The sequence below is a fragment of the Roseomonas sp. F4 genome, from assembly GCF_053891155.1.
Genome location: NZ_JBSSHK010000005.1, coordinates 275,569 through 658,124 on the forward strand (window position 1 = coordinate 275,569; position 382,556 = coordinate 658,124).

General features: G+C 69.0%; 366 protein-coding genes, 2 tRNA genes and 2 pseudogenes (1 of these 370 running past the window's edge). 175 read left to right on the forward strand and 195 right to left on the reverse strand.

Annotated features, from left to right (window positions below; genetic code table 11):
- Window positions 1-754, forward strand: the 3' portion of a protein-coding gene (locus tag ACVFYP_RS21100) for a LysR family transcriptional regulator (protein WP_499202185.1). Its footprint begins 152 nt before the window's first position; 754 of the gene's 906 nt are visible here — the last part of the coding sequence; its start codon lies off the left edge, out of view; its stop codon occupies window positions 752-754.
- Between the two features lies 1 nt (window position 755).
- On the opposite strand, the gene ACVFYP_RS21105 is transcribed toward ACVFYP_RS21100, so the two are convergent.
- The 4 genes from ACVFYP_RS21105 to dapD are packed head-to-tail and all read right to left on the reverse strand — an operon-like array spanning window position 756 to window position 4,397.
- Complete coding sequence (locus ACVFYP_RS21105; RefSeq protein WP_499202186.1) at window positions 756-1,805, reverse strand: Ldh family oxidoreductase; 1,050 nt, start codon at window positions 1,803-1,805, stop codon at window positions 756-758.
- Between the two features lie 24 nt (window positions 1,806-1,829).
- Entirely contained in the window at window positions 1,830-2,393 is a 564-nt protein-coding gene (locus tag ACVFYP_RS21110; RefSeq protein ID WP_499202187.1) for a hypothetical protein, read from the reverse strand.
- Between the two features lie 32 nt (window positions 2,394-2,425).
- Window positions 2,426-3,559: a succinyl-diaminopimelate desuccinylase gene (gene dapE, locus ACVFYP_RS21115; protein WP_499202188.1), complete on the reverse strand. Its 1,134-nt coding sequence runs from the start codon at window positions 3,557-3,559 to the stop codon at window positions 2,426-2,428.
- A gap of 7 nt (window positions 3,560-3,566) precedes the next feature.
- The gene (dapD, locus tag ACVFYP_RS21120) at window positions 3,567-4,397 is read right to left on the reverse strand and encodes a 2,3,4,5-tetrahydropyridine-2,6-dicarboxylate N-succinyltransferase (RefSeq protein WP_499202189.1); all 831 of its coding nucleotides are present in this window, start codon (window positions 4,395-4,397) and stop codon (window positions 3,567-3,569) included.
- A 182-nt stretch (window positions 4,398-4,579) separates the two neighbouring features.
- On the opposite strand from dapD, the gene ACVFYP_RS21125 reads away from it, so the two are divergent.
- Together ACVFYP_RS21125 and ACVFYP_RS21130 are read left to right on the forward strand one after the other, a co-directional pair.
- Window positions 4,580-5,827 (forward strand): GGDEF domain-containing protein, encoded by a 1,248-nt coding sequence (locus ACVFYP_RS21125; protein WP_499202190.1) that lies wholly within the window; start codon window positions 4,580-4,582, stop codon window positions 5,825-5,827.
- Window positions 5,824-6,987 carry a DUF2336 domain-containing protein gene (locus ACVFYP_RS21130; RefSeq protein ID WP_499202191.1) on the forward strand — a complete coding sequence of 388 codons (1,164 nt, stop codon included), beginning with the start codon at window positions 5,824-5,826 and terminating at the stop codon, window positions 6,985-6,987. The genes ACVFYP_RS21125 and ACVFYP_RS21130 overlap by 4 nt, the downstream gene beginning before the upstream one ends.
- Before the next feature lie 16 nt (window positions 6,988-7,003).
- Here the strand turns inward: ACVFYP_RS21130 and argB are convergent, their stop codons facing one another.
- From argB to rpmH, 7 genes are all read right to left on the reverse strand, one after another.
- Window positions 7,004-7,888: an acetylglutamate kinase gene (gene argB, locus ACVFYP_RS21135; RefSeq protein WP_499202192.1), complete on the reverse strand. Its 885-nt coding sequence runs from the start codon at window positions 7,886-7,888 to the stop codon at window positions 7,004-7,006.
- A 117-nt stretch (window positions 7,889-8,005) separates the two neighbouring features.
- Entirely contained in the window at window positions 8,006-8,344 is a 339-nt protein-coding gene (locus ACVFYP_RS21140; RefSeq protein WP_499202193.1) for a hypothetical protein, read from the reverse strand.
- A 109-nt stretch (window positions 8,345-8,453) separates the two neighbouring features.
- The gene (yihA, locus tag ACVFYP_RS21145) at window positions 8,454-9,125 is read right to left on the reverse strand and encodes a ribosome biogenesis GTP-binding protein YihA/YsxC (RefSeq protein ID WP_499202549.1); all 672 of its coding nucleotides are present in this window, start codon (window positions 9,123-9,125) and stop codon (window positions 8,454-8,456) included.
- 32 nt (window positions 9,126-9,157) lie between these two features.
- On the reverse strand, window positions 9,158-11,017 hold the full coding sequence (yidC, locus tag ACVFYP_RS21150; RefSeq protein ID WP_499202194.1) for a membrane protein insertase YidC: 1,860 nt from the start codon (window positions 11,015-11,017) through the stop codon (window positions 9,158-9,160).
- Between the two features lie 11 nt (window positions 11,018-11,028).
- A complete protein-coding gene (yidD, locus tag ACVFYP_RS21155; RefSeq protein WP_499202195.1) occupies window positions 11,029-11,304 on the reverse strand; it encodes a membrane protein insertion efficiency factor YidD in 276 nt (91 codons plus the stop codon).
- Complete coding sequence (gene rnpA, locus ACVFYP_RS21160; RefSeq protein ID WP_499202196.1) at window positions 11,301-11,693, reverse strand: ribonuclease P protein component; 393 nt, start codon at window positions 11,691-11,693, stop codon at window positions 11,301-11,303. Before rnpA ends, yidD begins: the two co-directional genes overlap by 4 nt.
- Before the next feature lie 25 nt (window positions 11,694-11,718).
- Window positions 11,719-11,853 carry a 50S ribosomal protein L34 gene (gene rpmH, locus ACVFYP_RS21165; protein WP_168054392.1) on the reverse strand — a complete coding sequence of 45 codons (135 nt, stop codon included), beginning with the start codon at window positions 11,851-11,853 and terminating at the stop codon, window positions 11,719-11,721.
- Between the two features lie 246 nt (window positions 11,854-12,099).
- Here rpmH and ACVFYP_RS21170 point away from each other — a divergent pair, with 246 nt between their 5' ends.
- The 4 genes from ACVFYP_RS21170 to ACVFYP_RS21185 all read left to right on the forward strand — a co-directional run bounded on the left by ACVFYP_RS21170 (window position 12,100) and on the right by ACVFYP_RS21185 (window position 16,312).
- Window positions 12,100-13,539: a dihydrolipoyl dehydrogenase family protein gene (locus tag ACVFYP_RS21170; protein WP_499202197.1), complete on the forward strand. Its 1,440-nt coding sequence runs from the start codon at window positions 12,100-12,102 to the stop codon at window positions 13,537-13,539.
- Window positions 13,540-13,579: 40 nt separating this feature from the next.
- Window positions 13,580-14,383, forward strand: a complete 804-nt coding sequence (locus ACVFYP_RS21175) for a 3-hydroxybutyrate dehydrogenase (protein WP_499202198.1) — start codon at window positions 13,580-13,582, stop codon at window positions 14,381-14,383.
- A gap of 139 nt (window positions 14,384-14,522) precedes the next feature.
- Complete coding sequence (locus ACVFYP_RS21180; RefSeq protein ID WP_499202199.1) at window positions 14,523-15,635, forward strand: patatin-like phospholipase family protein; 1,113 nt, start codon at window positions 14,523-14,525, stop codon at window positions 15,633-15,635.
- Window positions 15,636-15,916: 281 nt separating this feature from the next.
- Window positions 15,917-16,312, forward strand: coding sequence for a hypothetical protein (locus tag ACVFYP_RS21185; RefSeq protein WP_499202200.1), 396 nt, complete (start codon window positions 15,917-15,919; stop codon window positions 16,310-16,312).
- On the opposite strand, the gene ACVFYP_RS21190 is transcribed toward ACVFYP_RS21185, so the two are convergent.
- From ACVFYP_RS21190 to ACVFYP_RS21205, 4 genes are read right to left on the reverse strand one after another with little or no spacing between them, the layout of a single operon-like run.
- Window positions 16,291-16,680: a DUF3293 domain-containing protein gene (locus tag ACVFYP_RS21190; RefSeq protein ID WP_499202201.1), complete on the reverse strand. Its 390-nt coding sequence runs from the start codon at window positions 16,678-16,680 to the stop codon at window positions 16,291-16,293. The genes ACVFYP_RS21185 and ACVFYP_RS21190 overlap by 22 nt on opposite strands.
- Window positions 16,677-17,858, reverse strand: a complete 1,182-nt coding sequence (locus ACVFYP_RS21195; RefSeq protein ID WP_499202202.1) for a class I SAM-dependent rRNA methyltransferase — start codon at window positions 17,856-17,858, stop codon at window positions 16,677-16,679. The genes ACVFYP_RS21190 and ACVFYP_RS21195 overlap by 4 nt, the downstream gene beginning before the upstream one ends.
- A 19-nt stretch (window positions 17,859-17,877) precedes the next feature.
- A complete protein-coding gene (locus tag ACVFYP_RS21200) occupies window positions 17,878-18,765 on the reverse strand; it encodes a DMT family transporter (RefSeq protein WP_499202203.1) in 888 nt (295 codons plus the stop codon).
- Entirely contained in the window at window positions 18,762-19,544 is a 783-nt protein-coding gene (locus ACVFYP_RS21205) for an aldolase (protein ID WP_499202204.1), read from the reverse strand. The genes ACVFYP_RS21200 and ACVFYP_RS21205 overlap by 4 nt, the downstream gene beginning before the upstream one ends.
- Before the next feature lie 122 nt (window positions 19,545-19,666).
- On the opposite strand from ACVFYP_RS21205, the gene ACVFYP_RS21210 reads away from it, so the two are divergent.
- Complete coding sequence (locus tag ACVFYP_RS21210; protein ID WP_499202205.1) at window positions 19,667-20,914, forward strand: Zn-dependent hydrolase; 1,248 nt, start codon at window positions 19,667-19,669, stop codon at window positions 20,912-20,914.
- 81 nt (window positions 20,915-20,995) lie between these two features.
- Window positions 20,996-22,267: a hypothetical protein gene (locus ACVFYP_RS21215; protein WP_499202206.1), complete on the forward strand. Its 1,272-nt coding sequence runs from the start codon at window positions 20,996-20,998 to the stop codon at window positions 22,265-22,267.
- Here ACVFYP_RS21215 and ACVFYP_RS21220 read toward each other — a convergent pair.
- Entirely contained in the window at window positions 22,264-23,019 is a 756-nt protein-coding gene (locus ACVFYP_RS21220; protein ID WP_499202207.1) for a VIT1/CCC1 transporter family protein, read from the reverse strand. The genes ACVFYP_RS21215 and ACVFYP_RS21220 overlap by 4 nt on opposite strands.
- A 214-nt stretch (window positions 23,020-23,233) precedes the next feature.
- On the opposite strand from ACVFYP_RS21220, the gene tkt reads away from it, so the two are divergent.
- Entirely contained in the window at window positions 23,234-25,282 is a 2,049-nt protein-coding gene (gene tkt / locus ACVFYP_RS21225; protein ID WP_499202208.1) for a transketolase, read from the forward strand.
- A gap of 20 nt (window positions 25,283-25,302) precedes the next feature.
- Entirely contained in the window at window positions 25,303-26,325 is a 1,023-nt protein-coding gene (gene gap, locus ACVFYP_RS21230) for a type I glyceraldehyde-3-phosphate dehydrogenase (protein WP_499202209.1), read from the forward strand.
- A gap of 37 nt (window positions 26,326-26,362) precedes the next feature.
- On the opposite strand, the gene ACVFYP_RS21235 is transcribed toward gap, so the two are convergent.
- Window positions 26,363-26,749: a DUF6636 domain-containing protein gene (locus tag ACVFYP_RS21235; protein ID WP_499202210.1), complete on the reverse strand. Its 387-nt coding sequence runs from the start codon at window positions 26,747-26,749 to the stop codon at window positions 26,363-26,365.
- Between the two features lie 159 nt (window positions 26,750-26,908).
- Between ACVFYP_RS21235 and ACVFYP_RS21240 the strand changes: the two genes are divergently transcribed.
- The 4 genes from ACVFYP_RS21240 (at window position 26,909) to ACVFYP_RS21255 (ending at window position 29,527) form a co-directional block, all read left to right on the forward strand.
- Window positions 26,909-28,102, forward strand: coding sequence for a phosphoglycerate kinase (locus ACVFYP_RS21240; RefSeq protein WP_499202211.1), 1,194 nt, complete (start codon window positions 26,909-26,911; stop codon window positions 28,100-28,102).
- A 173-nt stretch (window positions 28,103-28,275) separates the two neighbouring features.
- Window positions 28,276-28,473 (forward strand): hypothetical protein, encoded by a 198-nt coding sequence (locus ACVFYP_RS21245; protein WP_499202212.1) that lies wholly within the window; start codon window positions 28,276-28,278, stop codon window positions 28,471-28,473.
- Window positions 28,474-28,610: 137 nt separating this feature from the next.
- The gene (locus ACVFYP_RS21250) at window positions 28,611-29,162 is read left to right on the forward strand and encodes an NUDIX hydrolase (RefSeq protein WP_499202213.1); all 552 of its coding nucleotides are present in this window, start codon (window positions 28,611-28,613) and stop codon (window positions 29,160-29,162) included.
- Entirely contained in the window at window positions 29,159-29,527 is a 369-nt protein-coding gene (locus ACVFYP_RS21255) for a hypothetical protein (protein ID WP_499202214.1), read from the forward strand. Before ACVFYP_RS21250 ends, ACVFYP_RS21255 begins: the two co-directional genes overlap by 4 nt.
- Window positions 29,528-29,551: 24 nt before the next feature.
- Here the strand turns inward: ACVFYP_RS21255 and ACVFYP_RS21260 are convergent, their stop codons facing one another.
- The 6 genes from ACVFYP_RS21260 to dapF all read right to left on the reverse strand — a co-directional run bounded on the left by ACVFYP_RS21260 (window position 29,552) and on the right by dapF (window position 35,932).
- Entirely contained in the window at window positions 29,552-30,574 is a 1,023-nt protein-coding gene (locus ACVFYP_RS21260; RefSeq protein ID WP_499202215.1) for a transporter substrate-binding domain-containing protein, read from the reverse strand.
- Window positions 30,575-30,590: 16 nt separating this feature from the next.
- A complete protein-coding gene (locus tag ACVFYP_RS21265; protein WP_499202216.1) occupies window positions 30,591-31,619 on the reverse strand; it encodes a transporter substrate-binding domain-containing protein in 1,029 nt (342 codons plus the stop codon).
- A 10-nt stretch (window positions 31,620-31,629) separates the two neighbouring features.
- A complete protein-coding gene (locus ACVFYP_RS21270) occupies window positions 31,630-32,406 on the reverse strand; it encodes a DUF4189 domain-containing protein (RefSeq protein WP_499202217.1) in 777 nt (258 codons plus the stop codon).
- A 173-nt stretch (window positions 32,407-32,579) separates the two neighbouring features.
- Window positions 32,580-33,539: a signal recognition particle-docking protein FtsY gene (gene ftsY, locus ACVFYP_RS21275; RefSeq protein ID WP_499202550.1), complete on the reverse strand. Its 960-nt coding sequence runs from the start codon at window positions 33,537-33,539 to the stop codon at window positions 32,580-32,582.
- Between the two features lie 279 nt (window positions 33,540-33,818).
- Window positions 33,819-35,063 carry a tRNA (N(6)-L-threonylcarbamoyladenosine(37)-C(2))-methylthiotransferase MtaB gene (gene mtaB / locus ACVFYP_RS21280; protein WP_499202218.1) on the reverse strand — a complete coding sequence of 415 codons (1,245 nt, stop codon included), beginning with the start codon at window positions 35,061-35,063 and terminating at the stop codon, window positions 33,819-33,821.
- Entirely contained in the window at window positions 35,060-35,932 is an 873-nt protein-coding gene (gene dapF / locus ACVFYP_RS21285) for a diaminopimelate epimerase (RefSeq protein ID WP_499202551.1), read from the reverse strand. The genes mtaB and dapF overlap by 4 nt, the downstream gene beginning before the upstream one ends.
- 88 nt (window positions 35,933-36,020) lie before the next feature.
- Here dapF and ACVFYP_RS21290 point away from each other — a divergent pair, with 88 nt between their 5' ends.
- The 3 genes from ACVFYP_RS21290 to ACVFYP_RS21300 all read left to right on the forward strand — a co-directional run bounded on the left by ACVFYP_RS21290 (window position 36,021) and on the right by ACVFYP_RS21300 (window position 39,559).
- The gene (locus tag ACVFYP_RS21290) at window positions 36,021-37,574 is read left to right on the forward strand and encodes an ABC transporter substrate-binding protein (protein WP_499202219.1); all 1,554 of its coding nucleotides are present in this window, start codon (window positions 36,021-36,023) and stop codon (window positions 37,572-37,574) included.
- A gap of 13 nt (window positions 37,575-37,587) precedes the next feature.
- Complete coding sequence (locus tag ACVFYP_RS21295) at window positions 37,588-38,463, forward strand: metallophosphoesterase family protein (protein ID WP_499202220.1); 876 nt, start codon at window positions 37,588-37,590, stop codon at window positions 38,461-38,463.
- 124 nt (window positions 38,464-38,587) lie between these two features.
- Window positions 38,588-39,559 carry an ATP-grasp domain-containing protein gene (locus tag ACVFYP_RS21300; protein WP_499202221.1) on the forward strand — a complete coding sequence of 324 codons (972 nt, stop codon included), beginning with the start codon at window positions 38,588-38,590 and terminating at the stop codon, window positions 39,557-39,559.
- Between the two features lie 51 nt (window positions 39,560-39,610).
- On the opposite strand, the gene ACVFYP_RS21305 is transcribed toward ACVFYP_RS21300, so the two are convergent.
- A complete protein-coding gene (locus ACVFYP_RS21305; RefSeq protein WP_499202552.1) occupies window positions 39,611-40,357 on the reverse strand; it encodes a GntR family transcriptional regulator in 747 nt (248 codons plus the stop codon).
- Between the two features lie 213 nt (window positions 40,358-40,570).
- On the opposite strand from ACVFYP_RS21305, the gene ACVFYP_RS21310 reads away from it, so the two are divergent.
- From ACVFYP_RS21310 to ACVFYP_RS21320, 3 genes are all read left to right on the forward strand, one after another.
- Window positions 40,571-42,748, forward strand: a complete 2,178-nt coding sequence (locus ACVFYP_RS21310) for a malate synthase G (protein ID WP_499202222.1) — start codon at window positions 40,571-40,573, stop codon at window positions 42,746-42,748.
- A 29-nt stretch (window positions 42,749-42,777) separates the two neighbouring features.
- A complete protein-coding gene (locus tag ACVFYP_RS21315) occupies window positions 42,778-43,185 on the forward strand; it encodes a hypothetical protein (protein WP_499202223.1) in 408 nt (135 codons plus the stop codon).
- A 158-nt stretch (window positions 43,186-43,343) separates the two neighbouring features.
- Window positions 43,344-44,366, forward strand: coding sequence for a S1C family serine protease (locus tag ACVFYP_RS21320; RefSeq protein WP_499202224.1), 1,023 nt, complete (start codon window positions 43,344-43,346; stop codon window positions 44,364-44,366).
- Between the two features lie 91 nt (window positions 44,367-44,457).
- Here the strand turns inward: ACVFYP_RS21320 and ACVFYP_RS21325 are convergent, their stop codons facing one another.
- Entirely contained in the window at window positions 44,458-45,702 is a 1,245-nt protein-coding gene (locus ACVFYP_RS21325; protein ID WP_499202225.1) for a cytidine deaminase, read from the reverse strand.
- Between the two features lie 197 nt (window positions 45,703-45,899).
- Window positions 45,900-48,767: an FAD-dependent oxidoreductase gene (locus ACVFYP_RS21330; RefSeq protein ID WP_499202226.1), complete on the reverse strand. Its 2,868-nt coding sequence runs from the start codon at window positions 48,765-48,767 to the stop codon at window positions 45,900-45,902.
- A gap of 68 nt (window positions 48,768-48,835) precedes the next feature.
- On the opposite strand from ACVFYP_RS21330, the gene ACVFYP_RS21335 reads away from it, so the two are divergent.
- From ACVFYP_RS21335 to ACVFYP_RS21350, 4 genes are read left to right on the forward strand one after another with little or no spacing between them, the layout of a single operon-like run.
- Entirely contained in the window at window positions 48,836-49,747 is a 912-nt protein-coding gene (locus ACVFYP_RS21335; protein ID WP_499202227.1) for a dihydrodipicolinate synthase family protein, read from the forward strand.
- A 34-nt stretch (window positions 49,748-49,781) separates the two neighbouring features.
- A complete protein-coding gene (locus ACVFYP_RS21340; RefSeq protein WP_499202228.1) occupies window positions 49,782-50,621 on the forward strand; it encodes an ABC transporter substrate-binding protein in 840 nt (279 codons plus the stop codon).
- Between the two features lie 10 nt (window positions 50,622-50,631).
- Window positions 50,632-51,255 (forward strand): glutathione S-transferase N-terminal domain-containing protein, encoded by a 624-nt coding sequence (locus tag ACVFYP_RS21345; RefSeq protein ID WP_499202229.1) that lies wholly within the window; start codon window positions 50,632-50,634, stop codon window positions 51,253-51,255.
- Window positions 51,256-51,260: 5 nt separating this feature from the next.
- Window positions 51,261-51,950, forward strand: a complete 690-nt coding sequence (locus ACVFYP_RS21350) for an amino acid ABC transporter permease (RefSeq protein WP_499202230.1) — start codon at window positions 51,261-51,263, stop codon at window positions 51,948-51,950.
- 168 nt (window positions 51,951-52,118) lie between these two features.
- Here ACVFYP_RS21350 and ACVFYP_RS21355 read toward each other — a convergent pair whose 3' ends face one another.
- The 5 genes from ACVFYP_RS21355 to ACVFYP_RS21375 form a co-directional block, all read right to left on the reverse strand.
- Complete coding sequence (locus tag ACVFYP_RS21355; RefSeq protein WP_499202231.1) at window positions 52,119-52,538, reverse strand: NUDIX hydrolase; 420 nt, start codon at window positions 52,536-52,538, stop codon at window positions 52,119-52,121.
- 146 nt (window positions 52,539-52,684) lie between these two features.
- Window positions 52,685-54,250 (reverse strand): AMP-binding protein, encoded by a 1,566-nt coding sequence (locus ACVFYP_RS21360; protein WP_499202232.1) that lies wholly within the window; start codon window positions 54,248-54,250, stop codon window positions 52,685-52,687.
- Window positions 54,247-54,996, reverse strand: coding sequence for an enoyl-CoA hydratase/isomerase family protein (locus ACVFYP_RS21365; protein ID WP_499202233.1), 750 nt, complete (start codon window positions 54,994-54,996; stop codon window positions 54,247-54,249). The genes ACVFYP_RS21360 and ACVFYP_RS21365 overlap by 4 nt, the downstream gene beginning before the upstream one ends.
- Window positions 54,993-56,165 carry a CaiB/BaiF CoA transferase family protein gene (locus tag ACVFYP_RS21370; RefSeq protein WP_499202234.1) on the reverse strand — a complete coding sequence of 391 codons (1,173 nt, stop codon included), beginning with the start codon at window positions 56,163-56,165 and terminating at the stop codon, window positions 54,993-54,995. The genes ACVFYP_RS21365 and ACVFYP_RS21370 overlap by 4 nt, the downstream gene beginning before the upstream one ends.
- Complete coding sequence (locus ACVFYP_RS21375) at window positions 56,162-57,127, reverse strand: NAD(P)H-dependent flavin oxidoreductase (protein ID WP_499202235.1); 966 nt, start codon at window positions 57,125-57,127, stop codon at window positions 56,162-56,164. Before ACVFYP_RS21375 ends, ACVFYP_RS21370 begins: the two co-directional genes overlap by 4 nt.
- 78 nt (window positions 57,128-57,205) lie before the next feature.
- Between ACVFYP_RS21375 and ACVFYP_RS21380 the strand changes: the two genes are divergently transcribed.
- From ACVFYP_RS21380 to pcaG, 3 genes are all read left to right on the forward strand, one after another.
- The gene (locus ACVFYP_RS21380) at window positions 57,206-58,174 is read left to right on the forward strand and encodes a Bug family tripartite tricarboxylate transporter substrate binding protein (protein WP_499202236.1); all 969 of its coding nucleotides are present in this window, start codon (window positions 57,206-57,208) and stop codon (window positions 58,172-58,174) included.
- 258 nt (window positions 58,175-58,432) lie between these two features.
- Window positions 58,433-59,140, forward strand: coding sequence for a dioxygenase family protein (locus ACVFYP_RS21385; RefSeq protein ID WP_499202237.1), 708 nt, complete (start codon window positions 58,433-58,435; stop codon window positions 59,138-59,140).
- A complete protein-coding gene (gene pcaG / locus ACVFYP_RS21390; RefSeq protein WP_499202238.1) occupies window positions 59,137-59,757 on the forward strand; it encodes a protocatechuate 3,4-dioxygenase subunit alpha in 621 nt (206 codons plus the stop codon). Before ACVFYP_RS21385 ends, pcaG begins: the two co-directional genes overlap by 4 nt.
- A gap of 7 nt (window positions 59,758-59,764) precedes the next feature.
- Here the strand turns inward: pcaG and ACVFYP_RS21395 are convergent, their stop codons facing one another.
- Entirely contained in the window at window positions 59,765-60,181 is a 417-nt protein-coding gene (locus tag ACVFYP_RS21395) for a rhodanese-like domain-containing protein (RefSeq protein WP_499202239.1), read from the reverse strand.
- Between the two features lie 111 nt (window positions 60,182-60,292).
- Between ACVFYP_RS21395 and ACVFYP_RS21400 the strand changes: the two genes are divergently transcribed.
- A complete protein-coding gene (locus ACVFYP_RS21400) occupies window positions 60,293-60,445 on the forward strand; it encodes a hypothetical protein (RefSeq protein WP_499202240.1) in 153 nt (50 codons plus the stop codon).
- A gap of 41 nt (window positions 60,446-60,486) precedes the next feature.
- Here the strand turns inward: ACVFYP_RS21400 and ACVFYP_RS21405 are convergent, their stop codons facing one another.
- Window positions 60,487-61,698 (reverse strand): hypothetical protein, encoded by a 1,212-nt coding sequence (locus tag ACVFYP_RS21405; protein WP_499202241.1) that lies wholly within the window; start codon window positions 61,696-61,698, stop codon window positions 60,487-60,489.
- 70 nt (window positions 61,699-61,768) lie between these two features.
- Window positions 61,769-62,512: a glycerophosphodiester phosphodiesterase family protein gene (locus tag ACVFYP_RS21410; RefSeq protein WP_499202242.1), complete on the reverse strand. Its 744-nt coding sequence runs from the start codon at window positions 62,510-62,512 to the stop codon at window positions 61,769-61,771.
- Window positions 62,513-62,654: 142 nt separating this feature from the next.
- Between ACVFYP_RS21410 and ACVFYP_RS21415 the strand changes: the two genes are divergently transcribed.
- From ACVFYP_RS21415 to ACVFYP_RS21425, 3 genes are all read left to right on the forward strand, one after another.
- The gene (locus ACVFYP_RS21415; RefSeq protein ID WP_499202243.1) at window positions 62,655-62,969 is read left to right on the forward strand and encodes a hypothetical protein; all 315 of its coding nucleotides are present in this window, start codon (window positions 62,655-62,657) and stop codon (window positions 62,967-62,969) included.
- A 248-nt stretch (window positions 62,970-63,217) separates the two neighbouring features.
- A complete protein-coding gene (locus tag ACVFYP_RS21420) occupies window positions 63,218-64,309 on the forward strand; it encodes a TRAP transporter substrate-binding protein (RefSeq protein WP_499202244.1) in 1,092 nt (363 codons plus the stop codon).
- On the forward strand, window positions 64,309-67,236 hold the full coding sequence (locus ACVFYP_RS21425; RefSeq protein WP_499202245.1) for an ATP-binding protein: 2,928 nt from the start codon (window positions 64,309-64,311) through the stop codon (window positions 67,234-67,236). The genes ACVFYP_RS21420 and ACVFYP_RS21425 overlap by 1 nt, the downstream gene beginning before the upstream one ends.
- Window positions 67,237-67,243: 7 nt before the next feature.
- On the opposite strand, the gene ACVFYP_RS21430 is transcribed toward ACVFYP_RS21425, so the two are convergent.
- The 4 genes from ACVFYP_RS21430 to ACVFYP_RS21445 all read right to left on the reverse strand — a co-directional run bounded on the left by ACVFYP_RS21430 (window position 67,244) and on the right by ACVFYP_RS21445 (window position 71,360).
- Entirely contained in the window at window positions 67,244-68,500 is a 1,257-nt protein-coding gene (locus ACVFYP_RS21430; RefSeq protein WP_499202246.1) for a patatin-like phospholipase family protein, read from the reverse strand.
- A gap of 157 nt (window positions 68,501-68,657) precedes the next feature.
- A complete protein-coding gene (locus tag ACVFYP_RS21435; RefSeq protein WP_499202247.1) occupies window positions 68,658-69,587 on the reverse strand; it encodes a nucleoside hydrolase in 930 nt (309 codons plus the stop codon).
- On the reverse strand, window positions 69,584-70,765 hold the full coding sequence (locus tag ACVFYP_RS21440; protein ID WP_499202248.1) for an amidohydrolase: 1,182 nt from the start codon (window positions 70,763-70,765) through the stop codon (window positions 69,584-69,586). The genes ACVFYP_RS21435 and ACVFYP_RS21440 overlap by 4 nt, the downstream gene beginning before the upstream one ends.
- 10 nt (window positions 70,766-70,775) lie before the next feature.
- Window positions 70,776-71,360, reverse strand: a complete 585-nt coding sequence (locus tag ACVFYP_RS21445; RefSeq protein ID WP_499202249.1) for a DinB family protein — start codon at window positions 71,358-71,360, stop codon at window positions 70,776-70,778.
- Between the two features lie 75 nt (window positions 71,361-71,435).
- On the opposite strand from ACVFYP_RS21445, the gene ACVFYP_RS21450 reads away from it, so the two are divergent.
- From ACVFYP_RS21450 to ACVFYP_RS21460, 3 genes are read left to right on the forward strand one after another with little or no spacing between them, the layout of a single operon-like run.
- Window positions 71,436-72,131, forward strand: a complete 696-nt coding sequence (locus tag ACVFYP_RS21450; protein ID WP_499202250.1) for a phosphoribosyltransferase — start codon at window positions 71,436-71,438, stop codon at window positions 72,129-72,131.
- Window positions 72,128-73,699, forward strand: coding sequence for an ABC transporter substrate-binding protein (locus ACVFYP_RS21455; protein ID WP_499202251.1), 1,572 nt, complete (start codon window positions 72,128-72,130; stop codon window positions 73,697-73,699). The genes ACVFYP_RS21450 and ACVFYP_RS21455 overlap by 4 nt, the downstream gene beginning before the upstream one ends.
- Complete coding sequence (locus ACVFYP_RS21460) at window positions 73,696-75,477, forward strand: adenine deaminase (protein ID WP_499202252.1); 1,782 nt, start codon at window positions 73,696-73,698, stop codon at window positions 75,475-75,477. The genes ACVFYP_RS21455 and ACVFYP_RS21460 overlap by 4 nt, the downstream gene beginning before the upstream one ends.
- Here ACVFYP_RS21460 and ACVFYP_RS21465 read toward each other — a convergent pair.
- From ACVFYP_RS21465 to ACVFYP_RS21485, 5 genes are read right to left on the reverse strand one after another with little or no spacing between them, the layout of a single operon-like run.
- On the reverse strand, window positions 75,474-76,583 hold the full coding sequence (locus tag ACVFYP_RS21465) for an OpgC family protein (RefSeq protein ID WP_499202253.1): 1,110 nt from the start codon (window positions 76,581-76,583) through the stop codon (window positions 75,474-75,476). The genes ACVFYP_RS21460 and ACVFYP_RS21465 overlap by 4 nt on opposite strands.
- A gap of 5 nt (window positions 76,584-76,588) precedes the next feature.
- Entirely contained in the window at window positions 76,589-77,038 is a 450-nt protein-coding gene (locus ACVFYP_RS21470; RefSeq protein WP_499202254.1) for a hypothetical protein, read from the reverse strand.
- Window positions 77,039-77,091: 53 nt separating this feature from the next.
- Window positions 77,092-78,276, reverse strand: a complete 1,185-nt coding sequence (locus ACVFYP_RS21475; protein WP_499202255.1) for a mandelate racemase/muconate lactonizing enzyme family protein — start codon at window positions 78,274-78,276, stop codon at window positions 77,092-77,094.
- Window positions 78,273-79,184: a dihydrodipicolinate synthase family protein gene (locus ACVFYP_RS21480; RefSeq protein ID WP_499202256.1), complete on the reverse strand. Its 912-nt coding sequence runs from the start codon at window positions 79,182-79,184 to the stop codon at window positions 78,273-78,275. The genes ACVFYP_RS21475 and ACVFYP_RS21480 overlap by 4 nt, the downstream gene beginning before the upstream one ends.
- Window positions 79,185-79,200: 16 nt before the next feature.
- Window positions 79,201-80,910 (reverse strand): SMP-30/gluconolactonase/LRE family protein, encoded by a 1,710-nt coding sequence (locus ACVFYP_RS21485; protein WP_499202257.1) that lies wholly within the window; start codon window positions 80,908-80,910, stop codon window positions 79,201-79,203.
- Between the two features lie 92 nt (window positions 80,911-81,002).
- Between ACVFYP_RS21485 and ACVFYP_RS21490 the strand changes: the two genes are divergently transcribed.
- Complete coding sequence (locus ACVFYP_RS21490) at window positions 81,003-81,989, forward strand: Bug family tripartite tricarboxylate transporter substrate binding protein (RefSeq protein WP_499202258.1); 987 nt, start codon at window positions 81,003-81,005, stop codon at window positions 81,987-81,989.
- A 2-nt stretch (window positions 81,990-81,991) separates the two neighbouring features.
- Window positions 81,992-82,951: a Bug family tripartite tricarboxylate transporter substrate binding protein gene (locus tag ACVFYP_RS21495; RefSeq protein WP_499202259.1), complete on the forward strand. Its 960-nt coding sequence runs from the start codon at window positions 81,992-81,994 to the stop codon at window positions 82,949-82,951.
- Between the two features lie 115 nt (window positions 82,952-83,066).
- Here ACVFYP_RS21495 and gatB read toward each other — a convergent pair whose 3' ends face one another.
- From gatB to gatC, 4 genes are all read right to left on the reverse strand, one after another.
- Entirely contained in the window at window positions 83,067-84,518 is a 1,452-nt protein-coding gene (gene gatB / locus ACVFYP_RS21500; protein WP_499202260.1) for an Asp-tRNA(Asn)/Glu-tRNA(Gln) amidotransferase subunit GatB, read from the reverse strand.
- Between the two features lie 99 nt (window positions 84,519-84,617).
- A complete protein-coding gene (locus ACVFYP_RS21505) occupies window positions 84,618-85,556 on the reverse strand; it encodes a hypothetical protein (RefSeq protein WP_499202261.1) in 939 nt (312 codons plus the stop codon).
- 124 nt (window positions 85,557-85,680) lie between these two features.
- Window positions 85,681-87,162 (reverse strand): Asp-tRNA(Asn)/Glu-tRNA(Gln) amidotransferase subunit GatA, encoded by a 1,482-nt coding sequence (gene gatA, locus ACVFYP_RS21510; RefSeq protein ID WP_499202262.1) that lies wholly within the window; start codon window positions 87,160-87,162, stop codon window positions 85,681-85,683.
- Window positions 87,162-87,458 carry an Asp-tRNA(Asn)/Glu-tRNA(Gln) amidotransferase subunit GatC gene (gene gatC / locus ACVFYP_RS21515; protein ID WP_499202263.1) on the reverse strand — a complete coding sequence of 99 codons (297 nt, stop codon included), beginning with the start codon at window positions 87,456-87,458 and terminating at the stop codon, window positions 87,162-87,164. Before gatC ends, gatA begins: the two co-directional genes overlap by 1 nt.
- A 68-nt stretch (window positions 87,459-87,526) precedes the next feature.
- Between gatC and ruvX the strand changes: the two genes are divergently transcribed.
- Window positions 87,527-88,018 carry a Holliday junction resolvase RuvX gene (ruvX, locus tag ACVFYP_RS21520; RefSeq protein ID WP_499202264.1) on the forward strand — a complete coding sequence of 164 codons (492 nt, stop codon included), beginning with the start codon at window positions 87,527-87,529 and terminating at the stop codon, window positions 88,016-88,018.
- Between the two features lie 25 nt (window positions 88,019-88,043).
- On the opposite strand, the gene ACVFYP_RS21525 is transcribed toward ruvX, so the two are convergent.
- Entirely contained in the window at window positions 88,044-89,294 is a 1,251-nt protein-coding gene (locus tag ACVFYP_RS21525) for a hypothetical protein (RefSeq protein WP_499202265.1), read from the reverse strand.
- Window positions 89,295-89,317: 23 nt separating this feature from the next.
- Window positions 89,318-90,097: a hypothetical protein gene (locus ACVFYP_RS21530; RefSeq protein ID WP_499202266.1), complete on the reverse strand. Its 780-nt coding sequence runs from the start codon at window positions 90,095-90,097 to the stop codon at window positions 89,318-89,320.
- A gap of 268 nt (window positions 90,098-90,365) precedes the next feature.
- Between ACVFYP_RS21530 and ACVFYP_RS21535 the strand changes: the two genes are divergently transcribed.
- Window positions 90,366-91,304 carry an aspartate carbamoyltransferase catalytic subunit gene (locus ACVFYP_RS21535; protein ID WP_499202267.1) on the forward strand — a complete coding sequence of 313 codons (939 nt, stop codon included), beginning with the start codon at window positions 90,366-90,368 and terminating at the stop codon, window positions 91,302-91,304.
- Window positions 91,305-91,475: 171 nt separating this feature from the next.
- Here ACVFYP_RS21535 and rpmG read toward each other — a convergent pair whose 3' ends face one another.
- Both rpmG and ACVFYP_RS21545 read right to left on the reverse strand, forming a co-directional pair.
- The gene (gene rpmG, locus ACVFYP_RS21540; protein ID WP_216836822.1) at window positions 91,476-91,649 is read right to left on the reverse strand and encodes a 50S ribosomal protein L33; all 174 of its coding nucleotides are present in this window, start codon (window positions 91,647-91,649) and stop codon (window positions 91,476-91,478) included.
- A gap of 110 nt (window positions 91,650-91,759) precedes the next feature.
- The gene (locus ACVFYP_RS21545) at window positions 91,760-92,734 is read right to left on the reverse strand and encodes a Bug family tripartite tricarboxylate transporter substrate binding protein (RefSeq protein ID WP_499202268.1); all 975 of its coding nucleotides are present in this window, start codon (window positions 92,732-92,734) and stop codon (window positions 91,760-91,762) included.
- A 100-nt stretch (window positions 92,735-92,834) separates the two neighbouring features.
- Between ACVFYP_RS21545 and ACVFYP_RS21550 the strand changes: the two genes are divergently transcribed.
- Genes ACVFYP_RS21550 through ACVFYP_RS21575 form a run of 6 tightly spaced genes read left to right on the forward strand, consistent with a single transcriptional unit; the run spans window position 92,835 to window position 102,378 of the window.
- Window positions 92,835-94,103, forward strand: a complete 1,269-nt coding sequence (locus ACVFYP_RS21550; RefSeq protein WP_499202269.1) for a dihydroorotase — start codon at window positions 92,835-92,837, stop codon at window positions 94,101-94,103.
- Complete coding sequence (plsY, locus tag ACVFYP_RS21555) at window positions 94,100-94,690, forward strand: glycerol-3-phosphate 1-O-acyltransferase PlsY (RefSeq protein ID WP_499202270.1); 591 nt, start codon at window positions 94,100-94,102, stop codon at window positions 94,688-94,690. Before ACVFYP_RS21550 ends, plsY begins: the two co-directional genes overlap by 4 nt.
- Window position 94,691: 1 nt before the next feature.
- The gene (gene dprA / locus ACVFYP_RS21560) at window positions 94,692-95,801 is read left to right on the forward strand and encodes a DNA-processing protein DprA (protein ID WP_499202271.1); all 1,110 of its coding nucleotides are present in this window, start codon (window positions 94,692-94,694) and stop codon (window positions 95,799-95,801) included.
- 49 nt (window positions 95,802-95,850) lie between these two features.
- Window positions 95,851-98,649, forward strand: a complete 2,799-nt coding sequence (topA, locus tag ACVFYP_RS21565; protein WP_499202272.1) for a type I DNA topoisomerase — start codon at window positions 95,851-95,853, stop codon at window positions 98,647-98,649.
- Between the two features lies 1 nt (window position 98,650).
- Complete coding sequence (gene rnr, locus ACVFYP_RS21570) at window positions 98,651-100,873, forward strand: ribonuclease R (RefSeq protein ID WP_499202273.1); 2,223 nt, start codon at window positions 98,651-98,653, stop codon at window positions 100,871-100,873.
- 20 nt (window positions 100,874-100,893) lie between these two features.
- A complete protein-coding gene (locus ACVFYP_RS21575; RefSeq protein ID WP_499202274.1) occupies window positions 100,894-102,378 on the forward strand; it encodes a S41 family peptidase in 1,485 nt (494 codons plus the stop codon).
- Between the two features lie 41 nt (window positions 102,379-102,419).
- Here ACVFYP_RS21575 and ACVFYP_RS21580 read toward each other — a convergent pair whose 3' ends face one another.
- A complete protein-coding gene (locus ACVFYP_RS21580) occupies window positions 102,420-103,823 on the reverse strand; it encodes a PleD family two-component system response regulator (protein WP_499202275.1) in 1,404 nt (467 codons plus the stop codon).
- Window positions 103,824-103,951: 128 nt separating this feature from the next.
- Between ACVFYP_RS21580 and ACVFYP_RS21585 the strand changes: the two genes are divergently transcribed.
- Complete coding sequence (locus ACVFYP_RS21585; RefSeq protein ID WP_499202276.1) at window positions 103,952-104,563, forward strand: class I SAM-dependent methyltransferase; 612 nt, start codon at window positions 103,952-103,954, stop codon at window positions 104,561-104,563.
- 90 nt (window positions 104,564-104,653) lie between these two features.
- Here ACVFYP_RS21585 and ACVFYP_RS21590 read toward each other — a convergent pair whose 3' ends face one another.
- The 4 genes from ACVFYP_RS21590 to ACVFYP_RS21605 all read right to left on the reverse strand — a co-directional run bounded on the left by ACVFYP_RS21590 (window position 104,654) and on the right by ACVFYP_RS21605 (window position 108,534).
- Window positions 104,654-105,298, reverse strand: coding sequence for a VOC family protein (locus tag ACVFYP_RS21590; protein ID WP_499202277.1), 645 nt, complete (start codon window positions 105,296-105,298; stop codon window positions 104,654-104,656).
- A gap of 1 nt (window position 105,299) precedes the next feature.
- Window positions 105,300-105,998 (reverse strand): glutathione binding-like protein, encoded by a 699-nt coding sequence (locus tag ACVFYP_RS21595; RefSeq protein ID WP_499202278.1) that lies wholly within the window; start codon window positions 105,996-105,998, stop codon window positions 105,300-105,302.
- A gap of 152 nt (window positions 105,999-106,150) precedes the next feature.
- Window positions 106,151-107,230, reverse strand: a complete 1,080-nt coding sequence (locus ACVFYP_RS21600) for an SMP-30/gluconolactonase/LRE family protein (RefSeq protein WP_499202279.1) — start codon at window positions 107,228-107,230, stop codon at window positions 106,151-106,153.
- Window positions 107,231-107,349: 119 nt separating this feature from the next.
- Window positions 107,350-108,534, reverse strand: a complete 1,185-nt coding sequence (locus tag ACVFYP_RS21605) for a pyridoxal-phosphate-dependent aminotransferase family protein (protein WP_499202280.1) — start codon at window positions 108,532-108,534, stop codon at window positions 107,350-107,352.
- A 142-nt stretch (window positions 108,535-108,676) separates the two neighbouring features.
- Between ACVFYP_RS21605 and ACVFYP_RS21610 the strand changes: the two genes are divergently transcribed.
- Window positions 108,677-111,592, forward strand: coding sequence for an FAD-binding and (Fe-S)-binding domain-containing protein (locus tag ACVFYP_RS21610; protein ID WP_499202281.1), 2,916 nt, complete (start codon window positions 108,677-108,679; stop codon window positions 111,590-111,592).
- Window positions 111,589-112,161: a DUF924 family protein gene (locus tag ACVFYP_RS21615; protein ID WP_499202282.1), complete on the forward strand. Its 573-nt coding sequence runs from the start codon at window positions 111,589-111,591 to the stop codon at window positions 112,159-112,161. The genes ACVFYP_RS21610 and ACVFYP_RS21615 overlap by 4 nt, the downstream gene beginning before the upstream one ends.
- A gap of 86 nt (window positions 112,162-112,247) precedes the next feature.
- On the opposite strand, the gene ACVFYP_RS21620 is transcribed toward ACVFYP_RS21615, so the two are convergent.
- The gene (locus ACVFYP_RS21620) at window positions 112,248-113,666 is read right to left on the reverse strand and encodes a M20 family metallopeptidase (RefSeq protein ID WP_499202283.1); all 1,419 of its coding nucleotides are present in this window, start codon (window positions 113,664-113,666) and stop codon (window positions 112,248-112,250) included.
- 117 nt (window positions 113,667-113,783) lie between these two features.
- On the opposite strand from ACVFYP_RS21620, the gene ACVFYP_RS21625 reads away from it, so the two are divergent.
- The 8 genes from ACVFYP_RS21625 to ACVFYP_RS21660 all read left to right on the forward strand — a co-directional run bounded on the left by ACVFYP_RS21625 (window position 113,784) and on the right by ACVFYP_RS21660 (window position 120,118).
- Window positions 113,784-114,128 (forward strand): hypothetical protein, encoded by a 345-nt coding sequence (locus ACVFYP_RS21625; protein WP_499202284.1) that lies wholly within the window; start codon window positions 113,784-113,786, stop codon window positions 114,126-114,128.
- Window positions 114,129-114,493: 365 nt separating this feature from the next.
- Window positions 114,494-115,453: an SPFH domain-containing protein gene (locus ACVFYP_RS21630; RefSeq protein ID WP_499202285.1), complete on the forward strand. Its 960-nt coding sequence runs from the start codon at window positions 114,494-114,496 to the stop codon at window positions 115,451-115,453.
- A complete protein-coding gene (locus tag ACVFYP_RS21635; protein ID WP_499202286.1) occupies window positions 115,438-115,875 on the forward strand; it encodes an NfeD family protein in 438 nt (145 codons plus the stop codon). Before ACVFYP_RS21630 ends, ACVFYP_RS21635 begins: the two co-directional genes overlap by 16 nt.
- Window position 115,876: 1 nt before the next feature.
- On the forward strand, window positions 115,877-116,563 hold the full coding sequence (locus ACVFYP_RS21640; RefSeq protein WP_499202287.1) for an MlaA family lipoprotein: 687 nt from the start codon (window positions 115,877-115,879) through the stop codon (window positions 116,561-116,563).
- A 132-nt stretch (window positions 116,564-116,695) separates the two neighbouring features.
- Window positions 116,696-117,685 carry a tripartite tricarboxylate transporter substrate binding protein gene (locus ACVFYP_RS21645; RefSeq protein ID WP_499202288.1) on the forward strand — a complete coding sequence of 330 codons (990 nt, stop codon included), beginning with the start codon at window positions 116,696-116,698 and terminating at the stop codon, window positions 117,683-117,685.
- A gap of 24 nt (window positions 117,686-117,709) precedes the next feature.
- Window positions 117,710-118,174, forward strand: coding sequence for a tripartite tricarboxylate transporter TctB family protein (locus tag ACVFYP_RS21650; RefSeq protein ID WP_499202289.1), 465 nt, complete (start codon window positions 117,710-117,712; stop codon window positions 118,172-118,174).
- Window positions 118,175-118,184: 10 nt separating this feature from the next.
- On the forward strand, window positions 118,185-119,678 hold the full coding sequence (locus tag ACVFYP_RS21655; protein ID WP_499202290.1) for a tripartite tricarboxylate transporter permease: 1,494 nt from the start codon (window positions 118,185-118,187) through the stop codon (window positions 119,676-119,678).
- Complete coding sequence (locus ACVFYP_RS21660) at window positions 119,675-120,118, forward strand: MaoC/PaaZ C-terminal domain-containing protein (RefSeq protein WP_499202291.1); 444 nt, start codon at window positions 119,675-119,677, stop codon at window positions 120,116-120,118. Before ACVFYP_RS21655 ends, ACVFYP_RS21660 begins: the two co-directional genes overlap by 4 nt.
- A 149-nt stretch (window positions 120,119-120,267) precedes the next feature.
- Here the strand turns inward: ACVFYP_RS21660 and fusA are convergent, their stop codons facing one another.
- A complete protein-coding gene (gene fusA / locus ACVFYP_RS21665; protein ID WP_499202292.1) occupies window positions 120,268-122,349 on the reverse strand; it encodes an elongation factor G in 2,082 nt (693 codons plus the stop codon).
- A 238-nt stretch (window positions 122,350-122,587) separates the two neighbouring features.
- On the opposite strand from fusA, the gene ACVFYP_RS21670 reads away from it, so the two are divergent.
- The 5 genes from ACVFYP_RS21670 to tgt all read left to right on the forward strand — a co-directional run bounded on the left by ACVFYP_RS21670 (window position 122,588) and on the right by tgt (window position 127,757).
- Window positions 122,588-123,901 (forward strand): DUF1800 domain-containing protein, encoded by a 1,314-nt coding sequence (locus tag ACVFYP_RS21670; protein WP_499202293.1) that lies wholly within the window; start codon window positions 122,588-122,590, stop codon window positions 123,899-123,901.
- Entirely contained in the window at window positions 123,898-125,109 is a 1,212-nt protein-coding gene (locus ACVFYP_RS21675) for a DUF1501 domain-containing protein (RefSeq protein WP_499202294.1), read from the forward strand. The genes ACVFYP_RS21670 and ACVFYP_RS21675 overlap by 4 nt, the downstream gene beginning before the upstream one ends.
- 93 nt (window positions 125,110-125,202) lie before the next feature.
- A complete protein-coding gene (locus ACVFYP_RS21680) occupies window positions 125,203-125,526 on the forward strand; it encodes a hypothetical protein (RefSeq protein ID WP_499202295.1) in 324 nt (107 codons plus the stop codon).
- A gap of 39 nt (window positions 125,527-125,565) precedes the next feature.
- Window positions 125,566-126,636, forward strand: coding sequence for a tRNA preQ1(34) S-adenosylmethionine ribosyltransferase-isomerase QueA (gene queA / locus ACVFYP_RS21685; RefSeq protein ID WP_499202296.1), 1,071 nt, complete (start codon window positions 125,566-125,568; stop codon window positions 126,634-126,636).
- Entirely contained in the window at window positions 126,633-127,757 is a 1,125-nt protein-coding gene (gene tgt, locus ACVFYP_RS21690) for a tRNA guanosine(34) transglycosylase Tgt (RefSeq protein ID WP_499202297.1), read from the forward strand. The genes queA and tgt overlap by 4 nt, the downstream gene beginning before the upstream one ends.
- A gap of 26 nt (window positions 127,758-127,783) precedes the next feature.
- Here tgt and ACVFYP_RS21695 read toward each other — a convergent pair whose 3' ends face one another.
- Window positions 127,784-128,182, reverse strand: coding sequence for a hypothetical protein (locus tag ACVFYP_RS21695; RefSeq protein ID WP_499202298.1), 399 nt, complete (start codon window positions 128,180-128,182; stop codon window positions 127,784-127,786).
- Window positions 128,183-128,253: 71 nt separating this feature from the next.
- Between ACVFYP_RS21695 and queF the strand changes: the two genes are divergently transcribed.
- The 6 genes from queF to ACVFYP_RS21725 are packed head-to-tail and all read left to right on the forward strand — an operon-like array spanning window position 128,254 to window position 132,162.
- Window positions 128,254-128,760: a preQ(1) synthase gene (gene queF / locus ACVFYP_RS21700; protein ID WP_499202299.1), complete on the forward strand. Its 507-nt coding sequence runs from the start codon at window positions 128,254-128,256 to the stop codon at window positions 128,758-128,760.
- Window positions 128,732-129,778 (forward strand): tRNA epoxyqueuosine(34) reductase QueG, encoded by a 1,047-nt coding sequence (gene queG, locus ACVFYP_RS21705; RefSeq protein WP_499202300.1) that lies wholly within the window; start codon window positions 128,732-128,734, stop codon window positions 129,776-129,778. The genes queF and queG overlap by 29 nt, the downstream gene beginning before the upstream one ends.
- Entirely contained in the window at window positions 129,775-130,467 is a 693-nt protein-coding gene (gene queC, locus ACVFYP_RS21710) for a 7-cyano-7-deazaguanine synthase QueC (RefSeq protein WP_499202301.1), read from the forward strand. Before queG ends, queC begins: the two co-directional genes overlap by 4 nt.
- Complete coding sequence (locus ACVFYP_RS21715) at window positions 130,458-131,012, forward strand: VUT family protein (protein WP_499202302.1); 555 nt, start codon at window positions 130,458-130,460, stop codon at window positions 131,010-131,012. Before queC ends, ACVFYP_RS21715 begins: the two co-directional genes overlap by 10 nt.
- The gene (locus tag ACVFYP_RS21720) at window positions 131,009-131,662 is read left to right on the forward strand and encodes a type 1 glutamine amidotransferase (protein WP_499202303.1); all 654 of its coding nucleotides are present in this window, start codon (window positions 131,009-131,011) and stop codon (window positions 131,660-131,662) included. Before ACVFYP_RS21715 ends, ACVFYP_RS21720 begins: the two co-directional genes overlap by 4 nt.
- The gene (locus ACVFYP_RS21725; RefSeq protein ID WP_499202304.1) at window positions 131,659-132,162 is read left to right on the forward strand and encodes a GNAT family N-acetyltransferase; all 504 of its coding nucleotides are present in this window, start codon (window positions 131,659-131,661) and stop codon (window positions 132,160-132,162) included. The genes ACVFYP_RS21720 and ACVFYP_RS21725 overlap by 4 nt, the downstream gene beginning before the upstream one ends.
- A 96-nt stretch (window positions 132,163-132,258) precedes the next feature.
- Here the strand turns inward: ACVFYP_RS21725 and ACVFYP_RS21730 are convergent, their stop codons facing one another.
- From ACVFYP_RS21730 to ACVFYP_RS21760, 7 genes are all read right to left on the reverse strand, one after another.
- Window positions 132,259-133,227: a Bug family tripartite tricarboxylate transporter substrate binding protein gene (locus ACVFYP_RS21730; protein ID WP_499202305.1), complete on the reverse strand. Its 969-nt coding sequence runs from the start codon at window positions 133,225-133,227 to the stop codon at window positions 132,259-132,261.
- A 65-nt stretch (window positions 133,228-133,292) separates the two neighbouring features.
- Window positions 133,293-134,249, reverse strand: a complete 957-nt coding sequence (locus tag ACVFYP_RS21735) for a substrate-binding domain-containing protein (RefSeq protein WP_499202306.1) — start codon at window positions 134,247-134,249, stop codon at window positions 133,293-133,295.
- Window positions 134,250-134,295: 46 nt separating this feature from the next.
- The gene (locus ACVFYP_RS21740) at window positions 134,296-136,440 is read right to left on the reverse strand and encodes a xanthine dehydrogenase family protein molybdopterin-binding subunit (RefSeq protein ID WP_499202307.1); all 2,145 of its coding nucleotides are present in this window, start codon (window positions 136,438-136,440) and stop codon (window positions 134,296-134,298) included.
- Entirely contained in the window at window positions 136,437-136,937 is a 501-nt protein-coding gene (locus ACVFYP_RS21745; protein WP_499202308.1) for a (2Fe-2S)-binding protein, read from the reverse strand. Before ACVFYP_RS21745 ends, ACVFYP_RS21740 begins: the two co-directional genes overlap by 4 nt.
- Window positions 136,937-137,905 (reverse strand): Bug family tripartite tricarboxylate transporter substrate binding protein, encoded by a 969-nt coding sequence (locus ACVFYP_RS21750; RefSeq protein ID WP_499202309.1) that lies wholly within the window; start codon window positions 137,903-137,905, stop codon window positions 136,937-136,939. The genes ACVFYP_RS21745 and ACVFYP_RS21750 overlap by 1 nt, the downstream gene beginning before the upstream one ends.
- A 69-nt stretch (window positions 137,906-137,974) precedes the next feature.
- Window positions 137,975-138,556 carry an NAD(P)H-dependent oxidoreductase gene (locus tag ACVFYP_RS21755; RefSeq protein ID WP_499202310.1) on the reverse strand — a complete coding sequence of 194 codons (582 nt, stop codon included), beginning with the start codon at window positions 138,554-138,556 and terminating at the stop codon, window positions 137,975-137,977.
- Window positions 138,556-138,993 (reverse strand): cupin domain-containing protein, encoded by a 438-nt coding sequence (locus ACVFYP_RS21760; RefSeq protein ID WP_499202311.1) that lies wholly within the window; start codon window positions 138,991-138,993, stop codon window positions 138,556-138,558. The genes ACVFYP_RS21755 and ACVFYP_RS21760 overlap by 1 nt, the downstream gene beginning before the upstream one ends.
- 74 nt (window positions 138,994-139,067) lie before the next feature.
- Here ACVFYP_RS21760 and ACVFYP_RS21765 point away from each other — a divergent pair, with 74 nt between their 5' ends.
- Window positions 139,068-139,649: an NAD(P)H-dependent oxidoreductase gene (locus ACVFYP_RS21765; RefSeq protein WP_499202312.1), complete on the forward strand. Its 582-nt coding sequence runs from the start codon at window positions 139,068-139,070 to the stop codon at window positions 139,647-139,649.
- Window positions 139,650-139,731: 82 nt separating this feature from the next.
- Window positions 139,732-140,793, forward strand: a complete 1,062-nt coding sequence (locus tag ACVFYP_RS21770; RefSeq protein WP_499202313.1) for an alpha/beta fold hydrolase — start codon at window positions 139,732-139,734, stop codon at window positions 140,791-140,793.
- Window positions 140,794-140,799: 6 nt separating this feature from the next.
- Here the strand turns inward: ACVFYP_RS21770 and ACVFYP_RS21775 are convergent, their stop codons facing one another.
- The 4 genes from ACVFYP_RS21775 to ACVFYP_RS21790 are packed head-to-tail and all read right to left on the reverse strand — an operon-like array spanning window position 140,800 to window position 144,770.
- The gene (locus ACVFYP_RS21775; protein WP_499202314.1) at window positions 140,800-142,131 is read right to left on the reverse strand and encodes a cytosine deaminase; all 1,332 of its coding nucleotides are present in this window, start codon (window positions 142,129-142,131) and stop codon (window positions 140,800-140,802) included.
- Window positions 142,128-142,988, reverse strand: coding sequence for an ABC transporter permease (locus tag ACVFYP_RS21780; RefSeq protein WP_499202315.1), 861 nt, complete (start codon window positions 142,986-142,988; stop codon window positions 142,128-142,130). Before ACVFYP_RS21780 ends, ACVFYP_RS21775 begins: the two co-directional genes overlap by 4 nt.
- Complete coding sequence (locus ACVFYP_RS21785; RefSeq protein ID WP_499202316.1) at window positions 142,985-143,758, reverse strand: ABC transporter ATP-binding protein; 774 nt, start codon at window positions 143,756-143,758, stop codon at window positions 142,985-142,987. The genes ACVFYP_RS21780 and ACVFYP_RS21785 overlap by 4 nt, the downstream gene beginning before the upstream one ends.
- Window positions 143,751-144,770, reverse strand: coding sequence for an ABC transporter substrate-binding protein (locus ACVFYP_RS21790; RefSeq protein ID WP_499202317.1), 1,020 nt, complete (start codon window positions 144,768-144,770; stop codon window positions 143,751-143,753). The genes ACVFYP_RS21785 and ACVFYP_RS21790 overlap by 8 nt, the downstream gene beginning before the upstream one ends.
- Before the next feature lie 261 nt (window positions 144,771-145,031).
- Here ACVFYP_RS21790 and ACVFYP_RS21795 point away from each other — a divergent pair, with 261 nt between their 5' ends.
- From ACVFYP_RS21795 to ACVFYP_RS21820, 6 genes are all read left to right on the forward strand, one after another.
- Window positions 145,032-146,102, forward strand: coding sequence for an ABC transporter ATP-binding protein (locus ACVFYP_RS21795; RefSeq protein WP_499202318.1), 1,071 nt, complete (start codon window positions 145,032-145,034; stop codon window positions 146,100-146,102).
- The gene (locus ACVFYP_RS21800) at window positions 146,099-147,142 is read left to right on the forward strand and encodes an extracellular solute-binding protein (protein WP_499202319.1); all 1,044 of its coding nucleotides are present in this window, start codon (window positions 146,099-146,101) and stop codon (window positions 147,140-147,142) included. Before ACVFYP_RS21795 ends, ACVFYP_RS21800 begins: the two co-directional genes overlap by 4 nt.
- 19 nt (window positions 147,143-147,161) lie before the next feature.
- Window positions 147,162-148,865, forward strand: coding sequence for an ABC transporter permease subunit (locus tag ACVFYP_RS21805; protein ID WP_499202320.1), 1,704 nt, complete (start codon window positions 147,162-147,164; stop codon window positions 148,863-148,865).
- A 17-nt stretch (window positions 148,866-148,882) separates the two neighbouring features.
- Entirely contained in the window at window positions 148,883-149,521 is a 639-nt protein-coding gene (locus ACVFYP_RS21810) for a VOC family protein (RefSeq protein WP_499202321.1), read from the forward strand.
- Window positions 149,522-149,678: 157 nt separating this feature from the next.
- Window positions 149,679-150,047 carry a YciI family protein gene (locus tag ACVFYP_RS21815; protein ID WP_499202322.1) on the forward strand — a complete coding sequence of 123 codons (369 nt, stop codon included), beginning with the start codon at window positions 149,679-149,681 and terminating at the stop codon, window positions 150,045-150,047.
- Window positions 150,044-151,237, forward strand: coding sequence for an RNA polymerase sigma factor (locus ACVFYP_RS21820; protein ID WP_499202323.1), 1,194 nt, complete (start codon window positions 150,044-150,046; stop codon window positions 151,235-151,237). The genes ACVFYP_RS21815 and ACVFYP_RS21820 overlap by 4 nt, the downstream gene beginning before the upstream one ends.
- Window positions 151,238-151,249: 12 nt before the next feature.
- On the opposite strand, the gene ACVFYP_RS21825 is transcribed toward ACVFYP_RS21820, so the two are convergent.
- Window positions 151,250-152,062, reverse strand: a complete 813-nt coding sequence (locus tag ACVFYP_RS21825) for an IclR family transcriptional regulator (RefSeq protein ID WP_499202324.1) — start codon at window positions 152,060-152,062, stop codon at window positions 151,250-151,252.
- A gap of 55 nt (window positions 152,063-152,117) precedes the next feature.
- Between ACVFYP_RS21825 and speB the strand changes: the two genes are divergently transcribed.
- The 5 genes from speB (at window position 152,118) to ACVFYP_RS21850 (ending at window position 158,034) form a co-directional block, all read left to right on the forward strand.
- Window positions 152,118-153,002 carry an agmatinase gene (speB, locus tag ACVFYP_RS21830; RefSeq protein ID WP_499202325.1) on the forward strand — a complete coding sequence of 295 codons (885 nt, stop codon included), beginning with the start codon at window positions 152,118-152,120 and terminating at the stop codon, window positions 153,000-153,002.
- 558 nt (window positions 153,003-153,560) lie between these two features.
- Window positions 153,561-154,781 carry a type III PLP-dependent enzyme gene (locus ACVFYP_RS21835; RefSeq protein WP_499202326.1) on the forward strand — a complete coding sequence of 407 codons (1,221 nt, stop codon included), beginning with the start codon at window positions 153,561-153,563 and terminating at the stop codon, window positions 154,779-154,781.
- Between the two features lie 59 nt (window positions 154,782-154,840).
- Window positions 154,841-156,259 (forward strand): homospermidine synthase, encoded by a 1,419-nt coding sequence (locus ACVFYP_RS21840; RefSeq protein ID WP_499202327.1) that lies wholly within the window; start codon window positions 154,841-154,843, stop codon window positions 156,257-156,259.
- 49 nt (window positions 156,260-156,308) lie between these two features.
- Window positions 156,309-157,196: an alpha/beta hydrolase family protein gene (locus ACVFYP_RS21845; protein ID WP_499202328.1), complete on the forward strand. Its 888-nt coding sequence runs from the start codon at window positions 156,309-156,311 to the stop codon at window positions 157,194-157,196.
- A 97-nt stretch (window positions 157,197-157,293) separates the two neighbouring features.
- The gene (locus ACVFYP_RS21850) at window positions 157,294-158,034 is read left to right on the forward strand and encodes a FadR/GntR family transcriptional regulator (RefSeq protein WP_499202329.1); all 741 of its coding nucleotides are present in this window, start codon (window positions 157,294-157,296) and stop codon (window positions 158,032-158,034) included.
- Between the two features lie 2 nt (window positions 158,035-158,036).
- On the opposite strand, the gene ACVFYP_RS21855 is transcribed toward ACVFYP_RS21850, so the two are convergent.
- The 5 genes from ACVFYP_RS21855 to ACVFYP_RS21875 form a co-directional block, all read right to left on the reverse strand.
- Window positions 158,037-158,852, reverse strand: coding sequence for an aspartate/glutamate racemase family protein (locus tag ACVFYP_RS21855; RefSeq protein WP_499202330.1), 816 nt, complete (start codon window positions 158,850-158,852; stop codon window positions 158,037-158,039).
- Between the two features lie 40 nt (window positions 158,853-158,892).
- Window positions 158,893-159,771, reverse strand: a complete 879-nt coding sequence (locus tag ACVFYP_RS21860) for an endonuclease/exonuclease/phosphatase family protein (protein ID WP_499202331.1) — start codon at window positions 159,769-159,771, stop codon at window positions 158,893-158,895.
- 78 nt (window positions 159,772-159,849) lie between these two features.
- A complete protein-coding gene (locus ACVFYP_RS21865; protein WP_499202332.1) occupies window positions 159,850-160,719 on the reverse strand; it encodes a transglutaminase family protein in 870 nt (289 codons plus the stop codon).
- Window positions 160,720-163,146 carry a circularly permuted type 2 ATP-grasp protein gene (locus ACVFYP_RS21870; protein WP_499202333.1) on the reverse strand — a complete coding sequence of 809 codons (2,427 nt, stop codon included), beginning with the start codon at window positions 163,144-163,146 and terminating at the stop codon, window positions 160,720-160,722. It lies immediately after the preceding gene.
- 47 nt (window positions 163,147-163,193) lie between these two features.
- Window positions 163,194-166,469, reverse strand: a complete 3,276-nt coding sequence (locus ACVFYP_RS21875) for a transglutaminase family protein (RefSeq protein ID WP_499202334.1) — start codon at window positions 166,467-166,469, stop codon at window positions 163,194-163,196.
- A gap of 157 nt (window positions 166,470-166,626) precedes the next feature.
- Here ACVFYP_RS21875 and ACVFYP_RS21880 point away from each other — a divergent pair, with 157 nt between their 5' ends.
- The 8 genes from ACVFYP_RS21880 to glgX all read left to right on the forward strand — a co-directional run bounded on the left by ACVFYP_RS21880 (window position 166,627) and on the right by glgX (window position 180,692).
- Window positions 166,627-167,373: an SDR family oxidoreductase gene (locus ACVFYP_RS21880; RefSeq protein WP_499202335.1), complete on the forward strand. Its 747-nt coding sequence runs from the start codon at window positions 166,627-166,629 to the stop codon at window positions 167,371-167,373.
- Window positions 167,374-167,379: 6 nt separating this feature from the next.
- Window positions 167,380-168,132, forward strand: coding sequence for an SDR family NAD(P)-dependent oxidoreductase (locus tag ACVFYP_RS21885; protein WP_499202336.1), 753 nt, complete (start codon window positions 167,380-167,382; stop codon window positions 168,130-168,132).
- A 17-nt stretch (window positions 168,133-168,149) separates the two neighbouring features.
- Window positions 168,150-169,073 carry a glucokinase gene (locus ACVFYP_RS21890; RefSeq protein ID WP_499202553.1) on the forward strand — a complete coding sequence of 308 codons (924 nt, stop codon included), beginning with the start codon at window positions 168,150-168,152 and terminating at the stop codon, window positions 169,071-169,073.
- 126 nt (window positions 169,074-169,199) lie between these two features.
- Complete coding sequence (locus tag ACVFYP_RS21895) at window positions 169,200-171,665, forward strand: glycogen/starch/alpha-glucan phosphorylase (protein ID WP_499202337.1); 2,466 nt, start codon at window positions 169,200-169,202, stop codon at window positions 171,663-171,665.
- Between the two features lie 15 nt (window positions 171,666-171,680).
- The gene (glgB, locus tag ACVFYP_RS21900) at window positions 171,681-173,885 is read left to right on the forward strand and encodes a 1,4-alpha-glucan branching protein GlgB (RefSeq protein ID WP_499202338.1); all 2,205 of its coding nucleotides are present in this window, start codon (window positions 171,681-171,683) and stop codon (window positions 173,883-173,885) included.
- Window positions 173,886-173,900: 15 nt separating this feature from the next.
- A complete protein-coding gene (gene glgC / locus ACVFYP_RS21905; RefSeq protein WP_499202339.1) occupies window positions 173,901-175,172 on the forward strand; it encodes a glucose-1-phosphate adenylyltransferase in 1,272 nt (423 codons plus the stop codon).
- Between the two features lie 2 nt (window positions 175,173-175,174).
- Window positions 175,175-176,617 carry a glycogen synthase GlgA gene (gene glgA, locus ACVFYP_RS21910; RefSeq protein WP_499202554.1) on the forward strand — a complete coding sequence of 481 codons (1,443 nt, stop codon included), beginning with the start codon at window positions 175,175-175,177 and terminating at the stop codon, window positions 176,615-176,617.
- Window positions 176,607-180,692, forward strand: a complete 4,086-nt coding sequence (glgX, locus tag ACVFYP_RS21915) for a glycogen debranching protein GlgX (protein WP_499202340.1) — start codon at window positions 176,607-176,609, stop codon at window positions 180,690-180,692. Before glgA ends, glgX begins: the two co-directional genes overlap by 11 nt.
- 39 nt (window positions 180,693-180,731) lie before the next feature.
- On the opposite strand, the gene ACVFYP_RS21920 is transcribed toward glgX, so the two are convergent.
- Window positions 180,732-181,385, reverse strand: coding sequence for a hypothetical protein (locus tag ACVFYP_RS21920; protein WP_499202341.1), 654 nt, complete (start codon window positions 181,383-181,385; stop codon window positions 180,732-180,734).
- A gap of 190 nt (window positions 181,386-181,575) precedes the next feature.
- On the opposite strand from ACVFYP_RS21920, the gene ACVFYP_RS21925 reads away from it, so the two are divergent.
- From ACVFYP_RS21925 to ACVFYP_RS21940, 4 genes are all read left to right on the forward strand, one after another.
- A complete protein-coding gene (locus tag ACVFYP_RS21925) occupies window positions 181,576-182,676 on the forward strand; it encodes an alpha-hydroxy acid oxidase (RefSeq protein WP_499202342.1) in 1,101 nt (366 codons plus the stop codon).
- Window positions 182,677-182,813: 137 nt separating this feature from the next.
- Window positions 182,814-184,814 carry a hypothetical protein gene (locus ACVFYP_RS21930; protein WP_499202343.1) on the forward strand — a complete coding sequence of 667 codons (2,001 nt, stop codon included), beginning with the start codon at window positions 182,814-182,816 and terminating at the stop codon, window positions 184,812-184,814.
- A gap of 120 nt (window positions 184,815-184,934) precedes the next feature.
- Complete coding sequence (locus ACVFYP_RS21935; RefSeq protein ID WP_499202344.1) at window positions 184,935-185,654, forward strand: hypothetical protein; 720 nt, start codon at window positions 184,935-184,937, stop codon at window positions 185,652-185,654.
- Between the two features lie 236 nt (window positions 185,655-185,890).
- Window positions 185,891-186,571, forward strand: coding sequence for a hypothetical protein (locus ACVFYP_RS21940; protein WP_499202345.1), 681 nt, complete (start codon window positions 185,891-185,893; stop codon window positions 186,569-186,571).
- 21 nt (window positions 186,572-186,592) lie between these two features.
- Here the strand turns inward: ACVFYP_RS21940 and ACVFYP_RS21945 are convergent, their stop codons facing one another.
- From ACVFYP_RS21945 to ffh, 15 genes are all read right to left on the reverse strand, one after another.
- Window positions 186,593-188,836: a glycosyltransferase gene (locus tag ACVFYP_RS21945; RefSeq protein ID WP_499202346.1), complete on the reverse strand. Its 2,244-nt coding sequence runs from the start codon at window positions 188,834-188,836 to the stop codon at window positions 186,593-186,595.
- Window positions 188,833-189,843, reverse strand: coding sequence for a hypothetical protein (locus tag ACVFYP_RS21950; protein WP_499202347.1), 1,011 nt, complete (start codon window positions 189,841-189,843; stop codon window positions 188,833-188,835). Before ACVFYP_RS21950 ends, ACVFYP_RS21945 begins: the two co-directional genes overlap by 4 nt.
- A 27-nt stretch (window positions 189,844-189,870) precedes the next feature.
- Window positions 189,871-190,119 carry a hypothetical protein gene (locus tag ACVFYP_RS21955; RefSeq protein ID WP_499202348.1) on the reverse strand — a complete coding sequence of 83 codons (249 nt, stop codon included), beginning with the start codon at window positions 190,117-190,119 and terminating at the stop codon, window positions 189,871-189,873.
- A gap of 103 nt (window positions 190,120-190,222) precedes the next feature.
- Complete coding sequence (locus ACVFYP_RS21960; protein ID WP_499202349.1) at window positions 190,223-192,922, reverse strand: glycosyltransferase; 2,700 nt, start codon at window positions 192,920-192,922, stop codon at window positions 190,223-190,225.
- A 74-nt stretch (window positions 192,923-192,996) separates the two neighbouring features.
- Entirely contained in the window at window positions 192,997-194,568 is a 1,572-nt protein-coding gene (locus ACVFYP_RS21965) for an ICP22 family protein (RefSeq protein ID WP_499202350.1), read from the reverse strand.
- 386 nt (window positions 194,569-194,954) lie between these two features.
- Window positions 194,955-196,259, reverse strand: coding sequence for a UDP-glucose dehydrogenase family protein (locus ACVFYP_RS21970; protein ID WP_499202555.1), 1,305 nt, complete (start codon window positions 196,257-196,259; stop codon window positions 194,955-194,957).
- A gap of 382 nt (window positions 196,260-196,641) precedes the next feature.
- Window positions 196,642-196,718: transfer RNA gene (locus ACVFYP_RS21975), tRNA-Arg, on the reverse strand.
- A 132-nt stretch (window positions 196,719-196,850) separates the two neighbouring features.
- Window positions 196,851-197,963, reverse strand: a complete 1,113-nt coding sequence (gene leuB, locus ACVFYP_RS21980) for a 3-isopropylmalate dehydrogenase (RefSeq protein WP_499202351.1) — start codon at window positions 197,961-197,963, stop codon at window positions 196,851-196,853.
- A gap of 89 nt (window positions 197,964-198,052) precedes the next feature.
- Window positions 198,053-198,670, reverse strand: a complete 618-nt coding sequence (gene leuD / locus ACVFYP_RS21985) for a 3-isopropylmalate dehydratase small subunit (protein ID WP_499202352.1) — start codon at window positions 198,668-198,670, stop codon at window positions 198,053-198,055.
- A 1-nt stretch (window position 198,671) separates the two neighbouring features.
- Window positions 198,672-200,096 carry a 3-isopropylmalate dehydratase large subunit gene (leuC, locus tag ACVFYP_RS21990; RefSeq protein WP_499202353.1) on the reverse strand — a complete coding sequence of 475 codons (1,425 nt, stop codon included), beginning with the start codon at window positions 200,094-200,096 and terminating at the stop codon, window positions 198,672-198,674.
- A 72-nt stretch (window positions 200,097-200,168) separates the two neighbouring features.
- Entirely contained in the window at window positions 200,169-200,552 is a 384-nt protein-coding gene (gene rplS / locus ACVFYP_RS21995) for a 50S ribosomal protein L19 (RefSeq protein WP_499202354.1), read from the reverse strand.
- A 26-nt stretch (window positions 200,553-200,578) separates the two neighbouring features.
- On the reverse strand, window positions 200,579-201,337 hold the full coding sequence (trmD, locus tag ACVFYP_RS22000) for a tRNA (guanosine(37)-N1)-methyltransferase TrmD (RefSeq protein ID WP_499202355.1): 759 nt from the start codon (window positions 201,335-201,337) through the stop codon (window positions 200,579-200,581).
- Window positions 201,334-201,849 (reverse strand): ribosome maturation factor RimM, encoded by a 516-nt coding sequence (rimM, locus tag ACVFYP_RS22005; RefSeq protein ID WP_499202556.1) that lies wholly within the window; start codon window positions 201,847-201,849, stop codon window positions 201,334-201,336. Before rimM ends, trmD begins: the two co-directional genes overlap by 4 nt.
- A gap of 31 nt (window positions 201,850-201,880) precedes the next feature.
- Window positions 201,881-202,222 (reverse strand): 30S ribosomal protein S16, encoded by a 342-nt coding sequence (gene rpsP, locus ACVFYP_RS22010; RefSeq protein ID WP_499202356.1) that lies wholly within the window; start codon window positions 202,220-202,222, stop codon window positions 201,881-201,883.
- Window positions 202,223-202,244: 22 nt separating this feature from the next.
- On the reverse strand, window positions 202,245-203,630 hold the full coding sequence (ffh, locus tag ACVFYP_RS22015; protein ID WP_499202357.1) for a signal recognition particle protein: 1,386 nt from the start codon (window positions 203,628-203,630) through the stop codon (window positions 202,245-202,247).
- Window positions 203,631-204,084: 454 nt separating this feature from the next.
- Between ffh and ACVFYP_RS22020 the strand changes: the two genes are divergently transcribed.
- Complete coding sequence (locus ACVFYP_RS22020; protein ID WP_499202358.1) at window positions 204,085-205,581, forward strand: tripartite tricarboxylate transporter permease; 1,497 nt, start codon at window positions 204,085-204,087, stop codon at window positions 205,579-205,581.
- An 88-nt stretch (window positions 205,582-205,669) separates the two neighbouring features.
- Here ACVFYP_RS22020 and infC read toward each other — a convergent pair whose 3' ends face one another.
- Together infC and thrS are read right to left on the reverse strand one after the other, a co-directional pair.
- Complete coding sequence (gene infC, locus ACVFYP_RS22025; RefSeq protein ID WP_499202359.1) at window positions 205,670-206,194, reverse strand: translation initiation factor IF-3; 525 nt, start codon at window positions 206,192-206,194, stop codon at window positions 205,670-205,672.
- 127 nt (window positions 206,195-206,321) lie between these two features.
- Entirely contained in the window at window positions 206,322-208,283 is a 1,962-nt protein-coding gene (gene thrS, locus ACVFYP_RS22030; protein ID WP_499202360.1) for a threonine--tRNA ligase, read from the reverse strand.
- A 137-nt stretch (window positions 208,284-208,420) separates the two neighbouring features.
- Between thrS and ACVFYP_RS22035 the strand changes: the two genes are divergently transcribed.
- On the forward strand, window positions 208,421-209,959 hold the full coding sequence (locus ACVFYP_RS22035; RefSeq protein ID WP_499202361.1) for an NYN domain-containing protein: 1,539 nt from the start codon (window positions 208,421-208,423) through the stop codon (window positions 209,957-209,959).
- An 85-nt stretch (window positions 209,960-210,044) separates the two neighbouring features.
- On the forward strand, window positions 210,045-210,536 hold the full coding sequence (locus tag ACVFYP_RS22040; RefSeq protein ID WP_499202362.1) for a hypothetical protein: 492 nt from the start codon (window positions 210,045-210,047) through the stop codon (window positions 210,534-210,536).
- Here ACVFYP_RS22040 and ACVFYP_RS22045 read toward each other — a convergent pair.
- The 7 genes from ACVFYP_RS22045 to ACVFYP_RS22075 form a co-directional block, all read right to left on the reverse strand.
- Window positions 210,502-211,422 (reverse strand): glycosyltransferase family 9 protein, encoded by a 921-nt coding sequence (locus tag ACVFYP_RS22045; protein WP_499202363.1) that lies wholly within the window; start codon window positions 211,420-211,422, stop codon window positions 210,502-210,504. The two genes, ACVFYP_RS22040 and ACVFYP_RS22045, sit on opposite strands and share 35 nt — an antisense overlap.
- Window positions 211,419-212,543 carry a glycosyltransferase family 4 protein gene (locus ACVFYP_RS22050; RefSeq protein ID WP_499202364.1) on the reverse strand — a complete coding sequence of 375 codons (1,125 nt, stop codon included), beginning with the start codon at window positions 212,541-212,543 and terminating at the stop codon, window positions 211,419-211,421. The genes ACVFYP_RS22045 and ACVFYP_RS22050 overlap by 4 nt, the downstream gene beginning before the upstream one ends.
- A gap of 38 nt (window positions 212,544-212,581) precedes the next feature.
- Window positions 212,582-213,541 carry an isopenicillin N synthase family dioxygenase gene (locus ACVFYP_RS22055; protein WP_499202365.1) on the reverse strand — a complete coding sequence of 320 codons (960 nt, stop codon included), beginning with the start codon at window positions 213,539-213,541 and terminating at the stop codon, window positions 212,582-212,584.
- A gap of 79 nt (window positions 213,542-213,620) precedes the next feature.
- On the reverse strand, window positions 213,621-214,154 hold the full coding sequence (locus ACVFYP_RS22060; RefSeq protein ID WP_499202366.1) for an SRPBCC family protein: 534 nt from the start codon (window positions 214,152-214,154) through the stop codon (window positions 213,621-213,623).
- A 135-nt stretch (window positions 214,155-214,289) separates the two neighbouring features.
- The gene (locus ACVFYP_RS22065) at window positions 214,290-214,637 is read right to left on the reverse strand and encodes an ArsR/SmtB family transcription factor (RefSeq protein WP_499202367.1); all 348 of its coding nucleotides are present in this window, start codon (window positions 214,635-214,637) and stop codon (window positions 214,290-214,292) included.
- Between the two features lie 104 nt (window positions 214,638-214,741).
- The gene (locus tag ACVFYP_RS22070) at window positions 214,742-216,055 is read right to left on the reverse strand and encodes a tetratricopeptide repeat protein (RefSeq protein WP_499202368.1); all 1,314 of its coding nucleotides are present in this window, start codon (window positions 216,053-216,055) and stop codon (window positions 214,742-214,744) included.
- Between the two features lie 35 nt (window positions 216,056-216,090).
- Window positions 216,091-216,249 carry a hypothetical protein gene (locus ACVFYP_RS22075; protein WP_499202369.1) on the reverse strand — a complete coding sequence of 53 codons (159 nt, stop codon included), beginning with the start codon at window positions 216,247-216,249 and terminating at the stop codon, window positions 216,091-216,093.
- Between the two features lie 208 nt (window positions 216,250-216,457).
- Between ACVFYP_RS22075 and ACVFYP_RS22080 the strand changes: the two genes are divergently transcribed.
- From ACVFYP_RS22080 to ACVFYP_RS22090, 3 genes are read left to right on the forward strand one after another with little or no spacing between them, the layout of a single operon-like run.
- Window positions 216,458-217,618, forward strand: a complete 1,161-nt coding sequence (locus ACVFYP_RS22080) for a fumarylacetoacetate hydrolase family protein (protein WP_499202370.1) — start codon at window positions 216,458-216,460, stop codon at window positions 217,616-217,618.
- Entirely contained in the window at window positions 217,615-218,349 is a 735-nt protein-coding gene (locus tag ACVFYP_RS22085; RefSeq protein WP_499202371.1) for an alpha/beta hydrolase, read from the forward strand. The genes ACVFYP_RS22080 and ACVFYP_RS22085 overlap by 4 nt, the downstream gene beginning before the upstream one ends.
- A gap of 27 nt (window positions 218,350-218,376) precedes the next feature.
- Complete coding sequence (locus ACVFYP_RS22090) at window positions 218,377-219,039, forward strand: glutathione S-transferase family protein (RefSeq protein ID WP_499202372.1); 663 nt, start codon at window positions 218,377-218,379, stop codon at window positions 219,037-219,039.
- A gap of 25 nt (window positions 219,040-219,064) precedes the next feature.
- On the opposite strand, the gene ACVFYP_RS22095 is transcribed toward ACVFYP_RS22090, so the two are convergent.
- The gene (locus ACVFYP_RS22095; protein WP_499202373.1) at window positions 219,065-219,985 is read right to left on the reverse strand and encodes a Rossmann-fold NAD(P)-binding domain-containing protein; all 921 of its coding nucleotides are present in this window, start codon (window positions 219,983-219,985) and stop codon (window positions 219,065-219,067) included.
- Between ACVFYP_RS22095 and ACVFYP_RS22100 the strand changes: the two genes are divergently transcribed.
- Entirely contained in the window at window positions 219,984-220,820 is an 837-nt protein-coding gene (locus ACVFYP_RS22100) for a tetratricopeptide repeat protein (protein ID WP_499202374.1), read from the forward strand. The genes ACVFYP_RS22095 and ACVFYP_RS22100 overlap by 2 nt on opposite strands.
- 3 nt (window positions 220,821-220,823) lie before the next feature.
- On the opposite strand, the gene ACVFYP_RS22105 is transcribed toward ACVFYP_RS22100, so the two are convergent.
- The 6 genes from ACVFYP_RS22105 to ACVFYP_RS22130 all read right to left on the reverse strand — a co-directional run bounded on the left by ACVFYP_RS22105 (window position 220,824) and on the right by ACVFYP_RS22130 (window position 230,576).
- A complete protein-coding gene (locus ACVFYP_RS22105) occupies window positions 220,824-221,549 on the reverse strand; it encodes a hypothetical protein (protein ID WP_499202375.1) in 726 nt (241 codons plus the stop codon).
- Between the two features lie 65 nt (window positions 221,550-221,614).
- The gene (gene fzlA / locus ACVFYP_RS22110) at window positions 221,615-222,283 is read right to left on the reverse strand and encodes an FtsZ-binding protein FzlA (RefSeq protein WP_499202376.1); all 669 of its coding nucleotides are present in this window, start codon (window positions 222,281-222,283) and stop codon (window positions 221,615-221,617) included.
- Window positions 222,284-222,361: 78 nt separating this feature from the next.
- A complete protein-coding gene (locus ACVFYP_RS22115) occupies window positions 222,362-223,474 on the reverse strand; it encodes an endo-1,4-beta-xylanase (protein ID WP_499202377.1) in 1,113 nt (370 codons plus the stop codon).
- A complete protein-coding gene (gltB, locus tag ACVFYP_RS22120) occupies window positions 223,471-227,994 on the reverse strand; it encodes a glutamate synthase large subunit (RefSeq protein ID WP_499202378.1) in 4,524 nt (1,507 codons plus the stop codon). Before gltB ends, ACVFYP_RS22115 begins: the two co-directional genes overlap by 4 nt.
- 5 nt (window positions 227,995-227,999) lie before the next feature.
- Window positions 228,000-229,439, reverse strand: a complete 1,440-nt coding sequence (locus ACVFYP_RS22125; RefSeq protein WP_499202379.1) for an NAD(P)-dependent oxidoreductase — start codon at window positions 229,437-229,439, stop codon at window positions 228,000-228,002.
- 189 nt (window positions 229,440-229,628) lie between these two features.
- A complete protein-coding gene (locus tag ACVFYP_RS22130; protein WP_499202380.1) occupies window positions 229,629-230,576 on the reverse strand; it encodes a complex I NDUFA9 subunit family protein in 948 nt (315 codons plus the stop codon).
- Between the two features lie 150 nt (window positions 230,577-230,726).
- On the opposite strand from ACVFYP_RS22130, the gene ACVFYP_RS22135 reads away from it, so the two are divergent.
- From ACVFYP_RS22135 to ACVFYP_RS22145, 3 genes are all read left to right on the forward strand, one after another.
- Window positions 230,727-230,813: transfer RNA gene (locus ACVFYP_RS22135), tRNA-Leu, on the forward strand.
- 262 nt (window positions 230,814-231,075) lie between these two features.
- Entirely contained in the window at window positions 231,076-231,393 is a 318-nt protein-coding gene (locus ACVFYP_RS22140) for a hypothetical protein (protein WP_499202381.1), read from the forward strand.
- A 6-nt stretch (window positions 231,394-231,399) separates the two neighbouring features.
- Window positions 231,400-231,627, forward strand: coding sequence for a hypothetical protein (locus ACVFYP_RS22145; RefSeq protein WP_499202382.1), 228 nt, complete (start codon window positions 231,400-231,402; stop codon window positions 231,625-231,627).
- A 132-nt stretch (window positions 231,628-231,759) separates the two neighbouring features.
- On the opposite strand, the gene ACVFYP_RS22150 is transcribed toward ACVFYP_RS22145, so the two are convergent.
- On the reverse strand, window positions 231,760-232,167 hold the full coding sequence (locus ACVFYP_RS22150; RefSeq protein WP_499202383.1) for a hypothetical protein: 408 nt from the start codon (window positions 232,165-232,167) through the stop codon (window positions 231,760-231,762).
- 474 nt (window positions 232,168-232,641) lie between these two features.
- On the opposite strand from ACVFYP_RS22150, the gene ACVFYP_RS22155 reads away from it, so the two are divergent.
- The 6 genes from ACVFYP_RS22155 (at window position 232,642) to ACVFYP_RS22180 (ending at window position 238,569) form a co-directional block, all read left to right on the forward strand.
- On the forward strand, window positions 232,642-233,394 hold the full coding sequence (locus ACVFYP_RS22155; protein ID WP_499202384.1) for an SOS response-associated peptidase: 753 nt from the start codon (window positions 232,642-232,644) through the stop codon (window positions 233,392-233,394).
- A 492-nt stretch (window positions 233,395-233,886) separates the two neighbouring features.
- Window positions 233,887-234,408 (forward strand): hypothetical protein, encoded by a 522-nt coding sequence (locus ACVFYP_RS22160; protein ID WP_499202385.1) that lies wholly within the window; start codon window positions 233,887-233,889, stop codon window positions 234,406-234,408.
- A gap of 592 nt (window positions 234,409-235,000) precedes the next feature.
- The gene (locus tag ACVFYP_RS22165) at window positions 235,001-235,279 is read left to right on the forward strand and encodes a hypothetical protein (RefSeq protein ID WP_499202386.1); all 279 of its coding nucleotides are present in this window, start codon (window positions 235,001-235,003) and stop codon (window positions 235,277-235,279) included.
- 55 nt (window positions 235,280-235,334) lie between these two features.
- A complete protein-coding gene (locus ACVFYP_RS22170) occupies window positions 235,335-236,234 on the forward strand; it encodes a hypothetical protein (protein WP_499202387.1) in 900 nt (299 codons plus the stop codon).
- A gap of 620 nt (window positions 236,235-236,854) precedes the next feature.
- Window positions 236,855-237,244 (forward strand): hypothetical protein, encoded by a 390-nt coding sequence (locus tag ACVFYP_RS22175; protein WP_499202388.1) that lies wholly within the window; start codon window positions 236,855-236,857, stop codon window positions 237,242-237,244.
- Window positions 237,245-237,279: 35 nt separating this feature from the next.
- Window positions 237,280-238,569 (forward strand): M48 family metallopeptidase, encoded by a 1,290-nt coding sequence (locus ACVFYP_RS22180; protein ID WP_499202389.1) that lies wholly within the window; start codon window positions 237,280-237,282, stop codon window positions 238,567-238,569.
- Between the two features lie 181 nt (window positions 238,570-238,750).
- Here the strand turns inward: ACVFYP_RS22180 and ACVFYP_RS22185 are convergent, their stop codons facing one another.
- The 36 genes from ACVFYP_RS22185 to ACVFYP_RS22360 form a co-directional block, all read right to left on the reverse strand.
- Window positions 238,751-239,515, reverse strand: coding sequence for an N-acetylmuramoyl-L-alanine amidase (locus ACVFYP_RS22185; RefSeq protein WP_499202390.1), 765 nt, complete (start codon window positions 239,513-239,515; stop codon window positions 238,751-238,753).
- On the reverse strand, window positions 239,512-239,907 hold the full coding sequence (locus tag ACVFYP_RS22190; protein ID WP_499202391.1) for a hypothetical protein: 396 nt from the start codon (window positions 239,905-239,907) through the stop codon (window positions 239,512-239,514). The genes ACVFYP_RS22185 and ACVFYP_RS22190 overlap by 4 nt, the downstream gene beginning before the upstream one ends.
- A gap of 46 nt (window positions 239,908-239,953) precedes the next feature.
- The gene (locus ACVFYP_RS22195) at window positions 239,954-240,391 is read right to left on the reverse strand and encodes a hypothetical protein (RefSeq protein WP_499202392.1); all 438 of its coding nucleotides are present in this window, start codon (window positions 240,389-240,391) and stop codon (window positions 239,954-239,956) included.
- Window positions 240,388-240,951, reverse strand: coding sequence for a hypothetical protein (locus ACVFYP_RS22200; RefSeq protein ID WP_499202393.1), 564 nt, complete (start codon window positions 240,949-240,951; stop codon window positions 240,388-240,390). Before ACVFYP_RS22200 ends, ACVFYP_RS22195 begins: the two co-directional genes overlap by 4 nt.
- 17 nt (window positions 240,952-240,968) lie before the next feature.
- Window positions 240,969-241,730 carry a hypothetical protein gene (locus ACVFYP_RS22205; RefSeq protein ID WP_499202394.1) on the reverse strand — a complete coding sequence of 254 codons (762 nt, stop codon included), beginning with the start codon at window positions 241,728-241,730 and terminating at the stop codon, window positions 240,969-240,971.
- A 13-nt stretch (window positions 241,731-241,743) separates the two neighbouring features.
- Window positions 241,744-243,732, reverse strand: a complete 1,989-nt coding sequence (locus ACVFYP_RS22210; protein ID WP_499202395.1) for an SGNH/GDSL hydrolase family protein — start codon at window positions 243,730-243,732, stop codon at window positions 241,744-241,746.
- Window positions 243,729-244,151, reverse strand: a complete 423-nt coding sequence (locus ACVFYP_RS22215) for a hypothetical protein (RefSeq protein ID WP_499202396.1) — start codon at window positions 244,149-244,151, stop codon at window positions 243,729-243,731. The genes ACVFYP_RS22210 and ACVFYP_RS22215 overlap by 4 nt, the downstream gene beginning before the upstream one ends.
- Window positions 244,152-244,194: 43 nt before the next feature.
- Complete coding sequence (locus tag ACVFYP_RS22220; protein WP_499202397.1) at window positions 244,195-244,380, reverse strand: hypothetical protein; 186 nt, start codon at window positions 244,378-244,380, stop codon at window positions 244,195-244,197.
- On the reverse strand, window positions 244,380-245,234 hold the full coding sequence (locus ACVFYP_RS22225) for a glycine-rich domain-containing protein (RefSeq protein ID WP_499202398.1): 855 nt from the start codon (window positions 245,232-245,234) through the stop codon (window positions 244,380-244,382). The genes ACVFYP_RS22220 and ACVFYP_RS22225 overlap by 1 nt, the downstream gene beginning before the upstream one ends.
- Window positions 245,235-245,237: 3 nt before the next feature.
- Window positions 245,238-245,840 carry a YmfQ family protein gene (locus tag ACVFYP_RS22230; protein ID WP_499202399.1) on the reverse strand — a complete coding sequence of 201 codons (603 nt, stop codon included), beginning with the start codon at window positions 245,838-245,840 and terminating at the stop codon, window positions 245,238-245,240.
- Window positions 245,837-246,892: a baseplate J/gp47 family protein gene (locus ACVFYP_RS22235; RefSeq protein ID WP_499202400.1), complete on the reverse strand. Its 1,056-nt coding sequence runs from the start codon at window positions 246,890-246,892 to the stop codon at window positions 245,837-245,839. Before ACVFYP_RS22235 ends, ACVFYP_RS22230 begins: the two co-directional genes overlap by 4 nt.
- Window positions 246,892-247,362 (reverse strand): phage GP46 family protein, encoded by a 471-nt coding sequence (locus ACVFYP_RS22240; RefSeq protein ID WP_499202401.1) that lies wholly within the window; start codon window positions 247,360-247,362, stop codon window positions 246,892-246,894. The genes ACVFYP_RS22235 and ACVFYP_RS22240 overlap by 1 nt, the downstream gene beginning before the upstream one ends.
- A gap of 3 nt (window positions 247,363-247,365) precedes the next feature.
- Window positions 247,366-247,830 (reverse strand): phage baseplate assembly protein domain-containing protein, encoded by a 465-nt coding sequence (locus ACVFYP_RS22245; protein ID WP_499202402.1) that lies wholly within the window; start codon window positions 247,828-247,830, stop codon window positions 247,366-247,368.
- Window positions 247,827-248,939, reverse strand: coding sequence for a phage baseplate assembly protein (locus tag ACVFYP_RS22250; RefSeq protein ID WP_499202403.1), 1,113 nt, complete (start codon window positions 248,937-248,939; stop codon window positions 247,827-247,829). The genes ACVFYP_RS22245 and ACVFYP_RS22250 overlap by 4 nt, the downstream gene beginning before the upstream one ends.
- Complete coding sequence (locus ACVFYP_RS22255) at window positions 248,936-250,201, reverse strand: DNA circularization N-terminal domain-containing protein (RefSeq protein ID WP_499202404.1); 1,266 nt, start codon at window positions 250,199-250,201, stop codon at window positions 248,936-248,938. The genes ACVFYP_RS22250 and ACVFYP_RS22255 overlap by 4 nt, the downstream gene beginning before the upstream one ends.
- A complete protein-coding gene (locus ACVFYP_RS22260) occupies window positions 250,198-251,868 on the reverse strand; it encodes a phage tail tape measure protein (protein WP_499202405.1) in 1,671 nt (556 codons plus the stop codon). Before ACVFYP_RS22260 ends, ACVFYP_RS22255 begins: the two co-directional genes overlap by 4 nt.
- 218 nt (window positions 251,869-252,086) lie before the next feature.
- A complete protein-coding gene (locus tag ACVFYP_RS22265; RefSeq protein ID WP_499202406.1) occupies window positions 252,087-252,425 on the reverse strand; it encodes a phage tail assembly protein in 339 nt (112 codons plus the stop codon).
- A 2-nt stretch (window positions 252,426-252,427) separates the two neighbouring features.
- Window positions 252,428-252,790, reverse strand: a complete 363-nt coding sequence (locus tag ACVFYP_RS22270) for a phage tail tube protein (RefSeq protein WP_499202407.1) — start codon at window positions 252,788-252,790, stop codon at window positions 252,428-252,430.
- A gap of 12 nt (window positions 252,791-252,802) precedes the next feature.
- On the reverse strand, window positions 252,803-254,278 hold the full coding sequence (locus ACVFYP_RS22275) for a phage tail sheath subtilisin-like domain-containing protein (protein ID WP_499202408.1): 1,476 nt from the start codon (window positions 254,276-254,278) through the stop codon (window positions 252,803-252,805).
- Window positions 254,279-254,298: 20 nt separating this feature from the next.
- On the reverse strand, window positions 254,299-254,943 hold the full coding sequence (locus ACVFYP_RS22280; RefSeq protein ID WP_499202409.1) for a hypothetical protein: 645 nt from the start codon (window positions 254,941-254,943) through the stop codon (window positions 254,299-254,301).
- Entirely contained in the window at window positions 254,940-255,329 is a 390-nt protein-coding gene (locus ACVFYP_RS22285; RefSeq protein ID WP_499202410.1) for a head-tail joining protein, read from the reverse strand. The genes ACVFYP_RS22280 and ACVFYP_RS22285 overlap by 4 nt, the downstream gene beginning before the upstream one ends.
- A gap of 7 nt (window positions 255,330-255,336) precedes the next feature.
- The gene (locus ACVFYP_RS22290; protein ID WP_499202411.1) at window positions 255,337-256,353 is read right to left on the reverse strand and encodes a major capsid protein; all 1,017 of its coding nucleotides are present in this window, start codon (window positions 256,351-256,353) and stop codon (window positions 255,337-255,339) included.
- A 39-nt stretch (window positions 256,354-256,392) separates the two neighbouring features.
- Window positions 256,393-257,061 (reverse strand): head decoration protein, encoded by a 669-nt coding sequence (locus ACVFYP_RS22295; protein WP_499202412.1) that lies wholly within the window; start codon window positions 257,059-257,061, stop codon window positions 256,393-256,395.
- 3 nt (window positions 257,062-257,064) lie between these two features.
- Window positions 257,065-258,318, reverse strand: coding sequence for a S49 family peptidase (locus ACVFYP_RS22300; protein WP_499202413.1), 1,254 nt, complete (start codon window positions 258,316-258,318; stop codon window positions 257,065-257,067).
- A 2-nt stretch (window positions 258,319-258,320) separates the two neighbouring features.
- Window positions 258,321-259,970 (reverse strand): phage portal protein, encoded by a 1,650-nt coding sequence (locus tag ACVFYP_RS22305; protein ID WP_499202414.1) that lies wholly within the window; start codon window positions 259,968-259,970, stop codon window positions 258,321-258,323.
- A gap of 2 nt (window positions 259,971-259,972) precedes the next feature.
- Window positions 259,973-260,191 (reverse strand): phage head-tail joining protein, encoded by a 219-nt coding sequence (locus ACVFYP_RS22310; RefSeq protein WP_499202415.1) that lies wholly within the window; start codon window positions 260,189-260,191, stop codon window positions 259,973-259,975.
- A gap of 11 nt (window positions 260,192-260,202) precedes the next feature.
- Complete coding sequence (locus ACVFYP_RS22315) at window positions 260,203-262,362, reverse strand: terminase gpA endonuclease subunit (RefSeq protein WP_499202416.1); 2,160 nt, start codon at window positions 262,360-262,362, stop codon at window positions 260,203-260,205.
- A complete protein-coding gene (locus ACVFYP_RS22320) occupies window positions 262,346-262,927 on the reverse strand; it encodes a DUF1441 family protein (protein ID WP_499202417.1) in 582 nt (193 codons plus the stop codon). The genes ACVFYP_RS22315 and ACVFYP_RS22320 overlap by 17 nt, the downstream gene beginning before the upstream one ends.
- 122 nt (window positions 262,928-263,049) lie before the next feature.
- Entirely contained in the window at window positions 263,050-263,847 is a 798-nt protein-coding gene (locus ACVFYP_RS22325; RefSeq protein ID WP_499202418.1) for a hypothetical protein, read from the reverse strand.
- 5 nt (window positions 263,848-263,852) lie between these two features.
- On the reverse strand, window positions 263,853-264,398 hold the full coding sequence (gene nusG, locus ACVFYP_RS22330; RefSeq protein WP_499202419.1) for a transcription termination/antitermination protein NusG: 546 nt from the start codon (window positions 264,396-264,398) through the stop codon (window positions 263,853-263,855).
- Between the two features lie 152 nt (window positions 264,399-264,550).
- Window positions 264,551-265,456 carry a hypothetical protein gene (locus tag ACVFYP_RS22335; RefSeq protein WP_499202420.1) on the reverse strand — a complete coding sequence of 302 codons (906 nt, stop codon included), beginning with the start codon at window positions 265,454-265,456 and terminating at the stop codon, window positions 264,551-264,553.
- Between the two features lie 2 nt (window positions 265,457-265,458).
- Window positions 265,459-265,881, reverse strand: coding sequence for a hypothetical protein (locus tag ACVFYP_RS22340; RefSeq protein ID WP_499202421.1), 423 nt, complete (start codon window positions 265,879-265,881; stop codon window positions 265,459-265,461).
- A complete protein-coding gene (locus tag ACVFYP_RS22345) occupies window positions 265,878-266,153 on the reverse strand; it encodes a helix-turn-helix domain-containing protein (protein ID WP_499202422.1) in 276 nt (91 codons plus the stop codon). Before ACVFYP_RS22345 ends, ACVFYP_RS22340 begins: the two co-directional genes overlap by 4 nt.
- Window positions 266,153-267,640, reverse strand: a complete 1,488-nt coding sequence (locus tag ACVFYP_RS22350; protein WP_499202423.1) for a replicative DNA helicase — start codon at window positions 267,638-267,640, stop codon at window positions 266,153-266,155. The genes ACVFYP_RS22345 and ACVFYP_RS22350 overlap by 1 nt, the downstream gene beginning before the upstream one ends.
- A 7-nt stretch (window positions 267,641-267,647) precedes the next feature.
- Window positions 267,648-267,896, reverse strand: coding sequence for a hypothetical protein (locus tag ACVFYP_RS22355; protein ID WP_499202424.1), 249 nt, complete (start codon window positions 267,894-267,896; stop codon window positions 267,648-267,650).
- A gap of 172 nt (window positions 267,897-268,068) precedes the next feature.
- Complete coding sequence (locus ACVFYP_RS22360; protein WP_499202425.1) at window positions 268,069-268,533, reverse strand: phage regulatory CII family protein; 465 nt, start codon at window positions 268,531-268,533, stop codon at window positions 268,069-268,071.
- Between the two features lie 50 nt (window positions 268,534-268,583).
- Here ACVFYP_RS22360 and ACVFYP_RS22365 point away from each other — a divergent pair, with 50 nt between their 5' ends.
- Both ACVFYP_RS22365 and ACVFYP_RS22370 read left to right on the forward strand, forming a co-directional pair.
- Window positions 268,584-269,147, forward strand: coding sequence for a hypothetical protein (locus ACVFYP_RS22365; protein ID WP_499202426.1), 564 nt, complete (start codon window positions 268,584-268,586; stop codon window positions 269,145-269,147).
- A gap of 57 nt (window positions 269,148-269,204) precedes the next feature.
- On the forward strand, window positions 269,205-270,002 hold the full coding sequence (locus ACVFYP_RS22370; RefSeq protein ID WP_499202427.1) for a hypothetical protein: 798 nt from the start codon (window positions 269,205-269,207) through the stop codon (window positions 270,000-270,002).
- Here ACVFYP_RS22370 and ACVFYP_RS22375 read toward each other — a convergent pair.
- A complete protein-coding gene (locus tag ACVFYP_RS22375) occupies window positions 269,999-270,229 on the reverse strand; it encodes a helix-turn-helix domain-containing protein (protein WP_499202428.1) in 231 nt (76 codons plus the stop codon). The two genes, ACVFYP_RS22370 and ACVFYP_RS22375, sit on opposite strands and share 4 nt — an antisense overlap.
- A 48-nt stretch (window positions 270,230-270,277) precedes the next feature.
- Between ACVFYP_RS22375 and ACVFYP_RS22380 the strand changes: the two genes are divergently transcribed.
- The 13 genes from ACVFYP_RS22380 (at window position 270,278) to ACVFYP_RS22440 (ending at window position 276,495) form a co-directional block, all read left to right on the forward strand.
- On the forward strand, window positions 270,278-270,787 hold the full coding sequence (locus ACVFYP_RS22380) for a helix-turn-helix domain-containing protein (RefSeq protein WP_499202429.1): 510 nt from the start codon (window positions 270,278-270,280) through the stop codon (window positions 270,785-270,787).
- A gap of 74 nt (window positions 270,788-270,861) precedes the next feature.
- A complete protein-coding gene (locus tag ACVFYP_RS22385; protein WP_499202430.1) occupies window positions 270,862-271,272 on the forward strand; it encodes a MarR family transcriptional regulator in 411 nt (136 codons plus the stop codon).
- Window positions 271,269-271,541 (forward strand): acyl carrier protein, encoded by a 273-nt coding sequence (locus ACVFYP_RS22390; protein ID WP_499202431.1) that lies wholly within the window; start codon window positions 271,269-271,271, stop codon window positions 271,539-271,541. The genes ACVFYP_RS22385 and ACVFYP_RS22390 overlap by 4 nt, the downstream gene beginning before the upstream one ends.
- The gene (locus ACVFYP_RS22395; RefSeq protein ID WP_499202432.1) at window positions 271,541-272,101 is read left to right on the forward strand and encodes a hypothetical protein; all 561 of its coding nucleotides are present in this window, start codon (window positions 271,541-271,543) and stop codon (window positions 272,099-272,101) included. The genes ACVFYP_RS22390 and ACVFYP_RS22395 overlap by 1 nt, the downstream gene beginning before the upstream one ends.
- Entirely contained in the window at window positions 272,098-272,421 is a 324-nt protein-coding gene (locus ACVFYP_RS22400; protein ID WP_499202433.1) for a hypothetical protein, read from the forward strand. The genes ACVFYP_RS22395 and ACVFYP_RS22400 overlap by 4 nt, the downstream gene beginning before the upstream one ends.
- Window positions 272,418-272,591 (forward strand): hypothetical protein, encoded by a 174-nt coding sequence (locus ACVFYP_RS22405; RefSeq protein WP_499202434.1) that lies wholly within the window; start codon window positions 272,418-272,420, stop codon window positions 272,589-272,591. The genes ACVFYP_RS22400 and ACVFYP_RS22405 overlap by 4 nt, the downstream gene beginning before the upstream one ends.
- On the forward strand, window positions 272,588-272,716 hold the full coding sequence (locus tag ACVFYP_RS22410) for a hypothetical protein (RefSeq protein WP_499202435.1): 129 nt from the start codon (window positions 272,588-272,590) through the stop codon (window positions 272,714-272,716). The genes ACVFYP_RS22405 and ACVFYP_RS22410 overlap by 4 nt, the downstream gene beginning before the upstream one ends.
- Before the next feature lie 118 nt (window positions 272,717-272,834).
- Window positions 272,835-273,191 carry a hypothetical protein gene (locus ACVFYP_RS22415; protein WP_499202436.1) on the forward strand — a complete coding sequence of 119 codons (357 nt, stop codon included), beginning with the start codon at window positions 272,835-272,837 and terminating at the stop codon, window positions 273,189-273,191.
- On the forward strand, window positions 273,188-273,388 hold the full coding sequence (locus ACVFYP_RS22420) for a hypothetical protein (protein WP_499202437.1): 201 nt from the start codon (window positions 273,188-273,190) through the stop codon (window positions 273,386-273,388). The genes ACVFYP_RS22415 and ACVFYP_RS22420 overlap by 4 nt, the downstream gene beginning before the upstream one ends.
- Window positions 273,385-275,661 (forward strand): ParB/RepB/Spo0J family partition protein, encoded by a 2,277-nt coding sequence (locus tag ACVFYP_RS22425; RefSeq protein WP_499202438.1) that lies wholly within the window; start codon window positions 273,385-273,387, stop codon window positions 275,659-275,661. The genes ACVFYP_RS22420 and ACVFYP_RS22425 overlap by 4 nt, the downstream gene beginning before the upstream one ends.
- A gap of 102 nt (window positions 275,662-275,763) precedes the next feature.
- Window positions 275,764-275,847, forward strand: coding sequence for a DUF4326 domain-containing protein (locus tag ACVFYP_RS22430; protein ID WP_499202557.1), 84 nt, complete (start codon window positions 275,764-275,766; stop codon window positions 275,845-275,847).
- Complete coding sequence (locus ACVFYP_RS22435; protein WP_499202439.1) at window positions 275,840-276,214, forward strand: thermonuclease family protein; 375 nt, start codon at window positions 275,840-275,842, stop codon at window positions 276,212-276,214. The genes ACVFYP_RS22430 and ACVFYP_RS22435 overlap by 8 nt, the downstream gene beginning before the upstream one ends.
- Complete coding sequence (locus ACVFYP_RS22440; RefSeq protein WP_499202440.1) at window positions 276,208-276,495, forward strand: hypothetical protein; 288 nt, start codon at window positions 276,208-276,210, stop codon at window positions 276,493-276,495. Before ACVFYP_RS22435 ends, ACVFYP_RS22440 begins: the two co-directional genes overlap by 7 nt.
- Window positions 276,496-276,814: 319 nt before the next feature.
- On the opposite strand, the gene ACVFYP_RS22445 is transcribed toward ACVFYP_RS22440, so the two are convergent.
- The 3 genes from ACVFYP_RS22445 to ACVFYP_RS22455 form a co-directional block, all read right to left on the reverse strand.
- Window positions 276,815-277,735 carry a hypothetical protein gene (locus ACVFYP_RS22445; RefSeq protein WP_499202441.1) on the reverse strand — a complete coding sequence of 307 codons (921 nt, stop codon included), beginning with the start codon at window positions 277,733-277,735 and terminating at the stop codon, window positions 276,815-276,817.
- Window positions 277,736-278,422: 687 nt separating this feature from the next.
- Window positions 278,423-279,214 carry a TIGR04255 family protein gene (locus ACVFYP_RS22450; RefSeq protein WP_499202442.1) on the reverse strand — a complete coding sequence of 264 codons (792 nt, stop codon included), beginning with the start codon at window positions 279,212-279,214 and terminating at the stop codon, window positions 278,423-278,425.
- A 493-nt stretch (window positions 279,215-279,707) separates the two neighbouring features.
- The gene (locus ACVFYP_RS22455; protein ID WP_499202443.1) at window positions 279,708-280,736 is read right to left on the reverse strand and encodes a site-specific integrase; all 1,029 of its coding nucleotides are present in this window, start codon (window positions 280,734-280,736) and stop codon (window positions 279,708-279,710) included.
- Window positions 280,737-280,947: 211 nt separating this feature from the next.
- On the opposite strand from ACVFYP_RS22455, the gene ACVFYP_RS22460 reads away from it, so the two are divergent.
- The 11 genes from ACVFYP_RS22460 (at window position 280,948) to ACVFYP_RS22510 (ending at window position 293,650) form a co-directional block, all read left to right on the forward strand.
- On the forward strand, window positions 280,948-281,571 hold the full coding sequence (locus tag ACVFYP_RS22460; protein ID WP_499202444.1) for a ribonuclease D: 624 nt from the start codon (window positions 280,948-280,950) through the stop codon (window positions 281,569-281,571).
- A 246-nt stretch (window positions 281,572-281,817) separates the two neighbouring features.
- On the forward strand, window positions 281,818-282,444 hold the full coding sequence (gene lptC, locus ACVFYP_RS22465; RefSeq protein ID WP_499202445.1) for an LPS export ABC transporter periplasmic protein LptC: 627 nt from the start codon (window positions 281,818-281,820) through the stop codon (window positions 282,442-282,444).
- Complete coding sequence (locus tag ACVFYP_RS22470; RefSeq protein ID WP_499202446.1) at window positions 282,441-283,439, forward strand: LptA/OstA family protein; 999 nt, start codon at window positions 282,441-282,443, stop codon at window positions 283,437-283,439. The genes lptC and ACVFYP_RS22470 overlap by 4 nt, the downstream gene beginning before the upstream one ends.
- Window positions 283,436-284,215: an LPS export ABC transporter ATP-binding protein gene (lptB, locus tag ACVFYP_RS22475; protein WP_499202447.1), complete on the forward strand. Its 780-nt coding sequence runs from the start codon at window positions 283,436-283,438 to the stop codon at window positions 284,213-284,215. The genes ACVFYP_RS22470 and lptB overlap by 4 nt, the downstream gene beginning before the upstream one ends.
- Window positions 284,216-284,265: 50 nt before the next feature.
- Window positions 284,266-285,750 carry an RNA polymerase factor sigma-54 gene (gene rpoN, locus ACVFYP_RS22480; protein ID WP_499202448.1) on the forward strand — a complete coding sequence of 495 codons (1,485 nt, stop codon included), beginning with the start codon at window positions 284,266-284,268 and terminating at the stop codon, window positions 285,748-285,750.
- Window positions 285,751-285,822: 72 nt separating this feature from the next.
- The gene (gene hpf, locus ACVFYP_RS22485; protein ID WP_499202449.1) at window positions 285,823-286,425 is read left to right on the forward strand and encodes a ribosome hibernation-promoting factor, HPF/YfiA family; all 603 of its coding nucleotides are present in this window, start codon (window positions 285,823-285,825) and stop codon (window positions 286,423-286,425) included.
- A gap of 207 nt (window positions 286,426-286,632) precedes the next feature.
- A complete protein-coding gene (locus ACVFYP_RS22490) occupies window positions 286,633-288,444 on the forward strand; it encodes an ABC-F family ATP-binding cassette domain-containing protein (RefSeq protein ID WP_499202450.1) in 1,812 nt (603 codons plus the stop codon).
- The gene (locus tag ACVFYP_RS22495; RefSeq protein ID WP_499202451.1) at window positions 288,441-289,655 is read left to right on the forward strand and encodes a M24 family metallopeptidase; all 1,215 of its coding nucleotides are present in this window, start codon (window positions 288,441-288,443) and stop codon (window positions 289,653-289,655) included. Before ACVFYP_RS22490 ends, ACVFYP_RS22495 begins: the two co-directional genes overlap by 4 nt.
- A gap of 5 nt (window positions 289,656-289,660) precedes the next feature.
- Complete coding sequence (locus ACVFYP_RS22500; protein WP_499202452.1) at window positions 289,661-290,317, forward strand: glutathione S-transferase family protein; 657 nt, start codon at window positions 289,661-289,663, stop codon at window positions 290,315-290,317.
- Between the two features lie 141 nt (window positions 290,318-290,458).
- Window positions 290,459-292,402 carry a BCCT family transporter gene (locus ACVFYP_RS22505; protein ID WP_499202453.1) on the forward strand — a complete coding sequence of 648 codons (1,944 nt, stop codon included), beginning with the start codon at window positions 290,459-290,461 and terminating at the stop codon, window positions 292,400-292,402.
- Between the two features lie 15 nt (window positions 292,403-292,417).
- Window positions 292,418-293,650: an MFS transporter gene (locus ACVFYP_RS22510; RefSeq protein ID WP_499202454.1), complete on the forward strand. Its 1,233-nt coding sequence runs from the start codon at window positions 292,418-292,420 to the stop codon at window positions 293,648-293,650.
- Here the strand turns inward: ACVFYP_RS22510 and ACVFYP_RS22515 are convergent, their stop codons facing one another.
- From ACVFYP_RS22515 to ACVFYP_RS22560, 10 genes are all read right to left on the reverse strand, one after another.
- Window positions 293,651-294,637, reverse strand: a complete 987-nt coding sequence (locus tag ACVFYP_RS22515) for a Bug family tripartite tricarboxylate transporter substrate binding protein (protein WP_499202455.1) — start codon at window positions 294,635-294,637, stop codon at window positions 293,651-293,653.
- Between the two features lie 33 nt (window positions 294,638-294,670).
- Window positions 294,671-295,858, reverse strand: coding sequence for a hypothetical protein (locus tag ACVFYP_RS22520; protein ID WP_499202456.1), 1,188 nt, complete (start codon window positions 295,856-295,858; stop codon window positions 294,671-294,673).
- 124 nt (window positions 295,859-295,982) lie between these two features.
- Window positions 295,983-296,471, reverse strand: a complete 489-nt coding sequence (locus tag ACVFYP_RS22525; RefSeq protein ID WP_499202457.1) for a GAF domain-containing protein — start codon at window positions 296,469-296,471, stop codon at window positions 295,983-295,985.
- Window positions 296,468-297,370: a branched-chain amino acid ABC transporter permease gene (locus ACVFYP_RS22530; protein ID WP_499202458.1), complete on the reverse strand. Its 903-nt coding sequence runs from the start codon at window positions 297,368-297,370 to the stop codon at window positions 296,468-296,470. Before ACVFYP_RS22530 ends, ACVFYP_RS22525 begins: the two co-directional genes overlap by 4 nt.
- Entirely contained in the window at window positions 297,370-298,239 is an 870-nt protein-coding gene (locus ACVFYP_RS22535) for a branched-chain amino acid ABC transporter permease (RefSeq protein ID WP_499202459.1), read from the reverse strand. The genes ACVFYP_RS22530 and ACVFYP_RS22535 overlap by 1 nt, the downstream gene beginning before the upstream one ends.
- Window positions 298,240-298,285: 46 nt before the next feature.
- The gene (locus ACVFYP_RS22540) at window positions 298,286-299,491 is read right to left on the reverse strand and encodes an ABC transporter substrate-binding protein (protein WP_499202460.1); all 1,206 of its coding nucleotides are present in this window, start codon (window positions 299,489-299,491) and stop codon (window positions 298,286-298,288) included.
- A gap of 31 nt (window positions 299,492-299,522) precedes the next feature.
- Window positions 299,523-300,236, reverse strand: a complete 714-nt coding sequence (locus ACVFYP_RS22545) for an ABC transporter ATP-binding protein (protein WP_499202461.1) — start codon at window positions 300,234-300,236, stop codon at window positions 299,523-299,525.
- Window positions 300,233-301,021, reverse strand: a complete 789-nt coding sequence (locus ACVFYP_RS22550; RefSeq protein WP_499202462.1) for an ABC transporter ATP-binding protein — start codon at window positions 301,019-301,021, stop codon at window positions 300,233-300,235. Before ACVFYP_RS22550 ends, ACVFYP_RS22545 begins: the two co-directional genes overlap by 4 nt.
- A gap of 59 nt (window positions 301,022-301,080) precedes the next feature.
- Window positions 301,081-301,296 (reverse strand): hypothetical protein, encoded by a 216-nt coding sequence (locus tag ACVFYP_RS22555; protein ID WP_499202463.1) that lies wholly within the window; start codon window positions 301,294-301,296, stop codon window positions 301,081-301,083.
- 182 nt (window positions 301,297-301,478) lie between these two features.
- A complete protein-coding gene (locus ACVFYP_RS22560; RefSeq protein ID WP_499202464.1) occupies window positions 301,479-302,093 on the reverse strand; it encodes a nuclear transport factor 2 family protein in 615 nt (204 codons plus the stop codon).
- 130 nt (window positions 302,094-302,223) lie between these two features.
- Here ACVFYP_RS22560 and ACVFYP_RS22565 point away from each other — a divergent pair, with 130 nt between their 5' ends.
- Complete coding sequence (locus ACVFYP_RS22565; RefSeq protein WP_499202465.1) at window positions 302,224-303,195, forward strand: tripartite tricarboxylate transporter substrate-binding protein; 972 nt, start codon at window positions 302,224-302,226, stop codon at window positions 303,193-303,195.
- Between the two features lie 11 nt (window positions 303,196-303,206).
- The gene (locus tag ACVFYP_RS22570) at window positions 303,207-303,809 is read left to right on the forward strand and encodes a nitroreductase family protein (RefSeq protein ID WP_499202466.1); all 603 of its coding nucleotides are present in this window, start codon (window positions 303,207-303,209) and stop codon (window positions 303,807-303,809) included.
- Between the two features lie 97 nt (window positions 303,810-303,906).
- On the opposite strand, the gene ACVFYP_RS22575 is transcribed toward ACVFYP_RS22570, so the two are convergent.
- The 4 genes from ACVFYP_RS22575 to ACVFYP_RS22590 form a co-directional block, all read right to left on the reverse strand.
- Window positions 303,907-305,064 carry a CaiB/BaiF CoA transferase family protein gene (locus ACVFYP_RS22575; RefSeq protein ID WP_499202467.1) on the reverse strand — a complete coding sequence of 386 codons (1,158 nt, stop codon included), beginning with the start codon at window positions 305,062-305,064 and terminating at the stop codon, window positions 303,907-303,909.
- Window positions 305,065-305,068: 4 nt separating this feature from the next.
- Entirely contained in the window at window positions 305,069-306,229 is a 1,161-nt protein-coding gene (locus ACVFYP_RS22580; protein ID WP_499202468.1) for a M24 family metallopeptidase, read from the reverse strand.
- Window positions 306,230-306,346: 117 nt separating this feature from the next.
- Entirely contained in the window at window positions 306,347-307,303 is a 957-nt protein-coding gene (locus ACVFYP_RS22585; RefSeq protein WP_499202469.1) for a Bug family tripartite tricarboxylate transporter substrate binding protein, read from the reverse strand.
- A 22-nt stretch (window positions 307,304-307,325) separates the two neighbouring features.
- Window positions 307,326-307,655: a DHCW motif cupin fold protein gene (locus tag ACVFYP_RS22590; protein WP_499202470.1), complete on the reverse strand. Its 330-nt coding sequence runs from the start codon at window positions 307,653-307,655 to the stop codon at window positions 307,326-307,328.
- Between the two features lie 129 nt (window positions 307,656-307,784).
- Here ACVFYP_RS22590 and ACVFYP_RS22595 point away from each other — a divergent pair, with 129 nt between their 5' ends.
- The 5 genes from ACVFYP_RS22595 to cynS all read left to right on the forward strand — a co-directional run bounded on the left by ACVFYP_RS22595 (window position 307,785) and on the right by cynS (window position 312,304).
- On the forward strand, window positions 307,785-308,681 hold the full coding sequence (locus ACVFYP_RS22595; protein WP_499202471.1) for a LysR family transcriptional regulator: 897 nt from the start codon (window positions 307,785-307,787) through the stop codon (window positions 308,679-308,681).
- A 133-nt stretch (window positions 308,682-308,814) separates the two neighbouring features.
- Window positions 308,815-310,173 (forward strand): CmpA/NrtA family ABC transporter substrate-binding protein, encoded by a 1,359-nt coding sequence (locus tag ACVFYP_RS22600; RefSeq protein ID WP_499202472.1) that lies wholly within the window; start codon window positions 308,815-308,817, stop codon window positions 310,171-310,173.
- 3 nt (window positions 310,174-310,176) lie between these two features.
- The gene (gene ntrB / locus ACVFYP_RS22605; RefSeq protein ID WP_499202473.1) at window positions 310,177-311,028 is read left to right on the forward strand and encodes a nitrate ABC transporter permease; all 852 of its coding nucleotides are present in this window, start codon (window positions 310,177-310,179) and stop codon (window positions 311,026-311,028) included.
- Window positions 311,025-311,861, forward strand: coding sequence for an ABC transporter ATP-binding protein (locus ACVFYP_RS22610; RefSeq protein WP_499202474.1), 837 nt, complete (start codon window positions 311,025-311,027; stop codon window positions 311,859-311,861). Before ntrB ends, ACVFYP_RS22610 begins: the two co-directional genes overlap by 4 nt.
- Entirely contained in the window at window positions 311,858-312,304 is a 447-nt protein-coding gene (cynS, locus tag ACVFYP_RS22615; RefSeq protein ID WP_499202475.1) for a cyanase, read from the forward strand. The genes ACVFYP_RS22610 and cynS overlap by 4 nt, the downstream gene beginning before the upstream one ends.
- On the opposite strand, the gene ACVFYP_RS22620 is transcribed toward cynS, so the two are convergent.
- On the reverse strand, window positions 312,298-313,221 hold the full coding sequence (locus ACVFYP_RS22620) for a LysR family transcriptional regulator (RefSeq protein ID WP_499202476.1): 924 nt from the start codon (window positions 313,219-313,221) through the stop codon (window positions 312,298-312,300). The genes cynS and ACVFYP_RS22620 overlap by 7 nt on opposite strands.
- A 118-nt stretch (window positions 313,222-313,339) precedes the next feature.
- Here ACVFYP_RS22620 and ACVFYP_RS22625 point away from each other — a divergent pair, with 118 nt between their 5' ends.
- From ACVFYP_RS22625 to ACVFYP_RS22635, 3 genes are read left to right on the forward strand one after another with little or no spacing between them, the layout of a single operon-like run.
- The gene (locus ACVFYP_RS22625) at window positions 313,340-314,110 is read left to right on the forward strand and encodes an enoyl-CoA hydratase/isomerase family protein (protein ID WP_499202477.1); all 771 of its coding nucleotides are present in this window, start codon (window positions 313,340-313,342) and stop codon (window positions 314,108-314,110) included.
- 11 nt (window positions 314,111-314,121) lie between these two features.
- A complete protein-coding gene (locus ACVFYP_RS22630) occupies window positions 314,122-314,928 on the forward strand; it encodes an SDR family NAD(P)-dependent oxidoreductase (RefSeq protein ID WP_499202478.1) in 807 nt (268 codons plus the stop codon).
- Between the two features lie 45 nt (window positions 314,929-314,973).
- A complete protein-coding gene (locus ACVFYP_RS22635) occupies window positions 314,974-315,237 on the forward strand; it encodes a DksA/TraR family C4-type zinc finger protein (protein ID WP_499202479.1) in 264 nt (87 codons plus the stop codon).
- Here the strand turns inward: ACVFYP_RS22635 and glpD are convergent.
- The 3 genes from glpD to ACVFYP_RS22650 all read right to left on the reverse strand — a co-directional run bounded on the left by glpD (window position 315,230) and on the right by ACVFYP_RS22650 (window position 318,545).
- Window positions 315,230-316,702 (reverse strand): glycerol-3-phosphate dehydrogenase, encoded by a 1,473-nt coding sequence (gene glpD, locus ACVFYP_RS22640; protein WP_499202480.1) that lies wholly within the window; start codon window positions 316,700-316,702, stop codon window positions 315,230-315,232. The two genes, ACVFYP_RS22635 and glpD, sit on opposite strands and share 8 nt — an antisense overlap.
- 93 nt (window positions 316,703-316,795) lie before the next feature.
- On the reverse strand, window positions 316,796-317,506 hold the full coding sequence (locus ACVFYP_RS22645; RefSeq protein ID WP_499202481.1) for a putative quinol monooxygenase: 711 nt from the start codon (window positions 317,504-317,506) through the stop codon (window positions 316,796-316,798).
- Between the two features lie 28 nt (window positions 317,507-317,534).
- Window positions 317,535-318,545: a Bug family tripartite tricarboxylate transporter substrate binding protein gene (locus ACVFYP_RS22650; RefSeq protein WP_499202482.1), complete on the reverse strand. Its 1,011-nt coding sequence runs from the start codon at window positions 318,543-318,545 to the stop codon at window positions 317,535-317,537.
- 109 nt (window positions 318,546-318,654) lie between these two features.
- Between ACVFYP_RS22650 and ACVFYP_RS22655 the strand changes: the two genes are divergently transcribed.
- A complete protein-coding gene (locus tag ACVFYP_RS22655; RefSeq protein ID WP_499202483.1) occupies window positions 318,655-319,557 on the forward strand; it encodes a TRAP transporter substrate-binding protein in 903 nt (300 codons plus the stop codon).
- A 27-nt stretch (window positions 319,558-319,584) separates the two neighbouring features.
- Here ACVFYP_RS22655 and ACVFYP_RS22660 read toward each other — a convergent pair whose 3' ends face one another.
- Window positions 319,585-320,262, reverse strand: coding sequence for a FadR/GntR family transcriptional regulator (locus ACVFYP_RS22660; RefSeq protein ID WP_499202484.1), 678 nt, complete (start codon window positions 320,260-320,262; stop codon window positions 319,585-319,587).
- A 154-nt stretch (window positions 320,263-320,416) separates the two neighbouring features.
- Between ACVFYP_RS22660 and ACVFYP_RS22665 the strand changes: the two genes are divergently transcribed.
- Both ACVFYP_RS22665 and ACVFYP_RS22670 read left to right on the forward strand, forming a co-directional pair.
- A complete protein-coding gene (locus ACVFYP_RS22665; protein WP_499202485.1) occupies window positions 320,417-321,583 on the forward strand; it encodes a zinc-dependent alcohol dehydrogenase in 1,167 nt (388 codons plus the stop codon).
- A gap of 11 nt (window positions 321,584-321,594) precedes the next feature.
- Window positions 321,595-322,023, forward strand: a complete 429-nt coding sequence (locus ACVFYP_RS22670; RefSeq protein ID WP_499202486.1) for a cupin domain-containing protein — start codon at window positions 321,595-321,597, stop codon at window positions 322,021-322,023.
- 3 nt (window positions 322,024-322,026) lie between these two features.
- Here ACVFYP_RS22670 and ACVFYP_RS22675 read toward each other — a convergent pair whose 3' ends face one another.
- Window positions 322,027-323,103 carry an energy transducer TonB gene (locus ACVFYP_RS22675; RefSeq protein ID WP_499202487.1) on the reverse strand — a complete coding sequence of 359 codons (1,077 nt, stop codon included), beginning with the start codon at window positions 323,101-323,103 and terminating at the stop codon, window positions 322,027-322,029.
- Window positions 323,104-323,576: 473 nt separating this feature from the next.
- Between ACVFYP_RS22675 and ACVFYP_RS22680 the strand changes: the two genes are divergently transcribed.
- Window positions 323,577-324,413 (forward strand): alpha/beta fold hydrolase, encoded by an 837-nt coding sequence (locus ACVFYP_RS22680; RefSeq protein ID WP_499202488.1) that lies wholly within the window; start codon window positions 323,577-323,579, stop codon window positions 324,411-324,413.
- Between the two features lie 31 nt (window positions 324,414-324,444).
- Window positions 324,445-325,149, forward strand: coding sequence for an alpha/beta fold hydrolase (locus ACVFYP_RS22685; protein WP_499202489.1), 705 nt, complete (start codon window positions 324,445-324,447; stop codon window positions 325,147-325,149).
- A 74-nt stretch (window positions 325,150-325,223) separates the two neighbouring features.
- Here ACVFYP_RS22685 and ACVFYP_RS22690 read toward each other — a convergent pair whose 3' ends face one another.
- Genes ACVFYP_RS22690 through ACVFYP_RS22705 form a run of 4 tightly spaced genes read right to left on the reverse strand, consistent with a single transcriptional unit; the run spans window position 325,224 to window position 329,043 of the window.
- The gene (locus ACVFYP_RS22690) at window positions 325,224-325,844 is read right to left on the reverse strand and encodes a response regulator transcription factor (protein ID WP_499202490.1); all 621 of its coding nucleotides are present in this window, start codon (window positions 325,842-325,844) and stop codon (window positions 325,224-325,226) included.
- On the reverse strand, window positions 325,841-327,184 hold the full coding sequence (locus tag ACVFYP_RS22695) for a sensor histidine kinase (protein WP_499202491.1): 1,344 nt from the start codon (window positions 327,182-327,184) through the stop codon (window positions 325,841-325,843). The genes ACVFYP_RS22690 and ACVFYP_RS22695 overlap by 4 nt, the downstream gene beginning before the upstream one ends.
- Window positions 327,174-327,563: a response regulator transcription factor gene (locus ACVFYP_RS22700; RefSeq protein WP_499202492.1), complete on the reverse strand. Its 390-nt coding sequence runs from the start codon at window positions 327,561-327,563 to the stop codon at window positions 327,174-327,176. Before ACVFYP_RS22700 ends, ACVFYP_RS22695 begins: the two co-directional genes overlap by 11 nt.
- A 4-nt stretch (window positions 327,564-327,567) precedes the next feature.
- The gene (locus tag ACVFYP_RS22705; protein WP_499202493.1) at window positions 327,568-329,043 is read right to left on the reverse strand and encodes a sensor histidine kinase; all 1,476 of its coding nucleotides are present in this window, start codon (window positions 329,041-329,043) and stop codon (window positions 327,568-327,570) included.
- Window positions 329,044-329,716: 673 nt separating this feature from the next.
- Here ACVFYP_RS22705 and ACVFYP_RS22710 point away from each other — a divergent pair.
- The 8 genes from ACVFYP_RS22710 (at window position 329,717) to ACVFYP_RS22745 (ending at window position 337,247) form a co-directional block, all read left to right on the forward strand.
- Window positions 329,717-331,240, forward strand: a complete 1,524-nt coding sequence (locus ACVFYP_RS22710; protein ID WP_499202494.1) for a sensor histidine kinase — start codon at window positions 329,717-329,719, stop codon at window positions 331,238-331,240.
- Window positions 331,237-331,842, forward strand: a complete 606-nt coding sequence (locus ACVFYP_RS22715; protein WP_499202495.1) for a response regulator transcription factor — start codon at window positions 331,237-331,239, stop codon at window positions 331,840-331,842. The genes ACVFYP_RS22710 and ACVFYP_RS22715 overlap by 4 nt, the downstream gene beginning before the upstream one ends.
- A 269-nt stretch (window positions 331,843-332,111) precedes the next feature.
- Complete coding sequence (locus tag ACVFYP_RS22720; protein ID WP_499202496.1) at window positions 332,112-332,456, forward strand: hypothetical protein; 345 nt, start codon at window positions 332,112-332,114, stop codon at window positions 332,454-332,456.
- Between the two features lie 71 nt (window positions 332,457-332,527).
- Window positions 332,528-333,181, forward strand: a complete 654-nt coding sequence (locus ACVFYP_RS22725; RefSeq protein ID WP_499202497.1) for a hydrolase — start codon at window positions 332,528-332,530, stop codon at window positions 333,179-333,181.
- A 7-nt stretch (window positions 333,182-333,188) separates the two neighbouring features.
- Window positions 333,189-333,425: a XapX domain-containing protein gene (locus tag ACVFYP_RS22730; protein ID WP_499202498.1), complete on the forward strand. Its 237-nt coding sequence runs from the start codon at window positions 333,189-333,191 to the stop codon at window positions 333,423-333,425.
- On the forward strand, window positions 333,422-335,290 hold the full coding sequence (locus ACVFYP_RS22735; RefSeq protein WP_499202499.1) for an amidohydrolase: 1,869 nt from the start codon (window positions 333,422-333,424) through the stop codon (window positions 335,288-335,290). The genes ACVFYP_RS22730 and ACVFYP_RS22735 overlap by 4 nt, the downstream gene beginning before the upstream one ends.
- Window positions 335,287-335,676, forward strand: a complete 390-nt coding sequence (locus ACVFYP_RS22740) for a DoxX family protein (protein WP_499202500.1) — start codon at window positions 335,287-335,289, stop codon at window positions 335,674-335,676. The genes ACVFYP_RS22735 and ACVFYP_RS22740 overlap by 4 nt, the downstream gene beginning before the upstream one ends.
- Window positions 335,673-337,247, forward strand: coding sequence for an MFS transporter (locus ACVFYP_RS22745; RefSeq protein WP_499202501.1), 1,575 nt, complete (start codon window positions 335,673-335,675; stop codon window positions 337,245-337,247). The genes ACVFYP_RS22740 and ACVFYP_RS22745 overlap by 4 nt, the downstream gene beginning before the upstream one ends.
- Before the next feature lie 25 nt (window positions 337,248-337,272).
- On the opposite strand, the gene ACVFYP_RS22750 is transcribed toward ACVFYP_RS22745, so the two are convergent.
- The 4 genes from ACVFYP_RS22750 to ACVFYP_RS22765 form a co-directional block, all read right to left on the reverse strand.
- Window positions 337,273-338,820, reverse strand: coding sequence for an ABC transporter substrate-binding protein (locus ACVFYP_RS22750; protein ID WP_499202502.1), 1,548 nt, complete (start codon window positions 338,818-338,820; stop codon window positions 337,273-337,275).
- 80 nt (window positions 338,821-338,900) lie between these two features.
- Window positions 338,901-339,770: a beta-keto acid cleavage family enzyme gene (locus ACVFYP_RS22755; RefSeq protein WP_499202503.1), complete on the reverse strand. Its 870-nt coding sequence runs from the start codon at window positions 339,768-339,770 to the stop codon at window positions 338,901-338,903.
- A 40-nt stretch (window positions 339,771-339,810) separates the two neighbouring features.
- Window positions 339,811-340,692, reverse strand: a complete 882-nt coding sequence (locus ACVFYP_RS22760; RefSeq protein ID WP_499202504.1) for a beta-keto acid cleavage family enzyme — start codon at window positions 340,690-340,692, stop codon at window positions 339,811-339,813.
- 17 nt (window positions 340,693-340,709) lie between these two features.
- Window positions 340,710-341,543 (reverse strand): sugar phosphate isomerase/epimerase family protein, encoded by an 834-nt coding sequence (locus ACVFYP_RS22765; protein ID WP_499202505.1) that lies wholly within the window; start codon window positions 341,541-341,543, stop codon window positions 340,710-340,712.
- Between the two features lie 206 nt (window positions 341,544-341,749).
- Here ACVFYP_RS22765 and ACVFYP_RS22770 point away from each other — a divergent pair, with 206 nt between their 5' ends.
- The 4 genes from ACVFYP_RS22770 (at window position 341,750) to ACVFYP_RS22785 (ending at window position 346,177) form a co-directional block, all read left to right on the forward strand.
- The gene (locus ACVFYP_RS22770; protein ID WP_499202506.1) at window positions 341,750-343,177 is read left to right on the forward strand and encodes an amidase; all 1,428 of its coding nucleotides are present in this window, start codon (window positions 341,750-341,752) and stop codon (window positions 343,175-343,177) included.
- Between the two features lie 14 nt (window positions 343,178-343,191).
- Window positions 343,192-344,157: a Bug family tripartite tricarboxylate transporter substrate binding protein gene (locus tag ACVFYP_RS22775; RefSeq protein WP_499202507.1), complete on the forward strand. Its 966-nt coding sequence runs from the start codon at window positions 343,192-343,194 to the stop codon at window positions 344,155-344,157.
- A 63-nt stretch (window positions 344,158-344,220) separates the two neighbouring features.
- Window positions 344,221-345,504, forward strand: a complete 1,284-nt coding sequence (locus ACVFYP_RS22780) for an amidase (RefSeq protein WP_499202508.1) — start codon at window positions 344,221-344,223, stop codon at window positions 345,502-345,504.
- Window positions 345,497-346,177 carry a GntR family transcriptional regulator gene (locus ACVFYP_RS22785; RefSeq protein WP_499202509.1) on the forward strand — a complete coding sequence of 227 codons (681 nt, stop codon included), beginning with the start codon at window positions 345,497-345,499 and terminating at the stop codon, window positions 346,175-346,177. Before ACVFYP_RS22780 ends, ACVFYP_RS22785 begins: the two co-directional genes overlap by 8 nt.
- A 58-nt stretch (window positions 346,178-346,235) precedes the next feature.
- On the opposite strand, the gene ACVFYP_RS22790 is transcribed toward ACVFYP_RS22785, so the two are convergent.
- Window positions 346,236-347,639 (reverse strand): M20/M25/M40 family metallo-hydrolase, encoded by a 1,404-nt coding sequence (locus ACVFYP_RS22790; RefSeq protein ID WP_499202510.1) that lies wholly within the window; start codon window positions 347,637-347,639, stop codon window positions 346,236-346,238.
- Window positions 347,640-347,994: 355 nt separating this feature from the next.
- A pseudogene (locus ACVFYP_RS22795) lies at window positions 347,995-348,093 on the reverse strand (IS481 family transposase); the annotation flags it as partial.
- A gap of 23 nt (window positions 348,094-348,116) precedes the next feature.
- Here ACVFYP_RS22795 and ACVFYP_RS22800 point away from each other — a divergent pair.
- Window positions 348,117-348,637, forward strand: a pseudogene (locus ACVFYP_RS22800) (IS701 family transposase); the annotation flags it as partial.
- A 53-nt stretch (window positions 348,638-348,690) separates the two neighbouring features.
- Here the strand turns inward: ACVFYP_RS22800 and ACVFYP_RS22805 are convergent.
- The 9 genes from ACVFYP_RS22805 to hisD all read right to left on the reverse strand — a co-directional run bounded on the left by ACVFYP_RS22805 (window position 348,691) and on the right by hisD (window position 358,206).
- Window positions 348,691-349,818 (reverse strand): cobalamin-independent methionine synthase II family protein, encoded by a 1,128-nt coding sequence (locus tag ACVFYP_RS22805; protein ID WP_499202511.1) that lies wholly within the window; start codon window positions 349,816-349,818, stop codon window positions 348,691-348,693.
- An 11-nt stretch (window positions 349,819-349,829) separates the two neighbouring features.
- On the reverse strand, window positions 349,830-350,828 hold the full coding sequence (locus tag ACVFYP_RS22810) for a cupin domain-containing protein (RefSeq protein WP_499202512.1): 999 nt from the start codon (window positions 350,826-350,828) through the stop codon (window positions 349,830-349,832).
- Window positions 350,829-350,833: 5 nt separating this feature from the next.
- Window positions 350,834-351,895: an ABC transporter ATP-binding protein gene (locus ACVFYP_RS22815; RefSeq protein WP_499202513.1), complete on the reverse strand. Its 1,062-nt coding sequence runs from the start codon at window positions 351,893-351,895 to the stop codon at window positions 350,834-350,836.
- A gap of 6 nt (window positions 351,896-351,901) precedes the next feature.
- Complete coding sequence (locus ACVFYP_RS22820; RefSeq protein ID WP_499202514.1) at window positions 351,902-352,747, reverse strand: carbohydrate ABC transporter permease; 846 nt, start codon at window positions 352,745-352,747, stop codon at window positions 351,902-351,904.
- A complete protein-coding gene (locus tag ACVFYP_RS22825) occupies window positions 352,744-353,625 on the reverse strand; it encodes a carbohydrate ABC transporter permease (protein WP_499202515.1) in 882 nt (293 codons plus the stop codon). Before ACVFYP_RS22825 ends, ACVFYP_RS22820 begins: the two co-directional genes overlap by 4 nt.
- Window positions 353,626-353,631: 6 nt before the next feature.
- Window positions 353,632-354,945: an ABC transporter substrate-binding protein gene (locus ACVFYP_RS22830; protein ID WP_499202516.1), complete on the reverse strand. Its 1,314-nt coding sequence runs from the start codon at window positions 354,943-354,945 to the stop codon at window positions 353,632-353,634.
- Window positions 354,946-355,062: 117 nt separating this feature from the next.
- Window positions 355,063-356,136 (reverse strand): LacI family DNA-binding transcriptional regulator, encoded by a 1,074-nt coding sequence (locus ACVFYP_RS22835; protein ID WP_499202517.1) that lies wholly within the window; start codon window positions 356,134-356,136, stop codon window positions 355,063-355,065.
- Entirely contained in the window at window positions 356,133-356,897 is a 765-nt protein-coding gene (locus tag ACVFYP_RS22840) for an SDR family NAD(P)-dependent oxidoreductase (RefSeq protein ID WP_499202518.1), read from the reverse strand. The genes ACVFYP_RS22835 and ACVFYP_RS22840 overlap by 4 nt, the downstream gene beginning before the upstream one ends.
- Window position 356,898: 1 nt before the next feature.
- Window positions 356,899-358,206: a histidinol dehydrogenase gene (gene hisD / locus ACVFYP_RS22845; RefSeq protein ID WP_499202519.1), complete on the reverse strand. Its 1,308-nt coding sequence runs from the start codon at window positions 358,204-358,206 to the stop codon at window positions 356,899-356,901.
- 336 nt (window positions 358,207-358,542) lie between these two features.
- Between hisD and ACVFYP_RS22850 the strand changes: the two genes are divergently transcribed.
- The 13 genes from ACVFYP_RS22850 (at window position 358,543) to ACVFYP_RS22910 (ending at window position 375,785) form a co-directional block, all read left to right on the forward strand.
- Window positions 358,543-359,571, forward strand: a complete 1,029-nt coding sequence (locus ACVFYP_RS22850) for an ABC transporter substrate-binding protein (RefSeq protein ID WP_499202520.1) — start codon at window positions 358,543-358,545, stop codon at window positions 359,569-359,571.
- Window positions 359,572-359,633: 62 nt separating this feature from the next.
- Entirely contained in the window at window positions 359,634-360,659 is a 1,026-nt protein-coding gene (locus tag ACVFYP_RS22855; RefSeq protein ID WP_499202521.1) for an ABC transporter substrate-binding protein, read from the forward strand.
- Window positions 360,660-360,691: 32 nt separating this feature from the next.
- Window positions 360,692-361,714, forward strand: coding sequence for an ABC transporter substrate-binding protein (locus tag ACVFYP_RS22860; protein ID WP_499202522.1), 1,023 nt, complete (start codon window positions 360,692-360,694; stop codon window positions 361,712-361,714).
- A gap of 10 nt (window positions 361,715-361,724) precedes the next feature.
- Complete coding sequence (locus tag ACVFYP_RS22865) at window positions 361,725-363,938, forward strand: ABC transporter permease (RefSeq protein WP_499202523.1); 2,214 nt, start codon at window positions 361,725-361,727, stop codon at window positions 363,936-363,938.
- The gene (locus tag ACVFYP_RS22870; protein WP_499202524.1) at window positions 363,935-365,023 is read left to right on the forward strand and encodes an ABC transporter ATP-binding protein; all 1,089 of its coding nucleotides are present in this window, start codon (window positions 363,935-363,937) and stop codon (window positions 365,021-365,023) included. Before ACVFYP_RS22865 ends, ACVFYP_RS22870 begins: the two co-directional genes overlap by 4 nt.
- A gap of 292 nt (window positions 365,024-365,315) precedes the next feature.
- Window positions 365,316-366,251 carry an AroM family protein gene (locus tag ACVFYP_RS22875; protein WP_499202525.1) on the forward strand — a complete coding sequence of 312 codons (936 nt, stop codon included), beginning with the start codon at window positions 365,316-365,318 and terminating at the stop codon, window positions 366,249-366,251.
- Between the two features lie 160 nt (window positions 366,252-366,411).
- On the forward strand, window positions 366,412-370,215 hold the full coding sequence (locus tag ACVFYP_RS22880) for a hydantoinase B/oxoprolinase family protein (RefSeq protein WP_499202526.1): 3,804 nt from the start codon (window positions 366,412-366,414) through the stop codon (window positions 370,213-370,215).
- Between the two features lie 10 nt (window positions 370,216-370,225).
- Window positions 370,226-371,809 carry an ABC transporter substrate-binding protein gene (locus ACVFYP_RS22885; protein WP_499202527.1) on the forward strand — a complete coding sequence of 528 codons (1,584 nt, stop codon included), beginning with the start codon at window positions 370,226-370,228 and terminating at the stop codon, window positions 371,807-371,809.
- 2 nt (window positions 371,810-371,811) lie between these two features.
- Entirely contained in the window at window positions 371,812-372,819 is a 1,008-nt protein-coding gene (locus ACVFYP_RS22890) for an ABC transporter permease (protein WP_499202528.1), read from the forward strand.
- Window positions 372,816-373,730 (forward strand): ABC transporter permease, encoded by a 915-nt coding sequence (locus tag ACVFYP_RS22895; protein ID WP_499202529.1) that lies wholly within the window; start codon window positions 372,816-372,818, stop codon window positions 373,728-373,730. The genes ACVFYP_RS22890 and ACVFYP_RS22895 overlap by 4 nt, the downstream gene beginning before the upstream one ends.
- Window positions 373,727-374,689 (forward strand): ABC transporter ATP-binding protein, encoded by a 963-nt coding sequence (locus ACVFYP_RS22900; RefSeq protein WP_499202530.1) that lies wholly within the window; start codon window positions 373,727-373,729, stop codon window positions 374,687-374,689. The genes ACVFYP_RS22895 and ACVFYP_RS22900 overlap by 4 nt, the downstream gene beginning before the upstream one ends.
- Complete coding sequence (locus ACVFYP_RS22905) at window positions 374,686-375,468, forward strand: ABC transporter ATP-binding protein (RefSeq protein ID WP_499202531.1); 783 nt, start codon at window positions 374,686-374,688, stop codon at window positions 375,466-375,468. The genes ACVFYP_RS22900 and ACVFYP_RS22905 overlap by 4 nt, the downstream gene beginning before the upstream one ends.
- A gap of 128 nt (window positions 375,469-375,596) precedes the next feature.
- Window positions 375,597-375,785, forward strand: a complete 189-nt coding sequence (locus ACVFYP_RS22910) for a hypothetical protein (protein ID WP_499202532.1) — start codon at window positions 375,597-375,599, stop codon at window positions 375,783-375,785.
- Window positions 375,786-375,855: 70 nt separating this feature from the next.
- On the opposite strand, the gene ACVFYP_RS22915 is transcribed toward ACVFYP_RS22910, so the two are convergent.
- The 7 genes from ACVFYP_RS22915 to ACVFYP_RS22945 all read right to left on the reverse strand — a co-directional run bounded on the left by ACVFYP_RS22915 (window position 375,856) and on the right by ACVFYP_RS22945 (window position 382,279).
- On the reverse strand, window positions 375,856-376,839 hold the full coding sequence (locus ACVFYP_RS22915; protein WP_499202533.1) for a tripartite tricarboxylate transporter substrate binding protein: 984 nt from the start codon (window positions 376,837-376,839) through the stop codon (window positions 375,856-375,858).
- A gap of 20 nt (window positions 376,840-376,859) precedes the next feature.
- Complete coding sequence (locus tag ACVFYP_RS22920; RefSeq protein ID WP_499202534.1) at window positions 376,860-377,756, reverse strand: MBL fold metallo-hydrolase; 897 nt, start codon at window positions 377,754-377,756, stop codon at window positions 376,860-376,862.
- Between the two features lie 14 nt (window positions 377,757-377,770).
- Entirely contained in the window at window positions 377,771-378,694 is a 924-nt protein-coding gene (locus ACVFYP_RS22925) for a beta-keto acid cleavage family enzyme (protein WP_499202535.1), read from the reverse strand.
- Between the two features lie 31 nt (window positions 378,695-378,725).
- Complete coding sequence (locus ACVFYP_RS22930; protein WP_499202536.1) at window positions 378,726-379,337, reverse strand: glutathione S-transferase family protein; 612 nt, start codon at window positions 379,335-379,337, stop codon at window positions 378,726-378,728.
- A 13-nt stretch (window positions 379,338-379,350) separates the two neighbouring features.
- Window positions 379,351-380,322 carry a Bug family tripartite tricarboxylate transporter substrate binding protein gene (locus tag ACVFYP_RS22935; RefSeq protein WP_499202537.1) on the reverse strand — a complete coding sequence of 324 codons (972 nt, stop codon included), beginning with the start codon at window positions 380,320-380,322 and terminating at the stop codon, window positions 379,351-379,353.
- Window positions 380,323-380,329: 7 nt separating this feature from the next.
- Window positions 380,330-381,298 carry a tripartite tricarboxylate transporter substrate binding protein gene (locus ACVFYP_RS22940; RefSeq protein WP_499202538.1) on the reverse strand — a complete coding sequence of 323 codons (969 nt, stop codon included), beginning with the start codon at window positions 381,296-381,298 and terminating at the stop codon, window positions 380,330-380,332.
- Between the two features lie 123 nt (window positions 381,299-381,421).
- Window positions 381,422-382,279 carry an IclR family transcriptional regulator gene (locus ACVFYP_RS22945; RefSeq protein ID WP_499202539.1) on the reverse strand — a complete coding sequence of 286 codons (858 nt, stop codon included), beginning with the start codon at window positions 382,277-382,279 and terminating at the stop codon, window positions 381,422-381,424.
- Window positions 382,280-382,556: the final 277 nt, after the last annotated feature.

Here is a 382,556-nt window from a genome sequence, read left to right on the forward strand (position 1 = left end):
GCTGCTGCGCACCACCCGCAGCCTGCGCCTGACAGCGGAGGGCGATGCCTATGCGCGGGGCGCGCGGCGCATCCTGGCCGATCTGGAGGAAACCGAGGCGGCGATCGCCGACCAGGCTTCGCCGCGCGGCCGGGTGCGGGTCAGCGCCTCCCTGGCACATGGCCGGCGTGTCATCGTGCCGCTGCTCGGCGAATTCGTCGCCCGCCATCCCGATATCACGGTGGAGATCGACCTCAGCGACCAGCTCGCGGATGTGCTGGGCGGGCGCAGCGATGTCGCAATCCGCTTCGGGCCGCTGGCCGACAGCCCGCTCACCGCCCGGCGCCTGGGGGAGACAGGGCGCAGCGTGGTCGCCTCGCCCGCCTACCTCGCCCGCGCGGGAACACCGCGCGTTCCGGCGGATCTGGCGCGGCACAACTGCCTCGATTTCAATTTCCGGCGCATCGAGCCGGGCTGGCCATTCCGGCAGGACGGCCGCGACGAGGTCCTGGCGATCCAGGGCAACATGGCCGCGAACAACGGCGAGACCCTGGTGCAGCTGGCCTTGCAGGGCGTGGGCATCACCCGGGTCGGCAATTTCCATGTCGAGGAGGATATCGCCGCGGACCGGCTGGTGCGGCTGCTCCAGGACTACAACCCACAGGACCGCGAGAGCATCCACGCGGTCTTCGTCGGCGGCGCCACCATGCCCGCGCGGCTGCGTGTGCTGGTGGACTTCCTGGTCGATCAGCTACGGCCGGCAAGCGCGCCGTGAGTCACCCGATCCGGGCGGCGGCCTCGACCTCGAAGCGCGTCGCGAGCGCGGCGATCGCGCTGGCCACCGCCGGATGCAGCGCCACGCCTTCCGCCATCGCGCGCGCCTTGCGCGCCATGGCACGCTCGCCCGGCAGGCGCGGCGCCTCGCCGCCCGGCTTCGGCGGGTTGGCATGCACCGCCTGCGCCATCCAGCCGGTCTCCCGCAGGAAGGCCTGGGTGCCGCCGAAGCGGGCCGGGTCGATCACCATCACCAGCAGGGAAGCGCCCCAGCCGGTCGGCTTGTCGGCACGGCCATGGCCGGCCAGCGCGCTGGTCAGCACCTCGATCAGCAGGCCAAGCGCGAAGCCCTTGTGCCCGGCCTCGACACCGCCCAGCGGCATCAGCGTGCCATCGGCCCAGAAGGCGTTGGGGTCGCGCGTCGGCGTCCCCGCCGCATCCAGCAGCACCTCATGGTCGAACAGCGTGCCTTCGGCCCGCTTGCGGCCGGTCATGCCATTGGTGGTGACGGACATGGAAACGTCGATCAGCACCGGCCCTTCCGGCGTCGGCCAGGCGGCGGCGAGCGGGTTCGGCGTGTAGATCCGCCGCGTGCCGCCCCAGGGGGCGACCGATCCGGTGGCGGGGTCCGAACAGGTTAGCAGCAGCATGCGCCCGGCGGCGGCCACCGGTGGGCCATAGGCGGCGAGGCAGCCGATATGGTGGCAGCGGCCGATGCTGACCACGCCGATGCCCTGTTCCACCGCCGCCGCTTCCGCCTTGCCGATGGCGCGGCGCACCAGCCAGGGGCCGGGCAGCTTGCGACCGTCCCAGGTCTCCGCGACCATGGTGGCGGAGACCACCTCCGGCTCACCGCTTGCCCGCATGTCGCCGGAGAGCAGCGCGTCCAGATAGGGTGTCAGCAGCGCCAGGCCGTGGGTGTCGTGGCCCATCAGGTCGCCCTCGACCAGCACCTCCGCCACCGCGCGGGCCTTTTCCGGGTCGAGCCCCGCCGCGGCACAGCAGGCCGTCGCGAAGCGCAGCAGTTCCGCCACCTTGTAGCGCGTCCCCATCACCCCCTCCCCTTTTCTTTTTTATCAGCCAGTGGACATCCGCAGCACGAATCCGGCGATGAACATCCCGAGCGCCAGGTCCATCACCACCAGCCCCACCGCGCGCCCACCCGAAATGCCCAGCGCGGCGCGCGCCATGAACCATTCCAGCCAGAGCGAGTAGCCGACCACCGCCAGGGTCAGCCCCTGCCCGATCACCGGGGGCAGGCCGAGCGTCAGCAACAGCGCCAGCGCCACCTGCGCCAGATACTGCACCACGCTGATCCAGTTCCACGCCACCACGAAGCGGGGCCAGAGCGCGGCGCGGCCCCAGCCGGCGATCACCGGCAGGCTGACCAGCACGAACAGCACCCAGCCGTAGACGTAGCCGATCAGCTCCGCCGCCAACGGGCGGGCCAGCGGCATCGGCTCCGCCATGCTGCCCCAGGCGAAGGCCCGCATCGCGAGGAAGGCGGGCAGGCAGATCAGCGCCGCGGCGAAGGAGCGTCGCGCGCCGGCCGGCGTGATCTCCATCAAGGCGAGCCCGGCCGCCTGTCCGCGCGCCAGCAGCAGGGCGCCGACCAGCCCGGCGGTGATCGCCAGGCGCATCGGCGGCTCTGGCGGCGGGGTCGGGGTCCCGCTCAGCCGACGATCTCCGTGATCACCCGTGCATAGAGGCGCGCCAAAGCGCGCAGCTCCTCCACCGGCGTCGATTCATCGGCCTGGTGCATGGTGGCCCCCACCGCGCCGAGTTCCGCCACCGGGCAATGGCGCGCGATGAAGCGGGCGTCGGAGGTGCCGCCGCCGGTATCCAACTTCGGCGACTGCCCCGTCTCCGCCAGCACCGCGCGTTGCAGCGCCGCGACGAAGGGGCCGGGCTGGGTCAGGAAGGATTCGCCCGAGCAGGAGATCTCCAGCGCATGGCGCGGCGCATCGCGGTCCAGCGCGGCGCGCAGATGCGCGGTCAGGCTGGCCTCGGTATGCAGGTCGTTGAAGCGGATGTTCAGCCGCGCCACCGCCGTCGCCGGGATGACATTGGTGGCGGGGTTGCCGACATCGAAGCTGGTGACCTGCAGCGTCGTCGGCTCGAAGAATTCGCTGCCCTGATCCAACGGTTCAGCCGTCAGCGCCGCCAGCACGAGGACCAGGCGGTGCACCGGGTTGTCGGCGCGCTGCGGATAGGCGCTGTGGCCCTGGGTGCCATGGACGGTCAGCGTCGCATTCAGGCTGCCGCGCCGGCCGACCTTGATGGTGTCGCCCAGCACCACCTTGCTGGTCGGCTCCCCCACCACGCAGCAATCCGGTATTTTTGACCGTCCGGCCAGCCAGTCCAGCACCTTCACAGTGCCGTCGATGGCCGGGCCTTCCTCGTCGCCGGTGATGAGGAGCGACAGGGTGCCGGGCAGGTCAGGCCGCCGCGCCAGCACATCGGTCACCGCCGTGATCCAGGCGGCGACACCGCCCTTCATGTCCGTGGCGCCGCGGCCATACAGCAGCCCGTCCCGCACCTCCCCGCCAAAGGGGTCGGCGGTCCAGGCCGCCTGGCCGGGCGGCACCACATCGGTGTGCCCGGCGAACATCAGATGCGGGCCACCCTGCCCGCGAACGGCAAAAAGATTCTCGACATCACCGAAGCGCAGCCGGTGGCAGGCGAAGCCCAGCGGCGCCAGCGCCGCCTCCAGCACCGCCATCGCCCCGTCATCGGTGGGGGTGACGCTGCGGCAGCGGATCAGCGCCTGGGCGAGCGGAACCGGGTCCGGCGTGTCGTTCCTCACCCGGCGATCAATCCCGCAGCAATTCGTTGATCGAGGTCTTGGAGCGCGTCTGCGCATCCACCCGCTTCACGATCACGGCGCAGTACAGGCTCGGCCCCGGCGTGCCATCCGGCAGCGGCTTGCCCGGCAGGCTGCCCGGCACCACCACGGAATAGGCCGGCACGCGGCCGACAAAGACCTCGCCCGTCGCGCGGTCGATGATCTTGGTGGAGGCGCCAAGGAAGACGCCCATGGACAGCACGCTGCCGGTCTCCACGATCACGCCTTCCGCCACTTCGGACCGGGCGCCGACGAAGCAGTCATCCTCGATCACCACCGGATTGGCCTGCAGCGGCTCCAGCACCCCGCCGATGCCGGCGCCGCCGGAGATATGGCAGTTCTTGCCGATCTGCGCGCAGGACCCGATCGTCGCCCAGGTGTCCACCATGGTGTTCGAATCGACATAGGCGCCGAGGTTCACGAAGGAGGGCATCAGCACCACGCCCGGCGCGATATAGGCCGAACGACGAACGACCGCCCCCGGCACGGCCCGAAAACCGGCTTCCTTGAATCGGTTGGCGCCCCAATCGGCGAATTTCAGCGGCACCTTGTCATAGGCGCCGAGGCCCACATCCATTGGCGCGCTGTCGCTCAGGCGGAAGGAGAGCAGCACCGCCTGCTTCAGCCACTGGTTCACCTGCCAGCCGCCGGCGGTCTTTTCCGCGACGCGGGCCTTGCCCGAATCCAGCAACTCGAGCGCGGTTTCCACCGCCACGCGGTCCTCGCCCTGGGTCTGCGCAGTCAGCGTATCCCGGCGGGCCCAGAGTGCCTCGATCTGGGCCTGAAGGGGCGTCGTCATGTGCATTTGTCCCGGCTGTTCCGACCATGCGGCGGCGATGTCGCGGCGCGCGCGGGACCATGCCTACAGCAAGATTGGGCGCGATGAAATCACCCGGCCCGACGGCTTTCCACCATCCCCGGCGCCGACACATGAACCGGCGCTAACCGCGCCTTCACCGGCCTCTGCCTACCCTGCGCCGCATGGATGGATTGCCCCGTGCCGCCCCCGAACAACCGTCCCTGTCCGCCGCGCTGATCGACAGCCGGGCGCGCTGGCGGGACTTCGCGCTGCTCGCCGCCGACATGCTGTTCGAAACGGATGCGGAGGGGCGGCTGACCTTCCTCGCGCCCGACCGGGTTCTTGGCCATGACGCGCCGGCGCTGCTTGGCACGCCGGCCGCCGCACTGCTGGCCGTGCCCAACCCGGACCCCTTCGCGAGCATCGCGGGCCGGCCGCGCCAGGCCAAGGCCTGGCTGCGCTGCGCCGATGGCGGCCAGGCCTGCCTCGATTTCACCCTGATGCCGCTGGCCGGTGGACTCCGCGGGGTGGGCCGGGACATCACCGCGATGGAACGACGCAGCGACGTCGCGGCCCGCGCCCTGCGCCGGTCCAATGCGCTGGGCCAGCTGCTGCGGCTTGGCCAGCGCCAGGGCAGCGCGGAAGCGGCGCTGGAGGCGATGCTGGGCGCCCTGCCCGCCGCGCTGGCCTGTGACGGCGCCGCGCTGCTGGAGCCGGAGGGGGATGTCTGGCGCGCGGTGCATATCGCCCGCGACCATCCCCCCCTGCACCGCCTGCCCGCCCCCGGCACCACCGCGCCGGCGGACCATCACGCTTTGGCCTCGACCGAGGCCGGACCCAGCCTGCTGGTCTGGCGCCGGCCGGACCAGCCACCGCTGGAGGCCGATGACCGCGAGTTGCTCGCCGCCATGGCCCTGCCCCTGGCGGCGCTGCGCGGGGAGTTGCTCCGCCAGCGGGCACTGGCCGATGCGGCGCATGGCGATGGGCTGACCGGCCTGCTGAACCGGCGCGGCTTCACCCATGCGCTGACCCGGCATGTAGGGGATGGCGGGGCGCTGGTCTTCATCGACCTCGACGGGCTGAAGCCGCTGAATGACAGGCTTGGCCATGCGGCCGGCGATGCCGCCCTGCGGGGCATGGCCGCGCGGCTGCGCGAGGCCGCCGCCGAACGGGACCTGGCGGCGCGGCTGGGCGGGGACGAATTCTGCCTCTGGCTGCATGGCATCGGCGAAGCGGAGGCCGCCTGCCGCACGGCGCGGCTCGGCGCGGCCGGCCCGCTGCCCGACTGGCCCGAGGCGGGGCCGGAGGCCCTGCGCGCCAGCCTCGGCATCGCCATCGCCGAGGCCGGGGAGACGGTGGCCGACCTGATCGCCCGCGCCGATGCCGCCATGTACGCCGTGAAGCGCGCCCGGGGAGATCGCCGGCGATGAGCGACAGTCCGACCGCGATCCACGACGCCCGCCACGGCGATGCCGAGGCCCGCGCCGCCGTGGCGCGGCTGCCCGGCACCTCGCCCGAATTGCTGACCTATCTGGCGGCGGACCGGGAGGCCTCGGTGCGCCAGGCCGTGGCCGCCCATGCCAGGACGCCGCCCGCCGTGGCGCGGCTGCTGGCGGAGGATGCGGATGCGGAGGTGCGGCGCGAGCTGGCCGGGCGCATCGCCACCCTGGCGCCGAAACTGGACGCCCAGGCCGGCAGCCGGATGACGCGGCTGGCCGCCGGCACGCTCGCCTTGCTGGTGCGGGATGCGGCGGTGGAGGTGCGAGCCGCCATCGCCGCCGTGCTGCGCGACATGCCGGATGCGCCACGCGACCTGATCCTGCAGCTGGCCCGCGACACCGCCATGCTGGTGGCGGAGCCGGTGATCCGCCTGTCGCCGCTGCTGACCGAGGCGGATCTTCTGGCGCTGATCGCCGACCCGCCTGCACCCGCCACGCGCCGCGCCGTGGCGCGCCGGCCGGCGCTGAGCGAGACCATCTCCGACGCCATCGCCGAGACCACCGACGCCGCCGCCGTCACCGCCCTGCTGGCCAACCCTTCCGCCGCGATCCGGGAGGCGACCCTGGACCGTCTGGTGGCCGGTGCCGGGGAGCGGCCGAGCTGGCAGGCCGCCCTGGTGCGCCGCGCCCAACTGCCCAGCGGCGCGGCCCGCGCGCTGGGGGAGATCGTGACCGACCATCTGCTGGGCGTGCTGGCCGCGCGCCCCGACCTGCCCGAGGGGCTCGCCGCCAGCCTGCGCAGCCGCGTCACCGCGCGCCTGGCGGGCGGGACGGCCGGCGACGATGGTGAGGGCGCGCTGTTCCTCGCCGCGGAGACCGGCGACCGCGACCTTCTGTTGCAGCGCCTGGCGGAGGGCGCCGGGGTGAGCGAGGCGCGGGTGGAGGCGGCGCTGGCGCTGCGCAGCGCCCGTGCCATCGCCGGGCTGTGCCACAGCGCGGGCTGGTCAGCCCGGCTGGCGGCGGAGGTTCAGGTGGTGCTGGGCGGGATCAGCGCGACCGAGGTCGTGCATCCCACCGCCGAGGGCGGCTGGGCGCTCGGCGAGGCGGAACTGCAATGGCAGGCGGAGCTGCTGGAGGGCCTGCCGGGCTAGTGACCCCCCGGCGGCCTCAGGGTCGGATCAGCGTGCCCGCGCCGGTGCCGGTGAACAGTTCCAGCAGCACCGCGTGCGGCACCCGGCCATCGACGATGACCGCCCCCTTCACGCCGCGCTCCACGGCATAGATGCAGGTCTCGACCTTCGGGATCATGCCACCGGAGATCCAGCCGGCCTCGATGCCGGCCTTGACCTCCGCCACCGTCATCTCCGGGATCAACTGACCATCCGGGCCGAGCACGCCGCGCACATCGGTCAGCATCAGCAGCCGCTCGGCGCCCAGCGCGCCGGCAATGGCGCCGGCCACGGTATCGGCGTTGATGTTGTAGGTCTGGCCATTGGCATCGACGCCGACCGGCGCCACCACCGGCACGATATCCGCGCCGATCAGCAGCTTCAGCACGCGGGGGTCCACATGCTCCGGCTCCCCCACGAAGCCGAGGTCCAGCACCTTCTCGATATGGCTGTCGGGGTCGCGATAGGTGCGGGTCAGCTTGCGGGCCTGGATCAGCCCGCCATCCTTGCCGGAGATGCCGACCGCGATGGCGCCGGCCCGGGTGATGGAGGAGGCGACCTGCTTGTTCACGGGGCCGGCTAGGACCATCTCGACGACGTCGAGCATTTCCTCATCCGTCACGCGCAGCCCCTGGACGAAGGTGGACTTCACGTTCAGGCGCTTCAGCATGGCGTTGATCTGCGGCCCGCCGCCATGGACCACCACGGGGTTGACGCCCACCTGCTCCAGCAGCGCGATGTCGCGGCCGAAGCGCAGCGCCGTCTCCTCCTCCCCCATCGCGTGGCCGCCGTACTTCACCACCACGATCTGGTCGTCGTAGCGCTTTAGGAAGGGCAGCGCGCCGGCGAGGATCGCCATCTGGTCGAGCGCGTCGTCGGTCATGGTCAGGCGTCCCCGGTCGGCTCCGGGCCATGTCGCCTCGGGCGGCGCGGTTTGCGGCCTTCCGCCCGCAGGGTCAAGCCCGCCGGCGGCGTGATGCCCCCGGCGGACCGACTGTCCTCAGCGCGCGACAATACCGCGCGGGGTGGCGACGACTTCGGAGATCTCGCAGATGTTCACCCGCATCACCTCGGCCGTCTCGCCATTGGCCCAGACCACCTTGAAGTCATAGGCGCCGCCCCGGCCACCGGGGGTGAAGGCCACGGAACGGCCATTCGCCAGCACATTCTCGCCCAGGCGGTCGCGGCCCCAATTGGAGTTGCTGGAGGGGCCGAAATAGAACTCGTTCACCTGGGCGCCGGAGTTGTTCATCAGGGTGAAGCGCGTATCGCATTGCGCGAAGGCGGGCGCGGCGGCTGCCGCCATCAGGGCGGTGGCGAGGAGCAGGCGTCGAAGCATGGAGGGTGTATCCTTGGGCGACAGGGCCAGCGTCCCGGGAATCGGGAACGCGCCGCCAAGACCCTGCACCCGGCCCTGTTAAAGGCTGCTGAAAGCCCTGTACAGATATTCAACCCAGACGCGCAACCGCCGCCAACTCCGCGCGCAGTTCCGGAATGCCCTGGCCGGTCTCGCTGCTGGTCACCAGCATCAGCGGATGGGCGGCGGTGCGCTTCTTCACCAGCGCCTCCAGCTCCCGGATCCGCTTCTCCAACTGGGCCTTCTTCACGTCATCCACCTTGGTGATGCAGATCTGGAAGGCGACGGCCGCATCCGACAGCAGCTCGATGGCGGCGCGGTCGGCGGGCTTGATCTCGACGCGGGCATCCATCAGCAGCAGCACCCGGCGCAGGGTCGGGCGGCCGCGCAGGAAGTCGAACATCAGCCCTTGCCAGTCCTCCTTCAGCGTCTTGGAGGCCTTGGCGTAGCCATAGCCGGGCATGTCCACGAGGGTCAGCTGGCCCTCGTCGCAGCGGAAGAAGTTGAGCTGCCGCGTGCGCCCCGGGGTCACGGAAACCCGCGCCAGCGCCTTCTGGCCGGTCAGGGCATTCAGCAGCGAGGATTTGCCGACATTCGACCGGCCGCAGAAGGCCACTTCCGGCCCCGCCATCGGCGGCAGCTGGTTGATGGCCTGGGAGGCGTAGAAGAAGGTGCAGGGCCGCGCGAAGAGCAGGCGCCCGGCCTCGATCAGCCCGGCGCGCTGCTCGTCATCCACCGCCTCCGCCAGCCCGCCCGGCGGCAGCGTCACCGGAGTGCCGGAGGGGGTGGTGATGGTCACTTCTTGCCCTTCGGTGCCGGCTTGGCGATGGCCGCCACCGGCTTCGCCGGGCTCGACACGGCCGGGCCGCGCGCCTGGCGCTTCTTGTCCATCTTCATGATCCAGTACTGCTGGGCGATGGAAAGCAGGTTGTTCCAGGTCCAGTAGATCACCAGGCCGGCCGGGAAGCTGGCCAGCATGAAGGTGAAGATCAGCGGCATCCAGGCGAAGATCTTGGCCTGGATCGGGTCCGGCGGCGTCGGGTTCAGCTTGAACTGCAGGAACATCGTGATGCCCATCGCGATGGCCCAGGCCGGCATGTGCAGGAAGTGGGACAACTGCATCGGGTCGAAGGGCAGGATCCCGAACAGGTTGAACAGGTTGGTCGGGTCCGGCGCCGACAGGTCACGGATCCAGCCGAAGAAGGGCGCGTGCCGCATCTCGATGGTGACGAACAGCACCTTGTACAGCGCGAAGAAGACCGGGATCTGCAGCAGGATGGGCAGGCAGCCGGAGGCGGGGTTCACCTTCTCCGACCGGTAGAGCGCCATCATCTCTGCCTGGGCCTTGGCCGGGTCGTCCTTGTAGCGCTCCCGCACCTCCGTCATCTTCGGCGCCAGCACCTTCATGCGGGCCATGGAGGTGTAGGCCTTGCTGGCCAGCGGGAAGAAGGCGGCCTTCAGCGCCAGGGTGAAGATCAGGATCGCCACGCCGAAATTGCCGAAGATCCCGAACAGCCAGTCGATCGCATAGAAGAACGGCTTGGTGATCCAGTAGAACCAGCCGAAGTCGATCGCCTTGTCGAAACCCTCGATGTTCAGACGGTCGGCATAGCCATCCAGCAGGCGCACTTCCTTGGCGCCGGCGAAGAGACGGGTGGCGAGGCCGGCCTCGGCGCCGTTGGCGACGCTCTGCGGCGCCGGCGGGGCCATGTCGACCTGCCAGCGGTCCTGGCCACCCTCCGCCGAATGGCGATAGGCGGCGCGGATCGGGGTCGCCTGGCTCATCGGCGTCAGCGCGGTCAGCCAATACTTGTCGGTGAAGCCGATCCAGCCGCCGGTGCTTTCCTGCTCCATGGCCGGGCCGCGGCGGCGTTCCGCCTCGGTCTTGGCGTCGCTGTACTTCCACTCGATCAGACGTTCACCGAGCACGCCGGTGAAGCCTTCATGAAGAATGAAGAATCCGGCGGTCTGGGGCGTGCGCTCGCGCCGCACCCGCGCCCAGGGCAGCACCTGCACCGGCTCGGCCGCGCTGTTGCGCAGGCTCTGCTCGGCGGTGAGCATGAAATCCTCGTCGATGCCGAGGCGGATGCTGAACTCCTGCCCCTGGCCATTGTCCCAGCGCAGGGTGACGGGGGTGGCGGGCGTCAGGCTGGTGCCGTCGGCGGTCCAGTCGGTGTCCGGGCCGGGAACGGCGGTGCGGCCATCGGCGGCGGTCCAGCCCCACTGGGCGAAATAGGGATTGGCATCGCTGCGCGGGGCCAGCAGGCGCACCAGGGCACTGCCGGGCGCCACCGTCTCGCGGTAGCCGCGCAGCACGGCGTCATCCAGCCGCGCGCCGCGCAGGCTGATGCTGCCCTGAAGCCGCGGATTCTCGATGCGGAGGCGCTGTTCGGCCGGAAGGCCGGGCGTCGCCGCCGCCTCGGTCGCACCCGGCATGACGGGCTGGGCCAGCGGCGCGCCACCGGCCGGCAACGGCAGCGGCACGGCCGCATTGGGCGTGGCCGGCACGGCGGTGGAGGGGGCAGCCGGGGCCTGGGCGGCGATCTCAGCCTGGCGGCGCTGCTCGGCCTCGCGCGCCGGGCGGTTCCACAGATCGAACAACAGCAGGATGCCGACCGACAAGGCGATGGCGGCGAGGAGACGCTTCTGATCCATGACGGCCTGATTCAGCCTTTCGTCGGGTCCGGGACGGCGTGCGACGCCTCGGTGCCCTTCGGAGTTGGGGGCGGGACCGGGTCGTAGCCACCCGGATGCCAGGGGTTGCAGCGCAGAATGCGGCGGGCGGTCAACCAGCTACCGCGCATCGCGCCGTGCTCGGCCACCGCTTCCAGCCCGTATTCGCTGCAATGCGGGTAGAATCGGCAATTGCAGCCGATGAACGGCCGTAGGGTCAGCTGGTAGGTGCGGATGGCGCCGCGCAACAGATGCTGCTGCGGGGTCATGCCGGCGTGACGATGCCAGGCGGCTTCGCGGTCTCGGCCGGGGCCGTGCCATCGGTCACGCCGCCCTGGCGCAGGGCGCCGCGCAGGTCGCCTACAAGCTGGGCGAAGTTCCGCTCCGCCGTCGCTTCCCGCCCGATCAGCACCAGGTCAAAACCGGGCGGCGCGTCCTGGCCCAACAGCAGCCGCGCCGCTTCCCGCAGCCGCCTTTTGGTGCGGTTGCGGATCACGGCGTTGCCGATCTTCTTGGTCGCGGTGTAGCCGACGCGCAGCGGACCCTCGGTCCCCTTCAGCACCTGCAACACCAGCCCAGGCCTGGCCGCGCGCTGTCCGCGCGAGGCCACCAGCTTGAACTCGCGGCGGATCTTCAGACGTGGCGGGCGCGCCGGCATGGCACAGATCGGGCCCGCCCGGCGCTCAGGCCGAGAGCTTCTTGCGGCCCTTGGACCGGCGGTTCGCCAGCACATTGCGCCCGCCGACCGTCGCCGTGCGGGCGCGGAAACCATGACGGCGCTTCCGGACGAGCTTCGAGGGCTGATAAGTACGCTTCACGACACACTCCCGCGGGCTCCGGCCCAGTCGACCAGGGACGTCCCTGGCCCGGCTGCACCGGCTGATCTCAAAAAAACGAATGGCCGGCGGCGGCTCGAGGATTCTGGAGGAACCTCGGAAGCTGCCCCGGCGAAGGCCCGGACGTATAGGGAAGCGCCACCCCTGCCGTCAACCGCGCGGATCGGGCACAAGGCGCCACCCGACCGTCACGCGCGTTCATCCTACCGCATAAGGAGGCCTTCGCTCATGCCCGATTTCGACCTGGTGGTGATCGGCGCCGGTGCCGCCGGCCTGTCCGTGGCGGCGATCGGCGCCGGGCTGGGGCTGAAGGTGGCGCTGATCGAGCGCGGCCAGATGGGCGGCGACTGCCTGAATTACGGCTGCGTCCCCTCCAAGGCCCTGCTCGCCGCCGCCCATGCCGCGGCCAGCGCCCGGCGTGCCGGCCGATTCGGCATCCGCCTGCCGGAGCCGGAAATCGACTGGAAGGCGATCCGCGCCCATGTGCGGGGCGCCATCGACCACATCGCCCCCATCGACTCGGAGGCCCGCTTCCGCGGCATGGGGGTGGAGGTGATTCGCGCCTCGGCCCATTTCGTCGCCCCCGACACCATCGAGGCGGCCGGCCGCCGCCTGACCTTCCGCCGCGCCGTCATCGCCGCCGGCAGCCAGGCGATCGTCCCCGACATCCCCGGCCTCGGGCCGGTGCCCTGGCTGACCAATGAGACGATCTTCGATCTGGAGGAGCCACCGGGCCACCTGATCATCCTCGGCGGCGGCCCGATCGGTCTGGAAATGGCCCAGGCCCATGCCAGGCTCGGCTGCCTGGTGACGGTGATCGAGGCCGGGCGGATCGCCGGGCGGGACGATGCGGAGTTGGCCGATGGCTTGCGCCGGTCGCTGACCGCCGATGGGGTGACCCTGCTGGAAGGCCGCAAGCTAGCGCGCGTCGCCGTCGACCGCGCGGCCGATGGCGGTCCCGGCCTGATTGCGGTGCTGGAGGATGGGCAGGAAATCGGCGGCACCCATCTGCTGCTGGCGGTGGGCCGGGCGCCGCGGCTGGCCGGGCTGGACCTCGCCGCCGGGCAGGTGGCCTCGACGAAGCTCGGCATCACCACCGATGCCGGGCTGCGCTCCACCACCAACCGCCGGGTTTTCGCGGTCGGGGACATCGCCGACCCGCAGGGCATCGGCCCGCGCGCCTTCACGCATGTCGCCTCCCAGCATGCCGGCATCCTGGCGCGGCGGATGATTTTCCGGCTGCCGGCCAAGGTGGATTACGCCGCCCTGCCCCGCGTCACCTACACCGATCCGGAGCTGGCCCAGGTGGGCATGACGGAGGAAGAAGCCCGCGCCGCCGGCCACGACATCCGCATCCTACGCTTCCCCGTGGCCGAGACGGACCGCGCGGTGGCGGAAGGGATCGAGGCGGGGCTCGCCAAGCTGGTGGTGACGCCCAAGGGCCGGCTGCTCGGCGCCGGCATCCTGGCGCCCCATGCCGGGGAGATGGCCGGGACCTTCGGCCTGATGATCGGCCGCAAGCTGCCGCTTTCCGCTCTGGCCGGGCTGGTGCTGCCCTATCCGACCCTGGCGGAGGCGGCAAAACGTGCTGCCAGCGATTTCTATACGCCGAAACTGCTCTCTCCCCTGGTGAAACGCGTTGTCGGCTTGCTCCGGCGCCTGCCGTGAGCGAGGCTCAGGGCAAGATGCTGCAATGCGGGAAGACGCCATGATGACTATGACACGGAAGCTGGAGGGCCGGGCGGCCCTGGTGACGGGCTCGACCTCCGGCATCGGGCTGGCGATCGCCCTGGGTTTCGCCGAATCCGGCGCAAAGGTGATGCTGAACGGCTTCGGCAAGCCCGAGGAAATCGCCGCCGCCCGGGCCAAGGTCGGCGCGGCGATGGGCGTGGCGGAAGCGCCCTACTCCCCCGCCGACATGTCGAAGCCGGAGGACATCCGCGCCATGGTCGCCGCCTGCGAGGCCGAGCTCGGCGCCTGCGACATCCTGGTGAACAATGCCGGCATCCAGTTCGTCTCCCCGGTGGAGGAGTTCCCGGACGACAAGTTCGACCGGATCATCGCCATCAACTTCGTCTCCAACTTCCACGCCATCAAGGCGGCGCTGCCGGGGATGAAGGCGCGGGGCTTTGGGCGCATCGTCAATGTCGCCTCCGCCCACGGGCTGGTCGCGAGCCCCTTCAAGACCGCCTATGTCGCCGCCAAGCATGCCGTGGTCGGGCTGACCAAGTCCGTGGCGCTGGAAATCGCGCGCAGCCCGGTCACCTGCAACGCCATCTGCCCCGGCTTCGTCCGCACCCCGCTGGCCGAGGCGCAGGTGAAGCCGCTGGCCGAGAAGCATGGCGTCTCGGAAGACAAGGCCCTGACCGACTACCTGCTCGACCGCCAGCCGACCAAGCGCTGGGTGGAGGTGGAGGAAGTGGCGGAGATGGCGCTTTACCTCTGTGGCCCGAACAGCGGCAGCGTGAACGGCGCGGCGCTCAGCATCGATGGCGGCTGGACAGCGCAGTGATTGTTAAGGGGGCCGCGGCACAATGCGGTGATGGACGGTTCCAGCGCCACCTCCCCGCTGCACGACACCGCCACCCTCACCCGACCCTCTCTCCCCGGCGGGGGGATAGGGCTTTCGCCCAAGGTGCGAACAGCAACCCATGATCGAACACGAATTCCGGGCCGAGGCAGCCGATACGCTGAGTGCCGCCGGCGCCACCCCCGCGCCGACGCCCCGCCCCGCCCGCCCCGCCCCCACCACACGCCGCATCAACCTCGCCTTGCAGGGCGGCGGCACCCATGGCGCCTTCACCTGGGGGGTGCTGGAGCGGCTGCTGGAGGATGAGCGGCTGGAATTCGAGGCGGTCTCCGGCACCTCCGCCGGCGCCATGAACGCCGCGATCTTCGTCCAGGGCCTGTGTGAGGGCGGGCGGGATGGCGCGCGGGCGGCGCTCGACCGTTTCTGGCGCAACGCCGCCGGGCGCATGGCCAACAGCCCCTTGCAGAACACGCCGCTGGAAAAGGCGATCTGGGGCCATGACCTGACCTGGTCCTTCGCCTACCAGGCCTTCGAGACGCTGACCCGCGTCATGTCCCCCTACCAGCTCAACCCGACGCCCTATGAGTTCAACCCGCTGCGCCAGGTGCTGGAGGAGGAGATCAAGCCGGACATCCTCCGCCACGGCAAAGGCCCGAAGCTGTTCATCTCCGCGACCTCGGTCCGCACCGGCAAACCCCGGGTTTTCGCGCGGGAGGAAGTCACGGTCGATACGCTGCTCGCCTCTGCCTGCCTGCCGCAATTCTTCAAGGCGGTGGAGATCGATGGCGAGCCCTTCTGGGATGGCGGCTATCTCGGCAACCCCGCGCTCTGGCCGCTGTATGAACAGGGTGGGCCGCCGGATATCGTGCTGGTGCAGCTCAACCCCATCGTGCGCGACGAACTGCCGACGCGGCCGACCGAGATCGTCAACCGGCTGAACGAGATCAGCTTCAATGCCTCCCTGATGGCGGAAATGCGCGCCATCGACTTCGTGCAGCGGCTGCTGGAGGCCGGGCGGCTGGAACAGCCGCGCTATCGCAAGCTGTTCGTCCATTGCATCGAGGACGAGGCGCGGATGCGCGACTTCAAGCTCAGCACCAAGCTGAACGGCGACTGGGACTTCCTGACCACGCTGAAGCGCTATGGCCGTGAAGCCGCCGATGGCTGGCTGCGGGAGCACTTCGACAAGCTGGGCAAGGAAAGCAGCGTCGATATCCGGGACCGCTTTCTGTAGCGGCTCCCGGCTCAGCCCTGGGTCAGAACAAAGTATACTTTCCTCACTTGTCGTGCGGCGCAGGCCTCGGGCATGCTGGGTCCGCTTGACCCGCTGAACCGGCCCATGATGACGCCCATGGCTCCAGATCTCCGCAGCCTGTCATGATCCGCCTCTGGCGCGGGCGTTCGTCACGCGCGGACGCATCGGCTGCGCCTATGGGCCCGAGAGGGTCTTCGGATTGGAGACCTGGCGCCCGGAAGAGCTTGATCCACCCAGCAAATCGCTTGGGAGATCAGGCCATGAATAACCCCGACCACCGCCCCGTCAGTTGGGACCTCGACATGCTGATGCCGGAACTGCCGGCCCAGGGACGCTGGCGCGGCGGGCCGGTGAACCACCGGCTCAGCCCCGGCCATGAGACGCTGACCTGGCATCCCGGCGAGGGCGATCGCCTCATCCGGCCGCAGGATGGCGTCGGCACTTTGCGGCTGGAGGATACCGACCGCACCCTGGCGCAGATCCTGGAAGCCATCGTCACCGAGCCTGGCTCCGCCACGCCACGGCTGATGCTGGGGGAGATCGCCCTGCAGGGGGTGAAGGGCAGCATCAGGCTGGGTGAGGAGACCATCCGCTTCGCCGGCATCCAGCGCGTGATGATTGGCGGCTACAGCGCCTACCCCACCCGCGGCGACTGAAGGCGGGCCGGGCGCCCGACGGCCACCAGCACCACGGCATGCTGCCGGAAGCGGCGGGCCAGGACCCGCAGGCGGCGCGGATCGCCGGCCAGCAACAGATGGTGCTCCGACCAGCCTCCGGCGCGGCCAAATCCCTCCGCCAGCAGGCGGCCCCGCGCCGCCTCGCGCAGGCGGTCCTGCATGTGGCGGTTCCAACCTTCCGGCATCCGGCGGCTATAGGGGTTCCAGGCGGTGACGAAGCCGGCTGCGCGGACCCCGGCCCGCCGCAGCAGCCGGTCCAGCGCCGGGCTGCGCTGGCCGATCCGCGCCACGGCGCCGGCGGCCTCGTAGCGCGTGGCCCGGAAGGCGCGCAGCAGGCGGGGCGTCATGCCAGATGCAGCAGCAGGCCCTTGAGATAGGCGCTTTCCGGCAGGCCCGGATGCACCGGATGGTCCGGCCCGGCGCCCACGGTGGCCAGCAGACGCGCCTCCCGCTTCGCCTTGTGCACGCCCCAGCCCACCGCATCGGTGAAATCCCCGGGCGAGACGTGATGGGAGCAGGAGGCGATGAACAGGATGCCGTCCGGCGCCACCAGCCCCGCCGCCAGCCGCGCCAGTTTGCCATAGCCGCGCAGCGCCGCCGGCTGGTCCTTTCTCGATTTCGCGAAGGCCGGCGGGTCGGCCACCACAACCTCGAACTTCCGGCCGCTCGCCGCCATTTTTTCGAGGTGCTCCAGCGCCTCCGCCTTCAGCGGCGTGACGCGCTCGGCAAGGCCCGCCAGGCGGGCGGCCTGCATGGCGTGGTCCAGCGCATGTTCGCTGCGGTCCAGCAGCGTGACCTCCCGCGCCCCGGCCGCGGCCGCGGCCAGTCCGAAGCCGCCGGTGTGGCAGAAGGCGTCGAGCATGCTGCGCCCGGCGCAAAGCCGCGCCACCATGGCCCGATTGGCGCGCTGGTCGAAGAACCAGCCGGTCTTCTGGCCGCCCAGCAGGTCCACCGGGAAGCGCAGGCCCGATTCCTCGACGGTCGCCGTGCCCTCCCCCTGCAAGGCCGTGACCGATTCCGGAAGGCCTTCCAGCTTGCGCACAGCGCTGTCATTGCGCGCCACGATCAGCCGAGGGGCGAACAGGGCGTTCAGCGCGGCGACCAGATACGGCGTGGCGGCATCCATGCCGGCGGTGTTCGCCTGGATCGCCACCGCGTCGCCGTAGCGGTCGATGATGAGGCCCGGCAGGCCATCCGCCTCGGCATGCACCAGACGGTAGTAGGGCGTGTCGAACAGCCTTTCCCGCAACGCCAGGCAGCCGGCGAGCTTCGCCTGGAACCAGGCGGCGTCGATGGTGGCGGCCGGGTTGGCATCCAGCCGGCGGGCGGCGATCAGGCTGTGCGGGTTGAAGTGCCAGACGCCGTGCTTCACGCCGTCATCGCCCTCCAGCCGCGCCGGGGTGCCGGGTGGCAGGGCGCGGAGCGCCGGGGTCATGGCGATCTCGTTGGAGAAGGCCCAGGGGTGGCCGGCCTTCACGCGGCGGTCGCCGCCGGGGGCCAGGCGGATCAGGGGGGTGTCGGTCATGCCCCCGCCTATGCCCCGATCAGCCGCGGACTGCCAGCACCACACCGCCGATGGTCAGCGACAGCGCCGCCACCTCCCGCAGCCCGAGCGGCTCTCCCAGCAACAGCGCGGCGCTGGCCACGCCGATCACGGGGGTGAGCAAGGTGCCGGAGGAGGCGGCGGCGGCCGGCAGGCGGCGCAGGGCCGCGAACCAGGCGAGGTAGCACAGCCCCAGCGGCCCCACCCCGCCATAGACCATCACCGCCCAGTCCAGCCCCGACAGCGCGCCAAAATCCGGCGTCTCGAAGATCAGCGCGCCGGCCAGCAGCGGCGTGCAGCCGACCAGAAGCTGCCAGGCGACGGAGCTGGTGGGCGGCAGCGCCAGCGGCCAGCGCTTGGTCACGACGGTGCCCAGCGAGAACAGCACCGCCCCGCCCAGCGCCGCCACCACACCCGGCAGCTTGGCCAGCCCCACATCCAGCCCCGGCCCCACCACCAGCACCACCAGCCCGCAAAGGCCAAGCGCCAGGGCCGCCAGCCGCCTCCGGCTCGGCGGCTCTCCCAGCACCAGCCAGGCGAGCAGCGAGGTCCAGACCGGCATGGTGTAGCAAACGATCGTCGCCTCCCCCGCCGCCAGCCAGAGCAGGGAGAAGGTGGCCATGCCCATCCAGGCGGTGACATTGAGCAGGCTGGCCGCGACCAGCCGCGGCCACAGCGCCCTCGGCACGGCGAGCTTTTCACCGCGCCAGGCCGCGATGGCGAAGAGCAGCGAAATGCCAAGCACGGCGCAGACCACGCGCATCGAGAAGGGGGGCAGCACGCCCAGCAGGAGCTTCATCGAGGGCCAGTTGAAGCCCCAGCCGATGACGGTCACCAGCAGCAGCAAAAGCCCGCGCGGGTCGAGCCTCTGCGCCAGGGGGATGGTCAATCGAGGTAGTCCGGCTCCTCCTTGGCAAGGCGGCGCTTGATGCTTTCCAGATGCAGCATGGCGCTTTCCCGATCGCCGAGGCGCATCTGGTCATAGGTCTTGCGCGCGAGCTCCGGCGGCACAGGCTTCAGCGGGCGGCCGGTGGACAGCGCCAGGCGCTGCGCCTCCGCCGCGCGTTCCAGATAATACAGGTCGTCCCAGGCCTCGGCGGCCGTGGCGCCGACCACCATCACGCCGTGGTTCTTCATGAAGACGATGTCGGCATCGCCGATGGAGGCCGCGATGCGGTCGCCCTCCCTCTCATCCAAGGCGAGGCCGTTATATTCTTCGTCGACCACGGTGCGGCCGTAGAACTTCAGCGCGGATTGCCCGGCCCAGGCGAGCGGCGGGCCTTCCAGCATGGCGAGCGCCGTCGCATTCGGCATATGCGTGTGGAAGGCGGCCTTGGCGCGCGGCAGGTTCTTGTGGACGCGGGCATGGATGTAGAAGGCCGTCGCCTCCGGCACGCCTTCGCCGGCCACCACATTGCCCTGGTAGTCGCAGACCAGCAGGCGGGAGGCGGTGATTTCCGCAAAAGCCCAGCCATAGGGATTCACCAGGAACAGGTCGTCCCTGCCCGGCACCACCAGCGAAAAGTGGTTGCAGATACCCTCATGCATGCCGAGGCGGGCGGCCATGCGGAAGCAGGCGGCAAGATCGACCCGCGCGGCGCGCACCGCATCGGCATCAAGCTCCGAATTGCGCAGGATGGCGGGGGCGGCGTTCAGCGCATGCGCCATGGGGGCGGACCTTTCCAGGTGAGGCGATGATGATTCGCAGGACCCTCGCCGGCAGGCAAGCCGCGATCTGGCCAAGCGCGCCGATCCGTCGCAGATCATGGGGGCGAGACGGAGACAGGGCGATGAGCGGCACCAATCAGCGGATCGACGGCAAGCGCCTCTGGGACAGCCTGATGGCCATGGCCCGCCACGGCGCGACGCCCAAGGGCGGCGTGCGGCGCCTGACGCTGACCGATATCGATAAGGCCGCCCGCGACGATTTTCGCGCGCAATGCCAGGCGCTCGGCCTCACCGTGCGGGTGGATGCCATCGGCAATATGTTCGCGCGCCGCGAAGGCCGCGACCCGTCGCGCCTGCCGGTGCTGTTCGGCAGCCATCTGGATAGCCAGCCCTCGGGTGGAAAATACGATGGCGCACTCGGCGTGATGGCGGGGATGGAGGTGATGCGCACGCTGCATGACCTCGGCCTGACCACCGAAGCGCCGCTGGAGCTGGTGAACTGGACGGACGAGGAAGGCAGCCGCTTCGGCCTGTCGCTGATGGGCAGCGGCACCTGGGCCGGCGTCTATCCGATCGCGCGCAGCTACGCTTTGCCCGACCAGCAGGGCGTCACGGTGCAACAGGCGCTGAAGGACATCGGCTACCAGGGCGAACACCCCGCCGCCCCCTTCCCGGCCGATTCTTATTTCGAGCTGCATATCGAACAGGGCCCGATCCTGGAGAAGGAGGGCCGCCAGATCGGCATCGTCACCGGCGCCCAGGCGCAGGTCTGGTGGGATGCGCGCATCACCGGCCAGGACAGCCATGCCGGCACCACACCGCCCTCCACCCGGCGCGATGCGCTGGTCGCCGCCGCGCAGGTGATTTCGCTCGTCGACGGGCTGATGCGCGACCGTGGCGAGGATGGCCGCGGCACGGTGGGCTTCCTGAAGGTCGAGCCCAACAGCCGCAACGTGATCCCCGGCGAGGTCAGCTTCAGCATCGAATTCCGCCACCCGGACAGCGCCGACATCGCCGGCCTCGCCCGCGATTTTCCGACCATGGCCAAGGCGGTGGTGGCGGAGACCGGCTGTGTGCTCGAACTCACCCAGGTGCTGCATTACGACGCGCAGCCCTTCGATGCCGGTTGCGTCGCATTGGTGGAACAGGCCGCCCAGCGCCTCGGCTATCCCGCGCGGCGCATGGTCTCCGGCGCCGGGCATGATGCCGTCTATGTCGCGCGGCGCATGCCGGCGGCGATGATCTTCACCCCCTGCAAGGACGGCCTCAGCCACAATGAGGCCGAGAGCATCGAGCCGGAGGAGGCCGAGGCCGGCTGCCAGGTGCTGTTCGAAGCGGTGATGGCGCGGGCCAATCGCCCGGCGGCGTGACAAGCCTCGCGCAAACTTCACGTGATCGGGGCGGCGGTGGCGGCCATGTGCTGGGGCTCACTCCCTGGAGAGTCGCGCCTCATGAATCCCACCACATGGCCCCGCCCGGCCCAGATCGCGTCGGGCCTGCTGCTGCTGTTCGGCCTGATCGGCTGGATCACCGTGACCACCGTCAGTTCCGATCTGCGCGCCGCACGCCAGGCGTCGGAGCGCAGCGAGCAGCGCCGCGCTGAGCTGGAGACCATCCTGAATGCCGAACGCCGCGCCAGCGGCGGCCTGCCGGCCATCGAGGCGCGCAGCCGTCAGCTCACCACCGAGGCCGATACGGCCGAACAGCGGCTGACCGCGGCGCGCGGGCAGGCCGAGGCGGCGGAGCGGACTCGCGCCAGCGCTGCCCAGGCGCTGGAGCAGGCCCAGCAGGCCCGCGCCACCGCGGAGCGGGAGACGGAGGCGCTGCGCGCGCGTGGCGCCGAGCTGGCGCCGGCCGTGACCGCCGCCGAAACGCGCCTCGCCGAGCTGACGCGCCAGGTGGAACAGGCCGAGACGGCGCAGCAGCAGGCCGCCGCCGGTCGCGATTCCACCGCCGAGGCGCTGCGTGCCTTGGAAGCCCGACAGGCCGAGCTGGCCGCCGGCGTGCAATCCTCCGAGGCGCGCCTCGCCGAGCTCGCCGCGGAGGCGGGCCGGGCGCAGGAGGCGCTGACCGCCAATAATGCGGAGCTGGCCGGCGCCGAGCAGCGGCTGCGCGGCCTGCGGGATCAGGCGGCGCTGCTGGAGGCCGACCTCGGCGCCCGCCGCTCGGCCCTGGCCGAGTTGCAGAGCCGGCTGGACCAGGCGACCCTGGGCGCGGAGCAGACGGCCAACCGCCTGTCTTCCACGCGTGAGGAGCTGGCCGGCGTGACGCGGGAGGCCGGGGAGGCGCGCCAGCGCCTGGCCACGCTGCGAGAGGAAACAGCCACCGCCGAAACCACGCGCGACCAAGCTCGTCAGGCCGCGCAGCGCGCCGAGGCCGAAGCCACCCGCCTGAACGAGGCGCGCGACACCGCTGCGCGCAACGCCGGCCAGGCCGAGCGCCGGCTGGAGGAGGCGACCACCCGCCTGCGTGCCGAGGAACAGCGCCTGACCGGGCTGACCGGCAACGTCGAGACCCAGACCCGTCGCCTGGCGGAGCTCCGCCAGCAGACCGAACAGGCCGGCACGGCTTTGGCCGAGCGGCAGCGCGCGGCCGCCGAGGCGGCGCGGCAGGTGACGGCGCTGGGCGAACAGGTGCGGCAGGCCGAAGCCAATCTGGCACGGCTGCGTCAGGCCACCGCCGAGCAGCAGGCGACTCAGCCGGCGCCGCGCCCGGCGAACTAACCCAGCAGCTTCGCCACGACCCAGGCGCCGCCCGTCGCGGCGGCGCCGACCACCAAGTCCCGCAGGGCGCCGCTCAAGGGCGGTAGGCCCTGCGCGGCCGATCGCAGCCCGCCGAGCCCGCACAGCGCCAGCCCGGCCAGGCCGCAGGACCAGGCCAGCCCGGCCCGCAACTCCAGCAGATAGGGCAGCATCACCAGCAGCCCGGCCAGGACCATCGCGACGCCCCCGGCCATCGCCTTCTGGTCGGCGCGGATCGGGTCGGGCTCCGACAGGTCCAGTTCGAAGCGCATCATGAAATCGACCCAGCGGCGGCGGTCGCTGGCGATCGCCTCCACCGCGTCGCGCAGGATGTCGCCGCGCACGCCGTAGCGATGCAGGATCGCCGCGACCTCCCAACGCTCGCGGTCCGGGTAGAGGTGGCTTTCCTGCTCCTCCCGCATCCGCTCCGCCTGGTAGTGCGCAGCGGCGTCGCGGGCCGCGAAGCTGCCGGACAGGCCGGCGGCGAGGCCGCAGGCGAGCGCCAGCGCCATCCCGGCCGCACCGGTCACCGCGGGCGCGATGCCGAGCGCGGTCAGGGCCGCGCCAAGCGCCAAAGGCGGCAGCAGCCCCGCCATGGCCGCCTCCGTCGTCCCCCGCGCCAGGGCGCCAGCCAGCACGTGCCCTTCCTCATGCGGCGGGCCGGGCGGCATGGGGGGCAGGCCATCGCGGCTGGGCTCGTGCCGCGATGCCTCGGCTGGGGGTGCGGTCAGCATGGCGGGACATTAGCGGCGCGGGTACCGCCCTGTCACGCGCCTTGCAACCCTCAAGGCTTTGGGAATAAAGGGGAAATCGGGAATGCGACGCATCCTCACAAGGCTCACACCCGGCCAGGCATGGCGGCTCCGCGCACTCGGCGGGCGCGGGCAAGCCGGCTCGGGTTGTCGCGGCCGCTGGCCCTGTCTATAGCGACGCAGCCGGAGGACGATCTTGGCCACCACCGAACCCGATACCCAACCCCGCACTGAGCCCACCCCCGCCCAGGCGGCCCAGGCTTTGCTGCTTGCCCGCCCCGCCAGCGAGGAACGCCGGATGGCCGATGCCATCCGCGCCCTGGCCATTGATGCGGTGGAGCAGGCCAAATCCGGTCATCCCGGCATGCCGATGGGCATGGCCGATGTGGCAACCGTGCTGTTCAGCCGCTTCCTGAAATACGATGCCGCCGATCCGCGCTGGCCGGACCGCGACCGTTTCGTGCTCTCGGCCGGCCATGGCTCGATGCTGCTCTATTCCCTGCTGCACCTGACGGGGCAGGAGGGGATGTCCATCGAAGACATCAAGAATTTCCGGCAATTGCACTCCCCCGCCGCCGGCCATCCGGAATATGGCGAGCATCCCGGCATCGAGACCACCACCGGCCCGCTCGGCCAGGGCATCGCCACCGCGGTCGGCATGGCGCTGGCGGAGCGGATGCTGGCGGCGCGCTTCGGCAAGTCGCTGGTCGATCACCGCACCTGGGTGATCGCCTCCGACGGCGACCTGATGGAGGGCATCAGCCACGAGGCGGCCTCCTTCGCCGGGCACATGAAGCTGGAACGGCTTTGCGTGCTCTATGACGACAACAACATCTCGATCGATGGCGACACCTCGATCTCGCTGTCGGACGACGCGCTGAAGCGCTTCCAGGCCTATGGCTGGGCGACCCGCCGCGTCGATGGCCATGACCATGAGCAGGTCGCGGCCGCGATGGCCTGGGCGATGCGCAACCGCAAGCCGACGCTGATCGCCTGCCGCACCATCATCGGCTTCGCCGCGCCGACCAAGGCCGGCACGGCGGCCAGCCATGGCGCCCCGCTGGGCAAGGTGGAGGCGGATGCCGCCAAGGCCGCGATGGGTTGGAACCATGGGCCCTTCGAGGTGCCGGAAGGCATCAAGGCGCGCTGGGAAGATGCCGGCCGCCGCGGTGCCGGCACCCGCCGGTCCTGGCTGAAGCGCCTGGCCAACCACGCGCAGAAGGACGAGTTCGACCGCGCCATGTCCGGCCGCCTGCCGGAATCCTGGCACGAGCCGCTGGTCGCGCTGCGCGCCAGGCACGCCGAGGACCAGCCGAAGATCGCGACCCGCATCGCTTCGCAGCGCGCGCTGGAAGCCCTGGTGCCGGCGGTGCCGGAGATGGTGGGCGGCTCCGCCGACCTCACCGGCTCCAACAACACCAACGTCAAGGGCATCCCCTCCGTCTCGCCGGGCAATTATGCCGGCCGCTACATCCATTATGGCGTGCGCGAGCATGCCATGGCGGCGGCGATGAACGGCATGGCGCTGCATGGCGGGCTGATCCCCTATTCCGGCACCTTCCTGGTCTTCGCCGACTATCTGCGCCCTGCCCTGCGGCTGGCGGCGCTGATGCACCAGCGCGTCATCCATGTGCTGACGCATGACAGCATCGGCCTGGGCGAGGATGGGCCGACGCATCAGCCGGTGGAAACACTGGCCTCGCTGCGCATCATCCCGAACCTCGTCACCTTCCGCCCGGCGGACGCGATGGAGACGGCGGAGTGCTGGGAGCTGGCGGTGAAGCGCGCCGATGGTCCCTCCGTGCTCGCGCTGTCGCGCCAGAACCTGCCGGCGCTGCGCAGCGACCATGGCGAGAACCGCTGCGCCCGCGGCGGCTATGTGCTCGCCGAGGCCTCCGGCCCGCGCCGCGCCACGCTGATCGCCACGGGGTCCGAAGTGCACCTGGCCATCGCCGCGCGCGCGACGCTTGAGGCGGAGGGCATTCCCACCGCCGTCGTCTCCCTGCCGAGCTGGGAGCTTTTCGCCTTGCAGGATGAGGGCTACCGCACCCAGGTGTTGGGCGACGCGCTGCGCGTCGGCATCGAGGCGGCGCTGTCCTTCGGCTGGGACCGCTGGCTGGGGCCGGAGGGGATCTTCATCGGCATGCAGGGCTTTGGCGCCAGCGCGCCGGCCGATGAACTCTTCCGCCATTTCGGCATTACCGCGGAGGCCACCGTGGCCGCCGTGAAGAAGCGTTTGGGCTGACCAAGAGGGGATTGACGACGATGACGGTGAAGGTTGCCATCAACGGTTTCGGGCGCATTGGTCGCCTGGTGCTGCGCGCCATGATCGAAAGCAACCGCACCGACGTGGAATGCGTCGCGATCAACGACCTCGGCAGCGTCGAGGCGAATGCCCATCTGTTCCGCTATGACAGCGTGCATGGCCGCTTCCCCGGTGAAGTCGCGGTGGACGGCAACAAGATCATCATCACCGCGAACGGCCGCACCTATGCGCCGATCGTCGTCAGCGCCGAGCGCGACCCGACCAAGGTGCCCTTCCAGGGCGTCGATGTCGCCCTGGAATGCACCGGCATCTTCACCAGCAAGGAGAAGGCCTCCGCGCTGATCACCGCCGGCGCGCGCAAGGTGGTCATCTCCGCCCCCGGCGACAATGCCGACGCCACCATCGTCTATGGCGTGAACGAGAAGACGCTGACCAAGGAGATGACCGTCATCTCCAATGCCAGCTGCACCACCAACTGCCTGGCGCCGATCGCCAAGGTGCTGCACGACAATTTCGGCATCGTGCGCGGCTACATGGTCACCATCCACGCCTATACCGGCGACCAGAACACCGTCGACACGCTGCACAAGGACCTGCACCGCGCCCGTGCGGCCGCCGTTTCCGCCATCCCGACCAGCACCGGCGCGGCCAAGGCCGTGGGCCTGGTGATGCCGGAGCTGAAGGGCAAGCTGGACGGCACCGCCATCCGCATCCCGACGCCGAACGTCTCCCTGGTCTCGCTCGACTTCGTGCCGGCCAAGACCGAGGGCCTGACGAAGGAGGCGATCAACGCCGTGATGAAGGCCGCCTCCGAGAGCGGCCCGCTGAAGGGCATCCTAGGCTACAACACGGCGCCGCTGGTCTCCATCGACTTCAACCACGACCCGCACAGCTCCACCTTCGATGCCACCCAGACGCAGGTGGTCGATGGCGGGCTGGTCCGCGTGATGTCCTGGTACGACAATGAGTGGGGCTTCTCGAACCGCATGTCGGACACGGCCGCCCTGTTCGGCAGCCTCTGAGTATCCGAGGGGTGCGGGTCCTGCCCGCGCCCTTCTTCTAGAACAACCGCAGCCGCGCGCGGGACATCTCGAAGCCGCGGCCTTCGGCGTTCACGCAGCGCAGGCCCTGCGGCGTCGCGGTGCAGGATTGGCCAGCCCCCTGCCAGGCCGCACCATAGGCCAGCACCGGCGCCTTCGGATCGGTCACCGTATCGCCGTGACAGATCGGCGCCGCCGCCCCGCGCCGGGGCAGTTCGATGGCGCCACCCCATTCAAACTCACACTCGGCGGGACGCGGTGGCGGGCGGTAGCTGAACTGCATCGCCTCGCAGCGCAGCACCCCCTCCCACACCCCGCAGCGGATATTGCCGGAGGGCAGTTGGAAGGGGTCCTGCGCCATGGCGAGCGTCGGCAGGACAAGCAGGACAGGCAACCATCGCAGCATCGTCGGAATCCTCCAGCCGGTGATGCTGCCGCGACGTCCTTGCAGAAGTCTTGACGCCGGCGCGCCGCGAGGCGCTCGCCGGGCGGGTGATTCCCCAGCCGGTTAAAATGCGTTACCAGCAGGGCGACCCGACCCACCCGCCGCGAGGATTTCAACGCCATGACGTATCGTACGATGGACAGCCTGGACGCCGCCGGCAAACGCATCCTGCTGCGCGCCGACCTCAACCTGCCTGTCCGCGACGGCGTCATCACCGACAGCACACGCATCGACCGCCTGGCGCCCACCATCCGCGAACTGTCGGAGAAGGGCGCGCGCGTCATCATCTGCAGCCATTTCGACCGCCCCAAGGGCAAACGCGTGCCGGAGATGTCGCTGAAGCCGATGGTGGCGGCGCTGGCCGCCGCGCTCGGCCGCCCGGTCGCCTGGGCCGAGGATTGCGTCGGGCCGGAGGCCGAGGCCGCGGCCGCCGCGCTGGTCGATGGCGATGTGCTGCTGCTGGAGAACACCCGCTATCATGCGGGTGAGGAAAAGAACGACCCGGCGCTGGCCGCCGGCCTGGCGAAGCTGGCGGATGTCTATGTCAACGACGCCTTCTCCGCCGCGCACCGCGCCCATGCCAGCACCGAGGGCGTCGCCCATCTGCTGCCGGCCTATGCCGGGCGGCTGATGGAGGCGGAGCTGAAGGCGCTGGATGCGGCGCTGGGCAATCCGGCGCGTCCGGTGGTCGCGATCGTCGGCGGCGCCAAGATCTCCACCAAGCTGGACCTGCTGGGCAATCTGACGCGCAAGGTGAACGTGCTGGTCATTGGCGGCGCCATGGCCAACACCTTCCTGGCCGCCCAGGGCTACGCCATGGGCAAGTCGCTGCAGGAAGCCGAGATGCATGACACCGCGCGCAGCATCCTGGCCGAGGCCAAGGCGGCGAATTGCGAGATCCTGCTGCCGATCGACCTGGTGGTGGCCGGTGCCTTCGCCGCCAATGCCCCGCATCAGACGGTGGCGGTGGACCGTGTGCCGGAGGACATGATGGCGCTGGATGTGGGGCCGGAGACGGTCGCACTGGTGGAAAAGCGCCTGCGCGGCGCCTCCACCCTGGTCTGGAACGGCCCCTTCGGCGCCTTCGAGATCCCGCCCTTCGACATGGCGACGGTGGCGGTGGCGCAGTCGGTGGCCGGCTTCACCACCTCCTCCGGCCTGAAATCCATCGCCGGCGGCGGCGATACCGTCTCCGCCCTGCGGCATGCCGGGGTGATGGACCGGTTGACCTATGTCTCCTCCGCCGGCGGCGCCTTCCTGGAATGGCTGGAGGGCAAGACCCTGCCGGGCGTGGCGGCGCTCACGGCCGCTTGATTCATAATTCATCCATCTGAGGCCAGCACTCCACCACTGGTTGCTGGACTATTAACAGCGCATGGCGGCAACCTGCCGTCATGCGCCCCACCCGATCGACCCATCCGAGCGTCGCACGCACATCCGCCTATCGGTTTACCGGCGATTCAGATCTTCGGTTCATGGTCGTGCGCATGATCGCCATGAACTCCCTCTCCGCCTTCACGGCGGAAGTCAGTCGGACGCAGGGCGCCACGCAAGCCCGTGGCACCGGCCCCACGCCCCAGGCCCTGCAGCCTGTGCCGGCCCCGCAGCAGCGCACACTGGATGCGATGCCCAGCATGCCGGGCAGCCCGCCGCCGCGCGGGTCCCTGCTCGACCTTCGGGTCTAGACCAGCCCTATCGACCGTTGCGCCACCCTCACCCTGATGGGTGAGACGTAGGGGCTGGCCTTCACTTTCTGGCCCCCTGGCCTCGGCGTGATCGCGTATCTCTTGCGATCCAGGCGCTTCGGCGCCAACCTTGTCTCATGTCGACAGAAACCGCCCGCTTCGTCCGGCGCATCCCCGAAGGGGAGGACCGGGAGCGGCTGACCTGTAACGACTGCGGCTACATCGCCTATGAGAACCCGAAGGTCGTCGTCGGCTCGGTCGTCGAGGTCGATGGCAAGGTATTGCTCTGCCGGCGTGCCATCCAACCCCGCCACGGCTTCTGGACCATCCCCGCCGGCTATATGGAACTCGGCGAGACGGTAGAGGAAGGCGCGCGGCGGGAGGCGCAGGAGGAAGCCTGCGCCGATCTGGCCCTGGACGGGGTGCTGGCGGTCTATTCCATCGCCCGGATCGGCCAGGTGCAGATCCTGTTCCGCGCCCGCCTCGCCAGCCCCGGCTTCGCCCCGGGACCGGAAAGCCTGGAGGTCGGGCTGTTCGGCTGGGACGAGATCCCCTGGGATGATCTGGCCTTCCCCTCCGTCCACTGGGTGCTGCGCGCGTGGCGGGAGGCCGGGTCCGGGCCCCTCGGCGCGCCGCGTGGCAATCCCCCCGAGGATCGGCGCGGTACCGCGCCACTGAGGTCCACATGAATCGCCGATTCCTGCTGCTGGCGACCGTCGCGGCGGCGCTGCCGACCGTGGTGCTGGCCCAGGGCAATGGCCGTCGCACCATGTCGCTGGATCTGCCGCAATCCTCCGGCCTGACCCCCTTTCCGGTGCCCCGCGCCGCGCAGCCGCGCGGCAGCGCCGAAATCGCCCCCATGCCCAACCGCAACATCGAACCCCCGCGGGACATCTTCGCCCGGCCGGACGCGCCGACGCTGGAGCCGATGATCATCGATGAGCGGGAACAGCGCCGCGGCTTCACATTTGGCCGGGAGCATCTCTCGGACCGGCAGGATGTGCTGCTGAAGGACCTGGCGCCCGGCGCCCGGCTGCGCATCCCGCTGGAATAGGACCAGCGGCGTGACCCGGCGATGTCAGCGCATCGGGATCGGGTACATCAGCCCGCCGCGATTCCACAGGGAGTTCAGCCCGCGCTCCAGCCCCAGCGCGCTGCCGCGGCCCAGGTTCCGCTCATAGACCTCGCCATAATGGCCGACCTGTCGCAGCACCTGGAAGGCCCAGTCATCCGCGAGGCCGAGTGGCGCGCCGAGGCCAGGCTCGGTGCCGAGGATTCGCCGGACCAGGGGTGAAGGGTCGGCGCGGCGCGCCTCGGCGGTGGTGGTGCCGATCCCCCGCGCCTCCCCTTCCAGCATCACATTCACCACCCAGAAAACCAGGCTGCGCCACTGCGCGTCGCCATCCCGCACCAGCGGGCCCAGCGGTTCGCGGCTGATGATGTCGGGCAGCAGGACATGCGCCGTGGGGTTCGCCGTGCCGGTCTGGCGCAGCACCACCAGGCTGGACAGATCCGCGCTGACCGCATCGCACTGGCCGGCGGCATAGGCGTCCCGCAGCCCGGCGAAGCCCGGCGTGGCGACCGGCGTGTAGCTGATGCCGATGCGGCGCGCCGTATCGGCCATTGCCAGCTCGTTGGAGGTGCCGGTGACGACGCAGACGCGCTTGCCGTCCAGGCCGCGCGCATCGGCGATCCGGGGGGCGGCGGGCACCAGGAAGCCCTGGCCATCGTAGAAGTTGATTCCGGCCGGCGAAAGGCCGAGATCAGCGTCACGCGCCATGGTCTGGGTCAGGTTGCGGGCGGCGACATCGATCTGCCCCTGCCGCAGCGCGGCGATGATGTCGGGCGTCGTGCCCTGCACGAAGCGCACCTTCTCCGCATCGCCCAGCGCGGCGGCGGCGATGGCGCGGCAGGTATCGGCATCCAGCCCCAGAACCCGGCCCTGCGCATCCACCTGGGCGAAGCCGGTCAGCCCGGTATTGGTGCCGCAGATCACCGCGCCGCGGGCGCGAACCTGTGCAAGCGTCGATTGCGCCACGGCCGGCGACGCAGCGGTGGCAAGTGTCGCGAGGCCGGCGGCGAGGCTGGCCAGAAGCTTCATGCGCATCATCCGGCCCTCAGCGCAGTGGCAGGGGGAACATCAGCCCCCCGCGCTGCCAGTTGTCATTCGGCCCGCGATCAAGCCCGAAGCGGCTGCCGGCGCCGAGGTTGCGGTCGAAGACCTCGGCATAGGATCCGACGCGGGCCAGCACCCGCTGCGACCAGTCGTCATCCAGGCCGATGGTCTTGCCGAGCCCGACATCCACGCCGATCAGCCGGCGCAGGACCGGGTCGTTGGATTGCAGCTGGGAGATCAGATTGGCACTGGTCACGCCGAACTCATCGGCCTCCAGCATCGCCTGCACCACCCAGAAGACCACCTGGCGCAGCGCCTCCTCATCCTCCCGCACCATCAGGCCGAGCGGCTCGCGGCTCAGCACCTCCCGCAGCAGGACGAAGCCATCGGGGTTCTGCATCTCCGTCACCCGCCGGATCGCGAGCTGGGAGGCATCGGTGGAGGCCGCCTCGCAGCGGCCGGCCGCCAGGGCCTGGAGCAGCGCCGTGCCACCGCCGGCCTCGACCACCGTGACGGTGATGCCGATTCGTGCCGCCTCGCTCTCCACCACCTCGCGCCCGGTGGTGCCGGCGATGCCGGTGACGCAGATGCGCCGGCCCTCCAGGTGCCGGAAGCTGGCGATGCCGGAATCGCGGCCGACCAGCAGCCCCTGGCCATCGAAGAAGGTGATGCCGGCGAAGGCGACGGGCCGCCCGGCCTCCCGCGAATAGGTGAAGGTGGTGTTGCGGGCCAGAAGGTCGATGCGGCGCTCGTCCAGCGCTGCCATGCCGGCATCCGGGGTGTCCATCGGCACGAAGCGCACCTTGGCCGGGTCACCCAGGGCGGCGGCGGCGACCGCGCGGCAGAAATCCGCGTCGAAGCCCTGCATGACGCCTTGCGCATCGGGCGCGGCGAAGCCCGGCAGCGTGCCACTGACCCCGCAGGCCAGCTCCCCCCTGGCCCGCAGCGCGGCCAGAGCATCGGTCGCGGGCTGTGCCAGAGCCGGCAGGGCGAGCAGCAGCGCGGCCATGGCCGCGGTGAGGATTCGCATGGTCATCGTCCTAGCAGCCCGAGGCCGCGACGCGGCAGGTGGCGCCGCTGACCGCGCGACAGGCCTGCATGGCTTCCGCCTCAGCCTCCTGCACCGTGGCGCCCGTCGCGGAGAAGTTGCGATTCAGCACCATGGTGCTGAGGTCATTGGTCATCACCACCGCATTCGGATGGCGGGTGACCGCCTGCACCAGCACGGCGCAGCGATTGACGACCTCGCCCAGGAACTTGCAGGGCACGCGCCCGGCCACGGACTGGCAGGACCGCACGGCGGCGGTGTTCACTGCCAGCCGGTCGGTCGCGCCATTGCCGAAGCCATGCGCCGCCATGGGGGAATCGGTGGCGTAGATGGCGCCGAAGCGGCTGTTGGGCGGGGGCGCGGCACTGGCCGTGGTGCTCGCCAACTGCACCCCCATCCCCGTGCTGGTCTGGACCGTGGCGGAACTCGCCGCCCCCACCGCCTGGAAACAGGGACCGCCCGCGATACCCGCCCCGAGGGCGCCGCAGACGCTGAGGCCGAGCCGCGCGAAGCGCTGCGGCGGCAGGGCCATGCGGTAGAGCGAGCCCTCCCGGCAGCGCATGTCCCAATAGGCGGTGCGGCCTTGGTCAAAGCCGGCGAAATAGGTGGCGATGATCGCCTGGCAGGTGGCCCCACCGCCGGTGACAGCGCGGAACACCTCGGCCCGCCGGGTCGGTTCATCCAGGGCGGAAAGCTGGTCGTGCAGGGGGTTGCCGGTCTGCGCCTGGGCGGCCAGAGGCATCAGGAGTGCGACGGCGAGAGCCAGCATGCAACGCATCGTTCGACTCGTCTCCCCCACTGAGCACATGCTCTTCAGCCGTGCTGGGCGTTGGAATTAAGCCGGTTCCGCAAGATTAAAAGGTGCGCTGCCCACCGACGGGGTCAAATCACGGCGTCGTTACTGCGCAGCTTCGGCAAGGTGGGCAGAGCCGGGTGGGTGAACTACCGCTCCAGCCCCACCAACCCTCGCGCGAAATCGCGGGCCGTGAAGGGGCGCAGGTCGCCCGCTTTCTCGCCCACGCCCACCATATGCACGGGCAGGCCGATTTCCTGGGCCAGCGCGACGACCACGCCACCCTTGGCGCTGCCGTCCAGCTTGGTGACCGCGAGACCGGAAACCGAGACCATTTCCTTGAAAATACGCACCTGCTGCAGGGCGTTCTGACCTGTGGTTGCATCCAGCGTCAGCAGCACCGAATGCGGCGCTGTGGGGTCCAGCTTGCGGATCACCCGGATGATCTTCGCCAGCTCCTCCATCAGCGCCGATTTGTTGTGCAGCCGCCCGGCAGTGTCGATCAGCAGCAGGTCCATCCCTTCCGTCCGCGCCCGGGCCAGGGCGTCATGCGCGAGGCCCGCGGCATCGGCGCCCATCTTGGCGGGCGCCACCACGGCGCAGCCGGTGCGCTCGCCCCAGATCTGAAGCTGCTCGACGGCGGCGGCGCGAAAGGTGTCGCCGGCGGCGAACATCACCTTGAGGCCCTCGGCGCTGTACTGCTGGCCGAGCTTGGCGATGGTGGTGGTCTTGCCGGTGCCGTTGACGCCCACCACCAGCACTACATGCGGTGCGAGCTGCGGCCGGATCTCCAGCGGCTGCGCCACCGGGGCGAGGATTTCGGCGATGGCCTCGGCGAGGGCCGTCTTCACCTCCTCATCCGAGACCTCCTTGCCGAAGCGGGTTTTCCGGAATCCCTCGACGATCCGGTGCGCGGCAGCAACGCCGAGGTCGGCGGCGATCAGCGTTTCCTCCAACTCCTCCAGCGCCGCGTCATCCAGGCGGCGCTTGCGGAAGACGGTGGTGATGGCGTCCGTCAGCCGCGCGGTGGAGCGTGAGAGCCCGGTCTTGAGGCGGGAGAACCAGCCGCCGCCCCCAGCGGGTTCGGACTCAGGCTCACTGCTGGCCAGCGCCTCCGCCAGGGCGGCCTCAGGGTCGCGCGGCGGGACCGGCTCGGGCGGTGGCGGCGCAGGCGGGGCCGCCTCGATCGTCGGCGGGGCGGTGAAAGGCACCTGGAGGGCGGGCAGCGGCGGCAGTGGCGCGACCGGGGGTGGCGGCGGCACGGGGGGCGTTTCCAGCCCCGGAGCTGCGGGGGTCGGCGGCTGGGCGGGGGGCGAGGTGACGGGCGCGGGTGGCGCCTCCGGCTCCCGCCCCCGCAGCCGGTCCCAGAATCCCTTGAGTGCCATGGCTCAGGCTGCCTCCGCGATCAGGCCCTGGTCATCGGCGGCCAGCACGCGCATCGGGCGCAGGCTGCCCGGGGCGGGCGCGGTGCCCGCCACCCGGACCGGGGCGAAGTGTTCCGTATGGCCGCGCCCGCCGTGTTCCAGCAGCACCGATTCGACGCGGCCGAGACGGCCGGCGAAGAAGGCCTGGCGGGCATCGGCGCCGGCCTGGCGCAGCCGCGCCGCGCGTTCGCGCCGCAGCGGCACCGGCAGTTGCGGCATGCGCGCGGCCGGGGTCCCGGGGCGGGCGGAGAAGGGAAAGACGTGCAGGAAGCTCAGCCCGGCCTCCACCACCATCTCCAGCATCCGCTGGAAATGGTCCTCTTCCTCCGTCGGGAAGCCGGCGATCAGGTCGGCGCCGAGCGCGATCTCTGGCCGCAGGGCGCGGGCGCGTTGGGCGAGGTCCAGCGCCTGGGCCCGGGAGTGGCGGCGCTTCATGCGCTTCAGCATCAGGTCGTCGCCATGCTGCAAGGACAGGTGCAGATGCGGCATCAGCCGGGGCTCCTCCGCCAGCAGCCGCCAGAGGTCGTCATCCATCCCGACCGGATCGAGCGAGGACAGCCGCAGCCGCGGCAATTCCGGCACCAGCGCCAGCAGCCGGCGCACCATCTGCCCGAGCCGCGGCTGGCCGGGCAGGTCCGGGCCGTAGCTGGCGATATCGACGCCGGTCAGCACCACCTCCCGATACCCGCGCGCCACCAGGGCGCGGACCTGGTCCACCACGACGCCGAGCGGGACTGAGCGGGAGGGGCCGCGGCCATAGGGAATGACGCAGAAGGTGCAGAGATGGTCACAGCCCTGCTGCACCTGCACCAGCGCGCGGGCGCGGCCGGCGAATTCCGTGACCGGCAGCGGCGGGGCGGATTCGGCCAGCATGATGTCCGGCACCGGCGCGGCGGGCGCCGCCGGGTCCCAGGCTTCGGGGCGCAGCTTGTCGGCATTGCCGATCACCCGCGCCACGCCGGGCAGCGCCGCCCAGGCCTCCGGCGCGATCTGCGCGGCGCAGCCGGTGACCAGGATGCGTGCCTGAGGGTTTTCGCGCGCCGCCTTGCGGATGGCCTGGCGCGCCTGCGCCTCGGCCTCGGCGGTCACGGCGCAGGTATTGACGATCAGCGTGGTGGCGTCGTGGCCGGCAGCCTCGGCCAGGCCGCGCATCGCCTCGGTCTCATAGGCGTTCAGGCGGCAGCCGAAATTCAGCGTCCGCACGCTCATGTGGCATAGGCCGACAAATCCAGCATGCCGGTGAAGGCGGTGGCGACCGGGCCGGTCATCAGCACATGCCCATCCTCCCGCCATTCCATCCGCAGGTCGCCGCCGGGCATGGTGATGGTGGCGCGGCGGCCGGTCAGCCCGCGGCGATGCGCATTCACCATGGCGGCGCAGGCGCCGGAGCCACAGGCGAGCGTGATGCCCGCGCCACGCTCCCAGATCACCAGCCGCATATGTTCGGGCGAGAGAATCTGGGCAAAGCCGATATTCGCGCGGTCGGGAAAGATCGGGTCGTGTTCCAGCCCCGGCCCGATCTCCGCCACCGGCACCTGGTCCAGGTCACGGACGAAGAAGGTGGCGTGGGGGTTTCCCATGGAACAGGCGGCCGGGTCGGCCACCACGCCGCGCGCCAGCGGCAGGTGCAGCGTGTCCACCTCATGCGCCAGCGGCACATCCTGCCAGCCAAGCCGCGCCAGGCCCATATCGGCGCGCCACAGCCCGCCCGGCAGACGTTCCACCGGCAGGTCCCCGGCGATGGTGCGGACCACCACGCGGTCGCGGCCCGTCTCATCGGCCACCAGGGCCGCGATGCAGCGCGTGGCATTGCCGCAGGCGCCGGCCTCCGACCCATCCGGGTTGCGGATGCGCATGAAGACATCGGCGCCGTCGGTGCCGGGCTCCATGACGATGAACTGGTCGCAGCCGATGCCGAAATGCCGGTCGGCGATGGCCGCGGCGCCGGCGGGGCTGATCGGAAGGGCCTGGGCACGCGCATCCAGCACGACGAAGTCGTTGCCGAGGCCATGCATCTTGCGGAAGGGCGTGTTCACCCTGCGGATATAGAGCGCCCGGCGCGGCCGTGAAACCCGCATCGGACCGTCACGCAGCCCACATCGGTCTGTCATCGCCCTGTCGTCGCCCGCGCCTAGCTTGCGCCGCGTCGAAGGAGACCCCCCTGCCGTGACCCTCAGCCGCCGCACTCTGCTGGCCGCACCCCTCGCCGTTCCTGCTTTGCTGCCGCGCGTGGCGGGCGCCCAGGCCGATACGCGGCCCACCCTGCGCATCGCCGTCCAGGCCCTGCCGCCGACGCTGGAACCGCTGGAGGCGATTTCCAATGTCGGGCTGCGCATCACCACCAATGTCTTCGACACCCTATGGCGCCGCGACTTCCGGGCGGAGGCGGCGCAGGGCGGCCAGCATCTGACACCCTTCCTGGCCACCAGCCTGGAACAGCGCGATCCGCTGAGCTGGGTCGCCACGCTGCGCGAGGGCGTGCGGATGCAGGATGGCGGTGAGATGACCTCGGCCGATGTGCTCTCCACCTTCGCCGCCGAGCGGATGTGGGGCGACCCGGTGCAGACCTTCGAGGGCCGGGTGAATTTCGGCCATCTCGCCGGCGTCGAGGCCGATGGCCCGCGCCGCGTGGTGTTCCGCACCAGAACGCCGGACCCGGTGATAGCGCAGCGTCTGGCGGCCTATGGCGGCTGGATTCACTCGGCCAAGGCCTATGCCGAAAGCGGCCGCGAGGGGCTGCGCACGAAGCCGATCGGCAGCGGCCCCTATCGCGTCGCCAGCTTTCAGCGCGACCAGCGCGCGGTGCTGGAAAGCCATGACGACTATTGGCAGGGCCGGCCGCCGGCGAAACAGGTGGTGTTCACGGTGGTGCCGGAAGCCTCCTCCCGCCTCGCCGGCCTCCAGGCCGGCGACTACGACCTGGTGACCAACCTGCTGCCGGAACAGGTGGAGGGGCTGGCACGGCACCCGACGCTGGAAGGCGTCGATGTGGCGCTCGATTTCGCGCACATCCTTTACTACGACACCAGCCGCCCGGCGCTGCGCGATGCCCGGGTGCGGCGCGCGCTGAACCATGCGGTGGACACGGAACTGCTCGGCCGCAGCCTTTGGGGGCCGGCCTTCCGGCCGATGACGGCGCTGCAGATCCCGGCCTTCGGGGATCTGTACGACGCCAACCGCCGCGGCTTCGCCTACGATCCCGACCTGTCGCGCCGCCTGCTGCGGGAGGCTGGCTACCGGGGCGAGGAAATCGTCATCCGCATCGCCCCTGGCTACTACCTGCAAATGCTGCAGGCAGTGCAGATCGTGCAGCAGATGTGGCAGGCGGTGGGCCTGAACACACGGCTGGAGACGCGGGAAAACCTGTCCCTCATCACACAGCCCGGCGCGGATATCCGCCCCACCTCCATCGCCTTCCGCTTCCCGGACCCGCTGGGCGGCGGCCTCGCCGTGCATCTGGCGGAGGATTATTCGCTCCAGAAGAACGGCTTCTGGCGGCCGGTGCGCTTCAACGAGCTGGTCCGCGCCCTGCGCCTGGCCAATGACCCCGCCGAGCGCAAGCGCCTGTGGCTGGCGCTGCTGGATGAGTTCGAGGTCGAGGCCCCGGCGCTGATCCTCTATCCGGTGCGCGAGTACTTCGCGAAGCGCCGCGCCATCCAGTGGCAGCATCCGCCGCTCTATTACATGGATTTCCGCGCTTCCCAGCTGCGCTTTACCTGAAAGGCCACACTTCATGTCCCGGATCGTCTTCCTCTCCGACCTGCATCTTTCCCCCACCCACGGCTTCTTCTGGGAGAACTTCCGGATCGCCTGCGATGTCGCCAATGATGCGATGGCGGAGGCGATCGTCATCACCGGCGATCTCTGCATCAACGGCCCCGACAGCGACGAGGAGATGGATTTCGCCGCCCGCGCCCTGTCGCGCCTGCGCGGCCAGGTGCTGGCCATCCCCGGCAACCACGATGTCGGCGACGAGCCGCCCGGCCAGGACCCGGCGCAGATCATCGACGGCCCGCGCTTGGCCCGCTGGGACGAGGCCTTCGGCGCCGACCGCTTCGCGCTGGATGTCGGCGCCTGGCGGCTGATCGGCTTGAATGCGCAGCTTCTCGGCTCCTCCCTGCCGCAGGAGGTGGAGCAGGTGGCCTGGATGACGCAGCATATTGATGGGGCGGAGGGCCGCCCCGTGGCCCTGGTGCTGCACAAGCCGCTGTTCATCGAGACGGCGGAGGAAGACCAGGCCACCGCCAGCTCCATCAACCCGGCACCGCGCGCGGCGCTGCTGCCGCTGTTGCAGGAGGGCGGCGTCAAGATGGTCATCAGCGGCCATCTGCATGCGACCCGGGACCGTGTGGTGGACGGCATCCGCCACCTCTGGCTGCCGGCGCTCGCCTTCCTGGGCTCCGCCAGCCATGGCGGCGTGCCGGCCATCGGCGCCGTGGTGATCGATTTCTCGGGGCCCGAGGCGGTGGTGACCGACCTGCCCCTGCCCGGCGCCGTCGCGCATGACCTGGCCGAGCTGAAGGGTCATGGCCGCTACAAGTTCCTGCGCGACATGCCGCCCTGCCCGCCGCCGGTGGAGCAGACCGTGCTCGACGACGCGGCGGAGTAGGACGCGAATTTGGCGCGACGGTGGCTGAACGCGGAAGAAAAATCTTTGTTTCCCGCCGCTATTGCTTTCAAACAGAAAAATCCTCTTCTCTCGGCGTGAATTTGTCGCCGAGAGGGTCCCGACCATGACCAAGGTCCATGTCATCCACGAAAACGACGCCTGGGTGGCGCCGCTGCGCAGTGCCTTCGCGGCACTCGGCACCCCCTATGAGGAGTGGTTCCTCGACCGTGGCGTGATCGACCTGACGCAGCCGCCGCCGGAGGGCGTGTTCTACAATCGGATGAGCGCCTCCTCCCACACCCGCGGCCATATTTACGCGCCGGAATATGCGGGGGCGGTGATCGAGGTGCTGGAACGGCACAACCGCCCGCTGGTGAATGGCCGCCGCGCCCTGCAACTCGAACTCTCGAAGGTCGCGCAGTACCAGGCGCTGGCGATCCACGGCATCCCGGTGCCGGCGACGCTGGCCGTGGTGGGGCGGGAGAATATCCCGGAGGCGGCGGCCAAGCTGGGCTACCCGATCATCCTGAAGCACAACCGCGCCGGCAAGGGCCTCGGCGTCCGCCTGCTGAAAAGCGAGGCGGCGCTGCATGAGGCGCTGTCGCTGCTGGAGGTGACCGAGGACCCGGAGGCGCATCCGCGCGACGGCATCTGGCTGGTCCAGCGCTACATCGAGGCGGCGGAACCCTTCATCACCCGCGCCGAATTCGTCGGCGGGCGCTTCCTCTATGCCGTGCGGGTCGATACCTCGGAGGGCTTTCAGCTTTGCCCGGCGGATGCCTGCAACGTGGCGGAGGGCGAGGTCTGCCCGGCCGTCGCGCCCGGCCAGAAGTTCGTCATCCAGGAAGGCTTCCAGCACCCGCTGATCCACCGGATGGAGGCCTTCCTGCTGGCCAATCATATCGGCGTCGGCGCCATTGAATTCATCACCGACCAGCAGGGCCAGAGCTTCGCCTACGACGTGAACACCAACACCAACTACAATCCGGAAGCCGAGGCCCGCGCCGGCCGCACCGGCGCCCATACCGGCATGGGCGCCATCGCCGCGCATCTGACGGCGCTGCTGCGGCGGGAGTCGCTGGCCGCGGCCGCCTGAAGGCGTAGCGGCGCGCCCCCTCCGCTGGGGAGGGTGCGCCGCGCGCGGGGCTCAGCCCCGCGACTTGGCGGGGCGGCGCCGCTGTTCCACCGCCCGCTCAAAATCCAGATCCTCGTGCCAGCTCAGATGGCGTTCCAGCGCCGCCTGCGCGGCATCGCCATCGCCGCGCGCCAGCAGGTCCAGGATTTCGTCGTGCTCACGGGAAATGCGGGGTTTTGGCCGCACATCGTGGCCCAGACCCCAGACCACCGAGAGCTGCCGCGCCACGCTGAGCCAGATGCCGTGCAGCACGCCATTGCCGGACAGGCGGCAAAGCTCCCCATGATAGGCCTCGTCGGCGGCCACGATGGCGGCGGTGTCCGATCCTTCCGCCGCCAGATGGTAGCGCTGCGCGGCCTGGCGGGCCGGTGCCAGCCGCGCCTCGGTCGCTGGCCCGCTGGCGAGCACCTCCCGCAGCGCCAGGGATTCCAGCGCGGCGCGCACCCGCATCAGCTCCGCCACCGCGCGGTTGGTCACCTGCATCAGCCGCATGCCCTTATAGGGCGTGGAGACGACGATGCCCTGGCTTTCCAGCAGTCGCAGCGCTTCCCGCACCGGAACGCGGCTGATGCCCAGTTCGCGGGCGATCTCGGCTTCCACCAGCCGGTCGCCCGGCAGGAAGACGCCGCGGGCGGCGGCGGCCACCACCGCCTCCGCCGCCTGTTCGACCATGGTGCGCGGATGCACCGGCGCCAGGCGGGGCGCCTCGCCTGTGGCGGAATCCCCGGCTTCGGGAAGATGGTCGGCCTCGGCGGTCATGGCATTCACGGGCGGGAGCCTTGGAGGAGCGGGGTATAATGTAAGGTCATTTCAACACATCACAAAGCCGGATGTCTCGCGCCATGACGACGCTGGGACAGTGATCCACAGGAAAGCTGCCCCCTTGGACGACCGGGCGATTGCGCCTAAGCACGAGGCCAATCGCCCCACCGCCAAAGCCGGGGGCGGCCAGCAGGACATGGGAGAGGGATTGTGGCAGAATCGGTTCGGATCGGCGGCCTGGGTGTGGATCTGGCCTTTCGGCAGTTCATCGAGGCCGAGGCCCTGCCCGGCACGGGTGTGGACCCGGCCCGCTTCTGGGCGAGCTTCGAGGCGCTGCTGCGCGATTTCGCGCCGCGCAACGCCGCCCTTCTGGCCAAGCGGGATTCCCTTCAGGCCCAGATCGACGCCTGGCACCGTACCAACCCGGCCCGCCCGGTCGATCTGGCTGCCTATAAGGCGCATCTGGCCGAGATCGGCTACCTGCTGCCGGAGCCCGAGGATTTCAGCGTCGGCACCACCGATGTCGATGCCGAGATCGGCCAGATGGCCGGCCCGCAGCTCGTGGTCCCCGTCTCCAACGCCCGCTATGCGCTGAATGCCGCCAATGCCCGCTGGGGCAGCCTGTATGACGCGCTCTATGGCACCGACGCGATTCCGGAAGCCGACGGCGCCGAAAAGGGCCGCGGCTACAATCCGAAGCGCGGCGACAAGGTGATCGCCTTCGCCCGCAAGGTGCTCGACCAGGCCGCGCCGCTGGCCGGCAGCGCCAGCCATGCCGGCACCTCCGCCTATGCCATCGAGGCCGGCGCACTGGTGGTGACGCTGGCCGATGGTCGCAAGGTGGGCCTGGCCCGCCCCGGCCAGTGCGTCGGCTTCCAGGGGGAGCCCTGGGCGCCCACCGCCATCCTGCTGGTGAACAACGGGCTGCACCTGGAAATCCATATCGACCGGACCAGCGCCATCGGCCGCACCGACCCGGCCGGCATCTCCGACCTGGTGATGGAAGCCGCGCTGACCACCATCATGGATTGCGAGGACAGCGTCGCGGCCGTGGATGCGGCGGACAAGATCGACGTCTATCGCAACTGGCTCGGCCTGATGAAGGGCGACCTGACCGCCGATCTGGAGAAGGGCGGCAAGACCATCACCCGCCGGCTGAACCCGGACCGCATCTGGAAGACCCCGGCCGGGTCCGCCGTGACGCTGCATGGCCGGTCCGTCATGCTGGTGCGCAATGTCGGCCACCACATGATGACCGATGTCGTCACCCTCGACGGCGCCGAGATCCCGGAAACCGCGCTGGACGCCATGGTGACGGTGGCGATCGCGCTGCACGACGTCCAGCCGCCCGGCCGCGGCAAGCGCATGAATTCCCGCACCGGCAGCGTCTATGTCGTGAAGCCCAAGATGCATGGGCCGGAGGAAGTGGCGCTGGCCGACAGCCTGTTCGCCCGGGTGGAGGATGCGCTCGCCCTGCCGCGCGCCACCATCAAGATGGGCATCATGGATGAGGAACGCCGCACCACGGTGAACCTCAAGGCCTGCATCAAGGCGGCGCGCGACCGGGTGGTGTTCATCAACACCGGCTTCCTGGACCGCACCGGCGACGAGATCCACACGGCGATGGAAGCCGGCGCCGTGGTCCGCAAGAACGAGATGAAGGCGCTGCCCTGGATCTCGGCCTATGAGGCCTGGAACGTCGATGTCGGCCTGCTGTGCGGGCTGCGCGGCCGGGCGCAGATCGGCAAGGGCATGTGGGCCATGCCGGATCTGATGGCGGCGATGCTGGAACAGAAGGTCGGCCACCCCAAGGCCGGCGCCAACACCGCCTGGGTCCCTTCCCCCACCGCGGCGACGCTGCATGCGCTGCACTACCATCAGGTGGACGTCGCCGCCCGCCAGGTGGAGATCGCGGCGGAGGGCCGGCGCGGCAAGCTGGACGACATCCTGACCATCCCCCTCGCCCAGGACACCAACTGGGAGCCGAAGGATGTGCAGGCGGAGCTCGACAACAACGCCCAGGGCATTCTGGGCTATGTCGTGCGCTGGGTGGACCAGGGCGTCGGCTGTTCCAAGGTGCCGGACATCAACGATGTGGGCCTGATGGAGGACCGCGCGACGCTGCGCATCTCCGCCCAGCACATCGCCAACTGGCTGCGCCACGGCATCGTCAGCCGCGACCAGGTGACGGAGACGCTGCGGCGCATGGCGGCGGTGGTGGACAAGCAGAATGCCGGCGACCCGGCCTATCGCCCCATGGCCCCCGGTTTCGACGGCATCGCCTTCCAGGCCGCTTGCGATCTGGTCTTCGAAGGCGCGGCGCAGCCCAATGGCTACACCGAATTCGTGCTGCACCGCCGGCGGCGCGAAGCCAAGGCCGCAGGCTGAGTTGGCAGTCCGCGCGACGGGGGGTTAGGGTGGCGGAACGATCGCTGGAGTCTCCGCCCCTGACCCGCCTCGCTGTGCTGCCGCTGCTGGTCGCCCTCGCCGCCTGTTCCTCCGCCAGCCCGGTGACGGAGCTGGCGCCCGACACCTATGGCCTGACCACCCATGCCAGCACGGCGGCCGAGGCGGCGCGCATCGGGGTGGAACGGGCGCGCGCCCATTGCACCGCCATGGGCCGGAATTTCGGGGTGACGCGCAGCGAAATCGGTGGGCGGGACTACACCATCGCCTTCACCTGCCCCCGCCCCAACCCGAACCCGTTGATGGTGGAACAGCCGCCGCCGGCCCCGCCCGCCCCCGTGCTGGTGGAGCCCGCCGGCCCCATCGCCACAGGCGCCCTGCCCCCCATGCCCGCCCCCACCGGCCTCAACCTGTACTGATAGCGCAGGGAAAGCCCTCTCCCCCTGACGGGGGGAGAGGGCTTTCCCCCTGACAGGTGCCCTCCCCCGCCGCCTGGGCGTTTTCGCCCAGGGCCAAAATGCGCTACAGCGGACGACCAAGGTCCAAAGGACCCTTTCGTGCTGCGGAGGCCTCCAAAATGCCGCAGCCGCCGGACACGGGTGGATTGATGGCGGACGAGGACTGGAACATCCCCGAGGACATGCGGCCCGATCCGGCCGATTACAGTTTTGACCTGCGCACCGCCCTGGCCTCCGTGGTCAGCCTGAAGACCCGCGTGCCAGGCGATGCCTTCTCCGCCCGCACCCTGGGCACGGAGCGGGAGGGCAGCGGCGTGGTGATCCGGGAGGATGGGCTGGTGCTGACCATCGGCTACCTGATCGGGGAAGCCGAGAGCATCTGGATCAAGACCGCCGCCGGCCGCGTCGTGCCGGGCCATGCCCTCGCCTATGATTTCGAGACCGGTTTCGGGCTGGTGCAGGCGCTCGGGCGGCTGGACGCGCCGGCGATGAAGCTGGCCCCCGCCGGACTGCCGGAGGCCGGGGTGCAGACCATTCTGGCCGCGGCCCCGCAATCCGGCCGCGCCGCGATGGAAGGCGGCGCCCTGGCCTGTTCCGTCGTCGCCCGCGAGCCCTTCGCCGGCTACTGGGAATATCTGCTGGAGGAGGCGCTGTTCACCGCGCCGGCCCATCCCTCCTGGGGCGGAGCCGGGCTGATCGGGCCGGAAGGCACGCTGCTCGGCATCGGGTCCCTGGTGTTGCAGCACCGGGATTCGAAGGGGCGCAAGCTGGACCTGAACCTGGTGGTGCCGATCGGACTGCTGCACCCCATCCTGGACGACCTTTTGGCGTACGGCCGCGTCAACAAGCCGCCGCGGCCCTGGCTCGGCGTGTATTGCGCGGATCAGGAGGAAGGCGTGGTGGTGGCCTCCGTCGCCGCCAAGGGGCCGGCGGAGAAGGCGGGGATCAAGCCCGGCGACCGGATTCTCGGGCTGGATGACAGCGAGGCGCCGGACCTGGCGGGGCTTTGGCGCAGCCTTTGGTCGCGCGGGGCGGCGGGGGTGCTGGTGAATGTGGCGGCGGAGCGGGACGGGCGAAGGCTGGTGCTGCCGGTGGTGAGCGGGGACCGGAGCAAGTTTTTGAAGGCGCCGAGGCTGCATTGATAGACGTGGTTGGTCGCTACTCTAACCCACATTCGGCGACCTTTGAAAAACGGCGACTAGCAGCACACGGACAGCTAACCTGAAATCTAAATTATTTTTTTGCCTGACTTTCGCGGTTCTTAGTTGTTGTTTTTGCATTTGCGAGATCTTGTTGAGTAAAGCTGTGCGGAAGCAAAGAATGTAACTGAAAAACCTCTGGGCTTCCATCCTCTCGCCCCACTACAATCTCGAGTTCGCCCTTGGGCGAAACCTCACTTAGAATTTGACGACAAATTCCGCAGGGCATAGTTCGTATTCCGTCCGGCCCAGCCACCGCTATCGCGCGAAATCTGCTATGTCCGCTGGAAAATGCGGTGAAAAGTGCCGTCCGCTCGGCACAGTTGGTGCCGTCAAATGTTGCGACCTCAAAATTAGAACCAGAAAAAATAGTACCATCCTGGCAAAGCAGTGCAGCGCCGACTCTAAATTTGGAGTATGGCGCTCGCGCGAACTTTCGAGCAGCTTTGGCAAGCGCAAGTAGACTGGCCGGTTGAAAGTGTGTCGAATCTCTCGGCAAATCCTTCAAACAATTGTCACGCGTAGAGACATCACCAAGTAGGCCACGTATCTGCGAGCGCAGCTCATTCACTCCGGCGCAAATAGTAGCCACTTGGTTCAGCCGCTCTTCCTGATCCGCACTTAGGGAAGAGGGAATAATGCCAGATTTAGACGAAACGATATTTACAACTCCAAAATCGCCCGGGCTGCATTTTTTGTGATCTGCGATAGGCAATGAAATCATGCCAGCTATTGGCTCTCCAGGACGCTGCTCCTGACCAGTCATGTCATGCATTAATATTCTTTTTCCTGATAAAAATGCTCGAACACAAATACCATCATTCTTTACCCGGGCCTCCTCGATGTTTTGCCGGTCCCACTGCCACGGTCGGTACAAGCTTTCATAGGATTGCGTGTCAGTGCTAAGCCACATAAAAAGCCTGCCAAAACGTCCCTCTAAATCACATTCGTAGATCATTATATTAGTTCTGAGATCTGGAGAAGGACTATCCTGAAGAATCCGGCGCGAAAGCGCGAGAATATTTCCAGTCAACCCGTTAAGAAGACCCCTGAGACGATCTGGACTAAAGTCATGAACTGGAGGCGGGGCCATCTGTGTCCCCTCTAACCCCCTTTTCAATCGCTCCAAGGCCTCTCGGGCTTCGTTCAGACGGAAAAAATAAGTGTCTAACTTGCTGATCGCCTCAGATTTTTTACTAATCCCGATATATCCACCAATGGTCGCAAGCAGTTTATTGACTTCCTTTGTCAGGGATGTCCAAGGAGTAGGATCGTACATGTTGTTCTCCCCACCCAACTGCGCGATGCTATAACAGCAGGCTCGACCCAGCGATTGCAGCTTTTTTTCGCAACGAATCCTTACCGAAACAGTAGAAGAGAACCGCCGGTTCGTCACGTCCTAAACTCCACGCCAACATGTCTCCGGCAACCCTCGTGGCAAACGGTGCGAGGAGTCGCGCCTGACCCCATGCCCCCTCAAAACCTCCCCACCCCAAACGCCCGCCCCGCGCCCCCCCTTCCGCAAATCCCCTCCGCCACCAGCCGCCCGCACACCGGCCCCAGCGTCCACCCATTGAACGTCACCGCATGGTGCAGCCCCGGCACCCTCGGGTCGCTCCCCAGAATCGGCCCCGGCACCTGCACATTCAGCCCGGTCCAGGCCCGAATCACCTGCAATCCCGCCAGCGCCGGCAGCACCGTGCTCGCCACGAACAGGTTGCCCTCGATCGACCCGGCCAGATTGCGCGGCCGCCCCGCCGCATCCAGCACGCCGGGCCAGGCGCCACCAAGCACCAGGTGCCCGCCGTCGCCCTGCTTGGCGGAAAGGTGCCGGCTGCCATGCAGCACCAGGTGGCGCATGATTTCGCCGCCCGCGGCCTCCGTCACCATCACCTGCTGCACCGCCGCCCCCACCGGAATCGGCGCGCCGAGCATCTTGGCAAATTCCCCGGCCCAGGGGCCGCAGGCATTCACCACATGGCCGGCGCGGATCACGCCGCCCGCCGCCGTCTCCGCCCGGAAGCCCGCACCCTCCCGCGCCACGGCCGCGATGGTGGTGCCGCCGCGCACCAGGGCGCCGGCGCGCTGGGTCCGGCGCAGCAGGGCGGAAAGCCCGCGCAGCGGGTCCATCTGGCCTTCCGGCGCGCAGAAGGCCGCCCCCGCGAAGCCGGGCGCCAGATAGGGGGCGACGTCCATCAGCTCATTGGCGCCGAGCACGCGGCTGTCCACGCCAAAGTCCCGCTCCATCGCCACCTTGGCCACCAGCCGCCGAAGCTGGTCCGGAGTCTCGGCCAGCATGATGCCGCCCTCCGTCCGGATGCCGAGGCTCTCGCCCGCCTCCGCCGCAATCTCGCGCCATAGCGCGACGGAGGCCGGGCCGATGGTGAGGATTTGCGCCGCCGCACTTTCGGGCCCCTCCTCCGCCCCGGCGCTGTCATAGGCGTGCAGCTGGATATGCAGGCTGCCGGCATTGGCGGTGGTCGCGCCCTGCCCCGGCTCGCCCCGCTCCGCGACAATCACCGACAGCCCTTCGCGCGCGCAGTACAGTGCCGTGGAAAGGCCGAGCGCGCCGCCGCCCACCACCAGCACGTCGCAGGTCTCGGTGGGGCCACTGGCGGGGATGTGGTGGGTGGGCAGGATCGGGCGCGGGGTGGCGGAGGGGCCCTCGAGCCATTCCGGCTTCTCCATCGCCAGCGCGATGGCCGGCACCGGCTTCAACGGTGCGCGGGGCGCGGCCCAGCCCGCTTCCTCGGAGGCACCGACGATGCGCGCCACGCTGGCGCCGCACATGCGGCCCTGGCAGCGGCCCATGCCGGCGCGCGTCGCCTTCTTCACCGCGCCGAGGGAGGTCGCGCCCTGCGCCATCGCATCCCGCAGCGTGCCGGCCGTCACCTCCTCGCAGCGACACACCGTGGTGCTGTCGGCGATGGTCTGGGCGTCGAATTCCGGCACCGCAAAAAAACGCCACAGCGCGTCCTGAAAGCCGATGGCGCGGGTCAGGGCGCGGCGGCTGGCGGTATCGTCCGGCAGGCCGGGCCGCAGGTCCCGCGCCGCCGCCAGCCCGGCGAGCCGCCCGCGGGCGAAGGCAATGCGCGCCCCACCCACCTGCGCGCCGTCACCCACCGCGAAGATTTCGGGGATGCTGGTGCGGCCGTCCTCGTCCGTCACCGTCTCCAATCGGCCGAGGCCGCTATCCACGAAGCGATGGGCGCAGCCGAGGGCGCGGGCCAGGCCGGTTTCGGGCTGGAAGCCGAGGTTCAGCGCCAGCGCATCGGCCGCGATCCGCATCTCGCCGGTCGACGTGCTGGCGCGCAGCGCGGCGAAGCGGCCCTCGCCCTCGGCGGCAATCGAGCGCGCCCCCCAGATCACCGGCACCTTGGCCCGCCGCAGCACGGCCAGGTAGCGCGCGCCGTCCCAGGCGAGGTCGGGCGCGGCGGCGGCCAGGCGCAGGGCCTGGCGCAGGCCGGCAAGGCCGGGAAAGGGCGCGGCCTCCAGCACCGCCGCGACGCGAACGCCGCCTTCCACCAGCTCGCAGGCCAGTTGCAGGTTCAGCGGGCCATTGCCGGCGATCACCACGCTGTCGCCGGGGGAAACGCGATTGGCGCGGGCCAGGGTTTGCAGGCAACCGGTGGTCATCACCCCTGGCAGGGTCCAGCCGGGAATCGGCACCGGGCGTTCATGCGCGCCGGCCGCGATCACCAGGCGGCGCGGGCGGAAGCGGGTGTTGCGGCCCTCGACCAGGGCGCCGATTTCGTCCGCCGCGAAGCCGCCCCAGACGGTGGCGCCGAAGTAGAAGGTCACGCCGGCATCCAGCGCCCTCTGGCGCAGCGCGGCGCCCTGGCGGAACTGCCGGTCCGGCGCCGCATGGCTGTGGCTGGCGGCGAGCGGTTTCAGGTACTGGCCGCCGGGCGCGTCGCGTTCATCGAGCGCAATGACGCTGCAACCGGCCTCCGCCGCGGCGATGGCGGCCGACAAGCCGGCGGGGCCGCTGCCAACCACCAGCAGGTCGCATTCCACCTGCGGCGCCTGGCCTTCCGGGCGCGTGGCGAGCGGCGCGGGATTCGCCGGCACCGCGCTTTCCACCACCATGCCCGGCGCGACCTTGGCCAGGCAGGCGCGCTGATTCGCGCGGCCGTCGATGGTGACGAGGCAATCGAAGCAGGCGCCCATGCCGCAATGCAGCCCGCGCGGCGCGCCAGAATGCGTATACCGCAGCGTCAACTCGCCCGCCGCCGACAGCGCGGCGGCCACCGTCTCCCCTTTCAGCGCGGGAATCGGGCGCCCATCGAAGGTGATGCCCATGGCTTCGGCAGAAGGGCGTATCGCGGCATGGGTCAGTCGCATGGGATGGGCTTGATGCTTTCCGGGAAAGGCTCATTGATGATGGACGTTCGCACGATGGGAGCAAGCCGATGGCCGGCGGGAAATTTCGCGGCTGCTATACCGTTTTGATCACCCCCTTCACCGAAGGTGGAGAGGCCGTCGACCTGAAGGCGCTGGAGCGTCTGGTCGAATTCCAGATCCGCGAAGGTATACGAGGCCTGATCCCGCTCGGCTCCACCGGCGAATTCTTGTCCGTGTCGCCGGAGGAGCGCACCGCGATCGTCGAGACGGTGGTGAAGACCGCCGCCGGCCGCGTGCCCGTGCTGATCGGCACCGGCGCGGAGGATACGCGGGAGGTGGTGCGCACGTCGAAGGAGGCGGAGGCGCTTGGCGCCGATGGCGTGATGATCATCCCGCCCTTCTACTCCGTGCCGACCGAGGACGAGCTCTATGTCCACTACAAGAAAGTGGCGGACGCCATCGGCATCCCCATCATGGTCTACAACAATCCCGCCACGGCGAATGTCGACCTGACGCCCAAGATCCTTGCGCGACTCGCGACCATAGAAAGCTGCCTCTACGTGAAGGAAAGCACGCTGGAGGTGACGCGCGTGCGCGACATCGTCGATCTCTGCGGCGATCGCATGGAGGTCTTTGCCGGCGTGCTGGGCTATGAAAGCGCCTGGCTCGGCGCCATCGGCTGGGTCGCGGTGTGTTCGAACCTGGCGCCGAAGCTCTCGACAGACATGTTCCACGCGGCGGCCTTCGACAAGGACATGGACAAGGCGCTGCCACTGTACCGGAAGCTGATGCCGCTGCTGCCCTTCGTCGGCGGGCCGCGCTATGTCTCCGGCACCAAGGCGGGCTTCCGGCTGATGGGCATGCCGATGGGCGATCCGCGCCCGCCGCGCCTGCCGCTGCCGGGTGCCGACATGGCGCAGCTCGGCGCCGTGCTGCAGCACATGGGATTGCTGGCCGAGGGCGCGCGCCAGGCCGCCTGAGTTCTTCAACGAGTCAAACAGGGAAGTTCAAAACATGCGTCGTCTTCTTCTCGCCGCCGCGCTGGCGGCCTTCGCCTCGCCCGCCTTCGCCCCCATCGCCTTCGCGCAAACCCCCGCCGGCTGCACGCCGCGCGTGGCGAATTCCGAGTTGGTGAAGGCCGGCACGCTGATCATGTCGATCAACCCGACCCTGCCGCCGCTGCAATTCGTCAATGCGCAGGGCCAGTTGCAGGGCCTGCGCTTCGATCTCGGCCAGGAGATCGCGCGCCGCCTGTGCCTGACGCCGGAATGGGTGCGGATCGAGTTCAGCGCGATGATCCCGGGCCTCGCGGCGCGGCGCTGGGACGTGATCAACAGCGGTACCTTCTTCACCCCGGCGCGCGCCGAGATCATGCAGATGCTGCGCTACGAGAATGCGGCCGTCGCCTTCTCCGCCGCGCGCGGCAATCCGCTGAACATCACCAGCGTCGATGATCTGGCCGGCAAGGTGGTGGGCGTGGAGCTTGGCGGTTTCGAGGAATCCCGCACCCGCGCGCTGAGCGCCGATCTGGTCGCGCGCGGCAAGGCCGCCATCACCATCCGCACCTTCGACAACTTCGCCATCGCCTTCCAGGCGCTGCGCGCCGGCCAGGTGCAGGCGGTGACGAGCGTGGATGCGGTGGCCGCGGAATACGACCAGCGCGGCGATTTCCCGCGTGTTCTGCACGGCCTGTTCCCCACGCCCGCCAGCCTCGCCATGCGGTCGCGTCCGCTGGCGCAGGAAATCGCCAAGGTGCTAACGGAGATGAAGGCGGATGGCAGCTACGACGCGCTGTTCGACCGCTACGGCGTGAGCAAGTACGAGGCGGGCTTCGAGGTGGTCGGCCCGCAATGACGGGGTGTGCGTGACCTGCGCGCTCTCCGGCGCGCGCCTGTTCACGCATGGCCGCAACTCGGCCGGCGAGCGGGTGCGCATCGCGCTGCGGCTGAAGGGCCTTGCCCTTCCCTGCGTCGATGCGCCGACCCTGCCGCGGGAGGATTGGCTCGGCATCAACCCGCAGGGGCTGATGCCGGCGCTGGTGCTGGCGGATGGACGTGTGGTGGCCCAGGCCACCGCGATACTCGAACTGATCGAGGAAGTGCACCCAAGCCCGCCGCTGCTGCCCGCCGACCCCGTCACGCGCGCCTTGGCGCGCGGCTTCGCCCAGCACATCGCCAGCGACCTGCACCCCATCACAGTGCAGCGCATCCGCCGGCACCTGCCGGAGCCGGCGCAAACCGACTGGGTCGCCCATTGGACCGCCACGGCGCTGACGGCGCTGGAAGCGATGCTGGCGCGGCGGCCGCACCCGCTGCCCTTCTGCTATGGTACCGAGCCTGGTTGGGCGGAGCTGCATCTCGTACCGCAGCTTCGTGCCTCCGCCCGTCTCGGTTGTGATCTTTCGCCTTATCCGCTGCTGCGCGGCGTGGCCGAACGCTGTGACGCGCTGCCGGCCTTCGACCTGCCGCCCCCCGACTTTGGAAGCTGAGCCGTATGCATATCTGGTCCTGGCAGGGGTTCTTCGACTACCTGTTCAATCCCTTCCTGCTGGCGGGCGCGGTCACCACGCTGTGGCTGACCGCGGCGTCGCTGTTCTTCGGTCTGATTCTGGGCGTGGTGGTGGCGCTGCTGCGGCTGTCCGGCAACAAGTGGCTGGCCGCACTCGCAGGCTTCTATTGCTGGATCTTCCGCGGCACGCCGCTGCTGGTGCAGTTGCTGATCATCTATACGGGCCTGCCGCTGTTCGGTGTGCGCTTCAGCGTGACGCAGGCCGCCCTGCTCGGCCTCGCCCTGAACGAGGCCGCCTATCTCAGCGAGATCGTGCGGTCCGGCATCTCCGCCGTGGGCCCGGGGCAGCGGGAGGCCGGGCTGGCGTTGGGGCTGAGCAAGATTCAGGTCTTTCGCACCATCACCTGGCCGCAGGCCTTCCGGATCATCATCCCGCCGCTGGGCAATTCGGTGAACGGGCTGCTGAAGACAACCTCAGTCGCCAGCGTGATCTCCATGGAGGAATTGCTGCGGCGCACGCAGATCCTGATCCAGGAGCGGTTCCTTGTGCTGGAATTGTTCCTGGCCGCGGCCTTCTGGTACCTGGTGATGACGACGGTCTGGGACCTGGTGCAGCGCCAGTTGGAAAAGCGCTACGGCCGCGCCTATGTCGGCCACGCGGCCGACAGGCGCTAGGGCCTGTGGACAGTTGGGGCCGGGATGTGGCCGGCGAGGGATTTTTCGCGCTGGGCAGGAAGACAGCGGAGCCGATGGCTATCCATCGGCGAGCATGGCTGACGCAGCCAGCGCGGAAAAGCACCGCCGGACGCGCCCGCAGCCCAACTGTCCACAGGCCCTAACGGTTCAGGCGGAGAGGTCCCGCAACAGCAGGGCCAGTTCAGGCTCCGCCACCATCTCCGCCGCCTCGGCCGGGGTAACCAGGCGACGCTCCCGTTCCGACCGCTCCGGCCAATCAGCCAGCAACCGGGTGACGCGCAGGCGATAGACCAGCACCTCGCAGGGCAGCAGCACGCCGCGCGCCTTGCGCTTGGTGTAGCCGAAGCTGCCGATCGGGTCGGGATCAGCCTCGCCCTCGACGCCTGCTTCCTCGAAGGCCTCGCGCGCCGCGCTGCGATGCGGCAGTTCGCCCGTCTCGATCCAGCCCTTGGGGATCACCCAGCGCCGTGTCTCACGGCTGGTCACCAGCACCACGCGCAGGTCGCCGTCAGCGCCGGTCAGCGGCAAGGCGGCACATTGCCGGCGCAAATCGCCCGGCCGCTGCATCAGCCCCACCGTTCCACCACCCGCCAACATCGCGCACCCCCACAAGGTATAGACAACTGTCAGATGGGGCTTTGCGCCGCAAATGTGAAGCGAGAATTACCGTCGTACCATCGAAGGCCTATACAACCCGTGATGTCATACAGATGTCATGGAGCGAGACCGAGACTTTCCAGGGCATGCACCCGCAGCTTCACCTTCTGCACCTTGCCGCTGGCGGTCATGCCGATGGCGTCGAAGCCCGGCACGATTCGCAGGTGCCGCGGCATCCGGAAGTTCGCGAGGCGCGGCTTGAGCCAAGCCAGCAGTTCCGCCTCCGTCACCTGGGCGCCGTCGCGCAGCTGCACAAAGGCGGCCACCACCTCCACCAGCCGCGCATCAGGCACGCCCACCACCTGGGCCAAAGCGATGGCGGGATGGGCGGATAGAACTTCCTCCACCTCGGCAGGTGCGACATTTTCTCCGCCGACGCGGATCACGTCCTTGATGCGGCCGACCATGCGCAGCCGGCCATCGGCATCCTGGGTGCCGAGGTCGCCGGTGCGCAGGAAACCATCCGGCGTGAAGGTCCTGGCCGTGGTCTCCGGGTCGTTCAGGTAGCCGCGCATGATCGACCAGCCCTTCACCTGGATCTCGCCGGCCGTGCCCGCGGGCAGCGCGGCGTTCGTCGCCGGGTCGGCGATGCGAACCTCCAGCCCCGCATGCGGCACCGCGCCGCCGGCGATGCGGTCGGCCACAGGCTCGCGGTGATCGGAGAGCGCGACATTGGGCGAGGCCTCGCTCAGCCCGTAGGCCCAGCAGAGATCGGTGACGCCCATCTCCTCGACGATGCGGCGCATCGTCTCCGGCCCCGCCGCGGCCCAGCCGCCACGCAGATGCAGCCGCGCGCGGTCGAAGCGCGGATGGGACATCAGAAGCTGGAAGATCGCGTCATTGCCGGAGGTCAGCGTGCAACGCTCCGTCTCCAGCAAATCGAGCGCAGCGCCCGCTTCAAACGTCGGCGGCGTCACCATCACGGCGCCGGTGACCAGGCAGACCAGCAGCGACAGGGTCGAGCCCGCGACATGGAAGAAGGGCCGGCAATTCAGGTAGCGGTCATCCGGCCGCACGCCCAGCTTCAGCGCACAGGCGGCGGCATTGCGCAGCATGTTGTGGTGCGTCAGCAGCACGCCCTTGGGATGCGCCGTGGTGCCGGAGGTGTATTGCACCAGCAGGATATCGTCCGGCGTCACCTCCGCCATGGCGGCATCCAGCGTGGCCTCCTCCACGGCATGGGCGCGGAAGTCGTCCCAGGACGGCGTGCCGGCCACGATCACATGGCGCAGATCGGGCAATTCACCCCGCACCTCCGCGACCGCGGCAGCAAAATCGATGTTGAGAAAACGGCCGGTCAACAGCACCGCCTTGCAGCGCGCGCGCGACAGGGCGAAGGCGATCTCGGGCGGCTTGAAGCGCGTATTGATCGGCACCGTCACCGCGCCGATCAGCGCCGCGCCGTAGAAGCTGGCCACCCACTTCGCGTCATTGCCCATCAGCAGCCCGACGAAATCGCCGCGACGGATGCCGAGCGCCAGCAGGCTGCGCGCCACGCCGCGCGCCTCCGTCCGCAGCTCCGCCTGGGTCCAGCGGGTGCCATCAGCCACGAGCGCCTCCGCCGCACCGCGCGTGGCGGCATTGGCATCGAGCAGGTCGGAAAGCCGCCGGGTCCAGCTCATTGGCCGGAACTCGACCCAAAGGAGGACATGGCCTTGCGCCATTCAGCGGCGGCCAGGCTGTCCTCGATGGCCATCAGCTCCGTCGCCAGCGCACCGCGCGGATCGCGTTCGAGCCCCTCGTCGATGCAGCGCTTGGCCAGTGCCAGCGCGGAGGCCGGCGCCTTCAGGATGGTGGCGGTGATGGCGGCTAGCGTTTCCGCCACCACTTCCGGCGCCACCAGCCGCGCGACGAGGCCGGCGGCCAGCGCTTCCTCCGCGCCCAGCACGCGGCCGGTGAACATCATGTCCTTGGCCAGGCGCTTGCCGAGGATGCGCGGCAGGCGCTGCGTCGCGCCCACCGTGCCCCACAGCGCCTCCGGCGTCTTGAAGCTGGCTGCCGGCGTGGCGAGGATCATGTCGCAGGCCGCTGCGATCTCGACGCCCGAACCCACCGCCGGGCCTTCGACCACGGCAATGGACGGCATCGGCAGCCGCTCGATGGATTCATAGGCCCAAAAGCCCTTTACGCGGCGCGCGCGCACCGCGTTGTCGTCCATGCCCTGGCGTTCCTTCAGATCCGCGCCGGCGCAGAACACAGGACCATTGGCGCGGATGACCACGCATTTCGCCTGTTCCGCCACGGCACGACGGCAGGCGGCGGCGAGCGCCTCGGCCAAAGCGAGGTTCAGTGCATTGCGCGCCTGCGGGCGGTCCAGCGTCAGCGTCACCAGCCCATCGGCTTCCGCATAGATCAGCGGCTCCGTCATATCGCGCCTTCCTCCCGCAATGTCGCGATGCGTGCCGCATCGTAGCCAAGTTCCGCCAGAACCTCGTCCGTATCTGCACCCAGCGCCGGTGCTGACAGCGGCGCCGGATCGGTGAATCCGTCGAAACGGAACGGCAGGCGCAGCGCGGGATGTGTCGCATCGCCATAGGCCACCTGCGCCACGCTGCCGCGCGCCTGCACATGCGGGTCCGCCACCACCTCATCCAGCGCCAGCACCGGGCCGTTCGGCACATTCGCCGCATCCAGCACCGCCACCGCCTCCGCCCGCGTCATCGCGCCGAGGGCGGCGGACATTGCCGCCATGATCCGATCGCGCTGTTCCAGCCTTTCGGCATTAGTCACCAGCCCCGCCAGCTCCGGCATACCCAGCGCGGCGCAGAGCGGCGCCCAATGCTGGTCGCTCGCCGTGATATGCAGGAAGCGATCGTCCTTGCACCGAAAACTCGCGGTGGGCACGCGGCCCGGATGTTCCGTGCCGAGCCGAGGCGGCACCTCGCCGAGCGCGAACAGCCGCGCGGCCGCGATGGTCAGCAGCGCCACCTGGCCGTCCAGCATGCTGAAGTCGATATGCGCCCCCTGCCCCGTCGCATCCCGCCCGCGCAGCGCCGCCAGCAAGGCGATCGCCACCCACAAGCCGCTGGTGAGGTCGGCGACGGGCAGCCCCGGCTTCACCGGCCCGCCGCCCTTCTCCCCGGTCAGGCCCATCAGCCCGCCCATCGCCTGGAACACCGTGTCGTAGCCCTTGCGCTGCGCATAGGGTCCGGTCTGGCCGAAGCCCGTGCAGGAGAGATAGACGAGGCGCGGATTGACCTCGCGCAGCGCGGCATAGTCCAGCTTGCGCCGCGCCAGCGTGCCGGTCGGGAAATTCTCGACCAGCGCATCGGCCTGCGCCGCCAGGTCGCGGATCAGCTGCCGCCCGCCGGGCTTGCGCATATCCACGGTGATGCTGCGTTTGCCGCGATTGCAGGCCAGGAAATAGCCGCTGGTGCCGAAATCGAAAAAGGGCTCGAAGCCGCGCGTTTCATCCCCCGCGCCGGGCTGCTCCACCTTGATGACGGTGGCGCCCAGTTCCGACAGCAGCATGGTGGCGAAAGGGCAGGCCAGCACCCGCGACAGGTCGAGAATCCGCAGACCTTCCAACGGCTTCATGCGCAAAGTCTCCGTCGTGCCGCCTCGGCCTCCGCGACCAATCGCGCAAAAACCTCGCCGGCTGGTGGGATGTCGTCGATCAGCCCGGCGCTTTGCCCGGCCTCCACCTTGCCGCGCGCCACATCGCCGTCCAGCGCTGCATCCTTCAAGGTCTGGGAGGCGACGAGCAGGGCCAGCGCCTCCTTCGCCATGCCGCCGCGCTCCGCCGCCTCGACCTCGATCGCGAAGGCGTTGCGGAGCTGGCGCACCGGCAGACCGCCGCGCCCGACCAGTGTGGTATCCGAGATGCCGGCCGCCAGCACGGCCTGCTTATAGGCGTCATGCACCGTCGCCTCCCGCGTCATCAGGAAGCGCGTGCCGAGCTGCGCACCCTCCGCCCCCAGCGCGAAGGCGGCGCAGATGCCCGCGCCATCGGCGATGCCGCCCGCGGCGATCACCGGAATCGTCACCGCCCGCAGCACAGCGCGCAGCAGCACCATGGTGGAGACCTCATGCGGCGGCGGATGCCCGCCCGCCTCGGCGCCGACCACGATCAGCGCATCCACCCCCGCGGCTTCCGCCTTGGCCGCATGTTCCGGCGCCGCCACCACATGCAGCCACTTGGCGCCCAGCGCGTGGAAGCGCTCCACATGGCCACGCGGGCCGCCCTGGCTGCCGATCAGGATCGGCACGCGCTCCGCCGCCGCGATGTCCAGGAATTCCGCCGCGCGCTTGTTGTACAACGGCACATTCACGGCGAAGGGCGCATCCGTGCCCGCCCTCACCGCGCGGATCGCCGCCACCAGGTCGTCCGGTCGCATCGGCCCCGCCGCGATGGTGCCAAGCCCGCCTGCCTGCGCCACGGCCAGCGCCAAGGCCGGGGAAGACGAAGCCCAGCTCATCCCGGCCTGCACGATCGGGTAACGGATGCCGAGCAGCGCCGGCAGGCGCGACCGGAATCCCATTTCCGCCAATTCACCCATGCATCCCGCTCCTCCGCCCTTGCATGAATGGCGGCGAATGGTTGAGGATGTCAACGGTAAGGGACGGAGACAACCAAGATGCACATCACCCGCCGCCAGGCACTGGCCGGTCTCGGCCTGGCCACGCTTGGCCTGCCTGCCGCCCAGGCCCAGCAACCCTGGCCGAACCGCACCATCCGCTTCGTCGTGCCCTTCGCACCCGGCGGCCCGGTCGAAGTCCCCACCCGCTTCATCGCGGACCACCTGACCCGCAGCCTCGGCCAGACCATCCTGGTGGAAACGCGCCCCGGCGCCGGCGGCGCGCTCGGCGCCCAGGCGGTGGTGCGGGAGAACGACCCGCATACGCTGCTGGTCTCCACCACCGCCGTGGCCATCGCCCCCGCCCTGATGGCCAATCCCGGCTACCATCCGCTGGACGACCTGGTGCCGATCTCCATGCTCAGCGACACACCCATGGTGCTGCTGGCCAAGCCGGACCACGCCATCAAGGACCTGCCGGACCTGATCGCGCGCGCCAAGGCGCGGCCCGGCGGCATCACCTACGCCACCTCCGGCGTCGGCTCCACCACCCATCTGGCCGGCGCACTGCTCGGCGTGCGGGCCGATATCGACCTGCTGCACGTGCCCTATCGCGGCGCGGCCCAGGCCATGACAGCCCTCTACGCCGGCGACACCGACCTTCTTGTCATCGGCACGATCGAAGCCCTGACCCACATCCGCGAAGGCCGGCTGAAAGCCATCGCCATCACCAGCGCCGAACCCAGCCCGGCCCTGCCCAACGTACCCCCCATCAACACCGCCGTGCCCGGCTACGACATGACCATCTGGTACGCCATGTTCGGCCCCCGCAACACACCGCCCGAGGTGGTACAACGCCTGGCCACCGAAATGGCCCCCCTCGCCCGCGGCAACATCCTCGCCGACCGCATGCAGGAAAGCGGCGCACGCCTGCTGCTGGACGGCCCCGCCCGCCTGGCCGAACGCATGCGGATCGAAGTCCCCCTGTGGCGCGACGTGGTACGGCGGGCCGGCATCCAGGCGTCATGAAGGTGGCACTGGTGATGCGAGAGGGGCGTTGCCCCCCTCGCGCTCCCCCCACGAAGGGTCAGAGGACCCTTCGAACCCCGGTATGGAGGAGCAGGATGGAGGAGGGGCACGGCGGACCCGAGGGGCCAGGCGCGCGCGCATGCCCCTCCTCCATCCTGCTCCTTGATGGGATCCCAAAGGGACCACTGTCCCTTTGGTGGGGGGTGCGGGGGGCAAAGCCCCCTGGCAACAACCAGCGCCACCTGCAAGGACGCTCGCATGACCGACCTGCCTGACCGCTTCGAGCCGTTGGATCCGGCGATGCAGCCGGTGGTGCCGATTGTGGGGTATCCGAACACAGTGCGGCGCAATCCGTCGCGGGTGCCGTTTCGGCGGGTGTTGACGCGGACGGAGTTGACCGGGCCGTTGGACCTCTCGGGGAAGCTGCGGCCGGGAGATGACAATCTGGCGGTGCTGGGGCCGGGGCGGATGGCGCAGGGGCAGCTCATTCATGTGGGCGGGCGGGTGCTGGACGAGGATGGGCGCCCGGTGGCGGGGGCGATCGTGGAGCTGTGGCAGGCCAATGCGGGCGGCCGCTATTTCCACCCGATCGACCAGCGGGATGCGCCGCTGGATCCGGACTTTGTCGGCAATGGGCGGACGCGCAGCGATGGCGAGGGCCGCTATGGCTTTTTCACCATCAAGCCGGGCGCTTATCCGGTGCCGGACAGTGGCCGGTGGTGGCGGCCGCCGCATATCCATATTTCGGTGCTGGGGCCGGGGTCGCTGATGCGGCTGGTGACGCAGATGTATTTTCCGGGCGACCCGCTGAACGGCATCGACCGCATCCTGAATTCCGTGCCGGATCTTGCGGCCCGCGCCCGCTGCATCGCCGCCAGCGTACTGCCGAGTGAGATCGAGGGCGATTGGCTCGGCTACCGGCACGACCTGGTGCTGCGCGGCCGCCATGCGACACCGCCGCTGTGAGCGCCCGCCCCAACGCCCCGCGGGTGCCCACCGCCTGGGCGACCATCGGCCCCTTCTTCCCGCAGACCTTTTTCCGGGAGGGTGACAACGACCTGACCCGCATGGCGCCCGATGCGCCACAGACGGCGCGCGGCGCGCCGATGTGGCTGACGGGCCGCGTGTTGCAGGAAGGCGGCGGGCCTTGCGTGAATGCGGTGCTGGAGGCCTGGCAGGCCGATGCCGGGGGCCGCTTCCGTCATCCGCGCGACCCGGAATGGCGGCTTGCCGATCCTGGCTTTTACGGCTGGGGCCGGGCCTGGACCGATGCGGAGGGACGCTTCGCCTTCCGCACCGTCATCCCCGGCGGCTATGCGGAGGCTGGCGGCCAGCGCGCGCCGCATATCAATCTGGCGATCATCGGCAGCGGCATCATGGGAAGGCTCGCCACCACGGTCTTCCTGCCCGGCTTCACCGCGCAGAATGCCGCCGACCCGGTGCTCTCCGCCGTGCCGGAGACGCTACGCCCGCTGCTGATCGCCGCGGAGGATGGCCAGGGCCCGGATGGCGCGCCGCGCTACCACCTGGACCTGCTGCTGCGCGGCGACGCGGCGGAGGAGACGCCGTTTTTCGAGGACTGAAGGGCGGTTACCGCTGCCGCCAGGGCAGCCCATCGGCCTTCCAGCCGGCGACGCCGCCGCGATGGCCGTCGTGGTCCACCGGCCCCTCGAAGCCGTCGGCGACGTTGAAGGCGTGCGGAAAACCGCCATGTTGCGCCGCCTGGCCGGCCGCCAGGCTACGGGCGCCTGACCGGCAGATGAAATAGAGTTTGGAAAGCGGCGTCGCGCCCGCGCGATGCAGCTGTTCCACGAAGGCGCCGTTGACCTGCATGCTCGGATAGACCTGCCATGGGATCAACGCGACCTGCTTGCCGACCGCGCCAAGGTCCGGTAACCCGACGAAGTTCCATTCGGCATCTGTGCGCACATCCACCAGAATCGCATCGGGATCCTCGGCAAGGGCCTGGTAGGTGGCGCGGGGGCTGACATCGGGAACACCGGGCATGACTGCCTCTCCGTCGGTTTGGTATCCGGAGGATGGGGCTTGGCAGGCTGCGGGACAACCATCGGCACACCGCGCACAGCCATGCGTGGGTTGAGTAAGGGAAGACGGTTCATGTCCGAGACGCAGGAAACCCACGACCACATGGGTCGGAAGATCGTCGAGTCGAAGGCGGCGATGTTCCAGCAGGACCTGCCCTGGATCATCGCGACCGTCGCGCTGACCGTCTTCTGCATCATGGCGCTGGCCGGCTACTTCCGCCTCTGATCCAGCCATGCGGCGGGGCGTCTGGCTTTCGGGCCAGCCGCTTACCGCCGCAAATAGTTCTGCCCGTCGATCACCAGCATATTGTCCGACCCCGGGTCACCGCGGAAGATGGACAGGCGCTGCTCGGCGCCCGCCATGTCGCGCAGCGTCAGGACATGGCCCGCGATCTCATAGCGCCCGTTGTTGTCGCGTCGCGGGGCGCTGGTGGTGACACCGCTGCGGCCGCCGCCGACCTCTGAGGTGCTGCTCGCCCCGGCCCAGCCGGTGCGCCGCCAGGTGCCGTCGCGGGACAGAGTCAGACTGCGCTGCACAGCCACGGAACCGCTGGAGAAGGCCGTGCTGCCGCTGCTGGCGAAGCTATAGCGCCACACCCCCTCCAACCGAGTACCGGGCGCGAAGGGTTCGACCCGCCGCCAGAGATCGCCATCCAGCTCGATGCCCCGGGACTCCCGGCTGAGGGGCAGGGTGCGACGGGACACGCGGCCGAATTCGTCCTCCACCTCCAGCAGCGTGATGTTGCGGCCTGACAGCGCATAGGTGCCGCAGCGCTGCGGCGTCTCGGCACAGGCGGCGGCGACACCCTCCGGCGCCGGCGGTTCGCGGATGAACAGGCCGTCGGGGGCGAAGGTCAGGCTGCGCATATCCGCCCGCATATCCATGCCGCCAAAGGCGTTCGGCATCAGCCCCGTCACCATGCGGGTATAGTGCCCATCGAGCCCGCCGGCACCCCGCGGCGGCGTCAGCGCGAAGCCCGCCCCGTCGCCATTCAGCCGCAGTGACCGCACCAGGCCGGCGAACTCGCCACGAGCCTCCCGCGCGGCCTGCCGGGGTGGGTTCACCAGGAGCAGGGCGACCAAGGCGCGGTTGCCCTGGACTTCCAGGCCGATATGCACAGCCTGCAGCCTGGGTCGGCCGCCGCTGCGTTCCTCGATGCGCATCCGCCCGCCTTGCAGTGTTTCACCCTCCCGGATCCGGGGTCGCGCCTCGGCGAGTTGCTCCGGGTTGCGGGTCCAGGCGGTCATGATCGCCTCGAAACGCCCGACCCGTGCGGCCTCCGGTCGCGCGACCAGGATCATCGCCGTTCCGGGGCGGGCGTTGCGGCCTTCCTCGGCGGGCAGCGGGCGGGTGAACATCAGACCGGCCGGCTGTTCCTGCCGCGTCCAACCCGCGGGTGCTTCGAAGGACAGGCCGCCCAATGTGTCGGCCAGGGCGGCGGGGCAAAGCAGCAGGCAGGCCAGGATCATGCGACGCATCGACGGGTTCCCTGCTCCGTTGCCTTGCCGCAGGCAAAACGGGGAACCCGCCTGAAGTTTCCCCGCAGCCTCAGCCCGCTGCGCGCAGCCGGATGGCCAAGGGTGGGTCGTCGGTGGCGAAGATATCGACGCCGAGCGCCAGCATGCGGCGGATGCTGGGCGCGTGGTTGGCGCCCCAGGTGCCGATGCCAAGGCCCGCCCGGCGCAGCGTCGCCACCAGCTCCGCATCGATGGCGCTTTCATGCATCCCGACCTCGGGGAAGCCATGGGCGCGGGCGATCGCCAGCAGCCCTTCCACCCCGATATCGCGCAGCGTCGTCAGCTCCAGCAGCCAGGCCACGCCGGCCAATCCGCCGGCCTGCTGCGCGGCCGCCATGGTGTCGGCGTGGAAGCCGATGATCCAGCTCCGCCGCCTTTCACCCGCCGCGTCCAGCACCGCCAGCGTCGCCGGGACGATGCCGGGATAGGGGCGGCCGTTGACGTCGCACTTGATCTCGATGCGCGGCGCCACCGGGCTGCCGGCGAGGATGGCGAGGTACTCGGCCAGTGTCGGCGGCGCTTCCCCATCCGTGCCGCGCACGCGCACCTGCGCGGCCTCGGCCGCCGTCAGCGCCGCCAGTGGGCCGGTGTGGTCGGTGGTGCGGTTCAGCAGCGCGTCGTGATGCACGACAAGCGCGCCATCCGCCGTCATGTGAATATCGCATTCCGCCTGCTCCAGCGCGAGGCGGGCACTGTGGCGGAAGGCGGTGGCGCTGTTCTCCGGCCAGAGGAACAGGCCGCCGCGATGGCTGGCGATCAGGGTCTTGTGGGGCATGGCGTGGCAGCATCGCCGCGCCGCGCGACAGAATCCAGCCCTGGCTGGCACGGGCCGGCGAGTTGCATTGCACCAGCGCAAGGCCCGGCGCATAAATGCACAGGCCCATCCACGGCCGGCAGCCTCAGGCGCGGAGGGCTTCGTGACCCTGTCCATCGTCATTCACCGTCCGGAACCTGGCGACGCGCTGGGGGCTGATGAGGCCGAGGCGATGCGCCTCGCCGTGCGCGACGCCGTATGGGAAATCGCCGACGCCCATTGGACGCTGGGCAGCGATGCCATCCTGGTCTCCACCGACCTCTCACCAGACTACATGCTGAGCCATTTTCGACGCGCTCTGACCCGCCGCGGCTTCGACCGGACGGGGATGCTGCTGGTGACCAGCGTCGGCCCCAGGGCGGCCTGGTCGGACCTGCCGAGCGAGGCGGAGGGCTGGCTGCGCGAGGTGCTGGCATGACCGCATCCGCGCGGACCGCGCCCGGATCTCCGGGCCGGGCTCAGCGGCCGCGCTTGTGCTCAGCCGGGGTGACTTTCGTCGCGTAAATTCGCATGGGACGGGAAATGCGCGATTACGCGGTAAATCACTCGCGTCATGGTTGCCGCACCGGTTAATGATCCTGCTATAAGGCATCGTGTGCGGTACGGTTTCAGCCGCCGCAGCCCGTCTCCCCCCGGGCGGGTCATGATCGCCTTTGGGAGCCATGCATGCCGCCGACCAATAGCCGTCGTCTGGTCACCACGCTGCTGGCGCTCGCCGCTTTCGCCCTGGCCTCCCTTGGCGGCGCGGCCAGCGCGCAGGCGCCGTCGACCGCGGCGGCGCCGGTCATCCGGCTCAAGATCGTCGGCGGGCTGGCGGATGTCAGCCAGTATGTGCGCTACGAGGAGCCCTTCTGGCGCAGCCGCATCACGGAGCTGACGCAGGGCCGGGTGCAGGCGGAAATCGCGCCCTTCGACCGCAGCGGCATCCGGGGGCAGGAGATGCTGCAGCTCATGCGCCTGGGCGTGGCGCCCTTCGGCACCGCGCTGCTGGCCATCGTCTCGACCGAGGAACCCGAATTCAACGCGGTGGACCTGCCGGCGCTGGCGCCCGACATGGCCAGCCTGCGCCAGACCGTGGCGGCCTTCCGCCCGCATATCGAACAGGTACTGCGGGAGCGCTACCAGATCGAGCTGCTGGGCATCTACACCTATCCCGCCCAGGTCGTGTTCTGCTCCCGCCCCTTCTCGGGTCTCGCGGATCTGGCCGGGCGGCGCATCCGCTCCTCCTCCGTTGGGCAGTCGGAGATGTTGCAGGCGCTGGGCGCCACCCCGGTGGTGATCCCCTTCGCGGAAGTGGCGCAGGCGCTGCGCGGCGGCGTGGTGGAATGCGCCATCACCGGCACCCTGTCCGGCAATGCCATCGGGCTGCATGAGATCACCAGCCATGTGCATGCCATGGCGCTGGCCTGGGGCATTTCCATCTTCGGCGCCAATGCGAATGCCTGGGCGGCCCTGCCCAGCGACATCCAGCAGATCATCCGCACCGGTATCAATGACCTGGAACGGCAGATCTGGGCCGCGGCCGATCGCGAGACCGGGGATGGCCTGGCCTGCAATGCCGGCCTGCCCGGTTGCACCGCGGGCCGTCGCGGCAACATGACCGTGGTGCCGGTGAGTGCCGCCGACGACGAACGCCGGCGCCGGCTGCTGACGGAGGTGGTGCTGCCGCGCTGGGTCAACCGCTGCGGGCTGGACTGTGTCGATGCCTGGAACGACTACCTCGCCCCGCTTCTCGGTATCCGGGCGCGGCCTGAGTAATGTCGAACGCCCGCCGCCTCCGCTTCGCCGTCCTGGCCGCCGCCATCCTGCTGCTTCTGGCACAGGTGGTGGCGACCGCGATGCTGCTCGACCGTTCCCGCGGCGCGGCACTGACAGCGGCGACGGATACGGCGGACCGCGTCAGCCGCGCGGTCGAATCCTCCATCAACCGCAGCTTCGTGCAGGTGGATGCGATGCTGGCGGGGCTGCCCTCCATCCTGGCACCCTATGCCCGCGACGGCCGCTTCGACGCCATGGCGGCCGGCCGGGTGATGCGGGAGCTGAACAACCAGAACTTCACCTTCCGCGACGTTCTGCTGGTGCGGGGGGATGGGATGCCCATCGCCACCTCCCTCGCCGTCTCCCGCCGCCGCCCGCTGCCGCTGCCGCTCGGCGCGGCCTTCACCGATGCGACGCCCAATGCCGGCAGCGTCATGATCGGCGGCCCGGTGCAGAACCCGGCAACCGGCGAATGGGCGCTGTTCTTCGCCCGCCCGGTGACGATGCCGGTGCTGGGCCAGATCACCGCGGTGGCGGAAGTGCCGGTGCCGATGGTGGGCAGCCTGCTGTCCGTCGGCGGCAGCGCCCCCGGCCTGCGCATCACGCTGGAACGGGAAGATGGCACGCTGCTCGCCGCCCTGCCGCATGACGAAACCCGCATCGGCCGCCGCCTGTCGCGCCCCCCCTCCGCCCTGGTCGGGCTGACGGAAACGCGCAGCCGCTTCAATGACGAGCCGGTGCTGGTCGCGGTGCGGCCAACGCTCTACCCGTCACTCTCCATCGTCACCACGATCGAGCTGGCGGCGGCGCTGGAGGGCTGGAGCACCGACCGCGAAAGGGCGCTGATCGTCTCCGCCGCCTTCGCCGCCCTGGTGCTGGCACTGGCCGCCGCACTGCTGCTCGGCCTGCGGCAGCGGGAGAAGGTGGAGGCGGAACGCGCCCGCTGGCGCTCGACGCTGGAAAATGCGCTGGAGAGCATGTCCGACGGCTTCGTCATGTTCGGCCCGGACGACCGGCTGCTGGCCTGCAACCAGCGCTACAAGGAATTCTACGCGATCTCCGCGCCCTTCATCAAAGCCGGCGCGGCCTTCCGCGACATCATGCGCGAAGGCGCCAAGCGCGGTCAGTATCCCCAGGCGGTGGGCGACATCGAAGCCTTCGTCGACGAGATGGACGCCCTGCGCCATGCCAACAACCCGCCGATCGAGCGCCTGCTGCCGGATGGCCGCTGGGTGCTGATCACGGAGCGCAGCACGCCCGATGGCGGCACGGTGGGCATCCGCACGGATATCACGCCGCTGAAGCGCGCCATGGATGACCTGGCCCAGGCGCGCGATTCGGCCCGCGCCGCCGGCGAGGCGAAAAGCCAGTTCCTGGCCCGCATGTCGCATGAGCTGCGCACGCCGCTGAACGGCGTGCTCGGCTTCGCCCAGGTGCTGCTGCGCGATCCTAACCTGAACGAGGAACAGCGCGAGCAGGTGGTGACGCTGCATGAGGCCGGGCGGCATCTGCTGGAGCTGGTGAACAGCCTGCTCGACCTGTCCAAGATCGAGGCCGGCAAGGTCGATCTGCATCTGCGCGACGTCGCCGTGCGGCCGCTGCTGGAAGGCTGCGCCGGGCTGCTGGCGCCGGAGGTGGATCGCAAGGGCATGGTCCTGGCGCTGAGCATCGCCCCCGGCACGCCGCCGGCGGTGGAGGCGGATGCGACGCGGGTGCGGCAGATGCTGCTGAACCTGCTGTCCAACGCCGTGAAGTTCACCCCGCCTGGTGGCCGGGTGGACTTCCGCGTGGGCCCGATGGCGGATGGCCGGAGCGGCCTGCGGATCGAGGTGCAGGACACCGGCCCGGGCGTGCCCCCGGAGAAGCGGCACCTGCTGTTCGAGGATTTCTCCCAGCTCTTCCCCGTCGCCGGGCAGGAAGGCGCCGGCACCGGTCTCGGCCTCGCCATCTCCGCCCGTCTGGCCGCGGCGATGGGCGGGCGCATCGGCTGCGACAGCGAATCCGGCCAGGGTGCCCGCTTCTGGGTGGAGCTGCCGCTGCGGGAGGTGGCGCTGCCGGATCTGCCCACCCTGCCCGTCCCCGGCGCCCTGCCCGATGCGGCGCTGCCCGCGCCGGGCCGCAGCCTGCGCATCCTGGTGGCCGATGATGTCGCCGCCAACCGGATGGTGGCGCGCGCCATGCTGGTCGGCGCCGGGCATCGCGTGGACAGCGCCGCGGATGGCGCCGAGGCCTTGGCCGCCGTGGAGCGCGAGGCCTATGACGTGGTGCTGATGGATGTGCAGATGCCGGTGATGGACGGGCTGGAAGCCACCCGCCGCATCCGGGCGCTGGACAGCGCCCGGCGCCGCGTGCCGGTGCTGGCCGTCACCGCCTCCGCGCTGCCGGAACAGGTCGCGGCCTGCCGCGCGGCCGGAATGGATGGGCATCTGGCGAAGCCGATCGACCGTGAATCGCTGATCGCCGCCGTCGCCCGGCTGGCCGCGGGGGACTCCCTGCCCGGCACCAGCGCGGCCGCCTCCGCCGAGGCGCAGCAGCCGCTGCTGGATCAGGGGGCGCTGCGCAACCTGGCCTCGGACCTCGGTCCGACGGCGGAGGTGGTGATCGCCGAATTCGTCTCCGAGGTGCGCTTCGGCTACGAGACCTTGTCGGTGCCCGGGATCGTCGAGGAAATTCCCCGCCTGCGCCACGCCGCGCATCGCATGCTGGGCGCCGCCCGCACGCTGGGCGCGCGCCGCCTCGGCGCGCTGACCGAGGCGCTGCAAAAGGACCTGCATGCCGAGCGCGACCCCGCCGAGGCGCTGCGCCAGGTGCTGGAGGCCGCCGCCGCCACCCTGCCGCTGATCGAGGCGCCGCTGGAGCGCATTCCGCTGAACGACACTGCCCCGCCATCGCGCAGCTCGCGCCTGGCCCAGGGCGTGGGGAATTGAAGCGGGTTCAATTCACCCGCACCGGCACCTCACCCCTGACCCGCATCGGCGCGATCGGCGGGCGGACGAAATAGGGCGGTAGCTCGCTCCACAGCGCACCGCGTCGCTGCTCCGCCGCACCGAAGTCGAACAGGCAGCGCATATAGACCGGGTCGAAGTCCTCGGTCGCGGTGCAGGGCATCTGGCGCGGGATCCAGGCGGCGCGGAACTCCACCTCATCCCGCTCGGCGATCAGGAACAGCTTGTACAGGTCGCCGATGGCGCTGCCGCGGATCAGCGCGCTGATCGAGGCGCCGCCGACCGAGAAGATACGCGGCCGCACCGGCACGTGGTCGGTCAGCACGCGGTTGTTGACGATCACCCACATCCGCCGGTCGATGTTGCGCCCGATCTGCTGGCGGGTCAGCGCCGCGATCGGCACCTGCGGCGAGATCAGCATGACCTGGGAGGTGGCGCCGCCATCCACATGCATCTCGTCGAAGCGCCGGCCATCGGCTGTCTGCACCGGGATGAAGACCGGCGGGAAGGCGATGGGCACGGCGGCGGAAGCGCGGATGACATCGCGGAACAACTGCACGGCGCCCGGATGGCCGGAAGCGGCGATGGCGCCCATGTTCCAGATCATCGGCCGGCCGTAATCGAGATTGGTGGTGCCGACAAACAGCAACCGCCCGCGCTGGTATTCCGCCGCGATCCTCGCCAGCAACGAGGCATCGACATAATGCGCGATGCGCTCGGCCAGCCCCGTCGTATCCGTCAGCGCCACGCCGGAGATCAGCCCACTGAGCACCGTGCTGCGCGCGACCTGGCTGGTGCGGAGCGTGGTGTAGATCTCCTCGATCACCGGATCGTAGTCGGAACCGAGGAAGGCAAAGGGGGCGATGATGGCGCCGGTGCTGACACCGGCGACGGCGGCGAAGGGCGGCCGGGTGCCGGATTGCGACCAGGCCTTCAACACGCCCGCGCCAAAGGCGCCATCCGGCCCGCCGCCCGACAGCGCCAGGTAATGCAAGACCGGCATCTGGCCCGCCTCTGCCCTTGCGCCATATCGCAGGCGCAGGATGCCGGCCTGGCGTTCCACCAGCGCGTCCAGCGCATTCGGCTCCAGCACATCGCCCCAGACGCGCAGGCCGGGAAGACCCAGCGGATGCGCCTCACTCGCCAATTCGGTCGGAACGGCATTGCGGGTGATGCTGGCGCAGGCGCCGAGCCACGGCAGCAGGGCACAGATCAGCAGCCGAAAAAGGGGTCCTGGCCGGTTCATCGCGCTGTTGCCCCTGAAGTGTGATGGCCCGAGGTGCGTGGGCACCAAAGGTCTGAATCGCGCGTTTCAACAGAGCTGGCGCGCATGGACGGAATCGCATGCCAGGTCCTGAGCGGCGGAGACTGGCCCGGCCGGCATTGACGCATCCTGAAGAAGATCAGGGCAGCGTCGCGATACGCCTGGCCAGCAGATCGAAGAAACCCGGTGCATCGAGCGTTTCCAGCAGCCGCAGATTGGGAGTCCGGCCCAGGCGCTGCCAGCGGTCGATCAGCGTGCGGCCCCGCCCCGGCCCAGGGCCGCAATCCACCTCGGCATGGGCTTCCTTCGCCCCGAACAGGTCGGGCGCCAGCAGCCAGGCGATCGCGCAGGGATCGTGCAGCGGAAAGCCCCGAAACCCCATGCGGCGGGAGGGGGGCAAGGCGCGCAGGATGGCTGTCGCCGCGCGCCAGCAGGCGCCACCCGCCCGCGCCTCCAGCGCCGTCACCACATCGGGCGTCACGAAGGCCTGGGCGGTCAGGTCCAGCGTCGCCATGGTGAGTGGGCAGCCCAGGCCGAGCAGGATGGCCAGGGCCTCCGGGTCGTTCCAGGCGTTGAATTCGGCGGCGGGGGTGATGTTGCCCTCGGACCAGGCGCCGGACATCAGTACGATCTCCGCCACCCGATCGACCAGCGCCGGCTCCGTCGCGAAAGCCAGCGCCAGGTTCGTGACGGGGCCGAGGCCGATGAGGGTGACGGAGGCCGGCGCCGCGCCGCGCAACAGGTCGCGGATGGCGTCCGCGGCGATACCGGGCGCGAGCGGCGGCCCCTCCGGCAGCGTCACGCCGCCAAGCCCATCCTGGCCGTGCACCGCCGTCTCGAAGCGGAACGGCGCCATCAGGGAACGTTCGGCCCCGGCCACCACGGGGATGTCCCGCCCGGTCAGCCCGACGATGGCCCGCGCATTCGCCGTGGTGGAGGCCAGCCCGACATTGCCGCCGGCCACCGTCACCAGCCGCACATCCAGCTCCGGCGAGGCCAGAGCCAACCACAGCGCGATGGCGTCATCCGTGCCCGGGTCGCAATCGATCAGCGTGATGCGCGCGCTCATGCCAGTTCCCGCTCCACCAGATTGCACCAGAAGGCGACGCCATGCGGCAAGGCAGCATCGGCGAAGTCGAAATGAGGGTTGTGGTGCACGCCCTCGGGATGCGCCGGGTCGCCGGTGCCGAGCCAGGCATAGGCACCGAGGCGCAGGGCCAGAAATTCGGAAAAATCCTCGCCGGCGGTGATCGGCGGGTGGTCGTCCTGCACCGCGGCTGCGGTGCCCGTCGCGGCCGCCACCATCACCGCCGCCTGCGCCGCATGGTTCACCGTGGGGGCGAGGCGGCGGATGTAGCGCGGTTCGGCCCGCAGCCGGTACAAGGTGGCGACGGCCTGGGCGATCTCGCCGATGCGAGTCTCGATCTGGGCGCGCACCGCCTCGGTCAGGGCACGGGCGGTGCCCTTCAGGAAGACGGTGGCGGGGATGACATTCGGCGCAGCCGGATTGCCGGCCGCCATATGGCCGACGCTGACCACGGCGGTGGCCAGTGGGTCGACCTCCCGCGCCGCGATGGCCTGGATCGCGGTGATGAACTGCGCCGCGGCCAGGGTGGCATCGGTGCCCAGATGCGGCTTGGCGCCATGGGTGCCGGCGCCAGTGAAGGTCACCTCCCAGGTGTCGGAGCTCGCCAGCACCGACCCCTTCGGCACGGCGATGGTGCCGAGCGGCAGGCCTGGCAGGTTGTGAATGCCGTAGACGGCGTCGACGGGAAAGCGATCGAACAGCCCCTGCTCCACCATCACCCGCGCGCCGCCGAGCGATTCCTCCGCCGGCTGGAAGATCAGTTGCACGGTGCCAGCGAAGCGGTGCCGGTTCGCCGCCAGCCACTCGGCGGCGCCGAGCAGCATGGTGGTGTGACCGTCATGGCCGCAGGCATGCATCCGGCCGGGTGTCTCGCTGGCATAAGGCAGGTTCGTGTCCTCGGTCATCGCCAGCGCATCCATATCGGCGCGCAACCCGATGGCGCGGTTGCCCAGGGAGCCATGCTTGCGGCCCTGCACCGTGCCGACCACCCCGGTGCCGCCGATCCCCTCCGTCACCGCGATGCCCCAGCCACGCAGCAATGCGGCGACGCGTGCGGCGGTGCGGTGCTCCTCGAAACCGAGCTCCGGATGACGGTGGAAATCCTGACGCCAGGCGGTCAGTTCCGGCAGGCGGGGGGCGAAGTCATCGGGGCTGGGCAAGGGGCGCGCCTCAGGCGGTGGAGGCGGGCGGCATAGCATTTCCTGGCCCCCAGATCGCCTCCTCCGAAAGCCCCAATTCCGCGAATTCCGCGGCGCGCAGCGGCGCTTCCCCCACCGAATAGAATTCGTCGAGCTGCGGTGGCTTCACGCTTGTGGAGGACAGCATGGCATGGGCCTGGCCGCGATGGTGGATCTGGTGCTGGAACAGGTGCAGCAGCAGCCGGTCGCGCCGTTCCTCCTGCACCCGCGTATCTCGGTTCACTCGCACGATGCTCGCCAGCGCTGCCTCATCCAGCCCGGCGCAATGCGCCACCAGCCGCCGGTCCACCGCCGCCTGCGCCGCGTGCAGGCCGGGCAGATCGGGATGCGGGATCCGGTTGGCCCAGGCGGCGGGGCCGAGCCAGCCGCCTTCCAGCGCATCGACATAGAACCAGTCGACGATGAGGATATGGTTCAGCGTCGCGATCAGGCTGGGGAAGAAGCCGCTGCGCGGCGCGGCCATCTCCTCCGACGTCAGCCCGGCGCAGGCCTTCAGCAGGCGGTGGTTGGACCAGGCGTTGTTGCAGGCCTGAGCGTGGAACAGGTTCGGGGTCATGCGGTATGCGCTCCGCCGGTTGCGGTTGACCGGCCGAGCATGGCAGTTTGCCGCCGCACACCCAATGGATCCCGGATGGCGTATTGGCAGCACTTTGGCGCGCCGCCGGCCTCGCGCGCGCCCTATCACGATCGCTACCCCGCGCCGATGCCGGATGGCGCGTTGCTGGACCTGCCGCTGCGCGACTTTTCCGATTTTGGCGTGGCCGGGCTGATCGCCAACCAGGCCAGTTTTGCCGTCATCCGACGCCTTTCCGGCTGGATGGCCGAGGCCGCCCGACCCTTGCAGCCCGAGGTGGTGGTCGGCCTGCCCAGCCTCGGCCAGGTCTTCGCCCCGCTGGTGGCGGAGGCGCTGGGCCATACGAACTGGGTCGCACCCGGCTGGTCGCGCAAGCGATGGTACGAGGAACGGCTGTCCGTGCCGGTCCATTCCATCACCTCCCCCACCCCGCGCCGGCTCTGGCTCGATCCGCGCATCCTGGACCGGCTGGCGGGGCGGCGCGTGCTGCTGGTGGATGATGTGATCTCCACCGGCACCTCCGCCCTCGCCGGGCTGGCGCTGCTGGCGGCCGCGGGCGTCACCCCGGTGGGGCTGCTGGTCGCCATGGCGCAAGGCGACCGCTGGCAGGCCGCCTGGCCCGCCGCCATCCCGGTCCGCGCCGCCTTCGCCACCCCCATCTTCCGCCCCTCCCCCGCCGGCTGGCTGCCGGAGGAAGGGACTGCCCCGCATCACCTCTGCCTGCCCCTTCCCGCCGAGGACCACGCCGCATGATCCGCCAGCTTCGCGCCGCCCTGCTCGGCACCGCTTTGATCGCCAGCCCCGCTCTGGCGCAGGACAATATCCGCATCGGCGTGGAGGCCGGGCCGACCAGCCTCGACCCGCATTTCGCCAGCCTCATCACCAACATCGCCTTCGCGCGCCACGTCTTCCAGCCGCTGATGGAACAGGACGCGAAGCAGGACCTGCGCCCGGCTATCGCCGAATCGCTGCGGCCAATCGACGAGCTGACCTGGGAGGTGAAGCTCAACCCCGCCGCCCGCTTCCATGACGGCGCACCCGTGACGGCGGAGGATATCGCCTTCACCATCAGCCGCGCCGGGGACGTGCCGAACTCCCCCTCCTCCTTCCGCTACGCCACGCGCCCGATCACCGGGGTGGAGACGGTGGATGCGACCACGCTGCGCATCCGCACCAGCCAGCCGACACCGCTGCTGCCGAACTTCCTGGCGCTGGTGATGATCGTCTCCAAGCGGCATGGGGAGGGTGCGAGCACCGCGGATTACAATGCCGGACGCGCCATGGTCGGCACCGGGCCGTTCCGCCATGTCTCCTGGCAGCCCGGCAGCCCGGTGGTGATGGAGCGCAACCCGGCCTTCGCCGGCGCCGCGCCCGCCTTCCAGCGCGTGGAATTCCGCCCGATCCCGAATGCCGGCGCCCGCGTCGCCGCGTTGCAGGCCGGCGATGTGGACATGATCGAGATCGTGCCGCCCGATCACTTCACCCGCTTCAAGGCCGATACCGCACGCTTCGCCACCGCCGAAAGCCCATCGAACCGCCTGATCTTCCTGACGCTGGACAGCGACCGGGTGGACAGCCCCTTCATTCGCGGCCGCGACGGGTCGCGCATCGACAATCCGCTGCGCGATGCGCGGGTGCGCCGCGCCCTGTCGCTCGCCATCAACCGGGACGCCATCGTCAGCCGCACCATGCAGGGCCAGGCCCTGGCGGCCGGCGATCTCGGCCCGCCCGGCTATTTCGGCACCTCGCCTGACATGACCGCGCCGCCCTTCGACCTGGCGGAGGCGCGGCGCCTGCTGACCGAGGCTGGCTACCCCAACGGCTTCGCCGTGCAGGTGAACGGGCCGAATGACCGCTACCCGAATGACGAGCAGGTGGTGCAGGCCATCGCCCAGATGTGGACCCGCCTCGGCCTGGCCACGACGGTGGAGACCAAGACCCGCGCCATGTGGCTGAGCGAAGCGGCGCAGCTGCGCTATTCGGTGAACCTCGCCGGCTTCTCCCCCAACCCGGAACTGCTGGGGATGCTGGAGACGCAGGTCCATAGCTGGGACACGACGCTGGGCCTCGGCACCGCCAATCGCGGGCGGTTCTCCAACCCCGAGATCGACGCCATCATCCAGCGCGCCCGCACCACCATCAATGACGACCAGCGGCGCGCGCTGACACAGCAGGCGACGCGGATGGCGCTGGTGGACCAGACGGCGCTGATCCCGCTGTACTTCCCCGTGAACACCTGGGCGATGCGCCGCGGCTTCACCTATGAGGCGCGGACCGATGAGATGACGCTGGCCTTCACCGCCGGGCGCGCCGCGCGATGAGCCAAGGGGGGAATGAAGCCGTCGATCCCGCCATCCGCGCCCGCGCCGTCCAGGCCGCACGCGGCTCGGCGCCCTTCGACCTGCTGCTGGTGGGCGGCACCGTGGTGGATGTCGCGACGGGCGAATTGCGCGCGGCGGATATCGGCATCGTCGGGCCGCTGATCGCCTCCGTCCATCCGCCCGGCGAGCGGGGCGATGCGCAGCGTATGGAGGATGTGGCGGGGCGCTTCCTGGCACCGGGCTTCATCGACAGCCATCTGCATTACGAAAGCAGCTGCATGGCGCCGGCGGATTACGCCGCCGTCGTCGTCCCCGCCGGCACCACCACCTGCGTCTGGGACCCGCATGAGCTGGCCAATGTCCTGGGCGTGCCGGGCGTGCGCTGGGCCGTCGAAGCCTCCCGCGATCTGCCGCTGCGCACCCTGGTCGCGGCGCCGTCCTGCGTGCCCTCCGCCCCCGGGCTGGAACTGGCCGGCGCGGAGATCGGCGCGGCGGAAATGGCCGAAATGCTGTCCTGGCCCGAAGTGGTCGGGGTGGCGGAGGTGATGGACATGCCCGGCGTGCTGCGCGGCACGGCGCACATGACGGGCATCGTCGGCGCGGGCATGGCCGCGGGCAAGAACGTCAACGGCCATGCGCGCGGCCTGCTGGATGCGGAGCTGCAAGCGTACGTCACGGCCGGCGTCACCTCCGACCATGAGATCACCGCCGCCGAGGATTTTCTGCAAAAGCTGCGCGCGGGCCTGACGGTGGAGCTGCGCGGCAGCCACGACCAGGTGCTGCCCGGCGCCGTCGCGGCGCTGGCCACGCTGCCACTGCTGCCGGCGAATCTGGTGCTTGCGACGGACGACATTTTTCCGGATGAACTCGTCGCCAAGGGCGGGCTGCGCGACACCATTGCACGGGTCATCGCACGCGGGTTGTCGCCGATCTCGGCGATCCGACTGGCGACGTTGCACGCGGCGATGCGGCTGAAGCGCGATGATCTCGGGCTGGTGGCGCCTGGGCGACGTGCGGATATCGTCGTGCTGTCCGACCTCGCCACGGTCGCGGTGGATCGCGTGCTGGCCGATGGCGTGGTCGTCGCGCGCAACGGCGCGTTGGTGACGGCGCCGGCGCGTCGCGTGGATGCGCCCACCAATACGATGAAGCTCGCGCCGCAGACGCCGGATGCCTTTCGGCTGCATGTGAACGGCGTTCGGGACGGCCAGGCGAGGCTGCGCCGCATCATCGGGTCCCGCTTCACCGAATGGGGCGAGGCGGATGTCACGGTGCGGGACGGCGTGGCAGAAGTGCCGCCCCGCCACGCCGTGCTGACCATCATCCACCGCCATGGCCGCGCACCGGCTTTGCCCAAAACCTGTCTGACGGATGGCTGGGGCGCGATGCGGGGCGCCATCGCCACCACCATCGCCCATGACAGCCACAACCTGCTGGTGCTGGGCGACACCGCGGAGAACATGGCCGCCGCCGCGAATGCCGTGATCGCAGCGGGCGGCGGCATGGCCGTGGCGCAGGACGGCGCGGTGACGGCGCTGCTGCCACTGCCCATCGCCGGGCTGCTGGCCGAAACACCCCCCGCCCTCACCGCCCGCAATTTCGCGGCGCTGCGGGCCGCGGCCGACCAGGTGTGCGACTGGCAGCCGCCCTATCGCATCTTCCGCGGCATCACCGGCATTTCGCTCGCCTGCAATGCCGGGCCGCATCTGACCGATCTCGGCCTGACCGATGGCGGCACCGGAGAGGTCTTCGATCCGGCGGAGGCTCTTCCGGTCTAGGCACGCGCCGCGCAGCGCGCCGGATGCCGCCGCCGTTGCAGCATGGCGGCGAAGCCGGCCAGCGCCGCGATGCCGGCGGGGATCAGCAGCAGTTCCAGCCCCAAGGCGCCGGCCGGATGCACGGCCAGCGCCGTGGCGACGCCCCAGGACAGGAACAGGCCGAAGCAGAAGACATGCAGGCTGTGCTGACCGATCACGGCCAGCACACGCGGCACGGCGCCATGCATCCAGGGCGCCTCCCGCGGCACCAGCACCGCCACCAGCCAGGCCAGAGCCAAGGCATGGGCCAGCCGCAGCGGGCCGAGGACCGGCTTATGCGCCGCATTCTCCAGCAGCGCCGGCGCCGGCATGACCCAGCCATAATGGCCGAGCTTCACCCACAGCCCCGCGGCCACCACCAGCGCCGCCAGCATGAACAGCATCGGATGCCTTGGCAGAGGTGCGCCACCCAGCAGCGCCCGCCGGCCGCACCAGGCACCGAGCAGGAACAGCACTTGCCAGGCAAAGGGATCGAAGCCGATCTCGGTGCCACCCAGCCCCGGCGGCGTCAGCCCAAAGATCTGCGTCGCCGCATACAGGCCGAAGGGCACCAGCAAGGCCCGGTCCCCGACCCGCTCCAGCAACCACAGGAAGGGTGCCAGCATCAGCATGCAGAACACGAACAGCGGCAGGATATCCATGAAGGCCGGCTGGTAGAGCAGCACCAGCGTGCCGGCGATGGCGCGCAGCGGGTCCTCCGCCAGCCAGCCCCAGCCCACGGCCTCCGGCGGCACGGGGGAGGTCATGCGCGCCCAGAACACCATGGCGGCGAACAATACGAAGACCACCAGATGGGTCAGGTACAGCTTCCGCACCCGCCCCATCAGGTCGCGCAGCGCCGCGCCAAACCCATCCCGCGCCCGCTTCAGCGTGAAGACGGAGCCGAGCGCCAGGCCGGAGAGCAGCACGAACTGCTCCGAACTGTCGGAGACACCCCAGCTCGCATGGATGCCCCAGAAGAAGACAGCGCCGAAGGCATGGGCGATGAAGATGGAAACCTGCAACCAGCCGCGCAGCACATCCAGGCGCAGGTCTCGCGGCGGGCGCTTCAGGGTCACGGCGGCCATGGCGCTCACGCCGCCCGCGGCAGAAGGCGGGCGCGCAGCCAGGCGATGGCGGCAAAGGCTTCCTCGCGATGCGCGAACAGCACGAAGGCCGCCATGAACCAGGTGAAGACCGCTTCCTTGAACAGCACCCCGCCATCGCCATAGGGGTCGATGCCGAGCGGGCTGACGGTGTGGAAGAAGATGGCGCCCGACATGGTGCCGAGCGACAGCGCCGCGCCAATCATCCGCGTGCGCGGGATCAGCACGAAGACGGCGCAGAAGATTTCCAGGATGGCGACGAACAGCCGGAACGGCTTCTCACCCCCCGGCGTGCCGAGCCAGTCGGACAGGATGGTGAAGAGGTGGACCGAGCCCTCATTCCCGGTCAGCTTGAACTGCTGGTACCAGGTCAGCTCATAGGCGATCCAGATTGCCGCCGGCCAGGCCAGCAGCTTCAACACGCGGTCGGTGGTCATGGCGGGCGGCTCCAGGAAGAATACCGCCAGCTTCGAAACCATTTGCCCCTTGGTTACGGACCCATCTGCGCCAGCAGCGCCGGGGATGGTTCCACGCCCAGGCCGGGCCCGTCCGGCAGGGTGTAGAAGCCCGCCTCGCACTGCATGTGGCGGGTGCCGGTCGGCTGGGTGAGGCGCAGGTTCGGGTCGAAGATGCTGTGCTGGTATTCATGCCAGGGCAGCTTTTGCAGCGCGCTGGCGGCTTGCAGGCTGGCCGCCATGAACAGCCCGATGCCGATTGCCGCATGCGGCATGATCGCGACGTGATGCGCATGGCACAGCGCGCCGATCCGGAAGAATTCCGTGATGCCGGTATGGCCCATCTCCGGCTGGCCGATGGCCATGCAGCGATGCTGCAAGCGCGGCAGCCATTCGAAGACGGTGCGCAATTCCTCGCCCAGTGCCACCGGCACGCCGACGCCGCGCGCGACCTCGGCGACCCCCAATATGTCTTCCGGCGCGCAGGGCGCCTCGGCGAAGGCCAGGCCGTGGGGTTCCAACCGGCGGATCAGGCGGATCGCCTCCGCCGCGCTGTTCTTCCAATGCAGGTCGGCCATGATGCTGGCCTTGGGGCCGAGGCCCTCGCGCAGCGCCGCAATCTCCGCCTCCGCCCCATCATCGGCGACGACGGCGGCGAATTTGAAACCCGCGAAGCCGCGCGCTTGCCAGTCCCGGGCAAAATCCACCCGTTCGGGCAGGGTGGCGCGCGGCAGGCCGGAGACATAGGCGGGAATGCGGTCATGCCGCCGCCCACCCAGCAGGGTGGAAACCGGCACGCCAAGCCGCCGCCCCAGCAGGTCCCACAGCGCGATATCCACCGCCGCCAGCGCATCGAGATAGAAGCCGCCGAAGAAGCCGCGCACGCGCATGAGGTCATAAAGATCCTCATGGATCACCGCCGGCGCCGAGGGGTCACGCCCTTCCAGCACCGGCGCCAGCACGTCATCGACAATGGCCCGCACCGCTTCGGGTGCGACGATGCCATAGGTCTCGCCCCAGCCGGTCAGGCCCTGTTCCGTGTCGATGCGCAGCACGATGCTGCGGTCCTGCGTCGGATAGAGCGTGCGGTTGCCGAGCCGCACGATATAGCCCGCGCGATTGACGAATTCTCCGTCGCGCAACGGGCCGAGATAGGGCACGTCGCGCGGAATTTCGATGACATGCGCGGTGACGCGCGCGATGCGATCAGGCTTGCTCATCGCGGCTGGTGCATCGTCATGCAAGTCGCGGCGATCGCGATCAGCTCGCCGATTTCCGCCAGGTCGCCCGCATCAAACTTCGGCCCGGCAGCCCGCGCGCCGGTATGTTCCAGCAGCCCGCGCCGCTTCAGCACTTCCTTGGTGGCGCGCACCCGGAAGGTCATCTGGAACAGCAGCAGCGGCAGCGTTTCGGTGTAGATGCGCCGCGCCTTCGCCTTGTCGCCGGACTGCCAGGCCTTCCACAGCGCCGCATGGGCATCGGCGAGCTCCAGCGCGGGCATGGTGCCATTGGCGTCGCGCGCCAATTCATCCAGCACGAAGCGCGCCCCCGCGCCGCCCATCACGCCGTCCAGCCCGCCCTTGGCCGCCGCCAGGATGCGGGTGACGTGCTGGCCGCAGGGCAGCGTCTCCTCCTTCACGTAGCGGATCGCCGGCACGCCGGCGGCCACCGCCGCGACGGCCTCCGGCGACAGCGCCGCGCCATTCGGCGCAGGGGCGTTTTGCAGCATGATGACCAGGCCCGGCGCCGCTTCGGCCACCGCGGCGTAATAGGCGATGTGCTTCGCCACATCCTGCCCGGCCTGGGGCGGCGCCATGATCATCGCGGCGACGGCGCCCGCCGCCATGCCTTCCCGCGCGCGGGCGGCGCTTTCCGCCGGGTCGGCATGGCTGGCGCCGACGATGAAGGTCAGGCGGCCGGCGAGCTGCTGGCCCAGCACAGCCACCATCTGCCCACGCTCCGCCGCGCTCAGCGTTTCCACCTCGCTCGCCATGCCGGGGAAGACCACGCCATCGGCGCCGGATTCCACGGCGAAGTCGATCAGCCGCCGAAACGCCGCCTCATCCACCGCATTGTCCGGCGTGAAGGGCGTCGGCAGCACCGGAAAAACGCCTGCGAGCTTGGTCATGATTGAAAAAGAATCCTCAGCCGTGGAAGGGGGGTTCGGGCAGGCCGTGGGCGCCGTCGGTGTCGATGGCGAAGACGGAGCCGGAGAGGGGCGCTTCCGCCAACTCCGCCGCGGAAAGGCGCACGCGGGCGCTGGTAACGAACAGGGTCGCGAGGCCAGGCCCACCAAAGGCGCAGCTCGTCGGCCGTGGCACCGGCAGGTTCACCACGCGGTCCAGCCGGCCATCGGGCGTGTAGCGGGCGACGCGCCAGCCATCCCAGAGCGCGACCCAGACTCCACCCTCCGCATCCACCGTCAGCCCGTCCGGCACGCCCTCGCCTTCCGCGAAGCTGACGAAGGGACGGCGGTTGGCGAGGCTGCCGGCGGCGAGGTCGAAGTCGAAGACATCGATGCGACGTCGGCCGCTATCGGCCAGGTACAGGCACGTATCATCCGGGCTGAAGCCGATGCCATTGGCCACATGCAGCCCGGCCTGCATCACCCGCGCCGTACCATCGGCGCCGACGCGGTGCAGCGCGCCGGCATCCGGCGTGGAATCCAGCGCCAGCGAGCCCACCCAGAAGCGCCCGGCCCGGTCGCAGGCCCCGTCATTCAGACGCAGCGCCGCACCCTCCGCGATCGGCGCCGCCAGCACCCGGCCGAGGCCCGACCCGTCCAGCAGGCGAAGGCCGGAGCGTGAGGCCGCGACCAGCCCGCCATCCCGGCGCGGCGCCAGGGCCGCCACCAGTTCCTCCACCGGGATCACCTGATCGGTGCCGGAGGCCGGATCGCTGACATGCACGGCGGGCGCCAGGATATCGACCCAGTGCAGCCGCCCTTGGTGCCAAAGCGGCCCCTCCCCCAGCAGCGCCTCCGCCCGCACCGCCAGCCGCACGCCTTCGGAGACGGTGGAAGGGCGCGGGGCGACGGTCAGGGTCATGGCGGATTGCGCGGCATTGCCGGAGATGCGGCGCGCCGCCTCCATCACCTCCCGCCCCAGCGCATGCAGCCGCGCCTCATCCAGGCGGAAGGCAGGGCCGACGAGGCAGATGGCGCCGAGCGGTCGGGCGCGCCGGTCCAGCACCGCCGCCGCCACGCCATTCACGCCCGCCGCCGCCTCCTGGAGCGAGAGCGCGTAGCCGCGCACGGCCGATAGCGAGAGATCGCGTTCCAGCGCCGCGCGGTCGGTCACCGTGCGCGGCCCCGGAGCGGTGAGCGGGGACAGCGCCTCCAGCAGCGCCTGGCGTTCGGCGGCCGGAAGCTGCGCCAGCATCGCCTTGCCGCAGGCGCTGGCATGCGGCAGGGCGCGGGCGCCGACGCGGTTGACCAGCCGCACCGCCTCCTGCTCCGCCTCCCGCTGATCGACATAGAGCACGCCGTCGCCATCCAGCACGGCCAGCCGCGCCGTCTCCCCGGCCAGCCGCGCCAGACGTTCCAGCTCCGGCGCCGCGGTGGCGCGCAGGTCAAAGCCATCCCAGACGCGATGCGCCATTTCCAGGAAGCGGGACCCCAGCGCGTAGGTCTGGCTGCTCGGCTCGTGGCGCAGCAGCCGGGCCTCCACAAGCGCCGCCAGGATGCGATGGGCGGTGGGGCGGGCGAGGCCGGCGCGGTCGGCGATTTCGGCGAAGCGCAGCGGGGCGGGCGCGTCGGCGACCAGGCCAAGCAGCGCGATGCCTCGGGTCAGCGCCTGGGTGCCGGGTACCGCCGCGGCTTCCTCCTCCACCTCGATCGCCCTGCTGCGCGCCATGCCTCTCCCCGATTGACCGACTTCGCTCGTGTCCATATCGTGGAACCAAGTTCCAAGTCACGCAAGACACCAAGGAACAGGAGGATCAGCCCATGCGCCTCAGCCGCCGACAGCTCGCCGCCACCACCCTGGCGGCCCTCGCCGCGCCCGCGATCGGGCAGGCGCAGCCCGCCTGGCCCAGCCGGCCGGTGCGCTTCATCATCCCCTTCCCGCCCGGCGGCGCGGCGGATCTGGTGGGCCGCATGCTGGCGGCGCATTTTCAGCAGAAATTCGGCCAGGGTTTTGTCGTGGAGAATCGCGGCGGCGCCGGCAGCGCCATCGGCGTGGACGCCCTGGCCAAGGCTGCGGCCGACGGCAGCGCGGTCGGCATGATCAACATCGCCGCCAACGCCATCCTGCCCGCAGTGCGCAAGGCGCCGCTGCCCTACCGGCCCATCGAGGATTTTGCACCGATTTCCAACCTGGCGGTGACGCCGGCCCTGCTGCTGGTGAACCCCCGCAAGCTGCCGGATGTGCGCAACGTGGCGGACCTGGTTGCCGCAGCAAAGGCACGGCCGGAGGCGATCAACTTCGGCTCCTCCGGCGTCGGCTCCTCACTCCATCTCGGCATGGAGCTGTTCATGGCCAAGGCCGGCATCCGCATGACCCATGTGCCCTTCAATGGCGGCGGGCCGCTGTTGCAGGCGCTGCTGGCCGGCACGGTGGATGTCTCGCTCGACGTCGCCGCCACCACCACGGAGCTGATCCGGGACGGGCAGATCCGCGCGCTCGCCACCACCGCACCGGCCCGCATGGCGATCTATCCGGACCTGCCGGCGCTGAACGAAACCTATCCGGGCGCCGAGCTCGCCTCCTGGCACGGCCTCGCCGCGCCGGCCGGCACGCCGGCGCCGATTCTGGCCCGGCTGGCAGAGGAAACGCAGACCTTCCTGCGCGCCGCGGAAACGCAGCAGCGCTACACCCAGCTGAACCTGGACATGCCGCAGCACACCACGCCGGAGGCTTTTCGGGACTTCATGACCCGGGAACTCGCCACCTTCCGCGATCTCGCCCGCGCCCAGAACATCGTGGTGGAATGACCATGCCGACCCGTCGCCTGATCCTCGCCGCCGGCCTCGCGGCGCCCTTTGCCGCGCGGGCGCAGGGCGCGTTTCCGGAACGCCCGGTGACGCTGGTGGTGGGCTATGGCGCCGGCGGCGCCACGGACATCATCGCCCGCAGCTTCGCCGAGCGCATGCAGCCGCTGCTCGGCCAGCCCATGGTAGTGCAGAACCAGCCCGGCGCCGGCGGCACCATCGCCTCCGACCGCGTCGCCAAGGCGGCGGGCGATGGCTACACGATCATGCTGATCGCCAATGCCCATGCGGTGGCGCCGGGGCTCTATGCCCGCCTGCCCTATGACACGGCGGCGGATTTCGCGCCGGTGTTCTTCGCCGGTCATTCCGCCAATGCCTTGGTCGTGCCCTCCACATCGCCGGACCGCGACCTGGCCGCGCTGGTGGCCCGGGCGCGGGCCGCGCGGCAGCCCTTGCAGACCGGCAGCGCCGCGCTGGCCGGCTGGCAGCCGGCGCATCAGATCATGAAGGAGGCCTACGGCCTGACCTTCGAGCATGTGCCCTACCGGTCCGGCCCCCAGGGCCAGGCGGATCTGATGGCCGGGCGGCTGGATTTCATGGTCAGCAATGTGCTGGAGGTGGCGGAGCATGTCCGCGCCGGACGCCTGCGGGCGCTGGCCGTCACCAGCCCAACGCGCAGCCCGATGCTGCCGGAGGTGCCGACCTTTGCGGAGCTCGGCGTCGCCGAATTGCAGGCCGATAGCTGGTTCGGCTTCCTGGCCCCCCGCGCCGCGCCGCCGGCCGCCCTGGACCGGCTGCACGCCGCCTTCACCCAGGTGGCGACGGTGCCGGAGGTGCAGGCGCGGCTGGAAGGGCTCGGGCTGATCCCGGCTCCGATGGACCGGGAGGCATGGGGCCGGCTGTATCTGGCGGAGGTGGAACGCTGGTCCGCCGTGCCGCGGCGGGCCAATATCCGCGTGGAATAGGTGCATCCGAGTTGCGCCCGCCTCGGCGGGCGAGGCCACGAAGGCGGCCCGCCAGTTGTCCGGCGAGCCAAGGCCCCGGCGGGGCCGCCCGGCAACTGAGGGCGAGAAAAGCGCTTCAGCCAGCCAGCGCCTTCTTCACCACCTCATTCACCAGGGCCGGATTCCCCTTGCCCTGCATCGCCTTCATCGTCTGGCCGACGAAGAAGCCGAACAGCTTGTCCTTGCCGCTGCGGTATTCCGCGACCTTGTCGGCATTGGCCGCCATCACCTGCGCCACGACCGTCTCGATCGCGCCGGTGTCCGTCACCTGCTTGAGGCCGCGTTCCTCGACGATCTCGCCCGGCGCCTTGCCGGTCTCCAGCATCGCCTCAAAGACCTGCTTGGCGAGGCTGCCGGACAGGGTCTTGTCGCTGATCAGGTCCAGCAGGCCGCCGAGATTTTCGGCGGTGACCGGCGGGTCCGCCACGTCGCGCTTCAGACGATTAAGCGCCGCGAAGAAATCGCCCGTCACCCAATTGGCGGCGAGCTTGGCGTCGCGGCCCTTGGCCACCGTTTCGAAGAAGACGGCCGTTTCCTTCTCCAGCGTCAGCACATGGGCGTCATAGGCGGTGAGGCCCATGGCGGTGTAGCGCGCGCGCCGCGCATCCGGCAGCTCCGGCAGCGCCGCCTTCAGCGCCGCGACCCAATCCGATTCCAGCACCAACGGAGGCAGGTCGGGCTCGGGGAAGTAGCGGTAGTCATGCGCGTCTTCCTTCGAGCGCATGGACCGCGTGATGCCGCGGGCGGTGTCGAACAGGCGGGTTTCCTGGAAGACTTCATCGCCCGCTTCCCACACCTCGATCTGCCGCCGCGCCTCGGCCTCCACCGCCTGCATGACGAAGCGGATGGAGTTGACGTTCTTCACCTCGCAGCGCGTCCGAAAGCCCTCGCCGGCCTTGCGGACGGAGACGTTGACGTCGGCCCGCATCGAGCCCTCGTCCATATTGCCGTCGCAGGTGCCGAGGTAGCGCAGGATCTGCCGAATCTTGGTCAGATAGGCGCCGGCTTCCTCGGGGCTCCGCATATCGGGCTCGGAGACGATCTCCATCAGCGCGACGCCGGAGCGGTTCAGGTCGATGAAGGATTTCGTCGCATGCTGGTCATGCAGCGACTTGCCGGCATCCTGCTCCAGATGCAGCCGCGTGATGCCGATGGTCTTCGTCGTGCCATCGGCCAGCGTGATCTCGACCGCGCCCTCCCCGATGATCGGGTGTGCGAACTGGCTGATCTGATAGCCCTGCGGCAGGTCGGCGTAGAAATAGTTCTTGCGGTCGAAGCGGGACCACAGGTTCACCTGCGCATTCAGGCCAAGCCCGGTGCGCACAGCCTGCGCCACGCATTCCTCGTTGATGACGGGCAGCATGCCGGGGAAGCCGGCATCGATGAAGGAGACCTGGCTGTTGGGCTCGGCGCCAAAGGCGGTGGCCGCGCCGGAGAAGAGCTTGGCCTGGCTGATGACCTGGGCGTGGATTTCCAGGCCGATGACGAGTTCCCAGGGGCCGGTGCGGCCTTCGATCGTATAGGTCATGCCCAAATCCTGATTCACCCGGCTAGGTGGAAAGCCCCGGCCGATGCCACCGCCAGCAAAAGAACGGCTGGCGGCGGAAAGCAAGCCCTGTCGGCGCCTTCAGCTCCGCGGCGCGGGCGGCGCGGGCGGCGCAGGCAGCAGGGAGGCGGGGACGCTCATCCAGACGAACTCCGAGAAGTTCGGCCCGACCACCTGCAACAGCACGGCCCGGCTCTCCTCCCGGCGCAGGATCCAGGGCCCCACCGTCTCCATCACGCGCGTCTCCCGCGTCCCGTCGATCAGGCCGGCGCCCGGCAGGGTGACGCGGACGAGGCCGAGGGCACGTGTATCGATCTCCGGATCCACGAGGAGCTGGGAATGCACCAGCTTGGCCAGCTCCCGCGCCACCTCCTCCGTCCGCAGCCGCAGCAGGCGCCCCTCGTTCTCCTGCCAGAGCGCCATGGCGTGCGCATCGTCAGCCGCCTCGATCGCCTCCGAAAAGACCAGGAAGTTGCGAGAGGCCGGCGTGCCGGTGGCATCCGGCGCCCGATAGGACACGCGGGCACGCCCGATCACCATGCGGCCATGCACCGCAAAAACGGCATCGCGCTTGACATTTATAGGAACCGCTTCGGAGGGCGGCGGAACCGCACTGCCATCGGTGATGGTTGGCAGGATGCGGAAGCCTTCCACGCCCTGCATCCAGGTCGCCAGCGCGGCATCGAAGGTGGTGGCGAAGACTGCGGCGGACGGCGCCGTATCGCCCGAGACAGATGTGAGCGCGGCCTGGCGATCTGCCCTGCGTTGCGCGGCGGGCGCCTCGATGGCCGCGACGATGGCCTGGCCGATGAACCCGCCAATTGCCGCCGCCGGCGACAGGGCCACGAAGCCCGGCACGGCATAGCCCGTATCACCATCCACGGGGATCGAGGTCGGTGCGGCGGCGATGATTAGCGCATGGGGTCGCGCCCGCTCCGCGACAGTGATCGGGCCAGGCGGCTTGGCCGCACAACCCACGACAAAGCTAGCCGCCAGCAGCAGGGGAAGCAAAGACCGCATCGACGAAACATTCCTGAATAGCTTACAGGAATGATTTAAGGCGGAAATGAATACCCGCCAAGATGTGAACGCGGCATCATGATTCTCGATGCGGGCGATGCGGGTTTCTCATATCGCCCGCTTTTCAGGCCATTAACCGCGGCAGCGCCGTGAAATCCGCGGCTCGTTCCAGCGTCCGCCCCACGGCGAACACGGTCTCCTCGTCAAACGCCCGACCGATCACCTGCAGCCCCAGCGGCAGTCCCTGCTTGTCCAGCCCGGCCGGCACCGCCAGCCCCGGCAGACCCGCAAGGTTCGCGGTGACCGTGAAGATGTCGTTCAGGTACATCGCCACCGGGTCGTCCTGCTTCTCATCCATCCCGAAGGCGGCGGAGGGCGTGGCGGGCGTCACGATGGCGTCCACATCCGCATAGGCATGCTCGAAGTCACGGCGGATCAGCGCGCGGACCTTCTGGGCCTTCAGGTAGTAGGCGTCGTAATAGCCGGCGCTCAGCACATAAGTGCCGATCATGATGCGCCGGCGCACCTCTGCGCCAAAACCGGCGGCGCGCGTGCGCTCATACAGGTCGCGCAGGTCGGAACCGGGCTCCGTCACCCGCATGCCGAAGCGCACGCCGTCATAGCGCGCGAGGTTGGACGAAGCCTCCGCCGGCGCCACGATGTAGTAGGTGGGCAGCGCGTATTTGGCGTGCGGCAGGCTGATCTCGACGGTCTCGGCGCCGGCATCGCGCAGCCATTGCAGGCCCTGTTCCCACAGCGCCACGATCTCGGGCGCCATGCCGTCCAGCCGGTATTCCTTCGGCACGCCGATCCGCAGGCCCTTCACGCCGCGCTCGCAGGCGCGGGCGAAGTCCGGCACGGGCATATCGGCGCTGGTGGAATCCTTCGGATCGAAGCCGGCCATCGACTTCAGCAGGATGGCACAGTCTTCCACCGTGCGCGCCACCGGCCCCGCCTGGTCGAGCGAACTCGCAAAAGCCACGATCCCGAAGCGGGAGCACCGCCCATAGGTCGGCTTGATGCCGGCAATGCCGCAGAAGGCGGCCGGCTGGCGGATGGAGCCGCCGGTGTCGGTGGCCGTCGCGCCCAGCGCCAGCCGCGCAGCAACCGCGGCCGCGGACCCGCCGGAGGAGCCACCAGGGACCAGCCGCGTATCGGGATCATTGGCGCGCGACCAGGGATTCTCCACCGGCCCGCTCGCGCTGGTGGTGTTGGAGGACCCCATGGCGAACTCGTCCAGATTCGCCTTGCCCAGGAACACCGCGCCGTCATCCAGCAGTTTCTGGCTGACCGTGCTCTCATAAGGTGGCACGAAGCTGTCGAGGATGCGGCTGCCCGCCGTGGTGCGGGTGCCCGCGGTGCAGAACAGGTCCTTGATGGCGAGGGGAATGCCCTCCAGCGCCCCCACCTGCCCCGCCGCGCGACGTTCGTCGCTGGCCTTGGCCGCCGCCAGCGCCTTCTCCGCGGTCACGGTGACATAGGCGTTCAGGCGCGGGTTGAGCTTCGCGATGCCGTCCAGATGAGCCTGGGTCAGCTCGACGCTGCTGATGGTGCCTTCGCTCAGCGCGTCCAGCGCGCCGCGCAGGGTGAAATCGGTCGGATGCATCACTCAACCACCTTCGGCACGCCGAAATATTCGCCCTGACGATCGGGGGCATTGGCCAGGATGGCATCCGCCTGGCCGCCATCCGTCACCACATCCGGCCGCAGCCGGGCTTTCGCCTGGGCCACGGGGCTGCCGCCGGCCATGGGCTCCACGCCGTCCGTGTCCACTTCCTGCAATTGCTCGATCCAGCCCAGGATGCCGTTGATCTCGGCCTGCGCCTGTTCCACCTCACTGTCGTCCAGCCTGATGCGGGCGAGCGAGGCGATGCGCCGGATAGTGGCGGTATCGAGGGACATTGGCTTCGGAAAATCCTTGATCTGTCTGGGTTTGCCAGGATCGCGAGGGCGGGAGCATAACGGTCGCCATGCCCGCCATCAACATGCGCGACCTGCGCGCCGCCCTGCCCCGCCATGCGCGCCTGATCGGGCTGGACCCGGGGGCGCGGATTATTGGGGTCGCGCTGTCCGATGTCTCGCTGATGCTCGCCTCGCCCTATGGCGCCATCGCGCGGGGCAAGCTGGCGGCCAATGCGGCGGAGATCGGCGCGATCGCGCGGAAAGAAGGCGCGGGCGGGCTGGTGGCGGGGCTGCCGCTGTCCATGGACGGCAGTTTTGGGCCGGCGGCGCAGGCGGCGAAGGACTGGGCGCTGGCCGTGTCCCAGGCCACAGGCCTGCCGCTGGCGCTGTGGGATGAGCGGCTGTCCTCGGCGGCGGTGAACCGCATGATGATCCAGGCGGATCTGACGCGGGCCAAGCGGGCGAAGGCGGTGGATGCGGCGGCGGCGGCCTATATGCTCCAGGCGGCTCTGGATGCCAGCGCGGGCGGCGGTGAACTGCCCGGCATCAGCACCGCCTAAAGCCCATGGAAGCTGGCCGGCTGGTTCAGTTCATCACCGGCATCATGAAGGCCACAAATTCGGACAGCATCTGCCCCTGCGTGTCCCTGACCTGCCGCGGATAGGTTTCCACCTTCACCGTCTGGCCCTGATTGCCGCCGATCAAGGTCACGGTGGTACCGGTAAAGGAGGTCAGGAAGCCCACATGCCCGCGGCCGGTCTCCCATGTTGGATCGTCGAAGGGCGCGTGGCGGCGGACAGCTATGCAGCCCTTTGCGGGACCCGGAAGCCTGATGAAATGGCCCTTGCGGTTCCAGAAGAAGGACCGCGCCCCGGGATGCTCGGACCCGTGATGACCGCTGCGGATCAGGCACCAGTTCACAAAGGCCGCGCACCAATCCGTCTCGTCGCCCTCCCCCGGCTCGAACCATGCCGCAGAGACACGGAAATACTCCAAGATACGGGGGTTTTCTTCCGGATCAGGCCAAGCAGAACGTTCGCGTGGCGGCAGCGCCGCCTCGGCCTCCGCGATCCCCATCCACTCCTGGCTGGCGGCCACGGCGGTACTGGCGCCTGTCAGGGCGGAGGGTGCGTTAAGCCGCTCTGCACCGACCTTCCAGCCTTCCATCGTCTGGATCGCCTGCGCGATGGCTCGCAGCTTGGCCCCAGGAAGGCTGCCAAGAACCTCGGTCTCGGCAATGCCCGTCTCCGCGACGACAAAGGCCACATACTTCCCGGAATCATTCTCGCTCGGCGGCGCATAGCGAAAGATGCCGTCACGTAGCGATAGCCCGCGGTAGCTCGCCGACCGCAGCAGCGTGACGATGGCCTCCCTTCCGGTCTGGGCATCCGGGAAAATCGCGAAGGCGCCGTCGTCGCCGATCGCGCCAGCGCTGAGCGTGAAGCTGCCCTTGATGATGTTGCCCGGATTGTTGTTGCGCCAGGAGCGTGAGCCGCCTTCGCGCGTCACCTCGCGTCCCCTTTCGTCGATATAGGTGACCATGGCAGGGCCGCTGCGACGGGCGGCGACGAAGCGTTCAGCCGCGCCAGGCGGCGGCGGCGCTGGCGCATTGAGGCTCGCGACGGGCGGCACGGCGGGGATGTTCGGATTCACGCTCGGCGCCGCGCCGCGATGGCTGTAGCGAACGTCGGCGAATATACGGCCGCCCTGCGTGAAGCGGTTGATGCTGACGTCGTAGCCGCCGCGTTCCGCCTCCCGCTCTTCCCGCCCCACGAAGCGCTGGAACTCCTCATCGGATTCGAAGGGACCGGCCTGGAAATCCTCCGGAAGTGCCATGACAACCGCCTTATCCTTGGGCTTCAGGGGCGCCAGTTCAGCGTTCGCGCCACGGCGTCCTGCCGTGTCCGAGACGCTTCATCGGGCGTGGTGGAGACAAAACGGTTCACCGTGATGGTGTCCGGCACGCCGAGTATCCGCATTTGCCGACGGATCTCCGTCTCGTTGGCGCGCTGCGCCTCGGGCGTCCCTTCATCCAGCAGGCGCTGCAAAAACAGCGCGGCAGGCGTGCGGGCGATGGGGATCGGGTTACGGAGTTCCTCCTGCGCGCCCTGCGCCTGGACGCCGGCAAGCTGAGTCAGCCCGCTGAGCGCACCTGGCAGCGTGCCGGCCCGAAAGTAGCTGTAGAGATCTGACAGTGCGACGCCGAGCGGATATTGCGCTGGTGGACGCGACAGCCCTTCCCGTATCCGCAGTGCCACAAGGTTCCGCTGGCCACGCATGGCGGTCAGCAGCGCCGAGGCGGTCTGCTCCGCCAGCAGCTCACGATTGAAGGCCTCCCGCGTGCCGGTGACTCCAGCGGATATGGCGGAGAGAATCTGACTGGTCCCATTACCCACCAGGGCACCGGCGGTGCCGAGCCCGAGTGAAGCGACAGTGGAGGCGAACCCAACGCCGCGTCCCTGGTCAAAAAAATCCAACTCGAACTGCGCATAGCGCAGGTCGATCGCCACCAGCAGCGCCTGGGTAATGGTATCACGGCACTCGGTCTGGCTGGCCAAGGGCTGACGAAGGCAGGCCAGGACTTGCGCGCCCGTATAGGCCTGCTCCAATTCGGCGACTGCGATTCTGGGATCGGACATCGGCGGGCGTGGGGAGGAGCAGCCGGCCAGGACTAGGCCTAAGACCAGCGGAATGACCGAGATCGTCAGCCTAGGGGCGGTAAAAGTTGCAGAGCCGGTGCGCATCGGCCACCTCGCTTTCTGGCTCAGCAAACATTGCGCTGCAGCGGTATTGCAAGCGAAATGATACGACTGACACCCTAAATCCGGCACGCAAGCGGCCTGGCTTGGCCCGATGCCATGCCACCGCTACCCTTGCGCCGAACCGACCGCGGGCAACGTCAGAGCCATGCTCCCCTACCCCCACCGCCACCTGCTCGCCATCGAGGGCCTTGAGCCCCCCTACATCGCCGATCTTCTGGATCTGGCGGAGAACTACGCGCTGCTGAACCGCCAGGGCAAAACCCAGCGGGACCTGCTGAAGGGGCGCACCCTCATCAACCTGTTCTTCGAGGACAGCACCCGCACTCGCACCAGCTTCGAGCTGGCTGGCAAGCGGCTGGGGGCGGATATCGTCAACATGACGGTGTCCAACAGCTCGGTGAACAAGGGCGAGACGCTGCTGGATACGGCCTCGACCCTCAACGCCATGCACACCGACCTTCTGGTGGTGCGCCACGCACAGTCCGGCGCGCCGGCGCTGCTGGCCCAGAAGGTGGATGCGGCGGTGATCAATGCCGGGGACGGCACGCATGAACATCCGACCCAGGCGCTGTTGGACGCGCTGACCATCCGCCGCCGCAAGGGCAGCCTGGAGGGTCTGACGGTGGCCATCTGCGGCGACGTGCTGCATTCCCGCGTCGCACGATCCAACATCCACCTGCTGCTGGCGATGAATTCCCGGGTGCGACTCGTCGGCCCGCCGACCCTGATCCCGTCAGAGGTCGCGCAACTCGGCGTCGAGGTGCATCACAGCATGAAGACCGGCCTGGCCGATGTGGACGTGGTCATGATGCTGCGTCTGCAGAAGGAGCGCATGACGTCGGGCCTCGTCCCCTCCTCCCGCGAGTTCTTCCGTTTCTATGGGCTGGATGCGGAGAAGCTGGCCTATGCCAAGCCGGATGCCATCGTCATGCATCCCGGCCCGATGAACCGCGGCGTGGAGATCGACAGCGCCATCGCCGATGATCCCGTGCGAAGCGTGATCGGGGAGCAGGTGGAGATGGGCGTCGCGGTGCGCATGGCCGTGCTGGACATCCTGGCCCGCAACCAGCGTCGCAACGCCTAATTACCGGGTCTCAGGCGCCGGCGCGGGCATCCGGCCACTCGCCCGCCGCTGGCGGGCGCATGGCGTCCCGACCCCTGCGCGGACGGGGCGCCCATGCGAAAGCCGCGCCCAACCAATGGTCAGGCGCGGCCCGCAGGCGCAATCAGCGGGGGCGCGAGGCGCCCGGCCGGATCACTTGATCTTGGACTCGCGGAACAGCACGTGCTTCCGAGCGACCGGGTCGTACTTCTTCATCTCGAGCTTGCCGGTCGCGTTCCGGGTGTTCTTCTTGGTCACGTAGAAATAGCCCGTCGACGGCTCGGCCGTGCTGATGAGCTTGATCAGGATGGTATTGGCCTTGGCCATCTTACGAATTCCAACACAGAAAACGGGTTGCGGGCGGACCTCACGGTCCACCCGTCACAGGGGGGCGTTCTAGCCCGGTGGGGGCTCAGGTCAAGGGTTGATTGGGTGCCTCAGTTCGCGGTTGCGCCGCTGGCCCGGACCACGGGCACCCATTCCGCCAGCTCCCGCCGAAGAAAAGCGGCGAATTCGGCCGGACTGCCCTCGGCGATCGGCGGCAGGTCCTGTTCCACCAGCCGGGCGGCGGTCGCCGGGTCCAGCAGGGCGGTGCGGATCGCGGCGTTCATCTTCGTTACGATCGCATCCGGAGTCCCGGCGGGGGCGAACAGGCCGAACCAGGAATAGGCCTTGTAGCCCGGCAGCCCGGCCTGCGCCGCCGTGGGCACATCCGGCATCAGCGGCGAGCGGGACTCGGTGGCCACCGCAAGGCAGCGCAGCTTGCCGGCGGCGTGGTGCGACGCGATCAGCGCCGGGGTGTCGAAGCACAGCGTCACCTGGCCGGCCAGCATATCCGCCAGCATCGGCGCGCTGCCGCGATAGGGCACATGGGTCGCGTCCGCCCCGATGGCGTTCAGGAAGGCCACCGCGCCGATATGCGCCGAACCGCCCGCCCCGCCGGTGCCATAGGCGTATTTGCCCGGATTGGCCTTCAGCAGCGCGATCAGCCCGGCCAGGTCGCTGACGCCCATGCTGGGGTGCACCGTGATGCAGATCGGCACCATCACGGTCGGCGCCACCGCCACGAAATCACGCTCCGGATCATAGGGCAGGCGGTCGCCATACAGGCCCACGGCCAGCACATGGGTGGAGATGGTGCCCATGACGAAGACGGACCCATCCCGCGGCCCCTTGGCCACGGAATCGGAGCCAATGGTGCCCCCCGCCCCGCCCCGATTCTCGATCACCACCGGCTGGCCGAGAATTTGCTGCACGCGCGGCGCCAGCAGCCGGGTGGAGACATCGGTGCTGCCGCCGGCCGCGAAGGGCACGACGATTCGCACCGGCCGGGTCGGCCAGTCGGTCTGGGCCAAAGCCGGCATGGCCAGCAGGCCGGCGGGAAGGGCGAGCAGGGATCGGCGGGACAGCATGGTGGGCAGGGTTCCGGGGAGGGAAAGAACCACGCTACAGCAATAACCCGCCGCGCGACCATGCGTGGCGAGACTCGGCGCGGCAGCTATAAGGGCAATGATGTCCGATCTTCTCCTCCTCAATGCCCGCCTGCTCGACCCCGCCACGGGATTCGATGCGCCCGGTTCGCTGCTGGTGCGGGAGGGGCGGATCGTCGATTTCGGCAGCAATATCGGCCTGCCCGATGGCGCCGAAACGCTGGATGCCGGCGGCGCCTGCCTCGCCCCCGGCCTGATCGACCTGCGCGCCGCGCTCGGCGAGCCAGGTGCCGAGCACCGGGAGACCATCGCCTCCGCCGCACAGGCCGCGGCCGCGGGCGGCATCACCACCCTCTGCGCCCTGCCTGATACGACGCCGGCGATCGACGACCCGGCGCTGGTCGCCTTCCTGGCCCGGCAGGCGAGCGCCAGCCTGACCATCCTGCCCTATGGCGCCGCCACCCATGGCTGCGCCGGCAAGGACATCTCGGAATTCGGCCTGCTGCGGGAAGCGGGCGCGGTCGCCTTCACCGATGGACGGCGCGCGATCGGGCCCGCCCGGCTGATGCGCCTGGCACTGTCCTATGCCCGCGCCTTCGGCAGTTTCGTCGTGCAGCATCCGGAGGAGCCGAGCCTGGCCGGCGGGGGCGCCGCCACCGAGGGCGAACGCGCCACCCGCATGGGCCTGGCCGGCATCCCCCCCGCCGCCGAATCGATGATGGTGGAGCGCGACATCGCGCTGGCCCGCCTGACCGGCGGCCATGTCCATTTCGCCCATGTCAGCACCGCCGCCGCGCTGGAGGCGATCCGCCGTGCCAAGGCGGAGGGGCTGCGCGTCACCTGCGACACGGCGCCCCCCTATTTCGACCTGAACGAAACGGCGATCGGCGAATACCGCACCTATGCCAAGCTCTCCCCGCCCTTGCGCGCAGAGGCCGACCGGCTGGCCGTGGTCGCCGCGCTGGCGGATGGCACCATCGATGCCATCGCCTCCGACCACCAACCGCATGACGCCGATGACAAGCGCCTGCCCTTCGCCCAGGCCGAGCCCGGCGGCACCGGCCTTGCCACGCTGTTGGCGGTGACGCTGGCGCAGGTGCATGGCGGCAAGCTCGGCCTGCTGGAAGCCCTCGGCCTGATGACGGCGAAGCCCGCCGCGCTGCTGGGGCTGGAGACGGGCGTGCTGAAGAAGGGCGCACCGGCCGATCTGGTGCTGTTCAGCCTGGAACGCGGCTGGCAGGTCGTCTCGGGCAAGTTGCCCGGCAAGGCGCAGAACACGCCCTTCGACGGGCGGGCGCTGGAGGGCAAGGTGCTCGGCACCTGGAAGGTCGGGCGGAGGGTGTTCGGATGAGCACCGATATGCTGATTGCCGCCGCGCTGGGCTATCTGCTGGGCTCCGTGCCCTATGGCCTGCTGCTGACCAAGGCGGCGGGGCTGGGCGATGTGCGCGCGATCGGCTCCGGCAGCATCGGCGCCACCAATGTGCTGCGTACCGGCAGCAAGAAGCTGGCCGCCGCGACTTTGGCGCTGGATGCGGCGAAGGGCGCCGTGGCGCTGCTGCTGGCCCGCTGGATCTTCGGGGAAGACGCGGCGCTTCTGGCGGGCTTCTGCGCCTTGCTGGGCCATACCTTCCCGATCTGGCTCGGCTTCCGGGGCGGCAAGGGTGTGGCGACCGGGGCGGGCGTGATCCTGGCGGCGCAGCCGGGGCTCGGCCTGCTGCTGCTGGGCGTCTGGCTGGCCATGGCGATCCTCACCCGCATCTCCTCGCTCAGCGCGCTGACGGTCTGCGCCCTGGCGCCGGTTATCGCCGCGCTGTCGGGCGACTGGCGGCTGGCCGGCTTCTGCCTGGGCGTGGCGCTGCTGATCGCCCTCCGCCACCAGGCCAATATCCGCCGCCTGATCGCCGGCACGGAACCCAAGATCGGCAGCAAGGCCTGAGATGCGCCCGGCGGAGGCCTTGGCGCGGCTTGGCCTCGCGCGCACGGACGGCATCGGTCCCGCAACATTCCGTCGCCCGATCGCCCGCCATGGCAGCGCGGAGGCCGCGATGGCCGCCCTGCCCCAGCACGCCGCCCGCAGCGGCCGCAGCTTCACCCCACCCGCCCAGGGCGCCGTGGCGCGGGAGATGGAGGCGGTGGCCCGGATGGGCGGCAGCTTCCTGTTCCTCGACGATCCGGGCTACCCGCCCCTGCTCGCCTTGCTGGAGGACGCGCCCCCGGTGCTGGCCCTGCTGGGACCGCCCGAGGTGCTGCGCCGTCGCCAGGTGGGCGTGGTCGGCGCCCGCGCCGCCTCCGCCGGCGGGCGGCGGGTGGCGGAGGAGTTGGCGGCCGGGCTCTGCTCGGCCGGCATCGCCGTCACCTCCGGCCTCGCCCGCGGCATCGACGCGGCGGCGCATCAGGGGGCGCTGAATGTACAGGGCCGGACCGTGGCCGTGGTCGCCGGCGGCCTCGACATGCCCTATCCGCCCGAAAACGCCGCGCTTCAGGCCCGCATCGCGGCGGAAGGCGGGGTGGTGGTCAGCGAGGCGCCGCTCGGCACCGCGCCCCAGGCCCGCCACTTCCCCCGCCGCAACCGGATCGTCGCCGGGCTGGTGCTTGGTCTGGTGGTGGTGGAAGCGGCGCAACGTTCCGGCAGCCTCATCACCGCCCGCCTGGCGCTGGAAGCGGGGCGGGAGCTGTTCGCGGTGCCCGGCAGCCCGCTCGATCCCCGGGCGCGGGGCGGCAATGACCTGATTCGCCAGGGCGCCCATCTGACCGAAACGGCCGAGGATGTGCTGGCCAACCTGCCGGCCCAGCCGCTGGACCTTCCGCTTTTCACCATGGCCGCCCCCCCGAATAAAATATCCGAAGCCGCCCCGGCACCGCCCCCACCCCCCGAATCTCTCGGCCAAGTGCTTGAGTTGATTGGCACGAGTCCGGTTGCCGTTGACGATCTGGTCCGCCGCTGCCAGCTATCAGCGCCATCCGTCCAGGCAATCCTGCTTGACCTGGAGTTGTCAGGGCTGGTGGAAACCCTGCCTGGCAACCGGGTCGTCCGGTCAGTTACGTGACCGCACGGAATTTCGGGCGGGAAAAGCGCGCGAAGGCGAACAGATAAAGATGCCTGATGTCGTCGTGGTCGAGAGCCCCGCAAAGGCCAAGACCATCAACAAGTACCTCGGCGACGACTTCACGGTCCTCGCCTCCTTCGGCCATGTCCGCGACCTGCCCGCCAAGGATGGCAGCGTGCGGCCGGAGGAGGACTTCGCCATGGATTGGGAGGCGGATGAGCGAGGCGACCGTCAGGTCGCCGCCATCGCCAAGTCCCTGAAGGGCGCGCGCCGCCTGTTCCTGGCCACCGACCCGGATCGGGAGGGGGAGGCGATTTCCTGGCATGTGAAGGACATGCTGGCCCGCCGCGGCGTGCTGAAGGGCGTCGAGGTCCATCGCATCACCTTCAACGAGATCACCAAGCGCGCCGTGCAATACGCCGTGGCGCATCCACGCGACCTGGATGTGCCGCTGATCGACGCCTATCTGGCACGCCGCGCGCTGGACTACCTGGTGGGCTTCAACCTCTCGCCCGTGCTGTGGCGCAAACTCCCCGGCAGCCGCTCCGCCGGCCGCGTGCAATCCGTGGCGCTGCGCCTGATCTGCGAGCGCGAGGCCGAGATCGAGGCTTTTCGGGCACGCGAGTACTGGACCGTTGAGGGCCGCTTCGCGACCCCCTCGGGCGCCGGCTTCTCCGCCCGCCTGACCCATCATGAGGGCAAGAAGCTCGAGCAGTTCGACCTGCCGAACGAAGCCACGGCGATGGCGGCCAAGGCCGCGGTCGAGGCCGGCAAGTTCAGCGTGGCTTCCGTCGAGAAGCGCCGGACGCGCCGCAACCCGCCGCCGCCCTTCACCACCTCGACGCTCCAGATGGAGGCGTCCCGCAAACTCGGCATGGGCGCCCAGGCGGCGATGCGGGTGGCGCAGCAGCTCTATGAGGGCACCGATATCGGCGGCGAGACCGTCGGCCTCATCACCTATATGCGGACCGACGGCGTGCAGATGGCGCGCGAGGCGATGTTCGCCATCCGCGACCATGTGAAGGAGGCTTTTGGCGCCGATTACGTGCCGGGGGCGCCGCGCGAATATTCCTCCAAGGCGAAGAATGCCCAGGAGGCGCATGAGGCGATCCGGCCGACCGATGTCTCCCGCACCCCGGAACAGGTGGCCCGCTTCCTCGATGAGCGGCAGCGCAAGCTCTATGAGCTGATCTGGAAGCGCGCCGTCGCCAGCCAGATGCAGTCCGCAGAGCTGGATCAGACGGCGGTGGAGCTGGTGGAGCCCTCGGGCAAGACCAAGCTGCGCGCCACCGGCTCCGTCATAGCCTTTGACGGCTTTCTTCGTCTTTACCGCGAGGATGAGGACGACCGCGCGGCCGATGCCCGCGCCGGCATCGCCACCGCCGGGCCGGAGCCCGATGACGACAGCAAGACGCTGCCGCCGATGCGGGAGGGCGATGCGGCAAAATCCGGCCCCGTCACCGCCAACCAGCATTTCACCCAGCCGCCGCCGCGCTTTTCGGAAGCGACACTGGTCAAGCGGCTGGAGGAGCTCGGCATCGGCCGGCCCTCCACCTATGCCTCCATCCTCCAGGTCCTGCAGGACCGGGACTATGTGAAGCTCGACAAGCGGCGCTTCGTGCCGGAGGACCGTGGCCGGCTGGTCACCGCCTTCCTCGTCGCCTTCTTCGAACGCTACGTCGATACCGGCTTCACCGCCGGGCTCGAGGAGAAGCTGGACGATATCTCGGGCGGCCGCGCCGATTGGCGCGCGGTGATGCGCGCCTTCTGGGAGGATTTCTCGAAGGCCATCTCCTCGACCAGCGAGCTGACCATCAGTGACGTCATCGACGCGCTGGATGAAGACCTGGGCCCGCATTTCTTCCCCGCCCGCGCCGATGGCGTGGACCCGCGTGCCTGCCCGGCCTGTTCGGCCGGCCGGCTCGGCCTGCGGCTGGGGCGGACGGGCGCCTTCATCGGCTGCTCCAACTACCCCGAATGCCGCTACACCCGCCCGCTGGTCGCGCCGGGGGCAGAGGCCGAGGGCGCCGCAGGCTTCAATGAGGGCCAGCGCGAGCTGGGCGTCGATCCGGCGACGGGCAAGGCTATCAGCCTGCGCCGCGGCCCCTACGGCCTTTACGTCCAGCTCGGCGAGGAAACGCTCGACGAGAAGGGCAAGAAGGTGAAGCCGCGCCGCGCCAGCCTGGCCAAGGGCATGGACCCGGATGGGCTGACGCTGGAACGCGCCCTCGCTCTGCTCTCCCTGCCCCGCATCGTCGGCGTGCATCCGGAGACGGCGGAGGAGATCGTCGCGGCGATCGGGCGCTTCGGCCCCTATGTGAAGATGGGCCAGCTGTTCAAGTCGCTGGACCCGGATGACGACGTGCTGGTCATCGGCCTGAACCGCGCCATGGCGCTTCTGGCGGATGTGAAGCCGCGCGGGCGGGCGCTGGGGGATCATCCCTCCGGCGGCAATGTCGATGTGCGGCGTGGGCGCTTCGGCCCCTTCGTCATGCATGGCAGCCGCGTCGCCTCCATGCCGCGGACCATGGATTTCGACACGGTGACGCTGGAGGAGGCGGTGAAGCTGCTGGCCGAGAAGGGCAAGGAGCTGCCGCCGCTGACCAAGGGCAAGAAGGGCGCGAAGAAGGCGCCGGCGAAGAAGGCCGCCGCCCCGGCGAGCGAGGAGGCCGCGCCGAAAGCCAAGGCACCTGCCAAGACCAAGGCCCCCGCGAAGCCAAAGGCCGCTGCCGCAGCGAAGGCGACGGCCAAGCCAAAGGCGGCGGCAAAGCCCAAGACCACGACCAAGCCGAAGACCGCCGCGAAGCCCGCGGCCAAAAAGCCGGCGGCGCGCAAGGCCGCCGGCTGAGATGGTCCGGCGCGGTCCGCCGCCCAAGGGCCATGCCGCGCGCAGGCCCGCGGCGACGGGCACGGCGCCGCTGCCCAGCCTGGTCGCGCTGCGCGAATTTTTGGCCGACCAGCCTGGCCGGGTCGGCAAGACCGAGATCTCGCGGCATTTCGGCCTCTCGACCGACCAGCGCCCGGCTTTGCGCGAATTGCTGCGACAGTTGAAGGAATCCGGCCAGGCCGCCGGCGTCGGCCGCAAGGGCCTCGCCGCGCCGGACCGGTTGCCGGACATGGCGCCGGTGGAGGTCACCGGCACCGACGCCGATGGCGACCCCATCGCCCGCCCCCTGCAATGGGACAGCACGGCCGGCCCGCCGCCCGTCATCTACATGCAGCGCGAGGCCGCCGGGCAGCCGGCGCTGGCGCCCGGAGAGCGCGTGCTGGCGCGGCTGAAATTCATCGGCGGCAACAAGTATGAGGGCCGCACCTTCAAGCGCATCGGGCGCGGCGTGCCCACGCGCATCCTCGGCGTCTTCGAGGAAGGCGGCATCATCCCCACCGACCGCCGCCAGAAGGGCGAATGGCGCGTCGCCTCCGATGGGCTGAACGGCGCCCGCCCCGGCGACATCGTTTTGGCCGAGCCCCTGCCGCGCCACCACGTCCTGGGCCCGGGCCTGGTGCGGATCGTGGAGGTGCTGGGCCGGATGGGGGAGGCGCGCTCCGTCTCGCTGATCTGCATCCACGCCCACGGCATCCCCGACATCTTCCCCGCCGAGGCGCTGGAAGAGGCGGAGCGCGCGCGCGGCGTGGATGCCAAGGGGCGGGAGGATCTGACCGCCCTCCCCCTGGTGACGATCGATGGCGAGGATGCGCGGGATTTCGACGACGCCGTCTGGGCGGAGCCGGAGGACGAGGGCTGGCGCTGCCTCGTCGCCATCGCCGATGTCGCGCATTACGTGCCGACCGACAGCGCGCTGGACCGCGAGGCCTGGGCGCGCGGCAATTCGGTCTACTTCCCCGACCGCGTCGTGCCGATGCTGCCGGAGGCGCTGTCGAATGGCTGGTGCAGTCTGCGGCCGGGCGAGAATCGCGGCTGCCTCTTCGTCGAATTCCATATCGACGCGGCCGGCCGCAAGCAGCGCCACCGCTTCGGCCGCGGCTTGATGCGCAGCGCCGCGCGGCTGACCTATGACCAGGTGCAAACGGCGCGGGACGAGGGCACGAGACTCGAAGGCGTGCCGGAGGATCTGCTGGGCCATCTCTACGGCGCCTTCGGCGCGCTGCTCACCGAACGCGACCGGCGCGGCACGCTGGAACTCGACATGCCGGAGCGCCGCGTGATCCTGGACGAGGCCGGCGAGGTCACGGATATCCGCCCACGGGAGCGGCGCGACTCGCACCGGCTGATCGAGGAATTCATGGTCGCCGCCAATGTCTGCGCGGCGGAGGAGCTGGAACGGCTGGGCCAGCCCTGCATGTACCGAATCCATGACCGCCCCTCCGACGCCAAGCTGGAAGGGCTGCGACAGTTCCTCGAATCGCTTGAGCTGCAATTGCCGGCCCGCGACCGGCTGCATCCGCGCGACTTCGCCGGCATCCTGGCCGCGGTGAAGGACCGGCCAGAGGCGAGGCTGGTGCATGAGGCGGTGCTGCGCGGCCAGTCCCAGGCCGAATACAGCCCCGACAATATCGGCCATTTCGGCTTGGCCCTGGCGCGCTACGCGCATTTCACCAGCCCGATTCGCCGCTATGCCGACCTGCTGGTGCATCGCGCCCTGATCTCCGGCATCGCCTGGGGCGCCGATGGGCTGCAGCCGGCGGAGATCGCGCGCTTTCCGGACACGGGGGAACACATCACCCAGACCGAAAGACGGGCGGCGATGGCGGAACGGGACGCTGTCGAACGCTATCTTGCTGCTTTCATGGCAACACGTGTCGGAGAAGTGTTCGAGGCGCGGATTTCCGGGGTGACACGCTTCGGACTGTTCGTCACCGTGCAGGAGAACGGCGCCAGCGGAATTGTTCCGCTCGCGACCTTGCCGGACGACAAATGGCAGTTGGATCAGGCCGGGCATACGATGTCCGGCCGCAAGACGAGGCTGACCTTCTCCCTCGGCCAGGCGGTCGAGGTGAGGTTGACGGAGGCTGTTCCGCGGACGGGCGGAATGGTCTTCGCCATGCAACAGGGCGACCCGCGCGCGGATGGATCCGCGCGGCGTTCCGCAAAGGGCGCCAAGCGGCGCTGATCCTGCTGCTGCCGATCCTGTTGCTTTGGGCGGGCGGCTCCAGGGCGGAACAGACGGACAGCGACATCAGCGCGCTGCGAACCGTATTGGTGCCGAGCCACCGGCTGATCCTGGAACGGCATCTGGAACCCGTCAGCGCCGCCAATCTCGTGCTGTGGTCGCTGCGCGGCCTGACCGTGCTGGATCCGCGCTTCAATGCGGAAATCCGCGCCGACCGCATCCTGCTGCTCGGCGACGACCGGGTGCTGGCGGGCGCGTCGCTCGCCCCGCTCGCCGCCACCGGCTCACCGCAGCTTCTTGGCTCTGCAGTGGCTGAGGCGCTGGACGGCCTCTACAACGCCGCCTGGCGCGATTCGCCGGCGCTGCGCCAGGCGGGCGCGGAACGGCTGCTGGCCTCGGGCTTCGATGAGCTGTTCAACCACCTCGACCCCTATAGCCGCTACGTCCCTGCTGAGGATGCGCGCATGGCGCGGCAGCGGCGCGTCGGGCAGTCCGGCCTGGGTCTGCGCGTGGCGGCCCAGCGCAGCGGGCTGGTGATCGACGAGGTCACGAGGGACGGCCCGGCGATGGCCGCCGGCATCCGCGCCGGCGACCGTCTGCTGGCGGTGGATGGCCGGCGGCTTGGCCCGCGCGATCCCGGCATCGCCGCGACGCTGCTGGAGGGGCCGGAGGGCAGCGAGGTGACGCTGACCCTCTCGCGCGGCAACCGCCGCCGCACGGTCACCCTGGTGCGTGAGAGGGTGGTGCCTGAGACGGTGATCGCCGAGATGGGCCGCGACATCCTGTTCGTCCGCCTGACCGGCTTTTCCGCCGTCACCGACCGGCGGCTGACCCAGGTGCTGCGCGATGGCTTCGCCAGCAACGCGCCGCGCGGCGTGGTGCTGGACCTGCGCGGCAACCGGGGTGGGCTGCTGAGCCAGGCCATCGCCGTGGCCGACGCCTTCCTGACGGAGGGCGATGTGATGCGCACCGAGGGTCGGCATCCGGAGGCCAATCGCCGCTATACCGCGGGGGGCCAGGATCTGGCGGAAGGGCGGCCGGTGGTCGTGCTGGTCGATGGTCGCACCGCCTCCTCCGCCGAGATCGTCGCCTCGGCGCTCGCAGAGCGTGGCCGCGCCGTGGTGGTGGGCAGCGCGACCATGGGCAAGGGGCTGATCCAGCTTCTGGCTCCCCTGCCCAACGGGGCGGAGATCCTGGTGACCTGGTCGCGAATCCTGGCGATTTCCGGCTGGCCAATCCAGGGCATCGGCGTGCTGCCCGCGCTCTGCACCAGCCTGGGGCCGGAGGTGGTGGCCCAGGGCCTGGCGCAGCTCGCGCGGGGCGAGGCGCCGATGGGCCGCATCCTCGCCCGGCAGCGCGCCGCGCGCGCCCCGGTGCTGGCCAGCGAGATGACGGCGCTGCGCAATGCCTGCCCGCCGGCGGAAGGCCGCGAAGACGACCAGCGCGCGGCGCGGGCGCTGATCGAGACACCGGAAGCCTACGCAACCGCTTTGCGCGCGCCGTAGAGCGGCACGACAGCCCTGCGCGCGCCGCAGCGGCCGGGCAGCTACGGCCGGCCGGTGCGCCCCGCGGGGCGGCCCTTATCCGCGGCGGGGGGCCAATCAGCGGGAATGGCCGCTTCGACGCGATTGCGACCATTGTTCTTGCCGCGATACAGCGCCGAATCCGCCGCGCTCAGAACGTCATCGGCCTGCGCGCCGATGCCGCCCGCGGCGACGCCGATGCTCATCGTGATGCTCAGCGGCACGCCCTCCGCCAGGATCGGCACATGGGCGATGGCGGTGCGCAGCCGTTCGGCGACCAGCATGCCGTCCTCGGTCGCCGCGCCGGACATCACCACGAGGAACTCCTCCCCGCCGTAGCGGGCCACCACATCGGCGGCCCGCAGATGGCCGCGCACACGTTCCGCCACCTCCCGCAGCACGATGTCGCCGGCCGCATGGCCATGGGTGTCGTTCACCGCCTTGAAGCGGTCCACATCCATCAGCAGCACGGCCGCGCCGGAATTGCGCAGCAGGCCTTCCAGGTGCCGGCGGACATAGCGGCGGTTGCGCAAGCCGGTCAGCGGGTCCGTCACCGCCATTTCCAGGCTGCGGTCGAGATCGGCGCGCAGCCTTTCCTGGTAGCGCTTGCGGCGGATCTGGTTGCGCACGCGGGCGCGCAGCTCGTTGGGATCGACCGGGCGGATCACATGGTCATTGGCGCCCAGATCGAAGCCGCGCAGCACCAAGTTCTTCTGCCCCGGATCGGCCACCAGAAGCACCGGTACGTCCCGCGTATTGGCATGCGCTCGCAGGCGGGAGGCGAGGCGCAGCGAATCGCCCCCATCCAGCGACAGGCTCAGCAGCACCACGTCGTGCAGCCCGTCCTGCAGGATGTCCCAGGCCTCCCCGGGATCGGTGCAATGCGCCACCTCGATTCCATCGGCGCCCAGCACCAAGGCGAGCGCGTCGGCCTCCGCAGGGTCCTCGTTGACGATCAGGGCGCGGGCGCCGGCGACGCTGGGGGACGGGCTGGGCGGCGGTTCGAAGCCCAGGTCACGGGCGGTCTCGGCACGCAGCCGCCAGGCATCCAGCACCTGCTTCATGCGCAGCAGCGCGCGCAGCCGGGCGAACAGCGTGGCATCGTCGACAGGCTTGGAGAGGAAATCGTCCGCCCCGGCCTCCAGCCCCCGCACCCGTTCCGCCGGGTCGGTCAGGGCGGTGATCATCACGACCGGGATATGGGCGGTGCCCGGCTGCGCCTTCAGCCGGCGGCAGACCTCATAGCCATCCATGCCCGGCATCATGACGTCCAGCAGAACGACATCGGGCATCCAGCGTTGCACCGTCGCCAGCGCCTCCGGCCCCGAGGCAGCAATCGCCACCTCGTAATACTCATTGAGGAGCTTGATCTCGAGCAGGCGGAGATTCGCCTGGATGTCGTCGACAACAAGGATGCGGGCGGTCATCCGGCCATCCCCCGTGCGGTCGCGACCGCGCAGCCCGTGTCGATGGTCTGGCGACACGACAACAAACCGTCTAAATGCTGCAATGCTGGCCTGATGCACATGGTCACAAATCTGTCAAGGAGAAATCTATGTCGGATATCGCACGCGACGATACAGGCCTGCCCAAAGCCGCGCATCGGGAGGTCGCCAATGCCAGTCTGTTCTTCAAGCGCTGGATGGCGAACCCGTTGCAGATGGGCTCCATCATCCCCTCTTCCGCCACGCTGTGCCGCCGTATCGCCGCCCTGGTCGAACGGAAGGACGACGAGGTGGTGGTCGAACTTGGCGCCGGCACGGGCGTGATCTCCCGCGCCCTGCTCGCCGCCGGCGTGCCGGCGGAGAAGCTGGTGGTCGTCGAGATCGTGCGGGACATGGCCGACCACCTCCGTGCATCGCTGCCCGGCGTGAACGTCATCCAGGGCGATGCCTTCGAACTCGCGAAGGCACTTCCGGCGGCGCTGCATGGGAAGGTGGGCACGGCGATCTGCGGGATTCCCCTGGTGCTATTGCCGCAGGCGGACCAGCAGCGATTCGTTTCGGCGGTTGAGGCAGTGGCCCCCGGCAAGGGTTTTCTCCTGTACACCTACTGCATCACCTCGCCGCTGCCCTATCGGAAGCTCGGCCTGACGGCCAAGCGGGAAGTCTGGACCCCGATGAACTTCCCGCCCGCCAGCGTCTGGCGCTACCAGCCTGCCCGGTAGTGGCCCGCGCCGCAACGGCTGAGCGTACCGGGCGGGCCGACAGCGCCCGACACCGCGAGTTGTTGTGATGCGGAAATGGCGCTCCCGGCCTCAGCCGCTGCGGAGCGCCACCTCCACCCCATCGGGCCGCGCGATGCGGGCCAGCAGGCGCGGCTGAGGGCTGCGGCGCAGCTTCAGCGCATCCTCCAGCCCACGCTGCAGCAGCGCTTCCCGCAGCTGGTCGGCATCCGGGTGCTCGGCTTCCAGCGCCAGCAGCTTGCAGCCGGACTTCTTCAGCCGCGGCGCCGCGCCCTTGCCGTCATCCCACTGGATCAGCGCCGGGATCAGGTTGCGCATGTCCTGGCGCTGCGGCGGCATGGCCATGCGCCAGGTCAGCTCGCCGCGCGACCAGGCCTTCACCTCCCCGGCCTGGCTCGCGCCAAGGCGGGTGACCACGGCGTCCAGCACCGGGGTGCGGGCGACCCAGCCCAGCAGATGCGGGCCGGCTTCCAGCATCATCTTCACCGCGGGGTCATCCAGGTCGAAGGGCCGTGGATGCGGCGGCGTCTCCTGCCCCGGATCGACGGCGATCACCTCCAGGTAATGCTGCGGGCCCAGGCTGAGCAGCATGTTGTGGGTGCCGATGCCGGGATGGCTGCCGCCCTTGGTCGGCCGCACGCCGAGCTGCGCCTCGATGTAGTCGGCGCCCTCCTCCAGCGTGCGGGCGCCAACGACGATGTGGTCGATCTCGGCCATGTCAGCGGGCCTGGAACTGGGTGTTGCCGAACAGCACTTCGCGTTCCTTGTCTGTCATCGATCCGACGCGCTGGTTCTGCGCCAGCACCTGCACGCCACGCTGCACCGCCGGCCGCGCCGCGATGGCGTCGTGCCAGCGCTGCACATTCGGGTAGTCTGCCAGGTCGATGTTCCGCCGCTCCGGATTGCGGATCCAGGGGAAGGTGGCGATGTCGGCGATCGAATACTCGTCTCCGGCCAGATAGGCGGCCTCCGACAACCGCTTGTCGAGCACGCGGTGCAGGCGGCCGACTTCCTTCGCGTAGCGTTCCTTGGCGTAGGGGATCTGCTCCGGCGCATAGGCGTGGAAATGGCCGTACTGGCCGAACATCGGCCCGACGCCCCCCATCTGGAACATCAGCCATTCCAGCGCGCGGTAGCGCCCGGCCGGGTCGGCAGGCAGCAACTTGCCGGTCTTCTCGGCCAGATAGATCAGGATCGCGCCGGATTCGAACAGGGTCAGACGCTGGCCGCCCGGCCCGTCCGGATCGACGATGGCGGGGATGCGGTGGTTCGGCGTGATGGCGAGGAATTCGGGCTTGAACTGCTCCCCGGCGCCGATGTTCACCGGCACGACCGTATACGGCAGGCCGAGTTCCTCCAGCGCGATATGCACCTTGTGACCATTCGGCGTCGGCCAGGTCCAGACCTCGATCGGCATGCGCTTCTCCCGGTATGCGAAAGTGGCGGCGCGGCGGCCCCGAAGGGCGGCGCGCGCACAATCCATTGCACGCAGGGTGGGCCTGCCGGGCCGCGGTTGCAAGACGGGCCGGGGACACACGCCCCGGCCGGGTCAGGTCAGGCGCCCTCGCCTCAGCAGAAATGCGCGCCGCGCGTCTCCACCGGCACCATGTAGAGCGATTGGCTGGCGCACATGAACAGGCGGTTCCGCCTGGTACCGCCGAAGCAGAGATTGGCGCAGATCTCGGGCAGGCGGATCTGGCCGATGCGGGCACCGTCCGGGGCGAAGACATGCACCCCGTCATAGCCTTCGCCGACCCAGCCCATGGCGGCCCAGACATTGCCGGATTCGTCGCAGCGGATGCCGTCCACCATGCCGGTGCGTCCATCCATCGTCATTTCCGCGAAGCGGCGCGGATTGCGCAGGCGGGGGCCGTCCACCTCATAGGCCCAGATCTGGCTGGCGGCATCCGGGTAGTGGCTGCGGCCGGTGTCGGCGACGTAGAGGGTGCGGTAGTCGGGCGAGAAGCACAGGCCGTTCGGCTTGAACACGTCATCGGCCACCTTCGCCACCTGGCCGGATTGGGCGTCGATCCGGTAGATCGCCTCCTTGATGAAGGGGCGCGGGGAACGGGCGGATTCGGGCACGCGGTTGCCCTCATAATCCATCAGCCCGCCATAGCCGGGATCGGTGAACCACAGCGCGCCGTCCTCGGGGTGGACCACGCCGTCATTCGGCGCGTTGAAGGCGCCGTCCGGACCGCGATCGGCGAGGACCGTGACCCGGCCATCGCGCTCGTAGCGCACCACGTCGCGATGGAAGTGGCGGAAGGCGATCTGCCTTCCCTCGCGGTCAAAGGTATTGCCGTTGGAATAGCCGGAAGGGCTGCGGAAGCGGCGATGGGTGGTGAGGTCCTCCTCCACCAGCCGCAGGCATTCATCGTTCGGGATGTCCGACCAGATCAGGAATTTGCCCGTCGCATGCCAGGCGGGGCCTTCCGCCCAGCCCATGCCGGTGTGCAGCCGGGTGATGGCGGAATTGCCGAGCTTCGCGGTGAAGCGCCTCGGGTCGATGGCGATGATGTCGGGGTCGGGGTAGCGCTGCGGGCCGGCATTCGGGCCGTAGCTGCGCTGCGCGAGCGCCGGCGTCGTGGCCAGCGCGGCCGCCGCGCCGAGCAAGGCGCGGCGCGACGGATCGGGGAGACGGTTCATGCTGTTTCCTCCATTGGCCCTGGCGGGCCTAGGGAGGATGGCATGGGGTCGCTACGGGGGTGCAACCCCCGCGTGCATCATCCCGAAGGCGTGATGATCGACCCTGATGACCCTCGGCGTCAGGCGTTGCCGCCGAGATAGTCCATCGCCACCTGCACGCCGCCAGCTTGGTGCGGCACGCCGGCCGCGCGCAGCCCCATCTCCACGCCACCCAGCGCGCCCACCAGCTGCAGCGGCGAAATGTCGCCCAGATGGCCGATGCGGAAGACGCGGTCGTTCAGCTGGCCGAGGCCATTGCCAAGGCTCATGTTGAACTTTTCCAGGATGGTGGCGCGCAGCGCATTGGCGCTGTGGCCCTCCGGCAGGCGCACCGCCGTGAGCACCGAGGAATAGTGGCGCGGGTCCTGGCACTGCACCTCCAGCCCCCAATGCCGCACCGCGCGGCGGGTGGCTTCCGCCATCCGGTCATGGCGCGCAAAAACGTTGTCGAGGCCTTCCTCCAGCAACATGTCGCAGGCGGTGTCCAGCGCGTAGAGCATGTTGGTCGCCGGCGTATAGGGGAAGTAGCCGGTGGCATTCGCCGCCAGCATCGGCTTCCAGTCCCAGAAGCTGCGCGTCAGCTTGGCCGACTTGCTCGCCTCGATGGCCTTGGCGCTGATGGCGTTGAAGGACAGGCCGGGCGGCAGCATCAGGCCCTTTTGGCTGCCCGAGACGGTGACATCCACGCCCCATTCATCGTGCCGGTAGTCCATGGAACCAAGGCCCGAGATGGTATCCACGAGCAGCAGCGCCGGGTGGCCGGCGGCGTCGATGGCCGCGCGCACTTCCGCGATGCGGGAGGTGGCGCCGGTGCTGGTCTCGTTGTGCACGACGCAGACCGCCTTGATGGCGTGGGCCTTGTCGTCCCGCAGCTTGCGCTCGATGGCCTCCACATCGGCGCCGCGGCGCCAGTCGGTCTTCACGAAGTCGGCGACGATGCCGAGGCGCTCCGCCATCTCGTTCCACAGATGGGCAAACCAGCCGGTCTCGCACATCACCACGCGGTCGCCGGGCGAGAGGGTGTTGACCAGGGCTGCTTCCCAGGCGCCGGTGCCGGAGGCCGGGTAGATCACCACATGCGACTTCGTCTTGAAGATGGCCTTGGCCTTCTCCAGCACCTGGGCGCCGAGCTTGCCGAAATCCGGGCCGCGATGGTCCATGGTCGGATGGTCCATGGCGCGCAGGATGCGGTCCGGCACGTTGGAAGGCCCCGGAATCTGCAGGAAATGGCGGCCGGAATTGGGCGTTGTCTGGAAATAGGCCATGGCGGCGGGGCTCCCTCGATTGGTTCCATCTAACGCCCAGCAATGCCCGCCGCCAATGAGTAAGCCTTGTGGAATTGATGAGTCTTATAGATCGGACAGGTGCCGCGCCTCAGGCTAAAGAATGCGGCATGGGAGAGCCTGCATGAACGCCAGCACCGATATCGGACAAAGCCGCCTGGCCCAACGCCTGCGGCGCGAGACCTCGGGCGAGGTGCTGTTCGGCGCCGGCGACCGCGGCCGCTACGCCACCGATGCCTCCATCTACCAGCAGATGCCGCTGGGCGTGCTGATCCCCCGCACGGCGGAAGACGTGGCCGCCGCCATGGCGATCTGCCGGGAGGAAAGCGTGCCCGTGCTGCCGCGCGGCGGTGGCACCAGCCAGTGCGGCCAGACGGTGAACCGTGCTTTGGTTCTGGACTGCACGCCGCATCTGCGCCGCGTGCTTTCCATCGACGCCGAAACCGCCACGGTCGAACCCGGCATTACGCTCGGCGCATTGAACGAGGCGCTGAAGAGTTCGGGAAAATTTTATCCGGTGGATCCTTCCACCTGGCAGCGCTGCACCATCGGCGGCATGGCGGGCAACAATTCCTGCGGCTCGAAGTCGATCCGCTACGGTCTGATGGCCGACAATGTCCGTGCCATCGATGCGATCCTGGCCGATGGCACGCGCTTCCGCTTCGGCGATATCCCCGAAAATCTCGGCCCCGACGTGCCCGGCAGCGTCGCCGACCTTGTCGCAAAACTGCGCGCCATCGGGGCGCGGGAGGCGGAGGAGATTGCGGCGCGCTTCCCCGACCAGCTTCGCCGCGTCGGCGGCTATAATCTCGATGCGCTGACGCCTGCCGGCCGCGCCGCAGGCCGTGGCAGCCTGGCGCGGCTGCTGGTGGGCAGCGAGGGCACGCTGGCCTTTTCGTCCTCGCTCGATCTCAAGCTGTGGCCGATCAAGCCGCGCAAGGTACTGGGGATCTGCCAGTTCCCGTCCTTCCGCCAGGCGATGGCGGCGTCGCAGCATCTGGTCACGCTGGACCCGGAGGCGGTGGAGCTGGTGGACCGCACCATGATCGACCTCGGCCGGTCGATCCCGATCTATCGCGACACCATCGACCAGATTCTGATCGGCGAGCCCGACAGCCTGCTGATCGTGGAATTCCACGGCCATGACGATGCGACCCTGCTGCAAGGGCTGGATCGGCTGGAGGAGATGATGGGCGACCTCGGCCTGCCGGGCCAGGTGGTGCGCATCACCGATGCCGTATTCCAGGCGCGCGTCGCGGAAGTGCGCGAGGCCGGGCTGAACATCATGATGAGCATGAAGGGCGACGGAAAGCCGGTCTCCTTCATCGAGGATTGCGCCGTCCCGCTGGCCGATCTCGCCGACTACACCGAGCGCCTGAACGACGTTTTTGCGAAACACGGCACCAAGGGCACCTGGTACGCCCATGCCAGCGTCGGCTGCCTGCATGTCCGCCCGGTACTGAACATGAAGTCGGGCGAGGACGTCACCAAGATGCGCGCGATCGCGGAGGAGTGCTTCGCCCTCGTCCGCGAATACAAGGGCTCGCATTCCGGCGAACATGGCGACGGCATTGTGCGTTCTGAATTCCACGAGCCGATGTTCGGCGCCCGCATCGTGAAGGCCTTCGAGGCGGTGAAGGACGCCTTCGACCCGGGCACTGCCGAGCTGCCGCACGGTCTGCTGAACCCCAACCGCGTGGTGCATCCGCCGCGGATGGATGACCGGACGCTGTTCCGCTACGGCCCGGACTACGCCGCCGATCCGGCGGTGGTGCCGGCGCTCGACTGGTCCGCCTGGCCCGGCCCGCAAGGCGGCCTGCTGGGCGCGGTGGAGATGTGCAACAACAACGGCACCTGCCGGAAATTCGATGCCGGCAGCATGTGCCCGTCCTACCGCGCCACGCGGCAGGAACAGCATCTCACCCGCGGGCGGGCGAATACGCTGCGGCTGGCGCTGACCGGGCAGCTCGGCCGCGAAGGGCTGGCCTCCGACGAGGTGGCGGAGGCGATGGCGCTTTGCGTGGGCTGCAAGGCCTGCAAGCGCGAATGCCCGACCGGCGTCGACATGGCGAAGATGAAGATCGAGGCCGCGCATGCCCGTGGCCGCGCGCGCGGCGTGGCGCTGCGCGACCGACTGATTGCCAGCATGCCGCTGTGGGCACCCTTCGCCGCCATCGCGCCCATCCTGTTCAACGCGCGCGACCTGATCCCCGGCATGGCGAAACTCACCGAGCGCCTGACCGGCCTCGCCGCCGGCCGCACCCTGCCCCGCTTCCGCGGCGACGCTTTTCACGATGCGGAGCTGCGCGCCCCGGATGGTCGCGCCAACGAAGTCATCCTGCTGCCCGACCTGTTCAACCGCTACTTCGAGCCCGAGAATCTGCGGGCCGCCATCCGCGTGCTGCGCGCCGCCGGCGCCGACCCGGCCGTGGCCCGCCCGGCGCGTGGCGCGCGGCCGCTGGATGATGGCCGCACCTACCTCGCCGCCGGGATGGTCGAGCAGGCCCGCGCCGAGGCCCGGCGCACCCTCACGGCGCTGTCCGAATGGGACAGCCCCGTGCTCGGCCTGGAACCCTCCTGCCTGCTGACGCTGCGCGACGAATTTCTGGCCATGCTCCCCGGCACCGAATCGGAAAAGCTGGCGGGCCGCGCCATGCTCGTTTCCGAATGGCTGGCCAAGACGAAGGTGCCACTGAAGCTGAAGCCGATCGGGGCCGAGGCGCATATCCATGGCCATTGCCACCAGAAGGCCGTCGGCGATTTTCCGGCGGCGGTGGCGACACTGACCCGCATCCCGGGCCTGAAGGTCACGCCCATCACCTCCTCCTGCTGCGGGATGGCGGGGGCCTTTGGCTACGACGCCGAAAAACTGCCGACCTCCATCGCCATGGCGAAGCTGTCGCTGCTGCCGCATATCCGGCGGACGGCGCCAACGGCGCTGATCGTGGCCGATGGCACCTCCTGCCGCCACCAGATCGCGGATCTGGCGAAGCGGCCGGCCTTGCACTCCATCCGGCTTCTCGACATGTCCCTGGCATGACCCAACCCGATGACATCCTGGCCTTCTGGTTCTCCGAAGGCCCCGACACCTTTCGCAAGGCGTGGTTCCTGAAGGACGACGCCTTCGATGCCAGCATCCGCGCGAATTTCGGCGACCTGCTGGTCCCGGCCCGTGAAGGGGCACTCGATGCCTGGGCGGAGACACCACAGGGTGCGCTGGCGCTGCTGCTGGTGCTCGACCAGTTCCCGCGCAACCTGCGGCGCGGCCACCCGGAGGCCTTCGCCAGCGACGAACATGCCCGCGCCATCGCCCGCCGGGCGGTGCTGGATCGCCGCTTCGACCTGGCGGTGACGCCGACGCAGCGCAGTTTCTTCTACCTGCCCTTCGAGCATGGGGAGGCGATGGCCGATCAGGACCTGGCGGTCGCGCTGTTCGAGGGTCTGCGGGATATCCCGGCCATGGCCAAGCCGGATGGCGTGATCGACTACGCCTGGCGCCACCGCATCGTGATCCAGCGCTTCGGCCGCTTCCCGCACCGCAATGCGGTGCTGGGCCGCGACAGCACTTCGGCGGAAAAGGCCTGGCTGGAGGCCGGGGGCGGGTTCTGAGGTCAGGGGGCGAACGCCCATAGGACTTCGCGCGCCCCCCCTCACCCAACCCTCTCCCCCCGTCGGGGGGAGAGGGCTTTTCGGGTTTAGAGGCTCATATCCAGGGCCGGCTTCGCATCGGCCGGCAGCGGGCTTTCGTAGGGCTTGCCGCCGGTGCGCTTGGCGTGGTCGGCCTTGGCTTCGGCGATGATGGACGGGTTCTTCAGCGCATCCACCGCCGTCCCCGCCATCACCTTCGCCACATGCACCATGCCCTTATGGGCCGCAGGCAGCTTGCCCTGGCCGGTGAGCTGCCAGGAATGGAAGGGCGTGCCGATGGCGCAGGTCGCGCCACGGGCCTGCACGGTCGGCACCTTCCAAGAAACGTCGCCGACATCGGTAGAGCCGATCATCGGCACACCCTTGGCATTCTCCGGCACCACCTGCTCGCAGAGCACCTCGCCCTCACGCGGCTCGACGCCGACGCGGCGCCAGGCGGAGAGGATGTCCTCCTCCGACAGCGTGGCCTGGAACTCGGCGGCCTTGGCGCGGTCCGCATCGTCCCATTCCGGCGCGCCAATGCGGGCTAGGTTGGCGTGCATCGCCTTTTCCAGCGCGGTGTTGCCCAGCAGGTTGGACACGGCGGAGACGACGCGGGTGGAGACGGTGCATTCCGTCATCAGCGCGGCACCATCGGCGATCTTGCGCACGCGGGTGACCAGTGCGTTCAGCTCCGTCACGTTGCGGGCGCGGATCAGGTAGCGGACCTTGGCGGTGGACTGCACCACATTCGGCGCGATGCCGCCGGCATCCAGATAGGCGTAGTGGACCCGCGCGTCGGAGGGCATGTGCTCCCGCATGTAGTTCACGCCGACATTCATCAGCTCCGCCGCATCCAGCGCGGAACGGCCGAGATGCGGCGCCGCGGCGGCGTGGCTGGCGCGGCCGACGAAGGAGAAATCGATGCGGGTATTGGCCAGCGAGATGGCGTCATCGACGCCGGCGAAGCTCGCCGGATGCCAGGTGATGGCGATGTCCACATCGTCAAAGGCGCCGTCGCGCACCATGAAGCCCTTCGCTGCGCCACCCTCTTCCGCCGGGCAACCATAGTAGCGGACCCGACCCGGCAGGCCGTTGGCCTTCAGCCAGTCCTTGACCGCCGCCGCCGCCATCAGGCTGGCGGAGCCGAGCAGGTTGTGGCCGCAGCCATGGCCACGGCTCTCGCCTTCCACCGGGCGCGGTTCGGTGACACCGGCTTCCTGGGAAAGGCCCGGCAGCGCATCGTATTCGCCGAGGATGGCGATGACCGGACCGCCCTCGCCCGCCTCGCCCATGACGGCGGTGGGGATGCCGGCGACATTGGTGGTGACCCGAAAACCTTCGGCCTCCAGCATCGCCTTGTGCTCGGCGCTGCTGCGGTGCTCGTCGTAACAGAGCTCCGGCATTCCCCAGATCTTGTCCGAGAGCTCGACATAGGGCTCGCGCCGCTGGTCGACGAGCTGCCAGATCTGTTCCGAATTCTGCATCACGGGGCTCCCTTGCATGGATCGCCGGTTATTGCCCGGATCGGCGCCGCGGGCCAGCGCCGGGTCAACTTCCGGCCCTCTGCCGCGTTGAGGCGGCGGGTACCAAAGGGAGACAACATGCAGATCCAGGTGAACACCCCGGACGGCGCCGGCGGCGCGGACCTCGGCGCCCGCGTGGAACAGGCGGTGGTCGAGGCGATGGGCCGCTTCAGCGACCAGATCACGCGGGTGGAGGTGCATCTCACCGACGCCAATGCCGATAAGGGCGGGGAGGATAAGCGCTGCATGATCGAAGCACGCCCGACCGGTAAGGCGCCGGTCGCCATCACCCATCAGGCGGCAACGGTGCCGATGGCCCTGCGCGGCGGGCTGAACAAGCTGACCCGCAAGCTGGACAGCGTGCTGGCCGCCCGCACCGACCATAAGGGTGCGGCCTCCGTGCGGGACAATGAGCTGAAGTAAGCGAGGTTCCGACGGGTGCAGCCCGGCCTATGGGGGCTGCGCCCGTCGGACAGGATAACGAAAAGGTTTCGCGGCGCCTGTCCGTTAAGCATCTGGCAATTCTCTGCCGATGCGGGCATGATGGTCGCGATGCGGCAGGTGGAAAATCCCCTGACCATGGCGCCAGCAGGGCGCCCCCTCCCAGAACGGATTCCGGAACCGGCGCCAGCATGGCGCCGCGACGCTCGCGCCCAGAACGGCGTTCCGGATCATGCGCCAGGACGGCGCCCGCATCCCACCCATCGCCAGGACGGCCGGTGGGATTTCGTGCCAGGATGGCGCCCCATTCCCGCGCCAAAATGGCGCACACATCGAAGGGCGCTGAGATGCCGGAGCTTTCGCTGACCTCCATCGTGCTGATCGTGCTGCTGCTGCTGGCCGTGATGACGGTCGCGCAGGGCGTGCGCACGGTGCCGCAGGGCCAGGTCTGGACGGTGGAACGCTTCGGCGCCTTCACGCGCCTGCTGTCGCCCGGGCTGAACGTCATCCTCCCCTATATCGACCGCATCGGCCACAAGCTGAATGTGCAGGAGGTGGTGCTGGACATCCCGGAGCAGTCCGTCATCACCAAGGACAATGCGACGGTGGCGGTGGATGGCATCGTCTATTACCGCGTCATGGACCCGGCCAAGGCGGCCTATGCGGTGCAGGATCTGACCCAGGCGCTGGTCGCCATGGCGATGACCAATATCCGCGCCGTGATCGGTGAGATGGATCTGGACCAGACCCTGTCCTCCCGCGACCGCATCAACACCTCCCTCCTCACCATCCTGGACGGCGCCACCGACCCCTGGGGCGCCAAGGTCAGCCGCGTGGAGATCCGCAAGATCGAGCCGCCGGAGACGCTGATCCGCGCCATGAACCTGCAGATGACGGCCGAGCGCGAACGCCGCGCCAGCGTCGCCAAGGCGGAGGGCGAGAAGCAGGCCCTGGTCCTGCAGGCCGAGGGCCGCCGGGACGCCGCCATGCGGGATGCCGAGGCGCGGGAGGCCCTGGCCCAGGCGGAAGCGAATGCGACGAAGATGGTGGCGGAGGCCGCCGCCGGCGCGGGCGCCGATGCGCTGCGCTACTTCATCGCCGAGAAATACGTCAAAGCCTTCGAGGCGATGGCCGCCAACCCCTCCTCCCGCCTCGTCGTGGTGCCGATGGAGAGCGCGGCGCTGGCGGGCGGCATCACCCAGGCCATGGAACTGCTGCGCGGCACCGCGCCATTGCCCCCGGCCCCGCCGGGCGGCGGCAGCGCGCCCGGCGGCATCACGGGGGGGCGGCCATGGAACCGGGCCTGATCTGGATCCTGCTGGGCCTGGTGGCGCTGGGGGCGGAGTTGCTGCTGCCCGGGGTCTATATCCTCTGGGTGGGACTGGCCGCGCTGGGCACCGGGCTGATCCTGCTGGCCGGGCCGCTGGATTTCGGCCTGACCATCGCGCTGTTCCTGGCGCTGCTGGCCGCCGGCATCGCCGGCTCCCTCGCCATGCGGCGGCTGCGCAGCCCGGCGATGCAGGTGAACGCGCCGGAGGCCGGGCTCGCCGGGCGCCTCGCCACGCTGGTGCGGGGGCAGGACGGCACCCTGCGCGTGCGGCTGGGCGACAGTGAATGGCCCGCGCGCCTGCCCGCCGGCATCCTCGCCCCGCCGCTTGGCGCCTCGGTCCGGGTGGAGGCTGTGGAGGGCATGGTTCTGGTGGTGCGCCCCGATGGTCACGCGGCCTGAGATGCGCCACGTCCTTCTTCTGTGCCTCGCGCTGCTGCCCGCCCCGGCGCTGGCCTCACAGGACCCGCTGGAGGGGCTGAACCGCCGCATCCACGGCTTCAACCGCCTGGCACAGGACTGGGTGCTGACCCCGATCGCCGAGGCCTATGTCACGCACACGCCCGCGACGGTCCGGGGCGGCATCGCCAATGCCTTCGCCAATCTGCGGGAGCCGATCACGGCCCTGACCGGGCTGGCGGCCGGGGATCTGGAGCTCGCCTGGCATGCCACGGCGCGCTTCGGCATCAATTCCAGCCTGGGCTGGGGCGGCGTGCGGGATGCCGCGGCGGAACATGGCTGGCCGCGCCGCGCGGCGATCCCGGCGGATGCGCTCTGCGCCTGGGGTGTGCCGAGCGGGCCCTATCTGGTGCTGCCGATCCTGGGCCCCTCCACGCTGCGCGACGCCGGCGCGCTGCTGGCCAGCAGCGCCGGCCTGGCCCATGCGCTGGGGCCGCAACTGTTCCTGCCCTGGCGCGGCGGCGACCTGCTGGTGGAATACAGCGGCATCGCGCCCGAGATCGGCCGGGTGGAGGCCAGCGCGCTCGACCCCTATGCGATCTATCGCAGCGCCTATCTCCAGCGCCGCGCGGCCGCCTGCGCCCCCGACCGCGCGGCGGCCGAAGCGGCGGAGATGGCGGAGGCGGATTGAGTTTCCGATATTGAGTTCCCGGTATAATGCAGGCCGCCGCCCCGCTCCTGGCTTGAAGCCATTGCGCAACCCGGCTTAGCCTCCCCTCAAGCGCCCCGGAGCAACCAGGGCGCAGAGGAGGAGAGACGAACCATGACCCTGCTGTCCCGTCGTACCCTTTTGGCCGCCAGCGGCGCCGCGCTGGCCGCCCCCTTGGCCGCGCCCGCGCTGGGTCAGGGCAACTGGCCTTCCCGTCCCATCCAGCTTCTGGTGCCCTGGGGTGCCGGCGGCGGCACGGACGCCACGGCGCGCATCGTCGGCAGCCTGCTGGAACGGGACCTGGGCCAGCCGGTCAATGTGGTGAACCGCACCGGCGGCTCGGGCGTGGTCGGCCATTCCGCCATCGCCACCGCGGCGCCGGATGGCTACACCATCGGCATGATCACGGTGGAAATCACCATGATGCATTGGCAGGGGCTGACCCAGCTCAACCCCGGCTCCTTCACCCCGCTCGCCCTGATGAATTCCGACCCGCCGGGCGTGCAGGTGGCCAGCAATTCCCCCTTCGCCGACATCAAGGCGCTGGCCGACGCCATCAAGGCGCGGCCGTCCGGTACCTTCAAGGCCAGCGGGACCGGCCAGGGCGGCATCTGGCACCTGGCCCTGGTCGGCTGGCTGCAGGCCATGGGGCTGCGCGGCGACCACGTGCGCTGGGTGCCCTCCAACGGCGCGGCGCCGGCGATGCAGGAACTGGCGGCGGGCGGCGTCGACATCGTCACCTGTTCGGTGCCGGAGGCGCGCGCGATGCTCGATGCCGGCCGGGCCAAGGCGCTCGCCATCATGGCCCCGGCGCGCAACCCGATGTTCGCCCAGGTGCCCACATTGAACGAGACGCTGGGCATCAACTACTCGGTGGGCGCCTGGCGCGGCATCGCGGCCCCGCGCAACCTGCCGGCCCCGATCGCCGAGCGCTACGGCGCCGCGTTGCGCAAGGTCTATGACAGCGCCGAGTTCAAGGAGTTCATGAACCAGCGCGGCTTCGGCACGGTCTGGCAGGACTCCAACGGCTTCGCCAGCTTCATGGCGGAGGGTGATCGCGCCATGGGCGATGCGATGCGCGGCGCGGGCCTGGCGCGCGGCTGACCTTTCGCGGCCGGAGGGCGTCCCATGCGCGTGAATGACGCCCTTCTGGGCGCGATATTGCTTGGCTTCGCGGGTTGGGTCTGGTGGCTCACCAGCTTCTTCCCGTCCTTTCCAGGGCAGGATTACGGACCGAATCTGTTTCCGCGCATCCTGGCCGCCGGCATCGGGCTTTGCGCGCTGCTGCTGGTGCTGCGCGGGCTGCGGGCACGCGGGCCGCTGGTGGTGGTCGAGGGATGGATGGCGCAGCCGGCGCGGCTGGTTTCCTTCCTGCTGATCCCCGGCGCGGCGCTGGCCTATATCCTGGTCTCCGACCCGCTGGGCTTCATCCCCACCGCCTTCCTGCTGCTGCTCGGCCTGTCGCTGTGGTTCCGCGCCAGGCCGGTGGTGGCATTGCCGGTTTCCGCGGGAATGACGCTGCTGGTGCATTGGTTCTTCGCTGGGCTGATGCGCGTGCCGCTGCCGCGCGGCATCCTCGACAGCGTGTTGTGAGGACTGGCCGATGGATGCCTTGATTCAGGCCCTGGGGCTGGTCTTCGACCCCTTCGTGCTCGGTGTCATCGCCGTCTCCGCCGTCTTCGGCATGTTCGTCGGCGCCATGCCGGGGCTGACCGCGACCATGGCGACGGCGCTGCTGGTGCCGGTGACCTTCTTCATGCCGCCGGTGCCGGCGCTTGGGGCCATCGTCACCGCCACCGCCATGGCGATCTTCGCCGGTGACATCCCGGCGGCGATGCTGCGCATGCCGGGTACGCCGGCCTCCGCAGCCTATGCGGACGAATCCTACGCCATGACGCAGAAGGGGCAGTTGAACCTCTGCATGGGCGTCAACCTGGTCTTCTCCGTCGCCGGCGGGCTGATCGGCGTGGTGGTGCTGATCGCCTTCGCGCCAATGCTGGCAGAAGTCGCCATCAACTTCTCCTCCTATGAGTATTTCTGGCTGGCCTGCCTGGGGCTGACCTGCGCGGTGTTCATGTCCAACGCCGACCCGGTGAAGGGCTTCCTGTCGCTGTTCTTCGGGCTTCTGCTGGCGACCGTGGGCATTGACCCGGCGGCGGGATTCCCGCGCTTCACTTTCGACAATGTCGATCTGATGTCCGGCATCAACTTCGTCCCCACCATGATCGGCATGTTCGCGGTCAGCGAGTTGATGCGCGGCGCGGTCACGGTGGATGTGGCGACGAAGGCGGTGACGCAGGCGGTGGGCAATATGTTCCGCGGCGTCGGCGGCGTGTTCCGGCGCTACTGGTGGAACTTCCTGCGCGGCAGCTTCATCGGGACCGCGATCGGCGCCCTGCCCGGCGCCGGCGCCGATATCGCCGCCTGGATCAGCTACGCGGTCGCCAAGCGCTTCTCGAAGCAGCCGGAGAAATTCGGCACCGGGGAGGTGGAGGGCATTGTCGATGCGACCTCCGCCAACAACTCCGCCCTGGCGAGTGCCTGGATTCCCGCGCTGGTCTTCGGCATTCCGGGCGACAGCATCACAGCCATCGTCATTGGCGTGCTCTACATGAAGGGGATGAACCCGGGGCCGACCGTGTTCCAAGAAAACCCGCAACTGATCTACGCGGTGTTCCTGATCTTCATCCTGGCCAACCTGTTGATGTTCCCGCTGGGCTGGGCGGCGATCAAATCGGCGCGGCAGATCCTGCGGGTGCCGCGCAACCTGCTGCTGCCGGTGATCCTGCTGTTCTGCCTGGTCGGCAGCTTCGCCATGACCAACAGCCTCTATGGCGTGGTGCTGATGCTGGCCATGGGTGTGCTCGGCTGGGTGATGGAGGAGCACGGCATCCCCGTGGCGCCGCTCATCCTCGGCCTGGTGCTGGGGGAGATGCTGGAACAGACCTTCGTGCAGTCCATGATCAAGGCGGATGGCGCGGTGCTGGAGTTCTTCAGCCGCCCGATCGCCGGCACGCTGGGGGTGATGACGCTCGGCATCTGGCTGCTGATGCTGGCGCGCGGTTTTCGGCGCGGCCCGGTTCCGGCCGCCGCATGACGCCGCTGCGCTCGGCCGATGAACTGGCGCCCGGCATGGCCTTCGACCTCGGCGGCTTCGTGCTGCCGCGGGCGGAGGTTCTGGACTTCGCCCGCCGCTGGGACCCGCAGCCCTTCCATCTGGATGAGGAGGCCGCGCGCCATTCCGTCTTCGGCCGGCTGGTGGCCAGTGGCCTTCACACCTACTCCGCCGCGGTCGGCCACCTGATCCGCAGCGGGCTGCTGGCCGAGATCAACCTGGCCGGCGGCGGCGCGGAGCTGAGCTGGCCGTCACCGCTCGGCCCGGATGAGCCGGTGACCATGCGGCTGGTGGTGGAGGACATCCGCGCCAGCCGCAGCAAGCCGGAAATGGCGGTGGCCAAGCTGCGCTACCTGGTCGCTACGGTCGAGGACGGCAGGGTGGTGCTGGACGCGCTGGGGACGCATTTTCTCAGGCGCTGAGGCGCCGGCGCCCGGCTTTCACGCCAATGGTGGTCGAACGGACCTCCCCCCAGGCGAGACCATCTGCGCCCGGCCCTCTCAGGCCATGAAACGCAAAACGGCGCGGGGGTTGCCCCCCGCGCCGCTTGCCGCCGGCCGATCCAGAAGGATCAGGCGGACTTCTTCATGATTTCCTCGGCGACGTTGCGCGGCACCGGGTCGTAGTGGTGGAACTGCATCGAGAAGCTGGCGCGGCCCTTGGTCATGCCACGCAGGTTCGAGATGTAGCCGAACATTTCCTTCAGCGGCACATGCGCCCGGACGATGACCGAGGTGCCGGCCATGTCCTGGGACTGGATGACGCCGCGGCGGCGGTTCAGGTCGCCGACGACGTCGCCGACATGGTCGGACGGCGTGGTGACTTCCACGTCCATGATCGGCTCCAGGATCACCGGGCCGGCCTTCTTCATGCCTTCGCGGAAGCAGGCCTTGGCGGCGATTTCGAAGGCCAGGGCCGACGAGTCGACGTCGTGGTACTTGCCGTCCACCAGGGTGTACTTGAAGTCCACCGTCGGGAAGCCGGCGAGCACGCCGGTATCGGCCTGCACCTTGATGCCCTTTTCCACCGCCGGGATGTATTCGCGCGGCACCGAACCACCGGTGGTGCCGTTGACGAACTCGATACCCTCGGTGCGCTCCTTCGGCTCGAAGACGATCTTCACCTCGGCGAACTGGCCCGAGCCACCCGACTGCTTCTTGTGGGTGTAGGTCTCGGTGTGGCTCTTTGTGATGGTCTCACGATAGGCCACCTGCGGCGCGCCGATATGCGCGTCCACGCCGTATTCGCGCATCAGGCGGTCGACGATGATCTCGAGATGCAGCTCGCCCATGCCGGACAGGATGGTCTGGCCGGTTTCCTGGTCGGTGCGCAGGCGCAGGCTGGGGTCTTCGCCCGCCAGCTTCTGCAGGCCGAGCGTCATCTTCTCGACGCCTTCCTTGGTCTTCGGCTCGACCGAGATGTCGATGACCGGCACCGGGAAGGCCATGCGCTCCAGCACCACCGGATCGTCCTGCGAGGCCAGCGTGTCGCCGGTGCCCGTGTCCTTCAGGCCCACGAAGGCGGCGATGTCGCCCGCGAAGACTTCCTTGATTTCTTCACGCTTGTCGGCGTGCATCTGGAACATGCGGCCGATGCGCTCGCGCTGGCCCTTGGTGGTGTTCATCACCATGTCGCCCTGGCGCAGCGTGCCGCGATAGACGCGCACGAAGGTCAGGTTGCCGTACTTGTCGTTGATGATCTTGAAGGCGAGGCCGGCGAAGGGCGCTTCCGGATCGGCCGGGATCACCTGGCGGTCGCTGGACTCATCCTCGCCCTCGGCCGGGGCCACCTTGATGCCGGGGATGTCGATCGGGCTCGGCAGGTAGTCGAGCACGGCATCCAGCAGCGGCTGCACGCCCTTGTTCTTGAAGGCGGTGCCGCAGAGCACCGGGCGGAACTCGCCGCTGATCGTGCCCTTCTTGATGCACTTCTTCAGGGTCTCGACGGAAACGTCGCCCTTGTCGAAATATTCCTCCATCGCCGTCTCGTCGATGCCGACGGCGGTGTCGACCAGCTTCTGGCGGTACTCGGCCGCCTTCTCCTTCAGGTCGTCCGGAATCTCCTGGTACTCGTACTGCGCGCCGAGCTCGTCACCCTTCCAGATGATGGCCTTCATCTCGACCAGGTCGACGACGCCGATGAAGGTGTCCTCGATGCCGATCGGCAGCTGCAGGGTGACCCAGTTGATGCCCAGCTTCTCGGTCAGCGTGTCCGCGGCGCGATAGAAATCGGCGCCCGTGCGGTCCAGCTTGTTGATGAAGATGATGCGCGGAACGTTGTATCGGTCGGCCAGGCGCCAGTTCGTCTCGGACTGCGGCTGCACGCCGGCCACGCCCTCGATGATGAAGATGGCGCCGTCCAGCACGCGCAGCGACCGGTTGACCTCGATGTTGAAGTCGATGTGGCCGGGGGTGTCGATGACGTTGATCCGGTGATCCTTCCAGATCGCCGTCACGGCGGCGGAGGTGATGGTGATCCCCCGCTCGCGCTCCTGCGCCATGTAGTCCGTCGTGGTGTTGCCGTCATGAACCTCACCGATGCGGTGGGACTTGCCGGTGTAGTACAGGATCCGCTCGGTCGTGGTGGTCTTACCGGCATCGATATGCGCGGTGATGCCGATGTTGCGGATCAGTGCCAGTTCAGTGCGCGCCACGATGGGTCTCCATAGGCGAAAGCGGGTCCGGCCGCGGACTTTCGTCCGTTGCCGCCCGCGCAATGATGTCGAGTTTAGCTTCTCGGGGCGGGACATGCCCTCTTCGGGCGGGTTTTGCAAGCGCTGGGTGGCGGCGGGGCCGCCGGAATCAGGGTTTCCCGGCCGTTGCGGGACGTCACCCTATGTCACGCAACCGCGTCTCCCAGTCCCGCCACCAGCCATGATAGCTTCCGCCGCCATGAGCACCTTGGGCCACATCGCCGCCATCCGCTTCGGCCTCGGCCTCCGGCACGGGGAAGCGCCACCCGCCGATCCGCAGGCCTGGCTGCGGGCGCAGATCGACCATCCGGCCGCCCCGCCGGAAGGTCCGACCCTGGCCACGGCGATGGCGGTGCGCAGCGCCGACATCGCCGCCCGCCGCCCCCGCGACCCGGAGGGTGACCCACAGGAGACGCGCCGCGCCCTGTCGCTGCTGATCCGCGGGGAGAATCTGGGCTATGTGCGCCGCCGGCTGACCGCCGAGCAGCCGTTCCGGGAACGCCTGGTCGATTTCTGGATGAATCATTTCACCGTCAGCCGCCGCGCCGGCAGCCTGACGCCGCTGATCGGCAGCTATGAGCGGGATGCGATCCGCCCGCATGTCACCGGCCGCTTCGCCGATATGGTGGTGGCGGTGGCGAAGCATCCGGCCATGCTGATCTACCTGGACAATGCCGGGTCCATCGGCCCGACCAGCCCCACCGGCCGCCGCGCCCGGCGCGGGCTGAACGAGAATCTGGCGCGGGAGATGCTGGAGCTGCACACCCTGTCGCCCGCCGGCGGCTACACCCAGGGCGATGTGCAGGAACTGGCGAAGATCCTGACCGGCTGGTCCTTCACGGGCGAGCGGGACCCCTACGGCTTCGTCTTCCGCAGTTCCTCCCATGAGCCGGGCGACAAGCATCTGCTCGGCCGCCGCTTCGGCCCCGGGGTTGCGGAGGGCGAGACGGCGATCCGCTTCCTGGCCGAGCATCCGGCGACCTGGCGGCATCTGGCGGTGAAGCTGGTGCGGCATTTCGTGGCGGACACCCCGCCGCCCGCCGCCGTGCGGGCGCTGGAAACGGTGCTGCGGGACAGCAAGGGCGACCTGGCGGCGACCAGCCATGTGCTGATCGCCCTGCCCCAGGCCTGGGACCCCCCACTGTCCAAGTTCCGCCCGCCCATCGACTACGTCATCGCCGCCAACCGCGCTTTGGGCATTCCGGAAGCGCAGGCGAATCAGATGCTCAACGCCTTCAACACCCTGTCGCAGCCGCTCTGGCGGCCGGAACAGCCGATCGGCTGGCCCGACATCGCGGCGGATTGGGCGACGCCGGAGGCGCTGATGCGCCGCGTGGACTGGGCCTATACCATGGCCGGCCAGGCCGGGCGCGGCGTGGATGCGGCGGAGGCGGTGGAAACCGCGCTCGGCCCGCTGGCCCGGGCGGAGACGGTGACGGAAATGCGCCGCGCGGGGTCGATGCGCGACGCGCTGACCCTGCTGCTCGGCAGCCCGGAGTTCATGCACCGATGACCGACGCCCCCCACGCCCATTTCCGCCCGACCCGCCGCGGCCTGCTGCTGGGCCTCGGCGCCAGCTTCGCCGTAGGTCCGGCCCGCCTCGCCTTTGGCGCGGCGCCGGGCGACCGGCGCCTCGTCGTCATTCTGCTGCGCGGCGCGCTCGATGGGCTTTATGTCGTGCAGCCCTACGGCGATCCGGCGCTGGAGGAACTGCGCGGCCGGCTGAAACTGCCGGAGCCGGGGCAGGAGAACGGGCTGCTGGATCTTGGCGGCAAGTTCGGCCTGCATCCGGGCTTCGGCCGGCTGCATGCGATGTTCACCGCGAATGAGGCGGCGGTGGTGCATGCCGTCGCCGGCCCCTATCGCAGCCGCAGCCATTTCGAAGCCCAGGACATGCTGGAGAGCGGCGGCGAGCAACGGCTGGCCAGCGGCTGGCTGAACCGCGCGCTGGAGGCCCTGCCGCGCGGCGGCCAGGGGCCGGACCAGGCGCGGGCCGGGCTCGCCGTCGGCACCTCCGTGCCGCTGCTGATGCGCGGGCCCGTGCCGGTCGGCGCCTATTCCCCCCCGGGCCTGGAGCGTCCGGCGTCGGAGCTGATGTACCGGCTGGCGGCCTTGCAGGATTCGGACAGCATGCTGGGCCGCGCCTTCGCGGAGGGCATGCGCAGCCGCGGCTTCGCCAGCCAGACGCTCGGCATGGTGGAGAATGACCGCGAACGCTCCGTCTTCGCCAATCTGGCCGGCGCCGCCGGCCGGCTGATGGCCGAGCCCGGCGGGCCGCGCGTGGCGGCGATGGAGCTGGGCGGCTGGGACACCCATGTGCAGCAGATGGGCCGCATCATGGGCCCGCTGCGGGCGCTGGATGACGGGCTCGGCGCGCTGAAGGAAGGGCTCGGCGCGGAATGGGCGCGCACCGCCGTGCTCGTGGTGACCGAATTCGGCCGCACCGCCCGGGTGAACGGCAATATGGGCACGGATCACGGCACCGGCGGCGTGGCCTTCGTGCTGGGTGGTGCCGTGGCCGGTGGCCGCGTCATTGCCGACTGGCCGGGCCTCAGCGAGGACAAGCTGTTCGAGAATCGCGACCTCCAACCGACCCAGGATGTCCGCGCCATCGCCAAGGGCCTGCTGCGGGACCATCTGCGCCTGCCGGAAGCCGCCGTCGCCGCCGCCTTCCCGGGCAGCAACGCGGTCACCGGCCTGCGCGGCCTGATCCGCGCTTGAACAACCGGCGCGGCCTGGTCCGCGCCTGAACAAAAAGCAACCTGGGGCCGTGGCGACGCGTTGCCGTTCCGAACAGGAACTGGAACCGCCGCCATGGCCGAACGCTTTCCCATCTATCGCTACGAGACCCAGCACGAGGATGCGCCAGTCGAAACGCGATACTCCTTCGCGCCGATGGAGGGTGTCGGCTATGCCGGCCGCGGCAGCGCGACCAGCGCCGGCGATGCCGACACCCCCTCCAGCGAGGCCCGCCCCGCCGGCCATCTGGAAGCGCCGGCCGGAACGCGGATCGTCAATGTCGAACCGCCGACACTGGAAGTGCCGGGCCAGGGCCAGGTGGACGTCTCCGCCGTCATCGGTGTGACGGAGGGCGAGGTGACGGCGGCTGGGCGGCTGGTGAGCTGGCATCCGGGCTGAACTGGACAAGCCGGGGCAGGCGCGCCACATGCGCGCGCCATGCCCCCCACACCAGCTTTGCGGACCGATGATTTCGACTATGCGCTGCCGGATACCCTGATCGCCCAGGCCCCGGCGCGGCCGCGCGATTCGGCGCGGCTGCTGGTGGTGCGGGCGGATGGGCTGGACGATCGCGGCGTGCGCGACCTGCCGGCGCTGCTGTCGCCCGGGGACCTTCTGGTGGTGAATGACACGCGGGTGATCCCGGCCCGGCTGCATGGGCTGCGCGGCGCGGCGCGGGTCGAGATCATGCTGAATCGCGCGGAGGGCGGCGGGCTGTGGCACGCGCTGGTCCGCAACGCTCGCCGGCTGCGCTCGGGCGACGAAGTGCGGATCGAGGGGGCGGAGGATTGCACCGCCCGCGTGATCTCCCGCGACGGCGGCAGCGCCATGCTGGATTTCGGCCCGGATCAGGCGGCCCTGGCCGCCGCGCTGGAACGCGCCGGCGAGGTGCCGCTGCCGCCTTATATCCAGCGGGATGGCGCGCCCGGCCCGCAGGATGCGGCGGATTACCAGACCATCTTCTCCCGCCAACCCGGCGCCGTCGCCGCGCCGACCGCCAGCCTGCATTTCACCGCGGATTTGCTCGCGGCGCTCGATGAGCGCGGCATCCAGCGGGCCACGGTGACGCTGCATGTCGGCGCCGGCACCTTCCTGCCGGTGCGGGAGGATGACCCGCGCGCCCACCACATCCACCAGGAATGGTGCGAAGTGCCGGAAGCCGCCGCCACCGCCATCAACGCCGCCCGGGCCGAGGGCCGCCGCGTGGTCGCCATCGGCACCACTGCCCTGCGCACCCTGGAAAGCGCCGCGACGGAGGACGGCCAGGTGCTGCCCTTCCGTGGACTGACCGGCATCTACATCCTGCCCGGCCACAGCTTCCGCGTGGCGGATGCGCTGCTGACCAATTTTCACCTGCCGAAATCGACCCTGCTGATGCTGGTCTCGGCGTTCGCAGGCACGCGCCGGATGCGTGCGGCCTATGCCCATGCCATCCGCGAAGAGTACCGCTTCTTCTCCTATGGCGACGGCAGCCTGCTGTTCCGCTGCGACCAGGACTCTGCCGAATGACCCTGCACTGGAAGATGGCGGCGCGCGACGGCGCGGCGCGGGCCGGCACGCTGCACACGGCGCATGGGGAGGTGCCCACGCCAGTCTTCATGCCAGTCGGCACCGCCGGCACAGTGAAGGCGATGACCGCAGATTCCGTGCGGGCCACCGGCGCGCGGATGGTGCTGGGCAACACCTACCACCTGATGCTGCGGCCGGGGGCGGAGCGCGTTGCGCGGCTCGGCGGGCTGCACAAGATGATGGACTGGCACGGGCCGATCCTGACCGATTCCGGCGGCTTCCAGGTGATGTCGCTCTCCGGCCTGCGGAAACTCGACGCCGATGGCGTGACCTTCCAGAGCCATATCGACGGCTCGAAGCACCGCATCACCCCTGAGCGCAGTGTCGAGATCCAGCATCTGCTGGGCGCCGACGTGACTATGTGCTTCGACGAATGCACCCCCTTCCCCGCCACCCATGACCAGGCCGCCGACAGCATGCGCCTGTCCATGCGCTGGGCCGCGCGGTCCCGTCAGGCTTTTGTCACGCGGGAGGGTCACGGGCTTTTCGGCATCGTCCAGGGCAGCGTCTTCGAGGATCTGCGCCGCGAAAGCGTGGAAGCGCTGACCGCCATCGGCTTCGAGGGCTACGCCATCGGCGGCCTCGCCGTGGGCGAGGGCCAGGCGGAAATGCTGCGGGTGCTGGACTTCACCGCCCCCATCCTGCCACAGGACGCCCCGCGCTACCTGATGGGCGTCGGCACGCCGTCCGACCTGATCGAATCCGTGCGCCGCGGCGTCGACATGTTCGACTGCGTGATCCCCACCCGCTCCGGCCGCACCGGCCGCGCCTATACCAGCCGCGGGGTGCTGAACATGCGCAATGCGAAGCACGCCGAGGACACCCGGCCGCTGGACCCGGATTGCGACTGCCCCGCCTGCCGCAACCACTCCCGCGCCTATCTGCACCACCTGATCAAGGCGGAGGAGATGCTCGGCCCGATGCTGCTGACCTGGCACAATATCCGCTATTACCAGACCCTGATGACGCGGCTGCGCACCGCCATCCTGGAAGGCCGTTTCGCCGCCGAGGCCGCCGCCATCGAAGCCGCCTGGGCGCCCGAAACCCCTTCCCCTGCGTAGCGGCGGGGGCTGGGGGCACGCCCCGCCTAATCCGCCTTCCACCCCGACAGCTCCCGATAAACCTGCGCCACCGCCGGCGGCAGCGAGGCGGGGATACCCGGATTGGCCCAGATCACCTGACGCCCGCCGCGTGTCAGGCCGCAGGTCATATTCCCCGGATTGCCACGCGGCATACGCTCAAAGCCGGCGGCGTCCAGCAGCCCGGACCAGCGACGATAGGCCGCCGGATCGGTGCCCCTCGGCGTTTCCTGATCCGGCGCGCCGGCCCTCGGCCGCCGCAGGTTGGTCACGCTGCCATCCACCTCGATCCGCGTCCCGCCGCCGCCACCTGTGACGCCGCCATAGCACCAGGCGGTGATGGGTGGCTCCCCCGCCCCGCCCAACAGCAGGGCCGCCAGCGCCATCATCGCCGTTCGCACCGCCATTCTCGCCCCCGCCCCCCGTCGCTGCTATAGGCCTGCCCCGAAACCCCACACCGGTTCGAGGCTAGAGGATTTTGGCGGCCACAGGCGCTCACGGTTCCGCGGCGGCGGCACCCTCCATCTCCACCGACACCAGCGGCCTGACCCAGCTCGGCCGCCAGGCCGCCACGCCCGACCATCCGGATGCGGCGGTGCTGGAGCGCGTGCCCAATCCGCATCCCGGCACCCGCTATTGCGTGCGCTTCACCGCGCCGGAATTCACCTCGCTGTGCCCCATGACCGGCCAGCCGGATTTCGCGCATCTGGTGATCGACTACATCCCAGGCGACTGGCTGGTGGAGAGCAAGTCGCTGAAGCTCTACCTCACCTCCTTCCGCAATCACGGCGCCTTCCACGAAGCATGCACCGTGGGCATCGCCCGGCGACTGATCGACGAACTAGCGCCGGAATGGCTGCGCATCGGCGGCTACTGGTATCCGCGCGGCGGCATTCCGATCGACGTTTTCTTCCAATCCGGCGAAGCCCCGGCGGGCGTCTGGATTCCGGCGCAGGATGTGCCCGGATACCGTGGCCGCGGCTGAGGACATCAGGGCGGAGGCGCTGCGCCTCGGCTTCGACGCGGTCGGCTTCGCCCGCGCCCATCTGGCACCCGAAATGCGTGACAGGCTGGGGCAGTTCCTGGCGGAAGGCCTGCATGGCGACATGGGCTGGATGGAAGCCCGCGCCGAGCAGCGTGCCCATCCCCAGGCGCTGTGGCCGGAGGCGGTCAGCGTGATCTCGCTCGGCCTGAATTACGGGCCGGAGAGCGACCCGATGGAAAGCCTCGCCTGGCACGATCGCGGCACCATCAGCGTCTATGCCCGCAACCGGGACTACCACGACATCGTCAAGAAGCGGCTGAAGGCGCTCGGCCAGTTCATGGCGCAGCGCTTCAAGCACCAGCCACTGAAGGTCTTTGTCGATACCGCGCCGGTGATGGAAAAACCGCTGGCGCAGCAGGCCGGGCTCGGCTGGCAGGGCAAGCACACCAACCTGGTGAGCCGCAGCCACGGCTCCTGGCTTTTTTTGGGCGAGATCTTCACCACGCTCGACCTGGCGCCGGATACGGCGGAGCGCGACCATTGCGGGTCCTGCCGCGCCTGCCTGGACGTGTGCCCGACCGATGCCTTTCCCGCGCCCTATCGCCTCGATGCGCGGCGCTGCATCTCCTACCTCACCATCGAGCACCACGGCCCGATCCCGGAGGCGCTGCGCCCCCTGATGGGCAACCGCATCTATGGCTGCGACGACTGCCTCGCCGTCTGTCCCTGGAACAAATTTTCTCGAATCCACGCGGAGCCCGGCTTTCTGCCACGCGCCGAGCTGAATGCGCCGCGTCTCGCGGAGCTGGCCGCGCTCGACGATGCGGCATTCCGCCAAAAATTCAGCGGCAGCCCGATCAAGCGCATCGGCCGTGACCGCTTCGTCCGCAACGTCCTTGTCGCCATAGGCAATTCGGGCGATGCCAGCTTGCATCCCGTCGCGCAGTCGCTGTGCGAGGATGCGAACGAAACCGTGGCGGATTGCGCCCGCTGGGCCACCGAAAGGCTTGCCGCATGAGGGAAGATGCCGCGCTGGTGCTGTTCAGCGGCGGGCAGGACAGCGCCACCTGCCTGGCCTGGGCGCTGGACCGCTTCGGCCATGTTGAAACGCTCGGCTTCGATTACGGCCAGCGGCACGTCATCGAATTGCAGGTGCGCGACGCCGTGCGCGGCGCCATGACGGCGCAGGCCGAATGGGCGCCGAAACTCGGCGAGGACCATGTGCTGGATCTGCGCGCGCTGGGCGGCATCAGCGACACCTCCCTGACGCGGGAGGTGGCGATCGAGATGGAAACGGGCGGCCTGCCCAATACCTTCGTCCCCGGCCGCAACCTGATTTTTCTCACATTTGCCGCCGCGCTGGCCTATCGGCGCGGGATCAAGCACATCGTCACCGGCGTCTGCGAGACGGATTACTCCGGCTATCCGGATTGCCGCGACGACACCATCAAGGCGTTGCAGGTGGCCATCAACCTGGGCATGGAGCGCCGCTTCGTGCTGCACACGCCGCTGATGTGGCGCGACAAGGCGGCGACCTGGCAGTTGGCGGAGACACTTGGCGGCGCCGCCCTGGTCGAGGCGATCCGCGAACTGACCCATTCCTGCTATCTCGGCGACCGCACGCCGCATGACTGGGGCGCCGGCTGCGGCACCTGCCCTGCCTGCGAACTGCGCGAAGCCGGCTGGAGAAAGTACCGATGCAACTGACCCTTCGCCAGCAGGGCTTCGCCTTCCTCGCCGGCTTCGCGCTGTGCATTCCCGCGGCGAACTGGCTGATCGGCAATGTCGGCACCTTCTGCGTGCCGAACGGCCCCTGCCTGATCCCCGTGGCGCCGGGCATCATGGCGCCCTCCGGCGTGCTGATGATCGGGTTGGCCCTGGTGCTGCGCGACATGGTCCAGCGGCGGCTGGGCGTGAACTGGGCTTTTGGGGCGATCCTGGCCGGCACGGCGCTGTCGGCGCTGCTGGCGCCGCCTTCGCTGGTGCTGGCCTCCGCGGTGGCCTTCCTGATCTCGGAGATGGCGGATCTCGCCGTCTATACGCCCTTGCAGAAGCGCGGGCTGGTGCGGGCGGTGCTGGCCAGCAGTCTGGTGGGGCTGGTGATCGACAGCGCCTTCTTCCTATGGCTCGCCTTCGGCAATCTGGACCTGCTGCCGGGCCAGGTTCTGGGCAAGCTGTGGATGGTGCTGGCGGCGCTGCCACTGGTGCATTGGTTGCGGCGGCGCGACACCGCCCAAGGACTCGCCTCATGAAGATCCTGATCGTCCGCAACAGTGAGACCGCGCCGGAAGGCGCCTTCGGCGACTGGCTGCGCCAACAGGGCCATGTGCTGGAGGTGGTGCGGAGCGAGGATGTGACGGCGGCCCAGATGCGCGATGCCGAGCTGGTCGTGCTGCTCGGCTCCCCCCGCGCCGTCTACCAGACCGACATCCCCTGGATCGCCGGCCAGCGCCCGATGGTCGCCGCGCGGCTGGCGGCCCAAAGCCCCACCATTGGCATCTGCTTCGGCGCCCAGATGATGGCCGCCGCCGCGGGTGGCGAGGTCACCCGCAATCCGGAGGGCGTGTTCTTCCGCGGCTGGCGCGGCATCGACGACACGGCCGAGCCGGCGCTGGAAGGCCCCTGGCCGCGCTGGCATGGCGACGTCATCACCCCGCCGCCGGGCGCCGAGGTGATCGCCCGCGATGCCGGCACCGTGCAGGCCTTCCGGCTGCCGAAGGCCATCGCCGTGCAATTCCACCCGGAGGCGACGCCGGAGCTGTTGCAGGACTGGGCGCGCCTTTCGCCCCCCGGCGCCGCCGACCCGGCCGCCCTGGCCGAGGACAGCACCCGCCTGTTCCCCGCCCGGGCCGAGGCGCGCGAAAAGCTGTTCGCGATGCTGCTGCGCGAGGCCGGGGTGTGATTCCGGTATTGGAGACGGCGCGACTGCGGTTGCGGCCGCACAGCGTCCAGGATTTCGACCAGTTGGTCGTGCTCTGGGCCGATCCGGAGGTCACCCGCCATATCGGCGGCCGGCCCTTCACGCGCGAGGAAAGCTGGGCGCGGATGCTGCGCTATGCCGGGCTCTGGCCGCTGTGCGGCTTCGGCTATTGGGCGGTGGAGGATCGTGCCTCGGGCCAGTATCTCGGCGATGTCGGCTTCGCCGATTTTCAGCGGGACATGAACCCGCCAGCGCCGGCGCTGCCCGAGATCGGCTGGGTGCTGGCGCCGCATGCCCATGGCCGTGGCGTGGCAACGGAGGCGGCGACGGCCGCGCTGGACTGGCTGGGCCGCGACTGCTTCTGCATCATCGCGCCGGAGCACACCGCCTCGCTGCGCGTCGCGGGGAAACTGGGATTTCGCGAGACGGGGTTGGCGGGCTATCGGGACAGTCAGGTGAAGGTGTTGGTGCGGGCGGGTTGATTTCGCCGGCTTTGACGCTGGGTGGTTGAGCGGCGCGGCCCCCCTCACCCAACCCTCTCCCCCCGCTAGGGGGAGAGGGCTTTTGGCCAGCTTCGCTCAGTCCGGCTGGATATTCGCCGCGCGCACCAGCCCGCCCCAGGTGTCGACCTGCCCCTTGAAGAAGGTGCCGAGTTCCGCCGGCGTGGACAGAACCAGCCGCGCCTGCTGGGTCTCCGTCATCACGGTCCGCGCCCGTTCCTCCGACAGCGCCTCGCGCAGCGCCGTATTCATGCGGTTCACCTGATCGGCCGGCGTGCCCTTCGGCGCGAAGACGGCCCACCAGGCCTCCGCCTCCATATTCGGGAAGCCGGCCTCGGCAGCGGTCTGGGTCTCCGCCAGGCGGGTCAGGCGCTGCGGGCCGAATTGCAGCAGGGGCCGCAGCGAGCCGCCGCTGATATGGGGCAGCAGCAGCGCGGCGCTGCCGATCATCAGCTCCACATGCCCGGCCACCGCGTCGTTCACCGCGAGGCCGCCGCTGCGATAGGGCACATGGGTCATGCGCGCGCTGGCCGCCTCCCCCACCCGGATCATCGACAGATGGCCCAGCGTGCCGTTGCCGGTGGAGCCGTAGGACACGCCATCCGGTCGCTGCCGCGCCGCCGCGATCACATCGGCGAAGGTGCGATAGGGCTTGTCCGGCCGCGTCGCGACCGCATAGGGCGAGCCGCCGATCAGCATCACCGGGTCGAGGTCGGTCAGCACGTCGAAGGGCGGGTTGCGCAGCAGGGCCGGGATGGTGGCGTGGCTGTCGAAGGTCAGCAGCCAGGTCTGGCCATCCGGCCGCGCCTTGGCGACCATATCCGCGCCGATGGAGCCCGCAGCGCCGGAGCGGTTTTCGACCACCACGGGGGTTCCCAGCCGCTGCTGCAAGCCGGCCGCGCAAAGCCGTGCCACAGCGTCGGTGGAGCCGCCCGGGCCGAAGGGCACGATGATGCGGATGGGCGCGGACTGGGCGCGGGCCAGTCGGGGCGCGGCCAGCAGGCCAGCCATGGCGCCGAGCCCCGCGCGGCGGGTGATCTGGTTCATTATCATTTCCTCCCCACGGCGGCCTCTATCGGGCCGCCGTTGTCATACAAGGCCCGGCGGCGCGGTCAGGTGCCGTGCGTGCTGGTCTCGAACAATTCCTCCACCCGAACCGCCTCGGCGGTCAAGCCATCGGCCTTGGCGTAGCGGCACATCGCCTCGATCTCCGGCCGGTTGCGGCCGTAGCCATAGGGCCAGGGGTCGCCACCCATCATCTCGATCTGGGTCGCCGCCGCCGACGCGATCCAGGGCAGCGAGACGCGCAGCACATTGACCAGAGCGAGGTCGGCCACGGCATGGGCCTTGGCGGCGGCGAAGGCCTCGAACACCGCGAGCGGCAGGTTGGGGCGGGCTTCGACTAGGTCGCGGCGGATCGCCATGCAATGCATGATCGGGAAGTAGCCGCTGGCCCGCCAATAGACCTCCTCTTCCGCCCGGCTGTCCGGAAACAGCCGCGCCACGGGGGCGCTGCCGTCCAGGAAGCAGGCCGGCGGGCGGGGGCCGATGAAGGCGTCGATCCGGCCATCGGCCAGCATCGCCTCCAGCGTGTCGCCTTCCGGGATCACCTGCATGTCGATCTCGGGCGGCAGGGAGAGCGGCGTGCGTTCGCCGGCGGAGCGCCAGGACATGGAGGAGACGGACACGCCGTAATAGGTGCGCAGCATGCCGCGCACCCACATCGCCGCGGTCTGCTGGTATTCCGGCACGCCGACCACCCGCCCGGCGAGGTCCTTCGGCCCCGTGATGCCGCGATCGGTGCGGATATAGATGGCCGAATGGCGGAAGGCGCGGGAGGGAAAGACCGGCACGCCAATATAGCGGCTGTCGCCCCGCGCGACGGACAGGATGTGGCTGGCCATCGACAATTCGGTGATGTCGTAGCGCGCCTCACGCATGGCGATGCGGAACAGCTCCTCCGGCTCGCCGGCTGTGGTGGAGACATCAAAACCGTCGATCTTGATGCGGCCGTCCAGGATCGGCTGGGTGCGGTCGCTGCGGGTGCAGGCCAGGGTCAGGATCGGCATCAGGTCTCCAGGGCTTTGTTTTAGCGCATTTTCCGAGTCGTCAGGCTTACGCCTGACTTGAAAATGCTTTGGCTATATTGTCCGCCGTGAACGGCCAGTGCCGCACCCGCACGGACAGGGCATCGGCGATGGCATTGGCGATGGCGCCGATCACCGGCCCCATGCTGCATTCGCCCGCGCCGAGCGGTGGGGCCTCGGGCCGCGCGACGATCGCCGCCTGGATGCGCGGGACCTCGGAAAAGCGCAACACCGGATAGGTCTCCCAACTGTCGGAGGTGATGGCGCGGGCGTCGTGGCGCACCGCTTCCATCAGGCACATCGAGGTCGCCTGGATGGCACCGCCCTCGATCTGGTTCAGCGTGCCATCGGGGTTGATGACCTCCCCCACATCGGTGGCGAGCCAGAGCCGGCGGCAGAACACACGCTCCGCCGCCTCGATCTCGGCGACCGCCGCGCACCAGGCGCCGCTGCCCTTGTAGCGGGCGACGGCGAGGCCGTAGCCAAAGCCCTCCCGCTTCGCGCGGCCCTCCCAGCCGGCCATCTCCGCCGCGCGGGCCAGCACGTCCCGCGCCCGGGCATCGTCCAGGTGCCGCAGGCGGTAGGCCAGCGGGTCCGCGCCCGCCTTCTCCGCCAGCTCGTCCATCACCGATTCGATGGCCCAGACATTCACCAGCGCGCCGAGGCCACGCAGCGCGCTGCTGCGGATCGGCATGTCGGACAGATGCGTCATGCCGACATTCATCGCCGGGATGCGGTAGCCCGGGATGGCATTGCGCTGCGCCCCGCCGCCGCCGGCCAAGGGCGGGTTGATGGCATTCGGCACGACGAAGGGCTCAGCGAGCATGGAGGCCGCGAGCAGCGTCGGCAGCTTGCCGCGCCCGGGCCGGCCGGAATGGCCGTTGGAGGTGACCTGCTGCGACCAGCGCAGCAGCCCGCCCTCTGCATCCGCCTCGGCCTCCACCCGCACCAGCATCGCCGGCGAGGCCGGGCCCCAGCCCAGCTCCTCCGCCCGCGTCCAAAGCACGCGCACCGGGCGGCCGGGATAGGCGCGGGCGAGCAGCGCGGCTTCCAGCGCCACATCGTCGGCGCCGTTATGGCCGTAGCAGCCGGCACCCTCGACATGCTGGATGTGGAAGGTCTCGGCCGGCAGGCCCATGGCCTTCACCAGATCAGCGCGCAGATTGTAGATACCCTGGCTGTGGCTCCAGATCCGCATCGTGCCACCATCCCATTGCGCCAGGGCGCAGCAGGTGCCGATGGAGCCATGGGTGATGAAGGGACGGAAGAAGCTCGCCGCGACGCGATGGGTGGCGGGCGGCGTTTCCGCGGCGCGATCCAGCACCACGCTCTGCTCGCCGGGCGCCTGTTCCAGCCAGGCCTCCACCGCGCCATCCTCCGGCAGCGTGTCCCTGGCGTGCCATTCGGCGCGGCCGGCGACGCGCAGCGCCGCGGCTTCTGCATGATGTTCCTGCGGCGCCAGCACGGCGAGGAAGCTGCCATCACGATGCAGGATGGCGCCGCCCGGCAGCGCACCCTCCCGCAGCGCCGCCAGCGTCGCGCCGCGTGCGGCCGGCCGCACCACCCGCGCATGCCACAGGCCCGGCAGCCGCAGGTCCTGGATAAAGCGCGGCGCCCCAAAGACCTTGTCGGGCAGATCGAGGCGGGGTGCGGAGGTTCCGGCGATGCGGCGCTCGGCGGCCGACTTCGGCGTGATGCCCGGCGTCGCCTCCACCGCCAGCAGATCGGCGCCGGCCATCGACCAGTAGCTGCCCAGCACCCGCCCATCCGGGGCGACGAATTCTCCATCCCGTACCGTGATATCGTCCCGCGACACGCCGCTGCGCTGGGCGATGACACTGACGAAGATGCCGCGCGCCTCGGCGCAGGCATGGCGGATCGCCATGCCGGATTCCTGCACCGACAGGCTGCCGCTGGTCACCGCCTCATCCGGGCTGCCGGGCGTGGAGGCCGCCTGCATGCGGATGCGCGGCGGGGCGACGTCCAGTTCCTCCGCCGCGATCTGGGCGAGCGCCGTCAGGATGCCCTGCCCCAGCTCCACCTTGCCCGACGTGACCACCACCTGGCCCTCCGGCAGCAGACGCAGCCATTGGTCGAGGCGGCGGTTCACATGCAGGCTGCCGGGCAGTTTTGGCAGGCCATCCGCCACGGGACCGTGAAAGGCGAGGTTCATGGCGCCATCTCCGCCGCCGCGCGCAGGATGGCGGCGACGATGCGGTTATGGCTGCCGCAGCGGCACAGATGCGGGTCCAGCGCCGCGCGCACCGCTGCCTCATCCGGCCGCGGCGTCTCCCGCAGCAAGGCCACGGCGCGGATCTGGATGCCGGACAGGCAATAGCCGCACTGCCCCGCCTGCATCTCCAGCAGCGCGCGCTGCACCGGATGCGCCGCCGCCGCCGAGCCCAGCCCCTCCACCGTGGTCACGCGCCGCCCGGCGACACTGCCCACCGGCAGGGTGCAGGCGTAGCTCGGCTGGTCATCGACCAGCACGAGGCAGGCACCGCATTGTTCCGCCCCGCAGCCGAAGCGCGTGCCGGACAGGCCGAGCGGCCCGCGCAGCGCGGCGAGCAGAGGGGCATCGCCCTCGATCGGCGCGGCCACCGCCACGCCATTCAGGTTGAAGGCGATGCTGCCCGGCTGGACCTCCACCGCACGGCGCATGATGGCCATCAGGCGGGCGTCATCTTCGCCATGCGGATGAATTCCGCCTGCCGCGTGATGTCTTCCCGCAGATAGCGGTCGAAGGCCTCGATGGTCATCGCCATCGGCTGCGCGCCCAGCCGCGCCTGCGCCGCCGCCGTCTCCGGCAAGGCCAGGATGCGGTTGACCTCCGTGTTGATGCGCTGGCGCAGTTCCAGCGGCACCGCCGCCGGCGCCATGAGGCCGAGCCAGATCGAAGCCTCATAGCCCGGCAATGTCTCCGCCACCGCCGGCAGTTCCGGCATCAGCGGGCTGCGCTGCGGGCCGGTCGTGGCCAGGCCGCGCACGCGGCCGCCCTCGATCTGCGTCCGCATGGTGGGGATGGCGTCGAACATGATCGGCACGGTGCCGGCGATGACCGCCGTGCGTGCCTCGTTGGAACCGCGGAAGGGCACATGCGTCGCCGTGGCGCCGGCCATCGCCAGGAACACCTCGCCCGCCACGTGATAGGGCGTGCCAGGGCCGGAGGAGGCATAGTCGTACTTCCCCGGATTGGCCCGCAGCAGCGCGATCAGCTCCTGGAGATTGGTGGCGGGGATGGAGGGATGCACGGCCAGCACGTGATGAGCGATGTTGATGGCGGCGACCGGCGACAGGTCCCGCATCAGCACATAGGGCCGGTTCGGCAGCAGCGTCTCATTCGCCGTATGGGTATTCGACATCAGCAGGATGGTGTGACCATCCGGCGCGGACTTGGCCACCGCATCGGTGCCGATGCTGGCGCCGGCACCGGGGCGGTTCTCCACCACGAAGGGCTGGCCGAAGGCCTGCGACAGCGGCTCCGCCAGGAAGCGCGCCGCGACATCGGCGGACCCGCCGAGGCCAAAGGGCACCACGATGCGCACCGGCCGCGAGGGCCAGGCCGCCTGCGCGCGCAACACGCCCGGCGCCGCCAGGGCGCCAACCACTCCGCCGAGTAACAGCCTGCGTCCGACCATTTGTTATCCCTCCCGTGCAATCGATTGGGGACAGGATCGCGCCGGATGTCCGCCAGGGCAAGGGTCGTGTCAGAAGCGCGCCATATCGCGCTGGACCCGCGCCAGAAAGGCCGCGCGCCGCTGGTCGCTCGCGCGGTTCATGTCATACAGCGCGTGGTAGTCGATGTGGGCGCGCCCGGCGGTGATGATGCGCAGATAGCGCGTCACCGCCTTGCGCGGCGGATCGCCCGCCAGCACCGCCGTCCAGCGGGGCCGGCCATAGGTGCTGATGCCGGCGATCTTCCGGATATGCAGCAGATTCGGCTTCGCCACCCCATCCTCCAGCCGGAACGACACGCCGGGCAGCAGCACGCGGTCCATCCAGCCCTTCAGGATCGCTGGCAGGCCAAAACACCAGGTGGGGAAGGACAGCACCAGCGCCTCCGCCTGTTCCAGCCGCCGCACATAATCCTCGACCGGGTCGCGGTTGCCGGGGATGTCGTGATAGCCGCGGCGCTCGGCGGCGGAGAGCACGGGGTTGAACCCCTCCGCATACAGGTCGCACAGATCGACGCTGTGGCCGGCCTGGCGCAGACCCTCCCGCGCCGCATCGCGGATTGCGGCGTGGAAGCTTTCCTCCAGCGGATGTGCGTAGAGATACAACACGCGCATCAGGGCCGGCCCGCACCCAGGATGACGGCGATATCCTCCGCCGCCAGTTTCACCGGCGTGCCGTTGCGGATCAACTCGGCAAAACCCTCATTCGGCGTCATGAAGGTCAGGCAGTACAGCTTCTCCGCCGTATCATTCACAACGACATGCTCGACGCCCGGCCGCAGCACGAAGGCATCGCCCGGACCGACCGGCATCTCCACCCCATCCGCATAGGCCTTGCCTGAGCCTTTCAGGACAAAGAAGCATTCCTCCGCCGCGCTGTGCGTGTTCGGCGGTGTGCGCCCGCCTGGTTCGAAAATTTCCACCACCAGGGTGAAGGTCACGCCATCTGCCAGCGGGTCGAACAGGCAGGCGAAATAATTGCTGTCGCCCGGCGCGATGCGGAAGCCACGCAGATCGGCGGCGCGCCGGGCGAGGACGGGGACAGACATCATCGGAACAGGACTCCATTGCGGCCACCGGCGCGATCATTGCATGACCCATGCCAGGACCACACAGGCCAGCCCCGATGCGCGTTCTGATGATCTACTGCCACCCCCGCCCCGACAGCTTTGCCGCAGCCCTGCGCGACGCCGCCCGCGCAGCGCTGGAAGCCAAGGGCCATGAGGTGGAGGTCCGCGACCTCTACGCCGAGGGCTTCAACCCGGCCCTCTCCGCCGAGGAACGCGGTCGCTATCACAGCGTCACCGACAACCTCGCCGGCGTCGAAAGCCACGTCGGCAGCCTGCAACGGGCCGACGCCCTGCTGCTGGTCCACCCCACCTGGTGGTACGGCATGCCGGCGATGCTGAAGGGCTGGTTCGACCGGGTTTGGGCGCCCGGCGTCGCCTTCCAACTGGGCGACGGCGCCATCACCCCGCTTCTGACCAACATCCGCCGCATCGGCGTCATTACCACCTATGGCTCCCCCAACTGGCTGCTCTGGTACATCGGCCACCCCGACCGCAAACTGGTCAACCGCGGCATCCGCCGCCTTTGTGCCCGCGACTGCCGCACGGATTGGTACACGCTGGCCCGCATGGATCACCGCACCCAGCCGGAACGCGAGGCCTTCCTGGCCCGGGTGGGGCGGGAGATGGCGCGCTGGTAGGCACCCCGCGCAACAGCATGGAAGGCGCAATGATCCTCCGTTAGGCTCAGGGAATAATCGGCCTGAGAGGGAGGAACAATCAATGAATACAATGACCTTTGCGCGGCGTGCCGCGCTGATGATCGGATTGGCGATGGCATCCCTGCCGGCTGTTGCGGCCGAATTCCCGACACCGCGTGACGGCAGCTGGGTGGCGCGGGATTTCCGCTTCCACACCGGGGAGGTGATGCCGGAGCTGCGCATCGGCTACACCACTGTGGGCGAGCCCGGAGGCATCCCGGTGCTGGTGCTGCATGGCACCGCGGGCAATGCCCGATCCATGCTGACCCAGGCCTTCGCCGGCCAGCTGTTCGGCGAGGGGCAGCCGCTGGATGCGAAGCGGTATTTCATCATCATCCCCGACGCCATCGGCACCGGCCGCACCACCAAGCCCTCGGACGGGCTGCGTGGCGCCTTCCCGCGCTACAACTACGACGACATGGTCGCCGCCCAGCACCGGCTGGTGACGGAGGGCCTCGGCATCCCGCGCCTGCGGCTGGTGATCGGCAATTCCATGGGCGGGATGCATGCCTGGCTCTGGGGCACCACCTTCCCCGATACGATGGACGCCCTCGTGCCCATGGCCTCGCAGCCCACCGAGATGTCGTCGCGCAACTGGATGCTGCGGCGGCTGATGGTGGAATCAGTGCGACGCGACCCGGGCTACAATAATGGCTTCTACACGCAGCAGCCGGCGTCGCTCGGCATGGCGAATGTGTTCTTCGCCACCGCCACCAATGGCGGCACGCTCAATCTCCAGCGCATCGCCGCCACACGCGACGCGGCGGACCGGCTGGTGGAACAGCGGCTCGCCGCGCCGCCGCCGGCGGATGCGAACGACTTCGTTTACCAATGGGATTCGTCCCGCGACTACAACCCCGCGCCACGGCTGGACCGCATCAAGGCGCAGGTGCTGGCGATCAACGCCGCGGATGACGAGCGCAACCCGCCGGAAACGGGGCTGATGCAGGCCGCGATGCAGCGCCTGGCGAATGGCCGCCTGCTGCTGATCCCGGCCAGCGCGGACACGCTGGGGCATGGCACCACCGGCAATGCCCGGTTCTGGGCGGAAGATCTGCGGACCTTCCTGCGCGGGCTGGAATAGACGGCGTTATTCGGCCACGCCGACCGTGGCATCCAACTCCCGCCAATCCGGCGCGCCGGCCTCCAGCACCCGGCCGGCGCGCAGCACGATGCGATCGGATTGCGGACGGGACAGCAGCTCCGTCATGAAGCGTGCGCTGTAGAGCACGAGGTCCGCGCTGACGCCCGCGCGGATCGTGCCGTGTTCCTGGGCAAGACCCATGGCTTCCGCGGGGCGCGCCGTCGCGGCGGCGGGCCAGCTGGCAAAGGGGTGGTCGAGGTGGAGGATGCGGGCGGACTCGCGGAACACCTCGGTCATGTCGAGGTCGCCATAGGCGTAGAACGGGTCGCGCGTGTTGTCGGAGGCGACGGAGACGCGGATGCCGGCGGCCTGCATCTCATGCACCAGGGTCACGCCGCGCCAGCGGGGCGTGCGGTTCGCGACGCGGTCCTGAAGGTACATGTTGCACATCGGCAGCACGACGATGTCGATGCCGGCCTCCGCCACCCGGGCGATGGTTTCGCGGGCAAAATCCTCCGGCTGGATCGAGAGCGAGCAGCAATGCCCGCATTGGATCTTGCCGCGAAAACCACGCTTCAGGGCAGTGAGGGCGATTTCGCGCAAGGCGCGGGCGCCGGCTTCACCGGATTCATCGACATGCAGGTCGAGATCCAGGCCGCGCGCTTCCGCGAGGCCGAAGAAGTGGTCCAGCTCCGCCTGGAAGTTCTCGGGCAGGGCGTCGTGGATGCCACCGGTGTGGCGGGTGACCATGCCCAGCACGCCGCCGGCCTCCGCCACCGTATCGGCGAGAAGCTCGCCATCCGACCCCGCAAAACGGTCCAGCGGGCAGATGGAGGACATCTGTAGCGCGATGCGCCCCGCCCAGGCGTCGCGCAGTTTCCGGAAGACGCGCCAGGTGGTCAGGCCGTGCGGCAGGTAGGTGTCGAGATGGGTGCGGATGGCGACGGTGCCGTGGGCATGGGCGCAGCGCAGGGCGAAATCGGCGCGGGCCTCGATATCGGCTTCCGACCAGGCGGCGCCGCGGTCGCCCATCACGGCCTGGATGGCGCCGGCGAAATCGCCGGTCGGGTTGCGGGTGCGAGGCCAGATATGGCCCTTGTCCAGATGGGTATGGGCATCGAGGAAGCCGGGCCAGACCTGGCCGCCGCGCAGGTCGATGCCCGCGGGCGCCGTGCCCAGCGGTGCGAGCGCCGCGATGCGGCCGTGCTCGATCTGGATATCCAGGCGGATCAGCCCGTCCACATCCGGCGGCGCGTCCAGCCCCTGCGTGAAGGCTGCATGTGCGCGCGCATTGCGCAGCCAATAGCTGGGACCGACAGACGAAAATGCGGCCCTCATCGGCGTTCCTTCATGGCGCTTTCATGCCAGTGGCGCAGGCAGAGATGGGAGATCAGGCTCATCGCCAGGAAGATCGCGATGCCGGTCAGCGAGATCAGCACCAGCGCCGCGAACATCTTGGGAATCTGCAACTGGTAGCCGGCCTCCAGAATGCGATAGGCAAGGCCGGAGGCGCGACCGCCCGTGCCGGCCACAAACTCCGCGACGATGGCGCCGATCAGCGCAAGGCCGCCGGAGATTCGCAGCCCGGCGAGGAAGAAGGGCATGGCGGTCGGCAGGCGCAGATAGCGCAGCACCTGCCAGCGGCTGGCGCGGTACAGGCGGAACAGGTCTACCAGATTGTGGTCGGCGCTGTTCAGGCCCAGCGTGGTGTTGGACAGGATCGGGAAGAAGGCGACGATCCAGGCGCAGATCAGCAGCGCGATGCGGATATCGTCCACCCAGATGATGATCAGCGGCGCGATGGCGACCACCGGCGTGACCTGCAGGATCACCGCATAGGGGAACAGCGACAATTCGATGATCCGCGACTGCGCGAACAGCACCGACAGCAAAAGCCCCAGTGCCGCCGCGACGAACAGCGCGGCGAAGGTGATCTGCAGGGTGATGAGCAGGGAGACGGAGAGCGACGGCCATTCGCGGATCAGCGTTTCGAACACCGCGATCGGGCCGGGCAGCAGATAGGGCGGGATTTCATTGATCCGGACCACGGCTTCCCAGCCGATCAGCGACAGGATGCCGATCAGCGTCGGTGCCAGGATGCGCAGCCAGGCTTCGGCGGTCAGCCCGAAATGCCGAACGGCGCGGTCCTGGGCGGGCGCGTCGGCGGCCTCATTGGCTGAGAGCAGGACCGTCATTCTTCCATCGCCCGATGCAATGCGGCCGAGATGTCGCGGCAATGCGCGGCATAGTCGGCGGAGGTGCGAAAGGCCTCGCCGCGCGGATGCGGCGCATCGACGCAGAGATCCTCCACCACCCGCCCCGGCCTGGCCGCCATGACGACGACGCGGCGGGAAAGGTAGACGCTCTCGAACACCGAATGGGTGACGAAGACCGCAGTGAATCGCTCCGCCTGCCACAGCGTCAGCAGGTCGTTGTTCAGCTTGTGGCGGGTGATCTCGTCCAGCGCGGCGAAGGGTTCGTCCATCAGCAGCAGCCGCGGCTTGGTGACCAGGGCGCGGGCGATGGACACGCGCATCTTCATGCCGCCGGACAGGGCGCGCGGATAGCTGTTCTCGAACCCCGCCAGGCCGACGGAGGCGAGTGCCGCGCGGGCGCGGCGTTCCGCCAGGTAGCGCGCCATGCCGGACAGGCGCAGCGGCATCATCACGTTCTTCAGCGCGGTGGACCAGGGCATCAGCGTCGGCTCCTGGAAGACGAAGCCGATATCCCCGGTCTCCCCGCCGCCGGCCATGTCGACGCGGCCGGAGGAAGGCGGGATCAGCCCCGCCATCATCCGCAGCACCGTGGATTTGCCGCAGCCGGAGGGACCGAGCAGCGAGACGAAATCCCCCCGCGTCACCGACAGATCCACGCCGCGCACCGCGAGCGTCCCGTTGGCGTAGCGCTTGGTCACACCCTCAAGCGTGATGACGGAGGCTGGTCCCTTGGGCTCCGCCTCAGGCAAGACCGACCCGCTTGTTCACGAACTCCAGGCTAAAGGCCTTCGTGTAGTCCATGCCTTCCGGATAGCGGCCGACATCACGCATGCCCTCATAGAACGACTTCCAGCGCGCATCGGTCATGGCGCCGATGCCGAGCTGGAGCGAATCGCCCGAATGCACGATGCCGGCCTCGTTCATCACGCGCACTGCATAGGCGATCTTGGCGTCGTCCATCTCCGGATTGTCGCGCTTGATGGCGGCGTTGGCGGCCGCGACGTCCTGGCTTGCCATGTAGCTGGCCCAGCCCTCGATCGTCGCATTGACGAAGCGCTGCACCACATCCTTCTTCTCCGCCACCATGCGGCGGGAGACGTCGATGGTGGTCTGGTAGTTCTGGTAGCCGGCATCGGCGATCAGGAAGACCTTGGGCGTCGCGCCGGCCTGCTGCGCGGCGAAGGGCTCGGAGCTGATGAAGCCCTGCTGGATCGCCATGCGATCCGCCATGAAGGGACCGACATTGAAGGTGTAGGGCCGGATCTGCTCATCGGTGAAGCCGAAGCGGGCCTTCAGGAAGGGCCAGTAGGTGACACGGCCGGAGGCGCCGATCAGCACGGGGCGGCCCCGCATATCCTCGAAGGAATTGATGCCATTGCCCTCATGCGTCATCAGGATCTGCGGATCCTTCTGCATGATGGCGCCGATGGTCAGGAAGGGCAGGTTCTCCCGCACATAGTTCAGCGCCTGGAAGCCATTGGACATGATGAAGTCCACACGGCCGGCCAGCAGCAGCTGGGCGGGGTTCTGCTGCGGCCCGCCCATGCGGATTTCGCAATCGATCCCGTGCCGGCGATAGATGCCGGCGGCGACCGCCTGGTAGTAGCCGCCATGTTCCGCCTGGGCGCGCCAATTGGTCTGGAAGGACACCTTGTCCAGCGTCTGCGCCAGGGGGATGCGGGCGCCCGCCACGGCTGTCAGGGCCAGGGCGCCTCCCCCGGTCAGCAAGGCGCGACGCTCGAAGCGATAACGTGTCCGCATTCGCAGAACCCTCCATCCCAGCGGCATTGCGACGTAACCAGCCATGTATCAAGGCGGGCTTCGCGCGGCGGCAAGGGGCCAGCAAGGGCCATGCCAGCCGGAATGATGCGCCAGCCTCGCCACCCCAAGTGCCGCCGCGCCTATATGGACGGCATTCGCTAATTTTTTGGGCACATGAGACGTCCCTCATGGCCCTGGCAGTCGCGATCACCACCCCCGCCCGCCCTGGCGCGGTGGCATCCGGTTTGCCAGACTGGACAGGTGAGCGATCCCCATCCCCATCTGGTCCTCGACCGGTTGACCAAGCGCTACGGCAGCCAGGCGGCTGTCGATGGCGTGTCCCTGGCCGTCGCGCGCGGCGAATGCATTGCCCTTCTGGGCCCTTCGGGCTGCGGCAAGACCACCACGCTGCGGCTGGTGGCGGGCTTCATCCTGCCGGATGAGGGGCGCATCCTGCTGAACGGCACGGCGATCGAACGCGCGCCGCCGCATCGCCGCCAGATCGGCATGGTGTTCCAGAACTACGCGCTGTTCCCGCATCTGACGGCCGCCGGCAACGTCGCCTTCGGGCTGGAAATGCGCGACGTCAACCGCGCCGAGCGCGACAAGCGGGTGATGGAGGCGCTGGCCATGGTCGGCCTGGCGCATCTGGCGGACCGCTACCCGGCGCGCATGTCCGGCGGCCAGCAGCAGCGTGTGGCCCTGGCCCGCGCTTTGGTTATCCGCCCCGACCTGCTGCTGCTGGATGAGCCGCTGTCCAACCTCGATGCCGGGCTGCGCGTGGAGATGCGGGAGGAGATCGCCCGGCTGCGCGACGCCGCCGGCATCACCACCCTGTTCGTGACCCATGACCAGGAGGAAGCGCTGGCCCTGGCCGACCGCGTCGCCGTGATGGATCGCGGCCGCATCGTCGAATGCAGCGCGCCGGCGGAGCTGACGGAACGGCCCCGCCATCTGTTCACCGCCGGCTTCCTCGGCGCCCGCAGCGTGCTGTCCGGCCGGGTGGAGAATGGCATCTTTGACGCTGGCAGCGGCCTGGTGCTGGCGCTGCCGCCGGAGGCCCCGGCCCGCCCGACCCATCTGGTGCTGCGCGCCGCCCGCCTGGCCCTGCTGCCGCCCGGCGCCACGCCGGCCGCCGTCACCGTCGCCGCCACCACGCGGCTGGATGACAGCACGCATTACGAGGTGATGCTCGGCGATCGCGCCATCCGCGTGCATCGCCCGAGCGCCGAGCCGGTCTTCGCTCCCGGCACGGCCCTGTCCCTCGCCGCACCCAATGACTCGATCGCCTGGATCGAGGATTTTTCCGACGCCTCCGGAGCCATGTCATGACCTTCGCCCCCACCCGCCGTGGCCTTCTGGCCGCCACCGCCCTGGCCGCCCCCGCCATCTGGGGCCGCGACGCCGTTGCCCAGATCCGCCGCGGCGATGAGCTGACCGTCGGCATCTGGGGCGGGGCGCAGGAGCGCATCACCCGGCAATACTGCGTGGAGCCGCTGGAGCGGCAGCACGGGGTGAAGATCAACTACGTGCTGGGCGGCACCACCGAACGCCGGGCGCGCGCCTATGCCGAGCGCGGCCGCCCCTCCTTCGACCTGCTGTATCTGAACATCTTCGAAAGCCGCCAGGCGGTGCGCGACGGCGTGACCATGGCGCCCAGCGCGAATGTGCCGAATTTCGAACACCTGTACCCGCTGGCCCGCATCGGCGGCTATGGCGTGGCCTTCAACCCCGTCACCATCGTCTATGACCGCCGGGCCGTGGCGGCGCCGATGACCTCCTGGAAGGATTTCTGGCGCGACGACCTGAAGGGCAAGGTGATCTGGCCGACCTATCCGGGCGCCCAGGGCACCGCCGGGCTGCTGATGGCCGCCAAGGTCTGGGGCGGGTCAGAGACCAATATCGACCCGGCCTTCCGCAAGATCGCGGAGCTGAAGCCCTTCGCCGCCATCCAGGGCAGCCAGGACCAGCTCTATGGCATGTTCGACCAGCGGGTCGGCGCGGCCTCGGTGGAATTCGGCAGCTTCACCCGCACCTATGCCGAGACCCGCAACCCGAACATCGTGATCGCGGAGCCGGAAGAAGGCCAGGCGGTCGCCGCCAACTACGCCTGCATCACCACCGGCACCCGCAACCAGGCGCTGGCCGAGGCCTTCGTCAATCTGCATCTCAGCCCGGATTGCCAGAAGGCCTATGCGGAGCAGACCTATTACAGCCCGACCATCCGCAACATCACCCTGCCGCCCGACCTCGCCGCCAAGCTGATCATGGGCGAGGACGCCGTGGCCAAGCTGATCGACTTCGACTGGGATCTGGTGATCCGCAACCAGGGCCGCTGGTCCAGCCGCTTCACCCGCGAAATCGCGGGCTGACCCTACAGGGCTGACGGGAATGCAGGATTCCAGGCGGGCGGGGCTTCTGGCCCTGCCCTATTTGCTGTGGCTGCTCGCCGCCTTCGCCGCGCCCTTGGGTGCCGTCGCGCTGCTCTCCGTGCAGGAGAGCAGCGAGATGTTCGCACCTTTGTCGCTGTGGCCTTCCGCCGCGCAGTATGAGGAGATCCTGCTCGACGTCTTCTTCCAGCGGCTGTTGCTGAACACCATGCTGCTGGGGCTGGTGGTCGCCGCCGTCTCCGCCCTGCTGGCCTATCCGCTGGCGCTGTGGCTGACTCGGCTTTCGCCGCGCGGCAAGCCCTTCGGCTTCGCCATCATCCTGGTGCCGCTGCTGACCAATGTGGTGGTGCGCTCGCTCGGCATCATCCTGCTGCTGGCGCCGCAGGGCGTCGTCTCCAACCTGGCACAGGCCTTCGGCCTGCCGCCGGTGAACCTGCTGTTCGGCTGGTTCGCCGTCGGCGTTTCCCTGGTGCAGGTCTTCCTGCCCTTCATGGTGCTGGCGCTGTACGACGTGCTGGAGGCGCAGGAACGGCGGCTGGAGGAAGCGGCGGCGGGGCTGGGCGCGGGGCCGGCCATGCGCTTCTGGCGCGTCACCTTTCCACTGTCCCTGCCCGGGCTGCGCGGCGGGCTGACGCTGGTCTTCCTGATGGCCTCCACCGCCTATGTCTCCGCCACGCTGGTCGGCGGGCGCAAGGTGCAGGTCACCGGCATGGTCGTGCTGCGGGAGGGGATGGAGATCCTGAACTACCCGCTGGCCTCGGCGCTGGCGATGCTGATGCTGGCGAGCTCCGTCCTCGTCACCCTGGTCATCGCCCGGCTGATCGGGTTGGCCACGCCCTGGCTGGCCGCCCGCGCGCCCCGGCGCTGGCCCGAATTTCCGCCCGCCGCCCGCCGTGCCCTGGTGAGGGTTTCGGAAGCCCTGGCGCCGATCCTCTATCCGGTGCTGCTGGTCGCCGGCATCGGCATCCTGATGTTCCCGCTGCTGCTGGTCGCCGTCGCCTCGGTGAATGACAGTCCGCAGGCCACCGTCGCGCAATTCGTCGGCTTCACCTGGAAATGGTACGGGATGGTGCTGGAGAATGAGCGCTACCTGTCGGACGCCTGGACGAGCCTGCAACTGGCGCTCGCCTGCGTCGCCATCTCCCTCGCTCTGGCCCTGCCCGCCGCCTTCGCCCTGGTGCGCGGCGGCTTCGCGGGGAAGGAGGCGCTGGGCGCCTTTCTGATGCTGCCGCTGGCCCTGCCGGGCATCGCCATCGGCCTGGGCATGCTGCGGCTGCTGCAATGGTTCAACCAGGTGCCGCCCTTCCTGGGCGTGCTGGCCGTGCATGTGGTGCTGGTGACGCCCTTCATGCTGGCCTTGCTGCGCGCCTCCGTGGCCCAGCTCGACCGGGGTCTGGAGGAAGCGGCCGGCGGGCTGGGCGCAACGCCGACGCGGGTGTTCCGCCGCGTCATCCTGCCGCAGCTGGCGCCGGGCATGGCGGTGGCCTGTGTCATCGGCTTCCTGATGTCCTTCGGCGAGGTCACCGTCACCGCCTTCCTGACCACCGCGCGGCTGCAGACCCTGCCGGTGCGGATCTACGCGGAGGCGACCTTCAGCCTGGAGAACACGGTGAACGCCATCTCCACCATCTTCATCCTGGTGACGGTGGCGCTGCTGGTGCTGGTGAACCGGCTGATGCCGCTCGACCGGGTGTGGAAGCGGTAGGGCGGCCGTTCCAACCCATGCTGAAGCTGGACCACCTGACCGTCATCGCGCCCGAGCTGGCGGAAGGCGTCGCCCATGTCCGGGAATGCCTCGACCTCGATATCCCCTTCGGCCAGCGCCACCCCTATATGGGCACCCACAACCACCTGCTTCAGCTCGGCGGCGCGGTCTATCTCGAGATCGTGGCCATCGACCCGCAGGCCGATCCGCCGCGTCGGCCGCGCTGGTTCGGCCTTGACGATCGCCAGGGGGTCCGGCGCGACTGGGATGCGGGGCAGCGCCTGCGAGGCTGGGTCGCCCGGACGGATGACATGGAGAAGGTCCTCCGGGGGCGCGAGGCGACCTTCGGCGCGAAAGTCGCCCTGCCCTTCGAGGCGCCGTCCTTCGACTTCGCGATCCCGGAGGATGGCTCCCTTCCATTGGGGGGCGCCCTGCCCTCGCTCATCGATCGGCGCGGCAGGCCGCGGTCGATGGCCGGCATCGCCGATCTCGGGGCGCGCCTGCTGTCCTTCTCCGTCGCGTATCCGGACAGCGATGCGCTGCTGTCCCAACTTCGCGACCTGGACATCGACCACCCGCCATCCGTCACCGCGGGTGCCGCGCTGCGGTACCGCGCGAGGATCGAGACCTCGGCCGGCGTGAAGACGCTTTGGTAGGCGTCGGGGGCTGAGCCGGTCCCACGGACGAGCGGCATTTCGCCCGAAAAAAATGTGCCGCCTGTCGAAATGGCAGGGGCACGGGTGTCTTCGTTTCAGCTAGGCAATCGGGGTTCGGATCCACCGTCCCCCCGCCCGGCGCGAAGGAGAGACCCCGATGCAGTTCATGATGCTGCTGACCGAGACCACCAACGAATTCAGCCATCGCGACGATCCGGAGAAGGGGCCGGCCTATTGGGCTGGGTGGACCGCCTTCATCGGCGCCATGGCGCAGGCCGGCGTCATCGTCCGTGGCGACGGCCTCCAGGGCCCGCATAGCGCGACCACGCTGCGCATCCGCGATGGCAAGCCCATCGTGCAGGACGGCCCCTTCGCCGACAGCAAGGAACAGCTCGGCGGCTACTTCATCATCGAGGTGCCGGACCTCGACACCGCCCTGGCCTGGGCCGCCCGCGCGCCCTCCGCCAGCTACGCGGCAGTGGAGATCCGCCCGCTGCTGCCGCCCATGCCCAACCTCGGCGTGTGAGCGAGGCGGCCAGCGAGGCGGCGGAACAGGCGGCGCGCACCGCCTATGCGCGCCTGGTCGCGCGCCTCGCCTCCCGGTCCCGCGACATTGCCGGGGCCGAGGACGCGCTGGCCGAGGCCTTCGCCGCCGCGCTGCGCCATTGGCCCCGGCGCGGCGTGCCCGCCTCGCCGGAGGCTTGGCTGCTGACCGCGGCGCGCAACACCCAGCGCAATGCCCTCCGCCATCGCCGGGTGCGGGACGCCGCCACGGCGGAGCTGGAGCGACGGCAGGAGGAGCTGGCGACGGAGCAGGCCGATTGGCCGGATGAACGGCTGAAGCTGCTGTTCGTCTGCGCCCATCCCGCCATCGAGGCCGGCATCCGCGCGCCGCTGATGTTGCAGGTGGTGCTGGGCCTGGATGCCGCGCGCATCGCCAATGCGCTGCTGCTGGCGCCCGCCGCCATGGGCCAGCGCCTGGTGCGCGCCAAGGCGAAGATCCGCGATGCCGGCCTGCGCTTTGAATTGCCGGAGCGGGAGGACATGCCCGCACGCCTTGCTGACGTGCTGGAGGCCGTCTACGCCGCCTATGGCACCGGCTGGGACGGCGCCGGGCCCCGCAGTTTGGCGGCGGAGGCCATCGCGCTTGGCCGGCTGCTGGTGGCGGAGCTGCCGGACCAGCCGGAGGCCAAGGGCCTGCTCGCCCTGATGCTGCATTGCGAGGCGCGCCGCGGGGCGCGGCGCGATGCGGCAGGCCGCTTCGTGCCCCTCGCCCACCAGGACCCCACTTTGTGGTCGCGCGCCCTGATGGTGGAAGCCGAGGTCCTGCTGACCGAAGGTGCCCGGGCCGGCCAGTTCGGCCGCTTCCTCTGCGAGGCGGCGATCCAGTCCGTGCATGCCCAGCGTGCGCGCACGGGCCGCACGGATCATGCGGCGCTGCGCCTGCTCTATGATCTGCTCGCCGCCCGTGCGCCGAGCCTGGGCGTGCTGACGGCCCGCGCGGCGGCGCTGCTGGAAGCGGGCGAGCCAGAGGCGGCGGAGGCCGCGCTGGCGGCCTTGCCCATGGACCGGGTCGCATCCTACCAGCCCTACTGGGTCACCCGCGCCGCATTGCTGCGGCGCCAGGGCCGCCTGGCGGAGGCCGGAGCCGCGCGCGACCGCGCCATCGGGCTGACCGAGCACCCGTCGATCCGCGATTTTTTGCGGGAGGATTGAAGCCCCGGCCGCTCAGGCGGGACGCGGCGCGCCGAGCCGCGTGCTGATCTCCGCGGCGGCCTCCCGCAAGGCGGCCAGCATCGCCGTATCGGGCGGGTCCGGCAGGAACTGCATCGAGCCAACCAGGCCAAGCGCCCCCACCATCCGGTCGCCGGCCGCGAAGATCGGCGTGGCGAGCCCATTGATGCCGAGCAGCGCCTCCTGCGTCGCCGTTTCCCAAAGCCGCGCCCGCACCAGCTCCAGCCTTGCCCGCAACTGCGCCGGGTCGGTCAGGGAATGCGGCGTCTGCGCCACCAGCGGTCCCGCCAGCACGCGTGCGAGCATATCCGCTGGGCCGAAGGCCAGGATGATGCGGCCCAAGGCGGAGGAATGCGCGGGCGGGCGGCTGCCGGGCGGGACGGAGATCAGCACCTTGTTCGGTGCCTCCAGCGCATGCACCACCAGCGGGTCTCCGCCGGTCGGCACGGCCAGCAGCACGGATTGCCCGACGGCGTCCCGCAGCCGGCGCATGGCGGGTTCCGCCACCCGCTTCAGGTCGAACTGCTCCCCCGCCGCGGCGCCGATCTGGGACATGCGCCAGGTCAGGTGGTAGCGCTCCGTCGCCTCCTCCTGCGCCACCAGCCCGGCCAGGCGCAGCGTCACCAGATGGCGATGGACCCTGCCCTTCGGTTCCGACAACTGGCGGGCGAGGTCGGAGACGCGCAGCGGGCCGCCAGCCAGCGCCATTGCCTCCAGCACCCGCACCGCCATGAGCACGGAGCGGACGGCCGCTGTGCCCTCCTCGGTCGCATCCTCCCCGGATGCCGCTTTTCTTGGGCTTGTCATTCCGGCCAGCCTGCGGCCCAAGGGGTGGCGCTGTCCATCCCCACAGGAGTCCGCCATGGCCGGAACGCCCACCTATGCCACCCCGCCCGGCTTCATGGGCGTCACGCGGCGTGACTCCGCGGGCGGCATCGCCATCGCCGGCATCCCAATGGATATCGGCACCACCAACCGCGCCGGCACGCGGGACGGGCCGCGGGCGATCCGGGCCGCATCGCGCATGCTGGTGGATGGCGCGCATCCGGGCAGCTGGGTGGACCCGGCGGCGCTGCCCCTGGCCGATATCGGCGATTTCGATCTGGCGCTGGGCGATATCCAGGGCAGCCTGGCGCGGATCGAGGAGCAGGCGGCGGCGATCGACCATCTGGTCGCGCTGGGCGGCGAGCATGGCGTGACCCTGCCGCTGCTGCGGGCGCTTCGGAAGAAGCTGGGCGCCCCGCTCGGCCTGCTGGTCTTTGACGCGCATGTCGACACCTGGGCCGATAATTTCGGCCAGGCCTATGCGCATGGCTCGGTCTTCTACCACGCGATCAATGAGGGTCTGGTGGATCCGAAGCGGATGATTCAGCTCGGCATCCGGTCCCCGGTGCAGCGGGAGGTCTGGGACTGGACGCTGACGCAGGGCGTGACGGTGGTGACAGCACAGCAATTCCATGAGGCCGGGCCGCAAGCCGTGGCGGCTCAGGCGCGGCAGGTGCTGGGCGCCGCCCCTGCCTATCTGTCCTTCGACATCGACGCGCTGGACCCCGCCTTCGCCCCCGGCACCGGCACGCCGGAGATCGGCGGGCTGGCGAGTTGGCAGGCGCAGGCGGTGCTGCGGCGGCTCGGCGGCGTCGATTTCCGCGGCATGGATGTGGTTGAGGTGGCGCCCGCCTATGACCATGCCGAGATCACCGCGCTCGCCGCGGCCAGCGTGGTCTGGGAGTATCTCTGCCGCGGCTGAAACCCTTCCGGCCATTTGTGACAGTGGCCGGCTTTCCCACCGGGCCATTTTCAAAACCGCCAGAAAAAACCCTTGCATCCCGACGAGGTCGCCGCTATTTATCCGGCCGTGGCGAGGCACTGTTGCCTTGCCGCGCTGCCCTGACGCCATCGCACGTGCCGCGAGCCCCCGCCTTTCCGGGGCACAGCAACGACGGGACGCGTCCTTTGTTCACGCCGGTCCGCAAGGGCCGGAAGGTTCGAGGGAACCGCCTGTGTCGCCTGATCGCCGCCGCGCGAAGCCGGGATCTCTCCCGTACTGACCGCGTGACCGCGCCCGAAGCGCCGCATTCCGCCCGTCCAGGCCCGAGGGTCTGAGGCGCCGGTTCGCGACGCTTCCGCCGCCCGCGTCCCGTTCCCCACCGCAAGGTGGCGGGCGTGCCGTGCGCGGCGCCTCGGGGGTGCGCGCCGATCGGCCCCGGTTCCCTCCTTCCCGCCGCCGCGTCGCCCCAGGGGCTTTGACGCGGCGGCGGGCCAATTACCCGCGCTGTTCCAACCCTCCGGCCTCAGGGAGCCCGCCATGACCGTCCTTCGCTTCCGCGGCGCCACCGCACCGCTTCGCCGCCCCGCCACCCCTGCCCTGCCCGCCCATGTGGCCGGCGTGGTCGCGGCGCTGCGGCCGGAGGATCCGCTGCACTGCCTGCGGCCGGCGACCATCAGCGCGGCTGGTGCGACGTTCCAGGCGGCCTTCCCGGGCACCACCATGTATGCGGTGAAGTGCAACCCGGACCCCACGGTGCTGCGCGCGCTCTGGGCCGGTGGCCTGCGGCATTTCGACTGCGCCTCCGCCGGCGAAGTGCGCCTGGTGCGCAGCCTGTTCCCAGAGGCGGTGATCCACTTCATGCACCCGGTTAAGGCGCGCGGCGCGATCCATGAGGCCTATGCGACCCACGGCGTGCGCGACTTCGTGCTGGATTCCGCGGCGGAGCTGGCCAAGATCCTCGACGAGACGGGGGGTGAGGGCCTGAACCTCATCATCCGCCTCGGCCTGCCGAAGGGCAGCGCGGTCTATGACCTTTCCGGGAAATTCGGCGCGGAGCCGGCGGAAGCGGTGGCGCTGCTGCGCGCGGCGCGCTCCCATGCCGGAAAGCTCGGGGTGTCCTTCCATGTCGGCTCGCAATGCCTGGACCCGTCCGCCTATGCCAGCGCGATCGCGCTGGCGGCGTCCGTGATCCGGGAGGCGGGCGTGGCGGTGGACGTTCTGGATGTCGGCGGCGGCTTCCCCGTCGCCTATCCGGATGTCGTGCCGCCGCCGCTCTCGGCCTTCATGGACAGCATCGCCACGGCCTTTGCCGAGGCGGCGCTGCCGGGGGTGGAGATGTGGGCGGAGCCGGGCCGCGCCCTGGTGGCGGGCGGTGCCTCCATCGTCGTGCAGGTGCAGGCGCGGCGCGACGGGATGCTGTTCATCAATGACGGCGTCTATGGTGCGCTGTCCGATGCCGGCGTGCCGGGTTTCCGCTTCCCGGTGAAGCTGATCCGGCCCGGTTCCGCCAGCGAGGCGGCAACCATGCCCTTCAGCTTCTTCGGCCCCACCTGCGACACCGCGGACCGCATGGAAGGCCCCTTCCTGCTGCCGACCGATGTGGCAGAGGGCGACTGGATCGAGATCGGCCAGCTCGGGGCCTATGGCGCCTGCCTGCGCACTGGGTTCAACGGCATGGACCGTGCCGGCGTGGTGGAGGTGGCGGACCTGCCGCTGCTCGAAACACCGGGCTATGTGCAATCCGTGCAAGCGGCCTGAAACAGGGAGGCGGTATGAACCGCCTCCCACCCACCAAACTTGAACGGAGTGCCTCGACGATGAAGCATGCAGAATTTTCGGGCCGCCTTGTCATGCTGGGCTTCGGCTCCATCGGCCAGGGCGTGCTGCCGCTGATCCTGCGGCACATCGCCATCCCGGCCGAGCGCATCACCATCGTCACCGCGGAGACCCGCGGCGAGGAGGTGGCGGCCGAATACGGCATCCGCTTCATCCTGCAGGCGGCGACGCGCGAGAATTTTGCCGAGCTGCTGACGCCCCTGCTGGCGCCGGGCGACTTCCTTCTGAACCTGTCGGTGGACGTGTCCTCGGTCGAGTTGATGAAGCTGTGTCAGAAGCTCGACGTGCTGTATCTCGACACCGTCGTGGAGCCCTGGGCGGGCGGCTACACGGACACGTCGCTGACGCCCTCGCAGCGCTCCAACTATGCGATGCGGGAAGCGGCGATCGCGCTGCGTCCGGATTTCGTCGGCGGCCCCACCAGCATCACGGCGCATGGCGCGAACCCTGGTCTCGTCAGCCATTTCGTGAAGCAGGCGCTGCTGGACATCGCCCGCGACACCGGCGCGCCCATCGAGACGCCGCCGCCGGCTTCCGACCGCACCGCATGGGCGAAGATCGCCAGCGATCTCGGCGTGAAGGTGATCCATATCGCGGAGCGTGACACCCAGGTGGCCGACCGCCCGAAGAAGCCGGGCGAGTTCGTCAACACCTGGTCGGTCGATGGCTTTGTTGGTGAGGGCTGCCAGCCCGCCGAGCTCGGCTGGGGCAGCCACGAATCCGCGCTGCCGCCCGATGGCCATCGCCACGGCTTTGGCTGCGATGCGGCGATCTATCTGATGCGCCCCGGCGCCTCCACCCGCGTGCGCACATGGACGCCGCTGGAGGGGCCGATGCATGGCTTCCTCATCACCCACAATGAGAGCATCTCGCTGGCCGACTACTACACGCTGCGCGATGCCTCCGGCGCCGTGACCTACCGCCCTACGGCGCATTACGCCTACCACCCCTGCGACGACGCGGTGCTGTCGGTGCATGAGCTGGCCGGCAAGAACTGGCAGATGCAGCCGGAGAAGCGGCTGATGACGGATGAGATCACCCAGGGGATGGACGAGCTCGGCGTGCTGCTGATGGGCCATGCCAAGGGCGCCTATTGGTACGGTTCCCGCCTGACCATCGAGGAAGCGCGCCGCGCGGCGCCGCACAACAACGCCACCTCGCTTCAGGTGACGGCGGCCGTGCTGGCGGGCGTGATCTGGGCGATGGAGAATCCGCGCCAGGGCCTGGTGGAGTCGGACGAGATCGACCACGCCCGGGTTCTAGAGATCTGCGCGCCCTATCTGGGCGAGGTGGTCGGCGAATATTCCGACTGGACCCCGCTGCAGGACCGCGCGGTTCTGTTCCCCGAGGCGGTGGATCAGGCCGATCCTTGGCAATTCGCCAATTTCAGGGTGACCTGAGCTTTCAGCCGCGCCCTTCCCGGGCGCGGCATGGAAGGTCCGGTCCCGCATGAACCCGCCGCTCAGCCCCCTCGCCCAGGCTTTCGCCCAGCCCGGCCGAGTCGCGATCCCCTGGGCCGATGCCGAATCTGACCTGGCACGGCCGCTGACGCTGCATGGCTACCGCCCCGCGAATCACCGGCCGGAGAATCCGGTGGTGATCGTGCAGCACGGCATGCAGCGGAATGGCGACGACTATCGCGATTTCTGGGTGGCGGCGGCGGACCGGCATGGGCTGCTGATCGTCGCCCCCACCTACGGCAAGGCCGCCTGGCCGGAGGCCGAGTACTACAACAACGGCCAGGTGATCGCCGAGGATGGCAGCGTACGGCCTTGCGCCAGCTGGGGCTATAGCATCCCACGCCGGGTCTTCGCCGCCCTGCGGGAGGCCGGCGTCACCACCCGCGCCAAGGCGCATCTATTTGGCCATTCCGCCGGCGGCCAGTTCGGCCATCGCCTGATGTCCACCCAGCCGCATGACTGGCTGGAAGCCGCGACCATCGGCAATCCCGGCTGGTACACCCTGCCGACGCTCGACAAGCCTTTTCCCGAGGGCATGGGCGGCATCGGGCTCGGTGATGCGGAGGTTCTGGCCCTGCTCGCCTATCCCATGACCATCCTGGCGGGCGACCAGGACATTGCCACCGGCACCTCCCTGCCATCCACCCCCGCCGCGCTGGCGCAGGGGCCGCACCGCTTCGCCCGTGCCCATCACTATCTGGCGGCGGGCCAGGCGGAAGCGGCGCGGCGCGGCGTCGCCTGCAACTGGTCGCTGGTGCCGGTCGCCGGCGTCGGCCATGACGGGCGCGCCATGTCCGCGGTCGCCGCCGCGCTATGGTTCGAAGGGCGGCTGATCTCGGCGGCAGAGGCCGGCGTCTCCGCCGAAGGCGTCGCCTGACGGCGCGTTGACGCCGCGCGAGGCAGGTCCTAGGGTCATCGTATCATATGATGACCTATCCTGAACCGATCCATTCGCCCCTCCGGGCGCCCGCCCCATGATGCGCCGCGACATCGGCATGCCGCCGCTGCGCCCGGCCGCCAACCTGACTGGCGCTCTGGTGCACCGGCTGGCGGAGGAAATCCGCTCCGGCCGTCTCTCCCCCGGCGCACGTCTGCCCACCGAACAGGATCTGATGCGCGAGGCCGGCGTCAGCCGCACCGTGGTGCGGGAGGCTGTGGCGGCGCTGCGGGCGGAAGGGCTGGTCTTCACTCGTCAGGGCGTCGGCGCCTTCGTCACCGAACGCCCCGGAGAGGGCATCTTCCGCCTGACCCCGAGCGAGGCCGAGGGGCTGCAACAGGTCATCCAGGTGCTGGAGCTGCGCCTGGCGCTGGAGGTGGAGGCCGCGGGCCTTGCCGCCGAACGCCGCAGCCCCGCCGCCCTGGCCGCGATCGGGGAGGCGGAGGCGGTGTTCGATGCCGCCGTGGCCGCCGGCGGCGATGCGGCGGAGGCCGATTTCGCCCTGCACCGCGCCATCTTCATGGCCACGGGCAATCCGCATTTCCTGCGCTTCCTGGAAGTGCTCGGCCGCCACGCCATCCCGCGCCGGGCGCTCGGCCTGGTGGAGCGCAGCGAGGCGGAGCGGAAGCAGTATCTGGCCCAGGTGCGCGGCGAGCACCGGCTGGTGGCCCAGGCGATCGAGGCCAGTGACCCGGCCGCCGCCCGCGCCGCCATGCGGCAACATCTGGAAGCGGCACGCGAACGCTATCGGCGGCTGGCGGCCCAAGCCGCCGCCTAAGGCTATTCCGCCGCCGCCACCACGCAGACCGGACAGTCAGGCTCCACCCCCGCCACCGGCGCGATCATCCGGCGCAGCAGGTCGAGGCTTGCCGGGCGGGGTGCGCCCTGGCCGCGACGGCCGGCGCGCAGGCCGAGGCTGGCCTGCATCTCGGCGGTCTTCACGGCGATGGCGAGCGGATTGACCACAGGGATCTCGATGCGGGCGGCGATGCGCTCCGCGATCGGCGACATGCAGGTGCAGCCGAGCAGGATGGCGTCGATGTCGTCCTCCGCCATCGCCGCCTCGCATTGCGCGACGATGCGGTCGAGAATGGCCTGCTGGCCGGTCTGCATCTCCCGCAGGAAGCCATCCGGCCGGCCCTCGCCGGCCAGCAGCTCGGCGGTGCCGACATTGCGGATGCGGATGCAATGGGCGGCGGCGCCATACGCCTCCAGCATCCGGCGCGGCATGAAATTGGTTGTCTCCGGCCAGACGGTGACGATGGAAAAGCGCGGGCCGAGGCTCGGCATGAAGCGCAGGCTGGATTCCGCCGCGCCCACCACCGGCAGTTCCACCGCCGATTTCAGCGCCGCCAGCCCGTAATCGGAGAGCGAGTTCAGCACCAATGCATGGCAGCCCTGGCTGGCGGCCGTCAGCCCCGCCTCCAGATAGCTCAGCGCCTGCATGGCATATTCGACCTCGGTATGGGCGAAGACCGGCAGGCGGGCGGGATAGGCCTGCACGACTGTCTTGGGCGCCACCACCGCGCGGATTTCGGCGGGGCCGCCGAGCCCCGCCACCATGGATTGCGCCGCCCCAACCAGACCGATCTTCATCGCCCCGCCTCCTTCATCCGAAGGCGGAGCCTACATGGATTCAGCCGAAATCCATCTCCAGGAAGATCGGCAGATGGTCGCTGCCCTTGGCGTCCGTGTCGATGCGGGCGGCGCGGAACGCCGGCACCAGCGACGGGTGCAGGAAGGCGTAGTCGATCCGCGCGCCCTCCTCCCCCTGCCATTCCGCCAGCGTGTAGCCGGATAGTTCGGCGTTCCCGGCCAGCACCCAGGAATCGGCGAACTGGCCGCGCACGGCGACGCGGCCGCGGCGGCGCGTCGGGTCGCCCACCAGCAGCGGGTATTCGGGGCCGTCCGGGCGCAGGTTGAAGTCGCCGAACAGGATGCAGGGCTCGGGCGGGGCGGGCTCGGCCCAGCCCTCCGTCCAGTCATTGTCGCGGCCATTGGCCCAGGCCATGCCGTCGCGCGGCGCGCTGGCCACCATCGCCTTCAAGGCCTGCACCTGCGGGATGCGCGTGCCCGGCGTCAGATGCGACAGATGGATGGAATAGACGCGGATCGGCCCACTTGGCAGGTCGATCACCGCCTCCACCGCGCAGCGCTGCACATCCTGCTCCGCCGCCGGCGGCAGGAAGGGCAGAGGCAGAGTGCGGGTGGAGCGGATCGGGAAACGGGAGAACACCGCATTGCCGAAGCGCCGCCGCCGATTCACCAGGCGGCCGCTGCCATCGCGAAAGCTGGCGTCCACGTCATAGGTGGCGCCGAAGACCATGTGGCGGTCCAGCCGCTCGGCGAACCAGGCGGCCTGGTCCACGAAATCGTTGCGCGCGAAGCCGGTGGCGACTTCCTGCATGGCGATGACATCGGCGGATTCGACCTCCCGCGCGATGCGCTCCAGGTCATACAGGCCGTCCTGGCCCTTGCCGTATTGGATGTTGTAGCTGGCGAAGGTGGTGGTCACGGGCGGTTCCCTGTCGGCAGGGGGCGGAAACTGCCGCCGTGGCCTACGCCGCGTCGAGGGTCGGAATGATGACAGTCGTCACTCCGCGATCAGATCCACCCCCACCGTCAGCTTCTGTCGCCCGCCGCCCAGCAGAATCCCCGTCACCGGGCTGACATCGCCAAAATCGCGCCCCCAGCCGAGCAGCAGATGCTCATCCGAGACCACCAGGTCATTGGTCGGGTCCAGGTCCACCCAGCCATGATGCGGCCCCATCCAGGCGCCGACCCAGGCATGGCTCTGATCCGCCCCCTGCCGGCGTTTTTGGCCCGGCGGCGGGCGGGTGCGGACATAGCCAGAGACGTAGCGCGCCGGCAGGCCCAGAGCCCGCAGCCCGGCGATCATCAGATGCGCAAAGTCCTGGCAGACCCCCGCGCGCAGGGCCAGCACCTGGCTAACGGGGGTGGAGATGGTGGTGACGCCGGCCTTGAAGGCGAAGTCCCGGCGGATGCGCGCACACAGCTCCCGCAGCCCGGCCATGATCGGCCGGCCGGGCGGGAAGCTCTCGGCGGCATAGAGGCCGGCGGCGTGCTCGGCCGGCGCCATGGCGCTGGGCAGGGCGAATTCCGCCGCCTCCCAGCCCTCCGGGCGCAGGGCGGCGGCGCGCACCTCCTCCCAGGGCAGGGTCTCGGCGGCAGGGGGCGGGGGTGCGAAATCCACCTCCACCTCCGCCTCCAGCGTCACCTCGAAGGCGTCATGCGGCGTGCCCAGGAACAGCCAGGTGACGCCATTGCCGAAATGGTCATGGCCGTCCCGGCGCTGGCCCTCGGCCGGCAGCACGGTGATGCCGGCCTGACGCACCACCTGCCCCGGCACCACGCGCGGCGACAGGTGCAGAAGGTGCGAGGCCAGATCGACCGAGCGGCCGTAGCGATAGGCGGTGCGATGCGACAGCGAATAGCGCGTCATCTAGTCGGAGTTTCCGGATTCACTCTCGCCCAGCGCATGGGTGCGGACATGGCTGACATAGCGCCGCGCGACCGCGTCGGACAGGGCCGCCGTTTCCGCCTCCAGCGCATGCAGCGCCGCCGGCAACGCGGCCGTCGCCGCGTCCCGGTCCACGGCCACCAGCACCGCATCCACCAGGGCCTGCGGCCGGGCGGCGAGGCTGGCGGCAGTGGCGGCCAGCAGATCCTCCGGCCCGCCAATCTCGGCCAGCCGTTCGGACACGGCCGAAAGCTGATAGCCCAGAGCGCGGGGATTGCCCGGATCGGCCAGGACCAGATCCAGCACCGGCGCCGGCTGCACCGCCGCCAGGTAGCGGGCACGATAGGTCAGCGCGCTGTCGCACAGCTCCAGCGCCAGGCGCAGCCCCGCCTCCAGCCTTGCCGGCGGCTGATCCAGCGCATGGGCCAGGTTGCGCGCCGTCGCCGTCGCACGCTCGATCCGCCGGCCGAGATCGAGGAACATCCAGGCGCCGCCGCGCACCATGTTCTCCGCCGCGATGCCAGACAGGGCGGTGCAGAAGCGGATGATGGCGGTGACGGATTGCGAGAGCGCATCCACCCCCTGCGTCCCCAGCTTCAGCCGGGCGCGGCCTTCCTGGCTGAGATGCGCGAAGGCCGCCCACATGTCATGGGTCAGCCGGTCCCGCACCGCCACCTGCGGCCGCTCCACCGCCTCCAGCAGCCCGAGCAGCGCGCCACCCGGCCCGGCGGCGGCACGCAGCGCGCGCGGCAGGGCGGTGCCATCGGCCGGGCTGGCGGCGGCCTCCGCCTCGATCAGGCCGGCGGCGTGCAGGCAACGGGCCAAGGCGCGCACTTCCGCGATCTCGCGCGGCATGGCGGCGCCGCGCAGCAGGCGTGCCAGCAGGGACCGCATCAGCCGGGCCGCGGAATCCAGCCGTTCGACATAGCGACCCAGCCAGTAGAGGTCATCCGCCACCCGGCTCGGCAGGTCGCCGGAGGCGCGGCGGATGGCCAGCGGGGCGCCACGGGGCGCGGCCGGGCCAACGATATCGTCGGCATCCTCCGCCAGCACCCAGACATCCTTGGCCGAGCCTCGGCGCGGCGGCGGGCCGGCGATCGGGCCACTGCCCTCCAGCACATGGGCGAGGCCGCCGGGCATGGCCTGCCAGTTCCCCATCGCGTCGCGGGCCAGGAACATGCGCAGCACCACCGGCGCCGGCTCCAGCCCCTCCCCCACCAGCTGCGGCGCGCCGGAAGGTGGCAGCGGACGCGTAGCGGCGAACATCCAGGGGGCGGCGGTGCCCTTGTCGGAGAACACTTCCAGCGCGCCCAGCGGCACCGGCGGGCCGGGTTCGAAAGCGGAGCGCAGGCGCCAGGCCTCCGGCGCCGCCAGCACCCGGGCGCGGGAGTCCGCGTCCCCCATCCACAGGGTCTCCAGCCCCTGCAATTCCAGCTCCTCATGCAGCAAGGCGCGGGCGCAGGCGGGCAGATAGGGCGCGGCGCCCGGCATTTCGGTCAGCATGGAGCCGGGCGCGTTCACCAGCCGCACGGCGCCGTCCCGCATGGTCTGCATCAGGCCCGGCACGCCGCCGCCGCCGTCGAATTCCAGAGGATCGGACATTTCCCCCTTCACCCGCCGCAGGATCACATCCACCCGGCGCAGGCCGCGCAGGGTCTTCAGGAAAACCTGGCCCTCCCGCACCGTCAGGTCGCCGGTCTCGACCAGCTCCAGGCCGAGTTCGCGCGACAGGAACAGATGCTCCAGCCAGGTTTCCTGCTTGGCGCCCGGCGTCAGCAAGGCGAGGCGCGGATTGTCCACGCCAGCCGGCGCCAGGCTTTGCAGCGCGTCCAGCCAGGTGTCGAAGAAGGGCCGCAGCGAACGCACCTGCACCGCGCGGAAGGCTTCGGGCAGCACGCGGGCCAGCAGGTTGCGGTTTTCCGCCGCGAAGCCCACGCCATTGGCGCCGCCGCAGCGATCCGCCAGCACGCGCCACACGCCATCTGGCCCGCGCAGCAGATCGGCGCCGTAGAAGGTCAGGCGGGGGAAACCGACCGGCGCGGGCGCCCGGCAGGGGCGCAGGAAATGCGGATTGCCGAAGACCAGCGTCGCCGGCAGCACGCCCTCCGCCAGCAGGCTCTGCGAGCCATAGAGGTCGTCCAGCATCGCCGCCATAAGCCGCGCGCGCTGGGCGAGGCCGGATTGCAGCATGGCGAATTCGCGGGCGGAGAGCACCAGCGGCACCGGGTCGCAGCGCCAGGGGCGGCGGGTGCGGGTGGCGCTGTCCGCCAGCACGGTCGCCACCCCCTCCTCCTCAAAGGCGCGTTCGAGCCGTCGGCCACGCTCGGCGACCGCCGGGTAGCCGAGGGACGAAAAGGCGCCGAGCAGGCCGCGCCAATGCGGCCGGACCTGGCCCCGGCCATCCACCATCTCGTCCAGTTGCGGGGGGGTATTCTCCGCCTGTCCCGGTGCGTCGGTCAGGATATGCGCCTCAGATCCAGGGTTCGCGGCGTGGCGCGGGACGGCGCGCTGCGCGGTGCGGGCATGGGACCGGGCGTATGGCCGAAGGGCTGGAACAGCGTGCGCCGCCGAGCCTCCGCCTCATTCGCATTGACCGGGAAGGTCTGGTAGTTGCGGCCGCCCGGATGCGCGACATGGTGCTGGCAGCCGCCGAGGCTGCGGCCGGTCCAGCTATCCCAGATATCGAAGGTCAGCGGCGCCTGGGCGCGCACGGTGGGGTGCAGGGCGCTGGGTGGCGCCCAGGCCTTGAAGCGCACGCCGGCGACATATTCACCCTCCGTCCCCGTCGGCGTCAGCGGCACGGCGGCGCCGTTGCAGGCCAGGACGAAGCGTTCCTCCACCCAACCGGTGACGCGGGTCTGCAGGCGCTCCACGCTGCTGTCGACATAGCGGGTGGTGCCGCCGGCGGTGGCTTCCTCGCCGAGCACATGCCAGGGCTCCAGCGCATTGCGCAGTTCCAGCTCCATGCCCCGCACGGCGATCTCGCCGACCTTGGGGAAGCGGAATTCGAAATGCGGCTCGAACCACTCGGCGTCCACCGGATAGCCCAGTGCCCGCACCTCCTCGATGACCTCGCCAAAATCCTGGCGGGCATGGTGGTGCAGCATGAAGTCGTCATGCAGGCGGGTGCCCCATTTGATGAGCTTCCGCTCATAGGGGCGCTGCCAGAAGCCGGCGACCAAAGCGCGCAGCAGCAATTGCTGGGCGAGCGACATGCGCCAATGCGGCTGCATCTCGAAGCCGCGGAACTCCACCAGGCCGAGGCGGCCCCCGGCGCGGCCCGGATCATACATCTTGTCGATGCAGAACTCGGTCCGGTGCGTGTTGCCGGTCATATCGACCAGCAGATTCCGAAAAATGCGGTCGGTGAGCCAGGGCGGCACATCCGTGCCCATCGGTGGCACCTGGGCCAGCGCCGTCTCCAGCTCATGCACCGCATCGCCGCGCGCCTCATCCACGCGGGGATGCTGGCTGGTCGGGCCGATGAACATGCCGCTGAACAGGTAGGAGAGCGACGGGTGGTTGTGCCAGAAGCCGACCAGCGACTTCAGCAGGTCCGGCCGGCGCAGGAAGGGGCTGTCGGTCGGCGTCGCCGCGCCCATCACCATGTGGTTGCCGCCGCCGGTGCCGACGTGGCGGCCATCCAGCATGAACTTCTCGGCGGCCAGCCCGATCTGGCGGGCTTCCTCATACAGCGTCTCGGTGCGCGCGCTGGTCTCGGCCCAGCTGGCGGAGGGGTGGATGTTCACCTCGATCACGCCCGGGTCGGGGGTGACGGAGAAGTTCAGCAGGCGCGGATCATGCGGCGGCAGATAGCCTTCCAGGAAGATCTTGCGCCCGGTCTCCCGCGCCGTCGCCTCGATGGCGGCGACCAGGTCCAGCCAGTCCTGCACCACGGCCAGCGGCGGCAGGAAGATGTGGATCAGGCCGCCGCGGGGTTCGACGCAGAGCGCGGTGCGGACCACGCCCGGCTCCTCCTTCCCCGGCTCCGGCACCGGCTGTTCGACGATGCGGGCACGCGCCGGACCTTCCTGACGCGGGCGCAGCGGCTCGCGGCGGGCGAAGGGATCTGGCTCCGGCTCGGCCTCGATGGACTCCTCGGAAGCCCAAGGCAGGCTGTCCAGCGGCAGGCGAAAGCCCATGGGGCTGTCGCCGGGCACCAGCAGCAGCTCGCCATCGCGGAAGGACCATTTGCCGGATTCCCAGGCGCGATCCTCCCCCACGCCCGCGCGGCGCAGCGGCAGGACGGAGCCAACCTCGGCGGCCAGGCCCTGGCTGAACAGCCGGGCGAGACGCGCGCGTTTCAGCGGGTCCTTCAGCTTGGCATCCTCGGCCACGACATTGGCCGGGAGCATCTTCTCCTTCCACAGGTAGTAGAGAACATCCTCCCGCGCCGGGATGCGCAGCGCGGGGTCGAGGCCGAGGCGGCTGGCCAGGGTCGCGGCGAAGGTCGCGGCGTCCTCAGGCGTGGCGGTGTCGCTGTCCTCGTCGCTGGCGAGCAAGGCCGGGTCGGTCCAGACCGGCTCCCCATCCGCGCGCCAATGGCAATGCAGGCCCCAGCGCGGCAGCGGCTCCCCCGGATACCACTTGCCCTGCGCATAGGTCAGCGCCGCGCCCGGCGCCCAAAGGGGCTGCAGGCGGCGGATCAACTGGCCGGAGAGCTTGCGCTTGGTGGGACCCAGCGCGTCGGTGTTCCACTCCGCCGCCTCGCGGTCGCCATCGGCCACGAAGGTCGGCTCGCCACCCACGGTCAGGCGCACATCGCCGGCGGTGAGCGCCTCATCGACCTTGCCGCCGAGCGCCATGATCCGCGCCCAGTCCTCCTCGGTGTAGGGCTTGGTCACCCGCGGCGACTGCGCGACGCGGCGGACTTCCATGTGGAAGCCGAATTCGGTCTCCGCTTCATCCACCCCGCCGGTGATCGCCGCGGCGGAGGCGGGCTCCGGCGTCGCGGCCAGCGGGATATGGCCCTCCCCGGCCAGAAGGCCGGAGGTGGCGTCCAGGCCGATCCAGCCGGCGCCGGGGACATAGACCTCGCACCAGGCATGCAGGTCGGTGAAATCGACCGAGGTGCCGACCGGGCCGGTGACGGATTTCACATCCGGCACGAGCTGGATCAGGTACCCGGAGACGAAGCGGGCCGCGAAGCCAAGATGGCGCAGGATCTGCACCAGCAGCCAACCCGAATCGCGGCAGGACCCCTTGCGGTTCGCCAGCACTTCCTCCGGCGTCCAGACGCCGGGTTCCATGCGGACGATATAGGCGATCTCGGTGGACAGCTTCTGGTTGAGATCCACCAGGTAGTTCACGGTGCTCGGCGCTTCGCGCGGAATGCCCTTCAGATAGGCGTCCAGCAGCGGGCCCGGGGCGGTGACGCGGCGGAAGGGGGCGAGTTCCTGCGCCAGCACCGGGTCATAGGTGAAGGGGAAGCGCTCGGCCTCCGGTTCCACGAAGAAGTCGAAGGGGTTGATCGTGGCCATGTCGGCCAGCAGATCCACCGTGACGACAAATTCCCGCACCCGCTCCGGAAACACCACCCGGGCGATGAAATTGCCCTGCGGGTCCTGCACCCAGTTCAGGAAATGCGGCTTGGGCGAGATGTCCAGGGAATAGGACAGGATGGGCGTGCGGCAATGCGGCGCCGGCCGCAGGCGGATGAGCTGCGGCGACATGCCGACCAGTCGGTCGTAGCTGTAGCTGGTGCGATGCGTGAGCGCGGCGTGGATGCTCATGGGGCGTGGGGTGTCCGGCCGGGAGATTCACTCTCCGCTATCCCATCGGAACGGTCCGTGCCGCAAGGCCGCACATGGGATGCATGGGCCTCACGGGTGGACAGAACCGCCCCGGGCGCTCCACCCTGCTCATCCGATCGGCTGAGGGGGAACGCGAATGACACAGAAATACGCATTGGTGACGGGCGCCGGGTCCGGAGTGGGCCGCGCGGCCTCCATCGCGCTGGCGGCGGAGGGCTGGACCGTGGCCCTGCTCGGCCGCCGCAAGGACGCGCTGGAGGAGACCGCGGGCCTCTGTTCCGGGGGCGGAACCCTGGTGGTTCCCGCGGACGTGACCGACCCCGCCCAGATCGATGCCGCCTTCGCCACGATCGAAAAGGAATTCGGGCGGCTGGACCTGCTGTTCAACAATGCCGGGAACAACGTGCCCGGTACGCCGTTCGAGGAGCTGACGGCCGAACAGTGGTTCAAGGTGGTGAATGTCAATCTCAACGGCGTGTTCCTCTGCGCCCATGCGGCCTTCCGCATGATGGCGAAGCAGTCGCCGATGGGCGGGCGAATCATCAACAACGGCTCCATCAGCGCCCATGCGCCGCGGCCGGGCAGCGCGCCCTATACCGCCACCAAGCATGCAGTGACCGGCCTCACCAAGTCGATGAACCTGGATGGCCGCCGCTTCGACATCGCCGTTGGGCAGATCGACATCGGCAATGCCGCGACCCCGATGGCGGAACGCATGGCCAAGGGCGTGCCGCAGGCGGATTGGTCCATCAAGGCGGAGCCGCTGATGAAGGTCGATCACGTCGGCCGCGCCGTGGCGCAGATGGCCGCCTGGCCGCTGGAGACCAATGTGCTGACCATGACCATCATGGCCAGCAAGATGCCCTTCGTCGGCAGGGGGTGACATCCCATGAATAAGCTGGACCTTCAGGGCCGCGTCGCCATCGTCACCGGGGGCGCGCGCGGCATCGGCCTGGCCGTGGCGCGGCGCATGGTGGCCTCCGGTGCCGCTGTCTCCATCTGGGACGCCGACCCGGCCAAGGCCGAGGAAAGCCGCGCGGCGCTGGCCGCCGATGGTGCCGTCTCCGCCCAGGTGCTGGACCTGACGGATGAGCTGGCGGTGGCGGAGGCGGCAACCAAGACCGTCGCCGCCCATGGCAAGATCGACATCCTGGTCAACAATGCCGGCATCACCGGCGGCAATATGCCCGTCACCGAGATCCCCGCCGCGCAGTGGCGCCGGGTGGTGGAGGTGAACCTGACCGCGCCCTTCCTGGTCTGCCAGGCGGTGGTGCCGCATCTGGTGGCGAATGGCTGGGGCCGGGTGGTCAATGTGGCCTCCGTGGCAGGCAAGGAGGGCAACCCCAATGCCGCGCATTACTCCGCCAGCAAGGCCGGCCTGATCGGCCTGACCAAGTCGCTGGCGAAGGAGCTTGCGCAGAAGAACGTGCTGGTGAATTGCGTGACGCCGGCCGCCGCCAAGACCGACATCTTCAACCAGATGACGGAGGCCCATATCGCCTTCATGCTGTCCAAGATCCCGATGGGCCGCTTCGTGGAGGTGGAGGAGATCGCGGCGCTGATCTGCTGGCTGTCCTCGCCGGACTGCTCCTTCTCGACCGGCGCGGCCTTCGATATCAGCGGCGGGAGGGCGACGTTCTGAGGGCTCTCCTGGCGGATATCGGGGGCACCAACGCCCGCTTTGCTTTGCTGGAGCAGGGGCAGGTCAGCGCGCCCTGCATCCTGCCCGTGGCGGGCTATCCCACCGCGGAGGATGCCATGGCGGAGGCGCTGCGGCGCCTCAGTCCCACGGGCCCCATCGACCGCGCCGTGCTGGCGCTCGCGGGCCCGGTGCTGGAGGAGCCGGTGCGGCTGACCAATGCGGATTGGTCACTGTCCAGCACCGCTATTGCGACGCGCTTTGGCCTGTCCCGCGTGCGGCTGGTGAACGACTTCATGGCGCTGGCCCATGCGCTGCCGCATCTGGCCAACTCTGACCTGCATCGCATCGGCGGCGGCCATGCGGTGGCGACTGCGCCCATGCTGGTGCTGGGGCCTGGCACGGGGCTCGGCGCGGCCGGGCTGGTGCCGAGTTCCAGCGGCTTCATCGCGGTGCCGACCGAGGGCGGGCATATCGGCCTGGCGGCGGAGACGGCGCGGGAGGATGCGGTGATCGCGGGGCTGCGCGCGCGCTGCGGTCGTGCCGGGGCGGAACAGGCGCTGTCCGGCCGGGGCCTGGTCAACCTGCATGCCATCGTCGCCGAATTGCAGGGCGCCACAGTGCCGGAACGCGCCCCGCCCGCCATCCTCGACGCCGCCGGCACCTGCCCTGTGGCGGCGGAGACGGTGGCGCATTTCCTGGCCTTCCTCGCCGGCTTCGCCGGGGACATGGCGCTGGCTTGGGGTGCCCGGGGCGGCGTGTTTATCGCAGGCGGCATCCTGCCCCGCATGCTGCACCTGCTGGACGCGCCCCGATTCCGCGCGCAGTTCGAGGCCAAGCCGCCGATGCGCCATTGGATGGCGGATGTGCCTCTGGCGGTGGTGACGCATCCCGCCCCGGCCTTCGCGGGCCTCGCCGCTTTGGCGCGCTTAACGGCGGATTGACCGGCGGCCCCGCACAACCTGCGGGCGATCATCGCAGCTTGTTTTTCATTTGGCGCCCCGATCAATTTGCTGCAAAGCCACGCGGTGGCGATGCCGTGCGCCCGCCAGCAAGGAGCCGATAGACCGATGGACACCCCGACGAGCACCGCCCCCCCCAATGCGAAGCTGGACGATGCGGCGGCGCTGCGTGAGACCATCCTCCACAAGCTGACCTACGACCTCGGCAAAAGCCGGCTCGGCGCGCGGGACCGCGACTGGTTCATCGCCACGGCGCTGGCGGTGCGCGACCGCATCGTCGATCGCTGGATCGACCTGACCCGCGCCACCTACCAGTCCGGCGCCAAGCAGGTCTATTATTTGAGCCTGGAGTTCCTGATCGGCCGGCTGCTGCGGGACAATGTCTGCAACCTCGGCTTGGTCGGCGCCATCCGCGACGCGCTGGAACCGCTGGGCGTGGACCCCGAGAAGCTGCGCATCGCGGAGCCCGATGCGGCGCTGGGCAATGGTGGCCTCGGCCGCCTCGCCGCCTGCTTCATGGAGAGCATGGCCTCCCTCGGCATCCCGGCCTTCGGCTATGGCATCCGCTACGACCACGGCCTGTTCCGCCAGATCATCCGCGACGGCTGGCAGCATGAATTCCCCGAGGACTGGCTGAACTTCGGCAATCCCTGGGAATTCGCCCGGCCCGAAATCTCCCACACCATCGGCTTCGGCGGCGTGGTGGAGGCGGTGAACATCTCCGAGGCCAGCGTCAAGCATGTCTGGAAGCCGGGCGAGACGGTGCAGGCGGTGGCCTATGACACGCCCATCGTCGGCTGGCGCGGCGCGCATGTGAACACGCTGCGGCTGTGGTCGGCGCGCGCTACCGATGCGCTGAAGCTGGAGGCCTTCAATTCGGGCGACCATATCGGCGCCCTGTCGGAGAAGGTGAGAGCGGAAAGCATCTCCAAGCTGCTCTATCCCTCCGACGAAAGCTCGGCGGGGCAGGAGCTGCGGCTGCGCCAGGAATACTTCTTCTCCTCCGCCGCGCTGCAGGACCTCGTGCGGCGGCACATGCGCGTCTATGGCGACATCCGATCCCTGCCCGACCGCGTCGCCATCCAGCTCAACGATACGCATCCGGCCATCGTCGTGGCGGAACTTTTGCGCATCCTGGTCGATCTACATGACATCGCATGGGATGAGGCCTGGGACATCACGCGCCGCACGATCAGCTATACGAACCACACGCTGCTGCCGGAAGCGCTGGAAAGCTGGCCGGTGCCGCTGATGGAACGTCTGCTGCCCCGCCACATGCAGCTGATCTACCTGATCAACGCCTTCCACCTGGATGAGGTGCGCGGCAAGAGGCCGGATGATGGCCGGCTGCTGTCCTCCGTCTCTCTGATCGAGGAAGGTCACGGGCGGCGCGTGCGCATGGGCCATCTGGCGGTGGTCGGCTCGCACAAGGTCAATGGCGTCTCGGCGCTGCATTCCGACCTGCTGAAGCAGACCGTCTTCGCCGACTTCCACCACCTGTTCCCTGGGCGGCTGACCAACAAGACCAATGGCATCACCTTCCGGCGCTGGCTGCAGCAGTGCAATCCGGGCCTGACGGGGCTGCTGGTGGAAGCCTGCGGGGCGGAGGTGCTGGACAACGCCCAGGCGCTGGAGAAGCTGCGGCCGCTGGCCGGCGATGCCGGCTTTCAGCAGAAATTCGCCGCGGTGAAGCGCGCGAACAAGCAGGCGCTGGCAGCGCTGGTGCGGGATCAGTACCAGCTGAAGATCGACCCCGATGCGATCTTCGACGTGCAGATCAAGCGCATCCATGAATACAAGCGCCAGCTTCTGAACGTCATCGAAGCCGTGGCCCTGTATGACGAGATCCGCAGCCAGCCGACGAAGAACTGGACGCCCCGCGTCAAGATCTTCGCCGGCAAGGCGGCCAGCAGCTATCATCGCGCCAAGCTCATCATCAAGCTGGCGCATGACGTGGCGCGCGTGGTGAACAGCGATCCCACCGTGCGCAATCTGCTCAAGGTGGTGTTCCTGCCGAACTACAACGTCTCGCTCGCCGAGATGATCGTGCCGGCCGCCGACCTGTCGGAGCAGATCAGCACCGCGGGCATGGAGGCTTCGGGCACCGGCAATATGAAGCTGGCGCTGAACGGCGCGCTGACCATCGGCACGCTGGATGGCGCCAATGTCGAGATCAAGGAACATGTCGGCGACGACAACATCTTCATCTTCGGCCTGACGACCGAGGAAGTGGCGAAGCATCGTGCCGAGGGCATCCAGGGCGAGGCCGCCATCGCCAAGTCGCGCCGCCTGAAGGAAGCGCTGGAGCAGATCGAGGCCGGTGTCTTCTCGCCGGACGACCCGACCCGCTACCGCGACCTCGTCGCCTCCCTCCGTGCGTCAGACTACTTCCTGGTGAGCGCGGATTTCGACAGCTACTACGACGCCCAGCGCAAGGTCGATGAGCGCTGGCGCGACCCAAAGGCGTGGTGGACATCCGCCGTGCTGAACACTGCCAATATGGCCTGGTTCTCCTCCGACCGCACCATCGCGGAATATGCGGATGAGATCTGGAACGTCCCCGTGAAACGATGAAGAGGTGAAGCGCCGATGATGGAAGCCTGGCGCATGCCACAGGCCGAGCTGGAGGCGCTGCGTAACGCCCGGCAGGGCGACCCCTTCGCCTGGCTCGGGCCACATCCGGTGAAGGGCGGGCTGGTGCTGCGCGCCTTCGTGCCGGATGCGACGCGGCTGGAGGTGCTGCCCGCCGCGGGCGGCCCGGCCCTGCCACTGGAACGGCGCGATGAGGACGGCATCTTCGAGGGCTTCCTGCCTGGCCGCGCCCTGCCCTTCGCCTATCGCCTGCGCGCCGCCAATGCAGGCGGCGTTTGGGAGGTGGAGGACCCCTTCCGCTTCGGCCCCACGCTCGGCCCGCTGGACGACCATCTGCTGGTCGAGGGCACACATCGCAAGCTGCATGAGCGCCTCGGCGCGCATGTGGTGCGGCACGAGGACATGCAAGGCACGCGCTTCGCGGTCTGGGCACCGAATGCGAAGCGGGTTTCCGTCGTCGGCGATTTCAATGCCTGGGACGGCCGCCGCCACCCGATGCGCAAGCGCGTCGACAGCGGGCTGTGGGAAATCTTCATCCCCGGCCTGGGCGCTGGCGCCGCCTATAAATACGAAATTCTCGGCGCCGATGGGCAGGTGCAGCCGCTGAAGGCAGACCCCTTCGGCCGCGCGGCGCAGCTTCGCCCCGCCACCGCCTCCGTCGTTTTGGGCGACGACGACTTCGCCTGGAAGGATGCGGGCTATCTCGCGCAGCGTGGCGCGAAGCAGTCCCCCCGCGCGCCGGTCTCGATCTATGAGGTGCATGCTCCGTCCTGGCGCCGCCATCCGGATGGGCGCTTCTATTCCTGGGACGACCTGATCGTCGCCCTGGTCCCCTATGTCGCCTGGATGGGCTTCACCCATATCGAGCTGATGCCGGTGATGGAGCATCCGCTGGATGAAAGCTGGGGCTACCAGCCGATCGGGCTGCACGCGCCAACCGCGCGGATGGGCGACCCGGCCGGTCTGAAGCGCTTCATCCAGGCCTGCCACGACCATGACCTCGGCGTGATCCTGGACTGGGTGCCGGCGCATTTCCCGCAGGACCGCCACGGGCTGATCCGCTTCGACGGCCATGCGCTGTATGAGCATCCGGACCCCAAGCGCGGCTTCCACAAGGGTTGGGGCACCGCGACCTTCGACTTCGGACGGCGGGAGGTGGCGGGCTTCCTCGCCTCCAACGCGCTGTACTGGACGCGGGAATTCCACGCCGACGGGCTGCGCGTCGATGCGGTCTCCACCATGGTGCATCTCGACCACGGCCGCGCCCCTGGCGACTGGGTGCCGAATGAGCAGGGCGGCACGGAGAACCACGAGGCCGTGGCCTTTCTGCGCCAGGTGAACGCCCTGGTGGCGGAGGAGACGCCGGGTGCGGCGGTCTATGCCGAGGAGGCGACCTCCTGGCCCGGCGTCACCCATCCGGCGGAGGATGGCGGGCTCGGCTTCCAGTTCAAATGGAACATGGGCTGGATGAACGACACGCTGCGCTACATCTCGCTCGATCCGCTGCATCGCCGCTGGCACCACAACCTGGTCACCTTCGGCATGATGTATGCCTTCTCCGAGAACTTCGTGCTGCCGCTGAGCCATGACGAGGTGGTGCATGGCAAGGGATCGCTGCTCGGGCGCTTGCCGGGCGATGACTGGCAGCGCTTCGCGACGCTCCGCGCCTATTTCGGCTTCATGTGGGGCCATCCCGGCAAGAAGCTGCTGTTCATGGGCGGGGAGATCGCCCAATGGCGCGAATGGTCGGAGGCGCGGGAGCTGGATTGGTGGCTGCTGCAATTCCCGCCGCATCAGGGCGCGCAGGTGCTGGTCCGGGAATTGAACCAGCTCTACCGCGATATTCCCGCCCTGCATGCGGGCGATGCGGATCACGAGGGCTTCCGCTGGATCGACGCGGATGACGCTGAAAACTCCGTGTTTTCCTGGCTGCGCATGGACGGCGCCGGCGGTCCGCCCGTCGCCGTGCTGTGCAACCTGACACCCGTTCCGAGGTTACATCATCGCTTCGGCCTGCCGCAGGCAGGTGTGTGGCGGGAAGTGCTGAACACCGATGCGACAGGCTTCGGTGGTTCCGGCATGGGCAATATGGGCCAGGTGGTGGCGGAAGACCTGCCGCTGCACGGCCAACCGGCCTCGGCCGTTGTGGTTCTGCCCCCGCTTGCCACCATCTACCTGATGCTGGAGCGTATTGAGGAATGACAGAGGGAGAAGACCATGCCGAACAGCCGTAGCCAGGCCTCCGCGCCGCTGGCCCGCACCGCCATGGCCTTCGTGCTCGCAGGTGGTCGCGGGTCCCGGCTCATGGAATTGACCGACCGCCGGGCCAAGCCGGCGGTGTTCTTCGGCGGCAAGTCGCGGATCATCGACTTCGCGCTGTCCAACGCCATCAATTCCGGCATCCGCCGCATCGGCGTGGCGACGCAGTACAAGGCGCATAGTCTGATCCGCCACCTGCAACGCGGCTGGAACTTCATGCGGCAGGAGCGGAACGAGAGCTTCGACATCCTGCCCGCCAGCCAGCGCGGCGACGGCCAGAACTGGTATCTCGGCACGGCGGATGCCGTGTACCAGAACATCGACATCATCGAGGATCTGGCGCCGCGCCACATGGTCATCCTGGCGGGAGACCACGTCTACAAGCAGGATTACGAATACATGCTGCAGCAGCATGTGGAATCCGGCGCCGATGTGACGGTGGGCTGCATCGCCGTGCCGCGGATGGAGGCGACGGCCTTCGGCGTGATGCATGTCGACAAGAATGCCCGCATCGTCGACTTCCTGGAAAAGCCCAAGGACCCGCCCGGCATTCCGGGCCGCGAGGACCTCGCCCTGGCCTCCATGGGCATCTATGTCTTCGAGACGAAGTTCCTGTTCGATCAGCTGCGCCGCGACGCCGCTGATCCGGACAGCCAGCGCGACTTCGGCCACAACATCATCCCCTACCTGGTCAAGCACGGTAAGGCGGTGGCGCATCGCTTCGAACGCTCCTGCGTCCGTTCCTCGGCGGAAGCCACGCCCTATTGGCGCGATGCCGGCACCATCGATGCCTATTGGGAAGCCAATATCGACCTCACGGATGTGGTGCCGGAGCTCGACCTGTTCGATCGCGACTGGCCAATCTGGACCCATGCGGAGGTCGTGCCGCCAGCGAAGTTCGTGCATGACGCGGATGGGCGGCGGGGGGAGGCGATTTCCTCCCTCGTCTCCGGCGGCTGCATCGTCTCCGGCGGCATGGCGCGGCGCTCCCTGCTCTGCACCGGCGTGCATATGCACTCCTTCACCAAGGTGGAAGGTGGCGTGCTGCTGCCCTATGTCGATGTGGCGCGCGGTGCGCGGCTGACCAATGTGGTGGTCGATCGCGGCGTGCGAATTCCCGAGGGCATGGTGATCGGCGAAGACCCGATCGAGGACGCGAAGCGCTTCCGCCGCAGTGAGAAGGGCATCTGCCTGGTCACGCAGGCCATGCTGGACAAGCTGACGGCATGAGCCTGCGCGTTCTCTCCGTCGCCTCCGAATGCGTGCCACTGGTGAAGACCGGCGGTCTCGCCGATGTGGTCGGCGCGCTGCCGACCGCGCTGGCGGCGGAGGGGGTTCGCGTGACCACGTTGCTGCCGGGCTATCCCGCGGTGATGGCGGCGCTGGGCAATGGCCGGGCGCTGCGGCGGATCGACGACCTGTTCGGCGGGCCGGCGCGGCTGCAACGCGGCGAGGTGGCGGGGATGGACATCATCGCCATCGACGCGCCGCACCTCTTCGCCCGTCCGGGCAACCCCTATCTCTCACCGCAGGGTGGCGAATGGGCGGATAATGGCGTGCGCTTCGCGGCGCTGGGTGCCGTCGCCGCGCTGGTCGCCACGGGCGGCATCCGCAATCTGAACTTCGATCTGGTGCATGCGCATGATTGGCAGGCGGGCCTCGCCCCGGCCTATCTGCGCTTCGCGGCGAAGCGCGTGCCCAGCGTCTTCACCGTCCACAACCTCGCCTTCCAGGGCAAATTCCCGCTGGCGCTGTTCCCGCTATTGGGCCTGCCGCCGCAGGCGCTGTCGGTGGAGGGGGTTGAGTATTTCGGCACCACCGGCTTCCTGAAGGCCGGGCTCTGGTATGCCGATCGCATCACCACCGTCTCTGCCACCTATGCCGCCGAGATCCGCACGCCGGAGATGGGCATGGGCCTGGATGGGCTGCTGCGTGGCCGCGCGGAGATCGTCTCCGGCATCTTGAACGGCATCGACGAGACAGCCTGGGACCCTTCGAAGGACCGGCTGCTGCCGGCCAATTTCAGCGCCACCGATGCAAAGCCGCGCGCCGTGAACAAGGCCGCGCTGCAACGCCGGCTGGGGCTGGAGGAGGATCCGGAGGCGCTGCTGTTCGGCTTCGTCGGCCGGTTGACCTGGCAGAAGGGCGTGGACCTGGTGCTGGGCGCGCTGGGCACCATGCTGGGCCAGGGCGCGCAGCTTGCCATCCTCGGCACCGGCGATGCCGAGCTGGAACATGCGGCGCGCGGCGCCGCCTGGGCCAATCCCGGGCGGGTCGGGCATGAGATCGGTTATGACGAGGCCCTCGCGCGACAGATCTACGGCGGCGCCGATGTGGTGCTGGTGCCGAGCCGCTTCGAGCCCTGCGGCCTCGCCCAGCTCTGCGCGCTGCGCTACGGCGCGCTGCCGCTGGTCGCCCATGTCGGCGGGCTGTCGGACAGCGTGATCGACGCCAATGAGATGGCGCTGGCCGAAGGCCAGGGCACCGGCGTGCATTTCTCCCCAGTGAGTCAGGAAATGCTCCAGGCCGCCGTGCTGCGCATGGCGGCGCTGTGGCGCGATCGGCCGCTGTTCCAGAAGCTGCAAGCCAATGCGCTGCGCTGCGACGTATCCTGGCGCCGTTCCGCCAGCCGTTACGCCGCGCTGTATCGCGACGCCGTGGCGCATGCGGGCTGAGGCGGGCGCCGGGCGGGCGGAACCGCTCGGCGCCACGCTGGATGCGGAGGGGGCGAACTTTGCCTTTCCGGCACCAGGGGCCGAGGCTGTTTTCCTGTGCCTGTTCGACGTCACGGATCGGGAGCTGGCGCGGATCCGTCTGCCCGGTCGAACCGGCGATGTGCATCATGGCCATGTCACGGGCCTGACCGAGGGCACGCGCTACGGGCTGCGCGTCGAGGGAGGTTTCGAGCCCTGGCACGGCCATCGCTTCAACATGCACAAACTGCTGGTCGATCCCTGGGCGCGCGCGCTCGATCGACCCTTCGCGCTGCATCCGGCGCTGTTCGACACCGGCGATGCGCCGAACGATACGGACAGCGCGCCCTTCCTGCCCAAGGCGATCCTGACCGCCCCCCTGCCCCCAGCGCCCGGCCGCGCGCCCTCAGGTCCGCAGGTGATCTACGAGCTGCATGTGAAGGGCTTCTCTCGCCTGAACCCGGCGGTGCCGGAGGCGCTGCGCGGCACCTTCGCCGGCCTCGGCCATGCAGCCAGCATCGCGCATCTGAAGCGCCTCGGCGTGACCACGGTGGAGTTGCTGCCGGCGGCCGCCTGGGTGGATGAGCGGCATCTGCCGCCGCTCGGGCTGAGCAATTACTGGGGCTACAATCCCGTCGCTCTGCTCGCCCCCGACCCGCGCCTGGCACCCGGCGGCATGGCGGAGGTGCGGGCCGCCATCGCGGCGCTGCATGAGGCCGGCATCGCCGTGGTGCAGGATGTGGTCTTCAACCATACCGGCGAATGCGACGAGCTCGGCCCGACCCTGTCGCTGAAGGGCCTCGGCAATGCCACCTTCCACCGGCTGATCCCCGGCGATGCGCGGCGCTATGTGAACGATGCCGGCACCGGCAACACCCTGGCGCTGGACCGGCCCTGGCCGCTGCGGCTGGTGATGGATGCCTTCCGGCATTGGGCGGAACAGGCGGGGCTGGACGGCTTCCGGCTCGACCTCGCCACCACCCTGGCCCGGCGCGATGCCGGCTTCGATGCCAATGCGCCGCTGATCCAGGCGATGCGGCAGGACCCGGTGCTGCGCGAATTGCTTATCATCGCGGAGCCCTGGGATATCGGCTCCGACGGTTACCAGCTCGGCCGCTTCCCGCCCGGCTGGGGCGAATGGAATGACCGCTTTCGCGATGATGTCCGGCGGTTCTGGCGCGGCGACAGCGGGCGAGTGGGCGCCCTGGCGGCAAGGCTGGCGGGCTCGGCAGACATCTTTCCAGGCCGCGCCCTGTCCGACAGCGTGAACTATGTGACGGCGCATGATGGCTTCACCCTCGCTGACCTCGTAAGCTTCAGCGGCAAGCAGAATCACGCCAATGGCGAGGACAACCGGGACGGCACCACGGACAATATGTCCTGGAACAATGGGGTGGAGGGGCCGAGCGAAGACCCCGCCATTCGCGCCCGCCGCCAAAGCGATATCCGCGCCTTGCTGGCGACGCTGCTGCTGGCGCGTGGCACGCCGATGCTGGCCATGGGCGACGAGGCCGGGCGCAGCCAGAACGGCAACAACAACGCCTATGCACAGGACAATGCGATCGGCTGGTTCGACTGGGCCAGCGCCGATCAGGGGCTGATCGACTTTGCCGCAAAGCTGATCGCGGCCCGCAAGTCGCATCCCGCTTTGCATGACGCCGAGCCGCTGACCGGTGCGGCATTGGCGGATGGACTGCCCGATGTGGCCTGGCTGCGTCCCGATGGCGCCGCGATGGCCGAAGGCGACTGGCACGATCCTGAGAACCGCGCGCTGCTGGCCCTGCTGTACAAGGCGGGTGACCGCTGCCTGCTGGCGCTGAATGCCGGCGCGGCCCAGCCCCTGGCCCTGCCCGCGCCGCGCCGCGGCCATCGCTGGACCCTGCTGGCCGACAGCGCTGATCCAGCTCGGAAAGACCTGCCGACCGAATTGCCCGCGCGCGCCGTGCTGCTGCTGGGCGAGGAACGGGCCGCGCCACAGGGCGTGGACGATGCGGCGCTGCTCAGCCGCCTCGCCAGCGCCGCCGGCATCGACACGCATTGGTATGCGATCTCCGGCGAGCGGACGGAGGTGCCGGCCACCACCTTGCGCGGATTGCTGGAGGCGCTGGGCCTGCCGGCGCGCAATGCCGCGGCGATCCGCGACAGCCTGGCGACGCTCTCCAGCATCCCGCCGCTGCCGGGCGCTGTCAGCCATCGCGGCACGGCGCCCGTGCTGCTGCCGATGCCGCTGGCCGATCGTCCGGTGATGCTGCGCATCGCCTGCGAGGATGGCAGCACCCAGAGGCTGGCCATCCCGCCGGAAGCCGGCACGACGGAACGGCTGTTGCTGCCGGATGGCCGCAGGGTCGCGCGCCGATTGGTCGCCCTGCCCATCCTGCCGATTGGCCGCCACCTGATCTTCGACGAGGCGGCGCCAGAGGCCGCCTGCCACCTCGCCATCGCTCCCACCACCTGCCATCTGCCACCCATCCTGGCGGGCGGCGGCCGGGTTTTTGGCGTTGCGGCGCAGATCTATGGGCTGCGAGGGACGCAGGACCAGGGTATCGGGGATTTCTCGGCAGTGGCCGAATATGCCCGCATGGCGCAGGACCAGGGCGCGGCCTTTTTGGGGCTCAGCCCGCCGCATGCGCTGTTCCCCACGGACCGCAGCCGCGCCAGCCCCTACCACCCCTCCGACCGTCGCTTCCTCGACCCGATTTTTGTGGATGTCATGGCGCTGCCGGTGCTGGCCGACCACGACGCGGTGCGCGCGGCACTGGTGGCGGCGGAGCCGGTGTTCCAGCGCCTGTCGCGGCGGGATTCGGTGGATCACGACGCCGTCTGGCAGGCCAAGCGCGCGGTGCTGCGCGCGGCCTGGGACGCCTTGCCGAAGGACCACCCGGCCTTCGCCGCTTTCCGGCAGGAAGGTGGCCTGGCGCTGGACCAGTTCTGCGCCTTCGCCGCCTTGGCCGAGCAGATCGGCCATAGCGATTCGCGCCGCTGGCCCGAGGGGTTGCGCCATGGCGATGATGCCGGCCTCACCGACTTCCGGGCAAAGGCCAGCGATGCCATCGGCTTCGCCGCCTTCCAGCAATGGCTGGCCGATGCGCAATTGGCCGAGGCCGGGCGCGCCGGCGCCGGTCTGTACCGCGACCTCGCCGTGGGCGCCGCGCCCGATGGCGCCGAGATCTGGTCCGGCGACAGCCGCTTCCTGCCCGGCTTCTCGGTGGGTGCGCCGCCCGACCCCTTCGCCGCAGAGGGCCAGGTCTGGGGCCTGCCGCCGCCCGATCCGCGCCATGGCGCCGCGGAGGGTCACGCCCCCTTCGCGCGCCTGATCCGCGCCAATATGCGCCACGCCGCCGCGCTGCGCGTGGATCATGTGCTGGGGATGCGCCGCCTGTTCCTGGTGCCGGAGGGTGCCAAGGGGTCGGAGGGCACCTACCTTGCCCAGCCCTTCGAGGCGCTGCTCGGCCAACTGGCCCTGGAAAGCCACCATGCGGGCTGTCTGGTGGTCGGAGAGGATCTCGGCACCGTGCCGCCCGGGATCGGGGAGGCGCTGCGCGCCGCCGATGTGCTGTCCTATCGCGTGCTGTGGTTCGAGCGGCAGGGCACCGCCTTCACCCCGCCCGAGGCCTGGCCCGCCCGCGCCGCCGCCTGCGTCTCGACCCACGATCTGGCCACGCTGGCCGGGTTCTGGATCGGCGCCGATCTGGCGGAGCGCGAATCGCTCGGCCTGCTGGTGGACGCCGAAGCCGCCCGCGCCGAACGCGCCGCCGACCGCGCCGCGCTGCTGGAGGCACTGGCGCAGCAGGACCTGCTGCCGGAGGGTGCGACCGCCGATGGTCCGCTGGACGACGCCCTGGCCGCCGCCATCCATGCCCTGGTGGCCCTGACCTCCTCCGCTTTGCTGCTGGTGCAGGCCGAGGATCTGGCCGGGGAGACGGAGGCGGTGAACCTGCCCGGCACGGACCGGGAGCGTCCCAACTGGCGCCGCCGTTTGCCGTTGGCGGCCGACGCGCTGGCCGCCCTGCCCCGCGCGCAGGCCATCCTGGCGACGTTGCGACAGGGCCGCGCCTGAGGATCGGAAGCGGCGGAGGAGCCGCCTGGGCCGCGTCGCTCAGTCGAGCAGTTCGAGCGCGTCGATCGAGCCCAGGCAATCAAGGAAGCGGAAGCCAAAGCTGACGCTGCGCGGCGGGGTGGCGTCGATCCGGTAGACGGCCACATCCACCGGAACCTCGACCGGCCAGGGCGGCTGGAAGGGGAGGTTCCGCTCGGCCTCGTAGCCCTCGCCGAACACGGCGGTGACGTCAGCAAGCGTGATGCAGCCGAAGCGCTCGCTCGACAGCGCCATGGTGATCTGGCTGCCGCGCAGGGAACGTCCCGTCTCAGGCTTCAGGATGATCCGCACGGAGGTGATCGGCGTGTCCGGCCGCCTGGGACGGAGCGTGACGAATTCCGGTGAGGTTGGCCGGTACCGGCCGCTGCGCTCGGTGATCGACAGCGCAAGCGCCTGCGCCACACGATCAGGGTCGAATGCATCGGCGCGCGACAGCAGCGCGCGAAAATCCTGAAGAGCAGCACGGGCGGCTCTTTCGCCTTCCGCGCCGCGATTCGGAGCGGATTGCCGGGTCTGCTGGACGCTTTCCTGCCGGCCCTCCCAGATCAGAACGGGTGGCTGCTTGGCACACCCCGGCAAGGCCCCGCCGAGAACAAGACCGACGAAAAGGGCGGTCCAGCCGCCCTGGCCCCCGGCACGCCAACCCATCATCATGCGATTCGCCCTTCGCTGCGCCCGGGATCCGCACCGGCACCCGCCGCAGGATGCATGGCCCAGCCGCCATGTCACGACCGGCGCACCGGCCTGGCACGGGACCCCCCACCTCCCTGCCCGCACCGTGGCAGGGGGTAGGCCCCGCCCGCCTGACGGGGCAGACTGCGCCATCAATTCCAAGGGGTGGGAAATGTCGACCGAAGGCCAGGAACGCTTCCAGACGCTGCATGAGCTGGTGAAGGCCGCCAAGATACGGCTGAACGCCAATATCTGGGATTATCTGGTCGGCGCGACCGAGACCGAGACCACCATGATGCGCAACCGCGCATCCCTGGACGCCTGGGCCTTCCGGCCCCGCGTGCTGCGCGATGTCAGCAAGGTGGACAGCAGCGGCGACTTCCTGGGCAAGCGCCGCATCCGGCTGCCGGTGGCGCTGGCGCCGGTGGGCTCGCTCGATTCCTTCGATCCGGGTGGGGCGGCAACCGCGGGCCGCGCGGCGGCGGAATTCGGCGTGCCGATCATCGTCTCCTCCGTCACGGAGCCGGGGCTGGAAGGCTCCGCCCAGGCCAATCCGGACGGCGCCAAGGTGTTCCAGCTTTACGTGCGCGGCGGGCCGGACTTCATCGATGACCATATCCGCCGTGCCATGGATGCCGGCTACGACGCCTTCGCCATCACCGTCGACACCGCCCATTACAGCCGCCGCGAGCGCGACATCGCCAAGCGCTTCGTCAAGCACTGGCGCGCCCGCTCCTCCGGCATGAACTACCAGGCCGCGCTGTCCTGGGCCGATATCGCGCGGGTGCGGGAGAAGCATCCGGGCGTCACCCTGATCCTGAAGGGCATCGGCACCGGGGAGGATGCGGCGATCGCGGTCCAGCACGGGATCGAGGTGGTCTATGTCTCGAATCATGGCGGCCGCCAGCTCGACCACGGGCGCGGCTCATTGGCCGTGCTGCCGGAGGTGGTGGAAGCCGTGAGCGGCCGCGCCCGCGTCTGGATGGATGGCGGCGTCACCCGGGGCAGCGACCTGGTGAAGGCGGTGGCGTTGGGGGCGGAGATGGTGGGGCTCGGCCGGCTCTACTGCTACGGCCTGGCCGCGGCGGGGCAGGACGGCGTGCGACGGGTGCTCGAATTGCTGGAGGATGAGGTGCAGACCTGCCTCGGCCTGCTTGGTGCCAACAGCTTCGCGGCGGTGGAGAAATCCATGCTGCATCCGGTGGCGCCGGTGGTGATGCCGCATGTGCATTCGGCCTTCCCCCTGCTGGCGGAGCCGCTGCGCGGCTATTGAAACGTCAAGCCGACGTCCCTTGCCGCGCCAGCGAGCGGGGTGGAATACTTACCCACCACCCCGTCATGCCGAGGCAAGACCGGTGCCGGACATGCCCGGCATCGAAAGCTCCGACGGGCCTGACTGAATGAGGACCCGTGACCGTCCAACGCCTTTTCCTGCGCCATGCCTGCCTTGCCGTGGCGCTGCTGACGGGCACGGGACTCGCCGAGGCGCAGCCGCGTGGGCGACCGCCCGCCGCCGCCACGCCCGCTTTGCCCCTGCCACCACCCGCCGCCCCTGAGCGGGACGATTCAACTCCAACCCTAAGCCCAACCCCGGCGGCCCGGCCTCTGTCCGCGGCAGGACCGGCCTTGCTGCGGCGGATGGGTCTGGCGGAGCTTGGGCTGGCGGAGGGTCTCGGCTTCGACAAGGCGGGTCGCGAACTGACCTTCCCCCTGCCGCGCGGGGTCGCGGGCCTCAACGCCCGGCTCGCCTTCGCCATCGACCTCGCCGCCCCCTTCCCCGGCCGTCACGCGGTGGAGCTGCGCCTGCAGGGCCAGGTGCTGGCCAGCCGCCCCTTCCCCGAGGGCGAAACCCGCCTGCTGCTGGATCTGCCCCTGCCGGAGGCGGCCCTGGCGGGGCCGGAGGACGGCCTGACGCTGGAGCTGCGGCTGTTGAGCGAGGCGCCGGAGGCGCCGGCCAGCGCCACGCTGCGGCCCGAAAGCCATCTGGTGCTGCTGCTGCCGCGGGCGGCAGAGTTGTCCGTCGCCGCGCTGTTTCGCCTGCTGCCACCCGAGACCCAGGTGCTTCTGCGCCCCGGCCCGATCAGCCCCGAGGAAGCCGCCGCCGCGTTGCGCATCGGCCTCGCCTTGGCGGCGACGGGGCGCGAGGCGCGGATCAGCAGCGCACCGCCCGGTCCCAGCCGCGCTGTGGCTGATGGCAGCCGGATCTGGTCGCGTGGCATCGTGATGATTGGCGGCGGGGCGGAGGCGGCGATGGTCCGCCAGGTGGATGGCCTGCCCGTGCTGACCCTGGGGGGCGCGGAGCCGGAGCGGCTGGCGCGGCTGCTGGACAGCCCCTGGCGCGACCTGGCCCTGGCCCCTGCTTTGGCAGGCGGTGCGGCCTTTGAAGTAGGTGCCGACCCGGCCGGCCCCACGACCCTGCCCTTCAGCCGTCTGCGCGGCAGCCTCGCACCGCAGGATCAGCCACGGGCGAGCTGGGAGCTGAGCTTCGCCAGCCGCGACCTGCCGCCCGGCCGGCGGCCCGAGGCGCTGGAGATGGAGCTGCATGCCACACCGGCCGCGGGCGGCAGCCCGGGCGTCGCCACGCTTCTGCTCAACGGGGTGGTGCTGGGCGCGGTGACGCTCGGGGCCGATGGCGCGGGCCGACTGGCGCTTCCCGTGCCACCCGGGCTGCTGGCGGCGGAGAACCGCATACGTGTGGTGCTGCAACAGGCCGCCGGCGGCGGGCTCGCACAACTGCTGCCCTCCAGCCTGATCCGCCTCGGCCCCGCCGGCCCGCCGCAGGACTTCCTGGGGCTCGCGGCCGCCTTCGGGGCGGGGGTCGAGGTGGTGGTGGATGCGCCGGGCGGGGCCTTGGTGGCGGAGGGGCTGAATCCGCTGCTCTGGGTGCTGCGCGCCCTGGTACCGGCCGGGGCGCCGCTGCGTGTGACACTGGCCGTGCCCGGCACGCCGGCCAGCCCGACCGGCCCCTTCCTGGCCGCGACCATGGAGCCGCCCGCCGGCAGCGACCCGGTGCTGCGTTTCGATGCGGGCCGGGTGCTGCTGTCCAACCGTGCAGGCCGGCCGCTGCTGGATCTGGCCGGGCTGGCGCAGGTGCTGGCGGCGCAGATCGTCACTTCCGAGGGGCATCCCGGCCTGTGGCTGCGGCCGCTGGGCCCCTTGCCCCCGCTTCCGGCGCCGGCGCCGCGGCTGGACCAGGGGGATGTCGCCCTGCTGGATGGGCAGGGCCTGGTGCTCGCCTGGTCCAGCGCGCCCACGCCACCGCTGCGCATCGCCTATCCGGAAGCCCCTGCCGCGACCGTGGCACCGATGGCGCTGCTGATGGCCTGGCGTCGTTGGATCGTCGGCGCCGCCTGGCTCGCGGGATTGCTGCTGGTGATTTATGCCTTCCTCAAGCCGCGCCGGGATGCCTGACACGAGAGTGGCTGTGGCATTATCAGGTCGATCGGCGAGGCGGGGGCTGGACGCAGGCTTCCCCCGGCGATCATAGGGTGGCGGCGGTCCTTCCGGTCCGCCTGATCGGAGAACGGTATCTTGGGCGCGATGGAGAACGATCTGGGGACGGATGCGCAGGGACCGGCGCAGCTCATCTTCGTCCACCTGCCAAAGACCGGCGGCTTCGCCCTGCATGCGGCGCTGGAGCGTGGCCTGCCCGAGGGCAGCGTGCTGCGCATCGGCGATTCGGAGGCGCAGGAGGCCTTCCGCGCCATGAGCCCGGAACAGGTCGCGCCCTATGCCATGGTCAGCGGCCACTTCACCTTCGAGGAAGCGATGGCCCGCGCCCGTTCCGGCGCCCGCTTCGCCACCCTGCTGCGCGACCCGGTGGCGCGGCTGCTCTCCGCCTTCAACTACATGTCGACCTGGGAAGAGCACCCCCTGCATGAGAGCTTCCGCAGCCGGGGCTTCGCCGAGTTCATCGCGGATTCGGGCCAGGAACTGGCGGCGGAGGCGTGCCTGCAACTGACCGGCCGGGCGACGGCGGCGGAGGCAATTCCGATCCTGGAGACGTATTACGCCCTGGTCGGGACCACGGCGCGGGTGCCGGAGGTTTCCATCAAGCTGCATGAATGGCTGCACCTGCCACCGCAGCGGCCGGAGCGGGAAAATGTGACCGCCGGCCAGGGCAAGGTGACCCTGACCAGTGAGACCTGTGAGCAGTTGCTGGAACTGACGCGGGAGGATCGGCTGCTGTTCCAGCACATCGCGGACAAGCATGACGGATTGATGATCCATCGCGCCTTTGCCCAGGGATAAGTATTGGCAGGTCTCGCGACGACGCGATGCGTCTCGAAAATTGCCTGGGAGCAAATAGATCTAGCTGCATCGCCGCGTTCGTTTCCGGGGAAACGTCTCTTATACAGATATCACCCGCCAGCTTCGACCGCCGCTTCAATGCTGCGGTTGCGGGGCCGCCGAGATCGATCCAGGATGGGTATGCCGCACAGCAGCATGAGCTGTGCTGGGGCATGGCTGCATGAAGGATCGCATCATTGCACGACACTCCGAGCCAGCCGGCCGATGAGCCCGCGCCGCTGGCCAGTGCGAAGCCGATGGCCTCGCTCGGTGAGCCTCATCTTTTCGAGGGGGAGCGCGAACTGTTCGACGCCACCTTGAAGTCGGGCCGGCAGCACTATCAGGAATTCGGCATGGGCGGGTCCACGCTGCAGGCCGTGCAGGGTGGCTTCAAGCGGATCGTGGCGGTCGATACCAGTGCCGCATGGGTGGAGGCCGCTCGCCAGCATCCCGGCATCGTGCCTGAACTGGCCCGGGGCCGCGTCCAATTGCTGCACGCCGATATCGGCCCGGTCGGTGACTGGGGCCGGCCGACCAATCCGACGCCGGATCATCAGTGGTCTAACTATCTACGCGCGCCCTGGGAGGCCTGGGCCCGAATGAAGCGTCTGCCGGACCTGGTCTATGTGGATGGCCGGTTTCGTGTGGCTTGCTGCCTCTCCACCGCGCTCGTCGTCGGACGCAGCCCAGCAGTCTCACGGCGGCTGCGACTGATGCTGCATGACGTTAGCAGCAACCGGCCCGAATATGACGTCGTGCTGAAAGCCTTTGATGTCTGCGAGAGGGTCAACAGGCTTTGCGTGATGCGGCTGAAGCCCCGGCAGGATCCGGCATGGCTGATGTCGACGTTGCTCGAGGCGCAGTTCGATCCGCGCTGAGCCAGGCGCCGACGCCGGGCGTCAGTCCTTCCTGTAGCGCATATAGCGCTCATTCAACTCACGCACGAAGCGCAGGCCGCGTTGCAGACGCGGATCATCCGGCAGCGCCTCCTCCACCTGCGCCAGCAGGGGATCGATGCGCGCCAGGGTCTGGCGCAGCGCCTCGTTCTCGACCTCAAGCTGATGGTTGCGCGCAGCTAGGCCGCTGCGGTCCTGGCGCGCCTGGGCCAGTTCCTGGCCCAGGTTGCGGCGCGCGCCTTCCAGCTCCACGCCCTTCCAGAACAGGCCCTGGGCCAGGCGCAGGAAAGGTTTCACCTCCGGCGGCGCGACCTCCAGATAGACTTCGGCGGCGCGGGCCATGGCGCCGGAACGGTCCCGCTTGCGCCAACCGTCGCCCCAACCGCCCTCCCCGGTTCGGTACCAGATCAATGCCTCCGGCACGACATCCATCTTCAGGCCGCGCGACCAGGCCTTGGCGAAGAAGCGCCAATCCTCCGCATGGTTGAAGCGGCCATCCACGACGAAGCCACCGATCGCCAGAAAGCGGTCGCGGCGGACGAAGCAGTTGAGGTCGCCATAGCTGTTGAGGATCAGCCCGAGGGGGCCGAAATCGCCAAAGACGACGAAGCGCTTCAGCGCCTCCTCCGCCATAGCTGGCGGGGCCGGTGTGCTGAACTGATCGTTGAAGCAAGTCAGCAGATCGGCGCCACCCTGCTGGGCGGCGCGAACGAAGGTCTCGACCTCCTGCGGCTTGGGGACATTGTCGTCGTCCATGAACAGCAGGTATTCGCCGGCGGCCGCGGCGGCGCCCGCATTGCGCGCCGCAGGCTCATAGAGGTTCTCCGGCATGCGCATGACCCGCAGATTGGGCCGGCCCTCCGCCTCCAGCGCATCGAGGCTGGCCCGGGCTTCGGGTGAGCGGCTGCCATTGTCGACGACAATGACCTCCATCCGCGGATAGTCCTGCTGATCAAGGCCCGCGATGGCCTGGGCCAGTTCCACGGGGCGCTCAAAATGCAGCACGATGACGCTGACCATCGGCTTGCGGCGGCTGGGTTGGGCGGGTTGGCGGCGGCGTTCCGCGACCTCCTTCCCCAGCGCGTTATGCAGATCGCGAAAATCCTGTTCGGCCTGCGCGATGGCGGGCGCGGGCTGCGCTGGCTGGACTCCAGGCTTGGCCAGAACCGCCAGCAAGCGGGTGGCGAGGCCGGCCGGTGTCGGGGCGAAGAGTGTCTCCGCCTGGGATTCCGTCGCAATCAGCTCAGCAATGCCGCCAACATCGGAGGAGATGAAGGGCACCCGGTGGGAAAGGCATTCCAGCACGGTATAGGGCGAATTGTCGGTCAGCGCCGCCAGCACGGCGAGCCGGCCGGGTTGCGCGAGGTAGTCATTCGCCTGGAAGGTGTCGAGATCGGAGAGTATCTGCACCGGCCGTTGCCAGCGCTGCCCGCGCGCCTGCACCAGATCCGCCGGATAGGCTCCGCCAGTCTTGCCCAGGAAGGTGATGGTGACGTCCGCGGGCAGCCGGTCCCGGATGCGGTCGATCGCGTCGCAGAACAGCAGCAGACCCTTGCGCGGCTCGATGCGCCCGAAGAAGACGATTTCCCGCACCGGCGCCGACGCGGCGGGCCGCATCACTGCGTCCTGACGTCGCGGCATCAGGTTGGGAATGACGTGTCGCCGCGCTGGCAGGACGAAACCGTTCTCGCTCAGCCAATCCAGCATGTAGTGGCTAGGACTCAGGACCAGGTCACACAGCTCGATCAGCCGCCGCTCCATGCGATCCCGGACCATGTGGGACAGGTCATCGACGGGCGCCAGGTTGGCGATGCGTGACCAGAGCGTGGGGGAGTGGGTGGTCACCGCCAGCAGAGTATTGGCCAGGCAAAGGCCCTGGGAACGGGCGAGCGCGGTGAAATAGCCAGCCCCGATATAATCGACGAAGTGGATCAGATCGAAATCCGTATCCCGTAACTGGCGATAGACATGATAGGAGCGGGCAATATTGTCTTCGTCCTGGATGCCCGGCGTCCGATGCACCGGGGGGCGGCTATCCGCCTCCAGGTACAGCAGGGTGACACCATATCCGCGGTAGAAGGCCTCCCACTGCGCGCGGGTGCCATTCTCAAAATAGGTCGAGGTGTAGAACAGCGTGACGTCATGGCCCTCGGACGCCAGGAACTGGGCGAGGGCCGTACAGGCGGTGCCGACACCCCCATTGCGAATGGGGCCGACGATGTCAGGCGACGCAATACATATCTTCAAATTTCGGCGTCCGGCTCCGGTCCAGCGGTCAGGGGCTGCAGGGCCAGCGGGCGACCGATTGCCCAAGGGCTGTGCAACAGCTCGATCGAAGTATCCCGGATTCGCACCGAAAGGTCCACCTGCCGGGCCTCTGGCATGTAGACCGGCTCCGGCAGGCGGTATTCGAAGCCGCAGCGCCCTTCCGCCAGGCCTGGGCCGCTATGCGGCAGGTCGGCCCGCGTGGCGCCCTGGTGCCGACCGTTCATGTAGATGTCGAGCATCACATGGCGGGACGGCAGATTGGGGTTGCGTGCCCAGCCGGTGAGCTCCCGTTCCGAAGCGTATTCCACCGCACCGACATAGATCGGCTGGAGCGGCATGGCATCCAGCAGCACCAGGCCTTCCGGATCTCGTCGGAACAGCTCGATCAGAATGTCCTCATAGATCAGGGCGTGCGGCGGGTGGATCAGGGAGAAAGTCTGGACGACGACACCCTCCCCCTCGACCGGGATGATCCGCATCTCGCCGAGCAGGCGGCCATCGCCATGCACCACCAGTTCCACCGGCGCCCGATCCGGCGTCGCCCGGATCTGCAGGAGGCCGGAGACATGCTCCATATCCGCCCGGCTGATCTGGGCATGCAGCAAGCCGGTGGCCTCGGCTGACGGCTGCACGCGGATGTTGCGGGACAGGCAGAAGCGTCCTGCGGAGAGCGGCGCGTGCAGCGCCATTTCCAGCGGCGGCTCATCGGCCAGGGTGACGCGGACCTTGTTGGACGCCAGCGTTTCGATGGTGAGGGGCAGCGGCACCGTCTGTTCGGCCGGAAAAGCGATATGCTGTTCGCGCCCCCAACGGCCGCCACGCAGCGTGTTCACGGCAAGCACGCCCCGCGCTGGGGCGGGTCGGATGTGCAGCAGCACGTCCTCGCCGCGCCGGACGTCGATGCTTTCGTGGAACTTCGCGGCGTCCGGCAGGATCAGGAGATCGTGGCGGCCCTTCGCGGACGAGGACAAGGCTTGTGACGTCATGGGCTGCTCCGGAAAGGGCCTGTGGGATCAGTGGGTGTAAGATTCGACGATGACGCAAATCTGTTTGACGATTTCCATCGGCTCACCGACGGGATGAATATCCTCTTCGAAGAAAAAGAGCGCCCGAATATCATCCTGGCGACCATCAAACTCTGCCTTTGCGCCATAAGACCGAAAGGCATATCGATGTGACGGGTGTCGAGCAGATAGCGCGTCAACGCTGGCTGTCATGTCGCCGCCGAAATCCATCCGCGGCATGCCGCTCAGCTGTGCCATGCAAAACTTCTCGCCTATGAACTTCGGCTTTGCAGCCAGACTTTCGTCATCGGCAGACAAAACAGTCTCTCTAGCTGAGTTATGCCGGAGCATTACTGCATAATCACTTCGACATAACTTCATCAGCCGTCCCGGCCAATGTAACGCCTGCGCCCCTAAGTCGCAAGAGATGCGTCTCGTGGCTAAAATTCTTGGCAACGTACCGCCAAGCCTTCTGAACCTGCGCTTCGTAGGCGATCTCGTCCGCGTGAAGGCGCCGCGCTAACTCAATAGCTGTGTGAGGCTCGGCATACAGGACTGAATCGGCGAAAAGCGGCTTATAAGTCTCGGGAAGGATCACCGGCACGCCGACGGCCATGGCTTCGATGATCGTTCTGCCGAAGGATTCAACCCAGTCGGGGTGGGTGAAATAAATAAAGACATCAAGTTGAGCCAGAAACACGGCGGGGGCCAGGCTGCCGAACTCATACACTGTCCAATTGCCTGGTATCTGACCGATCAGAGCCAAGGGAGACGTTGCGCCACCAAGCACATGGACTTCGACATCGTCCGACGCGGGATAGGCGGCGAGCACCTCCTCTTTCGTGCCGGGCCACTTGACGAATGCGTCACGTGAATGCCGGCCTATGCGAAGACGATCCGAAGGTCCGCGCCGGCGTCGCCCACGGCTCCAGCCTTCGATATCAATGATATTAAACCAATCCTGATCGGCCAGTTTGATGTGATGCAGCTCATCCGCATGGTGCTGGTGCAGCGTTTCTCGCACCAGAGGTCCGATCGGATACCAGGCGGCGGATTTCCCAAAATACTGAAGGAGATTCTGCGCTGCCTCTTTGAAGGTGAAACGCACATCGCCCGCCCCAGAATACTCGCTCATCGGCGTCTGATTGATGATCACCTTGATTTCCTTCGCGACCACTCGCGGCAGAAACCTTTGGTATTCCTGAAGCACCGGGGGATAGCGAATAATCAGCAGGTCGCAGGAAATATTCTCACCGAAAACCACTACGTCGAGGTCACTGACATCCATCACCTCATCAAAGACCGTGAGGAAAGAGGTTTTTGTGTCGAAATCATATCGGTACATTTGCATCACAGCCGTTTTAACGCCGCTACGGCGCTGGCAAATCACCTCCTCGATACAGGAACGTGTGCTGCCGCCGAGCATGCGGAAGTCGGAAGCGATGACAACATCGAAATGGCGGGGCTCGGCCAGCTTGGCGCGCCCCGGAAGCATGGGATAGGGCGCGGGAAACGGGCGCCTGGCTGAATCCTTGTCGTACCTTCTGCGCTTCGAGCGAGCATGCCTCAAAGAATATGCTTCCGAATAGGCATAGCGGGCACCGAAATGCGAACCATCGATGCCGAAGAACTCATCGCCAACCAGGCTCGTTTCCGAAATTCGCTGAAATGAGAGCGGCCCGGTGGACATTTCCCGGAGGGCGTTGGCACCAAGTGCGGCAGCGATCCGCTTGAGCATTTCCGTGTCCGCGCCGAAACGGACCTCATCCCAATAGCCAAATTTGTCCCGAAGCGCCTGGGTTCTGAACATGAAGGACGAGCTATTGAGATGCGTGATATATCCCTCGCCATTCATGCGCGTGAAGGCCAGGTCGTTCGTGGCGCGCGCCTGCTGGGACGTGCAACCAAAGGCCCCCGGCGTCTCCATAAGGAAGCGAATCTGCTTTTCCAATTTGATGGGATGCGACCAGTCATCGGCATCGTGAATAGTTGTATATGATCCGGTGGCAAGATCGAGGCCGAGATTACGGGCGACGTAAGCGCCAGAATTCCTCGGCAGCGACACAAATCTGATACGTGGATCAGCCTCCGCAAAACCCGCGACAACCTCGGCCGAGTTGTCGGTGCTGCAGTCGTCAATGACGAGGATTTCGATATTCTGCCAGGTCTGTTGCAGAAGCGATCGTAGTGCCGTGGGAAGTGTTGCCGCGGCATTGTACGATGCCAGAAGAATGGAAACCTTCGGACCCTCATGCCGCGAAAGCTTCGTGAGCTGGGCGGCCGCCTCCAGTCGATCATACCGGCCGAGTCCGGCCTCCTGCCTCAAGGCAATTGCCGGTATGGAACGGGCTGCCAGCGCGGCATTTATGAAGGCGATCCTGGAAGCTTCGTCCTCAACAAAATTCGAATGCGCGAGCTGGATATCCGGAAAGAGCGCCTCACGTCCCGCCGCCAGGGGCAGCAGCGCCATGCCCTGTTCCCGCTGGCCCAGCTGATAGTGACAAAGACTCTCAATCGACAATGCCCGCATGAAGTCATTGTCGGTTTGGGCATGGGATCGCGCTATACTGGCATAGCGCAATGCCTCGCCATAGCCGTCCGGAGATCGCAGCCGGTAATTCCAGAGTGCCAGTTCCCGCGCCGCGAAGAATTTTGTGAAGGGCTCGAAGTCCCCTTCGATCAGCTCCCTGAATTCGGCGATTGGGCGATCCAGAAAACCGCAGGAAAGGAGCTTCTTGGCAATATCGGCGACCGTCCGCTTGGCACGGTCCCGCACCCTCTCCAGATCCTCGACCCTTTGCAGCCGCCCCTCCGCCTCACCAACCAGGATATAGTGGATCAGCGGATTAAGGCCGCTCTTCGCCACGTCGGCATAGCGGCTCAGGTAGAAAGATGTATCGAAACCGTTACGGGGCTTGCGGCCCATGAGGGAACCATAGCGGACGTAATGCTCGACAGCGTCCATCCCGACCATTTCGACGTCGGGATATGTTGCCGCATACCATTTAGGATGCAGTTGCCGGGCTGCCTTGATCAGCCGCACCTGCTCCTCAATGTCCATTCATTCCCCCACGGCAGCAACCAAAAGCAAAAAATGGAGCTCAACGGGCTGGCGGCCCTCCGCATTTTCGCCCGTCAATTTGGGGGCGCCGCCTGCGCGTTCGAACCGCCAGCCTCTTTTCGGTCAGTGACGTGATTGCCGCTCTTCGACTTCGGGGCGTTAGCCTCCTTAGGCTTGGACTCGCCACCGCTCTTCGGCTTCGCGCTGTCAGCCTCCTTCGGCTTCGCCTCACCACTGGCCTTCGGCTTCGAGCCGTCACCCTCCTTCGGCTTGGACTCACCACTGGCCTTCGGCTTTGGGCCTTCACCGTCCTTCGGCTTGGACTCACCACCGCCCTTCGGCTTCGCGCCGTCAGCCTCCTTCGGCTTCGCCTCACCACTGGCCTTCGGCTTCGAGCCGCCACCCTCCTTCGGCTTGGGCTCACCACCACCCTTGGGCTTCGAGCCATCGCCCTCCTTCGGCTTGGACTCACCACCACCCTTTGGCTTTGAGCCGTCACCTTCTTTCGGCTTGGACTCGCCACCGCCCTTCGGCTTCGAGCCATCGCCGTCCTTCGGCTTGGACTCGCCACCGCCCTTCGGCTTCGAGCCGTCACCCTCCTTCGGCTTGGAGGACCCGCCATTTGTTCGCTGGGCCGCTTCCAGGAGAAGCCGATTTTCTTCCAGCAACCGGGTCAGTATCGCCAACTCGTTGTAGCGCGTATTGAGGCTGGCCTGTTGTGTTTCCAGCTCCGCCTGCAACTTGCCGCGGACCTCCTCCACCTGGCTCAGGCGCTCGCTCAGAACGCGATTGGTCTCCTGCAACCCAGCGAGATGGGCATCTGGCTGCGGGGAAGGCGGCAGCTTCGTCGCCAGAACCGCGTCCTTCCGCTCCGGCGGCTTTCGCGTCGGGACCAGACGTGGCGGGTTCTCCGGCGTCGCGCGGCTGACGAACCACGGGCTATGCGCCAACTCCAGGTTGCGGCCGTGGATGACGGCGCTGACCTTGTGCTCACGCCCATCCTGCCGCGAAATCGGCGAGGGAAAGCGGAAAATGAAGCCGTGCGAGGCGAGATCGGGCCGCAGCGCCTGAAGTTCCTGGCGCCAGACGTCAGCGATCACGCTGCCCCTGTGCTCGCCATCCACCAGAATATCGACCAGCAGAGGCTGGTCCGGAAGGTCAGGGTCCGCCGCCCAGCCGCGCACCAGCTGATCGGTGCAGCGATCAATACTGCCCAGGCAGTTCGGGCCCGGCTCCAGCGCCGGATCGACGCGGCTTGTGGCCTCTGCGGAAAAGGATACGCCGCCCGAGCAGCGAAGCAGCGTTGCTTCCGACACCAGGCCGCGTCGGTTCGTGAGCACCACCTTGGCCTGACCGGCTCGCAGCTCAATCCCGCCGCGCGCAGCATGCACCTCGAGCACCACAGGCTCGCCACGACCCAGTTCCGGAAGCGGCAGAACCACTTCCTCGTTCCATCGGCCGTGGGTCAGATCATTGGCGGTCAAGGTGCCGTTGGCGGGGGCCAGCTTCAGATGAAGGTGGATCGTGTCCCCCTCGACATAGTCGATGGTCTGCACGGCGCGGTCGGGAAAGCGAACCCGAAAGCGGTGGATCGCGCCGGGGCGCAAAGGTTCGCTAAGTGGAAATTGCATCAGGAAGCGGCCCACACCCTCTCTGTTTCCCGGCAGAACCCGGGAACGCCCGATTATGCCAACATCGCACCGAGATACGCTAGAAGATCAGTAGCAAATACTATGCCTCGCCCCGATCTTGGGAGAAGACTGAATAGGATCGCGATTTACAATTCTTGAGAGATTTCGTCAGAAGAAACTTGGCGAAATTTCCAAGACTCCTGGTGCTGGCCTGACGCACGACGAAACCGCAGGCCATAACGCCATCCACCTGCCAGCAGCGCCGAAGCGGCCTGCAAACTTTGCGGAACTCAGGCCATCCTGGCAAGGCAAGTATCGCTGCAAGGCCCGTCCGCACCCATCACCAGGCATCAGACAAGCCAGCTGCCTTGAGCGAAGAGGAGGCGCCGAAGCGCCTCCCGTTACACGCGGCCGATAGACGAGTACTCGAAGCCGGCGGCACGCATGGTCGCCGGATCCCAGACGTTGCGCAGGTCGCAGACCACGGAGCCGTTCATGGCTTCCTTGATCTTCTCCGGCGCCAGGGCGCGGAACTCGTTCCATTCGGTCAGCAGCACCAGGGCATCCGCACCCTGAAGCGCGTCCAGCGCGGTGTCGGCGAAATACGCCTTGGCGGGCATCAGATCGCGAGCATGGGCAGGCTGCGGGTCGTAGATGCGGACTGAAGCACCGGCCTCCGCCAGCTTCGGCACGATAACCAGCGACGGCGCATCGCGCATGTCGTCGGTTTCCGGCTTGAAGGTCACGCCGAGCACGGCGATCGTCTTGCCGGAGATGTCGCCGCCCATAGCGTCGATCACGCGCCGCGCCATCGCCACCTTGCGCGCCTCATTGGCGGCGATGGTCTGCTCGACGATCGTCACCGGCGCGCCCAGCTCCTGCGCGCTGCGCGCCAAGGCCAGGGTGTCCTTGGGGAAGCAGCTGCCGCCATAGCCAGGGCCAGGGTGCAGGAACTTGCGCCCGATGCGCCCATCCAGGCCCATGCCCCGGGCCACGTCATGGACGTCGGCGCCCGCCTTTTCGCAGAGATCGGCCATCTGGTTGATGAAGGTGATCTTCACCGCCAGGAAGGCGTTAGAGGCGTATTTGATGAGCTCCGCCGTCTCAAGCGACGTGGCGATGACCGGCGTCTCGATCAGGTAAAGCGGACGGTACAGCCGCTTCAGAACATCCAGCGCCAAATCGGAATCCACGCCAACCACCACGCGGTCCGGCCGCATGAAGTCGCCGATGGCATTGCCCTCGCGCAGGAATTCCGGGTTGGAAGCCACCTCGATCTGGAGGTCCGGACGCGCCTTGCGGACAATCTCCTTGACCTTCCGCCCCGTGCCGACCGGCACGGTGGACTTGGTCACCAGCACCAGCGGCCCGTCGGCGGCCTTGGCGACCTGCTCGGCGGCCGCAAAGACATAGGACAGGTCGGCATGGCCATCGCCACGCCGGGTCGGCGTGCCCACGGCGAGGAACACGGCGCTGGCCCCGCGCACGGCGGCCTGGAGGTCGGTCGTGAAGGTCAGGCGGCCGTCGGCCGCATTGTCGATGACCAGCTTATCAAGACCAGGCTCGTAGATGGGGATGCGCCCCGCCTTCAGCGCTTCGATCTTCTCAGCAGCGACATCAACAACGACCACGTCAATGCCGAATTCGGCAAAGCAGGCACCCGATACAAGGCCGACATAGCCGGCACCAATTATGGAGATCTTCATACGACGTCCAGCTGTGGAGGCGGCCGCATCTTTGTCGATTCCAACCCTCTTCGCAACTGCGAAAAGAAGAGTGCTCGCGGCATGGTTGCAGTGGGGAACGGAAACGTGACCCCTGCGCCACACCCGGTCGCCGTCACGGATTTGGGTCGGTCAGCGCCGCGCCGCCGGCGTCCAGGGTCCTGGTCCCCGCTCGGCGAATGCGCTTGGCCCGTCAAACACAACGGTATCGAGCTGGGCTGGCGGCCACGCAACGCGCCGCCGCAAAAGGCACTACATGAGTGGGGGGGGGATGATGTAACTGGCCTTGCACCGCACCGAATAGCGGCAGACCAGTAAATCAATCTACTGCCAGCGAACTAAAGTCGCGGCGCAATAAAACCCGTGGCGGACCCGAAGAGATTCGAACTCCTAACCCCCAGATCCGTAGTCTGGTGCTCTATCCAATTGAGCTACGGGTCCGCACGGGAGCCGCTAGATAGCGGGCGGGATGGGGGTGCGCAACCCCATCGACACAATTTCCGGGGCAAAAAAAATCCGCCGGAGCGATTTCGCGCCGGCGGATTTGTTGCTTAGGAATCAAATGCTTCCGCGTCAGGCTGAGAGCTTCTCCAGCTCCCGCAGCACCGCCTCGCCCATCACCGTCGTGCCGACGCGGGCCATGCCAGGCGCCATGATGTCGGCGGTGCGCAGGCCACCGGCCAACACCTTCTCCACCGACTGCTCGATCAGCGTCGCATCCTCGTCCATGTCGAAGGACAGGCGCAGCAGCATCGCGAAGGACAGGATCTGGGCGCAGGGATTGGCCACGCCCTTGCCGGCGATATCCGGCGCGCTGCCATGGATCGGCTCATACAGCGCATGCCGCCGGCCATCCGCCTGCACCGCACCGATGGTGGCGGAGGGCAGCATGCCGAGCGAGCCGGTCAGCGCTGCGGCCAGGTCGGACAGCACGTCGCCGAACAGGTTGCCGCCCAGCACCACGTCGAACTGCTTCGGCCGGCTGGCCAACTGCATAGCGCAGTTGTCGGCATACATGTGCTCCAGCTCGACATCCGGGTATTCGGCCTTGCCGATCTCGCCCACCACGGCCCGCCACAACCGGCCGGACTGCATGACATTCGCCTTCTCGACGCTCGTCACCTTGTTGCGGCGCTTGCGGGCCAGGTCGAAGGCGACACGGGCCACGCGGGCGATCTCGTCCTCGGAATAGATCTCGGTGTCGATGCCGACGCGCTTGCCCTGCTCATTCACATGGATGCCGCGCGGCTCGCCGAAATAGATGCCGCCGGTGGTCTCCCGCACGATCATGATGTCGAGGCCGCGCACCAGATCGGCCCGAAGCGCGGAGGCCTCCACCAGCGGCGCCAGCACCACGGCCGGGCGCAGATTGGCGAAAAGCTGCAAATCCTTGCGGAGGCGCAGGATGCCCAGTTCCGGCCGCTGATCGAAGGGCAGGCTGTCCCATTTCGGGCCGCCGACGGAGCCGAACAGCACCGCATCGGCGGCGCTGGCGGCGGCGACCGTCTCATCCGGGCAGGGAGAACCGGTGGCATCCAGCGCCGCGCCGCCCACCAGGCCCTCATTGATGTCGAAGGTGACGCTGCGGCGGCGGTCCATCCAGTCGATGATGCGGCGCACTTCGCGCATCACTTCCGGCCCGATGCCGTCGCCCGGCAGGATGAGGAGCTTTTTATTGGCGGGCATCTTGGCGTTCGTCCTGTCGGGAAGGGCACTCCCTCCCCCGCCTCGCGGGGAAGGGTCGGGGTGGGGGGCCAGGACGGCCCCCGAAACACTCAGGCCTCGGCGTAGAGCCAGGGCTGGGCCGCGCGCTGCTTCGCCTCGAAGCCGTCGATCGCCGGCGCGTGCTGCATGGTCTGGCCGATATCGTCGAGGCCGTTGAGCAGCAGGTGGCGGCGGAAGGGGTCGATCTGGAAGGGAATCTCCTCCCCGTTCGGCCGCACCACGACCTGCCGCTCCAGATCCACAGTCAGGCGCGCATTGCCGCCCATCCGCGCATCTTCCATCAGCTGCTCACAGATCTCGCGCGGCAGCGCAACCGGCAGCACGCCGTTCTTGAAGCTGTTGGAGTGGAAGATGTCGGCGAAATCCGGCGCGATGACGCAGCGGATGCCGAAATCCAGCAGCGCCCAGGGCGCATGCTCGCGGGAGGAGCCGCAGCCGAAATTGTCGAAGGCGATCAGGATCTCGGCGTGCCGGTAGGGTTCCTGATTGAGCACGAAGTCCGGGTTCTCCGTCCCGTCCTCGTTGTAGCGCATATTGGCGAACAGGCTTTTGCCGAGGCCGGTCCGGGCAATGGTCTTCAGGAAGCGCGCCGGGATGATCTTGTCGGTGTCGATGTTCGCGGCAGGCATCGGCGCCGCGACGCCGGTCAGCGTGGTGAATGGCCGCATGTCACACGCCCTCCTTCGGCTGGAAGTTCCGCACATCGACCAGGTGGCCGTGGATCGCCGCCGCCGCCGCCATGGCCGGAGAGACCAGATGCGTGCGGCCGCCGGGGCCCTGGCGGCCCTCGAAGTTGCGGTTGCTGGTGCTGGCGCTGCGCTGGCCGGGCTTCAGCTTGTCCGGGTTCATGCCGAGGCACATCGAGCAGCCCGCCTCGCGCCACTCGAAGCCGGCCTCCTTCAGGACGATGTCGAGCCCCTCATCCTCCGCCTGCTTTTTCACCAGGCCGGAGCCCGGCACCACCAGGGCGCGCACGCCTTCGGCCACCTTCTTGCCGCGCACCATGGCGGCGGCGGCGCGGATGTCCTCGATGCGGGAATTGGTGCAGGAGCCGATGAAGGCGACGTCGATCTTCAGCCCGTCCAGCTTCTGGCCCGGCTGCAGATCCATGTATTGCAGCATGCGCGTCATCTGCGCGCGGCGGTCCTCATCCTCGACCAGGGCCGGGTCCGGCACCACGCCCGTGATCGGCAGCACGGCCTCGGGGTTGGTGCCCCAGGTGACCTGCGGTGCGATCTGCGCGGCGTCCAGCACCACTTCCTTGTCGAAATGCGCGCCTTCGTCGGAGGGCAGCGTCTTCCACCAGGCGACGGCCTTGTCGAAATCCGCGCCCTTCGGCGCGAAGGGGCGGCCGCGCACGTAGTCGAAGGTCACCTGGTCCGGCGCCACCATGCCGGCGCGGGCGCCGGCCTCGATGGTCATGTTGCAGAGCGTCATGCGCCCGGCCATGTCCAGCGCGCGGATCGCCTCGCCGGCATATTCGATGACATAGCCGGTGCCGCCGCCGGTGCCGATCTGGCCGATGATGGCGAGCACGATGTCCTTCGCCGTGCAGCCCACCGGCAGCACGCCATCCACCGTCACCCGCATGTTCTTCGCGGGTTTTTGGAGCAGCGTCTGGGTGGCCATGACGTGCTCGACCTCGGAGGTGCCGATGCCGAAGGCCAGTGCGCCGAGTGCGCCATGGGTGGAGGTGTGGCTGTCACCGCAGACCAGCGTCATACCCGGCAGGGACAGGCCCAGCTCCGGGCCGATGACATGCACGATGCCCTGGCGGATATCGGTCAGCGGGATATAGGGCACGCCGAATTCGACGACATTGCGCTCCAGCGTCTCGACCTGCTGGCGGCTATCCGGATCCTCGATGCGGCCGTAGCGGCTGCTGTCCGTGGCGATGTTGTGGTCGACCACCGCAATGGTCGCATCCGGTCGGCGCAGCTTGCGACCGGCGAGGCGAAGGCCTTCGAAGGCCTGGGGGCTGGTGACTTCATGGGTGAGGTGCTTGTCGATGTAGAGGACCGCGGTGCCATCCGGCAGCGTCTCCACGACATGCGCATCCCAGATCTTGTCGAACAGCGTGCGTGGCTTGGCCATCGCTTTCCCCTTCTTGCCTTCTTGCCCTCCCCAGCCACTGGCCCCGCCCGTACTGGCGGGGCCGAAGCCGGATCAGGCTGCCGCGGTCTCGCGCTTGTCGCGCGCCCGCTCTTCGATGCGCGCGGACTTGCCGGTCCGGCCACGCAGGTAATACAGCTTCGCGCGGCGCACCTTGCCGCGGCGCACCACCACGATCTCCGCCACGTTCGGGGAGTACAGCGGGAAGATGCGCTCCACGCCCTCGCCGTAGGACAGCTTCCGGACCGTGAAGTTGCTGTTCAGGCCGCGGTTGCTGCGGGCGATGCAGACGCCTTCATAGGCCTGCACGCGGGTGCGCTCGCCTTCCACGACCTTCACCATGACGCGGAGCGTATCGCCCGCATCGAAGGCCGGCGTCGGGCGCTTCTCGGAGAGGCGCGCCTGCTGGGCGGCCTCGAACTGCTGGAGCAGGTTCATCGGGTGGTTCCTTCCAATCTTTGCATCTAGGCGGCGGCTGGGTGGCCGTCCAGCCGCCCCGCCTTCGCGATTTCCGTGTTGCCGGCAGCCTTGCCGGCATATGCGTTCCAGAGGTCCGGCCGCCGCGCGCGGGTCGCGGCCTCCGCCTCGGCGCGGCGCCAGCGTGCGACCTCGGCATGATGGCCGGAAAGCAGCACGTCGGGCACGCGCCGGCCCTGCCATTCGGCGGGGCGGGTATAGTGCGGGTATTCCAGAAGGCCCTCGGCGCCGTGGCTTTCCTCCGCCGCGCTGGCCGCGCCGCCCATCACACCCGGCAGCAGCCGGATGCAGGCATCGAGCAGCAGCAGCGCCGCGGGTTCGCCGCCCGACAGCACGAAATCCCCGGCGGAGACCTCGACCATCTCGCGGGCTTCGATCACCCGCTGGTCGACGCCTTCGTAGCGGCCACACAGCAGCACCAGGCCGGGACCGGCGGAGAGGTCACGCACCAGCGCCTGGTCCAGCTTCCGCCCACGCGGCGTCAGATAGACCAGCGGCGCGCCGGGATTGGCCGCCGTCGCCGCTTCGCAGGCCGCGTCCAGCACATCCGGCCGCATCACCATGCCCGCGCCTCCACCGAAGGGGGTGTCGTCCACCGTGCGGTGCTTGTCCGTGGCGAAGCCGCGGATATCCATCGTCTCCAGCGCCCAGCGCCCCTCCCGCAACGCCTTGCCCGCGAGGGACAGGCCGAGCGGGCCGGGGAACATCTCCGGGAACAGGGTCAGGATGGTGGCCCGCCAGCTCACGCCGCGTCCTCCCCGGCTTGCGGGGCGACGATCACCTCGGCCGGCGGTGCGACCATCACCCGACCCGCGGCGATATCCACCACCGGCACCACCTTCTTGGTGAAGGGCAGCAGCACTTCCCCGGCCGGACCATCGACCACCAGGAAGGCCCCGGCGCCGTGATCCTCCACCGCGCGGATGGTGCCCAGCGTGGCGCCGTCCTCGGTCAGTGCGGGCAGCCCTTCCAGGTCACAGAGGAAGAACTCCTCCGGATCCTCGGGCGGCGGCAGGCGGTCGCGTTCGGCATAGAGCTTGATACCGGTGAGCTTCGCGGCCTGGTCGCGATCCGCCACACCCTCGACCCGGGCAAGCCCGTCCGGCAGGGCGGTCAGCGCGATACGGCGCGTGCCTTCGGCATCGGTCAGGGGGCCGTAGGTGCCGATGGCCATCGGGTCGGCGGTGAAGGCGCGCAGGCGCAGCAGGCCGCGCACGCCATGCGGCCGCCCGATCTCCCCCACCAACACCCGCTTCACCCGCGCCACGGCCTAGGTCCCCTGCTCTGCCTCAGCCCGCCGCGGCGGCGTTGGCGGCGGCGCGTTCCTGCGCCTTCTTCTTCGGGGCGGCCTGCTTGGGCTGCTCCGCATAGACCGGCATCGGCGCCAGGCCGGCATGGCCGAGGAACTTCGCGACGCGATCGGTCGGCAGGGCGCCGACGGACTTCCAATGCGCGATGCGCTCGGCGAACAGGCGCACGCGCTCCGGATGGTCGGAGGGCAGCATCGGATTGTAGCTGCCCAGCTTCTCGATGAAGCGGCCATCGCGCGGGCTGCGGCTGTCCGCCACCACGATGTGGTAGTAGGGGCGCTTCTTGGCGCCGGCGCGCGCGAGGCGGATCTTGAGGCCCATGAGGGTTACCTTCTCCTGATCTTCAAAACGGTCGTTTGTTACCAAGGCCGGGCATGAGCGCGCCGAGACCGCCGCGCATCATCCCCTTCTGGCCCATCTTGTTCATCCGCTTCATCATGTCCGACATGTCGTCGAACTGCTTCAGCAGTCGATTCACTTCCTGCACCGTGGTGCCAGAGCCGGCGGCGATGCGCTTCTTCCGCGACGCCTTGATGAGGTCCGGCTTGCGCCGTTCCTTCACCGTCATCGAGGAGATGATCGCCGCCTGGCGCTTCAACATGGACTGGTCGAGATTGGCGTTCTCGATCTGCGCCTTCATCTTGCCGATGCCGGGCAGCATGCCGAGGATGCCGGAAAGCGAGCCCATCTTGCCGATCTGCTTGATCTGCTGGGCATAGTCCTCGAGGTCGAAAGACCCCTTCTGCATCTTCCTGGCGAGCTTTTCGGCTTCCGCCTGGTCGATCGTCTCCGCCGCGCGCTCGACGAGGGAGACGATGTCGCCCATGCCGAGGATGCGGTTGGCGATGCGGTCGGGATGGAAATCCTCCAGCGCATCCAGCTTCTCGCCGGCGCCCAGCAGCTTGATCGGGGCGCCGGTGACGGCCCGCATGGACAGCGCCGCGCCACCGCGCGCATCGCCATCGACGCGGGTCATGACAATGCCCGTGACGCCGACCTGTTCGTTGAAGGCGCGCGCCGTCTGCACCGCGTCCTGGCCGGTCATGGCATCGACCACCAGCAGCGTCTCATGCGGTTTTGCGAATGCCTTCACCGCCGCGACTTCGGCCATCAGCTCGGCATCGATGGACAGGCGGCCCGCCGTATCCAGGATGACCACGTCGAACAGCTCGCGCCGGGCGACATCCATGGCCCGCGCCGCGATCTCCAACGGCCGCTGGCCCATGACGATCGGCAGGCAGGTGACCTCGGCGCGATCCGCCAGCTGCTGCAACTGCAACTGCGCCGCCGGGCGATGCACGTCGAGCGAGGCCAGCAGGACCTTCTTGCGATCGCGCGTGCGCAGCCGCAGCGCGATCTTGCCGGAGGTCGTGGTCTTGCCGGAGCCCTGCAGGCCGACCATCAGGATCGGCAGGGGCGCCGGCGCATTCAGATCGATGCCGCGCTTGCCGTCATCGCCTTCGCCACCACCCAGCGCCTCAACCAGCGCGTCGTTGACGATCTTGATGACCTGCTGGGCGGGGGAGACGCTGCGGATGACCTCCTGGCCCACGGCGCGGTCGCGCACGCGGTTCACCAGGTCCTTCACCACGGGCAAAGCGACATCGGCCTCCAGCAGCGCGATGCGGACTTCCCGCAGCGCCTCCTGGACATCGGCATCCGACAGGGCGCCACGACGGCGCAGCTTGTCGAAAACCCCTGTCAGCCTGTTGCCCAACGCCTCGAACATCGCGGCGGTACTGCCCTTTCCAACCACACGATCGCCCAAACGAAAACGCGCCGCTGCGCGAGCCTTCGCGGAGCGACGGAGCCGACCCGCATCAGGCGGGGCGACCTAAGGGTGTCCGGGCGACCGAACGGGGTTGCGGTTAGCCCTCCGCCCCCGCCGCGTCAAGCTTTCCCTGGCCAGGCCGCCGGAACGCCGCGGCAACGGCACGCCATCCAACCGTTAAAATGCAGCAATATAAAATTGGGACATAATTACGGCTTTTGTCTGGCGGAATTGCTGCATCTTCAGCAGCAAGTCGGAGCCCAGCGCCCGGTCGCGGCGGCATCCCCAAAAACGGAGGCTCCCCATGAAAGACAATCGCACCCGCTCAACCCTTGCCAGGCCCGGCCGCCCCGCCAATGGCCTGGCCCTTGCCTGCCGCCACCGCATCCTGCTCGGCTGAGGGGGGCGGCGCATGCTGGATAACCTGATCCTCGGCTTCTCCGTCGCCCTCACCGTCCAGAACCTCAGCTTCGCCTTCCTCGGCGCCATGGTCGGCACCGCCATCGGGGTGCTGCCGGGCCTCGGCCCCACCGCCACCATCTCCCTGCTGCTGCCGCTGACCTTCGGGCTGGACCCGACCACCGCCATCATCATGCTGGCCGGCATCTACTACGGCGCCCAGTATGGCGGCTCGACCACCGCCATCCTGCTGAACCTGCCGGGCGAGATCTCCGGCGTGGTCACAGCGATCGAGGGCTACAAGATGGCTCAACAGGGCCGCGCCGGCGCGGCCCTCGCCGCGGCAGCCATCGGCTCCTTTTTCGCGGGCTCCGTCTCCACCTTCGTGGTGGCCCTGTCCGGGCCGCTGCTGACCTCCGTCGCCCTATCCTTCGGTCCGCCCGATTATTTCTCGCTGATGCTGCTCGGGCTGATCGTGTCCTGCATCCTGGCGCAGGGCAGCGTTATCGCTGCCATCGCCATGGTGGTGGCGGGGGTCTGCATCGGCATGGTCGGAACAGATGTGCAGACCGGCCAGCAGCGCTTCACCTTCGGCATCCCGGAATTGTCCGATGGCATCAACTTCGTGGTGCTCGCCATGGGCCTGTTCGGCATCGCGGAGATCATGGTGAACCTGGAGAACCCCGAGATCCGCAAGGGCATCGTGGCCAAGCGCGGTCGGCTGTGGCTGACGCGGGAGGAGTGGCGCTACGCCACGCCGGCGGCCATCCGCGGCACACTGTTGGGCACCGTACTCGGCATCCTGCCGGGCGGCGGCGCCTCGCTGTCCTCCTTCGGCTCCTACATGGTGGAGCGGCGGATTTCCCGGCAGCCGGAGCGTTTCGGCAATGGCGCGATCGAGGGCCTGGCCGGGCCGGAAAGCGCCAACAATGCGGGCGCGCAGGCCAGCTTCATCCCGCTGCTGACGCTGGGCATCCCCTCCAATGCCGTCATGGCGCTGATGACCGGCGCGCTGATCATCCAGGGCATCCAGCCGGGCCCGCGCATGGTGGAGTCGCAGCCGGAGCTGTTCTGGGGGCTGATCGCCTCCATGTGGGTCGGCAACCTGATGCTGCTGATCATCAACCTGCCGATGATCGGCCTCTGGGTGCAGTTGCTGCGGGTTCCCTACAAGTACCTCTATGCCGGCATCCTGGTGTTCTGCTGCATCGGTTCCTACAGCCTGAACAACAATATCTTCGACGTCTATATGATGGCCGTCTGGGGTGGCGTCGGATACATGTTCAAGAAGTTCCGGCTGGAACCAGCCCCGCTTCTGCTGGGCTTCGTGCTCGGCCCGATGATGGAGGAGCATCTGCGGCGCGCCATGCTTCTGTCGCGCGGCGATCCCTCCACCTTCATCGAACGTCCGATCAGCGGCACGCTGCTGGCACTGGCGGCACTTGCCCTGACCATGATGCTGCTGCCGGCCATCCGGAAGAAGAAGGAGGAAGCGATGGAGGCCGGCTGACGCCGCCTCCGACCTTCGCCGGCCCCGACATGAAAAAGGCCCCGCCATCCGGCGGGGCCGCTCCATGTCCGACTGGCGGCCGGCACCCTTATTTGGGCGCCAGCACCATGATCATCTGGCGGTTTTCCAGGCGCGGCATGGATTCCACCTTCGTGGCCTCCGCCAGCTCCGTCCGGATCCGGTCCAGCACCTTCAGGCCAAGGTCCTGATGCGCCATTTCGCGGCCGCGGAAGCGGAGCGTGACCTTCACCTTGTCGCCGTCGCCAATGAATTCCTTCATCTGGCGCATCTTCACTTCGTAATCGTGGTCGTCGATATTCGGACGGACCTTGATTTCCTTCAGCTCGACGACCTTCTGACGCTTGCGCGCCTCGTTGGCCTTCTTCTGCTGCTCATACTTGTACTTGCCGTAATCCGTGATCTTGCAGACCGGCGGGACGGCGTTCGGGCTGATTTCGAGCAGGTCGAGGCCGACCTCATAAGCCCGCAGCAACGCATCGCGCGCCGACATCACCCCGATCATTTCACCGTCCTGATCGATCAGGCGGACCTGGGGGACACGGATGTCTTCATTGACCCGCGGGCCGTCGCGCGTCGGCAACTGGGCGGGCATCGGACCTCGGGCTATAGCGCTCTCCTGTCGTCGTTCAAGGCGTAATCTGGCTTGTTATGGCGATGCGACCCCGCCGAAGCAAGCGGGAGGCGCGCGCCAAGGGCGCGCGACTCCGTAAAATATGGCATTATTGCGTCGCAACATCCGCCTTCTGGGCGTCGGCGAGGTCCGGTGCCGTGGCTTGAGCCACCAGCCGCGCGATTGCCTCCGAAAGCGGCAGGCTTTCCTGCTCCCGCCCCGGCAGGCGGCGCAGCACCAGCATGCCTTCCTCCGCCTCCCGCCGCCCGACCACGGCCAGCACCGGCACGCGCTGGGCGATGTGGTCAGGCACCTTGCGGTTGATCTTCTCGTTCCGCAGATCGAGTTCCACCCGCAGCCCCGCCTTGGCCAGCGCCGCCGCGGCCTTCCGCGCGTAATCGTCGGCATCCGAGACGATGGTCGCCACCACCACCTGCACCGGCGCCAGCCAGAGCGGGAAGCGGCCCGCATGCTGCTCGATCAGGATGCCGAGGAAGCGCTCGAAGCTGCCGAGGATCGCCCGGTGCAGCATGACCGGCCGCTTCCGGGTGCCGTCTTCCGCCGCATAGACAGCATCCAGACGTTCCGGCAGCACGAAGTCCACCTGCAAGGTGCCGCATTGCCAGTCGCGTCCGATGGCGTCGCGCAGCACGAATTCCAGCTTCGGGCCGTAGAAGGCGCCCTCCCCCGGGTTCAACTCGTAGTCCACGCCGGCGACCGCGCAGGCCTCCTTCAACGCGCCCTCGGCACGATCCCAGGTCGCGTCATCCCCCGCCCGCACCGCTGGCCGGTCGGAGAACTTCACCCGGAACTCGCTAAAGCCCAGGTCGCGATAGATGCCGGAGAGCAGCGCCACGAACTGCACCGTCTCATCCGCGATCTGATGTTCCTCGCAGAAGATATGCGCATCGTCCTGCGTGAAGGCGCGCACGCGCATGATGCCGTGCAGCGCGCCCGAAGGCTCGAAGCGGTGGCAGGCGCCGAATTCGGCCATGCGCAGCGGCAGCTCGCGATAGCTCCGGACGCCCTGGTTGAAGATCTGCACATGGCAGGGGCAGTTCATCGGCTTCAGGGCGTAGGTGCGGTCCGCCTCATCCTTGTCCTCGACCTTGGCGAGGAACATGGCGTGGCGGAACTTCTCCCAGTGGCCGGACTCCTCCCACAGCCGGCGGTCGACCAGCTGGGGGGTCTTCACCTCCTGATAGTCGGCCTGGTCGAGCCGGCGGCGCATATAGTCCTCGACCGTCCGGTACAGCTTCCAGCCCTTGGGGTGCCAGAAGACGCTGCCGGTCGCCTCCTCCTGGAGATGGAACAGGCCCATTTCCTTGCCGATGCGGCGGTGGTCACGCTTTTCCGCCTCCTCGACCTGCAGAAGGTAGGCGTCGAGTTCCTTCTGGTCGCGCCAGGCGGTGCCGTAGATGCGCGACAGCACCGGGTTCTCGGACTTGCCGCGCCAATAGGCTCCGGCGACCTTGGTCAGCTTGAAGGCGGTGCCGACATCGCCGGTGGAACGCATATGCGGCCCACGGCAGAGGTCGATCCAGTCGCCCTGGCTGTAGAGGCTGATGTCCACGCCATCCGGCAGGTCGCGGATCAGCTCGACCTTGAAGGCCTCGCCCTTCTTTTCGAACAGGGCGGTCGCCTCGGCACGCGAAACCACGCTGCGTTTGAAGGCGGCGTTGCGGGCCACGATCTCCCGCATCCGTCCTTCGATCGCGGCGAAGTCCTCGACGCTGAAGGGCTGATTGCGGAAGAAATCGTAATAGAAACCGTTCTCGATGGTCGGGCCGATGGTCACCTGGGTGCCGGGAAACAGGTCCTGCACCGCCTCCGCCAGCACATGGGCGGTGTCGTGGCGGATCATCTCCAGCGCCTCGGGGTCGCGGCGGGTGATGAAGCGCAGGCTGGCATCGGCCGCGATCTCGTCGGAGAGGTCGCGCAGCTGGCCGTCCACCATCATGGCGAGGGCAGCCTTGGCCAGGCCGGGGCCAATGCTGGCCGCAACCGTCGTGCCCGTGACGGGCCCGGCGAAGTCGCGGACAGAACCGTCAGGCAGGGTGATCGCGGGCATCGGGATACAAGGCTCCTGGACTGTGCCATAAAGGGCGCGGACCATGACCAGCCTGCCGCCTTGCCGTCAAGGCGACTTCGGACATGACTGCCCCCCTGATGACCAGAATGCCGACACTTATTCGGCCGGATGACTCCATGACCCCACAACAACAGCCGCCCCGCGCGGCGCTCTACGTTGATTTCGACAATGTCTTCATGGCGCTGCTGAGATGGGATGAACGGGCCGCCTATGCCTTCGGCGAGCGCCCCGATGCCTGGCTCGCCTGGCTGGAGGGTCGCGGCGAGAGCGGGCCGCCGGCCACAAGGCGCACGTTGGTGCGGCGCTGCTACCTCAATCCGGGCGGATATCATGATTTTCAGCCCGGCCGGCCAGTTGCCCGCTATCGCGCCACGCGGGACCTGCGCAACCGCGCCTATTTCTCGGAATTCCGCGCCAATTTCGTCCAGGCCGGTTTCGACGTGGTGGATTGCCCGCCGGTCGCCTGGCTCAAGAACAGCGCCGACATGAAGATGGCGCTGGATATCCGGGAGGCGCTGGACCACCGCACGCATTTCGACGAATTCGTGCTGCTGTCCGGCGACAGCGACTTCCTGCCGGCGCTGGCCCGGCTACGGGCGCATGACCGGCGCATCACCATCCTGGCGCAGGACACGGCCAAGGCCGCCTATCTGGCGGCGGCGGATCTGGTGGTGGGTCTGGATGAATTCGCGCATGAGGGCATGGGCAACCTGCCCATCGCCCAGGTCAGCGCCGCACCGCCCGCCCCTGCTGCCTCACCATCGCGCGCCCCGGACGCGACCGAATTGCGCGCCCAGGTGCTGGCCTGGCTGCGAGAGGCGCTGGCCCGAAGCCAGGCCGGAGCGTTGCGCCTGGCCGATCTCGGCCAGACCCTGCCCCGCGCCTTCCCCGCTTTGCGGCAAACGGATTATGCCGGCGCGGGCTCGCTCGGCGGTCTGATCGAAAGCGCCCAGGACCCGCGCCTGTCGCTCTCCGGCCCGCCCACTCGGCGCTGGGTTTTCGATGCGGAGCGCGGTGGCGCCCCCGCCGAGGAGCAGGCGGAAGCCGAGCCGGAGCCCGCCGCCGTCACGTCGGCGCGCCCGACCCATGTCGAAGCGCCCATGGTCGAAACGCCCATGGTCGAGGCCCCCGTGGTCGAGCAGGCCGCCGAGCCCGAGGTGGTGACGGAGCAGGTCACGGCACACACCCCGCCTGAGCCCGCCTCGCCCGAGCCCGCCACTCCGACCGAGCCGACACCGGAAGCCGCGGCGATGGAGGCCGCGCTGCTGCTGCGCGACCTGCTCTGGGGCTCGCGTGACCCCAAGGGCCTGCCACATGACCTGCCGGCCTTCACCCCGACGGAAATCGGCTTCCTGCTGCCCGCCATCGCCGCTGCCCTGCCGCTGGACCCCGCCAGTGCGGCGCCTGAACTGGCGGAGGCCGCGGCCGCGCAGGGGCTGCACATTTCGGCACGGGAGGTGACGGCACTGCTGCGCTGGCTGATGCGCGGCTATGTGAAGCTGCATGAGCCGGTGGGGCCGGAGGGCACCGCGCGCCTCGCCCGGGTGCTCTACGCCACCCTGCTCAACACCACCCGGGGCCTGGGTGAGAAGCTGTCCGAGGTGGAGATGGAGGCGCTGCGCGCCTGGACGCAGAGCGGCGTCCCTGCCGGCTGACAGGCTTCGATACCAGAAGGTTGCGGACAGGCGCCGTCCGCAACTTCCTGGTGACATTTCATCGCTGTCCTGTCTCATATTTCGTATGAGCGAAAAAGCCATCGAAATGGTGCAAAAGCTTGATTCCGAGGTCGCTGCCGCCTCGCGCTGGGCTTTTGGACTTCTGATCGGCTTCCTCGGCACAGCGGCGACGGTCGCTGCCAACGGCAAGGAAATCGTCCCAAGCCAAGCGCTATTCAGCGAAAAGCTGCCGATCCTTTCCATTTTTTTGCTGACGACCGCCGTCTACGATTACTATGTCTTCGCGGCCCGACACCAAGCGATGAAGCTGATTGAGATCGGATCAGGACAGCCATCGAGATCCAAGCATTGGTCTGATGATTCCCCTTCGGAAGCCGAACAAAGCCCCATCCTTGAATTCTTGAAACGGAAACTGAACCGAGACACTTGGTTTCGGTTCGGGGCCTTCACGACGCTGATGATTTTAGCCGTCGTCGTGATCATCGAACCATTTGACTCGATGCCGACGAAAAAGTTCAAAATTATCGCTCTGACAGCGCTGCCATTGCGGCCCTGACCTCGGTCAGCCCCAGCGCCGCCAGCGGTAGGTGTCGCAGCACCGCCACCGCGGGGCCGCGCGGGGCGCAAAGCGCCGGGTCACTGTCGCCGCCAAACAGGGCCAGCGTCGGGCAGCCGGCGGCGGCGATCAGATGCGTCGGGCCGGTGTCGTTGCCCAGGGCGAAGCTGGCGCGCCGTGCCAGGGCCGCGATCTCGGCGAAACCGGTGCGGCCGGCCAGGCTGATGCAGCCCGGCGCGGCCGCCACAATGCCCTCGGCCAGGGCCACCTCCGCTTGGCCGCCCAGGACCACGCAAGGCAGCGGGCTGGTGGCGGCGAATTCGGCGAAGCGCGCCTCCGGCCAGCGTTTGCCCGGCCGCAACGGGGACGCGCCCGGCACCAGCAGGACAAAGCGCGGCGGCAGGTCGAAGGCCGACAGGTCCGCATCCAGCCAATCCAGTGCCGGCGGCGGAAACTCCGTGATGCCCGCCGCTTCCAACTGCTCCCGCTGCCGCTCAATGGTGTGCAGCCGGTCGCGGTCGGGATTGGCATGGGGGTGCGACGCGCCGCGCGCGATGCCGGACCACTCCACGCCCAGCCCCACCAGCCAGCGATAGCGGGACGACCGGCTGGAGGTCTGCAAATCATAGACCCGCCCGAACCGCGCCGCCCGCAGCCGCCGCCGCAGGCCGAGCACGGCCCGCGCATCGCGCCAGGAGGGGCGGCCCTCCGCCCAGACCTCGTCGAACCAGGGGCTGCGCCGGGCGAGCTCGGCGAAGGGCGGCGTGGTCAGCAGCACGATGCGCGCCCCGGGGTGATGCGCGCGGATCGCGGCGAAGGGGCTGAAGGACTGCACGAAATCGCCCAGCGCACCAAGTCGGATAACCAGGATGGCGGGCTCGGTCATCCCAGAAACTCCCGATAGACGGCGATGGTCGCGGCCTGCATCGCGGCGGTGCTGTAGTGGCGCAGCACGGAATCCCGGGCCGCATCGCCCACCGCCTGCCGCTCGGCCATCGGCATCGCCAGCACCCGCGCGAGCAGCGCCGCCAGCGCGGCCGGATCGCCGGGCGGCACGCGCCAGCCGGTGACGCCATGTTCCACGGTTTCGCGCGGCCCACCGAGATCGGCGGCCACCACGGGGCGCGCCATGGCCTGGGCCTCGATCACCGTGCGCCCAAAAGCCTCGGCATCGGTGCTGGCATGCACGACGATATCGGCGGCGGCCATGGCCAGGGCCAGGTCCGGCACGTGACCGGCGATGTGCAGCCGACCGGCCGCGCCGAGCCGCGCGGCCAGGGCCAGCAGCTCATCACGGAACCCATCGCGCCCGCCGCCCGCCAGTACGACGCGCGCATGGGCCGGCAGATGGGACAGCGCCGCGACCAGCACGGCCTGACCCTTCCAGCGCGTCAGCCGGGCGGGCAGCAGGATCACGGCATCGCCCAGCGCCGCGCCCCAGGCGGTGCGCAGCGCGACGACGGCTTGCGGCGTGATGCTGGCCGGGTCGAAACGGCGCGGATCGACGCCGCGCGGGATCAGCCGGATGCGGTCCGCCGGCACGCCATGCCGGGCCTGGACCAGATCGGCGATGAAGCGGCTGATGGCGATCACGCGGTCGCCGCGCGCCATGACGGAATTGTACAGGCGCTTGCCGGGAAGCTGCTCGTTATAGGCGCCGTGATAGGTGGTCACGAAGGCCGCGCCGCTGCGCCGCGCGGCCAGCAGCGCCGACCAGGCGGGGGCGCGCGACCGGGCATGGATGATCCGCACGCCCTCCGCCTGCGCCAGCGCCGTCAGCGCCGCGGCGTTGCGCCACAGGCCGAGCGGCGATTTGGTTGCCAGCGGCAAAGTCACATGGGTGACGCCCAGCCGTTCCAGCTCCGCCACCAGCGCACCGCCGGCGGAAGCCACGATGGGCCGCAGGCCGGCGTCGCGGATCGCCTCGGCGATTTCAATGGTGCCGCGCTCGACCCCGCCAGAGGCCAGAGCGGGCAGCACCTGGAGCACGGCGGGGGGCAAGGTCATGGCAGGCCGTTCCTACCCTCACCGCCGCGAGGCGTCCATCAGCCCGCCGGTGCCCGCCGATGGGCATAGGTCGCATCGAGCTTCTCGCGCAGATAATCGGCGCCGGTCACCGGCGGGTAGCGCGCCGGTTGGCCGGGCCCGGTGCAGCCGGGCAGCACCGTCACCAGCGTGTCCGGGTTCGGGTCGAGGAAGAAGGCGGCGGAATAGCGCTCCGCCGCCGGCGCCCGCACCCGATGCGGCGTGGAGACATAGACATCGTTGGTCCAGCGCATGAGGCAGTCGCCGATGTTGCAGACGAAGGCGCCGGCCACCTGCGGCACCTCCTCCCAACCACCGCCGCGGCGCTTCACCTCCAGCCCCGCCACGCCATCGGTGGCGAGAACCGTGACATTGCCGTAGTCGGTATGCTCCCCGGCCCCCAGCGCCGCATCCCCACCGCCGCCGGCCGGGTAGTGCAGCAGGCGCAGCGTCGCCAGCGGGCGGTCGAGCTTGTCCTCGAAGAAGTCCTCCTCGATGCCGAGGTCCAGCGCGAAGCCGCGATGCAGCAGCCGGCCGAGTGCCCAGGCGGCGTCGAAATGCGCCATGATGGCGGTGCGCAGTTCCGGCGCGCCCTCCGGCCACAGGTTCACGCCCCGGAAGGGCTTTTGGGCGATCACCTCCGGATCGTCCGCGGCCAGGTCGAGGCCGATATTGAAGGCCTCCTTCCGATCCGCCGGCTTCGTCGGGTCGAGCTGTTCCTCCGACAGGCCGACATAGCCGCGATTATGCGGGGAGCGGCGGATGGACATCGCCTGCTTCTCGGCATTAGGCAGCGCGAACAGCGCCCGGGCGGCGCCGAACAGCCCGGCGGTGGTGGATTCGGGAATGCCGTGCCCGGTCACCAGGAAGAATCCCGCACCGCGACAGGCCGCGCCGAGTTCGGCGGCCACGGCGTGGCGTCGAACAGGGTCCAACGCGCGCAGCGCGGAGACGTCGATGACCGGCACGGTACCGCTCATGGCATGGGCTCCTCAATTGGCCGACGGGGCGGCGCGTGCACGTCACCATGCTGCACCGCCCCGGGGGCCGAGGTGAAGATCAGGCCGGGAAGCGCCCGTCATATTCCGCGCGCAGGCGTACCCAATTGTCCCAGTGCGGCGGCTTCGCCTGGCCCGTGACATCCGCCGCCAGCATGTCGAGATGCGCGTGCCAGCCGGCGCTGACATTCAGCAGCGTGTTCCGATCCGGCGCGCGGCGATGCAGGATGGTCAGCAGCACCTGCGTCCCCCTCGGCTCCAGCGTGAAGGTCACGCCGCCGCTGACGCCCCAGGTGATGCCGAGGCGGTGCGGTGGGTCGATTTCCGTGATGGTCACCACCATGCGGTGCTCCTCCGGCATGCCCTCCGGCCGCCGGGTCGGCGGATCGTTCAGCTCCTGGTTGCGCCAGACCAGCTCCGTGCTGGCGCCGAGGCGCTGTTCCATCTCGCCGGAAGCCAGCCAGCGGCGGCGCAATTCGCTGTCGGTCAGATAGGCCCAGATGCGTTCGATCGGGCCCGGCAGCAGGCGTTCGATGCGCAGCGTGGTGGGCTCCACCAGCACGCCGTGAGAGTCGAGCAGGGCTGTGTCGTTCATGGGTCATCTCCTTTCGGGGTACTACCAGCGACCGGTCCCTCGACCGGTCGAGCGGCCGAACGGCCGCCGCGGCTATGCCGCGAAGCCAAGGAAACCAGAGGTTTCCGCCCGGCGTATGAGGGCGGCCCGGAGCGGTTACGCGGAGGGGCCGTTAGCATCACGCGCATCCTCCTCGCGCAGGAGCCCTTCGAGCAGGTCGAGACGCGCGGTCCAGAACGGCTCGTAGACGGCCAGCCAGTGATGGGCGCTGGCGAGGGGACCGGGGTCGAGGCGGCACAGATGGGTGCGGCCGCGCACCTCGCGGCGGATCAGCCCGGCCTGTTCCAGCGCCTTGATGTGCTTGGAAGCGGCGGCCAGCGACATGGCGAAGGGTTTTGCCAATTCGCCGACCGTGCGCGCGCCGGCCGCGAGTTCGCGCAACATGCGCCGGCGCGTGGCGTCGCCGAGGGCGTGGAAGACGCTGTCCAGATGAGGGGCGTCCAAGCGGGGAGGCTCTAATTCAACCATGGAGTTGAATATAGAAACCGCCCCGCGAAGAGTCAACCGATTGGTTTAACTACCCCAACAGATGGCCCCAAAAGCCCGCCTCAGGCGGCGCGTGCCATCTGCGCCCTGGCAAAGCCGCTCTCCGGCTTGGCCGCCACCCGCCGCCCGGCCAGATCGCGCGCCAGCCCAGCCTCCCCTGCCCGCAGGGCGGCTTCCAGCAGCGTCAGCCAGATCACGTCCCGCTGTGCGTTGGACCCGCCAAGGCGGATCGCCTCACCCGCTCCCGGCAGCAGGGCCTCCACCGCCTGCCGATGGTCGCCCGCGACAAAGTGGTGAAAGCCCTCCGCCAGCGGCAGACCGACGTCGCGCGTCAGCCGGGCATTGGTGCCCGTCCCCCGCGCCGCATGGCGCATGGCGCCCATCACCTCCCCCGCCAAAGCCGTCCGACCGGCGCCGAGATGCGCCATCACCGCATGCAGGTCGTTGAAGGCATAGAAGCCCCCGCCGCCCAGCGCCTCCCACGCCGCGGAGGCCTCGGCGAAGCGCGCACCGGTTGCCACGCCGCGCAGCATCAGCCGCCACAGCATGGCGGAGGCATCGACCAGTTCCAGCGCCACCCGGCCCGGGCGGGGCGCCACGGCCTGGTCATAGATCGCCAACACCTCGCCGACATCGCCCTGCTCCAGGTGGTACAGCGCGAGGTGCCACCAATTGTGCACGGCGAGCAGCCCGGCGCCGGCCCACTCGGTCTCCCGCGCCTTCAGGAAGGCCACGCCCTCGATATCGCGGCCCTGCATTTCCATCACATGCGCGACGGCATGCGTGGCCCAGGCATCCGCAGGATTCAGCGCCAGCGCCATGCGGCCGGCCTGCTCAGCCGCGGCATAGCTGCCGCATTCCTCCAAGCCGAAGGCCTGCATGCCGAGCAGCCAGGAACTGCCCGCCTCGCCCTCGCGCCAGTCCCGCAGCGCCGCCGTGGGGCGGTCGCGCAGCCCGGCGGCGTGGCCCAGGAAGAAGTCGATGGCATGGGCGAATTGCTGGGCGGAGAGGTCACGCGGATAGGCGGCGGACAGCGCGCCATAGCGGGACTGGGCCAGCGCCATGTCGCCCTCGCACCAGGCCCGGGCCGCGGCCAGATGGGCACGCTCCCGCTCCGTGGCGTGGCGCAGCGCCTCACCCCGCGCGACGCTGCGCAGCCCCTCCTCGGCGCCCGGGGCCTCGCTGGACATGACCATCAGCCCGGCGCGGAAGGCATGCGCCATGGCGAAATCCGGCTGCGCCGCGATGGCCGCGTCGATGGAGGCCAGCGGATCGTCGCGATAGCCGAGGATGGCCTCCGCCGCCTCATCCAGATGGTCGATGGCGGTGCGGTTGGTGGTGGACAGGACATTGCCGTAGCGATCGGTGGTCAGCATGGTTTTGAACTCATTTGCTGTGAAATCGGAGGGGATCAGATGCCGTGGCGGCGCAGCGGCAGCGCAGGCGGGTCACGCGGCGGCAGGCCGATGTCACGGCGCATGCGGTCATCGAGCCTGGCCAGTTCGGGGTCGCGGCGCCAGCGCTGGCCGGTCCGGCCGGCCAGCAGCGCCGCGAAGGCGGCGTCCATCATCGTCTCTGTTCCTCGTCTCACGCCCATCCTGGGCGGAGGGGCGTTCTGACGCCCAACGGTTTCACGAGGATGGCGCGCCGGGGACGAAACGGGTTTCGCGCGCATGTCGTCTGTTGCGCGTGTCACGTGGCCCCGGTGGCTTTGGCAGGCGGGGCCCAGGTGGCTAGACTGCGGGGAAGACCGGAAACAGGGGAGACTCCAGCGCATCATGACCCAGCACGCCGCCTTGCCCGCCGACCTCGACACCGGGACCTTCGCGCTGCGCCTGATGACGCCGGAGGGGCCGAGTGTCCTCGCCCTGCGCCAGGGTGCCGCCTTCGACATGACCCCGGCCTTCGCCACCGCCAGCGCCTGGCTGAACAGCGAGGACCCCATCGCCGCCATCGCCGCGCGCGGCGTGCCCGCCTCGGTCGACCTGCCGGCGGCGCTGGCCAATGCGCATCACGCGGCGCATGACCCTGCCCGCCCCTGGCTGCTGGCGCCGATCGACCTTCAGGTCATCAAGGCGGCCGGCGTGACCTATGTGCGCTCGATGCTGGAGCGTGTGATCGAGGAACGCTGCCGCGGCGATGCCAGCCAGGCGGAGGCGATCCGCGCCGAGGTGCGCGGCATCATCGGCGACGACCTGGCGAACCTGATCCCCGGTAGTCCGGAAGCGATGCGGGTGAAGGCCTCCCTGGTCGAGAAGGGCTGGTGGAGCCAGTACCTGGAAGTTGGCATCGGCCCGGACGCCGAGATCTTTACCAAGGGCCCCGTGCTTTCAGCCGTGGGGGCCGGCGCCAAGGTCGGCGTGCATCCCAGCAGCAAATGGTCGAACCCGGAGCCGGAAGCGGTGATGGTGGTCAATGCCTCCGGCAAAATCGTCGGCGCGACGCTGGGCAATGATGTGAACCTGCGCGATGTGGAGGGCCGCAGCGCCCTGCTGCTTGGCCGCGCCAAGGACAACAACGCGGCCTGCGCCCTCGGCCCGCTGATCCGCCTGTTCGACGAGGATTTCACGCTGGAGGATATCCGGCAGGCCGAGCTGACGCTCGACATCACAGGGCGTGACGGCTTTGCGCTGCATGAGACCGGCCGCATCGGCGCCATCAGCCGCGACCCGACGCAGGTGGTGGGGCAGATGATCGGCGCGCATCACCAATACCCGGATGGCGCCGTGCTGTTCCTCGGCACGCCCTTTTCGCCGAGCAAGGATCGTGGGGCGCCCGGCATGGGCTTCACCCATCACCCGGGCGATGTTGTGCGCATCTCCACCCCGCGCCTCGGCGCCCTGGCCAATGAGGTGGACCGCACCGATTCCTGCCCGCCCTGGTCCTTCGGCATCGGCGCGCTGATGGCGAACCTGGCGAAGCGGGGCTACCTGGCGTGACGGAGGAAACCGGGCGCCTGGATGACCGCCTGGCCTGGGCACGGCTGCCCGGGCGCGGGCCTGGCGTGGTCTTCCTTCCGGGCTATCGCAGCGACATGCAGGGGTCGAAGGCGCTGGCGCTCCGCGACCATTGCGCCGCGCGCGGCCAGGCCTTCCTGCGGCTGGACTATTCGGGCCATGGCGAAAGCGCCGGCCGCTTCGAGGATGGCACCATCGGCCAATGGGCGGATGATGCGCTGGCGGTCTTCGACGCGCTGACGGAAGGGCCGCAGATCCTGGTCGGCTCCTCCATGGGCGGCTGGATCGGGCTGCTGCTGGCCCGCCAGCGGCGCGACCGCCTCGCCGGCTTCATCGGCCTGGCGCCGGCGCCAGATTTTACGCAACTGCTGATGTGGCCGGCCTTTTCCGAAGCGCAGCGCGCGGAGGTGATGCAGCGTGGCGTGGTCCACCTGCCCAGCCAGTACGGCGAGCCCACCCCCGTCACGCGCGCCCTGATCGAGGATGGACGGCGAAGCGCCGTGCTCGACAGCCCGCTCGACCTGCCCTGCCCGGTTCGCATCTTGCAGGGCATGGCCGACGCCGACGTGCCCTGGCAGCACGCGCTACGGCTGGTGGAGGCGCTGACGGGCCCGGATGTGCGCCTGCACCTCATCAAGGATGGCGACCACCGCCTGTCCCGCCCGGACGACCTGCGGCTGCTGGCGGAGACACTGGACAGCCTGCTGGCCTGAATTGGCCGCCATGTGGAGGCGTGCGTGATGGCTTTGGCGCTCTATGGCCACCCTTTCTCGTCCTATACGCAGAAGGTTCTGATCGCCCTGTGGGAGAATGCGACCCCTTTCGCCTTCCACAGCCTCGATCCGCAGGCGCCGCAGGAGCACCGGGCGGAATGGCTGCGCCGCTGGCCGCTGCGCAAGTTTCCGCTGCTGCTGGATGACGACCATGCGGTGGCGGAAACCAGCATCATCATCGAGTACCTGCAGATCGCGTATCCAGGCGCGACACGGCTGTTGCCCGCCGATCCGATGCGGGCGCTCGAGGTGCGCTTCCTTGACCGGTTCTTCGACCTTCATGTGATGGACGCGATGCAGGTCGCGGTGGACGCCAAGCTGGGCAAACTGCCGATGGACAGCACCGCGGGCCTCGCAATCGCGGCCGAACGGCTGGAGCGCGCCTATGCCTGGCTGGAGGGCCATCTCGCAGGCAAGGCCTGGGCAGCCGGCGGGGACTTCACCCTGGCGGACTGCGCAGCCGCACCCTCGCTATTCTATGCCGACTGGACCCACCGCATCGGGGAGGGCTTCCCCATCCTGCGCGCCTATCGCGCGCGCCTGCTGGCCCGGCCATCGGTGGCGCGCGCCGTCGAGGGCGGCCGCCCGTTCCGCGGCTATTTTCCCCTGGGCGCGCCGGATCGAGATTGACGCGGCAGGCGGGGGTCGCCCCCTTTCAACCGCCCCCCTCCCCGGCCAGGATCGCGGCCAAGCCGGCGCGATAGGTCGGATAGCGCCAGTCCAGGCGCAGCGCCGCCTTGGTCTGGGCATTCGCCACGCGCCGATTCTCCGCCCAGAAGGACAGCGCCATGGGCGACATCGCCCGGGCGGCCTCCTCAAACGGGATTTCGGGGGGCGGCGTCATGCCGAGCAGCCGTGCCGCCTCCGCCACCACATCCGCATTGGCGGCGGGCTCGTCATCCACCAGATGCAGGACCCGGGGACCCTGGACCGCCTGCCGTGCGGCGGTGACGACGGCCAGGGCGATGTCGTCGCGATGGATTCGGCTGAAGGCATGGCCCGGCTTCACCACCCGCCGCGCCGTGCCGCGCCGCAGATCCTCCAGCGGCGAACGCCCCGGGCCATAGATGCCGCCGACCCGGAACAGGTCCAGGGCCGCGCCGCCCGCCGCCCGCCGCCAGGCCTCCTCCGCCGCTAGCCTCTCGACCGAACGGGGCTGGCCCGGAGTCGGCGGGGTCGCCTCGGTCACCTCCGCCCCGCCACGGTCGCCATAGATCCCGGTGGTGGAGAGGTAGCCGATCCAGCGCAGGCCCGGCGCGGCGGCGATGGCCGCCGCATGCGCGGCCAGCACCGGGCAGCCGGCCTCGCCCGGCGCGGCGGTCACCACCAGATGGGTTGCCGAGGCGATCGCTGGCCCCGCCTCCGCGAAGCGGCGCAGTTCCACCCCGGCCGGCGCCACCACCCGCGCTGGATCGCGCGCCGTGCCGGTCACCGCGAAACCGGCCGCCAAAGCCTCCGCCGCGATCGCCGCACCGCAATAGCCCAGCCCCGCCACCACCATGCGCATGTCGTGAAATCCCCCGAAACCCTGTGCAACTGGCGTCGTGCCGCGGTCATGGGTAGGATCGGAAGCCATGCGACGCCAGACCCGTACCGTATTGCTCGGCGCCTTCGCCGCCGCCGCCCTCGCGGCGGTGGGTGTGGTCGGCTGGGTGACGCTCACCCCCCGCACCGCGATGACCGCGGAAGAACCCATGCCGACTCCACCGCAGCCGCCGGCGCGGCTCGCGGATGGACCCGAATTCGATCACTGCATGGGCCTGCTCCGCACCGATCCGGAGGCCGCGCGCCGCCAGGCCGAGAACTGGTCCGCATCCGGCGGGGGTGAAGGGGCGCGGCAATGCGCAGCGCTGGCCCTGCTGGCGCTGGGCGAGCCCGCCTCCGCCGCGCAGCGGCTGGAATCCCTGGCCAGCGTCTCCACGGCCAGCGGCCCCGCCCGTGCGGCGGTCTTCGCGCAGGCGACACAGGCCTGGCTGATGGCCGGCGAGCCGAACCGGGCCTATGGCGCCGCCACCATGGCGCTGACCCTGACGCCGGATGATGTGGACCTGCTGGTGGACCGCGCCGTCACCCTCGGCGGCCTGTCCCGCTATGCCGAGGCGATCCAGGACCTGGACCGCGCTTTGGTGCTGGAGGCAACGCGGACGGAGGCGCTGGTGTTCCGCGCCGCCGCCAATCGCCACCTCGACCGCGTCGAGCTCGCCGCGCGCGACATCGAACAGGCCCTGACGCTGGAATCCAACAACGCTGAGGGGCTTCTGGAACGCGGCATCATCCGCCAGTTGCGCGGGGATTCCGCCGGCGCGCGGGCGGATTGGGAAAAGGCGATCGAGGCGGCGCCGCTTTCCGCCGCGGCCGACCTCGCCGCCCAGAACCTGGCACTCAGTGAGGCCGGGCCGGCACGGCGCTGAGTTTCAGAAAGGCCCGGCCAGCGGCGCGGTGGGGCTGCGGCCATACAGGCCGCGTCGCAGTTCGGTGCGCGCGGCGAGGGTGAAGGCCTCCAGCCGATCCAGGAAGGCGGTCTGCTCGGCGGTCCGTACGCCGTCATACCAGTTGGCGGCAGTGCGGGCGCTGCCGGTGGCATAGGTGGCGGGGGAGAAGCGGTAATCCACCTGCAGCAGGTGCATGTCCTCGCTGAGCAGGAGTTGGGCCACGATCCAGCGCGGCGGGATGAAGCCCGGGCGATCCTCGCCCAGGGTATAGAGGCTGCGCATCCAGGCCGGCGTCGTGGTTCCAGCGCCGGAGCCCTGGTTCACCAGGCCGCGGCAATCCAGGCTGCCGCGCACCGCCTGTTCGACATGCCGGCGCAGCGCATCGGTGCGGGTGCAGATGCCATGCGGGTCCCAGGCGGTGCCGACATCGGCGGCAGCGGTCGCCAGGATGACGCCGGCCGCGCGGCCCGCCACTTCCTGCACCAGCACCGCGCGATGCAACGCGGTGGGGACGGTGAGATCGCGTGTCCGGCTCGGCTCCGTGCCCTGATACACGACCCGCCACGGCCCGGCTGGCAGCGCCACCACCTTGCCGCCCAGGGTGAACGACCCCTGCACGGTCTGCACCCCCTGCGCCGAGGCATCCGGCACGGCGGCCCGCAGCGCCATCAGCAGCGCGAGCAGCGGCAACAGGCACAGGCGACGCATGGCAACCCCCGGGGCTCGATCCGTTACAATATACGGACCGTTCCGAAGGACGTACAAGTTACCGGTCAGAAATCCAGGTCGTCGTAATGCGCGGGCGGCGTCACCCCGGTGACGCGGTCCGCCAGCAGCGGGCGGAAGCTGGGGCGGGACTTCACCCGCGCATACCAGTCCTTGGCGGCGTCCGAGATGCTCCAATCCACATCGCCGATATAATCCAGCGCGGAAAGCTGCGCCGCCGCCGCCAGATCGGCCAGGCCGAGCTGCGGCCCGGCCAGCCAGGCGCGGGTTTCGGCGAGCCAGCCGATATACTCCAGATGCGGCTTCAGATTGGCATAGCCGGCGCGGATCGCCGTAGCGTCCGGATTACCGCGGCCGATCATCCGCTTCATCTGCTTCTCGAACACCAGGTTGCGCGTGACCTCGGCGTAGAACTTCTGGTCGAACCAGGCGACCAGCCGGCGGACCTCTGCCCTTTCGCCCAGCGTGCGGCCGAGCAGGGGAATGTCCGGATAGGCCTCATCGAGATATTCGCAGATGGCGTAGGAGTCCGCGATCCAGAGACCATTCGCCTCCTGCAAGACGGGGACGGTTCCGGCGGGATTCACCGCCATGAATTCCTCCCGCCGTTCCCAGACCCTTTCGATACGAAGATCAAAAGGCAGTCGTTTCTCAGCCAGCGCGAGTCGGACCTTGCGGGCGAAGGGAGACAAGGGGAGATGCAAAAGGATCCGCATGCGGGCCTATATTTGAGACGCGCCAACATATGACACGCGACGCGGCGCGGGCCAACCCGCGGGGGCGGCGGGCTGGGATCAGCCGCGCCAGGGCGCCGCATCGAAGGCCGCGGCGATGGCCGCCCAGAACGGCTTGCGCCGCATCACCTCGTCATAGGGCAGCGGGCGCGGCCGGGCCTCGTCCCGGCGCCGGTGCTCCGGCAGAAGGCCTCGCTGGATCCAGGAGGTCCGGTCACTCAGCCCCCAGGTGACGACGCAGCGCACGGCAGGCTCGGCCAGCGTCGCATCCAGGAAGCGGCGCACCAGATCGGCCGCGGCCGCATCGCGCCGCGCGGCGGCGGCGGGCAGCGCGGCGCAGTTGACGTCGAGTTCGGTGATCTCGATGGTCAGGCCCAGCGCCGCGACCTCCGCCAGGAAGGCCCGCCATTCGGAGGCCTCGAAGGGCTGCCCCGCCTGAAGATGCGCCTGCACCCCCAGCACCTGCACCGGCGCGCCGGCCTGGCGCAGCGCCCTCAGCAAGGTCAGCACGCCAAGCCGCCGGCGGCGCGACCAGGCATTGGCATGCTCGATACCGAAATCGTTATAGGCGAGCCGCGCCTCGGGGTCGGCGGCGCGGGCGATGTGGAAGGCGCGTGGCAGATAATCCGGCCCCAGCCGGTTCAGCAGCCAGGTGCGGCGCAGGAAATCCGGGCGACCGTCTTCCGGCGCCACCGCCTCATTCACCACATCCCAGGTGCCGATGGCGCCGCGCCAGCGCAGCACGGTGGCATCGATATGCGACGCCATGGCCGCCGCCGTGCCGCGCGCATCCAGGCTGCTGAGCCAGCCCGGCTCACTTTCATGCCAGAGCAGGGTATGGCCGCGCAGCGCCATGCGGTTGCGCCGCGCGAAATCGACCAGCTGGTCGGCATGGCGGGTCCGGCGTTGGCCGGCCGCTGGCTCCAGCACCGACCATTTCATCTCATACTCGGCGACCAGCATGCCGCAATCGGCACGGAAGGCCGCCATCAGGTCGGGCTCGACCATATGCCGCGTGGCAAGCGCCGCGCCGAAAGCCAGGCCCTTGGCCGCCGCCCGGGCATGCAGCCCGCCGCCCGGCGCGGCCGGTGGCGTGACCAGCCCCGGCTGCGCCGAGGCACAGCCGGGAATGGTCAGGGCCAGCAGTGCGCGCCGCGTGACGCGGAAGGTCACTCCGCGGCGACGGCCAGCGCTTCCTCCATCGGCTGGGGCAGGTAGCGGGCATAGTCCTTCGGCACGACATGCCAGAAGTTCAGCCGCTCCGTCGCCCAGTCGTTCAGCAGGCGCGTGGCGAAGGGGCTGCCGGTTTCCTCCACATGCCGTTCGACATGCTCGCGCAGCACACCCTCCCAATGCGCGGAAGCACCGACGCGGCGCCAGCGCAGCGTTTCCGGATTCACGCGGTGTTCGAAGGCGCCGTCAGCGTCGTAGAGGAAGGCCATGCCACCGGTGAATCCGGCGCCGAAATTGTCGCCGACCGGGCCGAGGATCACCACGGTGCCGCCCGTCATGTATTCGCAGGCATTGGCGCCCGCGCCTTCCACCACGGTCAGCGCGCCGGAATTGCGCACCGCGAAGCGTTCACCGGCCTGCCCCGCCGCGAAGAGCGCGCCACCGGTCGCGCCATAGAGGCAGGTGTTGCCGATGATGGTGTTCTCGTTCCAGACGAGGCCGGAGGACGGCGCCGGGCGCACCACGATGGTGCCGCCCGACAGGCCCTTGCCGACATAGTCATTGGCATCGCCGAAGACTTCCAGCTTCAGGCCACGCACCGCGAAGGCGCCGAGCGACTGGCCGGCGGAACCGCGCAGACGCACCGTAAGATGGCCGCGCTGCAAGCCCTCCATCCCGAACTTGCGGACGATCTTGCTGCTGATCTTCGTGCCGATGGCGCGATGCGTGTTCCGGATGTTGTAGGCCAGCTGCATCTTCTCGCCACGCTCGAACAGCGCCGCGGCGTCACGGATCATGTCGGCGTCCAGCGTCTCCGGCACCTCATTGCGGCCCTCGATGGTGCAATAGGCGGCATGGCTGCCCGCATCGGCCTTCACCAGCAGCGGGTTCAGGTCGAGGTCGTCGAGGTCCTCGGCGCCACGGCTGACCTGGCGCAGCAGGTCCGTGCGGCCGATCACATCGGTCAGCTTGCGGAAGCCGAGGCCGGCGAGGATTTCCCGGACTTCCTCCGCCACGAAGCTGAACAGGTTGATGACCTTTTCCGGCGTGCCCGCAAACTTCTGGCGCAAGGCGTCGTCCTGCGTGCAGACGCCGACGGGGCAGGTGTTGCTGTGGCACTGACGGACCATGATGCAGCCCATGGCCACAAGGCTCGCCGTGCCGATGCCGAATTCCTCGGCGCCGAGCATGGCGGCGATGACCACGTCGCGGCCGGTCTTGATGCCGCCATCGGTGCGCAGCTTCACCCGGTGGCGCAGCCGGTTCAGCATCAGCACCTGATGCGTCTCCGTCAGCCCCATCTCCCAGGGCAGGCCCGCATGCTTAATGGAGGACACCGGCGAAGCGCCCGTGCCGCCGGAATGGCCGGAGACCAGGATCGCATCCGCCTTTGCCTTGGCCACGCCGGCCGCGATGGTGCCGATGCCGCTACGCGCCACCAGCTTCACGCAGACGGTGGCCTCCGGGTTGATCTGCTTCAGGTCGTAGATGAGCTGCGCCAGATCCTCGATCGAATAGATGTCGTGATGCGGCGGGGGCGAGATCAGCATCACGCCCGGCGTCGAATGCCGCAGCTTGGCGATCAGCTCCGTCACCTTGAAGCCGGGCAGCTGCCCGCCCTCACCGGGCTTGGCGCCCTGCGCGACCTTGATCTCGATTTCCTTGCAGTTGTTCAGGTATTCGGCGGTGACGCCGAAGCGGCCCGAAGCGATCTGCTTGATGGCGGAATTCGCATTGTCGCCATTGCGGCGCGGCCGTGCGCGCACCGGATCTTCGCCGCCCTCGCCGCTGTCGCTGCGTGCGCCGATGCGGTTCATGGCGATGGAGAGCGTCTCATGCGCCTCCGGGCTCAGCGCGCCGAGTGAAATGCCGGGCGCGACCAGGCGCTTGCGGATTTCCGTGATGCTCTCGACTTCCTCCAGCGAAACGGCCACGCGGCCCTCCGCCCGGAAATCCAGCAGGTCGCGCAGCGCCACCGGCGGCAGGCGGCGCACGCCTTCCGAATAGCGCTTGAAGGTCTGGTAGCTGTCCGTTTCCACCGCGCGCTGCAAAGTGTGGATCAGCGAACCGTCGAAGGCATGGTTCTCGCCGCTCTTGCGCAGCTTGTAGAGCCCGCCCACCGGCAGCGTCACCGCATCCGCATCCCAGGCCTTGGCATGCAACGCCAGCACGCGCCGCGCGATGCCGGACAGACCGATGCCGGAAATGCGGCTGGCGATGCCCGGGAAGAATTCGGCGACCAGCGCGCGGGACAGGCCAATGGCCTCGAAGTTCATGCCGCCGCGATAGGAGGAGATGACGGAGATGCCCATCTTGGACATCACCTTCAGCAGCCCCTTATCGACCGCCTTCTTGTAGCGGGCGACGCAATCCTTCAGCGACAGCCCCTCGAACAGCCCGCGGCGGTGCCGGTCCGCGATGCTCTCCTGCGCCAGATAGGCGTTCACCGTCGTGGCACCCGCGCCGATCAGCACGGCGATGTAGTGCACGTCGATGGATTCGGCGCTGCGGACGTTCAGACTGGTGAAGGTGCGCAGCGAGTTCTTGACCAGATGCGTGTGCACGCCGCCGACCGCGAGGATCATCGGGATGGCGGCGCGTTCGGCGCACTGGCCCTCATCGGTCAGGATCACATGCGCGCAGCCGCTGCGCACGCCTTCCTCCGCCTCACGCCGGATGCGCTCGATGGCGTCGCGCAGCCCCTGCTCGCCGGCGGCGACCGGGAAGGTGGAATCCACCACGCAGGCCGTATCGCCCATATAGGCGCGCATGGCGGCGAATTCCGCGTTGGACAGCACCGGGCTGTCCAGCATCAACATGTCGCACTGGGTCGGGTCCTCATCGAGGATATTGCCCAGATTGCCGAGGCGCGTCTTCAGCGACATCACCCGCGTCTCACGCAGGCTGTCGATCGGCGGGTTGGTGACTTGGCTGAAGCTCTGCCGGAAATAGTGGTGCAGGCCGCGATACTGGCTGGAGAGCACGGCGATGGGCGTGTCGTCGCCCATGCTGCCGATGGCTTCCGCCGCTTCCTCCACCAACGGATGCAAGATCGTCTCCAGCTCCTCCAGCGTATAGCCCATGGCGAGCTGGCGGCGGCGCAGCGCCTCTCCGGTCAGCTCGGCATGTTCATCGGCGCCGGCCTTGACGATGCCGTCGATGCGCGTGGTCCGGCTGGTCCAGTCGCCGAAGGGCTTGCGGGAGGAGAGCGCGTCCTTCAGCTCCGTGTCGCCGTAGAAGCGGCCGGTGGACAGATCGACGCCGACGCATTGGCCGGGGCCGACGCGGCCCTTGGCCAGAACGCGGTCCTCGGCAATCTTGACCATCCCGGTCTCGGAGCCGGTGACCAGGATGTTGTCGGTGGTGATGGTGTAGCGCATCGGACGCAGACCGTTGCGGTCCAGCCCGCCGATCACCCATTTGCCATCGGTCGCCGCGATCGCCGCCGGCCCGTCCCAGGGCTCCATCACCGCGTTGCAGTACAGGAAGAATTCGCGATGCGCGTCCGGCATGGTCGCGTTGCTGCCCAGGCTTTCCGGGATCAGCATGGACTTCGCCATGGGCGCGTCGCGGCCGCCGCGCACCAGCAGCTCGAACACATTGTCCAGCGTCGCGGTGTCCGAGCCACCGGCCTGCACGATCGGCTTGATGTCGTCCATATGCGCATCGAGCAGCGGATGGGCCAGCCGCGTCTCATGCGACTTCATCCAGTTGATGTTGCCGTGGACGGTGTTGATCTCGCCGTTATGCGCAAGCATACGGAAGGGCTGCGCCAACCGCCAGGTGGGGAAGGTGTTGGTGGAATAGCGCTGGTGATAGATCGCGAAGCGCGAGATGAAGCGGGCGTCCAGCAGGTCCGGGTAGAATTCCGTCAGGCTCTCCGCCAGGAACATGCCCTTGTAGACGATGGACCGGCAGGAGAGCGAGCAGAGGTACAGCTCCGGAATCTGCGCCGCGATCGCCTGCTTCTCGATCTTGCGGCGGATCACGAACAGGTCGCGCTCGTAGCTGTCGTCATCGACGCCGCGGGGGTTCCACAGCAGTATCTGCTCGATCTCCGGCCGCGTCGCATTGGCCTTCTCGCCGATGCAGGCGACATCGATCGGCACCTGTCGCCAGGAATAGATGCTGTAGCCAGCGGCGAGGATTTCCGACTCCACGATCTGGCGGCAGCGTTCCTGCGCCCCGAGATCGGTCTTCGGCAGGAACACCATGCCCACCGCGATGCGGCCCGGCCGCAGCCGGTCGCCACCGCGCTCCACGACTTCCGCGAAGAAGTCCTGCGGAATCTCGATATGGATGCCGGCGCCGTCGCCGGTCTTGCCATCCGCATCCACAGCGCCGCGGTGCCAGACCGCCTTCAGCGCATCGATGCCGGCCTGCACCACCTTGCGATGCGCCTGCCCATCCAGCGAGGCCACCAGGCCGACGCCGCAGGCATCGTGCTCCGTCAAATCGACGTGCGCCGCGGAAGACAGCAGCGCGTGCTGGGACCGATAGTTCTCGACGTAGTTGTCCATCGTCGTCACTCCGCCGCCACGGCGAGCACGCTCGCCTTCTGCTCGATGTAGTGGTGCATGGTCTCGGCCGCGTCGCGACCATCGCGGATCGCCCAGACCACCAGGGATGCGCCGCGCACGATGTCGCCGGCCGCGAAGACGCCCGGCAACGCCGTCATCATCGTGCGATGGTCCACCTTCAGCGTGCCCCATTTCGTCACCGGCAGCGCCGGCGCGTCGAAGGCCTTGGGCAGGTCCTCCGGATCGAAGCCCAGCGCCATGATGACGATATCTGCTGGCAGGTCGAAGCTGCTGCCCGGAATGGCCTGCACCTGCTGGCGGCCGGTCGCATCCGGCAGGCCGAGATGCATGCGCTGCGCCCGCACGGCTGTGACGGTGCCCTCGCCGAAGAAGGCTTCCGGCGCGCCGAGCCATTCGAAGACCACGCCTTCCTCCTCGGCGTTGTACACCTCCCGCATCGAGCCGGGCATATTCGCCTTGTCGCGGCGATAGAGGCAGGTGACGGAAGTTGCGCCCTGGCGCACGGCCGTGCGCACGCAATCCATCGCCGTATCGCCGCCGCCAATGACGACCACCCGCTTGCCGGCGGCGTTCATCGCGCCATTGATCATGCCCGGCACGACCTCTCCCAGCCCGGCGCGGTTCGAGGCGGTGAGGTAGTCCAGAGCCGGCAGAATGCCATCCAACCCAATGCCGGGGGCCTTCATGTCGCGGGCCTTGTAGACGCCGGTCGCGATCAGCACGGCGTCGTGCTTCAGGCGCAGTTCCTCCAGCGTGATGTCCTTGCCCACCGCGACATTCAGGTGGAAGTGGATGCCGGCTTCCTCGAACTGCTTCCAGCGCCGCAGCACCACCTCCTTCTCCAGCTTGAAGTTGGGGATGCCGTAGATCATCAGCCCGCCGACGCGGTCGTAGCGGTCATAGACATGCACCTGGTAGCCGCGCAGACGCAGCCGTTCCGCCGCCGCCAGCCCGCCCGGCCCGGCGCCGATGATGCCGACGCTTTGCGCCAGCTCCCGCCGCGGCTTCGGCGGCTTGACCCAGCCCATCTCCCAGGCGGTATCGGTGATATACTTCTCCACCGAGCCGATGGTGACGGAGCCAAAATCCTTCTCGATGACGCAGTTGCCCTCGCACAGACGATCCTGAGGGCAGATGCGGCCGCAGATTTCCGGAAAGGTGTTGGTGGCGGAGGAGACCTCATAGGCTTCCTCCAGCCGGCCTTCCGCGGTCAGCTTCAGCCAGTCCGGGATATTGTTGTTCAGAGGGCAGTGGACCTGGCAGAAAGGCACGCCGCACTGACTGCAACGGCTGGACTGGGCCTTGGCCGCCGAGGGGTCGAATTCCTTGTAGATCTCGGCGAAATCCTCGCGCCGCGCCGTGGCCGGACGCTTATCCGGCTGGTGCTGGTCGAGGCGCACGAATTGCAGCATCCGATCGGCCATGGCGGCGAGGCTCCTGAGGTCGCGCGCCGTCCGGCGGCGGCGCGGGGAGAGCCTCCTACACCAGCATCGCAACGGATGCGAGTCCGTTTTGCACCATAAGGACAGCAATACTGTCCCATTTTCGCGTTTTTCTTAACGCACCCTATCGCGGGTCGATGAGGCAGGACAGAAAAACGTCCGATCCGGCCCTCATGCCGCCGCGAGGTCGCGGCGGCCACCGCCCGGTCGGAAGCGGCGCAGATATGCAGGCACCACCGCTTCCACCGATTTCGGCGTGATCCCCAGCGCCGCCAGCCCTGGCGCGCCCTCGGCCACCACATTGTCCTTGGCCAGCAACAGAAGCTGGTCGCGGGTCAGGGCCGGGTTGGGCAGCTTCTCCAGCACCGAGGCCTGAAGCCGCATCAGCCCCATCGGCATATCGACCAGGCGGCGATGGCGGTGGGTGGTGTCCAGGATGAAGCGCAGCACCTCCCGCATCGTCATCACGCGCGGCCCGCCCAGCTCATAGGTCTGGCCCAGCGCGGCATCCGTGGTCAGCGCGGCCATCACCGCATCGGCCACATCGCCGACGAAGACCGGCTGGAAGCGGCTGTCGCCCGAGACCACCGGCATGAAGGGCAGCATCTGTGCCATTCCGGCGAAGCGGTTGAAGAACTGGTCCTCCGGCCCGAAGACCAGGGAGGGGCGCAGGATGGTCGCGTTCGGGAAGGCCGCGCGCACGCCCACCTCCCCCGCCGCCTTGCTGCGGGCGTAGCGGCTTTCGCTGCCGGCATCGGCCCCGATGGCGGAAAGATGCACCATCCGGCGCACGCCGGCCTTGGCGGCGGCGGCGGCGATCAGGCCGGGGGCCTCGCCCTGGATGCGGTCGAAATCGCCGTGCAAGATGCCGACCAGATTGATGACCACATCCGCGCCCTGTACCGCACGGGACAGCGCCGCGGGGTCGGTGACGGAAACCTGCAAGGGCACGATCTGCCCGACCCGCCCCTGGGTGGTCAGGAAGCGCGTCGCGGCCGGGTGGCGCGTGGCCACCCGCACGCCATAGCCCTGCGCCGCCAGGCGCTGCACCACATAGCGTCCGATGAAGCCGGCGCCGCCGAACACCGTCGCCACCTTGCGATCCTGCCCCACCTGCATCACCCGCGCTCCATATCCATGCCGGCCTTCTATACGCCGCCGGCAGGGTCCAGACCAAGCGACACGACATTGCAAGAAACCGCATGACCCCCGCTTGACGGCCCCGAGGCTCGCCCGTAAATCCCGCCCCACGTCGGAAGACGCCCCTTTGCCCAGGTGGCGGAATTGGTAGACGCGCTGGCTTCAGGTGCCAGTGACCGCAAGGTCGTGAAGGTTCGAGTCCTTTCCTGGGCACCACCCGCCATTGAAATCACTTAAGAAAATGCCCCTTTGGGGCAATCTTGGTGCAATCGGCTCCTGAAATTCACGATTCAGCTGAAGCACTCATTGGCGGTGCGGCACATGTGCCGCGCTGTGCCGACCGTTTGCCACAAGCTGCTTGTTCTCATCCTGTTCACGGTGGCAGGGTGCGGTCATGCGCCGCAGCCGGTATCGCCCTGTCCCACCCTCCCCGCCTGGCCCCCTCGCCCCTGGCGAGGTCCCCGGCGAGAGCCACGTCATGCCGATCAGCACCTGGCCGATCGAGATGGTCCGGGCCGTGGCGGTCGCCTACCGCAATGCGGAGGGCAAGGGCCTGGACAACCTGGATTGCTCCGCCGCCGCGATCGAGGCCTACGTCACCCATGGCGGAGATCCCGCCGTCGCCGGCCGCGACATCTTCCGGATCCTCCGCGCCGTGGCCCACCGGCATGGCGAGTGGCTGCGGGCGCCGGCCCGGCGATGGAGCGACCGTGCGGACCGGTACTGGCGATCGCAGGGCATCTGGCCGCCTCCGCTGGACCGCAGCAAATGGCCACCCATCCCCGACGACGCATGACGCCCGGTGGCCAGCAGCACGAACCGACTCGACGGCAGCCCCTCGCCCGTCTCGCCCCTGTGGCACTGCGCCGATGCCGTGCTGACGCTGGTCTGCGCCTGCGGCCGGACGGAGCGCCATCGGCCGCGCGAGCTGTTCGCCGGGCAGGACCCGCACGCCAAGCTTTACGAGCTGGTCGCCCGGCTCCGCTGTCGCGCCTGCGGCACCAGGCCGCGCGCCACCGATGTCCGCTAGAAGCGGGCAGGTTGATGTTCGCTCACGGCACGAGCTCCCATCTGAAACAGCAGACGGACGAGACGCGCCACTGTGACGAGATGACCTTCCGCCGACGCCAGCGCAAGTGGAGAGGTACAAAGGGCCGCTCCGCTAAAACTGAGCCACCTCGATCGCCGGGATCTCGGTGAATCCGGCTGCACAGGACGCATAGAAGCGGTGGTAGCCGTTGTAGACGGTCCACGCAGCACCACTGTTGCCCCCGCACCCCTCGGGAATCGCTAACACTTCGATCGGCGGCAGCGGTGTATTGGTGGCGAAGCCCTTCAGCACATCTACAAACCGCGCCCGGTCTAGCCCACGGAAGTCAAGCGGCGCGCCAAGGCCGCGGATTGGCGGCCGGATCGTGCTCAGCGGCAGAAACGTTGTTGTCCGCCGGTGCTCGTCCGGCTTCGGCAGATAGGCTGTCCGGGGCGACGCAAACTCATTCATCGCGGCCGAATCCCACCACTCGTCGGGGATCTCGAAACAAAGAGGATTGTGTGGCAGACGAAAGATCATCACGCCCGCGCCGCCGTATTCTGCTCAGGCATTGGCCGCTTCCTTCTGGCAAATGGCGAGCACCGCCGCCTTGCACCGGTCTTCCTGATTGCGAGGCAGATGCCCCCATCCCACGCCAGTCAGCACGCCCCAGGCCTCCGACCACCAGAGGCCGCCGCGCTCCGCCAGCCGCGCAAGGGACTGGCCGTGATTGCGCTGGGCCTGCGCCTCATGCGGGGCGATGACGCGCCGGGGAAGTAGGCCCGCTGGACGCTGACGGAGGAAGGCCGGGCCGCGCTGGCACCGATCCCAGTTCCCGTTTGAACACCAAACCCCCGAAACGCAAAGAGCCCCGCCCGGCACATGGCCGAGCGGGGCTCTTGTTTTAGCCAGGCGGAGGCCGGCCGGTCAGCCGGCGACCATTCTGCCATCAGGACGTAGCGGCGTTTCCCAGACACAAAGAACCGCGAGGCGCCGAAAACACGAAGCCGGCGCTTGCGGCCCGCGCTTCACCAGGCACCATGCCCCGCGGGGGAAGGAGCGATCGCCATGTGCAACCTCTACTCGATGACCTCCAGCCAGCAGGGGATCCGCGATCAGGCCCGGGACTGGCGGCAGGCGGAGCAGGGCTGGCTGGATCTGGCCGGCAACCTGCCGCCCATGCCTGGCATCTTCCCGGACTACCCCGCCCCGATCGTCCGCCGCGAAGGCGATGGCCTGGCGCTGGCGATGGCGCGATGGGGCATGCCGTCGCCGGCGTTCGCCATCAAAGGCAAGGCCACCGACCCGGGCGTGACCAATGTCCGCAACACCACCTCGCCCCACTGGCGGCGCTGGCTGGGGCCGGAATCGAGGTGCCTGGTGCCCCTGACCTCTTTTTCGGAACCGGAGTTGCAGCCGGACGGCCGGCGCCCGCCGACCTGGTTTGCACTGGGCGAGGACCGGCCGCTGGCGTGGTTCGCCGGCATCTGGGTGCGAGGATGGACCTCCACCCGGAAGGTCAAGGAAGGGCCGGTCACCGCCGACCTGTTCGCCTTCCTGACCACGGAACCGAACGCCGAGGTCGGGGCCATCCACCCCAAGGCGATGCCGGTGATCCTGACGGAGCCGGCGGAGTGCGAAACCTGGCTGGACGCCCCCTGGGATGTCGCGAAGACCCTGCAACGCCCATTGCCGGACGGCGCGCTTCTGGTGGTCGCGCGAGGGGAGAAGCGCGATCCGGCCGGTCCCGCAGCTAGCCTTCTGTAGGCGCGAGGGCTGTCAAAAATGGGCAGCGCCAATAGCGCAGGACGGCCACATACGGATCAGCGCCTATCTGCAAGAGGCGGAACGAACTTATTTGAAGGTTAGCTGCGCCGGCACGACTGGACGCCAGAGGGTGCGACGGCTGTCCGTCCATGCCGCGCTGCTGATTCTGGGAAACGATCCGCAGTACAGCGTCGGTGTAGTTAGCGCGCCGCCTGGTTCGCTCGCTATGCGGCGGGCGACATGCGCAGGTGATCGTGAACGCCGACCCTTGGCTACGGGACCTGATCGATCGCGCTGAACCTTTGCCGGCTCCGGCGGCGGACCTGGGTCATCCAACGGCGGCGGAACCTAGCGAAGGTGGGACGACGCCTATAGGCGATCCATCCGCTACCCGAAATGGAAGTATTGGCAACGGCCGGGTACGGGGGTCAAGATAGGCTCCTAAAATCCGGCCGCCCGATGGTAAGGTAGCCCTTTATAGGGGGGACAAGAATGCGCCGGACGATAGTCGGCTTAACGCTCATCGGCCTTTTGCCGACCTCGGTCGAGGCGCAAGCCCCGCGGCAGATGTACGTGCAAACGGACGCCGCAGAAATGATGCCCGGCCCGGCTGCAACGACCCGTGTTAACAGGGTCTATCGCCAGCAGGCAGTCACCGTTTTCGAGGTTCGGAACGGATGGGGGCGAGTAACCGAGCCTGGCTACACGCAGCGCTGGATTGAGATGCGATTGCTCGGGCCAGCAAGGCCAGCCGACATGCCCGTGGTGCAGTCACCACTGATTTTCTCGGATGCTCGGATTGAAAGCGGAGCTGTAGCGACCCGCCCGGGCGGCGCACTCAGTGCGCGTGATATCGAGATGCTTTGGCGAGCTGCCCGCCGAGCCTTAGATACCGGCTGCGGGAAAATCATCAACAGTGATCGGAGCGTGTCGCGACGCGACACCTATTACATCGCATGCAGCGGAGAGCCGCGTAACCGCTTCTACACGGTCAGCCAACTTACCCGAAATTAGGAGAGCGCTCCGGACCCGGGTGGACCGACTAGCAGCCGATCGACCTCGCCGAGGCGGTTCTGCCGAACGTGTTGTGCGAAAAGAGCAAGGCGGCTCTGGGCCGCAGGTGACCTGTTCGACAGTTGTCGGAAGCTGACGGAGAGCTCGGGCGGTTCTGCAAAAAGTAACAAGGTAGAGTTCAAAGAATGACGTCGCCCAAGGCATGATCAGCTAACAAGGCCAGATGCCAACTTCGCAACATGGACGAAGCGTCGCGAACAGGGTGAAAGTAGGGTGCGATCCGTCAAGCAAAGCGAGTCCAATACCCGCGCATGACGAAGATGGGGAGCGAAACGCCCCCTAACTTGCGACAAATTGACGGGCGCGGGCGACGCGTGCGCTACTTTTTTCACAGGAGCGAGTATTATTTGGCCTCGCCCCCCCCCCAAGCGTCATCTTCATCATGCCTAGGATCATGTTGATACGACCCCGAAAGGCATTGCACCGACTCCGCGCGAAAAGTAACCTTGTTGTCCTTTGGAGAGCCGACGCATGCGCGCTAGATGCCGTGCCAAGCAACCCCATTTATGGCATCTTTATCGGAGAACCTTTAATGGCGAATTTCATCGTTACTTACGACCTCAACGGTCCAAACCCGTCGCATGCTCAGATGGATAAGCATCTGGAGAAGCTAGGCGGAGCACGCGGGCGACTTCTAGAATCCGTTTGGTATGTTGCTTACACGGGCACGGCCGGGCAACTGCGTGATTATATCAAATCGATATTAGGAAAAGAAGATCTCTTGCTCGTTGTGGAAGCAAAAAATGCGGCGTGGACGAGTATCCTCGTGACGCCAACCTCGCTCATCAATGAGTGGAGCAAGAATATATGACCGCGACCCCGTGTTCTGATTGAATGAAGCACGAAAAAAAATCAAGAGATTGCACATGAGCTCTAAAACAAGCTTTCGCGCCGCCGTTGAAACCGACCGGAAACGCATAATTCTCTCGATCTCGGAGCGACCAAAAAGTTTCGACTTACAGCTAGGCTTGCATCCCGCAGCGCTTCTAGCAGATGCCGGCGTGCCGCTTTTCGTCTCAGAAAACACTTCAAACGAGCACGGCAAAACTGTTAAGAACCAATATTACTCAATTCACGCCTCGCCAAATAGCCCCCACCACAATTTCATCAAACACACCTTAGTTTACGGAGACAACGAAGAAATAATTACGCGCCACAAAACAAGCGCAATAAAATCAAAGAAAGCCTTCGCTCATGTATATTCTAGGCGCTTTACCGATCTAGCTTCCACGGCCTACGACTTTAAGAACAGCAGCGGCACCACTCTGCTTCTAGATAAATTCGACGCGACAACTTTTAACCTGGTACTTTCGGTATTCGTCGGCGATCGATCGCTTGAATTCTCCGGAACAGCTTCAGAAGCAAATATTCGCCAACACAAAACGCATCTATTCACTGTTGTTCTCGTTTGGTCCTATCTGAGTTTTCCTTCAAGCGCCTCAGGTGAGTTTGCCCATCGCCTTATACCGACTGATCAGGACCTGGACCACTTGCCAGAAGCCATAGAGCTTTTTCGGCCCCTCGAGGCTGGCCTCACGCCGATCGAGTGCATAAAGGCTCATCGAAGAGATCGCCGGCAATTTTTGGACAATTTGAAGCGCGAGTGGCTACTAGCCGTACCAAATGAGCCATCGCTGGCTAAATATTTTGGCGCCGTAGAGCCGTTTCGGATCGGCCGCAAGGGAACGGCGCAATGGCGAGACTATGTCTTGCGGTTAGCGGCGTTGGAGCTACCGCAAGGACCCACTAGTCCGATCTTACGCTAGGCGCCGAACCATCACCGGATCAGCGCCGATGGCACCGCAATGCGCTTGCCATGACGCTACCCGAATGGCGTGCCCCAGATTCGCGCCCGACAGATGTCTATGTGCATGAAGAGTGGGCTGGATCCAGGGTAGTAACCGAAGCCAACAAAATCATGCCGGCCCGCGGCGGGTACGGCCACAGGTGCATCCGGCCTGGTCTGATCGCGACCGCGCCGACCTCGCCATCCTGGTCCACCGCGACGGGCGGCGCACCAGGCGGCGGCACCTTCGAGGCACGGAGCGCGATCCTGATCTATTCGAGATCAATGCCTGACCTTGCCGGTGCAACCCTGGCTCGATGTTGAGCGTCGCTGAGATTCAGCGGCTCGCAAGCCGACGACGGCAAGAGAACTGCGTCCAGATCACACGCGACGGTGCCTGCCTCTCACTCAGACGGCGGCCACCGACCGGGCAAACGCGACGCGGGCCTCATCCAGGCGCCACAACCGTTGCATATGCAGCCGAATCGCCGATACGCTGACCGTTCGATGAACGGAACGGCCGGCCATCCGGGAAATCTCGGGCGAGGTGATCCGTGCTGGGCATCGACCGCCCCGGACACCTCGTAAAGAGCACGCGCCATGAACAAGCTGTCTGCCAAATCGCTGACCGAGGATGTTCTGGCGCGATCAGCCCCGGAAGAGGTTTTCCTCGTCGAATCCTACGACCCGGAGACAGCAAACAGCGGATCTACCTCGACCGGACCTGCCGGCTTTGGCGCGGCTGAAGCCATCACACTGCTGTTGCCCTTCGTTTATTCGTTCTTCAACAAGTTTGTCGAAGCCGCAGGGACGGAGGCTGGAAAGAAAGGCTTTGCGTTCGTCTTCGAGTGGCTCCGGGCCAATTCCGACAAGGATCAAGCGGCTGCACGTGAACAGATCAAGGAGACCCTCGCCGCTTCCGGCCTCCCGGCCGCAGCCCTTGATAGCACCGCCGATTCCATCATGGAAACATTGAGAAAGGCAGGCTGAGTGGCATTCACCTGCACACAGCATTGGCGCAGGCCGTGCTGACCTCTGCGAACGGCCCGCGGCCCTTGGCAGAGGGCGCATCGACGCTCCCGGAGACTGGCGCGCCGAAGATGCAGCCAGCGCTCAACTACTCGCGGATGGCTCGACTTGAGTGGTATCAGGTCATCATTTTCAGTTTTGCCACGCCATTCGCTGAGCCAATTTTTTTTCTTTTTACCGATTACCCTGCATTGTTTTTTGTTAGCTTAATAAGACACAGCATTCCATTTTTGGTCTCAATGGGTTTGTTCTATTTTATTTGCGGCTTTCTCGTAGCGGCCTCGCTTAGCTGGTATCGTGTTATCCGGTCGGGCGTGAAGGCGAAGCCGATTCCAGGAAAGCTATGTATCAGCATCTGGCAATCGTTGAGGGACCACAAGCAGCTCGACTCCGGTGTCACGATCGACCATCTGCGAATGAATCCATCGGACCTGCTCATGGGTGCGCATGTGCGCGGCGTGCTGAAACCAAAAATCGTGCTCAGCGGCGGACTTATCATCGGCCTGATGCGCGGAGACCGAAAAGCCTTTGCAGTTCTGGCCCATGAGATGGGCCACATCCGGCACCTCGATCTCCTCATTCCTGGCTACATTGGCGTCGCACTCACCGACATAGTTGGGCTTCCTGCGCGTCTCATCCTGATGATGGAGCCGGATTATACCGGTCTCGAGATCGCGGGCATGGCGACGGTGCTTTTTCTCTATAAGATATTGATCTTGGGAGTGCTACTTTCCCTGCTCTCACGTCGGCGAGAATTCTATGCTGACGCTATGGCGATTCAAGTCACCAGGGACCCAGAAGCCTATATTTCGTTGCTTTCATCCTTGTCGGGGCGGGAAAAGACCCGGTGGTCCTTCTTTCATCCCTCTCTCGAAAAAAGAATTGCGGAAGTCAATAACGGATTCAGATCCATCCGATACGCCTTATCTTGGCGACTCTATCTTCTCGTTGCTACGGCGACGAGCGGCGCGCTTCATCTGGATCAACTCTCTTACGGTGACCCCGATTCTTTTGAGGCGACGCACATCTATACCTTCATCGCCGGCTGCCTCCTTCTGGTGCTGGATCTGTTCCGTTTTGCGGTGTTACGGACACCCTTGCAACCCGATTTGGAACAGCAGCGCCGTCGTTCCGCATTTCACTATGCCCTATTCCGCTACGGCTTTCTTTTACTCGGATTTGTCGGTGCTACGGTGATTGGCGCCGTCATAGAGGTGCCCGGCGCCATACCAGTTATGGGAGCTGTCGTGTATGCGATCTTCGCGGCCATGAAGCCAGAGAGTTGAGCCAATACCTGGCTTGAGGAATTCACCAGCTGATCGGGACGGTGACTTGCTGGTATCGTAAGGTCGCGCGTTGGTTGGTGAGGGCGCGCGGTCGCGATGCCGATGCTGGACGTCGGCTTGGCGGTGCGCTTGGCGACACGTGGATCAGCGATGCAGGCTGCCAGCCGCTCCGCAGGCCGCGCTAGATAGAGCGGAGAAATGCCCGGAACCGCGCCATCGGGAAGGCCGGCCCCGGATCCAGCTTTCGGCCGGGCGAGATGTCGTCGTGCCCGACCACTTCCTTGATCGCCGGATAGGCGGCGAGGATGGCGCGGGTCAGATCCTCCACCGCGCGGAGCTGTGCCTCGGGATAGGCCTCCCACGCCCTCACCGGCCCGCCATGCTTGTGCGCGGCGACCACCACCTGGTTGTCCGGCAGCGATCGGCTCAGGCCCGCCCGGGTCCAGCCATCGGCCCCCTTCCGGTCCAGCCAGCCGAGGTTGGCGATCTCGATGCCGATCGAGCGGGGGTTGAGGCCCTCATACTTGCCCCAGGCGGAATCGCCGGCATGGCTGGCCTGGCGGTTGCAGGGCACGGTCTGGATGATGGTGCCGTCCCGATCGACGAAGAAATGCGCCGACAGGCCCCGGTTCGCGATGGCCGTCACCGAATCCCTCGCCAGGAAACCGGCGGTGTAGTGCATCACCAGGAAGAGCGGCACGATGGCCCCGCCGACATGCGGGGAGGCGATGTAGGTGGCGCCGCGCAGGCGATCGTCTTGGATCATCAGGCCGGCCGCCGGCGGCGCGGGACGCGGCGCATCCCCAACCACCGCGACGGGGATGGGCGGGGGCGCGCTGGGCGCCTCCGCCGGGCGAGGCTGCGGCGCCACGACCACGGCCGGCGCTGCGGGCGCCGAGGACCGGCCCAGGCCAAGCAAGGCGAGGATGCTGGCGATGAAGTTCATTGCCGCCCCACCCCCGCCAGGTCGTGGATCTGCCCGAGCAAGGGCGGCGGGAGGGCGGCCGGCGCGGCCACCAGCAAACGCCCGGCCTCGCCACCGATCCGACTCGCGGCATCGCGGGCACTGGCGCCGAGGGTTGCGGCATTGGCGCGGTAGGCGGACAGGAAGGTATCCGCCTCCGCCAAGGCTTCCTGCCGCACGAGCTGGTCGAGAGGCGCGGTCGGGTCACGCTCCCGCGCCGCCATCACCCGCACCACCACGCGCCCGGCCGCCGCGGCGGTGCCGGCCGCCCACTGGGCCAGGGCGGAGTTGCGATTGTACCGCCGCAGCCAGAGGCCAACCATCGGCAGCAGGCCAGCCGAGATCAGCCCCAGTATCAGGGATATCCAGTCCATCATCGTCTCCTTTCGGATTGCCGCCTCGACCCGGGCGGCGAGGGATTCACCGGGTCGGGCGCGTCGGCGCCTGCGGACCCAGCGGGGCATCCCGCCGGGCCAGCCCGTTGACCTCTGCCCGCGTCTCCGTCAGGGCGTCGCTGATCCGGCCGATGCGCGTATCCAGCGCGATCGCCCGGCTGTCCTGCGCCTCGATCCGCCGCTCAGCCTGGGTGAGGCGGGCGTTGATGTCGGGCAGGTTCTGGATGGCGAGCTGCATGGCCGCGAACCCGGCCTGCATATCGGCCCGCTGCTGCGCCAGGCCGGCCGTCAGGGTCTGTTCCAGGCGGGTCAGGTCGCGCGCCGTGGTGGCGCCATCGTGCTGCCCGCGCGCGAAGAAGAATATGGCGGCGACCGCGACAACGGCCATCTGCAAAAGGCCGTTCAGGCTGACCTCCGGATTCCATCGGACGCCCACGCGGGCGGGGGGCTGATCGTCGCTCACGGCGCGACAATCCGGGGCTTGGCCGCATGCCGGAGGGCGATGCTCTCCGAATTGGCCAACACGTGGCGCAGGTCGTCTTCGCCGGCTGCGGCCATATCCACGCCGGTCGCCGAGGCGAGCGCAGCCAGGGCGAGCATCACCTGGCCGATCTCCAGCTTGATGGGATCGGCTTGCTTGCTCGCCACGTATTCGACCATCTGCATCATCTCGCCGGCACTCAGGCCGGGCGTGCCATCCGGGTCCGGTGATTGCGCGGCCTCAAGCGCCTCCTCCAAAAACCGCAGACGACGCTCGCGCGTGTTGCCGGCGAGAGCCTCGCCGAGACAGGCCACCACGGCCGCGGTGGCGCGTGCCTGGAATGGGGCGATGCCAAGCGCCTCCCGCGCCTGATCCCGAAACAATGACCAGCGGGGCACCGCGACCATTGCGATCGGGCCGCCCGGCTCCGTCGACCGAAGGGGCGCCTCGCTATCCGGGTCGTGCCCGGCCGCAAGGCACAGCTCGCGCGCCTTGCCTTCGATCTCGCTGCGGCTTGGGGCCGCGTGCTTGTCGCCCGTCATGGATGCTTGCTCCACTGCTACTTCACCACCACGGCGCGCTCCGCCATCAGGTCGATCGCGCGGGCGTACAGCGCCACCAGCTCATCCGCCGACTTCGGATGAGGAAAGTAGCAGGCCGCCGCGGCATTGATCGGCGAGGCGAAGCTGCCGCTCGCGTAATAGGCATTGCCCACTGCGATCCGGCCCGAGCCCGAACTCACCGGCCTGCCGCCAGGCACCAAGGTGGTCACGGGATCATTGCCGCCGATGTACTGGATGGCGTATCGCGCCTCCGTATCCTCGGACGACAGGCTTTCCGACAGGGCGATGAACCCATAGTCGCCGGCCGCGATCTCGGCAGGCCAGTTCTGCGTCAGGATCGACCCGCCGACATTCGACCGAAGCTGCGCCGAGGACGAAGACAGCACGTGCAGCGAGCTGCCGGTGGCGTCGCCGTTGCGCAGCGCGCCTCCATAGATGGCATTGGCCGTGGTGATCCGCTTGACCACCAGGCACAGCGTCTGTTCCAGGCTGTCCTCCCACGGCGTCAGCAGCGCATTGCCGGCGCCGGATGCCGTGGTGATCGACGTGGCGCCATAGGTCGGCGCCGTGCCCTGCAGGCTCAGGGCCGCGACGTGATAGTTGTCGACCAGCGATTGCGCGTCGGGGCCGAACAGCCAGTGGCCGTCGGCATCCTCCTCCAACGCCTGCCCGAAGACCGGCTTGGCGCCAGCCAGGGAGACGACTGGCAAGTCGTTCCGCGCGATGCGGAACGGCATGCGGACAAACGGTGATGTCATCGGCGAATCTCCCTTACGGCGCGAGGCAGGCGACCGCGGCGGCCACCATCAAAAACTGCTGGCGGCGCGCGACGGTGACGGGGTGGCGGTAGTCCGTGATGGTCATGGACTGGATGCCGGTGTCCGCATTCGCGCTGCCAAAGCTGGCGGTCCAACCGGCTTCCTGGGACTGGTGCGCCCCGGCCGAGACGAGATGCACCAGCGAATCCGTCGCCCGCTTGTGGCGCACCACGCGCACCACGGCCTGCTGGCCGGCGCGATAGGCGTCGATCCAGGCCGCGTCGGAATCCGTGGTGCGCGGGATCGCCGAGTACCACAGGATGATGTTGGCGCTGGGTGCCGCCCCCCGGATGCTGTCGATCATGCGGGACAGGCCGATATAGGCCTGATCCGCACCGGCCGCGCTGGCCTCCGTCACATCATTGACCCACAGGTTGATGATGACGATGTCCGGCGTCGCGATCGAGAAACGCGAGAGGTAGAAACCGAAGTCGAATACGTAGCCGTTGAAGACGATGGACGGGTCATCGCCCCCGGTGGCCGCCCGGATGAAGACCTGCGCGCGGCGGCGGGAGGTTTTCGACAGGCCGAGATAGGTGGCCTCCCCGCCCGGCGCGATCACCTGGTTGACGTCCGATTCCTCCGGCGTCGCGTAGAGCATGTCGCCATAGGCGGCCCAGCCCTCGCGGCACTCGCCGAGCGGGCCGTCCTCATTCAGCGTGTCGGTCTGGTCGAAGCCGGTGCCGTTGATCGTGCCCAGCCAGGTCGGGGTGAAACCCCATTCGGTCAGGTGCTGGTTGACGTGGGCGGCGCCCGCGCGGTTGCTGATGCTGTCGCCGATCATCAGGATCTTGGGCGAGGACGTGCCGACGATCGGCACCGTGCGCTTGCTGACCGACAGGGCGATGCGCTGGCGCGTGATGCTGGCGCTGCGGCGGATCACCAGATCGGCGGCACTGCCCAGCCGGTCCACCGGGATATCCAACTGGCCGGTCCCGGTCAGCACCAGCGGCGCGGCCGGGAAATCCGGCTGGCTGGACAGCGTGCAGATCGCCTCCGTCCCGTCGCCGCGATCGGGGAACAGGTTGGCGATGTAGAGCGGCAGGACCTGGCCCGTCACGCCGAACAACTGCGGGCCGTAGATCGGCGCGATGTTGCGGGTGGCGCTGTTGCCGGTCGGGAATGCGCCGACCAGCTCCTCCGCCACCATGTCGAAGCCGAGCAGGACATTGCCGGCTCGGTCGGTGAACAGGGGAATGATGGTCCCCGCGCCGCTCCAGATCGAAAAGCCCGTGCCGCTGCGGGCCTGGCGGGCGATCAGGTCACGCACCGCCTGCACGTCGCCCTTGACGCGGCCGGTCGTCGGATCGATGCCGAGCAGCAGCCCGCCCAAAGCATCCACCGCCATCACGCCATCGAGGGCGCCGGAGGTGTACAGGCCGGCGCCACGCTGGCGGGACAGCAGCAGCTTGGTATCGGTCTGCACCTGGCGCCGATCCAGCACCGGCAGCCACACACCCTCAAAGGTATAGCCGGCCGTGCCGGCGCCCTCGACGCCCGCCGGGCGGATGGTCCACCAGCGGTAGGCGTCCCAGTCGGTGTAGCGCAGGTACAGCCGCGTATCGACGCCGGTCGTCGGCAGGGCGGCCACGATCTCGATGCCGCCGCCGGTGATGGCCGCGGTGACAGAAAGCGACGACAGGGCCGCCGCGGCAGCCGATGCGCTGGCATCGGTGGCGGCTTGGTTCGCTTCCTCCAAAGGCGGCGCGATGGCTTCCAGCGCGGCTTCGGCCCCGACCTCGCGCGCGACCGGCTCCGCCGCTACGCGCGCCGCGACCTCCGCCGCATCGACCGACGCATCACGAATCGCGCTCGTCGGCGTCTTCTTGACCTCGCCGGTACCAGGCACACCGCCGTAGATTTCGAGGTCCAGCGGATCGTCCGCCAGCGGCAGGTCCGCGGTGGACTGCACGCGCACATAGTTGCTGTCGGTCTCGCTCATGCCAGCGGCCCTCCGATGGCCATACCGTTGGGCAGAATCAGGAAGGTGCCGTTCGGCGTGACCACCGGGGTGGCCGGCACGGCATCCAGCGCGACGGCGCCGGCGCGCATTTCGAAGCGCCGCTCGACCACGCGCAGGACGGGCGAGGTGATGACGCAGCGCGCGACGAAATAGCCGGTCGGCGCGACGGCCAGCCGGCCGCGGGCGACGCCGCCGGCATCTGCGACGCAGCCTTCCTGGCGCATCTCCACGCCATCGGGCGCGACCCAGGACAGATCGGCGATGGCACCAGGCAGGGCGGCGCCGTCCTGATCCTGGATCGTCGCCTCGATCGCGATGGCCGTGCCCTGCAAGGCACGCGGCAACAGGTGATCGCTGCCGGCCACGCGCAGCGTGACCCGCACATCGGTGACAGGCATGGCATCTCCGGATTGTGTGAGGGGCGCAGCGATGCGCCAGGTATCAGGGGGCGGTGAAGCCGGCCTCTTCGGTCCACAGCCAATGCTGCGCGACCGTCTCGTGCAGCTCGGCCGGCACCGGCACGCACTGCGCCACGATGTCGGGGTGGAACATGGCGGAGATCTCCGCCCCGTCCGGGACCTCGATCAGCTCGAAAACCTCGCCGGCGACGATGCGGGCGTAGAGCATCACGCGAACTCCCATACGATCACGCGCCCCACCGCGCCGTTGCCGCCGGTCAGGGTCGCGCTGTTTTCCTGCCCGAAGCTGCCGGCGCCGCCGGAGCCCGGCGTCTGCGCGTTGCCGCCGGTCAGGTTGGCGCTGGCGCCGACGCCGCCGGAGCCGAAATGCGAAGAACCGCCCGCCCCCGCGAAGGCCACCTGGCCGGTGCTGAACCCGAAGGTGGGGCCGCCCAGGCCGCCCACCGCGCCGACGACATTGGCGCCGGAGGGCAGGCCGCTGGTGTTGCCATTGCCGCCGCTGGCGCTGCCCGCCTCCGCCGCGCCGGGCCCGCCACCAGGGCCGCCAGGGCAGGACAGCAGCGCCCCGAAGCTGGTGGTGCCGCCATTGCCGCCGCTGGCGCCCGTGCCGCCCGTGCCGCCGGCGCCGATCGTCACCGTCACGCCGGAGAAGCTGGATGTGTAGCGCCCCTTGCCATAGGCGCCGGCATTGCCGGGCAGCGCCGCGGCGCAGTTGCCGGAGCCGGAGATCACCGCCCCGCCGCCGCCGCCGCCGCCACCCACCGCTTCAACCACCACGGATGCGGTGCCGGCGCTGGGCGTGTAGGTGCCGGATGCGCTGAACACCTGAACGCCGATCAGGCGACCGGGCTTGTAGAGGTTCGCAAGATTGTCGCGCACCTGGGTCACGGAGGATTTGTCCGGCGTGCCGCCGCCCGCGACGATGATGGCGCGCAACTCCTCAACGACCTGGTGGAAGGCCCAGGGCGTGAGGATGGTGGCGTTGTTCGGGTAGCCCGGCGTCGCGTGCGAATCCACGGCCGGCGGCGATGCGCCCGCGGTGGGGTGATGGATGCGATCCATGCGTCAGCTCCCGTATTCGAATTCGAGGGTGGTGTGCGCGGGCTTCAGCCGGTTCAGCACGCATTCCAGCGCGGCGTTGCTGGCCCGCTGGAACGGCTCGCCGAAGGCCGATTCGCCAAAGCGGAAGAAGATCGTGGTCACCTCCGGCGCCACGACGCGCCAGCGGAAGGCGGCTTCCAGATCCAGCAGCGGATCCCCGAAGGCGGAGTAGCCCAGCCGGAAAGGCCGGAATTCCTGGATGGTGATGGTGAAGCCCAGCGCCGCGGCGACGGCGATGAAGTAGGCGCGAGACTGGCCGCCGCTGCTGGCGATGCGGGCCAGCAGCGCGGCGCGCCGCTCCTGGATCGTCTGCCCCTCACCCACGCAGACATCCGGCAGGCCATAGGCCCGTTCCCAGGCGGTCAGCAGTTCCAGCGTACGGGCCGGGTCAGTCTCGACCTCGGACAGGTCGCCGGCGCGGGCATGCAGCCGGGCGAAGGCGCTGGCCAGGCCATCCAGCGCCTGGGTCATCACGCTGTCCGGCTCACGTGGCCAGGCGAGGCCGCGCGGCAGCAGCGCCTGCAGGGCCGCCAGGAAATCCGCCTGGCCGAGCTGCGCCGCCGTCATGCGAAGGTCACCGTGCCGGGGATGGCGATGACGCCGGCGGCGTGGGTGACGTCGCCGGAGGGGACCGTCATGGTGTGGAAGGCCTCCCCGGCCGCGCGGCTGACGGCTTCCACGAGTCGGGACTTGCGGATGGTGCCGCCCGGTTCCGCGTCCCGCGCGATCTGCGCCGCCAGTTGCGCGACGATGGCCGCCCGCACGGCGGCGGTATCGGGCGACAGGCCGGTGATGGTGATGGCCAGCGGCGCGGCCACGGGGGCGAAGACCAGGGCATCGGCGGTGACGGGGCGCAGCACGTCGATCACGGACTGCACCGCCGCCACGTCGCCGGACAGCGGGATGATGTCCGTGCGCCCGTCCATGACGAAGGCGATGTCCACCGTGCCGGCGCCGCGGTTGAGCGGGTAGGCCCAGGCGCGGGTGACGCCCGAGACGGTCAAGGCCCAGGCCACGTAGTCCGAGGCCGCGCCGCCCTGCGGCGGGGTCGCCAGGCGGGCGCGGAGCCTTTCCCGCAGCTCCGCGTCGGCTTCCTCCGCCGCGCCGCCCGCGAGGCCGCCAGCGGCCACCACGGCCACGCCGATGATGCCGGGGATGGCGAGGCCCAAGGCGAGTTCCGCGCCGGCGCCGACATTGCCGGCGATGCCGTCGGCCTCCGCCAGCACGGCGACCGTGGCGGCGGAGGCGACCAGGGTGGCATCGGCCTGGGTCAGATAGGCGACGCCATCGCTGCGCAGCAGGCGGGTGCCGGCGGGCACGGTGCCGGCGCTGCCGGACAGCGTGACATTGCCGCCGGCGAAGCTGGCCGGCTTGCGCACCAGGCCCACGATGCGGCACCAGCGATCGAGGTATTCGGCCTCCGCCGTGTCGGGGATCGTCTGGCCGGCGATGAAATCGAGGTAGCCGTATTGCTGGTGCAGCAGGGCGGCCTGGGCATCGGACAGCACGCCGAGGATGGAGCGCGGCAGGGTGGGATCGAAGCCGGCCAGCAGCGCCGCGATTTCGGCGCGCCCTTGCTGGCGCAGGGCGGAGAGGGTGGGGCGCGGGAAGGTCGCCATCAGGTGCGGCTCCACAGGAATTCGAAGCGCGGATCGGCCGGGCTCTGTTCGGTCTGGCGGCGGATGGTGACCACCAGGCGGAGCTGGTCGCCGCGATCGCCGTCGTAGCTGGCGCTGGCTTCGACGGCCGCCGCCGCCTGGCTTGTCACCATCCAGGCGAGGGCTTCCTCGGCGGAGGCCTCCGCCTGCTGGCGGGTGGCTTCGCTGGCCTTTTCGCGGGCCAGCAGCCAGAGGCGGGACCCGATGGGGTCTTCGGCCTGCCCTTCGATCGGCAGGTCGCCCCACCAGCCTCGGCGGTCATCGGTGCCATCGGGCAGCACGTCATCCGCCGCCGCCGTGCGGTCCGTGAACAGGCTGACGATGACGGCGCTGCGCAGCCCGGCCTCCGTCGCCAGGTCGCCGCCCAGCACGGACCAATCCACCGCCTGCAACCCATCGGGGCCGGCGGTGATCGAAAGCGCGATGTCCATGGATTACTCCGCGAAAACCTTGGTCGCGCTGGACGCGACGGTGCCGGCGCCGGTGGGGTCGCCATCGAGGGCGACCCGCTTGGTCGCCCCGGCGCCGAGCAGGACCTCCGGCGCGTCAATCACCACGCGGATCGTGCTGGTCAGGGTGAGCGGCACGGTGGCCGTCACCTCCATGGCGCCGGCCCGGAAGACCACCTGGCCGCCCGGGCCGGCGACGCCGGTTTCGCCGGGGCCGAGATCCAGCACGCGCAGCGCGGTGTCATCGGCCAGCAGCGCCACCAGGTGGCCGCGCCGGCCGCCGATCTCCATCACCAGCACATCGGCGCCGATCCGCGGCAGGGCGGTCAGGCCGGTGGGCTGCATCAACTCCACCCGGCTGACCGTCTCCCCGGATTGCAGGGCCAGGTCCAACAGGGTGCGGCCGCCCCGCACGCGGGCAGCGGTGACGGTGCCGCGCGTGCTGCTCATTGGATGGGCACCACATCGGCCCAGCCGCCACCGCCCCCGTCACGGCCGGCGCGAGGCTGCGCCAGCGGTTCCGGGGTCAGGGCCTCCGGCGGCACCAGCCGGAAATCCGTGGTGCGGCCGGCGGAGGACATCGTGAAGGTGACGCTTTCCACCAGCAGATCCCGTTCCACCTGCAACCGCGCGGCGCGCACCGGCACCAGTTCATTGACTTGCCACAGCCGGCCATCCGGTTGCCGCCAGCCGGGCACCCGCACACGGGCGGACAGCGCGCGGGCGCGGGCCGTGGTGGCGGCCCAGACGGCGCGCGCCCGGGCATCGGCCGCGGTGCCATCGGATTCCGCCCGAATCACCCGCAGGCGGTTGCGCGGCACATCCGGGTCCCGCGCGCTGGCCGTGATGGCCGGCTGCGCACCGCCCTGCGGCAACTCCTCCTCATCCTCCAATTCCACCTGGCGGGCGGCGGCGGAGGGGCTTTGCGACAGCACGATGTAATCGCGAAACCGCTTGGCCCCATTGAGGTCGACGGACATGGAGATGATGTTGTCGCCGAGCACCAGGGCGCCGGAGGCACGGCGGGTGCTGGCGCGGGTCAGCACCAGCCGGCCTTGCACATCGTCCGTCGCCAGCAGGCCGCGCATGCGGCACAGGCGTTCGATGATGTCCCAGCAGGTGTCCGTGCGGTCGAAGCGCTCCAAGGCGAAGGCCTCGCCGCTCGGTGCGTCCTCCACCACGTCGATCCCGTAGCCGGCGCCGAGCGCGCGGCAGATGGCCGGCAGGGTGGAGCGGCGGAATTCCGTGCCGTCGACGCGGGGCATGCAGTCCACCAGGTCCGCCGTGCGCGACCGGCCGGAGACGTTGGCGGCGGCGGCGCGGTGATCGATGCTCATATCCACCGCATCCACCGCGCCGGTCAGCACCAGGTCATCGCCCAGCCGCAGCGCCACCGCGTCGAATTCACGGATGGGCCAGGTGGGGGTCAGGCCTTCCCAGGCCGGCGCGACCTCCAACCGGAATTGCGCGGCGGCCTGGTCCAGGGACCGGGTGACGGCGATCGATGTCCAGTCCTGGTACAGCCGGTCGCGCAGCAGCAGGGTGGGGATGTCATTCACGGCCGCAACCTCCATCCCTCGCGCGGCATGAAGGCCGGGTGGCGCGCCACGTTCTGGGCCAGCAGTTCATCCGCCCGGGCGCCGTCGGCATGCAGCCGCTGCGCCAGGGCCAGCACCGGCAGGCTGCCCGGCAGGGCGTAGGGCGCGCGCTGCGGCAGGCGGGCGGCGCGGGCCACCAGATCCTGCTGCGCGCCCGCGGCCAGCGCCCGGAAGCCGGCGGCCAGGGCATCGTCGCCCCGGTCCGCCGCCGCATTGGCCCGCGCCGCCAGCACCAGCAGCAGGGCATCGCGCGCCGCCAGCACCTGCGATGCGGAGGCCCAATTGGCTTCCGCCGTCGCCTGCGCCGCCGCCACCGCCGCGGCATCCCGCGCCAGATCCGCGATGGCCTGCACATCCGCGCCATCCGGCCGCGCCGGGGTGGCGGCCTGCGCCAGCAGCAGGGTGGCCAGCAGGCCGGGGTCCGGGGCCTCCGGCCGGCTGCGGGCGACCACCTGCGCCACCCCTTGCCCTTCCGGAATGGTGGGGTCCACCGCCGTGACCGGCGCCTCGGCCAGGGCCAGGAACGGCGCGGTGACGGCGGCGGCGGTCAGGTCCGCATCCTCGCCATCGGCCGCCGACAGATCGGCCAGGGCCGTGCGCAGCGGCGCGAGGTTCAGGCCGGACAGGCCCAGCCATTCCTCCGCCAGGCTGGACGCCAGGCCGCTGGCGAAGCTGCCGGCGGCGGCGCTCAGGAAGGAACCGAGATCGCCATTGGCGGCGCGGTACAGGGCATAGCCCCGGCGGGCCACGGCCAGCACCGCGCCCACCTGGCGCAGCGTCTGCCGCAGCCCATCCAGCGGCGCCACCTTGGCCTTCGGCGGAGGCTCCGCCACGAAGGTCATCTGCAAGGTGCAGAAGCCGCCTTCCTTCATATTCTCGGAATAGCGGATGGCCTCGCACCAGGCGCGGCGGCTGGGCAGGGTGGGCAGCACCAGCGTGCCCGGCGTGTCGCCTTCGGTGCAGGCCTTGATGATGGCGTCGCGTTCCGCGACGTAATCGCCCCCGATCACATAGCCGGTGACGGAGAAGCGCGGCAGTTGGCCGCCCATGTCTTCCACGACGTGCTGGTCGCGCAGCGGCAGCAGGTGGATGCCGAGGCTGCGGCCGCCATCGCCCGCCTGTTCCACCACCTTGAAGCCCACGCCGCGAAAGCTGGCGGCGCGGAATCGGGAGGTGGTGAGGCCGAGGGCGGATTCGATGCCGAGGCCGAGAAAGCCGCTCATTGCGCCGGAACCCCCAGGACCGCGTAGCCGACATCCAGTTGCGGCCGCCCCACATCGCCGCGGCCATCGGCTTCCACGCGGGCGCCGCGCGGCAGGTCATCGAAGCGGACGCGGACATCCACCTGGCCGCGCGCCGGGACGGCGCCCGGGGCGGATTGCAGGCGCAGCGGGCCACCCAAAGCCGGCTGCCCATCCGGCCCCAGCAGCGGCCCCAGCGGCAGGCGTTGCAGGTTGCCGAGCGGCGTGCCCGGGCGGATGCGCAGCGGGTTGGGCGGGTCCTCCGGCTCCACCGCCGGGCCATCGTAGAAGCCGTTCAGGCGACCGCGCTGGCCGAAGTTGTTCCGCTGTTCCTGCTGCATCTCCGGCGGGCGCGCGACCCCCGCGCCTTGCAGCCTGCGCAGGCCATCGATGATGCGATCCACCAGATCGGCGAAGGGCTTCCACGCGTCGTAGAGCAACTTGCCCAGCAGGGCGAGCGCGGCCAGTGCGGCGATGACGGCCCCGGCCGGGGAGAAGACCAGGGCGCTGACACCCAGCGCCGTCAGGGACACGGCCAGGGATGCCAGGGCGGAGACAACCGGCAGAAGCGCCAGCCCGGCCATGATGGCCAGCACGCTTTGCAGGCCGCCGAGGGCTTCGGTGATCGCTGCCGCGGTTTCCGCCCAGCGGCCAAGCCTTTCGACCAGGGCGCCGATATCCCAGTTGGCGATGGCGGTACCGATGCGCTCCGCCCATTCGGCGACGCGGGTGGCGATCAGCTCCCGGTTGTTGGAAATCCAGGTGGCGAGGCGATCCAGCAGCGGGATCATCACCGGCGCGAGGCGCGAGGCCAAAGCGAAGCGGACGCCGCCGATCGCGGTGCTGACGCGATCCAGCGAATCGCCCATCTCCGCCTGCGCCTGCACCGCGTCGTTTCCGACCGTGCCGTGCAGCCGTTCCCATTCCGCCATCTGTTCGCGCAGCGCGTCGGACCCGCCGCGCAGCACGTTGATCAGCGGGCCGCCGGCGCGGCCGAACAGCGCCATGGCCATGCGCGTGCGGGTGGCGGCATTGGTGTTGCGGGCGAAGCCATCGGCGAGCTGCGGCATGATGTCCGCCGCGGTGCGCAGCCGGCCATTGCTGTCCCGCAGGGAGATGCCGAGGCGGCGGAACAGCGCCGCGAGGTTGTCGTTGTTGCCGGCGGCGGCCTCCGCCAGGCCGCGCTGCAACCGTTCCAGCGAAGACCCCAGGGCCTCGGCCGGCACGCCGGCCAGTTGCGCCGCGTATTGCAGGCCGGACAGGGCATTGGCGGAAATGCCGAGGCGGTTGGCCAGGTCATCCAGCGCGCCGGTCTGGTCGATGGTCGCGCGGACCATCGCCAGAAGCCCGCCGGCCGAAAGCCCCGCCGCCGCGCCCAGCCCGATGATGCCGAAGCCCACGCCGCGCACGGCGCCGGCCAGGCCGGCCATGCGGCGGCCGACCAGGGCCGCTGATTCCCCCACCTGGTTCAGCACCGGGCTGGCTTCCCGCAGCGCCGCGAAGCGTTCCTGGATGCTGCGCAGCGGCTGCGCCACGCCGGCCGTGAAGCGGGCGAGGCCGGCGATGTTGCGCTGAATGCCGCGCAGCGGGCCCGCGGTGCGATCCAGCACCGTGATGATCGCCTGGAAGCGGCGGTTGACGACGGCCATGAAGGCGCCTCCGGCTCAGCGCGACGGCGCCTCGGCTTGCGCGATGCGCTCAGCCTGGCGGCGGTACAGCAGCATTTCGGGGATGGTGAGGGACATGACGTGTTCGATGTCGCGCCAGAAGCGGGCGAGATCGAAGAAGGCGTCGAGGACCTGTTCCGGTTTTTGCCAGCGGTCGCCTGGCTGGCGGTAGCCGTAGGCGGCGCTTTCCGCCTGCGGCGTCAGTGGCCTTCGTGGTGCCCCAGGGGCATCGCCGGCTTCGGCGCCGCCGCCGGCGTCGTCGTCGCCTCCTCCGCCGTGATAAAACCCAGCACCTCCTGCGCCGCCGCGTTCCAGTCGCCGGCGGTGAGCTGGTCGATCGAGGAGGACAGCAGGCCGGAGAGCTTGCCGATCATGCGGTGCATGGCCGCGGCCTCGATGATGATCTCGCTGTCCTGGGTCAGCTTGTAGGGCACGCCGCAGGTGCGGAGATCCTTGCCGGTGGGCAGGCGCAGGGTGAGCGCGGTGACCTGCTCGCCTTGGTCCTGGATCGGCTTGGACAGGGGGATGGTCTTCGACACCGTCAGATCTCCGTCATGTTGCGGCCGTGGAAGGTCGCGCTGTACGTGCCCTCCGCCGCGTTGAAGGCCAGCTCGCCGGACTGGAACGCCTCGCTCAGGACGAAGACGGTGCCATCGGTGCATTCGGCCGTGACCGTGCTGTCCGTGATGCTGGACAGCGTCGCCAGCGAGATCTCCGGCCCCTTGGTGAAGCTGGCCTCGATGCTCGGCATCATCGGGGTTTCCTTGAAGCCGTGCGGGCCATCCATGCCCATCATCGGCTCGCGCACCACGGTGCCGAAGTTGATCGTCAACCCGCCCTGCAGGGCGAGCTGGATGCCGTCCACCTTGACGTAGGCGGTGCCGGCTTTGCGAAGCAGGGCCATCCGGGTCGCTCCTTACAGGCGGAATTGCACGAGCACGGCCAGCACGCGCAGGCCGTTGATCAGGTCGGGCGCGTAGAGCACGTCCAGCCGGCTGCGGTCGGTGGCGTTGCGCTGGACGATGGTCGCGGCGGCGAAGCCCCGCGTGTTCTCGACCAGCCCTTCGGCTTCCATCGCCGCGTACTGTGCCACCAGTTCCGCCTTGAAGGTCGCGGGCGTGACCACCGGCTGGCCCGGGCCGAAGCGCGTGCCGTCATCGGCCAGCTTGCTGCGGGCGAATTTCTGGGTGACCGCGGTGCGCAGCCGGCGGATCACCGCCATCAGGGTGAACAGGGTTTCCACATCCAGGAAGGACTGGTCCGCCTGGCCGAAGGTGTTGAGGCGGTAGCGGGTGACCAGGCGCTGGATGCTGGCCGCGCCATCGGCGCCGAAGGACAGCGTGGCGATGCCGGTGGTCAGCAGCGACTGGCGCTGGGACAGCGTGTGCCGGCTGCCGAGCGGCGGCGCCAGCAGCCCCTGGATGGCCACCGTCTGCAAGGGCCGGGCCGGGTCCGCCTTCAGCGCCACGGCGGCGGCGCCCATGGCGCCGGCGGCGACCTCCGCCGGCCAGGACGGGCTGCCGGTCAGGCCGATGATGGTGGTGTGCGGATCGTTGCCGGCGGCGCCGAGGGTCAGCAGGTTCGCGACGGAATCGCTCGCGGCGCCGAAGACGTGGCCGTAGATCTGCTGGGCGTAGCTCCATCGGCCGGTGCTGCCGTTCATCAGCGCGGTCATGGCGGCGAGCGGGCCGGAGGCGGTGATGGGCTGGGCGATGAAGTCGAATTCCTCATCCCCGATCGCGGCGGCCACCGTGGTCAGGTCCGGGTCCGTGGCGCCGGAGGCCATGGCCGTGATGGTCAGGGTGATGCCCGCCGGCAGCGCCTCCCCACCCAAGGTCCCGCGGTAGCTGTGGCGGATGTCGATGCTGTTGCCCAGCGTGCCCTTGTTCTTCGCCGTGAGGGTGACGGTGGAGGAGGCGACGCCCGCCGTGACCGGCAGGTTGGTCGCGGCATCCACGGCCGCCTCGATCGCCGTGGCGACGGCGGTGCTGGCATCGCCGGAGGCCACCGGCACATTCACAAGCTGGCCGCCGATGTAGAGCGCAATGGTGCCGGCGGCGGTCGCGGGGCCGGCGACCACGATGGTGCCGGTGGCCGCGGTGCTGGAACCGCCATCCTGCATCGGCAGGATCCACACCTCCCCCACCGGATCGTTGGCGCGGTAGGCGGCCATCATCCGGGCGAGCACGGAACCGGCGCCGGCGAAGGCCGCCACTTCCTCCGCCGAGCTGACGTAGCGCAGCGCGGCCGCGACGCTGGTCGTGGCCTGGCCGATCAGCAGCGCGCGCTGCGGCACCTGGCTGGGGCCGGCCCGGCTGTTGTCGATCTCCGCATGGAACAGCGGCACCCGCAGGTTTTGCGGGATGGTCGAGAAGCTGATGGAACCGCTCATGTGCGGCGGACCTCCCTGGGTCAGGGTTGCGGGTAGGCGATCCGGACTTCCGCTTCCGCGCGGCCATCGGGGCCGGTGGCGCGGGGCGGGGCGGCGGGCGCGGGGAAGCCCGCGAGGCCGGGATAGGCGCCGAGCGGGTCGGCGGGATCGAGGGCGTCCATCACCAGGTGCGCGGCCGCCAGGCGGTCCGCGATGACGGGTTCGAATTCCTCGGTGCAGCGCAGGTCGAAGGTGATGGCGTCCTGCCCCACCTGGCGTTCGCCATCGGCGACGGAGGAGCGCGTGACCTCGAATTGCTCGCATTCCTCGAACGCCGCCATGAAGGCCTGGTCGGTCAGCAGGCCAGCGCGCACGAGCTGGGCAAGGACATCCAGCTTGGCCTCAAGCTCCGCCGTCAGGCGCTGTTCGTAGCGCAGCACGACCGTCAGGGAGACGATGGTGCGGTAGCTCGGCTGGCCGACGCCATTGGCCAGCGTGGTGCCGCGCAGGCGGTCGCAAAAGACCATGATGCCAGGCGTGCTGGCGCCGGACTGGCCGGCGCCCGGCACGGGCAGCATGTTGCTGCTGGAGATGCGCGGGGCCAGCGCCGGCAGCAGGGCCTTGAGGCGGGTGACCGCCAGATCCCGGAAGTAGGCGCGCGGGTCGACCAGGATGGGATCGGTCATGCGCTGTCATCCGGGACGAAGGCGGTCAGGGGCAGCAGGGTGCCGCCGGCGCCGTCGCGCTGCATGTCCATCACGTCGAAGGTGTGGATGCGGGCGCCGGGCGGCAGGGGCTTGTCGGCTGGCACCTGGTGGTCGCCCAGCAGGGCGACCTGCACCCGGTCGCCCTGGGCCGGCGTGAAGCCTGGCGGGAAGTCGGACAACTGCACGCCGAGCTGCACCCGGTTGCTGCTCTGCGGTGGCCCGTCCGGGAACGGGATTTCCAGCGCGACACGATCGAGCACCGCGGGCACGCCGAAGGTCGGCTCGCCCGGGCGTTCGTAAAGCACGACCTCGCCGAAGATGGCCATCACCGGGGCCATCGTCAGCTTGCCGAAGTCGAGCGCCATGGGGCGCTCAGAACCTCTTGGCGCGGAACAGCAGCTCCGGCGCTCGGCAGTAGTGCAGCGGGTAGGAGTAGATTTCCGGCTGCCACCAGAAGTTGCGTTCCATGTCCCGGACGATGATGGCGTATTCATCCTCGCCGGGCGTGTTGACGAAGTCGGCGGACTCGAAGGGGGCCAGGGCCAGACCGAAGACATCCGGCGCGCCGACCGGGAAGAACCGCGCCTTGTCCGTGTGGATCGTCACGGTTCCGGCAACGTCATCCGTGCCGCGATAGTTGGTGAAGGTGATGCCGCCATAGTCCAGGGTGGAATAGGCCGTGCTGTCCCGGAGCCGCGCGCCTTCCTGGTACTTGAAGGTGTCCCGAACCTGCGGGTGATCGGTCAGGGAATCGAAGAAGTTGTCGCCGGTCATGGCGTGGATTCGGGTAGACGGCAGGATCAGCCCCTTGGCTGCGGCCATCATCCCGCGCGTCACCTGGCTGCACTTGGCGCGGACATTGGTGTCCGGATCATCCAGCTCGAAGTCGATCTCCGCCGGCTCCGCGATATCGAACGCCTTGTAGAAATCGACCAGCAGCTTGCCGTTGGCATCCAGCAATCGGCCCTGGATGGCGCCCAGGCGATGGTATTCGCGGGTCAGCTCCAGATCCTGCTTCTGCCGGGCCTGGATCCGCATGACGGCATCCTGCACGCCCTCCAACTCCGTCGTGGAGCCGAAGGCACGAATGCCCTGGATGGCCGCCGCCTGCTGGCGCTGGCGCTTGGCCAGCCGCGGGATCTTGAGCGGCACGATATCGCGCTCCTCTTCCTGCCCCAGATCGGGCGGGCCACCGCGCTCGCTGGTCTGGATCAGCGTGATCTTGCCGGCGGACCGCTCCAGGCCGACGAACACGGTGGAGACACGGTCGGGCATAGCGAACAGGCCAAGCGAGCCCAGCCAGGCAGGCACGTAGGGAACGCGACGGATCGCGCGCGTCATTTCGACTGCGCCGAAGGCGTCGTTGTTGAAGATGTCCAGGGTCGCCATCGAAGTTTTTCCTTCAGCGGACGCGCCGCGATCGAGGGGTTATCGGGTGCGAACGACGATGCCGCGCGCGGCGAGGGAGACGATGGCGGCCGCCTTCTGGGTGGCCGTCATGCCGGTGGGCCAGATCAGCATCTGGTCATCGGCCTCGAAGTCGCGGTTGAGCACGACGCCGCGCGCTGGCTCGAGCGTGGCGTCCACGCGGTCGAACAGCACGCCGGCCGCCACCTCGATCCCACCACTGCCGCCGGGCGCCCACTGGCCCCAGAGGCCGTCATCGCGGTTCACCGTCAGGTCGAAATAGTCACCCAGGACGAAGTCCGTGGACCCATCGGCGATCACGAACTTGATCTGGTTGTTGAAGGTGGCGGCGACGGCCACGGTGCCGACCACGGCACCCAGCGGATCGGTGACGGTGAAGGTGCCGCCGTTGCTGGCCGCCGTGGTCAGGGTGGCGCGATAGGTGCCGGGGCGGGCGGTGCTGGCGACGGGCGCGGTGGCATCGACAGTGAGCGCGCCGTTGCCTGTGTTGGTGGCGCCAGGGGCGGACAGCAGCATGCCGGCGGGCATCTGCGGATCGGCCTCCCCCATCACTGTGCCGGCCAGCAACACGCCGGAGGCGATCAGCGCATGGGAACGCGAACGCCAGAAATTCGCCTCGCCGGCGATGAAGCAGCCGGCGCGCCGGCCGCTGTCGGTCAGGATCTCCATGGATCAGGCTCCCTTCTGGGTGGTGCCGAATACGCGCGCGGCGGAGGCGTTCCAGCCGTGCGGGTCCTTCGGGTCGTTGCCGGCTTCCTGCCCCACGCCGTGCGCGGTGCTGATGTTGTTGCCCTGCTGCTGCGCGGCCTTCGCGGCCAGCAGCGCCTCCGCCACCTCGCCCCGGCTGCGGCCGGCGGCGATGTGCGCGGCGGCGTCCTGCGGGCGACCATGGGTGCTGCACAGTTCCATGATGGCCGCCACCTGGGCGCGCGCCGCTTCGGTGGCCTTCGCCACCTCGGCCGCGATCATTTCGCGCTGCGACTTCGCTGCCGCCTCGGCCGCAGCCGCCGCGGCCTTCTCCTCATCCGTCATGATGGTGCTTTCCTGTGATGCCTGGCGGAGGCCGCCGGCGCGGGTTGATGTGGTCCTGGAAGACAGACGCTCCGCCTCGGCGATCGCGTCCTCGAGCGTGCCCATCCGATCGGCCAGGCCGAGCGAGATGGCCTCCGCCGCGTTCAGGCAGCGCGCCTGGGTGGCGCGCACGGCGTCTTCCGCCATGCGCCGGTTCGCGGCGACGCCCGCCACGAAAATTCCGTAAAGATGGTCAACATCCGCACGGATTCCGCTGCGCGCGTCGTCGGTCAGCGGAGCATGCGGATGGCCGTCGACCTTGTGCGCGCCGGCGAAGATGTATTCGAAGGCGAGGCCCGCCTTCTGATCCGCGCCGGATTCGTCCACGTGGAGTGCCACCACGCCGATTGATCCGACCTGGCCCGTTTCAGGCACGAAGAAGAGGTCTGCGGATGTCCCCAGCCCAAAGGCGGCGGAGTAGGCATAGGTATTTGCCGAGGCGATGATCGGCTTCGAACCGCGCAGCGCTGCCATAGACTTGGCGGCTTCGAAGCAACCTCGCGCCTCGCCGCCCGGGCTCTCGATGTCCCAGACCAAGCCACGCACAGCGCTGTCCGCCAGCGCCATGCGGCTCGCGGCCAGGATTGATTCGTAGCTCATCATCGGCATGCTCATCGCATCGATGCGCCCGGTGCGGTTCGCCAGGCCGCCGACGATGGGCACCACGGCGATGCCGCTGGGCGTGACGCGATAGGGACGCGGCGGCGGGCGCGGCTTGTCGTCATCGTCGTAATAGGCGCTGGGCTGCATGCCGAGACGTGGGCCGAGGCCGGCGACGATGGCACGCAGCTTGGGCTCATGCACGGCGAGGGGCGTGCCGAACAGGCGCGCCCGGATCAGCGAAAGCTGCGGCATGGCTACTCCTCAGCCTTCTTCGGCTTGGCGTCTGGATCGTCCGGGTCTTCCGGATCCTCCTCCTGCGTGGGCGGCGCCGGCGGGGTGGCAGCGGCTGGCGGCTTCACCAGGCCGAGGCGCCGTTCGCGCTTCTGGTCTTCGGCGCGGCGTTCGTCGGTTTCCTCGGCGTCATAGCCATTCGCTTCCATGACATCCGATCGGGCCTTGAAGCCTTCCTTCACTTCCAGGACGTTGGCCTCGATGTCCTTCTTCGGATCGACCCAGCCCCAGGGCGGCGGCATCCAGCGCGCGCGGGTGAAGGCGCGCGGGGTGCGGGCGTAGACTTCCGGCGTCAGGCCGGGCACCGCGCCGGACAGCGCGGCCTGCTGGACGAAGGCGCGCACCACGGGGCGGCACAGGCCGAAGACCATGACGCCCCACTGGAAGGCTTCGACGCGCCGGCGGTCGGACAGCGAGGATGACCGGGTGTTGCCGAAGTTGCCGCGCGTGGCGTCGCCGGTCAGGCCCTGGTAGGGCACGCCGAGACCGACCGCGATCTGCAACAGGGTGCGGAACTGGAACGCCTCGTAATTGCCGCCGACATCAGCAGGCTCGCTGAACTTCACATCCTCATCATCGTCGAGGAACTGCATGGTGCCGGGCTCGAGGCTGGCCTCATGCACGCCGTCCATGCTGCCGGCTGGCTGCACCAGGGCGCCCGCATCGGGCGGCGGGCCGAAGCCCGGATCGGTGGGGTCGCCTTCACGGCCCTTCCGGGTGACGAAGCCGCCGTACATGGCGGCGGTCTTCTTCCGCTCGATCTCCGCGTCGTCATAGAGATCGATCGAGAACATCTTGACGATGACGTTCGCGAAGCGCGACAGGCCGCGGAGCTGCCCGGCTTCCACCGGGTCCATCAGGTGGACAACCTCATCGGCCGGCACGCGGACTTTCTGGTCGGCGTATCCCTGGGCTTCGGTGCTGTCCGCCGGGTGGGCGCGGTAGAAATGATAGGCGACGCGCCGGCCGATGCGGTCGAATTCGATGCCCTGGCGCACGGCGTTGCCGCCTGGCAGCACTCGGTTGTCGTTGGCGTCCAGCATCTCGGACGGCAGCATCTGCAATTGCAGCGGCACCAGCAGGCCATCCTCCGGCCGGCGGTAGCGCAGGCGGAAGAAGACTTCGCCGACGATCGCGATTTCGCGCATCGCGCGGCGCTGCAGTCCGTAGAAGTCGGTCAGGCCCTCCGCGTCGGCCTCATCCGTCCATGCGTCCCAGGCCGCGCGTAGCGCCTTTTTCAGCGCGCGGTCTTCGAGAAGCCAGGATGGGGTGATGCCCGGGCCAATGACGGCGCTGGCGATCCAGTCGACCGCGTTGATGGCATAGGCGTTGTTGCGCACCAGCCAGCGCGCCCGCTGGGTGACGGTGCGACCGGCGCCGGCGATCAGCGTGTTGATGTGCGCCGCGGTGGGGCGGAAGCTGCGAAGGCGCCGCGCGCCCGCGCCGGCTTCCAGCCCGGCCACGCCGCCACCGGGCACGCCGAAGCCGCCGGCGACCCCGCCATTGGCGTCGATCGGCGGGCCGCCATTGTGGCCGATGCCGGCCGGCGCTGCGGGCTGGCGGCGGGTAAGCGCCGCCACGCCGCGCCAGAGCTGTGAGAAGGGTCCCGCCACGCCTACAGCCCCTTGCCGCAGACGAAGCGCATCTGGCGGATCGGCCGGCGCCCTTGCGTCAGGGCGGCGATGTCCCGATCCAGCCGCTTGAGCACCAGGTCCATCTCCGCGATGGAGCGGTACTTGACCGTGCGGCCGAGATAGGTGGCGCTCTCCACGCCCTGGGACATGGCGCGCTTGATCGCTTCCCGCTCCGCTTCGAGATCCGCCAAGCTCGCCATGGATCGTTACCTCAGCTCATGTAGCTCGATGGATTGGACCGGCGGCGCGGCATGACGCGCGCCGGGATTCGCGCCGGGATTTGCGCCACGGGGCGCGCCAGGTGGACCGGCGCGGGCGGAGCATGCAGTGGCGGCGCCACCGGCATCGGCGTGGTCGGCGCGTCATCCGGCGCGACGATCATGCTGTTGGCGTCCCAGGGCGCGGCCCAGGGCGGCGGCGCATCCCAGCGGATGCGGTGCAGGCCATGCAGGCGGGCGACAACCTCGCAGCCCACCATCATGTCGGTGCCTTCGTTGCGCACGCCGGCCGGGCCGTGCCAGGCGCCGGTGATGCGGTTGCGCTGCTCGGCGGTGAGCTGATCCAGGAAGGCGTGTGGCGGCCCGCCCGGGGTCAGTAGCGCCGCCGGCAGATGCACCGATCCGGGACGCGGCGGATCGATGGAGAGCTGCGCGGCGAGCGCATCCTTCGCGCTGTTCGGATTGAACAGCAGGATGGGCACGTCGCCGTTGGCCAGGGCCTTGCGGTCTTTCCGCTGGCTGTTCGGATAGGTGACCACGATGCGCGGGGTGGCGCGCCCGCCGCCCTTGGTCGGCACCAGGCTCCAGGCATCCTTGCCTTCCAGCTTGCCGAGGCGATGGACCTTGCCGGCCCGTTTGCGCCGCAGCCAGGCGGCGTAGGCCTGTTCCGCCACGCCGGGCTGGCCCTGACTGTCGAAGCCCGCGGCGCGGACCTTCATGTGCCGCCCGCTGCCATCGGCCAGCGGGAAGGTGTTTTCCTGCAAGCGGGTCAGCAGCGCGTCCCAATCCGCCGCGCTTGCGGCTGGGTCGCCCGGAATGACCTCCCGGTGAATGATCCAGCTTTCCGCGCCCTCGCCCCAGGCCCGCCACAACGCTTCCCAGCGGTTGCCCTGGGCATCGGCCCAGGCGGTGATGAAGCGCGCGCCTTCGGGCACAACGCCCATCGGCACGGGGTTGGCGCGGGCCCGTTCCGCCAGCGCCACCTTGTCGATCGGTCCGATATTCTGGGTGACGCCGACGGGCTCGCCCCAGGCCTTGACCATGACCCGCCGCAGATCCGCGACGTCGCCGCCGGTGGCCACGGTGCGTTCAGCCTCGACACGCTGCCGGGCCAGGGCGCCGATGCCGCCCATGACGAAGGGGGACATGGCGCCGACGATCCAATAGCCGGCGATGCGGCTGCGGATGGGATGGCCGGTGATGCGTCCGTCCTCGTCCATCTCCTCCCCGGCGCAAAGCCAGCGGCCGGTCATGTTCATGCCGTGGCGCTGGCCATCCTCGATCAGGCAGCCGCTGGTCGGGCACAACAGGCGGGCCTCGGCTTCGATCACGTCCAGCGGCGCGTCTTCCGGGTACTGGATGATCATGCGGCGGTTCGTGCCCGGGTTCGGGCTGGAATGCGCGCCGCAATGCGGGCAGCCCCACCACCAGGTGCGGCGGTCGCTTTTGGCGTAGAGCCGCATGATGCCGCGCTGGCGCTCCGGCGGCGTGTCGATCGGCCCGCCGAGATCGGGGTGGGAGATGGCGAGCAGCATGCTGTCCGACCCGGCGGACTGACGGCGGAAATTCAGCAGCGTTTCGGGGTCGCCGACGGCGGGATCGTAGGCATCCAACTCGTCGGCGATGATGCGCTGGACGTGCTTGTTGACCAGCGCGGAATCGGTGAAGGGCAGGAACTCGACACGACCGCCGCGGAACCGCTTCATCCCGATGGAATCGCGGCCCTCGCGCAGGCTGCCGAGCAGCTTGTCATGCGCGTCGAGCATCGGCTCGATCCGCGCCTTGACGTACTTCTCGATGGCGTCTTCGGTCTGCATGTACCACAGCATGTCCGCCGGATCGGCGTGCATGGTTTGCAGCAGCCAGGACTCGGCTGGGCCTGCGGTCTTGCCGGTGGCGGCGGGCCCGACGACGGCCACCGTCTCCACGCCATGCGCGGTCAGGCTCTCCATCGGGCCGCGGAGGTAGGGCGCGGTTTCGTGCGTGTAGCGCACCAGGCGGTTGCCGCTGCTGGCCTTCACCCAGCGGTGCTGCGTGGCGTGTTCGGCCACGCTGATGCTGGACGGCGGAAGGAAGGTGTCGAGCGTCTCGGCCACCAGGCGGCCGGCGTCGGCATAGGCGAATCGCTCGGCGTCGTCAGGCCGCCTGGGCATCCTCGACATCCTCGGGCGGCGGCAAGGCATCGGCGCCGAGCAGCGCGGTCAGCCTGCGATGCAGCTCGCGCTGTTCGGTGGAGATGAAGTTGCGCATGTCGCGGGCGACCTGGTCGGGCAGGTTGTGGCGGCGGGCCAGGGTGCCGGGCATCGCTTGCAGGGCCTGGTTGAGGGGCGACCAGATTTCGTTGAGGGCGGCGCGCATTTCGGTCTTGAGCACCAGGAAGCCGCGCTCCCGCGCCACCTGGTCTTCCTTCAGCATCGCCTGCGCGTTCTTCAGGCGGTCGCCGGCGGACAGGGCGCGGTCCTCGGGCGCAATCACGCCTTCCAGCGGCAGGCTGATCTGCGCGAGGTATTCGTCCTTCGCGGCGCCGGCGGCGGCTTCCTCGGCGCGCTTGGCGACGATGAAGGCGATGACCTCCGACTTGTTGAACTGCCACGGGACGCCGTTGCGGCCACGCTCCACCACGGGGAGATCGGGGTAGCGCTTCAACAGCTCCCGCATCGTGGGGCGGGAGACGCGGAGGGCATCGGCCATCTGTTCCAGGTTGACGGTCGGGGTCATGCAGCCTCACCGAATGGCAACAGCAGCGGAAACAGAAGGCGTTGTTTTTGCTTATAAATCCCGCCCGAAACCGGGGTCCGAATTACCCGTGGTCGAAGCGCCGCCTGGGGAGGACCCGCGCGTCAGAGGCGCCCCTGCGGCCCGGCGGCAGCGAGGGCGCGCTCCATCGCCTCCCCCATCAGCCGCGGCAGCGCCCATTCGATCGTGGCATTGGTCACCCCGTCGAAGTCGAGCCGAGGCGTGTAGCTCGGCGGCTTGCCGACCAGCGCCGCCACCGGCACCACGATCCGCCCGAAGCCGGAGGCGACGGTCTTGTAGATGCCCGCCGGCAGCCCGCCGCCGCGACCACCCCTGCCCTGCGGCCGCCCTGGCACGATGACGAAGTAGCTCTCGCCCTTGCGCACCCCGCGCCCTTTGCGCCCCCAGGCGTTCTGCGTCGCGCCCACTTCCTTGAAGGCGTTGAGGCTGGAGAGGATCTTGATGATCTGCCCCACCGTCATGTTGCCATGGGCGTCCATGTCGGCATGCCGTGTCGGCACCAGGTAGTAGCCCGGCGGGATCACCCCGGCCTCGGACAGCGCCTTCTCATGCGACTTCTGCCCACGAGCGCCACCGTCAATCTGGGGGCGCAGATAGACCGAGGCCGGCAGCCCCCGGCTTTTGCGGATGTCCACCCGGTCCCGCAGGCCCACCGCCGTCTCCAGCCGCCCGACCGACGCCTTGTCGACCAGCACACCGCCCAGCGTCCAACGATTGGGCCGGTCGAAGACCCTCCCGATCTCCTTCACCACAGCCGAGCGCGCGATGAAGGACGTGCCGTTGAGCGCCACCACGGCTTCCTTCGGCATCCGCGCCCGCCCGAAATCATCCAGGGTCGCGGCGAACTTCCCGAAGTCGTGGCGGATGTCGATGATGGCCACGCCAACTACTCCGCCTCAACAGCCTCGCGATCCACCTCGACCATCCGAGGCACGCCCAGCAGGGTCAGCAGCACCATGATGCGCTGCGGCCCGCGATCGGCCTGGAACAACGCCCGCAGCCCAGCCAGCGGCCCCTCCGCGATGCGCACGGCCGCGCCTGGCACGAAGGCCACGCCGCCTTTCAGCGGCGCTTCAGCGGCTTCCTCCGGCAGCGGGATCGCGCCGGTCAGGATGCCGCCGCAGCGGTCGATCAGGGCTTCCACGAAGCCGGGCGGTGGGCTGACCGGCTCGCCGCGCTCCCGTACCCCGACGATGCCGATGACGTTTGGCACCTTGGCCTTGACCCGATGCCAGGACGCATTGCCCAGCACCGGATAGGCGAACATGTAGCCGGGAAGGAAGGGGCGCAGCCGGTCATCCCGGCGAGGCTGGCGGAACACTTCCCGCGGCCAGTGGACTTCGAAACCCTCGCGCCGCACACCGATGCGCACGCGGGCGCCATCGTCGGAACGATGGTGAATGACGATCCAGCGGCGGAATGGCTGACGCACCGACAGCGGTTGTCCCGCTTCGGTGGACGCGGGGCACGAAGGCCCGGCGGTGGAGAGGCGCGCCCCGGCCTGACCAGCGGCGCTCATGGATCCACGCCGCATCGCTACGCCGGACCCGGCTGCGTCGTCAAGCATCTTCCTTGCTCCCTCGCTCATGCCGCCCTGCCATCCCACACGCCGCCCGAGACCGTCCGCGCGATGCGCGCCTCGATCGCGGCGATGCGCGCCGTGTCCTCCGGCGTGTCCCGCACCACGCGAGGCGCGCCCGCAGATGCCACGGGCCGCGCCCGTTCCTCCGCCACCGCACGGTCGAAGTATTTGAAACTGATGACCTTGTGGGCGCTGAAGCCCGGCCGCTCGACCACGCGGGCAATGGCGGCGCGGATGACCTCCGCCGAGGCGCCGCCCGTCATCCAGGCCTGCACCGGCCGATAGTCGAAGCCGCCCCGGCTGCCATCCAGCCCGATCATCTCCGCCAGCTCGACGCCCAGCGTGACATGCGGATACGCATCCGCCCTGGCCGAGTCGCGCGCGGGGGATGGAGAGGACTCACTGACCACTACTTCACTTGTACTAGTAGTAGTACAGGGCAGCGTTACCGCGCTGGGTTTCCCCGGTTGGGTTTCCTGGGTTTCCGCCTCCGCCGCGCGCCCACCTGGCAGCGGCAGCATCATCTCCCCTTGCTTGCGCCGCTGATAGGCCTCCGGCGTTTCATCCTTGCGAGGCCTGCCGCCGCGCGAGCCGTTGCGGCGGGCCACTTCGGCACGGGACGCGACCTCGACCAGCAGCGGCACCGCCAGCGTATCCGCCGCGCCGCGCACCAGCAGGCCTTCGGCGCAGAGGGTTTCGAGATGGGTTTCGGTTTCGGTTTCCCCCGCTGAAACCAGCAGCGAAACCCGGGCGCTTCCGCCAAAGGGCAGGACGCCGACAACCGGCGACCGCGCCGCCGCCTCCGCGACCAGCAGGAACAGCATGCGGGTGGCCAGCGGCAGGGTGCGCAGGCGCGGGTCTTCGTGCAGCGCGGCCAGCAAGCGGGCGCAGAGGCAGCGGCGGGCCATGGTCAGGTGCTTCCCGGTTTGGCGTCTTGGGTTTTGGAAGGGCGCGGGAACTCGATGACCCTTGCTCCCGCCGAAGCGGGATCGCGCTCGGTGGCGAGCACCTCGTCTCGGATGACCTTCAGCGCCTCCCCAATGGGGCGGAAAGCGCCGCGCAGGTCATGATGCGTGACGCCGGAGGTATCGACCTCCGCATCGAAGCGGTCCGCAATCCGCAACAGGATCTCGCGCGAACACCCCTCGCAACCTGGCGCTTTGTAACCCACGGAAACCAATGTCAGCACCCAGGGCGCCTCCGGCTGCAATGCGGTCCACCCAAATGCGGGATGCACCGCCCACTGGCCGCGAAGCTGCGATAGCTCGGCCCAAACCATTCGCTCGCCGGCATCTGTCCTAATGGCGACGGTCGCGCGCGCTCGCCCGCTCATGCCGCCTTGCTCCCAGACGCCGCGCCGATACGCGCTTGCGCGTATCGCACCACGCGCCGCAGCCCGAGCGCCGCCAGCACGCGATCGCTGATCTCCCGTCGGCAGGACAGCACGTCATTCACATGCTGCGCCGTCAGCCCATGCGCCTCCGCCCAGGCCTTCTGGCCGCCCGCGGCATCACACGCCTGGCGCAGCGCGGCGAAGACACCGATGGCGTCCAGCAGCGCGGGCGCGGGCGTCTCCGGCGGCCCGTTGTGACCGATCCCCGCCATCAATCCCCCCCGCCCTCATCGGGCCGCTCATCCGTGAATTCTGCCGTGGCATCGTTGAAGCGCACGCGCACCGGCCCAATCGGCCCCTGGCGCTGCTTTGCGACGATGATGGTGCCGCGCCCGCGCTCCCGCGCCACGTCGGCTTCCCACATCCTGCAACGGTCCTCGAAATCCGCCGCCTTCTCATTGTCGCGGCGGCGCGGTTCGGCGCGCGTCAGGTAGTAGTGCTGGCGGATCAGGAACAGCACCAGGTCCGCATCCTGTTCCAGCGCCCCGGAATCGCGCAGGTCCGCAAGGTTCGGTGTCTTGTCGAGCCGGTCTTCCACCTTGCGGTTGAGCTGTGACAGCAGCAGCACGGGCACTCGGAGTTGCTTCGCCAGCCGCTTCAAGCCCTTCGAGATCTCGCTGACCGATGCCAGCGCGGCATTCGCCTGTTTCTGCGCCGCGCCACTGGCCTCGAGGCAGCTCAGATAGTCCACCACGATCAGGCTCAACCCACCGGGCTGACGCTGCATACGTCGCGCGCGGGCGCGGATGCCTGGAACGGTGAACACGCCATCATCCCAGACGATGGGCAGGCGCCCGATCTGCACGCTGGCAATGGCCACGGCGTCCAGTTCCGGCGCCCCGCGCTCCAGCGAGCGCCACTGGCCGCTTTCCGGGTCGATCAAGCCGCCGGAGGTCAGCACCGACAGGGGCAGTCGCGCCTGCGCCGACACGGCCCGCGCCATCACTTCCTCCGCCAGCATCTCGGCGGAAATGAACAGCACCCGATTCCCCGCCGTGGCCGATGCGATCGTGATGCGCAGCGCCAGCGAGGTCTTACCCATGGATGGCCGCGCACCGAGCAGCACCAACTGGCCAGGCCGCAGCCCACCCGTCATCCGATCCAACCCGCGAAAGCCGGTGGTGACGCCGGCCAGCGCGCCTCGACGTTCGACGACAGCATCCACCTGGCGCATCAGCGAATCGGCCACGACATGCCCGTCGCGCGCCGTCTCGGCGCTGTCGCTGCTGGTCAGCCGCATCAGCCCTTCATCGGCCGCTTCCAGCACCTGCGCCGCCGTCAGCTCCCCATCCACCGACCCATAGGCCCGATCGATGGCGGCGCCGCAGACATCCACGATTTCGCGCCGCAGCCACAGGTCGCGGATCACGCGGGCGTAGTCGGGAGCGTTGATGATGCCCACGGTGGCGACCAGCAGATCGCCGAGATAGCGCGCCCCTCCCGCATCCTTCAGCAGCTCGTCGTTTTCGAATTCCGCACGCAGCGTCACCGCATCCGCGATCTGCCCGGCTTCGCAGCGCCGCTGGATGGCGGCGTAGAGGCGCGCATGCACGGCGTCGGCGAAATGCTCCGGCCGCAACATCTCCGCGACCTTGTCATAGACCTTGGGGTTCGACAGCAGCGCCCCCAGCAGCGATTGCTCCGCCGCCAGGTTGACCGGAGGCTCCCGCGCCGCGAGGCCGTGGATGGGATCGATCATCTGGCGCTCACGCCTCACCCTTGGGCGGCAGGTGCAGCCGCACGGCCCGGGCGAAGCCCACCTTGACGCCCTCCATCACCACAGGCCGCGCCGCCGGTGAGGCCAGGCGGGCCACGATGTAGCCGATGGCACTGACCAGCGTGGCGATCGCCACCAGCCAGTTGCTGCCGGCGGCATGCAGCACCGCATCCAGCCGCACGGCATCCACATCCGGCAGCCGCAGCGCCTCCGCCGACGATTTCGGGCGCGCCCCCATCACACCCTCCCCAAAAAGCGCCCGGCGAGGCCAAAGCCCCGCCGGGCCAGTCTTGGGAGGAAACGCCCACCGCCGTGTGACGCCAGGCGGCCATGGCGAAAAGCGGGGCGCCGGACGCAGCCGACCATCCCCGCCATCCCGAAAGCCCGACCGCAGATCCGCGCGGTCACGGTCATGCGTCGTCACCCGAACCGGCCGGTCGTTCGGCCAGCGCGCGCGTCAGATAGGCATCGGCGCTGCTGGCGGCGCTCATCAGCGCCCGCAATTCGCGCTGGATCGCCGCCTTTTCGGCCATCGTCACCTGCCCGTCCTGCCAGGCGGCGGCATAGGCGGCGAAGACCTGCCCGACCTCCTGCCCCAGCTTGGCCAGCAGTGCGCCGAGTTGCCCGCCGGTCATTTGCTCCACCAGCACCAGCCGGTAGCCGGCGCGCCGCGCCAGCTCCGCCGTCATCGTCGGCGCGCCCGCCAGCAGTTCCAGCCGCGCCACCACATCGACCGGGGCGAACAGCGGCTGGTGCGGGGACTGGTAGGCCGCGAGCTGCGATCGCCCGACCCGGCTGGCCGAGGCGGCGGCATCCAGCCCGCCAACAGTCTCGATCAGCGCGCGGGCCAATGATTTGAAAGCCATGTCGCTCATGTGGACAGGTTCCGGATGACGAAGGAGGTAGCGCCCGGCAGGTTCGCCCCATGCCCGACGCCGCTGATCTCGTTGCGAGCCCGCCACCCACCCGCCACACTGCCGTCGTGGCGGCGGAGGAAGCGGAAATGCGGCAATGGATGGCTTTGCTGGCCGGCCTGGTGCTGGCCGGGGATGCGGCAGCGCAACGCCCGCCGCCACCCGCCCCGAGCACCTACTGGCCGCCGGCGGGCCGCATCGGCATCGCCGCCGCGATGGGCGAGCGCACCGCGCACCACTGCGTGCTCAGCCTGGTGCTGCTGAATAACAGCGGCCAGGATTTTCGGTACGTGACCGCGGAGATGGAGGTCTTCACCCGGCGAACCCACGGCGAGGTGACCGATGTCGCCTTCCGCCTCGCCGACAACGGCCGGCCGCGCGTCGCTGACGCCTTCGTCGGCACGCCCTGCCCTACCCGGCCCCGCATCGTCATCCGGTCCCTGACCTGCACCGGCGCCGACCACATCCGCGTGGACTGCTGGGACATGCTGCAAGCCGTGACACCACCCAACCGCAACACCCCGCCGCTGCCCCTGACCATCCACGGACGGGCGGAGGACGCCCCCAATGGTTAGGCGCGCGCCATGAGCGACCTTGCCCCATGGGCCGGGCTGGTGCTTTTGGCCCTGGTCGTGATCGCCAGCTTCGGCGGAAAGGGCACCCCTGCCCCAAAGCAGCCTCAGCCGGCGCCGGCCGCGCCCAGACGCCGCACGCCGAAACAGGTTGAGCCTGTCTTCATCATGGCACCCATCCTGGCCAGCCCGCGCGACATGCGGGCGGAGATGGACGTCATCTTCGACGACGCCGGCGACGAGAGTGACAGCGGCCTCTTCCGGATCGTGGCCCTGCGTGGCTTCCGTGCCGATGGCAAGGCCCATCTCAGCGCCATCGACATCCGGAAGGAAGGTGCCCGCAAAACCCGCTCCGTCCTGGTCGAGCACATCCACCACCTGCTTCCCGCCGGCGTCGACGATGCGCCCGACGACGTCGAACGGTGGCTTCGACTGGCCGGCGGCCTCGGATGGCCCGACGATCTGGCCTGGAAGGCCGAACAGGATGCCATCGCGGCGGCGGAGGCTGCGGAGGACGCCGCGTGGGAAGCGCACCTGGCCCGCCTGGCGCAGCGCATCGGCGGAGAGGAAACCCTGGTGGCCCCGACCCGCATCCGCCTGCGGTCGCGCCGCAATGGGGCGGACGCTGATATCACCACCCTGGTGCTGGGCTTCGATACCGACGAAGCGGGCCAACCCTCGCTGCTGTTCGTGGCAAAGAGCGCCAGCGCCAAGCGAGGCCGCCTGATCTATCTCGCGGAGGCCCTGGAATCGGGCGAGGAAACACTCGTGGCGCTGCACGCCCCACCGGACGGCCCGGAGGTCTCGGACATCCCCGCATGGCTGGCTGGCCTGCCAAGGCGCGAAGCCCATGACTAGGCCACCTTCGCGGGGGCCGGCGCCGCCAGCCGTTCCCGCAGGCCACCGGCGCCCGGCGGGGTCCACTCCACTTCGGCAGCCAACGCCATGTCCCAGAGGGTGAGGTGATGCTCGGCGGGAACGGCATCTGCCGCGATCCAGTTGGAGACCGCACCGGACGTCACCCGGCAACGTCCCGCGACGGCCTTGTTGCCACCCAGGGCGACGATGAGGAGCTTGGTCTTCATGACCCTAAGATTTCAGGCTCGCTTAAAAAAATCAATAGGCAGCCTGAAATGCTCGTTTCAGCGCGCCTTGCTACCGCTGTGCGCGTGCAAGACCCACCCACACCTCTATCCGAACTGGTCGTCGGCTGCGGCGATCGGCTCACCGCCACCAGGCTTGCCCTGGGCTTCGTGACTCAAACCGACTTTGCCGAGAGCCTTGGCATAACCGTCCAGCGGCTCAACCAGTGGGAGCACGAGAAGCACCCGCCGGACATCCACGTCATGGCGCGCCTCAAGCGCAACCACTTCGTGTCGCTCGACTGGATCTACATGGCCGACCCTTCCGGCCTCAAATGGTCGCTGATACAAAGACTTGTGACGCTCGGCGCGCAGAACGACGCGCCGGTTTCAGCCCGCCGGCTTCGCACGACGATCGGCCGCGACCCTGACAGCCCAGCCGTACAATCGCTGTATGAGGACCCAAGCGGCTTCCGCGAAGACCCACCCACCTCGCCAACCGATCCACCCCGCAAACGCCGGGGCCGCCCCGCCAAGCCGAAGGTCGGCGAGGCCGATTAAGCCTGCCTGAATTTTTATAGTTGCCAATTTAAGGCCGCCTGATAATTTCGCCCCGTCACTCGACGGAGGCGCCCATGGCCACGCCCACCCCCCCCACCCAAAGCCTTGCCAAGATGCCGCCCAGCCTGGCGGCGCGCCTGGCACAGCCGGCGGTCGCCACGCCGCCGGACCCGGTGGACACCCTGCGCCGCGCCCTGGTCACCATGGTGCGCAGCGACGCGCCGGACCTTAGCGCCCGCCAACTCGCGGTCCTGCTGACGGCCTCTGGCGCCACCCTCGGCGTGCGCGAGCTCGCCTGCATGCTGAACATCAGCAAGCCGGCCGTGACCCGCGCGATCGACACGCTGGTCGCCCACAGCTTCGCGCAGCGTGACGACCACCCCACGGACCGCCGCCAGATCGTGGTGACCGTCACCCCGAAGGGCGATGCCTTCCTGGCCCTGTGGCGCGCGGCGCTGGCCGGCGCGGTGGAGGCGCGGCAGTGACGTCCGAACGCACCCCGCCCGCGGCGCCCGACGCCCTCGAAACCCGATTGCTGGAGCTGGTGACCGAGCACCTGGGCCGCGAGGCCGGTGAGGTCACGCTGGACAGCAACTTCGAAGACGACCTCGGCGCCGACAGCCTCGACACCATCGAACTCGCCATGGGCTTCGAGGAGGAATGGGGCATCGTCATCATGGATGACGAGATCGAAGGCCTGGAAACCGTGCGCGACGCCCTGGCGCTCGTGCGCGAGAAGCGGGCGGCCCTGTGATGTCCGCCACCGCTACCCTCACCCCCGCCGGCCACCTGGCCCTGTCCCTCCGCGAATGGGGTGTCCAGGATCACGACACCCACGCGCTGATCACGCTGCAGTCGCGCTCCGTCGGCGCCATCTACTGGATCAACGACGCCACGCGGCTGCGGCAGGATCTGCAGGGAGCGGCGGCGATGCTCGAAGCGCAGGCGACGAAGCTGGTCGCGACTTCATGCGCAAAGGCCGCGCCGTCGCCGACGATGCGCCCGCATGAATGCGTCATCCTGGAGCTGGCGCGCGAGCGCGAGCGTCAGATCGACGGCGAGGGTTTCGCGCTTGAGCGCGACGATCAGTACGACCGCGGCGAACTGGCGCTGGCCGCAGCCTGCTACGCCGGCGAAACCGGCACCTTCGGCAGCGGCCTCCTGGGCCAGGTGAAGCGCCTGTGCTGGCCCTGGTCCGCACTCTGGTGGAAGCCGACTACCCGTCGCCGCGACCTGATCAAGGCCGGCGCCTTGATCGTCGCCGAGATTGAGCGGCTGGACCGCGAAGCCGCCCGACGGGTCCCCGCGAGATGACCTCCCTCGAATCCGTCAGCGTCGCTCTGGCACATCTCGACAGGCGCCTGCGCACCATCCCTGGCACCACGGGCGGCTTTGACGCGGACGCCTACCTGGTCGCCGCCGCCGCGCTGGAGGAAGCCGCCGTCGCGCTGGAGCACGCCGCCGAGCAGCCGGCCGAGCATGGCAAGGCCTGCCGCGCGACGCTGAAAAGCCTCGCCCGCCAGTACCGCGCCCTGTCCGACAAGTCATCGGCGCTGGCACCGGTCTTCGCGCCTCCGCCGACGGATGACCCTGACTGGGATCGCGGCATGCTGCCGAAGGAATCGCAGCGATGACCTTGCGCGGCCGCCGCCTGCGCCGCCGCGCGCTCAACCGCGGCCGCGATGTCGGGATGGCCCTGGCCATGCTGACCGTTGTCGCCCTGGCCGTGCTCGGCATGGCCGCCGCCCTCTGGAACCCCACCGCGCAGCGCATTGCCGCTGCGGCATGGAGCGTCACACGATGACCGTTCTCGCCGCCGTGCGCCGCCGGATGGAGACGCTGCGCACCCTGTTCCGCGAGGCCCCCAAGGAAGCCCGCACCTACCTCGGCCAATGGCGCCTGATGCAGCGCGCGGCCGGCGCCACGTGACCCGCGCCGCCCCGCCGCCGAACCCGGCCAAGAAGGACGCCAGCCGTCCTTGCACCACCTGCCGCTGGTCACATTGCGGGTGGTTCGCCCGCGTCTTCGGGAATTGGAACCTCGCCCGATGCAGTCATCCCTCTTCGCCCGCGTCCACGATCCACGTGGTGACCGGCATTACGATGCGGGACCCGCCGCCGCGGTGCTGGATGGCGCGGCTCGACGGGCAACCCTGCGGCCCGAGCGGCCGACTGTACCAGCCGTGACCGCGCTGGCCCTGACCGGCGACGAGCGCCAGGCCCTGGCCGGCGTCGCCGCGCTGCTGGCCGGGCACCTGCCGGCGGAAGCGCTGGCCTTGCTGCGTGGCCGCGCGCAGCGGGTGGGCCAGGCCATCGCCGCGGTGATCGAGGCCGGCGCCGACCACCTGGTGGCCCATCGCATGGCCAGGGAGCTGCTGACCCCTCGCAAGGACACCGCGCCATGAAGCCGCGCCTCACCTGGCCGCCCTCGCCGGCGGAGACGCTGCCGCCGCTGCCCATCACCGGCAAGCGCCGCCTCGGCACCCCGCGCCTGCTGGTGGTGCTGCACGACGACGCCACCGAACAGGACCGCATCGACACCGCGCGCGAATTGCTGGCCGGCACCGGCCTGACCCTTGCACCGGAGAGCACCACGCCATGACCGTGCGCCCCAACAGCGGCATCGCCCTCACCATCCCCCTCACCGCCATTGTGGTGCCGGAGGATGGACTGCGCCGCGTGCGCGCGACGGCGGAGCAGGATGCCAACCTGCTGCGCAGCATCCAGGCCCTGGGCGTGTTGCAGCCCATCATCGTGCGCGCGCACCCTGTCGACGGCGCGCTGTGGCAAATCGTCGACGGGCGTCGCCGCCTGGCAGGCGCCCGCGCCGCGGGGCTGGAGACGATCGCCGCCGTGGAGCGGACCGACCTAACGGATGCCGACGCCACCGCGATCGAGGCCGCCGCCAACATCCAGCGCGCGAACATGGCGCCCGTCGACCAATGGCGCGCGATCCGCAGGTTGCAGGATCTCGGTTGGCAGTTGGACGGCGCCGCCGATGCGCTGGGCATCGCGCACCGCCTGGCGCGGCGCCTCGACAAATTGTCGCGGCTGCACCCGACCGCGCTGGCCGCGATCGAGGCGCACGGCATGCCGCACGCCCATCACCTCGCGATGATCGCCCGGGCCGCGCCGGAGGTGCAGGAAGCCGCTTTCGCCAAGGTGGCGGAGGGCGCGGAGCCCATCTGGTACAACGTCGCCGAGGCCTGCCACACGCGCCGCATCTGCCGCGACACCGCGATCTTCGACACGGACCTCGCCGGCGTCGTCTTCGAGGAAGACCTTTTCGCCGAGCCCGGCGCCGCCGACCAGTTCACCACCACGGACATCGAGGGCTTCATGGAAGCCCAGCGCGCGGCGCTGGCGAAGCGGGTGGAGGATTCGAAGGGCCGGTTGCAGCTCGCGACGCTCAACAAGTCCGGCGATGCGGCGCTACCCAAGGGCTGGCAATACGCCTCCGGCTGGCGCTTCGGCGACGCCAGGATGCCAAAGGGCATCACGGGTTTCGTGTGGGTCGACACCAATGGCGACATCCGCTCGCAAGGCGCCATCCCACCGGCGACGGAGCGCCCCGCCCCCACGCCGAAGGCACCGCCCACCGCCAAGGCCCCGGCTGCCGACGATAGCACCCCGCACGAGCCGGAGGCGGATGCCGACGAAGACTTTGACGACGGCGGCGGCGAGTATGTCCCGCGCCCGCGCGCCGAACCCGCGCCCAAGCCGCGCCTGACCGAGGCGGGCCGCCAGTTGCTGGCGGAGCTGCGCACGGACGCCTTGCGCGCCGCGCTGCGCGATCGCCCGGCGCCCAACGGCACGCAGCCCCAGGCCCTGCTGTTGCTGGCCCTGTCCGCCAGCAACCTGACCGCCCTCGGCGAGCGCGGCAGCAAGTTCGGCCGCACAAGCTTCGAGGATGTCGCCGCCGCCACCTTCGCCGCGATCTTCCAGCCCGACGGCGACCGAAAGCGCGACATGCTCGACCAGATCACGCGGGAGGCGATCGCGCGCATCCTGATCTGCAACGGCACCAAGGCCGGCAATGGCAGCGGCGACGCCGCCGGATGGATCGGCGCGCTGGTCGGGGCGGAGGCCGTGCTGCCCCGCCTCGATCGCGCGGACCTGCTGGCCAGCATGTCCGGCGACCTGCTTCGGGAGCTGGCGGAGGCCTCCGGCGTCAAGCCCGGCAAGGTCAGCACGATGCGCACCGCCCTCGCCGGCAACACGCCAAACCTCCGCCTGCCGGAGGCCGCCTTCGGCGCCCCGATCCCGGAGGTCGATCCCGAGCCCCCGCCCTGCGACCGCGCAGCCGGCGCCGATCGCTGCGGTTGCGGCTGGAAGGCGGCGGACGGCGACACGGCGGAGGAATGCGCCCTCGCCACCTGGCAGGCGCAGATGCGCCGCCTGGGCCTGTGGCACCCACCCGCCGAGGCGCGCCAGGCGCCCGCCGAGGAAACCCCTCCCGCGCCGCACGTCTGCCCCTGGGACCGCGCCAGCCCCTGCCGCGACCGGGCGGAGGAGGCCTGCCAGCACGGCTGCCCGCTGCGCCCGCAGTTCGAAGCCTGGGCGGTGGAGGAGGCCGCCCGGAAGACCCGCGCGGACCACGAAGCCCAGCGCCAGGCCGATGCCGCGGCGTTCGAGGGCGCCGAGCCCGCCGCAGCGCCCCGTCGCGGCCGCAAGCCCAAGCCGCAGGTCACCTGCGGTTGGGAGGACGGCAGGATCTGCACCCAGGAAGGCACCACGACCTGCGACAAACTGTGCGACCGCCACAAGGCCTACGCCGCCTGGATCAAGACCCCCATCGGCAAAGCCGCCCGCCGCAAGCACGCCGGCGCCGAGGCCAGCCAACAACGCCGCCAGGGCCGAAAGGTCGCGCCATGACCCAGCAGCAAGCGATCGCCGTCACCGCTCTGGCGGTGCTGGCCGCCATCGTTGGGTTGATGCTGGTGAGACTGGTGTAATGGGCGAGAACAGCAAGATCGAATGCGCGGCCGCAACCTGGCGTGCTGGTTCCGACTGGATCAGCCCTGCCACGCCAATGTGCTGCTGGAGATCGCCAATGCCTGACCTCCGCGCCCCCATACTCGCCCTCGCCTTGGCCTTGTTGGCCACCCCAACCCTCGCCCAGCGAGCGGAGGTGATCGACGGGGACACGATCCGCGTGGCCGGCCAGGTGGTGCGGATGGTGGGGCTGGACGCGCCGGAGATGCGGGGCCGATGCCCGGCGGAAAACGCCCTCGCCCGCCAGGCCACCGCGCGCCTGCGGCAACTCGTGCAGCCCCGCGTTTGGCTGGAGCGGCGCGGCCTGGACCGTTACCGGCGCACCCTGGCCATAGTCCGTGACCGCACGGGGCGCGACCTTTCCCAGGTGCTGATCCGGGAAGGCCTGGCCCGCCCCTACGACGGGCGCGGCCGGCGGCAGGGGTGGTGCTGATGCCCAAAGACACTCTCTCGCCCGAAATCGGCTCCGGCCTCGCGATTGGCACCATCGAAGGGCCAATGGGCTGGTTGGAGGTGAGGCGCCGCCTTCGCGGTTGGGCCGGGCCGCAGTTCAGCTGGCGCGATTTAGTGGGAGCCCCTCCCGGGCCGGAAGCGCCGCCGCGCCTCACCCACGGCCTGCTGGCCCATCAACGTCGCCTGACCGGCGGCATTTCATTGGTTCTGGGCTGGGCCAAGTCTCCGCGGCGCCGCGCGAAGGAGAACGACGATGAGTGACATCGAAGGGCTCTGGGGGCCAGCCGAAGTCGCTAAGTTCCTGGGTTACAAGGAGTCGACGGTGACGCGAATGGCCTCAGCCGAGCCTGAGAAGCTGCCGCCGCGCGTGCGGACCGTGGCGAAGCCACGCTGGGCGCCGGAGGTGTGCAGGCAATGGGCGCTAGACCACAGCCGACCTTTGGAGGCGCAGGCGAAGGTCGGCCGGCCGCGGAAGGTGGTCGCAAGATAAAGCGCGAATCAGATCGAAAAAGCTTTAACGCGACAAATCGCGCTACGGGATGGTTTTGATTTATATCTAGCGAATAGAGAGACCTCAAGCTCAGCTCTGCTCGCCGGCAGCAACACTGTCAGACGATGATCGAAGCCCAGCGGTCAGGGAGACAGAGAGCGAATCGAGATCGATCCGATCGCTCTCTATATAAGACCGCGCGTCCACATCTTCAAGAAAACAGAGGCGATAAGGCAGATCCAGATCTAGCTTAAATTTTCCGGATGTGTCGAACAACTTTAACCAACCATCAACTTGAGCATCGTCAATTGGAGTCGGTGGCGGCTGCTCATCATCAAGTATAAATAAAAAGCTCAGACGAACCTCTTGGTCGTCCCAGCCAGGAGCTGCTCTGACCCTAATCTCCCGAAGCGCGCGAGCGAGAGCGCCTTCCACCGAATCTTTAGAGTGCCGCCGCTTAATCCGGCGACTCACCTTGCTAAACGCTCGCGAAAAATCGTCTGGGAAGGCAAAGCGCGACTTTTTTCGGGCTAGTGCATCTGCGAATGAGCGACGCTCTGTATCGTCCCTGCATCCGCCCTCCCTAGTGAGGCCGGCAAGGACAGCCTTTTCAACGGTCATGGTTCGGTCGAGGTCCGCGACCAATCTCAGCGACGCCGCGCCAGGGATGAAAGCGTACCGTGGTCGTTGAAGGCGTCGAATTTCCTCGAGCTGTTCTGGCGTAACCTCGACCAGCGGTGAAACTTCCACGTACGGCCGATTCGCCGCTTCGCGGACGATATCGCAAGTCTGGGTAACGATGACGACCCCTTTCTGCGTCGTTGGTACTCCCACCACGCCGCCTCCAGCATCAGGCTCCAATTCTGCCGCCGCAATCGCCTCTGGAGTTAGCGGGTTGGATAAATGCGCCAAATGGATGAAAAAAATATCGCCACCAAGAGCGAAATCACCCTGCCCCCACTTCCGCAGAGCAGTATCTACCGAAGAGATCCCGGGGGCAGCGTCGAACATTCCCTTAAGCCGTCCGAACCGGACGACGAATAACTCGTCCACGGACTATCGGCGAAGCCGGTACCTCAATAGTGTCCTGCCTCGCATCAAGCAACGCTACTGGCGATGGCGGCTTTCGTAGGTCTTGAGTTCTTGTCGACTGAGCAAGCGACGGCCCATCAGACCGCCTCTTTCCTCGCCCAACTACCTGCACGAACTCGCTGAAGCGGCGTTGAGATAAAAGATCGGAGCAGAGACGGCCGTTCTCGTCTGTAGCCGCAAAAATGGCTGTGCGGGTGGCGCGCCCGGTGCCGCGATCCACGGATCGTATCGCCGCCAGAAGGCAGGCAAGTCGCTCTTCATTGGCGGAGCCGATAGGTCGGCCGTTGGCCCAGAAATGGAGCGTCCGCCTGCTCACTCCCATCGCCGACGCCAGCTCCTCCCAAGTAAAGCCGGAGATACGGCGCACCTCCGCTATCTTCCGTCCCGGAGCCTCTGCTGCACGCAATGGGTCGGACCAACGTGGGGTAAGTGTCCGAGGGCTTGAAGACGTACCGCTTGCACACAACGGCAGAACAGTACTCGAGGCGGTAGTCGGGGTACCTGCCAACGCGCATGCGAATATCGCAACGGCAACCTGACGAACCGTCGTGATGAACACATGCTGTGGTAGCGCCAGCATGGCCCCTGGACCGAAAACGGCGATCATTATGCCCCCCCGTGCTCGCGCAAAAATTCATCCTTCGTAATCCATCGGAACAGCCGGTAAGATTGTTGCGCAAGATCAGCCGAAAGCTCAGAAAGATGCACTGGATCAAACGCCAAGCGCTGAGATCGAAATGTGTCGATGTCCAGGACCCATGTCGGCGAATCGACAGGCTCGATAGCCGGATCATAGGACATATTAGGAGGAAGATGGCCATGCCGCAAAAGCATCTCCCCTCCAACCCCTTGTAGCGCCAGGTGGGTCTCGGTCAACGACAAATGAGTAAAGCTGGCCAGTGAGGACGCGGAGATACCCAACATTTCCTGACGCACAAGCGAAGAGAGCCGATTGAGAATTGGCCCCTTGAGGCGGTTCACGTAGCGAAGCCCTAGTCGCTCAATCACCTGAGGCCGAAAGGCTGCATTGGCAGCGTGAAATAAAAGATCCAGCCGATCTATAAAATTCTTCCTAGAAGAATAGGCCCTCGTTTCTAATGCCACAAAATTGTTAGTGACCGAAACCCACCACTCATCCCTAGCGTCACTGAATTTCCACAGCGCGACAGTTCCAACTTTAACTTCCCCGTGAGCACTGACGGAGACCTCTCGAACCTCTTCTTTTCTAAGAACAGGATAATATTCCCGAATTGTTTTTTGAAATCCGCTGATCTCCGCAGCATTCTCGAGCGCCAAGATCGGAGGAAACCGCACCTGCGCGATCACCCTTGCCAGCGGAGCATGTATGAGGGCGACCTCGTTAGGAGGCGGTCCATCAAAAGGGTTGGTCAGATCCATCAGACATGCGTTCCCCATGGTGGTGTGAAATGTAGTGTGAAACGGGCTGTGGCGCCAGGGCTTAGTGCTCGCAAACTGAGGCACTCCTCCAGATCATCAGCACTGGTCAGCAACAGGGGGAAGCCATGGCGGCGGCTGCCGTAGCGATGAGCGAACGACCGCTCCCATCACCGCGCGCCGCGGGTACTCCGGCCAAGCGGCCCGCAATGGGTGCGTTACTCATCGGGGGGGGAGAACTGCGACAACCACTTGACGAAGGAGTAGAGGGCTTCGGAGTTGCAAGCGGTAGATGACCAGACAGCATAGCGCGGTCTATCCTGTCTCGGAGATCGCACTTCATCTTCGCGATTGACGCTATCGAGAGTGTCAACAAGACACATCATGTCGCACGTCCGGGCGACGTTTTTTCGTTTCCTGCGAGACACTTAGCAGAGAAATTGCTGTGTCCTGTTAAGCGTTTGGGACGCCTCGACGCCAAGTCGCGACTGACAGCCTACCCCAGCTTCTTCGCCAACTCCGTGACCTCGGGTGCGAAGTAATCCATGAGCTGCCGGTGGTCGCGGTGCCCGGTGATCTTGGCCAGGTCCATCGAATTACCGACCTTCGGCGCAATTCGCGTGGTCGCCTCCCGCCGCGAATCGTGGAAATGCAGGTTCACAAGCCCTGCGGCCTTCGCTGCCCGCCGGAACAGCGTGTCGCAGGTCCCTGGCGAGATTGGCACGATCGGCGCCTCTGCCGCCCCTTCGCCCACCATCACGAGCAACTCCCTCGCTCGCCTGGACAGCGGCACGTCCCGCCCGCGGCCGGTCTTGGTTTGGCCCAGAACGCCCACCTCGCTCCCGTCCAGCAGCACCACGTAGGACGCTTCCAGGCGCACCCGACTGCGCGTGAGCCCCATCACCTCGCCGCGGCGCATGGCAGTCTCGATCGCCAAGGCGTGGCACCAGGCGACCCACTGCGAGGCCGTAGCGGGCGGCGTGACGCCGTCCCAGCCCAGCTTCAACCTCACCGCCTCCGCCTCGGAATCAGAGGTGCGCCGCTTGCGCGCCGGCGGGTTCTTCGGCCGAGAGGTCAGATGCACGGGATTCGCTTGCAGGCCAATCCGCCAGTCCTTGATTGCCGTAGTGAACACGCCCGATATGAGGTTCAGTTCGCGATTCACGCTGGACGGCGCCACCTCCTTCAAACGCGCGTCGCGCCATTCGGCCACGGCCTCCGGGCCGAAATCGCGGAGCGCCACCGCGAAAACAGGATCCCGGACAAGGCGCGCAAGCCGGATCACCTCCCATCGCTCACCCCGCTTCTTCACGCTCACCTCATCGGCATAGCGCCGGAACAGGTCCGCTACGGTGACAAAGACAGCCTGGCCATTCTTGATCTTTGCGCCGGTCAGGATTCTGGCCTCTTGCGTTGCAGCCCAGGTGCGCGCCTCTTCGCGGGTGTCGAACGTGGCGCTGACAGCGTGCCCGCGAAGTCGGACCTGCACCCGCCACGTTTCACCACGCTGCTGATAGGTTGCCATTCTTCACGATGATCCGTTACGTAGGCCCGGAGAATGGCACACGATTGGGGCAATGACACCTAAAACGGCATCATTTCCCATCGCTGTGCGTATCTTGGCGTCACCAATTTTCAATAGGTTAGGCATAAGTGACTGAGAAAAGATGCCTTTCCTGGGCACCACCAAGCGGGATCATCATGGCGTGGGTTCCACCCTTTTCACCCGGGACGCCATGATCCGCCTCCATAAGCATGATCTTCCCGACGGTCTCGACTTTGGCGCCTCCGTCGCCATCGACACCGAGACCATGGGGCTCGACCCGCGGCGTGACCGGCTGTGCCTCGTGCAGCTTTCCGCCGGCGACGGCACGGCCCATTGCGTGCAGATCCTGCCGGAGCGTCTTGGCGGCCGTGGCGCGGATTGCCCGAACCTGAAGCGACTGCTGGCCGATCCGGCGGTGCTGAAGATCTTCCACTTCGCCCGCTTCGATGTCGCCGCGCTGTACAATGCGCTGGGCGTGGTCGTGGCGCCGGTGGTCTGCACCAAGATCGCCTCCAAGCTGGTCCGCACCTATACCGACCGCCATGGGCTGAAGGACCTCTGCCGCGACCTGCTGGGCGTCGATCTGTCGAAGCAGCAGCAGTCCAGCGACTGGGGCGCGCCGGAGCTCACGCCGGAACAGCTGACCTATGCGGCCTCCGACGTGCTGCATCTGCATGCCCTCTGGGCGCGGCTGAAGGCCGTGCTGCTGCGGGAAGGCCGGCTGGACATTGCCGAGGCCTGCTACCACTTCCTGCCCATGCGCGGTCGGCTGGACCTGCTGGGCTATGAGGACCCGGACATTTTCGCGCATTGATCCTTGGCCAACCGCGATCCACCGGATTGCGGCGTGGTGAAGGGAAGTTGATCCGCGCGTGACTCAGCGGGTGCCTTGCCGCCCCAACTGTGGCACGGTTCTTGTCCGTAGGGCTGCGCCATTGCCATTCGCGCGTTGACCCTTCCCCCCGCGAGGCCCATAGAAAACACCGTGAGACTGCCTCCGCCCCTGACCCTTCGGCCCAGTGCTCCCCCTGGCGCCAACGCCCGCACGCCGTCCCGGCGCATGCTGGCGCCATCCCGGGAACGCCAGGCGCCCAATGCCGGGCAGTTGGCGCGGCGGCGAATCCTGGTTTCCGTGGCGAAGCGGGTGCTGCCGCTGGCGGCCGTCTGCCTGTTGGCAGCCGTCGCCCTGTGGCCGGAGCTGGACAGCGCTGCGGATCGTGGCCGTGTCGCCTTCCGCCGGGTGCTCCAGGCGGCGCCGGACGCGCTGCGCATCGTCGATCCGCGCTACCAGGGGGTGGATGAGCAGAACCGCCCCTATACCGTGACCGCCAGCGTCGCCACCCAGGGCGGCAATGAGGATGTGGTGGCACTCGACGCCCCGCGCGCCGATCTCCTGATGGGCGATGGCGCCTGGGTCTACCTGGAGTCGCGGGAGGGGCGCTTCAACCGCCCGGTCAACCGGCTGGACCTCGCCGGCCAGGTGACGGTGCATCATGACGATGGCACGCAATTCGTGACCGAGACGGCGGAGGTCGACCTGAAGGCCGGCGCCGCCGCCGGCGACAGCCCGGTGGCCGCCCAGGGGCCCTTCGGCAACCTGACCGCCGAGGGTTTCCGGCTGTTTGACCGGGGCCAGGTGGTGATTTTCACCGGCCGCGCCCGCGCGGTGCTTGAGGGGGGACAATGAGGCGCATCCTGCCGCCACTGGCCGCACTTTTGGTCCTCGCCGCTCCGGCCTGGGCGCAGAATCTCGACCTGAACCAGGGCGGGCCGGTCGAGATCACGGCCAATGACGGCATCGAATGGCGGCAGCAGGATCAGGCGATCGTGGCGCGCGGCGCCGCTCGCGCGGTGCGCGATGGCGTGACGGTGGATGCCGACCGGCTGATCGCCCGCTACCGCCCGCGCGGCGGCCCCCAGGCCACGCCGGCCCCGGCCCAGCCGGGCGACAGCCCGATGTCCGGCGGCGAGATCTGGCGGCTGGAGGCGGAGGGCAGCGTCCGCGTCACCTCCCCCACCGAAAGGGCGGAAGGCGAGCGCGCGGTCTATGACATGGACCAGGCGGTGATGGTGCTGTCCGGCCGTGGCCTGTCCCTGACCACGCCCGACCAGCGCATCACCGCGCGCGACAGCCTGGAATACTGGCCGCAGCGGCGCATGGCTGTGGCCCGCGGCGGTGCGGTCGTGGTCAGCACGGATGAACGCCGCATCGCCGCCGATACGCTCGTCGCCTATTTCCTGGATGCCCCCGGCGAGGGTGCGCCCGCGCCGGCCGCCGCCGCGCCAAGGCCCGCCGCGCCCCCCGTCGCCGGCCTGCCGGCGGCTGGGGAGAACAGCAGGATCGACCGCGTGGAAGCCTATGGCAGCGTCGAGATCCGCACGGCGGAGGAGGTGGTGCGCGGCGAGCGCGGGGTCTACAGCCCGCAGACCGGACTGGCGCGGCTGGTCGGCGGCGTGCGTATCACCCGTGGGGAGAACCAGTTGAACGGCCAGGAAGCCATCGTGAACCTGCGCACCGGCGTATCCCGCCTGATCTCGGCGCCGGGCACCCGCGTGCAGGGTCTTATCATCCCCGGCCAGCAACAGCCGAACCAGGCGACGGTGCCGCCGGCGCAGCGCCCGGCGCCGCGCACCCCTGCCCCACCGCCGCCGCGCCGTCCCAGCCCGGCACCGGCACCATGAGCGGTACCGAACGGCCCGGGGAGCCGCGCCCCGCTGTGCGGCTGGCAACGCAGAATGCGGGCCTGGTCGCGACCGGCCTTGGCAAGCGCTACAAGAAGCGGCCTGTGGTGCGGAACGTCTCGCTGACTTTGCGGCGGGGAGAGGCGGTGGGCCTGCTCGGGCCGAACGGCGCCGGCAAGACCACCACCTTCTATATGATCACCGGCCTGGTGCAGCCCGATGAGGGCACGGTCACCATGGATGGTCATGATGTCACCTTCCTGCCCATGTACCGCCGCGCCCGCCTCGGCCTCGGCTATCTGCCGCAGGAAGCCTCGATTTTCCGGGGCCTGTCCGTCGAGGACAATATCCGCGCGGCGCTGGAGGTGGTGGAGCCGGTGCGCGACCGGAGGGAGCAGATGCTGGACAGCCTGCTGGCGGAATTCGGCATCGCCCATCTGCGCCGCGCCCCGGCCCTGGCCCTGTCGGGCGGTGAGCGCCGGCGCTGCGAGATCGCCCGCGCTTTGGCGACGCAGCCCAGCTACATCCTGCTGGACGAGCCCCTGGCCGGTATCGATCCCATCGCCGTCGGCGAAATCCGTGATCTCGTCAAACATCTCAAGGATCGCGGCCTCGGCGTGCTGATCACCGACCACAATGTGCGGGAGACGCTGGAGATCATCGATCGCGCCTATATCCTGCATGACGGCCAGGTGCTGATGGAGGGTAACCCCCGCGACATCGTCGCGCATGAGGGTGTGCGGCGTGTCTATCTCGGCGAAAGGTTTTCGCTCTAGGCTCGCGGCATGGACAGGGCCGCGCACATCCGGGTTGGGAACTGAGGGTCGTGGCACTCGGGCCGCGCCTCGACCTGCGTCAGTCCCAGTCCCTGGTGATGACGCCGCAGTTGCGGCAGGCCATCAAGCTTTTGCAATCGAGCAATGTGGAAGTCTGCGCCTTCGTCGAGGAGGAATTGGAACGCAACCCGCTGCTGGAACGGGATGAGCGGCCGGAATTGCCGCTGACCGCGGAGGACCGCCCTGCCCCGGCCAGCGAACACCTTGACTCCCACGCCGCCGCCACCTCCGGCGAGATGCCGACGGAAGCCTCCGCGCCGCTCGATGCCGATTGGGGCAATGTCTATGACAGCGACGGCAGCGGCGGCGGCCCCGCCGGCGCAGGTGGGCGCGGCGGACGCGCCGATTTCGACGACAGCCTGTCGGATATCGAGGACCTGGCCGATGGCCGGAAGTCGCTGCGCGAGCATCTGGGCGAGCAGGTCCGCCTGACCTTCGCCGATGCGCGGGACCGGCTGATCGCGGCGCAGATGCTGGCGCTGGTCGACCCGGCGGGGCGGATGACCATCACCGACCTGCAGATCGCCAATGCCATGGGCTGCCCGGAGGCCCAGGTGGCTGGGGTGCGCCGGCTGCTGCAACGGCTGGACCCGGTCGGCATGTTCTGCCGCGACCTGCGCGAATGCCTGGCGGTGCAGCTGGCGGACCGCAACCGGCTGGACCCCTGCATGGAACGGCTGCTGGACAATCTGGACATGCTGGCGCGGCGCGACCTGCGCGGCTTGATGAAGGTCTGCGAGGTCGATTCGGAAGACCTCGCCGACATGATCGCGGAGCTGAAGCGCCTGGACCCCAAGCCCGGCGCCAGCTTCGACGCGCCGCCGGCCATGGTGGTGGTGCCGGATGTGCTGATGAAGCGCCTGCCGGATGGCGGCTGGGCGGTGGAGCTGAACCCCGAAACCCTGCCCCGCGTGCTGGTCAATCGCGGCTTTCACGCCCGCGCGCTGGTGGGTGTGAAGACCCGGGACGACAAGGCCTTCATCGCCGACCGGCTGCAATCGGCCACCTGGCTGGTGAAATCCCTGGAACAGCGGGCCAATACCATCCTGAAGGTCGCGGCCGAGATTGTCCGCCGGCAGGACGCCTTCTTCCGCCTCGGCGTCGCGCATCTTCGGCCGCTGATCCTGCGGGACGTGGCGGAATATGTCGCCATGCACGAAAGCACTGTCAGCCGCGTCACCGCCAACAAATACATCGCGACGCCGCGCGGCACTTTCGAGCTTAAGTATTTCTTCACCACTGCCATCGCCGGGACCTTGGGCGGCGAAAGCCATTCGGCCGAGGCGGTGCGTTTCCGCATCCGGGAGATGATCGGCGCCGAGAGCAGCGAAGATGTGCTGTCCGATGATGCGATCGTCGAGCGTTTGCGCAAGGAGGGAGTGGACATCGCCCGCCGAACAGTGGCCAAATACCGCGAGGCGCTGCGCATTCCATCGTCCGTGCAGCGCAAGCGGGAGAAGGCCGTCCCGGCCTGATCCGCGGCGCGGTTCACGCCGCTTTTCCCCGGGCGCGGCCTTCCCCATAGGTGAGGAAGGAGCGAAGCTCACATGCATATCACTGTGGCTGGCAAGCAGGTCGAAACGGGCGAAGCATTAAAAACGCATGTCCGCGACGGGCTGACCGTTATATCCCGCAAGTATTTCGACCATGCCGTCGAAGCAAACGTCACCTTCAGCCGGGACGCCAAGGGCCACGCCTTCCTATGTGACATCAACCTCAAGGCCGGGCGGAACCTGTTCCTGCGCGGTGAGGGAGAGGGCGCCGATGCGCATCGCGCCTTCACGGTGGCGGCGGAACATGTCGCCAAGCGGCTGCGCCGCTACCGCCGCCGCATGAACGACCACGCCCGCAGCCTGGCCGCCGAACGCGCCCCGGAACAGGTGGAAATGGCCCGCCAGGTGGTGCTGCGGCAGGAGGAGGACATCGAGGAAACGCCCGATCCGGCGCTGGAGGAGGCCGGCGACAACCCCGCGGTGGTCGCCGAGACCCCGGCCGAGATCCACCGCCTGACGGTGGGGGAGGCGGTGATGCGCATGGATCTGGCGCATGTCCCGGTGCTGATGTTCCGCAACCGGGCGACCAACGGCTTAAACGTGGTCTATCGCCGCGGCGACGGCCATATCGGCTGGATCGATCCCAAGACCGCGTAGCAGGCGAAAGCCCTCTCCCCCACTTCTTATGGGGGAGAGGGTTGGGTGAGGGGGGACGCGCAAGATGGTGAGGGCGTTCAGCGTCCCGCGAGCCTCCCCTCACCCTGCCTCTCCCCCCGTCGGGGGGGAGAGGAGTTCTTTCGGCCGTCCCTCCCCCATCCGCGATGCGCGCTTGACGGGCGCGGCGCATGCCCGCAATCCCCCGGCATGGCCCTGCCCCCCCTTCTGCATCTCCGCGACATCCGTCTTCGCCTCGGCTCCACCCAGTTGCTGGACGGGGCGGAAATCGCCGTCTCGGCGGGGGACCGGCTGGCGCTGGTCGGGCGCAATGGCTCGGGCAAATCCACCCTGCTGAAGATCGCCGCCGGCATCATCGATTCCGATGCAGGATCCGTCTTCATCCAGCCGGGTGCGACCATCCGCTACCTGCCGCAGGAGCCGGACCTGGCCGGCTTCGCCACCACCGGCGCCTATGTCGCCGCCGGCCTCGGCCCGGGCGACGATCCGCACCGGGCGCGGGTGCTTCTCGAGGGCCTCGGGCTGACCGGGGAGGAACACCCGGCCAACCTGTCAGGCGGCGAGGCGCGGCGCGCGGCGCTGGCGCGCGTGCTGGCTCCGGAGCCCGATATTCTTCTGCTGGACGAGCCGACCAATCACCTCGACCTGCCGGCGATCGAATGGCTGGAACAGGCGCTCGGCCCGCTGCGCAGCGCGCTGGTACTGATCAGCCATGACCGTCGCTTCCTGGAACGCCTGTCCAAATCCATGGTCTGGCTCGACCGCGGCACCACCCGCCGCCTCGACCAGGGTTTTGCGCATTTCGAAGCCTGGCGGGACCAGGTTCTCGAGGAGGAGGAGACGCAGGCCCATAAACTGGCCCGCAAGATCGTGCGGGAGGAGCATTGGCTGCGCTACGGCGTCACCGCGCGGCGCAAGCGCAATGTGAAGCGCCTCGCCGGGCTCCAGGACCTGCGCAAGCGGCACCGGGAGCGGGTGACGGCGCCGGGCACGGTGCGGATGGCAGCGAGCGAGGGCGATGCCTCCGGTAGCCTGGTGGTGGCGCTGGAAGGCGTGACCAAGGCCTATGGCGACGCGCCGCCCGTGGTGCGCGACTTCTCCACGCGGATTATGCGCGGTGACCGGGTCGGCATCGTCGGTCCCAATGGCGCGGGCAAGACCACGCTGCTGAACCTGCTGACCGGCGCGCTGAAGCCGGATGAGGGGCGCGTGCGGCTGGGCGCGAGCCTGGAGATGGTGACGATGGACCAGACGCGGGACAGTCTGGACCCCGCGACCTCCCTGCAATCGGCGCTCACCGGCGGGTCCGGCGACGTGGTGCGGATCGGCGGCGAGGTGAAGCACGTCATCGGCTATATGAAGGACTTCTTGTTCCTGCCGGAGCAGGCGCGGACGCCGGTTTCGGCGCTCTCGGGTGGCGAGCGGGGGCGGCTGATGCTGGCGCGCGCCTTGGCCACGCCGTCCAACCTGTTGGTGCTGGACGAGCCGACCAACGACCTGGACCTGGAAACGCTCGACCTGTTGCAGGAATTGCTGGCCGAGTATTCGGGCACCGTCATCGTCGTCAGCCATGACCGTGACTTCCTCGACCGCGTCGCCACCAATGTGATCGTCAGCGAGGGCAACGGCCACTGGCAGGACTATGCCGGCGGCTATTCCGACATGGTGGCTCAGCGCGGTCGCGGCGTGCAGGCCAAGGCGCGCGCCGCGGCGGCGGAAGCGGCCGAGCGCGGTACGTCGGAAGCTCCGCGGGTCGCAGCCAAGGCCAAGATGTCCTTCAAGGACAAGCACGCGCTGGAATCCCTGCCGCTGCGCATCGCCCAGTTGGAACGGGAAATCGGCGTTCTGCAAAAGGCGCTGGCCGACCCGGCGCTCTACACCAACGACCCGCCCGGCTTCGCCGCCCGCAGCAATCTTCTGGCGAAAAAGCAGGCGGAACGCGACGCGGCCGAGGAAGACTGGCTGCGGCTCGAATTGCTGCGCGAGGAGATCGAGGGATGACCATCGGCGTCGGCGGGTCCGACTTCGCCACCGAACTGGCCCGTATCACCAACCAGCGCGATGTCGTGCCGCCGATCGGCGCGGAGGCCCATGCGCAGCGCGTCGCCGCGGCGCAGGCGCGCATGGCGGAGCTCGGCATCGATGCGCTCTGGCTGGACGGCACCACCAATCTCGCCTGGCTGACCGGGCTGAAGCATGGCCAGTCCGAACGCCCGGTCGGCGCCGTGCTGCCGGTGCGCGGCCCCCTCACCTATCTCTGCCCGGAATTCGAGGTGGAGAAGCTGAAGACCATGCTGGCTTTGCCCGGCGAGGTGCGTGGCTGGGAGGAAGATGAGGACCCCTACGCCCTGTTCAGCGACATCCTGCGCGCCGGCAACATCGCCGGCGGCACCGTGGCGCTGGATGACATGGCGCGGGTCTTCGTGGCGGAGGGGCTGCGCGCCGCGCTGCCGAACCACCGCTTCATCGCCAGCGGCGCCGTCACCAGCCATCTGCGCCAGCGCAAGTCGGACCATGAGGTGGCGCTGCTGCGCCAGGCCATGGGCATGACGCTGGAGATCCAGGCCGCCGCCGCCCGCGCGCTGCGCCCGGGCGTGACCACGACGGAGGTCGGCGAATTCCTCGCCGCCGCGCATCGCAAGGCCGGCTTCGACGGTGGCCCGTCCTTCTCCATCGTGCTGTTCGGGGAGGCCACGGCCTATCCGCATGGGGTGCCCTATCCGCAGACGCTGCGGGAGGGCGATGTGGTGCTGATAGATGTGGGGGCGCCGCTGCATGGCTATGTCTCCGACATCACCCGCAGCTATGTGTTCGGCACGCCGACGCAGCGCCAGCGCGATATCTGGAACCTGGACCATGCGGCCCAGGCGGCCGGCATCGCCGTGGCGAAGCCGGGCATCACCGGCGGGGCGATCGACGATGCGGTGCGTGGTGTTGTGGTGGCCGCCGGCTTCGGCCCCGGCCACAAGACCCCCGGCCTGCCGCATCGCGCGGGGCATGGCATCGGCATGGATGTGCATGAGGCGCCCTATTTCGTGAAGGGCGGCAAGGAAATCCTGGCGCCGGGCGTCACTGGCAGCATCGAACCCACCATCGCCATCTACGGCGAATTTGGCATCCGGCTGGAAGACCATATCGTTATCACCGAGACTGGCGCCGCCTGGCTGACGCCGCCGGCGAAATCCGTCGATGATCCTTTTGGGCAGGATTGAATGCGATGCTGACGATCTATGGCTGCCTGCGCTCCCGCGCCTCGCGCAATGTCTGGCTGGCGCATGAGGCCGGGCTGGAATTCCGGCAGGTGCCGGTGATCCAGGCCTACCGCCTGCCCGACCCGGATGCGGCGGATGCGCCGATGCACACGCGCAGCCCCGAATTCCTGGCGGTGAACCCGAACGGGCATATCCCCTCGCTGGTGGATGGCGACCTCGTGTTGCACGAGAGTCTGGCCATCAACCTGTATCTCGCGCGCAAGTATGCCGGCGCACTCGGCCCGGCCGATGCGGCGGAAGACGGGTTGATGGGCATGTGGTCGCTCTGGGCGGCAACGGAGGTCGAGCCGCACAGCATCGAGATCCTCTACAACCGCATCGGCAAGCCGCCGGCGGAGCGCGATGCGGCCAAGGCCGATGCGGCGGTGGCCGCCCTGCGCGCGCCGGTCGCGGTGCTGGACAAGGCGCTGGCCGCCACCGGCTTCCTGGTCGGTGGCCGCTTCACCGTGGCCGATATCAATGTGGCGGAGGTGATGCGCTACGCCCTGCCGGCGCCGGAACTGTTCACCGAGGCGCCGCATCTGCGGGCCTGGATCGCCGCCTGCCACGCCCGCCCGGCCTACCAGCGGATGATGGCGGAGCGGGAGAAGGAAGCCGCGTAACCGCTTAATCCCGCCAGACGGGTTACAGAAAGGCAACCTTGCTGGTTGCGCCGCGTTCCTGCCGCGAACCGGGATGGTTCTATCCCGATCACGGTAGGAACACAGGCATGCAGAGCACCACCTTCCGAAGCCCGGCGCGGCATGGCTGAGCCCGCGCCCTCCCCCGGCATCTGCTGGCCCGTCTTTCTCTCGGCCGGCGGCGTTCTCCTGGCCTTGGTCATCTTTGCCGGCGTCTGGCCGGACCAGGCCAGCACCGCCTTCACCGCCGCCCAGGCCTGGGTGATCGAGAGCTTTGGCTGGTTCTACATGTTGGCGGTCGCCATCTTCGTGGTCGCCGCCATCGTGCTGGCCTTCGGGCGGCACGGCGCAGTCCGGCTCGGCGCGGATGACGAGACGCCGGAATTCGGCAATGCCTCCTGGTTCGCCATGCTGTTCAGCGCGGGCATGGGCATCGGCCTGATGTTCTTCGGCGTGGCCGAGCCGGTGATGCACTACGCCACCCCGCCCCCCGGCACCGCCGGCGCCCCCCAAAGCTTTGGCGCGGCGCGGGAGGCGATGGTCTCCACCTTCTTCCACTGGGGCCTGCATGCCTGGGCGGTCTACGCCATGGTGGGGCTGGTGCTGGCCTATTTCGGCTTTCGGCGCGGCCTGCCACTGACGCTGCGCTCCGCGCTGTATCCCTTGATCGGCGAGCGCTTCCGCGGCTGGCCGGGCCATGCGGTGGACAGTTTTGCCGTCATTGGCACCATGCTCGGCGTCGCAACCTCGCTTGGCTATGGCGCGGCGCAGGCCAATGCCGGCCTCGCGCATCTGACGGGAATGCCGACCGGGCCCTGGGTGCAGGTGGCGCTGATCGTGGGGATCATCGGCATCGCGCTCGGCTCCGTCGTGATGGGGCTGGATGCGGGCATCCGGCGGCTGTCGATCCTCAACCTCGGCCTGGCGCTCGGGCTGATGGTCTTCGTGCTGGCGACGGGGCCGACGCTGTTCCTGGTGCAGGCCTATGTGCAGAACACCGGCGCCTACCTGGCCGATATCGTCGGCCGCACCTTCCGGCTGCATGCCTATGAGCCCAGCGGCTGGCTGGGCGGCTGGACCTTGCTCTACTGGGCCTGGTGGATCGCCTGGTCGCCCTTCGTCGGCATGTTCATCGCGCGCATCAGCCGCGGCCGGACCATCAAGGAATTCGTGCTCGGCGTGCTGGTAGCCCCCGCCGGCTTCACCTTCGCCTGGATGACCATCTTCGGAAACACCGCCATCCAGATGGACATGGCGCAGGGCGGCTGGCTGTCCGCGGCGGTGGGGGAGGATGTGACCACCGCGCTGTTCCGCTTCCTGGATGCGCTGCCGCTGTCCACCATCTCCGCCTCGGTGGCGACGCTGCTGATCGTGACCTTCTTCGTCACCTCCGCCGACAGCGCCGCGCTGGTGGTCGACACCATCGCCTCCGGCGGGTCGGAGGAGAATCCGGTGTGGCAGCGCATCTTCTGGTGCGTGGCGATCGGCGCGCTGGCGGCAGTGCTGCTGCTGGCGGGCGGGCTATCGGCCCTGCAGACGGCGTCGCTGATTGGCGCCCTGCCCTTCACCGCGATCATGCTGGTCGCGACCTGGGGCCTGTTCCGCGCCCTGGCGGAGGAGGAAGGCGCCCGGGCCGGCGTGGTGCCCGCCCGGGCGCCCGCGGCGGCGAATGGCTGGCAGCAGCGGCTGGGGGCTGCGCTGCACCGGCCGAGCCGGGTCACGGCGGAACGGCACCTCGGTGCCGCCATCCGCCCGGCGCTGGAGGCGGTCGCGGAGGAGATCCGCAAGCGTGGTGGCCAGGCGGAGCTCCTGGCCGGGGAAGGCAATGCCGCACTCGCGGCAGACCTGCCGGGTGGCGCGCGCTTCACCTATGCCGTGCAGCTGCGCCCGATGAAGGAGGCCGCCTTCGCGCTGGCCGGGTCGCAGCCGACGGAGGCCAGCCGGCACCGCTGGTGGCGGTCGGAGGTCTCGGGCGCCGGCTACGACGTCTTCGGCTGGACGCGGGACGACATCATCGGCGATGTCATGGCCGTGCTCGACCGCGCCTTGGCCCGCGCGCGGGGCTGAGGCGGCGTGTCGAAGGTGCTGCTTTCCGCTAGCGCGCTGTTCGCCGGCGTCGCGCTGCTGCTGACGGGGCACGGGCTGCTGACCCTGCTGCTGCCGCTGCGGGGCGCGGTGGAGGGGTTCGGGCCACTCGCCATCGGACTGCTCGGCTCGGCCTACTTCGCCGGCTTCGTCGCGGGTTGCCTGCATGGGCCGCATCTGGTGGGGCGCGCCGGGCATATCCGCGCCTTCGCCGCGGTGGTCTGCGGCGTCTCGGCCGTTGCCTTCGCCTATCCGCTGCTGGTGGGCGAGGTGGCCTGGGCGCTTATGCGCTTCGGCTTCGGCTATGGGCTCGCGGTGTTCTACCTGGTGGTGGAATCCTGGCTGAACGACCGCGCGACCAACACCACGCGCGGGCTGCTGCTCGGCACCTATGTGATGATCAACCATGCCGCCATCGCGGCCGGGCAGATGCTGCTGCTGGCCTATCCGGTGGCAGGGTTCGAACTGTTTGCGGTGGCGGGCATCCTGATCAGCCTCGCCGCAATTCCGGTGGCGCTCAGCCGGGCGCCGCAGCCGGCGCCGGTCACCGATGTGCGCTTCCGGCCGGGCCGGCTGTGGCGGGCGTCGCCGGTCGGGCTGGTCGGCAGCCTGATGGTGGGGCTGGCGAATGGCGCCTTCTGGGGGCTGGGCGCGGTGGCGGCCACCGGCTTCGGGCTGGATGCGAAGGGCGCGGCCCTGTTCATGACGGCCGCCGTGCTGGCGGGTGCGGTGACGCAGATGCCGATCGGGCGGCTGTCGGACCGGATGGACCGGCGCTTCGTGCTGGCGGGGCTGCTGCTGGCCTCGATCTGCGTCGGGCTGGCACTGGGGCTGCTGGGCGCGCAGGGCATCTGGCTGCTGGTGCTGGCGGCCTGCTTCGGTGGGCTGGCCCTGCCCTGCTATTCCATCGCTGCGGCACATGCCTATGACCATGCGGACCCGGCCGATTACGTTGGCACAGCATCTTCCCTGCTGCTGGTGAACGGGCTGGGCTCGATCGCCGGGCCGATCGGGGCGGCGCTGCTGATGCGCTCCGTCCCGGGCGGTGGGCTGTTCCTGTTCATCGCGCTGACCCAGGCCGGGCTGCTCGCCTTCGTGCTGTGGCGCCTGCGGCAGCGCGCCGCGCCGGCGCCGGAATCGCGCGAAAACTTCGACATGGCCGCCACCTCCTCCGCCATGGCCGGGGCCGTCATCACGCCGGGAGGGGCGGAGGAGCTGCCGAAGGGCTGATCAGCCGAGCTGCGCGCCGGAGGCCCGCACCGCCGCCCCCCAGCGCTGCCGTTCCGTCGCGATGAAGGCGGCGAAGGCGTCGGGGTTCATCGCCGGTGCCGGCTCCGCTCCCCGGGCGCGCAGCGCGGCCACCACGGACTCCTCCCGCAGGCCGGCGGTGAAGGCTGCGTTCAGCCGCTCGATCACCGGCTGGGGCGTGCCGGCCGGCGCGAAGATGCCGTCCCAGGCGCTGACCTCGAAGCCCGGCAGGACGGAGGCGACGGTGGGCAGGTTGGGATGCGTCGGCAGGGGCGCGGCGGAGGTGACGGCCAGCGTGCGCACCGCGTCGTTCTGCATGGCGGCGAAGGCGGCCGGGATCAGCTCGATCGCCAGCTCGATGCGCCCCGCGGCGAGGTCCGTCATCGCCGCCGCATTGCCGCGATAGGGCACGTGCAGGATGTCCACCCCCGCGGCCATGCGGAACATCTCCGCCGCGATATGCCCGGTGGTGCCATTGCCAGCGGAGCCATAGCTGGCCTTGCCGGGATTGGCCTTCAGCCAGGCGATGAGTTGCGGCAGCGTCTCCACCGGCAGGTCGCGCTTGACCAGCACCACCAGCACGATGCGCGACAGCGGCGCGATGGGGACGAAATCCTCATGCGGGCGGAAGCTGAGGCGGGGGTACAGCGCCTCATTGATCGCATGGGTGCCGTTGGTGCCGTAGAACAGCGTGTAGCCATCCGGGGCCGCGCGGGCCGCGGCCTCCGCGCCCACATTGCCGCCGGCGCCGGGCCGGTTCTCCACCACGAAGCTCTGGCCGAGCCGGGCCTGGGCCGGGGCGGTGGCGAGGCGCGACAGCGTGTCGCCACCGCCACCCGCCAGGAAGGGCACCACCAGCCGGATCGGCCGGTCCGGATAGGTCTGGGCCTGTGCACCCCCGGCCGCCAGCACCGCGCCTGCCGCCAGCAGGCCCCGCCGCGTCACGCGCGGCTGAATATCACCCAGCATGACTCATCCCCCCTTCTTGATTGAGACCCGGCGTCAGACCGGCCAGGCTTCCAGCAGATCCACCGGGTCGCCATAGGTCTCGGCGAGGGCGCGCACCTTCGGATCGCGCAGCGACAGCAGGTAGCCATCCTCCACCAGCGGGCGGTTCCCCGCCGTCACCGTGGCGTCGTAGAGCACCAGATCCATGTGGATATGCGGCTCCTCCCAATTCGGCATCACGCGGCGGAGGTATTCGGAGGGTTTCGGCGCGTTGATGCCGACATGCAGGCTGCCCGGTGAATTCGGGCCGGCCGGGTAGATGTCGAAGCGCGGCGCCTTTGGATTGTGGCCGCAGCCCAGCTCCTCCAGCGTGCCGCCGATCAGGTAGTCGCGCATCACTTCCGCGGCGAAACCCTCGCCATGGACGGCGTGGACCAGATCGTCCTTGAACTCGACGCCAACCGGACTTTCGAAGGGCTTGTCGAAGCCGACCGCCCAATTCGCCCAGACGGTGCCGGTGACGCCCACCTTGTCCTCGGGCTTGAGGCCGACCATCGAATATTCGAACAGGTTCGGCCCATGCGTCGGCAGGTAGTGCACGTAGCAGCCTGGCTCATCGGCGATATTGTGGCCGCGCCAGCGGTTGTGCTTCCGCAGATGCTGCAGCATCGCGTCCGTGTAGGGGATGCGCAGGTCGGTGCCGCGTGGGTCGGACAGGCGCAGGGTGAAGTCGCCCTGTTCCGGAAACAGCCTTCCGGTGGCGCGGATGATCTCGCCCAGCAGGTCCAGCGGGAACTGCGCCTGCGGCGTGTGCAGCAGGTCAAGGTCGCGGAAGAAGGTGATCTTCACCCAGCGCTGCCCCTGGTTGCGGCGCAGCCCAATGCAATAGGGATCGAGCACGGAGGCGAACCAGGTGGAGACGACGAAGGTGGCGCGGGAGAGCATGGCCTTCGCCTCCTCCGGCACCGTCACGTAGCGGGTGCTCTCCCCCATATAGCTGGCGAAAGTCGCGCCGCGCCCGCGTGCGAGGCCCTGCACCGCCTGGATCACGCGCGGGTCCAGCAGCGGGTCGGTCAGCATCACCACGTGGTCGCCGGGGCGGATCGCCATCACCCGGCAGAAATTGTCGACGCCGCGCATATAGGCGCCGAGATCGGCCGTGGGATGCTGCACCGGGCGTGGCAGGCCGCGTCGCGTCGGCGCGGCCAGGATGTCTTCGATGCGCGTCGGGAAGCGCGACATGGGTGTTTCCTCCGCCGGGTCGTTCAGACCCTTACATACCTAAGTATTGCGGAGGTACGGCGCCGCCGTCCAGCCCCCCCTTTGGAAGGTGGACGGCAGGGCGGAGGCGGCGGGGCTAACCCTGCTAGCCGATCACCTTCAGCACGCCCGGCACCGCCAGCGCCGCGAATTGCTGGGCGGTCGGCACATCGCCTTCGTTGTACCAGCCGGCCTCGTGCAGCAGGTTGATGGTGGCGATGGTGCGGCCATCCCAGCGCACCGGCACGTTCAGCACGCTCTCGCAGCCCAGGCTGCGGATCAGCTCGTGGTCGTAGAACACATCTGTGATGTCGGCGTAGTTGTAGCCGATATAGGGCACGCCCTCGTTCAGCACCTTGGCGAACCAGGGGGTCGGGTTGATCGGCTTGCGGCCGCCCACCGGGTATTCCTTCGGCATGTTGGAATAGTAGCGCTGGCTTTCATTCGCGCCCGGATGGATCACCAGGATGGTGAACAGCTTGTGGCCAATCGCCTGGCCCATGGCGGCATCGAGGGCGGCGAACAGCTCATCAGGCTGGCCGGGCTGGATCATGGCGCTGACGACAGAGGAAAAATCGGGCGTGGGGCGGGTCATGGGAAGGCCTTGGTACGGGTTTTCTCAGGAATCAGGCCCTGCGGCCGGAAGCGCAGCAGCAGGATGAGGCTCAAAGCGATGGCGCCCTCACGCAAAGCCGCCTTCTGCACCGGGCTGACGCCGGGGATGATGGCGGAGAGGAAGCGCGTGCTCTCCAGCAGCGCGATGACGAACAGCGCGCCGATGATGGCGCCCCGCATGGCGCCGACGCCGCCGGCGGTCAGCGCCAGCACGATGTAGATAGTCAGCAGCGGGGCGAAGCCATCCGGCGCGATATAGGCGTTGTAATGCGCATAGAGCGCCCCCGCCCCGCCCAGCACCGCGGCACCGATGGTGAAGGCGCGGACCTTGAACCAGAGCACCGGCTTGCCGGCGACGGCGGTGACATCCTCATCCTCCCGGATCGCGCGCAGCACGCGACCGAAGGGGGAATGCGACAGGCGCGCCAGCAGCACGAAGACCACGGCGACGGCGGTCCAGACGATGCCGAGATAGATCAGGTTGAATTCGGGCGGCGAGACGGCGCCGCGCCAGGGCCCGGGAATGCCCGAAATGCCGTCCGTGCCATTGGTCAGCCAGATCTCGTTGGAGGCGGTCAGGCGGATGACTTCCGCAAAACCCAGCGTGACGATGGCGAGATAGTCGCCGCGCAGCCGCGCCACGATCAGCGCCATGATGGCGCCGGCCGCGGCCGCCACCACCGCGCCCGCCGCCCAGCCGAGAGGCATCGGCCAGAAGAACTTTGTCGTCAGCAGCGCGGAGGCATAGGCGCCGAGGGCGAAGAAGCCGACCAGGCCGAGATTGACCATGCCGGTCAGTCCCCAGATCACGTTCAGCCCCAGCGCCATCAGCGCATAGAAGCCGGCGAAGACCAGCATGGCGATCAGATAGGCGTCCATCAGTTGCGCCCTCCCAGAATCCCCTGCGGCCGGAACATCAGCACCAGCAGGATGGCGAGGAAGGCGGTGACGGTGCGGTAGGCCGGCGAGAGCACCAGCCCGGCCATCTCCTCGCCGACGCCGACCACCATCGCGCCCAGCGCGGCGCCGGGGATCGAGCCCAGCCCGCCGACCACGGCGGCCGCGAAGACCGACAGCACGACGCGGAAACCGGTGAGCGGATCGATGGAGGTATCGATGCCCACCAGCATGCCGCCGCAACCCGCCAGCCCGCCGCCGATGAAGACTGCAACTCGGGCAATGCGGTTGGGATCGACGCCCTTGATATCGGCCAGCACGGGATTGTCCGCCACCGCCCGCATCGCGCGCCCCAGTCGCGAGAAGCCCAATAGAAGAAAGAGGCCGCCGGCCGCGACGATGGCATAGCCGGTGTTCTGCAATTGCTGCGGGTTGATGCGGATACCGTCGAAACGCCAGTCGCGCAGGATAGGCAGGTCATAGCCCCGCAGCTCATTCCCGAAGCTGAACCGCAGAACATTCTCCAGCAGGATGGTCATGGCGACGGAGGCGATGGCGACCGTCAGCGGCCCCGCCGGTCGCAGCGGCCGGAAGGCCAGTTCCTCCGCCGTCAGGGAGACCAGCCCCGCCACCAGGAAGGCCAGCGGCAGCGCCAACCCCACCGGCCAGCCATAGATCGCATTCGCCACCCAGCCCGCGAAGGCGCCGGCCGTCGCAAAACCGGCGATGGCGAAGTTCGGGTAGCGCAGCACCGCGAAGATGCAGTTGAAGCCGATGGCGGGCAGCATCAACACGCTGCCCGCCATCACGCCATTCAGCAGGACCTGCGCCAGGTCCCTCCAATCTTCCATCAATTCACGCCTTCATGCGCGCGGGACAGGGCCCGCGCTGCGGATATCAGACGAGTTCGAGCACCTTGTACGCGCCGCCCTCGGCCACCTCGTAGCGGAACTTCGTGCCGCGGATATCGCCGCGCTCATCGAATTCACAGGGGCCGGAGGCGCCCTCGAAATTCACGGCGCGGCCGGCCGCGATCAGCCGCAGCCCATCCGTGACATTGTCCACCTTCTCGCCATCCCCCTGGCAGATCTTGCGGACATTGTCGCGGATGACGGTGCCCGTGGCGTCGCCGCCTTGCGCCGCGGCCAGGATCGCCATGGTGGCGTGGTCATGCACCTGCGCCGAGTAGGGGTCGACCTCCGTGCTGCCGAAGGCGGCCTTCAGGCGGGTGAAGGCGGGGCTGTTCAGGTCCGGGCTCGGCTGGAAGGTGGTCAGGCCGTTGGTCACCTCGTTCGGCAGCGTGCCGAAGACGCTGGCCGGCGCGGCATAGGCGAAGGTGAAGCGGCGGCCGTCGAAGCCGGCGCGGAACAGCTCGCGCAGCAGGATGGTCACATCCGGCAGATAGCCGTTCAGCATCACGGTGTCGGAGCGGGACCGCATGATCTGGTCGACCTCCGAGCGGAAGGCGGTCTTGTCGCGCTCATAGACCACGTAGCCGGAAACGGCGCCGCCGCCCGCGCGCATCACCTCCGTCATCGTGTCCTGGCTGGATTGCGCGAAGGGCGATTGCGCCGCCATGTGGAAGACGCGCTTCGCACCCTTGCCAAGCAGCCACTTGGTCGCCGTCTCGATCTGCAGGCGCGAATTGGGCTGGGTGCGGAAGATATAGCCCTGGTGCGGCAGCAGGGTGATCGAATCGGCGCCAGAGACGGTGAACAGCGGCACCCGGTTCTCCCAGCACAGCGGCGCGACCGCCGTGGTGACGGAGGAGGCCCAGGTGCCCATCAGCGCCTGCACGCGGTCCACGTCGATCAGCTTACGCGCGCCGCGCACGCCGGCATCGGGGTTGGTCTGGTCATCCTCGAAGGCGAGCCGCACCTGGCGGCCCTTGATGCCGCCGGCGCTGTTCGCGGCTTCCACCACGCCCTGCATGGCGCGCAACATCGCCGGGCCATAGGGGCCGCCGGCGCCCGTCAACGGCGGCAGTGCGCCGAAGACCACGGGCGTGGTTTGGGAGAAGGCGCGCCCGCCAATGGCAAAGGTGGAGACGGCGGCGGCCGCTCCGAGCAGGGCGCCGCGGCGCCCGAGTGTCGTCTGCATCATCCGTCAGCTTCCCTTCTGTTCTTGGTGAATCTCAGCCGCCCAGGAACAGGCGGCGCACTTCGGGGTCGGAGGCAAGCTCCGCGGCCGGGCCGGTGCGGGCGACACGGCCATCGACCAGCACGATGCCCTCCTCCGCGATCGCCAAAGCCTCCAGCGCATTCTGCTCCACCATCAGGATGGCGGTGCCCTCGGCATGGATGGCGGCGATGTCGTCGAACAGGCTTTCGGCGGCCTTGGGGCTAAGCCCGGCGGAGGGTTCGTCCAGCAGCAGCAGTTTTGGCTCCACCATCAGCGCCATGCCCATCGCCAGGATCTGCCGCTGGCCGCCGGAGAGGGTGCGCGCGGCGCGGCGGCGCTTTTCCGCCAGCATGGGAAAGCGGGTGAACAGCGCCTCCACCCGGCGCGCCACGGTGGCGCGCGGTTCCAGATAGCCGCCCATCTCCAGATTCTCGCGCACCGAGAGGCTGGCGAAGATGTTCGCCTCCTGCGGCACGAAGGCGACGCCGCGCGCGGCCACGCCGCGCGGCGGCAGGCCGGTCAGCACCTCGCCCGCCAGACGCACGCTGCCGGACTTGGCGCGCAGCATCCCCGCAATGGCCTTCAGCAAGGTCGATTTGCCGGCGCCGTTGGGGCCGACGATCGCCGCCATCCGGCGGGGTGCCAGCGCCAGGGTGATACCCTTCAGGATCTCATCCGCCGCGCCATAGCCGCCGACCAGCGCGTCCACTTCCAGCAGGGCGGTCACGCGTGCACCCGCCGGCCCATATAGGCTTCCTGCACCCGCGCATCCGCCGCCACCGTCTCGAAATCGCCCTGCACCAGGAAGCGCCCTTCCGCCATGACGATGACGGGGTCGCAGAGGGAAGCGACGAAATCCATGTGGTGCTCGACGATCAGCACTGTCATGCCCTCATCCCGCAGGCTGCCGATATGCGTCGCGATTTCCGCCGACAGGCTGGGATTCACCCCTGCCACCGGCTCATCCAGCAGCAGCAGCTTGGGCTCCGCCATCAAGGCGCGGCCAATTTCCATCAGCTTCTTCTGGCCGCCGGACAGTGCGGCCGCCTGGTTGTCCAGCACGCGGGACAGGTTGAGGCGGGCGGCGACGGCCTTCGCCCGTTCCCGCAGTTCTTCCTCCCGCGCCCGCATCGCGGCAGGCCGCAGAATGGCAGCCGCTACGCCCTCTCCGGGTTGCGACGGGCCATAGAGAAGCAGGTTTTCCAGCACGGTCAGGCGCGGGATGCCGCGGGCGATCTGGAAGCTGCGCACCAGCCCGGCGCCCGTAATACGGTCAGACCGCCAGCCGGTGATGTCCCGCCCCTGGAACAGCACCTGGCCGCCATCCGGCCGGATCACGCCGGAGATGCATTGGAAAGCGGTGGATTTGCCGGCGCCGTTCGGCCCGATCAGCGCCGTGACCGTGCCCGGCCGCACCGCCAGGTCGAGCCCATCCAAAGCCACCACGCCGCCGAAGCGGCGCGTCAGGGCGCGAACCTCAAGGATTGGCGCAGGGGAGGAGTCGTGGCTCATAACCACGAAGGCTACACGTGGCGCAGCGCGTCCGGAAGCGGGGCTTCCGGCGGGAAAATTCAGCCCGCCGCGCTGCGAATCCGGCGGTAGCCGGGGCGCGGTGGCAGGCTTGCCAGCGCGGCCGCGGGCAGCGGCGCCACCAGCGCCGCCTTCGCCATCCGCTCCTCACCCTGCCGCTGCGCAAGGCGCGTCAGCAGGTCCAGCTCCGCTGGCGAGGGCTCCCGCAACAGGCCCGAGGCGAGCATCCGCTCACGTCGGAAAGCCTGGTCGTCCATTCCAACCTCCATCAGCACGGACAAGTCCGCTGCCCGTCCTGGGCCATCCGCTACAGCAATCGATGGGCAGGATAGTTCCCACCCATTCGCGCCTCTTTACCCCCCAATCACGACGGGCAGAGGGCAGCGGCATGACCCCCAGATGACACGAGTTGGGTTAAGCGCCGTTGAACGGCTTGTGTTTATTCCTCCCAACCATGCGCTTCCCCGGCCAGCCAGCGGCGGCCGGCGGCGTAAAGCGCCTGCACCTTCTCCCCCTTCAGCCCGGGCATGTCGGTCTTCACCTCATAGCCGATGCCGGTCTGCAGATAGGCGAGGTGGCGGTAGCCCTCCGGGAAACGGGCCAGGAGCGCGGGGTCCAGCGCGAGCTTCGCCGCGGGGTCCACCGGGTCCATCCGGTCCTTCTCATAGATCGGCTGGCGCAGGACGATGCCCCACTTGCCGTCGCGCTGCTCGATGAAGTCATGGAAGCGGCCGGTGCAGACCACGTCCACCAGCACGCCATGCACCTCCGCCCGCTGGCTGATCGTCATTTTTGTCTGTGAGATGGCACGGTTGCCCGAGATATCCACGGAGCAGCCACCCAGGAAATGCAGGATGGAGACGCCGCGCGCCCAGCCGGCCTTGGACGCGGCGATGAAATCTGCCGCCGAGGCCTGACACCAGGTGGCCATCATCCGCCCGTCCTCATGCCAGCAGGTGGCGAAGCGGTCCCAATCCCCGGCGTCGCGCCAGACCGCCCAGTTCTGCACCAGTTCGGCGACCTGAAGGCGGCGGAGGAATTCGGCATCGGACATTTCGGGACTCCCATTCGAGCAAGGCTTCTGGCCCGCCTCCCGCCCCGCTGCAATCGCTGCTTGACCTGGGTCGCCGGTGCCGTAAGGGGGAAGCAACAATCGATTGCACAATAAGCGGAGGAGCACGTCCATGACCCCCCTTTCCCGTCGTGCCGCGCTTGCCTTGCCCGCGCTGCTGCTGCCGGGCCTGGCCCGCGCCCAGACGGCCTGGCCCGACCGGCCGGTGCGCTTCATCCAGGGTTTTGCCGCCGGCGGCACCACGGACATCGTGGCGCGGCTGCTGGCGCCGTCCATGTCCGCCGCCTGGGGGCAGCCCGTGGTGGTGGAGAATCGGCCCGGCGCCGGCGGCACTCTGGCGGCCAATACCCTGGCCCGCGCCACGGATGGCCATACGCTGATGCTGCTGAACAACGGCTTCGCGGTCTCTGCCGCGCTGTATCGCAGCCTGCCTTATGATCCGCGCGCGGATATCGCGCCGGTCGCCATGGTGGCCTCCACCGGCCTCGTCATCCTGGCCGGCCCCAACGGTCCGAAGGACATGGCGGAGCTGGTGGCCCAGGCCAAGGCGCGGCCGGATGCCACCAACTTCGCCACCGTCGGCGTCGGCAGCACGCAGCATTTCGTGGCGGAGGCGGTGCAGAGCGCCGGCGGCTTCCGCATGACCCATGTGCCCTATCGCGGCACGCCCGCCGCGCTCATCGCGCTGCGGAATGGGGAGGTGCAGATGGTGGCGGAAACCGCCTCCGCGGTGCTGGGCCAGATCCAGGGCGGCGAGGTGCGGGCGCTGGCCATCACCTCCGGCACCCGGTCCCCTCTGCTGCCGCAGGTGCCGACAGTGGCGGAGGCGTTGGGCGCCAGCGATTTCGACATCGTCACCTGGTACGCCATCGGCGCGCCCGCCAATACGCCGCCGCAGGTGGTGCAGCGCATCACCGCCGTGGCCCAGGCCATGCATGCCGATGTCGAACTTCAGACTCGGCTCGGCGCGCTCGGCCTTTCGCCCCGCGCGCCCGGCACGCCCGACCAGACCCGCGCCGCCGTCCATGCCGAAATGGCTCGCTGGACCGAGGTGGTGGCGCGGACCAACATGGAACGTCAGTGAAGGAATCGCGCGTGACCGATCGCTCCGCCCCCACCGCACACCCCATCGCGCCCCTGCTGAAAGCCCGCTGGAGCCCTCGCGCCTTCAGCGGCGCTCCGGTGACGGCGGCGCAGGAAGCCAGCCTGTTGGAAGCCGCCCGCTGGGCCGCCTCCTGCCTCAATGAGCAGCCCTGGGTCTTCGTCATCGCCCGCAAGGATGCGGCGCCGGACGCCTTCGCGAAGCTGCTCTCGCTGCTCAGCGCCAACAACCAGGGCTGGGCCGGCGCCGCCGGGCTGCTGGTGATCGGCTTCGCCCGCGACAGCTTCGCCGCCAACGGCAGCCCGAACCCGACGGCGCAGTACGACCTGGGCCAGGCGGTGGCACAGATGGCGCTTCAGGCGGTGGAGCTCGGCCTCGGCAGCCATCAGATGCGCGGCTTCGATGTGGCACGGGCGCGGAGCGAGCTGGGCGTTCCGGAGGGGCATGAGCCCGTGGTCGCCATCGCCTTCGGCGTGACAGGCACGCCCGACCTGTTGCCGGAGAAGCTGGCGGAGCGCGAAGTGGCGCCCCGCACGCGCAAGCCGGTGACGGCGTTCGCGCATCTTGGGGGGTATGGGGTGCCGGTGAAGGTGTAAGACCCCCTATCCAACCAGCCTGTGGCGTTGCGGCAGCGCCGCAACCCCCCGCAGGTGCGAGGGAGGCTTTGCGCTCTCCTGCGCGCGTGCCGAAAGGCTATTCCGCCGCGTCGCGGGCTGCCAGACCAGCCCGGATCTCCGCGCCATGTTCCCCCAAGGCCGGCGCCGCAGCACGCACGGTCGGCGGCGTATCGGACAGCCGGAAGGGTGTTGCGAGCGTGGCGCGTAGGCCGGCTTCGGCGCCGGGAATCTCGGCCACCACGCCCATCGCAGCCGCCTGCGGATGCGCCAGTGCCTCGTCATAGGACAGCACCGGCTCGGCCGGGATGCCGGCGGCGGTGAAGGCCGCCAGCCAATGGTCGCGCGGCTTCTGGCGCAGCCGAGGCGCCAGGATCGCCACCAGCGCCTCATTGTTCGCTACGCGGTCGGCGTTGGTGGCGAAGCGCGCATCGGTCAGCAGTTCGGGCATCTCCAGGATGCCGCAAAAGCGCTGCCAGAAATGCGCCTGCGCCGCGCCCACCGTCATCCAGCCATCGGCGGCAGGAAAGGCGCGATAGGGTGAGTTGCCACGATGCGCCTGCCCAAGCCGTTTGGGTCGCGTACCCAGGGCCAGCACATGCGCGGCCTCGTACACGCCCAGCGACAAAGCGGAGGTGAACAGCGCCGCCTCCACCCGCTGGCCCTGCCCCGTGGCGTGGCGGGCATTCAGTGCGGCCAGGATGCCGATCGCCGCCTGCATGCCCGCCGTCAGGTCGCTGATGGCAATGGGCAGCCGATGGGGCTCGCCCTCCGGCGGCCCATTGCCGGCCATCAGCCCGGCCATGCCCTGGGTCATCAGGTCGAAACCGCCATGCCCCGCCCAGGGGCCGGACTGGCCGAAGCCCGAAATGCTGGCGAGCACCAGGCGGGGATGCGCCGCATGCAACGCCTCCCACCCCAGGCCCATCCGTTCCAGCGTGCCGGGCCGGAAGTTCTCCACCAGCACATCCGCCCGGGCCACCAGCGCGCGCAGCGTCGCCGCATCGGCCGGGTCCTTGGCATCCAGCACGATGCTGCGCTTGTTGCGGTTCCACACATCGAAGGGCGCGCTGCGACCATCGACGAAGGGCGGCATGCTGCGCGCCTCATCGCCCCCGCCCGGCCTTTCCACCTTGATCACATCGGCGCCGAGGTCGCCGAGCAGCATGGTGCAATAGGGGCCGGAGAGATGCGTCGAGAGATCGACGACGGTGATGCCAGCCAGCGCGCCCGCCATGACTTTACGCCGCGACGATCAGGTCGCGCGGGCAGTCCTTCGTCCAGTGATGGTTGCCATCCTCCGCCACCAGGAAGGTCTCCTCCGTATGGTGGCGGCAGCCGTCATGGTAGTAGCTGTATTCCACGCAGAGCACGGAATTGGCCTCCACCACCGTGCGGTTCACCGCGTTCATGCGCGGCTGTTCATGGCTGCCAAGGCCGATGCCATGGCCCAGGAATTCGCGCGGGAATTTTTCCAGATACTTGCTGATCTGCTTGTAGCCGCGCTCAAAAATCTCGCCGCCCGTCACGCCGGGGCGGATCCAGGCGCAGAGGTCGAGCTGCACCTCGTTCAGCCACTTCCAGATGTCCTGCTGGCGCTGGCTGGCCTCCCCGATGAAGTAGCTGCGCACGAAATCGGCGGAATAGCCGAGCACATTCGCGCCCATATCCACCTTCACGAAGTCGCCGCGCTTCAGCGTGTAGTCGCGCGGAAAGGGGTCGTGCGCGGCGAAGGAATTGGCGCTGCCGGCCGCGACATTGATGAAGTTCACCGCGGTCGCGCCTTCCTGCAGCATGGTCAGGCAGGCGGTGCGGTGCAGGTCGGTGTCGGTGGCGCCCGGCTTGATGGCGGCGCGGAAGGCGGCGTGGGCCTTCACGGTGATCTCGGTGGCGCGCTTCAGCCGGCGGATTTCCTCCGGCGTCTTCACCATGCGCACCATCTCCATGTCGAAGGAGATGTCCTCCACCGTGTTGCCGGCCAGAAGCCCGTCCAGCACGCCCTTGAAGCCGGCGGTCAGGTTGTCGCCTTCCGTGCCGACCTTCATCCCCTTCACGCCGCGTTCGGTCAGGATCGCCTTCGCCGCGCCCGCGAAATCGTCGTAGAAATGCGTGTCCACATCGGTGAAGAATTCCGCCATGGCATAGGCGCGGACGTCCTCGATCCAGGTCAGCGTCATCGCCAAATGCAGATCGACGGCGGCCACCACGAAGGCGGGCTTCTTCGCCGGGTCGCGGAAGTAGAAGACGCAGAAGGGGCGGTAGCCGAGGTTGCCGCCATTGTGGAAGAATTCGCTGATATAGCGGGAATTCTCCACGCCGCGGACGATGACGAGGTCGAGCCCCTTGCGGTCCATCATCGCGCGCATGCGGGCTTCGTTGAAGATCGTCGGTGTTCTGGACATGGCTTTCCTATCCCTCGCCCCTCGGGCGCAGCACGCTGTGATGGTCACGATCCGGCGTGGGCGCACGGCCCACGCCGCTTCTTCAGTCCAGGCGCAGCCCCGTCTGCTGCACCCAGTTCAGTCCAGGCGCAGGCCTGTGGCCTGCACCACGCGGCGCCATTTCGGCACCTCCGCCGCCAGGAAAGCGCCGAGCGCCTCCGGCGTCCCGGGCGCCGGCTCGAAGGCCTGGCGCTTCAGAAAATCCTGCACCTCCGGCAGCCGGATCACCGCGGTGATCTCCGTATTCAGCCGCGCCAGGATCGGCGCCGGCACGCCGGCGGGCAGCAGGAAGGCCTGCCAGGAATTCACCACCACGCCCGGCACCACCTCCGCCATCGTCGGCACATCCGGCGCGAAGGGCGAGCGAGCCTCGGAGGTGACGGCCAGCGCCCGCACCTTGCCCTCCTGGATGAAGGGCAGGGCCGCCGGCAGGGTCATGATGCCGCCCTCGATATTGCCCGCCACCGTGTCCTGCACGGCGGGCCCGCCGCCGCGATAGGGCACATGGGTCAGCGGAATACCGGCATGGACCAGCTGCGCCACCGCCATATGCCCCGGCGAGGCGGTGCCGGCGGAGCCGATGTTGATCGAAGCCCCCGACTTCGCCAGGGCGCAGAATTCCGCGAAATTCTGCGCCCGTAGCGAAGGGTGCACGACCAGCACCTGCGACAGCGTGGCGATCATGGTCAGCGGCTGGAAATCGCGCAGCGGGTCGAAAGGCAGGTTGGCGAAAAGGCTGGGGTTCACCGTCAGCGGCTCGCTGGCGATCAGGATGGTCAGCCCATCCGGCCGGCTTTTCGCCGCCGCGTCAAAGCCGATATTGCCGCCGCCGCCGCTGCGATTCTCCACCGGCACCTGCCAGCCCAGCCGCTCCCCCAGATGGCGCGCCGTCAGCCGCGCCAGGATGTCGAGGCTGCCGCCGGGGGCGGAGGGGACGATGATGCGGATCGGGCGTCCGGGAAAATCCTGCGCCCAGGCGGGCGCGGCAAGGCTGCTGAGGGCGGCGGCGCATGCCGCGCGACGGGTGATGTGCATCAGCCGGCTCCTGGCTCGGGGTTCAATCGACGATGAACAACTTGGCCCCGGTGGCGGTGCGGCTGCGATGCGGCTCCGCATTCTCGGCCACCTGGTAGGAACACCCCTCCCGCATCTTGAAGACCCGGCCATCGGCCAGTTCCGTCTCCAGCTCACCTTCCATCACCAGCAGCACATGGCCGCGGGAACACCAGTGGTCGGCCATGTAACCGGGCGAGTACGTCACCATCCGCACGCGGATATTTCCCACCTCCAGCGTCCGCCACAGCGCGTGGCCGGTCTCACCCTCATGCCGGGTTTCCGGCCAGCCGGACCAGTCCGCAACCTGGAAGGGCACACCCTCGATGATCATGGAATGTGAAACACCCCTTGCAATTTTGAGTGAGTATCACCTGCATACCAGACCGTTGACGGCGATGCCGCAAGCGGAAAATGTAGCGCGCCCCGATGCCACTGAGGCATCGGCCCCGGAGGCTCCGCCATGCTCCCCCCAGGTTTGCGCTGTTTCCTCGCCGTGGCCCAGGCCGGCTCGATGCGCGAGGCCGCGCAGCGCCTGCGGCTCGCCCAATCCGCCATCAGCCGCCGAATCCAGCAGTTGGAGGAGGAGCTGGGCGTGCAGCTTCTGGAACGCGGCGCGCGCGGCGTCGGCCTGACCCCGGCTGGCGAGATCCTGCTGCATCATGGGCGGGAGGCGACCCATCTGACCGAGCGGCTGCGTGCCGACCTGGATGCGCTGCGCGGCGTCCGGCGCGGTCATGTGACGCTGCGGCTGGTCGAAAGCTTCGCCGCCAATGGCCTGGCCGCGGGGCTCGCGGCCTTCCGCGCGGCCTATCCCGCGGTGACCCTCGACATCGCCGTGGTGGGGTCGGAGGCGATCCTGGCCGCGCTGCATGACCGGACCTGCCATCTGGGCATCGCCTTCAATCCCAGCGCCGATCCGGAGGTCGAGGTGCTGGCCTCCGCCGCCGAGCCCTTCGCGGTGATGCTGGCGCCGAACCACAAGCTGGCGGATGCGCCGAGCCTGACCCTGGCGGAGTTGGCCGGCATGCCGCTGGTCGCCCCCTCCCATCTCGGCAGTTCGCGGGCGCTGTTCGACACCGCCTGCCGCGCCGCCCGCGTGCCGATTCGCCCGGTGCTGGAAACCAATTCCCCGCATGTCGCCGCCGCCTTCGTGGCCGATGGCAAGGGGGTGGCGGTGATGGTGCCGCGGGTGCTGGCGCTGCATCTGGAACTGGGCAAGGTGCGCGCCGTGCCGCTGGCTGATCCGCTGCTGAATGGCGGGCGCATCGCCCTGCTGGCCCGCCGCGGCCGCCGCCTGCCCGCGGCGGCGGAGGCGCTGTCGGCTAGCCTGGCGCGGGTGCTGGAACAGGCGCCCTGAACCGCCACCTGCCCAAGCTTTGCCCGCCACCGCCCAGGGATTGATCGTTCCGGCGCTGGCAATCGGTTCCAGACCGCCCCGCAGGGCGCGGCACGGCAGTTGCTTATCCAGTCTCCAAAACAGGGAGACTGACATGACGCGTCGCCTCACCGCCGACCCGCTCGACCCTGCCGCCAGCCTTGCCGGCTGCGGCTGCGGGCGCCACGCCTCCCCCCTCGCCTGCTCCGCCGAGATACCCGAGGGTGAGGAGGCGATGGCGGAGGTGGCGGAGGCCGCCGTGCTGCGCGCCGTCTTCCCGGAAGCCGCCACCCGCCGTGCCCTCGCACAGCGATTCGGGGCGGCGACGCTGCTGGCGGCGCTGGCCAGCGTCTTCCCGATCGACTCGGCGAAGGAGGCAATGGCCCAGGGAACGGGCGCGCCGGAGAAGCGCGACCTGAAGGTGGGCTTCATCCCCATCACCTGCGCCACGCCGATCATCATGGCGCATCCGATGGGCTTCTATCAGCGCCACGGCCTCAATGTGGAGGTGATCCGCACGGCCGGCTGGGCGGTGATCCGCGACCGCGCCATCGCGCGCGAATTCGACGCGGCGCATATGCTGTCTCCCATGCCGGTCGCCATGTCGCTCGGCGTTGGCGTGGCGCAGCCGATTCCCTTCGCCGTCGCAGCCATCGAGAACGTCAACGGCCAGGCCATCACGCTGGCCACCAAGCACCGCGACAAGCGCAATCCGCGCGACTGGAAGGGATTCCGCTTCGGCGTTCCCTTCGACTTCTCGATGCACAATTATCTGCTGCGGCACTACCTGGCGGAGAATGGGATCGACCCGGATCGGGACGTGCAGATCCGCAGCGTCCCGCCTCCCGAAATGGTCGCCAATCTGCGCGCCGACAACATCGACGGCTTCCTCGGCCCGGACCCCTTCAACCAGCGCGCAGTCTTCGACGGCGTGGGCTTCATCCATCTGCTGACCAAGGATCTGTGGGAGGGGCATCCCTGCTGCGCCTTCGCCGTGCCGCGCAGCATGATCACGGAGACCCCCAACACTTTTGCCGCGCTGATGCGCGCGATTGTTGAGGCAACCGCCTATTCCCAGAAGGCGGAAAATCGGCGCGAGGTGGCGGCGGCGATCTCCGGCCAGAACTACCTGAACCAGCCGGAGACGGTGGTGAACCAGGTGCTGACCGGCACCTATGCCGATGGCCTTGGCCAGGTGCGGCGCGTGCCGGACCGCATCGGCTTCGACCCCTTCCCCTGGCACTCCATGGCCATCTGGATCATCACCCAGATGCGCCGCTGGGGGCAGCTTCGCCAGGATGTCGACTATGCCCAGGTGGCGGGCCAGGTGTTCCTGGCGCTCGATGCGGGCAAGGCCATGCGCGAGCTCGGCCTGCCGGTGCCGGCGAGCCCGATGCGGACCGAGACCATCATGGGCAAGGTCTTCGACCCCGCAAATCCCGCCGCCTGGACGGAACGCGCGATCCGCGCCTGATCCATGCAACGCAAAGTCCCGTTCTGGCAATCGGCGACGCTGTCGCTGCTGATCCTGGCCGTCTTCCTTGGCGGCTGGGAGCTTGCGATCGTCGCCGCGACCAGTGCCAGCGGCCCACCGATGGACCCCGAATATGCGGCGCTGCTGGGACAGGCAGCGGCGCAGGGCGGGCAGACGGCGATGCCGAAACCCTCCGACATCTTCTGGCGAATTGTCGAACTGGCGAGGGACCCGTTCTACGTGCGCGGCACCAACGACCAGGGCATCGGCGTGCAGATAGCCTATTCGCTGCTGCGCGTCGGCATCGGCTTCGGGATCGCGGCGCTGGTGGCGATTCCGCTCGGCTTCGCCATCGGCATGTCGCCACTGCTCAACGCCGCGCTGAACCCCTTTATCCAGGTGCTGCGGCCGGTGTCGCCGCTGGCCTGGATGCCCTTGGCGCTCTACTCGATCAAGGACAGCGCGATCAGCTCCGTCTTCGTCATCTTCATCTGCTCGATCTGGCCGATGCTGCTGAACACCGCCTTCGGCGTCGCCAGCGTCCGCCGCGAATGGCTGAACGTGGCGCGGACGCTGGAAGCAGGAAGCTGGCGCACGGCGGTCAGAGTCATCCTGCCGGCGGCGGCGCCGACCATCGTGACCGGCATGCGCATTTCCATCGGCATCGCCTGGCTGGTGATCGTGGCGGCGGAGATGCTCGTGGGCGGCACGGGCATCGGCTACTGGGTCTGGAACCAGTGGAACAACCTGTCCATCGCGGATATCGTCATCGCCATCCTGCTGATCGGCCTGGTGGGCCTGCTGCTGGATCGCTTGCTGGGCATGCTGCAGCGCGCCGTGGGATGGGCCGAATGATCCGCCCGGACGTTTCCGTCGAAGGCATCGCGCGCCGCTTCGGCGGCACCATCGTCTTCGAGGATGTGTGGTTCACCATCGCGCCGGGCGAGTTCGTCTGCCTCGTCGGCCATTCGGGCTGCGGCAAGACCACCATCCTGAACATCCTCGCAGGGCTCGACGCGCCTGATGCCGGCGCGCTGATCGTGGATGGGAAGGAGGTTTCGGGCCCCGCCCTGGATCGGGCCGTGATCTTCCAGTCGCATGCCTTGCTGCCCTGGCTGACGGCGGCCGGCAATGTCGCCTTCGCGCTGTCCTGCCGCCACCGCGACTGGTCCCGCGCCCGATGCGATGCGGAGGCGCGCAAGGCTCTCGCGAAAGTCGGCCTGGAATCGGCTGCCGACCGCAAGCCGGCGCAGCTTTCGGGCGGCATGAAGCAGCGCGTCGGCATTGCCCGCGCGCTGGCGATATCCCCCAAAATCCTGCTGATGGACGAACCCTTCAGCGCGCTGGATGCGCTGACCCGCGGTGCGTTGCAGGAGGAGGTGGCGCGGCTGGTCAGCGAATCCGGCCAGACCGGCTTCATGATCACGCATGACGTGGACGAGGCGATCCTGCTCGCGGACCGCATCCTGCTGATGTCGAACGGCCCCGGCGCGCGCATCGCGGAGGTGGTGGCAAACCCCCTGCCCCGCCCGCGCACCCGCGCCAACCTGCATCACATGCCCGGCTACCATGCGCTGCGTGACCATGTGCTGGATTTCCTCATCACCCGCTCCCGCGAATTCCGCGCGAGCGCGCCGCCCGCCGGATGGTCCGCGCGGGCGGTTCCTGTCTGGGAGAATGCCTTGTGAACGACGAAAAGACCGCGCTCGGCCGCAAGATCCTGAAGATCAAGAAGGCGAAGGGCCTGAAATGGGCCGACCTCGCCAACCGCATCGGCATGTCCCCCACCTGGACCTGCGCGCTCTGCATGGGCCAGATGAGCGCCGAGCCGCACCATGCCGAGGGCCTGGCCGATATCCTGGGCCTCGATGAGGAGGAGACGGCGACGCTATGCGAGATCCCCTATCGCGGCGCGGTCCAGATGCCGCCGAGCGACCCGCTGATCTACCGCTTCTACGAGCTGGTGATGGTCTATGGCCCGACCTGGAAGGAGATGATCCATGAGGAATTCGGCGATGGCATCATGTCCGCCATCGACTTCGACATGACCATGGAGCGCCAGCCGGACCAGAAGGGCGACCGGGTGCGCATCGGCATGACCGGCAAGTTTTTGGCCTACAAGCGCTACTGAGCCAGCGCTTGGCCGCCGAGCAACGGCTCCGCGCCGAACTCGGCGGCCAGGAAATCGATCATCGCCCGCACCTTGGGCGCCAGGTAGCGGCGCGTTGGATAGACCAGGTGGATGGGCAGCGGACGCGCCTCCCAGCCGCCCAGCAGCACCACCACCTCGCCGCGCTCGATCTCGCCGCCGCCAAAGTGCCAGATCGGCACCATGCCGATGCCGAGGCCCTGCAGCACCGCCGCGCGCACCGCCTCCGTGCTGTTGACGCGGAGCCGGCCAGCGACAGGGATTGAGACCGGCCCCTCCGGCCCCAGGAAGGGCCAGGCGGCGCCGGTGGCCAGCCCGGCATAGACGATGCAGCCATGCTCGCGCAGCGCCGCCGGTGTTTCGGGCATGCCGTGGCGGGCCAGGTAGCCGGGTGTTGCCACCACCACGCGGCGCGACAGGCCGATGCGCCGCGCCACCAGCGCCTGGTCCTGCAACTCGCCGACGCGCAGCGCCAGGTCGATGCCGGCCTCCACGAGGTCCGTGAAACCATCGTTCAGCACGAGGTCCACGCCCATGCCCGGATGGCGTTCCAGAAAGCGCGGCAGGCGCGGCAGGATGTGCAGGCGGCCCATCACCTCCGCCGCCGCCAGGCGCAGCGTGCCGGTCGGGCGGCCCTTGCGGCGGCCCACGGCGCTCTCCGCTTCCTCCACCGCCTCCACCGCCCGGCGCGCGGCCTCGTAGAAGGCGCGGCCATCCTCGGTCAGCGCCAGGCTGCGCGTGCTGCGCTGGAACAGCAGGCAGCCGAGATGCGCCTCCAGCGCCGCCACCTGGCGGGAGATGGTGGGCTGGGAAAGGCCAGACTCCCGCGCCACGGCGCTGAAGGACCCGGCCTCCACCACGCGGAGGAAGCTGCGGAACAAAGGGAGAGGATCGCTCATTCATGCATCATGCGTATGAATGTGGTGCAATCAAGCGGCGTTATGGTGGGCACGCGAATGGACCAAGTTGCCTCCACCAACGGCCCGCGGATGACGCGGCTTGGCAGGAGACCGCGACATGACCAAACCCGCCTATTTCACCCGCTACCCCAGCATCCGCTTCGACCGCGGCGAGGATGGCATCCTGACCATGGCGCTGCACCGCGACGGCGGCCCGCTGACCTTCACCGCCGCGGATCACGAGGCCTTCGTGGACGCGTTCTACGAGGTCGGCCGCGACCGGGCGAACAGCGTGGTGATCCTGACCGGCGCGGGCGGCGACTTCATGCCCGGCATCGACTTCGCCTCCTTCGGCGATGTCTCCGACCCCGATGTCTGGTCCAAGGTGCATGACGAGGGCACGCAGGTGCTGGAGAACATCGCCAATATCCGCGTGCCGATGATCTTCGCGCTCGAAGGCCGCGCCCATGTGCATGCGGAATACGGGTTGCTGGCCAACCTGATCATCGCCGGCGAAGGCGCCAGCTTCGACGACCTGCCGCATTTCGCCGGCGGCATCGTGCCGGGGGATGGCGTGCACACGCTGTGGGCGCATTGGGTGGGGCCCGGCCGCGCGCAGGCCATGCTGCTGGACCCGAAGCCGCTGACCGCCGCCGCCGCCCAGGCGCTGGGCGTGGTGGCGGAGGTGGTGCCGGATGGCACGGCGCTGGCCCGGGCGCAGGCCATCGCGCGGTCCTGGCTCACCCGCCCGGCCGTGACCCGGCGCAACACCCGCATCCACTTCATCCAGCCGATCAAGGAAAGGATCGTGCGGGAGGTGGGCTACGGCCTTGCGCTCGAAGGCGCCTCCGCCGCCGCCCTGGTGAAAAGCTTCCGGCAGGCCGCCTGAGGAGAACGATCATGGATATACGGAACAAGCGGATCCTCATCACCGGTGGGTCCAGCGGCATCGGGCTCGCGATGGCGCGGCAACTGGCCGGGCATGGCGCCCGGCTGCTGCTGACCGGGCGGCGCCCGGCGGTGCTGGCGGAGGCGGTGGCGGCGCTGCAGGCTGGAGGTGCGGAGGTGCATGGCCTGGCCGGCGATGCCACCGACCCCGCCGCCCGCGCCGCCTGGCTGGAGGGGGCGGAGACGCGGCTCGGCGGCCTCGACGTGCTGGTGAACAATGCCGGCGGCGTCCGCGCCGGGCGGCTGGAGGCGATGGCGGAGGCGGAGCTGCGGGCGATGGTCGAGGTCGACCTGCTCGCCCCCATCCTGCTGACCCGCGCCGCCCTGCCGGCGCTGCGCCGGTCGGGTGACGGGCTGGTGGTGAACATCGCCTCCGGCATCGCCCTGATGGGGGTGCCCTTCTATGCCGGCTACGCCGCCGCCAAGGCCGGCCTGGCGCGGTTCGGGGAGGCGCTGCGCCGCGAGCTGAAGGGCGAGGGCGTGCATGTGCTGACCGTCTATCCCGGCGCCACCGACACGCCGATGATGGCCACCTCCCGCGCCGATGCCAGCATGGGCTTCGCCCTGCAGCGGGTGGAGGATGTGGTGGCTGATATCGTCACCGGGATGGAGACCGGCGCCTTCGAGGTCATGCGCGGCGGCGAGGCCCGGCAGGCGATGCTGGCGCAGAACCGGGAGGATCCGGCCGCGGTGGATGCGCGCTTCCTCGCCATGAAGCCGCAGCTGGAGGCGGCGGTGCGCGGGCACGCCGCCTTGTAGCCGCGACATCTTGGGAAGGACGTCCGGCCTGCCCATATCCGCTGCATGGCAAGCGGATGGGCGCCGGACGGCGCGGTACAGGACCAGATCGACGACACGGTGCGCGACGGCATCTTGCGCGCCCGCGCCCGGATGACGGCCGGGCCGGGCGAGATCCACTGCGTCGAATGCGGCGAGGAAATCCCGGAGGCGCGGCGCGCCGCCCTTCCCGGGGTGCGCACCTGCGTCGCCTGCCAGTCCGCCCGCGACAAGCGTCCCGCAGCCTTCGGCATCAACCGCCGCGGCAGCAAGGACAGCCAGCTCAAATAGCGCTGGCGAAGGCCTCCCGCTGCGCCTGCGTCATGTGCAGGCCGAGGCGGGAGCGGCGCCAGAGGATGTCCTCCGCCGTGCGGGCCCATTCCTCCCGGACCAGCCAATCCACTTCCCGCTGGGTCAGGCCGGCGCCGTGGTCCTGGTCGAGATCGGCCAGCGAGGTCGCATCGCCCAGCAGGTCCGGCACCTCGCTGCCATAGGCGCGAACCAGCCGGGCGCGCAGCGGCGCCGGCAGCCAGGGGTAGCGGGTGGCGATCTCTGCCTCATAACCCGGCAGATCGCGGCCACCGAAATCACCGCCGGGCAAGGCGGCGCTGGCGGTCCAGGCTTGCGCCTCCCGCCCCAGCGCCTTGCCGATCTTCTCCACCGCCTCCTCCGCCAGACGGCGATAGGTGGTGATCTTGCCGCCATAGATGCTGAGCAGTGGCGCGGCCGTCTCGTCCAGCTTCAGCACATAGTCGCGGGTGATGGCCGAAGGGTCGTCCGTGCCGTCATCGTAGAGCGGCCGCACCCCGGAATAAGTCCACACGATCTCAGCCGGCGTCACCGGCCGCTTGAACTGGCGGCTGACCGCGGCGCAGAGATATTCGGCCTCCTCCGGCGTGCAATGCGCCGTGGCGGCGTCGCCCTCATGCGGCACGTCGGTGGTGCCAACCAGGGAGAAGCGGCCCTGATAGGGGATGACGAAGACCACGCGGCGGTCATCGTTCTGGAGAATGTAGGCCTGGTCGCCCTCATAAAGCGCCGGCAGCACGATATGGCTGCCGCGGATCAGCCGGACGCTTCCGGCGCGCTTCGCATGCGTCGCATCCTGCGCCGCCATCACCCAGGGGCCGGCGGCATTGACCAGCGCCTTGGCGCGCAGCGTCTCCTCCACCCCATCCTCGGCCCGCAGGCGGACGGCCCAGCTCTCGGCATCGCGCGTTGCGTCAACAAAACTGGTGCGGGTGCGGATGGTGGCACCGCGGCGGGCGGCGTCCTTGGCGTTCAGCACCACCAGGCGGCTGTCCTCCACCCAGCAATCAGAATAGGCGAAGCCATTGGCGATGGCCGGGGAAAGCGGCGCCCCGAAGGGATGCTTCCGAAAATCCAGCCCCTCCGCCCCCTTCAGGCTGACCCGCCGGGCCAGGTGGTCGTACAGAAAAAGCCCGGCGCGGATCAGCCAGCGCGGCCGCATCTCCGCCCGGTGCGGCAGCACGAAGCGCATCGGCCAGACGATATGCGGCGCGATGCGCAGCAGCACCTCGCGCTCGGCCAGAGCCTCCCGAACCAGGCGGAACTCGTAATGCTCCAGATAGCGCAGCCCGCCATGCACCAGCTTGGAGGAGTTGGAGGATGTGCCACCAGCCAGGTCCCCCCGCTCCACCAGGCAGGTGGACAGGCCGCGCCCGGCGGCATCCCGCGCGATCCCCGCGCCATTGATGCCACCACCGATCACCAACAGGTCGAAGGACTGTGCCATGGCGCTGTCATGTGGGGCGGCGCGGTGGCTGGCAAGCCCCCAACCTGGTTCAGCCCGGCTGGTCCTGGTCCCGATGACCTCTGCTCGACGGCATCAGGTCAGCTGGCGGTAAAGGCGCTCGTCGAACAGGCTTCCGCTCATCGGCAGCAGGCCCCCGCGAAAGCCGCGGGTCGGGGCGGCGGCGGCGTGTGCGAGCAGCGCCGCCTCGTCCCGCCAGGCTTCCACCAGGGTGAAGTGGTTCGGTCGGCTGTCCTGAATCAGCGCGTCGAAGCGCAGATTGCCCGGCGTACCCCGGCTGGCCATCGCCAGGCCGGCGACCGCGGCAGCCCCGACATCCCGCTGCGGCGGCACGATATCGACATGGGTGACGGTGAAAATGGCACCCGCCGCCTCCGCCGGCTCACCGATCGAAAGGCTGCTATGCGGGCGCTCGTCATAGGGGGCGATCAGCGCCGGGCCGATGGTCGCGCGAAAGGCCGCTAACCTCGGGCTGGCAACATGCGCCGCCAGGGCAGCCGCGTCCCGCCAGCGCTCGGTCAGGGCGAAATGATGCGGCCGATCGATCCGCCGCAGCAGGTCCAGCCGCAGGCAGGCCGCATCGGCGCGCGAGGAGGCCGCATGGGCGCGCAGCGCCACCAGGGTTTCCTCCACCGCCGCCGGTGCGACCTCGAGATAGGTGATCAGATGCGCCGGCCCGCCGGCGGGGGCGTTGCCGCCACCCCCCTGCGCCCCGGCATCACGCACGGCGAGGATGGCGGCGGCGGACAGGGCGATGCCCGCCCTCCGCCCAATGGTGCTGCTCATGGCGGTCACTCCCTGGGGTGGGTGGGCTTCACATCTGCAGGTTCGCGGTCCGCACGACGGCCTTCCAGCGCTCATCGTCGCCGCGCATCACCTCCGCCAGCTGGGCGGGCGTCTTGAACCAGGGCTGGAGCCCGGCGCGGATCAGCTTTTGCTGCACCTCCGGCTCCGCCATCGCGGCCGCGCTTTCGGCGCGCAGGCGGTCCAGCACCGGCGCCGGCGTGCCGCTCGGGGCGAACAGCGCAATCCAGGAGGAATAGTCGTAGCCAGTCACCCCCTGCTCCGCGACGGTCGGCACCTGGGGGTATTCCGGATGGCGTTCGGGGCCGGCAAAACCGAGGAAGCGGATATTGCCGCTGTCCTGGAAGGGCAGTGCCAGGGTCTGGGCAATGAACATCACCTGCACATGCCCGGCCGCCAGATCCGTCGCCGCCGCGGCCGCGCCGCGATAGCCGACCTCCGTCATCTTCACGCCGGCCATGGCCATGAACATCTCGGTGGCCAGATGCTGCGGGCTGCCGGTGCCGCCGGAGGCGTAGTTGAGGTCGCGCGTCTTGGCCAAGGCCACAAGCTCCGCCACCGTTGTGGCCGGCACGTCCTTATGCACGCCCAGGAAGGTCGGGATATTGGCGATGCCGGCGATGGGCTGGAAATCGGCGAAGGGGTCGAAGCCCAGGCGCCGGCGCTGGACGTTCGGCAGAATGGTCAGGATGGAGTTGTTCAGCGCCGCCAAGGTGTAGCCATCCGCCGTGGCGCGGGCAGCACGCTCCGCACCGATCAGCCCGGCCGCGCCGGTCATATTCTCCACCACCATGCGCTGGCCCAGCTTTTCCGACACCCGGTCGGCCATGATGCGCAGCGCGATGTCAGAGGCCGTACCGGCCTGGAGCGGCATGATGATGTTCACGGGCCGGTTCGGCCACGGTGCGGTCTGCGCCAGGACGGCCGAGGGCATGGCACCCAGCGCGGCGACGCCGCCGAGCAGCTGACGACGCGACGGCGCGCCGAAGGGTTGGCAGGGCGGATGGCGCTGCTGGGTCATTCTTGGTTCCTCCACCGGGCAAAGGGGTCCGGCGGCGCCATGTGGACATTGGGCTATTGGTCTGTCAATTGGTTTGTCATTGGGCGGAAATGGTCAGGAGGAACGGCCGATGCGTATCGCCATGGCGGGCTATCAGGGCGCATCCTCGGTGCATACGCGGGCGCTGCGCATGCTGGCGGAGCGCCTCGCGGGCCAGGGCTTCGCGCCTGAGGTGCTGGACGACATCACCTCGGCCGGCGGGACCGCGCGCGGGCTGTTCGATGCGGTGGAGGCCGGCGATGGGCGGCAGCTCTGCTACATGGCATCCGGCTATCTCAGCGCCCGGGTGCCGGAGCTGGGCGCGCTGGACCTGCCGTATGCGGCGCCGGACCGGGCAAAACTGTTCGCGGCGCTGGATGGTGCGGCGGGGGCGCATATCCGGGCGGCGCTGGAAGCCGGAACGGGGCTGCGACTGCTCGGCTTCTGGGACAATGGGCTGCGGCATCTGACCAATGCGCGGCGGCCGATCCGGCATCCATCGAATTGCGCCGGGCTCATCATCCGCACGCTGGACAATGCCACATACCAGGCGGCGCTGGCCGCCATGGGCTTCCGGCCGGTGGTCACGGATGTGGCGGGGCTGCGCGCGGCGGTGGCCAGCGGCGCGGTGGATGCGCAGGAGAATCCCCTGACCAACCTGCTGGGTTTCGGGCTGCAGGCCCACCACCGCCATGTCAGCCTGACCGGGCACATCCAGGGCGTGGTGCTGATGGCCTGTCACGCCGCCTGGCACGATGCCCTGCCCTTCGCCGCGCGAACCGCCCTGCACACGGCGGCTCGGGAGGCGACGCTGCGGCAACGACATTGGGCGGCGGAGGAGGATTCGCTGGCGATGCAGGCCCTGGCCGCGGAAGGCATCACGGTTCTCGGGCCTGAGGATATCGACCTCCCAGCCTTCCGGGCCGCCTGCGCACCTGTGGCGGCGGAGGCCGCGAAGGACCTTGATCCGGCCCTTCTGGCCGCGCTGCGTTAGGGCCTGCGCACAGTCGGGCTGCGGGCCCTAATCCTCGGCCAGCGCCCGGGCCGTGCTTTCCAGGTGCCGGCGCATCGCCTCCGCCGCGCCGCGCCGGTCGCGGCTGGCAATGGCGGCGATGATGGCGTCGTGCTCGTCGAAGGAGTGGTAGTCGGCGGAGGGACCCTCCGGCCGGCGCGCCAGATGGCCCCAAACCACGGCGCGGCGCACGCCATTCACCAGCCGCTCCACTTCCAGCATCAACCGGTTGCCGGAGGCCTCGGCGATCAGCTCATGCAGCCGGAAGTCCGCCTCCTCATAGGCCGCCCAACTCGTCGCGGCGCGGGCGGTGGCGGACAGGCGGCGCAGCTCCGCGATCTGCGCCGCGGTGGCGCGCAGGGCGGCGAGGCGGGCCAGTTCCGGCTCCACGATCAGCCGTGCCTCCATGGCCGCGGGCGGGCTGGTGTCCTGTGCCAGGTCGCGGATATCCGGCCGGCCCGGCACGCCGGGGGGCGGCTGGGCGCGGGTGGCGAAGGTGCCCTTGCCGACGTGGCGCCAGACCTGACCTTCGGCTTCCAGCACCGCCAGGGCCTTGCGTACCTCGCCACGATTGACGCCGAGACGCGCGGCGATCTCGCGCTCCGGCGGCAGGCGGCCATCCTCGGGCAGCGTAGCGCCCGCCAGCCAGGCGCGCAGTTGCGGCAGAACGCCGCGGGGTTCGAGCACTCCGTCCATGCGGAATGGCGTAGCGGGGCGGCGCGGCATTGGTCAACCAATTCTTCACGACTGCCTCAGCACGCGCACGCCGCTTGCATTGGTTCACCAATCTGCGAATATGGCTCACCAATTTGGGCCAATCCGCCCCTCAGGAGCCGCCGCGATGTCCACCTATCCCCCCGGCGTCCGCACCTCCCCCGACATGCCCATCCCGAACCGGATGAAGGCCTGGGTGCTGGGCGGGCCGGATGAGCTGTTCCAGACCAGCAAGCCGGTGCCCATGCCCGGCCGGGCGGAGGTGCTGGTGCGCATCGACGCCGTGGCGATCTGCGCCACCGACCTCGAGATCATCCATTACGGTTCCCCCGCCAAATTCCAGGGCGGCCTGCCCTTCCACAAGAACTTCACGCCGGGCCACGAATACATGGGTACCGTGGCGGCGCTCGGCCCGGGCGTGGATGAGTACCGGATCGGGGAACGGGTGACGGTCGAAATCCATGCCGGCTGCGGCCAGTGCAAGCGCTGTCGCCAGGGCATGTACACGGCCTGCCTAAACTACGGTCAGAACTACGGCGATGTGGACAAGGGCCATCGCGCCAATGGTTTCACCACCGATGGCGGCTTCTGCGAGTACCAGGTCAACAACATCAACACCCTGGTCCGCGTACCGGATTCGATGACCGATGAGGAGGCGACGCTGGTCGTTACCGCCGGCACCAGCATGTACGGGCTGACGGAGCTCGGCGGGCTGGTGGCCGGGGAGAGTGTGGTGGTGATCGGCCCCGGCCCGATCGGGCTGCTCGCCGCCGGCGTCGCCAAGGCGCTCGGCGCCACCCCGGTCGTGCTGGTCGGCACGCGGGACGGGCGGCTGGAGATCGGCCGCAAGCTGGGCGCCGACCGCGTGGTGAATGTGAAGAACGAGGATGCGGTGGCGGTGGTGAAGGAGCTGACGCGCGGCCTCGGCGCCGACTACGTCATCGAATGCGCCGGTACGCAGGACGCCATCAATATGGCGACCGCCATGGTCAATCGCGGTGGCAAGATCTGCCTCGCCGCCTTCCCGCATGACCCGGTGACCGTCGACCTGCCGCAGATCGTCCGCAACAACGTCTATCTGTACGGCATCCGCGGCGAAGGCCGCAGTGCCACGCATCGCGCCATGGCCTTCATGGCGGAACGCCGCTTCGATGCGCGGCTGGTCCATACCCACAGCTTCCACCTGGACGACCTGCCGGAGGCGCTGCGCCATGCGCGGGACCGCGTGGATGACGCGATCAAGGTCGTGGTGAAAACGCGCGGCGCCGAAGCGCAGCGCCTGGCCGCCGAATGAGGAACGCCGAGATGACCCAGGACACCCCCACCCTGCCCGCCCCCGACGGATGGCCCGAGGCGCTGCGCCGGGAGTTTTTGGACAACCAGTTCAATGGCTGCGTCGGCAGTATCCTGGTCTCGGAGACGGAGAAGCTGCGCGTCTGGCATCTGCGCCTGCCGCCCGGCAAACGCTGCAACTTCCACCGCCATGTGCTGGACTATTTCTGGACCGCCCATAATGCCGGCCAGGCGCGCGGCTACTACCACGATGGCCGCATCGTCGATGTCACGCATTACGCCGGGGAGACCAAGCACTTCACCTTCCCCGCCGGCGACTTCTTCGTCCATAGCGTGGAGAATATCGGCGAGACGGAGCTGCTGTTCACCACGGTGGAGTTCAAGACCAGCGCCAACGCACCGCTGCCGGTGCCGGCAGAGATGCATCTCGAGGCGGCCTGAGGCTCAGCGCCGGACCAAAATGTAGTTCACCGTCAGGTCGATGGTCACGCCCTCCGGATCGACTGGCGGCGGGAAGGCCGGCAGTTGGGCACCGCTGAAGGGAAAGGTGGTGCCGAAGTTCAGGGAAGGTGAGCCGGAGGGGGTGAGCAGCCGCACGCTGCGCACCTGCCCGTCCGGCCCGGCCACCACCCGCACCCGGACCGTGCCGGATTCGCCCTGGCGCAGCGCCTCCATCGGGTAGGACATGTGTTGGTCCAGCCAGCGCCGGAACGCACCCTGCCAATTGGCGCCCACCTGCGCGCCACGGACCTGAAGGTTGGCATCGGCGCTGGCCTCCCCCCGCAGGATGCTCGGATCGACGCTGAGATCGAGGCCGCGCCCCGTGGGTCGACCCGCGGGCGCGCTGGGTCGCGCCGGCGCGTTGAAGGACAGGCCATCGGGCGCCCAGAGCAGCCCGGGCGGCAAGGCCGGGGCAGCGCGGCGGGCCGGCGCGGCCGGTCGCGGCGGCACCGGCGGGGCCTGTGGGGGTGGCGTCGGTAGCGCCTCGACCGGCGAAGGTTCCGCCTCCATGGGTGGCGGCGCAGGCTCAACCGATGAAGGTTCGGGCGGCGCGGGACGCGGCGGCTGCGGCATGGGCGGTGCCGGCCTGGGCGGCTCCGGTGCTGGCGGCGCGGGCCTTGGCGGTACCGGCTGCGGCAGTGGCGGCCCGGCCTCCGGCGGGGGCGGCGGTGCGGCGGGCGCGGAAGGCGTTGACGGCACATCGCCCTGCGGCGGTTCGGCCGCCGACTGTTTCGGCTGGCCTCCTTCGAACACCACCTCGATCGCTGACGGCGGCAGGTCGCGTACTTCACGTCGCGGCTGCGCCAGATAGAGCGCCAGCAACCCATGCAGCAGCAACGAGGCCAGCAGCCAGGCGAGGATGCGTCGACGCCCCCTGCCGCGCGGCGTCACCGGCGGTACCGGCCCTGCCGCGGCCACCAGCCTCAGCGATGGCGGATCTCGGCGGGGGGGAAGGTCGGGCGCCTTGCGGAAGCGCGGCATGGCGCCGGTCGGGCGGTGGTCGGGGGCGAGGTCTGCCAATGGGTCCGTTGTGACGTTCCGCCCGACATAGAGGATCCGGCGAGGCGGCGGAAATCAGTCCCTGGTGACAAAATGTGCCGCCGATCAGCCAGGGTCTGACTCTTGACCAAATGTTGAAAGGCCTAGGCCGAGGCTCCGGCGCCCGCCGGGTCCGGCCTCGCCCTGCGCAGGCGGCCGCTGGACCTTCCTTCAGCAGTACTCCGGCTATCTCCTCGCATAATGGCGGCCACCTTCTGCGGCCGCCTAGGGTCGGACCGTGATCTCCGTCACGCGACATCCCGCGCAAGATGCTCGGGCTGTTCGCGGCAGTGAAAGGATCCGGGATGCCCACAAAGCACCAGCCGCCTGGCAGCCTCCACCTGCCGACCCGCAGGGAAGCCATCGCCTTGGGAGGGGCAGCCCTGGCCCTTTCAGCCGGCCTGCCGCGCACCCCTGTAGCCGCCACGAGACCCAACGCAGAAGGACCCAGCAACATGCCCTACGTCACCACCCGCGACGGCGTCGACATCTTCTTCAAGGATTGGGGGCCGAAGGAGGCTCAGCCGATCATGTTCCACCATGGCTGGCCGCTGTCGAGCGACGACTGGGACGCGCAGATGCTGTTTTTCCTGCACCAAGGCTTCCGGGTCGTGGCGCATGACCGCCGCGGCCATGGCCGCTCGGCCCAGGTCAGCGAAGGCCATGACATGGACCATTACGCTGCGGATGCCTTCGCGGTGGCGGAGCACCTGAACCTGCGCAACGCCGTCCATATCGGCCACTCCACCGGTGGCGGCGAGGTCACGCGCTATGTCGCGAAACACGGCGAGCCCGCCGGCCGCGTCGCCAAGGCGGTGCTGGTCAGCGCGGTGCCGCCCATCATGCTGCGGACCGCGGCCTATCCCGGCGGCCTGCCGATCGAGGTCTTCGACGGCTTCCGCAAGGGCACCGCGGAGAATCGGGCGCAGACCTTCCTCGATGTCGCGGCCGGCCCCTTTTACGGCTTCAACCGGCCGGGCGCGACCGTGCACCAGGGCGTCATCCAGAACTGGTGGCGGCAGGGCATGATGGGCAGCGCCAAGGCGCATTACGACGGCATCAAGGCCTTCTCGGAAACCGACCAGACCGAGGACCTGAAGGCGATCTCGGTGCCGACGCTGGTGCTGCATGGCGAGGATGACCAGATCGTGCCGATCGACAATTCGGCGCGGCTGAGCGTCAGGCTGCTGCGCAACGGCACGCTGAAGACCTATCCGGGCTTCTCGCACGGCATGCTCACCGTGAATGCCGATGTGCTCAACCGGGACCTGCTCGCCTTCGTGAAGGGCTGATCCAGCCCTCCCCCAGGAAGGAGCAGTCAGCATGGCGAATACCGAAGGGCACGGCGCGACCGTCGTGCTGGTGCACGGTGCCTGGGCGGATGGCTCGAGCTGGAGGCGCGTCATCACGCGCCTCCAGGCCCGTGGCCTCACCGTGCTCGCGGTGCAGAACCCGACCACCAGCCTGGCCGCGGATGCCACGGCCACGCGCCAGGTGCTGGCCTCCATCGAGGGGACGGTGGTGCTCGCCGGCCATAGCTGGGGCGGCACCGTCATCACCGAGGCGGGCGACGATCCCAAGGTGAAGGCGCTGGTCTATGTCGCCGCCTTCGCGCCGGAGACGGGGCAATCCACTGGTGACCAGGTGGCCGCGCATCCGGCGCCGCCCGGCCTGTCCGGCGTGCAGCCGGATGGCCCCGGCCATCTGCGGATGAGCGTCGAAAGCTGGATCGGCAATGTCGCGCAGGACCTGCCGGAGGCCGAGGCACGACTCCTCGCCGCCGTGCAGACCCCGCTCGGCCTGCCGACCTTCACCGACAAGGTGACGCGCACCGCCTGGGCCGACCGGCCCTGCTGGTATCTCGTCTCCACCGAGGACCGGGCGGTCAGCGTCGACTTGCAGCGCCAGCTCGCCGCGCGGCTGAAGGCCCGCACGACGGAGCTGCAGGCCGGCCACATGTCGCTGCTCTCGGCGCCGGATGCGGTGGCCCGGGCGATCGAGGAGGCGGTGGCGGCGGCCTCAGCCTGAGGGCGCTTTCCCTGACGAGAATCCCCTGAAGACGGGCCCCGGGCGCCACCGCGCCCGGGGCCGCTTTCATGGCCTCACTCGGGGCCGGAGGCATCCAGTGCCGCGGCCAACCGCACCAGCTCCGCCAGCGACCGAGCCTCCATCTTCCGCATCGCGCTAGCGCGGTGGATCTTCACGGTGATCTCGCTGAGGCCGAGCTGGAAGGCGACTTCCTTGTTCATCCGCCCGGCCGCGACCAGCGCCATTACCTCGCGCTCCCGCAGCGACAGGCTGGCATAGCGCAGCCGCAGCGCGCCGAGGTCGTGCTCCGTCGCACGCCTGGCGCGGTCGCGCTCCAGCGCCAGGGCGACGGCATCCAGCATCTCGTGGTCGCGGAACGGCTTGGTCAGGAAATCCACCGCCCCCGCCTTCATCGCCCGCACCGACATCGGGATGTCGCCATGCCCGCTCATCAGGATGGTGGGCAGGCGGATGCCGAGGCCCTGCAGCTGCTCCTGCAGGTCGAGTCCGCTCATATCCGGCAGCCGCACATCCAGCACGATGCAGCCCGGCACCTCCGGCGGCGGCGGCGCGGCGAGGAAGGCGCGGCCGGAGGCATAGCTCTGCACATCGTGCCCGGTGGAGCGGAAAAGGCTGCGCAGCGCGGCCGAAAGCGAGGCGTCATCCTCGACCAGATGGATCAGGCCGGCGCTCACGGCGCGGCCGGCAGGGTGAAATGGATCACCGCCCCGCCGCCCGGCGCATGGCTGGCCCAGATCCGCCCGCCATGCGCCTCGACGCAGGCGCGGCAGATGGCGAGGCCGACCCCGATGCCGCAGGCCTTGGTGGTGAAGAAGGGCTCGAAGACGCGGCCCAGCCGGTCTTCGGCGATGCCAGTGCCGGTATCGGACACGTCGATCCGCACCCAGCCATCCTGCACCGCGGCCTGTACCGTGATATCGCGCGGCTCCGGCATGCCGGCCATCGCCTGGGCCGCGTTCACCAGCAGGTTGGTGATGATCTGCCGCAGCCGCGACTGGTCCGCCAGCACGCGGTGGCTGCCCGGCTCCAGCCGCAGCACCAGCCGGGCACCGGCCGCCTGCAGGTCCCGATCCACCAGCTGCGCGCAATCGCGGATCGCCTCCGCGATGTCGAGCGGCACGGGCACCAGCGGGGCGTTGCTCAGCAGCAGCCGCGTGCGGTCGACCACGTCCCGCGCCCGCAATGCATCGGCGACGGCGGCATCGATCGCCGCCTCCGCCTCAACCAGCTCCGGCTGCGGCCGCCGCAGCCAGCGCAGCGCGGCCTCCGCATTGGTCACCACCGCGGCCAGCGGGTTCTTCACCTCATGCGCGATGGAGGCGGTGACGACACCAACAGTGGCCGCATGCGTCGCCCGCGCCAGCTCGCGCTCCACCCGCGCCAGCCGGGCCTGGTCCGCCTTGTAGTCGGAGATATCGACCACGGTGACCACGATGCCGCCCCAGTCCTCCGGCCTGCGCGGCAGCAGGGCAGTGACCAGGCAATCACGCTGGCTGCCATCGGCACGGCGCACCCGGCTTTCCGAGCGGTAGAGGCGGTCGCCCCGCGCCATCGCATCGATCCAGCGCGGCACGGTCTGCACCGAGGCCGGCACCACATCCTGCAAAGGGCCCAGCAGCAGGGTCTTGTCGCTGACACCCATCAGCTCGAGTGTCGCAGCGTTTACGTCGGTGACGCGGATGGTGGCGTGCAGGCGCTGCACCAGCTCCGGATTGGCAGCCAGATGCGCAGGAATCGCGATGCCGGCCCGGCGCAGCTCCGCCAGGGCGCGCCCCACCTCGCTCCAGTCCTCGACCCAGATGGAGATGCCGGCGCTGTTTGGATGCGCCCGCACCGCCTCGCCCGGCGGCGCGGGCCAGAGGGTGGCGGCCGAGGCCAGCAGGATGCCGGCCACCAGCACCGCGCCGCCGGCCGCGTCCTGGCCGGCCGGCAGCAGCAGCAGCCCGAGCGGCGCGGTGGCGAGCCCGAGCAGGGCGGCGGCGCGGCGTATCCGCGTGCCCCTGCTAGCGCGCATGGCCCGTCACCTCCCGCAGACAGTGCGCGATGGTGCCGGCATCGAAGGGCTTGCTCAGGAAATGCCGCGCCCCGCCGGCCATGGCCTGTTCGCGGATCGCCTCCTCGGGGAAGGCGGAGATGACGATGACAGGCAGGGCTGGCCAGCGCTCGCGGACCGCGCGCTGCAACTCCAGCCCGCTCATGCCCGGCATCTGGACATCGGTGAGCAGGCAGCCGGCGGCGCCGCCGTCCTCGCCGCTGAGAAAGGCCTCTGCGCTGTCGAAGGCGCGCACCTGGTAGTCGAGGGAGCGCAGCAGGCGCGACAGGGCGACGCGGATCGCGGCGTCATCATCGACGATGACGACCACAGGCGCGCCCATGGGTGTGGGTTCGGCCACCGCGCTAGGACCCCGGCGCCGGCAAGGTGAAGTGGAAGGTCGTGCCGGCTTCCGGCGTGCTGGTCGCCCAGAGCCTTCCGCCATGGCCCTCGACGCAGTTCCGGCAGATGGCGAGCCCCATGCCCATGCCGTCGGGACGCGTCGAATGGAAAGGGTCGAAGATGCGCGGCAGGCGCTCCGGCTCGATGCCGATGCCGTGGTCATGTACCTCGGTGTGAATCTGCGCCGCCTCCCGCCGCAGCGTCACGGTCAGGTCCCGCGGGCCCTGCCGGTCGGCCATCGCCTGCGCGCCGTTGATCAGCAGGTTGACCAGCACCTGCTGGATCTGGATCGGATCCGCCAGAACCAGCGGCAGCCCGGCCTCGGCGTTGAAGTGCACCGAGGTGCCGAATCCGCGCAACTCCCGCTGGACGAGCAGGATCGCCTGGCGCGCGGTCTCGGCCAGGTCGATCGGGTTGCCTCGGCGTGGCGAGTTGCTCAGGAAGGCGCGGGTGCGGGCCACCACGTCCCGTGCCCGCGTGGCATCCGCGATGACGTCCGCGGCGGCCGCCTCGGCCTCCGCCAGGTCCGGCACCGGGCGGCGCAGCCAGCGCAGGCAGGCTTCCGCGTTGCTGACGATGGCGGAAAGCGGCGAATTGACCTCATGCGCAATGGTGGCGGTCAGCGCCCCCACAGTGCTGACGCGGGCGGCCCGCGCCAGCTCGGTCTCCGCCGCCACCAGCCGGGCCTGCGTTGCCTTGAAGGAGGTGATGTCGATGGCGGAGACAATGATGTCCCGGAACCCATCGAGGCTGTCCGGCAATTCGGCGACGAACAGCGTGTCTAGCTCGCTGCCATCCGGCCGGGTGATATGCGCCTGCGAGCGGAAGAAGGGCGCGTCGGCGGCGAAGGCCACGATCCATTCGATGAAGGTGCTGTCGGTGTCCGGCAGGATGCGGTCGAGCGGCCCGATGAAGGACTGCTTTCCCCCGGCGCCCATCATCTGGACCGTGAAGGCGTTCACGTCCCGCACCATCACCTGCTGGCGCAGGGCGCGTTCCTCACCCGGATGCTGGGTGAAATAGGCGCGCATGTCATGAATACCCGCCCGCTTCAGGGCCAGGATGGCGTGGCCCACGGCGGTCCAGTCCTCCCGCCACAGGGAAATGCCGGCCCGCTCGAAGATCGCATGGCTGCGGGACTCCGCCGCTGCCACGCGCCGCAGCAGGCGCAGCGCCAGGACGGCCGCGGCGGCGAGCAAGGCGGCGCCGGCAAGCGCCAGAAGTGCGGCTGCCCAGGATGGCCCGGCAAGCCAGGCCAGCGCCAGCACCCCGCCAGCCGAAGCGGCGGGCGCGACCAGCAGGGCGGCGTCGCGCCCGGTGCGCAGGGCGCGGGCGAAGCGGGTGCGCTGCGCCGCCGGCTGCGCCCAGCGTGGCAGCCCGGCGCCGTCACCGCTGCCGGTTGCCGACGGCGAAGGCTCGGCCGGCCAGAGGGAAAACACCTCCCTCATCCGACGGGCCTGATGGTGCGGGTCGGCTGCCGCGCGCGGCACCCGGCCCAGAAGCTGCCGCGAGACGGCCTGCTGGCGGGGACGTGTTGGGGCGGGATCAAGGCTGCTTGGGTGTCCAGCGGGTCGGGATGGGAAAGCGCGAGGACCCGCGCCATGCTCCGGAAGAGGATGGTTGCGCGCCACGTCCGCAAGGTACCGCATGGGCGCAATCCTCGGCGATGGGGATGAGTGGCGGCACGCCGCCCCGGCACGCGCCAGAGGATCTCCGCCAGCATCCCCCGATCGCCCGGTTCACGTGGATCAGCGATGGCGGCACAGGCCCGACCTCCAGGTCAACGCCCCCTGGGAGGATGCCCGGCTGGCAGTTCGTGCAACCAGCAGCATCATCCTTCGTCCCTGGCGCCAAGGTCCATTGAAGGCCACAACCCCGGGCGGAGGCAATCATACGAAGGTATGCCGGCGCGTCCGAGGTGGTGCCAAAAGGACCGGCCGGATAGCCCCGGCACCCGGGCGGTTTCATGTACAACCATGCCTTTATCGGGCAGGTTGGAGCCGGGCGAGCACGGAGGCATCGGATTTGCGCAGGGTTCGACAGGATGAGCAGCCCTCCCTCCTCTCGACCACTCCGCCTTCCTCCGCGCAAAGGCGGCTCGCGGCGAGCGTCATGGCGTCGCTGCTGATCGGCCTGGCCCTCGCGGCGCCGCATGCGCAGGCTCCGCTGGTGGGCTCCCAGGTGCTGCTGCCAGCCTATGCCGCGGCGCTGGTGGTCATCGAACTGGTCACCGGGGCGCTGCTGCTGGCACTGTTCTCCGTGCACCGTATCCTCGCCGTGATGCTGCTGGCCGCCGCCTATCTGTTCTCCGGCCTCATGGTGGTGCCCTGGGCGCTGACCTTTCCGGGCGTATTCGACGCCATGGGCCTGCCGCCGGCCGGGCCGCAGACCACCGCCTCCATCGCCGCAATGCGCCGGCTCGGCTTCGCGCTGCTGCTCATGGCCTATGCGCTGCTGGCCTGCCGGCAGACGCGCACGGCGGCGCCACGGCGCGGCGGGATCGCCGTCGCGGCCTGCATCCTGGCGGTGGTCGTCGCGGTCTCCGGCCTCGCGGTCCTCGTTGTCCGGAACGAGGCGCTGCTGCCGCGCTTCATGCTGGATACGGCGACCATCACCGCGAACTGGACCTATTTCGCCATCCTGATCACCGCGATCTACGCCATCACGCTCGCCATCCTGCTGCTGCGCGGCTGGTCGGTGCTGGACCTGTGGCTTGCCGTGGTCACCTTCTCGCTGCTTATCGACATCCTGATGCTGAGCTTCATCAGCGAGGGGCTGCGCCTCAGCCTCGGCTGGTGGGCCGGACGGCTCTATGGGCTGGTGGCCGCCATGGTGGTGCTGTTCGTGCTGCTGGCGCAGACCACGACCCTGTCCGCGCAGCTTGCGCGCGCCGTCGCGGCGGAGCGGCGGGCGCGGGAGGCGCGGCTGGTCTCGATGCAGGCGCTGTCCGCCTCCATCGCGCATGAGGTCAACCAGCCCTTGGCCGGCATGGTGACCAATGCGGATGCCGGGCTGCGCTGGCTGGCGCGTAACCCGCCGGACCTGGCTGAGACCCGCGCGGCGCTGGAGCGGATCGGCCGCGACGGGCTACGCGCCGGCCGCATCATCGATGGCATCCGCGCCATCTTCCGCAAGGGCGATCAGGAACGGGTGACGCTGGACCTCAACCGGCTGTTGCAGACCGTGCTGATGCGCTGCGCGGCGGAGGCTCGCCCACATGACGTGACGCTGGAATGGCGGCTGGGGGAGCGGCTACCGCCGGTCAGCGGCAGCGCGGCGCAGCTGGAACAGGTGGTTTCCAACCTTGCCAACAATGCCTTCGAGGCTATGTCGGGCATCAGGGGCCGGCGGCTCGTGCTGCGGGTTACCAGCCATGCGGCCCCGAAGGGCGAATTGCAGGTTTCCTTTGCCGATGCCGGGCATGGCGTTGCGGAGGAGCAACGGCGCCGTATCTTCGAGCCATTCTTCACCACCAAGCCGGAAGGGACGGGCATGGGCCTGATGTACTGCCAGTCGATCCTGGAGGCGCATGGTGGCCGGCTCTGGGTCGAAGACAACGTGCCGCACGGCGCCATCTTCCACTTCGCCCTGCCGGCCGCCCCCGGCCGCGAGGGGCCGCGGGGCATCGCCGCATGACGCCGGTGGTGTTCATCATCGACGACGATCAGGCGATCCGCGAGTCGCTGCAGAGCCTGCTGCGTTCGGTCGGCCACGAGGTGCAGGCGCATGCCTCGACGCGGGATTTCCTCGCCGCGCCACGCCGCGACGTACCCGGCTGCCTGGTGCTGGATGTGCGCCTGCCCGGCCAGAGCGGGCTGGAATTCCAGCGCGCCCTGGCGCAGCTCGGCCTGCCGCTGCCGATCATCTTCATCACCGGCCATGGCGACGTCCCGATGTCGGTCGCCGCCATGAAAGCCGGCGCGATCGAGTTCCTGACCAAGCCGTTCCGCGACCAGGACCTGCTGGATGCCGTGCATCGCGGCATCGCGCTCAGCGAGGCGCGCCGCGACGACGCCGCGGCGCTCGCCGTGCTGCAGGCGCGCTATGCCACGCTGACGCAGCGGGAGCGGGAGATCATGACCATGGTCGCCGCCGGGCAGATGAACAAGCAGGTGGCGGCGCAGCTCAATCTCAGTGAGATCACCGTGAAGGTGCATCGCGCGCAGGCGATGGCGAAGATGCAGGCACGATCGCTGCCCGAACTGGTGCGCATGGTGGACCGACTTTCGCTCCGTTAGCCCCGACGGCGCGATACCTTCGTATAATCGTCCTGGCGCGGGGGCATGGCAGCTCCCTTGCATAGGCCGCCCGCCGGCGGGGCGCGCGGCCGGGGATCCAGGGCACCGGAGCGTGGCGATGGTCGTAGCCGAAGGATCAGGCCCGGCCATACCACCGCATAATTGTTTCAACCCTGCCCTCCTCGGCATCGTCCGCCCCGCATCGGAACCCTCCGGTGCAGGCGATCCGGCGCCTCGGCACCGGGCCTGATCCCAGGAAGGAACATCCGATGAGGCACCTCCCCGCCATTGCCGCCAGCCTGCTGCTGGCCACCGCCGTCACGCTGCCGGCCGCCGCCCAGACCCTGATGAGCTGCCAGGTGCAGGAGGTTCGCGGGTCCGGTGAGAATACCGAGGTCGTCTACAACATGAACTGCATGCCCGTGGTCGGCGGCGATGCCACCCGGGTGGAAGCCACGGGCATGGGCGAATACCGCGTCACCTACGGCAATGGCCGCCCGGCCTTCGGTGGCGGCCCGGTCTATATCCTGCGCTTCAACAGCGAGCTCGGCGCCCCCGGCGAGACCCGCTACGGCGCGCCGCTCGACGGCAATCCGGGCACGCCGCGCCGCTGAGGCGCGCCGCCGGAGGCACCGCCTCCGGCAAAGCCCTGCCTGCCACCGCCACGCTCGCGAGGATGACACCCATGCCCGAAGCCAAGCCCATGGCCGGCCGCCAGTTGTTGACGCCCGGCGACCACACGCTGGTGATGATCGATTTCCAGCCGCAGATGGCCTTCGCCACCAAATCCATCAGCGCCATCGAACTGCGCAACAACGCCGCCCTGCTGGCCAAGGCCGCCAAGGGTTTTGGCGTTGCCACCATCCTGACCACCGTCGCCGCCAAGGGCTTTTCGGGCCCGATGTTCGACGAGGTGACGGCGCCTTTCCCCGGCCAGCCGCTGCTCGACCGCACCAGCATGAATGCCTGGGAAGATGCGGCGGTGACGGACGAGGTGAACCGCCTCGGCAAGTCGCGCATCGTGCTCAGCGGGCTCTGGACCTCGGTCTGCATCGTCGGGCCGGCGCTGTCGGCGCTTGACCAGGGCTTTGCGGTCTATGTCGTGGGCGATGCCTGCGGCGATGTCTCGGCGGAGGCGCATGACCGCGCGATGGACCGCATGGTGCAGGCCGGCTGCGTGCCGATGACCTCGTTGCAATACATGCTGGAGCTGCAGCGCGACTGGGCACGGGCCGAGACCTACGACATGACGACCGGCGTGGCGCGCCAGCTCGGCGGTGCCTATGGCATCGGCATCACCTATGCGAAGTCCATGTTCGGCGCCAGCGAAGGGCATTGACGGGCCGATGGCGCCCTACATCATCTCGACGCTGCTCGGGCTCGGCGTGGGCGTCGTCTATGGGTTGTTCGGCGTGCGGTCTCCTGCCCCGCCGGTGATCGCGCTGCTCGGCCTGCTGGGGATGCTGGTGGGCGAGCAGGCGGTGGGCTGGTGGCGTGGCCATATCGACCTGGCGCAGGCCGTGACGCGCATCTGCGCGCACGGCACGCACCAACCCAAGCCGGACAGGGAGCACGAGACATGACCGATGGGCACGAGCTGATCCTCGTCAATGGCCGCTTCACCACGCTGGATCGCGCCAACCCGGCGCCGGAAGCGGTCGCCATCACCGGCGGCCGCTTCGTCGCGGTGGGTGGGATGCGGGAGGTGCGCGATGGCGCCGGCCCCGCCACGCGGGTGATCGACCTCGGCGGCCGGCGCGCGATCCCGGGGCTGATCGACAGCCACATGCACATCATCCGCGGCGGCCTGAACTACAACATGGAGCTGCGCTGGGACGGCGTGGCGAGCCTGTCCGATGCCATGGCCATGCTGCGCGCGCAGGTCGCGGTCACGCCGCCGCCGCAATGGGTGCGCGTGGTCGGCGGCTTCACGCGCCACCAATTCGCGGAGAAGCGGCTGCCGACGATCGAAGAGCTGAACGCCGCGGCGCCCGACACGCCCATCTTCATCCTGCACCTCTATGACCGCGCCTTGCTGAACGCCGCCGCGTTGCGCGTCGTCGGCTATACCAAGGACACACCCGACCCGCCGGGCGGGGAGATCCAGCGCGACGCCGCGGGCAATCCCACCGGCCTGCTGCTGGCCCGCCCCAATGCCACCATCCTGTATGCGACGCTGGCACGCGGCCCAAAGCTGCCGCCGGAGTACCAGCTGAACTCCACCCGGCACTTCATGCGGGAGATGAACCGCCTCGGCGTCACCGGCGTGATCGATGCGGGCGGCGGCTTCCAGAACTATCCCGAAGATTACGAGATCATCCGCAAGCTGCATGCGGAAGGCGAGCTGACGCTGCGCATCGCCTACAACCTGTTCACCCAGAAGAAGGGCGAGGAGGTCGCGGACTTCACCCGCTGGGCCGGCATGGTGCAGCCCGGGCAGGGCGATGACAGCCTGCGCCATAACGGTGCCGGCGAGATGCTGGTCTTCTCCGCCGCCGATTTCGAGGATTTCCGGGAGCCGCGCCCCGAACTGCCGGTGGAGATGGAGGCGGAGCTGGAGCAGGTGATCCGCGTGCTGGTCGCCAATCGCTGGCCCTGGCGCCTGCACGCCACCTATGACGAAACCATCACCCGCGCGCTGGACGTTTTCGAGAAGGTGAACCGCGACCAGCCGATCGACGGGCTGCACTGGATCTTCGACCATTGCGAGACGATCAGCGACCGCAATATCGACCGCGTCGCAGCGCTCGGCGGCGGCATCGCCGTGCAGCACCGCATGATGTACCAGGGCGAGGACTTTTCCGAACGCTACGGCGCGGAGGCCACGGCGCGCACGCCGCCGATCGCCCGCATGCTCGCCAGCGGCGCGAAGGTCGGCGCGGGCACGGATGCGACGCGGGTCGCCAGCTACAATCCCTGGGTCTCGCTGGCCTGGCTCGTCACAGGCCGCACGCTCGGCGGGCTGCGCATGTACCCGCCGGCGAACCGGCTGGACCGCGAACAGGCGCTGCGGCTGTGGACGGAGCAGAACACGTGGTTCTCCACCGAGGAGGGCAAGAAGGGCCAGATCAAGGTCGGCCAACTCGCCGACCTCGCCGTGCTGTCCGAGGATTATTTCCAGGTTCCGGAGGAGCGGATTCTGCATCTGGAATCCGTGCTGACGCTGCTGGGCGGCAAGGTTGTGCATGGCGCAGGCGACTTCGCCGATCTCGCGCCCGCGCTGCCCGCGGCGATGCCGGACTGGTCGCCGGTGCGACGCTTCGGCGGCTATCAGCGCGGCACGCCGCGGCTGATGGCGGATGATGCGGCGGCGGCTGCCGCCTGCGGCTGCGCCAGCGCCTGCGCCGTGCACGGCCATGCCCATGGCCGCGCCTGGGGCACGGAGGCACCTGCCGCCGATGCCGCCGGCTTCTGGGGCGCCTTCGGCTGCGGCTGCTGGGCGGTATGAGGACGCTGCTGCCCTCGCCCTGGCTGCCGCGGCTCGCGCTGCTCGGCCTCTGCGCCGCCTATATCCAGGGCGGGCTGAACAAGCTGCTCGACTTCCCCGGGGCGGTGGCGGAGGCCGCGCATTTCGGCCTTCCGCTGCCTGCGGCGACGGCAGCACTGACCATCCTGCTGGAACTTGGCGCCAGCGCCCTGGTGCTCTCCGGTCGCTACCGCGCGGCCGGCGCGTTGGCGCTGGCCGGCTTCACCCTCGCCGCCACCTTCATCGCCAATCGCTTCTGGACGCTCCCCGAGGGGCATGAGCGCTTCATGACGGCGAACGCCTTCTTCGAGCATCTGGGACTGGTCGGCGGCTTCCTGCTCGTCGCCTGGTGGGACGCCGGGCGATGAGCGAGCCGAGCGCCTTCGCGCCCTTGCGCCACAAGGTCTTCGCCGTGCTCTGGACGGCGACCGTTCTCGGCAATATCGGCACCTGGATGCGGGATGTCGGCTCCGGCTGGCTGATGACCTCACTCGCGCCCTCCCCGGTCATGGTGGCGCTAGTGCAGGCGGCGAGCACGCTGCCGGTCTTCGTGCTGGCCCTGCCGGCGGGCGCGCTGGCGGATCTGATGGACCGGCGCCGGTTGCTGATCGGCGTGCAGGCCTTTTTGGGCGTGGTGGCGCTGACACTCGCCATCACCACGGCGCTGGGGCTGATGACGCCCTGGCTGCTTCTGATGCTGGTGCTGGCCGGCGGGGCGGGTGCCGCGCTGGGGGCGCCCGCATGGCAGTCAGCCGTGCCCGAAATGGTGCCGCGCGCCGATCTGCGGCCGGCCATCGCGCTGAACTCGCTCGGCGTGAATGTCAGCCGTGCCATCGGCCCGGCGCTGGGTGGCGTCATCGTTGCGACGCTGGGCGTGGCGGCGACCTACCTTGCGGATGCGATCAGCTACGTCATCGTCATTGCCGCGCTGCTCTGGTGGCGCCGCGCCGCGCCGGCGGTGGAAGGCCCGCGCGAAAGCCTGCCGGGGGCGATGCAAGCGGGGCTGCGCTATGCCTTGCATGCGCCCGCCCTGCGCCGCGTCCTGCTGCGCGCGGCCATCTTCTTCGCTTGCGGTGCCGCGCATTGGGCGCTGCTGCCGCTGCTGGCGCGGCAGACGCTGGCCGGCGGCCCGGGGCTCTATGGCTTCATGCTGGCCGCGATCGGTCTCGGCGCGGTGCTTGGCGCCCTGCTGATGCCCTGGCTGCGGACGCGGCTCGGCGGCGCGGAGGGTTTGATGCTGTTCGGCGCGCTGGGCAGCGCCGCAGCGCAGGCCGGCCTGGCGCTGGCGACGACGGGCATCCTCGCCGTGCTGCTATGCCTGCTGGCAGGCATCGCCTGGATCACCGTGCTGACGACGCTGAACGCCACCGTTCAGGCGGTGCTGCCGAACTGGGTGCGCGGGCGCGGGCTGGCGCTGTATCTCACAGTGTTTTCTGGCGCGATGGCGTTGGGAAGCCTGGGCTGGGGCCAACTGGCCAGTTGGCTTGGCATTCCCGGCGCGCTGCTGGCGGCCGCCGCCGGCGGCGGGGCGACGGTATTGCTGGCACGTGTCCTGCCGCTGCCCTCGGGCGAGGATGAACTTGACCCCTCCCGTCACTGGCCCGACCCGCATGCGGCCGTGGCGGAGCCGGCGGAGCGGGGACCGGTCGCAATCCAGGTGACCTATCGCGTGGCACCGGACCGCCATGCGGCCTTCCACGCCGCGATCCGCCCGCTCGGCGTGATCCGCCGTCGCGACGGCGCCCTGGCCTGGGCGGTCTTCGTCGATGCGGCGGACCCCGAGCGGATCGTCGAATGGTTCGTGCTGGCGAGCTGGGCAGAACATCTCCGCCAGCATGGACGCGTCACCGTCGCGGATCGGGCCGTGCAGCAGGCGGTGGCCGCGCTACACGAGGGCGACGCACCACCCCACGTCACGCATCTGCTCGGCCTGCGATGACGCCCTGCGCATCGCGCCCTTTGCATCAAGGGGCCGGGCGCACGCTCGTCGCCAAAGTCCACTCATCCGCCCGCGCCGTGTGCTGCAATCCCGCCCGCACACCCCAGAGATTCACCTGATGGTGCATGGGCACGAGGCCGACATCGCGCATCGCGATCTCGGTGGCCTGGATGAAGATCTGCCGGCGCGCCTCGTCGTCGAGCGTCGCCAACCCCTGCGCCACCAGCCGGTCGACTTCCGCATTTGAGTAGCGCGACCGATTGGAGGCTCCCTGCCCGGTCGCACGATTATAGGTGGCGAGCAGCGATCCGAGCGGCGAGGAAGGCTCGGCGGTGTCGATGCCCCAGCCACCAAAGATCATCGAGTAGTCCTGTCGGCTGGCGGCGGTGATCCAGGTGGCGAAGGGCAGCGCCTGCACCTCCGTCTGGATGCCGATACGTGTCAGCATCTGACCAACAGCCTGGCAGATCCGCTCGTCATTCACGTAGCGGTTGTTGGAGCAGTGGATGGTCAGATTGAAGCCATTTGGAAAACCCGCCTCCGCAAGCAGACGACGGGCGCCCGCCGGGTCGTGGGGCGGGACCGGCAGCGTCGGTGTCCAACCGAACCAGTCGCGCGGCATGACCTGCCCCGTCGCCTCCGCCGCACCATCCATGACACGGGAGACGATGGCTTCCCGGTTCATCGCCAGGCTCACCGCCTGCCGCACCCGCAGGTCGCGGAACGGATTCTGCGCCATGGGCTGACCCTGCCGGTCGCGCACGAAGGGGGAGGCACGCTCGAGGTGATCGACAAAGACATACATGTTGCGGTTCGAGATGGCGCGGCTGACGCGGAAGCGCGTATCCCGCTCCACGCGCGCAATATCACTGGTCGGCAGCGCGTCGATCAGGTCGACGTCGCCGGACAGCAGCGCGGCGACGCGCGATGCGGCGCTGCGCATGAAGCGCGTGGTCACCGTGCCCCAGGGCTGCGCGCCACCCCAGTAGTCGGGATTGCGTTCCATCACGATGCTTTCGCCCTGGCGCCAGCTGACGAAGCGATAGGGCCCGGTGCCGATCATCGCCTTGCCGCTGTTGTAGTCCGCGGTGCTCGCTCCCTCGCCATGCTTGCGAGAGACGATGCCAAAGGTGCTGAGATAAACGGGCATCAGCGGGAACACGCCGTTGGTACGGAAGCGGATGGTGTGGGCATCCACCACCGTGGTCTCCGCGATCTGGCGCAGATACAGGCCGAAGGAGGAAGGGCTGTTCGGCACGGACGGCGCGCGCTGCACGGTGAAGGCGACGTCGTCCGCCGTGAAGGGTGACCCATCATGCCAGGTCACACCTTGCCGCAGCTTGAACTCCCAGGTCGTCTCATCGACGGCGCGCCAGGACTCGGCAAGGCCCGGCTGCAGGCGCTGCTGCGCATCCTGCAGGATCAGCGGATCGAAGAAGTGCGCGGACACCGCCTTGTTCGGCGCCAGATTGTGGAAGTGCGGGTCTGTCGAGGTGATGTCCGCCTCCACCGCGATACGCAGCGTCGGTGCCGTCTGAGCCCGGGGGCCAGCGCCCAGCGGGGTCAGGGACATGAGCAGTGCGCAGGCGGCCAACAAGCTGCGACGGGGCTGTGGTGCGGGCATCCTCGGTTCGCTCCTAGGTGATGGGATATTCAGCCGGGCGGCATGCGCAGCAGTTCACGCGCATCCGCAGGCGTGGCGACTTCGCGCGCCATGTCGCGCGACATGCGGGCGATGCGGTGCACGATGTCCGCGTTGGTCGGGCAGCCAAGTTCCGGGTAGTGGTAGTCCCCCAGCCCCGGCGCGACATGGCCCCCCTCTGCGATGGCCATGGCCGCGCAGGGGAAGATGTTGGCATGCTTCGTACAGACTGCCCATTGGATGCTCTCATCCTTGGGAATGGCGTGCAGAAAGGCCGCGAGGCCCGCCGGCGTCGCCTCATGCCCGGCCAGCCGTCCGCCGCCGCAGAGCGGGATCTTCGCCAGCGCGGGATTGTCCAGCAGCCCCATTTCGATGAAGGCGGCCGTGGCGCGCATGAAGGCCACGGTCCAGACACCGACGCTGGGCTTCACACCCAGTTCCTTCATCGTGCGCGCGAAGAACATGCAGCTTTCGATGCTGTTCTGATAGACTTTGTCGGTCGTCTCCCAGCGCTTCTCCGCAGGGTTGTACCGATCCATGTTGGTGCTGCCGATATCGATCGTCGCGATGTCCGGCTTCGACGCCGCGACATGCTTCACCCGGTCCTCCGCCTCGCCTTCCAGATACACATTGCCGAGCGTGGTGTGGATCAGGATGTCGCTCCGCGCGCGGATCTCCTTCGTGATCTCCGCATAGAGCTCCGGACTGTGACTGCGCTCGCCATTCGGGCCGCGCGCATGGACATGCACGATCGAGGCGCCGGCCTCCCGGCACCGCGCCGCATCCTCGGCGATCTCGCGTGGCGAATAGGGGATGTGCGGATTGGGTCCGCGCTTCTCCCACTCGTTCAGACGCACGTTGATGATGAGCTTCTTGGTCATGGTCACCTCAAAGGTCTAGCAAGCGGCGTGCCGCGAAAAATCAGGCGCGGATCCCGAGCATGGCGCGGGTCTCAGCCGGGGTTGCGGGTTCCCGCCCGAAGCCGCGGGCAAGGCCTGCGAAAAAGCGGACCAGCTCCGCATTGCTGGGGCAGCCGAGTTCCGGATAGGGGTAGTCGCCGATGCCGGGCGAGAGGTGGCCGCCGCGCTCCAGCGCGACGGCTGCGGCCGGCAGCAGATTTCCCTCCTTGCAGGTCACGGTCCATTCGATGCGCCGGCCTGGCGGCAACACGTCGAGGAAGGCCAGCGTGCTTGCGATGGTGCAAGGATGTCCACCGACGATGCCGCCCTCGCAGAAGGCGAACTGCACATAGGCAGGCTCCTGAAACACGCCCATATCCATGAGCGCGTCGGCCGCGCGCAGAAAGGGGATGGCCCAGCAGGTCAGGTGCGGCTTAACTCCGACCTTGTCCATCTCCGACGCCAGATACATGCATGTGGACATGGTGTTGACATAGGTCTTGTCCGTGGTGGTGAAGCGCTTCGCCTGCGCGTCGTACACATCGATGTTGGTACTGCCGACGTCGATCGCCGCCATATCCGCACGATTGGCCGGGCCGCCCTGCATGCGGGCGATATGCGCCGCGCGCGCGGCGTCACCCTTGATGGTGTTCTGGCCCAGCGTGCAGTCGATCAGGATGTCGCTGCGCGCGCGGATGGCGCGGATGATCTCGAGGTACATCTCCGGATCATGGCTTGGCGAGCCATCCGGGTTGCGTGCGTGAAAATGCACGATGGAAGCGCCTTCCGCGGCGCAGGCGGCGGCGGTCTCGGCGATTTCCGTTGGCGTGAAGGGGATGTGCGGATTGCGGTCGCGCGGCGCGTATTCGTTGATGCGCGCCATGATAATGACCTTCTTGGCCATGGTCTGGTTCCTCCCCTTCAAGCCTTGGCGATACCGGCGCGAACCGCACGCGCCGCCAGCTCCTCCCGCCCCTCGCGCATCTCCTCGATGGTGCCGTAGGCGAGCATGTAGTGGCCGCGGTAGCCGGCGCGTTCGATCAACGCGAAGGTCGCTTCGAAATCGACCGTGCCATCTCCCGGCTTGAGATGTTCTTCCTTGCCGCCACGATTGTCCGCGAGGCGCACCTCCTCCATGCGGGTAGGGCCAAAGGCTTCGAAGAAGCCGGCGATGCCGATGGGCAGCATGTGGGCGTGATTGGCCGTGAAGGTCCAGCCGATGCTGGCAGGGTCCAGGCGGTCGAAGTAGTAGCGGCATTCCTCGACATCGCAGGCGAGATAACGAACCTCGGCATCGGCGGGTTCGGGATTCATGTTCTCCAGCAGCAGCCGGACACCCCGTGACCTGGCATAGTCGCCGAGCCACTTCAGGCGCTCCACGCCCTTCGCCATGCGGCGTTCATAGTCGCCGGTGAAGTGGAACCCGCCATGCATGACGATCCAGCCGGCGCCGAGCGGGCCTGCCAGATCGATGTAGCGCCGCAGATACTCATCCACCGCCTCGCTGAGGAAGGGCGCGGTCTCGGCGGCATTCACGGCGGACAGGGTATGCAGGCCAAGCTGGATGCCTGCCGCCTCCGTGGAACGGCGGACGCCGGCGATGCGCGCCGCGTCGAAGCTACTGAAGACATTGCCGGTGTCACCGAGGCGGACGTCGATCACGCTGACGCCCGATGCGGCGGACCAGGCGACGGCGTCCTCGATCGGCAGTCGGGCGCCGAAGTCGATTCCGATGCGGTCCCTGAAGCCTGTCACGATGGCTACGCCCCTCCTGGATTGTTGACGATCCTGAGGGAAGCCCCGCCCGAGTCGTCCTGTCAATGCGATATTGCCGCGTAAAATGGCACGCCCTGCCTGAAAAGCGCGCTGTGGCATACAAGTGCCGCATCAGCCGATGCCTTGGTTGTTGACAAGATACCGCTTTCGGATTGCCATAGGGTCCGACCAGGCCGGAGACCCGCGTGACCGACCCGCACGACATGCCGCTGCCCGTTGCGCCGCTCGATCCCCAGGCGCCCAGGCGCCAGGTTGCCTACGACCCGGCACGTCCCCTCACGCGTCCCTTCGTCCCGAACAGCGCCGCCTTCCGCGCCGGCCTAACTTCACCCCGCGCCTTCCTCGAGGAGCGACTGGCCACGATCGAGCGGGATGAGCCCGCGGTCGCGGCCTTCGTCACGCATGACCCGGAAGCCGCGCGCCGTGCGGCCGATGCGTCGACGGCCCGGTGGCGCGCCGGTCAGCCACTTTCGCCGGTCGATGGCATGCCGCTGGTGGTCAAGGACATGATAGAGACCATCGATCTGCCGACCCAGATGAACAGCCCGATTTTCCGGGGCTACCAGGCGCAGCGCGATGCCGCCTGCGTGCGGGCGCTTCGTCAGGCGGGTGCCGTGGTCATCGGCAAGACGGTGACCACGGAATTCGCCTGTGGCAATTCCGGGCCGACCCGCAACCCCTATGACAGCATCCGCACCCCTGGCGGATCGTCCTCGGGCTCCGCCGCGGCGGTCGGTGCGGGCATGGCCTCGCTCGGCCTCGGCACGCAGACGCACGGCTCCACCATTCGTCCGGCCGGCTATTGTGGCGCCTATGCGCTGAAGCCAACGCATGGCGCTCTGCATATCGGTGGGTTGGCACCGCTGGCGCCGACGCTGGACCATCTCGGCGTGATCGGTTCGAGCCTAGAGGATGTCTGGGCCGGCGCCCGCGCCATCGCCCGCTTCGCGGGTGGCACGCCGCCGCAGCCTGCCCTGGCAGGGCCGGATGAAGCCCCGCCCGCACAGGCGCCGCGAACCCTGGTACGGCTGGACACGCTCGGCTGGGCCGAGACGCCGCCCTCGTCCCAGGCCGCCTTCGAGGTCGCCATCGAGGCCGTCGCGCGTAGCGGCGTGCGCATCCTGACAGCCGACAATGATCCCGCGACCGCGGCGCTGGAGCAGGCGCTGCGCGAGATCAACGAGTTCGCTAATGATCTGCTGGCCTGGGAAGCGCAATGGCCCCTGCGGGCCTATCGCGCGCATGGCGCCGGCATGGTCGGCGAACGCATTCACAACCTGCTGGCGCGCGCCGACGGCATGGATGAAGCGCGCTACCTCCGCGCCTTGTCCGACCGTGTGAAGCTGCGCGCGCGGCTGGCGGATTTTGTGGGCCATGCCGATGGCTTCGTGATGCTCTGTTCCTCCGGCCCCGCCATCCAGGACCATGCCTTCACCGGATCGCGCAGCTATGCGCTGCCTTGGACCTTGTTCGGCGCGCCCGCTTTCGCGCTGCCGCTGCTGGTTGCGGATGAATTGCCGCTCGGCCTGCAGGTGGCGGGCTTCGCCGGACAGGATGCGGAAACCTGCGCCATCGCGGCGTGGGTGCGCGACACGCTGCTGCCACACGCCTGATAGGAGTGAAGACCATGCGTCGCCGACAGCTGCTGGCAAGCCTTCCCGCTGTGCTTGCAAGCCCCGCCGTGCTCGCGCAGGGCAGCTTTCCGAACCGCCCGATCCGCTTCCTGGTGGGCTTCCCGCCCGGCGGCACAACGGACATCGCGGCGCGGCTGATGGCGCCGAAGATGCAGGCGCTGCTGGGCCAGCCGGTGGTGGTGGAGAATCGCGCCGGCGCGCATGGCAACATCGCCTCCGAACATGTCGTGCGCTCGCCGCCGGATGGGCACACCATCCTGATGGGCACGATTGGTGGGCTTTCGATCAACCCCGTCATGTACGGCAATCTGAGCTTCGACCCGCAGACCGACCTCACGCCGATCACGCGTGTCGCCATGATCGTCAATGTGCTGGCGATTCCGGCTGAGCGCAGTTGGCGGAGCGTGCAGGACGTCATCGCCGCGTCGAAGCAGCGGCCGCTGAATTACGGTTCCTCCGGCTCCGGCGGCGCTGGCCACCTGGCGGGCGAGCAACTCAACCTGATGGCGGACGTCCGTAACGTGCACGTGCCCTATCGCGGCGGTGCGCCGCTGGTGACGGATCTGGTGACCGGTCAGGTCGATTTCGCCTTCACCCCCGCCTCCGGCGCCAAGGCGCTGGCCGAAAGCGGCCGTCTGCGAATGCTGGCGGTCTCCACCAAGGCGCGCAGCCCGCTGCTGCCGGACATCGCCGCGGTTTCGGAAACCGCCGGGCTGGGCGAGTTCGACATGCAGGATTGGAGCGGCATGATGGCCCCGCGCGGGCTGCCAGCGCCGATCCTGTCGGCGCTACATGGCGCGGCGACCGCGGCGCTGCGGGATCCGGAACTGGTCGCAGCACTCGGCGCCCGCGCCATTCAGGCGACGCCCTCCACGCCGGAGGAATTGGACGCTTTCATCAAGGCCGAAACAGCGAAGTGGGCGCCGATCGTACGGGCTTCGGGCGCCACGCCGGGCTGAGCCATGCTTGAAGTGGCTGCGTCAAGACGGTAGCAGCCACCGTAACCGGGGGGTCGCAGGCCGATGACGGCGCCGAGACTGAATGAACTGACGGCGACCGAGGTCGCGCATCGCGTAGCCCGTGGCGAAACAACCGCGCGCGCCGTCGTCGAGGCCTGCCTGGAGCAGGTGTCGCGGCGCGAGGCGGAGGTGATGGCCTTCGCGCATCTCGACGCGCAGGGAGCCCGCGCCGCCGCCGACGCCATCGACAAGCGCGGCACCACATTGCCGCTGGCTGGCGCTGGCCTTGGCGTGAAGGACATCATCGATACTGCCGATATGCCGACCGGCTATGGCTCGCCGATCCATCAGGGGCACCAACCCTCTGCCGATGCGGCCTGCGTTGCCTTGGCGCGCAAGGCGGGCGCCATCGTGCTGGGCAAGACGGTGACGACGGAATTCGCCAACATCCATCCCGGACCGACGCGCAATCCACATGATGTGACGCGCACGCCCGGGGGATCCTCCTCCGGCTCCGCCGCGGCCGTCGCCGCGATGATGCTGCCGTTGGCGCTGGGCACGCAGACCACCTCCTCCACCATTCGCCCTGCCTCTTTCTGCGGCGTGGTGGGCTTTGTGCCGAGCCTGGGCGAGATCCCACTCTCCGGCGTGCGCACCGCCGCGCAATCCTTCGACCGCATCGGCGTCTTCGCACGCTCCGTCGCCGATATCGCCTTGACCTTCGATGCGCTGCGCGGCGTGGCCGTGTCCGCGGCGCCGGAACCCTACGCGCCGCGCATCGGCTACTGCCGCGGCCATCTGGCGGAGCGGATGGATGCGGGCACAGCGGAGCGGATGGATGCGCTGGCACTGCATCTGTCGCGCGCCGGCGCAGCTGTTTCGGATGTGACGGTCGGCCCAACCTTCCTGGGTCTTTCACAGACGCATCAGGCGATCTCCAGCTTCGAGTTCCTGCGTAACTTCACCTATGAGATCGAGCACCACTGGTCGCGTATCAGCACGACGCTGCGGGAAGGCCGCATCGCCCATGGCCGCGCCTGCAGCCACGCCGCGTATCGAGCCGCGCTGCAGCAGGCGAGCCAAGCACGCGCGGCAATCGGCGAATTGTTCGAGGGCCATGACCTGCTGCTGGCCGCCGCCGCGGCCGGCGAGGCTCCGCAAGGGAGCGCGACTGGCGACTTCCAATTCTGCGCCGTCTGGACGGTGCTTGGATTGCCAGCCCTTTCCCTGCCTTTGATGACCGGGCCGAACGGACTCCCGATCGGTGCGCAATTGCTGGCCCGGCCAGGCGACGAAGCCAGGCTGTTGGCGGCGGCGGAGTGGGTGATGCGCCATGGGAATGGATGAGGCACCAGCGCTCAGCCTCGTGCCGCAGACTCATGCCGATCGCGCTTTCGCCAGCATTGAACATGCCATCGTCACGGGGGAGTTCCCGCCTGGCAGCCGGCTTGGAGAGGAGACTCTTGCGGCGCGCTACGGCATCAGTCGCGGGCCGTTGCGGGAAGCGCTTCGGCGGCTCGAAGGCCGCGGCCTGGTGGTGCGCCTGCCGCATGCGGGCGTCAGGGTGGTGGCGCTCGATCGGCAGGACCTGATCGAACTGTATGAGATTCGCGCCAATCTCGAAGGCCTGGCGTGCCGCCTGGCCGCGGAACGCGCGACGGATGAGGGGATTGCGGCCCTGGAGGCCCTACTCCACGAACACGCGGCGGATGCGCGCATACGCTCAGGCGAATCCTATTTCCAGGAGCCTGGCGCCTTCGACTTTCATTTTGCCGTGGCGGCGCTGTCCAAATCCCGCAGGCTGGAACAGCTGCTCTGCCAGGACCACTATTCGCTGACGCGGCTGTTCCGCTTCCACACCAGCAACAAGCCGGATCGGGCACGACGAGCCTATGATGACCACCTGCGGATCTGCGCTGCTTTGCGCGACCGGGATGGCGAATTGGCGGAGATGCTGATGCGCAGGCATGTGGATGCAGCTCGGCGGGAATTGGAGGCGATGGGCCTGCCTGGGCAATAGCACCCCAGGGCGGCCGCGGCGCGGTTGGCCCGCGCCGCCTTCAGGTCGCCGCGCCGCGCTACAGGCTGCGGCGAAACGCCGCGACCGGCATCCGGCCGATTTCGGTCAGCAGAAGCGGCCAGAGGCGCAGGCCCTCGTCCAGCGAAGAAAGCCGGAAAAACTCATTCGGCGCATGGGCGTCCTCGTCGGCGCTGGCGAGTCCGAACATCAGGCTGTCCATGCCGAGGCTTTCCTGGAACAGCGTCGTGATCGGCACCGTGCCGCCGAGGCGCATCACCGCCGGCTCCGCCCCCTTCTCCCGCCGCAACACCGCCGAAGCGGCGGCGCGCAGCGGGTGGTCGGCGGCGAGCGTATAGGCCCGCGTGCCACCCGGGCTGTAATGGAATTCCAGCGTTACGCCAGTCAGGGCGTGACGTTCGAGATGCGCCTTCACTGCGGCCTGCGTCGCCGCCGGGTCCTGGCCGGGGACCAGGCGCATGGTGAGCTTGGCATGCGCCTCCGCCGGCGTGACGGTCTTCCCGCCGCTGCCCGTATATCCGCCCCACATGCCGTTGACCTCGACGGTGGGGCGAAGTGTCGTGCGCTCCCGGACCGTATAGGCCGGGTCTCCGAAGGGAGCGGCGCCGAATTCCGCATACCAAGCGGACTCGTCCAACGGGAGCGAGGCGGATTCAACGCGGAGGGCGTTGGTGAGGGGCGCGGCACCCGCCTCGAAGCCCTCGACGGCGACACGGCCTTCGTCCTCATGCAGCGAGGCGACCAGGCGCGCCATTTCATGCAGGGCGTTGCGCATGGCGCCGCCGACCTTGCCCGAATGGGCGTCCTTCTTCGCGGTGCGCAGGCTGAATTGCAGCGCGGTGATACCGCGGCAGCCGATATTCAGGACCGGCACCTTGCCCGCAGCGCCACCACCATCGGCCGACAGCATGGCATCGGCGGCCAGCAATGTACGATGCGCCTCGATCAGTGCCGGCAGGCTCGGGCTGCCGACCTCCTCCTCGCCTTCGAGGAACAGTTTGACATTGACCGGGCAGCCCCCTTCTACGGCAAGGAACGCCGCCACCGTCTCGATGGCGATGGTGGTGGACCCCTTCACGTCGCTCGCGCCGCGCGCGTAGATCCGGCCGTCGCGGAGCGTCGGCTCGAAGGGCGGCGACTGCCAGAGTTCGAGCGGGTCGGCCGGCTGAACATCGTAATGGCCATAGATCATGATGGTGGGCTTGTCCGGGCCGGCGCCATTCCAGGCGCCGTAGACAGCCGGCTGGCCAGCCGGCGCCTCCAGCAGTTGGACATCCTGCATGCCGATCGCCCGCAACCGGTCGAGCAGAAAGGTGCGGGCGCCGTGCATGCCCTCGGCGAAAGCGGGGTCTGTGCTGACGGAGGGGAAACGGATCAGCGTCAACAGCCGCTCGAGGATCGCGTCCCTCTGGCCTGCGAGGTAATTCGCGACGCGTTCGCTCATAGACCGTTCTCCGAATTGCAAGGCAACATTAGAGGCGGCGCGTCAGTCATGCCAACGGTGGGATGGAGCTTTGATTTGTCGGGGGCGTTCGCGTGATCGCGTTTGCGTTGGACATGCGAAAGCCGCCTGCGGAGCGTGTGCTCCGAGGCGGCGGTTTGTGTTGGGTGGATATGGCTGAATGGGATGCGGGGACGCGCAAGCGTCTTGATTTGCTGCGCGTTGGATGATGCGATGGAACTGCGGAGCGGTGCAGTCGGAGTGCCAGTTTCAATGTCAGTGATGGACTGCTAAAAGGTTTCGGTCCCGGCATCTGGTGGTGCGGGTTCGGGGTGAAGCGTGGAGGCTCGAGGGCTCATGCTCTGCAGACGAATTCGTAGGGTGTGAGGCCGCGGACGCGCTTGAGCCGGCGGCCGAAATTGTAGGCCGCGCCAAAGTCGTCGAGGTACCGCCAGAGTAATACGGGCGAAGCGGTGCTCGATGCCATGCTCGGTGCAACGCAGGGGCCGGGTAGCTCACTCATCCTCATCGGGCGATAGTGAATCGCGCTTTGCTGCCTATGTCGAGGCGCTTGGCGTGGCTCTCGGCCATGCCGGCTTGCTGCTGCCGGGCGACCGCAAGAGCATTGATCCCATGGCCGCGCGGGTTGAGCTTGGTCGAATCCAGGCTGCCCATCAGTCGCAGCACCACCTGATCGCCAAGGCCGACTGGTCCGACGTGGCGATGCTGGCCGCAGTCCGCGCCGAGGTCTTGCCCGCGATCCAGCAACACGGCCCGATCCAGCTGTGGATCATCGACGACACCGGCTTCCCCAAGAAGGGCGTGCACTCCGTCGGCGTCGCACGGCAGTATTGCGGCCAACTCGATAAGCAGGAGAACTGCCAGGTCGCCATCAGCCTCTCGGTCGCCAACCAACATGCCAGCCTGCCCGTGGCCACAGGCTCTACCTGCCGAAGGTCTGGGGCGGGGATACGACGCGGCGCTCCAAGGCCGGCGTGCCCGGATGGATCAGGCGGCGGTCACATTTGCCACCCAGACCGGTGCCGCATCATCGCTACAGACGTGCCGAGGCGATCCGCGCCCCCTCCGTCAGCGAGGCCAGCTTCGCCCAGGCGATGTCGCCATGCACCGCGCCATAGCCGGCGAAGGTACCGAAACCGCAATCGGTGCCGGCGATGACGCGCTCCGGCCCTACGATCCGAGCGAAGGTCTCGATCCGCTGGGCCACCAGCTCCGGGTGCTCAACGAAGTTCGTCGTGCTGTCCAGGCAGCCGGGAATCAGCACCCAGTCCGGCGGCAGCGTCTGGTCACGCCAAACCGTCCACTCATGGGCATGTCGCGGGTTCGATGCCTCGAACAGCAGCCCACCGATGCGCAGCTTGCGCAGCACCGGCAGCACACGGCCCAGCGCGATGTCACGCGTATGCGGCCCCTCGTAATTGCCCCAGCAGATGTGCAGCCGGACATGCTCGGGCGCGATGTTGCGGAGCGCGTGGTTGATCACCTCCACATGCCGCTCGGCCCGCAGCAGGAATGCATCCTCTGTCAGTTCCGGATACAGCATGTGGCGGCCGAGGCCGAGGTCCGGCGCATCGATCTGCAACGTGAGGCCGGCGGCGACAATGCCCTCATATTCATGCCGCATCCCCTCCGCCAGATCCGTCATGTAGCTGTCGAGGTCGGGGTGGATATCGGAGGGCTGGAACAGCGCGATGACACCGGGCGAAGCGCTGTTCATGAAGCCCGTGGCATAGCCGGCGCCGTCCAACGCCTGGCGCATCAGCCGAAGGTCATGCGCCAGCGGGTCCATCGACTTCACCCCGATCGGGCCCGTGCAGCGCGGCCGCCGATAGGTGGGCGTGCCGCCGCCGCGCGCGATCTTTTCAGCATAGGCCGGGAAGTCGCCGAGGTCAGCCGGCATGCGACGGGGGCTGTCGCCGGCAAAGCCGGTCAGCCGGTCCTTGATATAGGTGGCATAGGAGATCTTGGAGGTTTCGCCATCCGAGGGGATGTCGATGCCGATCGCCTTCTGCCGGCGCAGTACCTCATGCGTCGCGTGATCCATCGCGGCGTCATAGGCGGCGGGATCGGTTGGCTCGCCGCGTTCGCGCGCGAACAGGAAGTCGGCGACGATCTGGCTGCGCGGCAGGGAGCCGACATGGGTGGTGCGGATGTGGGTCATGCGGTGCGACCTCAGACGAAGCGCGGCGCGGCGGGGGCATCGCCGCCGCGCACGACATAGGCGGCGACACCGTTGGAGGAGCTGGCGCGGAAGCCGCGCGCCAGGCCCTTCGGCGTGGTGAAGGTATCGCCCGGGCCGAGGATCACCTCCCCTTCCGGCGTCGTGATCTGCAGCACGCCGCGATGGACGAAGATCACCTCCTCCTCCTCCCGCACATGGCTCGGCACGCTGGCGCCGGATTCCAGGCGCAGCGCGCGCAGGTTGAAGCCATGCGGCCACCAGCCGATGAGCGGGCCGGGCTCGAAACCGTCGCCGGTACGCGCCGGGCCAATGATCGGCAACTCCTCCACCCCTTCGCGCGCCAGCGGCGAGCTCGGGTTGGCGCGCAGGTCGCCGGCCTTAATGACGCAGCCCTGCAGTCGCTCCGCCGGCGGGGTGGCCAGCGCCGCGATCTGCTCCGGCCCCGGCGGCTGCTGTCGCACGGCATTCGCCGGGACGCTTTCCCCGACCGTGGTGTCCACCAGCCGGCCGCCTTCCAGCAGCACCAGGCCGTATTGCTGCGCGAGTTCGAAGACGCGCGGTGCCCAGGTGACCTTGCCTGGATTGTCGCGGCCGAGCACGGCGAACAGGAAGCCGGTCTCCGAGCCGATATTCTCGAAGCCGCGATACATGTGGGTGGGGATGGAGATGGTGTCGCCTTCCTCCATCACCACGTCGCCTTCATCGGCATTCACGCCGAAGATCATGCGCCAGCGGCCCTTATGGGCAATGAAGACTTCCGCCGTCTCGTGGCTGTGCTGGCTGTTCAGGCAGCCCGGCGGCTGGCGCGCACCGCCGATATTGAAGCCATGCGCTTCGGGGATATGCACATGCTGATTGGGATTCTCGCTGACGCCGGGACCAATGAGGGTGAAATTCTCCTTGGCGTCGGAGCCCGGCGTGCGGCTGTCGACGAAGGCGTTGCGGCAGGGGATGAGGTCCGCATAGCGGATCAGGCGATCGGTCAGCATGGCGGTCATTCCGGTTGCAGGCGCTTGGTCGAAGCGGCGTCGAACAGATGCAGGCGGCTGGCATCGAGGCGCAGCGCCACGGTGCTGCCGATCTCGGCCCGCCAGGCACGGTCCGCCTTGGCGATGATTCGCGCGGCGCCAGCCTGCACGGTGACCAGCACCGCATCGCCGGTGAGCTCCACCGCATAGATGCTGGCGTCGAGATCACCGCTGCCAGCGGGCGCCACTGTGACATCCTCGGGCCGCACGCCGAGCACAGCGCGGCCGCAATGGCGCGTGACGCCGGTTATGGCGTGGAAGCCGCCGGCTGCGGCGAAACGGCCATCCGCATGATCGCCATCCACCAGGTTCATCGGCGGCGATCCGATGAAGCCGGCGACGAATAGATCGGCAGGGCGGTCATAAATCACCTCCGGCGTGTCGAGCTGACGGATCTCGCCGCCCTGCATGACGGCGACGCGATGCGCCAGCGTCATCGCCTCGATCTGGTCATGGGTGACATAGACGGTGGTGACGCCGAGCTCATGTTGCAGGTGCTTGATCTCGGCCCGCGTCGAGACGCGGAGCTTGGCGTCGAGGTTCGACAGCGGCTCATCCATCAGGAAGACGGTCGGCCGCCGAACGATGGCGCGCGCCAGCGCCACGCGCTGCCGCTGGCCGCCGGAAAGCTCCTTCGGCCGGCGGTGCAGCAGCGGCTCCAGCTCCACCTTCGCCGCCGCGGCACGCACCTGCGCGGCGCGTTCCGCGCCCTTAATGCCGCGCAGCTTCAGGGGGTAGCCGATATTGTCCTCGACGGTCATGTGCGGATAGAGGCCGTAGGACTGGAAAACCATGGCGATGTCGCGGTCGCGCGGCGGCAGGTCGTTCACCCGCTGGCCGCCGATCAGGATGTCGCCCGTCGTCGGCTCCTCCAGCCCCGCGATCATCCGCATCGTCGTGGTCTTGCCGCAGCCGGAGGGGCCGAGCAGCACCATGAACTCCCCGTCGCGAATCTCCAGCGACTGGTCGCGCACCGCGGTGAAGCCGCCCCAGGCCTTGGTCACGTTGCGCAAGCTTACGTCAGCCATGGGCCCTCACTTCACCGCGCCGCCCGTCATGCCGCGCACGAAGTGGCGCTGGATGACGGAGGACAGAAGAAACATCGGAATGGAGATCAGGATTCCCGCCGCGGCGATCAGCTCCCACAGGTCGCCACGCTCGGTGCGGAAGCGGGTGATGCCGACCGGCAGGGTCACCGCGTTGTCGCGCGTAAGGATCAGCGCGAACAGAAACTCGTTCCAGGTCAGGATGAAGCAGAACACGGCAGTAACCAGCACACCCGGCCAGACCATCGGCACGACGATGTCGAGGATGACCCGCAGCCGCGTCGCACCGTCGACCATCGCCGCTTCCTCGGATTCCGTAGGCACCGCGTCGAGAAAACCCTTCAGCATCCAGACCGCGAAGGGCGTGACGATGGCGAGGTTGACGATGACCAGCGCCAGATGCGTGTCCAGCAGCCCGAGGTCGCGGAACAGCAGGTAGAAGGGCAGCACCACCACCACGGCCGGGATGAACTGCGTCGCCAGGATGGTAAAGAACAGCGCGCCCTTGAAGCGCATCTCGAAGCGGCTGAAGGCGTAGGCCGCCAGGGTCGAGCAGGGGATGGAGATCAGCACCGTCAGCGTCGCCACCACGGTGCTATTCCACAGCGCCGCGCCGATGTTCCAGGGGGCGGCGAAGATCGTGCGGAAGTTGTCCAGCGTCGGGGTGAACAGCAGCGTCAGCTCGAACAGGTCGACCGGTCGCTTGAAGGCGGTCAGCGCCATCCAGACAATGGGGAACAGGATGAGGAACAGCGCCAGCAGAAGAATGGCGCTCTCCAGCCCCTTCATCACCAGCTTGCGGCGGCGCGCGGCCGTGGCGCGGGTCCCGTTCATGCGCCACCCGGCTTGCGCAGGATCAGCTTCATGTACCAGACCGCCAGGAACACCAGCATCGCGGTGAGGATCCAGGCGACGGCGGAGGCATAGCCCATGTCGTACCAGCGGAAGGCGATGGAATAGACGAGATAGGCCAGGGTGACGGTGGATTGCCCGGGCCCCCCGCCGGTCAAGGTCACCACCTGGTCGAACATCTTCAGCGCGAAGACGGTCTTGAGGATCGCGACCACCGCCAGCACCGGCATCAGGGCCGGCAGCGTCACGTCCCGGAACACCTGCCATTCGCTGGCACCGTCGATGCGCGCCGCTTCCTCCGGCTCCTTCGGCAAGGCGGAGAGGCCACCCAGCACCACCAGCGTCATATAGGGGACCCAGCGCCAGGCATCGGAGAAGACCAGCACCAGCAGCGCGGCCACCGGGTCCGCCAGCCAGACATAGCCCTGCAGCCAGGGCACCACCGCCCCGGCCAGCCAGGTGAAGACGCCCATCTCCGCATTGAACATGAAGCGGAAGGAAATGCCGACCAGCGCGGGGGAGACAGCGAAGGGCAGGATCAGCACCGCGCGCGTCATGCTGTGCAGCACCCCCGCGCGCCGCAGCAGCACCGCCAGGCCCAGCGCGCAGACCACGGTCAGCGCCACGTCGATGGCGACGAAACTCGCCGTCACCTGAAGCGCATTGGCGAAATCCGGGTCGTCGGTCAACGCGGTGACGTAGTGCTCCGGGCCGATGAACGGCCCGGGCGTCAGCGATCGCGTCAGCCGCCAATCCCGGAAGCTGGTGACGAGCGACACGGCGAGCGGCCAGATCGTCGTGCCCAGCACCAGCAAGGCCGCCGGCAGGATCAGCACATATTTGAGCCGGCGGTCCTGCATACGCTATCAGCCGCGGCGGATGATGCGGCGCACCTGCGCGGCGGCACCGTTGAAGGCTTCCGGCACCGTGCGGGTGCCCGTTGCCGCCTCGCTCATCGCCGTCTCCAGCGCCTCGCTGATCTGCGGCCATTCGGGGCCGTAAGTTATGCTCTGGGTCCGTGCCAGACCCTCCGCGGCGAAGCGGTGCATGCCGCCGAAGCGGGCGTTCACCGCCTCGTCCATCAGGTTCGGCTGCATCACGGCCACCACGTCGTTCTCGCGCGGGTCCAGCAGCACCTCGCGCTCCAGCGCCGGGTTGGCGATCCAGGTCAGCAGCTCCGCCGCCGCCTCCTTGCGCCGCGACCGGCGCGGGATGCCCCAGACCCAGGTGTTGGTGAAGGTGGTGCGCGGGCGGCCTTCATAGGACGGCATGGGCGCGAAGCCGATCTGGCTGTCCGTCAGCCGGCTGGATTGCGGGTTCACCAAGGTGGAGCGCACCCACCACCACACCGGCAGCATCGCCGCATTGCCCTGGCCCATGCTGTTCACCGCGTCCTGTTCCGTGAAGGACAGGGCGCCGGCGGGCACCACGCGATGGCGGCGCAGCAGGTCCACATAGTCCTGCACGGATTGCAGGCCGGCGGTGCTGTTGAAGGCGGGTTGGCCGCGTTCATCGAACAGGCTGGCGCCGCGGCCCCAAAGGAAATTGTACCAGACCATCAGGTTCTGGCCGTTGCCGCGGCCATAGGGCACGGAGACGCCGGCGATGCCGCTCTCCTTCTCCTGCACCGCCTTGGCAGTCTCGACCAGCGCATCCCAGGTCGCGGGAACCGTCAGATTGTGCTTCTCGAACAGGTCGCGCCGATAAAACAGCAGCTGCACATGGCCGCGGCTGGGCAGGCCCAGCAGCTTGCCGTCGTAGCGGCCCTGCCGCAGATGCGCCTCCGGCCAACGATCCAGCGGGATGGATTTGGCGCGAACCAGATCGTCGATCGGGTCGAACAGGTTGTTCAGGGACGCGACCCACTGGTCCATGGCGATGGCCAGGTCGTAGTCGCCGCCGCCGCCGACCATCTCGGCCGTCAGCGCCTCCCGCATGCTGGCGAAGGGCACGAAGGTGTACTTCGCGGTGATGCCGGTCTGCTCGGTGAAGGCGGCCAGCCGCGCCTCATGCGCGCGGAACTGCGAGGAGACGACGCAGAGCACCTTCAGCTCCTGCCCCGCGAAGGGTTTGCCGGGGCGTAGGCCCGGCGTCGCGATGACGGAGGCGCGGGCTGGCACGGCCGCCGCGAGCGCGGCGCCTCCGGCAGCGGCCAAAAGTTCACGACGGCGGATCGCCATGGTCGGTCCCTCCTCCCTTGGCGTCGGCTGGCTGCCGCGCCGTTTTTTTGTCCGGCTTTGACCGGGTGCTTGCATACGCATGCAACCCTAGCCGCCTGTTTCCCCCGCTGGCAAGCCTCAACCCGTGATGTCGTTCCGAACCGGCCGCCAGACCAGCTGTTCCGCCAGGCTGACGCAGCCCTCCGGCGGCATGCGGGCGGAGCCGCGCACCACCAGCTCGCCCCGCACCACCTCATGCCGCGTGGGAGTCGCGGGGTCCTCGATCATTTCACAGACGAGCGCGACGGTGGCATCCACCATCGGCTGCACCGGCTGGGAGAAGGAGGTCAGGGAGAAGCTTGGCCAGCGCGCGGGGCCGGTATCGTCAAAACCGACCAAGGACAGGTCGCGCGGAATCCGCAGCCCGAATTCGTGCCGCGCGACCTCCGCTACCGCGGTCGCCATATGGTCGTTGCCGCAGAAGATCGCATCCGGCCGGTCCGGCCGCGCCAGCAGCCGGCGCGCGGCGGCGGAAGCTTCTTCAAACTGGTACAGCCCGACTTCGCGCAGCGGAGGCGGATGCCCGTTCTCCTGCAGCCACCCGCAAAAACCGCTTTCGCGATCCCGACTTGTGGAGGAATTCTCGATGCCCGCCAGGAAGCCGAGTCGGCGATGCCCACCGGCCACCAGAAACTCCGCGATCAGCCGCCCGCCGCGCAGATTTTCGCCGGTGACGGAGGAAACGCTGGCCGCGCGGCTGGTGCGGTTGAACAGCAGCACGGGAATCCCGGCCGCCTGGCACTGATCCGCCAATTCTGAGGACAGCGTCGTCGAGGCCAGAATCAGCGCATCCACGCGCCAGGCCAGCACCTCCTGCAACTGCGGGTCAGCGTGGCGGCCGGCATCGGGCATGAACAGCAGCATCTGGTAGCCGCGCGCCTGCAGCCCGCGCGAAAGCGCCTCCAGCACATCCGGGTAGAAGTGGTTCTGCAGATAGCTGGCAGCGACGCCGATGATGCGGCTGCGCCGGGTGGTCAGCGACCGGGCAATGGCATTGGGGCGATAGCCGAGCTGGCGCGCAGCCTCCGCCACACGCTCGCGGGTTTCCTCCGCGATGGAGGCGCCCGGCGTGAAGGCGCGGCTGACCGCGGATTGCGACACGCCGGCAAGGCGCGCGACATCGGTCGCCGTGGCATGCCGCTTCCGGCTCATCCCGCCGTCCAGCCGCCATCCACCAGGACGGATGAGCCGGTCATCAGCGAGGCCGCATCGGAACACAGGAACAGGATGGCGCCCATCAGATCCTCCACCTGGCCGAGCCGGCCGAGCTTGATCTTCTGCACCACCTGGCTGCGGAATGTCTCGTCCCGCAGGAAGGGCCGGGTCATCGGCGTCTCGATGAAGGTGGGGCACAGCGTGTTCACGCGGATGCCGTGCGGCGCCAGGTCGATCGCCATGGCGCGCGCCACGCCTTCGATTGCCCATTTGGAGGCGCAGTAGACGCTACGCCGTGCGCCGCCGACATGGCCCATCTGCGAGGAGACATGCAGGATGGCGCCGGGGATGTTCGCGGCGATCATGCCGCGCGCCACGGCCTGCGCCAGGAAGAAGGCGGCGCGCAGGTTCAGCGTCATCACCGCGTCGAAATCCGCCGGCGTCACGTCCTGGAAGGTGGCGGGGCGGTTGGTGCCGGCATTGTTCACCAGCGCGTGGAAGGGCGGCTGTGCGGCGATCTGCGCCGCCGCACGCTCGATATCCGTGACATCCAGCACCAGCGCCTCCGCACTGCCGCCCTCGGCGCGAATCTCCGAAGCCGCCGCCTCGATCTCCTCGCGCGAGCGGGCGGCGAGCACGACATGCGCGCCGGCCTCAGCCAGCGCCGCGGCGGCGGCCAGGCCTATTCCACGGCCAGCGCCCGTCACCAGCGCGCGGCGGCCCTCGAGGCGAAAGGAGGGGGTGCGGGGCAGCGCCATGTCAGTCGGCCGCCGCGCCATAGGGCACGTTGCGTCCGCCATAGCGGCGCAGCCGGATATTGGCCTGCTCGGCATGGCCCACAAAACCCTCCAGCATGCAGAGCCGGGAACAATAGGCGCCGATCATCGCACTCGCCTCATCCGTGAGAACCCGCTGGTAGGTCACGGTCTTCAGGAACTTGCCGACCCAGAGCCCGCCCGTATAGCGCGCCGCGCCCATGGTCGGCAGGGTGTGGTTGGTGCCAATGACCTTGTCGCCGTAGCTGACATTGGTGCGCGGGCCGAGGAACAGCGCGCCGTAGTTGGTCATGTTCGCCAGGAAGAAGTCATCATCCGACGTCATCAGCTGCACATGCTCGGAGGCGATGCGATCGGCCTCCCGCAGCATCTCCGCGCGATCCTCGCAGAGGATCACCTCGCCATAATCGGCCCAGGCCTTTGCCGCCACGGCGGCGGTCGGCAGGATGGTGAGCAGGCGCTCCACCTCCGCCATCGTCGCGCGCGCCAGTTTTTCCGAGGTGGTCAGCAGGATCGCGGGACTGGTCGGGCCGTGCTCGGCCTGGCCAAGCAGGTCGGTCGCGCAGATTTCCGCATCCACCGTCTCATCGCAGATGATCAGCGTCTCGGTCGGGCCGGCAAAAAGGTCGATGCCGACACGGCCGAACAACTGCCGCTTGGCCTCCGCCACATAGGCATTGCCCGGACCGACCAGCATGTCCACCGCCCCGATGGTCTCCGTGCCGAGCGCCATGGCGCCCACCGCCTGCACGCCGCCAAGGCAATGGATCTCATCCGCCCCCGCCAGGTGCTGCGCGGCGACGATGGCGGGCGCCGGGCGGCCCTGATAGGGCGGCGCGCAGGTGACGATGCGCGGCACGCCGGCCACCTTCGCCGTCACCACCGACATATGAGCCGAGGCCAGCAGCGGGTACTTGCCACCCGGCACGTAGCAGCCCACCGAGTTCATCGGGATGTTCTTGTGGCCGAGCACCACGCCCGGCAGCGTCTCCACCTCGATGTCCTGCAACGCGGCGCGCTGGTGCTGGGCGAAGTTGCGGACCTGTTCCTGGGCGAAACGGATATCGTCCAGTGCGCGCGCGGGCAGTTCCGCCAGGCAGGCGCGGATCTCCGCATCGGTCAGGCGCGAATCGAGGCGTTCCAGGCCGTCGAAGCGGGCCGACATCTCCCGCACCGCCGCGTCCCCGCGCGCGGCGATATCCGCCAGCAGGCGCTCTACCGTGGCGCGCACCTCGGTCTGCGCGGCCTCCTTGTCGGCAGCGCCGATGGAGCGCTTGAGCCAGGTCGCCATATCGTTCTTCCCCTACCGATGGGCAGGACATTGCCCGCAAGCTGCATGCGTATGCAAGATAGTGGCTGCACCCGGCGGCCGTGAGCCTCGATTCTGCGTTCCGCAGGGCCCGCGAGCGGGAGATGCTCCCCCCGCGCTTGCTTGAATGACGTTTATATTGCAGTTTTATGACCGCACGCGCGAAACGCGCCTGTGCGACGCCATGCCGTCCGGAGGGGGGAGGCTGCAGGCTGCGCGCGCGTCCAGGCAGAAGGGCCTGGCGGCACGCACCGCTTAACGCCTTGCGCATCCGGGCTCCGTCCGCGCCGCGAAGACGAGCCGAAAAGGAAACGCCCGATGCAACGCCGCCTTCTGCTCCCGATCCTGCTGATCGGCCCAGCTGGGTTCACCGCGCCAGCCGCGGCGCAGGGCAGCCTCAACCTCTACTGCTCGGTGCAGAATGAGTGGTGCCAGGCGGTAGCTACCAACTTCCAGCGCGACACTGGCATCCGCGTGAGCATGACGCAGCGCGGCAGCGGCGAGACGCTCGCCGCGATCCGCGCCGAAGGCCAGAATCCGCGCGGCGACGTCTGGTTCGGCGGCACTGGCGACCCGCATCTGGCCGCCGGCGAGGAGAACCTGACCCAGGCCTATGAGAGCGCCAACAATGGCGCGCTGCATCCCTGGGCGCTGACCCAGTGGCGGCAATCCGAACGGCGCGCCATCGGCGTCTATGCCGGCGCTGTCGGCTTCGGCATCAACACGGAACTGCTCGCCCGCAAGAACATCGCGCCCCCCGCCTGCTGGGCGGACCTGCTGGATGCGCGCTTTCGCGGCGAGATCCAGATCGCCAATCCGAATTCCTCCGGCACCGCCTATGTGGTCATCGCGACGCTGGTGCAGCTGATGGGGGAGGAACCCGCCTTCACCTATCTGCGCGGGCTGCATCCCAATGTGAATTCCTACACCCGCTCCGGCACCGCGCCGATCAAGGCGGTGGCGCGCGGCGAGACGGGTGTCTCGATCAGCTTCGTGCATGATGCGGTGACGGAGGCCAATGCCGGCTTCCCGGTGACCTACGCCACGCCCTGCGAGGGCACCGGCTATGAGATCGGCTCCATGTCGATCATCCGCGGCGCACGCAACCTGACCCAGGCGCGGCGCTTCTACGACTGGGCGCTGACCGAGCCCGCCCAACGACTGGGCTTCGAGGCCGGTGGCCAGTTGCAGCAGCCCTCCAACACCGCCGCGCCGCTGCCGCCGAATGCGCCTGACCTCTCGCGCATCCGCCTCATCGAATATGATTTCGCCAAGTACGGCCGGGCGGCGGAACGCCGCCGGCTGATCCAGCGCTGGGACCGCGAGGTCGGCTCCGCGCCGCGCTGATCCCCTCACCCCGCCGGCGCGGACCCCCGCGCCGGATCGCTGGCCCCTGCAGGATGCCCCTCATGTCCTTTCGCCTGGTCGTCGCCACCGCGGTCATCGCCTGTGCCACGCTGCCCGTCACGGCACAGGCGCAGGGCAGCCTCAATATGCTCTGCGCGCCGGCCGCCGATTGGTGCGAGGCGATCGCCGCCGCCTTCCAGCGCGACACAGGCGTGCGCGTCTCCATGGCGCGCAAATCCGCCGGCGAGATCCTCGCCCAGATCCGGGCGGAGGCGCAGAACCCGCGCACCGACATCTGGTTCGGCGCTTCCTCCGAGACGCATATCTCGGCCGCCGAGGCGAATCTGCTGCAGCCCTATACCTCGCCCAACATGGCCAACCTGCATCCCTGGGCGCAGCGCGTGCATGCCATGTCCGGCGAGCGTTGCGTCGGCGTCTCCTCCGGCGCCATCGGCCTGGCCTGGAACCGGGAGTTGATGGCGCGCAAGAACCTGCCACTGCCGACCAGCTGGGCCGATATGCTGAACCCGGCCTATCGCAACGAGATCCAGCTGCCGAATCCGAATTCCTCCGGCACCGCCTACACCATCATCGCCGGACTGGTGCAGCTATGGGACGAGGATCGCGCCTTCGCCTATCTGGCGCGGCTGCATGCCAATGTGAACGCCTATACCCGTTCCGGCGCCGCGCCGATGCAGGCGGTATCGCGGGGCGAGACGGCGCTGGCGGCCGCCTTCAACATGGAGGTGATCTCCATGCAGCAGGCCGGCTTCCCGATTGAGATCGCCTATCCCAGCGAGGGCACCAGCTATGAGGTGGCCTGCATGTCGATCATCCGCGGCGCCCGCAACCTGGCGCAGGCGCGGCGCTTCTACGACTGGTACTTGACGCCAGCGGCGATGGATATCGGCCCGAAGGTCAACCAGTTCCACGCCCCGGCGCATCGTGGCGCGACGCCCGATGCGCGCATCCCCGACATCTCCGCCATCCGGCTGGTGGATTACGATTTTGCGGCATTTGGCCAAGCCGATACGCGCCGGCGCATCCTGCAGCGCTGGGACCGGGAGATCGGCGCGCTGCCGCGCTGATCCTCGCATCGACCGAACAAGAGAGTATTCGAATGACCTACCGCCCCCTCGCGCTCGCCGCGGCCTTCCTCCTGCCGGCGCTGCCCGCCGCCGCGCAGGGCCAGCTCAACCTCTACTGCTCCGCCACGCTGGAATGGTGCCAGCCGATCGCGCGTGGCTTCGAGCGTGAGACCGGCATCCGCGTGAACCTGACCCAGAAATCCACCGGCGAGATGCTGGCGCAGATCCGCAGCGAGGCGCGCAACCCGCGTGGCGACGTGTGGTGGGGCGGCACCGGCGACCCGCATGTGGCGGCCGGCGAGGAGAACCTGACCCAGCCGCATGAGAGCCCGCGCATCGCGGAGCTGCATGACTGGGCGCAGGCGCAGTGGCGCCAGACGCAGGGCCGCACGGTGGGCGTCTATGCCAGCGTGCTCGGCTTCGGCTTCAACACGGAGCTGATCGCGCGCCGCAGCCTGCCGGCGCCGCGCTGCTGGGCGGATCTGCTGAACCCCGCCTATCGCGGCGAGATCCAGATGGCCAATCCGAACAGCTCCGGCACCGCCTATATCATCATCGCGACGCTGGTGCAGATGATGGGCGAGGAGCCCGCCTTCGACTACCTGAAGCAGCTGCACGGCAGCATCAACGCCTATCCACGCTCCGGCACCGCGCCGATCACGGCGGTGGCGCGCGGCGAGACGGCGCTGTCGCTGTCCTTCGTGCACAACGCCGCCGAGGAAGCCGCGGCCGGCTTCCCCGTGGGGCATGCCGTGCCGTGTGAGGGCACGGGCTACGAGATCGGCTCCATGTCCATCATCCGCGGCGCGCGCAACCTGCCGGCGGCGCAGCAATTCTACCACTGGGCGCTTTCGGCACCGGCGCAGATCATCGCATCCCAGGAAGCGAAGAAGCTGCAGACCATGGCGAACCGCGGCGTGCCGCTGACCGAGGGGGCGCCGAACATGGCGACCGCGCGGATCATCGACTACGACAATGCCCGCTTCGGCGCGAGCGCCGAGCGCCGCCGCCTGCTGGGCCGCTGGGACAGGGAGGTCGGCGCGCTGCCGCGCTGAAGCCAAGGCCATGTTCTTCGGCACCTCCTTCTTCTTCTGGCTGATCGCGGCGCTCGGCACGCTGGTCCTGCCCTGGCACATGCAGCAGGACGGGCTGACGCTCGCCGGGTTGTTCGCGCTCGGCCGTGGGGAGGCGGAGGCGGCCTCCGCCCTGTCGCAGGCGGCGCAGTTTGGGCGCTTCTGGTTCTGGCCGGTGATCGCCGGCCTGCTGTTGGCGTTGCCCGGTGCGCTGCCCACGGGGGAGCGGGCGCGGCGCGCGCGCTTCCTGGTCTGGGGCGGCGGGTTGGGCCTGGCGGCGCTGGTGCTGCAAGGGCTGGCCATCGGCATCCAGGGCTGGAACTGGCCTATGCTGGCGCGGCTGTTCGGGGAGCTGGAGGATCGGCAGTTCGGCATCGGCCTCGGCGGTGCCCTCGCCTTCGCTGGATTCTTGATCCTCCTGACCGATGGCCTCGCGCTGCGCGGCTACTTCAAGGGCGACCGCTTCGTCTCAGGCGCCGTCGGCCTGCTGGTCGCCTCCATCCTCGTCTTCACCGCCTGGCCGGTCGGCACCGTGCTGTCCGAGATGTTCACGCCGCGCGCCGATCTCACCCTCGGCGCGGCGATGGCGGAGCGGCTGTTCGACAGCAAGATCTGGGGCCTCGGCTGCGTCACCGGGCGGGTGAACTGCGGCGTCTTCTGGAACACGCTGCTGCTGGCGGTCTCCACCGCCACCGCGGCCACCACCCTCGGCCTGTGCTTCGCGCTGATCGTAACCCGCAGCGGCTTCCGCGCGAAGAAGCTGCTGCGGCTGCTGACCGTGCTGCCGATCATCACGCCGCCCTTCGTCATCGGCCTGGGCCTGATCCTGATCTTCGGCCGCTCCGGCGTGTTCAATCAGATCGCCGAGTCCGTCTTCGGGCTGGAACTCGGCCGCTGGATCTACGGCTTCAACGGCGTGATGCTGGCGCAGGTCTTCTCCTTCACGCCGATCGCTTTCCTGGTGCTGATCGGCGTGGTGGAGGGTGTGTCCCCTGCCATGGAGGAAGCCTCCCAGACGCTGCGCGCCAGCCAGATGCGCACCTTCCGCGCGGTGACACTGCCGCTGATGCTGCCGGGCCTGGCCAATGCCTGGCTGGTGGTCTTCGTCGAGAGCCTTGCCGACTTCGGCAATCCGATCGTGCTCGGCGGGTCCTTCGGCGTGCTGTCCACCGAGATCTTCTTCGCCGTCGTCGGCGCGCAGCAGGATTTCGGCCGCGCAGCGGTGCTGGCGGCGGTGATGCTGGTGGTGGCGCTGACCGCCTTCATCATCCAACGCAGCGTGGTGGGCAAGCGCAGCTATGTCTCGATGACCGGCAAGGGCGATGTCGGCCTGCCGACGAAGCTGCCGCCGCCGGTGCGGCGCGTAGCCTTCGCCATTGCCATCCCCTGGGCCATCCTGACCGTCATCGTCTATGTCATGGCGCTGGCCGGCGCCTTCGTGCGGGTCTGGGGGCGCGACTGGACGCCGACCTTCAGCCATTTCGAACGCGCCTTCGCGCTGGAATGGTCGCCAGCGGGCGCGCTGATCTTCTCGGGCGGCGCCTGGCATTCGCTGTTCACCACCATCCAGCTCGCGGCCATCGCCGCCCCCATCACCGCGGGCCTCGGCCTGCTCGCCTCCTGGGTGCTGACACGGCAGCACTTTGCCGGCCGAACGGCGCTGGAATTCGCGCTGATGCTGACCTTCGCCGTGCCCGGCACGGTGATCGGCGTGGCCTATATCCTGACCTACAACCTGCCGCCGCTGGAGATCACCGGCACCGCCGTGATCCTCGTCGCCTGCTTCGTCTTCCGGAATCTCCCGGTCGGCGTGCGCTCCGGCGTCGCGGCGATGAGCCAGCTCGACAAGTCGCTGGACGAGGCCGCGGTGACGCTGCGCGCCTCCACCTTCCGCACGCTGCGGACGGTGGTGCTGCCGCTGCTGAAGCCGGCCATCGTCACCGCGCTGGTCTATTCCTTCGTGCGCGCCATGACGACGGTCTCGGCCGTCATCTTCCTGGTCTCGGCGGAATATGAGATGGCCACGGTCTTCATCATCAACCGCGTCATCAACGGCGACTACGGCCTGGCCATCGCCTATTGCGCCGTGCTGATCGTGCTGATGATGGCGGCGATCGGGCTGATCAACCTGCTGGTCGGGCGCCGCAACCTCGGACGCCGCGCGGCCGCCATCCCCACACCTGCTCCAGTCGGAGGCCGTGCGTGAGCATCCCCATCAAGACGACCGGGATCAAGACAACTGGCGCGGAAGTCCGCCTCACCGGCCTCGGCAAGCGCTACGGCCAGGTGCAGGCGGTGAAGCCGCTGGACCTGGTGATCGAGGGCGGCACGCTGGTGACGCTTCTCGGCCCCTCCGGCTGCGGCAAGACCACGCTGTTGCGCATGATCGCCGGACTGGAACAGGCGACGGAGGGCCGCATCTTCATCGGCGGCCGCGACGTCACCCTGCTGTCCGCCGGTGAGCGCAACGTCTCCATGGTCTTCCAGTCCTATGCGCTCTTCCCGCATATGTCGGTGCTGGAGAACGTCGCCTATGGCCTGATCTCCTCCGGCGAGAAGAAGCGCGATGCGCATGCCAAGGCGGAGGCGGTGCTGGAGACCGTGGGGCTGAAAGGCTTTGGCGGGCGGCTGCCCTCCGAGATGTCCGGCGGCCAGCAGCAGCGCGTGGCGGTCGCCCGCGCTCTGGTGCTGGAGCCCGATGTACTGCTGTTCGACGAGCCGCTGTCCAATCTCGACACCCGCCTGCGCCGCACGATGCGGGAGGAGATCCGCGCGCTGCAGCAGCGCCTCGGCTTGACCGTGGTCTATGTCACGCATGACCAGGCGGAGGCGCTTGCCGTCTCCGACAAAATCGTGGTGATGCGCAATGCCGGTATCGCCCAGGCCGGCGCGCCGGAGGTGCTCTATGCCAGCCCAGATTCGGTCTTCGTCGCCACCTTCATGGGCGAGGCGAACCATGTGCGCGGCGTCATCGAGAGCGTTTCGGGCGAGCATTGCGTGCTGGCGCTGGACGGGGCCCGGCTGACCCTGCCGGGTCGTGGCCTGCCGCCCGGGCCGGTGGATGCGGTGATCCGGCCGGAGGCAATCCGCATCGCCGCCCCCGATGCACCAAACGGGCTGGCGGCGACGGTCGCCCGCGCCACCTATATGGGCTCCCACACCGAGTATTACTTCAGCACCGCCGTGGGCGAGCTGTTCGCCCAGGGCGCCGACCGCCTGCGCCGGCGCCAGCCGGGGGAGAAGGTCCGGCTGCTGCTGGATGAGGAGGGCGTGGTGGTGGTGCGGCCTTAGGGCCGCCAAGGCCGTCGGCTTCGCCCGCGCATCGTGCCCAGCGCGCGGTGACGGCAGGTCCTCCCCGCGCTGCCGCCATGATGCCGCGGTGCGCCGGACAGACCGTGCGCGCTCTCCTGATCGACCCTGACGCGCCTGGCGCCGGTGCGCCGGCCTGGGTCTGGATGGTCTGAGCGGCCGGGTGCCCGCCGTGGCCTGTGACAGCATCGGGCAGGCCACGCGTTGGCACTGGCCAGTGGACAGGACCCCTGGCCACTGAAATACGCTTGGGCCCCGCCGCCAGGAACGCGCCATGGCCCGTCCACGCCTCGCCTTCGTCAGCATCGGCCAATCCCCGCGCGAGGACATGGTGCCGGAGGTGCTTGCCTTAGCCGGCGCGGCGCCAGGCGAGGTGGAGTTGCAGGAATTCGGCGCGCTGGACGGGCTGGACCCGGCCGGCATCGCCGCCGGTGCGCCGCGGGAGCGGGAGCCGGTGCTGTTTACCCGGCTGGGCGGGGGTCAGCGCGTGCGGCTCGGCGCCGGCTTCCTGGCACGCCGCCTGGCACCGCTGCTGCACCGGCTGGACGGCGCGGGCCACGACCTGATCGTGCTGGCCAGCACCAGCCTGTTCCAGCCCTATCGCCTGCGCACGCCCTTCGTGCATGCGCAGCAGGTGGTGGATGCGTGGATCGGCGCGCTGGTGATGGGGGAGGCGCGGATCGGCGTGATCCATTCCCTGGAGGAACAGCATCGCGGCTCCGCCCATGGCGCCCTGATCCAGAGCGCGCGCGCCGTGGCGCGGGAGGATGACATCGCCGATTTCAACGAGGCGGCGCAGCGGCTGGAGGCGGCCAACCTCATCCTCATGCACTCCGTCGGCTATACGGAGGCGATGGCGGAACAGCTCGCCGCCCGCACCGGCAAGCCGGTGGTTACCGCGCGGCGCATCCTGGCCGGCGCGATCCGGCTGCACCTGGTGGCGCTGGCCGCGCGCCCGCCGCCTGGGCATGAAAGCGAGCCCCTCCAGGCATTGATCGACCGCCTGCCGGGCCAGACGGAGAGCCTGACGCCACGGGAGCGCGACGTGTTGCTGGCGCTGCTGCGGGGCGACGGCAACAAGGAGATCGGCCGCCACCTCGGCATCAGCCACCGCACCGTGGAAATCCATCGCGCAAGGGTCATGGCCAAGCTGAATGCAGGCTCGCCGATCGAGCTGTTCCGGCGGCTGATGCTGGTGCGCGATCTGTAGCCTGCCCGAAAAGCGGCAGGACTGCCCGCTTTGGCGGCGCCCACGGCCGCGCGGATAAGGAGCCGCCCTTATTCAGCCCGGGCGTCGCGATCTGCAAAGCTGCCTGGCGATACTCCCGGCCGCCACGCGCGTGCCGCTCCACGGATTAGGTGCAGGCCAGATGGCAGACGCGGCGAACCGCTACCGGATCGGATTCGATATCGGCGGCACCTTTACCGACTTCATCCTGCTCGACCGCGCCACCGCCACCATCCGCCTGCACAAATGCCTGACCACGCCGCAGGACCCCTCCGAGGGCGCGCTCGCCGGTCTCGCCGCGCTGGTAGCGGAGGCCGGGCTGGCGCTGTCCGACATTTCCGAAATCGTGCATGGCACCACGCTGATCACCAACGCGCTGATCGAGCGCAAGGGCGCCTCGCTCGGGATGATCACCACCGCGGGTTTTCGCGACGTGATCGAGATGGGCACGGAGCAGCGCTACGACATCTACGACCTGTTCCTGCAATATCCGGACCCGCTGGTGGCGCGCCGGCACCGGCTGGAAGTGCCGGAACGGCTGGACCGCGACGGAAAGGTGGTGACGCCGCTGGATGTGCCGGCGGTGCAGCAGGCGGCGCGTCAGCTGGTGGCGGCGGGGGCGGAGGCGATCGCCATCTGCTTCCTGCATGCCTATCGCAACCCGATGCATGAGAAGGCCGCCGCCGCCGCGATCCGCGCCGAATTCCCGGACCTCGCGCTGTCGCTTTCGAGCGAAGTGGTGGCGGAGCTGTGGGAGTACCAGCGCTTCGTCACCACCTGCGCCAATGCCTATGTGCAGCCGCTGATGGACCGCTACCTGGCGCGGCTGGAGCGTGAATTGTGGGGCCGCGGCTTCCGCGGCGCGCTGCGGCTGATGCAATCCGCCGGCGGCCTGGTGGGCCCCGAGGCGGCGCGTACCTTCCCGATCCGGCTGCTGGAATCTGGGCCCGCGGGCGGCGGCCTGGCCACTGCCTTCTTCGGCGGGCTGGTCGGCAAGACGGACGTGATTTCCTTCGACATGGGCGGCACCACGGCCAAGGCCTGCATGATCGCCGACGGCGCCTGCGAAGTGGCGCCGATGATGGAAGTGGCGCGGCTGCACCGCTTCAAGAAGGGCTCCGGCCTGCCGATCAAGGCGCCCGTGATCGACATGATCGAGATCGGCGCCGGCGGCGGCTCCATCGCCAGCATCGACGAGGTGGGACTGCTGAAGGTCGGGCCGCATTCGGCGGGCGCCGATCCGGGCCCAGCCTGCTACGGCCGCGGCGGCACCCAGGCCACCGTGACCGATGCGAACTTGATGCTCGGCTATTACGATCCCGGCTTCTTCCTCGGCGGCCGCATGGCGCTGGACAAGCCGGCGGCGGAGGCCGCGCTGGCGGCGGTGGGCGCGCAGCTCGGCCTTTCGGCGGTACAGACGGCCTGGGGCATCCATCGCACGGTAACCGAAAGCATGGCCGCAGCAGCGCGCATCCATATCGTGGAGAAGGGCAAGGACCCGCGCCGCTACGCCATGGTGGGCTTCGGCGGCGCGGGTCCGGCCCATGCGGTGGAGGTGGCGCGCATCCTGGGCGTGGAGGAGGTGCTGATCCCGCCCGCATCCGGCGCCGCCTCCGCGCTCGGCTTCCTTGCCGCGCCGCTGTCCTTCGAAAGCGTGCGGTCCCTGCCCGTGGCGATGGACGATCCGGCGGCGCCGGCGGCGATGCAGCAGGTGCTTTCGGAACTCGCGGCGGAAACCGCGGCGATGCTGACCTCCGCGGGCATGACGCAGGCCGAGCTCACCATCGAGCGCAGCGCGGACATGCGCCTCGCCGGCCAGATCCATGAGATCAACGTGCCGCTGCCGGATGGCGCCATCACGGCCGACACCCTGCCCGCGGTGATGGAGGCCTTCCGGCGCGTCTATTCCGCGCGCTTCACCTCGGTCTACGAAGGTGTCTCCGCCGAGATCGTCTCCTTCCGCGTGCGCGCCGCCGGCCCCGCACCGGCGCTGACCGTGGCGCAGGCGGATGCACCGGCCGGCGGCGTCGCGCTGAAGGGCCGCCGCATGGCCTGGTTCGGCGACCGCTTCCACGACACGCCGGTCTATGACCGCTACGCGTTGGCCTCCGTGGGCACGATCCACGGCCCCGCCATCATCGAGGAGCGCGAGGCCACCACCATCCTCGGCCCGCAGGACAGCGTGACGGTGGGTGCCGCCGGCACGCTGCGCATCCGCGTGGGCGTCGCTGCCCCCATCGCCGCCCGGATCACTCCGGCCACGCCGATCGCCGAGGCGCGCGCGCTGATCGAGGCGGATCCGGTCTCGCTCGAGATCATGTGGAGCCGGCTGGTGACGATCGTGGAGGAGATGTGGCAGGCCATCTGCCGCACCGCCTTCAGCCTGATCGTCTCCGAGGCGCAGGATTTCGCCTGCGACATCCTGGATGCGGATGGCGAATCGCTCGCCCATTCGCCGCGCGCCATGCCGGTCTTCAACCTGACCCTGCCGCGCGCGGTGAAGGCGATGCTGCAGAAATACCCGGCCGAGACGCTGCGGCCGGGCGATGTGCTGATCACCAACGACCCCTGGCTGTGTGCCGGACATCTGTACGACATCGCCATCGTCACGCCGGTCTTCATGGATGGGCGGCTCGTGGCGCTGATGGGCACCGTCGGCCATGTCGGCGATATCGGCGGCATCAAGGACGGCCTGAAAGCGCAGGAGATCTTCGACGAGGGCCTGCAGATCCCGCCTGCCAAGCTGTACCGCGCCGGCGAGCCCAACGACACGCTGTTCGACATGATCGCGGAGAATGTGCGCAAGCCGGAGGAGGTGCTGGGCGACCTGCATTCCTTCATCGCGGCCAATGCGCAGGGCGGCGAGCGGCTGCTCGGCTTCATGCGCGACTATGGCATGCAGGACCTGCGCGCTTTGGCCGCCGTGGTGCAGGGCCGCGCCGAACGCGCCATGCGCGATGCGATCCGCGCGCTGCCGGACGGCGTGTATCACTCCACCGTCAGCAATGCCGCGCTGGGCCGCACGCTGCACTATCCGCTGAAGCTGACGGTGGCGGGTGACGAGATCGAGCTGGATTTCGAAGGCGTGCCGGCGCAGCTGCCGCTGGGCGGGCTGAACTGCACCTTCAGCTACACCGTCGCGCATGGTTCCTACCCGCTGAAATGCATGCTGAGCCCGCAAGTGCGGGGCAATGCGGGCTGCTACCGGCCGATCACGGTGAAGGCGCCGGAAGGCTCCGTGCTGAACTGCACGCGCCCCGCCGCGGTGGCGCTGCGCACGCGCACGGGCTGGTATCTGGCGCCCAACATCTTTCGTGCATTGTCGGATGCGGCGCCGGACCGGGTGCAGGCGCATACGGGTCTGCCGGTATCCGTGAAGGTGCATGGGTTGGATGCCAAGGGGCGGCTCTATGCCGACCACTTCTTCATGGGCGGCGGCCAGGGCGCGAGTGCAGCGCATGATGGAAAGTCGGCGCTGCTCTGGCCGACCTCGGCCGCCAATACCTCGATCGAGCTCTTCGAGACGCGGTCGCCGGTGCTGGTGGTGGAGAAGTCACTGGTGGCGGATTCCGGCGGCGCCGGGCAGCATCGCGGCGGCCTCGGCACGCGGACGCGGATGCGCAAGCTGCATGATGACGGGCTGCCGACCCAGGCCTCCGTCGCCGCGGAAGGCGTGGGCGTGGACTCGCCCGGCCTCTTCGGCGGGTTGCAGGGCGGTGCGGCGCGCGGCGCGGTGCTGGACCGCGACGGCAACCTCATCCGCGATTGCGGCACCGGGGAACTGGTGACGCTGACCGATACCAGCCGGATGATCGAGGTGCGGCTCTGCGGCGGGTCCGGCTTCGGCGATCCCGCTTCGCGCAGCGCCGCGCTGGTGGAACGGGACTTGCTTGAAGGCTATGTCAGCACGGGTGCGGCAGGGGCCGCGTCCCAGGCTGCGGAATAGGAGACGACGCATGAACCGCCGCGAACTCCTCCTCGGTGCAGGTGGCCTGGTCGCCGCCTCCTCGCTCAGCCCGGCCTATGGCTTCGAACGCGAGGGCAATCGCCGCATCCTGGTCTTCTCCGGCAACCAGCCGGTGCCGATCCTGGACCCGCACCAGCGCTACGACTGGTCCACGCGCATGATGCAGCGCTGCCTGTATGACCCGCTGGTGCGCTACGAAGGCACGCCCGCGCGCATCATCCCCTGGCTGGCCGAGAGCTGGGAGACCAGCGCGGATGGCCTGACCTGGACCTTCCGCCTGGCCGGCAATGCGAAGTTCAACAATGGCGACGTGCTGGATGCGGAAGCCGTGCGCTTTTCCTTCCAGCGCGGGCTGCGGCTGAACAAGGGCATCTCCTGGATGCTGTCGCGCCACCTGAAGCCGGAGAATATCGCGGCGGTGGATGCGCGCACCGTGCGCTTCACGCTGGAACGCGCCTATCCCGACTTCATCTCCTTCCTGCCGCTGTGGTTCGTGGTAAATCCGAAGCAGGTGATGGCGAATGTGGAAGGCGACGATGACGGCCAGAAATGGCTGACCACCAACGCCGCCGGCTCCGGCCCCTTCACCATCCGCCGCTGGGATGGGCAGAGCGTGATGTCGCTGGCGGCGGTGCCGGAGTACTGGAAGGGCTGGCCGATGTCCGACGCCGACCGCCCCGCCGGCGTGATCTTCCGCGTCATGCGCGAATCCGCCCCCCGCAAGGCGGCCCTGCAGCGCGGCGAGGTGGATATCGCCGCCGGGCTGACGCCGGACGACCTCGAGCAGCTCGAGCGCATGCCGAACATGGTGGTGACGAACGACACGGGCGCCGCGCCCTTTGCCATCATGATGAACACGCAGAAGGGCCCGACCGCGGATATCAACCTGCGCAAGGCCATTGCCTATGCCTTCGACTACGAAGCGCTGATCGCCATCCACAAGGGCGACGCCAAGCTGCTGGACGGCCCCTTCCCCTTCGTGACGGAGGGCCGCATCACGCTCGACATGCCGCGCCAGGACCTGGATCGCGCGAAGCAGTACATGGCGCGCACCGCCACGCCGCAGGGCGGGTTCGAACTGGAATACCTGCAGGTCGCGGGACATGAGGTGCAGCGGCAGATCGGGCTGGTGCTGCTGAATGCGCTGCAGCCGCTCGGCATCCGCGTGAACATCGTGGGTCAGCCCTGGCCGACGCTGATCGGCCGTGGCGCGAATCCGGAAACGGCGGCGGCGATGACGGCGGTCTATGTCACGCCCGTCACCACCTCCCCGGATACCGTTGCCTCGCAATACGCGTCCTCCGCCGCCGGGCAGTTCTGGGGCATCCATCATCTGCGCGATGCGGAGATCGACCGCATGGTGGCGGAGGCCGCGGTGGAGCTGGATACCGCCAAGCGCATGGCGCTCTACGCCACCATCCAGCGGCGCGTAGTGGAGCTTCAACCGGTGGTCTTCGGTATGGCGGCGAACCAGCGCTGGGCGATGCGCAGCTATGTGCGCGGCTTTGCGCACCAGGCGCTGAACCTGACGGGCGAGGTGGATCTCTACCCCCTTTTCGCCGCGCGCGGATGAGCATGGCGCGCTACCTGGCCGGGCGGCTGGCCCATGTGGCGCTGATGCTGCTCGGCCTGGTGGTGATCACCTTCGTGATCGCCAATGTCACGCCTGCGGACCCGGCGGCGCTGGCGGCCGGGCCGGATGCGACACCGGCGATGGTGGCGACGATCCGCGCCGAGTATGGGCTGGACCGGCCACTGCCGGAGCAGTTCTGGCGCTACGTCACGGACCTCGCCCAGGGCCGCTTCGGGCGGTCGCTGACCAGCGGCAATACGGTGGGCGAGGATCTTTTGCGTTATGTGCCGGCGACCTTCCAGCTGGTGATCCTGGCCATGGGGTTCGCATGCGCGGTGGGCATTCCGCTCGGCATCCTCGCCGCCGTCTGGCGCGGGTCCTGGCTCGACCATGGGATCCGCGTGCTGGCCGTCTCCGGCATCGCGCTGCCGGCCTTCTGGATCGCGCTGCTGCTGCAGATGGTGGTGGGCGTCTGGTGGGGCTGGCTGCCGACCGGTGGCATCATGTCCATTGCCGCCGATCCGCCGCCCATCATCACCGGTATGGTGCTGTTCGATTCCCTGCTGACCGGGCAATGGGACAGTCTGCGCGATGCGGCCGCGCATGCGGTGCTTCCGGCCTTCGTGCTGTCCCTGCCCTGCCTCGCCTCCGTGCTGCGGGTGAACCGCGCGGAGATGATCGAGGTGCTGGGCTCGGACCATGTCACCGCCGCCCGCGCGCATGGCGTGATGCCTTCGCGCGTGATCGGGCTGCTGGCGCTGAAGAACGCGATGCTGCCGACTCTCGCGATGATCGGCCTGCGCTTCGGCTGGATGCTGGGCGGCACGGTGCTGGTGGAGACGGTCTTCGACTGGCCCGGCATCGGCCTCTATGCCGTGAATTCCGCCATCGCCGCGGACTTCAAGCCGGTGATGGGGGTGACGCTGGTGATCGGGCTGATGTTCATGCTGGCCAATCTCCTGGTGGACCTCGCCTATGGCTGGCTCGATCCGCGGACGCGCGGCGCATGAGCGAGGCGAGCCTTCCCGCCTCGCGCCTTACGCGCTTCGGCACGGAACACGCAGGCAGCATCCGCCAGGCGCGCTTCTTCGTCTGGACTTTTGGGCGCAGCCCCTCGGCCATGCTGGGCCTGGCGCTAGTGCTGGCCTTCCTGCTGCTGACGCTGATCGGGCCCTGGATCGTGCCCTATCCCGAGCATGCCCGTGGTGCGGTGAACCTGGCGAACCGGCTGCAGCCGCCTTCCGCCGCGCATTGGTTCGGCACGGATGAGATGGGCAGCGATATCCTGACGCGCGTCATCATCGGCACCCGCACCAGCTTCTGGATCGGCGTCACCATCACGGGCCTCGCCGCGCTGGTCGGCGTGCCGCTCGGCATCGCGGCCGGCTATTTCGGCGGCCGCATCCGCGCCGTCATCATGCGCGTCACCGATGTGTTCCTGGCCGTGCCCGGACTGGTGCTGGCGCTGGCCATCGTCGCGGCGCTCGGCCCGGGCATCCTGCATGGCGTGCTGGCGCTCGCCATCGTCTGGTGGCCCGGCTATGTCCGGCTGATCGAGGCCAAGGCGCTGACGCTGCGCAGCGAATCCTATGTGGAGGCGGCGCGCACCATGGGCGCCTCCCACGCCCATATCCTGTGGCGCCACATCCTGCCCAATTGCGTCAGCCCGCTGGTGGTGAAAGCCAGCATGGATATGGGCATGGCGATCCTGGCCGCGGCCTCGCTCGGCTTCATCGGCCTCGGCGCCAAGCCGCCGGCGCCGGAATGGGGCGCGATGATCGCCATCGGCCGCACCTACATGCCCGACTGGTGGTGGTATTCTGCCTTTCCAGGCCTGTTCATCTTCCTCACCGTGCTCGGCTTCAACCTGTTCGGCGACGGGCTGCGCGACACGCTCGACCCACGGAGTTCGCGCGGGTGAGTTTGATCCGTATCGAGGATTACCGCCTGGCCTTCGACGGTTTCGAGGGCCGGGTGCATGTGCTGGACGGCATCGACCTGGCGATCGAGGCAGGCGAATCCGTCGGCATCGTCGGCGAGACCGGCTGCGGCAAATCCGTGTTGGCGCGCAGCCTGCTGCGGCTGAACCCGTCGCCGCCGGCGCGCGTCGTCTCCGGCGCCATCCGCTACGAAGGGGAGGACATCCTGGCCATGGGCGGCGGCGCGCTGCGCCGTCTGCGTGGCGGCATCATCGGCATGGTGTTCCAGGACCCCGTCACCTATCTGAACCCGGTCTTCACCATCGGCCGCCAGATGGCGGAAGTGCTGCGCGCGCATGAGCCGGACCTCTCCCGCGCCCAGCGCCGTGCCCGCTGCATCGAGCTGCTGGAGTCCGTGCGGCTGCCAGATGCCGCGGCGCTGCTCGGCCGCTACCCGCACGAATTGTCGGGCGGCATGCGCCAGCGCGTGCTGATCGCGGAGGCGCTGGCCGGTAACCCGCGCGTGCTGGTGGCGGATGAGCCGACCACGGCGCTGGATGTTACCATCCAGCGGCAGATCCTGGCGCTGATCGCGGATCTCGTGGCGCGGTTGGGGCTGACGCTGATGCTCATCAGCCACGACCTCGGCGTGATCGGCGCCGCCTGCCGGCGCATCGTGGTGATGTATGCGGGCACCATCGTCGAGGATGCGCCGGCGGAGGTGCTGTTCGCCGCGCCGCAGCACCCCTATACGCGCGGCCTGCTCGCCGCCATGCCGGATCTGCGGCAGCCGGACCATATGCCGGCGGGCATCCCCGGCAGCATCCCGAACCTGCGCGACCCGCCACAGGGCTGCCGCTTCCATCCGCGCTGCCCGCTGGCCATGCCCGTCTGCCGCACGACCAAGCCCGTGCTGCGCGGCGCGCCGCATGCCGTGGCCTGCCACGCGGTGTCGCCATGATTCCGCTGCTGGAGGTGCGCGACGTCACCGTGCGCTTCGGCGCCCATGCGGCGGTGCGCGATGTGAGCCTGGCGCTGCAGCCCGGCGCGGCGCTCGGACTGGTGGGTGAATCCGGTTCCGGCAAATCCACCCTGCTGCGGGTGCTGCTGCGGCTGCAGGAAGTGGCCGCGGGCCAGGTGCTGATGGATGGCGCGGAGATCACCACGGCGCGGGGCACCGCCCTGCGCGCGCTGCGGCGCGACGTGCAGGTGGTGTTCCAGAATCCCCATTCCGCGCTGAACCCGCGCCTGAGCGTGCACGACGCAGTGGCAGAGCCCCTGCAGATCCAGGGCGGGCTGAGCCGCACGAAGCTGCGCGCGCGGATCGATGGTCTGCTGGACGATGTGGGCCTCGGCCCGGAATTCCTGTGGCGCTTCCCGCATGAGTTATCGGGCGGCCAGAAGCAACGCGTCTGCATCGCCCGCGCGCTCGCACCCGGACCGCGCGCGCTGCTGCTGGATGAGCCGACCTCGGCGCTGGATGTCTCGGTTCAGGCGCAGATCATCGACCTGCTGCGCCGCCTGCGCGCGCGCCATCAGCTCGCCTTCCTGTTCATCTCGCACAACCTCGCCGTGGTGCAATTGCTGTGCGAGGAGATCGCGGTGCTGCGGCAGGGGGAGGTGGTGGAGCGCGGCCCGGTGGCGGAGGTGCTGCACGCGCCGGCGCATGACTACACGAAGGCGCTGCTTGCCTCCGTCCTGCCGCCCGGCATCAACCGGCTCGACCCACCCGCCGGCTGACCAGCCCTTGGATGGCGGCGCGCAACCGGCCAGGATCGCCTCATGGCGAAGCGGATCGAGATCCTGGTCGGCGCGGCCATCGGCCTCGGCATGACGGCGCGCGCCGCGGTGGATGGCGGGGCGGACTGGTGCTGAGCGCCGGCCGGCTGCGGGCGATGGCGGCGCCGGTCTTCGGGCCGGGCGACAAGCTCGCCGGGGCGCTCGCCACGCCGGAAGCCGAGGCCGCGGCGCGACCGATCCTTGTGGAGGCGGCGGCGGCCCTGACCTGCCGGATCGGCGGCGAGATGCTGGAATGGCCGCGCCTCGCCACGGCGTAGCCTGGCCGGCAGGACTGAACGGGCGGGCTTCAGAAACGGACCAGGGTAAGCCCATCCTATCGCACGGGCTTCACTCCAGCCTCGCGCCGGAAATGCGGATCACCTCGGCCCATTTCTCGGCCTCCCGCCGGATATGCACCGCGAACTCCTCCGGCGAGTTGCCTATGAGGCGGCCGCCCTGTTGCAGCAGGGCTTGGCGCGTCGCGGGGTCCTGCAGGGCGTCCCGCACCGCGCGGTGCAGCACGGCGACACGGTCCGCCGGCATGCCCGAAGGGCCGATCAGCCCATAATAACTCTCCGACTCCACGCCGTTGACGCCCGCCTCCGCCATGGTTGGGATATCGGGCAGAGCTGGGGAGCGTTCGGCGGCGGTAACCGCCAATGCCCTGATGCTGCCGGAACGCACATGGGGCAGCATGACCGGCACGTCGCCGAACATCATCTGCACCTGCCCGGCGACGAGATCGGTCACCGCCGGCGCCGCACCGCGATAGGGCACGTGTAGCAGCTCGATTCCCCCCGCGCGGGCGCGAAACAGCTCCGCCGCCAGATGCAGCGAGTTGCCGCTGCCGGAGGAGGCGAAGGCGAGCGCGCCAGGCCGGCGTCGCGCCAGGGCCACCAGCTCCGCCACGCTGTTTGCAGGCACCGCAGGATGCACCGCCAGCACCTGAGGCACGGAGATGGCGAGCGAGATGGGCTGGATGTCGCGCTCCACCTGGTAGGGCATCTGCGGCATCAGGTTCGGCAGCACGGAGAGCGCGCCGCTGCTGCCGACGCCCAGCACCGTCCCATCCGGACGCGCCCGCGCCACCGCCTCCACGCCGATCACACCGCCGGCGCCGGCACGATTTTCGACGACGAAATTCTGGCCGAGCTGCGCGGCCAGGGCACGCGCGAGCAGGCGGCCGACAATGTCCGCCGGGCCGCCGGCGGGAAATGGCACGATGATGCGGACCGTCTGGTCGGAACCGCCTGGCTGCGACCATGCGCGCGGCGCGGCGAGCAGCGCCGCGAGTCCAGCCGTGGATGTGGTGAGGCTCCGCCTTTTCAGCATGTTGCTTCCTCCCTTTGAATTCAGCGCGGCGCGTCGCCGTGCAGATCGAGTGACCAGGCGTCGGGCACCAGGCGGTATCCGTCGCCCTCGCGTGCAAGATGCGCCATTGCGGGAAAGTGCAGATGCATGCCGGCGAAGGCCTGGCGATCCACCGCCAGGCGATCGAACAGCCGGCGGCGCGTCTGCTGCGCCTGCGCGGGATCCACATCGACCATCATGGTGACCTCGGGCCGCGGCACCTGCAGCTCCTGCACATGCACGATGTCGCCCCAGATGAGCAGTGACTCCCCGCCCGAGGCCAGCATGAATCCGCTATGGCCCGGCGTGTGGCCGGGCAGCGGCACGGCCGTGACACCGGGAAAGACCTCGCCGCCGGTGAAAAGCTGCGTCCGGTCGCGATAGGGCGCGAGATGCGCGCGGGCGTCGCCGAAGAACATCTGGCGGCGCGCCGGATCCGCCACGCGCATCATCGCGGCATCGTCGTGCCAATAGGCATGTTCATCGGCATGCAGATGCAGCGCGGCCTTGGGGAACAGCGCCGTGCCCTGCCCGTCCGACAGCCCACCGACATGGTCGGGGTGCAGATGCGTCATCAGCACCGTGTCCACCTGGGCCGGCGCCACGCCGGCGGCGGCGAGGTTCGCGGCCAGGAAACCCACCGTGGGTTTCGCCGGCCCGCAGCCGGTATCGACCAGCGCGATGCGATCGCCGTTGCGGATCAGGAAGCCATTCACCGCGGTCCGCCGTGGCACAGGGCGGAAGGCGGCGTGCAGCATCGCCGCAGCCTCCTCCGCCGGAATCCCCAGCACGGTGCTCATCGCCACGTCCTGATGCCCGTCATGCAGCGCGGTGACGCTGATATCGCCGACGCAGCGATGGTACACGCCCGCCACTTGTCGCATCGCCTCGTCGGCCATGGCCGCCGTCCCCGTTATGGCGTCGGCAGGCCGAGGCGCTGGCGCGCCTCCTGCGGCGTCGCGATGCCGATGTCGAACTCCTCCAGGATACGGCGGATCTTCTGCACCTGCTCGGCATTCGACTTGAAGAGCCGGCCGGGGCGTTCGGTGACGTTGTCTTCCTGCCCGATGCGCACATTGGTGCCCATCAGCGCGCCATAGGCCGCTGCCCGCATGTTGTCGGGGCCGGTGCCATGCGTGAAGATCACCGTCTCCTCCCCGAACAGCCGTTCCGTCGTGCGCTTCATGTGCAGGAGATGGTCGATGTCGGACGGGATGCCGCCGAGGATACCGGTGAGAAACTGCACGATGATCGGCCGCGGCAGCTTCTTCGTCTTCAGATGGTGCTCGAGGATATAGAGGTGCCCGACATCGTAGCATTCGAACTCCATCAGGAATCCCTGCTCCAGGAAGATGTCGATCAGCCGGTCGATCTTGGCGAAGGTGTTCTGGGTGACGATGTGGTGTGAGGCGGGGCCGTAGAATTCCCGTTCCCATTCATGCTGGAACTCCGTGGTGCCCTGGTCCTGCGCCTTCTTGAAGCGGCCGTAATTCATCGAGCCCACGATCACCGTGGCGATCTCCGGCCGCATCACCATGGCGGCGGAGGCACGATCCTCCGCGGTGTTGCCCATCGAGCAGGACATGTTGATCACCGCGTCGCATTGCGCGCGGACCTGCGGGATGAAGCTCTGCCAGATGGCGGGGTCGTTGGTCGGGCGGCCATCCTTCGGATCGCGCGCATGGAAATGCAGGATCGCCGCGCCGGCCTGCGCGGCCTCGACGGATTGGGTGATCATGTCCGCCGCCGTCACCGGCAGATGCGGCGACATGGAGGGGGTGAGCGTTGCGCCGGTGACGGCGCAGGTGATGATGACGTTCTTCTTCGGCTTGGCCACTTGGCGTTCCTCGTCTTGGTTGAAGTCGGGCTCAGTGTTCGTCGCGATAGGCGGTGGCAAGCATCGCCGGACGTTCGGAGAACCGGGCATGCCAGGCCGCCAGGGCCGGCCGCCCGTCGCGCCACGCCAGCGCGGCGTGGCGGAAGTCGAGATGTGCCAGGGCGCAGCCGATGGCGATGCTGCCCGCCGTCACCGTCTCCAGCCCCGCCACCTCAAGCTCCAGCCGATCCAGCGCGGCGGCGATCTTGAGGCCATGGGCCGCGGCGTGGGGCGCGGAGCCGAGCGGGCCGCGCAGATCCTCGCCGAGCCGCCGGACGGAATTCTCCATGATGCCGTCGCCCAGCGCCTGCAGACGCAGCACCGCGAAGCGCGGCCCGACCTCCTCGGGCAGCAGCCGATGCGGGCCGTGATGCCGGTCCAGCCATTCGACAATGACGGCGGAATCGAACAGCGCCGTGCCGTCCGCCAGCAGCAGGGTCGGAATCTGGCTGAGCGGGTTATGCGCCATCACCTGCGCCTGGCAGGCCGTGGCGGAGACGACGACGCGGTCGAGCGCGATGCGTTCCGCGATGCCCAGCTCATGCGCCGCGGCCACCACCTTCCGGGCGAAGGGGGAGCGGGAGGACCAGAACAGCCTCATCATAATTCGCGGGCCATCAATCCAGCCTCACCCCGGCGCGCGCGATGACCTGCCGCCACCTGGCACGTCCTTCCTCGATCGCCACGGCCAGCGCCTCCGGCGTAACGCCCGCGGGGATGGTTCCCATGGCGCGGAAGCGCTCGCGGATGCCGGGAAGGCGCAGCACCTCGTTGAACACCGCATTCAGCCGCGCCAGTACAGCCGGCGGCAGGCCTGCCGGCCCGGCGAGATACAGCAGGGAGGAGGATTCGAAGCCTGGCAGCGTCTCCGCGATCGCAGGCACTTCCGGCATGTCCTCGGAACGCCGCAGGGTGGAAATGCCGAGCACCCGGAGCTGGCCTTCCAGCACCGGCGGCATCATCAGCGTGGTGCCGTCATTCGCCACCTGCACGCGGCCGGCAACCAGGTCGATCAGCCCCTGGGCGGAGCTGCGATAGGGCACATGTTCCATGCGCAGCCCGGCCTGGCTCAGGAACAGCTCCATGCCTAGATGGCTGGTGGAGCCGGGCCCCGTGCTGGCAAAGCTCAGCCGGTCCGGATTGGCCTTTGCATAGGCGATCAGCCCCGCGACATCCCGCACCGGCAGCGAAGGATGCACCACCAGCACATTCGGGGCCTGTGCCAGCTGCACGATCAGACTGAAGCCGTGGACCGGGTCGTAGGGCAGGCGGGAGAACAGGAAGGGGTTGGTCATCTGCACGCCCGGCGTGCCGATCAGGATGCTGTGGCCATCCGGCGCCGACTGCGCGACATACGCCGCGCCGACGACGCCGGCCTGGCCCGGCCGGTTCTCGATCACGATGGGCTGGCCCAGGCGTGGCGCTGCCTCCTCGGCCAGCAGCCGGGCCATCACATCGGCGCCGCCACCGGCCCCGAAGGGCACCACCCAGCGGATCGGGCGGTTGGGATAGGCGGCGGGCTGCGCCTGGGCGCCCGTTGCCGCGCAACCTGCCAGGGCCGCGCCGGCCAGCAGCGATCGTCGCATCATCATCGGATCACCGTGCCGCCGGCTGCTCGGCCTCGGCGATCCAGCGGCGCCAGAGCAGTGACTGCGTGCGGATTTCCTCGGCGGATGCCGCGCCGCCCAGATTGCCGCGGGTGCTGTAGGCCTGCTGCGCGGCCTGGGCGACTTCCGGCGAGGCCACCGCCTGGTCGATCGCCGCTTCCCAGGTCGCGCGGATTTCCGGCGGCAGGTTGCGCGGGCCGGCATACATGAAGAAGTTGCGCAGTGAGATATCCACGCCCTGCTCGCGCAGCGTGCGGACATCCGGCGCATAGCCATGGCGCTCGTCGGTGATCGCACCGATCGAGCGGATATCGCCCGACAGCACGGCCGGCACGTGCACGCCACCCGAGATCGTCACATCGGCATGGCCACCGAGCACGAGTTGCAGCGATTCCGCCGAGCCCCGCGTCTGCACGGAAACGATCTCAATGCCGAACTGCCGCGCCATGCGACCCGCCACCAGCTCCTGCAACCGCCCCGTCGCGCTCAGCGTGATAAAGCCGCGCTGGCGAGCCGTGGCCACCATGCTGGCGATATCGGTGATCGGGCTCGCCCGACCCGCGACCAGCGCATATTCGATGGAGCCGATGGTACCGAGATAGTCGAAGTCATCCGGCATGTAGCGCGGGCGTTCGGAGATATAGGGATCGAGCCCGAAGACGGAGGTCGAGAACAGGCCGATAGTCATGCCATCCGGCCGGATATTGCGGATCTCGGCCGCGGCGATGGTGCCACCGGCGCCGCCCTTGTTCTCTGTGATGACGGTCCAGCCGCGCTGGTTCTCGATGACCTTGGCGACGGCACGGCCGATGACATCCGTGGTGCCGCCGGCGCCGAAGCCGATGATGATGCGGACCGACCGCCGCGGATCCCAATTCGCCTGTGCGGCGGCGGGAAGGCTGTGCAGCGCGGCCAGCAGCACCGCTAACACCGATGTGGCGCGCGCCCAATTCCTCATGGTCCGTCCCCCTTGCGCCACCCGGTCTTTGTGCCGGGCGTCCGGCGGCTCTCGCCACCGATTATGGATAACGATGTTACCCTAATATGTCGCAGTGTCCGGGGTCAACGGTTCGTAAGGCGGTCAGACGATCAGGCCGTGCGGCATGAGGCTCTGGCTGGGGGCGAAAGATTCGGCCTCGGGCAGCGGCCAGGCATCGCCGAGCCGTGCCGCGCAGTCCCGCACCAGCCCGCCGAAGCGCTGGAAGTCCTCGGGCGTGGCGCGGGAGATGGGGGCGGTGATGCTGACGAAACCGACGCAACGCCGGGTCTTGGCCTCCGCTGCGTCGGCGGCGGTCCAGATGGGCGTGGCGATGGCGGCGATGCCAGCCTCATTCTCCTGGTTGCTCAGGGCGAGGCCGGAGCGGCGGATCTCCTCCAATTGTGCCAGCAGCGCCTCCAGCGTTGTCACCGTGTAGGGCGTCAGCGCCTCAAGCCGCCCCTCGACGACCCGCGCCACCTGATCGTCCGGAAGCGTTGAAAGCCAGGCCTTGCCTGTGGCTGTGGCATGCGGCGCCATGGGCGTGACGGGATCGACCTGCAACCGCTGGCGGCGGCCGACCGCAGCCATCACCCAGCGTGGCTGGCCCTGGTCGAGGACGGAGAACAGCACCAGTTCGCCACATTCATCCGCCAACTGCCGCAGCACCGGTTGGCACTGGCCCAACAAGCGGTTACGCGACAGCACGCGCAGACCGAGATTGCTGACTTTGAAGCCGACGAAGTAGAATTTACTCTCGACATGGCGGTAGAGGTAGTTTTCCTCCTCCAGCGTCATGAGGATGCGTAGGGCGATGTTCTTGTTCACATCGAGGCGCCGCGCGATGTCCGACAGGGACATGCCGGCGTCGGAATCCGCCAGCATCTCGATCACCGCCAGCGTCCGGCGCACCGTCACGAGGCTCAGGCCCAGCTCCCCCGCTTCCTCCGTTTTCTTCGCCATGCGTACTCCATCAAGATCCAACCCGCGCAATATAACGCGGTGCGTGCCGCTCTGCGAAACGCGGCCCCAGGCAGGATCGTGGCTGGCGTGATGGATTGGGGCGCCGTCTAGGACATAACGGCATGCCTTATCCCGATCGAGAGACCATCGGTGCAAAGCCTCGGAAAGAGGCTGCATCGCTCTACGCGCTGGGCACCCGGCGAGCGTTCCGCGGTGAAGTCGCTGAACGAAAAAACCCCTGCAAACCTTTCGGCCTGCAGGGGTTTTTTTGTTATTC

Bases quoted from the DNA above. Each gene is read 5' to 3' on its own strand.
- ACVFYP_RS21595 (WP_499202278.1), bottom strand. From the start codon at position 105,998: ATGCCGATCGAGGTCTGGACCTGGCCGACGCCGAATGGTCACAAGGTG.
- ACVFYP_RS21300 (WP_499202221.1), top strand. From the start codon at position 38,588: ATGACCAAGGTCCATGTCATCCACGAAAACGACGCCTGGGTGGCGCCG.
- ACVFYP_RS21260 (WP_499202215.1), bottom strand. From the start codon at position 30,574: ATGAAGCTTCTGGCCAGCCTCGCCGCCGGCCTCGCGACACTTGCCACC.
- ACVFYP_RS22320 (WP_499202417.1), bottom strand. From the start codon at position 262,927: ATGACCCCGACCGTCAACCTGGAACAGATGGCCGATGCCCTCCGCGTC.
- ACVFYP_RS21775 (WP_499202314.1), bottom strand. From the start codon at position 142,131: ATGAGGGCCGCATTTTCGTCTGTCGGTCCCAGCTATTGGCTGCGCAAT.
- rpmG (WP_216836822.1), bottom strand. From the start codon at position 91,649: ATGGCCAAGGCCAATACCATCCTGATCAAGCTCATCAGCACGGCCGAG.
- ACVFYP_RS22415 (WP_499202436.1), top strand. From the start codon at position 272,835: ATGCAGTCATCCCTCTTCGCCCGCGTCCACGATCCACGTGGTGACCGG.
- ACVFYP_RS21410 (WP_499202242.1), bottom strand. From the start codon at position 62,512: ATGCCCCACAAGACCCTGATCGCCAGCCATCGCGGCGGCCTGTTCCTC.
- ACVFYP_RS22385 (WP_499202430.1), top strand. From the start codon at position 270,862: ATGGCCACGCCCACCCCCCCCACCCAAAGCCTTGCCAAGATGCCGCCC.
- ACVFYP_RS21435 (WP_499202247.1), bottom strand. From the start codon at position 69,587: ATGAGCGCGCGCATCACGCTGATCGATTGCGACCCGGGCACGGATGAC.
- ACVFYP_RS21880 (WP_499202335.1), top strand. From the start codon at position 166,627: ATGACACAGAAATACGCATTGGTGACGGGCGCCGGGTCCGGAGTGGGC.
- infC (WP_499202359.1), bottom strand. From the start codon at position 206,194: ATGCCCGCCCAGTTGCCGACGCGCGACGGCCCGCGGGTCAATGAAGAC.
- ACVFYP_RS21550 (WP_499202269.1), top strand. From the start codon at position 92,835: ATGTCCGATCTTCTCCTCCTCAATGCCCGCCTGCTCGACCCCGCCACG.
- ACVFYP_RS22625 (WP_499202477.1), top strand. From the start codon at position 313,340: ATGACCAAACCCGCCTATTTCACCCGCTACCCCAGCATCCGCTTCGAC.
- ACVFYP_RS22620 (WP_499202476.1), bottom strand. From the start codon at position 313,221: ATGAGCGATCCTCTCCCTTTGTTCCGCAGCTTCCTCCGCGTGGTGGAG.
- ACVFYP_RS22100 (WP_499202374.1), top strand. From the start codon at position 219,984: ATGCGACGCCAGACCCGTACCGTATTGCTCGGCGCCTTCGCCGCCGCC.
- ACVFYP_RS21620 (WP_499202283.1), bottom strand. From the start codon at position 113,666: ATGCAGAATTCGGAACAGATCTGGCAGCTCGTCGACCAGCGGCGCGAG.
- ACVFYP_RS21235 (WP_499202210.1), bottom strand. From the start codon at position 26,749: ATGCTGCGATGGTTGCCTGTCCTGCTTGTCCTGCCGACGCTCGCCATG.
- ACVFYP_RS22060 (WP_499202366.1), bottom strand. From the start codon at position 214,154: ATGAACGACACAGCCCTGCTCGACTCTCACGGCGTGCTGGTGGAGCCC.
- ACVFYP_RS22175 (WP_499202388.1), top strand. From the start codon at position 236,855: ATGAACAAGCTGTCTGCCAAATCGCTGACCGAGGATGTTCTGGCGCGA.
- queG (WP_499202300.1), top strand. From the start codon at position 128,732: ATGTGCCCGGATACCGTGGCCGCGGCTGAGGACATCAGGGCGGAGGCG.
- ACVFYP_RS22755 (WP_499202503.1), bottom strand. From the start codon at position 339,770: ATGACCAAGAAGCTCATCATCAACGTGCGTCTGAACGAGTGGGAGAAG.
- ACVFYP_RS22070 (WP_499202368.1), bottom strand. From the start codon at position 216,055: ATGCTGACCACCGATCGCTACGGCAATGTCCTGTCCACCACCAACCGC.
- ACVFYP_RS22350 (WP_499202423.1), bottom strand. From the start codon at position 267,640: ATGATCGATCCCATCCACGGCCTCGCGGCGCGGGAGCCTCCGGTCAAC.
- ACVFYP_RS21320 (WP_499202224.1), top strand. From the start codon at position 43,344: ATGCCGCAGCCGCCGGACACGGGTGGATTGATGGCGGACGAGGACTGG.
- ACVFYP_RS22470 (WP_499202446.1), top strand. From the start codon at position 282,441: ATGAGGCGCATCCTGCCGCCACTGGCCGCACTTTTGGTCCTCGCCGCT.
- hpf (WP_499202449.1), top strand. From the start codon at position 285,823: ATGCATATCACTGTGGCTGGCAAGCAGGTCGAAACGGGCGAAGCATTA.
- ACVFYP_RS21460 (WP_499202252.1), top strand. From the start codon at position 73,696: ATGAGCCAAGGGGGGAATGAAGCCGTCGATCCCGCCATCCGCGCCCGC.
- ACVFYP_RS21335 (WP_499202227.1), top strand. From the start codon at position 48,836: ATGGCCGGCGGGAAATTTCGCGGCTGCTATACCGTTTTGATCACCCCC.
- ACVFYP_RS21195 (WP_499202202.1), bottom strand. From the start codon at position 17,858: ATGACCGACACCCCCCTGATCCGCCTGGCCCCCGGCGGCGACCGCCGC.
- ACVFYP_RS21755 (WP_499202310.1), bottom strand. From the start codon at position 138,556: ATGCGCGTGTTGTATCTCTACGCACATCCGCTGGAGGAAAGCTTCCAC.
- ACVFYP_RS21850 (WP_499202329.1), top strand. From the start codon at position 157,294: ATGATGCGCCGCGACATCGGCATGCCGCCGCTGCGCCCGGCCGCCAAC.
- ACVFYP_RS21645 (WP_499202288.1), top strand. From the start codon at position 116,696: ATGACCCTGCTGTCCCGTCGTACCCTTTTGGCCGCCAGCGGCGCCGCG.
- ACVFYP_RS21505 (WP_499202261.1), bottom strand. From the start codon at position 85,556: ATGCGGTCTTTGCTTCCCCTGCTGCTGGCGGCTAGCTTTGTCGTGGGT.
- ACVFYP_RS22220 (WP_499202397.1), bottom strand. From the start codon at position 244,380: ATGCTCTACGCCCGCATCGTCGCCGGCGAGGTTTTCGAGCTGATCGAG.
- ACVFYP_RS21215 (WP_499202206.1), top strand. From the start codon at position 20,996: ATGAATCCCACCACATGGCCCCGCCCGGCCCAGATCGCGTCGGGCCTG.
- ACVFYP_RS22080 (WP_499202370.1), top strand. From the start codon at position 216,458: ATGACCCAGCACGCCGCCTTGCCCGCCGACCTCGACACCGGGACCTTC.
- ffh (WP_499202357.1), bottom strand. From the start codon at position 203,630: ATGTTCGAGGCGTTGGGCAACAGGCTGACAGGGGTTTTCGACAAGCTG.
- ACVFYP_RS21655 (WP_499202290.1), top strand. From the start codon at position 118,185: ATGGATGCCTTGATTCAGGCCCTGGGGCTGGTCTTCGACCCCTTCGTG.
- ACVFYP_RS21695 (WP_499202298.1), bottom strand. From the start codon at position 128,182: ATGGCGGTGCGAACGGCGATGATGGCGCTGGCGGCCCTGCTGTTGGGC.
- ACVFYP_RS21720 (WP_499202303.1), top strand. From the start codon at position 131,009: ATGAAGATCCTGATCGTCCGCAACAGTGAGACCGCGCCGGAAGGCGCC.
- ACVFYP_RS22840 (WP_499202518.1), bottom strand. From the start codon at position 356,897: ATGGCGCTGCCCCGCACCCCCTCCTTTCGCCTCGAGGGCCGCCGCGCG.
- ACVFYP_RS22720 (WP_499202496.1), top strand. From the start codon at position 332,112: ATGAGGCACCTCCCCGCCATTGCCGCCAGCCTGCTGCTGGCCACCGCC.
- ACVFYP_RS21445 (WP_499202249.1), bottom strand. From the start codon at position 71,360: ATGACCCCGAACCTGTTCCACGCTCAGGCCTGCAACAACGCCTGGTCC.
- ACVFYP_RS22255 (WP_499202404.1), bottom strand. From the start codon at position 250,201: ATGAGCGGCTTTCTCGGCCTCGGCATCGAATCCGCCCTCGGCCTCACC.
- ACVFYP_RS22735 (WP_499202499.1), top strand. From the start codon at position 333,422: ATGACCGATGGGCACGAGCTGATCCTCGTCAATGGCCGCTTCACCACG.
- ACVFYP_RS21760 (WP_499202311.1), bottom strand. From the start codon at position 138,993: ATGATGTCTGTCCCCGTCCTCGCCCGGCGCGCCGCCGATCTGCGTGGC.
- ACVFYP_RS22105 (WP_499202375.1), bottom strand. From the start codon at position 221,549: ATGCGTCGCCTGTGCCTGTTGCCGCTGCTCGCGCTGCTGATGGCGCTG.
- ACVFYP_RS22435 (WP_499202439.1), top strand. From the start codon at position 275,840: ATGCCTGACCTCCGCGCCCCCATACTCGCCCTCGCCTTGGCCTTGTTG.
- ACVFYP_RS21925 (WP_499202342.1), top strand. From the start codon at position 181,576: ATGTCGACCGAAGGCCAGGAACGCTTCCAGACGCTGCATGAGCTGGTG.
- ACVFYP_RS21675 (WP_499202294.1), top strand. From the start codon at position 123,898: ATGACCGACGCCCCCCACGCCCATTTCCGCCCGACCCGCCGCGGCCTG.
- ACVFYP_RS21735 (WP_499202306.1), bottom strand. From the start codon at position 134,249: ATGCCGATCCTGACCCTGGCCTGCACCCGCAGCGACCGCACCCAGCCG.
- ACVFYP_RS22820 (WP_499202514.1), bottom strand. From the start codon at position 352,747: ATGAACGGGACCCGCGCCACGGCCGCGCGCCGCCGCAAGCTGGTGATG.
- ACVFYP_RS22235 (WP_499202400.1), bottom strand. From the start codon at position 246,892: ATGGCGACCTTCCCGCGCCCCACCCTCTCCGCCCTGCGCCAGCAAGGG.
- dapD (WP_499202189.1), bottom strand. From the start codon at position 4,397: ATGACGACGCCCCTTCAGGCCCAGATCGAGGCACTCTGGGCCCGCCGG.
- ACVFYP_RS21650 (WP_499202289.1), top strand. From the start codon at position 117,710: ATGCGCGTGAATGACGCCCTTCTGGGCGCGATATTGCTTGGCTTCGCG.
- lptB (WP_499202447.1), top strand. From the start codon at position 283,436: ATGAGCGGTACCGAACGGCCCGGGGAGCCGCGCCCCGCTGTGCGGCTG.
- ACVFYP_RS21245 (WP_499202212.1), top strand. From the start codon at position 28,276: ATGATCGCCATGAACTCCCTCTCCGCCTTCACGGCGGAAGTCAGTCGG.
- ACVFYP_RS22280 (WP_499202409.1), bottom strand. From the start codon at position 254,943: ATGACCGATCCCATCCTGGTCGACCCGCGCGCCTACTTCCGGGATCTG.
- ACVFYP_RS21610 (WP_499202281.1), top strand. From the start codon at position 108,677: ATGAACGCCAGCACCGATATCGGACAAAGCCGCCTGGCCCAACGCCTG.
- ACVFYP_RS21360 (WP_499202232.1), bottom strand. From the start codon at position 54,250: ATGAGCTGGACCCGGCGGCTTTCCGACCTGCTCGATGCCAATGCCGCC.
- ACVFYP_RS21875 (WP_499202334.1), bottom strand. From the start codon at position 166,469: ATGAGCATCCACGCCGCGCTCACGCATCGCACCAGCTACAGCTACGAC.
- ACVFYP_RS22850 (WP_499202520.1), top strand. From the start codon at position 358,543: ATGCAACGCCGCCTTCTGCTCCCGATCCTGCTGATCGGCCCAGCTGGG.
- glgC (WP_499202339.1), top strand. From the start codon at position 173,901: ATGCCGAACAGCCGTAGCCAGGCCTCCGCGCCGCTGGCCCGCACCGCC.
- hisD (WP_499202519.1), bottom strand. From the start codon at position 358,206: ATGGCGACCTGGCTCAAGCGCTCCATCGGCGCTGCCGACAAGGAGGCC.
- ACVFYP_RS22050 (WP_499202364.1), bottom strand. From the start codon at position 212,543: ATGACCTTGCCCCCCGCCGTGCTCCAGGTGCTGCCCGCTCTGGCCTCT.
- ACVFYP_RS22560 (WP_499202464.1), bottom strand. From the start codon at position 302,093: ATGTCCGATGCCGAATTCCTCCGCCGCCTTCAGGTCGCCGAACTGGTG.
- ACVFYP_RS21530 (WP_499202266.1), bottom strand. From the start codon at position 90,097: ATGTCCGATCCCAGAATCGCAGTCGCCGAATTGGAGCAGGCCTATACG.
- tgt (WP_499202297.1), top strand. From the start codon at position 126,633: ATGACCCTGCACTGGAAGATGGCGGCGCGCGACGGCGCGGCGCGGGCC.
- ACVFYP_RS22860 (WP_499202522.1), top strand. From the start codon at position 360,692: ATGACCTACCGCCCCCTCGCGCTCGCCGCGGCCTTCCTCCTGCCGGCG.
- ACVFYP_RS22090 (WP_499202372.1), top strand. From the start codon at position 218,377: ATGGCTTTGGCGCTCTATGGCCACCCTTTCTCGTCCTATACGCAGAAG.
- ACVFYP_RS22725 (WP_499202497.1), top strand. From the start codon at position 332,528: ATGCCCGAAGCCAAGCCCATGGCCGGCCGCCAGTTGTTGACGCCCGGC.
- ACVFYP_RS21845 (WP_499202328.1), top strand. From the start codon at position 156,309: ATGAACCCGCCGCTCAGCCCCCTCGCCCAGGCTTTCGCCCAGCCCGGC.
- ACVFYP_RS21750 (WP_499202309.1), bottom strand. From the start codon at position 137,905: ATGGTCGGACGCAGGCTGTTACTCGGCGGAGTGGTTGGCGCCCTGGCG.
- ACVFYP_RS22245 (WP_499202402.1), bottom strand. From the start codon at position 247,830: ATGAGCAGCACGCGCGGCACCGTCACCGCTGCCCGCGTGCGGGGCGGC.
- ACVFYP_RS22315 (WP_499202416.1), bottom strand. From the start codon at position 262,362: ATGCCCAGGCGGCCTGACGACGCCGAGCGATTCGCCTATGCCGACGCC.
- ACVFYP_RS22285 (WP_499202410.1), bottom strand. From the start codon at position 255,329: ATGGCGCTCGACTTCGGCAAGCTGACGATGGCCCCGGTGATGGCCATC.
- ACVFYP_RS22790 (WP_499202510.1), bottom strand. From the start codon at position 347,639: ATGAGCGAACGCGTCGCGAATTACCTCGCAGGCCAGAGGGACGCGATC.
- ACVFYP_RS22140 (WP_499202381.1), top strand. From the start codon at position 231,076: ATGCCGATCAGCACCTGGCCGATCGAGATGGTCCGGGCCGTGGCGGTC.
- gap (WP_499202209.1), top strand. From the start codon at position 25,303: ATGACGGTGAAGGTTGCCATCAACGGTTTCGGGCGCATTGGTCGCCTG.
- ACVFYP_RS22885 (WP_499202527.1), top strand. From the start codon at position 370,226: ATGAACCGCCGCGAACTCCTCCTCGGTGCAGGTGGCCTGGTCGCCGCC.
- ACVFYP_RS22935 (WP_499202537.1), bottom strand. From the start codon at position 380,322: ATGATGCGACGATCGCTGCTGGCCGGCGCGGCCCTGGCAGGTTGCGCG.
- gatB (WP_499202260.1), bottom strand. From the start codon at position 84,518: ATGACCTATACGATCGAAGGCCGCACCGGCCCCTGGGAACTCGTCATC.
- ACVFYP_RS22290 (WP_499202411.1), bottom strand. From the start codon at position 256,353: ATGGCGACCCTGGACATCTTCAACAACGACGCCTTCGGCGCAGTCGAA.
- ACVFYP_RS22430 (WP_499202557.1), top strand. From the start codon at position 275,764: ATGCGCGGCCGCAACCTGGCGTGCTGGTTCCGACTGGATCAGCCCTGC.
- ACVFYP_RS22520 (WP_499202456.1), bottom strand. From the start codon at position 295,858: ATGTCGCGCTTCCCGACGCGCATCGAAGACATCCTGGCCGCGCCGACG.
- ACVFYP_RS22645 (WP_499202481.1), bottom strand. From the start codon at position 317,506: ATGAGCAGCACCATTGGGCGGAGGGCGGGCATCGCCCTGTCCGCCGCC.
- ACVFYP_RS22455 (WP_499202443.1), bottom strand. From the start codon at position 280,736: ATGGCAACCTATCAGCAGCGTGGTGAAACGTGGCGGGTGCAGGTCCGA.
- ACVFYP_RS21375 (WP_499202235.1), bottom strand. From the start codon at position 57,127: ATGGGTGAATTGGCGGAAATGGGATTCCGGTCGCGCCTGCCGGCGCTG.
- ACVFYP_RS22045 (WP_499202363.1), bottom strand. From the start codon at position 211,422: ATGACCGAGCCCGCCATCCTGGTTATCCGACTTGGTGCGCTGGGCGAT.
- leuC (WP_499202353.1), bottom strand. From the start codon at position 200,096: ATGGCCAAGCCACGCACGCTGTTCGACAAGATCTGGGATGCGCATGTC.
- ACVFYP_RS21950 (WP_499202347.1), bottom strand. From the start codon at position 189,843: ATGACGTCACAAGCCTTGTCCTCGTCCGCGAAGGGCCGCCACGATCTC.
- ACVFYP_RS22515 (WP_499202455.1), bottom strand. From the start codon at position 294,637: ATGCTGGGTGATATTCAGCCGCGCGTGACGCGGCGGGGCCTGCTGGCG.
- ACVFYP_RS21590 (WP_499202277.1), bottom strand. From the start codon at position 105,298: ATGGCCGAGATCGACCACATCGTCGTTGGCGCCCGCACGCTGGAGGAG.
- ACVFYP_RS22275 (WP_499202408.1), bottom strand. From the start codon at position 254,278: ATGAGCGGTTCCATCAGCTTCTCGACCATCCCGCAAAACCTGCGGGTG.
- ACVFYP_RS22360 (WP_499202425.1), bottom strand. From the start codon at position 268,533: ATGAGCGACATGGCTTTCAAATCATTGGCCCGCGCGCTGATCGAGACT.
- ACVFYP_RS22405 (WP_499202434.1), top strand. From the start codon at position 272,418: ATGACCTTGCGCGGCCGCCGCCTGCGCCGCCGCGCGCTCAACCGCGGC.
- ACVFYP_RS22240 (WP_499202401.1), bottom strand. From the start codon at position 247,362: ATGGACATCGCGCTTTCGATCACCGCCGGCCCCGATGGGTTGCAGGCG.
- ACVFYP_RS21525 (WP_499202265.1), bottom strand. From the start codon at position 89,294: ATGGCACTTCCGGAGGATTTCCAGGCCGGTCCCTTCGAATCCGATGAG.
- ACVFYP_RS22490 (WP_499202450.1), top strand. From the start codon at position 286,633: ATGGCCCTGCCCCCCCTTCTGCATCTCCGCGACATCCGTCTTCGCCTC.
- ACVFYP_RS22190 (WP_499202391.1), bottom strand. From the start codon at position 239,907: ATGGACTGGATATCCCTGATACTGGGGCTGATCTCGGCTGGCCTGCTG.
- ACVFYP_RS22945 (WP_499202539.1), bottom strand. From the start codon at position 382,279: ATGGCGAAGAAAACGGAGGAAGCGGGGGAGCTGGGCCTGAGCCTCGTG.
- ACVFYP_RS21640 (WP_499202287.1), top strand. From the start codon at position 115,877: ATGCGCCACGTCCTTCTTCTGTGCCTCGCGCTGCTGCCCGCCCCGGCG.
- ACVFYP_RS22630 (WP_499202478.1), top strand. From the start codon at position 314,122: ATGGATATACGGAACAAGCGGATCCTCATCACCGGTGGGTCCAGCGGC.
- ACVFYP_RS21535 (WP_499202267.1), top strand. From the start codon at position 90,366: ATGCTCCCCTACCCCCACCGCCACCTGCTCGCCATCGAGGGCCTTGAG.
- ACVFYP_RS21600 (WP_499202279.1), bottom strand. From the start codon at position 107,230: ATGAACCGTCTCCCCGATCCGTCGCGCCGCGCCTTGCTCGGCGCGGCG.
- ACVFYP_RS22270 (WP_499202407.1), bottom strand. From the start codon at position 252,790: ATGGCCCTGCTTCGCAAAGCCGGCACCGCCTACGTCAAGGTGGACGGC.
- rnr (WP_499202273.1), top strand. From the start codon at position 98,651: ATGGTCCGGCGCGGTCCGCCGCCCAAGGGCCATGCCGCGCGCAGGCCC.
- ACVFYP_RS21495 (WP_499202259.1), top strand. From the start codon at position 81,992: ATGCCGACCCGTCGCCTGATCCTCGCCGCCGGCCTCGCGGCGCCCTTT.
- ACVFYP_RS22335 (WP_499202420.1), bottom strand. From the start codon at position 265,456: ATGGCCCGCCGCTGCCTCTGCGCCCGCTTGCTGGCCGCGCTGCACGAA.
- queC (WP_499202301.1), top strand. From the start codon at position 129,775: ATGAGGGAAGATGCCGCGCTGGTGCTGTTCAGCGGCGGGCAGGACAGC.
- ruvX (WP_499202264.1), top strand. From the start codon at position 87,527: ATGCCCGCCATCAACATGCGCGACCTGCGCGCCGCCCTGCCCCGCCAT.
- ACVFYP_RS21220 (WP_499202207.1), bottom strand. From the start codon at position 23,019: ATGCTGACCGCACCCCCAGCCGAGGCATCGCGGCACGAGCCCAGCCGC.
- ACVFYP_RS21210 (WP_499202205.1), top strand. From the start codon at position 19,667: ATGAGCGGCACCAATCAGCGGATCGACGGCAAGCGCCTCTGGGACAGC.
- ACVFYP_RS21365 (WP_499202233.1), bottom strand. From the start codon at position 54,996: ATGACGGAGCCGCTGATCTATGCGGAAGCCGATGGGCTGGTGACGCTG.
- ACVFYP_RS22590 (WP_499202470.1), bottom strand. From the start codon at position 307,655: ATGATCATCGAGGGTGTGCCCTTCCAGGTTGCGGACTGGTCCGGCTGG.
- queA (WP_499202296.1), top strand. From the start codon at position 125,566: ATGCCCCCCACACCAGCTTTGCGGACCGATGATTTCGACTATGCGCTG.
- topA (WP_499202272.1), top strand. From the start codon at position 95,851: ATGCCTGATGTCGTCGTGGTCGAGAGCCCCGCAAAGGCCAAGACCATC.
- ACVFYP_RS22345 (WP_499202422.1), bottom strand. From the start codon at position 266,153: ATGGCGGGGATCGGTCACAACGGGCCGCCGGAGACGCCCGCGCCCGCG.
- ACVFYP_RS21330 (WP_499202226.1), bottom strand. From the start codon at position 48,767: ATGCGACTGACCCATGCCGCGATACGCCCTTCTGCCGAAGCCATGGGC.
- ACVFYP_RS21185 (WP_499202200.1), top strand. From the start codon at position 15,917: ATGAATAACCCCGACCACCGCCCCGTCAGTTGGGACCTCGACATGCTG.
- ACVFYP_RS22500 (WP_499202452.1), top strand. From the start codon at position 289,661: ATGCTGACGATCTATGGCTGCCTGCGCTCCCGCGCCTCGCGCAATGTC.
- ACVFYP_RS22830 (WP_499202516.1), bottom strand. From the start codon at position 354,945: ATGGCGATCCGCCGTCGTGAACTTTTGGCCGCTGCCGGAGGCGCCGCG.
- ACVFYP_RS21920 (WP_499202341.1), bottom strand. From the start codon at position 181,385: ATGATGATGGGTTGGCGTGCCGGGGGCCAGGGCGGCTGGACCGCCCTT.
- ACVFYP_RS21370 (WP_499202234.1), bottom strand. From the start codon at position 56,165: ATGAAGCCGTTGGAAGGTCTGCGGATTCTCGACCTGTCGCGGGTGCTG.
- ACVFYP_RS22780 (WP_499202508.1), top strand. From the start codon at position 344,221: ATGACGGCGCCGAGACTGAATGAACTGACGGCGACCGAGGTCGCGCAT.
- ACVFYP_RS22420 (WP_499202437.1), top strand. From the start codon at position 273,188: ATGAAGCCGCGCCTCACCTGGCCGCCCTCGCCGGCGGAGACGCTGCCG.
- ACVFYP_RS21455 (WP_499202251.1), top strand. From the start codon at position 72,128: ATGATCCGCCAGCTTCGCGCCGCCCTGCTCGGCACCGCTTTGATCGCC.
- ACVFYP_RS22895 (WP_499202529.1), top strand. From the start codon at position 372,816: ATGAGCGAGGCGAGCCTTCCCGCCTCGCGCCTTACGCGCTTCGGCACG.
- ACVFYP_RS22040 (WP_499202362.1), top strand. From the start codon at position 210,045: ATGAGCGAAAAAGCCATCGAAATGGTGCAAAAGCTTGATTCCGAGGTC.
- argB (WP_499202192.1), bottom strand. From the start codon at position 7,888: ATGACCGACGACGCGCTCGACCAGATGGCGATCCTCGCCGGCGCGCTG.
- ACVFYP_RS22610 (WP_499202474.1), top strand. From the start codon at position 311,025: ATGATCCGCCCGGACGTTTCCGTCGAAGGCATCGCGCGCCGCTTCGGC.
- ACVFYP_RS21325 (WP_499202225.1), bottom strand. From the start codon at position 45,702: ATGTACGATCCTACTCCTTGGACATCCCTGACAAAGGAAGTCAATAAA.
- ACVFYP_RS21485 (WP_499202257.1), bottom strand. From the start codon at position 80,910: ATGGCGCGCAGCAGGGCGATCGAGGTGGAGGAGGAAGCCGCGGCGGTA.
- ACVFYP_RS22260 (WP_499202405.1), bottom strand. From the start codon at position 251,868: ATGGCCGTCGTCAACCGCCGCTTCCAGGCGATCATCACGGTGCTGGAT.
- ACVFYP_RS22210 (WP_499202395.1), bottom strand. From the start codon at position 243,732: ATGAGCGAGACCGACAGCAACTATGTGCGCGTGCAGTCCACCGCGGAC.
- ACVFYP_RS22905 (WP_499202531.1), top strand. From the start codon at position 374,686: ATGATTCCGCTGCTGGAGGTGCGCGACGTCACCGTGCGCTTCGGCGCC.
- ACVFYP_RS21340 (WP_499202228.1), top strand. From the start codon at position 49,782: ATGCGTCGTCTTCTTCTCGCCGCCGCGCTGGCGGCCTTCGCCTCGCCC.
- ACVFYP_RS21170 (WP_499202197.1), top strand. From the start codon at position 12,100: ATGCCCGATTTCGACCTGGTGGTGATCGGCGCCGGTGCCGCCGGCCTG.
- ACVFYP_RS21865 (WP_499202332.1), bottom strand. From the start codon at position 160,719: ATGACGCGCTATTCGCTGTCGCATCGCACCGCCTATCGCTACGGCCGC.
- ACVFYP_RS21580 (WP_499202275.1), bottom strand. From the start codon at position 103,823: ATGACCGCCCGCATCCTTGTTGTCGACGACATCCAGGCGAATCTCCGC.
- ACVFYP_RS22445 (WP_499202441.1), bottom strand. From the start codon at position 277,735: ATGTTCGACGCTGCCCCCGGGATCTCTTCGGTAGATACTGCTCTGCGG.
- ACVFYP_RS22775 (WP_499202507.1), top strand. From the start codon at position 343,192: ATGCGTCGCCGACAGCTGCTGGCAAGCCTTCCCGCTGTGCTTGCAAGC.
- ACVFYP_RS22300 (WP_499202413.1), bottom strand. From the start codon at position 258,318: ATGCCGCAGCTTTCGCTGATCCGGGCGCGCCTGTTCGGCACGCCCCTC.
- ACVFYP_RS21490 (WP_499202258.1), top strand. From the start codon at position 81,003: ATGCGCCTCAGCCGCCGACAGCTCGCCGCCACCACCCTGGCGGCCCTC.
- ACVFYP_RS22200 (WP_499202393.1), bottom strand. From the start codon at position 240,951: ATGACGGGCGACAAGCACGCGGCCCCAAGCCGCAGCGAGATCGAAGGC.
- ACVFYP_RS21350 (WP_499202230.1), top strand. From the start codon at position 51,261: ATGCATATCTGGTCCTGGCAGGGGTTCTTCGACTACCTGTTCAATCCC.
- ACVFYP_RS21970 (WP_499202555.1), bottom strand. From the start codon at position 196,259: ATGAAGATCTCCATAATTGGTGCCGGCTATGTCGGCCTTGTATCGGGT.
- ACVFYP_RS21240 (WP_499202211.1), top strand. From the start codon at position 26,909: ATGACGTATCGTACGATGGACAGCCTGGACGCCGCCGGCAAACGCATC.
- ACVFYP_RS22035 (WP_499202361.1), top strand. From the start codon at position 208,421: ATGACCCCACAACAACAGCCGCCCCGCGCGGCGCTCTACGTTGATTTC.
- ACVFYP_RS21585 (WP_499202276.1), top strand. From the start codon at position 103,952: ATGTCGGATATCGCACGCGACGATACAGGCCTGCCCAAAGCCGCGCAT.
- ACVFYP_RS22075 (WP_499202369.1), bottom strand. From the start codon at position 216,249: ATGATGGACGCCGCCTTCGCGGCGCTGCTGGCCGGCCGGACCGGCCAG.
- ACVFYP_RS21810 (WP_499202321.1), top strand. From the start codon at position 148,883: ATGCTGAAGCTGGACCACCTGACCGTCATCGCGCCCGAGCTGGCGGAA.
- ACVFYP_RS22020 (WP_499202358.1), top strand. From the start codon at position 204,085: ATGCTGGATAACCTGATCCTCGGCTTCTCCGTCGCCCTCACCGTCCAG.
- ACVFYP_RS22340 (WP_499202421.1), bottom strand. From the start codon at position 265,881: ATGAGCGGGCGAGCGCGCGCGACCGTCGCCATTAGGACAGATGCCGGC.
- ACVFYP_RS22880 (WP_499202526.1), top strand. From the start codon at position 366,412: ATGGCAGACGCGGCGAACCGCTACCGGATCGGATTCGATATCGGCGGC.
- ACVFYP_RS22540 (WP_499202460.1), bottom strand. From the start codon at position 299,491: ATGATGCAGACGACACTCGGGCGCCGCGGCGCCCTGCTCGGAGCGGCC.
- ACVFYP_RS21175 (WP_499202198.1), top strand. From the start codon at position 13,580: ATGATGACTATGACACGGAAGCTGGAGGGCCGGGCGGCCCTGGTGACG.
- ACVFYP_RS22185 (WP_499202390.1), bottom strand. From the start codon at position 239,515: ATGAACTTCATCGCCAGCATCCTCGCCTTGCTTGGCCTGGGCCGGTCC.
- ACVFYP_RS21180 (WP_499202199.1), top strand. From the start codon at position 14,523: ATGATCGAACACGAATTCCGGGCCGAGGCAGCCGATACGCTGAGTGCC.
- ACVFYP_RS22695 (WP_499202491.1), bottom strand. From the start codon at position 327,184: ATGCGCGCTAGCAGGGGCACGCGGATACGCCGCGCCGCCGCCCTGCTC.
- ACVFYP_RS22170 (WP_499202387.1), top strand. From the start codon at position 235,335: ATGAGCTCTAAAACAAGCTTTCGCGCCGCCGTTGAAACCGACCGGAAA.
- ACVFYP_RS22865 (WP_499202523.1), top strand. From the start codon at position 361,725: ATGTTCTTCGGCACCTCCTTCTTCTTCTGGCTGATCGCGGCGCTCGGC.
- ACVFYP_RS21765 (WP_499202312.1), top strand. From the start codon at position 139,068: ATGCGCGTTCTGATGATCTACTGCCACCCCCGCCCCGACAGCTTTGCC.
- ACVFYP_RS22450 (WP_499202442.1), bottom strand. From the start codon at position 279,214: ATGGATCTGACCAACCCTTTTGATGGACCGCCTCCTAACGAGGTCGCC.
- ACVFYP_RS21545 (WP_499202268.1), bottom strand. From the start codon at position 92,734: ATGCTGTCCCGCCGATCCCTGCTCGCCCTTCCCGCCGGCCTGCTGGCC.
- ACVFYP_RS21395 (WP_499202239.1), bottom strand. From the start codon at position 60,181: ATGCCCGGTGTTCCCGATGTCAGCCCCCGCGCCACCTACCAGGCCCTT.
- ACVFYP_RS22580 (WP_499202468.1), bottom strand. From the start codon at position 306,229: ATGTCCAGAACACCGACGATCTTCAACGAAGCCCGCATGCGCGCGATG.
- ACVFYP_RS22855 (WP_499202521.1), top strand. From the start codon at position 359,634: ATGTCCTTTCGCCTGGTCGTCGCCACCGCGGTCATCGCCTGTGCCACG.
- ACVFYP_RS22665 (WP_499202485.1), top strand. From the start codon at position 320,417: ATGTCCACCTATCCCCCCGGCGTCCGCACCTCCCCCGACATGCCCATC.
- ACVFYP_RS22585 (WP_499202469.1), bottom strand. From the start codon at position 307,303: ATGCACATCACCCGTCGCGCGGCATGCGCCGCCGCCCTCAGCAGCCTT.
- ACVFYP_RS22375 (WP_499202428.1), bottom strand. From the start codon at position 270,229: ATGAAGACCAAGCTCCTCATCGTCGCCCTGGGTGGCAACAAGGCCGTC.
- ACVFYP_RS21615 (WP_499202282.1), top strand. From the start codon at position 111,589: ATGACCCAACCCGATGACATCCTGGCCTTCTGGTTCTCCGAAGGCCCC.
- ACVFYP_RS22495 (WP_499202451.1), top strand. From the start codon at position 288,441: ATGACCATCGGCGTCGGCGGGTCCGACTTCGCCACCGAACTGGCCCGT.
- ACVFYP_RS21885 (WP_499202336.1), top strand. From the start codon at position 167,380: ATGAATAAGCTGGACCTTCAGGGCCGCGTCGCCATCGTCACCGGGGGC.
- ACVFYP_RS22215 (WP_499202396.1), bottom strand. From the start codon at position 244,151: ATGCCTGTCACCGATGTGCGGGTCACGCTGCGCGTGGCCGGCAGCGAT.
- ACVFYP_RS21355 (WP_499202231.1), bottom strand. From the start codon at position 52,538: ATGCAGCGGCCGGGCGATTTGCGCCGGCAATGTGCCGCCTTGCCGCTG.
- ACVFYP_RS21635 (WP_499202286.1), top strand. From the start codon at position 115,438: ATGGAACCGGGCCTGATCTGGATCCTGCTGGGCCTGGTGGCGCTGGGG.
- ACVFYP_RS21800 (WP_499202319.1), top strand. From the start codon at position 146,099: ATGACCTTCGCCCCCACCCGCCGTGGCCTTCTGGCCGCCACCGCCCTG.
- ACVFYP_RS21670 (WP_499202293.1), top strand. From the start codon at position 122,588: ATGAGCACCTTGGGCCACATCGCCGCCATCCGCTTCGGCCTCGGCCTC.
- ACVFYP_RS22130 (WP_499202380.1), bottom strand. From the start codon at position 230,576: ATGCAGGTGGGGCAGGATCGCAAGGTGGCGACGGTGTTCGGCGGCGCC.
- ACVFYP_RS22355 (WP_499202424.1), bottom strand. From the start codon at position 267,896: ATGGGGGCGCGCCCGAAATCGTCGGCGGAGGCGCTGCGGCTGCCGGAT.
- ACVFYP_RS21110 (WP_499202187.1), bottom strand. From the start codon at position 2,393: ATGCGCCTGGCGATCACCGCCGGGCTGGTCGGCGCCCTGCTGCTGGCG.
- ACVFYP_RS21250 (WP_499202213.1), top strand. From the start codon at position 28,611: ATGTCGACAGAAACCGCCCGCTTCGTCCGGCGCATCCCCGAAGGGGAG.
- ntrB (WP_499202473.1), top strand. From the start codon at position 310,177: ATGCAACGCAAAGTCCCGTTCTGGCAATCGGCGACGCTGTCGCTGCTG.
- ACVFYP_RS22635 (WP_499202479.1), top strand. From the start codon at position 314,974: ATGGCAAGCGGATGGGCGCCGGACGGCGCGGTACAGGACCAGATCGAC.
- ACVFYP_RS22225 (WP_499202398.1), bottom strand. From the start codon at position 245,234: ATGGATCGCATCCATCACCCCACCGCGGGCGCATCGCCGCCGGCCGTG.
- ACVFYP_RS21805 (WP_499202320.1), top strand. From the start codon at position 147,162: ATGCAGGATTCCAGGCGGGCGGGGCTTCTGGCCCTGCCCTATTTGCTG.
- lptC (WP_499202445.1), top strand. From the start codon at position 281,818: ATGCTGGCGCCATCCCGGGAACGCCAGGCGCCCAATGCCGGGCAGTTG.
- thrS (WP_499202360.1), bottom strand. From the start codon at position 208,283: ATGCCCGCGATCACCCTGCCTGACGGTTCTGTCCGCGACTTCGCCGGG.
- ACVFYP_RS22565 (WP_499202465.1), top strand. From the start codon at position 302,224: ATGACCCCCCTTTCCCGTCGTGCCGCGCTTGCCTTGCCCGCGCTGCTG.
- ACVFYP_RS21955 (WP_499202348.1), bottom strand. From the start codon at position 190,119: ATGGCACAGCTGAGCGGCATGCCGCGGATGGATTTCGGCGGCGACATG.
- ACVFYP_RS21400 (WP_499202240.1), top strand. From the start codon at position 60,293: ATGTCCGAGACGCAGGAAACCCACGACCACATGGGTCGGAAGATCGTC.
- ACVFYP_RS21870 (WP_499202333.1), bottom strand. From the start codon at position 163,146: ATGGTGGATGGCCGGGGCCAGGTCCGGCCGCATTGGCGCGGCCTGCTC.
- ACVFYP_RS21715 (WP_499202302.1), top strand. From the start codon at position 130,458: ATGCAACTGACCCTTCGCCAGCAGGGCTTCGCCTTCCTCGCCGGCTTC.
- ACVFYP_RS22410 (WP_499202435.1), top strand. From the start codon at position 272,588: ATGACCGTTCTCGCCGCCGTGCGCCGCCGGATGGAGACGCTGCGCACC.
- ACVFYP_RS21295 (WP_499202220.1), top strand. From the start codon at position 37,588: ATGTCCCGGATCGTCTTCCTCTCCGACCTGCATCTTTCCCCCACCCAC.
- ACVFYP_RS22595 (WP_499202471.1), top strand. From the start codon at position 307,785: ATGCTCCCCCCAGGTTTGCGCTGTTTCCTCGCCGTGGCCCAGGCCGGC.
- ACVFYP_RS22760 (WP_499202504.1), bottom strand. From the start codon at position 340,692: ATGGCCAAGAAGGTCATTATCATGGCGCGCATCAACGAATACGCGCCG.
- ACVFYP_RS21815 (WP_499202322.1), top strand. From the start codon at position 149,679: ATGCAGTTCATGATGCTGCTGACCGAGACCACCAACGAATTCAGCCAT.
- ACVFYP_RS22940 (WP_499202538.1), bottom strand. From the start codon at position 381,298: ATGAGGAATTGGGCGCGCGCCACATCGGTGTTAGCGGTGCTGCTGGCC.
- ACVFYP_RS22920 (WP_499202534.1), bottom strand. From the start codon at position 377,756: ATGGCCGACGAGGCGATGCGACAAGTGGCGGGCGTGTACCATCGCTGC.
- ACVFYP_RS21140 (WP_499202193.1), bottom strand. From the start codon at position 8,344: ATGCTTCGACGCCTGCTCCTCGCCACCGCCCTGATGGCGGCAGCCGCC.
- ACVFYP_RS22805 (WP_499202511.1), bottom strand. From the start codon at position 349,818: ATGACCCACATCCGCACCACCCATGTCGGCTCCCTGCCGCGCAGCCAG.
- ACVFYP_RS21105 (WP_499202186.1), bottom strand. From the start codon at position 1,805: ATGGGGACGCGCTACAAGGTGGCGGAACTGCTGCGCTTCGCGACGGCC.
- gltB (WP_499202378.1), bottom strand. From the start codon at position 227,994: ATGGACAACTACGTCGAGAACTATCGGTCCCAGCACGCGCTGCTGTCT.
- ACVFYP_RS21475 (WP_499202255.1), bottom strand. From the start codon at position 78,276: ATGAGCAAGCCTGATCGCATCGCGCGCGTCACCGCGCATGTCATCGAA.
- ACVFYP_RS22310 (WP_499202415.1), bottom strand. From the start codon at position 260,191: ATGGCGAGCTTGGCGGATCTCGAAGCGGAGCGGGAAGCGATCAAGCGC.
- yidC (WP_499202194.1), bottom strand. From the start codon at position 11,017: ATGGATCAGAAGCGTCTCCTCGCCGCCATCGCCTTGTCGGTCGGCATC.
- ACVFYP_RS21745 (WP_499202308.1), bottom strand. From the start codon at position 136,937: ATGGCCATCATGCGCCGTGCGGTGGAGGTCCAGCCGGGCAGCATCGCC.
- fzlA (WP_499202376.1), bottom strand. From the start codon at position 222,283: ATGCGGATCCTTTTGCATCTCCCCTTGTCTCCCTTCGCCCGCAAGGTC.
- ACVFYP_RS22395 (WP_499202432.1), top strand. From the start codon at position 271,541: ATGTCCGCCACCGCTACCCTCACCCCCGCCGGCCACCTGGCCCTGTCC.
- ACVFYP_RS21380 (WP_499202236.1), top strand. From the start codon at position 57,206: ATGCACATCACCCGCCGCCAGGCACTGGCCGGTCTCGGCCTGGCCACG.
- ACVFYP_RS21625 (WP_499202284.1), top strand. From the start codon at position 113,784: ATGCAGATCCAGGTGAACACCCCGGACGGCGCCGGCGGCGCGGACCTC.
- ACVFYP_RS22815 (WP_499202513.1), bottom strand. From the start codon at position 351,895: ATGGCTGACGTAAGCTTGCGCAACGTGACCAAGGCCTGGGGCGGCTTC.
- dapF (WP_499202551.1), bottom strand. From the start codon at position 35,932: ATGCGGGTTTCACGGCCGCGCCGGGCGCTCTATATCCGCAGGGTGAAC.
- ACVFYP_RS21190 (WP_499202201.1), bottom strand. From the start codon at position 16,680: ATGACGCCCCGCCTGCTGCGCGCCTTCCGGGCCACGCGCTACGAGGCC.
- ACVFYP_RS22890 (WP_499202528.1), top strand. From the start codon at position 371,812: ATGGCGCGCTACCTGGCCGGGCGGCTGGCCCATGTGGCGCTGATGCTG.
- yidD (WP_499202195.1), bottom strand. From the start codon at position 11,304: ATGACCCCGCAGCAGCATCTGTTGCGCGGCGCCATCCGCACCTACCAG.
- ACVFYP_RS21430 (WP_499202246.1), bottom strand. From the start codon at position 68,500: ATGAACCGGCCAGGACCCCTTTTTCGGCTGCTGATCTGTGCCCTGCTG.
- ACVFYP_RS21630 (WP_499202285.1), top strand. From the start codon at position 114,494: ATGCCGGAGCTTTCGCTGACCTCCATCGTGCTGATCGTGCTGCTGCTG.
- ACVFYP_RS22095 (WP_499202373.1), bottom strand. From the start codon at position 219,985: ATGGCTTCCGATCCTACCCATGACCGCGGCACGACGCCAGTTGCACAG.
- ACVFYP_RS22835 (WP_499202517.1), bottom strand. From the start codon at position 356,136: ATGAGCCGGAAGCGGCATGCCACGGCGACCGATGTCGCGCGCCTTGCC.
- ACVFYP_RS22160 (WP_499202385.1), top strand. From the start codon at position 233,887: ATGCGCCGGACGATAGTCGGCTTAACGCTCATCGGCCTTTTGCCGACC.
- ACVFYP_RS21465 (WP_499202253.1), bottom strand. From the start codon at position 76,583: ATGGCCGCCGTGACCCTGAAGCGCCCGCCGCGAGACCTGCGCCTGGAT.
- ACVFYP_RS22530 (WP_499202458.1), bottom strand. From the start codon at position 297,370: ATGGACGCCTATCTGATCGCCATGCTGGTCTTCGCCGGCTTCTATGCG.
- ACVFYP_RS21205 (WP_499202204.1), bottom strand. From the start codon at position 19,544: ATGGCGCATGCGCTGAACGCCGCCCCCGCCATCCTGCGCAATTCGGAG.
- ACVFYP_RS21130 (WP_499202191.1), top strand. From the start codon at position 5,824: ATGAGCGACAGTCCGACCGCGATCCACGACGCCCGCCACGGCGATGCC.
- ACVFYP_RS21825 (WP_499202324.1), bottom strand. From the start codon at position 152,062: ATGACAAGCCCAAGAAAAGCGGCATCCGGGGAGGATGCGACCGAGGAG.
- ACVFYP_RS22550 (WP_499202462.1), bottom strand. From the start codon at position 301,021: ATGAGCCACGACTCCTCCCCTGCGCCAATCCTTGAGGTTCGCGCCCTG.
- ACVFYP_RS21605 (WP_499202280.1), bottom strand. From the start codon at position 108,534: ATGGCCTATTTCCAGACAACGCCCAATTCCGGCCGCCATTTCCTGCAG.
- gatC (WP_499202263.1), bottom strand. From the start codon at position 87,458: ATGTCCCTCGATACCGCCACTATCCGGCGCATCGCCTCGCTCGCCCGC.
- ACVFYP_RS21960 (WP_499202349.1), bottom strand. From the start codon at position 192,922: ATGGACATTGAGGAGCAGGTGCGGCTGATCAAGGCAGCCCGGCAACTG.
- ACVFYP_RS22685 (WP_499202489.1), top strand. From the start codon at position 324,445: ATGGCGAATACCGAAGGGCACGGCGCGACCGTCGTGCTGGTGCACGGT.
- ACVFYP_RS22730 (WP_499202498.1), top strand. From the start codon at position 333,189: ATGGCGCCCTACATCATCTCGACGCTGCTCGGGCTCGGCGTGGGCGTC.
- rpsP (WP_499202356.1), bottom strand. From the start codon at position 202,222: ATGGGCCTCAAGATCCGCCTCGCGCGCGCCGGCGCCAAGAAGCGCCCC.
- ACVFYP_RS21730 (WP_499202305.1), bottom strand. From the start codon at position 133,227: ATGAACCAGATCACCCGCCGCGCGGGGCTCGGCGCCATGGCTGGCCTG.
- ACVFYP_RS22875 (WP_499202525.1), top strand. From the start codon at position 365,316: ATGGCCCGTCCACGCCTCGCCTTCGTCAGCATCGGCCAATCCCCGCGC.
- ACVFYP_RS22365 (WP_499202426.1), top strand. From the start codon at position 268,584: ATGCCCGACGCCGCTGATCTCGTTGCGAGCCCGCCACCCACCCGCCAC.
- ACVFYP_RS21125 (WP_499202190.1), top strand. From the start codon at position 4,580: ATGGATGGATTGCCCCGTGCCGCCCCCGAACAACCGTCCCTGTCCGCC.
- glgB (WP_499202338.1), top strand. From the start codon at position 171,681: ATGATGGAAGCCTGGCGCATGCCACAGGCCGAGCTGGAGGCGCTGCGT.
- ACVFYP_RS21270 (WP_499202217.1), bottom strand. From the start codon at position 32,406: ATGCTGGCTCTCGCCGTCGCACTCCTGATGCCTCTGGCCGCCCAGGCG.
- ACVFYP_RS21835 (WP_499202326.1), top strand. From the start codon at position 153,561: ATGACCGTCCTTCGCTTCCGCGGCGCCACCGCACCGCTTCGCCGCCCC.
- rplS (WP_499202354.1), bottom strand. From the start codon at position 200,552: ATGAACCTGCTCCAGCAGTTCGAGGCCGCCCAGCAGGCGCGCCTCTCC.
- glgX (WP_499202340.1), top strand. From the start codon at position 176,607: ATGCGGGCTGAGGCGGGCGCCGGGCGGGCGGAACCGCTCGGCGCCACG.
- ACVFYP_RS22535 (WP_499202459.1), bottom strand. From the start codon at position 298,239: ATGGAAGATTGGAGGGACCTGGCGCAGGTCCTGCTGAATGGCGTGATG.
- leuD (WP_499202352.1), bottom strand. From the start codon at position 198,670: ATGCGGCCATTCACCACGCTGACCGGCGTCGCGGCGCCGATGCCTGCC.
- ACVFYP_RS22825 (WP_499202515.1), bottom strand. From the start codon at position 353,625: ATGCAGGACCGCCGGCTCAAATATGTGCTGATCCTGCCGGCGGCCTTG.
- ACVFYP_RS22650 (WP_499202482.1), bottom strand. From the start codon at position 318,545: ATGACCCAGCAGCGCCATCCGCCCTGCCAACCCTTCGGCGCGCCGTCG.
- ACVFYP_RS21420 (WP_499202244.1), top strand. From the start codon at position 63,218: ATGCCGCCGACCAATAGCCGTCGTCTGGTCACCACGCTGCTGGCGCTC.
- ACVFYP_RS22555 (WP_499202463.1), bottom strand. From the start codon at position 301,296: ATGGACGACCAGGCTTTCCGACGTGAGCGGATGCTCGCCTCGGGCCTG.
- ACVFYP_RS22785 (WP_499202509.1), top strand. From the start codon at position 345,497: ATGGATGAGGCACCAGCGCTCAGCCTCGTGCCGCAGACTCATGCCGAT.
- ACVFYP_RS22125 (WP_499202379.1), bottom strand. From the start codon at position 229,439: ATGGCCGATCGGATGCTGCAATTCGTGCGCCTCGACCAGCACCAGCCG.
- ACVFYP_RS22915 (WP_499202533.1), bottom strand. From the start codon at position 376,839: ATGCTGAAAAGGCGGAGCCTCACCACATCCACGGCTGGACTCGCGGCG.
- plsY (WP_499202270.1), top strand. From the start codon at position 94,100: ATGAGCACCGATATGCTGATTGCCGCCGCGCTGGGCTATCTGCTGGGC.
- ACVFYP_RS22710 (WP_499202494.1), top strand. From the start codon at position 329,717: ATGGCGTCGCTGCTGATCGGCCTGGCCCTCGCGGCGCCGCATGCGCAG.
- ACVFYP_RS22600 (WP_499202472.1), top strand. From the start codon at position 308,815: ATGACGCGTCGCCTCACCGCCGACCCGCTCGACCCTGCCGCCAGCCTT.
- ACVFYP_RS22425 (WP_499202438.1), top strand. From the start codon at position 273,385: ATGACCGTGCGCCCCAACAGCGGCATCGCCCTCACCATCCCCCTCACC.
- ACVFYP_RS21305 (WP_499202552.1), bottom strand. From the start codon at position 40,357: ATGACCGCCGAGGCCGACCATCTTCCCGAAGCCGGGGATTCCGCCACA.
- ACVFYP_RS22715 (WP_499202495.1), top strand. From the start codon at position 331,237: ATGACGCCGGTGGTGTTCATCATCGACGACGATCAGGCGATCCGCGAG.
- ACVFYP_RS21425 (WP_499202245.1), top strand. From the start codon at position 64,309: ATGTCGAACGCCCGCCGCCTCCGCTTCGCCGTCCTGGCCGCCGCCATC.
- ACVFYP_RS22670 (WP_499202486.1), top strand. From the start codon at position 321,595: ATGACCCAGGACACCCCCACCCTGCCCGCCCCCGACGGATGGCCCGAG.
- ACVFYP_RS22930 (WP_499202536.1), bottom strand. From the start codon at position 379,337: ATGATGAGGCTGTTCTGGTCCTCCCGCTCCCCCTTCGCCCGGAAGGTG.
- ACVFYP_RS22230 (WP_499202399.1), bottom strand. From the start codon at position 245,840: ATGACGGCGGCGCAGCTCGGCCAGGCGGATTTCCTGGCGGCCCTGCAG.
- glpD (WP_499202480.1), bottom strand. From the start codon at position 316,702: ATGGCACAGTCCTTCGACCTGTTGGTGATCGGTGGTGGCATCAATGGC.
- ACVFYP_RS21780 (WP_499202315.1), bottom strand. From the start codon at position 142,988: ATGACGGTCCTGCTCTCAGCCAATGAGGCCGCCGACGCGCCCGCCCAG.
- ACVFYP_RS22750 (WP_499202502.1), bottom strand. From the start codon at position 338,820: ATGTCCCTGACCCCGCTGGGCGCTGGCCCCCGGGCTCAGACGGCACCG.
- ACVFYP_RS21740 (WP_499202307.1), bottom strand. From the start codon at position 136,440: ATGAACCTCGCCTTTCACGGTCCCGTGGCGGATGGCCTGCCAAAACTG.
- ACVFYP_RS22165 (WP_499202386.1), top strand. From the start codon at position 235,001: ATGGCGAATTTCATCGTTACTTACGACCTCAACGGTCCAAACCCGTCG.
- ACVFYP_RS21385 (WP_499202237.1), top strand. From the start codon at position 58,433: ATGACCGACCTGCCTGACCGCTTCGAGCCGTTGGATCCGGCGATGCAG.
- ACVFYP_RS22655 (WP_499202483.1), top strand. From the start codon at position 318,655: ATGCGTATCGCCATGGCGGGCTATCAGGGCGCATCCTCGGTGCATACG.
- ACVFYP_RS21855 (WP_499202330.1), bottom strand. From the start codon at position 158,852: ATGAAGATCGGTCTGGTTGGGGCGGCGCAATCCATGGTGGCGGGGCTC.
- leuB (WP_499202351.1), bottom strand. From the start codon at position 197,963: ATGCCCGCCAATAAAAAGCTCCTCATCCTGCCGGGCGACGGCATCGGG.
- dprA (WP_499202271.1), top strand. From the start codon at position 94,692: ATGCGCCCGGCGGAGGCCTTGGCGCGGCTTGGCCTCGCGCGCACGGAC.
- mtaB (WP_499202218.1), bottom strand. From the start codon at position 35,063: ATGAGCGTGCGGACGCTGAATTTCGGCTGCCGCCTGAACGCCTATGAG.
- ACVFYP_RS21660 (WP_499202291.1), top strand. From the start codon at position 119,675: ATGACGCCGCTGCGCTCGGCCGATGAACTGGCGCCCGGCATGGCCTTC.
- ACVFYP_RS22380 (WP_499202429.1), top strand. From the start codon at position 270,278: ATGCTCGTTTCAGCGCGCCTTGCTACCGCTGTGCGCGTGCAAGACCCA.
- ACVFYP_RS22505 (WP_499202453.1), top strand. From the start codon at position 290,459: ATGGCTGAGCCCGCGCCCTCCCCCGGCATCTGCTGGCCCGTCTTTCTC.
- ACVFYP_RS21840 (WP_499202327.1), top strand. From the start codon at position 154,841: ATGAAGCATGCAGAATTTTCGGGCCGCCTTGTCATGCTGGGCTTCGGC.
- ACVFYP_RS22810 (WP_499202512.1), bottom strand. From the start codon at position 350,828: ATGCTGACCGATCGCCTGATCCGCTATGCGGACCTCATCCCCTGCCGC.
- ACVFYP_RS22575 (WP_499202467.1), bottom strand. From the start codon at position 305,064: ATGGCGGGCGCGCTGGCTGGCATCACCGTCGTCGATCTCTCGACGCAT.
- ACVFYP_RS22150 (WP_499202383.1), bottom strand. From the start codon at position 232,167: ATGATCTTTCGTCTGCCACACAATCCTCTTTGTTTCGAGATCCCCGAC.
- ACVFYP_RS21255 (WP_499202214.1), top strand. From the start codon at position 29,159: ATGAATCGCCGATTCCTGCTGCTGGCGACCGTCGCGGCGGCGCTGCCG.
- ACVFYP_RS21470 (WP_499202254.1), bottom strand. From the start codon at position 77,038: ATGACCACCGACCGCGTGTTGAAGCTGCTGGCCTGGCCGGCGGCAATC.
- speB (WP_499202325.1), top strand. From the start codon at position 152,118: ATGGCCGGAACGCCCACCTATGCCACCCCGCCCGGCTTCATGGGCGTC.
- ACVFYP_RS22680 (WP_499202488.1), top strand. From the start codon at position 323,577: ATGCCCTACGTCACCACCCGCGACGGCGTCGACATCTTCTTCAAGGAT.
- ACVFYP_RS22525 (WP_499202457.1), bottom strand. From the start codon at position 296,471: ATGACCCGCCCCACGCCCGATTTTTCCTCTGTCGTCAGCGCCATGATC.
- ACVFYP_RS22055 (WP_499202365.1), bottom strand. From the start codon at position 213,541: ATGAGCGGTACCGTGCCGGTCATCGACGTCTCCGCGCTGCGCGCGTTG.
- ACVFYP_RS21770 (WP_499202313.1), top strand. From the start codon at position 139,732: ATGAATACAATGACCTTTGCGCGGCGTGCCGCGCTGATGATCGGATTG.
- ACVFYP_RS21450 (WP_499202250.1), top strand. From the start codon at position 71,436: ATGGCGTATTGGCAGCACTTTGGCGCGCCGCCGGCCTCGCGCGCGCCC.
- ACVFYP_RS22460 (WP_499202444.1), top strand. From the start codon at position 280,948: ATGATCCGCCTCCATAAGCATGATCTTCCCGACGGTCTCGACTTTGGC.
- ACVFYP_RS21265 (WP_499202216.1), bottom strand. From the start codon at position 31,619: ATGCGAATCCTCACCGCGGCCATGGCCGCGCTGCTGCTCGCCCTGCCG.
- ACVFYP_RS21895 (WP_499202337.1), top strand. From the start codon at position 169,200: ATGGACACCCCGACGAGCACCGCCCCCCCCAATGCGAAGCTGGACGAT.
- ACVFYP_RS21405 (WP_499202241.1), bottom strand. From the start codon at position 61,698: ATGCGTCGCATGATCCTGGCCTGCCTGCTGCTTTGCCCCGCCGCCCTG.
- ACVFYP_RS22745 (WP_499202501.1), top strand. From the start codon at position 335,673: ATGAGCGAGCCGAGCGCCTTCGCGCCCTTGCGCCACAAGGTCTTCGCC.
- gatA (WP_499202262.1), bottom strand. From the start codon at position 87,162: ATGCATCCGACCGATTTCACCCTGCGCGGCGCGCTGGACGCGCTGAGC.
- ACVFYP_RS22400 (WP_499202433.1), top strand. From the start codon at position 272,098: ATGACCTCCCTCGAATCCGTCAGCGTCGCTCTGGCACATCTCGACAGG.
- ACVFYP_RS21680 (WP_499202295.1), top strand. From the start codon at position 125,203: ATGGCCGAACGCTTTCCCATCTATCGCTACGAGACCCAGCACGAGGAT.
- ACVFYP_RS22295 (WP_499202412.1), bottom strand. From the start codon at position 257,061: ATGGAGATCCTGACCGACAGCGGCCGGCGCGCCGGCTGCTTCATCGCC.
- ACVFYP_RS22205 (WP_499202394.1), bottom strand. From the start codon at position 241,730: ATGACATCACCGTTTGTCCGCATGCCGTTCCGCATCGCGCGGAACGAC.
- ACVFYP_RS22740 (WP_499202500.1), top strand. From the start codon at position 335,287: ATGAGGACGCTGCTGCCCTCGCCCTGGCTGCCGCGGCTCGCGCTGCTC.
- rnpA (WP_499202196.1), bottom strand. From the start codon at position 11,693: ATGCCGGCGCGCCCGCCACGTCTGAAGATCCGCCGCGAGTTCAAGCTG.
- ACVFYP_RS21480 (WP_499202256.1), bottom strand. From the start codon at position 79,184: ATGACCAAGCTCGCAGGCGTTTTTCCGGTGCTGCCGACGCCCTTCACG.
- ACVFYP_RS21790 (WP_499202317.1), bottom strand. From the start codon at position 144,770: ATGCGGACACGTTATCGCTTCGAGCGTCGCGCCTTGCTGACCGGGGGA.